The sequence below is a fragment of the Streptomyces sp. NPDC018019 genome (assembly GCF_044327805.1).
Classification (GTDB): Bacteria; Actinomycetota; Actinomycetes; order Streptomycetales; family Streptomycetaceae; genus Streptomyces.
This window is the reverse complement of the sequence record NZ_JBIRGD010000004.1, coordinates 1-414,884: the sequence shown is the minus strand read 5'-3', so window position 1 is coordinate 414,884 and position 414,884 is coordinate 1. Positions and strand designations below refer to the sequence as shown.

Here is a 414,884-nt window from a genome sequence, read left to right as displayed (position 1 = left end):
GGCATGCGGCCAGTTGAAGCCGAGCATGTCCAGGACCCATTCCAGCGGGTCCGGCAGCATGAGAGACAAGGCGGTGCTCCCCCGTGAAAGTGCGTTTACGGCCCGCCGGGAACCGGCGGAGGCGCGATGTGTCGGTGTTGGTGTTGGTGTTGGCGGTGGTGAGGCGGGTGACGACGAGGTGGGTGACGGTGAGGTGAGTGGTCGGGGCCTTGCTGGTGGTGGTGCCAGTGGTGAGGGCGGTGTCGGTGGTGCCGACGGTGTTCCGTACGTCCGGTACGGGCCACCCGTAAGCCCGGCTGGGGCGGCTCAGCCCGTACGACCGGTGTCCTGAGCGGCGGACGCCCGAAGCATTCGACGCCCAGAACGGCTGCCGCCCCGAGTGGCCGGCTTTTGTCTGTGCCCGACGCCCCGGTGACCGAAGAGGGACCGAAGCCCGACCGGCCAGCGGACCGAGCATCTATCGGACCGAGCAACCAGCGAACCGAGCGGCAGACGGCCGCGAACCCGAGAGACCTGCGGTCCCACGAGCCCACAGGCCCACCGGCCCACGAGCCCACAGGCCCACCGGCCCGCGAACCCACCGACCCACGACCCTCAGTGCGGCTTCGGCCCGTCCAGCCGTGACACGGACTTGGACGAGGCCAGCGGATCCGACCAGCCCTGCTCGTTCGGTACGTGCTGCTTGATCAGCGAGTCGCTGAAGTCCTCGCCCTCCGCGTAGTTCTTGGCCATGGAGCTCAGCGCCTTGCCGATCTCCTGGAGCTTCGACGACAGATGGCCCATCGACTCGTACATGCCGTCGCGTACGCCCTCGTAGACGACACCGAACTTCTCGCCGATCTCGTCGTCGCCCCACGGCGGCATGTCCGCCTTGCTGGCGAACGACGTCAGGCCGCTCATGAACTGCTCACCGAACGACTTCTCCGGCTCCTTCTGGCCGCCGCCCGCAGGCGGTGTCCCCGGCGGGCCCGCGCCCAGCGCGCTCAGCCCGTCCATCAGCCGTTTGACCGAGCTCTGGAAGTCCTCGCCCAGCTTGACGAAGTTGGTGCCCTCCGTCTTCAGGGACTCCACCTCGGTCTGGAAACCACCTGCTCCCACAACGCCCCCGTGTTGTCCGTACCGTTATCAGCTGCTACCCAAAGAGATGTTCATGCCAAAGTCTAGATGTTGCCAACCCCCGGGACGAGGCCGGACATCGGTGCGACGCCGCGTTCCCGGACGTACGGCACTGCGGGTACGGTCACCGGGCGCGTACCCCTCGACGCACGCCCCTGGACGGGCGTCCGCTCGACTTCCCCGACGCACGCCTCAGGACGGGCTGGGCCGGTACCAGCGGTGATAGATCTTCACCGCCTCCTCCGGGGGATGGTTCGGCAGATAGGTCACCTCTCCGTTGATCTTGGAGATGGCCACGTTGCTGCCGCCCGGGTTGGCCGGTGGCGCCTGTGGGTCCGTCGGGGCCGGCCAGCTCGCGCGGACGAGGTAGCCGACGTCGAATTCGTGGACGAACAGACCGGATGGGCCGCCGGGTGAACCGACATCGGGGAAGTGCTGCCGGCCGATCTCCAGCGCCTCCTCCGGCGTGGACGGAACCGGCCGCGGCCCGCCGTTCACCGGGTCGGCGTGCGGCGGGGGCGGAGGTGGCGGCGGAGGAGGGGGAGGTGTGGATGACTGGCCGGAAACATGGCCCGGGATGTCGGAATCTGCCATGAATTGCCCCTCCTTCGACGGTGGTTCTGCCGGTGTCCCTGTCAGCGTTTGCGTCAGTGCTGGTCAACTTAACCCACGTCGCATCCGTGCGTTCGGTTCTCTGCGGCAGCGATTTTTGGGCTGTGTGGGGGATGCGGCCAAGGCTCCTACGTCGGAGGCGCCGGAAGCGTAGGGAGCGTGGGCTGTGCGGATTCGGCGGGGAGGTCCCCGGGCCCGGGCCGGGCGGGTGTCTGCGCGAGGGCGTCGAGACAGGCGCGTACGGGCGGGGTCTCCGCACGGGGACGCCACGCTGCCTGAACGTCACGGCTCAGGGGCGGATCGATCGACAGGAAGCGGACGCCGGGCGGGGCCTGGCGGTGGGCCGTGGCCGGGATGAGCGCGGCGGTCAGACCGGCGGCCACCAGGGTGAGCTGCGTGGCGTGGTCGCTGATGCTGTAGCGGAGGTCCGGCTCGACACCGCAGGTGCGCAGGGCCTGTACGAGCGCTTCGCGCGGCTCGGCCCCCGGTGGGCAGGCCGCCCACGGGACGTCGTCGAGTTCGGCGAGGCGGAGGACGGGCCGGTCGGCGAGCGGATGCCCTTCGTGCAGCGCCACCCGTGCCTCTTCCGTGAGGAGCGTGCGTACGGTCACGCCCTCCGGTATGTGGCGCGGCCGGTTTGACCAGTTCTCTATGAGAAGCAGATCGAGATCGCCGCGCAGCAGGGCGGGAAGCAGGTCGGCCACCTCACCGTCGCGCACCGTCGGGATGAGACGGGGGTGGCGGGTGGTCAGTGTGGCCAATGTGGTGGGCAGCAGGGTCCGGATGGCGCTGCCGACGGCGCCTACCCGGAGCGGGCCCAGGACTTCGTCGTTCAACGCGGCGAGGTCGTCCTCGGCCGCGGCCAGCTGGGACATGACGGCGGCTGCGTGGTCCGCGAGCACACGGCCGGCGTGTGTCAGCCGTACGCTGCGCCCCTCCGGCTCCAAGAGGCTGTGCCCGCACTCCCGTTCCAGCTTGCTCAGCTGCTGACTCATGCCGGACGGAGTGATGTGCAGGGCCTGTGCCGCACGGGCGATGGAACCGTGGGTGTCCACCGCGGCCAGCGCGCGCAACCGCTCCAAGTTGATCATCGATTCAGGGTAGCGACGCGTAAGCAGAGGTACGGAGTTGTGATGACAGATCGTCGCTTTTGTTCAGGGGTGGTGGTCGCCAAGGTGGAGGGATGACGGTTCGACGGGACGAGGAAGCCCGGTGCGGGGGAGTTGGAGCCGGGAAAGCCAGCGGCGGGGAAGCCGGAGCCGGGAAAGCCGGGGACGGGCAAGCCGAAGACCGGAAAGCGAGGCGCGGCGCGGTACGGCAGGGGTCGGGCGGCGGTGGGCTCAGTGACGAGCTGTGCCGTGGCCGTGCGCGCGCCGACCCCCCTTCGTCCGGTCCCGGCCCGCTTCCGCCCCGCCTCGGCGCCCGCGGAAAGCCCGTCCTGATGGTGCTCGGCGGCAGCCTCTGCATCTCCGCCTCCGCCGTGTTCGTCAAACTGTCCGGTACGAGTGCGGGCACGGCCGCGTTCTTCCGCTGCGCCATCGCGCTCCTCGTACTGGTGCCCTTGGCGCTCGCGGAGCGGCGGACGGCCGGACCGCGATCGTGGCGGCTGCGGCGTCTCGACCTGGCCGCGGGACTGTCACTCGGCCTCGATTACGTCTTCTGGGCAGCGGCGATCCACAACGTGGGCGCGTCCATCGCGACCGTGGTCATCAACATCCAGGTGGTGATCTTCCCGCTGCTGGCGCGTGCGTTCACCCGTACTCCCGTACCGCGGCGATTCGTTGTGGCGGTGCCCGTCATGCTGCTCGGAGTCGCCTTGGCCAGTGGGGCCGTCGGCGCTCCGGCGGAGGGCGGCAACCCCGGAGCCGGCGCGGCGTTCGGTCTGATCGCCGGTTTCGGGTACGCGGGGTACCTCTTCCTGATGCGGCTCGGTGGCGGGCAGGGCCATACGGCCGGCCCGGTCTGCACGTCCACCGCGGCTGCCGCGATCGCCGCCGCGCTGATCGGCGGGGCATGGACCGGCGTCGACATCTCCCTCGACGTACACGCCTGGGGCTGGCTGACCGCACTGGCCCTCATCGGACAGGTGTTGGCCTGGCTGGTGATGACGCCGGCGCTCCCGCGCCTGGCGCCCAGCGTCGGTGCGGCGCTGCTCCTCCTGCAACCGGTGATGGCGCTCGCGCTTGGGGTGGCGGTCGGGGAACGGCCCACGGTGAGCCAACTCGCGGGATGTGTGCTGGTGGTCCTGGTGGTGTGGGGCGTGGGCCGACGGCGTGGGGCGCGGGCAAAGGCCCGTATGCCCCTACGCCCGTACGGGCGAGGAAAGCGGTCGGCGTAAAGGGAGCGTAAGCCAGGGCGGGTTGGGCGACAGAGTGGCGTCAGGGGTGCTCGGCGCGGTGCGTACGCACGGTTGAGTGAATCCATCCGTACGACAGGCCCCGCCCCCTTACCGCCACCGTCTCCCCGCCGCCCCGAAAGCTTCCTCGATGCAGCCTCCGGCTTCGGACCAACAGCAGAAAACCCCGCCCGCCACGGGCATCGGATCCGGCCCGGTCACCGGCCTCGGCCCGACTCCCGGCCTCAACCGGGCCATCGGCCTCGATCCGGCCACCGGCTCCGGCTCGTCCACCAGCTCGATCCCCGGCCCCACCAGCACAGGCGGCCACTACGCCGAAGCCGCACACCCGGAAGAACACGCGGCACTCACAGAAAACACCTCAACGCGCCGCCACCGGCACAAGCTCCCCACCCCTGGCGTACTCGCTCCTGCGCAACTCCTCGCCTCCCTCCCGGACGCGCTGCGCAAACTGCACCCGAGGACGCTCGTCCGTAACCCGGTGCTGTTCGTCGTGGCGGCCGGCGCGCTGCTCACCACGCTCTCGGCCGTCCTCGACCCGAGCGTCTTCGCCTGGACCATCAGCGGCTGGCTCTGGCTCACCGTCATCTTCGCGAACCTGGCCGAAGCGGTCGCGGAGGGGCGTGGCAAGGCGCAGGCCGAAACGTTGCGCCGGACGCGCAGCGACACCGTCGCGCGCCGGCTGCGCAGCTGGCGGGTGGGAATGGCGGAGCGGGAGTACGAGGAGGAGACGGTACCGGGCGCCGACCTCCGGCCGTACGACATCGTGGTCGTCGACGCGGGCGAGACCGTGCCCGGCGACGGCGAAGTGGTGGCGGGCGCCGCGTCCGTCGACGAGTCGGCGATCACCGGCGAATCGGCTCCGGTCATCCGTGAGTCGGGCGGCGATCGTTCCGGGGTGACGGGCGGGACGACGGTGCTGTCCGACCGTATCGTCGTCCGCATCACCTCCCGCCCCGGCCACACCTTCCTCGACCGCATGATCGCGCTCGTCGAAGGAACGTCCCGGCAGAAGACCCCGAACGAGCTGGCACTGAACATCCTGCTCGCCGCGCTCACCGTCATCTTCCTGCTGGCCGTGGTCTCGCTCCAGCCGATGGCCGATTACGCGGGCGCCGCCCAGCCGCTGACCGTACTGGTCGCGCTGCTCGTCACCCTGATCCCGACGACCATCGGCGCGCTGCTGTCGGCCATCGGCATCGCCGGAATGGACCGGCTCGTCCAGCGCAACGTCCTGGCACTCTCCGGCCGGGCCGTCGAGGCGGCCGGGGACGTGAACACGCTGCTGCTCGACAAGACCGGCACGATCACGTACGGCAACCGCCGCGCCGACACGTTCGTACCGTTGGACGGCATCCCGCACGCCCAGCTCGCCGACGCCGCGCAGCTCTCCTCGCTCGCCGACGGGACACCGGAGGGCCGGTCCATCGTGGCGCTGGCGCAGGAGAAGTACGGCGTCCGGGTCCGTACGGAGGGGGAGATGGGGGCCGCGCGCTGGGTGGCGTTCAGTGCGCAGACGCGGATGAGCGGCGTCGATCTGGCCTGGTCGGGCGGCTGCCTGGTACGCAAGGGCGCTGCCACAGCGGTACGGGACTGGGTGACGCGGCTGGGCGGGAAGGTGCCGCCGGAAGCGAACTGGATCGTCGACTCCATCGCGGCGGGCGGCGGTACGCCCCTGCTGGTGGCGGTCGCCGACCGGCACGGCGCGAGGGTGCTCGGCGCCGTTCACCTCAAGGACGTGGTCAAGGACGGTATCGCGCGCCGCTTCGCCGAACTGCGGGCCATGGGAGTCAAGACGGTGATGGTAACCGGCGACAACCCGCTGACCGCCCGGTCCATCGCGGCGGAGGCCGGTGTGGACGACTACATCGCGGAGGCCACACCCGAGCAGAAACTGGCGCGCATCCGGCAGGAACAGGAGGGCGGCAACCTCGTCGCGATGACGGGCGACGGAACCAACGACGCGCCCGCGCTCGCCCAGGCGGACGTGGGCGTGGTCATGAACACCGGCACCTCGGCGGCGAAAGAGGCCGGGAACATGGTGGACCTGGACTCCAATCCGACCAAACTCATCGAGATCGTCGCCGTCGGCAAACAGCTGCTGATCACACGCGGTGCGTTGACGACATTCTCGATCTGCAACGATGTGGCGAAGTACTTCGCGATCGTGCCCGCCATGTTCAGCGCGGCCTACCCGGGGCTCGGTGCGCTCAACATCATGGGCCTGCACAGCCCCACCTCGGCCATCGCGTCGGCCATCATCTTCAACGCGCTGATCATCGTGGCGCTGATCCCGCTGGCCCTGCGCGGCGTCCGCTACCAGCCGGCCTCCGCGCACGCGATGCTCCGCCGGAACCTCGGACTGTACGGGCTGGGCGGGCTCGTCGCCCCGTTCCTCGGCATCAAGCTCATCGATCTGCTCCTTCAGCTGGTGCCGGGGATGTGATCAGGGGGTGGGCAGAGGGCCGGACCGGACCGGGCCGGCGGGAACCGGCACGATCCGACCGACTGCCGCAGGCTGTCCCGGCTCGCCGCGCCCGACCGTCCCGGGCCATTCCTGACGGCTCCGGACCGCCCCGGACCGTTCCCGACCGCCCCGGTACAGCCGGTCCAGCGCCCCTACTGTCCCGGCGCCGTCTCCCGCACCGGCGGCCAAGGCACCCCCGCCAGGGCCGGGATCACCTGCTCCTCCTCATAGGCGAGATGGGCCAGCAATTCCTCCGACATCCGCTCCAGTTCGGTGCGGAAACGTTCCGGGTCGGCAGTGCCGATGTCCGCCAGGAGGGCGAGCAGATCGTTCTGGATGCGGGTGATCGTCCGGTGCTCCTCTTGTAGCCGGTCGAGAGCGGGACGCAGTTCGGGGTGGTAGTGGCCGATGGCGGGGAACACGTGCGCGTCCTCGCCGGTGTGGTGGAACTCCAGGCTCTGGCAGAAGGCCAGGCAGTGCTGCCGGATCCGCAATCCGAGCCCCGGCGCGGGCGGTTCCCCCGGCCCCTGGTGAGCCGCCCGCGCCAAGAGATGGGCCTCCGCCTCGGCACGTACGTGCCGCAACTGCGCGCGCAGCCAGGTGTGGACTTGCACGAGCTTGTCGGCGAGCGAGGTGACCTCACTCAGGACCGCGCCGTCCGCCTCTTCGTACTCGGGCTCGGCAGGCTCCAGGACCACGACCGGCAGCGTCCGGGCGGTCTTGGCCTGATAGTCGGCGTACCCGGGCGCACCGCGCACCACCTGCGCGAACAGCCGGTCCCGCCGCTCGCCCTCGGCCGGCACCGCGATCGCCTCGTACGTCTCGGTACCCACCTCCACCTGCACCTGCGGGTGCGCGAGCAGATTGTGGTACCAGTCGGGATGGTGAGGCGCGCCGAGATTGGAACCGACGACCAGCAGTAGGCCGCCGTCACGGACGTATCCGAGAGGCACGGTGTACGGCTTCCCCGACTTCGCGCCTTTGGTGGTCAGCAGCAGGAGGTCGCCGCCCTCGAACGGGCCGCCGACTTTCCCGCCGTTGGCCCGGAACTCGTCGATGACCATCTGATTGAAGGACGTGTGGTTGGAGGGTGTGCGGTGCGAAGATGCGGGGTTCGAAGGTGCGTGGTGGGAGGAATTGGGCATGGTGATGTCGCTCTCCGTGAAGCGTCTTCCGCGTGGGCGGTCTGTAGAGCGGCGCGTTGAAAAGGCTCGCGCGCACATTCCCTGAACGCGCGTCGCACGCACTTCTCGAACGCGACGCATCACAGCCGCCATGACCGCGGTAAAGGTGAAAGAGGGGAGAAAGCGGCGCGGCAGTGCCGCCGGCGCACGCGGACCTCGCTCGGAGAATCCGGAGAGGGCGTCGGTCACCCGTTACGGGCGATCAGCAACGGCCATCGTCCGTCGATCATCGACACCGATCAACGACCACCGATCACTGATGACGGCGGAGGATCGGCACGAGACGAGACGAGGAACGGCGTACGGACATGGTCGGCACGCGCGGCCCGCTGCTGATGTCAGGCTCGTCCTGTGGAGTATGAACTCATGGCGTGATCCCTGAAGAGAAAAGGTGTGTCACCCGACTGCCGGCCGACCCACTGCTCTTTGGCCGACGTCACGTGCACACGCGTCATCATTAGACCTATTCGCCTATGGGTTCGTCAACCGAACTCCCGAGACCGCCCCCGGATAGATCCGCCGCCCTCGGATAGCCCCGTCACCCGGATTCCCGCGAGCTTTCCCTGTACACCGGTTGCCACATCGCGTCCTGCACCGCCTGTACGACATCGTCCGGAGCGACGCGTGCGACGCCCTCCGCGACGGCCGCCCGTACCACCGCCACCGCGACGGCCGCCGAAGATGCGCGCAGATTCTCCACCTGCGGCAGCAGCGGCGCTCCGGGCCCGCCGCCTTCCACCTGCCCCGCGACCGCTTCGGCGGCGGCCAGCAGCATTCCCGGTGTCAGCCGCTCCGCACGCGACACCACCACGCCCAGCCCCAGCCCCGGGTAGACGAGGGCGTTGTTGGCCTGGCCGATGACGTGCCGGACACCGTCGATCTCCACGGGGTCCACCGGGATGCCCGCCGTGGTCAGCGCTGCGCCGTCGGTCCAGCGCAGCAGGTCGGCGGGCATCGCCTCGATCTTCTCGGTCGGGTTGGAGAGCGGGAAGACGATGGGCCGCTCGACGTGCTTCGCCATTTCCTGTACGACCTGCCGGGTGAAGGCGCCGCGTACGGTCGAGGTGCCGATGAGGACGGTGGGGCGCACGTTCCGTACGGTCGTCAGCAGGCCGATGCCCTCATCCCGTCCCCGCCCCTGCCCCGAGCCGGGCCCCGAGTCACCGTCCGCGTCACGGCCCGACTCACCGTCCGCGTCACAGCCCACCTCCCCATCCGCTTCACGACCCCCTTCGCGGCCCGCGTCCCCACCCCCGTGATCGCCCTCCTCACCAACCGCCCACCCCTCGACCTCCCCCTTGGGCCGCGCGTAACCGCGCTGGTAGTCGCGCAGATCGTCCATGTCGTCCAGCAGCAGCCCCGGCCGGTCGACGAGCCAGACGCGGCGGGTGGCCTCGTCGCCGTCCAGGCCGTCACGGACCATCGCCTCGCGCAGCTGGTCGGCGATGCCCACGCCGGCCGTACCGGCCCCGAACACCACGACGCGCTGCTCGCGGAACGGCACCCCGGTGACGGCCAGCGCCGACCGGACGGCCGCGAGCGCGATGGCCCCGGTGCCCTGCATGTCGTCGTTGAACATCCGGTAGCGCTCGCCGTACCGCTCCAGAAAACGCCGCGCATTACCCGCGCCGAAGTCCTCGAAATGCAGCAGCGCGTCGGGATAGAGAGTCGCCACCGTGTCCAGGTAGGCGGCGACGAACGCGTCGTACCGTTCGCCGCGCGCCCGGCTGTGCCGTACGCCCAGATACAGCGGGTCGTTGAGCAGCGTCTCGTTGTCGGTGCCTACGTCGAGGACCACCGGCAGGCAGCGCGCGGGATCGATGCCCGCGGCGGCCGTGTACACCGCGAGTTTGCCCACGGCGATCTGGATGCCGTGCACGCCCCAGTCGCCGATGCCGAGGATCTGCTCGGCGTCCGTGACGACCACCAGGTCCACCTCGTCCGGCCGGAGTTCCAGCTCCTCGAACGAGCGGCGCAGATCCTGTGGCCGGTCGATGGAGAGGAAGACGCCGCGCGGGCGCCGGTACTCGTGGCTGTACGTCTTGATCGCCTGGCCCACCGTCGGGTCGTAGACGATGGGCAGCAGCTCGGCCAGGTGGTCGGTGAGCAACCGGTAATACAGGACCTCGTTACGGTCGTGCAGCTGCTCCAGATCGATGTACTTGGCCAGGTCGTCGGGCTGGCGCCGCAACTGCTCGTACGCGCGTCGCACCTGCTGGTCCAGGGTGAGCACCGCGTCGGGGAGCCGGCCCACGAGGCCGAGGCGGTCGCGTTCGGCGGTGGTGAAGGCGGTCCCGCGGTTGGTCAGCGGATCGCTCATCACCCATGGCAGCCGTGGCTCTCCGGCCATACGTCCGCACTCCGCATCGCCCCCCCGCTCGCTGGTGTCCCGACGGCCGCTTGCCGCCGCGTACGGGAACGGCCGCCGCGTACGGCATCGGCCACTGCCTATGGCATCGGACACCGCCACGTACGACATCATCCGCCGCGACGTGGCCCGGCACGCCTGCCGCTCGTCCGGCTCGGCCCCGCACCGGTCGGCCGCCCGCCCCGCCAGTCTCGCGCGAGAGCCCCGCCCCCGCATCCGGTGGATACGGGAACGGGGCTCTGAGCTGCGTATAGGGCGAATTCGCTAGTCCGGCCGGACGGCGCTGACCCGGCCCTGGAGCAGTCGGGACAGGGAGGCGTGCACGTCCTCCACCGAACGGTGCGGCTGGAATGACAGCCAGTCCAACGCCGCCACCAGCACCATGCCGAGAAGCGCGGACGCCGTCAGCGGGATGTCGAGTTCGTCGCTCAGTTCCCCGACGGCGACGGCGTCCCGCAGTACGGACTCGACGACGGCGACCGCCCGGCCCCGTACGGACTGGAGCGTCGGCTGCCAGACCCGGTTCGTACGCCACAGCTCGGCCACGTACAGCTGGGTCAGGGAGGGCGAGCCGGCGATGAAGTCCAGACCCGCCCGGATCATCGCGTCCAGCGCGTCGACCCGGGTGCCGCCGTCCACTCGCACGGCCCGGTCCGCGGCCTCCTGGAGGGAGGCGGCGAGCAGGTCGACGCCGTCCCGCAGGAGTTCCTCGTAGAGGACGTTCTTGCTGGTGAAGTTGTAGTAGACGGTGCCCTTGGCGACGCCGGCGCGCTCGGCGATCTCGTCCACCGTGGTGGCGGAGAAGCCCTGCTCGGCGATGAGCGTGACGGCGGCGTCGAACAGCTTGCGCCGGGTGGCGCCGCGGCGGTGCCCATGGGCCGGGACGACGGCTTCGTGCCCGGGGCCGGGGGCGGCGCCGCTGATGGCGCCGCCCCCATGCCTGCGCGGGTGCTCGGTGCGCACGCTCACAGGCTCAGTTCCGGGTGCAGGTCCTTCATCCGTACGACCTGCCGGCCGCGCGCGGTCAGCGACGTGAGCGCCAGCGCGCCGACCGTGAACACCGCCAGGACGATGGAGCCCTGCCAGACGATGCCGAGGTCACCGCCGGTGATGAGCCGGCGCAGGCCGTCCACCACGTAGCTCATCGGCAGGAACGGGTGGATCGCGCCGAAGAAACCGGGGCTGGTCTGCACCGGGTACGTACCGCCCGCCGACGTCAGCTGGAGCATCAGCACGACCAGCGTCAGGACGCGGCCCGCCGGGCCGAACTGCGCACCGAAGAACTGGATGATCGCGGTGAACGCGGCCGTCGCCAGCAGCAGGAAGCCGATGGTGGCCCCCGCGCGTTCCATCTCCAGGCCGAGCCCCCAGTGCAGTACGGCCATCAGGGCCAGCACCTGCACGACGCCGATGGCGAAGGCCGGCAGCCAGGAACCCAGCGCGATCCGCCAGCCCGGCGCACCCGCGGCAAGCGCACGCTTGCCGAGCGGCGCGAGCAGCATGTACGCGACCATCGCACCGACCCACAGGGACAGCGGAATGAAGTACGGGGCGAGACCGGTGCCGTAGTTCGGCGCCTTGTGCATCGACTTCGAGGCCAGCTCGACCGGGTTGGACATGACCTCGGTACGGGCGTCGCGGTCCTTCTTGTCGTAGTCCGGGATCTGCGCAACGCCACTGTTCAGCTTGCCGGCCAGCTGGTTGGAGCCGTCCTTGAGCTTGTAGATGCCGCCGCTGAGCTTGACCGCTCCGTCTTCCAGCTGACCGAGACCATCACCGATCTTTCCGGAGCCGGCCGCCGCGTCACCGAGCTTGTCGTGCAGCTGACCGGCGCCGTTGGCGAGGTCACCGGCACCGTTGGCCAGCTTGCCGCTGCCGTCGGCCAGCTTGCCCGTGCCGTCGGCCAGCTTGCCCGTGCCGTCCACGAGCTTGCCGCTGCCGTTCGCGAGTGCCCCGATGCCCTGGGCGAACTGCCCGGCTCCCTGGGAAACCTTCTGTGCACCGGCGTTGAGTTCGTTGATCTGACGGATCGCGGCGTCCGCGTTGTTGGCGATACCCGGGACCCGGTCGGCGACCATGGCAGCACCCTCATGCAGTGCACGGAGCTGGGCACGCAGGTGCTGAAGATCTGTCCTGGCCACCACGTCGTTGACCTGCTCCGCCGCATCAGCGGCAACGGCGCTGCCTGCTGCGATTCCCTTCAGCTTGGCGCAGTCCGCCTTGCCTGCTGACGATCCGCCGCAGCTCTCCCGGTAGAGGGCCTGCGCGTCATCGGCGTTCTTGCGCGCTTGGGCGGCGGCCTTGGCGGAGTTCCCCGGGAGCTTGCCCAGGTCGTCGTCCAGGGCCTTGCTCAGGTCGGCGACGATGCGGGCCTTCTCGGCGATCTCCTTGCTGTGTTCCTTCAGGAAGGGGAGGTCCTTCTTGGCGATGCCGTTGACCTTGTCGGCGAGCTGCTTGGTGCCGGCGGCCACCTGGCCGGCGCCGTCGCTGAGCTGCTTCGCCTTGGAACTGGCGGTGTCGACACCCGCGTTCAGGTCCTTGGCCCCCTTGTTCAGGTCACCAGCGCCCTTGTTCACGGCACCCGCGCCCTGGCTCAGCTCACCCGTCTTGTCGCGCAGCGTCCCCGCGCCCTTGCTCAGGTCGCCGGACCCCTTGTCCAGCTTCCCCAGCCCGTCCGTTAGCTCGCCGTTCTTGTCCTTGGCCGTGCCGAGGCCGTCGGCCAGCTTGCCGGCGCCGTCCTTGGCGTCGCCCAGACCCTTATCGATCTTGCCCGCGCCATCCGCGGCCTGCTGCGTCTTGTCGTGCAGATCCGAGAACGACACAAAGATCTTGTCGAAGAACTCCCGCGACGACTTCGCCGAGGTCTTCGCGCGGATCTCCGAGAAGATCGTCTTGGAGATCGAGCCGACGATGTAGTTGTTCGCGTCGTTCGTGCGGACCTGGAGCGCGCCCGTCTCCGGGTGGTCACCGGAGCTGGAGGCGATCCGCTCGCTGAAGTCCTTCGGAACGGTCAGGGAGAGGTAGTACGTACCGTTCTCGACACCCTTCGCGGCGTCGGTGGCGCTGACCTCCTCCCAGTTGAACGTCTTGCTGTCCTTGACGTTCTTGACGAGCTCGTCGCCCGCCTGGATCTTCTTGCCGCCGGCGGTGGCGCCCTGGTCGTCGTTGACGAGCGCGACCGGGATCTTGTCCAGGTTCGCGTACGGGTCCCAGAACGAGCACAGGTACAGCGCGCCGTACAGCAGCGGGATCAGCATCAGGGCGACGAGGCCCAGCCGGGGGAGCTTGCCCCTGCCGAAGCGCTTGAGCTCAAGCGCGGCGAGCTTCGGCGAGCGCATGGGCTGCTTCCTCCTCGTGGATGTCGGTCGTACCGGACGGGCCGGTGGTCGAAGTGGTGGGGGCGGGTGCGGCGGACGTCTTGGCATCGGCCTGCGCGGTCGCCGGCGCCGTACGGACGACGAGCGCGTCGTCCGGGGCAGTGCTGGCCGCGGCCACCACCGTCGTGCCGTTCAGCGCCAGGTCCCGCAGCATCTGCCAGACCTGCGAACGCTCGTCCGCGGAGAGCTTGAGGTCGACGTCGTCGATGGCCACCAGCCGCGGGCCGTGCATGACGGCCAGCGCGACCGCCAGCCGCAGCGCCTCGATCCGCTCCAGGTCCCGTACCGCGGTACGCAGCCCCTTGGGCAGCGTGGCGGAGTCCAGGCCGACGGCCGCCAGCGCGGCGTCGACGCGGGCCCGCGTCGCCTCCTTGTAGCGGCGGCCCCACGGCAGCCGGGCGCCCAGCGAACCGGCCACCCGGCGGCCCAACAGGGCCTGTTCCTCCAGGTGTTCCCCGGCGGTCAGGGCCGGTTCCAGGTCGGCGATGCCGGGGACGTGCGCGATGGCGGTCAGGCTGCGCACCGTTCCCATGCGCTTGGGGAGGGGGAACCCGGCGACCGTGGCGTGGCCCTCGGCGAGCTTCATGCGGCCGGTGAGCGCCAGCAGGAGGCAGGTGCGGCCGGAGCCGGACGGGCCTTCCACGGCGATCAGCGAACCCGCGTCCGCGGTGATGTGGACGTCTCTGAACGCCCACCCCCGTGGACCCTTCACTCCGATTCCCCTGGCGTTGACCGCCGCCCCCTGACGGGTGGTGTCCACGGCCCCTCCTTTGATCTGACTGGTCAGTCTAAAAGTGTGCCGTATGGATGGGCCTATTGACCAATCAGCGCGCGATCCTGTGAACTCCGTCATGTGGCGGGTGGGGCGTCCTGATGCTTTCGGGGCGTTTGTTGGTGATGTTCTCGGTGTGGTTCGTGGTGCTTGGGCACCCGATCGCGCCGGCAGGACACTTGCGACGGAGACCGATGACTCACTCGGCCAAACTGATCGCCCCGCTCCTCGCGGGGACCCTCGTCACGACGCTGCCACCGGCATCGGCCGCAGCGACCACACCGGCACGGCACGCTTCAGCGGCTACGGCTACGGCCCCTGCCGCGGCTCCCGCTTCGGCTTCCGCCTCCTGCGCGCCGCAGGACCTGGAACGTTTCAGCAAGAACAAGAGCAGGGGCGAGAGCGACGGCAAGAGCACAGGCACGACCAACGGGACCGGTGCGGACGACGGCGACGGCTGGACCCCCACCGCCACCCGCATCGACCCCGATGACGGCCACCACGCCTTCGTCGGCAACGGCTACCTCGGCCAGCGCATAGCCCCCAACGGCGCCGGATACGCGGCTCCCGGCGAGACGACCGGCTGGCCGCTGAAGACGCCGCGCTACGACGGCTCCTTCGTGGCCGGCCTGTACGCACGCGGCCCGGAGAACCTGAAGGGCCGCCAGGCCATCGCCGCGCTGCCCACCTGGACGGGCCTCGACGTCACCGCCGTCGGCGACCACCCGCAGACCTTCGGCTCGGCGACCCCCGCCGGCCGTATCTCCCACTACCGCCAAACCCAGTTCATCCGCTGCGGAATTGTCCGTACATCTCTGACGTGGACCGCCGCCGACGGCCGCGCCACCGACCTCGTGTACGACGTGCTCACGGATCGCACCAGCGCCCACACCGGTGCCGTACGGCTGCGCATGACCCCGCACTGGGGCGGCCGGGCCACCGTCACCGACCGCCTCGACGGGCGTGGCGCGCGCCGTATGACGCAGACCGGCGGCGGCGCACGTCCGGACGGCCGGACGATGGACGTGACCTTCCGCACGGACGGCACGGAGACGGACGGCGCGGTCGCCTCGACCCTGCGCCCCGGCCCGCAGATCCGCACGCAGCACGCGACGACGCGGCGGGCGGGGGACGCGAAGAATCTGAGCAACCAGCAGAGCGTCACGTTCCCCGTACGGGCCGGGCGTTCCTACGAACTGACCAAGTACGTCGGCGTGGACACCGCGCTCACCTCCCGTACCCCGCGCGCCGCCGCGACCGACGCCGCGCGGCGGGCCGCGAACCGGGGCTGGGACGCCCTCTACCGGAACCACGCCGCCGCCTGGCAGAAGCTGTGGCGCAGCGACGTCGAAGTACACGGGCGTGGCCGGCGGGACCTGCAGGCGTGGGTGCGCGCGGCACAGTACGGCCTGCTCTCCAGTACCCGGGCCGGCAGCCGCAACAGCATCGCTCCGGCCGGACTGACCAGCGACAACTACGCGGGCGAAATTTTCTGGGACGCCGAGACATGGATGTACCCGGGCCTGCTCGCCGCCCATCCCACGCTGGCCAGGTCCATCGTGGACTACCGCTTCCAGACCCGGGCCGGCGCCGCCGCCAACGCGAAGAAGCTCGGCTACAAGGGCCTCTTCTACCCGTGGACCAGCGGCAGCAAGGGCGACCTGTGGAACGAGTGCCACAGCTGGGACCCGCCACACTGCAAGACCCAGAACCACCTGATGGGCGACGTGTCCCTGGCCGCCTGGCAGTACTACCTCGCCACCAAGGACACCACCTGGCTGCGCGAACGCGGCTGGCCGGTGATGAAGGGCATCGCGGAGTTCTGGGCGTCCCGGGTCACCCGTAACCCGGACGGCAGCTACTCGATCAAGAACGTGGCCGGGCCGGACGAGTACAGCAACGGCGTCGACGACGGTGTCTTCACCAACGCCGGCGCGGTCACCGCGCTGCGCAACGCCGGCCGCGCCGCCGCGCGCCTCGGACAGCCGGCCCCCGCCGCCTGGAAGCAGATCGCCGACCACATCCGCATTCCGTACGACGCGAAGAAGGAAATCTTCCAGCAGTACGACGGTTACCGGAACACGACGATCAAGCAGGCCGACACGGTGCTCCTCATGTACCCGCTGGAATGGCCGATGTCGCAGCGCGCGAAGACCAACACGCTGGACCACTACGCGGCACGCACCGACCCGGACGGCCCGGCCATGACCGACTCGGTGCACGCCATCGCCGCCGCCGGGGCCGGTGAGCCGGGCTGCTCGACGTACACGTACCTGATGCGTTCCATCAAGCCGTTCGTACGCGGCGCCTTCCACCAGTTCTCCGAGGCGCGCGGCGACAAGGCGGGCGCGGGCGACCCGCACGCCGGATCGCCCGCGCAGGACTTCCTCACCGGCAAGGGCGGCTTCCTGCAGACCTTCACCAACGGCCTGACCGGCCTGCGGATGCGCGAGGACCGGGTGCACCTGGACCCGATGCTGCCGCCGCAGCTCTCCGACGGCGTCACGCTGCGCGGCCTGCGCTGGCAGGGGCGTACGTACGACGTGGAGATCGGCGCGCACAGCACGACGGTGCGGCTGACGGTCGGCGCGCCGATGCGCGTCGAGTCGCCGGAGGGCGAGCGGGTGGTCGGCCGCGGCATGCCCCTGACGCTCAAGACCCGCCGCCCCGACCTCGCGGCGACGGACAACGTGGCCCGGTGCGCCACGGCACGGGCCACGTCGGAGGAGCCGGGCATGTACGCGGGCGCCGCGGTGGACGGCAACGCGGCCACCGCCTGGGTGCCGGAAGGCCCCGAGGGCACCCTGACCGTCGACCTCGGCAGGACGGCGCGCATCGGCCAGATCACACCGCGCTGGAAGGACGGCGCGCCCGCCTCGTACGTCGCACAGGTCTCGACGGACGGCAAGCACTGGTACGGGACCGGGTACGACGGCCGTACACCGGCGCGCTACGTCCGGCTCACGGTGCACGGCGCCGATGTGGTGAAGGGCGGACAGCGCCCCGGCCTCGCGGAGCTGACCGTCCAGCAGGCCGCGGAGCCGGCGGCGGGGAAGTAGCCCGGGCGGTCCGGAATCTGCGTGGGAACGGTCCAGGCCGGTGACGCTTCGACCTGGGCCGTTTCTTACTGACATAGTCATTGGTCTGGACCGAAAGTGACCAATCCGTCCCCTGAACGAGACATCGGTGATCCCTTCCATCACCTAGTGTCCGGACGCGCACGGTGTGTCTGATCTGGGGAGGAACTGTGCGTACGGCTGCGAAATGTGTGGTCGGCGGGGTGACCGCCGCGGTGGTGGGCCTGGTCGGTGTCGGTGCCTACAACGTCTACGAGGCGTTCGCCGGCGATGGCGCGGGATCATCCGGGACATCGGCCGGCACCACCGCGTCCAGACAGACCGGACCTCCATCAGAGGAGGAAATACGCGATACGGCTCGCGACTTCCTGGCGGCCTGGAGCAAGGGCGACGTGGAATCCGCCGCGCTCCTCACGGACAACGCCGCGGGCGCGCGCCAGGCCCTGACCGGGTTCCGCGACGAAGCTCGGGTGTCGAAGGTGACGTTCAAGCCCGGGCAGGCCAGCGGTGCGAAAGTGCCCTACCGCGTCACCGCCGAGCTGACGGTCGGCAAGGGCGACGAAGCGAAGCACACCACGTGGATGTACGACTCCGCGCTCCACGTCGTACGCGGCAAGACCACCGGCAAAGCCCTCGTCGACTGGCAGCCCACTGTGGTCCACCCTGACCTGCGGCGCGGCGAGAGCCTGCAGACCGGCGCGGACGGCGCGCCGCCCATCAAGGCGGTCGACCGCAACGGCACCGAACTGAACGACACCGAACTGCCGTCGCTGGGCACCATCCTGCCCGCCCTCCGGGAGAGCTACGGGGAGAAGGCGGGCGGCGTCCAGGGCGTCGAGGTGCGCGTCGTGTCCGCAGGCGGCCAGCCGGGCAAGACGCTGCACACCATCGTCAAGGGCCGCCCCGGCACGCTCCGTACGACACTGGACGCGAACGTGCAGCGGGCCGCCGAGGCGGCGGTCAAGGACTACCGCGAGGCGTCGGTCGTCGTGGTCAAGCCGGGCAGCGGGGACATCCTCGCGGTCGCCAACCACCGCTCGGACCAGTTCAACGCGGCCTTCCAGGGACGGCTGGCACCCGGTTCCACGATGAAGGTCGTCACCGCCGCGATGCTGATGGAAAAAGGTCTGGTCTCCGCCGGCAAGAGCGTGGAGTGCCCGAAGTACGCCTCGGCGGGCGGACGGTCCTTCCACAACCAGGGCATGTTCGCGATCGACGGCGGTACGTTCGCCGAAAGTTTCGCGCGCTCCTGCAACACCGCCTTCATCGGCCTCGCCGACCGCATCTCGGGCGCGGACCTGAGCAGCGAGGCGCAGGAGGTCTTTGGGCTCGGCATGGACTGGAAGGTCGGGATACCGACGTTCGACGGCAGTGTGCCGCAGAGCGACGGGGCGGACACCCCGGCGGCGCTGATCGGCCAGGGCCGCGTCCAGGCCAACCCGCTGAACATGGCGTCCGTCGCGGCCACCGCCAAGGCCGGGTACTTCACCCAGCCCGTCCTGGTCGCCCGCGACGTGGACGACCGGCCGGCCGTCCACGCGATCCGGAACCTGCCGCCCTCGGTCGCCGCGCAACTGCGGGCCATGATGCGGCGTACGGCCGTCAGCGGCACCGGTGCGCGGGCGATGGCCGGACTCGGCGGCGACATCGGCGCCAAGACCGGCTCGGCGGAGGCCGACGGCCAGGGCGACGCCAACAGTTGGTTCCTCGGTTACCGCAACGACGCCGCGGCGGCCGCGGTCGTCCAGCAGGGTGGCCACGGCGGCGACGCGGCGGGACCGATTGTCCGAAGAGTGCTCGCGGCGAGCCGCTGAGGGGAAGGGTCGACACTGGGGCGGGCCCGCGTCGGGGCCTGCCCGCATCCCGGGGGCGTCCGCCCCTGGGCGTCGACGAACCGGAGGATCCCCCGTGCGCGTACGTTCCGCGGTTGTCCGAGTCACCGCAGCAGTGCTGGCCGTCGGCTGCATCACGGCGTGCGCCGAAGGAGTTCCGGCGGGCGCGCCGGACCCGGCGGCCTCGGCCACCCAGGGCCCGGGCCGGTCCACCGCGCCGAACCGGCCGGCCGGCACCGCCGCGGGCCCGGGAACCTCCGCTGCCTCGGCACGCGTGGAAACGTCATGCGCGGACAGGAAATGTACGGACAACTCGCGGCCGGGTGACGACGATCACCGCGCGGGAACGGGCGGCGGCCACCCCTGCTCCCCGTCCGTCTCCCTCGACCGCTACTCCGACGCCCTGGACAAGACCACCTTCCACGGTACCTTCGTCGGCAATCTCTCCGCCCTCGCCCGCGACACCGACGGATCCGTTGCCGCCCTCTCCGACCGTTCCCTGCTCATCAAGCTGGACGGACAGCACCACCGGCCGGTGCGGACCACCAAGATCACCGACGAGCAGGGCGCCGTCCTCGACGCCGAGGGCCTGGCCGTCGAGCCGGGCGGCGGCTACCTCGTCTCGTCCGAGACGGAGCCTTCCGTACGGCGTTACGACCGTTCCGGCGCGCTCCTCGCGCGCCTGCCCGTCCCCGGCGCACTACGGGTCGCGCCGGCCGGACGGGCCCAGGCCAACCAGACCTTCGAGGGCCTCACCCTCCGGCCCGGCGGCGGCACACTGACCGCCGCCATGGAAGGCACACTCACCGGCGACGGCAAGGACACTGCGGGCCGCCCGCTGCTGCGCTTCCAGACCTGGCAGCGGCACGGCGGCCGACCCGGCCCCGCGGCGTACCGGCTGAGCAGGCAGTACGCCTACCCGGTCGACGCCGGACTGGGCGTCTCGGAGGTCGCCGCCCTCACCGACGGCCGGCTGCTCGTCCTGGAACGCGGCTTCACGGCCGGCGTCGGCAACACCGTGCGCCTCTACCTCGCCGACCCGCGCCGCGCGAGCGACGTCAGCGGCGTCGCCGAACTGCCGGGCGGCAAGACCGTCCGCCCCGCTCACAAGAAACTCCTCGCCGACCTCGGCGCCTGCCCGACCCTGGGTGCCCCCGCCCACCAGCCGCAGACCAATCCGCTGCTGGACAACATCGAAGGCATGACCATCACCGGCCGCGCGCCCGGCGGACGGCTGCGCCTCCTTCTGGTCAGCGACGACAACGAGAGCCCGAAGCAGATCACCCGCCTCTACAGCCTGACGGTGCGCCCCGGCGGTCACTGACCCCTTCCGCGCGCCACGCCGCAATGTTGCAGCGGGATGAAATCCGCTGCCCACGGCGTTGGTGCCTCCTGGTGAACGACGAGATGCAGGAGGCAGTGCGTGACGGGGACGGGGACCGATCCATCGAGACAGGGCGGCTGGGCACGGCGGCTGACACGGCTGTGCTGGCAGTACAAGAAGGACGTACTGCTCGCACTCGGCTCGTCACTCGCCGGGATGGGTGTGATGGCCCTGGTCCCGCTCATCCCGAAACTGATCATCGACGATGTGATCGTCAGCCATGAGCGCCCGCTCGCACCCTGGGCGACCCTGCTGATCGTCGCCGCGCTCGCCGTCTACGGGCTGACCTACGTCCGCCGCTACTACGGCGGACGGCTGGCCCTGGACGTACAGCACGATCTGCGCACCCGGATGTTCCGGTCCATCGCCCGGCTGGACGGACACCGGCAGGACGAACTGAGCACCGGCCAGGTCGTCGGCCGCGCCACCAGCGACCTGCAACTCATCCAGAGCCTGCTGTTCATGCTCCCGATGATGATCGGGAACATCCTGCTCTTCGCGATCTCCCTGGTCGTGATGGTGGTGCTCTCCCCGCTGCTCACCGTCGTCGCGCTCGCCGTCGCCCCCGCCCTGTGGTTCATCGCCCAGCGCAGCCGCAAGCGCCTCTACCCCGCCACCTGGTACGCGCAGGGACAGGCCGCCGCCGTCGCGGGCGTCGTCGACGGCGCGGTCTCCGGCGTACGCGTCGTCAAGGGCTTCGGCCAGGAGGCGCAGGAGGCCGGCAAACTCCGTACGGTCAGCCGCCGCCTCTTCGCCGGGCGGCTCCGCACCGTACGGCTCAACGCCCGCTACACCCCCGCCCTCCAGGCCGTACCCTCCCTCGGCCAGGTCGCCATGCTCGCGCTCGGCGGCTGGCTGGCCACCAACGGGCAGATCACCCTCGGCACCTTCGTCGCCTTCTCCACCTACCTCGCCCAGCTCGTCGCGCCGGTGCGGATGCTCGCGATGATGCTGACCGTCGGGCAGCAGGCACGGGCCGGCGTGGAGCGCGTCTTCGAGCTGGTCGACACCGAGCCGGTCATCGAGGAGCGCACGGACGCGCACGAACTGCCCGCCGACGCGCCCGCCACGGTCGAGTTCGAAAACGTCTCCTTCGGGTACGGCAAGGGCCGCCCCGTCCTGGAGGACTTTTCGCTGCGCATCGAGCCCGGCGAGACCGTCGCCGTCGTCGGCACGTCCGGCAGCGGCAAATCCACCGTCTCGCTGCTGCTGCCGCGCTTCTACGACGTGACCGCGGGCCGGGTCCTGGTGGGCGGCCACGACGTCCGCGACCTGACCCTCGAATCGCTGCGCGCGGCCATCGGCCTCGTACCGGAGAACAGTTTCCTGTTCTCCGACTCCCTGCGCGACAACATCGCCTACGGAACCCCGGACGCCACCGACGAGCAGATACGTATCGCCGCGCGTGCCGCACAGGCCGACGGCTTCATATCCGCCCTGCCGGACGGGTACGACACCGAGGTCGGCGAGCAGGGCCTGACCCTGTCCGGCGGACAGCGCCAGCGGGTCGCGCTGGCCCGCGCCATCCTCACCGATCCGCGGCTGCTGGTCCTGGACGACGCGACCTCCGCCGTCGACGCCCGGGTCGAGCACGAGATCCACGAGGCGCTGCGCGGAGTGATGGCGGGCCGCACCACGCTGCTGATCGCGCACCGCGCCTCCACCCTCGCCCTCGCCGACCGCGTCGCCGTCCTGGACGGCGGCCGACTGGTCGACATCGGTACGCGCGAGGAACTGGAAGGCCGCTGCGAGCTGTACCGCCGGCTGCTGACCGACCCGGAGGAACTGGGCGGCACCGACCGCGACCCGGCAGGCTCGGCGCCCGAGAACACCGCTCCGGACCACCGCGTACAGGGCATCACCCCCGAACTGTGGGTCCGCACCGGCAAGGAAACCGGCACCGGACCCGATGCCGGGACAACCGACGCCGCCCCCGGCATGCCCGCCACCCCCGAACTCCTCGCCCAGGTCGCCGCGCTCCCGCCCGCGACCGACACTCCCGACATCGACGAGGAGCAGGCCGCCCGCCCCGAGAAGTCCTACGGGCTGCGGCGCCTCCTGCGCGGATTCGGCGGCCCGCTCGCCGTCGCCCTCGCACTGGTCGCCGTGGACGCCGTGGCCGGACTGCTGCTCCCCGTCCTCATCCGGCAGGGCATCGACGACGGCGTACGGCGCGCGCAACTGGCCGGCGTCTGGACGGCCGCCGGACTGGCCCTGTTCGTCGTACTCGCCCAGTGGGTGGCCCAGGTCGGCTCCAACCGCATGACGGGCCGTACCGGCGAGCGCGTCCTGTACTCGCTGCGCGTCAAGATCTTCGCGCAGCTCCAGCGCCTCGGCCTCGACTACTACGAGCGCGAGCTGACCGGCAAGATCATGACGCGGATGACGACGGACGTGGACGCCCTGTCCTCGTTCCTGCAGACCGGACTGGTCACCGCCGTCGTCTCCGTCCTGACCTTCTTCGGCATACTCGTCGCCCTCCTGGTCATCGACGTCCAGCTGGCCCTGGTCGTCTTCGCCACCCTCCCGCCGCTGATCATCGGTACGTACTTCTTCCGCAAGCAGAGCGTGAAGGCGTACGAACTGGCCCGCGAACGCATCAGCGCCGTCAACGGCGACCTCCAGGAGAGCGTCGCCGGACTGCGCATCGTCCAGGCGTTCCGCCGCGAGCGCAGCGGCGCCGACCGGTTCGCGGAGCGCAGCCACGCCTACCGCGCCGCCCGGGTCCGCGGTCAGTTCCTGATCTCCGTCTACTTCCCGTTCGTCCAGCTGCTGTCCTCCGCCGCCGCGGCGCTCGTCCTGATCGTCGGCGCCGGCCGGGTGGGCGAGGGCACCCTCACGGCGGGTGCGCTGGTCGCCTACCTGCTCTACATCGACCTGTTCTTCGCTCCCGTACAGCAGCTCTCGCAGGTCTTCGACGGCTACCAGCAGGCCGCCGTCTCGCTCGGCCGCATCCAGGAACTGCTGCGCGAACCGACCACCACGCCCCAGGCCGCCGATCCACGTCCGGTGGGCGAGCTGGCGGGCGAGATCGTCTTCGACGACGTGCACTTCCGGTACGGCGGCGCGGACGGACCCGGCACCGGCGCCTCGCCCGCTTCCGGCGCCGCTTCAGCCGCCGGCGCCCCTCAGGGCTCCAGCGCCCTGGACGGCACGGACGTCACGGCGCTCTCCGGCATCAGCCTGACCATCCCCGCCGGGCAGACCGTCGCCTTCGTCGGTGAGACCGGCGCGGGCAAGTCCACGCTGGTCAAACTGGTGGCGCGGTTCTACGACCCGACCTCGGGCACCGTCCGCGTCGACGGCACGGACCTGCGCGAACTGGACCTCACCGGCTACCGGCACCGCCTCGGCGTCGTACCGCAGGAGTCCTACCTGTTCGCCGGTACGGTCCGCGACGCCATCGCGTACGGACGGCCGGACGCCACCGACGCCGAGGTGGAGGCCGCGGCCCGCGCGGTCGGCGCCCACGACATGATCGCCGGACTGGACGGCGGCTACCTCCACGAGGTCGCCGAACGCGGCCGGAACCTCTCCGCCGGCCAGCGCCAGCTGCTCGCGCTCGCCCGCGCCGAACTCGTCGACCCCGACATCCTGTTGCTCGACGAGGCCACCGCCGCCCTCGACCTGGCCACCGAGTCCGCCGTCAACGAGGCCACGGACCGGCTGTCCGGACGCCGTACGACGCTCGTCGTCGCGCACCGCCTGACCACGGCGGCCCGCGCCGACCGGGTCGTGGTCCTGGCCCACGGCCGCGTCGTCGAGGACGGCACGCACGCTCAACTCCTGGCCCGCGGCGGCCGGTACGCGGAGCTGTGGCGCACGTTCACGGGCGAGGAGGAGTCGGTGGCGGCCTGACGTACCCCCGCGGTGAACGGCCGTCGGCCCGTGCGCCCACCGGTCTCGGCCCTTGCGGCGGCCGGTCGGTGATCGCCGCGACGGCGGGCCGCCGGCCGCCGTGCCGACGCTCGCCGACCGCTCCGGCGACGGTCCCGCCGGCCTCCTGTGAAAAAAGGGGGCTGGTGGGACTGTTGTCGCGCCGATAGGTTCACCCCGACCTTTGCTATCCCAAGGGGAGGGTGCATGCGCAAGGCCATCAGATGCCTGCTGTCGCTCGCGGTGCTCATAGGCACGGCGAGCGCCGGCACGGCGTCGGCGACGGCGGCCACCGCCGCGAAGCCGAAGGCGACCGACATCAAGGACCGGATCCTGGCGATCCCGGGGATGAGCCTCATCCAGGAGAAGCCGGTCGACGGCTACCGCTTCTTCGTCCTGAACTACACCCAGCCGATCGACCACCAGCACCCCTCCGAGGGGACCTTCCAGCAGCGGCTGACCCTGCTGCACAAGTCCGTGGACCGCCCGACGGTGTTCTTCACGTCCGGCTACAACCTCAACACGGACGTACGGCGCAGCGAGCCGACACAGATCATCGACGGCAACCAGGTGTCGATGGAGTACCGTTTCTTCACGCCGTCGCGGCCGCAGCCCGCCGACTGGAAGAAGCTCAACATCCGGCAGGCGGCCAACGACCAGCACCGCATCTTCAAGGCGCTGCACCGGATCTACGACCAGAACTGGATCGCCACCGGCGGCAGCAAGGGCGGCATGACCGCGACCTACTACCGCCGCTTCTTCCCGGACGACATGGACGGCACGGTCGCCTACGTCGCGCCGAACGACGTGAACAACAAGGAGGACTCGGCGTACGACCGGTTCTTCCGCACCGTCGGCACCGCGCAGTGCCGCGCCGACCTCGCGACGGTGGAGCGCGAGGCGCTGCTGCGCCGCGGCGAGATGGTCAAGCGCTACGCGCAGTGGGCGAAGGAGAACAAGCAGACCTTCAAGGTCGTCGGCAACGTCGACAAGGCCTACGAGGTCCTGGTCACCGACCTGGTCTTCGGCTTCTGGCAGTACCAGCCGGCCGCGACCGCCTGCGCCGAGGTGCCCAAGAAGACCGCCTCCACGGACGAACTGTGGAAGTGGATCGACAAGGTCGGTGGCTTCAACAGCTACACCGATCAGGGTCTTGAGTCCTACACGCCGTACTACTACCAGGCGGGCACCCAGCTCGGTGAGCCCGGCTACAAGTACGACAACCTCAAGGACCTGCTGCGCTACCCGGGCATCAACAACTCCCGGACCTTCGTGCCGCGCGACATCCCCATGAAGTTCGAGAAGCACGCGATGCGCGATGTCGACCGGTGGGTGCGCCACCACGCGGAGCGCATGATGTTCGTGAACGGCACGTGGGACCCGTGGAGCTCCGAGCCGTTCCGGCTGGGTTCCGGCTCCGAGGACTCGTACGTCTTCAACGTCCCGGGCGGCAACCACGGCTCGAACATCGCCAAGCTGCGGGAGGCCGACCGCAAGAAGGCGACCGAGCGGCTGCTCGAATGGGCGGGCCTCGACGTGGCGCCGGGCGCCCAGGCCACGCCGCAGGCTCCGTTCGACAAGAAGCTGGACAAGCGGGACGTCACGAAGATGCACATGCTGCGTCCGTGACGCGGAACGGCTGACCGGCCGGCCCGGCCAGGGCCGCCGGCACCGGGCCGGGGACCGCACTGCTCCACGGAGCCGCGCTGCCCTCCGGTCCGTGACACCTCACAGGCGGCGGGCGCACCCGATCGGTGCCCCGCCGCCTAGTTGTACGTACATTTCCGTGTCGGCCGGACAGGACGCGCGGGCACGTACCGCGGCCGTCACCTTGAAGCGCGGCGCGCGGGACCCCGAACCGTCGCAGGCGGTCTCCTTGACCTCGCCCTGCCGCAGTCGGCTGAGGCAGTCGCCGACGATGGTGCGCGGGCCGCCGCCCCCACCCGGGTCACCGGGGTGCGGCGCTTCCAGGTTGCGCATGCAGGCGTAGCCCTGCGGCACCGCACCGTCGCCGTCCTCGTCGGAGGCCGGCCGGTGTTCACTGATGTGCAGGACGAAGTCCGTACGCTCCGGGCACAGCGGCCCCAGCGCCTGCGGTCCGTCGTACCGGGCCAGGACCAGGGCCGCGGCCTTCTCGCTGCGGCAGGACACCTGGTGGAAGACGGTGCGACCGCGGGTGCTGCACGTGCCGGGGGCGAGGAACGTCGCCGTCGGCGACGGGGACGAAGCCCTCGTACCCCCGTTCCGGTCAGCGGCTGTGCCGTGGCCTTCGCGCTGACAGGCGGGCAGCGCCGTGAGCAGCAGCGCCGTCGCGCAGCCGAGCGCACCGCGGCCGTACCCCTTGAACCCGCGCATCGCGGCCCCCTGTGTCCCCCGGTGCGTGCAGACCAGCGTGACCCGTGTATTCGGGCGCACGCCAGGCGTAACGGACGCATTGCGCACGGGGTACGGGGTGCGCAGTACGAACCGCTGCCGGGACGGCGGTACACCGGCCGCGCGAGGGACCGCGGGAGCCGTACGGAGTTCCACGGCCGGAACTCCGTACGCCGGATGCAACCCGTTCCGCTCCGCGGCTCAGTACGACAGGCCGTGTCCGACCGGGTAGAGCACCTTGCCCGGCGTATCGGCGTGCATCACCGGAACCGGTAGCCTCCCCTCCGGATCGCGCCGGCCGGCGATCACGCGTGCCGCGGCCCGCAGTTCGACGTCGGTCCACGAGTAGGCGGCGAGGCCCGCCCGTACACGCGGCAGGTGCGCGATGTCGTACGGGTTGCGGACGGCCAGCTGTACGACCGGTTTGCCGGTGGCCAGCAGCGCGTCGACGAGGGTGCGCTGCGACGAGGACGCCGTGACGTTGTACGTCGCCACGACCACCGCGTCCCGCTGGCCGAGCGCGGTCACCGCCTGGTCGATCTGTTCCCGGGTGGGGGAGGCGCCGGTGGGGAGCGCGGTGGCCGTGAAACCCAGCTGCCTGAAGGTTTCTGCAAGCACCTTGGTCGGCGGCCCGCCGGTCCCGGACGGCGACGCCGGATCGACGCCGGCCACCAGCAGCCGCCGCTGCGCGCGTCGGGACAACGGCAGCAGGCCGCCGTCGTTGACGAGCAGCGTCGTCGTACGGTCGGCGACCCGGTCGGCCGTGGCCAGGTGCCGCCGCGTCCCGACGGTACGGTCCACTGCGCGCTGCGTCGTGTACGGATCGACGAACAGCCCGCGCCGTTCCTTGAGGCGCAGGATGCGCAGCAGTTTCTCGTCGATGGCGCGCTCGGTCAGTTCACCGGTCCGTACTGCCTTGAGAACGCCGGCGTAGGCGGCGGCGATGTCGGGAGGATTGAGCAACTGGTCGACGCCCGCCTTCAGGGCGAGCACCGCGACCCGGCCGTCGCCGTACTTCGTCCGTACGCCCTGCATGCCGAGCGAATCTGTCACCACCACGCCGTCGTAGCCGAGACGTTCGCGCAGGATGCCGGTGAGGATCGGGCGGGAGAGCGTGGCCGGATCCTCACTGGCGTCGAAGGCCGGGACGACGATGTGCGCCGTCATGATCGAATCGATGCCGGCCTCGATGGCGGCCCGGAACGGCGGGGCGTCCAGCCGCTCCCACTCCTCGGCAGTGTGCCGGATGTACGGCAGGCCGACGTGGCTGTCGGTGTCGGTGTCACCGTGCCCGGGGAAGTGCTTGGCCGTCGCGGCGACCCCGGCGCTCCGGTAACCCCGCACCTGGGCCGTGACCAGCCGCGCCACCGCATGCGGGTCGGACCCGAAGGACCGCACGCCGATCACGGGGTTCGCGGCGTTGACGTTCACGTCGGCGACCGGTGCGTAGTTCTGCCGGATGCCCATCGCGTACAGCTCCTCGCCGGCGATCCGGCCGGCCGTCCGGGCGTCCTCGCGCGAGCCGCCGGCACCCAGGGCCATCGCCCCGGGGAAGAGCGTGGCCGGCGCGCCGATCCGGGCCACTATTCCGTGTTCCTGGTCGACGGAGATCAGCAGCGGTACGGGAATGCGCTGCGCGGCGGCGGCTCGCTGAATGCCGTTGGAAAGGTCGGCGATCTGGTGGGGCTCCCGGGTGTTGTGCGCCCAGCCGAAATAGATGATGCCGCCGAGGTGGTACTTGGCGATCAGTTCGGCCGCGTTGGAAACGCCCATCTCCTTGCGGTTGGCCTCGGCGTCGGCCGGGTCGGGAGCGGTCGCGGAATGCCCGTAGACCCGCATCACGAACAACTGCCCGACTTTTTCCTCAAGGTTCATCCGGGAGATGAGCCGCGCCGCCCGGTTATGGGCGTCGGCATCGGCGACACCGGTGGCGCGCGGGCCGGAAGCGACGGCGTGAACGACACCGCCGCCCGTACCCATGGCACAGGCGGCGGCCGCGGCGGTGGTCAGGACGGTACGTCTGGAGTGCATCTGCGCTCCTTCCGGAGGGCTTCCTCGCCGAGTGCGGTCCCGGCGGTGTGAAGGAAACTTCCAAGAAGTCACGGATAGTCGGAAAAGTATTGCCGGTCAATGCTCAGCGGCTCTGCCAGTCGGGGGAAGGTTGCCACGCGCGGAGGAGTGCAGCGCGGAATCGGGCGCACTGACGCATACGTACGCGCCCCGGAAAGGTGATCCGCCACCGGCGCGTTGGAGGGGGTGCACCGGTGGCGGGTGCTGCTGGCCGCAGGCGGCGGAGAGGGTGGTCAGCAACGCAGCCAGCAGCGAGGCCGACACCGCTCTGCGGGGTCACACAGCACAACGATTTGACGGTCGGAGGACCGGGTGGGTTCCCGATTCGGCGCGAATACGGGAAAAGGTGCGGATGTGGGGGGATAGATTGTTGAGGCGGCAGCGGGCCATGCGGAAAACGGCGACCTCGGCGGCAGAATGCCGTACGAACCCCGTGCGCATCTCAGGCCCTGGCGGCCTCGCAGGCTCCAGGGTGTCGCGTACGGGCGTTCTTCAGGAGGCGGCCGAAGCCACCAGCCGTTCCAGGTGCTCCCGTCCCGCGCTGAGCAGTCCCGGCAGGTCGGCGGCCCGTGGATACCAGCGCTTCTCGTACTCCCAGCACAGCCAGCCGTTCCACTGTGCGCGAACGAGCGCGCCGATGCAGTCGGTCAGCGGTACCGCGCCGGTGCCGAGCGGCAGGGGAGTGGTGTCCTCGGCGGAGGCGACGTCCTTGACCTGCACGAAGCCGAGATACGGGGCGAGCGCGGCGTACGTGTCGACCGGCTCCTCCCCGGCGAGCCACGGGTGGAGAACGTCCCACAGAGCGCCGATGTCGCGGTGCCCCACGGGACCCAGCACGCGTGCCGCGTCGGCTCCCCGCGGGTGCGAGTCGTGCGTCTCCAGGAGGACGCGTACGCCACGCTCCGCCGCGAACGGCGCGACCGCGGCCAGGTGCCGGGCCGCGTCCGCATCGGCCGCGTCTGCGGGTCGGTCGCCACCACCCGGGAACACCCGCACGAACTTCGCACCCAAGTCCGAAGCGAGGACCACCAACTCGGTCAGCTCCGCCGCCAGCTCCTCCTCCCCACGCTCGTCGTGGGCCGCGGCCACCCGCGCATAGCCGGACACCGCCAGGATCTCCACCCCGGCATCGGCGAACTGCTCCCGCACCGCGGCCCGTTCCCGCAGGCCGATGCGCGGATGCACCTGTTCCTCGGGATGAGCCCGCAGCTCCACCCCGCCGAATCCGGCACCGGCCGCCAGCCGCACGACCTCGCCCACCGGCATCCCGGGCACTCCGAGTGTCGAGAACGCATATCGCATATCGCTCATGAGAACCATGTGAACACAGATCAGAGCGGCAAACGCCAGTCCTGACCGACGAGCTCCCGGCCGAAACTGTGGTGTGGCTTCTCGGCGGTCAGCTCGAAGCCCGCGCGCTCGTACAGCACGCGGGCCGCGCTGAGTACGGAGTTCGTCCACAGCACCAGCTCGCGGTAGCCCGTCTCGCAGGCGAAACTCACGCAGGCGGACACCAGCGCCTGGCCGATGCCGTGTCCCTGAGCTTCCGGTTCGACGAGAAGCAGCCGCAGCCGGGCCGTACGGGGCGGTGTCCCGTCCGCTGCTTTCCCGACCACCTCGTCATCGTTCCGTACGCACATGACCGCGCCGATCCGTTCGCCGTCCAACTCGGCGATCCAGGTGCGGTCCCAGCGGGAGTCGTAACGCTCGGCGTACCCGGCGACGATCCGGACCACCAGCGCCTCGTAACCGAGGTCGAAGCCGTACTCCCGCGCATACAGGACGGCGTTGCGCTGCACCATCCAGCCGAGGTCGCCCGGCTCGGGAGCACGCAGGCGCATCACGGGTGCCGGACGCTCCGCCGGGTCGCCGAGCAGCTCCTGTATGGCTGCCGTCGCTTCCAGCAGCCTCGCTCGGTCGGGGGCGGGGAGGCGCTGGAGGAGCGTCCCCGCGGAATGGCGTGAACGCTCCTCCAGGAGGTCCGCGGTCGCGCGGCCGTGGTCGGTGAGGGTGATGCGCTGCCGTCGGCCGTCCCGCTCGGAAGGGCCGCGGGTGATCAGTTTGCCCTCCTCGAACCTGGTGAGCAGCCGGCTGAGGTAGCCGGCGCCCAGGGAGAGGGAAGTGCGCAGGTCGGCCGCGTCCACACGGTGGCCGTGGGCGATCTCGTACAGGACCCGGGCCTCGGTGAGGGTGTACGGGGTGTAGAGGTGACGGCCGTAGTCGAGGGCACCTATCAGGTTCGTGTAGAAGCGGTTGAAGCTGCGGACCTGCTGGACCTCTCGACCCCTCATGGCGCTCCCGCCTTACCGTTGACCCAGTCAAGGTTGACTGAGTCAAGGTGCGGACGTCGAATCGCGCACCACCAAATCGCCGTGGATGGTGGCGATCTCCCCCGGCGGCGGCATCTCGCGCCCCATCGCCAGTCGCCCGGCCCGCGCCCCGGCTTCCTGGAGCGGCAGCCGAACGGTGGTGAGCGCCGGGACGGCGTCCGCGCTGAACGGCAGGTCGTCGAAGCCCGCCACGGAGATGTCGCCGGGTATCCGCAGGCCACGGTCGCGCAGGGCGGCGCACACACCGAGTGCGGCGGTGTCGTTGGCTGCGACGATGGCCGTCAAGGTGGAGTCCCGGCGCAGTAGTTCCAGGGTGGCGTCGTAGCCGGCGGCGCGGTCGTAGGCGCCGTGCACGGTGCGGTGCGCCGGATCCGGGATGCCGTGCGCGGAGAGGGCTTCGCGGTGGCCTTCCAGGCGGTGGCGGGTCGTGGTGCGTCCGGCCGGCCCGGCGACGTACCCGATGTGCCGGTGGCCGAGCGAGATCAAGTGCTCGGTGAGCCGTCGGGCGCCGCCGCGGTTGTCGAAGGCGAGCGTGATGGGGGAGGGGGCGACCGGCGCCTTTCGGACGGCGCGCTGAAAGATGCGTGCCTCCAGATCGGTATATGTTCCGGAAACCGGCCTGGCCTCCCACGCACCAGACTCCGGGCTCACGGGCGGGCGGCCGCACAGCACCACTCGGGTGCCGGCCGCGGTGAGCCGCGTCAGTGCGGCGGTCACGGCCGCGGCGTGATCGGCGTCCTTCACCGCGCCGCCGGTCAGTACGACAGCAGCCGCGCGTTGGCGCTGGAGCAGCGTGAGATACGTCAGCTCGCGCTCCGGGGAGCCTCCGGTGTTGCAGACAACGGCCAGTTTCTCGCCCGCCGGGACGAGCGCGGGACCGCCGCCCGGGCTCCGGCGCGTGTCGCCGTCACCCGTTCGGGGGGCCGCCCCGCCGTCGATGTGCCGCCCATTAGCGGCGGACAACTCGGACTGCACGGCCGAGGCGATGATGCCGAAGAACGGGTCGGCGATGTCGTTGACGAGAATGCCCACCAGGTCGGAAGCGGCGGCGGCCAGAGCGCTGGCCGGGCCGTTGACCACGTATTCCAGGTCCGCCACGGCGCGCAGCACCCGGGCGCGGGTGCTCTCGGCGACCGGGTAATTGCCGTTCAGCACGCGCGAGACGGTGGCCGTCGAGACCCGCGCCCGCGCCGCGACATCCGCCAGCGTCACTGCCATCGATCGCCCCGCCCCATGCCGTACCTCTTGTCCTCGCCTTGCGCCGCAGGCTAGCTTCTCCCGCGATGGAAAGCGCTTGCTATGCGTTTCTGACCCGCGCTCGCCGTCGTCTGCCCGCAGTTGCCATTCGCTGTCGACCGATGTCATCCGCTTTCCGTGCGCGCTAGGTGCCCCGCATCGCGCCCGCCACGCGAGCCGAGTTCTCCAGAAGGGCCGGGCCGTGACACGCAAGACCGTACGCATCGCCATGAACGGCGTGACCGGGCGCATGGGCCACCGCCAGCACCTGGTCCGCTCCATCCTCGCGCTGAGGGAACAGGGCGGCCTGGACCTCGGCGACGGCACGGTGGTCTGGCCCGAACCGGTCCTCGTCGGCCGCACCGAGCACAAGCTGCGGGCGCTGGCCGAGCGCCACGGCTTGGAGCACTGGAGCACGGACCTGGACGCGGTGCTTGCGGACGACAGCATCGACATCTACTTCGACGCCCAGGTCACTGCCGCCCGCGAAGACGCGGTGAAGAAAGCGATTGCTGCCGGAAAGCACCTGTACTGCGAGAAACCCACCGCCACCAGCCTCGACGGCGCCCTGGAACTGGCCCGACTGGCCGACGAAGCCGGCGTCAAACACGGCGTCGTACAGGACAAGCTCTTCCTGCCCGGCCTGCTCAAGCTCCGCCGCCTGGTCGAGGGCGGCTTCTTCGGCCGCATCCTGTCCGTGCGGGGCGAGTTCGGCTACTGGGTCTTCGAGGGCGACTGGCAGTCGGCGCAGCGCCCCTCCTGGAACTACCGTGCCGAGGACGGCGGCGGCATCGCGGTCGACATGTTCCCGCACTGGGAGTACGTCCTGCACGAACTCTTCGGCCGCGTACGGACCGTCCAGGCGCAGGTCACCACACACGTACCGCGCCGCTGGGACGAGAACGGCAAGCCGTACGAGGCCACCGCGGACGACGCTGCGTACGGCATCTTCCAACTGGACGGCGGCATCGTCGCGCAGATCAACTCCTCGTGGGCGGTGCGGGTCCACCGCGACGAGCTGGTCGAATTCCAGGTCGACGGTACGGAAGGCTCCGCCGTGGCGGGGTTGCGTGGATGTCGCACCCAGCACCGGGCCGCGACCCCTAAACCGGTCTGGAACCCGGACGTGCCGGCCACCGAGCCCTTCCGCGACCAGTGGCAGGAAGTCCCGGACAACGCGGACTTCGACAACGGCTTCAAAGCACAGTGGGAGCTGTTCCTGCGCCACGTCGTACGGGACGAGCCGTGGCGCTGGGACCTGATGGCGGGCGCACGCGGTGTCCAGCTTGCCGAACTGGGGCTGAAGTCGTCGGCGGAGGGCCGCCGCCTGGACGTGCCGGAGTTGGGGCGATGACCGAGCACCGAACCGAGCCCGGGGCTGTTCGGGCACACGGCGATCACCCGATCCACGCCGTCCCCCTCATCTCCCGTACGGTCTTCGCCGCTGCCCACGTCGTCGCCGACCCCTTCGCCGACACCACTCCCGACGGCCCCGCCGCCATCGACTGGGACACCACCCTCGCCTTCCGCCACCACCTGTGGTCGCACGGCCTGGGCGTGGCCGAGGCCATGGACACCGCGCAGCGCGGCATGGGGCTCGACTGGGCCTCGGCGGCCGAACTGATCCGCCGGTCCGCCGCCGAGGCAGCCGCGGTCGGCGGTCGCCTCGCCTGTGGAGCCGGCACGGACCAACTGGACGCATCCCCCGCCGGCCTGGCCGACATCAGAGCGGCTTACGAGGAACAGCTGTCCCTCGTCGAGGGCGCCGGAGCCCAGGCCATCGTCATGGCGTCCAGACACCTCGCCGCGACTGCCGAAGGCCCGGATACCTACGCGGAGATGTACGGACATCTGCTGCGCCAGGCTGCCGCGCCGGTGATCCTGCACTGGCTCGGCCCGATGTTCGACCCTGCTTTGGCGGGCTACTGGGGCAGCTCGGACCTGGACACCGCGACCGACACATTCCTGCGGATCATCGCCGAGCACCCCGGCAAGGTGGACGGCGTGAAGGTGTCACTTCTGGACGCCGACCGCGAGGTTCGGCTGCGTAGGCGCCTTCCGGACGGTGTGCGCTGCTACACGGGTGACGACTTCCACTACCCCGAGCTGATCGTCGGCGACGAGCACGGCCACAGCGACGCCCTGCTCGGCATCTTCGACCCACTCGCCCCGCTGGCGGCAGACTCCGTACGACTGCTGGACAGCGGCGATACATCCGGATTCCGCACACTGCTGGATCCGACCGTGGCGCTCTCCCGCCACCTCTTCCGAGCACCGACGCGCTACTACAAGACCGGCGTCGTCCTGTTGGCCTGGCTGGCTGGTCACCAGCCGCATTTCACGATGGTGGCCGGCCTCCAGTCGGCACGCTCGCTGCCCCACCTGAAGCGTGCGTACGAACTGGCCGACGGCCTCGGCCTGTTCCCGGACCCTGACCTGGCGGCGGCCCGTATGCGACAACTTTCCTCCGTGCTCGGAGGCGTGGCGTGAGCGATGAAACCCTTGCCGGGCCGGTGGAGCGCGCCGACCTGTTCGCCCGCTTCAGCCTCAATCAGCAGACCGTCAAGCAATGGTCCCTGCCCGAACTCGCCGATGGATGTGCCCGGGCGGGAGTACGTGGCGTCGGTCTCTGGCGCGCCCCGGTGCAGGAGTACGGAGTATCCGCTGCCGCCCGTCTCGTACGGGACGCGGGGCTGGACGTCACCAGTCTGTGCCGCGGCGGATTCTTCACCGCTTCCGACCCCAAGGAACGTGCGGAGGCGCTGGCCGACAACCGGGCCGCCATCGAGGAGGCAGCCGCGCTCGGCACCGACACCCTCGTCCTCGTGTCCGGCGGGCTCCCGCCTGGCAGCCGCGACTTGCCCGCAGCTAGGGAGCGCGTCGCCGATGCGCTGGCGGAACTCGTCACGTACGCGGCCGAGGCGGAAGTGCGGCTCGCGATCGAACCGCTGCACCCCATGTACGCGGCGGACCGCTGCGTCGTCTCCACGCTCGCCCAGGCCCTCGACCTCGCCGAGCGGTTCCCGGCCGAGCGGGTGGGCGTGGTCGTGGACACGTACCACCTGTGGTGGGACGACACGATCGGTTCGCAGATCGAACGCGCGGGGGCCACCGGACGCATCGCGGCATTCCAACTCGCCGACTGGGTCACTCCGTTGCCCGCGGGTGTCCTGCTCGGGCGGGGGCAGCTCGGCGACGGCGCGGTGGACCTGCGGTGGTTCCGTGAGCGCGTTGACGAAGCCGGTTACCAAGGGCCGATCGAGGTCGAGATTTTCAACCCGTCGTTGTGGGAGAGGCCGGGCGACGAGGCCCTGGCCGAAGTCCTCGAACGCTTCATCACCCATCTCGTGCACAGCAGGTAGCGATGAAATAACTCACCGGATCCGTGCAACCGTTCCCCGGCCGGGCGGGTCGTACTTGTCGTCAGGCCTCCGAGGGGAGAGGGAACCGGGGGGATCCGAGGGGGGATCAGGGGGCCGAACGGAGGGGGAATCGAGGGGTCCGGGCGCCAGGCCGGGCCCCTCGAAGCGTTCGCGGGGAAGGGGGCCGAAGCTGCCGTCCGGCGTTCGCCGCGCCAGGGCCGGAAGCTGCGGATCGCCTGCGTCGGACCGCACCGCAAAGCCTCGGGCGCGCGCTCCGAAGCAAGTTATCCACAGGCCCGAACGCGATGTCGGACGCTGGCGGTACGGTCGGTTCATGTTCATTCCAGCCGTGGTCGAAGGGGTCCTGGAGCGGATCACCTACGCCAATGAGGAGACCGGTTACACGGTCGCGCGTGTGGACACGGGCGGCTCCGGTGACCTCCTCACTGTCGTGGGGTCGCTGCTGGGCGCACAGCCGGGGGAGTCGCTGCGCCTGGAAGGCCGTTGGGGCTCCCACCCGCAGTACGGGCGTCAGTTCACCGTCGAGAACTACACCACCGTCCTGCCCGCCACGATCCAGGGCATACGGCGCTACCTCGGTTCCGGTCTGATCAAGGGCATCGGCCCGGTGATGGCCGACCGCATCACCGAGCACTTCGGCCTGGACACCCTCGATGTCATCGAGCGGGAACCGAAACGCCTCGTAGAGGTGCCCGGACTCGGCCCGAAGCGCACGAAGCGGATCGCCGACGCCTGGGAAGAACAGAAGGCCATCAAGGAAGTCATGATCTTCCTTCAGGGGGTGGGCGTCTCCACCTCCATCGCCGTGCGCATCTACAAGAAGTACGGCGATGCCTCGATCTCCGTCGTCAAGAACGAGCCCTACCGCCTGGCCGCCGACGTCTGGGGCATCGGATTCCTGACCGCCGACCGCATCGCCCAGGCCATCGGCATCCCGCAGGACAGCCCGGAACGGGTCAAGGCGGGCCTGCAGTACGCCCTCTCGCAGTCCACCGACCAAGGGCACTGCTACCTCCCGGAGGAGGAGCTGATCGCCGCCTCGGTCAAGTTGCTGCATGTCGACACGGGACTGGTCATCGACTGCCTGGGCGAGCTGGCGGTGGATCCCGAGGGCGTGGTCCGCGAGAGCGTGCCCGGGCCGGATGGCGGGGACCCCGTCACCGCCGTCTACCTGGTCCCTTTCCACCGGGCCGAGACCTCCCTCGCGGCTCAGCTGCTGCGCCTGCTGGGCACCCGCGAGGACCGGATGCCATCGTTCCGCACCGTCCAGTGGGACAAAGCGCTTTCCTGGCTCGCCGAGCGTACGAAGGCGGCCTTGGCGCCCGAGCAGGAGGCCGCCGTACGGCTGGCGCTCACCGAGAAAGTGGCGGTGCTCACCGGCGGTCCCGGGTGCGGCAAGTCCTTCACGGTCCGCTCGATCGTGGAGCTGGCCCGCGCGAAGAAGGCCAAGGTGATCCTCGCGGCCCCCACGGGCCGGGCCGCCAAGCGGCTAGCGGAGCTGACCGGCGTCGAGGCGTCCACGGTGCACCGGCTGCTGGAGCTGAAACCGGGCGGCGACGCCGCGTACGACAAGGACCGTCCCCTGGATGCCGACCTGATCGTGGTCGACGAGGCGTCCATGCTCGACCTGCTGCTCGCCAACAAGCTGATCAAGGCGGTGCCGCCGGGCGCCCACCTCCTCCTGGTGGGGGACGTGGACCAGCTTCCCTCGGTGGGAGCCGGCGAGGTGCTGCGCGATCTGCTCGCCGAGCACTGCCCCGTCCCGTCCGTACGGCTGACCCGGATCTTCCGGCAGGCCCAGCAGTCCGGCGTGGTCACCAACGCGCACCGCATCAATGTGGGGCAGCTGCCGATCACGTCGGGGATGACCGACTTCTATCTCTTCGCCGAGGAGGACCCCGAGGAGGCCGGGCGCACGGCGGTCGACGTGGTCGCCCGCCGTATCCCCGCGAAGTTCGGACTGGACCCGCGGCGGGACGTCCAGGTGCTCACGCCGATGCACCGCGGCCCGGCGGGCGCCGGCACGCTGAACGGGCTCCTCCAGCAGGCCCTCACCCCGGCCCGGCCCGACGTGCCGGAGCGGCGTGTCGGTGGCCGGGTGTTCCGGGTGGGCGACAAGGTGACGCAGATCCGCAACAACTACGAGAAGGGCCGCAACGGAGTCTTCAACGGCACCGTCGGTGTCGTCAGCAAGATCAATTCGGATGAGCAGTGGCTGACGGTGCTGACGGACGAGGACGAGGAGGTCTCCTACGATTTCGACGAGCTGGACGAGCTTGCGCACGCCTACGCGGTGACCATCCACCGCTCCCAGGGCAGCGAGTATCCGGCGGTGGTGATTCCGGTCACCACCGGAGCTTGGATGATGTTGCAGCGCAACCTGCTCTATACGGGTGTTACGCGGGCAAAACGACTGGTGGTGCTGGTCGGCTCCCGTAAGGCCCTGGGGCAGGCTGTACGCACCGTGTCGGCCGGACGGAGGTGGACCGCACTACGGCATCGACTCGTCGGCGCAGTGCGTGGTCGCCTCTTCCCCAAACGGGGCGAAGGGGAGCAGGATGGGCAGCTGAAGCGGCACTGAGTGCCGCCCGGAGGCCCTATGGCCGACCCCGAGTGCACAGCCAAGGTCCAAATGGGGGAAGGTATAGGCAGTCAGGGCACCTCGAAGAAGAGGCACAACGTCGGTGAGGGATGACGTGAGCGACAACTCTGTAGTACTGCGTTACGGGGACGGCGAATACAGCTACCCGGTCGTCGACAGCAGCGTCGGCGACAAGGGCTTCGACATCTCGAAGCTGCGCGCCCAGACCGGTCTGGTGACCCTGGATTCCGGTTATGGCAACACTGCCGCGTACAAATCCGCGATCACCTATCTGGACGGTGAGAACGGGGTCCTTCGGTACCGCGGCTACCCGATCGAGCAGCTCGCAGAGCGCAGCACGTTCGTCGAGACCGCTTACCTGCTGATCAACGGTGAGCTGCCCACCGTGGACCAGCTGGCGAACTTCAAGCAGGACATCACCTACCACACCCTGCTCCACGAAGACGTCAAGCGGTTCTTCGACGGCTTCCCGCGGGACGCCCACCCGATGGCGATGCTGTCCTCCGTGGTCAGCGCGCTGTCGACGTTCTACCAGGACAGCCACAACCCGTTCGACGAGCGGCAGCGCCACATCTCGACGATCCGGCTGCTCGCCAAGCTGCCGACGATCGCGGCGTACGCGTACAAGAAGTCGGTCGGCCACCCGGTGGTCTACCCGCGCAACGACCTCGGCTACGTCGAGAACTTCCTGCGCATGACCTTCTCGGTGCCGGCCGCCGAGTACGACCTCGACCCGGTCGTCGTCAGCGCGCTGGACAAGCTGCTGATCCTGCACGCGGACCACGAGCAGAACTGCTCGACCTCCACCGTGCGCCTGGTCGGCTCCTCGCAGGCGAACCTGTTCGCCTCGATCTCGGCCGGCATCAACGCGCTGTGGGGCCCGCTGCACGGCGGTGCCAACCAGTCCGTGCTGGAGATGCTGGAAGGCATCCAGCGCGACGGCGGTGACGTCGACGCCTTCATCCGCAAGGTGAAGAACAAGGAAGACGGCGTGAAGCTCATGGGCTTCGGGCACCGCGTCTACAAGAACTTCGACCCCCGGGCGAAGATCATCAAGGCGGCGGCGCACGACGTCCTCTCGGCGCTCGGCAAGTCCGACGAGCTGCTGGACATCGCGCTCAAGCTGGAGGAGCACGCGCTGTCCGACGATTACTTCGTCTCGCGCAAGCTCTACCCGAACGTGGACTTCTACACCGGTCTGATCTACCGGGCCATGGGATTCCCGACCGAGATGTTCACCGTGCTCTTCGCGCTCGGCCGGCTGCCCGGCTGGATCGCCCAGTGGCACGAGATGATCAAGGAGCCGGGTTCCCGCATCGGCCGCCCGCGCCAGATCTACACCGGAATCGTCGAGCGCGACTTCGTTCCGGTCGAGGAGCGCTGAGGCGCTCCCGGCATTCGGGACAGCTGCCGACCGGCCGGCCGCCCGCGCGGCGGCCCGAGCCGGTCCGTCCAGCAGAAAGCGCCCCGCCTCCAGATCCCCCCACGGGTCCGGAGCGCGGGGCGCTTCCCTTGTTCCCCGGGTCGGATTCCCCCCACGGGATCCGTCCGGGCGCTTCACGGCGGTACCGCGATCTGCCGGGACGCGCACGTACGGGAGGGCCGCTCAAAGCTCCCCGGGCACGTCGCCCCGGCCACGCGTTGCCGGGCGAAGTCCCCCAAGACCAGCCTGGCCGTTGCGGTGCAAGCCCCGCCGAGGTGCCTGCACCGTCCGGTTAGACTCGCGACCCCCCGCAATGGTTACGTTCCAATCGCTGTGATCTGGGTCTCTTGCCATAAGGGGGCGAATACGGTCAAGGGCCTCGATCTGGAGATCAAGGCCCTTCCGTATGGGTGTTGTGTCAGACGTCACCGGAAGCGCCGCAACCTGAGGCTGTTGCTCACCACGAAGACCGAGGAGAAGGCCATCGCCGCCCCCGCGATCATCGGATTGAGCAGCCCGGCCGCCGCCAGCGGCACCGCCGCGACGTTGTAGCCGAAGGCCCAGAAGAGATTTCCCTTGATCGTGGCGAGCGTCCGGCGGGCGAGCCGGATGGCGTCGGCCGCGACTCGCAGATCGCCGCGTACGAGGGTGAGGTCCCCCGCCTCGATGGCGGCGTCCGTACCGGTCCCCATCGCCAATCCCAGGTCGGCGGCGGCCAGAGCGGCGGCGTCGTTGACGCCGTCGCCGACCATCGCCACGCTGCGGCCCTCGGCCCGCAGCCGCTCGACGGCCGCGACCTTGTCCTCCGGCAGCACCTCCGCGATCACCTCGTCGATGCCGACCTCCGCCGCCACCGCCTCGGCCGCCGCCTTGTTGTCCCCGGTCAGCAGCACCGGAGACAGGCCGAGCGCACGCAGCCGGCGGACCGCCTCGGCGCTGCTGTCCTTGACGGTGTCGGCAACCGACAGCAAGCCGCGTGGCTGCCCGTCCCAGGCGACGAGTACGGCTGTCCGCCCGGCCGCCTCGGCGGAGTCCCTGGCGGCGGCCAGCGACTCCGGAAGAGCAGCCTCGGACGCCGACGTGCCCCCGGAATCCTGGCGCAGCAGCCGCTCGCGCCCGATGAGGACCTGACGGCCGTCCACCACGCCTCGAACGCCCAGACCCGCCACGTTCTCGAAGCTCTCCGGCTCCGGCAGCTCGCCCGAGCGCTCGCGAGCCCCTTCCGCGATGGCGCGCGCGATCGGATGCTCGGACGAGTGCTCCAGCGCGCCCGCCAACCGCAGCAGCTCGTCATCTGCGACACCCGGCGCCGGTACGGCCTCGTAGAGGCTCATTCGGCCGGTGGTCACTGTGCCGGTCTTGTCCAGCACGACGGTGTCGATGCGGCGAGTGGACTCCAGGACCTCGGGCCCCTTGATCAGAATGCCGAGCTGCGCGCCGCGGCCCGTACCGACCATCAGGGCAGTGGGCGTCGCGAGTCCGAGCGCACACGGACAAGCGATGATCAGGACGGCGACGGCGGCCGTGAAGGACGCGGTCGCGTCGCCGGTCGCCAGCAACCACCCGGCCAGGGTGCCGGCCGCGATCACCAGTACGACGGGCACGAAGACGGCGGAGACCCGGTCGGCGAGCCGCTGCACCTCGGCCTTGCCGCTCTGCGCCGCCTCGACCAGCGCGGCCATCCGCGCCAGCTGCGTGTCACCGCCGACCCGGGCGGCTTCGACGACCAGACGACCGCTGGTGTTCACCGTCGCCCCCGTCACACCGTCGTCGGGAGCCACGTCGACCGGCACCGATTCGCCGGTCAGCATCGAAGCGTCCACGGCGGACGTGCCCTCGACGACCGTGCCGTCGGTGGCGATCTTCTCGCCTGGGCGTACGACGAACCGGTCGCCGACGGCCAACTGTTCCACGGGTACGCGTACCTCGCGCCCGTCCCGCAGCACCGCCACGTCCTTCGCGCCCAGCTCCATCAGCGCGCGCAACGCGGCGCCGGCCTTCCGCTTGGAACGGGCCTCCAGATAGCGACCCAGCAGCAGAAACGCCGTCACGCCGGCCGCCGCCTCCAGATAGATGGCGGAGGAGCCTTCCGTACGGGCCGCGGTGAAGTCGAAGCCGTGCCGCATACCGGGCATGCCCGCGTCGCCGAAGAACAGGGCCCACAGCGACCAGCCGAAGGCCGCGAGCGTGCCGAGGGAGACCAGGGTGTCCATCGTGGCGGCACCGTGCCGCAGATTCGTCCAAGCCGCCCGGTGGAAGGGATACGCGCCCCAGACCACGACGGGCGCGGTCAGGGTCAGACACAGCCACTGCCAGTTGTCGAACTGGAGGGTGGGCACCATCGACAGCAGGACGACGGGCACGGCCAGGACGGCCGAGACCGTCAGGCGTTGGCGCAACCCGTCCAGCTCCGGGTCGTGGGAACCGGCGCCGTCCTCGGCGGCGGCCGGGTCGGCGGAGCCGCCGGGGGTACCTGTCGGGGCCGTCTTCGCGGGCTCGGTCGGCGCGGGCCGCTGCGCCGTGTAGCCCGTCTTCTCGACCGTGGCGATCAGGTCGTCCACCGACACTTCGTCGCCGTACTCGACCCGCGCCTTCTCGGTCGCGAAGTTGACGGTGGCGCTGACACCCGGCAGTCGGTTCAGCTTCTTCTCCACGCGCGCCGCGCACGAGGCGCAGGTCATGCCGCCGATGGCGAGCTCGACCCGCGCCTGCGTGGTCGTACCGGTCATCGGACTCAGGCCGCCAGACCTTCGAGTTCGTAGCCCGCCTCGTCGACCGCCGCGCGTACGGCCGCCTCGTCCAGCGGCGCCTTGGAAACGACGGTCACCAGGCCGGTGGCGGCGGACGCCTGCACCGAGTTCACGCCGGGGATCTCCGAGATCTCGGCGGAGACGGCGCCTTCGCAGTGGCCGCAGGTCATGCCGCTGACCTTGTACGTGGTGGTGATGTCACCCACCTGGACATCGGCGGCACCCGAGTGGCACGAGCCTTCGGGGGAGCAGCAGGAGCCGTTGGTCGCTTCGGCGGTCATGGGGTCTCTCCTTGGTGCGTGTGGTTGCCGTGCTCGCAGTGTTCGCTGTCAGGCACGCATGGCGTGGGACATCCGGGTACCCGGGAGTCTCCGGTGTTTTCCGACGACACAACTTTATACCCCTAGGGGGTATGGATGCCAGGCGCTGCCCGTACTCCGTGGCCGAGTGCGCCGCAGCGCGTCAGTCTTGAGGTGCCGACCCTGGGGGTGGAGGGGGTGCTGCGGGAAACGAGGGTGGTGGCCTGCTGGTGCTCCTGTTTGCGTGGCGCTTCGGCGGTCCCGTACGGTCCAGGTTGCCTCGGCGGACGCGGCGGTAGGTGCTCTCGGGGCGGTGCTCTCGCAGGTGGGGCGGTATGGAACCGTTCGTGGTGCCGGTGCGCTTCCTGTGCGACGAGCGGTTGCGGGCCTGTAGGTCGCCCTGACGGGGCGTTATGAGGAGAGGTCGCGCAGTCCGGGGTCGTGCGGGGCGATGTGCCGAGCGGCGGAATCGAAGGTGCGCCGGGCCGGGTGGCCGGCGAAGCGGGAATGTATTGCCCGTTATGGTAGAAAAGCGGCTTATGTCGCAGTCAGCAACGCTCGTATTGATCATGGCGATCGCCGTGGCCGCCCCGCTCCTCGCATACGGCCTCGGCCGCTGGCTGCCCGTCCCACTGGTCATCTTCGAGATCGTGCTGGGCATTCTGATCGGCCCGGACGTTCTGGGCTGGGCACACTCCGGAGAAGCCATCAATGTGCTGTCCCACCTCGGACTGGCCACCTTGATGTTCATCGCCGGTTACGAGATCGAGTTCGCCAAGGTGCGCGGCGACACCCTCAAGCGGGCCGGCTGCGCCTGGATCGTCGCGCTCGCGCTCGGCCTGGCCATCGCCTTCGGCTTCGCCTCGGGCGACGTCACCAAGGCGATCGTCGTCGGCACCGCGCTCACCAGCACGGCGCTCGGCACCGTCCTGCCCGTACTGCGCGACTCCGGGGACCTGGGCACCCGCTTCGGTTCGGTGATCATGGCCACCGGGGCGGTCGGCGAGTTCGGGCCGATCATCGCGATGGCGCTGCTGCTCAGCGGCCGGAACCCCGGCGAGTCGGCCATCTTGCTCTTCGCCTTCGCGCTGCTGACCGCCGGAGCCGTCTACTGGGCCCTGAAGCCCAGCCCGATGTGGTTCTACCGGATCATCGCGCGCACCCTGCACAGCAGCGGCCAGTTCGCCATCCGGCTCTTCGTCCTGCTGCTGGCCGTCATGCTCGGCATTTCGCAGGTGTTCGGGCTGGACATCCTGCTCGGTGCGTTCGCCGCCGGCATCATCATGCGGCTGGTGCTGCACGAGGCCGCGCCGGACAGCAGCCAGGAGATCCTCGGGAGGCTGGAGGCGATGGGCTTCGGATTCCTGGTGCCGGTGTTCTTCATCGTCACCGGCGTTGAATTCGACCTTTCATCCCTCTTCGAAAACGGCCGCTCGCTCCTGCTCCTCCCGCTCTTCCTCGCCCTCCTGCTGGTCGTACGCGGGCTTCCGCTGGTCCTGCTCGCGCCCCGCGACCTCGGCCGCAAGGACCGTGCCGCGCTGATGCTGTACGGATCGACGGCGCTGCCCCTGGTCGTCGCGATCACCACGATCGGTCAGGACAGCGGCGTACTCGACGCGGGCGAGGCGGCGGCCATGGTGGGCGCGGCGATGATCTCCGTACTGGTTTTCCCGTTGGTGGCGATGCGGTTGCGGGCCGGAGCGGAAGGGCTGGCGCCGCTGCCGGAGGGGCCGCGGGAGGGCGCGTCCGAATCCTGGTGAGCGGCCTGGCCCGCTCCCGGGTGCCCGTGCGCCTCACCGCAGCAGGTTGACGCCGGCCAGCGCGGTGGAGGCCAGCACCAACCGCTCGAAGAGCGCCTGGTCGATACGGCGGACGGCGGCCCGCCCGAAGAACGCGCCGATCGGAACGGCCAGTACGAGCACCGCGTCCAGCACCATGGCGTCCGCGTCGATCAGGCCGAGCCCCACACTGAACGGCAGCTTGACCAGATTGACGATCAGGAAGAACCACGCGGCCGTGCCCAGGAAACCGAGCATCGAGAAGCCCACGGAGAGCAGGTAGAGCGACATGGCGGGGCCGCCGGCGTTGGCGACCATCGTGGCGAAACCGGCGACCAGCCCGAAGAACAGGGCACGACCGTGCTGTGCGGAGGTGCTCGGGGCGTCCGATGCGCCAGGAGCGCCGGACGTGAGGGCGCCGCGGTTCGCAAAAGCTCCGGCTTCCGGCGCGCCCGGCGCGGCGTTCGTCGTACGTATCCGACGGCGCTGCCACAGGTGGTGCCCAACGATCGTCAGCATCAGTACGCCGATGGTGCGACGCATGACGGCATCGTCGACGCGGGCCACGAACACGGCGCCCAGCAAGACACCCATCGCCACCGACGGCAGCAGGCGCAGCAGCGCGGACCAATCGGCATGCCGACGGTAAGTGCTTACTGCCAGCACGTCGCCGACGAGGAGCAGCGGCAACAGCGCGCCCGTGGACTGCTTGGCGGGCAGAACGGCGGCGAAGAGGGCGACGCTGATGGCGCCGACACCGCTGACGGCCGTCTTGGAGACGCCGACGAGCAGGGCGGCTGCCACCAGCGCGCCGAGTTGCAGGAAGCCCGGGTCCGTCACGTGCCGGCTGCTACGGCGGCGGCGCGTACGTCCGCGACCTCGACCGGCTCGCCGGTGCGGCGGGAGCGGTCGCACGCTTCGGCGACGTACAGCGCCTCCAGCGCCTCGGCGGGCGTACACGGGCTCTCCGCGCGACCGGCGGCCACGTCGACGAAGGCACCCAGTTCGGTGACGTACGCGTCGTGGAAGCGTTCCATGAATGTCGCGTACGGCGCGGACTGCTGCCACGAGACGTGCGGCTCGGCGCTCGGCAGCGGCGCCCGGTCGTCGAGCCCGACGATCCGCGCGCCCTTCGATCCGCAGACCTCCAGGCGCACGTCGTGGCCTGCGCCGTTGTAGCGGGTGGCGGTGACGGTGGCCAGCGTGTCGTCGTCGAAGCGCAGCAGCGCGGCGCAGGTGTCCACGTCGTCGCCGTCCGCGAAGAAGGACTCGCCCCGGTTGGCTCCCTGGGCGTACACGGAGACCACTTCGCGGCCGGTGAGCCAGCGCAGGATGTCGAAGTCGTGGATGCTGCAATCGCGGAAGAGCCCGCCGGAGGTGGGGATGTAGACCGCGGGCGGCGGCGACTGGTCGCTGGTGCAGGCGCGGAGGGTGTGGATCCAGCCGAGGTCGCCGGACCGCAGCGCCTCCCTGGCAGCCCGGTAGCCGCGGTCGAAGCGCCGCTGGAAGCCGATCTGTACGGGGACGGAGCCGGCCTCGGCGCGCTCCACGACGGCGACAGTGCCAGGGACGTCCAGCGCGACCGGCTTCTCGCAGAAGACCGGCACCTCGGCGTCCAGTGCCTGGTGGATCAGCTCGGCGTGCGCACTGGTCGCGGCGGTGATGACGACGCCGTCCAAGCCGCCCGCGTACATCTGCGGAAGGGTTTCGGCGGCCTCGACACCGAGCGTGTCCGCGAGGACGCGGGCGCGGGCGGCGTCGGCATCGGCGACGACGATGCTGTCCACGCCGGGTACGGACTTCAGCGTCTCGGCGTGGAACGCTCCGATGCGTCCGGTGCCGATCAGGCCGATCTTCATGTGCCAACTCCTGTGGTCTGGGGCCGAGGGGGACGTGGGAGCAGGGGTGTCGGAGCGTTCCAAGGTGCCGGGAGGAAGCGGCGGAACGTTTCAACGACGTGCGGGGAGGCGATGTCGGAACGCTCCGGGGCGCGGCGCCGCAGGGGGAACGCTTCAGGGCTCCGCCGCAGAGTGCATGTCAGGACGTTTGTATGTCAATACCTGTTGGGATGGCGGGTTGGAGACGAGCGGGTGCTCAGACGGGTGAGAAAAGTGGTGCGGCGGGCCCGTGGTGCCCTGATTCGCTAGCGCACTGGACCGAGTTGTTCCGTTGGACGCTGGGCCCTACTTCTCCGGGACGCGGGCGGAGTCGGTCTTCCTGCCGGCGCGGATCTCGCGGTCGACGGCGCGCAGGAGGGTGAGGAGCATGCCGTTGAGGGGAGTGGGAATCCCGTGGCGTTCTCCGGCGCGGACGACCGCACCGGTGATGTGTTCGTGCTCCAGGGGGCGGCCGGCCAGGCGGTCGTAGAGCATCGACGAGCCGCCGTCCGGCGGGACCAGTCCGTACATTTCCAGGACGCGGTCGATGTCGGTCTCGTGGATGCCCGCGCCCTCGGCCCGTGCGACGGTGGCCGCTTCGCGCAGGATGTCGCGGGTGAGCGCGGCCATGCCGGGATCGGAAAAGATGCCCATGCGCTGCTGGAGGAGGGCGGTGAGCGGGTTGGCCGCGAGATTGGTGAAGAGTTTCATCCAGGCGGTCGTCGTGAAGTCCGGCGCGGGTACGACCTTGAGGCGGTCGGTGGCGAACAGGCCGGCGAGACGGTCGGCCAGCGGGCCGTCGGGAACGTGGATCTCGTTGCCCGCGTAGTGCCGGACATGACCAGGGGAAATGCACTCGACCGATGCGTAGATGACCGCGGGCAGGATGTCCGTACCGTCGGGGGCGTGTGGGGCCACCCGTGCGGTGTGGTCGATGCCGTTCTGGAGTACGACGACGACCGTTCCGGGGTGGCAGAGCCGGTGCAGCCAGCCGGAGGCGCCGGCGGTGTCCTGGGCCTTGGTGGTCAGGAAGACCCAGTCCGTGGGCTCGGCCGTCTCCGGATCGGCGGTGAAGCGTACGGCGGCGTCGAGGACTTCGCCGTCCGTTTCGAGGGTGAGCCGGTTCAGTGGGGTGCGCAGGCACAGGGTGACGTCGTGACCGGACCGGTGGGTGAGTGCCGCCACCAGTCCGCCGATGGCACCACCGCCGATCACGGCGATGCGGCGGGGCGCGGCGGGGGCGTCCGGTATCGGTGGCATGCCCCGAGCGTAGGAGACCGGGCGGCGGTTGCGGAGGCCCCGCGCACCGGCTGCGCGGGGCCGGGGAGGAGGCGGTGTCAGTCCTTGTCGCGGCGACCGCCGTGCCCGGGGCGCTGGGCGACCCAGGTCCGGATGGTGTCGGCGAACCAGTACGGTCTTCCGCCTTCCACCAGGTCAGGTTGCGGCAGCAGTCCGTGCTTGCGGTAGGAACGCACGGTGTCCGGCTGGACCCGAATGTGTGCGGCGATCTCCTTGTACGACCAGAGTCTGCGGTCGGTCATAGGTCTTGCACCTCCCTCAGCCGCGCGCAGCGACGGCGGGGGAGCCGACGGAAGAACTGCGCGCGGTCTGGTGATCACTCAGCCTGTGCCCGGTGAACGACGCTGTGTGAACAAGGGCGAGGGGCTGTTGAACGGCTGTGACGGAAGGTTCGCGTAATGGTGACAGCTGTGACGTTTGGGACATCGCTGTCACAGGATGAGGAAGGAGGAGTAGGTGGGGGAGGGAAGGAAGCAGGAGGGGAGGCGGGTGAAGGGGGCGAGAGAGGCGGAGAGGGGCGTACGGGCTGGGTGGGGTGCCGCGGTCCGGGGCCGGCGACAGGTGCCGTTCGGTCCCGCTCCTCCAGGTTCCTTTCTCCGGATCGGCATGGTGCCCCGATGCCGCCTGTGCCCTCCTCGGTCCCTCAGTCTTGCGCCCCTGCGGCCGACTTCCGCAGTTCGTGTTCCAGGTCCTCCAGGGCCATGCCCTTGGTCTCCGGGGCGTAGCGCTTGCAGAAGAGCAGGGACAGGACGCACATCAGGCCGAAGATCCAGAACGTGACGCCGGCGCCCGCCGCGTCGAGGAGGACCGGGAAGACCAGCGCCACCGTGAAGTTGACCAGCCACATCACGAACACCGCGGCGCCCATGGCCAGACCGCGCACCTTCAGCGGAAACATTTCTGCAAGCAGGAGCCAGACGCCGGTGTTCAGCGTGGCCTGCATGAAGCCCATGTAGAGGACCATCAGGCCGAGGACGAGGTAGCTGACGCCGGTGGACTTCGGGAGGTGAAAGGAAGCGCCCAGCAAGGCCAGTGAAACGGTCATCCCCGAAAGGCCGGTGAGCAGCATCGGGCGTCGTCCGACCTTGTCGATCAGTGACATGCCGATCGCGGTGGCGATGACGGAGATGGCGCCCACCGCGATGGTGGCGGTGATCGCGGCGTTGGTGCCCAGGCCGGTGGATCCCAGGATCTTGGGCGCGAAGTAGATGACGGCGTTGACGCCGGTGATCTGCTGGACGATCGCCAGCCCGACACCGATGAGCAGGATGCGCCGTACCCAGGGCGTACGCAGCTCCTGCCAGGCGCCGCGCTGTGCCTCGGCCTCCAGTGCCCGCGCCTGGTTGATCCGGCCCAGCTCGCCGTCGACATCCTCGGCGGGCAGTGTGCGACGCAGCACCCGCGCGGCCTGTTCCGTACGTCCCTTGCTGATGTACCAGCGCGGTGTGTCGGGCAGGAAAAAGAGCCCGACGAACAGGGCGACCGCGGGCAGCGCCGCCAGGCCGAGCATCCAGCGCCACGCTTCCCACTGGGCGAGGACGGCGTTGATCAGGTACGCCAGCAACTGGCCGCTGACGATCATCAGCGAGTTGAAGGAGACCAGCCGTCCGCGGATGTGCGGCGGCGCTATCTCCGAGAGGTACAACGGCGTGATCACCGAGGCACTGCCCACGGCCAGGCCGAGGGTGAAGCGCGCCACGACCATGAAGGGAACGGTGGGCGCGAGCGCCACGGCGAGGGCACCGCCGATGAACACCGCGCCCGCCCACAGCAGGGAGTTGCGCCGGCCCAGCTTGTCCGACATCCGCCCGCCGACCAGCGAGCCGAAGGCGGCGCCGATCAGCAGGGCGCTGGTGATGACGCCCTCGCCGATCGAGGTGAGGCCGAAGTGCCGCTCCATGTAGGGGAGCGCGCCGGAGACCACCCCGGTGTCGTAGCCGAAGAGGGCGCCGCCGAGGGCGGCGATGGCGGCGATGGCGAGGATGAAGCGCTTGGTGTTCCGGTCGGTGGCGGACGGAGAGGGAGCGGAAAGTTCCGCGGAAGAGGCGCGGGCCGACGCAGATGTACGGACATTTGCGTTCCCTTCGGCGGCGGAATGCGCGGTGCCGTGCCCGCCCGTCTCGCCCGCTCCGTCCGCAGAAGTCGCCGGTCTGCTGGGTGCGGCCATCGTCATCGGCTCCAGTTCTTCGTGACGTACGCGTCGATCTGCTCGCGCATGAAGCGTGCCGACTGCTTCGCGCGCTCCTCCCAGGCGAACACGGAGGAGACGAGAGTGCCGTCGAAGCCGTTGGCGGCCAGTTCGCGGAAGAGTTCGTCGAAGTCCACCTCGCCCTGGCCGATGTCCAGGTGCTGGTGGACGCGGACGGCCGAGCCGGGCGGGTTGACGATGTAGCGCAGACCGGAGGACGCGGTGTGGTCGAAGGTGTCGGCGAGGTGGACCGCGGTGGTCAGCCCGCCGGCGCGCCTGAGGATGCCCGGGGCGTCGTTGCCCTGGTGGAAGGTGTGCGGCGCGCAGTAGAGGAAGGACACCAGCGGGGAGTTGATGCCGCGGATCATGTCGACGGCGGCGTGCCCGTCCTCGATGAAGTCATCCGGGTGCGGTTCGAGCGCGAGCGTGATGCCCTCGCGCTCGAAAATCGGCAGCAGCTCCTCCAACGACCGCCAGAGCTGGCCCTCGCTGCGGTCCGCCCGCTCCGGGCGGCCGTTGAACTCCGAGTTCATGGCGTTCACGCCGAGGTCGGCGGTGATCTGGATGGCGCGCTTCCAGTAGCGGACGGCGGCCTGCCGCTCGTCCTCGTCCGGGGCTGACCACTTGTACAGGGGCAGGACGGAGGAGATGCCGACGCCCGCCGCGGACAGGGCCCGACGGAACGCGCGGACGGTGGCGTCGTCGATGCGCGGGTGCAGGAAGAACGGGTTCACGTCGTCGCGCGGTGACAGCTCGATCCACTCGTAGCCCAGCTCGGCCACCAGGCCGGGGAGTTCGAGCAGCGGAACGTGGCGGAACATGTAGGGGTCGAGAGCGATCTTCACGAGAGGGGGACCTTTCGAGTGATGACGCGGGCCGCGGCCCGGTACGGGGCACGGGCGGCGACCGGGATCGGAAGGCCGGCCGCGTCTCCGGCCCATCTCCGGCCGGAGGGCAGGCCGGGGCGCCGGCCGTACGGGAGGGCTGCACCAGAGCCGTACGGAAGAGACGCACCGGAGCCGCACCTCAGGGACGGCACACCGGCCGTAACGTGAGCCAACCGGCCAACCGGCCAACCGGCCAACCGGCCAACCGGCCAACCGCAGCCTGAGCCGACACGCAGACCGCAGCGAGAACCGGCTCACCGTCCGTATCGCACGCACGGCACCGTCCGTAACGCACGCACAGCACCAGCCGTGACCATGGACTCGGCGGCCGACCTGGCTATGGGGCCGGCGATGGCCCCAGCGATGGACCCAATGCGGCCGAAGCAGCAGCCCCGGCCCGCCACCGGTTCACTGGTTCACTGGTTCACCGGTAAAGTGCAGGCCGTTCGATCAGCTCGACCTCGACGCGTTCACCGGTGGTCTGGGCCCGTACGCCCGCCTCGCACACCGCGGCGGCCGCGTAGCCGTCCCAGCAGCTCGGTCCCTCGACCTCGCCGCGTCGTGTGGCGTCCACCCAGCGCTGTACCTGCCGGTCGTACGCCTCCTCGAAGCGCTCCACGAAGCCCGGGGTGATCGAGCCGCCCCACTTGCCGGCCGCGTTGACGAACACGCCGTGATCGTCGCCGATCCGGGCGGTGCCGCCTTCACAGACCGCCTCGCAGACGACCTGGTAGCCGAAGCCGCAGTTGACGAACAGTTCGGTGTCCACGATCTGCCCGGCCGCGGTCTCGAAGAGGATGAGCTGCGGGTCGCTCAGGCCCTCGGGCGCGTTGCCGGTGGGGGCCGGGCGCAGGACGCGTACGGCCGTGATCTCCTCGTCGAGCAGCCAGCGCGTCACGTCGATCTCGTGGACGACCGAGTCGTGGATCATCATGGCGTTGGTGAAGCCGGGCGGTGTGCTGGCGTTGCGGTGCTTGTTGTGCAGCATCAGGGGGCGGCCGTAGGCACCCTGGTCGAGCAGCGCCTTGAGCTTGAGGTAGTCGGCGTCGTACCGGCGCATGAAACCGACCTGCACCCGCCGGCGTCCCAGCCGCAGTTCGGCCTCCAGGACGCGCAGCGCGGAGGCCGGGTCCGGGGTGAGCGGCTTCTCGCACAGCACCGGCAGGCCGCGTGCGAACGCGGCGAGGAGGGCGTCCTCGTGGGCGGCACCCGGTGAGGCGATCAGTACGGCGTCGACACTCGGATCCGCCATGGCGGCGGCCGGGTCGGTGTACGGTGTGCAGCCCTCGATGCCGTCGGCGATGCGCTTGACCCGGTCCGCGTCGATGTCGACGACCGCCGCCACCCGCGCGCCGCTGATGACGTCGTTGAGGCGGCGCACGTGGTCGGCACCCATGCGGCCGGTGCCGATGACCGCCACGCCGAGCGTTGCGTACTGGCTCATGTCGGGAAAACTCCTAGCTCCGTACGGAGGTTCTCAGGCGCCGCAGGAGCGCAGGAAGCGGCGGGTGCGCTGGGCGATGGGCAGGGGCTGGTCGGCGGGGCAGGGGTACATGTCCTGTTCGACGATGGCGAAGAGGTCCACGTTCAGGTCCTGTGCGGCCTCCAGGACGGGCGGCAGCGCGGGCACGCCCAGCGGCGGCTCGCACATCACGCCCTGCCGGACCGCCGGCCCGAAGGGGGTGCCCTTCGCGACGACGTCGGCGAGGATGTCCGGGTCGACCTGTTTGAGGTGCAGGTAGCCGATCCGCTCGCCGTAGGTCTTGATGAGCTTGACGTTGTCGCCGCCGCAGTATGCGTAGTGCCCGGTGTCCAGACACAGGTTGACCAGGGAGGAGTCGGTCCCGTCGAGGAAGCGCTCGACGTGTTCCTCGGTGTCAATGTGGGTGTCGGCGTGCGGGTGCACGACGATGTCGAGGCCGAACTCCTCGCGCACCTGCTTGCCCAGCCGCTCCATGCCGCTGTTCAGGTGGCGCCACTGCTCGGTGGTCAGCTCGCGCGGCTCCAGTTCCTCGGCGGTCTTGTCGTCGCGCCAGAAGGAGGGGATGACCACGAGGTGCTTCGCGTCCATCGCCCGGGTGAGGGTGGCGACCTCGCTGACGTGCGCCCAGGTCTTGTCCCATACGTCCGGGCCGTGGTGCAGCGAGGTGAAGATCGTGCCGGCCGACACCTTCAGGTTGCGCCGGCCGAGCTCGGCGTGGAGGACGGCCGGGTCGGTGGGCAGGTAGCCGTACGGGCCGAGTTCGATCCATTCGTACTGGGCCTCGGCGACCTCGTCCAGGAAGCGCTGCCACGGGACCTGCTGGTCGTCGTCGGGGAACCAGACTCCCCAGGAGTCGGGGGCCGAACCGATGCGCAGGCGGTCGAGAACGCGCGGGACGGCATGGGGAACGGACATGCTGCGGCTCTCCTCTCGCCGGTCGACGGTGACCGGGAAGGCGCGGGGCTGGGTTGTGGGGCACAGCCTCCATCCCGGTCAGGAGAGTGTCAAGACTTCGTCCTGACATAAGGACTTAAGGACTTTGTAACTCGCGAGTACGGTGCAGCGGCGCCTCCGGAGGGGCGAGGGGAGGGCGGTGCGGCCGAGATGCTTCCAACGTCAGAATGTAAGGACAAAGTGTTGACAGTGTCTCGGGAACCCGGTTAGACCTGTGGTCAGCGACGAACCGAAGGGGCGCACATGAGCGAGCCGCGGCAGACCGGAGAGACCGGACGCACGGGCGGGAACGGCCCGGCCCGGCAGTCCGGCCCGTACGACCTGATCACCCTCGGCCGCATCGGCGTGGACATCTACCCGTTGCAGACCGGCGTTCCGCTGTCCCGGGTCGAGACGTTCGGGAAGTTCCTCGGCGGCTCGGCCACCAACGTCGCGGTCGCCGCCGCCCGGCTGGGGCGGCGTACCGCGGTCATCAGCCGCACCGGCCGCGACCCGTTCGGCGACTACGTCCACGACGCGCTGCGCGACTTCGGGGTGGACGACCGCTGGGTGACGCCCGTGGCGGAGTACCCGACGCCCGTCACCTTCTGCGAGATCTTTCCGCCGGACGACTTCCCGCTGTACTTCTACCGCCGTCCCAAGGCCCCCGACCTGGTCATCCACCCCGGCGAGGTGGACCACGACGCCGTACGGGCCGCCCGTATCTTCTGGATGACCGGGACCGGCCTGTGCGAGGAGCCCAGCCGCGGCGCCACCCTCGACGCGCTCCGGGCCCGTGCCAAGTCGGGGCCCACCGTCTTCGACCTGGACTGGCGGCCGATGTTCTGGGGCGGTGAGGGCGGCGCGTCCGGCGACGGCGGCGCCACCGGGGCCGCGGCGATGGCCACGGCCCGCCCGTACTACGAGGCAGCGCTCGCGCACGCCACCGTCGCCGTCGGCAACGTCGACGAAGCCGAGGTCGCCACCGGAGTCCGCGAACCGAAGCGGTGCGCACAGGCCCTGCTGGACATGGGCGTCGAACTGGCCGTCATCAAGCAGGGCCCCAAAGGCGTCCTCGCCGTGCACCGCGACGGCCGCACCGCCGAAGTGCCGCCCACCCCCGTCGAGGTCGTCAACGGCCTGGGCGCCGGGGACGCCTTCGGCGGCGCGCTCTGCCACGGGCTGCTGTCCGGCTGGGAGCTGGAGCCGATGATGCGGTACGCCAACGCCGCCGGCGCGATCGTCGCGTCCCGGCTGGCCTGCTCGTCCGCCATGCCGACGCGCGACGAGGTCGAGGAGTTCCTCGCCGCGCGCTGAGCGCCGGGGCCGCCCGCGGTCCGTACGGCCGCCCTCTCCCGGTGTCACCGGACGTCCGCCCCGCCGAGTGCCCGACCGGGTGTGCCCCGCCCGGCGGCCACCCGTACGAACCCGTCCCACCAGAAGGTGAGAACCGCCTTGACCACTCGGATCTCCGACATCGTGACGCTGCGGGCCCGGCACCCGAAAGCGGTCGCGGAGGCCGCGGCGCGCCGTACCCGCCGCCCCCTGATCGGCGACAGCGGCCGGCTGATGATCATCGCGGCCGACCACCCGGCGCGCGGCGCGCTCGCCGTCGGCGACCGCAAGCTGGCCATGGCCAACCGCGTCGACCTGCTGGAACGGCTGTGCCTGGCGCTGTCGCGCCCCGGGGTGGACGGCGTGCTCGCCACCGCGGACATCCTGGAGGACCTGCTCCTGCTCGGCGCCCTGGAGGACAAGGTCGTCATGGGCTCCATGAACCGGGGCGGCATCGCCGGCGCCGCCTTCGAGATGGACGACCGGTTCACCGGTCACCGCCCGCAGGACATCGCCCGGCTGCGCTTCGACGCCGGCAAGCTGCTGCTCCGTATCGACTACGAGGACCCCGGTTCGCTGGCCACCCTGGAGTCCACGGCGCGCGCGATCGACGCCATGGCGGAACGGGAGCTGCCCGTCTTCGTGGAACCGTTCCTCTCGCGCCGGGTGGACGGCAAGGTCGTCAACGACCTGAGCGCGGAGGCCGTCACCAAGTCCGTCGCCATCGCCTCCGGACTGGGCGGCACCTCCGCGTACACCTGGCTGAAACTGCCGGTGACCGACGACCCCGACGCCATGGCGCAGGTCTGTGAGACCTCGACGCTGCCGACCGTGCTGCTCGGGGGCGACATCAAGGGCACCGCCGCGGACCAGGAAGCGGCGTACGAGAAGTGGCGCAAGGCGCTGCGGCTGCCGACCGTGCAGGGACTGGTGGCGGGCCGGTCGCTGCTCTATCCGGCCGACGGGGACGTGACGGCGGCCGTGGACACCGCCGTTTCGCTGCTCCAGCGGTAGGCGCGGTAACTGTCAGTGGTCAGGAGGAGACTTGCAGGCATGACGAGCGAACTGCGGAACACCACCGGTTTCCACCTCAGGGCCGGCCAAGCGGCCGACGGCCCGTACGAGTCGGTCATCACACCGGAGACGGCGGGCTGGGGATATTCCTCCCTGCGCGTGCTGCGGCTGCCGCCCGGCGGGAGCCACACGTTCACCACCGGCGACAGCGAGTGGATCGTGCTGCCCCTGAACGGCGGTTGTACGGTCACGGCCGACGGCGGCGCGCCCTTCGAACTGGCCGGGCGCAAGGACGTGTTCAGCGGGGTCACGGACTTCGCGTACGTACCGAGAGACGCCGAGGTGGAGATCGGCAGCGCGGCCGGCGGCCGGTTCGCGCTGACCGGCGCCCGCTGCACGCGCCGGCTGCCCGCCCGCTACGGCCCCGCGAGCGGCGTGCCCGTGGAACTGCGCGGTACGGGCGCCTGCTCGCGCCAGGTCAACAACTTCGGCGCGGCCGGCGTCTTCGAGTGCGACAAGCTCATCGCCGTCGAGGTGCTCACCCCCGGCGGCAACTGGTCCTCCTACCCGCCCCACAAACACGACGAGTGCCGGCCGGGCGAGGAGAGCGAACTGGAAGAGATCTACTACTTCGAGATCGCCCCCGCCCACGGCACCGAAGGACTCGGCTACCAGCGCGTCACCCCCTCCGGAAACGGGCGCGGTACGGACGTGCTCGCCGAGGTCCGCAGCGGCGACGCCGTCCTGATCCCCGACGGCTGGCACGGCCCGTCCATCGCCGCCCCGGGACACGACATGTACTACCTCAACGTGATGGCGGGGCCGGGCGAGGAGCGTGCCTGGCTGATCTGCGACCACCCCGACCACGGCTGGATCCGCGGCACCTGGCCCGAGCGGCCCGTGGACCCCCGTCTGCCCCTGTACCAAGCCCCCGAAGCCCCTGACGCCCCCGCGGGAGACCCACGATGACCACTCGACGCCTTACGGTGGCGCAGGCCCTGGTCGAGTTCCTGGCCCACCAGTACACGGAGCGGGACGGCGCCGCGGCCTCCGGCGGGCAGGCCGGCGCGCCCGCCCGGCACCGCCTGATCAACGCCTGCTGGGGCATCTTCGGGCACGGCAACGTGGCCGGCATCGGCCAGGCCCTCCTGGAGTCCGGCCCGGACACGATGCCCTACCTCCAGGGCCGCAACGAGCAGGCCATGGTGCACGCCGCGGTCGGCTACGCCCGGCAGTGCGACCGCCTGTCCGCGCACGCCGTCACGACCTCCATCGGCCCCGGCGCCACCAACCTCGTCACCGGCGCGGCCCTGGCCACGGTCAACCGCCTCCCGGTGCTGCTGCTGCCCGGTGACACCTTCGCCACCCGGCCCGCCGACCCCGTGCTCCAGCAGCTCGAAGTCCCGTACGCGGGCGATGTGTCGGTCAACGACGCCCTGCGCCCGGTCTCCCGCTACTTCGACCGGATCACCCGCCCCGAAGCCCTGATCCCGGCCGCCCTCCAGGCCATGCGGGTGCTCGCCGACCCCGTGGAGACCGGCGCCGTCACGCTCGCACTGCCGCAGGACGTACAGGCCGAGGCGTACGACTGGCCCGAGGAGTTCTTCGCCGACCGTGTGTGGCGGGTGCCCCGCCCCGCGCCCGACGCCGCCGCGCTGGCGGAGGCCGTACGGGCGGTCCGGGCCGCCGAGCGGCCGCTGATCATCGCGGGCGGCGGCGTCCACCACAGCGCGGCCGAGGACGCGCTCTGCGCCCTCGCCGACGCCACCGGCATCCCCGTCGCCTCCACCCAGGCCGGCAAGGGCTCGCTGCGCCACGACCACCCCGCCGACGTGGGCGGCATCGGCCACACCGGCACGGCCACGGCCGACGCGCTGGCCCGCCGCGCCGACCTCGTCCTGGGCGTCGGCACCCGCTACACGGACTTCACCACCGCCTCCGCCACCCTCTTCGCCTCGCCCGGCGTCCGCTTCGTCAACCTGAACATCGCCTCCTTCGACGCCCACAAGCTCGCCGCGACCTCCCTGGTCGCCGACGCCCGCGCCGGACTGCAAGCGCTTACCGAGGCCCTGTCCGGACACCGCGTCGCACCGGCTTACGAGGAGGAGTACGGCGCCGCCAAGGCCCGCTGGGAAGCCCTCGTCGACGCCGCCTACGCCGCGCCCGACGACTCCGTACGCCCCTCCCAGACCCAGGTCCTCGGCGCGCTGGACGCCACCGTCGGCGAGCAGGACGTGGTCATCAACGCCGCCGGCTCGCTCCCCGGCGACCTGCACAAACTGTGGCGGGCCCGGTCGCGCCGCCAGTACCACCTGGAGTACGGCTACTCCTGCATGGGTTACGAGATCCCCGCCGCCATCGGCGTCCGGCTCGCCGCGCGCGACCGTCCCGTATGGGCCCTGGTCGGTGACGGCACGTACCTGATGATGCCCACCGAGATCGTCACCGCGGTCCAGGAAGGCATCAACATCAACATCGTGCTGCTCCAGAACCACGGCTACGCGTCCATCGGCGGCCTCTCCGAGCAGACCGGCGCCGAACGCTTCGGCACGGCCTACCGCCACCGCGCCGCCGACGGCACGTACACCGGCGACCCGCTGCCCGTGGACCTCGCCGCCAACGCCGCGTCCCTGGGCATGCACGTCATCCGCGCCGCCACCGTCGGCGAACTGCGCGCCGCGCTCGCCGCGGCCCGCGCCGACGAGCGCCCCACATGTGTCTATGTCGAGACCGCAACGGCCGACACTGTGCCGGGCGCGCCCGACGCCCAAGCCTGGTGGGATGTCCCTGTGGCCGAGACGGCGACGCGTCCGGCGGCGGTCGAGGCCCGCAAGGAGTACGACCGGCACGCCGCCGCGCGCCGCCGCCATCTCTGACACCGCACAACCGCAGCCGCACGACCTCCCGCACCGACCGCGTCCCCCGAGGGCGGCCACCGTCCTCCGGCCCCCGACCCCGCTTCTCCCTCCACCGCCGTAACCGAGAAAGGCCCCCGCATGAAGACCATCAACCACTGGATCGGCGGCAAGCCCGTCGAGGGTGTCTCCGGCTCCTTCGGCCCGGTCTACAACCCCGCGACCGGTGCCCAGGAGAAGCAGGTCGCCTTCGCCTCCGTGGACGAGGTGGACGCCGCCGTGGCCGCCGCCAAGGAGGCGTACCGCACCTGGGGCACCAGCTCGCTGGCGAAGCGCACGGCCGTGCTGTTCGCCTACCGCGAGCTGATCGACGCGCACCGCGAGGAACTCGCCGCGCTGATCACCGCCGAACACGGCAAGGTGCACAGCGACGCGCTCGGCGAGGTCGCCCGCGGCCTGGAGATCGTCGAGCTGGCCTGCGGCATCCCGCAGCAGCTGAAGGGCGAGCTGTCCACCCAGGTCTCCACCCGCGTGGACGTGGCCGCGATCCGACAGTCGCTCGGCGTCGTCGCCGGCATCACGCCGTTCAACTTCCCGGCGATGGTGCCGATGTGGATGTTCCCGCTGGCCGTCGCCTGCGGCAACACCTTCGTCCTCAAGCCCAGCGAGAAGGTGCCGTCCGCCGCCCTCAAGCTGGCCGAGCTGGCCGCCGAGGCGGGCCTGCCGGACGGCGTGCTCAACATCGTCAACGGCGACAAGGTCGCGGTGGACCGCATCCTGGAGCACCCGGACATCGCCGCGGTCTCCTTCGTCGGCTCCACCCCCATCGCCCGCTACATCCACACCACCGGCACGGCCAACGGCAAGCGCGTCCAGGCCCTCGGCGGCGCCAAGAACCACATGCTGGTCCTGCCCGACGCCGACCTGGACCTGGCCGCCGACTCCGCGATCAACGCCGCATACGGCTCGGCCGGCGAGCGCTGCATGGCGATCTCCGTCGTGGTGGCCGTCGGCGACACCGCCGACCCGCTGATCGACAAGATCAAGGAGCGGGCCGCGGCACTGACCATCGGCCCCGGCGACGACCCGGCCTCCGAGATGGGCCCGCTCATCACCAAGGCCCACCGCGACAAGGTCGCCTCGTACGTGACCGGCGCCGCGGCCCAGGGCGCGGACGTGGTGATCGACGGTACGGGCCACACGGTCCCCGGCCACGAGAACGGCCACTGGATCGGCGTCTCGCTGCTCGACAACGTCACGCCCGAGATGGACGCCTACCGCGACGAGATCTTCGGCCCCGTGCTGTCCGTCGTCCGCGTGGCCACCTACGACGAGGCCATCTCCCTGATGAACTCCTCGCCGTGGGGCAACGGCACCGCCATCTTCACCCGGGACGGCGGCGCCGCCCGCCGCTTCCAGCTGGAGGTCGAGGCCGGCATGGTCGGCGTGAACGTACCGATCCCGGTGCCGGTCGGCTACCACTCCTTCGGCGGCTGGAAGGACTCGCTCTTCGGCGACCACCACATCTACGGCAACGACGGCATCCACTTCTACACCCGCGGCAAGGTCGTCACGACCCGCTGGCCCGACCCGTCCGACGGCGGCATCAACCTGGGCTTCCCGACGTCCTCGTGACGATGTTCTCGTGACGTCGTCCGCCGCACCGGCCCCCGTCGGCTGCCGCCGCGTGGGCCCGTCCCTCCTCGCCCGCCCACGGCGAGGAGGGACGGCGGCCCGCCGTTCACCGCCGTCACGGAAAACCCGCTGTAATACCTGGGAACCGTTCGGGCCGGATGGCGCATGATGCTGCGTATGAATGACGAACAACAGCCCATGGGTGCTGTGAAGATGCTCCGTGCAGTGGCGGGTGCCCCATGACAGGTGCCCCGGTCATCCGCCACGCGGTGCGTACGGACCTGGCGGAGGTGGTCGCGCTTGCCGCGGAGCACGCCGCGTACGAGCGGGCCGTGCCGCCCGCCGCCGATCTGGAGGACCGGCTCGCGGACGCGCTCTTCGGGGCGCGCCCGCCGTGGCTGCGCTGTCTGGTCGCCGAACTGTCCGGCGGCGAGCTCGCCGGATACGCCACCTGTGCGACGGCCTTCGACACCTGGCAGGGCCGCGAGTACCTGCACCTGGACTGCCTCTACCTGCGCGCCGAGCACCGCGGCCTCGGGCTCGGCGCCCTGCTGGTCGAGGCGGTCATCGCCGAGGGCAAGGCGCTGGGCGTGGCGGAGATGCAGTGGAACACGCCCGACTGGAATGCCGGAGCGATCCGCTTCTACGACCGGTTCGGCGCGACACGCAAGGACAAGAAACGTTTCACGCTGGCGTTGGAGCCGACCGGCAGGAGCTGAGAGCCGGGTGTCCGGCCCCCCAACCGGGCACCTGCCGCAGGCCGGCGGACCGCCGGCGGTGACGCGTCAGACCCTGGCGCCGGCGGTGGCCAGATAGGCGTCCGCGTCGGCCGCCGTCATCAGCCAGCCGTGGTAGTCCGCGGGATCGGCGTAGCCGTTGACGAAGCGGTGGGCCACGGCGGGGTTGTCGACGGCAGCCGCCAGCAGGCGCTGGACGTGCTGCGGCAGCGGTTCCAGCATCAGGTTGGTGAACTCGGTGACCTGCCGGGCATAGCGCCAGAACGCGGCGAAGGCCCCGCGCATCCACTCCGGATCGAAAGGCGCGTCGCCACGCTCCAGTATCGCGCCCAGGTAGGCGGACGCGCCGAAGGCCGCGGTGTTCGCCCCCTGACCGGTGATCGGGTCGTTGGTGACGACCGTGTCCGCCATCCCCAGGACGTAGGTGTCCGGCGCGACTTCGGCGACCGGATGCCGGACGGTGGGCGTGATCGCTCCGTACAGTGTCGCGCCCGCGTCCGTGGGCACGGCGTCCTTGCACAGCTCGTACTCACCCGGTGCGTACGTACGCAGCAGAGCGAGCGCGCGGGCCACACAGCCGCCGGGCGACGGCTGGTCGTGCCAGCAGTCGAACGGCCCGCCGGGCAGCGCCTCGAACAGCAGGATGCCGCACGGCCCGCCCGTCGTCAGCGCCGGCAGGACGAACACCTCGCCCGCTCCCGCCACCACATTGGTCCGCATCTGCGGGCCCGGGTGGTCGGCGGGCGCCGCGATGCCGTGCACGTAGACGCAGGCGAGGGTGCGCTGCGGGCGGTCGAAGGGGCAATACAGCGCGTTGCGCGCGAAGAGCCGGGTCAGGTCGCCGCGGCCGGAGGCCACGATGGTCAGGTCGTGTTCGGCCGCCAGCGCGGGCAGCGTGGCGGGGGAGACGGGGCCGTACCGGACGCGGCCGCCCCTGGCCTCGTACAGGACGAGCCAGTCGGCCATCTTCACCCGCTGGTCGACGGAGTGCGGCAGTTCGTCGAACGGGCCGGTGAACGTCAGCGCGGACTTGCCGGGCGGGTCCCACACCGTGACCCGCAGTGCGCTCGCGCCGGGCGCGGCGGCGTCCCAAAGATTCAGTCCGGCGGCCCGTTCCAGGCGGCGTGCGGGGCCGAACATCAGCTGCGACGACATCACCCGCCCCGTGCGGATCTCACGCGCCGTACGGTCGGTGACCAGTGTGACGTCATAACCGGCGGCCAGGAGCGTCAGGGCCAGATGCAGCCCCGCCTGCCCCGCGCCGACGATGGCGATCCTGCGCATTGCCGCCTCCCCTGGGCCGACCCGGCCCGCCCCACATCGTCTTTTGTAGCGGCGCCTCTGTGCGGTGTACAGAGGGCCACGGGGCGCACGGGCGCGTTGCGCGTACTGCGGGCGCGGTATGTACGGCGGCGCCCGTACTGCCGGGGGAGGTGCGCGGGTTCGCCCCGGCGGCCCGGTGTTCCGCCGCGCGGCGTCCTTAGGATTCACGGTATGACTTTCCGACTCCGCGGACGGCGGCTGTACGCGACGGTGGCCGTGCTCGCCGTGCTCGCCGGGTCCGGTACGTGGGCGGCCGTCGCCGCGGACGATCCGCCCGCCGTGCACCGGGAGGACCGGGCGTTCAGCATGCCCGAGCGTTCCGGTGGCGGTGGCGGTGGCGGTGGCGGCGGCGAAGGCGAGGCCGCCGGCGACAGTACGGCACCGGCGGCCGGCCAGGACGAGGTCCGGATCGACACGTCCTTCTTCACCGCCGGCGGCACCGGCCCCCGGCCCGCCGTCCTCCTGGGGCACGGCTTCGGCGGCAGCAAGGAGTCCGTCCGCGCGCAGGCCGAGCAGCTGGCGCGCGACGGGTACGCCGTGCTGACGTGGTCGGCGCGCGGCTTCGGCAAGTCGACCGGGAAGATCGGCCTGAACGACCCGGACCGGGAGGTGGCCGACGTACGCCGGCTGATCGACTGGCTGGCCACGCGGCCCGAGGTACGGCTCGACGGCAAGGGCGATCCACGGGTCGGTGTCGCCGGAGGCTCGTACGGCGGGGCGATCGCGCTGCTGGCGGCCGGGTACGACAAGCGGGTCGACGCGATCGCCCCGCAGATCACGTACTGGAATCTGGCCGACGCGCTGTTCCCCAACGGCGTGTTCAAGAAGCTGTGGGCCGGCATGTTCTTCTCCACCGGATCGACGGATGCGGCCGGGACGGGCGGCGTGAACGCCGGTTCCGGGAACGGTGCGACCGGGAACGGCGCCTCCGGCGGTGGCGGTGGCGGTGCGCGTGAGGACGAGGGCGGCAGCGGCACCGGACCGGGTACCGGCGGCAGCGGAAGATCCGCTTCCGGCGCCGCGGGGCGGGACGCCGCCGACGGCTGCGGCCGGTTCGAGCGGCAGCTGTGCGAGATGTACGAGCGGGTCGCCGTCTCCGGCAAGCCCGACGCCGCCGCCCGCGAACTGCTCGAAGCCCGCAGCCCCGTCGCCGTCGCGGACCGGATCAAGGTTCCGGCGCTCATCATGCAGGGCCGGACCGATTCGCTGTTCCCGCTCGGCCAGGCCGACGCGATGTACCGGGCGCTCCGCAAGAACGGCGCACCCGTCTCAGTCGACTGGCTCGCCGGCGGACACGACGGCGGCGACCGCGAGTCCGGCCGCGTCGCGGACCGTACGAAGGCGTGGTTCGACCGCTATCTGAAGGGCGACGAGCACGCGGACACCGGACCCGCCTTCCGCATCAGCCGCGGCGGGGGCGTGGACTCCACCAACGGCGCCGCCCGGCTGCGCGGCGCGAGCGCCGACGGTTATCCCGGCCTTGCCAACGATCCGCGTCCGGTCCGTCTGACCGGCCGCGAGCAGCGCTTCGGCAACCCGGCCGGTGCGAGCCCGCCGTCCATCTCCACGGTGCCCGGCGTCGGTGCCCTCAACAGCCTGTCCAGCGTCGGCGCCGGGCTTTCCCTCGACTCCCCGGGGCAGTACGCCCGTTTCGAATCGCGCCCGCTCACCGAACCGCTGCGTGTCACCGGCGCGCCGACGGCCCGCGTACGCCTCAGCGCGACCACCGACGAGGCGGTGGTCTTCGCCAAGGTGTACGACGTCGGACCGAACGGCAGCAGCCGGCCGGTGCTGCCCGCCGGACTCGCCGAGCCGTACCGCGTCACCGGCGTCAAGGCGGGCAAGAGCGTCGAACTGCGGATGCCCGCCATCGACCACGAGTTCGCGGCCGGGCACCGGCTGCGTCTGGTCCTCTCCTCGACGGACCTCGCGTACGCCTCGCCCGCCGAGCCCGCCACGTACACCGCCTCCCTGGAGGGTGACGGCGTACTGAGCGTGCCGACCGCGCCCGCGGTCGAGAGCGCCGCGACACCGCTGCCCGTGTGGACCTGGGCGCTGCCCGCCGCCGGCGCGGTCATCGCCGTCCTCCTGCTGCTCGTCGGCCGGCGGCGGACCGCGGCCGGCGCCCCCGACCCGGATCTCGCGGACGTCCCGCTCCAGATCACCGGCCTGACCAAGCGGTACGCCAGGTCCGCCGACCGGTACGCCGTACAGGACCTCTCCTTCCGCGTCGAGAAGGGCCAGGTGCTCGGCCTGCTCGGCCCGAACGGCGCGGGCAAGACCACCACCCTGCGCATGCTGATGGGCCTGATCGGGCCGGACGCCGGTGAGATCCGCGTGTTCGGGCACGCGATCCGGCCGGGCGCGCCGGTGCTGTCGCGGGTCGGCGCGTTCGTCGAGGGCGCCGGTTTCCTGCCGCACCTGTCCGGGCGCGCCAACCTCGACCTGTACTGGCGGGCCACCGGACGCCCGGCCGAGGACGCGCACATCGACGAGGCCCTGGAGATCGCCGGGCTGGGCGACGCGCTGCAGCGTGCCGTCCGCACCTACTCGCAGGGCATGCGGCAGCGCCTGGCCATCGCACAGGCCATGCTCGGCCTGCCGGACCTGCTCATCCTGGACGAGCCGACCAACGGACTCGACCCGCCGCAGATCCGCGAGATGCGGGACGTGATGATCCGGTACGCGGCCGGCGGCCGTACCGTGATCGTCTCCAGCCACCTGCTGGCCGAGGTCGAACAGACCTGCACGCATCTGGTCGTCATGGACCGCGGCCGGCTCGTCCAGGCGGGCCCGGTCGCCGACATCGTCGGCACCGGCGACACCCTGCTCGTCGGGGTGACCGACGGAACGCCGCTGTCCGACGTCCTCCTGGAGAAGGTGGCCGCGCTGCCCGGCGTGGCCGCCGCCGACCGGGCCGACGAGGGTCTGCTCGTCACGCTGGACGGCACAACCGGCACGCCCGAGCTGCTGCCGGAACTGCTCCGGCTGGAGATCCCGGTGGCCCGCATCGGCCCCCACCGACGCCTTGAGGACGCCTTCCTCACCATGATCGGAGGTGACCGGTGACCACCGTCACCGAGCCCGGCACCGGCGGACGGCCCCCGCTGCCCGGCAGGCCCGCGGGCGCGTCCGTACCCGGCGCGCCGCACGCCCCCGGCTACCGCCCGCACCGCACCCTCCCGCTGCGCGTCGAAGCGCTGCGCCAGCTCAAACGGCGCCGCACGTTCGTCATCGCGGCGATCCTGGCGGTGCTGCCGTTCGTCCTGGTCGCGGCCTTCGCGATCGGCGGCGACCCGGGCGGCCGCAGCAACCGGATCACGCTGATGGACACCGCCACCGCGTCCGGGGCCAACTTCACCGCGACCGTGCTGTTCGTCTCGGCCGGCTTCCTGCTGGTCGTCCCGGTGGCGCTGTTCTGCGGGGACACGGTCGCGTCGGAGGCGAGCTGGTCCTCGCTGCGCTACCTGCTGGCGGCGCCGGTCCCGCGCACCCGGCTGCTGCTCAGCAAGCTCACCGTCGCGCTGCTGTTCAGCGCGGCGGCGATGGTGCTGCTGCCGCTGGTCGCGCTCGCCGTGGGCACGGCCGCGTACGGATGGGGGCCGCTCCAACTACCCACCGGCGGCGCGCTGGCGGCGGGCGACGCCCTGCCCCGCCTCGCCCTGGCCGTCGCCTTCATCTTCGTCAGCCAGCTGGTCACCGCGGCGCTCGCCTTCTGGCTGTCCACGGTGACGGACGCGCCGCTGGGCGCGGTCGGCGGGGCGGTCGGCCTGACCATCGTCGGCAATGTGCTCGACCAGGTCACCGCCCTGGACCAGTGGCGCGACTTCCTCCCGGCCCACTGGCAGTTCGCCTGGGCCGACGCCCTCCAGCCCCAGCTGGACACCACGGGCATGCTCCAGGGCGCGGCGGTGTCGGTGGCGTACGCGTTGGTGCTGTTCGCGCTGGCGTTCCGGGGGTTCGGGAGGAAGGACATCGTGTCGTAGGAGGCGGTGCGGAGGGTTTCGGGGCGGGGCGCCGGTCAGGCCGGATGGCCGATCGCCGGGCCGTTCAGGCCTCCGCTCCACGGCCGCAGACTTCCCCGACCGCCTCACGGCCGCAGGTCTCCGCCACCGCCGCCGGGTCCCAGTAGAACGGCCGGACCTCGCGGATCCGGCCCTCCCGTACGGTCATCAGCTGCACGATCGTGGTGGTCAGCACACGGCCCGTGGCGCGGGCCGTGAACCGTACCCGGCTGGTGACGACGACCTCTTCCCCGTCCACCGACTGCCGCTGCTCCAGGAATTCCATCGACCTCCAGAGCCTCCCCATCACGGCCATGAACCGTTCCATGCCCGCCGGGCCGCGCCATTCACCGGCGTACGGCAGGCCGGGGGACTGGTGAAGGACGACGTCCGGGGCCAGGCAGGCGGCGAGGGCGGAGAAATCCGCCCGGCCGGGACCGCCCGCCGCGACATAGGCGCGCTCCGCCTCGTAGAACCGCTCCAGTACGGCGCGGGTGCGGGCGCTGTCGTCTCCGGATGCGTACGGGGGCGTGCTCGCGTCGTGGTGTGTCATGGCGCCAGCCAAGCGCCCGCGGCCGACCGGTACCGGCGGAAATACGCCGTCGCGTTCCCGGGCGGCGGGGACCGTTGGGCCGCCCGGGTGACGTGGCGCGGTGCCGCGCAACCGTGGGGCGGCCCCGGTTGTCTCAGTCGGTGAAGACCGGCAATGCGCACAAAGAACAGAAGTCGGAAGTCGAGGACATCTCATGCTCCGTCATGCTTCGCGCACCACCGCCATCGCCACCGCCACCGCCGTCGCTCTCGGCCTCACCCTGACCGCCGCGTCCGCCGTTCCGGCTGCCGCCGCCCCGAGCACCTCCATACAGAAGTCCCGGGCAGACCTGCGCACCGACCCGAACGGCCGCTACACCGCCGAGGAGATCCGCCGCTTCCTGGCCTCCTTCTACGGAAAGCACGGCCCGAACGCCTGGCAGCGCGAGCACCAGGTCTCCGCCGAGCTCAAGAAGAAGGCCGCCGAGACACCCGACTACGACCTGCTGCTGTGTGCCCAGAACTCGCCGCGCAACATCTCCGTCGGCAAGGTCACCACCGCACAGTCCGCAAGGGTCGGCTGGGCAACCATCACCACGTACTGGAGCGGCAACCGCAAGGAGCACTTCACCGCGTACGTCGACCTGGACGCCACGCGGCCCATCGAATTGCTGGACGTTTCCTGCTCAGTGTGAGGCACGGGGACGAGGAGGAGGGGACACGATGCGGTGGGCGGCGCGGGGGAGAGGCAGGACCACTCCACTCGCAGGGGAGAGCGGGGCTACTCCGCCGGCCCCTGCATGTGCGCGCTGACCCACTGCATCGTGCCTTCCCCCATGCCCTTCACATAGGTGTCGGCGCCGTGCATGCCGCCGGCCACCATCTGCAGCCGCGTCTTCACCGGTCCGCGGCCGTACCGCGCGATGAACTTCTTGACCTTCGGCACGATCGTCGACTCCTTGGAGCCGTCCTGGAAGGCCAGGTAGACCTCGGGACCGCCCTTGTTGATCAGGCGCTGCGCCAGGACCTCGGGGTTGTTCTCCCGCTCCTCCTTGGCGTGTCCGCGCCACAGTGGTGAGTCGGGCACGATGTCGGGGCCGCTCGGTATAGCGGCTTTGAAGGTCTGCGGGTGCTGAAGAACATTCTTCAGTGCGGCGAACCCGCCGGACGACGACCCCATGATCGCCCAGCCGTCCCGGCTCTTGAGCGTACGGAAGTTCTGCCGGACGAAGTCGGGCACGTCCTCGTTCAGCCAGGTGCCCATCTTGGGCTGGCCGGGGATGTCGCTGGCGTCGTAGTACTGCTTGGCGTTGGGATTGAGCACCGGCATCACGACGATGAAGGGCAGGCTCTTGCCCTCCTTCGACCACTGCGCGAGGTTCTCCTCCAGCTTGAGGTCGCCGCCGATCCAGTAGTTGACGGGGTAGCCCTCGGCGCCGGGCAGCGCCATCAGGACCGGGAAACCCTTGTTCGCGTTCTTCTTCTCGTAGTACTCCGGCGGCGCCCACACCCAGACCTTCCCGGTGAACCCGGACTTCGGACCGTGGTAGGTGGCCACGCCGATCGGGGTGCCGTTCCCGGCGCCGCCGACCTTGCGCTGCTCCTTGAAGCTGATCGGGTTGGTGGGCATCTGGGCGAGCGAGCCCTGGCCCGGCCGGGTGGCGCCGTGCGAGCCGGACCCCGGCGTGTCGCCGAAACGCACCGGTGCGTCGTCGGAACCGCCCGAGCCGCAGCCGGCGGTGGCGGCGAGGGCGGCCAGGGTGGTCAGTACGACCACGGGGGTGAGCAGGGCTTTGCGCACGGGACCTTCTCCTTGCTGAGCGGGCCGGGGGCATCCGGCTGGTCAGCAAGAGGGAACGACCGGGTCCGGGGTTTCCCGCAGCGGCAGGTCGGGTTGCCCGCGGAAACCGGCCCACAGGGACCGACCGGCCGCTGACCTGGGCGGTTTACCCGCCACAGAAACCGGCTTTACCGTGATTTTCACGGCGAATCACTGGGGAAGGGGAGTGGGGAAGAAGTTGCGGGGGTGAACTGCTGGGGTGATTGGGGTGTCGCCAGAACGGATGCCGCCCGCGGTGCGCCCCAGAAGCGGACCCGGCCGGCCTCCGCAGCCACCCGCGCCACCACCCCGCTGCCACCGCCCCGGGCGCCTGCCCCGCCCCCACCCCCACGATCCATCCCGGAACCGGCGCCGATCATTCCGGTTCGGCGTCCCCGAATCCGTATTCTCGAAGGCATGACCTGGTCGCGAGCGCTGATGAAGACCGCCCGCTCCGGGCTGACCATCGAAAAGGCCAAGCTCACCCCGCTCATCGCGATCCGCGGCTCGGTCGGCGTCGCCATCGTCATCGGGCTGTGCCTCTACCTCGGCAGTCCCGCCCTCGCGGTCTCGTCGGCCTTCGGCGCGTTCGCCGCCGGCATCGCCACCTTCCAGCGCAGCTGGCGCCCGCGCCCCGTCCTGGCCCTCGCCGTCGCCGGCGGCCTGTCGGTCTCCACCTTCCTCGGCTACCTGGCCGCCGCGCACATCGTCGGTTTCCTGGTCCTGCTCTCCCTGTGGACCTTCCTCGCGGGCCTGGCCTGGTCGGTCGGGCCGGTCTCCGGGCTGGTCGGCACGCAGACCGTCTCGGTCATGCTCGTCACCGTCACCCTGCCGACCTCCATCCTCGGCGCGCTGGAACACGCGGCCATCATCGCGTTCGGCGGTCTCGTCCAGGCCGCGCTCATCGTGCTCTTCCCCGTACGGCCCTGGGGCGCGCAGCGTGACGCGCTGGCCGACGCGCTCGCCGCGGAGGCGGACTACGCGCGCCGGCTGCGGCACGACCCGGTCGCCCCCTTCGACCCGCAGCCGCTGATGAACGCGCGCCTCGCCTCCGCGGTGACCCCGCGTCAGGCCAAACGCCGGCCGGTCCAGCTGCACGGCCCGCGGGCGCTGGCCGAACAGGTCAGGCCGGTACTGGCCTCGCTCGCCGACCCGGTCGTCGGCGTGCCCGTCGAAGGGCCCGAAAGGGACCGGGCGCGCGAACTGCTCGGCGCGGCGGGCACCGTACTGGACGCCGTCGCGACCGCCATCCGGCGCGGCAGGCCCGTACGGCTGCCGCCCGAGGCGATGGCCACCCTCGAAATGCCACAGGACGGCGACGGACCGCGGCTGACCGGCGCCGCCCGGCGTTCCGCGCTGCGGCTGATCTCGCTCCTCGCCGACGCCGTCGAATTCACCGACGAACCCGTCCAGGCCACCCGGCCCACCACCGAAGCGGAGCGCGGGCACCTGCTGCGCCCTAGCGTGCCGAAGCTGGTGCCGGTGGCACTGCGCGCCGTACGCCGCCAGCTCCGCTGGTCCTCCCGCGTCTTCCGGCACGCGCTGCGGGTCAGCACGGTGGCCGCCGCGGGCTACCTCATCGGCCAGGCCCTGCCCTTCGGACACGGCTACTGGGCGCCGCTCGCCTCGGTGATGGTGATGCGGCCCGACTTCGGGCAGACGTACTCGCGCGGCGTCGCCCGGTTCATCGGCACCCTCGTCGGGGTCGCGGTGGGCGGCACGATCATGGGCCTCACCCACCCGAACCTGTATGTGAGCGCGGCGCTGGCGATCGTGTGCGTCCTGGCGATGTACCTGCTGATGCGTACGGGGGTCTCGGTGACCTCGGCGTGCGTCGCCGCGTACGTCGTCTTCCTGCTCGGCATCGCGGGCGCCGGCTGGGAACAGACCGTCCAGGAACGCGTCGTCCTCACCCTCGTCGGCGGACTCCTGGCCATGCTGTCCTACGCGCTCTTCCCCGCCTGGGAGACCCCGCGGCTCCGCGAACGGCTGGCTCAGTGGCTGGAGGAGAACGGCCGGTACGCCATCGCCGTGTTCGACAGCTACGCGCGGCCCGCCGAGCGCCGTCCCCGCCAGGTGCGCGAAGCCCTCCTGGACGCCCGTGCGGCCCGCGCCGCCTGGGAGGAGAGCGAATCGCGCGCCGAGAAGGAGCCGGTGCGCCACCGCGGGCTGTCGCTGAGCGCGGCGGCGTCGGCGCAGTCCGCGCTGGCCACCATGGGCCGGGTGACGATGGTTCTGGAGGCCCACCTTCCGGACAAGGAGGCGGACCCTTCACTGGGCGCCCAGGAGTTCACCGACGAACTGCGCGAGTCGCTGCCGCGCGCGGTCGAAGCCGTACGGGAGCGGCGCAGCCTGGACTGGAGCCCGCTGCGCGCCGTATGGGAGGACTGGGCGGCGCGGTCCGAGACCCGCGGAGTCGCGTTGCGCGGCGCCGAACTGCTGCTGGACGCGCTGGACGACCTGGCCGAGGCGCTGTCCCGCGGGCCGGGCGGCAAGAACCGGGCGGCTCGGGGGGCCGGGGCCGGCCGAGGGGCCAGGGAGCAGAATGGGACGGGGACCGCCGAGGGCGGAAGGGAACGGCAGGCGTCGTCCTCACCGTCGTCCCAGCTCTCCTCGTCCTCCCCCTCCCCGTCCCCCCGCTCCGAACCGCCCCCGCCCTCCCCACCGAGCTGAAAGCGCCGGGCCGGAACCGTTTGGCGGCGCCTGTAGTCTTGATAATTGCCCGCAAATGGCGCCATTGGCGAGCTTGACGAGCTCGGTGGGCTCCGCTCACCGACCGGCTCGGCGAGCCACTCGTGCCGCCCAGGGGCGCGTTGTTCGAGGGCCCCGCTTGCGGGGCCCTGTCGTCCAGTCGAGAGAGAGCAAGCGAACCTCCCATGGCGTCCAGCACTTCGTCCGGTACGTACGACATAGGCATCGACCTGGGCACGGCGAACACCCTGGTCTACTCACGCGGCAAGGGCGTCGTTCTGAACGAGCCGTCCGTCGTCGCCGTCAACGCGTCCGGCGAGGTGATCGCCGTCGGGTCGGAGGCCAAACGCACCATCGGCCGCACGCCGTCCGGCATCACCGCGATGCGCCCCCTCCAGGAGGGCGTGATCGCCGACTTCGACGCGGCCGAGCAGATGCTGCGCGCCCTGATGAAGAAGGCGCTGCCCACCCGCCGCTTCTCCAAGCCGCGGGTGGTGATCTGCGTGCCCTCCGGGATCACCGGCGTCGAGCGGCGGGCCGTCATCGACTCGGCCCGCAGCGCCGGCGCCCGTGAGGTGCACCTGATCGAGGAGCCGATGGCGGCGGCGATCGGGGCCGGGCTGCCGGTGGCCGAACCGGTCGGCTGCATGGTCGTGGACATCGGCGGCGGCACGACCGAGGTCGCCGTCGTCTCGATGGGCGGCATCGTCACCGCCCAGTCGGTACGGGTCGCGGGCGACGCGCTGGACGCGGCGATCATCTCGTACGTCAAGAAGAAGCACGCGCTGGCGATCGGCGAGCGCACCGCCGAGGAAATCAAGATCGCGATCGGCTCCGCGGCCTGGACACCGGTCGACGTGGACGAGGAGGGCGAGCCCGAGCGCCGTACGTCGTACACCGTGCGCGGCCGGGACCACGTCAGCGGGCTGCCGCGCATCCAGGAGATCACCGAGGAGGAGATCCGTTCGGCGCTCGCCGAGCCGGTGGACGCGATCGTCCAGGCCGTGCACCGCACGCTCGACGAGTGCCCGCCCGAACTCTCCGGCGACATCATCGAACGCGGCATCGCGCTCACCGGCGGCGGCGCGCTGCTGCGCGGCCTGAGCCAGCGGCTGCGCCAGGAGATGGGCGTGCCGGTGGTGGTCGCCGACAATCCGCTGGACTGCGTGGTCAACGGCACGGGCCGGTGCGTCGACGAATTCGCGTCGTTGCAGGGTCTGTTGGCCGGGGCGATGGAACAGCCGCGAAAGGCCGTACGGCTCTGAGGTGTGCGGGAGGCACACTTGAGGCGGACCGCCGGACCGCCCAACTGCCCCGCAACCGGCGCGGCGGCTTCCCACCCGCACGTCGCCGGATGCGCCGACGTGCGGTAACCGCCGGAACGGGTGAAGATGATTGCGCCGGCTGCGAGGCCGGTCACGGTGAGTAACCAGCACCTGGAGGGAACGATCATGCCGTACGGGATGGCGCTCGCGATCGATACGGGGCCGCTCCTGCCCGTACCGGGGACGACGGCCCCGCCGGCCCGCCGCGCCGCGACCGGACTGCGGCTCGCGGCCGATCCGGCGCCGGCTGCGCCCGTGCCCACCCCCGCAGACCTGTCCACATCCGGCGCCGGAAGCTGACACCCATGCTGAACCCGAAGGTCCTCCAACCGGCGGAACGGGTACGTACGGAATCCGTGCCGCCGCGCCGCTGGGCCGTCGCCCACGGCCGTTCGGCCGCAGAGGACAGCGGGCACGCCGTGGCGACCGACGCTGAACGGAAGGGCGGTCTGGCCATAGGACCGCGGCCGCACATCGCTGTGGTGCTGATGGAGTCGCCGGGCACGGGCGGCAGCGATCCGCTGTACGAGGAGAGCGTGGTCCTCATATACGCGGCGGACGAGGCGGACGCCCGGCGCCGCGCCGAACGGCGCGCCCGCTCCCGGGAGACCAGCTACCTCAACGACCGGGGCGAGACAGTGTCCTGGTGTTTCAAGCGCGTGGTGGACGTGTGCGCGGTGCTCGAAGAGGACCTGACCCAGGACGCCGACCTGTATGCGCGGCACTTCCGCGACTACGCCGCCTACGAGCGCTTCGAACCTCTGCTGTCCGGCGAGGAACTCTGACGGCTATGGCCTCGTAGGGGACTGGCCTACTGCCCGGGCGGCGCCGTCTCGGTACGCGTTTCCGGGCCCGAAACGCTGCTCTGCTCGGCGGCGCGGCGGGAGATGAAGCTTTCCAACCCGTCGAGAATGCGCTCCAGGCCGAATTCGAGCGCCTGGTCGCGAGAGCCGCCGGCCGCGGCGGACGCTACGGCGGCGGCGAGCGCGGGGGCCCAGCGTACGAAGGCGGCGGCTGGCGGACGGAGGAGCTGACAGGGACCGTATGGGGCGCGGATGGTGTCTACTTCGAGGCCATCAGCCGGGTGGACGTATCGCGTTGGTCCACGGGGCGAATAACTCTGCTCGGTGACGCGGCGTACGGCGCCACCGTCGGCGGCATGGGCACCGGGGCGGCCGTCGTGGGTGCGTACGTCCTCGCGGGCGAACTGGCCGCGTCCGGTGCGACCATGTTTAGGTGTTCGCGCGCCATGAGGAACAGATGCGGCCTTTCGTCACACAGTGTCAGGGGGGCGGACGCAAGGCCGGCGAGTTCCTGCCCCGTCCACCCAACAGACCATCGAAGCGCGCAATGCCCTGCGGGGGGGGAGGGGCCCCGAAGAACGGCCGGGCCGTGGCCGCGCGGTCCGACAAACGCCCCCGCATCACCTGCATGCGGTCCACGGCACCGCCACCGTCACCGCCGTCCCGATCCGACTCCAGTTCCGCTCGTGTCCGTGACTGGCTAGTCGTCCGAGCCCGCAGCCGACGGTGGTACCTCGACGACGAAGAACAGGAAGTTGGTTTTGGTCGCGAGGTCGTGGAAGCCGTCGGGGAACAGTTCGCGGGCGGCCGGGTCGGGCTGCGGCTCGCTGATGGCGGCAAGGCGGAAGCCGGCGGTGGTGAACGCATCGGTCATCGCGTGCAACGGTCTGCGCCAGAACTTCATCGGGAAGGACTGCCCGTTGAATGTCCAGTCGAAGGTGTAGCTGGTGGTCGCGAAGTAGTCGGGCCGAGGCTCCTGGATCGTGTAGGCCACGAAGGGGTGGTCCACCGACGCGATCAGCCGGCCGCCGGGCTTGAGGACTCGCCGTATCTCCGCCAGCGTCGGCCCCCAGTCCTCCAGGTAGTGCAGGACCAGCGACGCGACCACGTCGTCAAACGCGCCGTCGGCGAACGGCAGGCGGTCCCTCAGGTCAACCGCATGCAGGGCTACGTCGTCACCGAGCCGCCGCCTGGCCAGCTCCAGCATTCTGGTGCTGGCGTCGATGCCGGTGACGATGGCCCCGCGGTCGCGCAGAGCTGCGGACAGGGGACCTGATCCGCAGCCGGCGTCCAGAATTCGGCGGCCGGACACGTCTCCGGCGAGGGCTGACATCGCGGGCCGCGCGTAGTACGCGGTCACGAGGTTGTTCTCGGCTTCCGCCGAGTAGGCCTCGGCGAAGCTGTCGTAGTCATTCGCCTTGGCCGGACTTGCAGGCTGGGCGGAGTTCTCAGGTGCGCCGGTTACGTGTTCCATCGCCGCAGCCTAGTAGGCGCATGATCGGCCGGGCAGGAACTGCGAAGCGCTGTCGGCTCGCTTGGTGTCCGAGCGGCCGGGGCTTGCAGTTTGCGGCATTGCGTCAAGGGCCGGTCTCGGGATGTGGGGTCGGGGCGCGGTTGGGCGGGGTGGTTATCCGTTGTTGTGGTCGTTGCTCTGATGGGGCTCGCTGGGGCGGTAGCTGGGGCGGTCGCCGAAGTCTCGTCGAGACCGTCATTGAGACCCGTCATCGAGGCGCATCATCGAGACCCGTCAAAGAGACGCTTCACGACGCGCGTCACCAACTTGTCCGTACATTTGCTGGTGGCATTTTTCGCTTGCCGGACGTCCGCGGGAAATGGTCCGTCCACGCTGTCGACACGGGCCCAACGGCCCTGGCGGAGTGGTCCGATCTGCCCGAGCGGGACGAGTGGTGACCTGGCGTCAGTCCTTGATCAAGGGCGGTTATGCTACTACCGGCCCAGTGTATGAAGGCAGTTACCGCAGGTCACTCTGTGGCGGCGCCGAACGGGGAGCTGGGGCCCGCTAGACGTCCTGTGATCTGTCGATGTTTTGAGGGTTTTAGGGTGCAGATGGTTCGGGAAGGATCGTCGCCCGAGGGGCCGCGTCCCGCCTCGGTTCTCGCGTGGATATTGCCCACTGCGGTGACCGCCGTCGCCGCGGCCGTCGCCACGGCGATGGTCCCCTCGCAGGCGAGTACGCCGGTGATCTGGATCGGAGCGGTCGCCACCATGGCGGTCGCACTGGTCACCGCCGAGCTGACCCGCCGCGGCCAGGCGCTCGCCGCGCTGCGTGAGCGGGCCGCGGCACAGCAGACCGCACTGGACCGTCAGGAAGCCGAAACGGTACGGCTGGCCGAGGAACTGCTGCCCGAGGTGGTGTCCCGGCTCGGACACGGCGAGTTCCCCGAAGACGTGCACGCCGCGATGACCGAGCAGATGGCGGAGCAGGCGCGCGAGGCGGGGCTGACGCCCGAGTTCACCGCGGCGCACCAGGCCGTATTGCGCTCCGTCCTCGATGCCGTCGTCGCCGAGGAGGACCTGCGTGAGTCCGCCCAGCGCGCCTTCGTGAACATCGCCCGCCGCGTGCAGGCGATCGTCCATCAACAGGCTCAGGAACTGCGCGACATGGAGGACCGGCACGGCCAGTCCCCGGACGTCTTCGGCGACCTGCTGCGGCTGGACCACGGTACGGCCCTGATCGGCCGCCTCGCCGACTCCATCGCCGTCCTCGGTGGCGCGCGCCCGGGCCGCCAATGGAGCCGTGCGGTTCCGCTGTTCAGCGTGCTGCGTGGCGCGATGTCCCGGATCATCGACTACCAGCGCGTCGAGCTGCACTCCGTGTCGGAGGTCGCGGTCGTCGGCACCGCCGTCGAGCCGCTGATCCACGCCCTCGCCGAGCTGCTCGACAACGCCACCCGCTACTCCCCGCCGCAGACCCGGGTGCACCTGACCGCCGTCGAGGTGCAGTCCGGCATCGCCGTGGAGATCGAGGACGGCGGCGTCAGCATGAGCGAGGAGGCCCGCAAGCGGGCCGAGCGGATGCTTCAGCAGGCGCAGCAGGGCATCGACGTCAACGACCTGGGCGAGACCCCGCGGCTCGGTCTCGCGGTGGTCGGCCGGCTGGCGCAGGCGTACAAGTTCCAGGTTTCGCTGCGGCCTTCCGCGTACGGCGGGGTGCGCGCGGTACTGATCGTTCCGCAGGACCTGATCACCACGGCCGCCGCGACCGGTCGTGCGCACGGCATCGGTGCGTCCTCCGGCCCGCGTACGGCCCGTACGGAACGCCGCGAGGTGAACGGGACCGCGCAGGCCGCCGGCCCTCGCCCGCAGGTCACCGGCCCCCGGCACGCAGCGCCGGCCCGGGACGCATCGCCGGCCCAGGCGCTGCCCCAAGCGCAGGCCCAGGCTCGGATCCAGCCTCCGGCGTCGGCTCCGATCGCGCCGTCCATGCCCCCGGCCGCCGCGGCAGTGCCCCCGCAGCTCCGGGACGACGTCCGGGAGGAGACACAGGACGATCTTCCCGTCGTGACCGAGCGGACCGCCAACGGGCTGCCGCAGCGGCGCCGCAAGTCCCGGGTCACCGCGCCCGTGCCCCCGGCGGTCCCCGGCGCGCCCACGGCTCCCGCCACTGCCTCCTCCCTCTCCGCCGCCGCTGAGACGGAGGACGCCGCGCAGGTGCAGCCCGGTATGTGGCTCGCCGCCTTCCAGAGCGGCCTCTCGGGCGAAAGCCAGTCGGGTCAGTCGGCGCAGACTGCCGGTCAGACGGGACGGACAGGCCAGGCGGGGAAGAGCACCGGCCGGGCCGGGCAGGACACCGGTCAGGCGGGGCAGGACGCCGACCAGATCGGGCAGGGCGCCGGCCAGACGGGACGCGCAGAGCAGCCGTCGGAACAGGCGGACCAGCCGAAGCAGGCGGAGCAAACGTATCTGCCGGGTCAGCCGGAACAGGCGGAGCAAACGTATCTGCCGAGTCAGCCGGACCAGGCCGAACAAACGAATCTGCCCGGCCGGCCAGGTCACGCGTACCCGGGCCTGCCCGCCGAGCAGTCCGGCCCGGCCACCGGCCGGACCGGCAACCCGGCCCCCGCGGCCGGTACGGGGACTTCAGTCAGTGCCGCAAGTGCAGCCAGTGAGAAGAGTGACGAGTCGTCGGAAAAGAGTGAGTAGCCATGATTCAGCACCGGCCCAACATGGACTGGATGCTCAAGGATCTCGCGGAGAGCGTTCCGCAGACCCGTCACGTGGTCGTGCTGTCCTCGGACGGCCTGCGCATGGCCCAGTACGGTACGGACACCGATACCGCCGACCGGCTGGCGGCGGCCTGCGCCGGCCTGCAGAGCCTGGCGGGCGCGGTGTCCGCGGAGTTCCCGCACAGCGACGGCCGGATGCGCATGGTCGTCATCGAACTGGACGGTGGCTTCTTCTACTTGATGGCGGCGGGCGCCGGCGCTTACCTGGCCGTCCTGGCCGATGAGGGTGTGGACGCCGGGCTGATAGGGCAGCGGATGCGGGACCTGGTGGCCCGCATCGGCGAGCACCTCAGCAGCCCACCGCGCCACGACGGACAGGACGCATGAGCCGGGGCGGCGAGCGGATCGGCAGGCGGCGGGGGCCGCGCGCGGGCACGGCGGGGCGAAGCGGGGACACGGCATGAGCGGAGCGGACCAGGACTGGGAGGATCAGAGCCCCGAGCGGCTCTATGTGATCACCGGCGGGCGCAGCGGCGCCTCCGGCCACACCACCTCCCTCGACCTGGTCACGCTGATCGTGTCGAAGACCGGCCCCAGGCCGGGCATGCAGCCGGAGCAGGCGTCGATCGTACGGCTGTGCCACTCCCCGCTGTCCGTGGCGGAACTCTCCGCCTACCTCCAGTTGCCGGTCAGCGTGGTCACCGTCCTGCTCGGTGACCTGCTGGCCGACGGGCGGGTGGTGGCACGCGCGCCCGTGCCGCCCGCCCAACTTCCCGACCGTGCCCTGATTGAGGCGGTGATCCATGGACTTCAAAAGCTCTGAGACGCTCGTCGAGCGCCCCGCCCTGGGGCCGCGGAGCGAGGACGAACTGCCCGAGACGGCCGCCGCCGCGGTCAAGGTGGTGATCGTGGGCGGATTCGGGGTCGGCAAGACGACCCTGGTGGGCTCGGTGAGCGAGATCCGCCCGCTGACGACCGAGGAGACGATGACGCAGGCCGGTGTCGGCGTGGACGACATCGTCGGCATCGAGCGCAAGACCTCGACGACCGTCGCGATGGACTTCGGCCGCATCAGCCTCAACGACGAACTGGTGCTGTACCTGTTCGGTACACCAGGCCAGCAGCGCTTCTGGTTCCTGTGGAACGGACTGTTCGACGGCGCGCTGGGGGCGGTGGTCCTCATCGACACCCGCCGCCTGGAGGTCAGCTTCGACGTCATCGGGCGCTTGGAAGAGCGCGGCGTCCCCTTCGTCGTCGCCATCAACTCCTTCCCGGACGCACCCGTCCACCCCGTCGAGGAGATACGGAGCGCCCTCGACCTGCCCCCGGAGGTGCCGATCGTCGACTGCGACGCCCGGCTGCGGGCCTCCAGCCGCGACGTACTGATGACGCTGATGCGTTACCTGCATTCGCTCGCGGTGCGCTGAGCCGCGTGCCGGGCGGCGTTACGTCCAGGGCCGGCTCACGTTCGTGTCCTGCACCCGTCGGGGGCGGCTGTTCGCCGGGGCCGGCCACCCTCTGGGGCTCCGGCAAGCAGCACCGGCACGCAGACGTAGATCACGGTAACCGGCACTGTGCTTTTCGCGCGGTGCTGCCGGCCCCCCTCCGATGGTGTCGCTGACTGTCCCCCGAGAAGGGGGGCCGGCCTCATCGTCCTCGCCGTACCCGCGCCCGTAGCGTCCGACCAGGCAAGACATCGGGCGGAAGGGCCGGAGGGCATTCGGGATGATCAGGCTTCGGCCGCGGGAACGCGGCGGTGCGGCGGGCGACACGACCTCACCCCGGACGGGGCGGAGCGGGGGCACGACGGCCCGGGGCGCCGCACCCGGTTCCACTGTGGCCGCTGAGTTCACCGCGACCACCGCACCTCCTCCGGACCCATCAGCCACTTCAGCCCCCACGGCCTCCGACCCCGGCGTCGCCTTGGCACTGGAATCGGTCACCCGCTCCTACCGCCGCGGCGCCCGTACCGTTGCCGCGCTGGACGACGTCAGCGTCACGGTCCCACGCGGCAGCTTCATAGCCGTCATGGGCCGCTCCGGCTCGGGCAAGACGACGTTCCTCCAGTGCGCCGCCGGTCTGGACCGGCCGACCTCCGGAACGGTACGGATCGACGGCACCGACCTGTCCCGGATCGGCGAGGACGCGCTCACCCGGCTCCGCCGCGAGCGCGTCGGCTTCGTCTTCCAGTCGCTCAACCTGGTGCCTTCGCTCTCCGTCGTCGAGAACGCCTCGCTGCCGCTGTTGCTGGGCGGCGAGGCGCCGGACAGCAGGGACGTACGGGAGCGCGCGCTGCGCGTCCTGGACTCGGTGGGGCTGGCCGACCGGGCCGACGACTCGCCGCTGCTGCTCTCCGGCGGGCAGCAGCAGCGGGTGGCGATCGCCCGGGCGCTGGTCACCGACCCCGCGGTGATCTTCGCGGACGAACCGACCGGCGCCCTCGACCCGGTCACCGCCGTCGACGTGCTGACTCTGCTGCGCGAGGCGGTGGACCGCGCCGGACACACGGTGGTGATGGTCACCCACGACCCGGTCGCCGCCTCCTGGACGGACCGGGCGCTGTTCATCGACGCCGGCCGTCTCGTCGGCCTGCTGGACCGCCCCGACCCGGAGAGCGTCAAGCAGACGATGACGCGGTTGAGGGAGTGGTGACGGCGTGCAGAACCTGACGCAGGGCAGCAGTACGCACGGTCCGGAGGCCCCTCAGAGCGCCGCCGATGGACGCGGCGACAGGTCCGGTGGCGGTGGTCGGTTCCGTACGGCAGCGTCGCGCCCCACCCGTACCACTGCCGACAGCGGTCCCGAGCGCACCCGCCGTACCGCCCGATTCCTGGCCGGCCGCTCGATGAAGCGGCACCGCAAGGCGTGGAGCGCGGTGTTCGCGGTACTTGTGCTCACCTCGCTGGTGCTCGGCGGTTTTGGACTCGCCATGGTGTCCGCGGTGGCCGGCCACGCGCGGGTGGAGCGCTACGCGGGCGCCGCCGCGGTCGTCACCGGCGACCAGACGACCCACTACACCGCCAAGCCCTGGGGCGGCGAGACCCAGTCGGTCTCGTCCGAGCTGACGGAACGCGTACGGGTGCCGCGCTCGGTACTGCCCAGGATCGCCGCCGTCCCCGGCGTACGGGCGGCCATCGCGGATGACGCCTTCCCGGTCGCGGTGGCACGGAAGCGCGGGCCGGAGGGGAAGTCCGGTACGGCTGGAGAAGACGGTACGGCTGGAGAAGACGGTGCAGGTGGAGAAAGCGATGCGGGCGGAGAAGGTGGTGCAGCTGGGAAAACCGGTGCCGCCGGAAAGCCCCACACCCCCGCCCTGACACCAAGCGCGATTTCCGGCCCCAACGGCTCTCAAATGTACGGACATTCATGGCAGGCTGCCGCGCTCACTCCCTTCACGTTGCGCGAAGGGCGCGCTCCCACCGGCGCCCGGCAGGTCGTCCTCGACGGCTACCTGGCCGACCAGGCAGGCATACGCGTGGGCGACGAGGTCACGGTGCAGTCGCTCGGCGCTCCCGAGACGTACCGGGTCTCCGGTATCGCGGCGCCCGAAGGACAGGGGGACCGCACCGGCCTGGGACACCAGGGCGCCGTCTTCTTCACCGACCAGCGGGCGCGGCAACTGGCGGGACACCCCGCGAGTACCGATGCCATCGGCGTGCTCGCCGCCGACGGGGTGAGCGACGAGCAGGTCTACGCTGCCGTGCGCAAGGCCCTGGACGGGGCCGAGCCCGCCCGTAGTGCCACCGCCGGGCAGCGCTACAAGGACGACAACACCGGGCTGCGCGTGCTGACCGGGGACGGTCGCGGAGAGCCGGAGTTCCTGGACGCGGCCCCCAGCCGCTGGGGCCTCCTGCGCATGCTGGGTTCGGTCTGCGGGCTCGTCGTGATGATCGCCGTACTCGTGGTCGCCAGTACGGTCGCGCAGGCCGTCCACCAACGCGCTCGTGAAATGGCGCTGCTGCGCGCGGTCGGTGCCACACCGCGGCAACTGCGTGCGACGGCGAGCCGGGAAATCCGTACGGTCGCCGTGGCCGCCGCCGTGATCGGTGCGCTCGGCGCGGTACCGGTGTTCGGACTCTTCCTCAGCCTGCTGCGCAGCCACGGAGCCGTACCGGACGGGCTCGAACTGCCCACCCCCTGGTGGCTGTACGCGACACCGCTGCTGACCGCCGGCCTGACTGTGCTCGTGGCGTGGCTCGCCGGCACCCTCGCCTGCCGCCGTACGGCCAAGGTGCGCCCCGCGCAGGCGATGGGTGAGGCGCAGACCGAGCCGGCGCGGCCGGGGCGCGGCCGCACCATCACCGGCCTGGTGATGCTGTTCCTGGGCGGGGGCGCGGCGGGCACGGCGGTGCTCCAGTTCGGCGAGGCGGCCGCGATGGCCGCCAGCACCGCCGCGGTGACGCTGGTGATCGGGTGCGCGCTGCTCGGCCCTTGGATCGCCCGTGGTGCCCTACGGGTGCTCGGCGCGCCCGCACGCCGGCTGGGCGGCCCGGGCGGCTTCCTGGCCGCCGCGGCGGCACGCGCCAATTCGCGCCGTCTGGGTGCCGCGATCACCCCGATCGTGCTGATGGTGGCCTTTGTCGTGGTGCAGCTGTCCGGCGGGGCCACCATGGACCGGCACGGTGGCAGGCAGGGCGAGGAAGCGGTACGCGCGGACCTGGCCGTCACCACGAAGGGGACCGGCGCCACGAACGGATCCGGCGCCAACGGGACCGGTTCCACGGACGGGCCCGGCATCACGGACGAGACGGTACGCAGGGTCGCGCGGGTGCCGGGGGTGGCGGCGGCGTCGGGAGTGCTGCACAGCACGGTCGTCCTCGCGCGCACGGAACTCGGCGATCCGCTGCTGGACCGGCTGCCGGTCCTCGCGGTCAGCCCCGCGGCACTGCCGCGCGTACTCGACCCCGGCCTGATCGAGGGCGACCCGGCGAAGCTGGGCCGCGGCACGGTCGCGGTGGGCAAGGACCGGGCGCGGTCACTGGGGCTCGGTATCGGGTCCGTCGTCACACTGCGGTACGGCGACGGCGCCAACGTCCCGCTGCGCGTAGCGGCCATCTACGAACGTTCGCCGGCCCTGGGCGACTTCCTGTTCGCGCCGGAAGAGCTGGCGCCGCACATGGCCGCGCCACTGCACAGCCGCATCCTGCTGAGCCTCGATCCCGGCGCAGGGCCGGACGCCCGCGCCCGGACCGTTGCGGACGTACGGCGCGTACTGGCGGACACCGCCACGGGCGCACGCGTCGTGACGGACCCGGCGGGCGAGCAGCAGCAGACCGAGGACCACGGCGTCGGCCAGGTGATCACCGTGGTCGCGGTGAGTGTGATCGGCGGCTTCACCGTCATCGCCGTACTCAGCACCCTCACCCTCATCATGATCGGCCGCCGCCAGGAGATCCTGCTGCTGCGCCTGGTGGGCGCGGGGCGGCGGCAGGTCCGGCGGATGCTGGGGATCGAGGCGGCCGTCGTGGGCATCGCGGGCCTGGTGGTCGGCGCGGTGGTCGCGGCGATTCCGCTGACCGCACTCAGTCTGCCCCGGACCGGAGCACTGCCGTACCTGCCGCCCGCACAGGCCGGGCTGATCGTGGCGGCGGTGGCGGCGACGGTCGCGGCGGGCACGCTGCTGCCGCTGGGGCCCGCCCTGCGGATGCGCCATCCGGCGGGCGCGGGGAAGGGGTGAGGGGGCGGCGGTACGGCGGTACGAGGCGGGGCCAGGCGCCGGAAGGGGGACGGAGGACGGGGTAAGGGCGAGCGGCGGCGCGGGCGCGGAGAGCACCGGCGGGCAGAGGCGACCGGAAGCGGGCAGCGGAGGGCAGAGGCGACCGGAAGCGGGCGGAGGCGGGCAGGCCGGGGAGCGCCCTCCCCGGCCCCGAACTCCCCAAATCCTCTCGAATCTCTCTTCGGCTCTTCGGAAGCGGACCTTCCTCCCGCATAATCCAAATCTCACCGGTAACTCCTTCACCGAGAGGCACCCGCATGACGAACCCCTTCGAAGACCCGGAGGCGCAGTACCACGTTCTGACGAACGACGAGAACCAGCACTCGCTGTGGCCGGCGTTCGCGGAGATCCCGGCCGGCTGGCAGAACGTCTTCGGCCCCGAGGGCCGGCAGGCGTGCCTGGACTACGTCGAGGAGCACTGGACCGACATGCGGCCCCGCAGCCTGGCGGAGGCCATGGGCGACTGAGCCCGGACGGCCCGGCCAACTACGGAGCCGGCCGACGGCCCGTGCACAACGCCATAAGTCTCGCGCGCAAAACGGGAGGCGCCCGCTCCACCTGGAGCGAGTGCCTCCCGTTTCCGCTTCTTCTCCTCCCGCGCCTCTCCGGCTACACCGGCGGCCCCGGAGGTATCACCTACACCAACGTCAACCGCAGCGCGAACGCCGCGAACCCCACCGCCAGCACCCCCGCACACACCCGCCGCCCCTGGGACACTCCCGTCCACGGCATCTCCAGCCGCCGCGCCACCTGCGCGATGAGCACGAGCGTGACGGCGAAGAGCGGCAGCCACGGCAGCCGGGTCGCCATCCAGGCGGGGAAGTCCGGGGAGGTCGTCAGGCCCTGCACCGTCGTACTCAGGAAGGAAGCCGGTACGGCGATCGCCAGCATGGCCGTCTGGTGCCAGCACAGGATCGTCATCGCGGACCGGTTGACGGCCGTGACCGGCGCCCACAGCGCGGGCCGTCGCAGCAGCGCCGCGATCCGGTCGCGCAACAGGATCGCCGCGCCGGACTGGGCCGCGGCCAGGGCGATCACGAGCAACGACGGCGGATGCGAATTCGTACGGTCCTGCCCGGGGACGCCGACCATGCTCGCCGGGTAGTGGAAGACGACGAGCAGCAGCGCGAACAGCGCCGTGCCACCGGCGAACAGCAGCCAGGCGCCGCGCCTGCCGAGCCGTTTCTCGCCCCAGGAGACGCCCAGTTGGTAGCCGAACAGCCAGCCGGGGATCAGGCTGATCAGTGTGACCCAGGACGGGATCGAGTCGGCGTACGGGCCGTAGCGCAGGAAGTCCATGACGGCGATGACCGCCGCCAGCGGTGCCGCCGCCCAGCCCCCGAGCCGCCGCGAGGCCGCCATGCAGTACGGCGTCAGCGCCGTCACCACCGCGTACACACCGACGAACCACAGTGGTTGGACGACCAGGGTGGCGGCCGTGTGCAGCGTCGTGACGGGTACCCCGGCCGCGTACAGGACGGCGGCGAGTACGGCCCAGACGGCGGTGACGCCGACGGCCGGGCGCAACAGCCGGGCCAGCCTGCCGCGCAGCCAGTCGCCCGGTGTCGCGCCCCGCTCGGTGGCGCGCCGGAAGGACAGCACGGAGGCGTAGCCGCCGACGAGGAAGAAGATGCCCAGCATCTGGAGCACCCAGGTGATCGGTGCCAGCGGGGCGAACGCGGACAGCGGGCTGGCGTTGTGCAGCGAACTGTCGGCGTCGCGGACGAACCCGCCGACGAGCCAGTGCCCGGTGGGCACGGCCAGCAGCGCCAGTGCCCGCAGTCCGTCGATGGCCCGGTCACGCGGGACTTGCGTGACGTTTCCGGAGGTCGGCATTCGATCACCGGTTGCCGATGCGGGCCGCCGGGTACGGGGGCGGAACCGTTCGTCCAGGCTCATGCTCCGGCACCCGCTCTTGTCGTGGGACGCGGCATGCAGCATTCCTCTCCTCGCACACGACCGGCCCGCGGGGGTGCCGCGGGCCGGTCGTGAGTCCGTCATGAAGGCGATCGCCGATCGCCCTCCATGCTGGTGCGAGGAGCGGAGGAAAACAGTCGGGTCAGGGCCCCGATCAGGGTGGGGCAAACCTCCCTGTGCGCCTGGGTGCCAGCACCCCATGGCCCCATGACCCCATGGCGGCGCGGGCCGAACGGTCAGCCGGAATCCGACGGAGCGCCCCGCCGGTACGCAGGCGCGACCACACATGCGCGAAGCAGCTATGGCTACGGAGAGTCACACGGGGAATTCGGCGGCCGATGCGGACTGTGGCACCGCCATGCCATCACACCGTCGCGCCCGCAAGGGTTCCGACGGTGAAGGATGTGCGCCCCCGGCAGGACTCGAACCTGCGGCCAAGTGCTTAGAAGGCACCTGCTCTATCCACTGAGCTACGGGGGCCAGGTGGTGGACGTGGATCACGAGCCGCCGACAAGGATAGGGCTCCGTGTGCCTCGTCCCGGTTGCTTCACCTCCGTGGCACGTTGTGGAGGTTCGGTGAAGCGGTCCCGATAATCGCAGGCAGGTACGAATTCTGCACCGCTTTTGGCGCCTCACGCGTCGGGTGTTGTGCACTCGTTATGCCTGCGCCCCTCTGATCGCGACTGCCTCATGCGTCGCTGATCCCGTTCTGTGCCGATTTACGCGGCGCGCACAGAGGGCTATACGCTTCAAAAACCCGCCAAAATTGGGCATTCTGCACGTGTGGCAACCTTGGACGTACAACCCCGGCTCCTTGACGTTCTGTCCGCGCTGCGCGACCGCGTCGACGCCGCGCGCTTCCCGCTGCCACTGCCCGGCGCCGCCCGCGCCCGGCGTACCCGGTCCGAGTTGCTGGACCAGCTCGACGACTATGTGATGCCCCGGCTGCGCTCTCCTCAGGCACCGCTGCTCGCGGTCGTCGGCGGATCCACCGGGGCCGGCAAGTCCACGCTCGTCAATTCGCTGGTCGGCCGGCGCGTCAGCGAGGCCGGCGTGCTGCGGCCGACGACGCGTACGCCGGTGCTCGTGTGCCACCCGGACGACCGCCACTGGTTCGCGGACCGGCGCGTACTGCCGCAGTTCACCCGGGTCTGGGTGCCGGAGCAGGACGGCCACGACACGCTGGACGCGTACGACGGGACGCGGCCGTACGACGATACGGCCCCGTACGACGGGACGCGGGCGCACGACGATACGACCCCGTACGACGATACGGGCCCGTACGACGGAACGGGGCGGTGCCAGGGTGGGGCGGCTGCCCAAACGGGTGCGGGACCGGCTCCCGAGGAAGCCGGGAGCGCGACGGATCCGGCGGATCCGTCGGGACCCCGTGGTCCTGCCGGAACGGCGGGAGGCGCGAGCGCGGCGGGCATGGCCCCCTTGCGCATCGAGACGGACCCGGCGCTCCCCAGCGGCCTGGCCCTGCTGGACGCCCCGGACATCGACTCGCTCGTCGCGCGCAACCGGGAACTGGCCGCCGAGCTGATCTGCGCGGCCGACGTATGGGTCCTGGTCACCACCGCCGCCCGGTACGCGGACGCGGTGCCGTGGCACCTGCTGCGTACGGCCAAGGAGTACGACGTCACTCTGGTGACGGTGCTCGACCGGGTGCCCCACCAGATCGCCGCCGACATCTCGGCGCGGTACGCGGCGCTGCTGACCCGCGCCGGGCTCGGTGACGTACCCCGGTTCACCATCCCCGAGCTGCCGGAGTCGGCCGGCGGCGGCAGCGGCCTGCTGCCCGCCACGGCGGTCGCGGCGTTGCGGCGCTGGCTGGAACGGCACGCGCAGGACACCGCCGTACGGGACGCGGCAGCGGCCCGGACCACCGCCGGGGTCATCGCCTCGCTGCGCTCCCGCATGCCCGCCCTCGCCGGCGCCTCCGCCGCCCAGCACGCGGCCACACTGCGGCTGACCGACCAGGTCGAGCAGGCGTACGAGGAGGCCGCGGCGCGGGTGCGGCGGGAGGTCGAGCAGGGCGAGGTGCTGTCCGGCGACGCGCGGGCCCACTGGCGTGACCACGAACTCGGCGGCCGCCCCGACGAACTGCTGGACGCTCTCACCCACGGGCTCACCTCCCTGCTGCGCTGCGCCGTGGAGCAGGCGGACGAGCGGGCCGCCGCAGCGTGGCGCCGGGACCCCGCGTCGGCGGACGCGCCCCTGCCCGAGACGGCGGACGCGGCGGCCTCGGCCGCCCGCCTGGGCGTGCTCGTACGGCGGTGGCGGCGCTGTCTGGAGGAGCTGGCGGAGGACGGCGTACGGGAAGCGCGCTCGGCCCGCGGCGGGCGCGCGGCGCGCGGGGCCCGGCCCGGGGAACGGACCAAGGCCGCGGCCGACCCCGAGGAGGCGGCGGCCCTGCTGGCCACCACACTGCTGGGCGGCCGGCGGGCCCGTACGGCGGGTGAGGCGCTCGCCGGCCTGATGGGGGCGCAGGCCGCGGTACGGCTGCGCGACCGGGGCGGCCGGCTGCTCGAAACGTACCTTCAGCGCGCGTTGGACGGCGAACGGGAGCGGCGCCTGGCGCCACTGGAGTCGCTGGGCGTACGGCCGGACCACCAGGCCGCGCTGATCGCCGCGCTGTCTCTGCTGCAGAAGGAGAAGGTGACGCGGTGACTGCTTCTGGTGGACGTTCGGATGGGGAGTACGGGGAGTACGGGGAGCGGGTGGGGGATCAGCGGGGCGCGGATTCGGCGGGGACGGGTCCGACGGTAGGTGAGTCCGTACAGGGAGGCGTGCAGGGGGCTGCGGGTGAGGTGGCGCCGGGGGCCGGGCCAGGGCCTGAGTACGGGCCTGGGGAGCCGTCCGGCCATGAGCTGCTCCGTGAGCAGGCCCGGGAGCCGGAACCGGAAGCAGCGGCTGCCCCGCCAACGGCCACCGAACCGTCAACCGCCCCCGAACCATCAACCGTCCCCGATCCGGCCACGACCGCGCGGCCTGGGACGGCATCGGACCCGAGCACGGCGTCGGTCCCGAGCACGGCGTCGGACCCGTGCTCAGCATCGGACCCGGGCGCGACGACGCACCCCACCCCGGAACCGCCCCCGGACCCCACCACCTCGGACCCCACCACCCCGCTCCCCGAGGCGGCCTCACCTCCCCGTCCGGCCGATACCCCCTCCTCCTGGGACGACGGGCTGATCGCCCGCCGCGCCAAGGACGGCTCCGGCGCGAAGCACGCTGCCGGGCGCCGCTCCACTCAGGCGCGGGAAGAGGCGGCGGAGTCCTCAGAGGGCGGACGGCCGGAGTGGCGTGACTGGTCCGAGTTGCAGGAGTGGGATGAGCGAGATCAGTGGCTGACGGAGGACGAGTGGCTGAACGACGACGAGTGGCGTAGGCAACGCGATTGGCAGGAGTGGGAGGACGAGGGGGATAGCGAACTCGAAGCCGTACTGGCCGTACTCAAGGAGCCCGAGGAGCCCGTACAGGAGCCGCGAGGCAGACGGGACCGTGTAACAGGCCCACAGGAGTACGGGCGGCCGCCCTCCAGGGAGCGGCGGTCCGCGGCGGAGCGGCTGCGTCCGCGGCTGGACGCCCTGCGCGAACTGATCGGACTGTCCCGGACGCGGCTGGACGGGGCGACCCTGGCCGAGGCGGGTCGGGTGCTGGACGCGGCGGACGAGCGGTACCAGCTGTCGGGTGAGCACACCGTCGTCGCGGTCGCCGGCGCCACCGGCAGCGGCAAGTCGTCACTGTTCAACGCGCTGGCCGGGGCGGACCGCTCGGACGTGGGCGCGCGCCGGCCGACGACCGCGGAGCCGGTGGCCTGTGTGTGGTCCGGCGGCTGGCCGGGAGCGGAAGCGCTGCTGGACAGGCTGGGAGTGTCGGCGCGCCGCCGTCACGCGCCGGGCCCCGGCGCGCCCGCGCTGCCCGGCCTCGTCCTCCTGGACCTGCCCGATCACGACTCGGCCGCCGTCGGGCACCGTGAGCAGGTCGACCGGATGCTGGAGCTGGTGGACGCGGTGATCTGGGTCGTCGACCCGGAGAAGTACGCGGACGCGGTGCTGCATGAAAGGTATCTGCGGCCGCTGGCGGGCCATGCCGAGGTCACGTTCGTCGTACTCAACCAGGTGGATCGGCTGCCGGGGGATGCCGCCGTACAGGTGGTCGACGACCTGCGGCGGCTGCTGGACGAGGACGGGCTGGCCCTCGGGGAGCACGGTGAACCGGGCGCGGCCGTACTGGCGCTGTCGGCGGCCACGGGGGAGGGCGTCGGGGAACTGCGGGAGATGCTCCGGCAGTTCGTCGCGGAGCGGGGCGCCGCGGACCGGCGGCTGACCGCGGACGTAGACGCGGCGGCGGGACGGCTGTGGCCCGCTTACGTGGCCGACGGGCGGTACGGGCTGACGGAAGCGGCCCGGGAGGAGTTCGAGGACTGGCTCGCCGAGGCGGTCGGCGCCGGGGCGATGGGCAGTGCGGCGGAGCGCGACTGGCTGCGGCACGCGGAGCGGGCGTGCGGCACGCCCTGGCTGCGGTTGCGGCTGCGCAGACGGGCCGGCGCGGGGCGTGGGCGGCCGGGCGGCGGACGTACGAGCCCGGGGCGTACGGGGGCGTCGCGGCTGTGGCACCGGGACGCGTGCACGGAGGTGGACTCCGGCGCCGACGCGGCCGGGGAAGACCAGTGCGGCACGGTGAGCGGCTGGGTCCCGGTGGACGGGCGGGCGACGGCGCGTCCGCTGGTGGAGCAGGCCGTACGGACCGTGGCGGGGGAGGCGTCGGAGGGGTTGCCGGGGCCTTGGGCCCAGGCGGTGCGCGAGGCGGCGGTCCGGGGTGCCGAGGGACTGCCGGAGGCGTTGGACCGGGCGGCGGCGGTCTCGGAAGGAGCCCTGCGGGCCGGACCACAGGTACGGCCGCGGTGGTGGACGGTGGCCGCCGTGGCCCAGGGACTGCTGACGTTGTTGCAGGTGACCGGCGCGTTGTGGCTGCTGGCCGTGATGATCGGCGCGGCCGAGACGGGGGAGTGGCTGTCCGCACTGCTGGTGACGGCCATCGGGACGGCGGGCGGCCCGGCGCTGTCCTGGGGGTGCGGCGTGGCGGGACGCGGCCCGGCCCGCCGGTACGGCCAGGAGGCGGAGCGCCGGCTGCGTACGGCGGCGGCGGTCTGCGGACGTGCCGCGGTGCTGGAACCGGTCGCCGCCGAGCTGTTCCGCTACCGGGATGTGCGGGAGCAGTACGCGGTGGCGGCGGGGTTGTGAGCGCGGCAGCGGAGCGGGCCGGCGGCCGGGCAGCCGGGCGGGCCGGCGGCCGGGCAGGCGAGCCGTCGAGCCCAGGCATGCCGACCGTCCGGCAGCCAGGCATGCGCGCTGCCCGGCCGCCGGGGAGCGCGGCAGTCCAGCCTCTGGACGGTTCACCGTTCCATTGGCCCGGCCGGGTGAAAGCCCCGTCCGGGTGACGGAGTTGTCCACAACTCGGTGGTAACGCACAGGCCCCGGCGGGCATCGGCGAATCCGTGCAGCATGGGTTCCACGCGAGCAGGCCCGGGACCGGGCCGAAGGGCCCGCCGGGGGCCCGCGACGGGGGAGGCGACGATGATGTACGACACGATGGTGACGCTGGTGGGGAACGCCGCGACGGCGGTGGAGCACCGGCAGACCACGACGGGCGCTTCGGTGGTGCGGTTCCGCCTGGCGACGTCCTCGCGGCGCTGGGACAAGGAGCGCTGCTGCTGGGTCGACGGGGACCCGAGCTTCTACACCATCCGCGCGTGGCGGACGCTCGCGGATCACGTCGCCGCTTCGGTCTCGCGCGGCGAACCACTCGTCGTGCACGGCCGCATGCGGGTGTGGGAGAGGGAACTGCCCGAGGACAAGGGCGGACAGCGGCGGGTGTCGGTCGAGGTGGACGCGGTGGCGGTCGGGCACGACCTGTCGCGCGGCACCTCCGCCTTCCGCCGGGTCACCCGCCCGCGCACGGAGCCGGCGCCGCCACCCACCGAACCGGCCGCCCCCGGTTCCCGAACGCCGAGCCCACCGGGTACGGCACCACAAGCGCCCCCGGACCGCGCACCGGCCGAACCGGACTGGGCGGCCCCAGCCCCAGCCCCAGCCCCAGCCTCTGCCCTGGACTCGGCCTCGACCCCTGCCGCGGTCTCGGCGGCCGGGGCGGAGCCCGAAGCGACGGCCGGGGCGGCAGCGAGCGCGACAGACGGAGCGGCGGCCTGCACGGCGACCCCCGCAACGGCTGGCGCGGCACCCGAAGCGACGAGCGGCGCATCACCCGGAATTGTGGGCGACCCGCCTCCGCACACTCCCCCTGAAGCCGGCGACAAGTCGCCGCCGGGCGTGGACGATCGCTGCGATCCGGCGGCAATCGCCGTACCGGAGCACCCTGTTGCCGTGGCCTGACATAGCGTGATCGGAGTGTTGCCGGGCGTTGTCTTCCCTACCACTTCCGGCGCTGCCCGACCACCTCGGTGAGTGATACGCCTGAGAAGACGTCAGTGCCCGGAAAGTCCCGGAGATTTGTCGATAATGCCAGGTCAAGCGGGGTGTAGTCGGTAACGATTGCGATTCGGATCGCTTATGGGACGGTATTACGGGGGACCCTGTTGTGCTCGCTCTCTAGGATCCGACGGGTACTCACGAGTACTCACGGGGGCTGATGTATTCGGCTGTTGAGTTCCTTGGGTTCATTCCGGCGAGGCTTCTCCCCTATCGACCCCGCCTCGCCCAGAGGGGAAATTCATGATTTCAGTGAAGAGGCGGGGCGCAGCCCGCCTTGCCGCCGCGGTCCTGGCGTCGGGTCTGGTCGCGGCGGGTGCGATAGCGACCGCGGGTCCCGCCGCCGCTGACGACGCCACGCCCGCTCACGGCGGCGCCAGCGCGACGCTCGACGGTCTGAAGACCTACGGCCAGGCGGTGCTGCACGCCAACGGTCACGATCAGCAGATGGGCGCCGGACTCTTCGAGATGAAGGTCGACAACGGCGGCACCCTCCAGACGTACTGCATCGACATCAGTACGCCGACGCAGCAGCAGGCGAGGTACCAGGAGGTGCCCTGGAGCGCATCCTCGCTGCACGACAACAAGGACGCCGGCAAGATCCGCTGGATCCTGCAGAACTCCTACCCGCAGGTCAACGACCTGGCCTCGCTCGCCAAGAAGGCCGGTGCCGGGAGCCTGACCAAGGAGACCGCTGCCGCCGGTACCCAGGTCGCCATCTGGCGCTTCTCCGACCACGCCAAGGTCGACGCCGTCGACCCGGCGGCCGAGAAGCTCGCCGACTACCTGGAGAAGAGCGCACAGAGCCTCACCGAGCCCGAGGCGTCGCTGAAGCTGGACCCGCCGGCTGTCTCCGGCAAATCCGGCAGCAAGCTGGGCCCGGTCACGGTGCACACCAACGCCAACAGCGTGACCGTCTCCCCGGCCGCCGGTGCCCCCGCCGGCGTCAAGGTGGTCGGTGCGGACGGCAAGCCCGTCACCAAGGCGGCCAACGGCACCAAGCTCTTCTTCGACGTGCCCGCCGGCGCGAAGGACGGCGCCATGTCGCTGACCGCCCAGGCCGCCACGAAGGTCTCGGTCGGCCGGGCCTTCACCGGCAGCGTCGGCCGCGTCAAGAGCCAGACCATGATCCTGGCCGGCTCCAGCGAGTCCACCGCGACCGCGACCGCCACCGCCTCCTGGAAGAAGCAGGGCGCGGCCCCGGCCGTCACCGCGGAGAAGAACTGCGCCAAGGGCGGCGTGGACGTGACGGCCACCAACAAGGGTGACGCCGCGTTCCGCTTCCAGCTCTCCGGCAAGGAGCACGTGATCGCGCCGGGCAAGTCCGAGACGATCACCGTCCCGGTCGGCGAGGACCAGGCGTACGAGATCACGATCAAGGGTGAGGGCGGCTTCAAGAAGACCTTCACCGGGGTCCTCGACTGCAAGACCGCCGGCACCACCCCCGGCAAGCCCTCGTCGCAGCCCAGCCCGGCCACGGCCGGCGGCACCAGCGCGGGCAGCAGCGGCACCACCGGCGGCGGCGACCTCGCCGAGACCGGCTCCAGCAGCGCCACCCCGGTGATCGCGGGCGTCGCGGTCGCGCTGGTCGTGGTCGGCGGCGGCGCGGTCTTCTTCCTCCGTAAGAAGAAGGCGGGCATCACCCAGTAACCGAGGTACGGGTGTCATCCGGTCGCCGGGGTGCGGGAGCAGCCCGGCGACCGCACCGCCGGAGCGTAAGCCGCTCCGCGTGTGACCGGGCGCACCCGGCCACCACGCGCGGGGGCATCCCGCCCGTCCCGTGACGTACGGAAAGCACGTACACGACCGTACGGAAAACACGCACCGCCAAACACGCACCGCCCTCCGTGACCGAGCCGGACCTGTTCCTCGGCCACGGAGGGCGGTCGTCGTTCCCGGCACTGAACCGGACGGGCAACCGGCCGAGGCCGGACCTGGACGGAAGAGGATCTTGGACGGGCCGGGGATCGCGGAACCGCGCCGCGGCAGACCCCCCGATCCCCGTCCCGTGAGGTACTCGTTTCCATCGTGGGCTGGCCGTACGGCAAGATGGGGTGTATCTGCCCTCGCGCGGCGGAGCCGCTCATCGGCCCACGCGGCGGAGCCGCATTGACCATGACAGATCCAGACTGCCGGACGGTTTCTCTTGGCTGAGTACATCTACACGATGCGCAAGACGCGCAAGGCGCACGGCGACAAGGTCATCCTTGACGACGTGACGCTGAGCTTCCTGCCTGGCGCGAAGATCGGTGTCGTGGGGCCCAACGGCGCCGGCAAGTCGACGGTGCTGAAGATCATGGCCGGTCTTGAGCAGCCGTCGAACGGCGACGCGTTCCTGACCCCGGGCTTCACCGTCGGGATGCTCCTCCAGGAGCCGCCGCTGGACGAGTCCAAGACGGTCCTGGAGAACGTCCAGGACGGCGCGCGCGAGATCATGGACAAGCTCAGGCGCTTCAACGAGGTCGCCGAGCTGATGGCGACCGACTACTCCGACGCGCTGATGGAGGAGATGGGCAAGCTCCAGGAGGACCTGGACCACGCCAACGCCTGGGACCTCGACACCCAGCTGGAGCAGGCCATGGACGCGCTGGGCTGCCCGCCCGGCGACTGGCCGGTCACCACCCTCTCCGGTGGTGAGCGCCGCCGCGTGGCCCTGTGCAAGCTGCTGCTGGAGGCCCCCGACCTGCTGCTCCTCGACGAGCCCACCAACCACCTGGACGCCGAGTCCGTGCAGTGGCTGGAGCAGCACCTCGCCCAGTACGCCGGCACCGTCGTCGCCGTCACCCACGACCGGTACTTCCTTGACAACGTCGCCGAGTGGATCCTGGAGCTGGACCGCGGCCGCGCGATCGCCTACGAGGGCAACTACTCCACGTACCTGGACAAGAAGGCCGCCCGCCTGAAGGTCGAGGGCCAGAAGGACGCCAAGCGCGCGAAGCGTCTGAAGGAAGAGCTGGAGTGGGTCCGCTCCAACGCCAAGGGCCGCCAGGCCAAGTCCAAGTCGCGACTGTCCCGTTACGAGGAGATGGCGGCCGAGGCGGAGAAGACCCGCAAGCTGGACTTCGAGGAGATCCAGATCCCGCCGGGCCCGCGCCTGGGCAACGTCGTGGTCGAGGTCGAGCACCTGAACAAGGCGTTCGGCGACAAGGTCCTCATCGACGACCTGTCGTTCACCCTCCCGCGCAACGGCATCGTGGGCGTCATCGGCCCCAACGGCGCCGGCAAGACCACGCTCTTCAAGATGATCCAGGGCCTGGAGCAGCCGGACTCCGGCCAGATCAAGGTCGGCGATACGGTCAAGATCTCCTACGTCGACCAGAACCGCTCCAACATCGACCCCAAGAAGACCCTGTGGGCCGTGGTGTCGGACGAACTGGACTACATCAACGTCGGCCAGGTCGAAATGCCGTCCCGCGCCTACGTGTCGGCGTTCGGCTTCAAGGGCCCGGACCAGCAGAAGCCGGCCGGTGTGCTGTCCGGCGGTGAGCGCAACCGCCTGAACCTGGCGCTGACCCTCAAGCAGGGCGGCAACCTGCTGCTCCTCGACGAGCCGACCAACGACCTGGACGTCGAGACCCTGTCCTCGCTGGAGAACGCGCTGCTGGAGTTCCCCGGCTGCGCCGTGGTCGTCTCCCACGACCGCTGGTTCCTGGACCGCGTCGCCACGCACATCCTGGCGTACGAGGGCGACTCCAAGTGGTTCTGGTTCGAGGGCAACTTCGAGTCGTACGAGAAGAACAAGGTCGAGCGCCTGGGCCCGGACGCGGCCCGTCCGCACCGCGCCACGTACAAGAAGCTCACCCGGGGCTGAGCCGCGTGCGACACCTCTACTCCTGCCCGCTGCGCTGGTCCGACATGGACGCCTTCGGCCACGTCAACAACGCGGTGTTCGTCCGCTACCTCGAAGAGGCGCGGATCGACTTCATGTGGCGGCTGGCGCCGGGCGAGGGCAGCACGTCCTTCTCGGGCGGGTCCGTCGTGGCCCGCCACGAGATCGACTACGTACGGCCGCTGGTGCACCGGCACGCGCCGGTGACCGTCGAGTCGTGGGTGACGAAGATAGGCGCCGCGTCGATGACGATCTCCTACGAGATCAAGGACGAGGACGCGGTGTACGTCCGCGCCTCGACCGTCGTCGTCCCGTACGACTTCGCCGCGCAGCGGCCCCGCCGTATCACCGCGGAGGAGAAGGAGTTCCTCCGGGAGTACCTGGACGACGCCGGGAGCGGCACGAGGCAGCAGGAGGGGGCCGTCGCCGCATGACGGCGCTGCGCCTGGCCGATGCCGGGGAGGCGGCGGACCTCGCCGCCTTCCTGGCCCGGCTGATCCACTACGACCGTGCCGCGGCGGTGCGGTTGCAGGCCGGGGACGGGGTGCTCGCGGTGTTCGGCCGCCCGCCGTCCTTCGAGGTGCTGGCGATCCGTACGGCCCGCCTGGCACCGACCGCTCCCGCCTCCCGGTCCGGCTCCGGGACCCGTGGCGGGACCAGCTCCGACGCCGGGGCGTTCTCCCGGACCGCCCCCGTGGCGGGCCTGGACCTCACCGTCTCCGCCGGTGACCTGCTCGAAGGCATCGACGAATCGGCGGACAGCGTGACGCTGCCTGCCGCCGTCACCGGTCCGCCGTGGGCCGGGGTCCTGCCGCCGCGCGGCGGCTGGCAGCAGGTACCGGGGCTGCCGTCGCCGCAGGCGCTGGGCCGGACCGTGGCGCTCGCGGTCGCCGAATTCCGCGCCCGCGACGAGGCGCTGCCGCCGGAACGCCGTACGCGCGCCGAGCGCGACCGCATCGGGCGCGAGATCTGGTCCCGCACGCTGGGCGACACCCATCTGCCGCTGCGCGCCGCGCACGCCGCGCAGTCCCTGGGCTTCCTGCGTCCCGCACGGGCCGAAGCGCAGGCGGGCGGACCCGGCCCCGCGGGCACCGGTCACGCCGCCGGGGCCGCGCTGGTGGACCCGCCGACGCTGACACTGCTGGCCGCGGGCGGCTGGCTGCGCCTGCGGACGCCGTACGGATCGGTCGCGGTCCGCACGAGCGGCCCGTCGGCGCTGCCGGTGACACCGGCCTGAGGCGTGCGTGCTGGCCGGCCAGGCGAGAGGCCGGGGCACGTGAAACGCAGGAACATGTGAGGCCGGGCACGGAGTTGATCTACGTACCCGGCCCGCACGACTTCGGCGGCCTCCGCTGCCCGCCCCTCAGTCGGGCGTATTGATCATCGAAGCCGCTGCATACGTCAGGTAGTTCCACAGCTGCGTCTCGTGCTCGGGGGACAGCTCCAGGGAGTCCACCGCGTCCCGCATGTGCTTGAGCCAGGCGTCGTGGGCGGCGCGGTCCACCGTGAACGGCGCGTGCCGCATGCGCAGGCGCGGGTGGCCGCGGCCGTCGCTGTACGTGCGGGGGCCGCCCCAGTACTGCATGAGGAAGAGCGCGAGGCGCTCCTCGGCCGGTCCCAGGTCCTCTTCCGGGTACATCGGCCGCAGCAGCGGGTCCTCGGCCACGCCCTGGTAGAAGCGGTGCACCAGGCGGCGGAAGGTCGGCTCGCCGCCGACCTGCTCGTAAAAGGTCTGTTCCTGAAGCGTGCCGCGCGGAATCTTGTTCACCCGTCCATGGTGTCAGACGACTCGGCGGTGCCGGACGGTTCGGCCGAGGACCTGCGACGTAGGACAGTGGAGACATGAGCGGTAGCGAGGCCGGCCGTCGGCCGGGCCACGAGCCGACGGCCGTGGCGCGGGCCGAGCTGGTCCGGCAGATCAGAGCGGCCGGCGGGCTCGGGGACCCACGCTGGCACGCGGCCTTCGAGGACGTGCCGCGGCACCTGTTCGTGCCGTACTTCTTCGTGGCCACGGCCCGCGGCTACCAGCGGCTGTCCGGTTCCGACCCCGACCCGGAGCGGCGGGCGCGCTGGCTGGAAGGCGTCTATACGGACGGGCCGCTCGCCACGTACCTACGGGACGGCGAGCTGGTGTCCACCAGCAGCCAGCCGTCGCTGATGGCCATGATGCTGGAGGACCTGCGGGTCGAGGAGGCGGAGGACGCCGGTCCGCCGGGCACCGGCTGCCGCGTCCTGGAGATCGGTACGGGCACCGGCTACAACGCGGCCCTGCTGGCGCACCGGCTCGGCGCGGACCGTGTGACCACCGTCGACCTGGACGAGGAGATCACCGGTCCGGCGCGTGACCGGCTGGCCGCGGCGGGTTACCGGCCCACCGTGGTGACCGGCGACGGCGCCCGCGGCTGCCCGGAGCGGGCACCGTACGACCGGATCATCGCCACCTGTGCGCTGCCGTCCGTGCCCACCGCGTGGATCGAACAGTGCACGGCCGGCGCGCTCGTCCTCGCCCCGCTCGCCACCGGCCTGATCGCGCTCCGTGTGACGGATCCGGGAGCGGTACGGGCGGAGGGGCGCTTCCTGGCCACGCCGGCGTACTTCGTTCCTCTGCGTACTCGTGACCGTACGGGTGCCGGTGCGTGTACCCGTGTCCGTACGGATCTTGGTGACCGGGTCTCGCTCCAGGAGCTGCCCCCTGATGTACGGAGGGACGAGAGCTTCCACTTCCTGTGGTCCCTGGCCGCCGGCAGCCTCACTCTCGACGAGACCCTCGCCCTGTGGCAGCGCGCAGGCCGACCGCGCCGCGAACGCTTCGGCGTCACCGTCGACGGGAGCGGGCAGGACGGGACCGGTCAGTACGCCTGGCTTGATTCTCCGTGCGGACCGTACAGGTGGCCGCTGGGTGGGGGATGACCGCGGCCAGCGGTCCGTGATGTCCGGGCAGCGAAAAGCACCGGGCAGCGAAAGCGCCGACCGCAGGGTGGGTGCTGAGGTCGGCGCTTTCCGGTGGTTTCCGGTGCTGTGTGCGTGCTATGCGCGGCGGACGGTCATGGTGGTCCAGGCGCCCACGTGAATGCGGTCGCCCTCGTGGAGGGGCGTGGGCACGTAGGGCTGGATCGGGTCCTCGGCGAGGTTGACCGTGGTGCCGTTGGTGGAGTTCTGGTCGACCACGGCCCAGTTGCCGTCCGGCTGCTGGACCAGGAGGGCGTGCTGGTGCGAGACGCCCGGGTCCTCCGGCGGGCGGCCCAGGTCGATGTCCGGGGACTCGCCCGTGCTGTGCCGGCGGCGGCCGATGGTGATCTGGCCGCCGGTGAGCGGGACCTGCTGCTCGGGGGAGTAGGCGGGCAGGTTCAGTCCCGCCGCCTCCGGGCCGCTGCGGCCCATCATGGCCATGAAGTACTCGCGGTCGGGCGCGATCGCCACGACCCAGCCGTCACCGACGACGGGCGGCGGCCCGGGCGGCGCGGCGGGGCCCGGAGCAGGGGCGTTCCACTGCTGTTCGGGCTGCGGCTGCTGCGGGCCCGGCTGCTGCGGCGGCCGGCCGAAGGGGCCGGGCTGCTGCTGCGGCTCGAACGGCGCCTGCGGCGGGGCCTGTTGCGGGGCGTGCTGAGGCTCGAACGGGGCCTGCGGCGGCTGTTGCTGAGGAGGCTGCTGAGGCTCGTACGGGCCCTGCTGCGGCGGGGCGGGCGGACCCTGCTGCGGCGGCGGGAAACCGTAGCCGCCCTGGCCGCCGGGGCCACCCTGCCCGCCTTGACCGACGTGACCACCCTGGCCGCCCTGGCTGTGGTCCGGGCCGGACTGGGGGCCCGGCTGTGCGGGTGGCGGGGGCGGGGCCTGCGAGCTGGGCGGCGGCAGCGGCCAGTCGTCGTCGGCAGACCGGGGCGGAAGCGTCGGGCCGGGCTGACCCGTGGGAGCGCCGTGCGGGGGCTGCTGCCCGGGCGGCTGCTGCCCGGGAGGCGGCGTGGGGTGGCCCTGCCGGCCGGACGGTCCCTGCTGGCCTCCCTGCGCGGGCCGGCCGAACTGGCCGGACTGTTCGGGGGCGAGCGGTTCGGCGGGGCGGTTGATCTGCGACGGGCGCGAGCCCTGGTACTCGTACTGCTGCGGCGGGGTAGGCGGGCCCTGCTGCGGCGGCGGGAAGCCGTAACCGCCCTGACCGCCCGGCGGGCCGGGGGGCGGCGGGGCGTACGAGGTCGCCGAGTGCGTCAGGAAGTTGTAGCGGCACTCCTCGCAGAACGGGGCCATCGCCTCACGCGGCGTACGGCACTGCGGGCACAGCTCCGGCTGGCCGGGCTGGTCGGGCCCGCCCTGCGGCCCCGGCCGGCCCTGCGGCTGCGGCGGCGGGCCCGGCTGGGCGGACTGGTCGGGGCCGGGCCTCTGAGGGGGAGGTGCCGGAACGTTCGGGTCGGGAGTCAGCGGGGGGAAGCCGTAACCGCCCTGGCCGCCTTGGCCGCTCTGACCGCCCTGGCTGCCCTGCGGGACGGGTGCGGGGGCCGGGCCGGGGCCTTGGCCCATCGGGCCCTGACCTGCCGGGCCCTGACCTGCCGGGCCCTGACCTGCCGGGCCCTGACCGGCGGGTCCGCCCTGCGGTGCGGGCGGCGGGGGGACCTGGGATGCCGGTCCCTGGGGCGGCGGCCCCTGCGGGGCGGGAGCCGGGGGAGCCGTGTTCTGAGGAGCCGGGGGCGGGGAAGCCGGGGGCAGACCGGGGAAGCCCTGCCCGCCCTGGGAACCACCGGGGCCGCCGGGGCCCGCTTGACCGCCGTGACCTGCGGGACCGCCCGCCTCACCAGGACCGCCCTGGGATTCCGGGCTGCCCTGGGGCCCCGGACCACCCTGAAGACCAGGTCCGCCCTGGGGAGCGGGCGGCGTCGGCTGGCCGGCCGGCGGAGTGTTGAGGAAACCCGCGGGCAGGGAGGGCGGCGGGGGGACTGCGCCCGCCATCCGGTGGCCGCACACCTCGCACCAGTCTTCGGCCACCGACTGATGGCCGTTCGGGCAGGTCGGCATGTCGGATCTTCCCCCTCAGTACCGATTGTGTTCGGTAGTACGTCTGGTTTGTTATTTCTTGACGCGAACTGTCTTCGTCGAGCGCGTTTCGAGCGTCATCTCGTCCGCCTCTGTGACCTTCGCCTTCAGTCGCACAGTACCGGTCGCCGCGTCGACGACGTCCACCACCTTCGCAAGCAGTTTCGCAGTGTCCTCGTTCCCGGATGCGCTCGCCAGTTGTACGGCTCGCCCCAGCTTGGCCGTGGCGCCGTCCACATCGCCCGACTTGCGGGCATCCAACCCTTGCTGGATGACCTGTGCCAGTTCGGCTTGCCCGGTGTAGTGGGCGACCTGGGGGTTAATCGTGGTCGAAGCGGCCATATCGTCCGTCCAGACCGCCCGTACGAGACCTTGCGCGAGCGTCCGTGCGGACCCGCCCGGTTCGGGGAGGACCAGGGAGGCTCGTGCGGCCAGCATCTCCCTGCCCACCTCGGCGGCCGGAACCCGTACGCATATGTGGTAGTCGCGGGACTCGTCGCCCCAGGAACCTGTCGGATAGTCGCCGGTCCGCGGGCCGGATTCGGTACGGCGGCCGGTCAAGTCCTCGACCGACGGTGCCACTTGCTTCACGAAGGCGACCTGCGCGCCCTGCGGCGTCCACAGCCGGAGGGTGACGTCGGCCACCTCCTTGCCCATCGCGGCCTCCATCATCCGCGTGAAGTCGGTGGCCAGCCCGGCCGGGTCGGCGACGATGTCGGCCGTGCCGAGCAGGGCCGAGGCGATGCCGGTGACCTCCTTGACCTCCCAGTCGGTACCGACGCCGCGGGCGTCACAGGTGAAGCGCCCGGCGCAGGCGTCGAGGGTGGCACGCAGATCCTGGGGCGACTCGTGCTCGTTGCGGCCGTCGGTGAGCAGGATGCCGTGCCGGATGCCGACGTCCGCGTCGGTCAGCAGCCGGTCGGCCAGCCGTAACCAGGTGCCGATGGCGGTGCCGCCGCCGGCGCTCAGCTTGCGCAGCGCCTCCTTGGCCTGGGCCCGGGTGGTCGGGTCCGCGGTGGCGAGCCGGCCGCCGCCCGGGTAGACCTCCGCGGCCTGGTGGGTGCCGGCCACCACAGCGAAGGCGACACCGTCCCGTACGGTGTCGATCGCGGCGGCGGTCGCGTCGCGCGCGTTGCGCATCTTGGTGGGCGGGTAGTCCATCGAACCGGAGCAGTCCAGCATGATCACGACGCCCGCGTGCCGGGCGGCTCCGGCACCGCCACGGCCGCGCGCGGCACCGAGGGCGCCCGCGTCCGTACCGGCGGCGAAGAGCGGCAGACCGCCGCTGGTGCCGCCCCCGGTGGCGGTGACGGTGACGATGGCGTTCACCTCGCGCCCGTCCTCGGGCAGATACGCGTTCTGGTACACCTCTGCGGAGAACCGCGGCACGCTGGACTTGGCGAAATTGGCCATCTGTTCCGCTCCTTCGGTCCACCGCGCGGCTCCGGTACGGAGGTCACGCGGCGGTGACGAGACACATGGGCGGGCGGAAGTCCCCGTGGTCATCCCCCCGTTGGCGCCTTACTCCTGGTGGATCGGTGCGGTGCGGTCTGCCGGCTTCCGGTGCGGTCTGCCGGCTTCCGGATCGGTCCGGTCCGATGCGGACCGCCGGGGGCCGGTGCGGTGTGCGCTGTGGACTGTGCGGTTCGGTGCGGTCGGTGCTGTGCGGTCGCTGTTGCGGTCATCCGGACGCGGCCGGAAGCGCCGCGGCTTCCGGCCGCCGGTGCCGTCGCGGGCGGGCGGCACGCTCCGGGCGGGCGCTCAGGCCGTTCCTGCCCGCCCCGGTGGCGCCGGGAACGGCACCACCGCCACTGTTACGTTGTCGTGGCCCCCACCCGCGAGCGCGTGGGCGACCAGGGTCCGCGCACTGTGCAGCGGCCGGTCGTGCGCGTCGGCCGGCAGCGCCGCGGCGAGCTGCTCCGCGGCCTCGGCGTAGTTCCACAGCCCGTCCGTGCACACCACCACTACACCCGGTCCGTCGGGCTTGAAGGAAGCGGTGTGCGGCTCCAGTTCGTACGCGTCCGCGCCCAGCCAGCCCGTGATGGCGTGCGCGCGGTCGTCCGCGTACGCCTCGGCCTCCGACATCAGGTTGTTGGCGACCATCTGCGCCGCCCACGAGTCGTCCTCGGTGAGGCGGACGGGGGGCGCGCTGCGGTCGTCGGGGACCCAGTACGCGCGACTGTCGCCGACCCAGCCGATGACCAGCAGCCCGCCGCCGATCACCGCGCCCACGAATGTACAGGCGGGAGCGTTCTGCTGGCGGTACGGAGCGTGCTGCTGCGGCTGGCTGGGCGCGGCGGCCAGGGCGTTGACGGCCTTGGCGGCGGCGATGATCGCGTCGTGCATGGCCCGCTGCGGGTGCGTACCGCCGGGCAGGGCCGCCAGCAGCGACCGGGCCGCGGTCCCGGACGCGGCGGCGGACGCGTCGTCGGGCCGGGACGCGGAGGAGACGCCGTCGCAGACGACGGCGAGCACCGCGGGCGAACCGTCCGGCAGCGTCCCTTCGGCGACCGCGAAGAAGTCCTCGTTGCGGTGGTGGCGGTGGCCCCGGTCGCTGACGGCCGCCACGCCCGGCAGTTCGCGTTCCATGTGGTCGCGTTCGCGGGGCTGTGCGTGGCCGCAGTTCTCGCAGTAGCCGTCCTGGGCGACCGTTCCCGCGTGGCAGACCGCGCAGATCCTGGTGCCTTGGGCGGGGGTCTGGTGTTCGGGGGAGGAGGGGCCTGCTTCCGCTGGTTGAGCCGGGGGTGCGGGGTGGGTGGGCCCTGCGGGCTGCGCCGGATCGCCGGGCGTCCGGTCGTCCGAGGAACCGGACGCCGACTCGGCGGCGAGGCCGAAACCGGCGACCCGGGGGTCGGGCGCACTGTGCGGGGCGGCGGGCCGCTCCGTACGGCCCGGCTCCGTACGGCCTGGTTCCGTACGGCCGGGCTCGACACGGCCGGGCTCCCTACGGCTCGGTTCCCCACGGCCCGGTTCCGTACGGTCTCCGTACGGGTCGGAGGCGGCGCTGAGCGAGGCACCGCCCATGGCCAGGGTGCCGTCCGGGCCCGGCACATGACCGGACGACGGCGGAATGCTGGCCTCCGCGTGCGGCTTCCGCGACTGCGGCTCTCCGTGCGGCACCCGCGACTGCGGCTCCCGCGACTGCGGCTCTCCGTGCGGCACCCGCGACTGCGGCTCCCGCGACTGCGGCTCTCCGTGCGGCACCCGCGACTGCGGCTCCCGCGATTGCGGCTCCGCGTGCGGCACCCGCGCCTGCGGCGCTCCGTTCGGGTGGGTGGCGCCGGGCGCGTACGGGGGATGGCCGGCGTGCCGGGTTTCGGCGCCGTACGTGGGGGGCTGCGTACCGTATGCGGTGGTCTGGGAGTTGGCGCCGTATCCGGGCATCTGCGCACCGTACGCGGCAGTTTGGGCGTACGGCGGGGCCGGACTGGACGCGGCCACCGCCCCCGGCGCCACCCCAGGCACACCCCCCGACGTAGCCCCAGGCTCAACCCCCGGCACCGCCCCCGGCATCAGGAACGACGCGGGCAGCGTCACCGGGCCCGACGGGGACGCCGTTCCGGGCGCCGGGTGTCCAGCGGCGTCGCCCAGCGGGACCGTGGGGCGGTCACCGGCATCCTGCGGCCCGGCGGGGGCCACGACGTCGGCGCCGCAGAACCCGCAGTAGTTGTCCCCCGGTTCGAGCGGCTCGTCGCAGCTCGCACACCGGAACGGCCCTGTCACACCCATGTCACACCCACGTCCTGGGGCGGAAGCGGTTGGCCCGTTCCACCAGCTCGATCCTTTCCTCGCCGCGCTGCGCCAGCCGGGCGAGCAGTCTGAACGACTGCTCCAGGCCGAAGCGCAGGCCGCGTTCGTCCAGTGCGCTGCCGAGCAGACCGGGCCGGGCGGCGGTGCCGCCGGAACCGGAGCCCTGGGCCCCGGACGGCAATGTACGCCCCCGCTGCCCGGCACCGCGGCTACCGGAGAGTACCCAGTCCAGCGCGCAGCCCAGCACCTCGGTCGTCAGCCGCTCGCGGCGCTCCGCGTCCAGCCCGGACGCCGCCAGCCGTTCGACCTCTCCGGCCGCCGCCCGCAGGTCCTCCAGGAGCGGGTCCAGCGCGGAGCGTTGCCGCAGCCGGGCCCGGATCGCCGCGATGCGCGCCGCAGTGTAGTGAATGGAGGATTCCGGTACGGATTCGAGCGCGGCCACCGCGCCGGCCCGGTCGCCGTCCGCCAGCCGCACCCGCGCCAGCCCGAACGCCGCGCTCACGTAACTGTGGTCGGCGGCCCACACCAGCCGGTAGTACTCCGCCGCGTTGTCGAGCTGGCCCAGCACCTCGGCGCAGATGCCGAGCGCCAGCTTCGGCGCCGACTCGCCGGGGAACGCGTCGTACATCGCGTCGAACGACAGCGCCGCCGTCTCGTGGTCGCCGTTCGTCAGCGCCACCAGGCCCCGGTACCAGACCACCCGCCAGTCCGCGGCCCAGTCCCGGTCCGGCTCCGCCTCGATGGCGTGCAGTTCGCGCTGGGCCGCCGCGCCGTCGCCCATCTCCAACTGGGCGCGCAGCTTGCGCAGCCGGGTCTCGATGGTGTCGGCGGGGGCCGCGCGCAGCGCGCTGACCAGCTCGGCGGGGGCGGCGGCCAGCAGCCCGGCGAGGAAACCCGCGTTCGGGTCGGTGGGATCGACGCGCGGTACGGGCAGGGCGAGGACGGCGAGCCCGGTGTCCAGCGGACGCAGCGCGGGCGCACCGCGTGCCCCGCCGACCACCGCCGCGGCGCCCGGCCCCGACGTCCCCGGTTCCGCCGCCCCCGGTCCCGTTCTCGTCGCTTCCGCCACCCCCGATGCGGCCGTTCCCGATACCGCCGCCCCCGGTGTCGCCGCCCCCGCTTCCATCGTCCGCGCGCCCGTGGCCGACGTGACCTCATAGGCGACCTGGGCGGGAACGGCGGGCTGAGTGCCCCGTCCCGCCGGGGGCGCGGCCGGACCGCCGATGCCGGCCGGGGCCCCGGAGGGAGCCGTACCGGCGCCGACGCCGCCCGGCGCGCCGATTCCGGTGGCCGGACCGACCACCGCCTTCCCGGAGCGCCGGCCCAGCCACCCCGGCCACCCCTTCCGCGCCGTACGCCCGGCCGCCACCGCGCGGGCGCCCAGCAGGGACGTGTCACCCGTCGCCCGCGCCACCACGTCCGTGTCCACGACGCGCAGCTCCGGCCCGAACAGCGTGGACAGCGCGGGCCGCTGCTCGCCCGTCTGCAACGCCACGACCTCCCGCAGCACCCCCGTCAGCTGCTCCGCCATCTCCTCCGCCGAGGAGAAGCGCCGCGCCGGGTCGGGGTCGGTGGCCCGTACCAGGAGGCGGTAGAAGGACTCGTACGTACGGAAGACCTCGATGTTGTCGGGGTCGGGCAGCGAGTCCACGAAGACGTTCGTGTAGCCCTGGAAGTCGAAGGTGAGCACGGCGAGGGTGCGCGCGACCGTGTAGAGGTCCGAGGCGACGGACGGGCCCGACTCGGCGACCTCGGGCGCCTGGTAGCCGATCGTGCCGTAGATCGCGCTCTCGTGGTCGTCCATCCGGCGGACCGCGCCCATGTCGATCAGCTTGAGCTGGTCGTGCTGCTGGATGGCGTTGTCGACCTTGAAGTCGCAGTACAGGAGGTTGCGGCTGTGCAGGTGGCCGAGCGCCTCCAGGGCCTCGATGCCGTACGCGCACGCCTGCTCGACCGGCAGCGGGTCGCGCCGCCCGTTCGCCGTGCGCCGCTCGTTGGCGATGTCCTTGAGGGACTTGCCGCCGACGTACTCCATGACGATGTAGCCGTCCAGGCTGCCGGTCGTCCGGTCCAGGTGCTCGACGAAGTTGTAGATGCGGACGATGTTGGAGTGTTCGATCTCGGCCAGGAAGCGGCGCTCGGACGCGGCTGCCGCCAGCGCCTCCTCGTCGCCGGTGTCCAGCAGGCCCTTGAGCACCACCCAGCGGTCGGAGACGGCACGGTCGATGGCCAGGTAGATCCAGCCCAGGCCGCCGTGCGCCAGACAGCCGACGACCTCGTAGCTGCCGTGCACCACGTCGCCGGGGCGCAGCTTGGGCACGAAGCTGTACGGGTGGCCGCACTTGGTGCAGAAACCTTCCGTACGGCCCGGCCGGTCGCCGCGCGCCCGACCCACCGGGGCACCGCAGTCGCTCCGGCTGCAGAACCGCTTGCGCTCGGGGACCTCCGGGTTCTTCAGGACGGCCGTACGCGGGTCCGGACGCGGTACCTCCGGGACCGTCACCAGCCCGGCCCCCAGCCGCCCGCGTGCCGGTCCGGAACCGGTGCCGCGGCCGGCGCTGCGTACGGAGACGGACATCGAGCGCGTCGAGGCGCCCGGCAGGGAGCGGGAGAGCCGGCCGGAGACGGAGCGCCGCGAGGTCGCGGAACGGGCGGAGGCGGCGGACGTCCGGCCCTCACCGGAACCGGAACCGGCGCCTCCTGAGCCTCCGGATCCCGCGCCTCCGGAGCCGCCGGAACGGGCACCCCCCGAGGCTCCGGACCCCGCGCCTCCCGATCCTCCGGAACCGGCGCCTCCGGAGCCGCTCGGGCCGGCGCCTCCCGATCCCTCGGAACGGGCACCTCCCGAGCCCCCGGAACCCGATCCGATCGCGGTCCCGGCCCCCGTCCCGGCCCCGCCCCCGAGTCCGCCCCTGACCCCGGCCCCGCCCCGCCGCACCGCCGTGACCCCCGTGGGCGGTGAGCCCACCAGCCCGTCCGGTGACACGACCGGCGCCAGTCCGCAGGTGTCGCAGTACAGTTCGCCGCCGCCCACGTCCTCGTACGTGCCGGGGCAGTCGCGCCGCTGGCACGCGCCGCCGGTGTGCTCCTCGGTCATGCTTCCCCCTGTGGTCCGTCCGCCGGCCCCCGGCCCGGCCCCGGTGGCACCAACGCCTCGGCCACCGCCTGCTGGTAGCGCAGTACCGCCTGCTCGGCCGCCCGCAGGTCGCACGGCGCGCTCCACAGCATCCGCCGGGCGACGTCGTACCGCTCGGTCAACAGTGGGTCCTCGGCCAGGCCGTGCCGCGCGGCCTTCACCTTGTACGCGTCCAGGCGCCCGCGTAGTTCGGCCCGTACCGCCAGCGGTGCCGTGACCGCCGTCAACGACTCGCGGGCGCGGTGCAGTTCGTCCTCGGCCCGCTGCTCCAGGCTGTCCAGCAGGGGTGAGAGCCGGTGCCACTGGGCGTGCCGGCGGTATTCGGCGGCGGTGGCCAGCTGCTCGTGCAACGCCGTGGGCGGGCCGCTGACGGCGGGCACCTCCGAGGCGGCGATCTTCGCGAGCACCTCGCCGCGCGCCTGCCGCGCCTCGGTGAGCGTACGGTCCGCCCGGGACAGCACGTCGCGCAGCTGCATCAGCCGCCGCTCGGCGTCCTGCCGCACGTCCAGCACCGCTTCGATCTCCCGGCGGGCGTCCTCCAGGGCGAGCGCCGCACGGTCGTAGCGGGCGGTGTCCGGGCGGCCGCCGCCGGGCGCGGCGCTGCGGTCGGCGTCCGGCACCCAGAAGGCCAGCGGGTCGGACACCACTTGGGCGCGCAGCTGCGTCAGCTCGTACGTGATCCGTTCCAGGTCGTCGCCGGCCGGGTGCTCACCGGGGCGTACGCCGACCGACCGCGCCAGGGACAGCGTGCGCCGCAGCTCGGCGGCGAGCAGGTCTATCCGTGCGGGCAGCGCGGACCACACGGCGTCGGCGGCGACGATGACGTCGAGCGCCGCCGCGTACAGTCCGTTCATCCGCTCGACCAGTTCCTCCAGGCTGAACTGCTCGCTCAGCCGGGCGGGGCCGGTGAACTGTGCCGCGCCCCCGGTGGCCGCGCCGGAGACCGTGACGCGGGCGCCGCGGAGCAGTTCGGTCAGTTCGGCCAGGTCGTCGGGGGACGGCCAGCGGCGCCGGGCGCGCAGCTCGCGGGCGGTGGTGAGCGCTGCCGTGTACGCGTCGAAGTGCGCCCACAGGACGGTGATGGACTGTTCGGTGGCGGCCCAGCGGTCCTTGGTGACGCCGGTGAGTTCGGCGCCCTCCAGGAGCCGGCGGCCCGCGTGGTCCTGGAGGGCGAGCAGCGAGGTCTCGATCGCCTCGTACTCGGCACCGAGCCGGCCCAGGGCACGGTCCACCTCCTCCCGGTCCATCACCGGGGCTTGGGGCTTCCCCGGCGAGCCGGGGAAGGATCCGGGGACCCCCATCGATCACCTCTCCAAAGTGCGTGTGGTGCACGGCGGTTGTCATGGCGGTTGTCATGGCCGCCGCGGCTGGTGCGTTCGGCGGTACGGCGGTGCGGCGGTACGACTGCGGCCACGGCTCCGACGGTGCCGGGACCACGCCACGGCGGGGCCGCGGTCGCGCTGCCGACGGTGCCGCGGTGGTGCGGTACGGCTCCGACGGTGCCGCGGTGTTCCGGTGCGGCCCCCGATGGTGCCGCGGTGGTGCGGTACGGCTCCGACGACGCCGCGGTGCTGCGGTGGTACGACCCGACGGTGCCGCGGTGCGGTGGCGACGTACCGCGGTATCGCAGCCGTACAGCCGCCGGGCCGGTGCCGGGCCGAAGCCGGACCGATCCCGCCCCGTCGCCGTCCCCCGGCGCCGCCTGTCCTCCCTCCCGTCCTCTCCTCCCCTCCTCTTCTCCCTCTCCCGGTCCCGCGCCCGCGGGCTCCTTCCATGGTGACTCCACCGGCGGGCGAACGCCGGTCCACGGCGGGCCGCCCGGCTCCGCCACCGGCCGGCCGGTCCCGCCACGCGCCGCCCGTACGCGGCGCATCGCCCGGCCCCGCACGGTCAGTCGCTGTACTGGGGCTCGGGCGCCTTGGATATGCCGGGCAGGTCCGCCTGCAACCACTTCCGGTAGGCGGCCATCCAGCGGCTCTCACCGCCGCCGTCGCGGTAGTCCTCCAGCACCTGGTTGACCCGGCGCACCAGGTCGGTGTCGGCGCGGTTGACCGCGACGCCGTACGGCTCGTCGGTGAACGGCTTCCCCTTCAGCTGCACCGTCGGGTCCTGCGCGGCCTGCGCGGCGGCCAGCGCGTTGTCCGTCACCACCGCGTCGGCCTCACCGAGCTGGAGCCGCACCAGGCAGTCGAGCTGGTTCGGCACGGTCACGACCCGGGCGCCGTGCCGCTCCTCGGCCAGCCGGGCCTCGCCCGTGGAACCGGCCGCCGTACAGACCCGCTTGCCCCGCAGCGAGTCGTCGAAGGCTCTGATCGGCGAGTCCTTGGGCGCCAGCACCTGCTGGCCGCCCTGGAAGTACGCGGTCGAGAAGGCGACCTGCCGCTTGCGGGCGCAGTTGATCGTCATGGTCCGTACGACCAGGTCGACGGTGCGCTTCTGGAGGGCGGGGATGCGCTGGCTGGTCGGGATCGCCCGGAACGTGATCTTCGGGTCGGGGCCGAGGATGTCCTCGGCGATCGCCCGCACCAGGTCGATGTCGAAGCCCTCCAGGTCGCCGGTGGCCGGATTGCGGTAGCCCCAGCGGTACGTGTTCTGGTCGACGCCGACGATCAGCCGCCCCCGGGCCTTGATCCGTTCCACCGCCGGGCCGTCCTCCGGGGAGGGCCGCAGGCTCGCGGCGGCGTTGGCGGGCGTGCAGTCCGCCGCCGCGGCGTCGGCCCGCGCGCTGCCCGTCCCGTACGGCGCGGGGCGGGGCACCGGGCTGTCGCCGCCCAGGACCGGGACGAGCACCGCGGCCGTCGCCGCCATCACGCACACACCGGCCGCCACCGGGGCCAGCGCGGCCCGCAGGTTCCGCAGACCCCTCGCGCGCATCGTCATGTCGCCATCACCAGGCCGCCCCATCACCGGTACTCCGAAAGCCTGCGCCCGATGCCCAGCACCGCGCCCGTCGCGCCCAGGAGGGCCAGCACCACGGCGCCCGTCACCAGCCCGTCCAGGGCCCCGCGCCCGTCGTCGGCCGCCCGCCGGAGCTGCCGCTGCTCGTGGTCCAGCGCCTTGGCCAGCTGCGTGTCCACCCGGTCGAAGGACTGCCCGGTCGCCGCGCCGCCGCCGATCACCTTGGCCAGCGCCAGGTCGTAGTCGCCCTGGTCGTCGGCGGTGCGGGCCTCGGCGTGCCGTGCCTGCCACTGCCGTACGGTCGCGACCGCCTCCTCCACCGGGCGCCGGCCCGCGTCGTCGTCCGCGAGCGTCAGCGCCGTGCCCAGCCTGCTGTCCGCCGCCGCGGCGCCGCTGTGACCCGCGCCCGCCAGGTCCTTCATGCCGGTGCGGTAGCCGGCCTCGTAGAAGTCCTGCTGGTCCTTGGTCACCACGGCACCGCGCGCGACCAGGGTCAGGTTCTCGTCGCCGCGGGCCTGGAGCGCGTCGATCCGGGCCTCGTTGAGGACGTTCAGCGACTTGGCGCCGCTCTCGTACGACGTGTTCAGGCCCGAGCGGGCGACGGAGTGGCCGACCGCCAGCCACAGCAGGACGACGGCCGAGGCGGTCGTCGCCGCGAGCAGGCCGTAGTTGAACACCCGGTTCGTCCGGCGGTAGTTGCGGCGCTGGGCCCAGGCCAGGGCGCCGAGCGCCAGCACTCCGGCGGAGAGCGCCAGCCAGGGCCACGCCTTCGCGGCGTCGTAGTCCTCGCCGAGCCGCGCCGTCTCGGCGACGTACAACCCGCGCGCCGCCGGGAGGAGTTCGTCGCGCATCTGCGCGTTGGCATAGCGCAGGTAGGCGCCGCCGAGGGGGAGTCCCTGCCGGTTGTTGGTGCGGGCCGTCTCGATCAGGCCCGTGTACCGGGGGAGGAGGCTGTTGAGCGTCGCTATCTGGCGGGCCGCGGTGTCCGAACCACGGGTGTTCGACGAGGCTTTGGCCAGCAGTCGGGCGGCCATCGCGATGTCGTCCTCGTAGCGGTCGCGGGTGGCCTGGGTCTCCTTGCCGCCCGCCAGGAAGCCGCTCGCGGCGGTGGTGTCGGCGTCGGCGAGGGAGCGGTAGATGTCCGCGGCGTCCGCGCTCAGCGGCTGGCTGCGCTCGACCACGTCGCGCGCGGCGGTGGCCCGGTCGGTGACCTGCCAGGCCGTCGCGGCACCGAACGCCATCACGAGGAAGGCCAGTACGGCGCCGATGATCCGCAGCCGGCCGGGCTCGGTCGTGGCGGCGGCCCGCAACTGGTCCACGCCGTCGGCCCATGCCGTACGCCGCCGGGCGACGCCGGAACCCGTACCCGCAGCGGAGCCCGTACCTGAGAATGCTCCCGCGCCCGAAGCGGGGCCCGCACCGGAAGAAGGGCCCGCGCCCGAAGAGAGACCGGAAACGGCCGGGGAGCCGGCTCCCGCGAACGTGCCCGCGCCGGAGGAGGTGCCGGGGGCGGCGGCGCGGCCGGGCGGCGGCACAGCGCCGGTCTGCGGGTTGGACACGGAACCTCCCCCTGGTCGCGGACGGCGGCCCCGGACCCGTGCGGCGGGCGCACGGGAACAGATGCACGGCCAGCAGTCAGTATGGCCGCAGGGACTGACAACCACACCGTTCTTGCCTGGATCATGTGCGGATCGGGCCCCGCCGAATCCTTCCGCCCGGCGGGTATCCGTGTTCCCCCACCCTCCAACACGCGCGGCCCGCCGGGCACGGTTCCCGAAGAGGCCCCAAAAGCGCACGGGTGTACGGGATTCGACAGGATTCCGGCATCCGGCGGGAGGTCGGACGGAGGTCCTGGCAGAAAACCGTGGCGGCAGGCCCGGCCGGTTCCCGGAGGAACGGTTCCGGCCGGGGAAACGATCCGGCCGGTGGCACCTCTGCTGGCCACAACGATCTGGCCGGGGGAAGGGAGCCCGCGTCGGGGAACGGAGCCCGCCCGGCCGGCGAGACCGCACCGGCCGGAGAGGGGCCGTTCCGGCCGAGGAGGACCACCCCCGCCGGGGCAGGACCATCCAGCCGGGCAGCACCACTCCGGCCGACGATCCCTACCTCCCCCGGACGAACTCCCTCCGCAACCGTTCGTACGCTTCCGGGCCCGCCCCGGCCCGGTCCAGTGCGTGCAGGGCCGCGCCGAGCACCGGCGGTTCCGTGACCACGCGCGGCTCCGCCTTCGGGGCGCGTTCCGACAGCAGGCGGAGCAGCTCGTCGTACAGCAGCGGGGGCCGGGCGGCCAGTACGCCGCCGCCCAGGACCAGCGGCGTCGGCTCGTCCAGCAGGCCCAGCCGCTCCAGTGCCACCGACGCCAGCAGCGCGATCTCCTCCGCCTGCCGGTGCACCAGGGCCCGCGCCACCGCGTCCCCGGACGCGGCCACCGCGAACAGCAGCGGCGTCAGCCCGTAACGCCGCTCCCGCGGGATGCGCCCCAGGTGGAGCGCCTCGATCAGCTCCGGCATGGTGGCCAGCCCGAAGTGGGCCGGCACCTCGCGGGCCAGCGCGCTCGGTTCGCCGCGCCCGTCGTCGGCCCGCGCCGCCCACCACAGAGCCTCTTCGGCCAGGTGCCCGCCGCCGCCCCAGTCACCGGAGATCCGCCCGACGGACGGGAACCGGGCGGTACGGCCGTCGTGCCCCAGGCCCGCGCAGTTGATGCCGGCGCCGCACACCACCGCGACGCCGACCGGTTCGCCGGCGTCCGGCAGCCCGGCACGCAGCAGCGCGAAGGTGTCGTTGGCGACGGTGACCGTACGGGCCCAGCCGTACGAGGTGATCTCCGCGGCCAGCTCCGCCTCCTCGGTGGGCAGATCGGCGTTGGCCAGGTAGGCGGACACCTGGTCCAACGGGCCGGTCACGCCGGCCCGTTCCCGTACCGCGTCCACCAGCGCCGCCAGGTCGCCGACCGCCCGCGCGACACCGGCCACGGGCGGCTGGAAACCGCCGCCGCGGGCCGTCGCGAGCACCGACCCGTCCGTGCCGACCAGCGCCACGTCGGTCTTGCTGTTGCCCGCGTCGACGGCCAGCGCCAGCCCTTCGGCCCCCGGCCCCGCCGCGGCGGGACCGGCTTCCCCGTACGGCACCCCGCCGTGCCCAGGCACCGCCCCGCCCCCCTCGCCTCCGCTCACACCCACGTGAGGTGCTCCCGGTTGTGCGCGATCAGATCGTCGGTCAGCCGGTCCGCGTACGCGATCTGGCCGATGAGCGGGTGGGCGAGCAGGGCCTCGAAGACCCGGTTCCGGCCGCCTTTCAGGGCCGCCTCCAGCGCCAGGTGCTCGTACGCGGTGACGTTGGCGATCAGCCCCGAGTACAGCGGTTCCAGCGGCCGTACGGGCAGTGGCTTCGCCCCGCCGGCGCCCACCGTCGCCGGCACCTCGATCACCGCGTCGTCGGGCAGGAACGGCAGCGTGCCGTTGTTGAGCGTGTTGACGATCTGCACGTCACCGGTCTCGCCCAGCAGCGCCGAGGTCAGCGCCACCGCCGCCTCCGAGTAGAACGCGCCGCCCCGCTTGGCCAGCAGCTCCGGCTTCTCGTCCAGCGACGGGTCGCCGTACATCTCCAGCAGCTGCTTCTCGATGGCCGCCACCTCCGCCGCCCGCGACGGCTTGCTGCGCAGCTCCCGCACCACCTCGTCGTGCTGGTAGTAGTAGCGCAGGTAGTACGACGGTACGACGCCGAGGCGGTCCACGAGGGAGCGCGGCATGTGCAGGTCCTCGGCGATGGCCGCGCCGTGCTCGGCGATCAGCCGGGGCAGCACGTCCTCGCCGTCCACCCGTACGGCCCGCTCCCACGTCAGGTGGTTCAGCCCGACGTGCTCCAGCTCCACCCGCTCCGGCGCGATGCCGAGCAGCCGCGCGAACTTCCGCTGGAAGCCGATGGCCACGTTGCACAGGCCGACGGCCTTGTGGCCGTGCGAGAGCAGCGCGCGGGTGACGATGCCGACGGGGTTGGTGAAGTCCACGATCCACGCGTCGGGGTTGCGGCGGCGGATGCGCTCGGCGATGTCCAGGACGACCGGGACGGTGCGCAGCGCCTTGGCCAGCCCGCCCGCGCCGGTCGTCTCCTGCCCGACGCAGCCGCACTCCAGGGGCCAGGTCTCGTCCTGGTTGCGGGCCGCCTGCCCGCCGACGCGCAGCTGGAGCAGCACCGCGTCCGCGCCGTCCACACCGGCGTCCACGTCGGAGGTCCAGGAGATCCGGCCCGGGTGATCCTGCCGGGCGAAGATCCGCCGGGCCAGGCCGCCGACCAGCTCCAGCCGGTCGGCCGCCGGGTCGATCAGGACCAGCTCCGCCAGCGGCAGCGCGTCCCGCAGCCGGGCGAAGCCGTCGATGAGTTCGGGGGTGTAGGTCGAGCCTCCGCCGACCACGGCGATCTTGAGGTGGGGGCGCGGGGGCGTTCCCCCGGACGGAGGCGTTCCCTGGGGAAGCGGGGGCGTTCCCCCGGCGGACGACAGCATGAGATCGATCAGCCCTTCACTCCGGTGAGCGTGACGCCTTCGACGAAGGCCTTCTGTGCGAAGAAGAAGACGATGATGACCGGCGCCATGACGAGCAGCGTCGCGGCCATGGTCAGGTTCCAGTTGACGTTGTGCGCGCTCTTGAACGATTCGAGTCCGTAACTCAGCGTCCAGGCAGCGGGATTCTGCGCGGCGTAGATCTGCGGCCCGAAGTAGTCGTTCCAGCAATAGAAGAACTGGAACAGCGCGACGGCCGCGATGCCCGGCTTCGCCATCGGCACGATGACGCGCAGCAGTGTACGGACCTCGCCGCAGCCGTCCACCTTCGCCGACTCGATGTATTCCTGCGGAATGGTGAGCAGGAACTGCCGCAGCAGGAAGATGGAGTACGCGTCGCCGAAGGCCATCGGGATGATGAGCGGCCAGAGCGAGCCGGACAGGTGCAGCTGCTGCGCCCAGACCAGGTACATGGGAATCACGATGACCTGCGGCGGCAGCATCATCGTCGAGATCACCAGGAGCATGGCGGTACGCCGGCCCCGGAAACGGAACTTGGCGAGGGCGTACGCCACCGGTATCGCCGAGCAGACGGTGAACAGCGTGCCCAGCCCCGCGTACAGCAGCGAGTTGCGCCACCAGTCCAGGAAACCCGGTGTCCGGAAAACCGTCGCGTAATTCGACCAGTTCCATTCGTGCGGCCACAGTTCGCCGCTCATCGCCTGGTCGTCGTTCATGACGGAGGTCAGGAAGACGAACACGAACGGCAGGACGAAGAACAGCGCGGCGGCGATGGCGACGGAGTGCACCGCTGTCCAGTGCAGCAGCCGCTTGCGGCGGGCGCGGGCCGCCGCGGGCCCCCGGTCGGTGGAGCCGGTGCGGGCCGGCGCGCGGCCCGCCCTCAGGAACGTCGTGGTCATGTCGGTTCAGTCCTCCGCCGGGAGCAGGCCGGCGCGCTTGCGCATCAGCAGGGTGGTGACGGCCATGGCGATCACGAAGAGCACGAGCGAGAGCACGCACGCCGCGCCCGTGTTGAAGTTCTGGAAGCCGAGCGAGTAGACGAGCTGCGGCACCGTGAGGGTGGAGTGGTCCGGGTAACCGGGCTGGATCACCGAGCCGGGGCCGATGTTCACACCGGAGGCCAGCTTCCCGGCGACCAGCGCCTGCGTGTAGTACTGCATGGTCTGCACCACCCCGGTGACCACCGCGAACAGCACGATCGGCGTGATCGACGGCCAGGTCACGTACCGGAACCTCGCCCAGGCGCCCGCCCCGTCCAGCTCGGCCGCCTCGTACTGCTCCTTCGGCACGTCCAGCAGCGCCGCCATGAAGATCACCATCAGGTCGCCGATGCCCCACAGGGACAGCAGGACCAGCGACGGCTTCGCCCAGGACGGATCGCTGAACCAGCCGGGCGCAGGGATGCCGGCCGCCTCCAGGATCGCGTTGACCGGCCCGGTGCCGGGGTTGAGCAGGAAGACGAACGCGACCGTCGCGGCGACCGGCGGCGCGAGATACGGCAGGTAGAAGGCGGTACGGAAGAAGCCGACCCCCGACTTGATCTTCGTGACGAGCAGGCCGATGCCCAGCCCGAAGACCACCCGCAGCGCGACCATCACCACGACCAGCCACAGCGTGTTCCACAGCGCGGGCCCGAAGAGCGGCATCTGCGTGAAGACGTATTTCCAGTTCCGCAGCCCGACGAAGGACGGCTGCTGGATCTGGTTGTAGTGCACGAACGAGAAATAGACGGTGGCCAGGAGCGGATAGCCGAAGAAGACGCTGAAACCGACCAGCCAGGGGGAGAGGAAACCGAGGGTGCGCAGCTGCTGCCGGGTGTGCTTACGGCGCAGCGCGGGAGCGTTCGGGCGCGGCGCGGTGGCCGCCGGACGTTCGGGGGATTCGACCAGGGACATGGCAGGCTCCGTCAGTTCACGGACTGAAGATTGTCGGCGTCTATCTGGGCATCGAGCTCACGCAGCCCCTTGTCGAGATCCGGCACCTTCCCGGCCTCGACGTCGTACGAGAAGTCCTGGAGCGCCGTCACGTACTGCCCGCCGTTGATGGACGGCGGCATGGCCTGACTGTGCGGGTTCCGCGCGATGTCGAGGAATGTACGGAACGACGGATCGGCGTCCAGTTTCGGCGACTTGAGCGCCGAAAACGTCGACGGCACATTGTGGATGGCGTTGGCGAACCGCACCACCTGGTCCGTGTCCACCGTCAGGAACCTCACCAGTTCCCACGCCGCGTTCTGGTGCTTGCTGCCGTGCGCTATGCCCGCGACCGTGCCGGTCAGATAGCCGCGCCCGTACGTGTCCGCCTGGTCGTCCGGCACCGGCAGCGGCGCCGTACCCCAGTCGAAACCCGCCTTGCCCTCCTTCAGCATCAGCCCACGCCATTCGCCGTCCAGATGCATCGCCGCCTTCTGCGTCATGAAGGAACTCTGCGACGACATCTCGTCACCGAACGTCGCACGGAACTTCTCCAGCGCGGCATAACCGCCCTGCGCGTCCAGCAGCTCCCGCTGCGTGGCGAAGAACTGCTTGCTGCGCGGGTCCTTCGCCAGCCGCGCCTTCCCCCGCGCGTCGAAATACTTCGGGCCCCACTGCGCGAAGAGCCGGTCCGGACTGTTCTGGTACAGCCGGAAGTTGGGTACGAACCCGGCGCGCTCGTACGACCCGTCCGGCTTCCGCTTCGTGAGCTTGGCCGCGTCCCGCTTGAACTCGGACATGGTCCGCGGCGGCCGTTCGATACCGGCCTCCTTGAACGCGTCCTTGTTGTAGTACAGCCCGTACGCGTCCGCGAGCAGCGGCAAGGCGCACTGCGTGCCCCGGTAGCTCGTGTAATCGAGCAGCGTCTTGGGGAAGACCTTCTCCTTTTCGACCCCCGTCTTCTTCATGAAGGGGTCGAGATCCACCCACATGCCGGACGAGCAGTACTGCCCCACATTGTTGGTGGTGAACGACGACACGACATCCGGCGCGTCGTCCCCGCCGGCCCGCAGCGCCTGGTTCGCGGTCTCGTCGCTGACGTTGTTGACCGTCTCCACCGTGATGTTCGGATGCAGCTTCTCGAAACGGGCGATGCTGTCGTCGACCGCCTTCACCTCGGCCGGATTGGACCAGCCGTGCCAGAACTTCAGCGTGACGGGCTGGGTCGGGTCGTCGCGATCGCTGCCGACGCTCGGATTGGCACAGCCCGAAAGAATCAGACCGGCCCCGGCGAGCGCCGCTGACAGGCAGATGCGCATGCGCGGACGCGGCATGGCGAACTTCCTTTACGGCAGGGGTGATGACGGGGGAAATGGCAGGGGTGGTGACAGGGAAAGTGGGAGGGGGGACAGCAGGACGTGGCGCTGCTGACGCCGCGTACGCGGCATTGACCGCAGGTGGCGACGTGGACGGCGTGTCCGGCACGCGGGGAGCCCTTCGGGCTCGTGGTGCTTTTGGCCTTTCGGCGGAGGCGGCCGGTGAATAATCGGTCCGCGATGGGGCCGCTCGGCCGGGCTGGGGCTGGGCCGCTTAATCGGTACGCGACCGATCCGCTCGGACGGTCCGCGCTTGAGCCGCTCGGCCCGCCCAGGACTGGGCCGCTTGACCGGCCCGGGGTTGGGCCGCTGCCCCCGACCGCCTGCGGCGGACCACCCTCCCGTCCCATCACGCCGTGTCGAACACGGCGTTGCGCGCCTCGGCGAGTGCCGTTTGCAACGCGCCGGTGAGAATGGGATTCCCCTCGATATCGCTGATGTGCAACTCCGGCCGAGGCAGCGCCAGCCCGGTGAATTCTTCCTCGATCAGCACCCGCAGCGGCTCCCCGCCCGCCTGGGCGACCTCGCCGGAGAGCACCACCAGCCGCGGGTCCACGACGGCGACCACGGCCGCCAGCCCGGTCGCCAGGCGCCGCGCCACCTCGGCGCGTACCCGGTCGTCGGCCAGCGCCTCGTGGACCGTACGCACATCCGGCACGCCGTACTCCCGCGCCAGCTCCACCACGCTCGGCGAGCCGACCAGGCGCTGGAAGCCACCGCCGCCGTCCGGCCGGGCCGCGTCGCGGTCGCCGCCGCGGGCGAGCGGCGCGCCCGGCAGCGGCATGTAGCCGATTTCGCCGGCGCCGCCCGTGGCCCCGCGCAGCAACTGCCCGCCGAGCACGATGGCCGCGCCGACCCCTTCGTCGGCCCACACCAGCACAAAGTCGTCGAAGTCCTGCGCAGCACCGTCGTGCTGCTCGGCGACCGCCGCCAGGTTCACGTCGTTCTCGATCACGATCGGTACGCCCAGCACCCCGGCCAGCTCTTCCTTGAGGGCCCGCGAGTGCCAGCCGGGCAGGTGGGGGGCGTACCGCAGCACACCGGTCCGCGGGTCGAGCGCACCGGGTGTCCCGATCACCGCCCCGTGCAACCGGTCGCGCGTCAGCCCGGCCTTGGCCAGCGCCCCGTCCACGGCCGAGGCGACCAACTGGGCCGTCCGACGCGGCGCGTCCTCCTCCACGGCGTCCGTACCGACCCGCTCCTCACCGAGCACCCGCCCGGTGACATCGGCGACCGCGGCAGTGATCCCGCCCTGGTCGACGGCGAGCGCGGCCACGTGGGCGGCGTCCGGGTTCACCTCGTACAACTGGGCGTTCGGACCCGGCCGCCCGGTCACGTTGCCGGTCGTACGCACCAGCCCGGCCGCCTCCAGCCGCCCGAGCAGCTGCGACGCGGTGGGCTTGGACAGCCCGGTCAGCGCGCCGAGCTGCGTCCGCGTCAACGGCCCCTGCGCCACGAGCAGGTCGAGCGCGGCCCGGTCGTTCATGGCCCGCAACACCCGCGGCGTCCCAGGGGCCCCCTGCCCGCCCTGCCCTCCGGCCATGACGCCCGCCCCACCTCTCGCTGCGCGATCTGTTAGGAAAGTTTCCAATCGATGCACAGGAAAGTAAGCGCCCCGTCAGCACGCCGTCAATGGGTCTGGACCACTGAGTTTGAGCGTGACGCAGACGGTCTTGCCCGGGCCCGCTCGACCCGTCACCCACCAATCGTCGGCGAGCGCATCGACGAGCACCATGCCGCGTCCGTGTTCATCGAGCGGCTTGGGCGACCGCACGACGGGAGTGCCGTCACCGGCGTCCGACACCTCGACCTGCAATGTGCCGTCGTCCAGCGTGCACCGGACCTCGATCTGCCGCCCGGGCCCGGTGGCGGCGAAGACGGCATTGGCGGCCAGCTCGCCGACGAGTACTTCTCCGGTCTCCATGGTCGCGGGACTGATGCCCTGAGCGGCAGCCCAGTCCCGGAAGGCTGTACGTGCTCGGCCGGGGCTCCGTCGGCTTCGTGGGAAGCGGTGGGTGACGGAGGCAGGGCGGAGCGAACTCTCGATCATGCGAACCCCTCAGAGGGTACGAGGGCGGACCCTAAGCAGACTGCACCCATTCAATTACTCCAAGCAACGTTTCTTGCTGTCACGAAAGAGTGAAGTCGCGTTGCGGCCCTCATGGCGCCTTCGTCAAACTGGCCGTTCTCCAGGGGAGGTTGAATGTCCGTACGCAGTGCCACCGTTCAGCCGTCCACCGTTCTGGGCCGACAACTGGGCGACGAGCTGAGGCGGTACAGAGAAGCCGCCGGGTTGTCCACGTCGGTGGCAGCCGAAGCTCTCGACTGCACCAAGGCGAAGATCAGCCGGATCGAGAACGGCCGTGTTCCGGTCCGCGTACCCGACCTGATGGCTCTGCTGCAGACGTACGGGATCGGAGACGAAGCGGTCCTGGGGCGACTCACCACCCTGGCCCGCTCCGCGAACCGCCGGCGTCGGGAGGGCTGGTGGAACCAGTACGGGCCCGTGCTGGAGGACACGTACCGGGACTACATCGCTCTGGAGGCTGTATCCGAGAGCATCAGGACCTACCAGAGCCAGCTGATCCCGGGCCTGCTGCAAACACCCGCCTACGCGAGGGCCGTGACCGTGGCCTCGAAAGCCTGGAAGACGCCGGACGAGATCGAGCAGTTCGTCAAGGTGAGGGCTGCCCGCCAGGAACGGTTGACCGCTGAGCAGCCCTTGTCCGTCTGGGCTGTCATGGCGGAGGGTGCGCTGCATCAACGGGTGGGCGGCGCTGACGTGATGCGTTCGCAGCTGAAACACCTCATCGCCATGTCCGAGCTGGCAAACGTGACGGTGCAGATCCTCCCGTTCTCGCGTGGCGCGCATGGAGGTATGTTCGGCCCGTACTTGCTGCTGAGCTTTCCGCAGGTGTCGGCTCTGGACGTTGTACTCATGGAGCACCCCACCGGCCATATCTGGCTGGAGCAGGAGCCGGAGGTTGCGCGCTACCGTGATCTCTTCGATGACGCCCGTACGTCGGCTCTCTCGCCGGCGGAGTCCGTGGCCAGGATGGAACGCCTGATCTCCGAGGAGTACCGAGTATGAACGGCACAGGCGTCACGTGGCGCAAGAGCACCTACAGCGGCGGCCAAGGCGAATGCCTGGAGATGGCCACCGGCCTCCCGGCCCGCTCTCCCGTCCCCATACGCGACAGCAAACGCCCGGAGGGGCCGCACCTGCTGTTCCCCGCCCCGGCCTGGGCGCACTTCATCGCGTCGGTGAAGGCCGCTCGCGGCTAACGGCCGCTACTCCTGCCGTAGTTCGGGGCGGCGCGCGGGGAAGGGTAGGGGCATGTCTGCATACGAGACGATGGCGTTCCACCTTCAGACCGAGCGGTTGATACTGCGGCCGTGGGCCGAGTCGGACGCCGCTGACTTCTGCGCCCTTCTCTCCGAACGCGGCGACGGGACACCCACCGTTGAGCGCATCCGGACGTCCATCGCGGAGCTGCTCAGCGCAACGGAGACCACGGGGATCGCTCTGCTGCCCATCCAGCGCCGTGCTGAAGGCGACTTCATCGGCTATTGCGGGTTGATCATCGGCCGCTCCACCCTGGAGGAGCCCGAAATCGCGTATGAGCTATTCCAGCGCGCGCATGGGCTTGGTTACGCCACCGAGGCGGCCGGCGCGGTGCTTGACGCTGCTGTCGCGACTGGGCGGAAACGGCTCTGGGCGACCGTCGGCGCGTGGAACACACCGTCGTTCCGTGTCCTTGAGAAGCTCGGGTTCGAGCGGGATCACGTTTCCATGGAGGACAGTGGTGAAGTGGTGTGGCTCACCCGCTCGTTGCCGTGACACCGGCTCGCGCCCGGGTGTTTCCTGCTTACGTGATCGTGTGTGTTCAGGCAGAGCAGGCCGCCGGCCGTACGGCTTCGTCCGCCGCCTTGTTTCCGTTTCCGTCGCGCTCATCGGTCAGCCCCCGTGCTTCCCTCGCCCGTCACCGGTCCATCGTGCTGTGACCAGTGAACCGCACGGCACTGACAACCGATCTCGGTGAGGATGGCACCGCCCCGGTACGGAGTGCCGCCTACGTGCCGCCCCGCGCCCGGACCGGTCCCGGCCGCTCGCCTGACGCCATCCCGCCCAGCACCTTGTCCAACGTCACCGGTACCTCCCGCACCCGGACCCCCGTCGCATGCCGGACCGCGTTGACGACCGCTGCTGCCGTGCCCGTGATGCCGATCTCGCCGATGCCCTTGATGCCGAGGGGGTTGACGTACGGGTCGTCCTCGTCGATCCAGTGGGCCTCGATGTTCCGGACGTCCGCGTTGGCCGTGACATGGTAGTTGGCCAGGTCGTGGTTGACGAGGAGGCCGTAGCGCGGGTCGGTGACGGTTTCCTCGTGGAGGGCCATGGACAGGCCCATCGTCATGCCGCCGACCAGCTGGGAACGGGCGGTGCGCGGGTTGAGGATGCGGCCCGCCGCGAAGACGCCCAGGAGGCGCGGGACGCGGACCTCGCCGGTGTCGGCGTCCACCCGGACCTCGGCGAACTGCGCTCCGAAGGCGTGCATCGCGAAGCGTTCGGCGTGCGGGTTGCCGGGGGTCTCGGCCTGGGCGTGGTCGCCGGGTGCCGGGTCGTGTCCGTGACGTTTGCGGAACGCCCGCGCCGCCGCCACGATCGCCGAACCCCACATCGCCGTACCGGAGGAACCGCCCGCGACGGTCGCCCTGGGGAGGGCGGTGTCGCCGAGGCGCAGTTCGACGGCGTCGAGGGGGATGTCCAGCCGGTCCGCGGCGACCTGGGCCAGTACGGTCCAGGCGCCGGTGCCCAGGTCCGCGGCGCCGATGTCCACCTGGTACCGCCCGTCGCCCACGTACTGGACCGCGGCGACCGAGCCGGGCATGCGGTTGACCGGATAGGCGGACGAGGCGACGCCCGTACCGATCAGCCAGCGGCCGTCCCGCCGTACACCGGGGCGCGGGTCGCGGTCCTGCCAGCCGAACCGGCGGGCGCCTTCACTCAGGCACGCCACCAGGTTGCGGCTGGAGAACGGCTTGCCGGACTCCGGGTCCACCGGCGCGTCGTTGCGGATGCGCAGCTCGACCGGGTCCATGCCGAGGCGTTCGGCGAGTTCGTCCATGGCCACCTCGGGCCCGAACATTCCCGGGCACTCGCCGGGCGCCCGCATCCAGGACGGCACCGGCACGTCGAGCGCGGCCAGCCGGTGGGTGGTCCGCCGGTGTTCCGCCGCGTACATCACGCGTGTCGGATTGGCGGACTGTTCCGCGTACTCCTTGATGCGCGAGGTCTGCTCGACGGCGTCCATGCCGATGCCGGTCAGCCGCCCGTCGGCACCGGCCGCGAGCCGTACCCGCTGGTACGTCGGGGTGCGATAGCCCACAAGGGTGAACATCTGCTGCCGGGTCAACGCGAACTTGACCGCGCGTCCGGGCAGCGCACGGGCCGCCAGCGCCGCGAGTACGGCGTGGGCGTGCGGTTCGCCCTTCGAGCCGAAGCCGCCGCCGACGTACGGGCAGATCATGTGGACCCGGCCGCGGTCGATGCCGAACACCTTCGCCAGTGTGTCGCGGTGCCCGTGCACGCTCTGGCTGGAGTCGTACAGCGTCAGCTCGTCGCCCTGCCACACGGCGATCGTCGCGTGCGGCTCCATCGGGTGGCAGTGGGTCATCGCCGTCACGTACGTCTCGTCCAGCGCCACCCCGTCGGGGTCCGCCGCGGCCCTCTCCATGGCGGCGTCCAGATCTCCCAGCACGCTGTCCGTGTCGGCACCGCCGTTGGCCGACTCCGGCCGGTACAGCTCGCTCTCGCCCGGTTTCAGTTCGGATTCGTGCGGTTCGGTGGCGTACGAGACCCGTACGAGCGAGGCCGCGTGCCGGGCCGTCTCCGGCGTCTCGGCAACCACAGCAGCCACGACCTGCCCCCGGAACGCCACCTCGGGGCCCTGGAGGATCGCCAGCTCCGCGTCCTCCGTGGACGCCAGCCGCTCGGCGTTCTCGTGCGTCAGTACGGTGAGGACGCCGTCCTCCTGGCGCGCGGCCCCGGTGTCGACGGCCGTGACGCGGCCACGGGGGATGGAGGACAGCACGGCGTGCGCGTAGCAGGGACGTTCCACCGGGTGCTCGAAGGCGTACGGGGCCCGGCCGGCCACCTTGGCCCGGGCGTCCGCGCGCTCCACGTCCGCGCCGACGACGCGCGGGTGGGCCGGGGCGCCGGCCGGGCCGTTTCCGGTCGGGCCGTCCGGGGCCGGATCGTTTCCGACCGGATCGTTCCTGACCGGTCCGTTCCCGGCCGGACCGTTCCCGGGCAGGCTCCCGCTCCGGCTCCCGCTTCCGGCGCGGCTCTCGGGCGTGCTCGTCATCGTGCGTCCTCCAGGCTGCCCGGCGTCTCCCTGCCCGGCGTCTCCGGTACGAGGTCGCGGACGACGGCGACCAGCGTGTTCTGGAGCAGCGGGACCTTGAACGCGTTGTCCCGCAGCGGATGCGCGTCGGCCGTCTCGGCGTCCGCCGCCGTACGGCAGCTCTCCTCGGTGGCCGGCCGCCCGCGCAGGGCCTGCTCGGCGCGCTCGGCCCGCCACGGCTTGTGCGCGACCCCGCCCAGCGCGATCCGGGCCTCCCGCACGGTGCGCCCGTCGTCCTCCAGGTCCAGCGCCACCGCCACGGAGACCAGCGCGAAGGCGTACGAGGCGCGGTCGCGCACCTTGCGGTAGCGGGAGCGGGCCGCGTACGGCAGGGGCGGCAGCTCGACGGCGGTGATCAGCTCGCCGTGCCGCAGGACCGTGTCCCGGTGGGGCGCGTCGCCGGGCAGCCGGTGGAAGTCGGTGACCGGGACGCGGCGCTCGCCGTCCGGGCCCAGGGTCACGACCACGGCGTCCAGGGCGGCCATCGCCACGGCCATGTCGGAGGGGTGCACGGCCACGCAGTGCGAGGAGGCCCCGAGGATGGCGTGGTAGCGGGTCCACCCCTCCAGGGCGGCGCATCCGGAGCCGGGCTCGCGCTTGTTGCAGGGGGTGCTGGAGTCCTGGAAGTAGGCGCACCGGGTGCGTTGGAGGAGGTTGCCGCCGGTGGTGGCGAGGTTGCGCAGCTGCCCGGACGCGCCGGACAGCAGGGCCTGGGAGAGCACCGGGTAGCGCGACCGTACGGCGGGGTGCGCGGCCAGATCGGCGTTGCGGACGTTCGCCCCCACGCGGAGCCCGCCGCCGTCCAGCTCCTCCACCTGGTCCAAGGGGAGGCGGCTGACGTCGACCAGCAGGTCGGGAGAGGTGATGCCGAGCTTCAGGTGGTCGACGAGGTTGGTGCCGGCGCCGAGGAACGCGGCCCCGGGGTGCGCCGCGACGGTGGCGACGGCCCCAGCGGCGTCCACGGCCCGCTCGTACCGGAACGGCTTCACCGGTCCGCCGCCTCGGCCGCGGCCGCGACGGCCGGAACGATGTTCACGTACGCGCCGCAGCGGCACAGATTGCCGCTCATCCGCTCGGCGATCTCCTCGTGGTCCAAGGAGATGCCGCCTTCCGCGCCCACCTCGGTGACCGCGCTCGGCCACCCCTGCGCCGCCTCCCGCAGCACGCCCACCGCGGAACACACCTGGCCCGGCGTGCAGTATCCGCACTGGAGCGCGTCGTACGCGACGAAGGCTTCCTGCACGGGGTGGAGTTCGCCGTCCCGCCCCAGCCCCTCGGCCGTGGTGATCTCCGACCCGTCGTACGCCACGGCCAGCGCCAGACAGGTCGTCGCCCGCCGCCCGTCGAGCAGTACGGTGCACGACCCGCACTGCCCGTGGTCGCACCCCTTCTTCGGACTGGTGATCCCCAGCCGCTCCCGCAACGCGTCCAGCACGGTGGTCCGCGTATCCACCGTCACCTCGTACTCCTGCCCGTCGACGCGCAGCTTGATCTCGGTCTCCATGCTCAGGCGAGTCACCCGGGAACGGGGTGGTAAACGACTGCATGTGGGTGACGGGGGAGAGGCGAGTCGGCGTCGGGGGGCCGGGAACCTGCCGAAGAAGTCGGCGCATTCCCCCCTTGAAGAACCGTTCATGCTGGTGACAACGTCCTCCGGACTGTTGACGGCGTGAACGGGTGTGCTCAACGGGGGGCGTGTTCTGCATGGGTGTGGTGCTGCCGGGGTGGGCGGATGAGCTGCTCGATCTGATCGGGGTGTCGTGGCCGAATGTCGACGAGGACGACTACCGCGAGATGGCGACGGCCATGCGGGAGTTCGCCGGTGACATCAAGGACGGGGCCGGCCAGGCCCATGAGGCGGTTCAGGCGCTGGTCTCCTCGGCGGGCGGCGGCCAGGCGGCGGAGGCGCTGAACGCCCACTGGAGCAAGATCAACGGTACGCATCTGGCGAAGCTGGCCCAGTGCGGTGAGCTGGCCGCGACCGCGCTGGACGGTGTCGCCGTGCTCATCGAGGGCGCCAAGCTCGGCGCGATCGTGCAGCTGGGCATCCTGGCCGCCGAGGTCATCGCCGCCCAGGCCGCCGCGCCCTTCACCTTCGGCCTGTCCGAACTGGGGGCGCTGGGGGCGACGCAGGCCACCCGCGTGATCGTCAAGCGCCTGTTCAAGGAGGTCTGCCGGCAGGTCGCCGAACAGGTCGTCAGCGTCGCCCTGACGCCGGTGGAGGAGGCGCTGGCCGCGATGGTCGGCGACCTGGTCGTCCAGCTCGGCGCCAACGCGCTGGGCGTCAAGGACGGTGTCGACCTGGGCCGGACCGCCAAGGCGGGCAAGGAGGGCTTCGGCCAGGGCGTGCAGGGGGCGAAGGAGGCCGCCGGCAGCTCGATGCAGCTGCTGAGCGCGGGCGGCGGCGGGGGCGGTGCCGGGGGTGGCTCCGGCAGTGGGGGGTTCACCTTCGACCACGACGCCCACGACAAGGCCGTCACCGGTCTCCAGAGCGCCGGCGGCCACTTCCGCACCACCGCCGGCGGCAAGATCGGCCGTGCCAAGAGCCACCACGGCCGCACCCGTGGCAAGGACGCGATCGCGGATGCGGCGAACACGATGCTCGACAAGGTCATCGACGGCATCGAGGACGCGGTCAAGAAGTCCGCCAAACACCTCGACGACAACATGACCCGCGGCGTCAAACAGATGGCCAAGAACCACAAGGAGAACGACCAGAAACTTTCCAGCCACTTCACGGACCTCGGCAAGAACGGAAAGAAGGACCCGAAGGGACCGAAGGGGGCGAACGGGGGTGGGGGTGGTCGTCCGCCGGGGAAAGGGAAGACCGGTGGCAGCGGAGACGGCGCGCGCGATCCGTGGTGGCACGGGCACAGCGCCGATCAGATGCGGCATCACCGAAGGGATCCGCTCGACGTTTCAGGAATGGATCAGCGAACTCAGCTCAATCATCTGGAAAGCGAAGCGCGAGCGCTTGCGGACGACGCCCGCGCCGCCGACCCCAACAAGTCCGTTCCCGGTAAGGACTACCGCAAGGACGGCTGTTCCGGCAGTTTTCTGCACGACGGGGTCATCACATCCCACACCAGCTCGGTGCGGAGAAAAGTCTCACAAACCCAGAAGGAGATCGACTCGGGTGCGCCCGCGCCGCAACCGCAAACCGAGCCGAGGGCGCATCCGGCGATCCGGGACGTGCTGGACGAGGTGAAAAGAGATCTGAAGGCCAGAGGGGAGCCCATCGGTTCCGGGCATGGCAAATGCGCTGAAGTCTCCCTCATCTCGGACCGTCTGCATCAAATGGATCCGGACGGTACTAGGATCAAGACCCCCGAGGATGCTCGCAGAGCACTCGAAGGCGGCGTCATTCACACCCGCCAGATAGGGGACCTGGTGGTCAAGGACAAGGAGACCGGCGAGAAGGTCACCCAGTTGAGGCACGGGGACTACAAGCCCCCGTGCGCCTCGTGCGGCCCCATGCTGGACGCGCTCGGGGTTGCCGCGCACAAATGACTGTGAGAGGGGTAGGACGCATGGCTGACGGTTTCTCGCGGGACGATGTGCAGGCATGGCTGGAGGGGAGCGGATGGTTTCCCGGGAGGGATGTGACGGAGAAGGTAACGGAATTCATCGACGACGCCGTCAGGCAATCGGAGGACCAGGGATTCCCGACACCCCCGGTGTCCGTAGCCGTCGAATTTCTGCGCTCCTACGGCCTGCTCGACCTCACGCATCCGCGTAATGACGAGAAGTCGCTTTCCATGAACCCGACCGGCGGTTACGAAGGTGATTTCGAGGAGATCGCCGAGCTTGCCGATGAGGTGGGCGGCAGGCTTTTCCGTGTCGGATACGACCTGCCGGAAGGCGGCATCGTCCTCATGGGCGAGAACGGTCGCTTCTATTATCATCACTGGTCCGGTACCTACCTGATGGGCGACGATGTCCACGAAGCCTTGGGGAACTGGCTCACGGGCGATTTCCAGGAGTTGAATTAACGTCATGTCCAATGCTGTTCCCGGTGTGGCATCATCGCTGCTCGTGCAGGGGAAGATCTACAGCCACACCAACCTCAGTGGCGATGGAGAGCCGAATCTTCACCCGGCTGTCCGGGAATTCTTCGAGCGTATTCCAGCGGAAGCACGGGAACCCTTCCTCGGACGCTGCGCCGAATCCGCCCTCATCTCCGATCAGCTGTGGAGCCTCGACGCGGAGCGTCCTGGGCGGACACCGGTTTCTCTGGAGGAGGCGGTGCCCCACTTCGCGGGAGCCGCCATGGTGTCCAAGATGATCCGTGACGAAGGGGACCCCGACCACGGCCAGCCGACGACACCATGTGCTGCCTGTCAGGCGCTGCTGGATCGTCTGGCGGTCGACTTCATCGGCGGCTGACGCATGGAAGGACAGGTGGTGGGGGCGGCGCGTAGCGCGGACGAGGTGCTGAGAGCTGCGGGCTGGTCGCCAGGCCGGGACGCGGGGCCCAACGCGCTGCTGGCCGTATTGGAAACCGTCAGCACCGTCTCTCCTGGCAGCGACGCGGTGTGGGAGGTATTTCCCGCAGCGGAGCGGGCGGTGCGTCAGTTCCACGGGCTGGAAATGTCCCTGCACGGACCTGGCATGGAAGTCGCCCTGCGGGGGGTTGTGCTCGATCCTCGGGAGGGGCGTTATGCCGCTGCCACCATGCGGCGTTTCGCCGCCCTGCTCGGCAGTCGGCTCTTTCCTCTCGGCGTGCACGGGGACGCTTCTCTGCTGGCAGTCGATGAGGAGAGTCGGCTGTTCATGGTCAACCACGGCGGCTGGTGGTTCCTCGGGGGCACCGTGCTCGCGGGGCTGGCCGTGTTGTTAGAAGGGCGCCGTCCGCTTCGGGTGCGGGACGACGGGACGTGGGAGGACGACGCGGAGGCCGCGCAGGAACCGGAGGCCGGAGAGAATTCCGAGACCCCGGCGGATGAGGGACCGGAGAGTCGGCCGGTGAACCGGGCGGCCGACGCCGACGAGGTGCGGAGCGTCTTCGGCTGAGCCGCCGAACGCCCTGGTCCGGCGAGCAGGCGAACGCCCTGGTCCGGAACGGTCCGGACCAGGGCGGTGAACACTGGTGCGCCGGTTCGGCCGGCGCCTTACTTGCTCAAATTCGGCGGCGGAATGGGCGTAGTCGCCAGTGACTGGGGGGACGTCGGGCTGGCCAGGGCCGAGGGGGCGGCCATGGTGGCGGTGGGGTCGGGGGACGGGGGGGCTTCGGGGGTGGCCGGGAGGGGGCGGGGGGCCAGGGTGATGCCGGCGGTGTCCAGGGCCTTCTTGATGCGCCAGCGGAGTTCGCGTTCGATGCCGAGGGCCTTGCCGGGCATGGTCTTGGCGGAGACGCTGATCGTGACGGAGTCGAGGTGGACCTCGCTCAGGCCGAGGACGTCGACCGGTTCCCAGAGCTGTTCGTTCCAGGGTTCGGCCGCGGACATCTCCTCGCCGACGGCGGTGATGATGTCACGGGCGCGGTCCAGGTCCTGGTCCGGGGCGATCATGACGTCGACGGTGGCGGTGGACCAGCCCTGGCTGAGGTTGCCGATGCGCTTGACCTCGCCGTTGCGGATGTACCAGATGGCGCCGTTGGGGCCGCGCAGCTTGGTGACGCGCAGGCCGACCTCGACGACCGTACCGGTGGCCACGCCCGCGTCGATCTCGTCGCCGACGCCGTACTGGTCCTCCAGGATCATGAAGACGCCGGAGAGGAAGTCGGTGACCAGGTTGCGGGCGCCGAAGCCGATGGCGACGCCCGCGACGCCGGCGCTGGCCAGCAGCGGCGCCAGGTTGATCTTGAGGACGGACAGCACCGTCAGCGCGGCGGTGCCCATGATGACGAAGGAGGCGACGCTGCGGAGCACCGAGCCGATGGCCTCGGAGCGCTGCCGGCGGCGCTCGGCGTTGACCAGCAGCCCGCCCAGCGCGGTGCCTTGGGCGGCCGTCGCGGTGCGGTTCATCCGCTCTATGAGCTTGGTGATCGTGCGCCGGATCACATGCCGCAGGATGACGGCGATGACGATGATCAGCGCGATCTGCAGGGCGGCCGTGAGCCAGGTCGCCCAGTTCTCCTCCACCCATCCGGCGGCGTTGGTGGCCTTCTCCGTGGCGTCGTCGAGCGACGCCCGGCGGTGTGGGCCGGGCGACGCGGCGGCTGGGGAAGCGGACCAGAACACAGCAGGGACCTCCGTGTGGGACAGCAGACCCGGGTCGGGACGGACCGTGACCCGGGCAGACCAACCACACTAACGGGGCAACGGGGGCGGTCCGCGCCGGTGTTCGAGAGTGACCGGACCAATTGCGGGACTTTTTGGGGGGAAGTAAAGGCGTGTGGTCGAAAACACCTCGGACCCGTTACCCGGTGATGGTGGCGCCGCGACCAGGCACCGGGGGACACTGTGGAGAGATCGTCCCGGCGCGAGCCACGCGCCGCCGGCGTACAAGGAGGCACCCGTGCCGCATGTCCTGGTCCTCAACGCGTCGTACGAGCCGCTCGGCGTCGTACCGCTCCGCCGCGCGCTCATCCTCGTCCTCAACGAAAAGGCCGTGAGCCTTGAGGAGTCCGGCGCCCTGATGCACAGCGCGACCCGTGTGATGCCCGCCCCGAGTGTGGTCCGCCTCAAGCGGTTCGTGCGGGTGCCTTTTCGCGGTCCCGTCCCCCTGACCCGCCGGGCCCTCTTCGCCCGTGACGGCGGGCGGTGCATGTACTGCGGTGGCGTCGCAACCAGCGTCGACCACGTCGTTCCGCGCAGCCGCGGCGGTCAGCACACCTGGGAGAACGTGGTCGCCGCCTGCCGCCGCTGCAACCACGTCAAGGCCGACCGGCACGTCGCCGAGATCGGCTGGCGGCTGCGGCACCAGCCCGCCCCGCCGTCCGGCCTGGCCTGGCGGATCATCGGTACGGGGCATAGGGACCCCCGTTGGCTGCCCTACCTGCAGCCGTACGGGGCGGACGACGCGCTGGCCCGGATCGATGCCGTTTCGGCATAGGTCCGGGTTTTTGCATGACGGAGGGCGGGTGGGGGCGAAGCGGGGGCGTGCGTCCCGGGCGGGCGCCGCCCGGGACGCGGGCGTTCACCCCGTGCCGGCGGCCCCTGCCGCGCCGCCCGCCGGCGTGCCGGGCGCCTTCTCCGCGGCCTCCGGCCGGTGCTGCGTGCCCGGGTGGGAAGCGCCCGGCGGCCGGGCCGGGTCCGGCGCCGGCCGGTCCGGCCCCTTCACCGCGTACGCCTCCACGCTCCACAGCGAGTAACCGAAGCGGGTCGCGCGCTTGTCGCCCTGGATGCGGACGAAGCGGGTGTCCTTGGCGTCCATGCGGACGGTTTCGCGGCCGCCCTTTCCGTCGCGGACGGTGGCGGCCGTGCGCCAGGTGACGCCGTCCGCGGAGACCTGTACGCGGTAGGCGGCGGCGTGGGCCTCCTGCCAGGTGAGGACGAGGCGGCCGAGGCGGACCGGGCGCGGCAGTTCGAGCTGCAGCCAGGCGTCGTCCTGGGCGGGGGAGGACCAGCGGGTCTCGGGGTCGCCGTCGGTGGCGGCGGCGGCCGGGAAATCGGGGGTCTCGTCGCCGGACGAGGTGGCGGTGGCGCCGCGGGCGAGGTCGGGCCCGGCGGTGGGCGGAAAGGTCCGGACGGTCAGCGTCCGCTTCTGGTCGCCGTAGGTCACCGGGATCGCGTACGTGCCGGAGCGGGCGTCCTCGGGAACGGTGATCTCGATACGGGCGGTGGCGGTGCCGCCGCGCGGGGCCGTGACGTGCTCCGGCGCCCGTACGGTGAAGCCCTTGGGGGCCCGGGCGGTGAGCTTGCCCTCCACGTCGGCGGGGCGGCGGGAGAAGATCCGGGCGTCCACGGAGACGGTGCCGCCGGTGTCGGCGTCGACGGTGTCCCGGGAGAGCTCCAGGCCCGCCGCCGGGGTGTCGGCGAACCACGGGGTGAAGGAGTGCACGGACGGCGCGGTGGTGCCGTCCTTCCAGGCGAGCCGGACCGCGTCGGCCTTCAGCCCGCGCGCCTCGGTCTGCGTCCAGCCGGTGGGGGACAGGCCGCCGAGGCGGCGCCAGCCCTCGCCGGGGACGTGTGCCTCCACGGAGACCGCGGCCGAGGACGGGCTCGGCTCGGTGAGCGCGGTGACCGCGGTCAGCGGGCGGGGGCGGCCGAAGGGGACCGACAGGGACGTGGGGCCGGCGCCCTCGTCGGGCCGCGGGGTGTCGGAGCGGGCACCGGTCCAGGCATCGGACTCGGTCATCGCGCGGTCGAGGAAAGGCCCGAGAACGCCCTTTCCGACCGTGACCGGACTCTTGTTGATCTTCTTGCGCAGATCCTGCACGGCGCGCTGCGCGGACCAGGCCGCGGCGCCGTCCCCGCGGGCCTGCGCCACCAGCATGTCCACGGCGCGCTCACCCGCCGAGCCGTACCGGGCCAACTGCCGGGCCCAGGGCCGTACTTCGTCGGCGAGGTCGGGGGTGAGCCGCTCCGGGGCGCCGCTCATCGTGTGGAAGGCGGCCCGCAGCCGGGCGGCGGCCTTGGTGTAGCGCTCGTCGTCGTCCCGGTCGCCGGTGTTGATGGCGGCGGCGCGGGCCTTCCAGAACGTCTCGATCAGCGGCTTCAGATACGCGGACTCGTCGGTGCCGAGGACCGAGGAGGCGTCGTTGCCGGCCAGGGCGTGCAGGGCGGCGCGGGAGCCGGCGTCGCCGCCGGACAGGTCGTCGATGGCGGCCTGCCAGGACGCGCCGGGCCGGTAGCCGCGCGGGTTCCAGGCGAAGTCGGCGGCCGTGAACAGCGCGATGCGGGACGCCGTGGGCTGGGCCATCGCGTTGGCCAGCAGCGCGTGGGAGCCGGTGGCGACGCCGGGTTCGCGGCCGGTGTAGGGGCCGAGGAAGATACGGTCCTGCGCGTAGTCGTTGACCGGGTAGTTGTCCATCGTGACCAGCGGGTGGCCGAACACCTCGCGTGCCTCGGCCAGTTCGGCGCCGGTGATGGTACGGGGGACGACGCCGACGCCGGTCCACGCGACCTCGACCCGGTCCGGCAGGGCGGCGGCGAGCGCCTCCCGGTAGGCGGTCGAGCCGTCCTGGTAGTACTCGGTCGGCATGAGCGAGAGCGGCACCGCTCCGGGGTACTTCCCGGCGAGGTGCTCGGCGAGCGCGCCCGCCACCTTCGCGTGCGCCCTGGCGGCGGCCTCCGGGCCGGAGCCGAAGGCGTCGGCGTCCGCGTCGCAGTGCCACTCGCTGTAGCTGACGTCCTGGAACTGGAGCTGGAAGGCGCGCACGCCCAGCGCCCACATCGCGTCCACCTTGCGGCGCAGCGCCCTCAGGTCGTCCTCGGAGGACATGCACATGGCCTGGCCGGGGGAGACGGCCCAGGCCAGCGTCACGTGGTTGGCGCGGGCCCGTTCGGCCAGCGCCCGGAATTCCTCGCGCTGCGCGGCGGGGTAGGGCTCGCGCCACCGGAACTGGCGGTACGGGTCGTCGCCGGGCGCGTAGAGGTAGCGGTTCTGCTTCGTACGGCCCATGAAGTCGAGCTGGTCCAGGCGCTGCTGCGCGGTCCAGGGCTGGCCGAAGAAGCCCTCGGTCATGCCGCGGACGGCGGTGCCGGGCCAGTCGCGTACGACCACCGGGGCCAGCTCCTTGCCGCCGCCCTTCTTGTCACCGGAGCTCTCGGAGCCCTCGGAGCGTTCCACGACGAGCTGCCGCAGGGTCTGCACGGCGTGGAAGAGGCCGTCCGGGCCGACGCCGTCCAGGGCGACGGTGTCCCGGCCCGCGGCCTCGCCGACCGCCAGGCGGTAGCCGCCGGACGGCAGGTCACCGCGGGCGGGCGCGCGCAGGGCGCGCAGCGCGGACTCGGCCTCCGGGCCGCCGACCCGGAAGACCGGGCCCTTGCCGGGCGGCGTCCGCCCCGGGGCGACGTCGTGGACGGTACGGGCCCCGGCGTCACGCAGCAGGGCGCGCAGCGCCTCCAGGGCGTACGGATCGGACTCCGGCGCGGCGACGACGGCGGCCTCGTCACCCAGCCGTACGGGAGTGCCGCCCGCCCGCATCGACTGCGGGCGCGGCCACACGGCGGGCGGCTGCCCGGCGGACGCGGTCCGGCCGGAACCGTCGGCCTGTCCGGGCAGGTCAGGGGTGCCGAGGGCCGGGTCGGCGGGCGCCGCGTGGGCGGGTGCGGTGCCGCCGAGCAGTCCGCCGATGACGGCGGCGGCCAGGGCGGTGGCCCCGGCGACGCGTGCCCGGGCCCCGGCCCGTACGGAGGCGAAGCGGCCGATGCTGCCGGTACCGATGCTGGTGGGGCCGTTCAGGTACGGCGTCACGGGCGCGCGCGTGCCGTCGTCCCCGGCCCCGTCCGGGCGCACCGCGCCGCCCCCCTCGCCCTGCCTGCCGACCTTTCCGACGCCCCGAACGCCGCTCCGGACTCGCACGGTCTCTCCTCAGTCCCCGTCGTCCTTCTCACCGGTCGACCGGTGTCCGCACCGGCCGGCCGCTGCCCGGCCGCCCCGCGGCCGCGCGCCCCTGAGCCGACTGCCGCGACGGGGCCCTGCCACCCCGTGGAACCCCGCCGGACAAGCCTTCGGCAGTGAGCCCACCACTGTGGCGGTGAGGGTGTCAACGGCAGGAGGTGAAGTGCCGGGTTTGCCCTGTGTGACCGGCGTGTCGCGGCGCGTCGAGGCGGAGTGAAGGGTTCCGTACGGTGTGCCGCGCGGGCCGGTGGAAGCCGCGCGGCCACCCCGAAGGACTTCCTCCGGAACGCCCGTCCGAGGGGCATCCCTGCGCCGCCACCCGTCCGCCACCGGCGAATCGCCTGCACGAGGGATGTGTGACCTGGGCCACGTTGATTGAATGGGTACGTCTGCGACCGCCCGGACTGGGTAGGGCAGGTCGTGTCCCACTACCGACGAACGGGAGGCCCTCCGTGGCCGCGTCCGCTCAGCTCCTCCTCGACGCACTGTCCGCCGCCCCCGAGTACCCCGCACAGCGCGGTGAACCCGCCGGACCGCGGAAATCCCGGCCGGAGAAACCCGCCGAGCCGGATCTGTTCGACGGGGTGTCCGGCCCCGACTCCGGCCTGGACGGCTCCGGCTCGCTCTGCTTCTGTGAACCGCCCCTGACCAGCGAGCCCCCGCTCGCCGACGCCGCCCCGCTCACCAGCGAGTCCCCGATCGCCGCCGAGCTGCCGCTGACCAGCGAGCCCACCGCGGCCGGCCTGGGCACGGAGCCCATGGAGGTCTGATGGGCCGACCGCGGCTCGCCGGTCTGCACGGCGTGTGCACGTCCTACGAGCCCGCGCCGGGCCGCACCGTCCACGTCGGTGACGACACCGTCGTCGCCGTTCTCGCCGCGCTCGGGGTCGACGCCTCGACGCCGCAGTCCGTCCGCGCCGCGCTGGAGGACCACGAGCACGGCGCCGCGCGCGCCCTGCTCCCGCCCACCGTCGTGGTGCGCCCGGGACACACCCCGAAGCTGTCCCGGCTGCCCGCGGGCACCGCCCTGCGGGTGGAGACCGAGTCGGGCGAGATGCTGGACTGGGGACCGGACCCCGGCGGTCGTACGGAGTACGCGTACGAGCCCTCCGGCCGGAGCCCGGACCGCGCCGGTGCCCGGACGCCGAACCCCGGCCGCGACCAGGGCCGGATCCGCGCCCGCGGGCCCGACGGCCACGTGGGCCGCCTCCCCCTGGGCGTCCACACCCTGCGGGCCCACACCCCCGACGGCCGCTCCGCCCGCGCGCACCTGATCGTCGCCCCCGACCGCATGCCCGCGCCCCCCGGCCGCACCCACGGCTTCATGGTGCAGCTCTACTCGCTGCTCTCCGGCCGGTCCTGGGGCATGGGGGACCTGGGCGACCTCGCCGACCTGGCCGCCTGGTCCGGGCGCGCGCTCGGCACCGGCTTCCTACAGATCAACCCGTTGCACGCGGCCGTCCCCGGAGCGCCCACCGACCCCTCCCCGTACCGCCCCTCCTCCCGCCGCTTCCCCGACCCCGTCCACCTGCGGATCGAGGCCATCCCCGAGTTCGCCCACCTCGACGGCGCCGCCCGCGGCCGGATCGACGCGCTGCTCGTCCGCGCCCGGAAGCTGCGCGAAGGCGTGCTCCGCGAGGGCGCGCTGATCGACCGGGACGCCGTGTGGGAGCTGAAGAAGGAAGCGCTGGAGCTGATCTGGAAGGTGCCGCTGAGCCCCGGCCGGCGCGCCGCGTACGGCGACTTCCTCGCCGAGCAGGGCACGAGCCTGGAGGACCACGCCACCTGGTGCGCGCTGGCCGAGCGCTACGGGCCCGACTGGCGCGGCTGGCCGGCCGGTCTGGACGACCCGCGGTCCGCCCGTACGGCCCGGATGCGCGGCTGTCTGCTGGACCGGATCGACTTCCACAGCCGGCTCGCGTGGTTCACCGACCAGCAGCTCGCCGCCGCGCAGCGGGCCGCCCGCGAGGCCGGGATGGGCCTCGGGCTGGTGCACGACCTGGCCGTCGGCGTCCACCCCTCCGGTTCCGACACCTGGGCCCGGCAGGACGCCTTCGCGGCCGGGATGTCCGTCGGCGCGCCGCCCGACGCCTTCAACTCGCGCGGCCAGGACTGGGGCCTGCCGCCCTGGCGGCCGGACGCGCTGGCCGCCCAGGGCTACGCCCCGTACCGGGACCTGCTGCGGGGCATGCTGCGGCACGCCGGCGGGCTGCGCATCGACCACGTCATGGGCCTGTTCCGGCTGTGGTGGGTGCCCGAGGGCCGCCCGCCGACGGAGGGCGCGTACGTGCGGTACGACGCCGAGGCGATGCTCTCCGTCCTGGCCCTGGAGGCGCACCGCGCGGGCGCCGCCGTCATCGGCGAGGACCTGGGGACGGTCGAGCCGGTGGTGCGTACGGAGCTGGCCGAGCGCGGGGTGCTGGGGACGTCCGTGCTGTGGTTCGAGCGCGACTACGCGAAGGAGCCCGCCCGGCCGCTGCCGCCCGGGGACTGGCGGGCCGGCTGTCTGGCCACCGTCACCACGCACGACCTGCCCAGTACGGCGGCCCGGCTGACCGGACAGCACGCCGAACTCCGCCACCGCCTGGGACTGCTGGACCGCCCCCTCCAGGAGGAGCGGGCGGCGGAGGCGGTCGAGGTCGGCGAGTGGCTGGCGGTGCTGAGCCGGCTGGGGCTGCTGCCGGAGGGGCGGGGCGACGAGGAGGCCGCGGTCAAAGCGCTGCACCGCTACCTGCTGCGTACCCCGGCCCGAATGGTCGGGGTGTGGCTGCCGGACGCGGTGGGCGACCGGCGTCCGCAGAACCTCCCGGGTACATCGGATGAATACCCCAACTGGCGCCTGCCGATCGCCGGTCCGGAAGGGCGTCCGCTGTCCCTGGAGGAGATCGCCGCGTCCCCCCGGCTGCATGCGCTGATGCGCGAACTGCGCGTGATGCCATGCTAGTTGGGGCCCTGGCCGGGGCTGTGCGGTTACCGGTCGATCGTCTCCACCGGTCTTCCGGTCCGTCCGGCCGTACGGCACCATGCCGTGGACGCCATCCAAGAGATCCGACCCCTCCCGGTCGGGGAGTTGGAGGGAACCATGGCAGGACGCCGGCCGCGCGCCCGCCTCCGTACCGTTCTCGCGCTCACCGCCGCCACCGCCCTCGCCCCACTGGCCCCGCTCCAGGCCACCGCCGCCGACGGGCAGCCGGCCCGCGCACGGCAGCCGGCCCCCGCGCACCGGCCCGCCGCGAGCCCCTGCCACGGCCCCGTGCGCCCCGCCTCCCAGATGACGGTCGAGCCCTGCGACACCCCGGCCCGGATCATCGATAAGGCCGCCCACACGGTGCCGACCGCCGCCCAGCACGCCTGGCAGCAGCGGGAGGTCACCGCGTTCACCCACTTCGGCATGAACACCTTCACCGGCCGGGAGTGGGGCTCCGGTACCGAGGACCCGAAGTGGTTCGCGCCGCCCCGCGCCGACATGGACCAGTGGATGCGCGCGTACAAGGCGGCGGGCGCCGAGCAGGTCATGCTGACCGTGAAGCACCACGACGGCTTCGTGCTCTACCCCAGCCGCTACACGCCGCACACGGTCCGGGCCAGCCCCGGGCGCCCGGACATCGTCGGCGCGTACGTACGGGCCGCCCGCGCGGCCGGGCTCAAGGTGGGCCTCTACCTCTCCCCGTCCGACGGCGCCGAACTGCCGCACGCCTGGCACGCGCGCTGGGTCGAGGAGATCCGGCGCAAGCACGCCGAGGGGAAGCCGCTGAGCCTGCCCGAGCGGGTCGCCCTGGCGGACCGCGGCCGGGCGCCCGCCGGGCTGGGCCGCTTCGGCAACGGCAGCCCCGTCACCGAGCGCACCATCCCCACCCTCGTCCCCGGCGACGACCGCGCCGACGCCGTACGCGACGGCCGGCTGCCCTCCTTCACCGTCCGCGCCGACGACTACGACGCGTACTACCTCAACCAGGTCTACGAACTGCTCACCCAGTACGGCCCCGTCGAGGAGCTGTGGCTGGACGGCGCGAACCCGTGGGCGGACGCCGGGATCACCCAGAAGTACGCCGTGCGCCAGTGGTTCGAGACGATCCGCCGCCTCTCGCCGCGCACCGTCGTGTTCCAGGGGCCGCAGGGGGTGCGCTGGGTCGGCAACGAGCAGGGCGTGGCGCGCGAGACGGAGTGGAGCGTCACCCCGTCCGCCGTCGATCCCTGGTCGGTGCTCTCCGGCGGCCTGCCGAACGACTCCACCGACGCCGACATCGGCTCCCGCGCCAAGCTCCTCGCCCCCACCACCAGGTACCTCCAGTGGTACCCGGCGGAGGCGGACGTCTCGATCCGCCCCGGCTGGTTCCACCATCCCTGGGAGCGGCCCAAGACGCCCGCACAGCTGCTGGACCTGTACGAGAAGAGCGTGGGCCGCAACGCGTCGCTGCTGCTCAACGTGCCGCCGGGGCGCAGCGGCCGGATCGGCGCGGCCGACGTCGCCTCGCTGACCGCCTTCGGGCGGGCCGTACGGGAGACGTACGGCCGCGATCTCCTGGCGGGCGGACGGGGTACCGGCGCGCGGGACCGGAACGTCACATTCGACCGGGTCGGGCTCGGCGAGGACCTGCGCCACGGCCAGCGGGTGGAACGGTTCGCCGTCGAGGCGCGGACCGGCGGGACGTGGCGGCGGATCGCCGCGGGGACGACCGTCGGCCACCGGCGCGTCCTGGCGCTGCCCGCGCCGGTGACCGCCGACGCCGTACGCGTACGGGTCCTGGCCGCCCGCGCCGCCCCGCGCCTGAAGCCGGTGACCGCGCATCTGAGCCGGTGGTGAGGGGCCCGGCACGGCTCCGGGGCGGCCCGCCACGGTCCGCGCGCGCCCCCGGACCGCACCGGTCAGCCGTTAGGCGACCCCGGGCGCGCGAGGGTGAGCGGCGTCCGATACGTTGACCTCGTGAGCAATCTGGTCAAGAAGAACGCCCTGCGCGCCGGAACCATCACGGCCGGCACCGCGCTGATGCTGCTGATGTCGTCCCCCGCGTTCGCGCTCACCCGCGACGATGGTGACGACCCGGGTCCGGGCCTGAGTGTCGCCCAGACGCTCGGCCTCTATGTCGCCGCTCCCATCGTCCTGTTCCTGGTCATCGCCGGTCTGGTCATGGCCGGTGACAAGTCCCGCAAGCAGTCCAAGGGCTGATCCAGGGCTCGTTCCACGCCTCTTCGAGGGCGCCCGCAGGTTCGCGAGAACCGGCGGGCGCCCTTTTTTGCGTTGCGCGGGGGAGCGGGCGGGGCCGCGGCCCCGGAGGGCCGGATTCCGTCTGGTGGACGGTCTTCACCCCGCCCTAACCTACGATGGCGTAACCTACGGAGCCGTAGGTACCCCGTCCCCCAGGAGGCTTCGTGACCATCGCCCCCGACCGTCACGCCCAGGAACGCGGCCAGGCCGCGTGGAGCGACACCCGGCTGCTGTTCGCGCTCGAAGAGGTCGTCGAGAAGGAACTCAACCGGCATCTGAAGGCCGCCAAGGACTGGATGCCGCACGAGTACGTGCCCTGGAGCGACGGCCGGAACTTCGACGGCGTCATGGGCGGCGAACCCTGGTCCCCCGAGCAGTCGAAGGTCTCCGGCATAGGCCGTATCGCGCTGGTGGTCAACCTGCTGACCGAGGACAACCTGCCCAGCTACCACCATGAGATCGCCAGCCTCTTCGGGCGCGACGGCGCCTGGGGCACCTGGGTGCACCGCTGGACGGCGGAGGAGGGCCGGCACGGCATCGTCATGCGCGACTACCTGCTCACCAGCCGGGCCGTGGACCCGGTCGAGCTGGAGAACTTCCGCATGGCGCACATGTCGGCCGGATTCGAGTCCGACAACGCGCACAGCATGCTGCACTCCGTCGCGTACGTCGCCTTCCAGGAACTGGCCACCCGCATCTCGCACCGCAACACCGGCCACCACTCCGGCGACCCGGTCTGCGACCGGATGCTGGCCCGCATCGCCACCGACGAGAACCTGCACATGGTCTTCTACCGGAACCTGCTCGCCGCCGCCTTCGAGCTGGCGCCCGACCAGACCATGTGCGCCGTACGGGACGTCGTCACCGGCTTCCGCATGCCCGGGCACGGCATGCCCGGCTTCGAGCGCGCCGCGGCCCGGATGGCGCTCGGCGGCATCTACAACCTGCGCATCCACCACGACGACGTGCTCCAGCCGGTGCTGCGCTACCTGAAGGTCCTGGAGATCGGCGGCCTCGGCCCGGCCGGGCTGCGCGCCCAGGAGGAGCTGGGGCTGTTCATGGGCGGGCTGGACGACCAGGCCCGCAAGTTCGACGAGCGGCTGGCCGCCCGGGATGCCCGCCGGGCGGCGCGGGGGTAGCGCGGGGGCGGCGCCGCACCGCGGCGCCCGCCGTTCCGCCCGTACGCTGCCCGCATGGCCGACTGGGACATCAAGAAGCTGCGCATCCTGCGCACCCTCCACGAGCTGGGCACGGTCACCGCTGCCGCCGAGGCACTGCACCTGACGCCGTCGGCGGTCTCCCAGCAGCTGACCGCGCTGTCCAGGCAGCTCGGGGTGCGGCTCCTGGAGGCGCACGGCCGGCGGGTGCGCCTGACGGACGCCGCGCACCTCGTCCTGCGGCACGCCGAAGCCGTCTTCGCGCAACTGGAGCGCGCCGACGCGGAGTTGCTCGGCTATCTCCAGGGCGAGGCGGGCGAGGTGCGGGTCGGCGCGTTCTCCACCTCGATCCCCGCGCTGGTGGTCCCCGCCGTACGGGACCTGCGCCGCTCGCACCCGGGCCTCCACGTGTCCGTACGGGAGGCGGAGGCGGCCGAGGCGTACGAACTGCTCGCCGAGGGCAGTGTGGACCTCGCCCTGTCGCTGGCCGCGCACGCGCCGACGCCGCGCGACCCGAAGTTCACCCGGCTCTCGCTGCTCGCCGACCCGCTGGACGTGGCGCTGCCCGCCGGGCACCCGCTGGCGGACGAGCCCGGGCTGCGGCTGGCCGACCTGTCGGGCGAACAGTGGATCTTCGGGAGCAGCGGCCCCTGGTCGCAGATCACCACCACCGCCTGTGAGCACGCCGGTTTTGTACCGGAACGGGCGCACGCCGCCGCCGACTGGGACGCGATCCTGGCGATGGTCGGCGCGGGCATGGGGGTCGCGCTGGTGCCGCGGATGGCGATGTCGGGGGCACGGGGCCGGTCCGGACCGGGACGCGGCGACGGCGAGGTGCCGGGAGCGGCGGTCGCGGTGCGGGTGCTGCGCGCCGACCAGCCGCGCCGGCACGTCGTGGCGGCGGTACGGCGCGGGGCGGAGGGGGCGCCGGGCCTGGCGCGGGTGCTGGCGGCACTCCGGGAGGCGGCCGAGGGGCCGGCCGCGTGGCCGGAAGCGGACGCCGGACCCTAGCTCGGCCGACACGCCGATCATTCAGTTCCTCTGAACGTAACCTCCAGAAACTTTCGATAGACCTGGAGTAATCGTTCCTGCGAAGGTCGAAGGGTTCGCGTCACCGCCGCACCGAAAGGCAGAGATGACCACCACCCCGGCCGCCGCCTCCTCCGCCGACCCGCACGCCAACGACGCCGCCCCGTACGGCGGCGGCGACCCGTACGCGGACTACCGCGGCGGGGACTTCCCCTTCACCTCGCTCGTGGACCTCGCCGACCGCCGCCTGGGCGCCGGCGTCATCGCCGCGAACGACGAGTTCTTCGCCGAGCGCGAGAACCTGCTGACGCCCGGCCCCGCGGTCTTCGACCCGGAGCGCTTCGGCCACAAGGGCAAGATCATGGACGGCTGGGAGACGCGGCGGCGGCGCGGGGCCGACGGCGCGCACCCCTTCCCCACCGACGACGAGCACGACTGGGCGCTGATCCGCCTCGCCGCCCCCGGCGTCATCCGGGGTGTCATCGTCGACACCGCCCACTTCCGCGGCAACTACCCGCAGCAGATCACCGTCGAGGCCACCGCGCTGCCCGGCAGCCCGAGCCCCGAGGACCTGCTCGCCCCCGGCGTGAAGTGGGAGGAGATCGTCCCGCGTACGCCGGTCCGCGGCCACGCCGCCAACGGCTTCGCGGTCACCGTCGAGCGCCGCTTCACCCACCTGCGCCTCAAGCAGCACCCCGACGGCGGCATCGCCCGGCTGCGGGTGCACGGCGAGGTCGTGCCCGACCCGGCGTGGCTGGACGTGCTCGGCACCATCGACCTGGCGTCCGTCCTGCACGGCGGCGCCGTCGAGGACGCCTCGGACCGCTTCTACTCCTCGCCCACGCAGATCATCCGGCCCGACCTGTCCCGCAAGATGGACGACGGCTGGGAGAACCGCCGCCGCCGGGTCCGCGGCACCAACGACTGGGTACGGTTCCGCCTCGCCGCGCAGGGCGAGATACGCGCCGTCGAGATCGACACCGCGTACCTGAAGGGCAACGCGGCGGGCTGGGCGGCCCTCCACGGCTGCGACGCCCGGACCGCCGACCCGGCCGACGACGCGTCCTGGTTCGAGATCCTGCCGCAGACCAGGCTCCAGCCCGACACCCCGCACCGCTTCGCGCTCCCGCGCCCGGTGACCGCCACACACGTACGGCTGGACGTCTTCCCCGACGGCGGCGTGGCCCGGATGCGCCTCCACGGCGACCTCACCGACGAGGGCCGCGCCGAACTCGTCCGCCACTTCGACGAACTGAACGGCTGACCCCCGCCGGCCCCGGGCCCGGCCGGAGGGGAGCCGGGCCCGGCGGCCCCGCCGCCCGCCCGGCAGACGGCAGCCCGACGACGCGCCGTCTGCCGGGCGTCACCATGCCCGTACCCGTACACGCACAGGCGCCCCGGACCACCGGCCCGGGGCGCCTTCCGCGCATGCGGCGATCCGTTACGCCGCCGCCTCATCCGCCCGCTGGGCCTTCAGGGCGCGCTCGATGCCGGAGCGGGACTCCGACACCAGGCGGCGCAGGGCCGCGCTCGGCTCGGCCGAGGCGAACCAGGCGTCCGTCGCGTCCAGGGTCTCCTGGGAGACCTGGAGGGCCGGGTACAGGCCGACGGCGATCTGCTGCGCCATCTCGTGGCTGCGCGCGTCCCAGACGCCCTTGACCGCGGCGAAGTACTTCTCCGCGTACGGGGCGAGCAGCTCGCGCTGGTCGGTCTGGACGAAGCCGCCGATGACGGCCTCCTGCACCGCGTTGGGCAGCTTGTCGCTCTCCACGACCGAGGCCCACGCCTCCGCCTTGGCCTCGGCCGTCGGGCGGGACGCCCGCGCCGCCGCGGCGTGCCGCTCGCCCGCCGAGGTGCGGTCGCGCTCCAGCTCGGCCTCGATGGCCTTCTCGTCCGCGCGGCCGGCAGCGGCCAGCCGCTGCACGAACGACCAGCGCAGCTCGGTGTCCACGGCCAGGCCGGGGATCTCCTGCGTACCGTCCAGCAGGCCCTGGAGCAGGTCCAGCTGCGCGTCGGTACGGGCCGCGACGGCGAACGCGCGGGCCCAGGCGAGCTGGTGGTCGCTGCCGGGGGCCGCGGCCCGCAGCTGCTCCAGCGTCGCCTCGGTCCACTTGGCCAGACCGGTCTCCCGCCAGGCCGGGGCCGCGTACAGGTCCAGCGCCAGCTTCACCTGCCGCTGGAGCGACTGGACGACGCCGATGTCGGACTCCTTGGTGATGCCCGACAGCACCAGCTCCAGGTACTCGCGGGCGGGCAGCTCGCCGTCCCGCGTCATGTCCCAGGCCGAGGCCCAGCACAGCGCGCGCGGCAGCGACTCGGTGAAGTCGCCCAGGTGCTCGGTGACGACGCGCAGCGAGTCCTCGTCCAGGCGGACCTTCGCGTACGACAGGTCGTCGTCGTTGAGGAGGACGACGTCCGGGCGGCGGGTGTCCGCCGGGAACGGCACCTCGGTGCGCTCGCCGTCCACGTCCAGCTCGATGCGGTCGGTACGGACCAGCTTGCCGTCCTTGAGGTCGTAGCAGCCGATCGCGATGCGGTGCGGGCGCAGCACCGGCTCGCCCTTGGCGCCGGCCGGCAGCGCCGGGGCCTCCTGGCGTACGACGAAGGAGGTGACCGTGCCGTCCTCGGCGACCGTCAGCTCCGGGCGCAGGACGTTGATGCCGGCCGTCTCCAGCCACGCCTTCGACCAGGTCTTCAGGTCCCGGCCGCTGGTCTCCTCCAGCGCGCCGAGCAGGTCGGACAGCCGGGTGTTCTTGAAGGCGTGCGCCTTGAAGTACGCCTGGACGCCCTGGAAGAACTCGTCCATGCCGACGTAGGCGACGAGCTGCTTGAGGACGGACGCGCCCTTGGCGTACGTGATGCCGTCGAAGTTGACGAGCACGTCGTCCAGGTCGCGGATCTCGGCCATGATCGGGTGCGTGGAGGGCAGCTGGTCCTGCCGGTACGCCCAGGTCTTCATCGAGTTCGCGAAGGTGGTCCAGGCGTGCGGCCAGCGGCTGCCCGGCGCGTGCGCCTGGCAGGCGATGGAGGTGTAGGTGGCGAACGACTCGTTCAGCCACAGGTCATTCCACCACTCCATGGTGACCAGGTCGCCGAACCACATGTGCGCCAGCTCGTGCAGGATGGTCTCGGCACGCGCCTCGTACGCGGCGTCCGTCACCTTCGAGCGGAAGACGTACTGGTCGCGGATGGTCACCGCGCCCGCGTTCTCCATCGCGCCGGCGTTGAACTCCGGCACGAACAGCTGGTCGTACTTGGCGAACGGGTACGCGTAGTCGAACTTCTCCTCGAACCAGTCGAAGCCCTGCCGGGTGACCTCGAAGATCGCGTCCGCGTCGAGGTGCTCGGCCAGCGACGGACGGCAGTAGATGCCCAGCGGCACCGAGCGGCCGTCGCCCTCCCAGGTGCTGTGCACGCTGTGGTACGGGCCGGCGATCAGCGCGGTGATGTACGTGGAGATCCGCGGCGTCGGCGCGAAGCGCCACACGTTGTCCCGGGGCTCCGGGGCCGGCGAGTTGGAGATCACCTTCCAGCCCTCGGGGGCCTTGACGGTGAAGGTGAACGTCGCCTTCAGGTCGGGCTGCTCGAAGCTGGCGAACACCCGGCGGGCGTCCGGCACCTCGAACTGCGTGTAGAGGTACGCCTGCTGGTCGACCGGGTCGACGAAGCGGTGCAGGCCCTCACCGGTGTTGGTGTACGCGCAGTCCGCGACGACCGTCAGCTCGTTGCGGCCCGCGCGCAGCCCCGGCAGCGCGATCCGGGAGTCCTGGAACACCGTGCCCGGGTCCAGCGCCTCACCGTTGAGCACCACCTCGTGCACGGTCGGCGCCACCAGGTCGATGAACGATTCCGCACCCGCCTCGGCGGCGTCGAACCGCACCCTGGTCACCGACCGGTAGGTGCCGCCCTCACCCGCCTCCTGCGCGCCGGAGAGGTCCAGATCGATCTCGTACGCGTCCACACTCAGCAGCCGCGCCCGCTGCTGCGCCTCGTCGCGGGTCAGATTCGTGCCAGGCACCCGTTCATCTCCTTCGCTTCGGACTTTGGGCCATCTTTCCACGCGGCGCGGGATCACCCGATAGAGGGCATCGACGGATATCGTGCCTTCCAGAGCGGTCGCCGACCTTACGCTCCGGCTGGAAGGAGGCGCCGCGATGACCCTGATGCATCACGACACTGCTGAGGACATCATGCGGGGCGAGAAAGGCCACGAGCTGCTGCGCTTTCTGGAGAAGATCCCCGAGCTGGATCAGCTCAAGATCGAGCTCATCGACGGAAAGATCGTTATGCAGGCGTCGGCAGCACCGTTCCACAACTACATCGTTGCTCTGCTCACCGCGCAGATGATCAGCAAGGGGAGAATGGTGCTGCCGGAGCAGGCGCTCATCTCCGACATCTCCAGTTTTGAGCCCAAGGCCGATCTCACGGTCACCACCGAGGAAGCGATCCGGGCCAACCCGAATCCCCTTCCCGCCGACCGCGTCGACCTTGTCGTGGAAGTCGTCTCCTCCGACCGGGACAGCGACTACATCAAGAAGCGCTTCTGGTACGCGATGAGCCGCATCCCGCTCTACCTGCTCATCGACCCCAACGAGTGCATGATCGAGCTGTACTCGGAGCCGGACCGCACGAGCTACCGCCGGGTGGCTCCCTACCGCTTCGGCGACCCGGTGCCGCTCCCCGAGCCGTTCTCCTTCCCGGTCGACACCACACGCTTCAAGCCGTACCCGCCCAAGCTGCCGTAGGCCCGCCCCACCTCCCCGTCCGATTCCCGCCGGAAACCGTCCCGCCGTACGCCCACCCTGTACGTATGACGACGTACACACCTCTCCCCATCCCCGAAGCCGCCCTCAAGGAACTGCGGGTCTCGGACGACTCCGGGCGGCCCATGGAGCCCTGCGCCGCCGGGTCCGCGGGCGACCGGCTGGACAGTGTGGGCAGCCCGCTGCGCTGCTGTCTGCGGCCCGTCGGGGAAGGCGAGCGGATCGCGCTCGTCTCGTACGCGCCGCTGCGGCGGTGGGCCGAGGAGCGGCGGGCCCGGCCGGGGGCGTACGACGAGTGCGGGCCGGTGTTCATCCACGCCGGGGAGTGCGGCGGGCCGGACGAGGGCCGGACCGGGTATCCGTTCGCCCGGCCGGGCGCGCTGCGGACGCTGCGGCGCTACGACGCGGACGGGCACATCGTCGGCGGGCGGTACTTCGAGATCCCGGAGGACGCGGACGCCGGGTTCGACGCGGCGCTCGCGGAGGCGTTCGCGCAGCCGGACGTGGTGCTGGTGCACGTCCGCGCCCTGGAGTACGGGTGCTTCCAGTTCGAGGTGCGGCGGCCGTAGGGCCACGCGCGGATACGGCGCGGGCCCGTACGGCGAAGTTCCGTACGGGCCCGCGGCGCAGGGCGGAAACGTCTCAGCCGCGCAGTTCCGCCGCGACCAGCTCGGCGATCTGGACCGCGTTCAGCGCCGCGCCCTTGCGCAGGTTGTCGTTGGAGAGGAACAGCGCCAGGCCGTGCTCGACCGTCTCGTCCTTGCGGATGCGGCCCACGTACGACGCGTCCTGGCCGGCGGCCTGGAGCGGCGTGGGGATGTGCGAGAGCGTGACACCGGGGGCGCCGGCCAGCAGCTCGTTGGCGCGCTCGGGGGTGATCTCGCGCTCGAAGCGGGCGTTGACCTGGAGCGAGTGGCCGCTGAAGACCGGGACGCGCACGCAGGTGCCGGAGACCTTCAGCTCCGGGATCTCCAGGATCTTGCGGCTCTCGTTGCGGAGCTTCTGCTCCTCGTCGGTCTCGTTGAGCCCGTCGTCCACGATCGAGCCGGCCATCGGCAGCACGTTGAAGGCGATCGGGCGGACGTACTTGTCCGGCTCGGGGAAGTCGACGGCCGAGCCGTCGTGGGTGAGCTTGGTCGCGTCCTGCTCGACGGCCTTGCGGACCTGCTCGTCCAGCTCCGCGACGCCCGCCAGGCCGCTGCCGGACACCGCCTGGTAGGTGGCGACGACCAGCGCGGTCAGCCCGGCCTCGGCGTGCAGCGGGCGCAGCACCGGCATGGCGGCCATGGTCGTGCAGTTCGGGTTGGCGATGATGCCCTTGCGGCGCTCGGAGACCGCCTGCGGGTTGACCTCGGAGACGACCAGCGGGACGTCGGGGTCCATGCGCCAGGCGGAGGAGTTGTCGATCACGACCGGGCCGGCGTCGGCGACCTTCGGCGCCAGCGCCTTGGAGGTGGCGCCGCCCGCGGAGAAGAGCACGATGTCCAGGCCGGAGTAGTCCGCGGTGGCCGCGTCCTCGATCGTGATCTCGGTGTCCTGCCACGGGAGCGTACGCCCGGCGGAGCGGGCCGAGGCGAACAGTCGCAGCTGCTCCACCGGGAAGTTCCGCTCGGCGAGAATGCCCCGCATCACGCCGCCGACCTGACCGGTGGCTCCGACGATTCCGATCCTCATGGCACTCCTTGTTCGGTACGTACAGCAGCGGAACGGGTGCTTTCGAGGGCACCCGCCCCGTTACTGTCCACTATCTCAGGCCGTCACGGCACGACCTTTTCGATGCGCACGCCGCCGCTGCCGGTGACCGTGCCGGAGGCGTTCAGCAGCCGCACCTCGCCGGCGAACGCGCGTCCGGCGGGGGCCGGGCCCGCGACCGATACCTCGGCCGTGACCTGCGTCGATGCTCCGCTACCCAGCTTCACCGGTTTCGATTCGTCCGTCTTGAGCGAGCCGAGCGCGGCGGAGTAATACACATCACGGTAGTCGTAGGCGGTGCTGCCCGCGGGGATCGCGTAGCCGTCCACGACGACGGTGTACGTGCCGGGCGCGGGCCCGGCGATGCCGACCGCCTCGTCCGAGCCGCCGGTGGCCGACGAGGCGACGACCTTGCCGCCGAGCAGGACGCTCAGGTCCAGGTCGGCCTTGGCGTCGGCGGGCGCGCCGATCGCGGCGTCCAGGCGGCTGACCCCGCTGCCCACGACGACCTCGTACCGCTGCGACTCGCCTTCCTTGATCGTCGGGCGCTCGGTGCGGGACGAGCCCAGCTCGCCGCCCTTGAGGGTGCCCTCGAAAGCGGCGAAGGCGTTGCCGACCGTCCATTCCACCGGGACGGGGCGGCCGGCCTTGGCCTCCGGCACCACACGTACGGCCGGGTCGAAGGTGGTGCCGAGCGTGGTCGCGGTGACCGTGTACGGGTTGTCCAGCAGGGGTGAGGTGCGCCGCGCCTCGACCTCGATCTCCCAGACGCCCGGCGCCGGGTTCTTGTACGTGCGCCGCGCCGGGGCGCAGGTGTTGGCCGGGTTCGGGTAGTTGGGGTAGCAGTTCGGGGTGCTGGTCGGGTCGGCCGGCACGCCCTGCGGGGTGATGGCGATCCAGCGCGTCTGGCTGCCCGCGGCGAGCCCGCTCATGGCGACCTGGAGGGCCTGGGCGCCCTTCGGGACGGCGATGAAGTACGAGGTCGTGGCGTTGCGCTGGGCGGTGCCGGACTTGGCGAGGGTGTGCGTGGGCGCGGCCAGCGGCTCGGCGGCCACCACGGTGGCGAGGATCTTGCGGTCCACGCCCTCGGTGCGCGGGGCGTCCAGGTCCAGGGTGACGCTGTGGAGGCCGGCGGTCCGCGGCTTCGCGGTGATCTCGATGGTCACCGGCCGGTTCAGCGGCAGCCACACCGCGCCGTCCTCGTCCGGCAGGTCGAAGGTGCCGTCGTTGTTGATCAGGTCCAGCTCGTGCCGGAGGGGACGGTCGGGGCCGGTGGTACGGGTGAGGGTGATCTCGTACGTACGGGACTGCCGCACCTTCAGGCCGCCCTCGCGGTCGTAGAGGCCGGTGCCGTAGCCGGGCGTCTTCAGGAAGTCGGACAGGGCCGTCTTCACCGGGGCGCGGACCGTGTACTCATGCGCGGCGGCGCCGTGCCGGATCGCGGACCAGGCGGCGCGGATGTCCATCAGGCCGGAGCCCTGCTCGTACGACTGGAAGCCCTTGATCTGCCGGGCGGTGGAGGTGAGCGCGGTGCGCAGCTTCGCCGGCGGCAGCGCGACGTGCTGCTCCTTCGCGGCGGACAGCAGCAGCGCCGACGCGCCGGTGGCCTGCGGGGCGGCCATCGAGGTGCCCTGGAGCATGGCGTAGCCGGGCGGCAGCTCGTAGCCCGCTTCGGCGGTGGGGCCGCCGGGCTCCCAGGTGGGGATGGTGTTGACGGACGCGCCGGGCGCGGTGATGACCGGCGTGAAGCCGCCGTCCTCGCGCGGGCCGCGGGAGGAGAACGGGAGCATGGCGTACGTGCGCGTCACCGCCGAGCCGTAGTTGGCCGCCCAGGTCTCCTTGGAGATGGACGCGCCGACGCTGACGACCTTGTCGGCCAGGCCCGGGTCGCCGATGGTGTTGGCGCCGGGGCCGCTGTTGCCCGCGGAGATGACCAGCTGCACACCGTAGGTGTCGATCAGCCGGGTGTAGAGCTCGGCGCGGGCGTTGTTGCCGTCGTTGAGCGCGGGCAGGCCGCCGACCGACATGTTGACGATGTCCACGCCGCGCTTGGTGACGAGGTCGATCATGCCCTCGGTGAGCGCGATGTTGGTGCAGCCGCCGCTCCAGGTGCAGGCGCGCGAGGAGACCAGCTTGGCGCCGGGGGCCGCGCCGTTCATCTTCCCGCCGAACAGGCCGTGCGCGGCGGTGATGCCCGCGACGTGGGTGCCGTGCTCGGACTCGACGACGCCGATGTTGACGAAGTCGGCCTTCTTGCCCGCCCAGTCGCCGCCGTACGGGTCCATCGGGACGTCCTTGCGGATCTCCACCGTGAACGGGATGCGCTCGGCGATCGGGGTGTCCGGCTTGTCGGTGCCGAAGTAGCCGATGTCGGAACCGTCCTTGTACGGCTTCATGGGCGCGTCGTCGGTGAAGTCGCCGTTGTCGTTCAGGTCCACGCGGACCGTGCCCGCGGCCGGGTCGTACAGCACGCCCCAGCGGTCGGTGGTGTCCCCGTCCCGGTTCAGGTCGCCCTTCATGTCGCCGCCGGTGGTGGCGGCCTCGGCGAAGGTGCTGATCCGGTAGGAGCCTTCGGGCGCCTTCCAGGTCCGGCCGCCGTAGGTGAAGGACGGGCCGGAGACGGCGGTGGTCATCGGGCGCCAGGTCTGGTCGCCGTCGCTGATCGGGTCGGTCGCGGTCACCCAGTCGACGATCTTGCGCTCGCCGGTGGTGGTCTTCTGGAGCGCGGGGTGCGCCAGGTCCACGCCGGAGTCGAGGACGCCGATGGTCACGCCGCGGCCGTCGGCCTCGGGGTGGTCGCGCACGAAGTCCACCGCGCCGGTCTCGAAGGACGGCTGGTACGGGTTCTTCGCCGGGGTGTCCTTGCCGGGCGCCGGGTAATGCCCGGCCTGCGGCCTGCCCTTGGCGGTGCTGCCCCCGCCGGGCCGCGGGTCCGGCAGCTTGATCTCCTGCCGCAGGTCGATGGCGTGCACGTCCGACAGCTTCTGCAGCTTCGCGATGGCGGCGTCGGCCTGGGCGGTGGGCACGGTGGCCCGTACGTATCCGAGCTTGTCGTCGGTACGGCCGACGGAGGCGCCCTTCAGGGAGTCGAGGCCGGCGGCGGCCTGCTCGGTGGCGCCGGGTGCGGTGGCGAGCATCATCGAGACGAACCGGGCGCCGCCGGCCTTGGCGCGGGCGAGCAGTTCGGCGTCCTGCGCACCGAGCTTGGCCCGCGGGGCCTTCGGTACGGGTGTGGTGCCGGCGGATATTCGGGCGCCGTCACCGTCCGCGGCGAGCGCGGGTCCGGCGGCGAGCAGGGGCCCGGCCGCGGTCGCGACGGCGACGGCCGCGACGGCCGCGAGCCGGGCCGTGCGTCTCGCCCGGTGCGCGGGCGGACGTGCTGGGTCGAGGGTCATGTCGTACCTCGTCAAAAGTGAAGGGTCCGGAAATCGGACCTGTATGACCGCTCAATATGACGTAAGGGGACCGTGTTTGGGGAGGGGGGAGCGTACATGTGTGCGGTACGCGGGGCGCGCGACCGGTGCCGGCGGCCGGGACCGGGGCGGGCGGGCCCGCCGCCCGCCTACCCCGTGAAGTGAACCTCCGGTGACCGCGGCCCGCCCCCGGCCCGGGGGGCCGGTAACCATCGTCGGTCGCTGTGATCCCTGTCCGGCGATCGGCGGCCGGCGTTGCCGCGCGGTTCACCCATGGGCCATACCGGCTGCCAACGCTCCCTGGTGAGAAGGCGGTTGCGGGCGTTTCGCACTGCCCTCGCCGCCGCCCGTCCGTACCAGGGAGCTTGCGCATGTCCCGTACACGGTCCGCCGCCCCCACCGTCTCGCCCACCCCCACCGCCTCGCCCGCGCCCCTCGTGGACCGCCGTGCCTTCCTCGCCGCCGCCGGTGCCGTCGGCGCCTCGACCGCTCTCGCGCTGGCGTACGGGGCCGGTGCCGCCCCGACCGCCGCGCCCGGCGGAACCGCCCCGCCCCTCGTCGCCCCGGAACCGGTCGTCGCGCCGCCCGTTCCCCGGGTGCCCTACGCCGAGGGCACCACCCTCGCCTCGGTGGCCACCCCGCGCGGCGCGCCGGCCGGTTACCGCAGACTCGCCGAGGGGCCCGGCTGGGACCGCGTCGTGCGCCGCGATCTCGCCGCCGCTCACCCCGGGCGGGACGACCGGCGTACCGTCCTGGCCGCCTTCGCGCAGCTCACCGATCTGCACCTGGTCGACGTGCAGAATCCTTTGCGCCATGAGTACCTGCGGGTACGGGCGGCCGGTGCCTGGCGCCCGCAGGAGGCGCTGTCCGTGGCCGGCGCGGTCTCCCTCGTCGCACGCGTCAACAGCCTGCCCGGCGGGCCCGCCACCGGCGCGCCGCTGTCCTTCGCGATGACCACCGGCGACAACACGGACAACAACTCCAGCATCGAACTGGACTGGTTCCTGACCGCGCTGAGCGGCGGCCGGATCACCCCGAACTCCGGCGACCCCCGGCACTACGAAGGCGTCCAGAACAGCGGCCACCCGCTCTACTGGCAGCCGGACAGCGCCCTGCGCGACGCCGACAAGCTGCGCGGCTTCCCCGGCGTCCCCGGATTCCTGGAGGCGGCGACCCGTACGGTCACCAGCCCCGGGCTGCACCTGCCCTGGTACTCGACCGTCGGCAACCACGACTCGCTGCCCGGCGGCTGCTGCACCCCCGACGACCCGTTCCTGGCCGAGATCGCCACCGGCGGGCGCAAGCTGGAACTGCTGCCCGCCGACGAGGCGATCCGCGCCTACCTGGCGGTGCTCGGCGGGCCGGGCCCAGGGCGGCGGGAGTTCGCCGACCTGCTCAAGGCGCACGGGAGACGGGCGCGTTCGGTCACTCCCGACGAGCGCCGGGTGCCCTTCACCCGCGCCGGCTACCTGCGCGCGCACCTGGACCCCCGGCACACCGGCCCGGGACCGCACGGCCACGGCTACACGGCCGCCGACCTCGACGCGGACCGGCTGTACTACACGTTCCGCATCGCGGAGGACGTGGTCGGCGTCAGCCTCGACACCACCGACCCCGGCGGCCACCACACCGGTTCCGTCGGCTCCGGACAGCTGCGCTGGCTCGACCGCACCCTGCGGGCCCACCGCTATGAGCACGTCCTGGTCTTCAGCCACCACACCAGTACGTCCATGGACAACACGCTGCCCGATCCGGCCCGCCCGGCCGAGCGGCGGCACGGCGGGGCCGAACTGGCCGCCCTGCTCGCCCGGCACCGCAACGTGCGGGCATGGATCAACGGCCACAGCCACCGCAACCGCATCACCCCGCACGGCACGTTCTGGGAGGTCACCACGGCTTCGCACGTCGACTTCCCGCAGCTGGCCCGGGTCGTGGAGGTGACGGACAACCGCGACGGCACGCTGTCCCTGTTCACCACCCTCGTGGAGTCGGACGCGCCGTACCGCACGGACTTCGGCGATCTCTCGCAGCGGGGCCTGGCGGCGCTCTACCGCGAACTGGCGTGCAATGCCCCCGGAGCCCGCAGTGATCTCGCCGGCGGCCCGGGTGACCGCAACACCGAACTGCTGCTGAAGCGGTGCTGAGCGGCGCGCCCGCACACAGCCCCGGCCGGCGTCAGCGTGGCAGCACCACCACGTACGAGCCCGGCTCCTCGTCGTCCGCCGCCATCAGGGCCGTACGGATCACCGCCGCCTGCTGCTCCGGGGAGTCCCGCAGTTTGCGCGGGGTGATGTGGACGACCGTGATGCCCAGCCGCTCCAGGTGTTCCCGCTTGCGCGCGTACTGCGACCAGAGCGCGTCCTCCTCCTGGCGCGGTACCCGCGCGTCGATCTCCACGGCCACCGCCTGGTCCGGCCAGTACGCGTCCACCCCGCCCAGGTGCGGGCCGCCGGGCAGTCGCAGGTCCACGTTCCACAGCGGGTCCGGCAGGCCGTACTCCCGCACCAGGTCGTACAGCCGGCCTTCGGCCATCGCGCGGCCCTCGGCCAGCAGTGCGTCCACCGCGTCCACCACATGCGGCTGGTTCAGCAGCCGGGCCTGGCTGAACTCCCGTACCACCGCGGTCGCTTCGCAGTGGCCGCCGCGCACCGCCTCGGTCAGCAGCCGGCGGACCGTGCAGGCGTCGGAGAGACCGCCGACGGCGTCCGCCAGGGCCCGGGGGACGGGCGCGACCGGCACGCCGGTGATCTGCTGCGGGTGCGGCATGACCTGCGCCCGGACGATGTGCGCGAAGCCGGCGGTGCGCAGCCGGCGGGTGCGCGGCACCAGGACCTCGATCCGGTCCAGGGACAGCAGCGGGGGAGCGGACGCGAAGCGGTGCAGGGCCAGCGCCGCCAGCCCGGTGATCATCGGCTCCCCGGCGGGCGCGGCGCCGCCCTGCGGGGGGACGGCGGGCGGCCGGTTCGCCGCGTAGAGCAGCACCGCGTGCAGCCGCTCCTCGCTGGTGGGCGGCCCGGGGTGGAGCAGGTGCACGCCCGGCAGCACCTGCTGCCAGGGGCCGCCGGGGCGGCACCGCTCGGCGGTCTCCGCCGTGTCGACGCCGTGTTCCCGCAACTGGCGGGTCGTCAGTACGCGCGGCCCGCCGCCGGAGCGGTCGTGCAGCGGACGGGGGGAGAGCGGGGTGGGGGACTCCCCGCCGGAGGTAGGGGAAGTGTGGTTCATGCCCGGGCCATTCCCGCCCCCGTCCCGCCTCCTAACGCTTGTTACACGCCCGTCGACAAACCCGGACAACGCCGTCCTAAAGTACGGGCGTTCGACTGCCGAAACGAGCGGGTCCGGCCCGCGCCGGCGCCGGTGTGCGCCCCGCGCGTCCAGGCGCGCACACCGGCGGCCCGGCTACCGCGCGGCCTGCGCGTCGCAGGTCTGCGCCCGCAGCGCCCGCGCCAGGTCGTCCCGCGCCTCGGACACCAGCCGCCGCAGCGCGGGCGGCGCCGACGGGTGCCCGGCCAGCCAGGCGTCCGCCGCCTCCAGCGTCTCCCGGTCCCCCTGGAGCATCGGGAACAGCCCGCGCACCACGGCCATCCCGATCTCGATCGACCGCTCCCGCCACACCCGCTCGATCGCGGTGAAGTACTTCGGCGCGTACGGGGCCAGCAGCTCCCGCTGGTTCGGCTGCACCAGGCCGGAGATCGTCGCCTCGACGAGGGCGTTGGACAGCTCGTCGGACTCCACCACGTCCGCCCAGGCCCGCGCGTTGACCTCGGGGGAGGGGCGGGCGGCCAGGCACCGGACGTGGTGCCGGCGGCCGGATGCGGTGTCGTCGCGCCGCAGTTCGGCGTCGACGGCGGCCTCGTCGGCGGCGCCGTGCGCGGCCAGCGGCTCCAGGAACGTCCAGCGCAGCTCCTGGTCCACCGCCAGCCCGTCGATCTTCGCCGTACCGTCCAGCAGGCCCTGGAGCAGCTGGAGGTCGGCCGCCGTGGTGGCCACCGAGGCGAAGAACCGCGCCCAGGACAGCTGGTGCCCGCTGCCCGGCTCGGCAAGCCGCAGTTCGTGCAGCGCGCCCTGCGCCAGGTCCTGCGCGGCCCGGTCGCGGTGGTCGGCGGCCGTGTAGTGGGTGAGCGCGTAGCGGGCCTGCGCGTGCAGCGTCTGGAGCACGCCGATGTCCGACTCGCGGCCCGCGAAGGCCAGGACGAGCGCCAGGTAGTCGCGGGCGGGCATCAGGCCGTCGCGGGTCAGGCCCCACACCGCCGACCAGCACAGCGCGCGCGACAGCGGCTCGGTGATCTCGCCGAGGTGGCCGCGCAGCGTGGCCAGCGACCGCTCGTCGAAGCGGACCTTGCAGTATGTGAGGTCGTCGTCGTTGACCAGGATCAGTTCCGGGCGGTCGGCGCCGGTCAGCTCGGTGACGACCGTGCGCGGGCCGGAGACGTCCAGCTCGGCGCGGGCGTAGCGGACCAGCGCGCCGTCCGCGTCCTCCCGCCGGTACAGGCCCACGGCCACCCGGTGCGGCCGCAGTTCGGGCCGCTCGGGGATCGCCTCCTGGAGGATGCTCAGTTCGGTGACGCGGCCTTCGGCGTCGTAGGTGACCTGCGGGGTCAGCGCGTTGACGCCGGCCGTCTCCAGCCAGGCGCGCGACCAGGCGGCCAGATCGCGGCCCGAGGTCTCCTCCAGGACGGACAGCAGGTCGCCCAGGCGGGTGTTCCCGTACGCGTGCCGCTTGAAGTACCGCCGCGCGCCCTCCAGGAACGCGTCCCGCCCCACGTACGCCACCAGCTGCTTGAGGACGGCCGCGCCCTTGGCGTACGTGATGCCGTCGAAGTTGAGCTTGGCGTCCTCCAGGTCGCGGATGTCGGCCGTGACCGGGTGCGTGGACGGCAGCTGGTCGGCGCGGTACGCCCACGCCTTGCGGCCGTTGGCGAAGGTGATCCAGCCGTTGGTGAAGCGGGTCGCCTCCACCAGCGATAGCGCGCCCATGAAGTCGGCGAACGACTCCTTGAGCCAGAGGTCGTCCCACCACCGCATCGTCACCAGGTCGCCGAACCACATGTGCGCCATCTCGTGGAGGATGACGTTGGCGCGGCGCTCGTAGGATGCGTCGGTCACCTTGCCGCGGAAGACGAACTCCTCGCGGAAGGTCACACAGCCCGGGTTCTCCATCGCGCCGATGTTGTACTCGGGCACGAAGGCCTGGTCGTACTTCCCGAACGGGTACGGGTAGTCGAAGTGGTCGTGGAAGAAGTCCAGGCCCTGCTTGGTGACGGTGAAGATGTCCTCGGGATCGAAGTGCCGCGCCAGCCCCTTGCGGCACAGCGCGCCCAGCGGAATCACCAGCTCGGTGCCGTCGTCGAGGGTGCGGCGGTAGGTGTCCGAGACGTAGTGGTACGGGCCGGCGACGACGGCCGTGATGTACGTGGAGATCGGCCGCGTCTCGGCGAAGCGGTACGTTCCCGCCTCCGCCTCGCCCACCTGGGCGCCGTTGCTGAGCACCACCCAGCCCTCGGGCGCGGTCACCGCGAAGCGGAACGGTGCCTTCAGGTCGGGCTGCTCGAAGTTCGCGAATACCCGGCGGGCGTCGGCCGGCTCGTACTGCGTGTAGAGGTAGACCTCGCCGTCCTCCGGGTCGACGAAGCGGTGCAGGCCCTCACCGGTCCGGCTGTACGCGCACTGCGCGTCCACGACCAGGGTGTTCTCCGCCGCGAGGTCCGCCAGGGCGATACGGGTGCCGTCGAAGACGGCGGCCGGGTCCAGCTCCCGGCCGTTGAGGGTGACGGCGGTGACGGACGGCGCCACCAGGTCCGCGAAGCTCGCGGCACCGGGCTCGGCGCACCGGAAGCGCACGGTGGTGCGCGAGCGGAAGGTCCGGGCCGCCTCGCCCTCCAGGACGGCGGACCGCAGGTCCAGCGCCACCTCGTACCCGTCGACGCTCAGCAGTCCGGCCCGCTCGCGGGCCTCGTCTCGGGTCAGATTCTCACCGGGCACGACGCGGCTCCCTCGTCCTCGTCTCGTCTATCGAACACTGGGAATCATGGCACGCCGCGCCCCGGTTGAAGCGGTCACCGAACCGCCGGTCCGCGGATCGGCCACCGACCCGAACATCCGAGGAGCAACCGTGTCCGAGACCGCCGCCGCAACCGCGAGGACCCCGGCCGACTTCTGGTTCGACCCGTCCTGCCCGTGGGCCTGGCTGACCTCCCGCTGGATGCTGGAGGTGGAGAAGGTGCGCCCGGTGCACGTGCGCTGGCACGTGATGAGCCTGGGCGTGCTGAACGAGGACAAGCTCGACCAGCTGCCCGAGGAGTACCGCGAGAGGAACCGCCCCGGAGGCGCCGTGTGGGGCCCGGTACGGGTGTGCATTGCCGCCGAGCGGCAGTACGGTCCCGCGGCCCTCGCCCGCCTCTACACGGCGCTCGGCACCCGCTTCCACAACCAGGGCCTGCCGCGCACCAAGGAGACGGTCGCCGCCGCCCTGGAGGAGGCCGGGCTGCCCGCCGCGCTGGCCGACGCGGCGGACACCGACGCGTACGACGCGGAACTGCGCGCCTCCCACCAGGCGGGCATCGACCTGGTGGGCCAGGAGGTGGGCACCCCGGTCATCGCGGTCCCGGGCGCCGACGGCTCGCGGATCGCCTTCTTCGGGCCGGTCGTCACCCCCGCCCCGAAGGGCGAGGAGGCCGCCAGGCTGTGGGACGGCACGCTGATGGTCGCGTCCATCCCCGGCTTCTACGAGATCAAGCGGACGCGGACGCGGGGACCGGTGTTCGGATGAGCCGTGCGCCGGCGACCGCCGCCCTCAGCCGAAGACCGGCATCCTGGCCGGCGGGTCGAAGGTGTCGCCCTTGAAGTAGTGGCGGACGTTCCGGCACCCGGGGCGCGTGCAGATCCAGTAGTCCGCGACGTAGCCCTTGCCGGTGAGGTCGCGCAGCCACTGGACCTCCCGTTCGCCCTCGGGGGACCGGTGCGGCTCGTCCCTCTTGCACGTGGAGCAGTAGAGGTTCTGTTCGCCCGACATGGTTCCACCGTGCGGCACGCCGCCGCGCACAGAAAGACCCCCTTGAGTCACGTCCTCGCGGGGGTCTTTCCGTTATCCGCCTGCCGGGTGAAGGTTGAGAAGACGATCACGAGGCAGGACGACCGGTGGCGCCGGAGCGGCGCTTACGGGGCGAGCAGCAGGTTGTTGGCGCGCTCCTTGGCGGCGGTGTAGCGCTTGGCCACGTCCTGCCAGTTGACGACCTTCCACATCGCCTCGATGAAGTCCACCTTCTGGTTCTTGTACTGCAGGTAGAAGGCGTGCTCCCAGGCGTCGAAGACCAGGATCGGGACCGAGCCCTGGCCGACGTTGCCCTGGTGGTCGTAGACCTGCTCGACGATGAGGCGGCCGGTGACCGGCTCGTAGGCGAGCACGCCCCAGCCGGAGCCCTGCGTGGTGGCGGCGGCCTTGGACAGCTGCGTCTTGAACTTGGCGAAGGAGCCGAAGCTCTCCGCGATGGCGTCCGCCAGCTCGCCCACGCCGTCCTTCTCCAGCGGCTCGCCGCCGCCGTCGCCGGTCATGTTGTGCCAGTAGATGCTGTGCAGGATGTGGCCGGAGAGGTGGAACGCGAGGTTCTTCTCCAGGCCGTTGATCGAGCCCCACTGGTCCTTGTCGCGCGCCTCGGCGAGCTGCTCCAGGGTGTCGTTGGCGCCCTTGACGTACGCGGCGTGGTGCTTGTCGTGGTGCAGCTCGATGATCTCGGGGCTGATGACGGGCGCGAGCGCCGAGTAGTCGTACGGAAGTTCCGGAAGTGTGTAGGTGGCCATGTCGAGCCCTCCAGCTGCTTACGACCTTTAATTGCAACCGACTTGCAGCTGCACGTTATCAGCATGAGTGATCACTGACCCGCCATGGGGCGGGGTCTGGGCCAAAAGAAGGAGGCGGCGCCCGACCTCGGTCCGAGGTCCGGCGCCGCCTCCGAAAAGGACCGCGCTATTAGTGAGGTAAGCCTTACCGAACTAAAGGGAATTCGGCGCGTCCACGCGTTCCGCGTCCGGGCCGGCCGGCTTTTGCGCCGCCATTCGCTGCCGGATCAGGCCGACGGCGATGAGCACCACCGCGAACCCGCCGGTGAAGTACAGCTGCACGCGCTGGTTCTCGTCCCGCAGCATCAGCGCCAGCACCGCCACCACGCCGGCCAGCGCCACCCACGTCAGGACGGGGAAGAGCCACATCCGGACGACCAGCTTCTCCGGCGCCTCGCGCTCCAGCCGGCGGCGCATCCGCAGCTGCGCCACGGCGATGAATCCCCACACGACGAGGATCGCCGCGCCCACCATGTTCAGCAGCCACTGGAAGACGGTCTCCGGCCACCAGTAGCTGAACAGCACCGCGAGGAAGCCGAAGGCCGAGCAGAGGACCACCGCGCGGCGCGGCACACCGCCGCTGACCGTGCGCAGGAAGCGCGGGCCCTGGCCGCGGGCGGACAGGGAGTGCGCCATCCGGGAGGAGCCGTAGATGTTGGCGTTCATCGCGGACAGCAGCGCGATCAGGATGACCACGTTCATGATCTGGCCGGCCGCGGGGATGTGCAGGTAGTCCAGGACCGCCACGTACGGGCCGTTCTTGGCGATGTCCGCGTTGTTCCAGGGGATGACGGTGACGATGACGGCCATGGAGCCGACGTAGAACAGCGCGATGCGCCACATCGCGGTGCGCACGGCCCGCGCCACGCCGCGCACCGGGTCCTTGGACTCGGCGGCGGCGATCGTCACGGTCTCCAGGCCCCCGTACGCGAAGACGGAGGCCAGCAGGCCGATCACCAGGCCGTCCGAGCCGTTGGGCAGGAAGCCGCCGTCGCCGGTCAGGTGGGCGGCGCCGGGCGCGGAGGTGCCGGGCAGCACGCCGAAGATGGCGAGCAGGCCGAGGACCAGGAAGATGCCGATCGCGGTGATCTTCAGGGCCGCGAACCAGAACTCGAACTCGCCGAAGTTGCTGACCGCCGCCAGGTTCGCGCCGCAGAAGACCACCATGAACAGCAGCACCCACATCCAGGGCTGGGTGTCCGGGAACCAGCCGGTCATGATCCCGGCGGCGCCGATCGCCTCGGCGGCCACCGCGACGCACAGCTGGGCGGTGAACATCCAGCCCGTCGTGAAGCCTGCCCACGGGCCGATCGAGCGCCCGGCGTGCACGGAGAACGAACCGGAGGCGGGCCGGGCCGCCGCCATCTCGCCGAGCATCCGCATCACCAGCATGACCAGGCAGCCGGAGACGGCGTAGGCGAGCACGATCGACGGGCCGGCCGCCGCGATGCCCTCCTTGGAGCCGACGAACAGCCCGGCGCCGATCACGCCGCCGAGGGCGATCATCGACAGATGCCGCTGCTTGAGCCCGTTGGACAGCGGGGCGCCGGCGTCCGGGCCCGCCGCTGCCGGGCCGGTGCCGTCCGGGGTCCGCCCGGCGCCCCGGACCCGGCCGGTCCGCTCGCGCTCGGGCGTGGTGGACGAAGGTGTCCGATTCATGGTCGTACCTGTCCCATTAAGTGAGAGCGGAGCGAGACGATCGACGGAAAACGCGCTCAGTTTGAGTGTCCGTGTCCGCTGAGGGCAACAGTCGTGCAGCAGTTGTTCGGTATTCAGACGAGATCGTGACCGGCCGCATTCACACCGTTGTGACACGTGACCCTGGGTGAGCCGGGAGCGGAAGTGGGGCGACCGGTTCCGGCCGCGCCCATGCGGTCAGCCGCCGGTCCGCCGCCGCGCCCGCAGCTCCCGTACGCCCGCGACCAGCAGCACCGCGCCGGTCGCGCCGGCCGACCACAGCAGCTGCGGCCGCGCCCCGTCGTCGGTCAGCATCAGCACCAGCACCGCCACCATGGCCGCCAGCGCCGTCCAGGTCAGATACGGGAACGCCCACATGCGCAGGGTCAGCTTCTCCGGCGCCGTGCGCTCGATCTGCCGCCGCAGCCGCAGCTGCGACACCGCGATCAGGCCCCAGACGAACAGCAGCACCGCGCCGACCGCGTTGAGCATGTAGAGGAAGACCGTGTCCGGCCAGAGCAGGTTCAGCAGCACCGACACGAAGCCGAAGGCCACCGAGGACAGCACCGCCCGGCGCGGCACCCCGCCCGCCGTCACCTTCAGCAGCGAACGCGGCGCCTCGCCCCGCTCGGCCAGCGAGAAGACCATCCGCGAGGAGCCGTAGAGGTTGGCGTTGAGCGCCGACAGCAGCGCCACGAAGACCACCACGTTCATGATCTGGCCCGCGCCCGGTACGCCGATGCTGTCCAGCACCGCCACGTACGGGCTCTTGCCCGGCTGCATCGACGACCAGGGCAGCAGGGTCACCACGACCAGCATCGAGCCCACATAGAAGAAGAGGATGCGCCACACCGCGCTGCGCACCGCGCGCGCCACATTGCGCGCCGGGTCGTCGGACTCGGCCGCGGCGATGGTGACGACCTCCAGGCCGCCGAAGGCGAACGCGACGGCGAGCACGCCGGAGACCACGCCCTGCCAGCCGTTGGGCAGGAAGCCGCCCTGCCCGGTCAGATTGGTCAGCCCCACCGGGTCGGTGTCCGGCAGCACACCGAAGATCGCGAGCAGGCTGAGCGCCAGGAACAGCACGATCGCGGCGACCTTCAGCGTCGCGAACCAGAACTCGAACTCACCGAAGCTCTTGACCGCCGTGAGGTTGGCCGCGGTGAACACCAGCATGAAGATCAGCACCCAGCCCCACTGCGGGACCGCGGGCACCCACCCGTTCGCGATCTGCGCCGCGCCGGTGGCCTCCACCGCCAGCACCACCACCAGCAGGAACCAGTACAGCCAGCCCACGCTGAAGCCCGCCCAGCGGCCCAGCGCGCGCTCCGCGTGCACCGAGAAGGCACCGGACGCGGGCATGGCCGAGGACATCTCGCCCAGCATCCGCATGATCAGCATGGCCAGCGCGCCCGCGATCAGATACGACAGCACGATGCCGGGGCCGGCCACCGCGATCCCGGCGCCGGAGCCCACGAACAGGCCCGCGCCGATCACCCCGCCCAGCCCGAGCATGGTCAGATGGCGCTGTTTGAGCCCGGCGGACAGCGGTTCGCGCTCCCCCGTGCCATCGCTGGGCGGCGGCGTTCCGGCGGCGGTGGGTGCGTCGTGCATGGGCTCGTACTCTCGCAAAAGGTCTTTGGGGGAACTCCACAGGGCCCCGCGTTGTCCCCTCAGTTTCCCCGCCCGCCGCGCGCTACCACAAAATGCACGCCCGTCCGTGCCGTGCGCCGTGATGAGCATCACGTGACCTGCGAAGACCGCTGACGAGCCGGTACGGCCCGGCGGTCCGGGCGTTGTTCGGAACCTTCCAAGGAGACCATTGCGCCTTTGTCGCCGCCACACGATGATCGGCCGTAAGGCGCTCGGCTAACGTCAGGGCGTCCTTGGTCTGTCCCCGCTCCACCTCACACCCCGCGGAGTTCCGATGAGCACTGCCGACGCAACCACCAGGCCCGGTGCGGTCCTGGCCGATCTGCTGCCCGCAGCCGGCGCCACCCGCGCCCGTGTCCGCGACGCCGCGCTGGTCGTCGGCGGCGCCGCGCTCACCGGCATCGCCGCGCAGATCGCCGTCCCGGTCCCCGGCTCGCCCGTCCCGGTCACCGGCCAGACCTTCGCCGCCCTGCTCGTCGGCGTCTCGCTCGGCGCCGGCCGCGGCTTCCTGTCGCTCGGCCTGTACGCGCTGCTGGGCATGGCCGGCCTGCCGTGGTTCGCGGGCGGCGCCTCCGGCGCGGGCGGCGCGACGTTCGGCTACGTCCTCGGCATGCTGCTCGCCGTCACCGCGGTCGGCGCGCTGGCCCGCCGCGGCGGCGACCGCGGCGCGCTGCGCACGGCCGGCACGATGGCCGCCGGCACGGCCCTGATCTACGCGGTCGGCGTGCCCTTCCTCGCCCTGAGCACCGGCATGCCGTTCGGCCAGGCGGTCGCGGCCGGCCTGGTCCCCTTCCTGGTCGGCGACGCCCTCAAGGCCGCGCTGGCGATGGGCGCGCTGCCCACCGCCTGGAAGCTGCTCGGCCGCCGCGGCTGAACCCCGCGCGCCCCGCACCGTACGGCCCGGGCCCCGCACCACCACCTCATGTGGCGGCGCGGGGCCCGGCCGCGTTCCGGGCCCGTACGGCCCGTGCCCGGAGCCTGCGCGCCTACGACCGGGTCAGGGAGTCCTTCCGAACGTCCCCGTGACCCGCCGGGCCGCCGTCGCCGCCGACCGCGGCGGCATCCGCCGCGCCGCCCGCGGCCCGGCGCCGGCGGTCCAGCACCAGCCCGACGGCCAGCACGACCACGGCCGCGACCACCGACAGCACCATCTGCTTGCGCCCGTCGGGGTTGTAGAACATGTAGCCGACGACGAAGAGGATCAGCGCGATCGTCGCGTACGTCAGGTACGGGTACAGCCACATCCGTACGGTCAGCCGCTCCGGCATCTCCCGCTCGATGACCTTGCGCATCCGCAGCTGCGAGAAGCAGATGACCAGCCAGACGAAGAGCGCCACCGCGCCGGAGGAGTTCAGCAGGAACTCGAAGACGGTGTCCTTCGAGGTGTAGCTGAAGATCGTCGCGACGAAGCCGAAGGCGACCGACGCCCAGATGGCGGTCGCCGGGACGCCGCCCTTGTTCACCCGCGCGAAGGACTTCGGCGCGTCGCCGCGCTCGCCGAGCGAGAACGCCATCCGGGAAGCGGTGTAGAGGCCGGAGTTCAGGCAGGACAGCACGGCGGTGAGCACCACGACGTCCATCACGGTGCCGGCCGCCGGGATGTCCAGCGACTTCAGGACGGCCACGTACGGGCTCTTGTCGAGCGCCGGATCGTCCCACGGCAGCAGTGTCACGATCACCGCGATCGAGCCGAGGTAGAAGAGCGCGATCCGCCAGATGACGCTGTTGACGGCCTTGCGCACGGCCTGCACCGGGTTGGGCGACTCGCTCGCCGCCAGGGTGACGATCTCGCTGCCCATGAAGGAGAAGACCACCAGCAGCATGCCGGAGAGGATCGCGCCGGGCCCGTTCGGCAGGAACCCGCCGTGGCCGGTCAGGTTGGACAGGCCCACCGCGTGGTCGCCGGGCGGCAGCCCGAAGATCGCCAGCGCGCCGACCAGGATGAACACCACGATCGCCACGACCTTGATACCGGCGAACCAGAACTCGAACTCGCCGAACGAGCCCACCGAGATCAGGTTGGTGCCGGTCAGCACGATCATCACCAGCAGCGCCCACGCCCACTGCGGGACGGCGGGGACCCAGCCGGTCAGGATCGAGGCGGCGGCGGTCGCCTCCACGGCCAGCACGACCGACCAGAAGAACCAGTACAGCCAGCCGATGGTGAAGCCCGCCCAGCGGCCCAGCGCCCGGTCCGCGTAGGCGGAGAACGAGCCGGAGGTGGGGGAGGCGGCGGCCATCTCGCCCAGCATCCGCATCACCAGGACGACCAGCAGGCCGGTGAGCGCGTACGAGATCAGGATGCCGGGGCCGGCGGCCGCGATGCCGGCCCCGGAGCCCACGAACAGACCCGCGCCGATCACGCCGCCGATGGCGATCATCGACAGATGGCGGTTCTTGAGACCTGCCTGAAGACCGCCGGGAGACCGGCCTCCGCCGGGGCCGCCGGGGTCACCGGTCGCGTTGCCCGCGTTCATGGTCGGCGGATGCGCGCCCATGTGCACCGTCCTTCTGTGGTTCTCGGTGTCGAGTCCCCGCATTAGAACTGCGTTAACGGGCGTTTTGGAAGATCTGAATCCGGATCGTTGTACGGATCTCATTTCCGCACGTCATCGCGTGTATACCGCATGTACGGCGGCGGGGAACCCCGGCGGCGCCTACCCCGGGCCCGGCGGGCCACACACTCGTGCAACACTCAGCACATGCGCGTGTATCTCGGCTCCGACCATGCCGGTTTCGAACTGAAGAACCACCTCGTCGAGTGGCTCACGGCCCACGGCCACGAGCCCGTCGACTGCGGTCCGCACATCTACGACGCCCAGGACGACTACCCGCCGTTCTGCCTGCGGGCCGCCGAGCGGACCGCCGCCGACCCGGAGAGCCTCGGCGTCGTCATCGGCGGCTCCGGCAACGGCGAGCAGATCGCCGCCAACAAGGTCAAGGGCGTCCGCGCGGTGCTCGCCTGGAGCGAGGAGACCGCCAAGCTGGGCCGCGAGCACAACAACGCCAACGTGATCTCGGTCGGCGGCCGGATGCACACCCGGGACGAGGCGACGAAGTTCATCGAGGCGTTCCTCGCCACGCCGTACTCCCACGAGGAGCGGCACACCCGCCGCATCGACATGCTCTCCCGCTACGAGACCACCGGCGAGCTCCCCGAGATCCCGGCCCACCACCCGCAGCAGGGCTGAGCCCGCCTTCGCGTACCGCCCGCGCCGCCGACGGCGCGGGCGGCCGCCGTCCGTTCCGTACCACCCGCCGAGGAGGCACCGGCCGATGCCCGAGGGGCACACGATCCACCGCCTCGCGCTGGACCACCGTGCGCTCTTCGAGGGCGCGCCGGTGCGCGCGAGCAGCCCCCAGGGCAAGTTCTCCGACAGCGCGGCGCTGATCGACGGCCAGGTCATGACCACCGCCGAGGCGCACGGCAAGCACCTCTTCCTCGGCTTCGGCCCCGCCGGGTGGGTCCACGTCCACCTCGGCCTCTTCGGCAAGCTCGCCTTCGGCGACGCCCCCGCGCCGCCGCCCACCGACACCGTCCGGCTGCGGCTGGCCAACGACACGGCCTACGCGGACCTGCGCGGGCCCACCGCCTGCGCGCTGCTCACCGACGCCGGGAAGCAGGCGATACACGACCGGCTCGGCCCCGACCCGCTGCGTCCCGGCGACGACGGCGAGCGCGCCTGGGCCCGGATCTCGCGCAGCCGTACGTCGCTCGCCGCGCTGCTGATGGACCAGAAGGTGATCGCGGGCGTCGGCAACGTCTACCGGGCCGAGGTGCTCTTCCGGCTCGGCATCGACCCGTACCGGGCCGGACGCGATCTGCTCCGGTCCGAATGGGACGCGATCTGGGCGGACCTGGTCGCCCTGATGCGTGAGGGCGTCCGGCACAACCGCATCGACACGGTGCGCCCCGAACACCTCCCCGAGGCCATGGGCCGCCCGCCGCGCGTCGACGACCACGGCGGCGAGGTCTACGTCTACCGCCGTGCCCGCCAGGAGTGCCACATCTGCCGCTCCGAGATCCGCACCGCTTCCCTGGCCAACCGCAACCTCTTCTGGTGCCCCACCTGCCAGCCGAAGTGACGGAACGGGCGCCGGCCGAAGTGACGGACCGGCCGCCGGCCACCGCGGGCGCCCGGCCGCGCCCTCCTCAGAATCCGTGCGGCAGCCACGGCTTCACGTGCCACCCGAAGGCCGCCGATGCCGCCCGCAGCGCGCCGGGCCGCAGTTCCCGCACCCGGCCCGCCGCCGCCAGCGCCCCCAGCGTGAAGCCGCCCAGGTACGCCGAGCCCAGTTCCCGCACGGACAGCGCCAGGTCGGCCGGGGCCGTGGTCCGTTCACAGGAGGCGCCCCGTTCGTCGCCGGTGAGCCGCCACCGGCCCTCGTTCCAGGGGCAGAACGTGTCGGTCACGTCCAGGACCACGTCCAGCGGCGTCGCGTATGTCCGCGCCGCGAGCGCCCCGCCGACCTCCACCGGGCGGACGAACAGCGACTCGCGCACCCTGACCTGGCAGCGCCGGATGTCGGGGACGAGGTGCAGCAGCGGATCGTCGGCCGGCCGGTTGCGCACCGTCAGCCGGGACGTCAGGTCGATGGAGAACAGGTAGCGCCACAGCGCCGCGCAGACGACGGGGTCCAGCGCCTCCATGTCGCGCAGCACCACCGTGCCGTCCGGACCGGCCCCGTCCCAGCCCGCCTTGACCGCGTAGCGCGCGTAGCCGCGCGCCTCCCCGGCCACCTCGGCCAGCACGCACAGCAGCGGCCCGGCCCCGTCGCGGTCGGCCTCCGGGTCGAGGAGCGGCAGCCGCTCCCAGCCGGGCTGCCGGGCGAGCATCCCGGGGCGGCCGGTGACCACCTGTTCGTAGACCTTCTCGCAGTCCGCCAGCGCGGCTTCCGGATCGACCAGCCGCAGCCGTACGCCGTCGGCGCCGGCCGGCGCGGTGACGGACAGCCGCAGCGTGTCGGGCGTCATGCTCACCGCCTCGGTCGCCGGGCCGTAGCCGAAGCGCCCGTAGATGGCCGGTTCCGAGGCGGTCAGCACGGCCAGCGGCTCGCGCCGGTCCCGGATGTCCGCGAGCTGGTGGCGCATCATCGCGCGCAGGAGGCCGCGCCGCCGGTGGGTCGGCTGCACGCTGACCATCGTCACGCCGGCCGCCGGGACGAGGGCGCCGCCGGGCACCGAGAGCCGGAAGGTGAACGCCCCCGCCGTGCCGACGACGTCGTTCCCGTCCCGGACGGTGAGGCTGCGTTCGAGCTCGCCGAGGCGCTGCCAGAGGTTCCGTTCCTCAGGGGTCTCGGGGGTGCCGCCGAACGCCCGTTCCAGCGTTGCGTACCAGTCGGCCCACTCGCCCGCACGCAGCGGCCGTAACTCTGTCGTCATACGCCATGGGTAGCAGGGCGCCTCGCGCCCGCGCGACCGTTTTTCGAACGCCGTTTCCCGGCGATTGCGCCAGGCGGCGCGCCGCGAATCGACGCGCCGCCGAACGGGTGGATAAGGTCCCAGAACAATGGCGAGCAGCTCGGGAGCGGAGTCCCTGACGGCCCGGTGGCGCAAGGCGGTGCACCGGGCCCGCATCCGCGTGCGCAAGGCCGGGGTCGACTACTTCCGCGGTGACGGCTCGGACTGGATCGCCCTGGTCGCCCTGCTGATCGCCATCCCCGCCATCGCCTGCGGCACCATCTGGCGGCCCGACTGGATCGCGCCCACCGCGCTGGTCCTGCCGGTCATCGCGGGCGGCCTGCTGCTGCGCCCGGCCAACCTGCTCGCTCTGTACGGCACGTCGGCCGCCGCGCTGATCGTCGAGGCGTCGCTGCTCGGCCCGTACGACCAGGGCCGGGACCGGATCACCCCGGGCACGGTCCTGGTGGTCGCCGCGGTCGGCCTGTCCGGGCTGCTGATCGCACAGTTCCGCAGCCGGGTCGGCGTTCCGTGGCGGCGGGGCGGGACGATGCTCTTCGACCTGCGCGAACGCATCCGCGTCCAGAGCAAGCTGCCCAAGCTGCCGAGCGGCTGGCACCGCGAGATGGCGCTGCGGCCGGCCGGCGGGCAGTCCTTCTCCGGCGACTTCGTCGTCGCCTCCCGCACCCACGGAGGCAACATCCTCGAAGTCGTGCTGACCGACGTGTCCGGCAAGGGCATGGACGCGGCCTCCCGCGCGCTGCTGCTGTCCGGCGCCTTCGGCGGCCTGCTCGGCTCGCTGCCGCCGCACGGCTTCCTGCCCGCCGCCAACGGCTATCTGCTGCGCCAGGACTGGGACGAGGGCTTCGCCACCTCCATCCACCTGGTGCTGGATCTGGAGTCCGGCGACTACGAGCTGCTGTCCGCCGGACACCTGCCCGCCCTCCAGCTCTGCGCCGGCACCGGCCGCTGGGAGGAGAAGGCGGCGGAAGGGCCGCTGCTCGGGGTGTACGACGGGGCGCAGTTCGACCCCGTGAAGGGGACGCTGCGCCCCGGCGACGTGCTGATGCTCTTCACGGACGGGCTGGTCGAGGCCGCCGACCGGGACATCGCCGAGGGCATCGACCGGCTGACCGGCGAGGCCGACCGCTATGTGGCCTGCGGCTTCGCGGGGGCCGCCTGGCACCTGATCGAGGCGGTGGCCAAGGACGTGAACGACGACCGCGCGCTGCTGCTGATCTGCCGCGACTGATCCGCCGTGCGGAGCGGCCCGGCCACGCGGCCGGAGCCCCCGGGCGGTGCGGTCCGCCCCCGGCCGCGTGCCCGTCAGCCCGGTCCGGCGGCCGTGGCCGCGGGCCGCCCGCCGTCCGCCGGCGCGTCCGGATCCGGCCGTCCGCCGCCCGGCAGGAGCCGCGCCAGCCACTGCGACCGGCCGGCCGCCAGCGGCCCCAGCACGGCGAGGATCAGCACGTACCCGGCGATGAACGGCGCCAGCCGGTCGTCCAGCCCGGCCCCCGCCGCCATCGTCGCCAGGATCAGGGCGAACTCGCCGCGGGCGAGCAGAGCGGTGGCGATGTTCGCGGCCGGGCGCGGCCCGAAGCCGTAGATCCGGGCCGCGACCAGCCCCGCGACCACGTTCATCAGCAGGGTGAGCGCGACCGCGACCAGCACCGGCCAGACCACCGACGGCAGGTCGCCGGGGTCGATGGACAGGCCGAACGCGAAGAAGAAGATCGCGCCGAAGGCGTCCCGCAGCGGGTGCACCAGCTCCATGATCCGCTTGCCGGAACCGGTGCTGCCGAGCATCAGGCCGACCATGAACGCGCCGATCGCGTCGGCCACGCCGAACCACTCCGAGACGCCCGCCACCAGCACGGCGGCCCCGAGGAAGGAGACGACCAGCAGCTCGTTGTCCTTGGTGGCGATCAGCTTGCCGATCACCGTCGTACCCCAGCGGGCGACCACGGCGAGCAGCAGCAGGAAGCCGAACGCCTTGCCCGCGTCGAGCGCGGCCGAGGCGAGCGAGTCGGCGCCGGAGATCACCGGCTGGAGGGCGGCCAGGTAGAGCGCGAGGAAGATGTCCTCGACCACGATGATGCCGAGGACCGGCTTGGTCTCGGGGTTGCCCAGCCGGCCGGTGTCCATCAGGACCTTGGTGACGATCGCCGACGAGGAGATGCCGAGCACCCCGGCCAGGACGAGCGCCTCGGAGGTGCCCCAGCCGACCGCGAAGCCGAAGACCAGGCCGGCGCCGACGTTCAGCGCCAGGTAGGCGGCCCCGGCGGTGGCCATCTTCCGGCCGCCCTCCTTGAGGTCGTCCATATGGAATTCGAGGCCGAGGTAGAAGAGCAGCAGCACCAGGCCGAGCAGGGAGAGCATCTCCAGCTCGTGCGGGTCGTCGACCAGCGAGAGGCCGGGTGTGTGCGGGCCGAGCAGTATCCCGGCCAGGATGAACAGGGGGATCGTGGGGAGCCCGATGCGGCCGCCCAGGCGGGCGAGGACGGCGGCGGCGAGGAAGGCCCCGCCCATCGCGAGGAGGGTGTCTGCGTGTCCGATGGCTCCTCCAGAGGTTCGGCCGGACGATGTTCGGTCAAGGGGGAGTCAAGAAATCGTTAGTAGTTAGTTTACCAAACGACTTTTCCGGTCCGGCGCACCCGCCCGCTCCGCACACCTCGCCGGCTCCTGCCCACTCCTCCACCGACCCGCTCCCGGATCCTTCCGGGCCTCCCGTCGAGAGCCCCGCCTGGGGTTTTCCCCACCCCCAAGCCACCGGCAGCCGTCATGGCCCAGGTTCACCCCGGCTCCGTACGGTCGAGGGGTGGAGCGGACGTACGAGACGGGGGACGGCGCGATGGGCCTGCGCGACAAGCACCGGAACGGGCCGGGGCGGGACGGCGGCTGCGCCGTGGAACTGCGCGGGGTCCGGCGGCAGTACGGCCGCGGCGCGGGCGCCGTGCACGCGCTGCGCGGCATCGACCTCGCTCTGCCGCACGGCACCTTCACCGCCGTGATGGGGCCCTCCGGCTCCGGCAAGTCCACGTTCCTGCAGTGCGCCGCGGGCCTGGACCGGCCGACCGGCGGCACGGTCCGCGTCGGCGGTACGGACATCACCCGCATGCGGGAGAACCGGCTCACCGCGCTGCGCCGCGAACGCCTCGGCTTCGTCTTCCAGGCGTTCAACCTGCTGCCGTCGCTGACCGTCGAGCAGAACGTCGCCCTGCCGATGCGCCTCGCCGGGCAGCGCGCCGACCGGCGGCGGACGGCCGAGGCGCTGGCCCGGGTCGGCCTCGCGGAGCACGCCGGGCGACGCCCCGGCCAGCTCTCCGGCGGCCAGCAGCAACGCGTCGCCATCGCCCGCGCGCTGGTCACCGCGCCCGACGTGGTCTTCGCCGACGAGCCGACCGGCGCGCTCGACGCCGGCACCGCCGCCGAGGTCCTCGGCCTGCTGCGGCACGCGGTCGACGCGCTCGGCGCCACCGTCGTCATGGTCACCCACGACCCGGTGGCCGCCTCCTGGGCCGACCGGGTCCTCTTCCTCGCCGACGGGGCGCTCGCCGGCAGCCTGGACCGGCCCTCGGCCGGGCAGGTCGCCGCCCGGATGGCCGCCCTCACCGGACACGCCCGGCGGGCCCCCGCGGCCTGAGGCGCGCCGGGTGGCCTCAGCGCCGGACCGCCGGCTCCTTCCGGAACGCCCACGTCATCCGGGGCTCCACCACGCAGCGCAGGACCCGGCGGACCGGTGGGGCGCACAGCGCGGTCACCACGGCCGCCGCCGTCAGGCTGACCGTGATCTCGCCGAGCGGCGAGTGCGGCCACGGGTGGTCGTACCAGCCCCAGAAGCGCGCGCCCTTGGTCAGGAAGCCGTGCAGCAGATAGCCGTACAGGGTGCCGGCGCCCAGCACCGTGAAACAGGTACGGCGGGCCGGCACCCAGGCGAGGAAGCACCCGACGAGCACCAGCGAGCAGCCGAACACCGCGAGCGTCATCGCCGCGCCCGCCCACCAGGGCGCCCCCAGCTCCTGCGCGCTCTCGCGGTGGTAGAACCACGCCGACGTCATCCGCGGTGCCGCCCAGTACGCCAGCGCGACGGCGCACCCGAAGACCGGCGCCGCCGCGATCCGCACGGCGCGCCGGCGCAGCAGCGCGAAGTGCTCCGGCCGCAGCTGAAGCCCCAGCACGAAGAACGGCAGGAACTGCAGCAGCCGTTGCATGTCCAGGTCGTCGCCGATCTCCGGGGACACCGAGGCCAGTACGGCGACGGCCAGCGCCAGCGGAACCGGCCACCGTACGGTCCGCCACAGGGGAGTGGTGAGCCGCCACACGAACAGCGCCGCCAGGAACCAGGTCAGGTACCAGGGGTCCAGGAGGCTGATGGGCATTCCCGGGTCGTGCGCCGCCCGGCGCGCGAAGAGCGTGTAGGCGGTCTCGAAGACGACGTACGGCACCACGACGCCGGTGATCAGCCGGCGCAGCCGGTCCGGACGCAGGTCGGAACTCCGGGAGAAATACCCGGAGATGATGATGAACGCCGGCATGTGGAAGGCGTACACCGTCATGTAGAGCGCCCCGGCGGCGCGGCTCTGCCCGGTCAGCGGTTCCCAGGAATGCCCCATGGCGACCAGCACGATCGCCAGGTACTTGGCGTTGTCGAAGAAGGCGTCCCGTCCGCCCCCGGCGGCGGTCGTCGGGGCCTCGGCCTCGGTGGCGGCCGGCCCCCGGTCGGGAGCCCGCGCGGTCGGGGGAAGCACACGTCGTGAGGTCGGTGCGGCGGGAAACATCTGGCGCACCCTAGGCCCTGCTGCGGAATGCGTAAAACCCTCGCCGGTAAATGCGTATGACGCGTGACGAGGGCGGTGAATTCCTTTTCGGGTGGCACGTTCCAGGGCGCTACGGACGCACTTCCGGGTGTTTTGCGGAGAGCCGGTGAATACCCGGTTCCGTGCGCCTCGTCCCGTCATGGAAGGGCATATGCCCTCACCGCGGGCCCGGGGGTGATGTCCGCATCGCTACCGGTATGCCGGTGTCGGAAGGCTGCCTTCGGGTGTGTCCGCGGCCGGTGAATTCACGTGCGCACAAAGGGGGGCCGGGCGGTGCGCGGTGGGTCGGTGGGGTCCTGCGAAAGGTTCCGGCCGTCGGCCGGAATGCGCTCGGCGGGGCCGATTCCCGGACCGCGGAGCGCCGTCCGTCCGCGTTCGGCCGCCCGTTCGCGGCGGACCCGCGCAAAGCCTTGGCCGATGATTCGCCACCCGCCTCCACTGGGCAGGGACTTGGTGGCACGATGGTGCCGAGCGGGGGTGTGCGCGGCTGCATGCTTCCGGGGCCGGCCAGGCGTTCCGACCGAGGGTGTGATCAGTTGTGGCTCTTTCGCTGTCCGTCGTGCTGTTGTTGGGCATCATCATGATCGTGTTGATACGCGGCAAGTCGCTCAAGGCGGGACCGGCGATCGTCGCCATCCTCTTCGGGTTCTTCCTCGCCTCCACCGGCATCGCGCCGTCCATCAACCGGTTCCTCACCTCGGTGGCCGACACGATCAACAACATCAGCTTCTAGCGCCTCCCGGGCCCGAGCCCCGGCGCCCGCGGCGCACGGGCCCGCACGGCGCGTCAGCGGTCGTCGCGTCCGCTCCGCGCGACCGCCTCCCGTACGGCCTCCTCGCTGCGCCCCACCAGCGCCGTGCCGTCGTCCGCCGTGATGATCGGCCGCTGGATCAGCTTCGGGTGGCCGGCCAGCGCCTCGATCCACCGCTCGCGTCCGGCGTCCGTGCGCTCCCAGTCGCCGATCCCCAGCTCCTTCGCCTCGGCCTCCTGCGTCCGCGTGATGTCCCACGGCTCCAGGCCCAGCCGCTCCAGGACCGCGCGCAACTCCGCGGCGGTGGGCGGCTCTTCGAGGTACCGGCGCACGGTGTAGTGCGCCCCCTCCTCGTCCAGCAGCCGTACGGCGGAACGGCACTTGGAACACGCGGGATTCAGCCAGATCTCCATGCCGCCACCCTAGTGAGTCACGCCCGGGTGCGGCCGGTCCTGATCGGGTTGTGACAGGAGACGACGGCTGGGGGCGCGGCTGCCGTACGGAGCCGGGAACGGCCGCGGGCCCGGACCGGAGGAGATCCTCACGGCCGGGCCCGGGTGGTGGAGCGGGCGACGGGAATCGAACCCGCGTAGCCAGTTTGGAAGACTGGGGCTCTACCATTGAGCTACGCCCGCGTGCGCCGCCGGTCGGGTGACCACGGCACGCGATGCATCGTAGCGGGTCACCCGGGTCCGCCGCACACCGCGTCCCGTTCCTGCCCGGCGCGCGCCGTTCCGCGCCCGCCGTTCCCGCACGCCGCGCCCCGTGCTCCGGGCGCGTGCCCGTGGATATCCGGCAGCCGTACCGTCCGCGGCCATGTACCCTACGTGTCGCACCGACGGGGTGTGGCGCAGCTTGGTAGCGCGTCCGCTTTGGGAGCGGAAGGTCGTCGGTTCGAATCCGGCCACCCCGACCAGCAGGTTTCTTCTCGATCAGCCGTACGGCGCACCGGCCCGTTGCCCGGCCGGCCGTACGGCGCTCCGGCCCGTTGCCCGGCCGGCCGTACGGCGCTCCGGAACGCCGCGCGCGCCCCGGCCGCGCCGCCGTCCCGGCCCCGGCCGCCCGGCCCCGCCACCGCGGGTCCGTGAAGGCCCCGTCAAGATCACATTGCGGCTGCCAACCCGCTTGCGGTTACTATGCAAGCTGCGTGCCCGTGTGTCCTTCTCCCGGGCGCGATCCGCAGGGCGCCTGGACCCCGGGCGTCGGCAGATCTCAAGCAGAACCCCAGAAGTCAGCCCCAAGGAGACCGAACCGTGAAGAGCGCCGTGGAGACCCTGAACCCGACCCGGGTTCGGCTCACTGTCGAGGTGCCCTTCGAGGAGCTCAAGCCCAGCCTCGACGCGGCGTACAAGAAGATCAACCAGCAGGTCACGGTGAAGGGCTTCCGCCAGGGCAAGGTCCCGGCCCGCGTCATCGACCAGCGGTTCGGTCGCGGCGCCGTGCTGGAGGAGGCCGTCAACGACGCGCTCCCGAAGTTCTACACCGAAGCGGTCAACGAGGGTGAGCTGAACGTCCTCGGCCAGCCCGAGGTCGACATCACCGAGCTGAAGGACGGCGAGCTGCTGGTCTTCACCGCCGAGGTGGACATCCGCCCGGCCCTGGAGATCCCGGACTACTCCGGCATCGAGGTCGAGGTCGACGCCGTCGAGGTGTCGGACGAGGACATCGACAAGTCCGTCGAGCAGCTGCGCGAGCGCTTCGCCTCCACCTCCCCGGTCGAGCGCGCCGCCGAGGACGGCGACGTGCTCACCGTCGACCTGGAGGCCAAGGTCGACGGCGAGGTGCTGGAGGACGGCGTCGCCCAGGGCGTCAGCTACACGATCGGCTCCGGCGAGCTGCTGGACGGCATCGACGACGCGGTCAAGGGCCTGAAGGCCGGTGAGTCGGCCACCTTCACCTCCGAGCTGAAGGGCGGCTCGGCGGCCGGCAAGGAGGCCGAGGTCAAGGTCGACGTCACCGCCGTCGCGGCCCGTGAGCTGCCCGCGCTGGACGACGACTTCGCACAGCTGGCGAGCGAGTTCGACACGCTGGAGGAGCTGCGCTCGGACAGCGCCAAGCGGCTCGCCCAGATGAAGAAGTACGACCAGGCCACCCAGGCCCAGGAGAAGGTCCTCGACGAGCTGCTGAAGCTGGTCGAGGTCCCGATGCCGGAGAAGCTGCTCGCGGACGAGATCGAGACCCGCAAGCACAACCTGGTCAACCACCAGCTCGCCCAGATGGGCCTGGACCTCGCGAAGTACCTGGAGATCCAGGGCAAGACCGAGGAGGAGTTCGACGCCGAGACCAAGGAGCAGGCGGAGAAGGGCATCAAGACCCAGTTCATCCTCGACGAGCTGGTCAACAAGGAGAAGCTGAACGTCAGCCAGGAGGAGCTCACCGAGCACCTCATGCGCCGCGCGCAGTCCTCCGGCATGTCCCCCGACCAGTTCGCCCAGGCCGTCGTCGAGGGCGGCCAGGTGCCGATGCTCGTCGGCGAGGTCGCCCGCGGCAAGGCCCTCGCGGTCGTCGTCGAGGCCGCCACGGTCAAGGACACCAACGGTGAGGTCGTCGACCTGGACGACGAGGACGAGACGGCCGAGACCGTCGAGGCCGCCGAGGCCGAGGGCACCGACGCCGAGAAGGCGGAGAAGACCGAGGGCTGAGCCCCGGCCGCCCCGGTGGCACGGGCGGCCCCGGCCGCCCCGTAGCGCCGACCGGCTCCGTACGGGCCCGAACACGCCACGCCCGCGTGTTCGGGCCCGTACGTCATCAGGGCCCCGCGGCGCCGGTGAGCCTGCGCTCACAGCGAACAGCTGACAATGCGGGATGGCGCCCGCCGACCAGCGCGTTAGGGTCCGTAGATACGAGGGCAGGGGAGTACCCGAATCCGCGCCGGCCGACCACGCCGCGCCCTCCCCGCGCCCCAGAAGACGACGCTGAGACGGCCCCGGGCCGTCCGACAACGAGCAGGTGGACACGTGACGATCCCGATGCCTTCCGCCGCCGCTGAGCCGACCTTCGGTGGCCTCGGCGACCAGGTCTACAACCGGCTGCTCGGCGAGCGGATCATCTTCCTCGGCCAGCCGGTCGACGACGACATCGCCAACAAGATCACGGCGCAGCTGCTGCTCCTCGCCGCTGACCCGGACAAGGACATCTTCCTTTACATCAACAGCCCGGGCGGCTCGATCTCGGCCGGCATGGCGATCTACGACACCATGCAGTACATCAAGAACGACGTGGTCACCATCGCCATGGGCCTCGCCGCCTCGATGGGCCAGTTCCTGCTGAGCGCCGGCGCCCCGGGCAAGCGCTTCGCGCTGCCGAACGCCGAGATCCTCATCCACCAGCCCTCCGCGGGCCTGGCGGGTTCCGCGTCGGACATCAAGATCCACGCCGAGCGGCTGCTGCACACCAAGCGGCGCATGGCCGAGCTCACCGCCCAGCACACGGGCCAGACCGTCGAGCAGATCATCCGCGACTCCGACCGCGACCACTGGTTCGACCCGCAGGAGGCCAAGGAGTACGGCCTCATCGACGAGGTCATGACCAGCGCCTCGGGTGTCCCGGGCGGGGGCGGCACCGGGGCCTGAGCGCCCCGTACGACGCACCCAGCAGCCGACCCAGCCCCCTTCTGACCGCCACCAGGACGGTGAACCTCCAGATGAACAACTTCCCCGGCCGCGGCCTCCACGACCGCCCCGCCGCCCCGCAGGCAGAGTTCCAGGGCCAGCCCGCCGAGGCCCGCTACATCGTCCCGCGCTTCGTCGAGCGCACCTCCCAGGGGGTGCGCGAGTACGACCCGTACGCCAAGCTCTTCGAGGAGCGCGTGATCTTCCTCGGCGTGCAGATCGACGACGCCTCCGCCAACGACGTCATGGCCCAGCTGCTGTGCCTGGAGTCGATGGACCCGGACCGGGACATCTCGATCTACATCAACTCGCCCGGCGGCTCCTTCACGGCGCTGACCGCGATCTACGACACGATGCAGTTCGTCAAGCCGGACATCCAGACCGTCTGCATGGGCCAGGCGGCGTCCGCCGCGGCCGTGCTGCTCGCCGCCGGCACCCCCGGCAAGCGGATGGCGCTGCCCAACGCGCGCGTGCTGATCCACCAGCCGTACAGCGAGACCGGCCGCGGCCAGGTCTCCGACCTGGAGATCGCCGCCAACGAGATCCTGCGGATGCGTACGCAGCTGGAGGAGACGCTGGCCAAGCACTCCACCACGCCGATCGAGAAGATCCGCGACGACATCGAGCGTGACAAGATCCTGACCGCCGAGGAGGCCCTGGCGTACGGTCTGGTCGACCAGATCGTCTCCACCCGTAAGACGGCCGCCTCGGTCTGATCGCGTCCCATCGCGAAGTGAGCCGGAGACACGCCCCCTTGAACCGGGTTGACCGAGTCGGTCCAAGGGGGGCCCGTACGGGGGGCCCGGCAAGGTACCGTCGATAGGCAAGCACCCGGGTCCGCGGAGCAATGCGGATCCCAGGCGAAGGGGAAGCACCTCGTGGCACGCATCGGTGACGGCGGCGACCTGCTCAAGTGCTCGTTCTGCGGGAAGAGTCAGAAGCAGGTGAAGAAGCTCATCGCGGGTCCTGGTGTGTACATCTGCGACGAGTGCATCGACCTCTGCAACGAGATCATCGAGGAGGAGCTCGCCGAGACCTCCGAGGTCCGCTGGGAGGAACTGCCCAAGCCCCGGGAGATCTACGAGTTCCTGGAGAGCTACGTCGTAGGCCAGGAGCCCGCCAAGAAGGCCCTCTCGGTCGCCGTCTACAACCACTACAAGCGGGTCCAGGCGGGTGAGAACGGTGGCGCGCGCGGCGGCGACGACGGCATCGAACTCGGCAAGTCCAACATCCTGCTGCTCGGACCCACCGGCTCCGGCAAGACGCTGCTCGCGCAGACGCTCGCCCGGATGCTCAACGTCCCGTTCGCCTTCGCCGACGCCACGGCGCTGACGGAGGCCGGCTATGTCGGCGAGGACGTGGAGAACATCCTCCTCAAGCTGATCCAGGCCGCGGACTTCGACATCAAGAAGGCCGAGACCGGCATCATCTACATCGACGAGATCGACAAGGTCGCCCGCAAGAGCGAGAACCCGTCGATCACCCGGGACGTCTCCGGCGAGGGCGTCCAGCAGGCCCTGCTGAAGATCCTGGAGGGCACCACCGCCTCGGTCCCCCCGCAGGGCGGCCGCAAGCACCCCCACCAGGAATTCATCCAGATCGACACGACGAACGTGCTGTTCATCGTGGGCGGCGCGTTCGCCGGCCTGGAGAAGATCATCGAGGCCCGGTCCGGTGCCAAGGGCATCGGCTTCGGGGCCAACATCCGCTCCAAGCGCGAGATCGAGTCCAAGGACCAGCTCCAGGACGTGATGCCGGAGGACCTGGTGAAGTTCGGGATGATCCCGGAGTTCATCGGCCGGCTGCCGGTCCTGACCTCGGTGCACAACCTGGACCGCGAGGCGCTCCTCCAGATCCTCCTGGAGCCGCGCAACGCGCTCGTCAAGCAGTACCAGCGCCTGTTCGAACTGGACGGCGTGGAGCTGGACTTCGACCGCCCGGCGCTGGAGGCCATCGCCGACCAGGCGATCCTGCGCGGCACCGGCGCGCGCGGCCTGCGCGCCATCATGGAGGAGGTCCTCCAGTCGGTGATGTACGAGGTCCCGTCCCGCAAGGACGTGGCCCGCGTCGTCATCACCGAGGAGGTCGTTCACTCGAACGTGAACCCGACGCTGGTGCCGCGCAACCGCGGCGGCGAGTCGGGCGAGCACCACGAGAAGAGCGCGTAGCACCGTCCGTTCCCCCCGCACGGACGGCGAGGGCCGCCCCGCGATCGAGATCGCGGGGCGGCCCTTCCGCTTGCCCCCTGTTACGGCTTGCGGGTCTCGCCGCGGACCACGGCGGTGGTGTCCGCGTACTGCGACAGATTGATGTCCGAGGAGGAGCGCAGCGCGCCGTTCATGTAGAGCAGCACCGCGGCGGTCGAGCCGTCGGCCCAGCCGCACACCGGGGCGTAGCCGAACGTCGGGTTGCGGACGACCTCGCAGTCGATCGTGACGTTGCCGCCGGCCTTGCCGGGCCGGAACGTCTCGCGCTGCCGGACGACCTTGGTGCTTGCGTCGGAGACGCCGCTGAACATGCCGTCCACCACGCTGTCCGGGTCGGAGATGGTGCCGTAGCCGCCGGAGATCATCAGGCCGGTGGTGCGGCTGTCGCGGGTGCCCCGGTAGCGGGCGATCTCCTGCGTCATGCCGGGCGGGGGCGCGCCCAGCTTCAGGCCGTCGCGCTGCAGCGCCGCCTTGTCCTTCTCCAGCGTGTACGCGCCGTCGTCGACCGTCCGGGGCGTCGTCAGCCGCATCCGCTGCTCGTCGTCCTCCGCGGCCGGCGACTCCTCGGACGTGCCGTCGGCCGTGGAACCGGTCGTCGGCGCGGCGGAGCTGCTGCCGTCGGCCCGGGTGCGGCCCTCGTCGCCGCCGCCCACGGCGAGCACGACGGCCCCGCCGATGATCGCGCCGATCAGCACGACCCCGGCGGCCACCCCCGCAATGATCTTGCCCGTGTTGTTGCCGCCGGGCGGGCCGGGAGGACCGGGCGGCGGGAACTGCGGCGGGAGCATCGGCTGCTGCGGCGCCCCGAACCCGTATGGATCAGGCTGCTGCTGCGGCGGCCCCGGCGGCGGCCCGAACGCCCCGCCCTGTGGCGGTTGCCCGCTGCTCCCGTACGGTCCCTGCGGCGGCTGTCCACTGCTGCCGTACGGGCCCGGCGGCGGCTGGTCGAAGCTCATGTGTGTCCCCCCTGAGGCGGTCCGGTGCGGACGCGGTGGTTACTTCTCGCGCCGCAGTTCGGAGCGGATCTGGCTGGTCTTCTCGGCGAACTCCTTGGCCGGGAAGGCGGCGCCGGTGGATTTGGCGGGTGCCTCCAGCCCGCTGTTCACGACCACGCCCACCGCGCTGGAGTCGCCCCAGGCGCAGTACGTCACCGTGCCGGTCGCGGTGAGGGCGCCCTTCGACGCGGTGCTCCTGAGCGCCTTGCACTTCATGACCGAGCCGTCGAACCCGTCGGGGGAGAACTCCGTCACCGGGGTGACGGTCTCCACCTTCGCGCCCTTGGTGCCCGCGTCGTCGAGCTTCTTGTCGAACTGGGCGAACATCTTGTTCACCGCGCTCCTGGGGTCGGCGACCTTGCCGTAGACACCCGTGATGAGCAGTTCCTGCTTCCGGTCGTTCTGGTAGGTGCCCTGGACGCCCCGGCCCTCCGTGATGCCCATCGCCTTGCTCTCGGCGTCGTCGGCCAGGTTCTCGTCCTTGTCGGCCTTGCCCGGCACCTTCTTGAACGTACCGTCGAGGACGGCGGTCGTCAGGGCGATCGTGTACGGCTTCACGTCCCCGCCGGGACCGAACGCGTAGTACGCGCCCACGCCCATGCCCGCCACCGCCGCCACCGCGAGGACGCTGAGGGTGATCTTCACGCCCTTGCCCTTGCCGCCGCTCTGCGGCTGCTGCCCGTAACCGGCCTGCTGGCCGTACGGAGCCTGGGGGTACTGCGCGTAACCGGGCTGAGGGGCCTGCTGCGGGTGGCCGTACGGCTGCTGCGGGGGAACCTGGCCGCCCTGCTGCGGGAAGCCGTACCCGGGCTGTCCGACCGGCTGCGGCACCTGCTGCCCGTACGGTCCGGGCTGCTGCGGCGGCTGCCCGTACGGTCCGGGAGGCGGCTGGTTGAAGCTCATGAAGCGGGGTCCCCTCGTGGCAACTGACGGCGTCCGATGACGCCCGTCACAGTTGGTGTCCATGCGTTGCCAACATCCTGTACGACGCCACCGCCGGACGGTCGTCCGGGGGCCAAACCGATTCGAGACCGCGACATCCGCGCCCGTACACTGAGCGTCGTGACCGAGAACACTCAGCAGAGCCCCCGAGACGGCGGGCCGACGAACAGCAGCCCCACTGAACTGCCGACCCAGTACGCGCCGGCCGAGGTAGAGGGGCCGCTGTACGAGCGCTGGGTGGAGCGGGGTTACTTCGAGGCGGACGAGAAGAGCGACAAGCCGCCGTACACGATCGTCATCCCGCCGCCGAACGTCACGGGCAGCCTGCACCTCGGGCACGCCTTCGAGCACACCCTCATCGACGCCCTCACCCGCCGTAAGCGCATGCAGGGCTACGAGACGCTGTGGCAGCCCGGCATGGACCACGCCGGCATCGCCACCCAGAACGTCGTCGAGCGCGAGCTGGCCAAGGAGGGCGTCTCGCGCCACGACCTGGGCCGGGAGGCGTTCGTCGAGCGGGTGTGGCGCTGGAAGGCCGAGTCCGGCGGGCAGATCTCCGGGCAGATGAAGCGCCTGGGCGACGGCGTCGCCTGGTCGCGCGAGCGCTTCACGATGGACGAGGGCCTGTCCGAGGCCGTCCAGACCATCTTCAAGCGGCTCTACGACGACGAGCTGATCTACCGCGCCGAGCGCATCATCAACTGGTGTCCGCGCTGTCTGACCGCCATCTCCGACATCGAGGTGGAGTACCAGGACGACGAGGGCGAGCTGGTCTCGATCCGCTACGGCGAGGGCGAGCAGTCCATTGTCGTCGCCACCACCCGCGCCGAGACGATGCTCGGTGACACCGCCGTCGCGGTCCACCCGGACGACGAGCGCTACAAGCACCTCGTCGGCACGGAGATCGAGCTGCCGCTGACCGGCCGCCGCATCCCGGTCGTGGCCGACGAGCACGTCGACCCGGAGTTCGGCACCGGCGCGGTCAAGGTCACCCCGGCCCACGACCCGAACGACTTCGAGATCGGCCGCCGGCACGACCTGCCCCACCTCGCGGTGCTCGACGAGCGCGGCGTGATCACCGCGCACGGCCCGTTCGAGGGCCTGGACCGCTTCGAGGCCCGGTCCGCGATCGTCGCCGCGCTGCGCGCCGAGGGCCGGATCGTCGCCGAGAAGCGCCCGTACACCCACTCGGTCGGCCACTGCTCGCGCTGCAAGACGACCATCGAGCCCCGGCTGTCCATGCAGTGGTGGGTCAAGGTCGGCCCGCTCGCCAAGGCCGCCGGTGACGCGGTCCGCGACGGCAAGGTGGACATCCACCCCAAGGAGATGGAGTCCCGCTACTTCGGCTGGGTCGACAACCTCCACGACTGGTGCATCTCGCGCCAGCTGTGGTGGGGCCACCGCATCCCGGTCTGGTACGGCCCGAACGGCGAGGTCGTCTGCGTCGGACCGGACGACGAGGTGCCGACCGGCGAGGGCTGGACGCAGGACACGGACGTCCTCGACACCTGGTTTTCCTCGGGCCTGTGGCCGTTCTCCACGCTCGGCTGGCCGGACAAGACCGCCAGCGTCGACAAGTTCTACCCGAACTCGGTCCTGGTCACCGGCTACGACATCCTCTTCTTCTGGGTCGCCCGGATGATGATGTTCGGCCTGTACGCGATGGACGGCACCCCGCCGTTCAAGACCATCGCCCTGCACGGCATGGTCCGCGACGAGCGCGGCAAGAAGATGTCGAAGTCCTTCGGCAACGCGGTCAACCCGCTGGACTGGATGGACAAGTACGGCTCGGACGCCGTCCGCTTCACCCTCGCCCGCGGCGCCAACCCCGGCACCGACGTGCCGATCGGCGAGGACTGGGTCCAGGGCTCGCGCAACTTCGCCAACAAGATCTGGAACGCCACCCGCTTCGCGCTGATGAACGGCGCGACGGTCGAGGGCGCGCTGCCCCCGGCCGAGGAGCTGTCGGCGACCGACCGGTGGATCCTCTCCCGGCTCAACACGGTCGTCGCCGAGGTGGACGCGTACTACGACGACTACCAGTTCGCCAAGCTGTCGGACACCCTCTTCCACTTCGCGTGGGACGAGGTCTTCGACTGGTACGTCGAGCTGTCCAAGACGACCTTCATGGCGGGCGGCCCGGCCGCGGACGCCTCGCGCCGCGTCCTCGGCGAGGTCCTGGACGTCACGCTGCGCCTGCTGCACCCGATCGTGCCGTTCGTCACGGAGACCCTCTGGACGGCGCTGACCGGCGGCGAGTCGGTGGTCGTCGCCGACTGGCCCGCCGACAGCGGCTTCCGCGACGCGGCGGCCGAGCGGGAGATCGAGACGGTCCAGCAGGTCGTCACCGAGGTCCGCCGCTTCCGCTCCGACCAGGGGCTCCAGCCCGGCCAGAAGGTGCCGGCGCGGCTGGAGCTGGCGGGTACGCAGCTCGCGGCCCACGAGGCCGCGATGCGTTCGCTGCTGCGCCTCCAGCCCGCGGGCGAGGAGTTCACCGCCACCGCGTCGCTGCCGGTCGCGGGCGCGACCGTGGCGCTGGACCTGTCGGGCGCCATCGACGTCGAGGCCGAGCGCAAGCGGCTGTCGAAGGACCTGGCCGCCGCCGAGAAGGAGAAGGCGCAGGCCACCGCCAAGCTGGGCAACGAGGCGTTCCTGGGCAAGGCCCCGGAGCACGTCGTCGCCAAGATCCGTACCCGGCTGGAGACGGCCGAGGCCGACATCGTGCGCATCAGCGCCCAGCTGGCGGCCCTGCCCACGGCGTAGCGCCCGGCGCCGGGAACGGTCCCGGCGCGTGCGTCTCCGCAGGCCCCTCGTCCGTACGGGCGGGGGGCCTGCGCCGTCCCCTGCCGCGCCGGTCGCCGCGTTCGCGTACCGGCCACAGCAGGACGTACGCCGTCGACACGGCCACGAACGCCAGCCGGATGAAGCCGCGCGCCGAGTCGTCCGGCACCGCGAAGACGCTGCCGTACAGGATCAGCAGCGCCAGCCAGCTCCACCAGGGCACCAGCCGCCGCTGCCCGATGACGTCCCACAGCAGCGTGCCGAGCAGGACGGACGCGGTGTAGTACGTGTAGACGCTGGGGTCCAGGACGATCCGGGCGTTGGCGCCCAGCAGGACCACCGCCGCCCAGCGCCCCCGCCACACCGCCAGGCAGCCCAGGGCGAGGCCCAGCGCGAACTGTGCGGGCCGGTCCCAGCCCGGCGTCTCGGGGTCGGCCACGCCCAGCCAGCGCAGCGCGGACGCCGGATGGTTGGGGATGGCGAACTTCGCCGCCGAGAACGAATTCATGTCGCCGATGAAGAACGGCAGCCACGCCACCGCGACCAGACCCGCCATCCACAGTCCCGCCCGCAGCCACTTCTCCTTCGGGAGCGCGAGCAGCAGCGGTACGAAGGCCAGCGCGGTCGGTTTGGAGTCCATCGCCAGGGCCAGGAAGACGCCGGTCAGCGCGGCGTTGCCGCGGGTCACCGACCGTACGGCCAGCGCGGTGAAGAACAGCGCGAGCACGTCGTCCAGATGTCCGAAGCGGACCGAGACCTCGATCCACATGGGGATGAACGCCAGCCCGGCTATCAGGACGCGCTGCCGCAGCCGCTGGTGATTGGTGCCCGTACCCAGGAAGTGCCAGGCGGCGCTGCGCCCGGCCAGCACCACGATCACCAGGCCGAGCAGCGACATCAGGGCCGCCGCCAGGAACTGGCCGATGTGCTCGGGGAACGGGTTGAACAGGCCGGCCACCAGGAAGCTGACCGGGCCCATCTGGAGTTCGGGGTGGTGGGCGTAGAGGTTGAGGCCGCCGGTGCCGTCACCGGAGGAGCCCTGGTAGATCAGCTCGCCTCCGGTGCGCAGGTAGTGCCAGGAGAAACCCCCGTTCGGCTCGACCACGACGAACCACAGCACGGTCCACGCGGTGAGCAGCACCAGGTGCATCCGCTGACTGATGGCCGGCATGCGCACGCTTTCTCAGCTCCTGCCCCGCCCGGTGGAGACCGGCGGCCATCCGCCGTCGCCCCCCGAGCTACTGATCTTCTTGTCGGTAAAGGCTCACAGAGCCCGCCGTGGAGGATGACGGCAGGGGGCGGTGCGTTGCCCCGGGGCGGCGATCAGAGGCGTGTGTCACGGTGGGGGCGGTACGCGCCGGGTTCTCATCCGGCTCTCATGGAGACGGTGGACCATGGCCCCGCAAACGGGAGTTTCCGGCGGAAACGCACGATCCGGCCGCACGCGCCGTCCAGCGACGAGGAGCCGCGCCACCCATGAACAAACCTCTGCGCCGTGTCTCGGTGTTCTGCATCCTGCTGATACTCGCGCTGCTGGCGTGGGTCACCTGGATCCAGGGGGCCAAGGCGTCCACGTTCACCGACGATCCGCACAACCCGCGCGTCAACATCGCCAAGTACGCCGAGCCCCTGGGCAACATCCTGGTGGGCGGGCAGCCGGTGACCGGCTCCACCGCCACCGACGGCACGCTCAAGTACCAGCGGACGTACAAGAACGGCCCGCTCTACGCGCCGGTGACCGGCTTCACCTCGCAGATCTTCGGCAGCAACCAGCTGGAGAGCCTGTACGGGGACCTCCTCGACGGCTCGGACAGCCGCCTGCAGAACCCGGCCGACGTGCTGACCCGCCAGCGGCCCAAGGGCGGCGACGTGGCCACCACCATCGACGCCAAGGTGCAGCAGGCCGGGTACCGGGCGCTCGACGGCAAGACCGGTGCCGCGGTCGCCCTGGACCCGGCCACCGGCAAGATCCTCGGCATGGTCAGCACCCCCTCGTACGACCCGGGCAAGTTCGCCGGGTCGGGCAGCGACGACCAGAAGGCGTGGAAGGAGCTGTCGGGAGACAAGGATCACCCCGAGGTCAACCGCGCGCTGCGGCAGCCGCTGCCGCCCGGCTCCACCTTCAAGCTGGTCGTCGCGGCGGCCGCCCTGGAGAACGGCCTGTACTCCTCCGTGGACCAGCCGACCGACAGCCCCGACCCGTACACCCTCCCCAACACCCGTACGGTGCTGAAGAACGAGAGCGCCTCCGCGCCCTGCAAGAACGCCACCATCCGCACCGCGCTCCAGTACTCCTGCAACACCGTCTTCGCGAAGATGGCCGCCGACCTGGGCCAGGACAAGGTCCGAGCGCAGGCGGAGAAGTTCGGCTTCAACGACGGCAAGCTGGACACCCCCGTACGGGCCGGCAAGAGCGTCTACCCGAAGGGCATGGACAAGCCGCAGACCGCGCTGTCCGGCATCGGCCAGTTCGACGACACCGCGACGCCGCTCCAGATGGCCATGGTCTCCTCGGCCATCGCCAACGGCGGCGTCCTCCAGAAGCCGCAGATGGTCGACAAGCTCACCGACGGCGGCGGCAACACGATCCAGCAGTACGCGCCGGAGCAGTACGGCAAGGCGGTGTCGCAGCGCACCGCCGAGCAGCTCCAGTCGTCGATGGAGACCGTGGTCAACGAGGGCACCGGCTCCAACGCCAAGATCGACGGCCGCACCGTCGGCGGCAAGACCGGCACCGCCCAGCACGGCGTGAACAACGAGGGCACCCCGTACGCCTGGTTCGTCTCCTACGCCAAGGACGGCAAGGGCCGTCAGGTGGCCGTCGCGGTCATGGTCGAGGACAGCGACGCGGCCCGCAGCGAGGTCTCCGGCGGCGGCCTGGCGGCCCCGGTGGCGAAGGCGATGATGAAGGCGGCCCTGTCGTAGGGGGCCGGTCCGGGGGCCCGCCGCTGCCCGGCCGCAGGCCGCGCCCCACCGGTCGCGACAGCGGCTCGTAGACTGGACGCGTGAGCGACGACCGCCCCCGAAACGACGACCCCGACCCGACTCCCGGCCCGGACGGCCCGGCCGACCCCTTCGAGGAGATGGTGGAGGCCGAGACCGACCGGGACCCCGACCTCGCGGTGATCGAGGCCGGCAGCCGGACCCTGCGCGCGCAGGCAGGCCCGCCCCAGGGGGACGGCGTTCCCGCCCGTCCCGCCGACCCGGAGGTGGACCGCGCGCTGCGCGAGGTGGAGGCCGAGCTGGCCGGCCGCTGGGGCGAGACCAAGCTGGACCCGTCGGTGCAGCGCATCGAGGCGCTGATGGACGTACTGGGCTCGCCGCAGCGCGCGTACCCGTCCATCCACATCACCGGCACCAACGGCAAGACCAGCACCGCCCGCATGATCGAGGCCCTGCTGACCGCCTTCGACCTGCGCACCGGCCGGTACACGAGCCCGCACGTGCAGTCCGTGACCGAGCGGATCAGCCTGGACGGCGCCCCGGTCTCCGCCGAGCGCTTCATCGAGACGTACCGGGACATCGCCCCGTACGTGGAGATGGTCGACGAGCGCCAGCAGTACCGCCTGTCCTTCTTCGAGGTGCTCACCGCGATGGCGTACGCGGCGTTCGCGGACGCCCCGGTGGACGTCGCGGTCGTCGAGGTCGGCATGGGCGGCACCTGGGACGCGACGAACGTGATCGACGGGGACGTCGCCGTCGTCACGCCCATCTCCCTGGACCACACCGACCGGCTCGGCGATACGCCCGAGAAGATCGCCGGCGAGAAGTCCGGGATCATCAAGAAGGACGCCACCGTCGTGCTGGCGCAGCAGCCGGTGGACGCGGCGTCCGTGATGCTCAAGCACGCGGTCGAGGTGGACGCCACGGTCGCCCGCGAGGGCATGGAGTTCGGCGTGCTCAGCCGCGAGGTGGCGGTCGGCGGCCAGCTGCTGACGCTGCGCGGCCTCGGCGGTGAGTACCCGGACCTCTTCCTGCCGCTGTACGGCGCCCACCAGGCGCACAACGCCGCGGTGGCGCTCGCCGCCGTGGAGGCGTTCTTCGGCATCGGCTCCGAGCACGCCCGCACGCTGGACATCGACACCATCCGCACCGCGTTCGCCGCGGTGGCCTCGCCCGGCCGCCTGGAAGTGGTGCGCAGCAGCCCGACCGTGATCCTGGACGCGGCGCACAACCCGGCGGGCGCGCGGGCCGCGGCCGAGGGCGTCAGCGAGGCGTTCGGCTTCAGCCGGCTCGTCGGGGTCGTCGGCACCAGCGCGGACAAGGACGTACGCGGCGTCCTGGAAGCCTTCGAGCCGATCTTCGCCGAGATCGTGGTGACCCGGAACTCCAGCCACCGCGCCATGGACCCGGACGAGCTGGCGGCCGTCGCGGTGGAGGTCTTCGGCGCCGAGCGGGTGCAGGTCGAGCCCCGGCTCGACGACGCGCTGGAGGCGGCGATCACCCTCGCGGAGGAAGAGGGCGAGTACGCCGGCGCGGGCGTGCTGGTCACCGGCTCCGTGATCACGGTCGGCGAGGCCCGGCTGCTCCTGGGAAGGAACTGACCATGCGCACGCTGTGTGCGTCCACGCTGATCGGCGAGTTCTTCGTGATCGGGTTCGCCGGTCTGGTCGCGATGCAGACCTCCGGCCACTCCACGGCCACGGTCTGGACGGTCAGCGGCATCGCGATGCTGCTGTGCCTGCTGCTGTGCGGCGTGCTCACCCGGCCCGGCGGCGTGCAGCTCGGCTGGGTCCTCCAGGCCGCCCTGATCGCCAGTGGCTTCGTGGTGGGCACGATGTTCTTCCTCGGCGCGGTCTTCGCCGCGCTGTGGTGGGCGTCGGTGCACTTCGGCCGCAAGATCGACGAGGCCAAGGCCCGCTGGGCGGCGCAGGCCGAGGAGGGGCCGCAGCCGGGCACGGCGTAGGCGCGGCTCCCGTAGGCCGCGGGCCGGACGCGCCGGTGGACGTACTTCCGGAGGTACGGACGACGTACCTCAGGAGATGCGGACGGGCCGGGGGGCGCCCCGCCGGCCCGGACCGGCCGGAGCAACGCCCCGGCGGCCCGGACATGCCGGACGTACGGACCCGGACCGGACATCCGCACGAGCCCCCTCCGGACGTCTGTGCGAAACCCTGGCCGGTGTCACCCGTACGGCCCCGCGGCGGCCCCGATACCGCGTACGGCCCAGCGCCGTCACCCATGTAGCCTCAGGGCACCTGCCGGACTGTCATGACCCAAGGAGTCCCTCCCGTGAGCCAGCGCACGCTCGTCCTCCTCAAGCCCGACGCGGTCCGCCGCGGCCTGGTCGGTGAGATTCTCGGCCGTATCGAGCGCAAGGCGGGCTGGACGATCAGCGCGCTGGAACTGCGCACGCTGGACCGCGCGATCCTGGAGCAGCACTACGCCGAGCACGTCGGCCGCGACTTCTACGAGCCGTTGGTGCAGTTCATGTCGTCGGGCCCGGTGGTCAGCCTGGTCGTCGAGGGCGAGCGGGTGATCGAGGGCGTGCGGGCGCTGGCCGGCCCCACCGACCCGATCAAGGCGCCGGGCGGTTCCATCCGCGGCGACTTCGGCACCATCACCCGGGAGAACCTGATCCACGCCTCGGACTCCGAGGAGTCCGCGGAGCGCGAGATCAAGATTTTCTTCCCCGGCCGTTCCTGACCCCGCGTCCGGCACGCCCCCGGTGACCTGGGGCGACCGCGCAGCCGCCGGCCGCCCCGCGGGAACCGCGTGCCGAACGGGGGAACGCTTCGGCGCGACACGACGTCCCCATTGAGGGGGGCGGGTACGTGTTCCGCCGACAATGGCGAAGGAACCCCGCACTGCGTTCGAGCGGTGGGGACTTCGTGACTACGATGGAGTTTCCGCGCCCCGGCGCACCACACCTGCCGACCTCAAGTAAGCATTCGCTCCAGTTGGGAAGGCCAGACGTATCCTCATGGGGAACAACATGTCGTTCATCGGCCGTGACATGGCTGTCGACCTCGGGACCGCCAACACGCTGGTGTACGTCAGGGGTCGCGGGATCGTCCTCAACGAGCCGTCGGTCGTGGCCATCAACACCAACACCGGCGGCATCCTGGCCGTCGGGGCCGAGGCGAAGAAGATGATCGGCCGCACCCCCGGCAACATCGTCGCGGTGCGCCCGCTGAAGGACGGCGTGATCGCCGACTTCGAGATCACCGAGCGGATGCTCCGCTACTTCATCCTCAAGATCCACAAGCGCCGCTACCTCGCCCGCCCGCGTGTCGTCGTCTGTGTCCCCTCCGGCATCACCGGAGTCGAACGCCGCGCGGTCATCGAGGCGTCCACCCAGGCCGGTGCCCGTCAGGTGCACATCATCGAGGAGCCGATGGCCGCCGCGATCGGCTCCGGCCTGCCGGTCCACGAGGCCACCGGCAACATGGTCGTGGACATCGGCGGCGGCACCACCGAGGTCGCGGTGATCTCGCTCGGCGGCATCGTCACGGCCCAGTCCATCCGGGTGGCCGGCGACGAGCTGGACAACGCGATCATCCAGCACATCAAGAAGGAGTACAGCCTTCTGCTGGGCGAGCGCACCGCCGAGAGCATCAAGATCACCATCGGTTCGGCGTACGACCTGGAGCAGGACGAGCACACCGAGATCCGCGGCCGGGACCTGGTCTCCGGCCTGCCCAAGACCGTCGTCATCTCGGCGGCCGAGGTCCGCAAGGCCATCGAGGAACCGGTCAACTCCATTGTCGACGCGGTCAAGACGACGCTCGACAAGTGCCCGCCCGAGCTGTCCGGCGACGTGATGGACCGCGGCATCGTGCTCACCGGCGGCGGCGCCCTGCTGCGCGGCCTCGACGAGCGCCTGCGCCGGGAGACCGGCATGCCGATCCACATCGCCGAGGACCCGCTCGACTCCGTCGCGCTCGGCAGCGGCAAGTGCGTCGAGGAGTTCGAGGCGCTCCAGCAGGTCCTGGACTCCCAGCCGCGCCGCTAGCGGAACGACACGAAACCGACATCCCGTCGTACGGGCGGCTGATCGTCCGTACGGCGGATCGTTGATATACAGGCACCACGCCCCAACAGGCGAGCACTGCGTATAAAGGCACAACCGCACTCCCCAGCGCGACCGGCGCGGGCCCGCAGCCGGCCGGTCCTACGAGGAAGGACACGGCCGCCGCACGTGAGGGACACACGAGAGAGCCGGCTGCTACTGGTGCTGCTGGTCGCGATCGCGTTCGCGCTGATCACGGTGGACATCCGCGGCGGCGAACGGTCCCCGCTCGCCGGTGCCCGGCAGGCCGCCGCGGCGGTCTTCGGGCCGGTCGAGAGCGGCATCGCCACGGTCGTCGACCCGGTGGGCAACGCGGTCGGCGCGGTACGCGACTCCGGCGAGCGGCACACCCGCATCAGCGCCCTGGAGCGGGAGAACGCCGCGCTCAAGGCCAGGCTGGGCTCCTCCGACCGCAACCGCAACCGCGCCGCCGAGCTGGACAAGCTGCTCAAGTCCGCCGGCACCGGCCAGTACGGCATCAAGGGTGCCCAGGTCATCGCCATCGGCGCGGCGCAGGGCTTCTCCTGGACCGTCACCATCGACGCCGGGGCCCAGGACGGCATCGCCCGCGACATGACGGTCCTCAACGGCGACGGCCTGGTCGGCCGGGTCACCACCGTCGGCCGCACCACCGCGACCGTGCTGCTCGCCAACGACCCCGACTTCACCGTCGGCACCCGCATGGAGAAGACCAACGAGATCGGGTTCGCCACCGGCCAGGGCGGCAACTCGCTGCGTGTGCAGCTCCTCAACGGCAAGGCCGAGGTCAAGAAGGGCGACCGGCTGGTCACCTTCGGCTCCAGCGCCGACAAGCCGTTCGTCCCCGGTGTCCCGGTCGGCCAGGTCGTCAAGGTCGATCCGTCCAACGGCGACCTGACCCGCTCCCTCCAGGTCCGCCCGTTCGTCGGCTTCTCCAAGCTGGACATCGTCGGCGTGGTCGTCCAGCCGCCCCGCGAGGACCCGCGCGACACGGTGCTGCCGCCAAAACCCGCCAAACCGAAGCCCACGCCGACGGTCACCGTCACGGCCACCCCCACCGCGAGCGCCTCCCCCAGGAGCTGACCGATGCGCATCAAGAGGATCCTGCTCTCGGCCGCGCTGGTGGTCGTGGCCCTGCTGGTCCAGGTCAGCGTGCTGGCGCGGCTCCAGCTGCCGGGCGCCGTACCGGACCTGCTGCTCCTGGTCGTCCTCGGCCTCGCCCTGGTCTACGGGCACGTCTCCGGCGCCCTGGTGGGCTTCGGCGCCGGTCTGCTCGCCGACCTGGCGCCCCCTTCCGACCACGCCATCGGCCGGTACGCCCTGGTGCTGTGCGTCATCGGGTACGTGGCCGGGCTGACCAGGCCGGACAGCGGACATCACCGTTCGGCGACCATGCCGCTGGTGGTCGTGGTGGGCGCGGCCCTCGGCTCGACCCTGCTGTACGCGGGCGTCGGCTCGCTCGTCGGCGACTCCGCCGCCGCCCGCGTGGGCCTGGGCTGGCTGCTGTTCACCGCCACGCTCTACGACCTGCTGCTCGCCCCGTTCGCCGTACCCCTGGTCATGGCGCTGGCCCGCCGGACCGAACACGACCCGCTGGCCACCGACGCGGCCGGCGGGCAGGGCGGCTCCGGCAAGGGCCGCAAGAGCGCCTACGGCTGGCTCGGCTCCGGTACCGGCCTCAAGGCGAGCCGCTCGATGCGCACCAACCTCCCGTCCCGGCAGGCCGGGATCGGCGGCCAGCGCGGCGGACTGCTCGGCAGGCCGGCCCGTAACAAGACAGGACGCATCAAGGGGGTCAAGCGACTGTGACCAACATCCCGGAGACCGGCCGCAGCTCACGCGTCACGATCCGGCTGGTCGCCATCCAGATCCTCGTCTTCTCCCTGCTGCTGACCCTCGGCGGCCGGCTGTGGTACCTCCAGATCCGCAACGGCCGCGAATACGCCGACGAGGCCCGCAACAACCACGTCCAGCAGGTCGTCGAACCGGCCACCCGCGGCTCCATCCTCGACGCCCGCGGCATCCCGCTCGCCGACAACCAGACCCGGCTGGTCGTCTCCGCCAGCCGTACCGACCTGCTGAAGATGAAGGACGACGGCAAGGCCGTGCTCGGCCGGCTCGCCAAGGTCCTCGGCATGACGGAGACGGAGATCCGCAACAAGGTCCGGCTGTGCGACGCCAAGACCCCGCAGCCCTGCTGGAACGGCTCGCCCTTCCAGCCCATCCCGATCACCGACGAGGCCACCACCCAGCAGGCCCTCCAGATCCGCGAACGCTCCGAGGACTTCCCCGGCATCTCCGCCGAGCCCACCGCCGTACGCCGCTACGCCGCCCCCGGCAACGCGCAGACCGCCCAGGTCCTCGGCTACCTCTCCCCGGTCACCGACGAGGAGATCCAGAAGGCCAAGGACACCCGCTCGCCGCTGCTGCGCTCCGACCAGATCGGCCGCTCCGGGCTGGAACGCACCTACGACAGCCAGCTGCGTGGCAAGGCGGGGGTGACGCGCTACGAGGTCGACAACCTCGGCCGGGTCATCGGCAAGGCCAAGAGCGACAAGGCGGTTCCCGGGGCCAACGTCGTCACGAGCATAGACGCCCGCGTCCAGGCCATAGCGGAACGGGAACTGGAGCAGGCGATGAAGGACGCCCGTAAGGAGCACGACAAGAACACCGGCACCAACTACAAGGCCGACGCGGGCGCCGTGGTCGTCATGGAGAACAAGACCGGCCGGGTCATCTCCATGGCCTCCAACCCGTCCTACGACCCCAACGCCTGGGTCGGCGGCATCTCCGGCAAGGACTACGCGAAGCTGACCGGCAAGGACTCCAACTACCCGCTGCTCAACCGGGCGATCCAGGGCCAGTCCGCACCCGGCTCGATCTTCAAGGTCATCTCCACCTCGGCCGCGGTCGCCGCCGGGTACGACTTCGACGGCACCTACCCCTGCACCGCCTCGTTCAACATCGGCGGCCAGGTCTTCAAGAACTTCGAGTCCAAGGGCTACGGGCCGATCGACCTCGGCCGCGCGCTGGAGGTCTCCTGCGACACCGTCTTCTACAGCCTCGCGTACCAGCAGTGGCAGAAGGACGGCGGCAACAACCCGAAGAACCCGAAGGACTGGTTCTACAAGACGGCGCACCAGTTCGGTCTCGGCAAGGAGACCGGCATCGACCTGCCCAACGAGGTCACCGGCCGGGTCCCGGACCGCCAGTGGAAGAAGCGGTACTGGGAGGCCAACAAGGACAGCTGGTGCAAGCAGGGCAAGTCCGGCGACGACTACGTCTCCAAGATCGCCAGGGAGAACTGCGAGTCCGGCATGAAGATGCGGGCCGGTGACTCCGTCAACTACTCCATCGGACAGGGCGACACCCAGGTCACCCCGATCCAGATGGCGGTGATCTACGCGGCGATCGCCAACGGCGGCACGCTGTACAACCCGACCGTGGGCAAGGCCATCGTCAGCCCCGACGGCAAGCACATCGAGCACATCGAGCCCAAGGCGCACGGGAAGCTGCCGGTGACCGCCAAGACCCTCTCCCAGATCGACGGCGCGCTGGCCGGCGTCGCCACCCGCGGCACCGCCGCCTGGCGCTTCCAGGGCTGGCCGCAGGACAAGATCCCGATGCACGCCAAGACCGGTACCGCCGAGGTCTACGGCAAGCAGACGACGGGCTGGTTCGCCACGTACACCAAGGACTACACGATCGTCATGACCATCTCCCAGGGCGGCACCGGCTCGGGCTCCGCCGGTCCCGCCGTGCGCAAGATCTACAACGCGCTGTACGGGGTGGACGACAAGGGCAAGATCGACGAGAAGGCGGCGCTGCTGCCGAAGCCGCAGACCGGACTGCCCAGGATCCTGGGCGACGGCACCATCCAGGCGCAGCCCATCAAGCCGGTCGCCGCCACGCCGCCGCCCGCCGGGGCCGAAAGGCGGGGCCGGTGACCAGCTCGCACACGGCGGGCGGCTTCACCGTCCGCCGCTACAGCCCCGACCGCGGCGCCTGGGGCAAGCTGACCGCGCGCGACTCGGTCGTGCGCCGGCTGGACTGGGTGATGCTGCTGTGCAGCCTGGCCCTGTCCCTGATCGGCGCGGTGCTGGTCTTCTCCGCGACCCGCAACCGCACCGAGCTGAACCACGGCGACGAGTACGGCTTCCTGCTGCGCCACCTGCTGAACACCGGCATCGGGCTGGCGCTGGCGGCCGGCGCGATCTGGCTCGGCCACCGTACGCTGCGCGGCGCGGTGCCGATCCTCTACGGCGTCTCGCTGCTGCTGGCCCTGCTCGTGCTCACCCCGCTGGGCGCCACGATCAACGGCTCCCGCTCCTGGCTGGCCATCCCCGGCGGACTCTCCCTCCAGCCCGCCGAATTCTCCAAGATCACGATCACGCTGGGGATGGCGGTGATCCTGGCGGGCCGGGTCGACGCGGGCGACCGCCCGCACCCCGACCACCGCACCGTCGTCCAGGCGCTCGGCCTGGCCGCCGTCCCCGTCGTCATCATCATGCTGATGCCGGACCTCGGCTCGGTCATGGTCCTCGGCGCGATCATCCTCGGCGTGCTGCTCGCCTCCGGCGCCTCCAACCGGTGGATCCTGGGGCTGCTGGGCGCCGGTGTGGCCGGCTGTGTGGCCGTCTGGCAGCTGGGGCTGCTGGACGACTACCAGATCGCCCGGTTCGCCGCGTTCGCCAACCCGAGCCTGGACCCGGCGGGCGTCGGCTACAACACCAACCAGGCGCGGATCGCCATCGGCGGCGGCGGGCTGACCGGCTCCGGCCTCTTCCAGGGCAGCCAGACCACCGGCCAGTTCGTACCGGAGCAGCAGACCGACTTCATCTTCACCGTCGCCGGCGAGGAACTGGGCTTCCTCGGCGCGGGGCTGATCATCGTGCTGCTGGGCGTCGTCCTCTGGCGCGCCTGCCGCATCGCCCGCGAGGCCAGCGAGCTGTACAGCACGGTCGTGGCGGCGGGCCTCATCGCCTGGTTCTCGTTCCAGTCGTTCGAGAACATCGGCATGACGCTCGGCATCATGCCGGTCACCGGACTGCCGCTGCCGTTCGTCTCGTACGGCGGTACGTCCATGTTCGCGGTCTGGATCGCCATAGGGCTGCTCCAGTCCATCCACGTACAACGGCCGGTGTCGGCCTGACCGGCGTGCGCCCGTGCGGCCGCCGGGCGTACGTCAGCGGCCGGACGCGGCGCTGTAGGAGCTGTACGCGACAAGGGCGGCGAGCACCGAGGCGCTGATCACCGTGGCGAGTACCACCCACAGGGCGATCCGCGCCTTCTTCGCCGGTCTGCGGGCCGGGCGCGGGGGCCGGCCGGGCTCCGGCGCGCGGGCCGCCTCCGGAGCGGCGCCGGCCGCGATGTCGGCCAGTAACCGGCGGCAGGCGGCGGCCAGTTCGCCCGGGGTGCTGTCCAGTCGCATGACCGTTTCCGCCCGCGCGGGTGCGCTCGTACCGCCGTCCAGGATGCGGCCCGCCCGTATGAGCACCTCGCCGCGGGTGCCGGTGGCGGACAGGCTGATCCACCGCTGCACGTGCTCGCCCCGGATGACCACACCGCCCGTGCGGTCCCGGTAGACCGTGTGCCGCTGCCACAGAATGGCGGCCAACTGGCGTGCGGTGTCCGTCAGATGCGCGAGCATCTTCCCCCCTGCCGTGATGTGCGCGAACCGAGGACCGCACTGTACCGGCCGCCACCGACAGTCCGGCGCGGGGGCCGGGGGCCACGACGGTCCGGGACCGGCGGGCCGGGGGAGCGCCCACCCCGGTGGGACTTGGGTTCTAATGATCGTCGCAACACCCGTCAGACGGGAACGCGATGAGCAACGGTGGTACTTGGTGCGGCAAGCCGAAGGTCGAGGAACGACGGAAGTTCTTCGAGCTCGTTAACAGCGGCGTGAGCATCAAAGCCGCTTGTCGCACTGTTGGCATCCATCGATCAACCGGGAAGGAATGGCTCTACGGGAGGCCGGCCCGGCCCGGAACGACCAAGGAAGGCCGCAAGCGGTACAGGCCCGCAGTGCAGCCCATGAAGGGTGCACTGCGGGTCACCGTCCCGAACCCCAGGCACGAGGAACGGCTGGAGCGGATTGAGCGGACGATCTCCTCCCGCTACCTGTCCGAAGAGGAACGCGTCCGCATCGCTGACCTGCGCCGGGAGAAGAATTCCATCCGGGCAATCGCGGCCGGGCTGGGGCGCAGTCCGGCGACCGTCAGCCGGGAGCTTCGCCGCAACTGCAACGCGAACTTCAGACCCAGCCACCCGTCCTAATACCGCCCGTTTGCTGCTCACAAGCGGGCGGCGTCACGCCGACCGCGCCCCAAGCCGCGGCGTATCGAAGCCTGCCCTGAGCTGCGGAAATACATTCAGGCGCGGTTGGATGAGTAGTGGAGCCCCGAGCAGATCGCGAGCATCCTGCGCCGAGGGTTCCCGGACAGGCCAGAGATGCACGTGACGCACGAGACGATCTATCGGGCCCTATACGCCCAGGCCAAGAGCGGCCTGTGGCGCGAAATCAGTCGGCGTCTCCGTACCGGTCGATGCGTAAGGAAGCGACGGCGGCACCCTGACCAGCGGCAACCGCGCTTTACCCACCCGATGGTCATGATCAGCCAGCGTCCTTTCGAGCCCACTGACCGTTCCGTTCCAGGGCACTGGGAGGGAGACTTGATCGTGGGCGCGAAGAGCGGGTCCGCCATCGGCACACTCGTGGAACGCAGCACCCGGTACACGCTGCTTGTGTACCTCCCGAAGGGACACCGCGCGGACGTCGCCTGCGAGGCCCTGACGGAGACGTTCAAGGCCCTCCCGCCCCACCTGAAGCGCTCACTGACTTGGGACCAGGGTGGCGAGCTGGCCCACCACTACGCCTTCTCGGTGGCATCTGGCGTTCCGGTGTACTTCTGCGAGCCGCACAGCCCTTGGCAGCGAGGTTCGAACGAGAATACGAACGGTCTGCTGCGGCAGTACTTCCCGAAAGGGGCGGACTTGTCGAAGTACACCCGTGAGGACCTGGCCGCCGCGACGGCCGAGCTGAACTCCAGGCCCAGGAAGACGCTCGGCTGGGAGGCCCCAGCCGAGCGCTTCTCCAGACTGCTGGAGAACGACCCCAACACCCCCCGTGTTGCGACGATTTGTTGAATCCGCCGGGACGGGGCGGGCGCTCCGGTCCGCTTACGGCGACTGCTGTAGGCGGAGCAGGGAAGCCACCAGCTGGTCCACCTCCTCGGGGGTGTTGTAGAGGGCCAGGGAGGCGCGTACGGCACTGACCAGGCCGTAGTGGGCCAGGGCCGGCTGGGCGCAGTGGTGACCGGAGCGGACGGCGATACCGTCCAGGTCCAGGGACTGCGCCACCGCCGTCGGGTCGTGGCCCGCGAGCGTGAACGCCAGCACCGCGATGCGGTCGGGCGCGTCCCCCAGCACCTGGAGGCCGGGCACCGCGGCCAGCGCCTGCCGTGCGTACGCCAGCAGCTCGGCCTCGTACTTGGCGATGGCCCCGTGGTCGAAGGACGACAGCCAGTCGAGGGCGGCGAGCAGCCCGACCACGCCGGAGATGTGGCCGGTACCGGCCTCGAAGCGGTGCGGCGCGGGCGCGAACGTCGTGCGGTCGAAGGAAACGGACTCGATCATGTTCCCGCCGCCCTGCCACGGCGCCATGGCCGCCAGCAGCTCGGGCTTGGCGTACAGCGCGCCGATGCCCGTGGGCGCGAACAGCTTGTGGCCGGAGAAGGCGTAGAAGTCGGCGTCCATGGCCTGTACGTCGACCGGGAAGTGGGCCACCGCCTGGGCGCCGTCCACCAGCACCTTGGCGCCGTAACGGTGGGCCAGCGCCGTCATCTCCGCCACGGGGGGCACGGTCCCCAGCACGTTGGAGGCATGGCTGACGGCCACCAGCCGGGTGCGGGAGGAGAGCAGGTCGGCGTAGGCGAACTGGTCGATCTGCCCGTCCGGCAGCAGCGGGACCGGCACCACCCGGGCGTGCGTCTCGGCGGCCAGCTGCTGCCAGGGGACGATGTCGGAGTGGTGCTCCAGGACGGGTACGAGGATGTCGTCGCCCGGGCCGATGTTGGCCCGCCCCCAGGTCTCGGCGACCAGGTTGATCGCCTCGGTGGTGCCGCGGACGAAGACGATCTCCTCGGGGGACGGGGCGCCCAGGAAGTCCGCGACGGCGGCCCGGCCCGCTTCGTACAGGGCGGTGGCGTCGCGGGCCATGGTGTGGGCGCCGCGGTGGATGTTGGAGTTGGCCGACCCGTAGAAGGCCGCCACCGCCTCGATCACCTGGCGCGGCTTCTGGGTGGTGGCGCCGTTGTCGAGCCAGACCAGCGGCCGGCCGTTGACCAGCCGGTGCAGGATCGGGAAGTCGCGCCGCGCCATCTCGGGCGAGAAGGCGCCGCGTTGGGCTCCGGGGATCTGCTGGGTGGGGGTGGGTTCGGTGGTGGGGGCCTGGGGGGTGCTGCCCGGGGCCGCGCTCGTGGCGCCGGGCGCGCCCGTGCCCATGCCCGGGACCGCGCTCGTCTCGGGGACCGCACTCATGCCTGGAACCGCGCCGGCACCCGACATCGCCGTCACGTCCGGGACCGCACTCATGCCTGGAACCGTGCCCGCGCCCGGGACCGCGCTCGTATCCGGTGTTCCGCTCATGCCCGGCAGGCCCGTCAGGGCCGCGGCCGGGACGACGGTCGCCCCCGCGCCCGGAGCCGCGCCCGCCCCGGGGGCCGTCGCCGCGCTGGGGGCCGGGTCCGTACGGACGGCCTGGTCCGGAACGGTGGCAGGGGCCGCCGCATCCGCCGCGCCGGTCCTCGCCCCCTTGCCCAGGAGCGCGCTCAGCGGCGCCGCGAGCCCCGTGACCTCAGGAGTAGTCATGGTACTTGGACACCTCGACGTTCTGGAGGACGGCGAGGGCGTCCTCCACCAGGACGGCCGTGTTGAAGTACGCCGTGACCAGATAGGAGGTGATCGCCTTCTGGTCGACGCCCATGTTCCTGATGGACAGGCCGGGTTCCGCCTCGTCCGGTACGGAGGCCGGGCGCAGTCCCACCACGCCCTGCTCCGCCTCGCCCACCCGCATCAGCAGGATCTCGGTCGTGCCCGCGCCGCTGACCGCCACCTTGTCGGACGGCAGCAGCGGCACGCCACGCCAGGTCAGCAGCGGGCTGCCGAACCGCGTGTCGGTCACCGGGGGCACACCCCGGCGGGTACATTCCCGGCCGAACGCGGCGATGGCCCGGGGGTGCGCGACGAAGTACGCGGGCTGCTTCCACACCTTGGCCAGCAGCTCGTCCAGGTCGTCCGGCGTCGGCGCACCGGTGCGCGGCTGCACCCGCATGCCCGGGGCGACCTGGTGGAACAGCCCGAAGTCCGGGTGGTTGAGCATCATCGACTCCTGCCGCTCGCGCAGCGCGTGCACGGTCAGGTTGCTCTGCGCCCGGGTCTGGTCGATCGGCTGGTTGTAGAGGTCGGCGACGCGGGTGTGCACGCGCAGCACGGTCTGCGCGAGGCTCATGTGGTACTCGCGCGGCGTGTCCTCGTACTCCACGTACGTGCCCGGCAGCACCGGTTCGCCGACGTGCCCGGAGGCCAGGTCGACCGGTGCCTCGGCGCCCGGCGTCGGCCCCTCGCCGGAGCAGTAGCTCTCCATCGAGGCGCGTAACGACTCGTCGCGGTCGGCCAGTTCGGCCAGCTTGGAGCGGTGGATGCACAGCGCGACACCGGGGGTCAGGGTGCGTACCCGGTACGGCAGCGACTCGCCCTTGGCCCAGGCCTCCAGATCGAAGAACTGCCCGTCGCCGACGATCTCCAGCAGCGCGTCCTCTCCGTAGCGGCCGGTCACCCGCTTCTCGGCGCGGCCCCGTACGAGCACCCAGAGCCGGTCGGCGGTGTCGCTCTCCGAGCACAGGACCTGGCCCGCGTCGAAGCTCACCTCGTCGCAGGTCTCGGCGAGTTCGCGCAGCTGCGCCTCGTCGGCCTGCCGCAGGAACGGCAGTTCACGCAGGTCCTCGGGCACGATGCGGTGGCGGTCGCCCTCGGAGAACGTGCTGATCCGGTCGTCGCCGAGGATGAAGGTACGGCGGCGGTTGACGCGGTAGACGCCGGCCTCGACGTCCACCCACGGCAGGGCGCGCAGCAGGTAGCGCGGGGTGATGCCGCGCATCTGCGGCGTCGTCTTGGTGGCGGTGGCGAGCTGCCGTGCCGCGTCGGGACTCAGGCTCAGGCGGCCGTTGGGAGTGCTCATGCGGACCTCCTCGTGAAGGCGCGCGGGCGCGCGGCGGCGCTCCTGGCCGCCGCGGCCCGCACGGGATGAGGGGACCGATCGTCCGAGCGGCAACTGCCGACGGCAAGACGGCGTATTTCCGCAACCGGCCGGAAAGGAGCTATCCGGCATTCGCAGGTGTTCGTACGGGGATGAACTGTTTCCGTCCCGGGTGCCGCGTGGCCAGCCCGGAACGTTTCCGCCGCTCCGTACGGCACCGTGCGAACGTCCGGTCGGGGACTGCCTCCGCCGCCCACACGCGGCTAGATTCGATCCATGGCGGACACCGTGCGGGAAATCGAGCGGAAGTACGAGGCCGACGACAGCACCGAACTGCCCGACCTGACCGGCGTCGCCGGGGTCGCGGCCATCGCGGACCAGGGCACCGTCGTCCTGTCCGCCACCTACTACGACACCCCTGATCAGCGGCTCGCGGCCGACGGCATCACGCTGCGGCGGCGCACCGGCGGCGGCGACGCGGGCTGGCACCTGAAACTCCCGGTGGCCCCCGGTGTGCGGGACGAGGTCCGGATGCCGCTCGGCGACCGGCTGCCGCACAAACTCGCCGCCCTGGTGCGCTCGCGGGTGCGCGGCGCGTGCCTGGCGCCGGTCGCGCACCTGCGCACCCGGCGCGCGCTGTGGGTGCTGGAGGACGCGCGGGGGGAGCCGCTCGCCGAGGTGGCGGTCGATGACGTGGTGGCGCACCGCGTGGGGGACGGGGCGGTTCCGCACGCGGCGGAAGCGACGTGTGCCGCGGACGTGGCGCACGAGGTGGCGTACGGGACGGCGTACGAGGCCGACGGCGAGGGCCGGCCGGGGACGCGGCCGGACCGGGTCGCCGCCGGGGTCCGCTGGCGCGAGATCGAGGTGGAGCTGGTGGGGGACGGCGTCCCCGGGCTCCTGGACGCGGTCGAGCGCGTCCTCGCGGCTGCCGGGGTCCGTCCGGCCGGCGCGGCGTCCAAGCTGGCCCGCGCGCTGGCCGGGACGGCGGGCGGCGAGACGGCACGGGCCGGGACGGCACGGCCCGCCCCTCGCACCGCCGGTGACGCCGTCCTCGCGTACGTCCGTGAGCAGGTGCGCACCCTCGTCGAGCTGGACCCGGCCGTCCGCCGCGACCTGCCCGACTCGGTGCACCGGATGCGCGTCGCCACCCGCCGCCTGCGCAGCGTCTTCCGCTCGTACGGCACCGTGCTGGACCGGTCCGTGACCGACCCGATGCTCGGCGAACTCACATGGCTGGCCGAGCAGTTGGGGGTGGACCGGGACCGCGAGGTGCTGGCCGAGCGGCTGCGCGCCGGGCTGGCGGGCCTGCCGCGCGATCTGCGGCTCGGCCCGGTGGCCGCGCGGCTGCGCCTGTGGTCGCAGCGCCGCCGCCTGGGTTCGCGGCAGGCGTTGCTCGCGGTCCTGGACGGATCGCGGCACCTGGCGCTGCTGGAGAGCCTGCACGCGCTCCTGGCGGACCCGCCGCTGTGCCCGGCCGCGGCCCGCCCGCCGGCGCGGCCGATGGCGAAGGCCGTGCTCAAGGACTACCGGCGGCTCGCCGGGCGGGTGGCGGCCGCGCTGGCGACGCCGCCCGGGCCGGAGCGCGACGAGGCGCTGCACAGTGCCCGCAAGGCGGCCAAGCGGGCGCGCTACGCGGCGGAGGCGGCCGGACCCGCGCTGGGCCGCCCGGCGGAGCGGTTCGCCGGGCGCATGAAGCGGGTGCAGCAGCTGCTCGGCGACCACCAGGACAGCGTGCTGGCCCGCGGGGCGCTGCGCGAGCTGGCCGTACAGGCGCACGGCGCGGGCGAGGGCGGGTTCACCTTCGGGCTGCTGTACGGGCGGGAGGAAGCGGCGGCGGCAGCCCGGGAGCGGGAGCTGCCCGAGGTGTGGCGGAAGGCGGCGAAGCCGGGGCTGCGCCGGAAGCTGGGCGGGTGACACGCCTCACGCGGACGTGGCCGGGCCGCCGGGCGGCGCGCGCCCGCCGGTCCGGGCCCCCTGCCCTGCCGCCCCTCCCGTGACCCACCGCAGCCGCGCCGTGACCCCACGCCCACCAGGGCACAGCCCGTCAACGGGATCCCGTTCCCGGGGTACGCTGGATGGTCACCCCTGCCAGCTCATGAAAGACGCCGCGATGCCTGTCGAGACGGTCTTCCCGCGCCTGGAAGCGCTTCTCCCGCATGTCCAGAAGCCCATCCAGTACGTCGGTGGCGAGCTCAACTCCACCGTCAAAGACTGGGATGCCTGCGATGTGCGCTGGGCGCTCATGTACCCGGACGCCTACGAGGTCGGACTGCCCAACCAGGGCGTCATGATCCTGTACGAGGTCCTCAACGAGCGCGAGGGCGTCCTGGCCGAGCGCACCTACAGCGTGTGGCCGGACCTCGAAGCGCTGATGCGCGAGCACGGTGTACCGCAGTTCACGGTGGACGCGCACCGACCGGTGAGCGCCTTCGACGTACTCGGCGTGTCCTTCTCCACCGAGCTGGGCTACACCAACCTGCTCACCGCCCTGGACCTCTCGGGCATCCCGATCGAGTCCAAGGACCGTACGGACGAGCACCCGCTGATCCTCGCGGGCGGCCACGCGGCCTTCAACCCGGAGCCGATCGCCGACTTCCTGGACTGTGCGGTCGTCGGCGACGGCGAGCAGGCCGTGCTGGAGATCAGCGACATCATCCGCGCCTGGAAGGCCGAGGGCCGCCCGGGCGGGCGGGACGAGCTGCTGTTCCGCCTCGCGAAGACCGGCAGCGTGTACGTCCCCAAGTTCTACGACGTGGAGTACCTGCCCGACGGGCGCATCTCGCGCGTCGTGCCGAACCGCTCCGGCGTCCCGTGGCGGGTGTCCAAGCACACCGTCATGGACCTGGACGAGTGGCCCTACCCGAAGCAGCCCCTCGTCCCCCTGGCCGAGACCGTCCACGAGCGGATGTCGGTCGAGATCTTCCGTGGCTGCACCCGCGGCTGCCGTTTCTGCCAGGCCGGCATGATCACGCGCCCCGTGCGGGAGCGAAGCATCACCGGCATCGGCGAGATGGTGGACAAGGGCCTGAAGGCCACGGGATTCGAGGAGGTCGGCCTGCTGTCGCTGTCCTCCGCGGACCACACCGAGATCGGCGACATCGCCAAGGGGCTCGCCGACCGGTACGAGGAAGACAAGATCGGCCTGTCGCTGCCGTCGACCCGCGTCGACGCCTTCAACGTCGATCTTGCCAACGAGCTGACGCGCAACGGCCGTCGCTCGGGACTGACCTTCGCGCCCGAGGGCGGCAGCGAGCGGATGCGCAAGGTCATCAACAAGATGGTCTCGGAAGAGGACCTGATCCGTACGGTCGCCACCGCCTACGGCAACGGCTGGCGGCAGGTGAAGCTGTACTTCATGTGCGGCCTGCCCACCGAGACCGACGAGGACGTCCTCCAGATCGGCGACATGGCGGTCAACGTGATCGCCAAGGGCCGCGAGGTGGCCAAGTCCAACGACATCCGCTGCACCGTCTCCATCGGCGGCTTCGTGCCCAAGCCGCACACGCCGTTCCAGTGGGCGCCGCAGCTGTCCGCCGAGGAGACCGACGCGCGCCTGGAGAAGCTGCGCGACAAGATCCGCGGTGACAAGAAGTACGGCCGTTCCATCGGCTTCCGCTACCACGACGGCAAGCCCGGCATCGTCGAGGGCCTGCTCTCCCGCGGCGACCGCCGCGTGGGCGCCGTCATCCGCGCCGTCTACGAGGACGGCGGCCGCTTCGACGGCTGGCGCGAGCACTTCTCGTACGACCGCTGGATGCTCGCCGCGGACAAGACGCTGCCCGCGTACGGCGTGGACGTCGCCTGGTACACCACCCGCGAGCGCACCTACGAGGAGGTCCTGCCCTGGGACCACCTCGACTCCGGCCTGGACAAGGACTGGCTCTGGGAGGACTGGCAGGACGCCCTCGACGAGACCGAGGTCGAGGACTGCCGCTGGACCCCGTGCTTCGACTGCGGCGTGTGCCCGCAGATGGACACCGAGATCCAGATCGGCCCGACGGGCAAGAAGCTGCTGCCGTTGAGCGTCGTCAAGTAAGCGTTCCAGACACCTGCCCGGCCCGGTCCCGCAGTGGTGCGGTGGCCGGGCCGTGGTGTGTGCGTGACAGTGCCCATAACGGGCGCGAGGGGGAAGAAGCCGCATGGAGCCCACGGGCGGGCTGTCGCTGGACAAGACCGGACAGGACCGGCGCCGGGACCGGGTGCCCGAGCGGTACGCGCCGGGGGAGGGGTGTCTGACCCGGCTGGTGCGGGTGCCGGTGCGCATCGTCGTGCTGGTGCTCGTGGTGCCGGTGCGCATGGTGTGGGACGTGCTCGTCGCCGGCGCGCGGGCCCTGGACCGGGTGCTGCTGCGCCCGGTGGGGCGTGGGCTGGCCTGGCTGGGGCACGTGCTGGTCGTCGCGCCGCTGACCTGGGTCCACCGCTGGATCCTGACCCCGGTCGGGCACGGCATCACCTGGACGGCACGGGCTTTCGGCGTCGCGCTGGCCTGGGTGGCCAAGGCGCTCTTCTACTGGCCGTGGGCCGCGCTGTGGCGGTACGTGCTGGTGCCCGTCGGCACGGCCATCGGTACGGCCGTGGCCTGGCTGGTCCACCACCTGATCGTGGTGCCGGCGCTGTGGTGCCACCGCCGGGTCCTCACCCCGGTCGGACACGCCTTCTCGTGGCTGGTCCGCGCGTTGGGCGCGGGTTTCGTCCTGCTCGGCCGGTATCTGGTGGTGCTGCCCGTCCTGTGGTGCTACCGGGGCGTTCTGGCCCCGGTCGGGCACGGCATGGTCTGGCTGGTCCGCGCGGTGGGCGCGGGTTTCGTTCTCCTCGGCCGGTATCTGGTGGTGCTTCCCGCTCTGTGGTGCTACCGGCGCGTTCTGACCCCGGTCGGACTCGGCATCGCCTGGCTGGTCCGCGGTATCGGAGCAGGTGCCGCCGCGCTCGTCCGCTGGACGGTCGTGGTGCCGGCCGTCGCGGTGTGGCGGTACGTCCTCGCCCCCGTCGGCCGGGCGGTCGCCGCCGCCGTGACCGTCGTGGTCCGCGAGACCGGCGCCGCCTTCGGGCACGCCTGGCGGGTGGCCGGGTACGTCTCCCGGGCCGTCGGCAGGTTCCTCGGCACACTCCTGCGGTGGATCTTCGTCGAGCCGTTCCGGTGGGTGTACCGCACCGTCCTGACCCCGGTCGGCCACGCCGTACGGGATGTGCTGTGGCGCCCGGTGCGCGACGCGGCACGCGCGGCGGGCCGGTCCGTGCGCCGCGCGCTGGGCGCCGCCCGGCAGTCCGTGCGCCAGACCCGCGCCGAGATCCGGCGGGCCCTGTTCGGGGCCCCGAAGCGGCCGGAGCGCGTCCCGGTGCCGGAGCCCCGGCGGGAACCGGAGGTACCGCGGGCACGTACTCTAGGTAAGACGTCCGGGCGCGACGTGTCCCCGCCCACGCGGGGGCCCGGACTGGGCGACGCTGGGTAAGCGTCATCCGGGACCGTCCCCGCCCCCGCGGGGGTGACGTCCAGTAGCGCCCTCACACCAAGGAGAAGTAACACTGGGCAAGCGACAGCCCGAAGGCCCGCCGCCCGCACCGGCGGTGCAGCGCATCCGACTGCGCTACACCAAGCGCGGCCGCCTCCGGTTCACCAGCCACCGCGACTTCCAGCGCGCTTTCGAGCGGGCGCTGCGCCGCGCCGAGGTCCCCATGGCGTATTCGGCGGGCTTCACCCCGCACCCGAAGGTGTCGTACGCCAACGCCGCACCGACCGGTACCGGCAGCGAGGCCGAGTACCTGGAGATCCAGCTCGCCGAGCGCCGCGACCCGGCCACCCTTCGGGAGCTGCTGGACGAGTCGCTGCCGGCGGGCCTGGACATCACCGACGCGGTGGAGGCCCGTACCCCCGGGCTCGCCGACCGGCTCCAGGCGTCGGTGTGGGAACTGCGGCTCGACGGCGTCGAGCCCGCCGCGGCGGCACGTGCCGTCGAGACCTTCCTCGCCGCCGAAGAAGTGCAGGTCGAACGGCGTACGAAGAACGGGATGCGGACCTTCGACGCGCGGGCCGCGGTCGCCCGCCTCGAAACCGCCGCCCCCGAGGGCGATAGGCCCGGCGGCGATGCCTGTGCGATACTGCGGCTGGTTGTTCGGCATGCCACACCTGCCGTACGACCCGACGACGTCCTGTCCGGCCTCCGAGCTACGGCCGACCTGGCGCCGCCGGTCCCCGCAGCGGTGACCAGGCTGGCGCAGGGGCTGCTCGATGAGGAGACCGGCGCGGTGACCGACCCGCTTGCGCCCGACCGCGACGCTGCCGCAGCCGACACATCAACGGCCGCCGGCTGAGTGCCGCGAGGCGCCGGACGGTTCCGCACGGGACCGCCGTCGTCGCGTCGCCGATCAACCAGGGAGCCACCCCGGTCCGGCAGACGCACTGACCAGCAGACTTTCGCCGGTCCCCGCCAGACGGGCCCGGCGAGCGAGACGACAGCTCCCGTGCGGCGCCCGCGCCCCGGAGGGCGGCACCGCGCACAACACGCGGGTCGCGCCCGGAACCAGGCGTGGCGCCCGGGAGCGTGACGGGAGAACCGCCCGCATGCTCGAACCCATTGAGCCCAACGAACCCAGTGGCCCTTCGGAACAGTCTTCCGAGGGCAGTACCCCCAGCGACACCCTGCCGCCGCGCCGCCGGCGCCGTGCCGCGTCCCGGCCGGCCGGCCCGCCCACGACGGCGGGTGCCCCCGCAGGGGACCCGGTGACCGCCGAGGCCACCGCCACGGCGGTCACGGCCGCGAGCCCCGCGCAGGACGACACGGGCGCCGCCTCCGCGGTGGTCTCCGGCGAGGACGCCAAGCCCGCCCGTACGCGCCGCCGCGCGACCCGTAAGGCCACCGCACCCGCGGGTGCCCCGCAGGTGAGCGAGGCCGTGGAGAGCGCACCCGAGGCACCGGCCGCACCGGAGGCGCAGCCCGCCGCCGAGGACGAGGCGCCGCGCGCCCGGCCCCGCCGCCGCGCCACCCGCCGCGCCTCCGCACCGGCCGGCCCGCCCGCCGCCGAGGCCCCGGAGGCCGCCGCGCCGCAGACCGCGGACCTGGCCGCCGCGCCCGCCGCCGAGCAGGCCCCCGCCGAGCAGCCGGCCGCCCAGGAGCAGGCCGCCGCGCCGGACGAGACCAAGCCCGCCCGTACGCGCCGCCGTGCGTCCCGTAAGGCCACCGCCCCGGCCGGCGCCCCGCAGAAGAGCGCCGCCGAGCCGCAGAGCGCCGCGTCCGTGACCGCGGCCGAGGACGAGGAGGAGGCCGAGGAGACCGCCGAGGCCGCCGCGCCCGCCGAGGCCCCGGCCGCCGAGGACACCAAGCCCGCCCGTACGCGCCGTCGGGCGACCCGTAAGGCCACCGCCCCCGCGGGCTCCCCGCAGGCGGACGCCGCCGCGGAGACCGCCCCGGCCGCCGCGGACGAGGCCCCGGCCGCCGAGCAGGCCGCCGCCACCGGCACCACCGACGCGCCGCGCCGTCGCTCGCGCCGCCGCACCGAGCGTGCGGCCGAGTCCGCGCAGCAGCAGGAGCAGCCCGCCGTCGAGGAGAAGCGCGCCGAGGAAGAGGCCGCGCCGGAGGCGCCCGCGCGCGGCAGCCGCCGCCGTGACCGTCGCCCGCCGACGGCCGTGTTCCAGGCGCCGGTCTTCGCCGAGCCGATGTTCCAGACCCCGGAGACCGCCGCGGCCGCCGCTGCCGCCGCCGCCGAGCAGGCCGCCGACGAGCCGGCCGCCGAGCCGGACGAGCAGCCCGCGACCGGTGGCCGCCGCCGTCGCCGCCGGGGTGCCGCCGCCGAGGCCGAGCAGCCGCCCGCCGCCGAGCAGGCACCCGCCCGGAACGTCCAGAACGTCCAGGACAGTCAGGACACCGAGGACGAGGACGAGGACGACACCGACGAGGAGCAGGGCGAGGCCGCGCAGGGCGACGAGGAGTCGGGCGACCGCCCCTCCCGCCGCCGTCGCCGCGGTGGCCGCCGCCGTCGCCGCGGTGAGGCCGCCGACGGCAGCGACGAGCAGTCCGGCGATGACGGGCAGGCCGATGCCGGCCGGCCGGCCGCGGAGGAGGAGCCGGCCGAGCAGGCCGCGCCCGCCGACGAGGACGACGAGCAGTCGGCCGCCGGCTCCAGCAGCAGCCGCCGTCGCCGTCGCCGCCGCCGTCGCAGCGGCGACCTCGGTGAGGCGGAGGCCCACCAGGGCGACGACCCGGAGCGCACCGTCGTCAAGGTCCGCGAGCCGCGCAAGAAGGACGAGCCGTCCGACGAGGTCCAGTCCATCAAGGGCTCGACGCGCCTGGAGGCCAAGAAGCAGCGCCGCCGCGAGGGCCGCGAGCAGGGCCGCCGCCGGGTGCCGATCATCACCGAGGCGGAGTTCCTGGCGCGCCGCGAGGCCGTCAACCGCGAGATGATCGTCCGCCAGAACGGCGACCGCACCCAGATCGGGGTGCTGGAGGACGACGTCCTCGTCGAGCACTACGTCAACAAGGAGCAGTCGACCTCGTACGTCGGCAACGTCTACCTCGGCAAGGTGCAGAACGTCCTGCCGTCGATGGAGGCCGCCTTCGTCGACATCGGCAAGGGCCGCAACGCCGTGCTGTACGCGGGCGAGGTCAACTTCGAGGCGCTCGGCATGGCCAACGGGCCGCGCCGCATCGAGACCGCGCTGAAGTCCGGCCAGTCCGTGCTGGTGCAGGTCACCAAGGACCCGATCGGCCACAAGGGCGCCCGCCTGACCAGCCAGGTCTCGCTGCCCGGCCGCTACCTGGTCTACGTGCCCGAGGGCTCGATGACCGGCATCAGCCGCAAGCTGCCGGACACCGAGCGGGCGCGGCTGAAGCAGATCCTCAAGAAGATCGTCCCCGAGGACGCGGGCGTGATCGTCCGGACCGCCGCGGAGGGCGCCAGCGAGGACGAGCTGCGCCGCGACGTGGAGCGCCTCCAGGCGCAGTGGGAGGACATCCAGAAGAAGGCCAAGGCGGGCTCCACCAGCTCGCCGAGCCTGCTGTACGGCGAGCCCGACATGACCGTCCGGGTCGTCCGCGACATCTTCAACGAGGACTTCTCCAAGGTCATCGTCAGCGGTGACGAGGCCTGGGAGACCATCCACGGCTATGTCTCGCACGTGGCGCCGGACCTGGTCGACCGCCTCCAGAAGTGGACCTCGGACGTCGACGTCTTCGCGACGTACCGCATCGACGAGCAGCTGATGAAGGCCCTGGACCGCAAGGTCTGGCTGCCCTCCGGCGGTTCGCTGGTGATCGACAAGACCGAGGCCATGGTCGTCATCGACGTCAACACCGGGAAGTTCACCGGTCAGGGCGGCAACCTCGAAGAGACCGTGACCAGGAACAACCTGGAGGCGGCCGAGGAGATCGTGCGCCAGCTGCGGCTGCGCGACCTGGGCGGCATCGTCGTCATCGACTTCATCGACATGGTGCTGGAGTCCAACCGGGACCTGGTGCTGCGGCGGATGCTGGAGTGCCTGGGCCGCGACCGGACGAAGCACCAGGTCGCCGAGGTCACCTCGCTGGGTCTGGTCCAGATGACCCGCAAGCGGGTCGGCCAGGGACTGCTGGAGTCCTTCTCCGAGTCGTGCGTGCACTGCAACGGCCGCGGCGTCATCGTCCACATGGACCAGCCGTCCTCGGCCGGTGGCGGCGGTGGCGGCAAGCGCAAGAAGAAGGGCCGGTCCGGCTCCGCCGGCCAGGACCAGCAGCACGACCACCAGCACCACGACGGCCAGCAGGACACGGAGGCCGCGCGCGCCGACGAGCACCCGGAGCTGGAGCCGGTCGCGGTGACCGAGGCGGAGCTGCAGCCCGCGGTGGCCGACACCGACGAGTGGTTCGGCAGCCCGGCGGAGGCCGAGGCCGCGGCCGGTGGCGTCCGCGGCCGGGGCCGCCGTCGCGCCAGCCGCAAGGCGACCGCCCCGGCGGGTGCGCCGAAGGCGTCCGAGGCCGCCGCGATCGTGGTGGAGTCCGAGCCCGCGCCGGCCCCGGCCGCCGAGCCGGAGCCCGTCGCGGAGCCGGCCGCCGCCGCGGAGCCCGCGCCGGCCAGGCCGCGCCGCCGGGCGACCCGCAAGGCGTCCGCGCCGGCCGGTTCGCCCAAGCCCGCCGAGGACGCGGTGCAGGTCGCCGAGGCGAGCGCCCCGGCGGCGGAGGCCGCGCCCGAGGAGCCGGCCGCGGAGCCGGTGGCCGAACCGGCCGCCGCCGAGGCTCCCGCGGACAGCGCCGTACGCACGGACGAGGCCGTGAGCACGGACGCCGCGGCCACCGAGGAGGCCCCTGAGGAGGCCGCCGAGGAGGCGCCCGCCAAGAAGACCGCGGCGAAGAAGGCCGCCAAGAAGGCACCCGCCAAGAAGGCGGCGGCCAAGAAGACGGCCACGGCCAAGAAGACGGCGGCGAAGAAGACCACCACCGCCAAGAAGGCCACGGCGAAGAAGGCGACCACCAAGAAGGCCGCCGCGAAGAAGACCACGACGAAGAAGACGGCGGCGAAGAAGACCGCTGCCGCCGAGCAGACCCCGGCCGCGTCGGTGTCGGCTTCGTCGGAGGACTGAGCACGTCCGGCCGTGCCCCGGGCCCAAGCGGCCCGGGGCCGGTTTGACCCCCCGGTCAAGGCCCCGTAACCTTGACCGTCGGCGTCTGTAGTACGCCAAACCTCTGAGCAAACACCTCCCGGTCCGCCGGGGGAGGCCGCTCGTCCGATCCGGATGGCACGGGATCGTCACGACCCCGTGGGGAGCGGCTGGCATCAGTGGTCCCGTTTCGAGCGAGAGAGAGTTCCGCGTGTACGCGATCGTGCGCACCGGCGGCCGCCAGCAGAAGGTTGCTGTTGGCGACGTCATCGAAGTTGACCGTATGGCCACCAGCAAGGTCGGTGACACCGTCGAGCTCTCGACGCTGCTGGTCGTCGACGGCGAATCGGTCACCAGCGACCCGTGGGTCCTGGCCGGCGTGAAGGTCCAGGCCGAGGTTGTGGACCACCACAAGGGCGACAAGATCCGCATCCAGAAGTACAAGAACAAGACCGGCTACAAGAAGCGGATCGGCCACCGCCAGCTGCACACCGCGCTGAAGATCACCGGCATCGACGCTCCGGCGAAGTAAGGGACTGAGGAGACATGGCACACAAGAAGGGCGCATCGTCCACCCGGAACGGTCGCGACTCCAACGCTCAGCGGCTCGGCGTGAAGCGCTTCGGCGGTCAGGCCGTCCTCGCCGGTGAGATCCTGGTCCGCCAGCGCGGCACCCACTTCCACCCGGGCACGGGCGTCGGCCGCGGTGGCGACGACACCCTGTTCGCCCTGGCCGCCGGTGCGGTGCAGTTCGGCACCCACCGTGGCCGCAAGGTCGTGAACATCGTTCCGATCGCCGAGTGACCCACCACTCCGGCATCGAGCGATAGCTCAGCAGCACCACTCCGAGGGCGGACCGCCTCTCCCCGCAGCAGCGCGGGAAGGCCGGTCCGCCCTTGGCGTGTTAGTACAGAGACATTCCCGTCGTACCTGGAGGCACTCACCATGACCACCTTCGTGGACCGCGTCGAGCTGCACGTCGCCGCGGGTAACGGAGGCCACGGCGTGGCCTCCGTGATGCGCGAGAAGTTCAAGCCGCTCGGCGGCCCCGACGGCGGCAACGGCGGCCGCGGCGGCGACGTGATCCTGGTCGTCGACCAGGACGTCACCACGCTCCTCGACTACCACCACCACCCGCACCGCAAGGCCACCAACGGCCAGCCCGGCGCCGGCGACCACCGCAACGGCAAGAACGGCCAGGACCTGGTCCTGCCGGTCCCGGACGGCACCGTGGTGCTGGACCGCGCGGGCAACGTGCTGGCCGACCTGGTCGGCCAGGGCACCACCTTCGTCGCCGGACAGGGCGGGCGCGGCGGCCTCGGCAACGCCGCGCTGGCCTCCGCCCGCCGCAAGGCCCCCGGCTTCGCGCTGCTCGGCGAGCCCGGCGAGGCCCGCGACATCGTGCTGGAGCTCAAGACCGTCGCGGACGTCGCGCTGGTCGGCTACCCGAGCGCCGGCAAGTCCTCGCTGATCTCGGTGCTCTCGGCCGCCAAGCCGAAGATCGCCGACTACCCGTTCACCACCCTGGTGCCCAACCTCGGCGTGGTGACGGCCGGCTCCACCGTCTACACCATCGCGGACGTGCCCGGTCTGATCCCCGGCGCCAGCCAGGGCAAGGGCCTGGGCCTGGAGTTCCTGCGGCACGTCGAGCGCTGCGAGGTGCTGGTGCACGTGCTGGACACCGCGACCCTGGAGTCCGACCGCGACCCGGTCTCCGACCTGGACGTCATCGAGGCGGAGCTGGCGCAGTACGGCGGCCTGGACAACCGGCCGCGGGTGGTCGTCCTCAACAAGATCGACATCCCGGACGGCCAGGACCTCGCCGACATGATCCGCCCCGACCTGGAGGAGCGCGGCTACCGCGTCTTCGAGGTCTCGGCCGTCGCGCGCACCGGTCTGAAGGAGCTGTCGTACGCGCTGGCCGACATCGTCGCCAAGGCCCGCGCGGCCAAGCCCGTCCAGGAAGCCACCCGTATCGTCATCCGCCCCAAGGCCGTGGACGACGCGGGCTTCACGGTCACCCCCGAGGGCGAGGGCTTCTTCCGCGTACGGGGCGAGAAGCCCGAGCGCTGGGTGCGCCAGACCGACTTCAACAACGACGAGGCCGTCGGCTACCTCGCCGACCGCCTCAACCGCCTCGGTGTCGAGGAGGAGCTGCGCAAGGCCGGCGCGCACGCCGGCGACGGCATCGCGATCGGCCCCGAGGACAACGCGGTCGTCTTCGACTGGGAGCCGATGATGGCGGCGGGCGCCGAGATGCTCGGCCGCCGCGGCGAGGACCACCGGATGGAGGCGCCCCGCCCGGCCGTGCAGCGCCGCCGCGACCGCGATGCGGCGCGGGACGAGGCCGAGGAGGAGTACCAGGGCTTCCAGCCGTTCTGACGGACGGGAAGCGCGGAGGGGGAAGGCCCGCGGGCTCTCGGGGGCCTTCGCCCGTGAAGAGCGGCGGTACGGGACGTACCGTACGGAAGCATCCGTACGGTACGTCCCGTACGCGGCGCTGACAGACGAGCACAGGGGCAGGCAGGGGTAGGCAGTGGCAGGCGCAAGGCAGGACGTGACGGACGCCCGCAGGATCGTGGTCAAGGTCGGTTCGTCCTCGCTGACCACGGCGAGCGGCGGCCTGGACGCGGACCGGGTGGACGCGCTGGTGGACGCGCTGGCCAAGCACCAGGACAAGGAGATCGTGCTGGTCTCCTCCGGCGCCATCGCGGCCGGCCTGGCGCCGCTGGGCCTGGACCGGCGCCCCCGCGACCTGGCCCGGCAGCAGGCCGCCGCCAGCGTCGGCCAGGGCCTGCTGGTCGCCCGCTACACGGCCTCCTTCGCACGGTACGGGCGCCGCGTCGGCCAGGTCCTGCTGACCTCGGACGACACCAGCCGCCGCGCCCACTACCGCAACGCCTTCCGCACCCTGGACCAGCTCCTGGCCATGGGTGCCGTACCGATCGTCAACGAGAACGACACCGTCGCCACCGACGAGATCCGCTTCGGCGACAACGACCGGCTGGCCGCCCTGGTCGCCCACCTCGTCCGGGCCGACCTGCTGGTGCTGCTGTCGGACGTGGACGGGCTCTACGACGGCGACCCGGCCACCCCCGGCACCTCCCGCATAGCCGAGGTGCGCGGCCCGGCCGACCTGGAGGGCGTCTCCATCGGCAGCGCGGGCCGGGCCGGGGTCGGCACCGGCGGCATGGTGACCAAGGTCGAGGCGGCCCGGATCGCCGCCGCGGCCGGCATCCCGGTCGTCCTGACCTCCGCCGTGCACGCCGCCGAGGCGCTGGCCGGCGGCCCCACCGGCACCCACTTCCTGCGCACCGGCCGGCGCTCCGCCGACCGGCTGCTGTGGCTGGCGCACGCCTCCACGCCGCGCGGTGCGCTGGTCCTGGACGACGGGGCCGTACAGGCGGTGGTGGAGCGGCACTCCTCGCTGCTGCCGGCCGGCATCGCCGCGGCCGAAGGGGAGTTCAGCGCGGGCGACCCGGTCGAACTGCGCGACACCACGGGCCGCGCCGTCGCCCGCGGTCTGGTCAACTTCGACGCGCGGGAGATCCCGCGGCTGATCGGCCGGTCCACCCGCGATCTCGCCCGCGACCTCGGGCCCGCGTACGAGCGCGAGGTCGTGCACCGGGACGATCTGGTCGTATTGCGCCACTGACGGCCGTCGCAACAGGTAAACAGTGGCAGGGATCGGTCCCAAGACCAGCCTTTCCACGGAGACCTTCTCGAAAATGCCCCCGCGACGGCCCGCGGGCTGGTCAACTTTGTTGCGGGGACGCGTCAGGGGAGCGCGTCCCGCGCGCGAGCGCGCGCTACGTCACAGCAGTGCCGGACCACTGCCGAGGAACCGCCCGCGACCGGGGCCCGGAGCAGCGCGACCCGCGGTGACCCGGGCGGTCCGGACGTGGCGGCGTCCCGCGGCGGCCCGGCACCGGCGAAGAAGACCGCATCGATCGGCTCCGCCACGGACGAGCGGAGCGATACGCACAACAGGAGGCCGCCGGTGAGACGAGGGCGCCCAGGGGCGCTGCCCCGAGGGACGGCGGAACGCACACTGACCAGCGTGGGGACCGCCGGGCCGGCCGGCGGGACGGCGGACGGCGACGGTGCCGGACCGGGCCCGGCGGCACCCGAGCGGCCGGCGGCCGAGCGGCGCGAGGTGTCCCGGCTGTGGCATGTCACCCTCAGCGTCTCGGGGGCCGAGGCCCCCGTACAGGAGGTCCGGCGGGCGCTCGAACAGCTCGCGCACGACCACCCCTTCCTGCTGACCAGCCGCTACGCGAGCGACCATGCGGAGATCCGCTACTGGGAAGAGGCCCGCGACCTGCACGACGCGGCTGCGGTCGCCCTGCGGCTGTGGGGCGAGCACCGCTCCTCGGCCGGGCTGCCGCCGTGGGAGATCGTCGGTCTGGAGGTCATCGACCGGGAGACCTACCACCAGCGGGTCGCCGAGGGGTACGGGCCGCCGCCCGCGGCCCGCATGGGGGTCCATCCGTACTGACGGCCCGGCGGACCGCGGCGTCTTGCCCAGTGGAACACGGCGGGGCGGTGGTCCGCCGCCGGGCTAGGCTTTCCGGCATGACCAGCGAATCAGCGCACTCCTCACCCGTCATTGAGACCGCCCGGCGCGCCAAGGAAGCGGCGGCCGTCCTGGCGCCGCAGCCGCGCACCGCGCGCGACGGCGCGCTGCTCGCCATCGCCGACGCGCTGGTGGCCCGTACGGAGGAGATCGTCGCCGCCAACGCCGGGGACGTCGCCAAGGCCCGGGCCGCGGGCACCGGCGAGTCCCTGGTGGACCGGCTCACCCTGACCCCGGAGCGGGTCACCGCGATGGCCGCCGACGTCCGCGACGTGGTGGCGCTGCCCGACCCGGTGGGCGAGGTGGTGCGCGGCTCCACGCTGCCCAACGGCCTGGACCTGCGGCAGGTGCGGGTCCCGCTGGGGGTCGTCGGGATCATCTACGAGGCCCGGCCGAACGTGACCGTGGACGCCGCCGCGCTGTGCCTGAAGGCGGGCAACGCGGTGCTGCTGCGCGGCTCGTCCTCCGCCTACGCCTCGAACACCGCGCTCGTCGAGGTGCTGCGGGACGCGGTGGCGAGCGTCGGGCTGCCCGCCGACGTGGTGCAGCTGGTGCCGGGGGAGAGCCGGGACTCGGTGCGCGAGCTGATGCGGGCCCGCGGGCTGGTCGACGTGCTGATCCCGCGCGGCGGCGCCTCGCTGATCCGTACGGTCGTGGAGGAGTCCACGGTCCCGGTGATCGAGACCGGCACCGGCAACTGCCACGTCTACGTCGACGAGCACGCCGACCTCGACATGGCGCTGGACATCCTGATCAACGCCAAGGCGCAGCGGCCGAGCGTGTGCAACGCCGCCGAGACAGTCCTGGTGCACGCCGGGATCGCCGAGGCGTTCCTGCCCCGGGCGCTGGAGGCGCTGACCCAGGCCGGGGTGGTCGTGCACGGCGACACGGCCTGGCAGCAGGCCGGTCCGGGGCTGGTCGCGCCCGCCACGGACGAGGACTGGGCGGCCGAGTACCTCTCGTACGACATCGCCGCGGCCGTCGTGCAGGACCTGGACGCGGCGGTGGCGCACATCCGGCGCTGGTCCTCCGGGCACACCGAGGCGATCGTCACCACCTCGCAGGCGGCGGCCCGCCGCTTCACGCAGCTCGTGGACTCGACGACGGTCGCGGTCAACGCGTCCACCCGCTTCACGGACGGCAGCCAGTTCGGGTTCGGCGCCGAGATCGGCATCTCGACGCAGAAGCTGCACGCCCGCGGGCCGATGGGGCTGCCGGAGCTGACCTCGACGAAGTACATCGTCACGGGGGACGGCCACACCCGCTGACGGCCCGGGCGGGGAGCGCGGCCCAATTCCCGTCCTCCCTGCCCACAACCGGCCGGCCGGGGCTAGTCTGGACGGGTGCCGGACGACGTGGGGGGCAAGCCGTTCCCGGACGGCGAGGAGCCCGACGAGCACAGTCACCCGAGCCACGGGGCAGCGGACGAGGACTTCGCCTCCGTGGTCCTCGACGAGGACTTCGTGCGGTCCGCGCGCTTCCACGAACCCACCGCGGTGGAGCGGATGCTGGCCGCCGCCCGGGCGCGCGCCGAGGCCGACGCGGCCCGCGGCGGCCCGGGGTACGGCGCCGACCCGGACGCCGACGACCCGGACGCACCGGACGGCCGGCCCCGCTCCCCGGGCCGCCGGCACTGGCGCGGCTCCGCCGACGCGGACCCGGATGCGTACGGCCCGTATGGCCCGTACGGACCTTACGGCGGGGCGCTGCGCCCGTACCGCTCCAGCGTCCGCTGGCACCGGCCGGTGGCCTGGGTACTCGCCTTGATCATGGGCATCGGGCTGGTCGCGCTGGCCTTCTCCGCGGTCTTCCGCGGCGCCTCCGGGGGGCGCACCCAGAATCCGGCGCCTCCGCCCGCGACCAGCGGTGTGGACGGCGCGCCGCCCGCCCGGTCCGGCGTCCCGCCCTCGGCGTCCGCCTCGGCCGCGTCGGAGCCGCCGCCCGCGCCGGCCACGCCGCGTGCACACTGAGGGCACCCGGTGCCCCGGGGCAGCTCCTCCGGCACGCCGCAACCGGGGGGCGCTGCTCCGACACCGCCCGCCGAACTTGTCCCGTACCAGCGCGTTTACCGACGGCTCCCCGGACCTACTCTTGTTGTATGGCCGGTGCTGGTGACCCTCCCGAAGGGACCCCCGAGGGCGCCGCGGGAGGCGGAGAGGACGAATACCGATCCGTCGTCTTCGACGAATCGTTTGTACGGGCTGCACGCCTTCAGGAGTACTCGGCACAGGAGCGCATGGGGGAGCACGCACGGGCCGTCCGCACCCGGCACGCCTGGGCCCGGCTCGGCGGCGCCCGGCAGGCCGTGCTCCTCGCCCTGCTGATCGTCATCGCCTTCAGCACCGCGATCTACATGGGCATCCGGCATCCGTACCGGCCCCCCGAGCCGATGGCGGCGGAGCCGCTGCGGTCCACGGTCGTGCCGCTGGCGCCGACCGGTGCCGTCCCGGGCGGGAAACCGGCGGACCTCTTCGCCGCCAGCCCGGCGGCGCAGTTCCGGATCGGCGCGGCGGGGATCAACCTGCCCGCCGTCGGCCGCACCGAGCACTTCTCCGAGGGCCAGGTCGTCTCCGCCCTGTCCATCGTCAAGGACTATCTCGTGCGCTCCTCGATCGACCCGGCCACCTTGACGGGCGGGTCCGTACGGCCGGTGGGGCTGCTGCTCGAACCCGGCCAACTCGACCAGTTCGACCGGAGCCTGGCGCATCCGGCCGACGACGGACGGCACGCGGCCACCGGCTGGCTGCTGCGCTTCGACCCGGCGCAGGTCGAACTGGCCGATCCGAACGTCCGCGTCAGCGGCACCCTTTCGGCCACCGAGGTCGGCGCCGACGCACTGGAGATCAGCGCCGACTTCACCTTCGCCTACGCGCTGCGCCCGGCCGACGCCAAGGGCACCGCGGAGCAACGGGCCGCCGCCGCCTCGCTGTTCACCGTCCGCCGCGAACTGCGCTTCCGCGTCGGACGCGACGATCTGGGCGACCACCGCCTGGAGGTGCTGGAGAGCAACCTCCAGGCGGGGCCGATGTCCTGCTCCGCCGACGCGGCGGGCGCACTGCACCCGCTGCTCGCGGGGCAGCGCGCCGCGGACACCGGGCCGGAGGGCACCGACCCGTACGCCCGCGGCCGGCCGAACACGGGGCTGTGCGGGAAGCTGGCGGCTACGCCCCGGACGAGCCGGACCCCTGCGGCCCGTTAGCGTCGTCCGGACCGTTCGCACCGCCGGGACGGGAGCCGCCGCGGAAGACCGTGTCCCGCAGCTTGCCGCCCAGGTCGCCGGCGCCGCCGGCTATGTCGCGGACCAGGCCCATCAGCGGGTCCTTGCTCGTGCGCACCGACTCCGCGTAGTGCGCGGCGGACTCCCGGAAGGAGTCGGAGACCGAGGTGTCCTTGTCCTCGTCCTTGCGCGGGTAGTGGCCGTCCATGATGCGCTGGTAGTCCCGGCTGGCCGACCACTTCTTCAGCTCGGCCGCGCGCACGGTGGTGAAGGGGTGGCTGCGGGGCAGCATGTTCAGCACCTTCAGGACGGAGTCGCGCAGGTCGCCGCCGGCCTCGTACTCCTCGGCCTGCTTGAGGAAGGCGTCCACGTTCATCTCGTGGAGGTGGTTGCCGCCGGCCAGCTTCATCAGGCCGCGCATGGACGCCTGCAGGTCCTGCCCGACCAGCAGCCCGGCGCGGTCCGCCGACAGCTCCGACTTGCGGAACCACTCGCGCAGCGCCGTCACGATCGCCATCACCGCGACATTGCCCAGCGGAATCCAGGCGATCTTGAGGGCGAGGTTGGTCAGGAACAGCAGGATGGTGCGGTACACCGCGTGACCGGACAGCGCGTGGCCGACCTCGTGGCCGATGACCGCGCGCATCTCCTCCTCGTCGAGCAGCTCGACCAGGCCGGTGGTCAGGACGATGATGGGCTCGTCCAGGCCGATGCACATCGCGTTCGGCTGGGGGTCCTGGTTCACGTACATCGGCGGGACCTTCTCCAGGTCCAGGATGTAACAGGCGTCCCGCAGCATGTCGTTGAGGTGGGCGAACTGCTGGTCGCCCACCCGCACCGAGTCCGACAGGAACAGCAGCCGCAGGCTGCGCTCCGGCAACAGGCCGCTGAGCGTCTTGAAGACGGTGTCGAACCCGCTCAGCTTGCGCAGCGCCACGAGCGCGGAGCGGTCCGCCGGGTGCTCGTAGGCGCGGGACGAGATCCCCGGGAACCGCCTGCGGTCCCGGCCCGGTACGCGCTCGCTGCCGCCTGGGCTCTCCGTCATTGGGGCCTCCCCCTGTTCGACTGCGTGTGATTCAGACTAGAGGACGCCGCTGACAGCCATTTGGATGCCCAGGCGTACGCTGGCGAGCGCACCAGGGCGCGCGGATGCCCATATGCCCGTACAAAGGGAGCGCTTCAGTCATGCCGAACACGAGCGTGCTGCTCGCCGCCGCGGCGGAGACCTCGAAGAACGACGGACCGGGCTGGGTCCTGCGCACCGTCCTGATCGTCGGCGTGCTCGGCGCGGTCTTCCTCGCCTGGGTCCTGCTGCGCAACTACGGCAAGGACGGCAGCGGCGGCAGCGACGACGAGCGCCGCTGATCCCGCGCCGTTCCGCCCGGCCACCCGTTCGCCGGCCCGGTACCGGCCCGTGCCGGACCCGGCGCACACCCCCGCGCACGGGCGTGCGAGCGCCCTCCCGGCGGAGTCGGCGTGAGACGCGGACGGGCCCGCGCATACGATGTGGCGGAAGTCTCTGTCCGAACCCATCCCGGATTGGCCTAGCCGACGATGAGCCTGCACACCACCGCACAGCACCTGGTCACCCTCGCCGAAGGCGGTCACGAGGGCGGCAACCACGAGAGCCTGAGCCCCTTCGTCACGGGCGGCGGCGCCCTGATTGTCCTGCTTCTCCTGCTGTGGATCACCACCCGCTTCAACCGGGACCGCTGAGGGCGGGCACCCGGACCCCGGCACCGCGCAGCGCCCAGTAGGGTCTGCACGCATGGAAGAGCAGACAGGGCCCGTGAAGCGGCGGCTCGGAGTGATGGGCGGAACCTTCGACCCGATCCATCACGGACACCTGGTCGCCGCCAGCGAGGTGGCCAGCCAGTTCCACCTCGACGAGGTCATCTTCGTGCCGACCGGGCAGCCGTGGCAGAAGAGCCACAAGACGGTCTCCCCGGCCGAGGACCGGTATCTGATGACGGTCATCGCGACCGCGTCCAACCCGCAGTTCTCCGTGAGCCGTATCGACATCGACCGCGGCGGCAAGACGTACACCATCGACACGCTGCGGGAGCTGCACGACCTGCACCGTGACGCGGACCTCTTCTTCATCACCGGCGCCGACGCGCTCGGCCAGATCCTGACCTGGCACGACGCGCCGGAGCTGTTCTCGCTCGCCCACTTCATCGGGGTGACCAGGCCCGGGCACATACTCGCCGACCCCGGGCTCCCGGAAGGAGCGGTGTCCCTGGTCGAGGTACCGGCCCTGGCCATCTCCTCGACCGACTGCCGGGCGCGCGTCGCCCAGGGGGAGCCGGTGTGGTACCTGGTGCCGGACGGCGTCGTGCGCTACATCGACAAGCGCGAGCTGTACCGCGAGGACCCGGCCGGCCACGTCGGCCGCTGACATCCGCTGACGACGGCCGCCCACGACGACCGCCGACGGGGCTCACGGAAAGGGGCACCGGTGAACGACCGACAGGACCCGTACGTGCCGCACGACCCGTATGCCCAGGAGCCGCAGGGGCAGCAGGGGTACGCCTACGACGCCTACGGGCGGCCGGTCTACCAGGAGGCGCCGCAGCAGGTCACGTACGACCAGTACGGGCAGCCGGTGGCCTACGACCCGTACGCGGGCCAGGCCCCCTACGACCCGTACGGGGCCCAGCACGGCGGTCAGCCGGACGCCGCCGGGGCGCAGATCCCGGGCCGGCAGGAGGCGGGCGGGCCCGACGCCGGGCACCAGGGCTACGGCTATGACCCGTACGGCCACCCGCAGGCACCCCAGGCGCCCCAGCAGGAGCAGTACGGCCGGCAGTACGACCCGTACGGCCACCAGCAGCCCCCTCAGCCCCAGCAGCAGATGCCGCACCAGCAGCAACAGCAGCAGGGGTGGATCCCGCAGCAGTCGGCGCAGCCCTCGTACGAGCAGGTCTCCTACCAGGAGCCGGAGCACCAGCCGTACGGACAGCCCGTCCAGGAGACCGGCGCCGAGCCGTCGCACGGCCGGACGGGGGGCACCACGGACCGGACGGCGTCCCCGGACTCCGGAGACGCCCCCGGCCCGGACTACCGCACCGAGCAGTTCTCGTTCATCGAGGAGCCGGCCGAGGAGTCGGAAGACGTCATCGACTGGCTCAAGTTCACCGAGAGCCGTACCGAGCGGCGCGAGGAGGCCAAGCGGCGCGGCCGCAGCCGCAAGGTCATGCTGATCGTGCTGCTGGTCCTGCTGCTGCTCGGCGGCGTCGGCTACCTGTGGTGGGCGGGCAAGCTGCCCGGCCTCTCGGGCGCCGCGGCGGGCAAGGAGGGCGGGGCCGCCGGGCAGAAACGCGACGTGCTCGTCGTGCACCTGAAGGACCCCAAGGGCAACAGCACCACCGCGCTCCTGGTGGACAACGAGAGCACCCACAAGGGCACCACCGTCCTGCTGCCCAACAACCTCGCGGTCACCACCGACGACGGCGGGTCCACGACCCTGGCCAAGTCCGTCAAGGACGAGGGCATCGACCCCACCCGGGAGGCGCTGAACACCCTCTTCGGCGCCGACATCAAGGCCAGCTGGCGGCTGGACACCCCGTACCTGGAGAACCTGGTCGAGACGACCGGAGGCATCACGCTGGACGCCGACGCCACCGTCCCCGGCGCCAAGAAGGGCGACAGCCCCCTGGTCAAGCAGGGCAAGGGGCAGGAGCTGAACGGCCAGGCGGCCGTCGCGTACGCCACCTACCAGGCGCCCGGAGAGCCGCAGACCAAGCAGCTGGAGCGCTTCGGGCAGGTGATGCAGGCCACCCTGAAGAAGGTCTCCAGCGACGCCGACGGCGCCACCGCCACCGTGAAGTCGCTCCTCCAGGTCCTGGACCCGCCGCTCACCGAGGCGCAGCTCGGCAGCTCGCTCGCCCAGCGCGCCGAGCTGGCCAAGAGCGGCGCCTACGGGACCGCTCTGCTGCCGGTGCAGCCGGACGGCACGCTCAGCCCGCAGGCGGCCGACAGCGTGGTCAAGGAGGTGCTCGGCGGCACGGTCAAGAAGACCGACCCCGGCGCCACCGCGCGGATCAGCGTCCAGAACGCCACCGGCAAGAAGGAGGCGACCGACAAGGCGCGGATCGCCCTGGTCAACGGCGGCTACTCGTTCGTCGACGGCGGCACCGCCGGCGCGGCCCGGCCCGCCTCCGAGGTGACGTACGGGGACGCCGCCCAGAAGGCGAAGGCCGAGGAGGCCGCCAAGACGCTCGGCCTGCCGGCCGGCGCGGTCAAGCAGGGCAAGGCCGCCTCGAACGCGGACGTGACGGTGGTCCTGGGGCAGGACTACAAGGGCTGAGGGGCCGGAGGGGGCGGTACGGGCCGGTCCCGGCCGCTCCCCGGCCGCCCGGCCGTCCCGCGTGGCCGGGCGGCCCCACGGCGCCCCGCCCGTGCGGTCCGCCGGGAGTGTCGGCGGTCCGTGAGACCCTTGGTGGGTACCTGACCACCGATCCCGAAAGCTGGATTGTGACCGCCACCGACCGCTCCATCGAGCTCATCCAGGCCGCCGCGCAGGCGGCCGCCGACAAGCTCGCGCACGACATCATCGCGTACGACGTCAGCGACGTGCTCTCGATCACCGACGCCTTCCTGCTGGCCTCGGCCCCCAACGACCGTCAGGTCAAGTCGATCGTCGACGAGATCGAGGAGCGGCTGAACAAGGACCTGGGCGCCAAGCCGGTGCGCCGCGAGGGCGACCGCGAGGCCCGCTGGGTGCTGCTCGACTACGTGGACATCGTCGTCCACGTCCAGCACAGCGAAGAGCGCGTCTTCTACGCCCTTGAGCGCCTCTGGAAGGACTGCCCCGAGCTGGACCTCCCCGAGGAGGCCAAGGCCACCCGCGGCAAGGCCGCGGCGCACGCCGAGGCCACGGCGGCCGAGCAGGACGGAGAGCTGAGCTGAACGGCACCAAGGGCGGCCGGGGCCGCCGCATAGTCCTGTGGCGCCACGGCCAGACGGCGTGGAACCTGGAGCGCCGCTTCCAGGGCACCACCGACATCGAGCTGACCGAGGAGGGCCTGGCGCAGGCGCGCCGCGCCGCCCGGCTGCTCGCCGCCCTCAAGCCGGACGCGATCATCGCCTCCGACCTGCGCCGGGCCGCCGCCACGGCGGGTGAGCTGGCGGCCGTCACCGGCCTGGAGGTGGCGTACGACGAAGCGCTGCGCGAGACGTACGCGGGCTCCTGGCAGGGGTTGACCCACGAGGAGATCGTGGCGCGGTACGGCGAGCAGTACGCGGCGTGGAAGCGCGGCGAGCCCGTACGGCGCGGCGGCGGCGAACTGGAGACCGAGGTGGCCGACCGCGCGGCCCCCGTCGTGGAGCGCAACGCGGACAAGCTGCCGGACGACGGCACCCTGGTCGTGGTCAGCCACGGCGGCACGATCCGCACGACGATCGGGCGGCTGCTGGGCCTGGAGTCCCACCACTGGGAGGGGCTGGGCGGCCTGTCGAACTGCTGCTGGTCCGTGCTCGGGGAGGGCGCCCGCGGCTGGCGTCTGCTGGAGCACAACGCCGGCACGCTGCCGGAGCCGGTGCTCGGCGACGACGCCTGAGCGGGTCCGGCGGGCCGCCGCGCGGCCCCGCGGACCGCTCCGCCGGTGGCCCGGAGGACCCGGATTTCACATCTGGGCAGGTCGCAGGCTAAAGTTCTTCTTGTTCGCGGCGCCGCCGGGGAAAAACCCCGGAGGAGCGGAACAAGACCCGGGGCTATAGCTCAGTTGGTAGAGCGCCTGCATGGCATGCAGGAGGTCAGGAGTTCAATTCTCCTTAGCTCCACACCTCGGATGATCCCGTCTCCCGCTCTGGGAGGCGGGATCATTGCGTACCCGGGCGCCCGGTCACGGCGGTGTGCCGCAGGAAGCCGGGGCGGCGGCGGGACTGACCCGGTCGGCGGTCCGTGGCAGAATTCGGACGGCGCCGGCAGGGGAGGAGAGAACACGATGCCCACGAGCATCATGGAGGAGGTCGAAGACCCGCACGCCGCGGCCACGGCGCAGGGTCCCGGCCCGCTGCCGGAGACCGCGCCCCGCCCCAGCCGCCTCACCCGCCCCGTCGACGGCCCGCACGGCACGGCCGGCGCCGTGCTCCAGTGCCCCTCCTGCGGCTCGCCCCACGTGGCCCAGGTGCTCGGGGACAACGGCGGCATCTCGTTCGTGTGTACGGCCTGCGGCCACAGCTGGAGCTGACGGATGGGCGCTCACAGCAGGAAATGCGACTGGTGCGGCAGCGGCACGCCGATCGTCCGGGACATGGAGCCGGTCAACGCCGACTACCAGTACTGGTGCGAGGAGTGCGCGCGGGCCCTGGTCATAAAAGGCGACCCCATCGAGACGTACCGCGAGCTGGACGGGGAGCCGATCTACGGGCGGCTGCTGGACGAGCACTGCACGCTGAAGCGTTTCTACTCGTTCGCGACGGCCTAGGACGGCTCCGGGGGCTCGCGACGGCTTGAGGAGGCCCGGCGACCCTTGGTGGCCCGGGGCCGCCGGGCTGCCAGGTCCCCCGCTCCGCACGGTTCCTGACGGCTCCCCAGCTTTGGCCGTGGATGTCGCCGTACCTGCTGGATGAACCCTTGGTGCGGCAAGCGTGCGAATTTCCCCGCTGAAGGCGGAACTCCGCGCGAACACCGGTTCGTTGTGCGGTGCGAAGCTGCCGCCGGAGACGGCCGGCGGCACGGGGGAAGCGTTACGGGGGTCGTGTCATGAGCGACATGACGATCCATCCTGTCCAGGAACGGCCGGGGCAACCGCCCCGGGCCGCGCGGAAGCGGTCGGCCATGGCCGGGCTGACACCCTTCGTCGACGCGCTGCGCGTCCCGCCCGTCCTGCGGCCGGGCCGCAAGGAGGCGCTGCGCGGCATCGACATCGACCTGACCGCCACCTGGGTGCGGCTGCACTCCGAACTGCCGCCGACCAAGGTGTGGGCGTACGCGGGCCACTATCCGGGCCCGACGATCGAGGTGCGCCGCGGCCGGCGGCTGCGCGTCCACTGGAACAACCGCCTCACCGGCCCGTATCCGGTGACGGCCTTCGAGGCGAAGCAGATCGCCGGTGCGCCGCCGCCGACCAATGAGCCGGGCCGTGGGGAAGGCACCCTCCTGACCGGTGTCGCCGGCCTCCCGCCATGGACGGTCACGCATCTGCACGGCGCGGTGACCGGCGGCGGCAACGACGGCTGGTCGGAGAACGCCGTCCCGCCCGGCGACACCCAGCTCGCGGAGTATCCCAACGACCACCGCGCGACCGCCTGGTGGTACCACGACCACGCCATGGACATCACGCGGTGGAACGTCTTCGCGGGCCTGACGGGGATGTACCTGGTCCGGGACGACGAGGAGGACATGCTCCACCTGCCCTCCGGCAAGCGGGAGATACCGCTCGTCATCCAGGACCGCAACCTCGACACGGACGCCGACGGCCGCCTGACGGGCCGTCTGCTCCACAAGACGCTGATCGGGCGCCAGGACAGGGAGGGCAGGAACGTCACCCAGCCCTTCATCGGACCGTACACCCTCGTCAACGGGGTGATCTGGCCGTACGCCGACGTCGCGGCCTGCTGGTACCGCTTCCGGGTGCTGAACGCGGCGAACAGCCGCACCTTCCGGCTCCGGCTGGTCGACGACGCGACCGGGATGCCGGTGACGGGCGCGATGTGGCAGATCGGCTCGGACGGCGGGCTGCTGCCGCGCCCGGTCCCGGCGGACGAAGGGCTGTCCGCCGCGCCCGCCGAGCGGCTGGACCTGCTCGTCGACTTCGGCCGGCTGCGCGGCCGTACGCTCCGGCTGGTCAGCGCGGCGCCCGAGGTGGCGTATCCGGACGTGCTGCAGTTCCGGGTGGGCACGGCGCAGGTGCGTGACCCGTTCGTGCTGCCGCAGGTGATCTCCCCGTCCTTCGAACGGCTCACCCACGCCACGGCACCCGTCAGCCGGCACCGTCTGATCGTCCTCACCCCGCCCGGCGCGGTCGGCAATTACCACCCGGAGATGTGGGAGATGCGGCAGATCCCCGATCCGGGCGGCCGGTTCCCCACCGAGGGCGTCGTCCAGCTCCGCGGCGCGGACGGCGAGGTCCGCACCTACCGCCGTGCGGCCCGGATGTTCGACGACGCGCTCGGCCACCTGGTCCGGCACGGTGACTGGGAGCAGTGGAGCTTTTTGAACCTGGGCGGCATCGCCCACCCGATGCACCTCCACCTCGTCGACTTCCAGGTGCTGGGCCGCCATCGCTACCCGGCCGACCCGGACACCCCGTACGACCGCGATGTGGGCGGCACCCGCGCCCCGCTCGAATACGGCGGCCCGGAGCCGATACCGCCCGGCGAGCAGGGGTGGAAGGACGTCATACAGGTCGCGCCGGGCGAGCTGGTGGACGTGGTCGGCCGCTTCCAGGGCGCCACGGGCCGGTTCATGTACCACTGCCACATCCTGGAGCACGAGGACATGGGGATGATGCGCCCGTTCGTCGTCATGCCGCGCGAGGTGCTGAAGTTCCACCACCACCCGCCGGGCGGGCACGACCACGGCGACCACTGAGGCGCGCGGGCCGGTGCGGCGGTTCGGGCGCCGAGCCGCCCCGAGCGGCGGTGTCCGGAGCTCTACCGGTCCGCGACGTGTCCCCGGCGTCCTACCGGACCGCGTCCCTTTCCGCGTGGTCCCGCCGCAGCAGTACGGCGGTCAGGGCCAGGAAGAGCAGCCCGGCGATCGGGTAGATCCCGGACAGCAGCATCTGGCCGCCGTTCTGGTGGAGTTCCTCATGGTGGTGGTAGCGGTGCGGCACGAACCAGAGCGCGTACGAACAGAAGAGGAGGCCCATCGCGAGCGTCCCCGCCCACCACCGCTTCCCGCTGCGGCTGCCGAAGCCGCCGCGGCCGATGGCCTCCGAGCCGAGCAGGATCAGCATCGGCACGCCCCACACCCAGTGGTGCGACCAGGAGACCGGGCTGACCAGCAGGGCGGTCACCGCGCAGGCGACGGCCGCCCAGGCCCGGCGGCCGTGCAGCAGCGCCACGACCGCGACGGCCAGCCCGAGAACGGCGACGGCGGCCGCGGCCGCCGGCCACCACAGGCCCGGGTCGTGGGTGTGCAGCAGCCGGGCCAGCGCGCCGCGCAGTGACTGGTTGGCGGTGATCTCCACCTCGCCGACCCGGTCGGCGGCGAAGATGATCTCCGTCCAGAAGCGCCGGGAGTCGTGCGGCAGGACGAGCGCGGACAGCAGTGCGGTGCCCAGGAAGGTGAGGCAGGCCACGACGGCCTGCCGCAGCCAGGGGTTCCACGCGCCGCGCGGGCCCGCTCCCGCGCGCAGCCGCTGCCCCGCCCGTACCAGCCCGGCCAGCGCGAGGAAGACGGCGAACAGGGCCGGGGTGAGCTTGATGCCCGCCGCCAGTCCGATGCCGACACCGGCCCACCGGTTGGCGTCCTTGCGTGTCAGGTCCCATAGCACCAGCACGGCCAGCAGCAGGTTGATCTGTCCGTAGCGCAGCGTCGTCCACACCGGCTCGCACCAGACCAGCAGCGCGGACACGGCGAGCGCCGCGGCTAGCGGCGGTACGCGCTTGGGGCGGCCGGCGAGCCGGAGGCCGAGATGCACGACCGCGACCAGCAGCAGGAGGTTGCCGAGGGTGGCGAGGGTGCGCATCTCCGGTACGCCGACCAGCGTCAGCGGCGTGAACAGGAGCGCCGCGAAGGGCGGGTAGGTGTTGGGCAGGTTCGCGGAGGTCGCGACCATGTCGTAGAGGTCCTCGCCGTTGCGGGCGGTCCAGCCCTCGGCGCGGTAGACCATCAGGTCGATCATCGTCACGTGCGCCAGCCGCTGCACGATCCAGAAGGCGGTGAAGGAGAGCAGGCAGCCCACGGCCGCCACCAGCAGCGGGCGGCGGCGGACGAAGCTCCTCAGCGGGGCGGGACCGCCCGGTGCAGCGGACTGTTCCAGCTCCAGCGCGGACACGGCGTACAGCTCCCCAGGACGAATCGGGCACGGCTCGCCGACAGTACATCGCCCCCTTCCCAGGGGGCCGCCCGCAATCGATTTGGCAGAAGGCGGGGAGAGCCGTGTAATGTAGGCGATGCCGCAGCGGGGAGCCGGAAGGAAACCGAAGGAGAGCCGCAGCGGACAAGGCAAGGGGCTATAGCTCAGTTGGTAGAGCGCCTGCATGGCATGCAGGAGGTCAGGAGTTCAATTCTCCTTAGCTCCACAGCAGGATGGCTGGTGAGTCAGCTCACAGCGTCCAGAAGATCCCGCCCGGTCGCATCGACCGGGCGGGATCTTTCGTTTGCGGCAGCCCGTTCCCGGTGGTCCGCATCGGCGCGGCCTTCCGCTTCCGGGCGGTCAGTGGCCGTCCGGAAGCCGGGCGTTGGGCGCGGTCCGGTCGGCTCAGGTCTTTTCCAGGCGCAGGGCGAGGGCGGGGCAGCGGCGGACGGCGCGCTGGGCGTGCGGGTGGAGGCGGGCCGGGAGGGCGGTGTCCGTGATCAGCGGGTAGCCGTCCGGGTCGAGGCGTACGGCTTCGGGCAGCAGCTTCGCGCACAGTCCGTGGCCCTCACACAGGGTCCAGTCCACCGCCAGCCGACCCGCGGCGGACGCCGGGTCCCCGGTTCCGGTCCGCACACCGTCGGCCGCGACCGCCGGTTCCGTTGCCGGCAGGGGCAGTACGCCGATGGTCTCCCGGCCGCATCCGCCGCCGAGGACGTGCGCGGCGAGATCCTCCGGAAAGGCGGCCAGCGCGGAGAGCACGAACCGGGCGGCGCCGTCGGGGTGTTTGCACGCGCCGCGCCCGTGCACGGTCTGCGCGGCGTTCCCTACCGCATCCAGTGCCTCCTGGCCGCCACCTGCCAGCGTGTTCGCCAGGGCCCCGGCCAGCGCGGGCAGGCCCAGTCGGCAGGGCCCGCACTGGCCCGCCGACTCGGCCGCCAGCCAGCGCGCTACGTGCAAGGTCTCGCCCAGCGGGCAGGTGTCGGCGGGCACCGGCAGCACCGCGCCCGCGCCAAGCGCTCCGCCGCCGGCCGCGAGCGCTTCGCGGGTGACGACCGTTCCGTAGGCGGTAGCGGCGTCCAGCCAGGCGCCGTGGTAGCCGCCCACCAGGACGCCGCCGGGGGCCGGATCGGCGGCGCACATCTGGAGGACGTACGAGAGCGGCACCCCGCTCGGCGTCTCGACGACGGTGGGGGAGGGCACCGCGCCGGACACGGTCAGGAGCAGGGTGCCGGGTTCTGCGGGTGCGCCCGTCGAGGCGTACCGGTGTGCGCCCAGCCGGGCCGCGACGGCGAGTTGCGCGAACGTCTCCGCGTTGGAGAAGAGGGTCGGCACGCCGCCGAGCCCGGACTCAGCGGCCCGCACACGCCGCCCCGGCGGCAGCGCCGGGCCGCCCTCCGCGGCCCGGATCAGCGCGGACGCCTCACCGGAGACCAGCCGTTCCGGTGCCCGCACGAGCCGGGCGCGCAGCGACCGCCCGCGCCTGCGGTCCCGCAGCCCGCGCTCGGCCAGCGCGGCACGTACCGACCGCTCGGCCGTGCCCTTGGTCACACCGACCACCAGTGTGCGGGCGCCGAGCGCGTCGGCGGCGAGCAGCGCGCCGTCCAGGACCAGGTGGGGTGCCCGGCACAGCAGGACGGTGTCCTTGCGGCAGGCCGGCTCACCCTCGCAGCCGTTGACGACGACCGCGGGCCGGACACCGGAGCGCCGGGCGTGGTGGGCGACCGCCGTCAGTTTCCGTACGAGCGGGAAGCCCGCGCCGCCGCGGCCACGCAGCGCGACGGCGTCCGCCAGCTCGGCCAGCCGGTCCGCGGTCAGTGACGGCGGCGAGCCGTGGACGAGCAGGTGGGCGCGGCGGTCAAGCCGCTCGGCCTGGTCGAGGCCCGCGGTGAGCCGGGGCGGGCCGAGGGCGAACACCGGCGGGACGTCGGGCAGCGGGCCGCTCATGGGCGGCTCCGGCCGTGCGAGGCGGGCGCGGGGTGGAGGGCATGCCGTCCGTAGGGCGGGGGCGGGGCCTGCGGGGGTGTCCGCTCCGGCGGGGCGGCGGTACTACGGGCGCGCAGGCGGACCCGTAGTACGTGGGGGAGGAAGGTGCGCGCCAGGAGGGCGGCGGCGACGGCCACCAGGCACAGCGCGTACCCGGTGGTGACCCAGCCCGAGGGGCTGCGGCCCGCCTTCAGGCCGTGCACGAGCGCCAGGCACCAGGCCGGGTACGCGCAGGCGTGCAGGGCCCGCCAGCGTTCCGAGGCGCGCCCGCGGCCGGCGAAGGCGCTGCGCAGCGCGCCGGTCGCGGCGGCCAGCACCATCAGATAGCCGGCCGCGGTGCCGAAGCCGATCAGCGTGGCCGCTTCGGGGGCGGGCGTCCCGGTGAACGGGAGCAGCGCGTTCAGGGCGTGGGCGTGGCCTTCGGCGATCTTGACCGCGATGTGCAGGACCAGGAATCCCAGCGCGGCGGTGCCGAGGGCCCGGTGCACCCCCTGGGCGATCAGCCGGCTGCGCGGCAGCAGGACCGTGCGGCCCGCGGCGACCAGCCCCCAGACGACGGCGGCCGTGAGGGAGACGAGGGCCAGCACGCCGCCTGTGAAGTCGAGGAAGCCGCGCAGGGGGTCGGTGCCGGAGAGCAGGAGCAGCGCGAGGGCGGCAACGGCTCCGGCGGCGAGTGCGCGGCGGCGCGCGCGAGGGCGCCGCTGGACGGCCGTCGCCGCGCTCGGTGGAGCGGCGGCTTCGGGGCCGCCCCGGGGGCCCGGGCGGCGGCCGAAGGGCGGCCACAGCGGGCCGCCGTCCGGACGGAGACGGAACCCGGACGAGCCGGGGCGGGGTAAGCCGGGGAGGCGCGGGCCGCGGGCGGCACGGCGCTTGCGGTGGGGGCGCATGCGGGAAAAGTAGGGGGGCACGGGGCTTGGGAGACGGACTTTCGGTAAGCGGGGCGATGCGGGACGGTGCGCTGCTAGCGTCGGTCGTCGGGTTTGTTCGAGGGGCGCTTCGGGTGATCTGTGCCTGCCTGGCCGGGTGGGCTGCCTGGCCGGGACCGATCCGGCCCTCCCCAGCTCGTCTGCGCCCCAGGGGCCCTCGCATTCCCTGAGTCCTGCGAATCCCAGGAGCCCCGGAAGCTCCACGAGCCCCCCGGCCCCTGCCCGCCCGGCCGTACCGCCAGGTGCTCCAAGCGGGCCCGGCGCCCCCTGCGGTACCCTGGCGCCATGCGTGCCGTACGCCTTCTGCTTAGCGGGCCGCGCTGATCAGTACCGACCGGTGAGCTTCCGGTCGGCATCGGCGCGGCGTCCCCTCCTGTGCGAGGGGTCTTTTTGTTTCCGCAAAAATTCGCACTTTTTCGCAGTAGCCGCAGGCAGAGACGACCGATGGAGCTTTGAGGACGATGAGCGAGACTTCTCCGGCTGCCGAGGTGGCAGCGCCGCACCGCTACACGGCAGCGCTGGCCGCCGACATCGAGGCGCGCTGGCAGGACTTCTGGGAGGCGGAGGGGACGTACGAGGCCCCGAACCCCAAGGGTGAGCTGGCGGGCGACCCGGAGCTGGTGGCCAAGCCCAAGAAGTTCATCATGGACATGTTCCCGTACCCCTCGGGCGCGGGGCTGCACGTGGGCCACCCGCTGGGCTTCATCGCGACCGACGTCTACGCCCGCCACCTGCGGATGACCGGCCACAACGTGCTGCACACCCTGGGCTTCGACGCCTTCGGCCTGCCCGCCGAGCAGTACGCCGTGCAGACCGGCACGCACCCGCGGGTCTCCACCGAGGCCAACATCGTCAACATGCGGCGCCAGCTGCGCCGGCTGGGCCTGGGCCACGACCCGCGCCGGTCGATCGAGACGATCGACCCGGCCTACTACAAGTGGACCCAGTGGATCTTCACCCAGATCTTCAACGCCTGGTACGACGCCGACGCCAAGAAGGCGCGCCCCATCGGTGAGCTGGTGGCGCAGTTCGAGGCGGGAGAGCGCGCGACCCCGGACGGGCGCCCGTGGAGCGCGCTGAGCGCCGCCGAGCGCGCCGAGGTGCTGGGCGAGTACCGCCTGGCGTACGCCTCGGACGCGCCGGTCAACTGGTGCCCCGGTCTGGGCACCGTGCTGGCCAACGAGGAGGTCACCGCCGAGGGCCGGTCCGAGCGCGGCAACTTCCCGGTCTTCAAGGCCAAGCTGCGCCAGTGGAACATGCGCATCACCGCCTACGCGGACCGCCTGTTGGAGGACCTGGACGGGCTGGACTGGCCGGAGGCCATCAAGCTGCAGCAGCGCAACTGGATCGGCCGGTCCGAGGGCGCGCGTGTGGACTTCCCCGTCGGCGACGACAAGGTCACCGTCTTCACCACCCGCCAGGACACCCTGTTCGGCGCCACCTACATGGTGCTGGCGCCCGAGCACGAGCTGGTCTCCGGCGAGCGCTCGATCGTCCCGGACGCCTGGCCCGAGGGCACCCATGAGGTGTGGACCGGCGGCTACGGCACCCCGGCCGAGGCGGTCGCCGCGTACCGCAAGCAGGCCGCGGCCAAGTCGGACGTCGAGCGGCAGGCCGACGCCAAGGACAAGACCGGCGTCTTCACCGGCGCGTACGCGACCAACCCGGTCAGCGGCGAGCGCATCCCGGTCTTCATCGCCGACTACGTGCTGATGGGCTACGGCACCGGCGCGATCATGGCCGTCCCGGCGCACGACAGCCGGGACTTCGCCTTCGCACGCGCCTTCGAGCTGCCGATGCGCTGCGTGGTGGAGCCGTCGGACGGCCGCGGCCAGGACCCGGCCGCCTGGGACGACGCCTTCGACTCGTACGAGGCGAAGATCGTGAACTCGTCCGGCGCGGACGTCTCGCTGGACGGCCTGACCGTCCCGGACGCCAAGGTCAGGATCACCGAGTGGCTGGCGGCCAACGGCATCGGCGAGGGCACCGTCAACTTCCGGCTGCGCGACTGGCTGTTCAGCCGGCAGCGCTACTGGGGCGAGCCGTTCCCGATCGTCTACGACGAGGACGGCGTCGCCCACGCGCTGCCCGAGTCGATGCTGCCGCTGGAGCTGCCCGAGGTCGACGACTACTCGCCGCGCACCTTCGACCCGGACGACGCCGACACCCAGCCCGAGACCCCGCTGTCCCGTAACGAGGACTGGGTCAACGTGGAGCTGGACCTGGGCGACGGCCCGAAGAAGTACCGCCGCGAGACCAACACCATGCCCAACTGGGCCGGTTCCTGCTGGTACGAGATGCGCTACACCGACCCGCGCAACGACACGGCGCTGGTCGACCCGGAGATCGAGCAGTACTGGATGGGCCCCCGTGAGGGGCAGCCCACCGGTGGCGTCGACCTGTACGTGGGTGGCCAGGAGCACGCCGTGCTGCACCTGCTGTACGCCCGCTTCTGGTCCAAGGTGCTGCACGACCTGGGGCACATCGCCTCCTCGGAGCCGTTCCACAAGCTGTACAACCAGGGCATGATCCAGGCGTTCGTCTACCGGGACAGCCGCGGCATCGCCGTACCGGCCGCCGAGGTGGAGGAGCGCGACGGCGGGTACTACTACCAGGGCGAGAAGGTCAGCCGCGTCCTGGGCAAGATGGGCAAGTCCCTGAAGAACGCCGTCACGCCGGACGAGATCTGCGCGGAGTACGGCGCGGACACGCTGCGCCTGTACGAGATGGCGATGGGCCCGCTGGACGTCTCGCGGCCGTGGGACACCCGCGCCGTGGTCGGCCAGTACCGCCTGCTGCAGCGCCTGTGGCGCAACGTCGTGGACGAGGCGACCGGTGAGGCCACCGTCGTCGACACCGAGCCGGACGAGGACACGCTGCGCGCGCTGCACAAGGCGATCGACGGTGTCGGCCAGGACCTGGCCAACCTGCGTTTCAACACCGCCATCGCCAAGGTGACGGAGCTGAACAACCACCTGACGAAGGCGGGCGGCCCGGTCGCGCGCTCGGTGGCCGAGCGCCTGGTGCTGCTGGTCGCGCCGCTGGCCCCGCACATCGCCGAGGAACTGTGGCGCAAGCTGGGCCACACCGACTCGGTGGTCCACCAGGACTTCCCGGTCGCCGATCCGGCGTACGTGGTCGACGAGACCGTGACCTGCGTCGTCCAGGTCAAGGGCAAGGTCAAGGCGCGCCTGGAGGTCTCGCCGTCGATCACGGACGCGGACCTGGAGGCGGCGGCGCTGGCGGACCCGGCGGTCGTGGCGGCGCTGGGCGGCGCGGGCATCCGCAAGGTGATCGTGCGGGCGCCGAAGCTGGTGAACATCGTTCCGGCGTGAGGCGCTGATCCCCGGCCCGGGGCCCTCCGGGGACGGGCTAAGGGATGACCACTACGGGCAGGTTGGGGGTTCCACGGGAACCCCCGACCTGCCCGCGGCGTTTACGGTGGAAGAGCCGGGACCCCGGCGCCCGAGCCACCGTGCCGTCGTCATGACGAGGAGAAACCATGGAAGCCGTCGCCGCGATCTTCGGGCTCCTCTTCCTGCTGTTCGTCGCGGCCGGTGTCTTCGTCACGGTCAAGGCCGTCAAGGCGGCCAAGCGCGGCGTGGACCGTGGCGTGGCGCAGGCGCGCCGGACGGTCGAGGACACCACGCTCAGGGCGCGTCAGCTCGCCCAGCCCGGCGTGGCCGGTGAGCTGGCCCAGCTGCGGCTGTCGCTGCGCACGTCGATGCGCGCCACCCAGGACGTGCTGCACGCCGGCGCAGCGGAGGACGCCTCGCTGTCCGAGGCCCTGGGCCTCTTCGAGCGGCTCAGCGCGCACGGCCACGAGCTCGACGACGAGCTGAAGCGGCTGGAGCGGGAGCCCGACCGGGCCAGCGTCGCGTCCCGCCTGCCGGAGCTGCGGGAGCGGCTGGAGCGCATCACGCACTCCGCCGAGTCGCTGCGGTGGGCGGCCCGGGACCGCGCCCGGCAGTTCGCGGACGACGATCTGGCGACGCTGGGCGAGCAGATCGACATGGAGGCCGGGGCGCTGCGGCACTGGGCGAAGGAGCCGCTGGAGGACCGGCTCCAGGCGTCCGGGGAAGCGCCGGGGACCGCGGCAGGCGGGGCCGGTGCGGCGGCGTCCGGTGCGGCGGCCTCCGGTACGGCCGCGTCCGCCGGTTCTGCCGGAAGCACGGCGGGTCGGAAGTCGTGGGAGCCCGCGGAGGACGAGACGCCCGCCCTCACGGCCCGTGATCCGCGTACGCAGCCCACGTACCCGTGGCAGAAGGCGCCGCGTAAGGAGCGGACCACCTGATTCAGGGGGCGCCCTGCGCCGGAGAGGCCGGTGGAGGGGCGATGGCGGGGCCGTCGAGGGTGCGGCGGGGCGGTCGGTGAGGCGCGGCCCCGAGACTCTTGGCAAACCCTTGGCCAAACCTGAGGGATCATGAAAGGGCCCGTACTGTCGGGCACCGGCATCCCCGGATAACCTCCCAGTCATGTCCCGCCATGTCGCGATCGTCACCGATTCAACGGCCTACCTGCCGCGGGCGGCACTGGAGCGGCACCGGATCACGGCGGTACCGCTCACCGTCGTCCTCGGGGACGAGGCCCTGGAGGAAGGGACCGAGATCTCGGCGAGATCGGTCGCCCAGGCCTTGCAGAAGCGCCGGTATGTGACGACGTCACGGCCCAGCCCCGAAGCCTTCGCCGCCACCTACCGGAACATCGCCGGAGAAGGCGCGCAGAGCATCGTTTCCCTGCACCTGTCCTCGGAGTTCTCCGGTACCTACGACGCGGCGGTGCTGGCGGCGGCGGAAGCCCCCGTACCGGTACGGGTCGTGGACACCGGCATGGTCGCCATGGCGCTCGGCTTCTGCGCCCTGGCAGCGGCCGAGGCGTCGGAGGCCGGGGGGAACCTGGACGAGGCGGTCGCCGCGGCCGAGAAGCGCGCTGAACAGACGTCCGCCTACTTCTACGTGGACACCCTCGACTACCTGCGGCGAGGCGGCCGGATCGGGGCCGCGCAGGCGCTGCTCGGCTCGGCACTCGCGGTCAAGCCGCTGCTCCAGCTCGCCGAAGGCCGGATCGACCTCCTGGAGAAGGTCCGTACGGCCTCGAAGGCGATCGCCAGGCTGGAGGAGATCGCCGTGGAGCGGGCGGGGGAGGGCCAGGTGGACATCGCCGTACACCACCTCGCGGCGGCCGAACGGGCGGACGCCCTGGCCGAACGGCTACGGGAGCGGGTACCCGGCCTGGCGGAACTGCACGTGAGCGAGGTCGGCGCGGTGATCGGGGCACACACGGGGCCGGGGCTGCTGGGGGCGGTGGTGTCGCCGCGTTAGAGCGGGGGCGGGGCACGGGGCACGGCGATAGGGGCGGCGGGCGAGCGGGTGGGCTGGTGGGCTGGCGAGCGGGTGAGCGAGAGGACAGGTGGGCGTGCGGACGAGCGGGTGAACCGACCGCCAGGGCGCTGATGCGTTGGGGCGTCGGAGCACCGAGCCCCGGTGCCCCGAGGCTCGGGTGCCGGTGCCGGTGCCGGTGCCGGTGCCGGTGTCGGTGCCCTGGTGCCCCGAGGTGCCGGTGCCCCGAGGCGCCGATGCGCCGTGGCGCACTGTGGCGAAGCGCGAGTACGGAGCGCCGTCACGGGGGAGTGGTCACACAGGGGTGAGGGCGCCGAAACGGTCCCTCGGGTGACGCGGTTTTCCACAACCGGCCGGTTATCCCCGGGATTTGACGGCCCGCGGCGAGATCGGCGCGAAGTCCCTAACGTCGCTGGCATGACGCAGCAATCACTCTCCGCAACCGTCCGTAACGACTCGATCTCTCGCTCCGACCGTGATCCGGACCTCGGTTCCCACCGTGGTCCCGGCATCGCACCTGGCCTCGATTCCGGCCTTGGTCCCGGCCTCGTCCCCGGGCCTGTTCCCGGCCTTGCTTCTGATCCCGACGCCGGGGCCGACCCGGACTTCGGGACCGGGATTGGTCCAGGCTCCCCGCCCGATCGTCCGCCTCGCCGCAGGGGAGCGGCGCGTCTGGCGGTGCGGGGCCGGTCGGCCCGGCGCGCGGAGACCGCGACGGCGATACGGGCACGGGCCGAGGCGCTGTTCCGCGGCCCGCCGGGGCCGGGCCGTCGGTCGGGCCCGCGGGCAGCCACCGGTACGGCGAGGGAGGACGACGAGGTGGGCGGCCGTGAGCCGGTCGTCGAGGAAGCGGACCGCGGCCGGACGACTGCCGCCGACGAATCCACCGCCAGCCCTACCCGAGATCCCGCTACGGGCCCCACCCGAGACGCCGCTCCAGGCCCCGCCCTAGGTGCTGTCCCGGCTCCGGCCCCGGGGCCCACCCTGGAACCGGCCCCGGACCCTGGACTGGCTTCGGCCCCGAGTCCCGCCCCAGGTACCGCCCCGGCTTCAGCCCCGGAATCAACTCCGCCCCCAGCTCCCGCTCCGGATCTCCGAACGGACCCACCCCACGAGCACCCGCAGACCGCATCCCCACCTCCTGGTCGCGTCGCCCGTCTGGCCCTCTCCGTGCGGGAACGGCTGCCGCTGTGGGTGCAGTCGAGATGTGCGATCGACCCGAAAGCGCTGTTCGCCCTGGTCGTGGTGCTCGTGGCGGCGGTGGCCCTCGCGGTGCACCACTTCTGGTCGGCCCGGTCCGAGCCCGTACGAGCCCCGGCCGTCGCGCATGCCACCCCGGCCCCGACCCCGGCTCCGGCCCCGCCGTCGCAGGCGGTGGCACCGACGCCGGGTGGAGTACCACCGCCCACCGCGGCACGGCTCCTGGTGGTCGACGTCGTCGGAAAGGTGCACCGGCCCGGCATCCACCGGTTGCCGCCCGGGTCGCGGGTCGCCGACGCCCTGCGGGCTGCGGGCGGTGTGCTGGACGGCGCGAACACCCGCGGCCTGAACCGGGCCCGGCTGCTGGTCGACGGCGAGCAGATCGCCGTGGACACGCCGGGTGCAGGACCGGCGCCGGGAGCGGCAGGGCAGGGCGCGGCCTCCGGGACGGCCGCAGGCGCCGGGACCGGCTCGGCCTCCGGCGCCGGAGCGAGCGGCGGCGCCTCGTCCGGCAGCGCCGGGGCACCCGGTGGTACGGGCGCCGGCGCCGCCCCCGTCAGTCTCAATGCCGCGACCGCGGAACAGCTCGACCAACTTCCCGGCGTCGGTCCCGTCCTGGCCCGGCACATCATCGAATACCGCACCGCACACGGCGGCTTCACCTCCGTGGAACAGCTCCGCGACGTGAACGGCATCGGCGACCGCCGCTTCGCCGACCTACGCCCCCTGGTCCAGCCATGACCACCGGCCGCGCCGAGCCGCCTCCGCCCGGCACCGACGACGAGACCGTCCCCGACCGTGCCGCTGTCCCCAACTGGGCCGCTGTCCCCGACCGTGCCGCCGTCCCCGACTGTGCCGCCGTTCCCGACCGTGCCGCCGTCCACGCCGCCGCGGTCTCGCCGTACGGTGCCGCCGATCCCCGCCAGGAGGAGCAAGGCGTCGATCTTCGTCTGGTGGGGCCCGCGCTCGCGGCGTGGGGCGCGGCGGCGCTGGCCCTGGGGTGGTCCGGCAACTCGGTGGCGGTGGCTTGTGCGGTGGCCCTGCTGCTGGCCGCGCTCGTGGTGCTCGGCGCGGTCCGCCGTCCGGGCCGGCGGATCGCCGGAGCGCTGGTCACCCTCGCCGCGATCTTGCTGAGTGCGGTCGCCGGAGCCGCGTCCGCCGGTCTGCACGCTGCGGACGTACGGCGTGGCCCGCTGCCCGAGCTGGCGCGCCGGCATGCCTCGGTCACGGCCGAGGTGGCACTGACCGGTGACCCGCGGCTGACCCGCCCACGGGTGCGCGGAGCTCAACAGGCGCCTCCCTCGGTCGTGTTCACCGCGGACGCGATCCGCGTCACCGCTGCGGACGGCGCGGTCACCAAGACCCGCACTCCCGTCCTGGTGGTCGTACAACGCACGAAGCGGCTCTCCGACTGGCAGCGCCTCCTGCCGTCGACCCGCATCCGTATCGCGGCCCGCGCCAGTACGCCCCTCCAGGCGTCCGAAGGCGTCGCCGCCGTCCTACGGGTGTCCGCCGGCCCCGGCCCTCAAGTGGTGCAGGCGCCCGACGCCTTGCAACGGTTCGCCGGTGATCTGCGGGCCGGCCTCCGCGCGGCCACCGACGACCTGACCCCCGATGCCCGCGCGCTCCTGCCGGGCCTGGTGGTCGGCGACACCTCGCGCGTCCCGCCCGACCTCGACGACGCCTTCCGTGCCACCGACCTGACCCACCTGCTCGCCGTCTCCGGCAGCAACCTGACCATCCTGCTCGTGCTGCTCATCGGCCCGCCCCACCTGTCCGTACGGGCCGAACGCCGCGGCCTGGCCCCGCTCCTGGGCCTCTCGCTGCGCACCACCGCCCTCGTCGGCGGCTCGGTGGCGCTCGCCTTCGTCATCGTCTGCCGCCCCGACCCCAGCGTGCTGCGGGCCGCCGCCTGCGGCCTGATCACGCTGCTCGCCATCGGTACGGGACGCCGCCGCTCCCTCGTGCCCGCGCTCGCCGCCGCGGTCCTGGTTCTCGTGCTCTACGACCCTTGGCTCGCCCGGAGTTACGGCTTCCTGCTCTCCGTCCTGGCCACCGGCGCGCTGCTGCTCCTCGCGCCCCGCTGGAGCGCGGCCCTGCAACGCCGCCGGGTGCCGCCGCGGCTCGCCGAGCTGATCGCCGCGGCGACCGCGGCGCAAGCGGTCTGCGCGCCCGTCATCGTGGTGCTCGCCGCCCGCGTCGGCCTCGTCGCGGTGCCCTGCAATCTGCTGGCCGAACTGGCCGTCGCACCGGCCACCGTGCTGGGTTTCGCGGCGCTCGCCACCGCGCCGTTCGCCCTGCCCCTGGCCCAGGCCCTGGCCTGGTGCGCGGGCTGGCCGACCGAGTGGATCGCCGGTGTCGCCCGTACGGGAGCGGCGCTGCCCGGCGCGGAGTTCGGCTGGCCGGGCGGCTGGGCCGGTGCGCTGCTGCTCGTGGCCGTCACGGTGGTGTGCGTCCTGATCGGGCGTCGGCTGCTGCGTCGCCCCTGGCTGTGCGTCCTCGGCGTACTGGTGCTGCTCGTGGCGGTCCTGCGCCCGGCGCCGTTCACCCGTGTCATCACCGGCTGGCCGCCGCCGGACTGGCGTGCCGTGGCCTGTGACGTGGGGCAGGGTGACGGCCTGGTGCTCGCCGCCGGAGAGGGAACCGCCCTGGTCGTGGACACCGGCCCGGAGCCGGACGCCATCGACCGCTGCCTGACCGACCTGGGCGTGCGCCGTATCCCGCTCCTCGTCCTCACGCACTTCCACGCCGACCACGTCAGCGGGCTGCCCGGCGCCCTGCGCGGGCGCTCGGTCGGTGCCATCGAGACCACGACCCTCTCCGAACCGTCCGGCCAAGCAGCCTTCGTGCGCCGTACGGCAGCGGCCGCCGGGGTGCCGGTGATCGGTGCCGCGCCCGGGGAGCAGCGCAGCGCGGGACCGCTCAGCTGGCAGGTCCTGTGGCCGCCCGCCACCGATCCCGGTGATCCCGCCTTCTCCCACGCCGCCTCCCGCGCGGTCGAGGGCCCGAACGACGCCAGCGTCACACTCCTGGTGCGGACCGCGGGCCTGACGTTCCTCCTCCTCGGCGACCTCGAACCGGTCGCTCAGCAAGCCCTGTTGGCCGCGCGCCCCGATCTGCCCACCGTGGACGTCCTCAAGGTCGCGCACCACGGGTCGGCCTACCAGGACCCGCAGCTGTTACGCCGCTTGGCGCCGCGCGTGGCGCTGATCAGCTGCGGTGCCGGCAATCCGTACGGCCACCCGGCGCCACGCACCGTCCAGGCGCTGCGCTCCCAGGGCGCCAGGGTGCTGCGTACGGACACCGACGGCGCCATCGCGGTGCTGGGCGGCCGGGACCGGCTCACCACCACTGTCAGGCGTGGCAGACGGAGCCGAATACGGCCGCCCGGTCGGCGCACGGGACGTGCCCGTATGTGCGCAGGACGTTCCTCGCCGTGTCGGAGTCCCACCAGTGGCTCGCCGGCCGTCCGCACGACCGGTGGCGGAAGCGGTTCCGCGGCATCCGACCACCCCTGGAATCAGGACCTGTAGACTCCAGAAATATGAGGATGAGCGAGGGCGTCGAGTGGGCCCTGCACTGCTGTGTGACCTTGGTCTGGCTCGGAGACGAGCGGCCCGTGTCGACAGCCCGGCTGGCCGCCTCGTTCGATTTGCCCCCGGCCTACCTGAACAAGCGCCTCCAGGCACTCGTACGGGCCGGCATCCTGTCCTCGACCCCCGGTGCCCGCGGCGGTTTCCGGCTGGCCAAGCCGCCCGAGCGGATCTCCCTGATGGACGTCGTCGCCGCCATCGAGGGCACCGAAGACGCCTTCCGCTGCACGGAGATCCGTCGCCGGGGCGCCGGGGCCGAGGCGCCCGACCGGGACTTCCGCCGTCCCTGCGGCATCTCCACCGCGATGCGCAGGGCCGAGTTGGCCTGGCGTCGCGAGCTCGCCAAGCAGACTCTCGCCGACGTCCTGGCCGGCACCCCGGGATCAGCGGCGGAGCGCACCCGCCGCTGGTTCGCCACCGAAAGGACGAGCACCTGATGGACTCCCCGCAGCGGCCGGCCCAGCCACCTCATGTAACCCCGGCACCCCAGACGCCACAGGTACCCCAGGCGCCGGACACACCCCAAGCACCGTACGCACCCCAGGCGCCGCAAGCCCCACAGACGCCGCACGCGCCCCCAGCGCCGCAGTCCGACGGTGAGGCGCCGCCCGCCCGGCCTTCGGACGCCGAGCGGATGCGTACCGAACCGCTCGATCCGGCGCGGACCGACGCCTACCTCCGGCGCGTCGGCGCCACCCGCCCGGCCGTGCCCGACGCCGAGGCGCTGCGCGACCTGCACCTGCGGCATCTGCGGGCGGTCCCCTTCGAGAACCTCTCCGTGCACCTCGACGACGACATCGTGCTGGCCCCCGAGGCGCTGGTGGACAAGATCGTCGGGGCCTCGCGCGGCGGCTTCTGCTACGAGCTCAACGGTGCCTTCGCCGCCCTGCTCGCCACCCTCGGTTACCGGGTCGAACTGCTCGCCGCCCGGGTCTTCGGCCCGGACGGCCCCGGCATCCCGTACGACCACCTCGCGCTGCGCGTCCACGGCGGCGACGGGCAGGACGGGCCGTGGCTCGCCGATGTCGGTTTCGGCAGGAACAGCCACCACCCGCTGCGGCTGGACAGCCGCGCCGAACAGCCCGACCCCGCCGGGGTGTTCCGCATCGAGGAGACCGCCGACGGCGACCTCGACGTGCTGCGGGACGGCCGGCCGCAGTACCGGCTGGAGCAGCGGCCGCGGGCCCTGGCCGACTTCGCGGCGGGCTGCTGGTACCACCGCACCTCGCCGGAGTCGCCCTTCACCCGGTCCCTGGTCTGCTCCCGGCTGACCGGGACCGGCCGCGTCACGCTCTCCGGCCGTACGCTCGTGACCACGGCCGGCGACGGCAGCCGTACGGAGCGCGAACTGTCCGAGGACGAGGTCCTCCCCGCCTACCGCACCCACTTCGGCATCACGCTGGACCGCATACCGACGCTGCGGACCGACCGGATTCCAACGCCACCGGGCTGACCTGGTACCGGCGGTCCGAGGCCGACCGGGTACCGGCGGTCCGAGCCTGATCGGATACCGACGCCGCCGGACTGACCGAAGCCCGCCGGGCGGGTGCTCCGCGAGCCCGCCCGGCGGGCTTCGGCGCTACTCGGCCTCCAGCCAGCCCTCGTACTCGTCGGCCAGGGCGTCCAGCTTCTCCGGGTCGTGGCTGCCTGTCGGGTCCTCGACGACGACCAGCCACTGGGCGTCCTCGGCGTCGTCCTCGCCCGCCAGGGCGTCCCGTACGAGCTGGGGTTCCTCCGTGACGCCGAAGCGCTCGGCCAGCGCTTCGGCGACCTCCTCGGCGGAGTCGCGGTCGGGCAGCACCAGAACATGTCGTACATCGCTCACCCGGCCATTGTCGGACAGCGCGGGCCGGGGACCGAACGGCACTGTCAGTGGGGCGTGGGATGCTGGAGCGCGATGGCCAGGAAGACAGCAAACGACGACCCGCTCGCCCCGCTCACGCTCGCCGTGGGCCAGGAGGACCTGCTCCTGGACCGCGCCGTGCAGCAGGTGGTGGCGGCGGCCCGCGCCGCCGACGCGGACACCGATGTGCGGGACCTCACCCCCGACCAGCTCCAGCCCGGCACCCTCGCCGAGCTGACCAGCCCTTCGCTGTTCGCCGAGCGCAAGGTCGTGGTGGTCCGCAACGCCCAGGACCTGTCCGCCGACTCGGTCAAGGACGTCAAGGCGTATCTGGGTGCCCCGGTCGAGGAGATCACGCTGGTGCTGCTGCACGCCGGCGGGGCCAAGGGCAAGGGGCTGCTGGACGCCGCCCGCAAGGCCGGTGCGCGGGAGGTCGCCTGCGCCAAGATGACCAAGCCCGCCGACCGCCTGGCGTTCGTCCGCGGCGAGTTCCGTACGGCGGGCCGCTCCGCCACCCCCGAGGCGTGCCAGGCGCTGGTGGACGCGATCGGCAGCGACCTGCGCGAGCTGGCCTCGGCCTGCTCGCAGCTGGTCGCCGACATCGAGGGCACGATCGACGACGCCATCGTCGGCCGGTACTACCGCGGCCGGGCCGAGGCGTCCAGCTTCACCGTCGCGGACCGCGCCGTGGAGGGCCGGGCCGCCGAGGCCCTGGAGGCGCTGCGCTGGGCCATGTCGACGGGCGTCGCACCCGTCATGATCACCAGTGCGCTCGCCCAGGGGGTCCGCGCCATCGGCAAGCTGGCCTCCGCCCCGCGCGGCGCCCGCCCCGGCGACCTCGCCCGTGAGCTGGGCATGCCGCCCTGGAAGATCGACCGGGTGCGGCAGCAGATGCGCGGCTGGTCGGCGGACGGCGTCGCGACGGCGCTGCGCGCGGTGGCCGAGGCCGACGCGGGCGTCAAGGGCGGCGGCGACGACCCCGAGTACGCGCTCGAAAAGGCCGTCGTCACCATCGTCCGCGCGGCCCGGTCCCGCTGAGGTCCGGGGCCTCACGCAGCCCCACGCCCCGGGCCGCGGGCACCATGCCCGGGCATCACGGACCCGACCCCACGCCCCGACCCCCACGCCCGGGCCCGGCTCCCGGCCCTCACCCCCGCAGCTTGCGCAGTGTCTCCGTCACGCTGTTCCTGAGCATCCCGGCGACCTGGTCGGTCGTCGGCGGCTTGGCCGACCCGGTGCGGGAGGTATAGCTCGACCAGGTGATCTGGTACGTCATCCAGCCCTCGCGGACGCCGAGGATCACGTAGGAGCCGCTGCTGTCGTCGGACCGGCTGACGAGGTACGCCTCGTCGCCGATGCCGGCCACCGAGGTGACCTTGTACGCGATCGAACTGCGCTGGCTCTCGTACGCGCGGTAGCTGTCCGCGAACTCCGCCGTCGGGTCGGTCTTCTTGTGCAGGGTGGCGGCGCTGTAGACCCAGGTCGAGGAGTAGTCGTTGCCGCCCGCGTCGGACGGCTTCAGCTCGGCGTTGCACCACATGGAGTCCATCGCGCCCTGCTGCACGCCGCTGTACTGCGGGTTCTGCCCGCTGCCCGATGATCCGGACGAGCCCGATGACCCGGACGACGAACCGGAAGACGATCCGGACGAGGACGAGCCGCCGGCCGGCTTGATCCTGTAGTTCGAGCTCTCGAAGGACGTGAACGAGGTCCGGTTGCACAGGTCGGACGTGTACGAGTAGCCCGCCAGGTCGGGGTCGGGCTCCGCGCTCCCGAAGGCACCGGCGGCGAAGAGGATCGCGCCGCCCATCGCCGACGCGGCGACCGCCCCGCCGAGCGCCCACAGCCAGTGCTGCGTCCCCGTGCCGGACCCGTCGCCCCCGCCCGAGCCGCCAGGTCCGCCGGGCCCGACCGGCCCCGTACCCGGCTGCTGCGGCCCGCCCGCCGCGGGGTACCCGTAGGCGCCACCGGGTCCCGAACCGTACGGACCCTGACCGTACGGCCCCTGCGGCGGCACCCCGGACCCGTACGCCCCTGGGACCGGACCTGCCCCTCCTCCTGGCCCACCCGTGCCCGCCCCCGCCCCACCCGCACCCGGCGCGGGCCCGCCGCCCGGCCCCGGACCGGGCGGCGGGGAAGGCGCGGACGGTTGTGGCTGTGCGTAGGGATTGTGCTGTTCCCCCGGAATCGACATGCGCGGCAGCGTAGCCGACCGGGGCGACACCCCGGACGGCAACGGTGACCAGGCCCACACCCGCCCCGGCGCCCGCGCGGCCACGAGCGCCGGCACGCCCGCCCACACTCCCGCGCCCGGCCCACAACCTCCGCGCCCCCCCCCGCCTCCCGCACCCTGGGGGCCAGCCCCCACCCCCCGTACCCCACCCCCATACGACAACGGACCCCGCAGCACTCTGGGGAAGAGTGACCGCGAGGTCCGTCGTCTCAAGCTGTATGTGCGCCGTACCCGCGTGGCGAACGCTGGCCGTGTGCGGCGCGGTGGTGCACCGGAAGGAGCGGAGAGAGGGGCCGCTGGGCCCTTACCGGCAGAGGTGAAGCGTCAAAGAACGGGTTCAGCCCTTGAGGGCCGCGACCTTCTTGGCCAGCGCCGACTTCTTGTTGGCGGCGGCGTTCTTGTGGATGACACCCTTGCTGACGGCCTTGTCCAGCTTCTTGGCGGCCTCGGCCTGGGCGGTGGCGGCCTTCTGCAGGTCACCGGCCTCCACGGCCTCACGGGTGCGGCGGATCGCGGTACGCAGAGCCGACTTCACAGCCTTGTTGCGCTGACGAGCCTTCTCGTTGGTCTTGATCCGCTTCATCTGGGACTTGATGTTCGCCACGAAAGAGCCTTTTCAGGTTCGTTGGAATTTCGAGTTGCGCCTCGTACGAGAGAGGGCACAAAGCGCAGTGGACCAGGCTACCAGTAGCCTCCGCGGCCTCCCAAACCGGACCAGGACCGCCGCGCATGGGACCATGGGGGAGACGAAAAACAACCGAGTCCCGCCTACCCGCGTTCTCTGAATGGACCCTGCGTGCCCGCGACCCCTACGAACGTGCCGGAGCCGAGCCGTACCGACCCGGCTCTCCTCCGTAACTTTTGCATCATCGCGCACATCGACCACGGCAAGTCCACACTCGCCGACCGGATGCTCCAGCTGACCGGCGTCGTCGAGCAGCGGCAGATGCGCGCGCAGTACCTCGACCGCATGGACATCGAGCGCGAGCGCGGCATCACGATCAAGTCCCAGGCGGTCCGGCTGCCCTGGGCCCCCAGCGACGAGGACGGTGGCGCCACCCACATCCTCAACATGATCGACACCCCGGGCCACGTGGACTTCACGTACGAGGTCTCGCGCTCCCTCGCCGCGTGCGAGGGCTGCATCCTCCTCGTCGACGCCGCCCAGGGCATCGAGGCGCAGACCCTCGCCAACCTGTACCTGGCGATGGAGCACGACCTCCAGATCATCCCGGTGCTGAACAAGATCGACCTGCCGGCCGCGCAGCCCGAGAAGTTCGCGAGGGAGCTGGCGAACCTCGTCGGCTGCGAGCCCGAGGACGTGCTGAAGGTCTCCGCGAAGACCGGCGAGGGCGTCGCCGAACTGCTCAACAAGGTCGTCCGCGACGTACCGGCCCCGGTCGGCGTCAAGGACGCGCCCGCCCGCGCAATGATCTTCGACTCGGTCTACGACGCGTACCGCGGTGTCGTGACGTACGTGAAGGTCGTCGACGGCACGCTCGGCAAGCGCGAGCGCATCAAGATGATGTCCACCGGCGCCGCCCACGAGCTGCTGGAGATCGGCACGAACTCGCCCGAGATGAAGGCCGCCGACGGCCTGTCGGTGGGCGAGGTCGGTTACCTGATCACCGGCGTGAAGGACGTCCGCCAGTCCAAGGTCGGCGACACCATCACCCAGCTCACCAAGGGTGCCGTGGAGCCGCTGGGCGGCTACAAGGACCCCAAGCCGATGGTCTTCTCCGGCCTGTACCCGCTCGACGGATCGGACTACCCGGAGCTGCGCGACGCGCTGGACAAGCTCCAGCTCAACGACGCCGCGCTGGTCTACGAGCCGGAGACCTCCGCGGCCCTGGGCTTCGGCTTCCGCGTCGGCTTCCTGGGCCTGCTCCACCTGGAGGTCATCCGCGAGCGCCTGGAGCGCGAGTTCGGCCTCGACCTGATCGCCACCGCCCCCAACGTGATCTACCGCGTGATCATGGAGGACGGCACCGAGCACGAGGTCACCAACCCCAGCGAGTTCCCCACCGGCAAGATCGCCGAGGTGCACGAGCCGGTCGTACGGGCCACGATCCTGGCGCCCAGCGAGTTCATCGGCGCGATCATGGAGCTGTGCCAGAACCGCCGCGGCAGCCTGCTCGGCATGGACTACCTCTCCGAGGACCGGGTCGAGATCCGCTACACCCTCCCGCTCGCCGAGGTCGTCTTCGACTTCTTCGACCAGCTCAAGTCCAAGACCCGCGGCTACGCCTCGCTGGACTACGAGCCCACCGGCGAGCAGATCGCCGACCTGGTCAAGGTCGACATCCTGCTGCACGGCGACCAGGTCGACGCGTTCTCCGCGATCTGCCACAAGGACAAGGCGTACGCGTACGGCGTACGGCTGGTCTCCAAGCTGCGCGAGCTGATCCCGCGGCAGAGCTTCGAGGTGCCGGTCCAGGCCGCCATCGGCAGCCGGGTCATCGCCCGCGAGACCATCCGCGCCATCCGCAAGGACGTGCTCGCCAAGTGCTACGGCGGTGACATCTCCCGTAAGCGGAAGCTGCTGGAGAAGCAGAAGGAAGGCAAGAAGCGGATGAAGATGGTCGGCAGCGTGGAGGTGCCGCAGGAAGCCTTCATCGCGGTGCTGTCCTCCGACTCCGACGGCGACTCCAAGGGCAAGAAGTAGCCCGTCGGCCCGCAGCCCCGCCCGTTCGTACGCAGCCCCCGGCCCATCCCGGCCGGGGGCTGCGTGCTGTTGCGGAACGGCCGCCGGGCCCGTACGGGAACCGTTCGGCCGTCCGGTCCCGTACGGCATCCGGGCGGTCGGCCGGGAAATCGGCGGTCAGGCGGTTTCCAGGACGCGCCGGGCGGCGTTGTCGTGGGTGGCAGCGGTGATCCGGGCGGCCCAGGAGGCGGTCCGGGCGGCATGAGCGCCGTGCCGCCGAGGAGGCCGCGCCGGAAAGGGATCCGCATGAAGTACGTCAAGGCCGCCGCGCTGCTGGCCGGCGCCGCGCTGTCCGTGGGTATCGCCACGCCCGCCTGCGCCGATCAGACCGGGGCGCAGAAGTTCAAGAGCGGCGTCAACGGAACGGTCGGGGACGCCCAGCGGGCCGTCACCTCCCTCGGTGACGGACTGAAGGAGATCAACAGCACGCTGCGCGGTGACGAGCGGCTCGGCCACATGGTCGGCGACTCGGCCGCGGCGAACGCGCCCAGTGCCGACGGCATCGGCCTCCAGGCCGCCTCGTTGCGCCGCTGACCTGCTGTCCGTCGACGGGGCGGGCGTACGGCGGTGCGTAAGGCCATGCGGACGGCCGTGCGCGGGGCGCACGGGCCACGCGCCGGCGCCCGGGCCGACCGGCGCCCGGCCCTCCGCAACCCTCACCCCGAAGTCCCGGCCCTCTTCGGCCAACCCCTTCGGTCAGTTCCGAGCCCGCCGTCCCCGCCCGTCCCAGCCGAAATGTGTACCCAGCAAGCATCGGGCTGGTCACATCCTGAACCAGTCACCCGCAGCCCCTTACGCCATGGCGCGACGCGTTCTAGTCTGATCACTGCTCGAAGGTTACTCGCGAGTCACCAGCAACGTAGCGGGCCCCCGGAGGATGCCGTGACGGACACCCAGACGCTGATCGAGAACCGGCCACCTTCCGTGGCGACCCTCTTCCTGGAGCGTGTCGCAGCCACCCCCGACCACGAGGCGTACCGCTATCCGGTGCCGCCCGCCGAGGGCCGGGGCCCTGCTGACTGGAAGGTGCTGAGCTGGGCCGACGCCGCCCAGCGGGTGTACGCGATGGCCGCCGGGCTGATCTCGCTGGGGGTGCGGCCCGAGGAGCGGGTGGCGCTCGCGTCCAACACCCGCGTCGAGTGGATCCTCACCGACCTCGGCGTGCTGTGTTCCGGCGCGGCGACCACGACCGTCTACCCCAGCACCAACGCCGAGGAGACGGCGTACATCCTCGCCGACTCCGGCAGCCGCGTGCTGATCGCCGAGGACGCGGGCCAGCTGGCCAAGGCCCGCGAGAAGCGCGCCGAGCTGCCGGACCTGGCGCACGTCGTCGTCATCGAGGAGGCTGACGCGCAGACCGCCGAGGGCGACCCGGAGGACTGGGTGCTCTCCCTCGCCGAGCTGGAGAAACGCGGCGCGGCCCACCTGGAGAAGCACCCGGACTGTGTGCGGGAGCAGGTCGCGGCGTTGCGCGCGGACCAGCTCGCGACGCTGATCTACACCTCGGGCACCACCGGCCGCCCCAAGGGCGTCCGGCTGCCGCACGACTGCTGGGCGTACATGGCGCGGGCGATCCAGGCGACCGGCCTGGTCACCGCGGACGACGTGCAGTACCTGTGGCTGCCGCTGGCGCACGTCTTCGGGAAGGTGCTGACCGCCGGGCAGATCGCCCTCGGGCACGTGATCGCGGTGGACGGCCGGGTCGACAAGATCATCGAGAATCTGCCGGTGGTGCAGCCGACCTACATGGCGGCCGTGCCGCGGATCTTCGAGAAGGTCTACAACGGTGTGGTGGCCAAGGCCCGGGAGGGCGGCGCCGCCAAGTACAAGATCTTCCAGTGGGCGGCGGAGGTGGCCCGCGAGTACGCCAAGGCCTCCCAGGACAACTTCCGGCGCACCGGCAACGCCTCCGTCCCCTTCGCGCTCCGCGCCAAGCACAAGGTCGCCGACGCGCTCGTCTACGCCAAGCTGCGCGAGGCGTTCGGCGGCCGGCTGCGCGCCGCGATCTCCGGATCCGCCGCGCTCGCCCCGGAGATCGGCTACTTCTTCGCCGGCGCCGGCATCCACATCCTGGAGGGGTACGGACTCACCGAGTCCAGCGCGGCCAGCTTCGTGAACCCGGGCGAGGCCTACCGCACGGGCACGGTCGGCAAGCCGCTGCCCGGCACCGAGGTGCGGATCGCCGAGGACGGCGAGGTGCTGCTGCGCGGGCCCGGCATCATGCAGGGGTACCACGGACTGCCGGAGAAGACGGCCGAGGTGCTGGAGTCGGACGGCTGGTTCCACACCGGCGACATCGGCGAACTCTCCCCGGACGGCTATCTGCGGATCACCGACCGCAAGAAGGACCTGATCAAGACGTCCGGCGGCAAGTACATCGCGCCGGCCGAGGTCGAGGGGCAGTTCAAGGCGGTCTGCCCGTTCGTCTCCAATGTGCTGGTGCACGGCGCCAACCGGAACTTCTGCACCGCGCTGATCGCCCTCGACGAGCCGACGATCATGGGCTGGGCCGCCGAACACGGGCTCCGGGGCAGGACGTACGCCGAGGTCGTGGGCGCGGCGCAGACCCGCGAGCTGATCGACGGGTACGTGGAGCGGGTCAACGAGGGGCTCCAGCGCTGGCAGCAGATCCGGAAGTTCCGGCTGCTGCCGCGGGACCTGGACATCGAGCACGGCGAGGTGACGCCCAGCCTCAAGGTCAAGCGGCCGGTGGTGGAGCGGGCCTTCAAGGACCTGCTGGAGGAGATGTACGAGGGCACGCGCGAGGCGTGACGGACGGTCCGGCGCGGAGCCGGTACGGCCACCCGGACCGGTGGCCGTACCGGCTCCGCGCCGGGGGCACCGGTCACCGCGCGGGCGCCCGGCCTCCCCGGCCCCTTACCGCCCGCGCCGCAGCGCCCGTACCGACTCCGCCATGCGGGCCACGCTCTCGGCGAGTTCACGTTCGCCGGGGTCGTCGCAGGCGGAAAGCCGGCGCTCGATCTCGGAGATCCGGTCCGCCAATTCCCCCATGCGGGTGTGGTCCTGCTTTATGAGGCGACGCAACTGGCGGTTCTTGCGGTGCAGGTCCAGGAACACATTGACCTTGGCACGCAGTACCCACGGATCGAAGGGTTTGGTGAGGTAATCGGCGGCGCCGGTCGAATAGCCGCGGAAAGCGAAGCCGGAATCGCTTTCCGTCCCGGTCAGGAAGATGATCGGAATGTCCTTCGTCTGGTCCAGGCGTTTGATGTTGGAGGCGGTCTCGAAGCCGTCCATGCCGGGCATGAGGATGTCCAGCAGGACGACCGCGAATTCCTGCCGCAGCAGCGCTTTCATCGCCTCCTCGCCGGAGCGGGCCCGGACGAGGGGTTCGCCGAGCGAGCCGAGGACCGCTTCGAGGGCGGCGAGGTTGTCTTCCATGTCGTCGACGAGGAGGATGCCCGCCCGGTCGTCGGTTCCGGCGGCTTCGGTGTCCGGTGCATGGGTCATGATGGGCCTTCGATGCCTTGGGACCTCGCAGAGGTCGCGTCGGGGTCTTGCTTGCCTGATTCACCGCCCGGGGCCGGGGCGCCGATGCCGTGCCGGGACAGGAGCTCGACGGCCACGGCCAGCAGGCGGTCCACGTCGACAGGTTTGGGTACGTATTCATTGGCTCCGCTCTCCAGGGATTTCTCGCGGTCCCCGGGCATGGCTTTCGCCGTCAGGACGATGACGGGCAGATTGGCGAACCGCGGTGTGCGCCGGATCGCGCGAATGGTTTCGTAGCCGTCCATCTCCGGCATCATGATGTCCATCAGGACCAGATTGATACCGGGATTCTTCTCCAGCATCGTGATGCCCTCCCGGCCGTGTTCCGCGTAGAGCACCCGCATGCCGACCCGGCTCAGGACGTTCGTGAGCGCGAAGACGTTGCGGATGTCGTCGTCGACGACCAGGACCTGGCAGCCGGACAGCAGCGCGCCCGAGGGCCCGTTCACCCAGTCCTCCAGCCGGGTGCTGGTCGGCCACGGCGCCTCGTCGCGCGGGGCGGGCGGGCCGGAGCGCGGCTGGTGCCGCGGCGTCTTCGCCAGGTGCAGGACGCCGCCGTCCACGTGCTGCTCGGTGCCGCTCGGCAGGGCGTCCAGCGGTTCGACGTATCCGGGGCACTCGATGGGAACGTGCAGGGTGAAGACGCTGCCGGTGCCGGGGCGGCTGCTCGCGGTGATCCGGCCGCCGAGCAGCCCCGCGATCTCCCGGCTGATCGACAGGCCCAGTCCCGTACCGCCGTACTTGCGGTTGGTGGTCCCGTCCGCCTGCTGGAACGCCTCGAAGATGACCGGCAGCTTCTCCGGCGCGATGCCGATGCCGGTGTCCGTGACGGTGAAGGCGATCGACCCGTCGCCGGCGCGGTCCACCCGCAGGTCGATCTTGCCGGCCGCGGTGAACTTCACCGCGTTGGACAGCAGGTTGCGCAGGACCTGCTGGAGCCGCTGCTCGTCGGAGTACAGCTCCTTGGGGACCTTCTCGCTCACCGACACCTCGAAGGCCAGCCCGCGGTCGAGGGTCAGCGGCCGGAAGGTGTCGTGGACGTAGTTGAGCAGCTTGATCAGCGGCAGCCGTTTGGGCCGTACGTCCATCCGGCCCGCCTCGATCTTGGACAGGTCGAGGATGTCGTTGATCAGCTGGAGCAGGTCGGATCCGGACCGGTGGATCGTGATCGCGAACTGCACCTCCTGCTCGTTCAGATGCCCGTCCGGGTTGTCGGCGAGCAGCCGGGCGAGGATGAGCAGCGAGTTGAGCGGGTTGCGCAGCTCGTGCGACATGTTCGCCAGGAACTCGGACTTGTACTGGGACGAGCTGGCCAGCAGTGCGGCCTTCTCCTCCAGCTCCTCGTTCGAGCGCTGCAGCTCCGCCTGCCGCCGCTGGAGCTCGTCGGTGCGCTCCTGGAGCTGGCGGGCCAGCCGCTGCGACTCGCCGAGCAGGGATTCGGTACGGGAGTTGGCGACGATGGTGTTGATGGCCACGCCGATGGTGTTCACGAACTGGTCGAAGAACGCCAGGTGCACGTCGGAGAAGCGGGAGAAGGAGGCCAGCTCGATCACGCCCAGCGTCTGGTCCTCGAAGAGCACCGGGATGATGACGACGGTCGCCGGATTGGCCTCGCCCAGCCCGGAATTGATCTTGATGTAGTCCGGCGGGACCTCCTCCACCAGGATGCGCTTCTTCTCCAGGGCGGCCTGGCGCACCAGGCCGTGGTCCATGGAGCCGGGCGTGTCGATCGTGGTGTCCAGGGAGGACCCGTAGCCGGCGATGAAGGCCAGGTGCAGGTCGTCGCGGTCGGTGTCGGCCAGGAAGAAGGCACCGTACTGGGCGTTCACCAGCGGCGTCAGCTCCCGCAGGATGAGGTCGGCGACCTCCATCAGGTCCCGGTGGCCCTGCATCAGGGCCGCCAGCCGCGCCAGGTTCGACTCCAGCCAGTCCTTGGCGCGGGTGGTCTCGCGGAGGTTGGAGACCATCAGGTTGATGTTGTCGCGCAGCTCGGCGACCTCGCCCTGGGTCTCGACGGTGACCGTACGGGTCATGTCGCCGGACGCCACCGCGGAGGCCACCTCGGCGATGGCCCGCACCTGGGTGGTGAGGTTCGACGCCAGCTCGTTGACGTTCGTCGTCAGCCGTTTCCAGGTGCCGTACACCCCCTCGACCCGCGCCTGGCCGCCGAGGATGCCCTCGCTGCCGACCTCGCGGGCCACCCGCGTGACCTCCGACGCGAACGACGACAGGGTGTCGACCATCGTGTTGAGCGTCGTCTTCAGTTCCAGGATCTCGCCGCGCGCGTCCACGTCGATCTTCTTGGACAGGTCGCCCTGGGCGACGGCGGTGGCCACCAGGGCGATGTTGCGCACCTGCGTGGTCAGGTTGGACGCCATGAAGTTGACGTTGTCGGTGAGGTCCTTCCAGACGCCGGAGGCGCCGCGCACCTGGGCCCGGCCGCCGAGGTTGCCTTCGGTGCCGACCTCGCGGGCCACCCTCGTCACCTCGTCGGCGAACGCCCGCAGCTGCTCCACCATCGAGTTGACGGTGTCCTTCAGCTCCAGGATCTCGCCGCGCGCGTCCACCGTGATCTTCTTCGACAGGTCGCCGTCGGCCACCGCGGTGGTCACCTGCGCGATGTTGCGCACCTGGGAGGTCAGGTTGGACGCCATGAAGTTGACGTTGTCGGTGAGGTCCTTCCAGACGCCGGAGGCGCCGCGGACCTGGGCCTGCCCGCCGAGGTTGCCTTCGGTGCCGACCTCGCGGGCGACGCGGGTGACCTCGTCGGCGAAGGCGGAGAGCTGGTCGACCATCGTGTTGATCGTCGACTTCACCTCCAGGATCTCGCCCTTCGCCTCGACCGTGATCTTGCGGCCCAGGTCGCCCTCCGCGACCGCCGTCGCCACCAGGGCGATGTTGCGCACCTGGGAGGTGAGGTTGTCGGCCATGAAGTTGACGTTGTCGGTGAGGTCCTTCCAGACGCCCGACACGCCGCGTACGTGGGCCCGGCCGCCGAGCCGCCCTTCGGTGCCGACCTCGCGGGCGACGCGGGTGACCTCGTCGGCGAAGGCGGAGAGCTGGTCGACCATCGTGTTGACGGTCAGCTTCAGCTGGAGGATCTCGCCGCGTGCGTCCACCGTGATCTTCTGGCTCAGATCGCCGTTGGCCACGGCCGTGGTCACCTGGGCGATGTTGCGCACCTGGCTGGTCAGGTTGGACGCCATGAAGTTGACGTTGTCGGTGAGGTCCTTCCAGACGCCCGACACACCGCGTACCTGGGCCCGGCCGCCCAGCTGCCCTTCGGTGCCGACCTCGCGGGCGACGCGGGTGACCTCGTCGGCGAAGGCGGAGAGCTGGTCGACCATCGTGTTGACGGTCAGCTTCAGCTCCAGCAGTTCGCCCGCCGCCTCGACCGTCACCTGCCGGGTCAGGTCGCCGCGCGCCACCGCCGTGGTCACCAGGGCGATGTCGCGCACCTGGGCGGTCAGCCGGGCCGCCATCGTGTTGACCGCCTCGGTCACGTCGCGCCAGCTGCCGGACAGCCCGGCCACCTTGGCGCGCCCGCCGAGCCGGCCTTCCGTACCGGACTCGCGGGCCACCCGGGTCACCTCGCCGGTGAACAGCGACAGCTGGTCGACCATCCGGTTCACCGCCCGGCCCAGCCGCCGGCGGTCGCCGCGCAGCGGGCGGTTGCCGTCGTGCAGGTCCACCCGCAGGGTCAGATCGCCGCCCGCCACCGCGTCCAGCACCTGGGTGGCCTGGGTCGTCGGGATGACCAGCGCGTCGATGATGGCGTTGGCGGCCTGTACGGAGGTGGCCCAGGTGCCCGGACCCGGGCTGGCGGACATCCGTTCGTCCAGTCTGCCGTGGCGTACGACCTCCGCCCGGAGGCGTAACAGCTCGTCGGACAGGTGCTGGTTGCGGGCGGCTATTTCGTTGTAGACCACGGACAGCTCGGCCAGCATGCCCTCCTGGGCCACCGGCAGTCGGGTCCGGAAATCTCCGGCCGCCATCGACGTCAGGGCGGTCAGAAGGGGTCTGAGATCGGCCGCACGCACCAGATCACCGCCCAGCTCCGGGGACGCTTGGGGAACTGCCGAATCGACCGCCATGTCTTCCCACTTCAGTGACTCGGTGCTTATGGGTGCGCTCAGTCTGTCACCCTGGAGGTGGCGTGTTCGGCGCTATTGCGGAACTGCTCGGGAGTTGCTCAATGCGGACGACGACTTCGTCGGACAGGGACGCCGACGCCCCGGTCGGGGGCGCCGCGGTGGCCCGGGAACCGTCGCGGCCCGGCCGCGGCGCGCCCGGCGGGGCGGCGGTTCCCGGAGCGATCCCTGCCGGGGCTGCCACGGCGGCCCGCTCCCGGACCGGCCCGCACATCATCTTCGAAGCGGCTTCCGACGGACCCCAGGCGGAGCGTTCGGGCGGACTTTCCGAAAGGGGCGGGCCGGTGGATTTCCGTACGGACGCGACCGTGAAGGCAGCCGGCGCGGCGGTTTCGGCCACCAGAACGGGTGCGGCACGGACGAGGGAACCGGCCACGGACGGGGAGGCGGACGTGGGGCCGGGGCGGGGCGGCGGCACGGGCCAAGGGACGGCTGCCGCCGAGAAGCCGACCGCCGGTCAGGAGGGGGCCGCCGCCCAGGAGACGGCCGACGCCCGCGAAGCGATCGCCGGCCAGGAGGCGGCCACCGGCCAGAAGGCGGACGACGCCCGGGAAGCGGCCCGTGCCGCTGAGGACGCCACTGCCGAAGCCGCCGCCGCTGAGGCCGCCGGCACCGAAGCCGCCACCGCTGAGGCCGCCCCGCAGACCGGGGCACTCGAAAAGTCCGCCCCCGTAAGCCCCGCACCCGCCCCCGGCACGGCCCCCGCCGCCCTCCCCGAGGCGCCCGACCCGCCCGCCGCCCCACCGGCCGGACCGCGGCGCGCGCGCCGCGTCGCGCCCACCCGGGACAAACGCGGCGGGCGCACCGCGCGGGCCGGGCGGGCCCGGCGCCGTGGCCGGTACCGCCATGACGGGCGGGACAGCGTCCGCCGGTCGAGCCTGCCCGGCACCCCGCACGCCGCCGCGGCGGCGCGGCAGTTCGTCCGCGCCGCCCTGGCCGACTGGCGCTCCCGGTCGCTGCCCGGCGCCGAGGCCGTCGGCGACCGCCTCGCCGACGAGGCCGTCCTGCTGGTCAGCGAACTGGTCACCAACGTCGTCGTGCACGCGGGCACGGCCGTGGAGCTGCTGTGCCGCCTGGAGCCCGGGCCGGCGGCGGACGGGGCCGCCGCGGTCGTCGTCGAGGTGTCCGACCACCACCCGACCCGCGCCGTACGGGCGCGCCAGGCGTCCGCCGTGGACGAGACCGGCGGCCACGGCCTGCAACTGGTCGGCGCGGTCGCCGAGTCCTGGGGCATCACCTACCGGCGCGACCTGAAGACCGTGTGGTTCCGGATCCTGACCGGGGCGCACGAGCGGACGTACGGCCCGTCGGCCCGCTTCTCCGGCGACGACCTGAAGCTCCAGCGCGACCTGCGGGCCGCCGAACTGCTGGCCCCCGCGCCCGCCCGCCGCTCCCCGGCGCGCCGCACCGACGCCGACTGGATCAATCACGGCGCCCTGTCCTTCCTCGCCGAGGCGTCCGACCTGCTGTCCGGGCAGCTCGACGAGGAACAGGTGGCGCTGCTCGCCGCCCAGCTGGTCGTACCGCGCCTCGCCGACTGGTGCGCGGTGTGGCTGTACGACGGCGGTGGCCGGGACAGCGCGGGCGCGACGCAGCGGCTGGCCCGCGTCTGGCACTCCAGCGAGAGCCGCATCGACGCGCTGCGCATGGCCCTGGAGAAGGACCCGCCGATGCTGCCCGGGCCCGGTCCGCAGCGGGACGGCGCCGGGGCCGCGGCGCCCTGGCCCTGGCCCCAGGAGCCGAGCGGGTACGGGCCGGGCGGTGCCGCGCTGGCCTGCCGGCTGCTGGCCGGCGGCCGTGACCACGGCACGCTGCTGATCGGGCGCGCCGGGCTGATGCGCTTCCCCGACGAGGTCGTGGGCCTGATAGAGGACCTGACCCGCCGGGTCGCCCGCGCCCTCGCCACGGCCCGCGCGTACCGGAACCAGGAACGGATCAGCCAGGTGCTGCAACGCCGCCTGCTGCCGAGGGGCCGGCCCGACGTTCCCGGCCTGGAGTCCTTCGTGGTGTACGAACCGCGCGAGGGCGCCTGGGCCGGCGGCGACTTCTGGGACCTGTTCGACGCCGGGGACGGACGGTGGTGCTTCGCCCTCGGCGACGTGTGCGGCAGCGGCCCGGAGGCCGCCGCGGTCACCGGTCTCGCCCGCCCCGTCCTGCGGCTGCTGGCCCGCGACGGGTACGGCGTCGGTGAGGTGCTGGACCGGCTCAACAAGACCATGGCCCGCGAGGCCGCGGACTCGGTGGCGGCCGTCACCGCGGCGGTCGCGGCGGCGGGCAGCGGCCTGGACACCGCCGTCGAACTGCGCGCCGAGACCGAGCAGACGCGCTTCCTCTCCCTGCTGTACGGCGAGATCGTGCCCAGCGCCGACGGCACGGCGGGCGCCCGGTGCACCCTGGCCAGCGCCGGACATCCCCTGCCGCTGGTCCTCGGCACGGACGGCGCGGTGCGGGTCGCCGCGGTGCCGCAGATGCTGCTCGGCGTGGTGGAGGACACCTCGTACGAACCGGAGTCGTTCGACCTGGCGCCCGGCGAGACGCTGCTGTGCGTCACGGACGGCGTGACCGAGCGGCGCAGCGGCGACCGGCTGTTCGACGACGATGACGGCCTGGCCGGCCACCTCGCCGCCTGCACCGGGCTGGGCGCCACCGCCGTCGCCGAGCACATCCGGCGGGCGGTGCACGCCTTCGCCGCCACACCGCCGGACGACGACCTGGCCCTGCTGGTGCTCCAGGCGACGGGGCGGCGGTAGCGGGGGAGCGGCTGCCCGGCGGAGCTGCCGGGACCGGCATCCTGGGCGGGCGCCGCCCGGGTGGTGGCAACGGGAAGGGACCGGGCCGGGCGGGCGCCGCCGGGCCCGCTCCCGGCCGACCGACGGGCTTCCCGCCGTATGCCGGACAATGGAAGGCATGCCTTCCGCACTCCCCGATGGTGAGCCCATGCCCGAGGACGGGGCGCTGCCCGGTCACGCCCTGACCGGTGCGGGCGCCCGGCCGCTCGGGTTCTACCTGCACGTGCCGTACTGTGCGACGCGCTGCGGCTACTGCGACTTCAACACGTACACGGCCACCGAACTGCGCGGCTCGGGCGGCGCGCTCGCCTCGCGGGAGAACTACGCGGACACCGTCGCCGAGGAGATCCGGCTCGCCCGCAAGGTGCTGGGCGACGATCCGCGGCCGGTCGAGACGGTGTTCGTCGGCGGCGGCACGCCGACCCTGCTCCCGGCCGCCGACCTGGGCCGGATGCTCGCCGCGATCCGGGACGAGTTCGGGCTGGCGGACGGCGCGGAGATCACCACCGAGGCCAATCCGGAGACCGTCGACCCGCGTTACCTGGCCGAGCTGCGGGACGCGGGCTTCAACCGGGTCTCCTTCGGGATGCAGAGCGCCCGGCAGCACGTCCTGAAGATCCTCGACCGTACGCACACGCCGGGCCGCCCGGAAGCGTGCGTCGCCGAGGCCCGCGCGGCGGGCTTCGAGCACGTCAACCTCGACCTCATCTACGGGACCCCCGGCGAGTCGGACGACGACTGGCGGGCCACGCTCGACGCCGCGCTCGGCGCCGGGCCGGACCACATCTCGGCGTACGCGCTGATCGTCGAGGAGGGCACCCAGCTGGCCCGCCGCATCCGGCGCGGCGAGGTGCCGATGACCGACGACGACGTGCACGCGGACCGCTACCTGATCACCGAGGAGGCCCTGTCCGCGGCCGGCTTCCACTGGTACGAGGTCTCCAACTGGGCCACGACGGAAGCGGGCCGCTGCCGCCACAACGAGCTGTACTGGACCGGGGCGGACTGGTGGGGCGCGGGACCGGGCGCGCACAGCCACGTCGGCGGCGTCCGCTGGTGGAACGTGAAGCACCCCGGCGCGTACGCCCAGGCCCTCGGCGAGGGCCGGTCCCCCGGCGCGGGCCGCGAACTCCTCTCCGACGAGGACCGCCGGGTGGAACGCATCCTCCTCGAACTCCGCCTCGCGGCCGGCTGCCCCCGCTCCCTCCTCGCCCCCGCCGGCGCGAAGGCCGCCGAGCGCGCCCTCGCCGACGGCCTCCTGGAGCCCGTCCCGTACGAGGCGGGCCGCGCCGTCCTGACCCTGCGGGGGCGCCTGCTGGCGGACGCGGTGGTGCGGGATCTGGTGGACTGATCACTCGGCGGGGTGAGTCATGTGCTTCCCGCGCGGATCGCCCTACGCTGGTTCCTAGTCTGCTGTCGTACTCATGGGCGACGGCGTGAAGCGGAGGACCACGGAGATGACCGCTGTGGACGACCGGCCGACCACTCACCCCCTCGTCGCGTTCTTCGAGGACCTTGAGGTCCCCGAGGGCTACAAGGCGGAACTCCTGCGGGGGGAAATCGTGATGATGGCTGGTCCCGATCTGGTGCACAACCGGATCGTGCTGAGGGTGCTGCGACAGATCCCGGATCAGAAATGGGACTGCCTTCAGACGCAGGACATCGACTTCCTGCGACAAACCAGTGAGCCGCAGCCCGACCTCGTCGTGCTGGATCGCGATGCCGGGCCTGAATCGGGGCGGTTGCTGCCCCCCGAGCTGGTCACGCTGCTCGTAGAAGTGGTCTCGAAGAACAGCGTCGACCGCGATTACCGCCTCAAGCGCTCGATCTACGCCGCCGGTAAGATCCCCGCCTACCTGATCATCGACCCCATCATGGGCCACTGCGTCCTGCTCACCGAGCCCACCGGCAGTGACGAGGAAGCCGATTACGCGGCGCAGCGCATCAGCAAGTTCGGCGACCCTGTTCCCCTGGACCTGCTCGGCGTCGAGCTCGACACCAGTAAGTTCCAGACGTTCCCCGACGTCACGCCCCACTCCCGGCCGTATCGCCCGTAACGAAGTCGATCAGTTCCTCCACCCGCCCCAGCAGCGCCGGCTCCAGGTCCTTGTACGAGCGGACCGAGCCGAGGATCCGCTGCCAGGCCGCGCCCGTGTTCTCCGGCCAGCCGAGTGCCCGGCACACGCCCGTCTTCCAGTCCTGGCCGCGGGGGACGGACGGCCAGGCGGGGATGCCGACCGAGGACGGTTTCACGGCTTCCCAGACGTCGATGTACGGGTGCCCGACGATCAGGACGTCCGGGTCCGTGACCGACGCCGCGATGCGGGACTCCTTCGAGCCGGGGACGAGGTGGTCCACCAGGACGCCGAGGCGGGCGTCGGGGCCGGGGGAGAAGGAGCGGACGATGGCCGGGAGGTCGTCGATGCCTTCGAGGTATTCCACGACGACGCCCTCGATGCGCAGGTCGTCGCCCCAGACGCGTTCCACCAGCTCGGCGTCGTGGCGCCCTTCCACGTAGATGCGCCCCGCGCGGGCGACCCGTGCGCGGGCCCCGGGGACGGCCAGCGAGCCGGACGCGGTACGGGCCGGTCCGCGCGCGGCCGGCCGGGTCGCGGGCCGTACGAGGGTGACGGGCTTGCCGTCCAGCAGGAAGCCGCGCGGCGTCATGGGGAAGACGCGGTGTTTGCCGAAGCGGTCCTCAAGGGTGACGGTGGGGCCCTCGGCGGTCTTCTCGCAGCGGATCACCGCCCCGCAGAACCCGGTCACGGCCTCCTCGACCACCAGGTCCGGCTCCGCCGCGACCTCGGGGGCCGGCTGCTGCTTCTTCCACGGCGGGGTGAGGTCCGGGCCGTACTGTCTGCTGCGCATCCGACAGACGATAAGAAGGGATGGCCGGTCAGCGCCGCGACACGCCGAAGCGACGGCTGAGCGCGTCACGTTGCTCACGGACGAATCGGGCATCCACGACAGCGCCGTGCCCGGGTACGTACCGCGCGTCCTCCCCGCCGAGGGCCAGCAGCCGGTCCAGCGCGGCCGGCCATTGCCCGGGAAACGCGTCGGGCCCGGCCTGCGGCTCGCCGGACTCCTCGACCAGGTCGCCGCAGAAGACGACCTCGGGCGAGCCGTGGCTGCCGGGGACGAGGACCACCAGGTCGTACGCGGTGTGGCCGGGACCGACGTTGGCCAGCAGCACCTGCCGGTCACCGAGGTCGAGGGTGCGCTCGCCGGAGACCAGATGGTGCGGGTGGACCAGCAGGTCGGCGGCCTCCGCGGCGGCATCCGGGGCCACACCGTGCGACTCCGCGCTGCGCCGCAGTTCGTCCTGGGCGCGCGGCAGGAACGCGTCGAGGCCCGCGGCGCCGAAGACCTGGACACCCGCGAAGGCGGCGGTGCCGAGGATGTGATCGAAATGGGGGTGGGTCAGCGCGACGTGCGTCACGTTCCGGCCCGTGATGCCGCGCAGCTGACGGCGGAGTCCGGCACCGTCCCGGATCGTCGCGCCGGTGTCCACGATCAGCACGCCGGAGGCGCCGACGACGGCACCGACCGTCTCGTCCCAGCCGGGCATCCGGCGCCGCCCGACACCCGCGCCGAGCTCTTCCCACCCGGCCTCTTCCCACGTCGTACGCATACCGAGACGCTAGCGGCAGCGCGATACCGTTGCCCGCCGGGCCGGCGGTCGCCGGACGCCCGCCGTGCCCGCGGCACGCGCGGTCGCCGGGTGCCCGCCCGGGCCCGCGGCGGACCGGCCGCGCGCTCCCGGAGCGCGGACCCGGTACCGCGGCCCTTGCCCCGCCCACGTGACCCGGCCGTACACTTGGTCCGGGTCTGGCACTCGGACCTGATGAGTGCCAGGGAAGACGACCCGGGAAGAACCCGGCCGCGCGCCGGTGACACGGCCGGACTGGAGGTGTGCGCGATGCTCAGTGAACGCAGACTCGAAGTGCTGCGCGCCATCGTCCAGGACTATGTCGGGACCGAGGAGCCGGTCGGCTCCAAGGCGCTGACCCAGCGGCACAAGCTCGGGGTCTCGCCCGCCACGGTCCGCAACGACATGGCAGCCCTGGAGGACGAGGGCTTCATCGCCCAGCCGCACACGAGCGCCGGACGCATCCCGACGGACAAGGGCTACCGCCTCTTCGTCGACAAGCTGGCAGGCGTCAAGCCGCTGTCCAGCCCCGAGCGGCGCGCCATCCAGAACTTCCTGGACGGCGCCGTCGACCTGGACGACGTGGTGGGACGTACGGTACGGCTGCTGGCGCAGCTCACCCGGCAGGTCGCCGTCGTGCAGTACCCGTCGCTGACCCGGTCCACGGTGCGGCACGTGGAACTGCTGTCGATGGCCCCGGCCCGGCTGATGCTGGTCCTGATCACGGACACCGGCCGGGTCGAGCAGCGCATGGTGGACTGCCCCGCGCCGTTCGGCGAGACCTCCTTGGCGGACCTGCGGGCGCGGCTGAACAGCCGCGTGGTGGGCCGGCGGTTCACGGACGTGCCGCAGCTCGTGCAGGATCTCCCGGAGTCCTTCGAGCAGGAGGACCGGGGGACGGTCTCGACAGTTCTGTCGGTGTTGCTGGAGACTCTGGTGGAGGAGACCGAAGAGCGGCTGATGATCGGCGGCACCGCCAATCTCACGCGCTTCGGGCATGATTTCCCACTGACCATCCGGCCGGTGCTGGAGGCCCTTGAGGAGCAGGTGGTGCTCCTCAAACTGCTCGGGGAGGCCAAGGACTCCGGCATGACCGTACGCATCGGGCATGAGAATGCCCATGAGGGCCTGACGTCCACATCGGTCGTCGCGGTCGGCTACGGTTCGGGCGACGAGGCAGTCGCCAAACTCGGCGTGGTCGGACCGACCCGCATGGACTACCCCGGAACGATGGGAGCGGTACGCGCAGTGGCACGTTACGTCGGACAGATCCTCGCGGAGTCGTAAGTGGCCACGGACTATTACGCGGTCCTGGGCGTACGGCGCGACGCCTCGCAGGACGAGATCAAGAAGGCTTTCCGGCGGCTGGCGCGCGAGCTGCACCCGGATGTGAACCCGGATCCGAAGACCCAGGAGCGGTTCAAGGAGATCAACGCCGCTTACGAGGTGCTGTCGGACCCGCAGAAGAAGCAGGTCTACGACCTCGGCGGCGACCCCCTCTCGCAGGCGGGTGGCGGCGGCGGGGCCGGCGGCTTCGGCGCGGGCTTCGGCAACTTCTCCGACATCATGGACGCGTTCTTCGGCACCGCCTCGCAGCGCGGACCGCGCTCCCGCACGCGGCGCGGCCAGGACGCGATGATCCGGCTGGACGTCGAGCTGGACGAGGCGGCCTTCGGCACCACCAAGGACATCCAGGTGGACACCGCCGTCGTCTGCACGACCTGTTCGGGCGAGGGCGCGGCGCCGGGCACCTCGGCGCAGACCTGCGACATGTGCCGCGGCCGCGGCGAGGTCTCGCAGGTCACCCGGTCCTTCCTGGGCCAGGTCATGACCTCCCGGCCGTGCCCGCAGTGCCAGGGCTTCGGTACGGTCGTGCCGACCCCGTGCCCCGAGTGCGCCGGCGACGGCCGTATCCGCTCGCGCCGTACCCTCACGGTCAAGATCCCGGCCGGTGTGGACAACGGCACCCGCATCCAGCTGGCGGGCGAGGGCGAGGTCGGCCCCGGCGGCGGCCCGGCCGGCGACCTGTACGTGGAGATCCACGAGCTGTCGCACCCGACGTTCCAGCGGCGCGGCGACGACCTGCACTGCACGGTCACCATCCCGATGACGGCGGCGGCGCTGGGCACGAAGTGCCCGCTGGAGACGCTGGACGGCGTGGAGGAGATCGACATCCGGCCCGGCACGCAGTCCGGCCAGTCGATCCCGCTGCACGGCCGCGGCGTCACCCACCTGCGCGGCAACGGGCGCGGCGACCTCATCGTCCACGTCGAGGTCATCACACCGTCGAAGCTCGACGCCGAGCAGGAAGAACTGCTGCGCCGCCTCGCGAAGCTCCGCGGCGAGGAACGCCCGCAGGGACAGTTCCAGCCGGGCCAGCAAGGGCTGTTCTCGCGGCTCAAGGATGCGTTCAACGGACGGTAGCGTGTTGTCCTGCCGGGGGGCCGGGGGTTGTCCCCCGGGCTGGCACTGTCAGCCGGGCCAGCAAGGGCTGTTCTCGCGGCTCAAGGACGCGTTCAACGGGCGCTGATCAAGCAGGCCGGACCGGACGGCGGCCGGGGCATGCGTCCCCGGCCGCCGTTCGCCGTTCCCGCCCGAAGTGCCCTGATCGCCGGGCCTGTTTGATCTTGATGCGGACGGCCCCGGTTCGGGTGCGGTGGTGCGGCGTGACACGATGTGGGCATGCCCACAGCGCTGACCGATCTCTGCCGCTATCCGATCGCGCAGGCTCCCATGGCAGGCGGTGTCTCCCGCCCGGAGCTGGCCGCCGCCGTCTGCGGAGCCGGCGGGCTCGGCTTCCTGGCCGCCGGTTACAAGACCGCGGACGGCATGTATCAGGAGATCAAGCAGCTGCGTGGGCTGACCGACCGCCCCTTCGGCGTGAACCTCTTCATGCCGCAGCCCTCCCTCGCCGACAACGCGGCCGTGGAGGTCTACCGCGAGCAGCTCGCGGGCGAGTCGGCCTGGTACGAGACCCCGCTGGACGAGATCGACCCGTACGGCGGCGTCGACGACGGGTACGAGGCCAAGCTGGCCATCCTGCGCGAGGACCCGGTGCCGGTCGTCTCGTTCCACTTCGGCTGTCCCACCCGCGCCGTGCTCGACGGGTTCGCCAAGGTCGGCACGTACACGATCGTGACCGCCACCACGGCGGCCGAGGCGCAGGCCGCACAGTGGTCCGGCGCCGACGCGGTCTGTGTGCAGGGCGTCGAGGCCGGCGGCCACCAGGGCACCCACCGCGACGACCCGCAGGCCGACGGCACCGGCGCCGGGGTCGGGCTGCTGTCGCTGATCGCGCAGATCCGCGAGGCCGTGCAGATACCGCTCATCGCGGCGGGCGGTCTGATGCGCGGCTCGCAGATCGCCGCGGTGCTGGCGGCGGGCGCGGCGATGGCGCAGCTCGGTACGGCCTTCCTGGTCACCCCGGAGTCGGGGGCGCACGCGCTGCACAAGCAGGCGATGACCAACCCGCTGTTCACCCGTACGGAGCTGACCCGGGCCTTCTCCGGGCGCCCGGCCCGCGGCCTGGTGAACCGCTTCCTGCGCGAGCACGGCCCGTACGCCCCGGCCGCCTACCCGGCCGTGCACCACCTCACCTCCGGCCTGCGCAAGGCCGCCGCCCGGATCGGGGACGCGCAGGGCATGGCGCTGTGGGCGGGGCAGGGGCACCGGCTGGCGCGGCAGCTGCCGGCCGGGCAGCTGGTCGAGGTGCTGATGGCCGAACTGGAAGCGGCACGCGCCGGGTTGGCCCTCGGAAGCGGCCAGGACACCGGGCCGGGCGTCCCGGGTGAGCCGGGAGGTGCGCTGTGACGGCGCCGGTCTTTCTCGTCGACAGCGTCCCGGGCCCGGGCGAAACCGTGCTGGACGGGCCCGAGGGCCGGCACGCGGTCTCGGTACGGCGGCTGCGCGCGGGCGAGCCCGTGGTGCTGACCGACGGCAACGGGACCGGCGCGGTGGGCGTCGTACGGGCGGCCGAGGGCAAGGACCGCCTCGTCGTCGAGGTGACCGGTACGCAGACCGAGCCGGAACCGGCGCCGCGGATCACCGTCGTACAGGCGCTGCCCAAGGGCGACCGCGGCGAGCTGGCCGTGGAGACCATGACGGAGACCGGCGTGGACGCCATCGTCCCGTGGGCCGCGTCCCGGTGCATCACGCAGTGGAAGGGCGAGCGGGCCGCGAAGTCCCTCGCCAAGTGGCGCAACACCGCCCGCGAGGCGGGCAAGCAGGCCCGCCGGCTGCGGTTCCCCGAGGTCACCGGCCTGATGTCGACCAAGCAGGTCGCGGCGCTGCTCGCGGAGGCGGACTTCGCCGCCGTCCTGCACGAGGACCGGGACGCGGGGAGCGCGCCGCTGGCGTCCGCCGAACTCCCGCCGTCCGGGCGGATCGTGCTGGTGGTCGGTCCCGAAGGCGGCGTGTCGCCGGAGGAGCTGGCGGCGTTCGAGGAGGCGGGGGCGAAGGCGTACCGGCTCGGGTGGAGCGTGCTGCGGACGTCCACGGCGGGTACGGCGGCCACGGCGCTGCTGCTGGGCCGTACCGGCCGCTGGAGTTGACGCAACGTCAAAAACGGGACGGCGGGGCCGCGGCACTCGTGCTGCCGCGGCCCCGCCGTCGTCGCGTCGCCCGCCGGCTCAGACCAGCCGGGCGTCGAGGGTGATGTTCTTGACGCCGGCCAGCGCCTGGCTCACCGGGCAGTTCTTCTTGGCGTCCTCGGCCGCGGCCTGGAAGTCCTCCTCGGACAGGCCGGGCACGCTGGCCCTGACGGTCAGCACGATGCCGGTGATGCCCTCGCCCGGCTGGAAGGTCACGTCGGCCTGGGTGTCCAGCGCCGCGACGGTGTAGCCCTTGCCCGCGAGGCCGTGCGAGAAGGCCATCGAGTAGCAGGACGAGTGGGCCGCCGCGATCAGCTCCTCGGGGCTGGTGACGCCGTTCGGCTGCTCGGCGCGGGCCGGCCAGTTCACGTCGAACGTGCCGACGGTGGAGGACGCGAGGGCGACCTGTCCCTTGCCCTCCAGCAGGTTGCCTTCCCAGTGGGTCTGCGCGGTGCGGGTGGTTGCCATGGTGACTGACTCCAGATGGTGGACGGATGGCGGTCTGTGGGGATCAGCTTAGTGATTCCGGCCCGGCGTACGGCGGGACCCGGACCGGCGGAACACGGCGGTCCGTACGGCGGCGGCGCACACTGGCCGAGCCGGGACTGTTGGTCCGCGTGCGGCGGTGGGAGGCTGCCGGACATGGGGGCCATGGGGCGCTTACGAGACGTACGGCACGTACGGACACGGCTCGCCCGGACCGGCGGGTCCCGGGCCCGGACGGCCCGGCGCGGCAGGCTGCTCGCGGCGGTGGGTGCCGCGGGCGCGGCGGTCGTCGCGGTGTCCGCGTGCGAGCCGGCCGGCGGACTGAACACCTCGTCGGTCGCGTACACCACCGACCGGGCGGGAACGCGGGCGCTGGAGCGCATCGGCGTGAACGTGAGCTGGCTGAGCTGTACGGCGACCCTCGAAGGGGACCAGCGGGCCGCCGCGAACGCGACGGCCACGGCGCACCGCCGTACGGTCGCCACCGTCGACTGCCAGGGGCAGACCACGCACGGCAGCAAGATCACCATCACCGGGCGCGTCACCTCCGAGGTCGACGGCCGCTGCGTACGCGGCCGGCTCACCGCGCGGGTCGCCGGGCAGGTCGTCTTCCAGGTCGGCGTGCTCGGCGACTGCGCCGCCGACACGCCGACCGGCACCGCGCGGCCGACCGTCACGCACACCGTCCAGCCGCCCAGCAGCGGTCACACGTCCGACGACCCACCGGACACACCGCCCGTGACGGTCACGGTCACCGCGTCGCCGGACCCCGACCCCGACCCCGATCCGGACCCGGACCCGTCGCCCAGTGACACCTGCTCGGACGACTCGCACGACCACGACGGCCAGGGCGGTCACGACGGCCACGACGGCAACGGCCAGGACGGCAACGGCCACGGCGGCGGTCACGACGGTGACGGCCACGACAACGGCGGCCACGACGGAAAGGGCGACCAGAAGCAGACCTGGGCCGCCGACCACTGATCACCCGTCCGGCGCGCCGTCCCGGGCCCGTTCCGCCACCGGCCCGGCCGCCGCACCACCGCCCACGGGCGGCCCGGTAACATCCGGACCCGTAGACGTGATGGTGTCGCGGCACGCCGTGCCGCGGTACGGCACGGTACGGGCCGGCCCCCGACGGGCGAGCCGCCGCGTACCGGCCGACGACCCGGGAGGAGCCCACCGGTGGCGGGAGAACCGCAGGCCGACTGCCTGTTCTGCAAGATCGTGGCCGGCGAGGTGCCGGCGACGATCGTGCGGGAGACCGAGACGACCGTCGCCTTCCGGGACATCAGCCCACAGGCGCCGACGCACGTCCTGGTGATCCCCAAGGTGCACTACCCGAACGCCGGCGAGCTGGCCGCCGCCGAACCGCGGATCGCCGGTGAGGTGCTGAGCGAGGCCGCCGCCGTGGCCGCCGACGAGAAGGTCGACAAGACCGGCTACCGCATCATCTTCAACACCGGCCCCGGCGCGGGCCAGACGGTCTTCCACGCCCACGCGCACGTGCTGGGCGGCCGCGACCTCCAGCGCCTGGTCTGACCGGGGCGGAGCCGCACCACCGTGTCCGTACGCGAATTCGTCGTCCTCGGCACCGCCAGCCAGGTGCCCACCCGGCACCGCAACCACAACGGCTACCTGCTGCGCTGGGACGGCGAAGGCATCCTCTTCGACCCCGGCGAGGGCACCCAGCGGCAGATGCTGCGCGCCGGGGTCGCCGCGCACGACATCAACCGGATCTGCGTCACCCACTTCCACGGCGACCACTCGCTCGGGCTCGCCGGGGTCATCCAGCGCATCAACCTGGACCGGGTGCCGCATCCGGTCACCGCGCACTTCCCGGCGAGCGGCCGGCGCTTCTTCGACCGGCTGCGGTACGCCACCGCCTACCGGGAGACGGTGAAGCTGGCCGAGGAGCCGGTGGCCGCCGACAGGGTGCTGGCGGACACCCGGTCGTACGCCCTGGAGGCGCGCAAGCTCTCCCACCCGGTCGAGGCGTACGGCTACCGGCTGGTCGAGCCGGACGGGCGCCGGATGCTGCCGGAGCGGCTCGCCGCGCACGGCATCGCCGGGCCGGACGTCGGCCGCCTCCAGCGGGAGGGCGCGCTGAACGGCGTCACCCTCGACGAGGTCAGCGAGGTCCGGCGGGGCCAGCGCTTCGCGTTCGTCATGGACACCCGGCTGTGCGACGGGGTGCACGCGCTCGCCGAGGGCTGCGACCTGCTCGTCATCGAGTCCACGTTCCTCGACGAGGACGTGCGGCTGGCCACGGAGCACGGCCATCTGACGGCGGGCCAGGCGGCGCGCGTCGCCGCCGGAGCGGGCGTGCGCCACCTGGTCCTCACCCACTTCTCCCAGCGCTACTCGGATCCGGGGGAGTTCGAGCGGCAGGCCCGGGCGGCCGGTTTCGACGGGGAACTGACCATCGCCCGCGACCTGATGCGCGTCCCGGTGCCCAAGCGGGCGTGAGGACGCGGGCGTATACGCCCTTGAGGACGCGCACGCCCGCGCGAACGGTCAGGGCAGGAAGTACATCGGGTTCGGCAGCTTGAAGGTCTTGTCGCCGTAGCCGCCGTTCAGGTCGCTGTACTGGTCGCCGAAGTTGGCGACGATGTCGTAGCCCTGCGCCTCGATGTGCTTGCGGGTGCCGGACTTGAACTCGACCGTCGAGCAGTTGGCGCCGCACGGCAGGTAGGCCGGCGGGTTCTTCTTGTCCTTCAGGTAGACGTGGGTGCGGTCGAGCGGCACGTCGTAGCCGACGTTCTTGAGGTTGCGCACGCTCCACTCGCGCTGCGCCTCCTTGCGGCCGGTGACGAAGAAGACCTCGTACCCCTTGCCGTGCGCCCAGTTGACGAGGCGGTCCATGCCGAAGACCGGGGCCATGTCGGTGCTCGCCAGGTACGTGTCCTGGGCCGCCTCGGTGTGGTGGAAGCCGACCTGGAGCTCGTAGTTGTACGTCAGCAGGGTGGTGTCGTCCATGTCCAGCACGATGGCGGGCTTCTTGCCGTGATGCTCGGCCTTGGCGCCCTTGGCGGCCTTGTCGAGGTAGCGCCGGGCCGCGTCCGTGATGCCGCGCACCTGCTTGGCGTAGTTGCTGCGCGGCGAGGCGTAGTGCTGCCCGTCCGCGGTCACCGTGTCGCCGTAGTACGCCTTGATCCGGTCCTGCACCTGGGTGAGGTTCGGGATCTCCTTGTCCGTACGCGGTACGGAGTGCTCGGCGGTGGCCTGGCCGACGCCGAACGCCGCGGTACCGGCGACGACCGCCGTGACGGCCGCGGCGCCGAGGCGGACCCGGCGGCGGGAGAGGACGGGGTGGCGCATGTGCTGCTCCTAGGTGAACCGGTGGGGGCCACCTAGGTTTAACAGAGCGTTTATCCGCTCATCTACGCGCGAAGATTCAACGGTTGGTAAAGGCTGGCCGGAAAGGCCGGTTCGCGGTGCGCCGACGCTTCGGTCGGTGCCGAAACGAGCCGCTCCTAGGCTCCCCGCCATGAACACCGCACCTTCCACCGCACCGCGCCCCGTGCCGCCCGCCGCTCACCTGGAGATCTCGCCCAGCGTCCTGTACTTCGGCACGCCGGTGGTCCTCCTCTCGACGGAGAACGAGGACGGCTCGTGCAACCTCGCCCCCGTCTCCTCCGCCTGGGCCCTGGGCCGGACGATCGTGCTGGGGCTCGGCAGGGAGGGGCAGACCGCCGTCAACCTCGGCAGCCGCCCGGACCTGGTGCTCAGCCTGCCGGACCCGGGGCTGTGGCCCGCGGTGGAGCGGCTGGCACCGCTCACCGGACGCCACCCGGTGCCGCCGGGCAAGCCCGCGGGCTGCCGTTACGAGCCGGACAAATTCGCCGCGGCGGGGCTGACCGCCGTACCGTCGCGCCTGGTCCGGCCGCCCCGTGTCGCCGAGTGCCCGCTCCAGCTGGAGGCGCGTGCCGAACGGGTGCGGCCGGACGTCTCCGGTGACTTCGTCATCGTCGAGACGGTCGTGCGCACGGTCCACGCCGACTCCCGCATCGTCGTACCGGGCACCGACCACATCGACCCCACCGCCTGGAGCCCGCTCGTCTACAACTTCCGCCACTACTTCGGGCTCGGCCCGGAACTCGGCCACTCGTACCGGACCCGGACGCCGCGCGACGGTGCCCGCCCCGCGCCGGTGAGCGCTGCGGCCAACTCGCGTACGCCGCACACGTCTTCCGCAGGCGCCCATTGACGCCCGTGCCCCGCCTCTCTACGCTCCGTTCGCATGGACGGATTACGTCTACATACGCAGACAGGACGGGGCCCGGGGGAACCGGCTCCCACCACCGTCACCGCCGTCCGCCTCACCCCCGTCCTCGTCGCCGACCCACCTCTGCTGAACACCCAGGGCGTGCACCAGCCCTACACCCCGCGCCTGATCATCGAGGTGACCACGGCGGGCGGCGCGACCGGTCTCGGGGAGACCTACGGCGACACCAAGTACCTCGATCTCGCACGGCCCCTGGCCGACGCGCTGATCGGCCGGCCGGTCACGGACCTGAACAGCCTGCCGCTCCTCGCGGCCGAGGTCTGCGGGGACTCCCCGGCGGCGACCGGGGCCGGGGAGGTCACCGCGGGCGGCCTGCGGGGCGTGCAGACCGCCGACAAGCTGCGGCTGTCCGTCCTCTCCGGCTTCGAGGTGGCCTGCCTGGACGCGTGGGGACGGCTGGCCGGGCTGCCGGTCCACGCCCTGCTCGGCGGCAAGGTGCGTGACCACATCGACTACAGCGCGTACCTCTTCTACCGCTGGGCCGCCCACCCCGGTGGCCGCGGCGAGCCCGACGACTGGGGCGCGGCCCTCGACCCGCCCGGCATCGTCGCCCAGGCCCGCCGCTTCCGTGCTACGTACGGCTTCCGTTCCTTCAAGCTCAAGGGCGGCGTCTTCGAGCCCGCGCAGGAGATCGCCGCGATCCGGGCGCTGGCCGCCGCTTTCCCCGGCCATCCGCTGCGCCTCGATCCGAACGGTGCCTGGAGTGTCCCCACGTCCCTCCGGGTCGCGCGCGAACTGCGCGCCGTCCTCGAATACCTGGAGGACCCCACCAGCACCACTGCCCACATGGCCGAGGTCGCGTCCCATACGGACCTGCCGCTCGCCACCAACATGTGCGTGACCACCTTCGCCGAGATCCGGGAAGCCTTCACCCGCGGCGCCGTACAGGTTGTCCTCGCCGACCACCACTACTGGGGCGGACTGCGCAGCACCCGCGAACTGGCCGCCGTCTGCCGGGCGTTCGGCGTGGCCCTGTCCATGCACTCCAACACCCACCTGGGCATCAGCCTCGCCGCGATGACCCACGTCGCCGCGACCGTGCCCGGCCTCGCCCACGCCTGCGACACCCACTACCCCTGGCAGACGGAGGACGTCCTGACCGAACGCCTCACCTTCCACGACGGCCGCCTCCCGGTCCCCGACACGCCCGGTCTCGGCGTCACCCTCGACCGCGACCGCCTGGCGGCCCTCCACGAACGCTGGCTCGCCGACGACGGCACCCTGCGCGACCGCGACGACGCGGCGGCGATGCGGGCGGCCGACCCGGGATGGGAGGTGCCCCCGGTGCCGCGGTGGTGAGCGGCAGAGCCGGCCGCCGACGGACCGGCGCTCCCGGCGCCGAGGGCGCGTACCGTATTCATCCCGTACGTGATCTTTGGAGGGAGCTGTACCGATGGCACAGGAAGTGCGTGGCGTCATCGCACCGGGGAAGGACGAGCCGGTGCGACTGGAGACGATCCTGGTGCCGGACCCGGGGCCGGGGGAGGCCGTGGTGAAGGTGCAGGCGTGCGGGGTGTGCCACACCGATCTGCACTACAAGCAGGGCGGGATCAACGACGACTTCCCGTTCCTGCTGGGGCACGAGGCGTCCGGCATCGTGGAGGCCGTGGGGGCTGGCGTCACCGATGTGGAGCCCGGCGACTTCGTGATCCTCAACTGGCGCGCGGTGTGCGGCACGTGCCGGGCCTGCAAGCGGGGCCGGCCGCAGTACTGCTTCGACACCCACAACGCGCGGCAGAAGATGACGCTCAAGGACGGGACGGAGCTGACGCCCGCGCTGGGCATCGGCGCCTTCGCGGACAAGACGCTGGTCGCGGCCGGGCAGTGCACCAAGGTCGACCCGGAGATGTCCCCGGCGGTGGCCGGGCTGCTGGGCTGCGGCGTGATGGCCGGCATCGGCGCGGCCATCAACACCGGCGCGGTGGGCCGCGGCGACTCCGTCGCGGTGATCGGCTGCGGCGGCGTGGGCGACGCGGCGATCGTCGGCGCCCGGCTGGCCGGCGCGTCCCGGATCATCGCGGTGGACGTGGCGGACCGCAAGCTCTCCATGGCCAAGACGATGGGCGCCACCCACACCGTCAACTCGCGCGCGGCCGACCCGGTCGAGGCGATCCGCGAGCTGACCGACGGCTTCGGCGCGGACGTGGTGATCGACGCGGTGGGGCGCCCCGAGACGTACCGGCAGGCGTTCTACGCGCGTGACCTGGCCGGCACGGTCGTGCTGGTCGGCGTGCCGACGCCGGAGATGAAGCTGGAGCTGCCGCTGCTGGACGTGTTCGGCCGCGGCGGCGCGCTGAAGTCGTCCTGGTACGGCGACTGCCTGCCGTCCCGCGACTTCCCGATGCTGGTCGACCTGCACCAGCAGGGCCGGATCGACCTGGCGGGCTTCGTGACGGAGACGATCGGCATCGAGGACGTGGAGCAGGCGTTCGAGCGGATGCACCGCGGCGACGTGCTGCGTTCGGTGGTGACGCTCTGATGGCGGCCCGCATCGACCACCTCGTCACCTCCGGCACGTTCTCGCTGGACGGCGGTACGTGGGACGTGGACAACAACGTGTGGATCGTCGGGGACGACATCGAAGCCGTGGTCATCGACGCCGCCCACGACGCCGACGCCATCTACGAGGCGCTGGACGGCCGGACGCTGCGCGCGATCATCTGCACCCACGCCCACAACGACCACATCGACGCCGCCCCGGCGCTGGCCACCCGTACCGGCGCGATGATCCACCTGCACCCGGACGACCTGCCGCTGTGGAAGCAGACCCACCCCGACCGGGCGCCCGACCAGGCACTGGCGGACGGCCAGGTGCTGACCATCGGCGGCGTCGACCTGACCGTGCTGCACACCCCCGGGCACGCCCCGGGCGCGGTCTGCCTGTACGCGCCGGAGCTGGGCGAGCACGGCACGGTCTTCACCGGCGACACCCTCTTCCAGGGCGGCCCCGGCGCCACCGGCCGGTCGTTCTCCGACTTCCCGAGCATCGTCGGCTCGATCCGCGAGCGGCTGCTGACGCTGCCGCCGCAGACCGAGGTCCGTACGGGGCACGGCGACGGGACGACCATCGGCGCGGAGGCACCGCACCTGGACGAGTGGGTCAAGCGGGGCCACTGACTCCCCGTCAGCCGCCCGGGGTGGCCGCCCGCTCCAGGATGCGGGCGGCCACCGCCGGCGAGTCCACCAGCGGATGCAGCGCCATCGCGCGCAGGGCCGCGTCCCGGTCCTTGAATTCCGCCGCCTCGACCGTCGCCAGCTCCACGGCCTTGAGCTGGAGCATCAGGCCCAGCTGGTCCTCGCGCAGGGGCGCGCACGGCAGCGGCCGGGCGCCGTCCGCGTCCACCTCGCACACCGTCTCGATGATGGCCTCGGGCGCGAGCTGCGGCACGGTCGTACCGTTGCGGACGTTCAGGATCAGGCGCGCGTGCCGGTCGCCCGCGATGGCGCGCATGACGGCCAGCGCCACCTGGTCGTAGCCGCCGCCCTCCAGGTCGCAGGTGTCGCGCTGCCAGCCGCCGGTGGCCTCCCGGCTGTGCGCCATGTACGTCTCCTCGCGCTCCAGCCGGGTGCGCTCCCAGAGCGCGTACGCCTCCCCGGGGGAGACGCCGGACGCCGCTTCGAAGAAGCCGCCCTGCTGCTGGTCCAGGAACTCCCCACGGGTCTCCGCGGTGCCCTGCACGGAGGCGAGGGTCTCGCGCCGGAAGTAGTAGTAGTGCAGGTACTCGTTGGGCAGCGAACCCAGCGCGCGCAGCCAGTCCGCCCCGAAAAGCTTGCCCTCCTCGAAGGACGTGAGCGCGCCGGGATCGGCCAGCAAGGCCCCCAGCAGGTCCGTACCGTCCTCCGCGGTCAAGGACCGCAGCCAGCCGAGGTGGTTGAGGCCCACGTAGTCGTACGTCACCCGGTCCGGATCGGCGCCCGCGGCCCGCGCCGCGCGCCGTACCAGCCCGACCGGCGAGTCGCAGATGCCGATCACCCGCTCGCCCAGCACCTGGGACATCGCCTCGGTGACGATCCCCGCCGGATTGGTGAAGTTGACGACCCAGGCGTCCGGCGCCAGCGCCGCCACCCGTTCGGCGATCCGCAGCGCGACGGGCACCGTGCGCAGCCCGTACAGCACGCCGCCCGCGCCCACCGTCTCCTGGCCCAGCACGCCCGCGTCCAGCGGAATCCGCTCGTCCGCGATCCGGCCCGCGGTGCCGCCCACCCGGATCGCGGAGAAGACGAAGTCGGTGCCGCGCAGCGCGTCGTCGAGGGTGCCGGCGATCCGCACGCGCACGGGGGAGGGCTTGTCCGGCCCGGTCCGCCGCTCCGCCTGCGCGGCCAGCACGGAGGCGATCACGGCCGCCCGCCGCGGGTCGGTGTCGTACAGCGTGACCTCGGAGACGGCCTGCGCGGGATCGTCCAGGAGCGCGCGGTGCACGAGCGGTACCCGGAAACCCCCGCCGCCCAAAATCGTGAGCCTCATGGGCCGGAACGTACCGCAGCATCGGGCACACTGGCGGCACGCGCACGGAAGAGAGGGGCAGGCACGGTGAGCGCACACGATGTCCAGCGGAACCCTGGCGGCGGGCAGGGCGGGCACGTACCGCCGGGCCCCGCGCCCGCGCTCGACCCGCTCGCCGCCGTACGGGCCGAGGGCGATCCGGCCACCGACGTCTACCTCACCGGCACGGTCTTCCTGGACATCATCTTCACCGGCCTGGACTCCGCCCCGGTGCGCGGCACGGAGTCCTGGGCGCGCGGCATGGGCTCCAGCCCCGGCGGCGTCGCCAACATGGCCACCGCGCTCGCCCGGCTCGGCCTGCGCACCTCGCTCGCCGCGGCCTTCGGCGACGACATGTACGGCGAGTACTGCTGGGAGGCCCTGGAGCGCGGCGAACACGTGGACCTGTCGATGTCCCGCACCATCGCCGGCTGGCACTCCCCGGTCACCGTCTCCATGGCGTACGAGGGTGAGCGCACGATGGTCTCGCACGGCCACGAGGCGCCCAGCGGGCCCGCCCGCACCGCCTTCGACGGCAAGCACGCGCCGGGCTGCCCGCCGCCCTCACGGGCCTGCGTCGCCTCGCTGACGCCCGGCAGCCCCGAGGGCTGGCTCGGCTGCGCGGCCCGGCGCGGCAGCCGGATCTTCGCGGACGTGGGCTGGGACGACACCGGCCGCTGGGACCCGGCCGACCTGGCCGAGCTGGAGCACTGCGAGGCCTTCCTGCCCAACGCGGAGGAGGCGATGCGCTATACCCGCCTGGACTGCCCGCGCGCCGCCGCCCGCAAGCTGGCCGGCCTGGTGCCGGTCGCCGTGGTCACCCTGGGCGCCGAGGGCGCGTACGCGGTGGACGGGCGGACCGGCGAGAGCGCCGAGGTGCCCGCCATCGCGGTCGAGGCGATGGACCCGACCGGCGCCGGCGACGTCTTCATGGCGGGCTTCGTCACCGGCTCGCTGGCCGGCTGGCCGCTGGCCGACCGGCTCGCCTTCGCGGGCCTGACCGCCGCGCTGTCCGTGCAGGAATTCGGCGGGTCGCTGTCCGCGCCGGGCTGGGTGGAGATCGCGGCGTGGTGGCAGCGGGTGACCGCGGCGGGGGCGTACGGGCGGACGCCGGACGGCGGCGCGGCCCGCGCGGCCGACGTCCAGGACGCCGCCGCGCTGCGCCGCCGCTACGCCTTCCTGGACGCGCTGCTGCCCACCGCCGACCGTGCCTGGCCCCTGGCCCGCGCGCTGCCGACGATCGGGTTCCGCCGCCCCGCGTGAGCGGCCCGTCACCCGGGGAACGGGGGGGGCAGGGGGACGGGGGTGCGCGGAAAAGGCTTCGGGCTTGTCGGTGCACCGTCGTACCCTGGGTATCCCAAGGAGCCGAGGCCGCGGGCACACCCGTGGCGCAACGAATGGGGGATGAGCAGGCCAGAGAGCCGGCCCATGACTCAGACACCTACACGACCGCAGGCGCACGCCCAGTTCACCGTCCCCGCCAAGCACCCGATGGTGACGGTCCTGGGTTCCGGAGACGCCCTGCTGCGGGTCATCGAGAACGCGTTCCCGGCCACCGACATCCACGTACGGGGCAACGAGATCCGGGCGGTCGGCGACGCCGGGGAAGTGGCTCTGATCCAGCGCCTCTTCGACGAGATGATGCTGGTGCTGCGCACCGGCCAGCCGATGACCGAGGACGCGGTGGAACGGTCCATCGCCATGCTGCGCTCGGCGGCCGACGGCGAGGGTGCGGCGAGCGAGACCCCCGCCGAGGTGCTCACCCAGAACATCCTGTCCAACCGCGGCCGCACGATCCGCCCCAAGACCCTCAACCAGAAGCGCTACGTCGACGCCATCGACCAGCACACGGTCGTCTTCGGCATCGGCCCCGCCGGCACGGGCAAGACCTACCTCGCCATGGCCAAGGCGGTGCAGGCCCTCCAGTCCAAGCAGGTCAACCGCATCATCCTGACCCGCCCCGCGGTCGAGGCCGGCGAACGCCTGGGCTTCCTCCCCGGCACCCTCTACGAAAAGATCGACCCGTACCTGCGCCCGCTGTACGACGCCCTGCACGACATGCTCGACCCCGACTCGATCCCACGCCTGATGGCAGCGGGGACGATCGAGGTGGCGCCGCTGGCTTATATGCGGGGCCGTACCTTGAATGATGCTTTTATCATCCTCGACGAGGCGCAGAACACCAGCCCCGAGCAGATGAAGATGTTCCTCACCCGGCTCGGGTTCGACTCGAAGATCGTCATCACCGGTGACATCACGCAGATCGACCTACCGGGCGGTACGAAGAGCGGTCTGCGGCAGGTGCAGGAGATCCTGGAGGGGCTGGACGACGTGCACTTCTCGCGGCTGAGCAGCCAGGACGTGGTCCGGCACAAGCTGGTCGGCCGTATTGTCGATGCGTACGAGAAGTACGACAGCCAAAACGGCCGGCGAACCTGAGAAACGAGAAGCAGCACTTCATGTCGATCGACGTCAACAACGAGTCCGGTACGGACATCGACGAGCAGGCGATCCTGGACGTCGCCCGCTACGCCGTGGCCCGGATGCGCATCCACCCGCTCTCCGAGCTGTCGGTCATCGTCGTCGACGCCGACGCCATGGAACAGCTCCACCTCCAGTGGATGGACCTGCCCGGCCCGACCGATGTCATGTCCTTCCCGATGGACGAGCTGCGTCCGCCGGCCAAGGACGACGAGGAGCCCCCGCAGGGGCTCCTCGGTGACATCGTGCTGTGCCCGGAGGTCGCCAAGAAGCAGGGGGAGGAGGCGCCGACCCGCCACAGCATGGACGAGGAGCTCCAGCTGCTGACCGTGCACGGCGTGCTGCACCTGCTCGGGTACGACCACGAGGAGCCCGCCGAGAAGGCCGAGATGTTCGGCCTCCAGGCGGCGATCATCGACGGCTGGCGCGCCGAGCGCGGGCTGACCGGTCCCTCGCCGGCCCCGACCGTCACCTGACGGCGGGTGATCCGGTGACCACCCAGCTGATCGCGGTCGCGGTCCTCCTCGTCGTCGTCGCGTGGCTCGCGGCCTGCGCCGAGGCGGGTCTCGCCCGTACGACGAGCTTCCGGGCCGAGGAGGCCGTACGGTCCGGGCGGCGGGGCAGCGCGAAGCTGGCCGCCGTCGCCGCCGACCCGGTCCGCTATCTGAACGTGGCGCTGCTGGTGCGCGTCGGCTGTGAGATGGCGGCCGGCGTGCTGGTGACGTACGCCTGTCTGCACTCCTTCGAGGAGACCTGGCAGGCGCTGACCGTGGCCATCGCGGTGATGGTGCTGGTCTCGTACGTGGCGGTCGGGGTCTCGCCCCGGACGATCGGCCGCCAGCACCCGCTGAACACGGCCACCGCCGCGGCGTACGTGCTGCTGCCGCTGGCCCGGATCATGGGCCCGGTACCGCGGCTGCTGATCCTCCTGGGCAACGCCCTCACCCCCGGCAAGGGCTTCCGCCAGGGCCCCTTCGCCTCGGAGGCCGAGCTGCGCTCGCTGGTGGACCTCGCCGAGAAGGAGTCGCTGATCGAGGACGAGGAGCGCCGGATGGTGCACTCCGTCTTCCAGCTCGGCGACACCCTGGTGCGCGAGGTGATGGTGCCGCGCACGGACCTGGTCTCGGTCGAGCGTTACAAGACCATCCGCCAGGGGCTGACCCTCGCGCTGCGCTCCGGTTTCTCCCGTATCCCGGTGACCGGCGAGAACGAGGACGACGTGGTCGGCATCGTGTACGTGAAGGACCTGGCGCGCAAGGTGCACATCAGCCGGGACGCCGAGACGGAGCTGGTCTCCACGGCGATGCGCCCGGCGGTCTTCGTACCGGACACGAAGAACGCCGGGGACCTGCTGCGCGAGATGCAGCAGGACCGCAACCACGTCGCGGTCGTCATCGACGAGTACGGCGGCACGGCCGGCATCGTGACGATCGAGGACATCCTGGAGGAGATCGTCGGCGAGATCACCGACGAGTACGACCGGGAGCTGCCGCCCGTCGAGGACCTCGGCGACGGCCGGTACCGGGTCACCGCCCGGCTGGACATCGGCGACCTCGGCGAGCTGTACGGCTTCGCGGAGCTGGACGACGAGGACGTGGAGACGGTCGGCGGGCTGCTCGCCAAGCAGCTGGGCCGGGTCCCGATCGCGGGTGCCACGGCCGAGATCGACCTCGGCGACCATGGGTCCGCACTGTCGCCGAAGGCGCTGCGGCTGACCGCGGAGGCCCCGGCCGGCCGCCGCAACAAGATCGTCACGGTGCTCTGCGAGCCGGTCAGCGGCGGCGCGGACGGGGCAGCCGGTCAGGACTGACCGCGACCAGCAGTCCGGCGAGCGCCGTGGCGGCCCCGGTGGCCGCCACGGCGGGCCAGCCGCCGCCGGACCACGCCACCGTCCCCACCAGCGATCCGACGGCGATGCCGAGGAAGCGCAAGGTGAAGTAGAGGGTGTTGAGGCGGCTGTGCAGCGCGGGGTCGAGCCCGAACAGCGCCGTCTGGGACGCGGCCTGGCTGCCCCAGACCCCGACGTCCAGGACGATCACCCCGGCCAGCAGCCAGGGCAGGGCGCTGCCGCCCGGCAGCAGGAGCAGCCAGCCCGCGATCACCAGGCCGATCAGCATGGCCGGCGCGCCGCGTCGCCCGAACCGGTCGGCCAGCCGTCCGGCGTACGGCGAGGCCAGCGCGCTCGCCGCGGCCACCAGCCCGAACAGCCCGGTCTCGGTGGACCCGTACCCGTACTGCCCCTCCAGCAGGAACGTCAGCGTCGTCCAGAACGCGCCGAACGCGATGCCGACCAGCGCGCCGGAGACGGTGATCCGCCGGACCGGCGGATGCGCGGCGAACAGCCGCGGCAGGGAGGCGAGCGTGGTCCGGTACGGGGCGGCCGCGGCCGCCGGGACGCGCGGGAGCGCGCGGCGCAGGACGAGCACGGTCAGCAGGGTCAGGACGCAGGAACAGCCGAACACCGCGCGCCAGCCGACCTGCTCCGCCAGCGCCCCTGAATACGCGCGCGAGGCCAGCACCCCGACCAGCAGACCGGCCTGTACGGTGCCCACGACCCGGCCCCGGCTCGCCGCGCCGCCGCCCGCGGCCAGCGCGACGGCGAGCGGCGTGATGAGCTGCGGTACGGGCGAGAGCAGGCCGACGGCGAAGCCGGCCACCACCAGCCAGGTGACGGTGGGCGCGAGGGCGCAGGCGGCGAGCGCGAGGGCGGAGGCCGTGCCGAGGCCGAGGATCAGCCGCCGCCGGTCGTGACTGTCGCCCGCCGGGACCAGCAGCAGGATGCCCGCCGCGTAGCCGAGCTGGGTGGCGGTGGGCACGGCGCCGAGGACGTCGGGGGCCACCCCGAGCGCGTGGGCGGCGGCGCCCAGCAGCGGCTGGTTGAGGTAGACGTTGGCGGCGGTGACGGCGCTGGTCGCGGCGAGCAGCAGGGTCGTCGGGCGGGTCAGGCCGGGGCGGGGCGGGCGGTCGGTGTGCGGGGGAGCGGAAGCAGGTTCGATCACATGAGCCGACGCTAAGCCGGGCCCGTACTGGCACGCTTGTGCTGTAGTGCCAACATCTGTCGAGAACGTGCCAGGCGCGGGAAGGCGGGAGACGGACGCCGTGTACGGGAAGAGCGAGAACCGCGACGACTACCAGAGCGTGCCCCGGCCGGTCGCCGCGATGGCCCGCGACCTGCCCGACGGCCACCACATCCCCGATCACCGCCATCCCCGCGCCCAGCTGATCTACGGCACGACCGGGGCCATCACGGTCGCCACCGGACACGGCGTGTGGGCGGTGCCCGCCACCCGCGGCGTGTGGGTGCCCGCCGGCCTCACCCACGCGATGACCTGCGCGGGCGCGGTCGCCATGCGCACCCTCTACATCGCGCCGCAGTCGGCCTGGCGCCTGCCCGACGGGCCCACCGTCGTCTCGGTCTCCCCGCTGCTGCGCGAGCTGATCGACGAGGCCACCCGTATCCCGGTCGAGTACGACCCGCAGGGCCGCGACGGCCGGGTGATGGAGCTGCTACTGCTCGAACTGGCGCCGCGGCCCGTACCGGCACTGCACCTGCCCGCACCGGCCGATCCCCGGCTGGACGGCCTCTGTACGGCGATCCGGGCCGACCCCGGCGCGCGCTGGACCACCGCGTCCGCCGCGGCCCGCGCCCACCTGAGCCCGCGCAGCCTGCACCGCAGGTTCGGCGCCGCGACGGGGATGAGCCTGGCCCGCTGGGTGCAGCAGGCCAGGCTCGTGCACGCGGTCACCCTGCTCGCCCGGGGCACACCGGTCACCTCCGTCGCGACCGGCCTCGGTTACGCGACCCCCAGCGCCTTCACGGCCATGTTCCGGCGGGCGCTGGGGACCACGCCGTCGGCCTACTTCGACGGTCCGGGAACGTGACCCTTCTCCTTCGCGGACCGCCGGGCCGCCCGGGAGAGACCGACGGCGGCCAGCGCCGCGACCGCCGCAACGAGGAGCGCGTCCGCGGCGAGCCCCAGCTTCACACCGCCGAGCGTGGCCGTCGCGAAGTCCGAGCCGCCCTCGCGCAGCGCCGCGACCCGGGCCGACGCCAGCGCGCTCAGCAGCGGGATGCCGATCGTGATGCCGATCTGCTGGGAGCTGGTCACCAGGCCGGTGGCCAGGCCCTGTTCGGTGTCCGGCACACCGGAGGTCACGATCACCCCGTACGAGACGATCGCCCACAGGTGACCGAAGCAGGCGACCGTCATCGCGACCGTCGCGAGCCAGACACCGGACGGGGCGGTGCCCACGCTCAGCAGCGCCGCGGTGCAGACGGCCTGCACGGTCAGACCGGCGAGCAGCGTCCGGCGGGCGCCGAGCCGTCCGATCACCTTCGGCGCGACGAGGCCGGAGAGCACCGCGAAGACGCCCTGCACGCCGAAGACCAGGCCGCTGAGGAAGGCGGAGAGGTGCAGCACTTCCTGGAGGTAGAGCGTCAGCAGGAAGATCACCGCGCTCATCATCGAGAACGTGACCAGGCCCGCCACGCTGCCCCACGCGATCGTGGGCCGCCGCAGCATCGGCAGCGAGACCAGCGGCTGGGCGGCCCGGGACTCCACGATCACGAACGCGACGAGCAGGACGAGGCCGAGCACCAGGGCGACCGGCACGTCGGGGCGCCCGAAGCCCGCTTCGGCGGCCGTGGACAGCGCGTAGATCAGGGCGAGCAGGCCGCCGGTCACGGTCACCGCGCCGGGGACGTCGATACGGGGCCGGCCGGGGTGGGTGGACTCGGTGAGCAGCGTGGGCGCCACCGCCAGCACGGCGATCCCGGCCACGGCCAGCACGCCCATCGTCGAACGCCAGCCGAGCGAGTCGGTCAGCACGCCGCCGAGCACCATGCCGATGGTGAAGCCCGTCGAGAGCAGGGTCCCGCTGATCCCGAGCGCACGTTCCCGCTGGGGGCCCTCGGCGAAGGTGGTGGTCAGCAGGGACATGCCGGTGGGCACGATGACCGCGGCGCCCAGACCTTGCAGCGCGCGTCCGGCCAGGAACAGGGCCGGGGACCAGGCGAGCGCGGCCAGCAGGGAGGCCGCCGCGAAGAGGGCGAGCCCGGTGAGGAAGAGCCGGCGCCGTCCGTACAGGTCGGCGATCCGCCCGAACAACAGCAGGAACCCGCCGGACGGCAGCGCGAAGGCGGTCACCGCCCATTGGAGGTCGGCCTGGCCCATGCCCAGGTCCCGGCCGAGCACCGGCAGGGCCACGTTCAGGATCGAGAAGTCCAGCGCGACGATGAACTGCGCGGCGCACAGCACGAGCAGGATCAGCTTGGCGCGGGGGGACATCCGCTCGGGAGCGGATGTGGATGCGGACGCGGATATGGGGGCGGGAGCGGGCGCGGCCGTGGACGTGGTGACCGGTGGGGCGGGGGCCGTGGCGGGGAGCGGGGACGTGTCGGTTGGCATACGAGCAGCCTGTGGCCCAGGAATACCGGGTGGGGAGCGGGAACTTATCGTGGTGTCCGGACCACCAGGCAGGGTCCGGCAGGCCCGGCCGTACGGCGGCCGGTGACGTACAGCCAACAGGGGGAGCGGCGTGGCGGAATCCGCACGGACCACATCCGGCCGGAGCGCATCCGTACCGGCGAGCGGCGGGGCCGGGACCGGCGCCAAGCCGCGCCGGCGGCAGGAACTGCGGGACTTCCTGATGAGCCGCCGGGCCCGGGTCAGCCCGGCCGACGCGGGCCTGCCCGACGGTGGCCGGCGCCGCACGCCGGGGCTGCGCCGCGAAGAGGTCGCGGTGCTCGCCGGGGTCGGCGCCTCCTGGTACCAGTGGCTGGAGCAGGGCCGGGAGATCACCGTCTCGCCGCAGGTGCTGGACTCGGTGGCGCGGGTGCTGCGGCTGAGCGACGCCGAGCGGCGGCACCTGTACGTGCTGGCCGGGCTCAATCCGCCGCTGCGGCAGGACCCGGACCCCGGGGTGACCGACATGTGCGACGGCCTCCAGCGGCTGATCGACGCGTGGATGCCGTTCCCGGCCCACATCATGGACCCGTACTGGAACAACGTCGCCTTCAACGAAGCGGCCCGGCTGGTCCTCAACCACGGCCGGGAGGGCTCCAGTTCCAACTGCCTGATCTCCTACTTCACCGATCCGGTCTACCGCGCCCGTGCTTGCAACTGGGCACGGAACGCGCCGGTGGTGGTGGCGCAGTACCGGGCGGCGTGGTCGGAGCGGCCCGGTGACGAGGGGTACGAGGCGGTCGTACGGGAAGTGTCCGCGGCCAGCGCGGAGTTCGCGGAGCTGTGGGCGCGCGGGGACGTGCAGGACGGCGGGCTGGTCCACAAGGAGCTGGAGCACCCGCTCGTCGGCACGCTGCTGTTCGAGTCCACCCAGCTGCGGGTGCCGGCCCGCCCGGACCTGACCATCGTGCTGCACAATCCGCGCCGGACGGCGGAGGCGGACACGGCGGCGAAGCTGGAGTGGCTCACCTCGCCGGAGGGCCGCCGGGGCGGCATGTATTCGGTGGCGGGCTGACCGGGCGGGGCGGGGGCGGCCCCTCGTGTCCGCCGGGGTGGCGGACGCATATGCTCGCCCGTATGAGCGAAGCCGCACCGCTGGACCCGGAAGACCGCAAGATCATCACGCTGGCCCGTTCCGCGCGGGCCCGCAACGGCGTGCCGGAAGGCGCCGCCGTCCGTGACGAGACCGGGCGCACCTATGTCGCCGGTACCGTCGCCCTGGAATCGTTGCAGCTCAGCGCGTTGCGTACGGCGGTCGCGATGGCCGTGGCGAGCGGCGCGCGGTCGCTGGAGGCCGCTGCCGTGGTGACCGAGGGCGAGACGGCCTCGGACGCGGACCGGGCGGCCGTCCGGGACCTCGGCGGCGCCGGGACGCCGGTGCTGGTGGCCGGGCCGGACGGCACGCTGCGTGCCACGGTCCAGGCGGGCTGAGGGGGCGGCCCCGTACTTCCGGCCGGTGACCGGCTGACCAACCGCCTCAGGCGTCAGCCGGTCCCGCCCGCGTCCCCGAGCGACGCCAGCAGCGCCTTCTTGTCCGGCTTGCCGCCGGCCGCGACCGGTACGTCCCGGATGACGGTGATCGTGGCGGGCACGCTCGCCGGGCCCAGCTCCGCCGCGACGTGCGCGCGCAGCGCCGCGTCATCGGGCCGCCGTCCGGCCGCGGGAACGACGAACGCGTGGGCGGCCTCGCCGGTCCGCTCGTCCGGCGCGCCCACGACGTACGCCTGGTCCACGTCCGGATGCCCGGTCAGCGCCTGTTCGAGCGCACCGGCGTAGTGCAGCACGGCGTTGACGATGATCACGTCGCGGGTGCGCCCGGTGAGCCGCAGAAAACCGTGCTCGTCGAGGCGGCCGAGGTCGCGGGTGCGCACCCAGCCGTCGCGCAGCACGGCGCGGGTCTCCGCCGGGTCCCGCCAGTAGCACGCCAGCGCCCCGGCGGTACGGACCCAGATCTCCCCGGTCGCCCCCTCGGCCGGCGGCTGCCCGTCGGCCGGGTCCCGCACGCTGATCTCCACCCCGTCCAGCGGCCGGCCCACCGAGCCGAACACGCTCCGGGGCCCGCGGGCCAGGTCGTCGGGCGTGAGCAGGGTGAGCATGCCGGTCTCGGTCTGCCCGTATCCCTGGTGCACGACCGGGCCGAGCCGGTCAACGGCCTCGGCGAGCCGGTGCGGTGCCAGGGGAGATCCGGCCACCAGCAGGGCGCGCAGACTGCCGGTGTCCACGGGCTCGGTACGCAGGGTGTCGAGGATGTGGTGCAGCCGGGGGACGGTCAGCAGGCAGGCGGTGACGCGGTGCCGCGCGAAGACCTCCGGGAAGGACGGCGGCGGGTCGGGGATGACGGCGGTGCCGCCGCCCAGCAGGCACAGGCCCAGGTGTTCGAAGATCACCGCGCTGGTGAGGGTGCCGAAGAGCAGGAAGCGCGCGTAGGCGGCGGCGAGCGCGGCGGTCCGCGCGGTCCAGCGGGCCGGCTGCCACGACCAGCTGGTGGACAGGCTGCGGTAGGTGTGGGCGCACCCCTTCGGATGTCCGGTGCTGCCGCTGGTCAGGGTGATCAGGGCGATGTCGTCCGGGCGGCCCCGGGCCGCCAGGTCGTCCGGTGCGGCGGCCTCCGGCGTACTCAACAGGTCCTGCTCCAGGCGGAGCCGGCCGGTGGTGCCGGCCGCCGCGAACAGGTCGGGGGTGCCCGACGGCCCGTCGTGCACCAGGACGTCGATGCCGTCGGCGAGGAGCTGTGCGAGGTGCCGCGGCGGCAGCCCGGGGCGCAGGCCGGTCAGCCGGGCGCCCAGCAGGTGCACCGCGAGGTGGAGGGCGAACGCCTCGGGGGTGACCCCGGCGGCCACCGCGACGGACGACCCCGGACCGGTGCCCGCGGCGCGCAGTCCGCGTACGCAGCGGGAGGCCAGCTCCAGCACCTCGCGGCGCGGGACGGCGCGCCCCCGGTACTCGAAGGCCGCCGCGTCCGGCTGCCGGCGGAAGGCGTCGACGAGGGCCTGCGGGAAAGGACTTTCGGACGGCTGATTCATTTCGCTGCATCCGCTTCTGGAGGGGCACGGCTGAAATGCGTCACGGGACCGGCGGGACAAGCGGGGCGGGGCAGGCGGGCGGAGCGTGGCGGGGGCCGCCGGGGCGCGACAGAAGGGCGTTCCGGGTAAAAGTCCCGGACCTTGTGACACTGGCTTCCGTAGCGTACTCACAAACCTCGGAAATGGTGTGACGCAGATCACTTTATCACCCTCTGGTGTCGTGCTTTAACACTCAAGTACTGTCGGGTTCCGCTCCATCTCCATCCCTCGCAGGTGACAGGAGAATTGCGTGAGCCACGAAGAAACAATGGACTATCTGGTGGTCGGTGCGGGCCCCGCCGGATTACAGGCCGGATATTTTCTGCAACAGGCCGGGCGCAGTTATCTCATCGTGGAGACGGGCGCGGCTCCCGGCACGTTCTTCACCCGCTTTCCCCGGCACCGCACGCTCATCTCCGTCAACAAGGTGCACACCGGCTGGGACGACCCCGAGCTGAACATGCGCACCGACTGGAACTCGCTGCTCTCCGACGAACACACCCCGCTGTTCACCGCCCGCACCCCGCGCTATTTCCCGCCCGCCGACGAGATGGTCGGCTATCTCGCCGACTTCGCCGCCACCCACCGGCTCCGGATCCGCTACGGCACCCGGATCACCTCGGTCTCCCGGCCTGCCGACGGGCCTGCCGACGGGCCGGACGGCGGCCCGTCCGGACCCGGCGGCTTCCTCGTCCGGGCCGCGGACGGCACCGTGTTCCGCGCCCGGCGGCTCATCGTGGCGACCGGTGTGACCCGTCCGTACGTGCCCGCCATCGAGGGCGTCGAGACGGCCGAGCGGTACGACGAGGTGGACGTCGACCCGGCCGCCTTCACCGGGCAGCGGGTACTGATCATCGGCCGCGGCAACTCCGCGTTCGAAACCGCGGACAACCTCATCGAGACCGCCGCCGCCATCCACGTCGCCGGCCCCGGCTCGCTGAAGCTCGCCTGGCAGACCCATTTCGTCGGCCACCTGCGGGCCGTCAACAACAACTTCCTCGACACCTACCAGCTGAAATTGCAGAACGCCGTGCTGGACGGCAACATCCTGCGTATCCGGCAGCGGCCGGACGGCTCGTATGTGGTCTCCCTTTCCTTTTCCCGGGTCGCCGAAGTCGTCAAGGACATCGTTTACGACCGGGTCATTCTCGCCACTGGATTCCGCTTCGACCCGTCGATATTCGCACCGGACTGCCGTCCGGAACTGGCCGTCAACGACAGATTCCCGGCGCAGACCGACGCCTGGGAATCCACGAACGTCCCGGACCTCTACTTCGCCGGCACCGTCACCCAGGTACGCGATTTCAAGAAGACCACCAGTGGTTTCATCCACGGCTTCCGGTACGGCGTACGGGCCCTGCACCGCATCCTCGAAGCCCGCCATCACGGCCGCCCCTGGCCCGCCCGCACACTGCCCGCCACCGCCGAGGCGGTCACCGACGCCGCGATCGCCCGCGTCAACCGCAGCTCGGCGCTCTTCCAGATGTTCGGGTTCCTCGCCGACGCGGTGCTCGTCGGCCGGGACGGCACGGTCCGCTACTGCGAGGAGGTCCCGGTCGACCACCTGCACACCGCCGTCGCCGACGGCGGCTTCGGCGAGGTCGGCCACTACTTCACCGTCACCCTCGAATACGGCGAGGGCCACGACAAGGTGAACCCGTTCGACATCACCGCGGGCCGCAACTCCCAGCAGGACACCACCGGTCTGGACGGCCGCTACCTGCACCCCGTGGTCCGCGCCTTCGACGGCACCGCCCCCGGCAAGGCGACCGCCGAACACCACGTCACCGAGAACCTGGAGAACGAGTGGGACAGCGAGGAGGTCCACCGCGCACCCCTGCGGACCTTCCTGCGCACCCGGCTCGCCGAACCGGCACCGGCGGCCCGTCCGTGATCCCCACCCTCGCCGACCTGCACGAACGGGCGCGGGAACGGCTGGACCCACGGGTGTACGACTTCTTCGCCGGCGGCGCGGGCGGCGAGACGGCGCTCCGCGAGAACGAGGCGGCGTTCCGCAGACTCGCCCTGCTGCCGCGGGTGCTGCGCGGGGCGGCCACCCGCGACCTGTCCGTGACGCTGTGCGGCGACCGCCTGTCCCTGCCCGTCCTGGTCGCGCCCACCGCCTTCCACCGCCTCGCCCACCCGCAGGGCGAGATCGCCACCGCCCGTGCGACGGCGGCGGCCGGCACGGTCCTGGTCACCGGCATGGCGGCGACCGCGCCGGTGGCCGAGGTCACCGCCGCCGCCCGCGCCGTACGGGCCGACGCGCCCGTCTGGTTCCAGCTCTACCTGCAACCCGAACCGGACGTCACGACGGCCCTGGTGCGCCGGGCGGAGCGGGCCGGGTGCTCGGCGCTGGTCGTCACCGTCGACTCGCCGGTCTTCGGCCGCCGCGAGCGCGACGCCCGGCACGGCTTCGACGACCTGCCCGACGGCCTGGCCGCCGAGAACATGCGCGGCCTGCCCGGCGCCCCGGACGGCCGCCCCCGCGACATCGCCATGTCGCCGGGGCTGTGCTGGGACGATCTGCGCCGGCTGCGGGCGCGGACCCGGCTGCCGGTGCTGCTCAAGGGTGTCCTGCACCCCGAGGACGCCCGGCTCGCCGTCGCCGAGGGCGTGGACGGCCTGCTGGTCTCCAACCACGGCGGCCGGCAGCTCGACGCGGCACCGGCGAGCGTCGAGGCGCTGCCCGCCGTCGCCGCGGCCGTCGCGGGCCGGGTGCCGGTGCTCCTGGACGGCGGTGTGCGCCGGGGCTCCGACGCCGCCGTGGCCCTGGCCCTGGGCGCCTCGGCCGTCGGCGTCGGGCGCCCGGTGCTGTGGGGCCTGGCCGCGGACGGCGAGGCGGGCGTCCGGCACGTACTGGAGCTGCTGCGCGCCGAGTTCGACCACGTACTGGCGCTGTGCGGCGGCGGCAGCCCGGCCGACCTCGGGCCCGGCCTAGTCGTCGCCCGGGGGACCGTCCGGGACGTACGGAAGGGGGAGCACGGATGAGCCGTTCCCGAGCCACCGGCCGCTCCCGTCCCGCCGGTCCGCGCCGGCCCGCCGGGCGCCTCCGGACCGCCCGGCTGCTCGCCGCCGCGGCCGTCGCCCCCTCCGTCCCGTACTGGCTGCCGCGTTCCGTCGTGGCGGCCCGTGTCGCGCTCTTCGCGCGGATCAACGGCGACGAGGGCATCGCCTTCCCGAACGCCGCCGTCCCCGCCGAGCGCTTCCAGGAGATCTACTCCCACCCGGCCGCCCGTGGCCGCAGCCGGGGCGCCGCCCTCTCGGACCTCTTCTGGTACTGGCTCGCACCCGGCGCCGAGGTGCACCAGGAGCACCTGGAGGACGGCCCGCGCTACGACGAGGTCGCCCGCACCACGCTCGCCGTGCTGGCCGGGCCCAGCCAGGAGCTGTCCGCCGCCGCGGCGCGCCGCACCGCCGCCGTGCTGGACGAACTGGTCACCGGCCGGGCCGCGTTCGTGCGGCTGCGCGACCTGATGATGCCGGTGTGGGCGGAGTTCTTCCACGGGCTGGTCTTCCGCGAACCGTGCCCGCCGTACGTCCGGCGCCTGATCGTGGACAACGCCGCCGACGTGGTCGACGCACTGAAATGCACCCGGCCGCGCCACCTGGCCCGCCGCGCCCGCCTCACCCGCCACCTGCGGCGGCGCATCGCCGCCGGTCAGGTACCGCCGTGCCACCTGCCGGGCTCCCTCACGCCCGAGGAACAGGCGTACTACCTCCAGGGCACCTTCTTCAACACGGCCGTCGTCCAGATGTCCGAGGCCATGGCCCACCTGCTGCTCGTCCTGGCCCAGCACCCGGACGTACAGCGCCGGCTCGCCGCCGCGCCGGACGACGACCGGTACTTCGCCAAGGTCCTCAACGAGACGCTGCGGCTCTACCCGCTCTTCGGCGTCGCCCACCGCATCAGCACGGACGACATCCGGCTCGGCCCGGACACGGTCGTCCCCGCCGGTTCGGTGCTGTGCTTCAACTACCCCGACTACCACGCCACCGGCTACCGCGACCCGGAGGTCTTCGACCCGTCCCGGTGGGACCGCGTGGTGGCCAGGGAGCAGCACCACATCCCGTTCGGCGTCGCCGCCAACCGGCCCTGCCCGGCCTGGCGGCTCGCCCCGCTGGCCATGCACGCCGCGGCCCGTGAGGTGCTGCGCCGCTTCACCCTCCACTCCACCGTCGCCCACACCCGCTCCATCCCGCACCGCGCCCCCTGCCTGCTGGTCCGGCGCGGCCGTCCGCTGCCGCCGCACCGGCTGCTCGCCGCCCGGGTCCTCCTGCGGGTGCGCGACCGGTGGGAGGACGTGTGGCGCAGCTGCGTCCAGCTCGTCCTCGGTACGTGGATGGTGCTGGACGCCCGCCGGCTGCGCCCGGCCGAGCGCTACTTCGCCGCCCACGACACCGAGGGCGTTCCCCTGCCGGACGCTGCCGCCGCCCCGGCGCGCTGCCCGTACCCGCACGCCTGACGCACGTGCCCGTGATCCGGGCCCCACCCGTCCCCGTACCTCCGCGAGCCGAAGGACGTCCCGCCATGTCCACCACCGAGTTGGGGCCGGTCTTCTTCCTGGCCGTCGTCGTCATCCTGCTCGTCTGCCGTCTGGCCGGCCGTGCCCTGCGCGCGCTGGGCCAGCCGCCCGTGGTGGGCGAGATGGTCGCCGGCGTGGTGCTCGGGCCGTCCGTGCTGGGGCTGCTGGCGCCCGGCGTGGAGGCGGCCCTCTTCCCGCCGGAGCTGCGGCCGGCGCTGTACGTCGCCGGGCAGATCGGCCTGGTCGTCTTCATGTTCCAGACCGGGTACGAGTTCCGGTCGGCCGGGATCCGGACGGTGGCCAAACCGGCCGCGATGATCTCCGGAGCCGGCATCCTCGTACCGCTCGCGCTGGGCGTCGGGCTGACCTACGCCGCGCACGGCCGGGTCGACGTCTTCCCCGAGGACGTGTCCGTCACCGTCTCCGCCCTCTTCGTCGGTGTGACCCTCGCCATCACTGCCTTCCCCATGCTGGCCCGCATCATCACCGAGCGCGGCCTGACCGGCACCCGCTTCGGCTCGCTGTCCCTGGCGTCCGGCGCGGTGGACGACGCGCTGGCGTGGGTGCTGCTCGCCGGGGTGCTGAGCCTGACCGGCGGCGGCACCGGACCGCTGGTCGTCGCCCTGGCCGGCAGTGCCGGCCTGGTGGCCGTCCTCGCCCTGCTCGCCCGCTCCGGGACCCGGCTGGCGGGCCTGGTGCACCGCCGGACCCCCGAAGAACTGCTGCTGATCACCGTCGTCGTGCTCTTCCTGGCCGCCTGGTACACCGACCGCATCGGCCTGTACGCCGTCTTCGGCGCGTTCAGCCTGGGCGTGGTCTTCCCGCGGTCCGAGCCGGTGGACCGGGCCATCGAGGCGATCGGGCCGATCAGCCGGATCGTCTTCCTGCCCCTGTTCTTCACCTATTCCGGTCTGAACACCGACTTCGCGCTGCTGGCCACGCCGGGCCTGCTGCTGTTCACCGTGGGCTGCGTCGCCCTGGCCGTCCTCGGCAAGCTGGGGGCCTGCTGGCTGGCGGCCCGCGCGGCCGGTGAGGAGGGCGGGGTCGCGCTGCGCATCGGCACGCTGATGAACGCCCGGGGGCTGATGCAGCTCATCGCGATCAACATCGGGCTGGCGGCCGGCATCGTGACACCGTCGATGTTCGCGGTGCTGGTCGTGGTGGCGCTGGTGACGACGGTGCTGGCCACCCCGCTGCTGACGCTGTGGGACCGGATCGACGCGCGCCGTACGGCCGAGGCGCCGGTGGAGCGGGTCGGCGCCACGCCCTGAGACCGGCCGCGGCGCACCGCCGCCCGCCCCGTGCGGCCGGAGTCCGGGGCTCGTGGTCGGCGCGGCCCCGCCGATCGGGGACAATGGGCGCCATGAGCGTTCGTACCGAGTCCTCCGCCCCGCACCGCGCGGGCTTCGCCTGCTTCGTCGGCCGCCCGAACGCGGGCAAGTCGACCCTCACGAACGCTCTGGTCGGCACGAAGGTGGCCATCACCTCCAACCGCCCGCAGACCACCCGGCACACCGTGCGCGGCATCGTGCACCGCCCCGACGCCCAGCTCGTCCTGGTCGACACCCCGGGCCTGCACAAGCCGCGCACGCTGCTCGGCGAGCGGCTCAACGACGTCGTACGGACCACCTGGGCCGAGGTCGACGTGATCGGCTTCTGCCTGCCCGCCGACCAGAAGCTGGGCCCCGGCGACCGCTTCATCGCGGGCGAGCTGGCCGGGATCAAGAAGACCCCGAAGATCGCCATCGTCACCAAGACCGACCTGGTGGACTCCAAGCAGCTCGCCGAGCAGCTGCTCGCCGTCGACCGCCTCGGCCAGGAGCTGGGCATCGAGTGGGCGGAGATCATTCCGGTTTCCGCCGTCGGCGACCAGCAAGTGTCCCTGCTCGCCGACCTCCTCGTACCGATGCTCCCGGAGAGTCCGCCCCTCTACCCCGAGGGCGACCTCACCGACGAGCCCGAGCAGGTCATGGTCGCCGAGCTGATCCGCGAGGCGGCGCTCGAAGGCGTACGGGACGAGCTGCCGCACTCCATCGCCGTGGTGGTCGAGGAGATGCTGCCGCGCGAGGACCGCCCGGCCGACAAGCCGCTGCTGGACATCCACGCCAACGTCTACATCGAGCGGCCCAGCCAGAAGGGGATCATCATCGGCCCCAAGGGCAAGCGGCTCAAGGAGGTCGGCGTGAAGTCCCGCAAGCACATCGAGGCGCTGCTCGGCACACCGGTCTACCTCGACCTGCACGTGAAGGTCGCCAAGGACTGGCAGCGCGACCCCAAGCAGCTGCGCAAGCTCGGCTTCTGAGCCGCCGCCCGCCGCTCACTCCACCCCGCGGATCCGCCGTACCAGCAGCGCCCCGGCCAGCCCGGTGCCCGCCGCGAGCAGGTACAGCACCGGATAGCCGCCCAGGTGCGTGACGACCGGCGCGGCCAGCGCGGGGGCGGCGACCTGCGGCAGCGAGTTGGCGATGTTGATGACACCCAGGTCCCGGCCCCGGTCGGCGGCGGCCGGCAGGACGTCCGTCATCAGCGCGAAGTCCACCGACGTGAACACGCCGAAGCCGACGCCCAGCAGGGCGGCGGCGACCAGCGCGCCGGTCCAGGTCTGCCACCCCGCGAGCAGCGCGGTGGCCACCGCCATGATCACACCGGACCACAGGACGAACGGCTTGCGGCGGCCCGTACGGTCCGACCAGATCCCGCCGGCGACGACCGTGACGAGCAGCATCACCCCGTCGACGGCGGTCAGCACCAGCACGTCCTTAGCGGGGTGCGGCCGGTGCAGCGCGTCGCGCAGGTAGTACAGCAGGTACAGCAGGGCGAGTGCGTTGCCGAGGTTGACCAGGAAGCGGGTCAGCCAGGCCCAGGCGAGGTCGGGGTGGCGGCGCGGGCTGATCCAGAACCCGGCGAGGAAGGTCCGCCACGCGAACGGCGGCCGGTCGCCGGGACCGATCCGCAGGTCCCGGTAGCGCAGGTACGGCAGCGTCGCCAGCACCGTGAAGGCGGCGCACGCCGCGTACCCCGCGGCGATGCCGCCGGCGGCGGACGCCAGGCCCGTACCGGCCACCACCCCCAGGAACTGCGCCGCGCCCAGCCAGCCGCCGACCGTGCCGCGCTGCGCGTGCGGTACGCGGTCCGGCACGGCCGCGGTGACCGCCGCGAACGCGGCGTTCAGCGCGAGCTGCACCAGACACCACCCGGCCGCCATCACGGCGACGCTCCGGGCCGCCGCCAGCAGGCACAGCGCCGCCGCGCCGCCGAGGACACCGGCCGCGATCCACGGCGTACGGCGCCCGAACCGCGACACCGTACGGTCCGACAGCGCGCCGAAGAGCGGATTGGCAACCAGCGACACCGCGGCGCCCAGGCCGGTCACCCACGCCAACACCGACTCCTTCGACGTGCCCGGCGGCGCCAGCTCGGCCGCCTGGAGAGCCAGCAGCACCTGGAGCGGGCCGTACCAGCCGGCCCAGACCGCCCCGTTCGCCAGCGCCAGCGCGGCGGTCCAGCCGCGGCCCACCCGCGCGGCCGGCTCGGCGAGGGCCCCGGGCGTGCCCGCGGCCCCCGCGCCGGTCACCGCTGCGCCCGCAAGGCGTCCCGCAGCCAGTGGTACGACGCCTTCGGCGTCCGCGCCAGCGTCGTGTAGTCCACGTGCACCAGCCCGAACCTCCGGGCGTACCCCTCGGCCCACTCGAAGTTGTCCAGCAGCGACCAGACGAAGTACCCGCGGACGTCCACCCCGGCGCTGATCGCGTCGTGCACCGCCCGTACGTGCGCGTCCAGGAAGGCGATCCGCTCCCGGTCCTCGATGCCCTCGTACGAGCAGCCGTTCTCGGTGACGACGACCGGCGGCAGGCGGTCGCCGTACCGGTCGCGGAACCCGGTCAGCAGCTCGGTCAGCGCCGCGGGCACCACCGGCCAGCCGAAGTCCGTGCGCGGGTACCCCTCGATCGCGCGCGGCGCGAAGGGCAGCCCCGGCGGCAGCTCGATCCCCGCGAAACCGACCGGCCCGGCGCCCTCCGCCTCCGGCGCCCCCACCTTCGTCGGCTGGTAGTAATTCACCCCGTACCAGTCCAACGGCTCCCCGATGATCCTCAGGTCCTCGTGGACCGGCCCGGACAGCAGCCCCGCCGTCAGCACCTCCTCCGGATAGCGCCCCAGCAGCACCGGCTCCGCGAACAGCCGGTTCAGCAGCAGGTCGTAGAGCCCCGCCGCCTCCTGGTCGGCGGCCGACTCCGACGCGGCCCACGTCGGTCCGTGCGAATTGGCGATACCGATGCCGGTCGCTCCCCGCGCGCGCAGTGCCTGTACGGCCAGCCCGTGCCCCAGCAACTGATGATGTGCCGCCGGCAACGCCTCGAATCCCAGGCGCAGACCCGGCGCATGCTGCCCCAGCCCGTACCCCAGCAGCGTCAGCTCAGCGGGCTCGTTGAGGGTGATCCACCGGTCCACCCGGTCCCCGAGACGCGCCGCCACGGCATCCGCGTACGCCGCGAAGCGCTGCGCCGTGTCGCGCGCCGGCCACCCGCCCGCGGCTTCGACCGCCGACGGCGTGTCCCAGTGGAAGAGCGTCGGCACCGGCCGGACGCCCGCCGCGCACAGCTCGTCCACCAGCCGGTCGTAGAAGTCCAGCCCCGCCGCGTTGACCCGCGGCCCCCCGTCCGGCATCACCCGCGGCCAGGCCACCGAGAACCGGTAAGCGTCGACCCCCAGCCCCGCGATCAGCCCGACGTCCTCCCGGTACCGGTGGTAATGCCCGGTCGCCGTACGCGCGTCGCTCCCGTCCTTGACCCGCCCGGCCCGTGCCACGAAGTCGTCCCACACCGACCGCCCCCGCCCGTCCGCGTCCACCGCCCCCTCGATCTGATAGGCGGAGGTGGCCACCCCCCACAGGAACCCCTCGGGAAACCGCGGCAGCGCACGCGGCGAGGACCCACCCGGCACACGCGAATCGTCCATGCGGCGGATCGTGCTTACCGGCGGGTATGGGTGTCAAGGGGTGTGCGGGGGGCGGGAGTTGATCACCTGCCCCCGTCAGCCGAAGGGGCTGTCGGGAAAGCGGTCCGAAGCGCCGCCCGCCCCGGTCGTCGGCACGGCCACCGGCGCCACGTCCGGCACCGGCGCCGAAACCTGCTCCTGCTTGACGCCGGGGGGCAGGAAGCAGGGGGTGGTGACCGAGAAGACCAACTCGGTGGCGGGCCGGTAGCTCTCGACGGAGACGGAGAAACCGTCGACGCCTCCCTCGGCGTCCATGAGGGCGTCCGACGCTTCTTCGCGGTAGCCGCTGACCTTGTACCCCGACGCTTCGAGCTTCTCGCGCATGGCACGCAACGCTTTACCGTGCTCTTCTCCCGGCAGCCGGGACCGCACGGAGTAGGTGAGGTCGAAGCGCCCGTCGCCGGCGCGCTCGTGGTTCTTTCCGAAGCAGTCGCGGAATTCCTTGTCGACGGTCTTCTCGTCGGTCTTGAGGGAGTACTGGGCCGCCAGCGAGCCGATCAGTTCACGCACCTGCTGTTCGGCCTTCTCCTTGCTCCTGACCGGCAGCGGATCGTTCTTCCCGGAGTCGTTCATGCAACCTCCCGTTGCGAGCAGTGCGAGTATCAGCAGACCGATACGGCCGGTCTCCCGGACGGCGCGGCTCACCATTTCGGCTCCACGGGCTTCGGATGCACGCGGTAATCCCCTTCGCTGGGAGTCCTGCCCACGATGATGCGTCCCTGATTGCGAAGGCTCTCGCTCTTCTGGTCCCAATACCCGCCGTGCCCCGAGGTGTCCACGCCGAACACCTTGCCCCCGAATTCCTTGTCGGCGGGGTTCTCTCCGAGGGTCTTGTCCGAGGCGATCGTGGAGACGAGGTCGTCCTTCGCGTACCCGGCCCATACGTGGTCGGGGTCGATATGCAGGTCTTTGGCGTGGTCCACTGTCATGCCGGGACTGCCGACCGAGACGATGTCGTCGACATCCAGGCCGTCACCGCCGGTCGCACCGGCTCCCACCATCGTGGAGCCGTAGCTGTGCCCGAGCACGGTCATGTGGGCACGGTCACCGGTGTGCGACTCGCGCAGGCCGTGCGTGAAGCTCCTGAGGTCACCGGCGCCTGCCTCGGCCCGCCCGGACGTCACCATGCTGCCGTCCGCCTCGGGGGCGTCGTAACCGAGCCACGACACCACCGCGGTGCTCTCGGAACTCTGGGACCGGGCCGCTTGCTGGAGCCGGCCGATCCGGTCGATGTGCTCGTCGACGTTCGCCAGGTCGTTGTCGGTTCCGGGAACCTGTACGGCCACGTTGCGGGCGGTGTCCGGATTCCCCTGCGCCACCACGGCCCGCCCGTCGCCTTTCGTGTCGATGCCCAGCACGAAAAGCCGCTTGTTCTCGTCGGGGCTGCCGTCCGCCTTGTCCAGCGCGTCCTGCAACTTGCGCAGCCCCCCGTACTGCCGCTCGTCGTGGATGCCCAGTTCGCCGTTCTGCTTCTTGAGGTCGTATTCGGACAGCGAGATGTCCAAGGATTTACGGTTCGCCTCGTCGCGGTCGGTGCTGGGGATGCCGTCGAGCCAGCCGATCTTCTCGGGATAGGCGTCGATGTACAACTGCCGTTCCTGCGGGGTGAGACCGGCCCACCACTTGGCGTTCTCCTTCGGGTCCTTGTCCGAGGGAATGAACTCGTCACCGATCTGGAACAGCGAGTCGGCGACCTTACGGGCGCCTTCCCGCGCCTTCGACGCACCGTAGTCCTTGTCGAGCGTGAAGGCGTCGATCGACTGGAGGAGCTGCATTCCCTCCCAGGAGGCCTTCGTGGCGCTGTCGATCGAGTCCTGGATGATGCCCTGGTAGACGCCCATCACGGCGGCGCGCTGCTTCCGCGCCGCCTGGGCCTCGGCGTCGTCGGCGTCGGTGGAGCCGGTCCGGCTGTCCGTCACCGTGCCGTGGTCGTCGACGGCGTACCCGTCGGCTTCCGCGTCCCGCACTCCCTGGCGGAGCTTGTCCTGGGCCAGCTTCATCCTGACGTGCACGGTGTCCAGAACCGTCGCGATGGAGGAGACATCGGACTGGGCGACGCCCAGTTGCGTCTCGCTCGCCTCCATCTTCATGAACGCGGTGTCCGAGTCCGCGCCCCGCCACTCGCCGGCGTGCAGCGGACCGGTCACCTTCTGCCGGTGCCGGACCTGGGCCTCCTCCAGTTCCCCGGCCAGTTTCCGCCAGGATGTGACGGCGGCCTCCAGGTCGGAGAAGTCCTGCTTGAGCAGTTCGTGGAAGTTCTCGGGCACCGGTCACCGCCCCCGGAACGACCGGGCGGTGACGTCTTCGTTGTCCTGGTGGCCGTCGGCGGTGTGGCGCAGGCGTGCCGCCGAACTCTCGGCGCCGCCGCCGATGCGTTTGCGCAGCTCGTCCAGTGCCATGCCCCAGTCGTGGCCGACCCGCTCCATGTCCGGGCCGACGTGCCAGGCCTTCAGTGCCGTGCCCGCTGCCTCGATGTCGCGCTTCGCGGTGGCGATGGGCTTTTCCAGGTCCTGGCTGATGGTGTCGGCGGCGGCCGCCGATGCTCGGAGCGTCTCGGGTGTGACCGAGATGCCTTGGTCGGGCATGTTTTCTTCCCCCCTGGTCCCCGGGCCCGGTCGTGGCCCGTCACACGATCATGACGGAGGGGGCGGCGGGGCGGTTGCAGGGAGGGGTGGGCCGGGTCGGTCAGCTGCCTTCTTTCAGGACTCTGGTGATCAGTTTGCGCTGTTCCTCGGTGAGGCGGGGGTCGGAGGCGTAGACCGTGTCGCCGTCGATGGTGATCTGGTAGCTGAAACCGTCGGGGACGCCTACCGGGGGCGTGCCCCGGCCGGCGGCGGCTGCCTGCTCGGCCAGGGCGTGCCATTCCGCGGCATCGGGGCGGCCGGAGGTGTCCACCTCGGCGTGGCGCTCGATGCCGGCGAAGCCGCCGGTGCGTCGAACTTGGATTCGCATGACGGACTTCCTACCCAGTGGAGCTCGGGGAAACGGACGGAACGGGCCAGAGTGTGCGGGATCAGCCGGTGGGGACGCCCACCTGCGACCACGCCTTGAGGAGGGCCTGCAACTCGGCGCCGTCACCGTACTTGCTGCGGGCCGTGGCGACCGTCAGCCGCGCGAAGTCGGCGAACTGCGCGTCCTTGTCCAGCTCGCCGCCGGTCAGCGTGTCGTACCAGATCTGGCCCGCCCGCTCCCACGCGTTGCCGCCGAGGTCCGTGGCGAGCAGGTAGAAGGCGTGGTTGGGGATGCCGGAGTTGATGTGGACGCCGCCGTTGTCGCGCGAGGTCTTGACGTAGTTGTCCATCGTCGCGGGCTGCGGGTCCTTGCCCAGGACGTCGTCGTCGTACGCGGTGCCCGGGGCCTTCATCGAGCGCAGCGCCTCGCCGGTGACGTTCGGCCCGAGCAGTCCGGCGCCGATCAGCCAGTCGGCCTGGGCGGCGTTCTGGCCGAGGGAGTACTGCTTGATCAGGGCGCCGAAGACGTCCGACATGGACTCGTTGAGCGCGCCGGACTGGCCGAAGTAGTCCAGGTTGGCGGTGTGCTGGGTGACGCCGTGGGTCAGTTCGTGGCCGATGACGTCGACGGGGATGGTGAAGTCGAGGAACAGGTCGTTGTCGCCGTCGCCGAAGACCATCCGCTGGCCGTCCCAGAAGGCGTTGTCGTATTTCTCGCCGTAGTGGACGGTCGCGTTCAGCGGCAGGCCGGAGTCGTCGATCGAGTGCCGGCCGTAGACCTTCAGGTACAGCTCGAAGGTGGCGCCGAGGCCCGCGTGCGCGCGGTTGACGGAGGCGTCCTTGGACGGCTTGTCGGACTCGGAGTGCACCTTCTTGCCCGGCAGCACCTCCTGGTGCTTCGCGTCGTAGATGGTGCGGTTCGGCTTGTCCGACGCGGTGCCGGTGGGCGCGCCGAGGCCGCGGACGGTGGTGAGGCGGCGGCGCGTGCGCTGGAGGGCGTCGTGCTCCAGGGTGCGCAGGGCGCGCTCGGAGCGGTCCGGGTCGTCCAGCTGGGCCAGCTTGTCCAGGACGTGGGGCGGGACGACCGTGCAGAAAACCGGGTGGGCCGCAGTGGCTTCAGGGTTCATGCACGGCAATGTGGCACTGGGTCATCACCGTGTCACTCCCTGCCGTCATGATTCCTGAAAACGTGTGGTTGATCGCCATTCGGGGGTTACGTGGGCCCGGTCCCGCATACTGATACGGGGCCGCCGATACCGCGTCGCCTCGGCTAGGGTGCTGTGCATCATGCGTTACGGGCTGCTTCTCCTTAGCTGCCGCGGCGAGGGTCTGTTGTCGTAGGGCCGACCCCCTCCCCGCGGAGTTCGGTGCTGCGATTTTCGCCCCGTCGGCCTCTTCCCCCCGCGGACACACGAGGAGCCCCGCGCCACCATGACGAATCCGTCGATTCCTGCTGAGAACTCCGTCGGCCGCCCCACCCCCATCACCAACGCGACCCGCACCCAGAAGCCCTCCGGCCTGCCGGTGCACCGCTACAGCGCCTACGAGGCCGTGGACATCCCCGACCGCACGTGGCCGGACAACCGCATCACCAAGGCGCCCCGCTGGCTCTCCACCGACCTGCGCGACGGCAACCAGGCGCTGATCGACCCGATGTCGCCGGTCCGCAAGCGCGAGATGTTCGACCTGCTGGTCAGGATGGGCTACAAGGAGATCGAGGTCGGTTTCCCCTCGTCCGGCGCCACCGACTTCGACTTCGTACGGTCGATCATCGAAGAGGGCGCGATCCCCGAGGACGTGACGATCTCCGTCCTGACGCAGGCCCGCGAGGAGCTGATCGAGCGCACCGTCGAGTCGCTGCGCGGCGCCCACAAGGCCACCGTCCACCTGTACAACGCCACCGCCCCGGTCTTCCGCCGGGTGGTCTTCCGCGGCTCGCGCGAGCAGGTCAAGCAGATCGCGGTGGACGGTACGCGGCTGGTCATGGAGTACGCGGACAAGATCCTGGGTCCCGAGACGGCGTTCGGCTACCAGTACAGTCCGGAGATCTTCACCGACACCGAGCTGGACTTCGCGCTGGAGGTCTGCGAGGGCGTCATGGACGTCTGGCAGCCCGAGGAGGGCCGCGAGATCATCCTGAACCTGCCGGCCACGGTCGAGCGCTCCACCCCCTCCACACACGCCGACCGCTTCGAGTGGATGTCGCGCAACCTGTCGCGGCGCGAGCACATCTGCCTGTCCGTGCACCCGCACAACGACCGCGGTACCGCGGTGGCCGCCGCCGAGCTGGCGATCATGGCCGGTGCGGACCGTATCGAGGGCTGCCTGTTCGGCCAGGGCGAGCGCACCGGCAACGTGGACCTGGTCACCCTGGGCATGAACCTGTTCAGCCAGGGCGTGGACCCGCAGATCGACTTCTCGCAGATCGACGAGGTCCGCCGGACCGCCGAGTACTGCAACCAGATGGAGATCCACCCGCGCCACCCGTACGCGGGCGACCTGGTCTACACCGCCTTCTCCGGCTCCCACCAGGACGCCATCAAGAAAGGCTTCGAGGCCATGGAGGCGCAGGCCGCGGAGCAGGGCCGGAGCGTGCACGACCTGGAGTGGGCCGTTCCGTACCTGCCCATCGACCCGAAGGACGTCGGCCGCTCCTACGAGGCCGTGATCCGCGTCAACTCGCAGTCCGGCAAGGGCGGCATCGCGTACGTCCTGAAGAACGACCACAAGCTGGACCTGCCGCGCCGGATGCAGATCGAGTTCTCGAAGACCATCCAGGAGAAGACCGACGCCGAGGGCGGCGAGGTCACGCCGGACGCGATCTGGTCCGTCTTCCAGGACGAGTACCTGCCGACCCCGGAGAACGCCTGGGGCCGGATCGCGCTGCGCAGCGCCCAGACCTCCACGACGACCGAGGGCACCGACGCGCTGACCGTCGAGGCGGTCGTGGACGGCGCCGACACGGTCCTGACCGGCACCGGCAACGGACCGCTGGCGGCGTTCTTCGACGCGCTGCACGCCATCGACGTGGACGTCCGCCTGCTGGACTACGTCGAGCACACGATGAGCGAGGGCGTCGGCGCCCAGGCCGCCGCGTACATCGAGTGCGCGGTCGGCGACAAGGTGCTGTGGGGCGTCGGCATCGACGCGAACATCGTGCGCGCCTCGATCAAGGCGGCCGTCTCCGCGGTCAACCGCGCGAGCCGCTGATCACCGGGCCGTTGTGCGGTCCGCCCGTCCGGCCCCGGCCAGGGGCCGGCCCGCGGTCCGCCGACCGGCCCTGACCTGCGGCGTATCCGGCGCCCCCCGGTTCTCCCCGCGAGAGCCGGGGGGCGCGGTGGCGCTCGACCGGTTTAAACGGCCGTCTTGTCGGGTCCGCGGTACTGACGGCACATCTCCGATGTGGCTAACATCACGTCAACGCGGCAAAGACGCCGGAGCGTTACGGAGGGTCGACGTGATGCACAAACTGGCTGTGGTGGGTGTGCGGACGTCCTGGCGCACCATCGCCGACGGCGAGTTCTTCTGCCCCGAGTGCGGCGGGGACCGCAACTACCTCCGGCGGACCGGCCGCCGCCGTCTGACCGTCCTCGGTCTGCCGCTGCTGCCGCGCGGCACCGCGGGCCCCGTCGTCGAGTGCTCCGCCTGCCGCGGCCACTTCGCCCTGGACGCGCTGGACCACCCCACCACCGCCCGCTTCTCGGCGATGCTCCGGGACGCCGTGCACACCGTCACGCTGGCCGTGCTGGCCGCCGGCGGCACCGCCTCGCCCGGGGTGCGCAGCACCGCCGTCGGGACGGTCCGTGCCGCGGGCTTCGCGGACTGTACGGAGGACCAGCTGCTGACCCTGCTCGCCGCGCTCGCCGCCGACACCGGCCGGCTGCCCGGCGCGCACGACGGCGCCCTGTCGCGCACCGCCTCCGGGAGCCTCGGACGGCCCGGCGGCGGCCTCGACCCGTGCGGCACGGCGCTGGCCATAGAGCTGCACGAGGCCCTGGAGCCGCTGGCCCCGCACCTCGCCCCGGCCGGCCGCGAGTCCCTGCTCCTCCAGGGCGCCCGGATCGCCCTCGCCGACGGCCCGTACCTCCCGTCCGAGCGCGAGGTCCTGACCACCGTCGGAACGGCCCTCCTGCTGTGCCCGGACGACACCGCCCGGCTGCTGGCGGCGGCCCGCACACCGTCCTGAGGCCGTACCGGACCGCACGGCCGGGCCCGGCCCCGTACGGCCGCCCCCGCCGGGTGCGCGAGAATGGACCGCATGAGTCTGTTCCGCGATGACGGCATTGTGCTGCGTACCCAGAAGCTGGGCGAGGCGGACCGGATCATCACCTTCCTCACCCGCGGTCACGGCCGGGTACGCGCCGTGGCCCGGGGCGTACGCCGCACCAAGTCCAAGTTCGGTGCCCGGCTGGAGCCGTTCTCCCACGTCGACGTGCAGTTCTACGCCCGCGGCAGCGAGCTGGTCGGGCGCGGGCTGCCGATGTGCACCCAGAGTGAGACCATCGCCGCCTACGGTGGCGGCATCGTCACGGACTACGCCCGCTACACCGCCGGTACGGCCATGCTGGAGACCGCCGAGCGGTTCACCGACCACGAGGGCGAGCCGGCCGTGCAGCAGTACCTGCTGCTGGTCGGCGGGCTGCGCACGCTCGCGCGCGGCGAGCACCAGCCGCACCTGGTGCTGGACGCGTTCCTGCTGCGCTCGCTCGCGGTCAACGGCTACGCCCCCAGCTTCGACGGCTGCGCCAAGTGCGGCCTGCCCGGACCGAATCGGTTCTTCTCGGTGGGTTCGGGCGGTGTGGTGTGCGGCGACTGCCGGGTGCCGGGCAGCGTCGTCCCCTCCTCGGAGGCCATCGGGCTGCTCGCGGCGCTGCTGTCCGGCGACTGGGAGACGGCGGACGCGTGCGAGCCCCGGCACGTCCGGGAGGGCAGCGGCCTCGTCGCGGCATATCTGCACTGGCACTTGGAGCGCGGACTGCGCTCGCTGCGGTACGTGGAGAAGTAGATAGGCTCAGCAGCCCGAAGGCGAGAACCGGCTCGGCGGACGGGCGGCGGCCCGGACCCGAGCGCACCACGCACTACGCATAGGAGATGTGGACCGGATGGCACGACGCGGAATTCTGGGGCGCGGCCGACGCGAATACGAGACGCCCGAGCCGCACCCCTCCGGTGCGCGTCCGCCGAAGATCCCCGGCGAACTCGTGCCGAACCACGTGGCGATCGTCATGGACGGCAACGGCCGCTGGGCCAAGGAGCGCGGTCTGCCCCGCACCGAGGGGCACAAGGTCGGCGAGGGCGTCGTCCTCGACGTGCTCCGGGGCTGCATCGAGATGGGCGTCAAGAACCTGTCGCTGTACGCCTTCTCCACGGAGAACTGGAAGCGCTCGCCCGAGGAGGTGCGCTTCCTGATGAACTTCAACCGCGATGTCATCCGCCGCCGCCGGGACGAGATGGACGCGCTGGGCATCCGTATCCGCTGGGTCGGCCGGATGCCGAAGCTGTGGAAGTCCGTGGTGCAGGAGCTCCAGGTCGCCCAGGAGCAGACCAAGGACAACGACGCCATGACGCTGTACTTCTGCGTCAACTACGGCGGCCGGGCGGAGATCGCGGACGCGGCGGCGGCCATCGCCGCCGATGTGCGGGCCGGGAAGCTGGACCCGGCGAAGGTCACCGAGAAGACCGTGGCCAAGTACATGTACTACCCGGACATGCCGGACGTGGACCTGTTCGTCCGGCCGTCCGGTGAGCAGCGCACCTCGAACTACCTGATCTGGCAGAGCGCCTACGCGGAGATGGTGTTCCAGGACATTCTCTGGCCGGATTTCGACCGGCGGAACCTGTGGGACGCCTGTCTCGAATACGCCAAGCGGGACCGCCGCTTCGGCGCGGCCCCCGAGGTGGCGCCCGCGACGTGAGGGCCTCGCCCACCGCGTACGCGACGGCGGCCGGACCCCTGCCCAGGGGTCCGGCCGCCGTCGTATCGCCGTTGCCGTCGGCGCTCCGCGTCAGGCGGAGCCGTCGGCCGCCTTGGCCGCGCACTCGCCGCACGTACCGAAGATCTCGATGGTGTGCCCGACGTCCTGGAAGCCGTGCTCGGCGGCGATCTGGTCCGCCCACTTCTCCACGGCCGGGCCCTCCACCTCGACGGCCTTGCCGCAGTTGCGGCAGACCAGGTGATGGTGGTGGTCGTCGGTGCTGCACCGGCGGTAGACGGCCTCGCCGTCGTTGGTGCGCAGTACGTCCACCTCGCCCGCGTCCGCGAGGGACTGCAGCGTCCGGTAGACCGTGGTCAGCCCGACCGAGTCCCCCCGGTGCTTGAGCATGTCGTGCAGCTCCTGCGCGCTGCGGAACTCGTCCACCTCGTCCAGTGCCGCTGCCACGGCGGCCCGCTGCCGCGTCGACCGGCCGCGCACCGGAGATCCAGCGCTCGCCACCGTTGCCTCCCTAGGTCTCGGGACGTCCCCCTGCACATCAGTCCGGCCATTGTGCCAGGTGATGACCGGAGCCCGGGTGCAACGCTTACGCGTACCTCTATCCCCGGGCCCCCTGCACGCTGACGTCGTCGCCGGGGGAGCGGCTGCCGGGCAGATCCAGAGTGCACTGCCGGGCGGCCTCGGCGGCGGCCCGGGCGCGCTTTCTGGCCAGTGGGGCGGCCAGCGCCGCCATCAGGGCGAAGACCGCGATGGCCAGCAGCACGATGCTCGCGCCGGGCGGCACGTCCACGTAGAAGGAGAAGACCGTACCGGAGAGGGTGACGACGACTCCGATGGCGACGGACAGCGCGAGGGTCATCGCGAAGCCGCGGGTGGCCTGCTGCGCGGCGGCCACCGGCACCACCAGCAGCGCGCTGACCAGCAGCAGCCCGACGGCGCGCATCGCGACCGTGACGGTGAGCGCGGCGGTGACGGCGAGCAGCAGGTTCAGCGCCCGTACGGGCAGGCCCATCACCCGGGCGAACTCCTCGTCCTGGCACACCGCGAACAGCTGGCGGCGCAGCCCCAGGGTGACCGCCATCACGAAGGCGGCCAGGAGGCAGGTGACCATCACGTCCTCGGGGGAGACGCTGTTGATCGAGCCGAAGAGATAGCTGGTCAGGTTGGCGGTGGAGCCGCCGGGCGCGAGGTTGATGATCAGCACGCCGCCGGCCATGCCGCCGTAGAAGAGCATCGCCAGCGCGATGTCGCCGCGGGTGCGGCCCTTGGACCGCACCAGCTCCATGGCGATCGCGCCGAGCGCGGCGACCAGGACGGCCATCCACACGGGCGAGGTGCGCAGCAGGAAGCCCAGCGCGACACCGGTCAGCGCGACGTGCCCGATGCCGTCGCCCATGATCGCCTGGCGGCGCTGGACGAGGTAGATGCCGACGGCCGGCGCGGTGACGCCGACCAGGAGGGCGGCGAGCAGCGCCCGCTGCATGAAGGCGTAGTTCAGGAGGTCCATGTCAGGTCAGTCCGTCTCAGGTCAGCAGCCCGGTGCGGACCGGCTCGGCGGCCGGGTCCGCGTGCGGGTGGACGTGGTCGTGGCCGGGCAGGGCGTGCTGGCCCACGGCCTCGGGCGGCGGGCCGTCGTGCACCACGCAGCCGTCGCGCAGCACCACGGCGCGGTCGATCAGCGGCTCCAGCGGGCCCAGCTCGTGCAGGACGAGCAGCACGGTGGCGCCCGCCGCGACCTGCCCCCGCAGCGTCTCGGCCAGCACCTCCTGGCTGGCCAGGTCCACCCCGGCCATCGGCTCGTCCATGATCAGCAGCTCCGGCGCGCCGACCAGGGCGCGGGCGATCAGCACCCGCTGGTGCTGGCCGCCGGAGAGCGCCTCGGCGGAGTCCTTGGCGCGGTCCGCCATGCCCACCAGGTCCAGCGCCCGGTGGACGGCGTCCCGGTCGGCCCGGCCGGGCCACTTCAGCTTCGTACGGGCCAGCCGGCCGGACGCGACGATCTCCCGGACGGTGGCGGGCACGCCGCCCGCCGCGGTGGTGCGCTGGGGCACGTAGCCGATGCGCGCCCAGTCCTTGAACCGGCGCTGCGGGGTGCCGAACAGCTCCAGTTCGCCGCTGGTCAGCGGCACCTGGCCGACCACGGCGCGGACGGCGGTGGACTTGCCGGAGCCGTTGGCGCCGAGCAGGGCCACCACCTCTCCGCGCCGTACGGTCAGGTCGACGCCGCGCAGGACGGGGCGTGCGCCGAGCGCCGCACCCGCCCCGCGCAGCGATATGACCGTGTCCTGGTCCTTCATGGCCGCATCCTCCCGTCGTGCCGTACGAACCTGTCCCACCGGGTGTCCGGCCGCGTCACCCGGCCGTGCCGTGCGCCCGGTCACTTGGCGCCGAGCGCCTTCTGGAGGGCCGCCAGGTTGGCTTCCATGACCTGGAGGTAGTCCCGGCCCTTGGACCGGTCGGTGATCCCCTCGATGGGGTCGAGCACGTCGGTCCGTACGCCGAGGTCCTCGGCGAGGGTCTTGGCCATCGCGGGGTTGGTCAGGGTCTCGGAGAAGACCGTGTCGACGTGGTGGTCCTTGGCCAGCTTCTGCAGCTCCTTCATGCGGCTGCCGCTGACGTCGCTGGACTCGGGGTCGATGCCGCTGATGGCCTCCTCGGTGAGGCCGTAGCGCTCGGCGAGGTAGCCGAAGGCGGCGTGGGTGGTGATGAAGGTGTCCGCCTTCTTGTTCTTCAGCCCGTCCTCGAACTTCTTGTTCAGGTCGCCGAGCTTCTTGACCAGGTCGTCGGTGTTGCGCGCGTAGTCCGCCCGGTGGGCCGGGTCGGCGTCCGCGAGCGCCTTGCCGACGCCCTTGGCGACCTGGGAGAACTTCACCGGGTCGAGCCAGATGTGCGGGTCGTTGCCGTCCGCCTCGTGGGCGTGGTCGTGGCCCTCGTGGCCGTGCTCGTCGTGCTCGGTGCCGTTGTCGCCGGTGGTGTGGGCGTGGCCGTCCACCTCGTCGCCGTGCTTCTTCAGCCGGGTCAGGGACGCCGCGTCGACGATGTGCTTCACCCCGGACTGCGCGACGGCCTGGTCGACGGCGGGCTGGATGCCCTTGAGGTAGACGATCGCGTCCGACTCGCCGAGCTCGGCGGTCTGCCGGGGGGAGAGTTCCAGGTCGTGCGGCTCGGTGCCGGGGGAGGTCAGGTCGGTGACCTTGACGTGGTCCTTGCCGATCTCCTTGGCGAGGAACTCCATCGGGTAGAACGACGCCGTCACGTTGAGCTTGCCGTCGGCCTTGCCCCCGCTGGAGTCGGAGCAGGCGGAGAGGGCCGTCATGCCGAGGACACAGGCTCCGGCTATGACGGCGGTGGGTATGTGACGTCGTACGTTCATGACAGTCATTTTCAACAAAAGTGGAAACGATTGTCAACAAGGGGTCCCGGAACGGACCGGCGGCGAACCGATTTGATCCGGGGGGCAGGGCCGCCGGTAACCTGAAGCATTCGCCCGCCCGTCTCCCGACCACCACCCCACAAGGAGACGCCAGGGCGCCGCTCCTACCCATCGTTCGTCGTCGCAATGAAGAGAGCACCGTGGCCGCCGACAAGATCGACACAATCGTCAGCCTGAGCAAGCGCCGTGGCTTTGTATACCCGTGCAGTGAGATCTACGGCGGCCAGCGCGCCGCCTGGGACTACGGTCCGCTCGGCGTCGAGCTCAAGGAGAACATCAAGCGCCAGTGGTGGCGTTCCATGGTCACCTCGCGCGACGACGTGGTCGGTATCGACTCGTCGGTGATCCTGGCGCCCGAGGTCTGGGTGGCCTCCGGCCACGTCGCCACCTTCACCGACCCGCTGACCGAGTGCACCGCCTGCCACAAGCGGTTCCGCGCCGACCACCTGGAAGAGGCGTACGAGGCCAAGCACGGCCGGCTGCCCGAGAACGGCCTGGCCGACGTCAACTGCCCGAACTGCGGCAACAAGGGCCAGTTCACCGAGCCCAAGCAGTTCTCCGGCCTGCTCTCCACCCACCTCGGCCCCACCCAGGACAGCGGCTCGGTCGCCTACCTGCGCCCCGAGACCGCCCAGGGCATCTTCACCAACTTCGCCCAGGTCCAGCAGACCTCCCGCAAGAAGCCGCCGTTCGGCATCGCGCAGATGGGCAAGTCCTTCCGCAACGAGATCACGCCCGGCAACTTCATCTTCCGCACCCGCGAGTTCGAGCAGATGGAGATGGAGTTCTTCGTCAAGCCGGGCGAGGACGAGAAGTGGCAGGAGTACTGGATGGAGCAGCGGTGGAACTGGTACCGCGACCTCGGCATCCGCGAGGAGAACATCCGCTGGTACGAGCACCCCGCCGAGAAGCTCTCGCACTACTCCAAGCGCACCGCTGACATCGAGTACCGCTTCCAGTTCGGCGGCTCCGAGTGGGGCGAGCTGGAGGGCGTCGCCAACCGTACGGACTACGACCTGTCCTCGCACTCCAAGGCGTCCGGCCAGGACCTGTCGTACTTCGACCAGGAGGCCGGCGAGCGCTACACCCCGTACGTCATCGAGCCGGCGGCCGGTGTCGGCCGCGCCATGCTCGCCTTCCTGCTCGACGCGTACACCGAGGACGAGGCGCCGAACGCCAAGGGCAAGATGGAGAAGCGCACGGTGCTGCGCCTCGACCCGCGCCTGTCGCCGGTCAAGGTCGCGGTCCTGCCGCTGTCCCGCAACCCGCAGCTGTCGCCGAAGGCCAAGGGCCTGGCGGCCGACCTGCGCAAGAACTGGAACATCGACTTCGACGACGCGGGCGCCATCGGCCGCCGCTACCGCCGCCAGGACGAGATCGGTACGCCGTTCTGCGTCACCGTCGACTTCGACACCCTGGACGACAACGCGGTCACCGTGCGCGAGCGCGACACGATGAAGCAGGAGCGGGTGTCGCTGGACCAGATCCAGTCGTACCTGGGCGGGCGTCTGCTGGGCTGCTGACCCTTCGCGGGGCGCCGCCGCACCGGAAAGACGGCATCGAACGCCGGCCGGGCTGGTCTTCCCAGCCCGGCCGGCGTTCGTGTTCCGCGAGACCACCCCATGGCGTCACCGGGCCGAGCGCGCGGCGAGCGCCGCACACAGCGCCGCCAGCGGCAGCTCTGCGCCGGCCGCCATGATCACGGCGGTCAGCAGCTCGCTCCCCGGCCCCGCCGTCGCCACGTCCACGCACGCGTCGGCGGCGAGCAGCACCGCGGCCACCGCCGCTGCCGCCCGGTTGCCCGGCCGCCCCGCCATCGGCCGGGTACCGGCGATCAGCAGGCACGCCGCCTCGACCGCGTCCAGCGCCACCCAGGCCGCCGCCTCCGCGGGCGGCAGCGTCCCGGCGAGGTAGCCCATCCACGGCAGCAGGGCCAGCCCGGCGCCGGTCAGGACGCGGCCCGCCCACGTACGGCGGCTCGCGGTCAGGGTGAACGGGCGCGCCGTGCAGGGCGGGTCGCAGGCGATGAGCGCCATGGGCATGCCTCTTCCGGGGTGGGTGAACCCGGCCTTCGGGCTCGTGATCCACTCTCCCGGCGGGGGCGGCCGAAGTCAGTAACACCCGGGTCCGACCCGGGGTGGCACCAGTTGCACCCCCGGAGCGGAAACTGTCGTCATGGCCCGCCCGGCAGGCCGCGCCTACCGTATGGATCATGACCATTCCCCCGCGGCTGCGCCGTGCGCTCGTACGGACGCGCCGCGATCTTCTCTTCATCGGCGCCGGGGTGCCGCTGCACGGCACCGTCCCTCCGCTCTTCCTCTGGGCGCTCACGCAGCTGATCAACACCCTGAAAGGCAGCTCCTCCGCCGCCCCGATCGTCTTCTGGGCCCCGGCCACCTTGCTCGTCATCTGCGCGTACGGCCTGACCGAGGCCCAGCGGTGGCGATTCCGGGCGCTGTGCGGAATGGACCTGCCAAGGTTGCGCTTCCGTGAAGCCAAGCGGCAGTTCGCCTACAACTGGCTGATCGGACCGCTCTTCGGGGCGCTGGAACTGCTGCTGCTCGCGGTGCTGGCGGCGGCCCTGGCGGCGGCGACCAGTCCGGCGTGGATCTTCGCGGTGGACTGGCGGTGGCGGGTGGACCACCCTGCGTACGCCACCCAGGCCGGGTACGCCTGTGTGGCGGGCCTGCTGGCCCTGGCCGCCATCCCCGCCCTCGCCGCCGGCCTCGTACGGCTGGAGAACCTCGTCGCCCGCGCGGTGCTGCACGTCAGCCGCTCCGAGGAGCTCCAGCGGCGGGTCGAGGACCTGACCAGCAGCCGGGCCGGCGCGGTCGATGCCGCCGACGCCGAACGGCGCCGCATCGAACGGGACCTGCACGACGGCGCGCAGCAGCGGCTGGTCGCGCTCGCGCTGAACCTGGGGCTGGCCAAGGCCACGCTCAGGGACCTGCCGCCCGAGGCGCAGCAGGTCATCGACGAGGCGCACCGGGAGGCCAAGGAGGCCATCGAGGAGCTGAACAGCCTGGTGCGCGGGCTGCACCCGGCCGTACTGGACGAACTCGGCCTGGACGCCGCCCTGTCGGGCCTGGCGGCACGGGTGCCGCTGCCGGTACGGCTGCGCACGGACCTGCCGGACCGGGCCGCGCCCGCCGTCGAGGCGGTCGCCTACTTCGTCGTCTCCGAGGCCCTCAACAACGTGGCCAAGCACGCGGACGCGACCCGGGCGGATGTGACCGTGACCCGCCTGGGGGAGATACTTCGGGTGGTCGTCGCCGACGACGGAGTGGGCGGTGCCGATCCGGCCCGGGGGAGCGGTCTCAAGGGGCTCGCCCAGCGCGTGCGCTCCGTGGACGGGGCGTTCCGGATGAGCAGCCCCGTCGGGGGGCCGACCGCCATGACCGTGGAGTTGCCGTGCACGACCTGACGCCCGCCGTACGCCGCGCCGTGATCGCCGAGGACTCCGTCCTGCTGCGGGTCGGCCTGGTGAAGGTGCTGGAGACGGCCGGGTTCGAGGTGGCCGCCGAGACCGGCGACGCCGAGGCGCTGCTGGCGGCGGTGGCGGAGCACCGGCCGGACCTCGCGGTGGTGGACGTACGAATGCCGCCGGGCTTCACGGACGAGGGGGTGCGGGCGGCGCTGGAGATCCGGGAGCGGTGGCCGGGGACCGCGGTGCTGATGCTGTCGCAGTACGTGGAGGAACGGTACGCCACCAACCTCCTCGCCTCGAACACCAGCGGCATCGGCTATCTGCTCAAGCAGCGGGTCGCGGACGTCGAGGAGTTCATCGAGGCGCTGCGCCGGGTCGCCGCGGGCGGCACCGCGCTGGACCCGCAGGTGGTGGCGCAGCTGCTGGTACGGCGGCAGAGCGACCCGCTGGAGCGGCTGACCGAACGCGAACGGGAGGTCCTGGCCCTGATGGCCGAGGGCCGCTCCAACGCGGGCATCGCGGCGGCCCTGGTCGTGAGCGAGTCCGCGGTAGCCAAGCACATCAACAACATCCTGGCCAAGCTGGACCTGCCGAAGGCCGACGCGGATCATCGGCGGGTGCTGGCGGTGTTGCGGTTCTTGGGGGTGTGAAGGGGCGCCGTCGGCGCCCGGGCAGAGAGCGTGGGCATGCGCAGCTCCTCGCCGAACTCGGCCGACTCCCGCTCGGCGTAGCCGTCCTCGCCCGGCTCCCAGAAGACGGTGGTCCGCTGCTCCTCCATGTCGACCAGCAGATACACCGGCACACCGGCCTTCCCGTACGTAGTGAGCTTGTCCCCGTAGTCGTGGTGACGGGTCGCCGGGCAGGTCAGTTCGACAGCCAGGGAAAGCTCCGTGCTGTCCAGGTGATGCTCGTCCGTGTGGAACGCGCTCTTGGCGGCGGCGTACATCTCCGGTTGCAAGGCGCGCTCCTGCGCCGGGAACGTGAAGAGGCAGGGGAAGCCCGTCAGGACGTGTCCGTCCGGCAGGAGTGGCGTCAGCTGCGATTCGATCGCCAGCATGGTGAGCATGTAGGAGGGCGGCGGCCACGGCGACAGGACGATGTTCTCGCCGACGATCTCCGCCCGGTGGCCGTCGGGTACGTCGATGCTCAGGAGATCACGAAGGACTCTCCGGAACCGGGTCGGGTCGTGCGTAACGGATTCGGTGGTCTGCCGTTCGAGCAGCAGCGTCATGACACATAGCCCCCCGTCGAGTGATCAGGCTGATACTCAGCGTAGGAGACGCCGCTGACAACGACGGCCGTCACGTCAACCCCGCAACCCCCGCAACACCAACCCCACCACCGCCTCCAGCGCCTCCTCGATCCCGGGCTGCGACCAGTCCGCCGCGTAACACGGATCGTGGAAGCGGCCGGTCGCGTCGAAGACGGCCCGTGCCAGCGTCGCCGAGTCGCCCGGCGCGAACGCGCCCTGTTCGATGCCGTCCAGGATGATCGCCGCCAACTGGCCGGTCAGGTCGGCGACATGGCCTTCCACGACGCCGCCGCTCTCGCCGACCAGTGTCATGTAGGTCGCGAACAGTTCGGGGTCGTCGCCCGCCTTGTGCTGCTTCGCGGTGAACAGGGCGCGCACCCAGCGGCGCAGCCGCTCCGGCGCCGGGCCGCCCTCGGTGACGATGGCGCTCAGCTGCTCGCTCGTACGGTCCAGCCAGCGCTGCGTGACCGCCTCGCGCAGCGCCGTCTTCGTACGGAAGTGGCGGTAGACGCTGCCGTGGCTGACGCCCAGCGCCCGCGCCACGTCCACGACGGTGGCCTTGGCCGGGCCGTAGCGGCGCAGCACGTCCTCGGTGGCTTCGAGGATGCGTTCGGGGGTCAGGGTCTCGGCGGGTGGCATGGGGGCGTACGGGCCTTTCGGTCGGGGGCGCCGCGCGGGGCGCCCTGGTACGGACGCGGCGGCGTCCTCCTTGGGACCGTACCCGTACGTCCCCCGGCCGTGCCCGTGAAGGCCGGCGCTCGCTGCCCGGAAAGGTCAGCGCTCGCTGTCCAGAAGGGCCATCTGCTGTGTCGGGTAGCGGTCCCCGGCCGCGGCGCCCGCCGGGACGGCGCGCTCGATGGCCGCGAGGTCGCCGGCGTCCAGCGTGACGTCCAGCGCGCCGAGCGCCTCCGCCAGCCGGTCCCGCCGGCGGGCGCCGACCAGCGGCACGATGTCCTCGCCCTGGGCGAGGACCCAGGCGATGGCGATCTGCGCGACCGTGACGCCCTTCTGTTCGGCGATCTCGCGCAGCGCGTCGGTCAGGTCGAGGTTGCGGTGCAGGTTCTCGCCCTGGAAGCGCGGGCTGGCCGCGCGGAAGTCGTCCGCGGCCAGCTTGCGGTCGCGCGCGAAGTGGCCGCTGAGCAGGCCGCGGGAGAGGACGCCGTACGCGGTGACGCCGATGCCCAGCTCGCGCGCGGTGGGCAGGATCTTGTCCTCGATACCGCGGGAGATGAGCGCGTACTCGATCTGGAGGTCGGCGATCGGGGCGACGGCGGCGGCCCGGCGCAGGGTGTCCGCGCCGGCCTCGGACAGTCCGATGTGCCGGACGTGACCGGCCTCGACCAGCTCGGCGACGGCGCCGACCGTCTCCTCGATCGGCACGTCCGGGTCGACGCGGGCGAGCCGGTAGATGTCGATGTGGTCGGTGCCCAGGCGCTGGAGCGAGTACGCGGCGAAGTTCTTCACCGAGGACGGCCGGCCGTCGAGCCCGATGAAGTCGCCCTCGACGGTGCGCTGGGCGCCGAACTTGACGCTGGTCAGCGCCTGCTCGCGGCGGGCCGCGGGCGCGCTGCGCAGCGCCTCGCCGATGAGCAGTTCGTTGTGGCCCATGCCGTAGAAGTCGCCGGTGTCCAGCAGGGTGACGCCGGCTTCGAGGGCCGCGTGGATGGTGGCGATGGATTCGCCGCGGTCGCCCGGGTCGCCGTACAGGGCGGACATGCCCATGCAGCCGAGGCCGAGGGCCGAGGACTGCGGGCCTGTGGTGCCGAGGGTGCGGGTCTGCACGGGTGCTCCTCAGAGGTGGAGGGGTGGTGGGGTGCCGCCGGCCGCGCCCGGACAGGCACGGCGGCGACACGACAACCATGGCATGACTGCTGACAGATTTCAATATCTGTCAGTCCATGCTCTGTATCGCCCTTCCCGCACCCCGCGTCAGCGCACCACCCGCGGCAGCCGGAACGTCAGTGCCACGTTCAGCACCACCGTCGCCACCTGCGCGAGCAGCGCGACGATCAAGGCGTCCCGTACGCCCATCGAGGGCAGCAGGCCGAGGAAGAGCGTGCCGAGGGTCGCCACGCCCAGGGCCAGGCCGGCCTGCTGGGTGGTGACCATGGCGCCGCTCCCCGCGCCGGCCTGGGCGGCGGGCAGCTCGCTCAGCACGATCCGCATCAGGATCGGCAGGACGAAGCCCTGGCCCACGCCGAGCAGCGCCATACCGCTCGCCATGGCCGCAGCGGGGACGTCCGGCCACTGCGTACGGAAGACCAGCGCCAGCACCAGAAGCCCGGTGCCCTGGATCAGCGAACCGGCCAGCACCACCCGGCGCCCGAAGCGCGCCACCAGGCGCGGACCGGCCAGCGAGGCGAAGAAGAAGGCCACGCACAGCGGGGCGAGGGACAGTCCGGCCGCCAGCGGCCCGTAGCGCAGGCCGTCCTGGAGGCCGACGGCCAGCACGAACATGAAGCCGCCGAAGCCCACCGAGAACGGCAGGATCAGGGCCAGGCCGCTGCGTACGGAGCGCAGGCGCAGCAGGGACGGGGGGACGAGCGGGGTGCGGCCGGCCCGTTCGGCACGCCGTTCCACGACGACGAACGCCGCGGCGGCGAACGGGAAGACGACGGGCAGCAGCCAGGACCACACCGGCCAACCTGCCGCGCGGCCCTCGGTCAGCGGCAGCAGCAGGCTGACCAGCGCGACGGCCAGCAGGGCGGTGCCGGGGCCGTCGACCCGGGTCGGGTGCGGCGAGCGGGTCTCCGGCACGGTGCGCAGCGCGAGCAGCAGCGCTGCCGCGGCGACCGGCACGTTGACCAGGAACACCGCGCGCCAGCCGGTCCCGGCCAGATCGGCGGCGACCAGCAGTCCGCCGAGCACCTGGCCGACAGCGCTGGCGACCCCGGCCGTACCGCCGTACAGGCTGACTGCCTTGGCGCGGCGCGCTCCGGTGGTGGTGGACTGGATGGTGGCGAGCACCTGCGGCAGCATCAGCGCCGCCGCCGCGCCCTGGGCGACGCGCGCCGCGACCAGCGTCCACGCGTCCGGCGCCACCCCGCAGGCCAGCGAGGTGATCCCGAAGGCGGCCAGCCCCCACAGGTACAGCCGGCGGCGGCCGACCATGTCGCCGAGCCGGCCGCCGACGACGAGGAGGACCGCGTACGCGACGCCGTAGCCCGCGACGACCATCTCCAGCAGGGCCGGGCCCGCGTGCAGATCGCGGTCGATGGTCGGCAGGGCCACGTTGACGATGAAGAAGTCGATCATCGGCAGGGCGGCGCCGAGCAGCACGGTGAACAGCCCGAGCGTGGTCAGCGCGGGATGGGTGGGACGGGCGGGGGCGGACTCCGGGGTCCGCGTGGGGAGGGTTCGTACGTCGGTATCGCTCACAGGGAAGACGATCGTCCGCCGCCCAGGGGGGTACCAGAGTCTCCTTATCCTGGTACCAGGGCTACCTGGCAACCGGCTGGGTCTTCCGGCACGCTGGGATCATGACCGCCACGATGCCGGAGACGGTACGGGAGACAGCACAGCGGCCGACGCCCACGGACGGCGCCGTCCGGCGCGGTGAGCTGGCCGCCTTCCTGCGCAGCCGCCGCGAGCGGATCACCCCGGAGCAGGTCGGCCTGCCGCGCGGCCCCCGCCGCCGTACGCCGGGCCTGCGCCGCGAGGAGGTCGCCCACCTGTCCGCGGTCGGCGTCACCTGGTACACGTGGCTGGAGCAGGCCAGGGACATCCAGGTCTCGCCGCAGGTGCTGGACGCCGTGGCCCGCGCGCTGCTGATGGACCGGGCCGAGCGCGGCCACCTCTTCGCGCTGGCCGGCGTGGCCGACCCGGTGCGCGGCAAGGAGTGCACGGGCGTGCCGCAGGCGATGCGGCAGATGCTCGACCAGCTCGTGCCGTTCCCCGCCGTCATCCAGAACAGCCGCTTCGACATCCTGGCGTACAACAGCACGTACGGGCGGCTGCTGTGCGATCTGGACACGCTGCCGGAGGAGGACCGCAACTGCCTGTGGCTGGCGTTCACCAACGCCGACTGGCGGGCGAGCCTGGTGGACCTGGACAAGACCCTGTGCGTGATGGCCGCCAAGTTCCGTGCCTCGATGGCCGGACACGTCGCCGAACCGGCCTGGAAGGCGCTGGTGGCGCGGCTGGAGGCGGCCTCGCCGGAGTTCCGTGAGATCTGGGCGCGCCAGGAGGTCGTACGGCCGGTGAGCCACTCCAAGATCTTCCGCCACAAGGACGTGGGCCTGTTGCGGCTGTCCTCCACCGGCCTGTGGACCGGCCCCAATCACGGGCCCAAGATGCTCACCTACACACCCGACGACGAGGAGACACGCGAGCGGCTGGAAAAGCTTCAGACGCTGATCCGCGCCGGGGGCTGATCGCCGGGCCCGTGTGGCGGGGACTGCCCGTCCTGCGCGGACTCCAGCCGTTCCGCAGTACGGCGCGCGGTCTCGCGCGCCCAGCGGCCGGTGGTCAGCGCGCCCAGCAGCAGTACGGCGGCGCCGCAGCCCGCGATGATCCACCATGCCGGACGGCTCGCCTCCACGAACTGGCTGCCCGTGGCGGCGGCGCGGGTCCCGCTGGCCAGTACGGCGCCGATCACCGCGACGCCCAGCGACTGCCCGACCTGCCTGCTGGTGGAGGCGATCGCCGCCGCCACGCCCGCCTGCGTACGCGGCATCCCGGAGACCGCGGTGTTCGTGATGGGCGCATTGACCAGCCCGAATCCGATGCCGAAAAGCACGTACCCGGTGAACAGCAGTGGTGTGCTCGCCTCCGCCTCGAAGGCCGCGAACAGCACCCCGCTGACCATCATCGTCAGCCCGGCCAGCAGCAGCGGCAGCCGCGCGCCCACCGCCCCGACCAGCCGCCCGGACAGCGGCGCGAACACCAGCGTCATGCCTGCCATGGGCAGCATGTGCAGCCCCGCGTCCAGCGCTGACAGGCCCCGGACGTCTTGGAGGTAGAGCGTGTTGACGAAGAGGAAGCCGCCGAGCGCGGCGAACGCGCAGACCGCCACGACCGTGGCTCCGCTGAACGGCGCACTGCGGAAGAACCGCAGATCGATCAGCGGCTCGGCCCGCCGCCGCTCGTACCACAGCAGTCCGGCCAGCGCGGCGACGGCCGCCGCGGCGAAGCCCAGGATCAGCGGCGAGGTCCAGCCGGCCGCCGGGGCCTCGATGATCGCGTACGTCAGGGTGCCGAGCAGCGCGATCACCAGCAGCTGGCCGACGGGATCGGCCCGGCGCGGATGCGGAGCGCGCGACTCCGGCACGTACCGGACGGTCAGGAACAGCGCGAGCGCCCCGATGGGCACGTTGATCCAGAAGATCGCCCGCCAGTCGACGCTCTGCACCAGCAGCCCGCCGACGATCGGCCCGGCCGCCATGCTGATGCCGACCACGCCGCCCCACACCCCGATCGCCCGGGCCCGCTCCTTCGGCTCGGTGAAGGTGTTGGTGATGATCGACATCGCGACGGGGTTGAGCATCGAGCCGCCGACCGCCTGCACCATGCGGAACGCCACCAGGCACTCCAGGTTCGGCGCCAGGCTGCACAGCAGCGAGCCGAGCGCGAAGACCACCAGGCCCGTCTGGAAGACGCGGCGCCGGCCGAGCCGGTCCGCGGTGGAGCCGGCCAGCATCAGCAGCGAGGCCAGGACCAGGGTGTAGGCGTCGATCGTCCACTGCATGCCGGACAGCGTGGTGTCCAGGTCCTTCTGCATGGAGGGCAGCGCGACGTTCAGCACGGTGTTGTCGAGGCTGACGATCAGCAGGCTCATACAGCAGATGGCCAGGACCAGCAGGCGCCGCCGGTGGCTGAGCTGGGGCATAGGTGAACGCTACAACCAGCGGGGACCGGCGGCTCCGGGGAGGCCGCCGCCCGTGTGCGTGACGCCGGGGTTTGCGGCTCTGTGCGGCCGCCGCCGCGCGTGCGCGACGACGGTGCGACGACGGGGACCTACGGCTCTGGCGAGGCCGCCGGCCGAGTGCGCGACAATGGGAGGTCGCTCAGTCCGCCGCCGACCCCGAAGGAAACCCGCTCCCCATGACTCAGCTGCAGATCGGCCCGCACGCGGTGCAGCCGCCCGTGGTCCTCGCGCCGATGGCCGGGATCACCAACGCCCCCTTCCGGACGCTGTGCCGGGAGTTCTCCGGCGGCAAGGGCCTGTTCGTCAGCGAGATGATCACGACGCGGGCACTGGTCGAGCGCAACGAGAAGACCATGCAGCTGATCCACTTCGACGAGACGGAGAAGCCGCGCTCCATCCAGCTGTACGGCGTCGACCCGGACACCGTCGGCAAGGCCGTCCGCATGATCGCCGACGAGGACCTGGCCGACCACATCGACCTGAACTTCGGCTGCCCGGTGCCGAAGGTGACCCGCAAGGGCGGCGGCTCGGCCCTGCCGTACAAGCGCCACCTGCTGCGCTCCATCCTGCGCGAGGCGGTCTCCAACGCGGGTGACCTGCCGGTGACGATGAAGATGCGCAAGGGCATCGACGACGACCACATCACCTACCTCGACGCGGGCCGGATCGCGGTCGAGGAGGGCGTCACGGCCATCGCGCTGCACGGCCGGACGGCGGCCCAGCACTACGGCGGCACCGCCGACTGGGAGGCCATCGCCCGCCTGAAGGAGGCCGTCCCGGAGATCCCGGTGCTCGGCAACGGGGACATCTGGTCGGCGGACGACGCGCTGCGGATGGTCCGCGAGACCGGCTGTGACGGCGTGGTCGTGGGGCGCGGCTGCCTGGGGCGGCCGTGGCTCTTCGGCGACCTGGTGGCGGCCTTCGAAGGGACGGGCACGTACGCGCGGCCCACCCTCAAGGAGGTCGCTGCCGTGATGCTGCGGCACGCCACGCTGCTGGGGGAGTGGCTGGGGGACGAGGCGCGCGGCGTCATCGACTTCCGCAAGCACGTCGCCTGGTACACGAAGGGCTTCTCGATCGGCTCGGAGCTGCGCAAGAAGCTGGCAATCGCCTCGTCGCTGGACGAACTGGACGCTCTGATGAGCGAGCTGGACCTTGATCAGCCCTGGCCGGCGGGTGCCGACGGACCCCGTGGCCGCACATCTGGCCGGAACCGGGTGGTCCTGCCGGACGGCTGGCTGGACGACCCGTACGACTGCGCGGGCGTCACGGCCGACGCGGAACTGGACACTTCGGGCGGCTGAGGCGCCCACCGGGCCGATCGCGGTCCGCATGCGGCCCGGTTCCGAGGACGGCTCGGGGCCGGGCCGGGTCCGTTTCCGGGTCCGCATGGCGGGACCGTGGCGTACGGGAGGGCGTGATTCTCGCCACCCTTGATAGGGGTCGCGCTCAGATGAGCAGATCGCGGGGGAGTGCACCTCTCCAATAGGTGGCACTGGGTGCCACCCCTTCCGCGTTCATGTGATCAAGAAATTTTCGCGCTGGGTAGCGCCCCGGGCCGCTCTCCGTCGCCCTGCGCCATCTTGCATTCAAGTTTTGAATCAACTCCTCGGGCCGTCGCGACTTTCGATCTGCTGGCGGACGGCGGGTTACGGGCGTATGTCGACCGTGTGGACGTACCCAGACACCTTCGATCTGGGTATGTTCCTCGCCGTCAGGGCAGTCCGTCGGCGAGGAGAGAGTCCCGTGCCGGAAACACAAGATCCCCACGTAACCCCGTCCGAGCCTGCGAAGTTCGTCTACGACTTCACCGAGGGCAACAAGGACCTCAAGGACCTCCTCGGCGGCAAGGGCGCCAACCTCGCCGAGATGACCAACCTGGGGCTTCCCGTTCCGCCGGGATTCACGATCACCACCGAGGCGTGCAAGGTCTACCTCGACAGCGGCCAGGAGCCCGCGGCACTGCGTGCCGAGGTCACCGAGCACCTCGAAGCGCTCGAAGCGACCATGGGCAAGAAGCTCGGCCAGGCCGACAACCCTCTCCTCGTATCGGTGCGTTCCGGGGCGAAGTTCTCGATGCCCGGCATGATGGACACCGTGCTGAACATCGGCCTGTCCGACGCGTCGGTTTCCGGCCTCGCCACCCAGGCCGGCGACGAGCGCTTCGCCTGGGACTCCTACCGGCGGCTCATCCAGATGTTCGGCAAGACCGTGCTCGGCGTGGACGGCGACCTCTTCGAGGAGGCGCTGGAGGAGGCCAAGCGGGCCAAGGGCGTCCGCGTCGACGTGGACCTGGACGCGGCCGACCTGGAGAACCTGGTCGGGCAGTTCAAGGACATCGTCGCCAAGGAGACCGGGCGGGAGTTCCCGCAGGAGCCCCGCGAGCAGATGGACCTCGCCATCCGCGCGGTCTTCGACTCGTGGAACACCGACCGCGCCAAGCTCTACCGCCGCCAGGAGCGCATCCCCGGCGACCTCGGCACGGCCGTCAACGTCTGCTCGATGGTCTTCGGCAACCTCGGCCCGGACTCCGGCACCGGCGTCGCCTTCACCCGCGACCCGGCCAGCGGCCAGCAGGGCGTCTACGGCGACTACCTCCAGAACGCGCAGGGTGAGGACGTCGTCGCCGGCATCCGCAACACCGTGCCGCTCGCCGACCTCGAAGGCATCGACAAGCCGTCGTACGACGAGCTGATGCGCATCATGGAAACCCTCGAAACGCACTACAAGGACCTGTGCGACATCGAGTTCACCATCGAGCGCGGCAAGCTGTGGATGCTCCAGACCCGCGTCGGCAAGCGCACCGCCGGCGCCGCCTTCCGTATCGCCACCCAGCTCGTCGACCAGGGCCTGATCGACGAGGCCGAGGCCCTCCAGCGGGTCAACGGCGCGCAGCTCGCCCAGCTGATGTTCCCGCGCTTCGACGAGAACGCGAAGACCCAGATGATCGGCCGGGCCATCGCCGCCTCGCCCGGCGCCGCCGTCGGCAAGGCCGTCTTCGACTCCTACACCGCGGTCAAGTGGTCCCGCTCCGGCGAGAAGGTCATCCTCATCCGCCGGGAGACCAACCCCGACGACCTCAACGGCATGATCGCCGCCGAGGGCATCCTCACCTCGCGCGGTGGCAAGACCTCGCACGCCGCCGTGGTCGCCCGCGGCATGGGCAAGACCTGCGTCTGCGGCGCCGAGGAGCTGGAGGTCGACACCAAGCGCCGGTGCATGACCGCGCCCGGCGGCATCGTGGTCGAGGAGGGCGACGTCGTCTCCATCGACGGCTCCTCCGGCAAGGTCTACCTCGGTGAGGTGCCGGTCGTCCCGTCGCCGGTCGTCGAGTACTTCGAGGGCCGGATGCACGCCGGCGCAGACGACGCCGACGAACTGGTCAAGGCCGTGCACCGGATCATGGCGTACGCGGACCGGGTACGCCGGCTGCGCGTCCGCGCCAACGCCGACAACGCCGAGGACGCCGCCCGCGCCCGCCGCTTCGGCGCCCAGGGCATCGGCCTGTGCCGTACCGAGCACATGTTCCTCGGCGAGCGCCGCGAGATGGTCGAGCGCCTGATCCTCGCCGACACCGACGCCGACCGCGAAGCCGCCCTCGGCGAACTGCTGCCCCTCCAGAAGGCCGACTTCATCGAGCTGTTCGAGGCGATGGACGGCCTGCCGGTGACGGTCCGGCTGCTCGACCCGCCGCTGCACGAGTTCCTGCCGGACATCACCGAACTGTCCGTACGCGTCGCCCTCGCCGAGTCCCGCAAGGACCCCAACGAGAACGACCTGCGCCTCCTCCAGGCCGTGCACAAGCTGCACGAGCAGAACCCGATGCTGGGCCTGCGCGGCGTCCGCCTCGGCCTGGTCATCCCCGGCCTGTTCGCCATGCAGGTACGGGCCATCGCCGAGGCCGCGGCCGAGCGCCGGAGCGCGGCCAAGGGCGACCCGCGCGCCGAGATCATGATCCCGCTGGTCGGCACCGTCCAGGAGCTGGAGATCGTCCGTGAGGAGGCCGAGCAGGTCATCGCCGAGGTCGAGCGGGCCCGCGGCGTGGACCTCAAGCTCACCCTCGGCACGATGATCGAGCTGCCCCGCGCCGCGCTGACGGCCGGTCAGATCGCCGAGTCCGCCGACTTCTTCTCCTTCGGCACCAACGACCTGACCCAGACGGTCTGGGGCTTCAGCCGCGACGACGTCGAGGCCAGCTTCTTCACCGCCTACCTGGAGAAGGGCATCTTCGGCGTCAGCCCGTTCGAGACCATCGACAAGGACGGCGTCGGGTCCCTGGTCCGCAGCGCCGCCGAGGCCGGCCGCGCCACCCGCCCCGACCTCAAGCTCGGCGTCTGCGGCGAACACGGCGGCGACCCGGAGTCGGTGCACTTCTTCCACGAGGTGGGCCTGGACTACGTCTCCTGCTCCCCGTTCCGCATCCCGGTCGCCCGCCTCGAAGCGGGCCGCGCGGCGGCGGAGTCCCTGGGCAGCGACAGCCGCTGACCCGGACGACGACGACCGGAGCCGGCCGGGGGCCGACCCTCACCCCCACTCCCGGCTCCGGATCCCGACGAGGGCGGCACCTGTGCGGAGGTGCCGCCCTCGCTTTTGTGATCTGCGGGAACGCAACGATCATGGCCCTGACGTGCGAAAACTACTCGCAGTGATTGCCGTAGTTTTCCGGGATCTTCCTGGCCCTTGTGCCCTCGTTGTGCCCTCCGGGTAAGGCGGCCTCGCAGGACAGTGCCCCGGTTCACCATGTGTCGGTGAGCCGGGGCACAGACGGCTCTCGGCGGCATGGCGCGCTTTCACACCTTGGTGACGCAGACGAACCCGAGCGACCGCAGTCCCTCGGACCGGCACAGATGATCAGAAGCGCCGCCGACCTCGGTCTGTAGAAGCTGGTAGGCGGCGCCGTTCCGCTGCCCCCAGCTCATCGCCGCACGCCACAAAGCGCGCCCGAGGCCGCGGCCCCGCTGCTCGGGAAGGATGCCGAAGTACTGCGGGAGCAGGCGGGCGGCGCCGCGTGAATCGGGCATGACCTCCATCGGTCCGATGGCGCCCACGACGCGCCCCTCGTCGACCGCGACCAGTACGGGTCCGACACCGCCGGCCCCCATACGGTCGTGCAGGAAGGCGAATCCCTCGTCGGCAAGCAGCTCGGCGAATCTCGGGAACGTCGCCTGCACGGATACAGGGCAGTCGGTGAGTGGGTGTACCCCTTCGGGGGCGTGGGCCGGGTACTCAGGGCCGAACTCGCGGAGTTGGACGCGGGTCACCTGCCCTTGAGCGGCTGGCCGTTCTTCCGGGCCTGCGAACGACACGACGCGACCGGTCGCTGCGTCATGCGTGGCGCAGAGTTTCATGGCGAGGTCGGCGGCGAGGTCGTGCCCGTCGGGGTGCGTGCCGTACAGGTGGACGCTCACCGTTCCCGCACCCCGCCGCGACAGGGTCGGCAGCAACGTCTCGTGAGGGTTGTGAGCGATGTCCTCGACAAGCACACGTTCGGTCTTCACGTCGGACCATCGTTGGTCTTTGTCGTGCGGGAGGAAACGACCGGTAGGTGCGTTGGCGACGACATCGGCGAACAGTTGCGGCCCAAGCGTGGTGGGGTGCACGGGGCCGATCGTCGGGACGTACGGGGCGGTGATCTCGGGTCCTAGCCAGTCCCAGCGGAATCGCATGGCGGCACATTACTCGCCTGCCACACAGGGCTCAGGCCCCGCACGAAAGTGTCGGGGCCTGAGCGGGATCGAGCGGTTGCGGTCAGTGCGGGTTGTCGTCGCCCGCTTGGCACGAACACATCGCGCTGTCCATGACCTCGTCGAGCCGCGGCACCACGGTGACCGTGGTGACCGGGGCTGCGGCGGGCGTGACGGGACGCGTCGCGTAGGGCACGGTCCCCGAGGGCTGAATCGGGGCCATCTCGACGGATACGGCTGTCATGCGGCTTCACCCTGCCTTTTTCATTCCGTGCTGACAGTAGGTTTCCTTCTGCGCCCCCGCCTCCTGGTAGTGCTTGGCAAGCGGACGGCACACAACGCACTGGCCGGCGAGCGTGCAGCCTGAGCAACCGCCAGTGCGAAGCATGAGTCGGTCGGCGACGGCGCCCAGCCGTGCGAGGCCGTCGAGCCCTTCCTCGGCGAGATTGATTTGATCGTCACGCCCGATCTTGCAGATCGAGGCGAGGCCGTGCGGGTCGACGTGGAAGAAGGTGTGTCCCGCGTTGCACCCGGTGAACGGCTTTCGCATCCGCAGATGCTCTTTCGACTGGGCGGTGAGCGACTCGGCGCCTCCGTAGATCGTCGGCGTCATGTTCGTGTAGACGTTGTGCTCGATGGCCCACTGCTCGGCGAGCGCGACCATCTGCTGTTCCTCGTGCGCGTTGTCCTCGGTGACGATGATCGAAAGTCTCAGCGGCAGCCCCGCCTCGCGGGCGGCCACCATGCCGCGTTGGAACAGTTCCCACGCGCCACGGCGCTGGGTCAACTCGTCGTAACTGTCCTTCGTGGCGCCGTACATCGACACGGTGACCCGGTACGGCGGGAACCGCTCGAACATGCTCAGCAGGTTCTCGCGCCACAGGAGGGAGGCGTTCGTCGAGACCGTGAGCATCATGCCCATGCGGAACGCTGCCTCGTAGGTGTGCATGAAGTGCTTGTCGACGGTCGGTTCGCCGCCGGTGATCTGGAAGAACAGCACCCCAGCATCCCGGACGACTCCCAGCACCTTGAGTTTGTCGGCGAGCGACATGCCAGAGAAGACCTTCAAGCCGAGGTAGCAGTGCTTGCACTGGTAGTTACAGCCGAGGTTGATTTCCCAACTCGCCCGCGAGTAGCCGTGCGCGGACGGCTCCCGAACGAGTAGGTAGTCGGTCATGGCGCGGTCGCCGATGTGCGTCCCCCACCGCTCGCGGACGGCGTCGAGCAGCCACGGCGGGGCGGGGGCGTCGCTGCCGGCCGCGCGCCGCAGCTCCTCGTAGTTCGCCTCGGGGAGCAACAGCCCGGACGAGTCCCCAGGGCGTACGAGCATGTGCTGTTCCAGGAACGGGCTGGCAATCAGTTCGTGCATGTCCCCTCTTCTCTTCCTCGGGAGGTGGGTCCGCCCCTGCCGGGGCTCGGCTCGTGGGGGAGCACGGTGGGTAGTCACCGGCAGGGGCGGAGTTCGTGGGCTATCGCCTCGGATCGGCTGCGATGGCGAGCGGCACGACGACGGCGATACACAGGAAGATCCACAGCAGTACTGCTAGTCGCTGCCGCATGTCTCCTGTGCTCCTTCGGCGGGACACACGTCCGCGATCTTCGCTCGCCACTCGTATCCGCCGTGCGGTGGCAGCAGCCACACGCACGAGGGCGTTTCCTCCTGCACATACGGCTCACCCATGCCGTGCACTACGCCCTCGCGGTTGAGGGACATGTCCACCACGTGTGCGCCGATGTACAGCCACCCCGGTACTCCTACGGCCATCTGCTGCCTTCCGGTACGAGCGGCCGGGCAGCCCCGGTCACGAGGTCGAGGTAGACCTCGATCTCATGGGCGGTCCAGTAGCACGGGTCACCGTGCCGAATTCGGTACGCGGCCCCGGCGGCGAGGGACACCTCGTCTATACGCGCCACCCATTCACGGCCACCACTGACCGGACGAAGCCACACGCGCGAGGCAGTCGAGGCCATCACCACGCCCGTTCGGCCGCGGCGCCTGTCTGCCAAGTGAGCCCCGACGCCGTACGGTGCGTTCTGCCGCGCTCGCGGACTGATCACGGGTGAACCCCCTCGAAGGTCTGCCTCATGACGTGGTGCTTCATCAGTGCACCGCTTCGGCGGTGTCCGAGGGCGCCCGGCGACCGGACGTTTAGGCGGACGCTTTTGCCGTCGCCCGTTGATCAAGTCAGTACCCTGAGAAGGGAATTGCCCGAACGCGAGGGGAAGCGCATGGCAGGTGCAGGCGTGAGCAAACTCGCGCGGTTGCGTAAAGCCGGGTACACACAGGTGACCTTTGTTGCCGCGTTCGCCCGAGAGGCTGCACGTCTGGGCGTCGATGCGTCGGTGAGCGTCCGGCAGCTTCGGCGGTGGGAGAACGAGTCCCCTCCGCCGTTGCCGCACCCGAGCCAGCAGGACGTACTAGAGGCCATGTTCGGCGTGCCGCTCGCCGAGATGGGGTTCGAGGTCCCACCTCGCCGGAACGAAGCGGCTCGGAGGATCGGTGACGATGGAGAGGTGAAACGTCGAGCATTCGTCACCGGCACGGGGGCGCTCGCGGCAGCGGCGATCCTCCCCGATCAACACGGTCCGCGCATCGGTACGAGCGACGCGGCGGCACTCCGGGCCGACCTGGTCGGCCTGTACGCGGTCGACCACAGATCCGGCGGCATTCCCGCTAAGGCTCGCGCCAAGCAGCTTGAGCAGCAGATCACGCGGACACTGAGCAGTAGCGTCTACACGAGCCGAGTCGGCCGTGAGCTGCACACGATGGTGTGCGAACTCGCTTGCCACCGAGCTTGGTTCGGGTACGACGGCGGCCCGCCCGACGAGGCCCGCGCCGCCTGCATGGAAGCGATGACTGCGGCACAGCTCATCGACAACCCCCTGTTGCAAGTCCGCGCGCTCAACACCCTGTGCCTGCTCGCCGTCGACGCAGGGCGGTACTGGGAAGCCGCATCGGCGGTCGAAAACGCCTACGGCCTCGCGCGCCGGGCGGGCGCAGGGGCGACGGTGCGCCTGGTGATCTCGCTTCGTGAGGCGAGCGCGGCGACGCACTCAGGCGACCTGCCGGGCGCGCGTCGGGCACTGAGCCGTGCCGTGTCCTATCAGGGGCGTGCCGATACCGACGCTGAGGTGCCGCGGTGGGCGCGGTTCGCCGGACCCGTCGAGGTCGACTATGCGACGGCGGCCTACTACTCCCGAGAGGGTCGGCCCGAGCGGGCCGTGCCATTCCTGCGCTCGGCGGTCGCCGGCCTCGGGGGCGGCTACACCCGCAATACCGCTTGGTACCGCGCACGCCTCGCGCAGACGCTGCTCGACACGGACGAGGTAGAGGATGCGTGCCACGAGATGACGGGTGTGCTCGATGCCTGCGGTGGAGTGTCGTCGGTGCGCCTGCGCCGCCGCCTGCGCACCTTCGAGCGGGCCGCTGTACGCCTCGGTGCTCCTGTAGCGCGCGACGCGGTCGAGCGCATCCGCGAGATGACGCGGGGTGGGAGCCGATGACGATCACGGTAGAGCGCATGAGTGGTGCGGACGCAGCGAAGGCCGAAGACGCGTTCGCCGTGGTCTACGCCGAGGCATTTGCCGAGCCGCCCTACAACAAGTCCGAGAAGGACGTCGAAGCGAACTTCCGGCGGTTCCGCTCGCAGGTCCGTAAGGCAACGTTCCGAGCCGCCCTCGCCCGCGCTGGCGACGGTGAGCCGATCGGTATGGCCTACGGCTACCCTCTCAGCCCTGCTACTGGCTGGTGGGGCCGGCTGACTACGCCTATACCCGACGAACTGCGCCGTGAGGACGGGCACCGGACGTTCGGACTGATCGAACTTGCGGTGCGCGCCCCGTGGCGTCGCCTCGGCGTAGCCCGGCGCCTGCACGAGGCAGTGCTCGCCGATGCCACGGAGGAACGGGTACTGCTCAACGCGCGGCCGAATGTCGAGGCTGCACAGGCTGCCTACCGGTCGTGGGGGTACCGCAAGGTCGGGGAGGCTCACCCGTGGGACGGGGCGGCCCTGCATGACGTGATGGTCCTCGATCTGCCGCGGAAGACCACGTAAGGGCAGTCGAACGGGCGCCGCGTTACGCCTCTTCGGAGCTGGGCTGCTCAGGGGCGGAGACGAACGCGCCTCGCTGCGGAACGACGAACAGCGTCCCCTCGTCCGCAAGCACGCGAACGGCTTTGCGCGCGGTCATGCGAGCGACGCCGAACTCGTCGGCGAGACGCTGCTCGCCCGGCAAGGGGCGTAGCGGTTTCCAGTCGCCGCGGTTGATGCGGGCGCGCAGCACGCCGGCGATCTGTACGTACACCGGCACCGGCCCGCCGTGGATGATCTCGTCATCCGGTCCGTACTCCTCCGGCGCGTATTCGCTCATGCCGCAGAGCGTAGGGCGCTAGCTTCTTAGCTGCTCGGAGCTATACGTACACTCTCCAGCCTGTACGACTAGTACCTACTGGTATAGCTTCGTCTACGACAAAGCCCCGGTGACAGCGGCCAGGCCGTCACCGGGGCGAAGCCCATCAGCTATTTGGGAGCTGACGAACGTGACCGACCTTATCGCCCGTTTAGCGGCGTGCCTGTGCCTGCTGTTCATCCCCGGTCGCGGCAAGCACCGCGCAAGCACGACGCCGGACGAGACGCCCGCCGTGCGCGTCATCTGCGCGCGTCCAATCCCGTTGCACGTGCTCGCGCGCTCGATGCCGGCCCGAGAAGAGTTCCGCATCCCTCGGTACCTGCTCGCGTGGGAGCGGCAGCGCGAGTGTGAGTGGCAGCGGGAGAGGCGCATTGCGGCGGCACTCGCCACGATGGGAATCGACTACCCGTACGGTCCGGTGCCGCTCACGGCTAGCTGTGCGGTGTCCGCATGAGGGCGGACCGCTGCTTTCCGCTTGTTCCGCCAGAGAGGGCCGCCGTGTGCTGCCGCTGCTCAAAGCTGACGCGTGCCCTGGTCTTCGTGCGGTTCGTCCCTCGTGCAAGCGGCCCCGATTGGACGCAGTGGGCCTGTCCGAACTGCGCACCGTATGAAGTTCCCGGCATGACGCCGGAGGAGGCTGCCAGGTAGCGCCCGCAGGCAGCGAAAGGCCCCGCTCGGCTATGCAGTGCCGGGCGGGGCTTCGTCGTGTCGGGGCGTCGCTGCGGGGCTGAGGTCCCTACGTAGCGGGCGGCGGGGCGGCCTGCTGGTCGGCGAGGCGGGCGGCGACGGCAGTGCGCAGGCCGTTGCCGGGGTCGGCCGTGCCATCGACTTCGCGGCGCAGTCCGGCGAAGGTTTCGCGTAGACCGGGCTCGATGGCGTCGAGGTCGAGGCGGGCACGAAGGGCGGCGGCCTGTTCCTTGGGCAGGTGATCGAGGCGCGCTCGGTCGATGGTGTGCAGGATGCGGGCCGGGTTGACCTCGGTGAATTCTGCTCCGGCGAGGCCCTGCGGCTTGGTGCGCTGAGCGGAGAGGTAAGTAGGCAGTTCGGCGCGCAGGGCGTGCAGGGTGTCGAGGTCGGCCCCCTTGATGACTTCCTGCGGGGTGCGGCCGGCGTCGAGGAGTGCGCGGGCGCGATCCCATGCGCGCGCCTGCCGAGTCTCTGCGAGTAGCTGCCCGGCGGCGTCGCGGGGCTGGCCCGCGGCGCTGGCTTTGTCGGCGACGGTGCGTACCAGGGCGGCGGCGTTGTTGGCTTCCCGCTCGATGCGGTCGAGGGTGGCGGCGGCCTGGGTGCGTGCGGTGCGCTCCATGTCGGCGCGGCGTCGGGCGTTGGCCTCGTCGGTCAGGTCGGGGTCGCGGAACGTGCGGGCTGCGGCGAGAGCGGCGTCGAGGGTGCGGCGCAGCTCGACAAGCTCAGTCTTGCGGGTCTGGCTGAGTCGGCGGGTGGCGGTGTTGGCGTCGATGTGGTCGGGGCCGGTGAGCATGGGCATGTGTGTAAGTCCCTTGGTTTTGCGCATAGTTCAGTACGGGCGGACGCGGGGTGCATTGGGGGTGGGGGCGGCGGCGGGGTGCAGTCCGTGCAGTTCGGCATAGCGGCGCATGGCTTCGATCTCGGCGAGGTGGTCGGCGGGCGGACCGTCGGGGGCGGCCTCGTCTGTGATCTCCTCGCCGCTCTTGGCGGCCTGGTCGCGGACGAGGGCGAGCCAACGGGCGTCATCGGTGTAGAGGGTGCCGTCGACCCACCAGGGAGCGGGGTGAACGAAGCCGCGCTCACCCATCACGGGATGCGTGCTGAGTGGGCCGGAGCGGGCGTCCGCAGCGGTGATCTTGCGCCACGGGACGCGGCAGCTCTCGGGGGTGCGGTCGTCCCATTGGGAGGGGTGGACGGTGGCGGTACTCATGGGATCGGGTCTCCTGGTCGTAGGGCGTCAGGCGCCTGTGCGGCCGGTGAGCTGGTCATAGAGGGCGGGTGCCTCGGTGTAGACGCGCACGCGGTCGGGGTAGCTCAGGGCATCCAGCTCGGCCGTGGTGGTGGGCAGGGTGAAGGTGTCGACCGGCGGGCGGGCGGCCTGCTCGACCTGCTCGGCCCAACGGAGGTAGGCGGGGGACATGTAGTGCTCGCTTGCCTTGGCGCGGCTCCGCGGGGTGGCGGCGGCCTGCTGGTGGTTGTCGTGGGTGACGTGCTCGCGCTTGATCACTCCGCACCCCCTGCCTGCTGGTTGGCGAGTACGTGCAAGTGCGGCTGAGCATCGCGTCCGCGGGCGGCCTGATCGGCAAGCGGAGTCCGCCCGAACGGCGGGTGGTAGCCGCCGGTCGGGATGCCGGCGAACTCGCGGTCGAGGTCGTCAAGCAGGACTGCGAGGCGGAGTCCGGTTCCCGTTCGGTGGATGTGGGTGCCGTCGGCGAGGCGCAGCGTGTCTGTGCCCCAACGGGCCATGGCGCCGAGGGCGGGGCGGTCACCGTAGGTACTGTCGGGCACGTTCGCGGCGGCGAGCAGTCCAGTGGCTTCCTTGATGGCGGCGTTGTACGTCTCGGAGGCCGTAACGAACGCCCGAACCGCATCTCGTGCGGTGGCGTACACGGCGGCGAGCGCGGCGGCGTCGAGTGCCCCGCCGGGCGCGGTCATGGCGGCGGCCTTGGCGAGGCGGTCGGCCCGCGCCTTGTCCGCGGCGACCTGGGCGGCGCGTTCGGCCTTACGCCGGGCGGCCTCGGCACGCAGCTTGGCGAAGCGTCCGAGTTCACGGGCGTCGGCGAGCTGCTGCGCGGTGACCTGTTCGTCCCCGTCGCGTACGCGTTCCTCCAGTGCGGCGAGCAACTGCTCGGCCTCGCTGGCTTCCTGCTCGGCCTGCTCGGCGGCTCCGGTTCCGGTCTGGTCAGTGGTCGTGGCGGCAGTCATGGTCGGGCATCTCCTGTTCGGTGGTGTCGGTAGTGGTCGAGGGCGGCGGCGTCGATGGCCCACACGCGTGCCCCGACGCGTTCGGCGGGTAGCCGGCCGCTGGCAATGAGGGCGCGGACGTGACGAGTTGAGCAGCCCATCAGCGCGGCGGCCTCTGCTACTGACACCGTGCCTGACGGGTCGGGGGTGGTTCCGGTAGCGGAAGAATCGAACGGCGCAGTGACGGAATCGAACGCTTCGGCGCGCTGTGCGGCCGTATGCAGGGCGTAGAGCAACTGGCGGACACTGGCGGGTACCTCGCCCCCATCGGCACGCACACGGGTTGTGAGGTCACGTATAAGGGCGCGCAGCACCTCGCCCGCCACCGAGGGCAGGATGATCACGGCCCCGTCGGCGCGCGTCAAGTGATCGGCGCCGAGGTGGCTCATCCGTCGGCCCCCTCGTCATCGTGAAGGGACACGGGGCGCCCCTCGTTGTAAGCGGCGCACCACTCAGTGGCAACGGAGCGCGTGAGGCTGCCCATCAGCGACGTGTCGTCGTCCGGGGCGAGCAGAGCCAGGCAGCGGACGACGTCAGACGGCGGTTCGGTGACGTGCTGGCCGTGCAGCGCGAGGCCGTCGTGCAGGGCTCCCAGCACATCGAGGGTGGACAGACGCACCGTACGGCCGTCGGTCAGCCGGTAGGCGTGCATGAGGCGTCGGCCGTCGCGCTGCTTCTCAATGGCGACCAGGCGGCGGGCGAGCGGAGTAGGGCGGCTCATCGGCGGCGAGCCTCCTCGTCCTGTTCAAGAGCGGCGAGGCGCTGTTCGAGGTCGAGGGATTCGCGCAGCGAGAGGCAGGCGTCGAGCAGGGTGCGAGCGGCCTGTACGCGGGCCTGCCCGCGCTCGGTGTCGAGCGCGTCGACCAGGGCGTCAACGGCCTTGGTGGCGCCGGCGGCGAGGCGGCCGACGGCGAGCTGTAGCAACTCGGTGCGCATGTCGGCGACCTCGCGATGAAACTCGGGTTCGTCAAGCCAACGCAGGACGGTGCGGCCGGAGACTCCGGCCGCCTTGGCGGCCTGCCCGGTCGTACGGCCCTGAGCGAGGGCGAGTACGGCGGCAGGGCGGCGGGTGCTGGTCAAGATTCTGACTCCAATCGGCCTCGCGCACGCGCGCGAGACGCCGAACGACGCGGACGGACATTCCGCGGTGGTGGAAGGGATGAGGGAGTGGTACCGAGCAGCCGGTGCCATCTCGGGTTGGTCCCACGTCCCACCCCTAAAGGGGGTGGGACGGGACTGGACTGGGGCCCGGTCTCGCGGGACCGGACGGGACTGGGTGGGACTGTGCGAGCTAGGCCGCAGCGGGCAGGGCGGCGGGTAGCTTGTAGTGGGCTCGCTTCTCCGTGCCGATGTTCACCAACGCCCCTCGTCCCAATAGCGAGTTGAGGGATCGGTAGAACGTGCTCTTGGGTACGTCGCACACCTCAAAGAGCTGCGGCCCGGTGGCACCGGTCGTCCCGAAGGATTCCCGCATGGTGGCGAGTAGCGTCTCTTCGCTCCGGGTCACGTCCAGCGGCAGCCGGCTGGCCTCTCGGGACTCCAGTACGGCGGACTGCCCAGCAGGACGAAGCCGAAGGAACACGGTGTCGAAGTCCTCGGTGTCCTTCTGCTTCCCGCTGTGCACCTCGACGTACTCGCCATCCTTGGTGACCTTGATGACGCTGGTCGCCGCGCCGTCGAAAGCCGAAGCGCCGCGCATGTCGAGGCCGCTCTTGCCGGCGTGGTGCACCATGAGCACACAGGCTCCGGACTCCTGGCGCAGCGCGTCGGCGGCGGCCACGACGCGGCCCATCTCGGTGTTGCTGTTCTCCTCGGCCCCCACCGTTACGCGCGCTTGCGTGTCGATGACGACGAGGGCCGGCTGCTGCTCTCGGATCAAGAACGTGAACGCGCTCAGGTCGGTGCCGTGCAGAAGCTGCACCGGGACGGGCAGGAATACAACGTCGTGCATACGCTGGCCGAACGCCTGCTCCCACGCGCGGACGCGGCGACGAATGCCGGACGCGCCCTCGGCTACGAGGTAGAGGACCGGGCCGCGGCGTACCTCGCGGTGTTGCCAGGGCATTCCGTTGGCGATGCAACCGGCCCAGTCAAGGGCAACGAACGACTTGCCGTGACCGGGCTTGCCGTACAGCCAAGCGAGCGAGTCGCGGTACAGGACGCCGTCGATCAGCGGTTCGGGGTCGGCGATGGAGTCGAGGCCGTCGGTGTCGACGAGCAGGGACCGAAGCTCGGCGAGCCGGGCCTGAGTGGGGTTCTGCTCCTCGGCCGGCGGGACGGGCGGGGAGGGGACTGCGGCGAGGATGCGCTCACGCGCGGCGGCGTCCGTCATGCGGCGGCTCCGCGCGGGTGCAGCATTCCGGCGCGCAGGCCCGAGGTGATGGTCTTCTCCGTTTCGGTCGGGCCGAGGCCGACGGCCACCGCTATGACGAACAGGTGGTCGACGATCTCGGCGGGGGCGAGGTCACCGCGCCCGGCCAGGGTGCCAAGGTTGAATGCGGCTCGGTGCAAGGTGTCGTTGCGGGTGCCGGGGACCGCCGTGCGCACTTTGTCGACCTCGTCGAGCAGGGCAGCAGCGGCATACCCGCGCTGGTTGCGGCGTGCGAAAGGCAGCGGTTGCACGGTCGCGAGCGGCTGCTCGGCGCGGGGCGCAGCGAGGGCGGCGAGCCATTCAGGCAGGTCGATCGGCGCCACGCCGGGGCCGGTCTCCCAGCGATACAGGCTGCCTGCCACGGGAGACGGCGGAGCGACGACGTATCCACCTGCCGCACGTACGTCGATCTTCCAGCCGAGGCGCCCGGCGCTGTTGCGGACCTCGCGGCCGGCGGGCGCACGGTAGTACAGGTGCATCCCGCCCGAGGCAGTGCGAACGGACGGAGTAGCGCCGAACGGCCAGCGGGCGCCGTGCCGGGCGTGCAGCTCGGCGAAGACATCGGCACCGTCGACGATGCCGGGCAGCTTCCACTCGTCGGGAGGGGTAGCGCCCTTGGCAGTGTCGAGATCGATCACTACAAGCCCGGACGGGCCGCAGGCGATGCCAACCCCATAGGCGCCGGCGGACCAGGCGCGCTCGATGCGGTGGGGGTCGGTTGTGGCCCGTTGCTGCCAGTCGCTGACGGCGGGCCGCTTGTCGTTGGGGCGGAGGGGAAAGACGTACAGGCCATGGGCCGCGAGGTCGAGCACTCGCTCGACCTGCTGCATTCGATGCTTCGAGGCGTTCGTCACCGGGCGGCCCCGGCACTTCGCAGGCGATCGGCAAGACGACGCATCATGGCGACCGCGCGCTGTGATGCCTTCTCGGTGTCCTCGCCGGTCTCGACAGCAGCCACGGATGAGGCGAGGAGGTACTCGCGGGCGTGGTGGATGACGAGACGCAGGTGGGACTCGGCGAGCAGTTCGCCGGGCGTGCCCACTGTGCCGTTCTCACCGCTTGCCTGCGCCATGGCTGCTGCCACGGCGCCACTGAGTTCCCGCCCACGCTGGGCGACGCGGCCAGCGGCGCCGCGCCCGTCCGCGGGGGCGTTCGCAGCCTGACGCAGGGCCGCAAGGCCGAGAACGTAGTGGGCAGCATCCGCGACGGCCGCCGGCGCCGTGGTGACTGGGGTGGGGGTGGGGGCGTACTCAGTACGCTTCATGGTGAAGCTCCTTACAACGGCGGCGCATATGGGTTCACGGCCCGCGCCACCGGTCTGTCTTTCAGCAAAGGGCGGATGGATGCTTCCGGCCCTCAGCGATCGGTGTTGGCGCACCGGCTGAGGGCCGCTGTGCATCAGGCGGCTTCGATCGTCTGCTCGTCGAGCCATCGCTCGATGTCATCCCAACGGGCTCGCAGATGGCGGCCGACCTTGATCATCCGGGGGCCGCCGCCGCGGTGGCTCCACTGGTAGACGGTGGCGAGCGGGACGCCGCAGTAATCGGCGAGTTCGCTTGCGGTGACGAGCTTGCGGCGGTCAGAGGAAGTGACGCTGACGAGGCGGGTGCGGGGCACGGTGCCGGACTCCTTGGGTTGAAGCGTTACGAAATCGTGCTCTCGAAACTTAGCGATCTTCCGCACCCTTGTCCAGCGGAATGTATTGTTGCGCTCCATGAAGCGAAGTAACAGCGACGAACGAACGCCAGAGAGTCAGTCCGCTGCGGAGGTCGCGCCTGCTACAGATCAGGAGCGTTGGGAACGTGCCCTCGCGCAGGCCCTCACCTTCGGTGAGGCGATCGGGCGGCGGCTTTTGCGTGCCCGGGAGGATGCCGGTCGCACGGCGGAAGAGGTGGCGCAGACGGCGCAGCAACTCGGACTCTCGTGGCATCGACCGACCGTTGGCCAGATCGAGCGGGGGCGACGCGCACTCTCCGCGGTCGAGCTGATCATGCTGCCGATCATCTACGCCCGCCCGTTGGGTGACCTACTGCCCGAGGGGACGGTGTGGCTGACGTCTGAGGTTGGCGTTTACGACCGCGAGGTGCGTCGAGTCCTCAGCGGCGACCACAATCCCAGTTTCCTTGCGCTTCGGGCGCCAGGCGGCTGGCACGTGAAGGGTGTGAGTGATCAGGCCCCCGAAGAGGTCGCCCGCCGGACGGCACAGGCGATCTCGTACTTGCAGGCGCACTCTCCATGGCCGACCAACGCCGAGATCCGTCACACGCAGGACAGGCCCGACGACGCGGAGACTAAGGCGGCCAAGCGGCTGGAAACAACCCCGCACTACGTCGCATACGCCGCGAGAGAGGTATGGGGGCACGGCCTCGCCGCAGAGCGCGAGGCGCGCCTGCGGGATCGAGGCGAACTACCGGAAGGCAAACGGGCCCTCCAGTCTGCGCGCGGGCACATCACGCGCGCTCTCGTGGCTGAGCTGGAGCCCATCGTGAAGGCTTACGAGGAGCGGCGCGGCGAGGCAGAGCGGCCCGACCCTGCGGACCTCGGCCCTATGGGGGTCAGCAGGAAGGGAGGGGAGGCGAATGGCTGAGGTCTACGACCGTTGGCACAAGTCCCGTCCGAGCGAGGCTGACAAGCCGTGCGGCGAGCACACCAGCAAGACTCGCAAGATGGTCGCCAGCAGCGAGCACGGCCAGGGGAAGCGGTGGCAGGTCCGTTGGCGCGATACGAGCGGGAAGCAGTGCAAGGAGAACTTCGCCAAGAAGGCCGCTGCTGACAAGCGGGCCGACGAGGTGCAGGCGGACCTCGATCGCGGCACGTACGTGGACCCGGAGCGAAAGAAGCAGGACTTCCGGACCTTCGCCGAGGAGTGGCGCACCTCAGCGACCCATCGGGAGCGAACCGAGGTCAACGTCGAGCGTGCGCTACGGCTGCACGTCTACCCGACCTTCGGCAGCCGACCGCCGGCCGGGATCAAGCGGACCGATGTCCGCGCATGGGTCAAGGAGAGATCGCAGGTCCTCGCGCCCATCAGCTTGCGCACGCCTTGGAACGCGCTCACTGCGGTGATGAGCGCCGCGGTCGCGGACGGCATCATCACGTCGAACCCGTGCCACGGCGTCGAACTGCCCGAGCCGCGTAACGCTGAGGTGGTGCCCCTCGAACCGCTGGTGGTGAAGGCGCTCATGCAGGCGGCTTCGGATCGCTACAGGGCCGCAGTCCGTTTGGACGGCACGACGGGGCTGCGCGGCGGTGAGCTGTTTGGGCTGGAAGATCACCACATCGACTTGGACACGAGGGAAGTCGTGGTCGAGCAGCAGCTCATAGGGCCCGACAAGGGGGTGCCGTACCTGGGACCGCCAAAGACGGACAAGAGCTACCGGACGGGCCGACTGTCGGCATCGGCGGCTGAGGCGATCAAGCTGCACCGCGAAATGTTCCCGCCGCGCGAGGTCGAGATCGAAGACCGTACGGACCCGCGCAACCCGAGGTGGCGCAAGGCGCGGTTGCTGTTCCTCAGCGAGGCGAACGCCCCCGTCCGTCGCGGCTCGTGGGCCAAGACGTGGGCCCGCATCGTGAGGCGAGCCAACAAGCTGTTGGAGGAGTGGGGTTCGCCGCTGCGGGTGCCGGAGGGTGCGACGCTGCATGATCTCCGTCACTTCTACGCGTCCGTCCTGATCAAGCATGGCGCTACAGTGAAGAAGGTGCAGCGGCTCCTCGGGCACGCGAAGCCCTCGATCACGTGGGACCTGTACGTCCACCTGTGGGAGGACGACGAGGACGACACCGCGGACATCATGGATGCGGTTCTGGCGTGATGTGCCCTCAGAGTGCCCTGCGGCCCCACCGAATGGATCTTTGTGCAGGTCAGCCCAACGAGGGCGGCACCTGTGCGGAGGTGCCGCCCTCGCTTTTCTCCGGACTCCCCCCTCGGGAGCTGCCGTCAGCCATGTCGGCCTGGTTGACGGCCTTCCACGGCAAATGCTGAGCGGTCGGTTATTGCCTCGTCACCCCCCACGGGATCGAGCAATCCGTTCCATTCGCCTTGCCGTCGAATTGAGTTACAGCTTTCCGGGAACGCGCCGATGGCGCGACCCCTTTCAACTCTGGCCAAAAGGGCGTGGTGACAGGCTGTGTCTGCGTGCATACTCAGAGGGCCGGGGGTCGACTAGGAGCATTGGTGGGGGTTCGGTGCTACGCGTCCATTTCAGTGGACCGGATCTGGCCCGGGTGCGCATTGCCGCGCGCCCTGACGTGCTGTGGGAGACCGTTTTAAGTTTTCACCGACTCCGCGACCGGCGGCCCGGGCCGGCCTTCGGCAAATGGCGCTCCGAAGCGCGTTCCCGGTTGAATGGTGAAACACGGCTGCTGGCGCCGCTCGTTCCCACACGGGGCTATTTTCCGGATTTCCTGACGCCTCCGGAGGGGCTGCTCGGCATCGACGAAGGGCTCGCGGCGCTGCGCGCAACCCCGCCCGCCCGACTGCATGCCGAACTTTCGCGGCTGCCCGCCACCCGCCCGCTGCCTTCGTGGCTGCGGGCGCTGAGCGAAGGCGATTCCGAGGCGCTCGGCCGGCTCGCCGGCGCGCTCCGGAGCTATTACGAGAACGCGGTCGCTCCGTACTGGCCGCTGCTCCAGGCCCGTATCGAGGCGGACCGCGCCGCCCGCGGCCGGGCGCTCCTGGACGGTGGCGCCGACCACCTGCTGGCCACGCTCCCGCCGACCATGCGCTGGCGGCCCCCGGTCCTGGAGGTGGACTACCCGGTCGACCGTGACCTCTTCCTGAACGGCCGGGGGCTGCTCCTGCTCCCGTCGTTCTTCTGCCGTCGCACGCCCGTCACCTTCCACGACCCCGACCTCACCCCCGTCCTCGTGTATCCCCTCGAACATCCCGCGCCCCGCCTCGTCACGCCGCCCGCGCCCGCCCACTCGCTGGGCAAGCTCGTCGGCCGCACCCGGTCGGCGATCCTGCACGGTGTGGGCGGCGGCTGCACGACGAGCGAACTGGCGCGGCGCGTCGATGTGTCGCTGGCGTCGGCCAGCCAGCACGCGACGGTGCTGCGGGACGCGGGCCTGTTGCTGACGCTGCGTCACGGCAACGCGGTCCTGCACACGTTGACGCCGCTGGGGGCGGCGCTGCTGCGGGGTGGCCCGGAGGTGGACGTCCGCGGTGTGGACACCCGGGTGCTGGGGGCCGGAGGGCTGGGGGCCAGGGAGGTCCGGGGTGTGGATGTGTAGCGGTGGGTGCCGGAAGCGTGCAGTAACGTTCCGGCACCCGGCGGGGAGGGACGGGGCCCGCGTCAGTACGGCCGGTCGCCCGTGATCGCCACCCGCTCGGCCACCCGGCGCTCGCTCCCGTAGTCGTTCACCGCGTAGTGCTGGGTGGCCCGGTTGTCCCAGAACGCGATGTCCCCCGCCCGCCAGCGGAACCGCACCTGGAACTCCGGTACGTGCGCCTGCTGGAAGAGCAGCCGCAGCAGCCGGTCGCTCTCCGCCCGCTCCAGCCCCACGATGCGCGTGGTGAACGAGGTGTTGACGAACAGCATCCGGCGGCCGGTCTCCGGGTGCCGCCGGACGACCGGGTGCTCCACCGGCGGGAACTGCTCTTGAAACGGCGCGAGCCGCTCGGCGGAGCAGAAGCGGGCGAAGCCCGGCAGGAAGTCGTGGACGGCGGTGGCGCCGTCGATCCGGTCCTTCACGTCCCGCGGCAGGTTGTCGTACGCCGCCGCCATGTCCGCCCACATCGTGTCACCGCCGAACGCCGGCACCTCGCGCAGCTGCAACACCGCGCCCAGCGCCGGGCGTTCGCGGAACGTCACATCCGTGTGCCAGACGTTCTCGAAGGTCGGCACCGCGCTCCGGTCGAACCGCACCACGTCCTCGGCGTCACCCGTCGCCAGCAGCGGATTGGTCTCCAGCTCACCCCAGTTGCGGGCGAACGCGCGCTGTGCGGCGGACGTGAGGTGCTGCCCCCGGAAGAAGAGCACCTTCCACTCCAGCAGCGCGCGGTTCAGATCGTCGCGCAGCGCCGGGGAGAGCGGCCGGGACAGGTCGAGGCCCCGGATCTCGGCGCCGATGGTGCGCGCCTGAGGGACGACCTCGAAGCGCTCGTACGGGCGGTCCTCCCAGCCCTCCGGGGTGCGGCGCAGGACGCGGTGGCCTTCGTACAGGCCGTCGGCGGGGATGCGGTGCTCGCGGAGGGCGGGGGAAGGGAAGGTGGGCACGGGGGAGTTGGCGACGGCCGGCAACGGGTCCTCCTGGAGGTGAGGAACGAGGTACGGGATATGCGGCGTACGTGCGATACGCGGGGTATGCGGGTCACGCGGTATGCGGTCGCCCCGGCCCGGCGGGGCCGGTGAGCCGGTCGGGTCAGGCCGAGGACACTGCCAGGGGCTCTGCCGAGGGCTCCGCCGGGGCGGTCAACGCCCGGTGATCACCGACAGGAACGGAGAGCGGCGGCCGGGGGAGAACCCACCCGGCCGCGGCGGCGCAGGAACGTCATGCCGCGGGGCGCGCACTCGCCGTGGGGGCCGCAGCGCAGCGGCTCCGCCTCACGGAACGTCGAGTACGTGGTCATGGCACGCACCGTACCCCATGACCGGGGCGCGCGGCACCGGGCGTACCGGTCCCGCGCCCCGGCCACCCCCATCCTCAGGGCCCGGCTCAGCCCAGCTTCTTGAACAGGTACACGTCCGCGTGTCCGCCCGGCATCCCCGGCACGCGGCCCACCTCCTCGTACCCCTGGCGCTGGTAGAACCCCGGCGCCTGGAAGGTGTACGAGGACACCGTGGCGCGGTCGCAGCCGCGCCGTACCGCCTCCTCCTCGGCGGCCCGCAGCAGCTTCGCGCCCCAGCCTTCCGCGCGGCTGCCCTCCCGCACCCAGAGCAGGTGGATCTCGCACAGCCCGCCCCAGGTCCGGGCGCTCAGCCCGCCGACCAGCGCGCCGTCCGCTTCGGTCACCCGCACCGAGAACTCGTCGTGCTCGGCGTGGTCCGTGGCCGCGGCGTTGAAGGCGTCGAGTTCGTCCTCCAGGCGCTTGTCCAGCGCGGGGTCGTGCTCGCCGACGGTGAGGGCGGGGCCCTGGTCCCGCACCGGCTCTGTCACATCGCTCATGGCCGAGTATCCCCACAGGCATCCCGCGCCCCGCTACCGACTTTCGTCGTCGGGCCGGTGTCCTTTCGTCGCCGGCCGTCCCGCTGCCCGTACCGCGCTGTCCGACGCCCGCCGTCCTCAGTCGTCGATCCCGGACCGCTCCACTCCCGCCACGATGTACCGCTGCAAGAGCACGAACACGGCCACCAGCGGCGCGATCGAGATCGCCGCGGCGATGAACAGCTCGTGGAGGTTGAGGTTCTGCGCGGTGGTGAACGTGGACAGCGCCACCTGCACCGTCCAGGACTCCCGGTCCTGCCCGATGACCAGCGGCCACAGGAACGCGTTCCACGCGCCGATGAAGACGATGGTGCCGACGGCGGCGAAGACGGACCGCGAGTTGGGCACCACGATCCGCCAGAACGTACGCCAGTGGCCGAGCCCGTCCACCCGCGCCGCGTCCTCCAGCTCCCGCGGGAACCCCAGGAAGTACTGGCGGAATATGAAGCAGGCGAAGGCGCTGAAGAGGGTGGGGATGATCAAGCCGCGCAGGGTGGAGATCCAGCCGAGCGTCGAGACGAGGACGAAGCTGGGGACGAACGTGACCGCCGCCGGGACCATCAGCGTGCCGAGGATGGCGTAGAAGACGACGTTCGCATGCCGGTACGGGATACGCGCGAGCCCGTATCCGGCCAGCGACGCGAGCAGCACCGTGCCGAGCGTCGTGGACACCGCGATCAGTGTGGAGTTGAGCAGGGCCCGCGCCAGCGGCAGGTTCTCGTCGTCGAACACCTCGGTCAGGTTCGACCACTGGATGTCACGCGGGAAGAACGTCCAGTCGGGTGCGGTGATGTCCTGCTCGGTGGCCAGGCCGTTGCGTACGAGCAGGTAGAACGGGAGCAGGAACAGGACGGCGAGGACGGCGACGACCACGGCGCGCAGGGCACGTCCGGCCCGTACTCGGGGGTCTCGGGTGTGTCCGGTCCGTGTGCGGGAGGCGCCTCGGCGCGCCCGTTCCGCTGGTGTGGCCGCCATCGTCAGTCCTCCTTCCGGCCGAGGCCGAACCAGCGGGCCTGGACGACGGTCGCCACCGCGATGATCAGCGCCAGGATCACCGCTCCGGCGCTGCCCAGCCCCAGGTTCTGCTCCTGGCCGAGAGCGGTGTAGTAGAGGTAGACCAGCGGCGGACGGGCGTACGGCGGGTAGCCGCGCGCGTCGGACATCAGGTTGTAGAACTCGTCGAACGCCTGGAACGCGTTGATCACCAGCAGCAGGACGACGGCGACCGAGGTCGCGCGCAGCTGCGGGAGCGTGATGTGGCGCAGCGTCTGCCAGCCGGGCCGCGCGCCGTCCACCGCGGCGGCCTCGTACAGTCGCGGAGAGATCCGTTGCAGTCCCGCCAGGAACAGAATCATGTAGAAACCGGCCTGGAGCCATAGCCGTACGGTCACGATCACCAGCCAGTACCAGGGCGGGTCGGACGTGGACAGCCAGGCGGTCTGGTCCGCGCCGAACCACCCCAGCACGGTGTTGGCCAGCCCGAACCGCACCCCGTTGAAGATCGACAGCTTCCAGATCAGCGCGGCGACCACGTACGAGCACGCGGTCGGCAGGAAGAAGACCGAGCGGAAGAACGCCTGCGCGAAGCGCAGCCGGTTGACCATGAGTGCGAGGGACAGGGAGAGCACGTATGTCGCCGGCACGATGAAGGCGGTGAACAGCAGGAACGTGCCCAGGCTGCTCAGGAACGCCTGATCGCCCAGCATCGTCGCGTAGTTGTCCAGCCCGACGAAGTCCGTCGGACTGACCGTGTTGCGCGCGTCGAAGAAGCTGAGGTAGACGCTCCAGACCAGCGGTACGTACGTGAAGAGTGCGAGGCCGATCGCGAACGGGCCGACGAAGACCCAGAACCACAGGTTCCGGTTCTGCCGACCACGCAGCCGCGCGAGCAGCCCGCCGGCCGGTACGGCTGTCCCCGCGCCCGCCCCCGTGCCTGTTCCCGCTCCCGTGCCTGTTCCCGCCCCCGTACCGGCCGTGGCCCCGGCCCGCGCGCCGGTGCCCGCAGCGGCCGTCTTGGCCCGCGCGCCCGTCCCCCTCACTTCTTCTTCGCCCGCTGCAACTCGGCCTCGACCTTGCGCACCACGGCCTTGAGTTCGGTCTCGGGATTCGCGCCGTCCTTGATGATGTGGTTCAGCGCGTCCTGGTAGGCGGTGCTGCTCGGGGTCGTCCAGAGCAGCGGCTCGGCGAAACCGTGGTCGGTGGCGTACGCGACGGCGTCGGCCGCCGCGCCCTCCTTGAGCTGCCCGGCCTTCTTGGCGAGCGAGGTGCGGGCCGGGATGTGGAAGCCGTACGACAGGGCGAAGTCCTCCTGCTTATCGGTTCCGTCCACCCAGAGCCACTTCACGAACGCTTTGGCCTCCTTCTGATGCTTGCTGCGCGCGCTGACCGCCGAGCCGTACGCGCCCACCGGGACCGCGGGCCGCCCGCCGGCGCCGTCCTCCGGGAACGGCAGCACCCCGAAGTCGTCCCCGAGAGCCTTCTTCACCTGCGGCAATGCCCACAGCCCGGACCACTGCATGGCGGTCAGCCCCTGGATGAAGGCCGCCGGGTCGGACCAGTCCGTCGGCGCCCCCAGCAGAAGCGATGTGTCGGCGTACAGCTGCCGGATCTTGCCCAGGACGCGGGCGGCGGCCGGGTCGTCGAAGCCAACCTTCCCGTCCTCCGTGATCAGACTCAGCCCCGCGGCGAACAGCGGCGTGCCGCCCAGCACGGCGGCCCCGCCGTCGTTCCCCAGGAACAGGCCCTTGACCTTGTCCTTGCGGTGGTACCGGGTCAGTGTCCCGGCCGCATCGACCAGCGCGTCGACGGTCCGCGGCGGTTCGACGCCCGCCGCCTTCAGCAGGCTCTTCCGGTAGAAGAGCAGCTGCGTGTCCACCGTCTGCGGAACGGCCCAGACCTTCCCGTCCCAGATCTTCGGCTTGAGTACCGCCTGATTGAAGTCGTCCTTCGCGGACTCGATCTGCTCGGTCAGATCCACGATCTGACCGCCCTTGATCTGGTCCAGCTTCGGCCCGTTGACCTCGAAGACGTCCGGGCCGGAGTCCGTCAGCAGCGCGGCGGCGGTCTGCCGGTCGTAGTCACCGGGCCGCCACTGCACGGTGACCCGCGCCTTGTCGTACCCGGCGGCGTACCGCTTGACGGCCCGCTCGGTGCCGGGCTCGCCGTACTGGTGGTACCACTGGCTGAGCGCGGGTCCCGAACCCTTGCCGCCCCGGCCCGTGTTGGAGCCGCAGGCCGCCAGTGCGCCGGTGAGCGCGGCGCCCCCGGCCGCGGCGAGCAGCCGCCGTCTGCCGATACCGAAGCCCTCGCCGCTGCCGTGTGTCATGCCGATCGCCCCCTGCGTCGCTCGTGCGCCTACCTGGCCGTGCCGTGCATCCGTCGGCGTCCCGCGGCATACGTGATCGACGATCACCGTCCGCCGCGAGCGCCTACTCTGCCGTACCCGCATGCAGGACGCGTTGCACCCGAGCGAAACCGGCCGGTGGCGGCGCCCGTAGGAGTGAGCACCGGGCGGCGGCCCGGTGTTCCCGCGCGGAACGGGCCGATGTTCTCCGCGCCGCGGCGAAGGCGTGTATGCCGTCATCACCGGCCGCGACCGGGCTCGTTGGGACGGGCTGCGGTCGGCGGTGTGGCCGACGACGCGATGCAGTTCGCGTCTGTGCTGGTCAGGGCGATTGTCAGACCCCCGGTGCATGCTGTGGTGCAGGGCCTTCGCGAGCCGGTGGCTGACGGCCCTGCGACCGCGCTCTGTCCATGAGGGGGAAGTCATGATCATCGTATCCGGCAAGCTCCACGTCGCTCCCGACGCCCGCGCCGCATACCTGGCCGGCTGCGACGCGGTGGTCGAACAGGCGCGGAAGTCCCCCGGCTGCCTGGATTACGCGCTCTCGGCCGACCGCCTCGACCCGGGCCGGATCAATGTGTACGAGCGCTGGGAGTCCGACGCCCACCTCGAAGCGTTCCGGGGCGCCGGCCCGCAACCGGAGCAGACGGCGGCGATCCTCGGCGCGGAGGTGGGCACGTACCGGATATCCGGGGCGGAGGCGCCGTAGGACGGGAGCGCGGGCGGCCGCGCGGACGGGAGTGCGGGCCGGTGTGCCAAGGGCCGGCACCGTCGGACGGTACCGGCCCCTGCTGCTACTGCGGTGGGTGTGCTCGCGCCTTCGCCCGTCAGGCGATGGTCTTGTACGACGGCGCCTCGATGCCGGTCAGCTGCCGCGGGGCGAACGGTGCCCGCCAGTCGCCCGTGCCGTGGTAGAGGTACGAGCTGCCGTCCGGCGTGGTGACGAAGAGGTCGGCGCGGCCGTCGGTGTCGGCGTCACCGATGCCGACCAGCTGGCGGTAGGCACCCCAGCCGGCGCCGATCTTCGCCCGGGTGGCGAACTTCCCGTCGCCGGTGCCGAGGTACAGCCACAGGACACCGGACGGGTCCCGCGCCACCAGGTCCCCGGCGGAGGCGCCCGCCACGTCGCCGACGGCGGCGATCTGGTCGTACATGTCCCAGCCGCCGCCGATCCGCTTGCGCGGCGCGAACGGTGCCCGCCAGTCGCCCGTGCCCTCGTACAGCCACAGCACCCCGTCGGTGTCCCGGGCCAGCAGATCGCCGCGGCCGTCACCGTTCAGGTCGCTGCCGCCGGTGAGCTGGTCGTACATGTTCCACCCGGCGCCGATCTTCGCCCGGGTGGCGAACTTCCCGTCGCCCGTGCCGAGGTACAGCCACAGGACACCGGACCGGTCCCGCGCCACCACATCACCGACCGCGGCACCGGCCACGTCGCCGACGGCGACGATCCGGTCGTAGATGTTCCAGCCCGGGCCGACCCACTTCTCCGTCGTGCCCTGGAGCTGCGGCTTGTCCTGCGGGCCGTGGTACGTGTCGTTGAGCGACAGCCCGCCCACCTCGTCGCGCACGATCACGTCCGGCGAGCCGTTGTCGGTGTAGTCGTGCGGGGCGGGCCTGCGGCGGACGGTGAAGGTGCCGTCGGCGTTCACGTCGGGTCCGAGGCCGTTGGTGGGCTTGGCGTTGAGCTTCCAGGTGTAGGCACCGTTGGGCGCGGCCACGGTGTCGGTGCCGGAGCCGAGCAGTCCGTCCCAGTCCACGTCCACCCAGCCCGGCTTCATCTCGCGGTTGTCCGGGCGCAGTTCGAAGGTGCGTTCCTTGCCGGAGGCGGTGTGGCGCAGCGTGACGGTCACGTCGGCGTTGAGCCGCGAGAGCTGCCAGCGCGCCCGCCAGTGGCCACGCTCCAGCTCGGCCACGGCGGGAACGTCGGAGCCGACGAGGGTGATCTTCGTCGGCTCCCCGGTGCTCGCGACGAGCTTGGTGACGGGCGCACCGTCGGCCCCGGCGGACACCCGGTAGACACCCTCGCCCCGGTCGACGGAGCCGCCCATCACCAGCAGGTCGCCCTCGGGCGTGGGCGCGACGGAGGTGGCGTGGTCCAGGACATCGCGTGCTGTGTGGCCGCCGATGGGAACGGCCCGGAAGGCCGTGTCCCGCTGGTCCCACCCCTCCGACGCCTTCCGCTCGTTCCCGTACAGCGCCCAGTCGCCGACCAGGCCCACCATGCTGGTGTACACCCCGCTCAGCTCCGTGTTCCAGGGCTGCCGCTCCGGTCCGCGCTTCGAGACGCTGAGGCTTACGCGTCGGTCGCCGTCGTAGAGAGCCCCGATCGACGCCATGTGCGTCGGGGACAGGGCGGCACCGGCCCAGTCGTCGGTCATCAGCCCCCGGTAGTCGCTGACCTTCGCGGCGGCCAGGTCGATCACCGCGTAGTCGTTGCTCCGGAAGGGGGAGTGGTCCGGCATCCCGTCGAACCGCACCAGCGCCGAGCCCGGCGTCCCGGCGACCGCCTCGAACTTCCGCGTCTTCTCCGGCAGCCCGGTGATCTTCCGATCGGTCAGCTTGCCGTCCACGAGACCGAGGACGTGGGCTTCCTCGTTGTCCTTCAGGTACTTGACGGCGATCACCCAGGACCCGACCGCGCCTTCGTACCGGTAGCCGTGCGCGTCGAGATCGATGGGGGTGGACGTCCCCGTGGCCATGTCCCGCAGGGTGATCTTGTGGGACGCGGTGACGGTGGTGCTGTCGCCCACCACGACCACGTCGGACACGGAGCCGCGCGCGATGGTCTGCGTGTGCTGGTCGCTGTCCTGGCCGACCTCGGTCGTCGTCCCGTCCGCGTAACGCGTCCACCGGAGGGTGTTCTTCGGATCGACGGAGAGGAAGCCGGTGGGCCCGGCGCTCACGATCTCGGACCCCGGCGCGACCTTCGGCGCCGCGGCGGGGGCGGCGACGGCCGCCGGGGACACGAGGGGCCCGGCACTCACGGCGAGCCCGAGCACGACGGCCCCGGCCACGAGCTGCCGCCGCAAGGGCCGGGACCGCCCGGGTCTCGGCACGAGGGAACGCTTCAATCTGCCCTCCTGGGGATACGCGGCGCAAAGCGCCGCGGCGTGCGGTGGAGGGCGGTCGGAGGCGCGTTTCGCCTCCCGGCCGACGAACCGTACGAGCCCCCCGATGACCGGGCAAACTCTAACAATGGTGAGGTCAGAGGCTTACGGCGGCCTTACGGAGGCGCCCCGTGACGAGAGCGGAGCGGAAGGCGTTCCAGGCGGTGGGGGCGAGGTGGAGGGTGGGGCCGGTGGGGCGTTTGGAGTCGCGTATGGCTACGGTGTGACGGAGGTTGGAGGCCACTTCGACGCACTCGTGGTCAGGGTCGCTGTAGCTGGACTTGCGGTAGCTGAACTCAGGCATGGGTCACAGTTCCTTACTCAGGCTGCGGATGAACGTCCGAGATTCGCGCTCATCAAGGGCTTGCCCTGCGATTGTCTCGAACATCACGTCGTGCTCCGTGGCTTCGTCACCACCTTCGATCCAGACCTGGGTGCGGGGAATTTCGATGTACACGACGTCCATCGCGCCGGGTTCGGCGAACGACAGGACGTTGTATGCGCACCCGATGCCCACCCGTGCGCCCGCGCTGAAGGGCAAGATCCGGACCGACACGTTGGGCCTTTCGGAGCCGAGGGCCAGGTGCTCAAGCTGTTCGCGCATCACATCTGTGCCACCGACCAAGTTGCGGAGGGCTGCCTCGTACACCACCGCGTGTAGGCATAGACGGTCGTCGAGCTGTTGCTGCCGTGTCAGACGTGCGGCTACGAAGCCATCGTCGGCCTTGAGCGCGCGGATGTATCTCTCGCACTGCAACAACCCAGGGACGTAGGCCACTTGCCATGTCTTGATGGTGGTCGCGGCGCTCTCCAAGGTGATGTACTCCTTCATCGCGCCGACACCTGGGAAGTCGCTCCACCACCCTTTCGCCTTGCGGCGTTCGCGGTCCACGCGGGCCAGTTCCAGCAGGCCGCCCACCGTTGCGGGGTCGTCCACCCCGTACAGCTCGCACAGACTGCGGATGTCAGGGTCGCACATCGGTACCCAGCCGCTTTCCATCCTGGCGACCTTGCCCGTGGACGCGCTGATGACCTTGGCGGCCCGGCCTTGTGTCAGGCCGGCGGCGAGACGGTGCTTCATGAGTTCGCCGCCGAGGCGGCGGCCCAGCACGGTCGACATGCGGTTGCCCTGTGGCGTCTGGCTGCGTTCCATGCCGCTCACCTTGGCTTATGGGTGGGGTGCGCGGAGGTGGGTCCATGGCGCGGCAACCCGCACGGGTGAAATTTGCACCGTTGAATTGAGGGTGGCGCCCGCGTGCCCCTACCGTCCGTAACGAACGAACTGCTCGCGCGGCCGCATCAGTTGGCGCAAGGGTGCGCTCTGCTCGTACTCGGAGGTGGCCGTCGATGCTCTCTCCGCATGACCCCGTGGAAACCGTCCTCCATGAGGACCTGCTCGACTACACGCCGTTCCCCGGGAGCGTGCGGCTCGCGCGGTACCGGATGGTGCGGCTGCTCCGGGAGTGGGGGTACGGACATCTCGTGGACGACGCCGAGTTGGTGGTGGCGGAGCTGCTGACCAACGCGATCGTGCACGGGCGGGTGCCCGGCCGGCTCGTACGGGTGCATCTGACGGTCGGGAAGGAGGTGCTGCGGGTGGCGGTGAGTGATGCGAAGGGGGAAGCCCGGCCCTCCGTCAGGGCGGCGGACGGCGACGACCCCGGAGGGTGGGGGCTGCTGCTCGTGCAGGCGGTGGCCGTGCGGTGGGGCGTACGGGACCGCGAGGTCGGCAAGACGGTGTGGTGCGAGCTGGACGTCAGGCGGGGGCGACCGTCGCGGAGGGGCCGTTGAGGACGATGTCCCAGTGGTAGGTGAGGGAGGCGGGGCGGCCGGGTAGCGGCGGGGCCGGGGTGCAGGTGGCGATCAGGCGCCGGCGGGCCGCCGCGTTCGGGGCGGCGTGCAGCACCGAGTCGTGCGCCAGGAGGGGGTCGCCCTCGAAGTACATCTGGGTGACCAGGCGTTGCGCGAACGCGCGGCCGAAGAGGGAGAAGTGCAGGTGCGCGGCGCGCCAGGGGTCACCGGGGGTGCCGAGCGGATACGGGCCCGGCTTGATGGTGGTGAACGCGTAGCGGCCGTCGGCATCGGAGAGGGCGCGGCCCGCGCCGGTGAAGTTGGGGTCCAGCGGGGCGTCGTGCTGATCGCCCTGGTGAGCGTAACGGCCCGCCGCGTTCGCCTGCCAGAGTTCGACGAGCTGGTGGGGGACGGGGTGGCCGAGGCTGTCCACGACGCGGCCGGTCACGGTGATGCGTTCGCCGATGGGGGTGCCCGCGTGGTGCCGGGTGAGGTCGCAGTCGAGGGGCGTCACGTCGGCGGGCCCGAAGACCGGGCCGTACCGTTCGGCGCTCTCCGGGTCGGTGAGCATCGGCACCGGGGGGAGGGTGGGGTGCCGGAGGGGAAGGCCTCGGTACGGCGGAGCGGCGGCCGGGGGCACATCGGGCGCGGACGCGGTGGCGGGAGCTGCTGCGGACGCTGCTTTGGGCGCGGCTTCGAATGCGGCTCCGGGCGTGGGTGTTGTCGACATGGGAACGTTGTCGCACCGGGCGCCGGGACGGGCAAGACGGCGAACCGGCCCGGGTGATCGCCCCGCGCGTACGGGGTGGTCGATGCAGGCGCCCGGCGCCAGCGGCCGGGCACGCCGTAGGGGGCGAGCCGGTGCGGTGGAGTCGCAGGCAGGCGCGCCCGGCCGAGGGTGAGGGGCGAGATGGCGGCTGCCGCCTTCGGCGGCGGGGCGGCCTGCGCTCCGACCCGTCGAGCGGCTTACTCTCCGCGGGCGCGCCAGACCACGACGTTGCTCATGGCCGTGCCGAACACCCCGAGAACGCCGATGCCGATATTCCACGCGTCACCGAGCCGTACGGCGATGGCCGCCGCGACGAGCGCGCCTGCGAGCGCGAGGGGGGCGAGTATCCGTCCGAGGAGCACCTTCCGCGGCACCGTCACCCTCACCTCGATCGCACTCCGGCTCCGTCCATGATCCGCCGGACAGGCTAGTGCGCCGCGATCCTCTCCACCAGCCCGATCCCCCGCGCCAGCAACTCGCGCTCCTCGCCCGTCAGCTCCGCCTCGATCGCCCGCGCGAGCCAGTCCGCCCGGCGCCCACGCTCCTCCTCCAGCAGCTCCCGCCCCGCGGCGGAGAGCTCGACCAGGCTCTTGCGGCCGTCGGTCGGGTGTGCCCGGCGCGTGATCAGTCCCTGCTCCATGAGCAGTCCGACGGCCCGGGCCATGGACTGCGGGCGCACCCGCTGATCGGCTGCGAGTTCGCTGGTCGTCATCGCACCGTTGCGGTCCAGCGCCCCGAGGACGGCCACCTGGCCGAACGGCATCTGGTCCTCGAGCTTCACGCGCCGCGTGAGCTTTCCCAGCGCGGTGCGCAGTTCGGCCGCGACGGCGGCGGATTCCGGAAGGGGCATACCGCATTTTACCGCAGCACAGCTGCACAGTAACGCTGCGCAGTCGCCCTGAACAGCAGAGCTGAACAGCCGGACTGAGCAGCATAACTGCACAGCATTGCTGTAGAGTCTGTCGCGCCGGGCACCGCGTCACCGTCGCCGCAGCCGACCCCGGCACGCATGCGACAACGGGAAGGGCTCCCATGACCGCCATCACCTCCGTCACCGGCCGCCGCGTCCTCGACAGCAGGGGCAACCCCACCGTCGAAGTGGACGTGGAACTGGCGGACGGTTCCCTCGGCCGGGCCGCGGTCCCCTCCGGGGCTTCGACCGGTGCCCGTGAGGCCGTCGAACTCCGCGACGGCGACCCGGCCCGCTGGCACGGCAAGGGCGTCGACCGCGCGGTGCGCCACGTCAACACGGAGCTCGCCGCCGCCGTCACCGGCCGCGAGGCCGAGGACCAGGCCGGCCTCGACGCCGCCCTCGTCGCCACGGACGGCACCCCCGCCAAGTCCCGGCTCGGCGCCAACGCGATCCTCGGGGTCTCCCTGGCCGCCGCCAAGGCCGCGGCCGCCGCCCACCGCCTGCCGCTCTACCGCTACCTCGGCGGCTCCGACGCCCGGCTGCTGCCCGTACCGATGATGAACATCGTCAACGGGGGCGCGCACGCCGACAATCCCCTGGACTTCCAGGAGTTCATGATCGCCCCGATCGGCGCGGAGACCTTCGCCGAGGCCGTGCGGATGGGGTCCGAGATCTTCCACACCCTGCGCCGCGACCTCCTCGCCGCCGGGCACTCCACGGGCGTGGGTGACGAGGGCGGTTTCGCGCCCGCCCTGCGCACCGCCGAGGAAGCCCTCGACTTCGTCATGACCGCCGTCGAGCGCACGGGCTACCGGCCGGGCACGGACATCGGCCTGGTCATGGACCCGGCGTCGTCCGAGTTCTTCCGCGACGGCGTCTACGACTACACCGGGGAAGGGGTACGGCGCACGCCCGCCGAGAACGCCGACTACCTGGTCAAGCTGATCGACGCCTACCCCATCGTGTCGATCGAGGACCCGATGGCCGAGGACGACCTCGCGGGGTGGCAGGACCTGACCGCCCGGGTCGGCGCGCGCTGCCAGCTCACCGGCGACGACGTGTTCTGCACGAACGAGGCCATCCTGTGCGAGGGGATCGGCTCCGGCGTGGCCAACTCGATCCTGGTGAAGGTCAACCAGATCGGCACCCTGACGGAGGCCCTGGCCACCGTCGAGGCCGCCCACCGGGCGGGCTACACCGTCGTCATGTCGCACCGCTCGGGGGAGACGGAGGACACGACGATCGCGGACCTGGCGGTGGCCACGGGCTGCGGCCAGATCAAGACCGGATCGCTGTCCCGCTCCGACCGCACCGCCAAGTACAACCAGCTCATCCGCATCGAGGAGCAGCTGGGCGCCGGCGCCCGGTACGCGGGCGCGGAAGCGCTGCGCCGCCAGGTGCGCTGATCACGGGCTACCCCGACAACCGGAACCGCAGCCGGCAGATCGTCGCGTCCGTCGTGCGCCGGACCGCGTGGGCGACGACCGCGCCGCGCTGGTTCTGGAGGAGGCGCTGCCACAGGTGGGCCGGTTCGACCTCGGGGATCAGGACCGTGATCCGTGTGCGGGGCCGCCGGTCGCGGAGTTCGCGGACGTACGTGGCGATCGGACGGCCGACGGTGCGGGTGGCCGAGGGGAGTTCCAGGAGGTCGACGCCGGGGTTCCACAGCTCCCAGTCGCGGCGCAGGGACTCCGCCGCGCGGCGGTCCTCGGGGGCGGCGTAGGTGACGGTGACGGCCACCACCTCGTCGCCGAGGGAGACCGCGGCGCTCAGCGCCTCGCGGGTGAGCCGGGACAGGTGGGAGACCGGGACGACGACCAGGGAGCGGTCGCGGTGCGGGGCTTCCGGGATGCGGCCCAGGTGCAGGTGGTCCGCGATCCGGCCGTACGCCCGGTGGACGGCGCCGAAGGCGAGGACGAGGGCCGGCAGGGCGATGACGATCAGCCAGGCGCCCTCGGTGAACTTGGTGGCCGTGACGACGACGGCCGAGACGCCGGTCAACAGGGCGCCGGTACCGTTCAGGACGGCCTTGCCGCGCCGGCCCGGGGCGGAACGTTCCTGCCGCCAGTGCCGCACCATGCCCACCTGGCAGATGGTGAAGCCGACGAACACCCCGATGGCGAAGAGCGGGACGAGGGTGTTCACGTCGCCGCCGGAGAAGACGAGGAGCAGGGCGGCGACGGCGGCCAGCGCCAGGACGCCGTGCCGGTGCACCTGCCGGTCGGCCTTGAGGCCGAAGACGTGCGGCAGGTAGTTGTCGCGGGCCAGCAGGCCCATCAGGACCGGCAGCCCGCCGAACGACGTGTTGGCGGCCAGCGCGAGCAGCACCATGGTGGCGAACTGCACGACGTAGAAAGCCCAGTTGTGGCCGAGCGCCGCGTCCGCGAGCTGCGCGAGGACGGTGACGCCCTCCACCGGCTGGAGGTGGAAACGCCCGATGAGGACGGACAGGCCGATCAGCATGACGCCGAGCAGCGCGCCCAGGGCGACCTCGGTGCGCTGCGCGCGCTTGGCGGCGGGGGCCCGGAAGGACGGTACGGCGTTGGCCACCGCCTCGACACCGGTCAGTGCCGAGCACCCGGAGGCGAACGCCTTCAGGAGCAGGAGCGCGCCGACGGAGGTCGCGTTGCCGGTGAGGACGGAGGCGTGGCCGTCGGCCGACAGCGTGGAGACGGGCGCGTCCCGGAAGAGGCCGACCGCGACGAGGGCGAGGATCGAGCCCACGAAGACGGCGGTGGGCAGGATGAACGCCTTCGCCGAGTCGACGATGCCGCGCAGGTTCACGCCGGTCACCAGCACGAGCACGGCCAGGCACAGCCACAGCCGCTCGCCGTACAGCGCCGGGAAGGCGGAGGTCAGCGCGGCGACGCCGGCCGTCACGGACACCGCCACGTTCAGTACGTAGTCGAGGATGAGGGAGGCCGCGGCGACCAGGGCCGTACGGCGTCCGAGGTGGGTCTTCGCGACGGCGTACGAGCCGCCGCCGTTCGGGAACGCCGCGATCACCTGCCGGTACGAGGCGACCAGGACCGCGAGCAGGGCGGCGATGCCGAGGGTGACGGGCAGGGTGAAGCCGAGGCCGTGGGCGCCGGCGGCGGCCAGGACCAGGACGATGGACTCGGGTCCGTACGCGACCGACGCCATCGCGTCGAGGGAGAGGGCGGCGAGGCCCTGTACGGAGGTCAGGCGGTGCCGGGCGTCCGGTTCGGGCGCGGGGCCGGTCGCGGGCGTCCCCGGAGCGGGGTTCCGGCCGGCGGACCCGGTATCCGGGGGCTTTTGGCCCGTGGCCCGGCCCGTGGGCTTCCACACCATCGACATCTTGCGTCGTACCTCCGTGCGCGGCGGAAAAAGGGCCCCGGTGACAGGGCCAGCCCAGCGTGGGTGCTGGTTCGTACGGGCGCGCGGGTTCTTGGCGTGGCCTTTGCGGGTGCACCGGGCATCTTCGCGGTTTCTTGATGCCCGGTGGGGGCGGGCCGACGCGGACTGATGGGTGTAGCACCGGGTGGGGGTGCCACCGGTCGCGCGCCGCGGCCGGCGGAGCGCGGAGGTACGGCCGACGGGGGCGCTCGGAGCCGTCAGCGCCGCGTCAAGGTTGACCAGACCGTCATCAGTGACGCATCAACGTCCCGCTGGTCCCGGCACCACCGTCCTAGCGTCGCGGCCATGGGACGGCGAGGCGAACCCGGGGCCGGCTCCACGGCCCACGGCGAGGGCGGCGGAGACGGCACGGACGGCGGCGCGCGGCGAGACCGGGAGGCAGACGATGGACGGCATACGCGGGCGGGGTACGCCGGGGTGGGGCAGACCGGGCAGGGGCACGCCGGGCAGAGGGGCGCCCTTCCACCCCCGGTGCACGGCCCGACGGCGTACCGGGACCGCCGCTGGGCGTCCGAACTGCGCACGGCGGCCTGCTGCACGGCCGGGGTGTTCACCCTCATGCTCGGCGTCGACCTGGCCAACCACACCCTCGACCCGCTGCGCGCGGCCTGTTGGACGGCCATCGCGGTGGTGCTCCTCGCGGCGCTCTTTCCGGCACGGGTGACGGCCGGCACGGACTGGCTCGCCGTCCGCGGGCTGCTGCGCGAGCGCCGGGTCCGTACCGACCTGCTGGTCCTCGTGCACCGCAGCGACGGGATGGCGCCCCGGCTCGTGCTGCGCGACGTCGCGGGCGGCCGGGTCGAATTCGACCCGAAGGTCCTTACCGCCAACCCGGCCCTGTGGCACCTGCTGGACACCGGCGCCCGGCAGTCCCGCGAACGCGGCCTGCTGCGCTCGGGCAGCCACGTGCTGCGGGCGCTCGGCGACCGCGTCGACCGCGACGGGGCCCGCGAGATCTTCGAGGCATCCGGGCTGCGGTGAGGGCCCCGGCGGCCCCTGCCCCTGCGGCCCCCGTCAGGCGCTCGCCCCGCCGAATGCGTACGTCACGCCGGTGAGCTCCTCCGAAGCCGCCCACAGCCGTTCCGCGGTCGCGTCGTCGGTGGTCCACGGCGCGCGGAACGACGACGCGGGTCCGCCGCGCAGGCCGCCGCGCGGGCCGAGGAACGCGTCCGGCTTCATGTGCGGCGCGGTGGCGGCGCACAGTGTGGGCAGCGCGCCGGCCTCGGCGGGCTGCGCGACAAGGCGGTTCAGCAGCGTCACGGCACGCTCGGCACGCGTACGCCCCTCCATCCGGACCCCGGCGGTCTGGAGGTTGGTGTCCGCGTACCCCGGGTGTGCCGCGACGGCCAGTACCTGTGAACCGGCCTGCGCCAGGCGGCGCGACAGCTCGTGGACGAAGAGCAGGTTGGCGCTCTTGGAGCGGCCGTAGGCGATCCAGCGGTGATAGCCGCGCTCGCTGTTCAGGTCGCTCAGCTTCACGTTGGCCAGCGCGTGGAAGCCGCTGGAGACGGTGACGACGCGCGCGCCGGGCGTGCCGAGCAGCTTGGGCAGGAGGAGGCCGGTGAGCGCGAAGTGGCCGAGGTGGTTCGTCCCGAACTGCATCTCGAAGCCGTCGGCGGTGCGGCGCTGCGGGAGCGCCATGACCCCCGCGTTGTTGATGAGGAGGTCCAGGCGGTCGCCGTCGAAGTCGTCGAGACCCGCCGCGAAGTCCCGTACGGATTTCAGGTCGGCCAGGTCGAGCCGGCGGAACTCGGCCTCGGCGGCGGGTACTTCGGACCGCAGCCGGGCGAGCGCGGTATGGCCGCGCGACTCGTTGCGGCAGGCCAGCACGACCCGGGCGCCACGGCGCGCCAGCTCGCGGGCGGTGACATAGCCGATACCGCTGTTGGCCCCGGTGACGACCGCGGAGCGGCCCGTCTGGTCCGGGATGTGGCTCGTGTTCCAACGCGTCACGCCTGCTGCGCTCCTTCGTCGGGGCATCGGGGGCACCAGGGTACGCCCAGGTGCGGCGGGACCGCGGTGGCCGGGAGTCCGTATGTGTGGAGAGGGAGGATAGCCGCCCCCAAGGGGCAGGAAGGGGGTAATTTGGCGCAATCACGGGTGTTGTCAGGAACTGGACAAGCGGACCGGACAAGCGGAACCCGGCAAGCGAAACGGGACCGGCAGGGCCGGACGGGCGGCGAGGGGGCGGGCATGTCCGTGCGGAGTGCGGTGAGCAGAGGGCTCGTGGCGGTGCTGGTGGGGGCGGGACTGACGCTGGGCGGCTCGGTGGCGGCGCAGGCGGGCGGCACGGGCGGAGCGCGGAGCGCGGCGGAGGCCGGGGCTGCCGCCGGCGGCGGGAACGCCGGGAAGGTGACGACGCCGCCCGTTCCCGGCATGGCGGCCGACCTCTTCAAGGCCATCGTGCCCAACCCGTACCGGCCCGATCCCACCGCCTACTTCGGGCCGCACAAGTGCAACCTCTACATCAAGGACTACTGGCCCACCCCCGGCTGCGGCGGCTTCTCCTTCTCCGCGAAGCTCAGCGGCGTACGGGACCAGCCCGCCTTCCAGCAGGGGGTGGCGGAGGACGGGTGGTTCTCCGCCACGGCGGATGTGACGCGTACATATGGCTGTACGGGCCGGGACGGGGTCTTCGACCGGGCCACCGCCTTCGACGTGACGTCGAAGGGGGAGCGGCTCGGCGCGGTGTACCGGGAAGCGGACTGGAGCTTCCTGCTCAGCCACTACCGGAGCACGCCGTCCGGGGACTTCGGGCCGCAGTTCTTCGCGAACTTCAAGCCGGTGGAGGTCGGCTGCGCGCCGGGCGCGACGCCGACGCAGCACGGGCTGACCGTCACCGACCTGAAGGTCTCCTTCGACCACGCCTCGAAGATCCTCGGCGACCACCGGACATGGCACTTCGGGACGTACGAGGTGAGCAGCGGGAACAGCTGACCCGTCACTCCCCGGCGCCGATGTCCCGCACCCGGTAGACGGGTACCGACACCGCCGGGTCGTCGAGGCAGGTGCCCGTCTCCAGGTCGAAGCGCTGCTTGAGGAGGGGCGAGGCGACGAACGGACGGCCGTCCGCGGAGCCGGTCAGACCGCGCGAGAGGACGTACGCGCCGGTGAACGGGTCGCGGTTGCCGATGGCGTACGGGCGGCCCGCGCGGTCCAGGAACAGGGCCACCTGCCCGCCGTCCGGGAGGAGGGCGGCGACGCCCCGCCCGGGGACCAGCACGGACCGGTCGCACACCGGGAACCAGCGGCCGTCCTCGTTCCGGTGCGCGGCGAGTCCCTCGGCGTCCTTCGGCGCGGGGAGTTCTACGGCGAGTGTCATGGGGCTCATCGGGCGGCGGTCCCTTCCAGGGTGCGGGCGGCCGGGGCACCGGCCGCGGCGTGGGCGTCGGCGGTGGCCGGGGCGTCGGTCCCGGTGCGTACGGGGAGGACCGGGCCGGCCAGCAGGGGGAGGTCCGGCTTGATCTGGTCGCGCTCCGGGACGAAGCGGACGGCCGGGTCGGGGGCGTCGGGGGCGTTGACGAAGGAGACGAAGCGGGCGAGGCGCTCGGGGTCGGCGAGGGTGTCGGCCCACTCGTCGCGGTAGGCCGACACGTGCGCGGCCATCAGGGACTCCAGCTCGTCGCAGAGCCCCAGGGAGTCGTGCACGACGACGTCGCGTACGTGGTCGAGGCCGCCCTCGATGCGCTCCAGCCAGGCGGAGGTGCGCTCCAGGCGGTCGGCGGTGCGGATGTAGAACATCAGGAAGCGGTCGATCAGACGGATCAGCTCGGCGTCGGACAGGTCCTGGGCGAGCAGGTCGGCGTGGCGCGGGTCGGCGCCGCCGTTGCCGCCGACGTACAGGTTCCAGCCGTGGGAGGTGGCGATGACGCCGAAGTCCTTGCCGCGGGCCTCGGCGCACTCCCGCGCGCAGCCGGAGACCGCGGACTTGAGCTTGTGCGGGGAGCGCAGGCCCCGGTAGCGCAGTTCGAGGTCGATGGCCATGCGGACGGAGTCCTGGACGCCGTAGCGGCACCAGGTCTGTCCGACGCAGGACTTCACCGTGCGCAGGGCCTTCCCGTACGCGTGTCCCGACTCGAACCCGGCGTCCACCAGGCGGGCCCAGATGCGCGGGAGCTGGTCGACGCGGGCGCCGAACAGGTCGATGCGCTGGCCGCCGGTGATCTTCGTGTAGAGGCCGAAGTCGCGGGCCACCTCACCGATGACGATCAGTTTCTCCGGGGTGATCTCCCCGCCGGGGACGCGCGGTACGACCGAGTAGGAGCCGTTGCGCTGGAGGTTGGCGAGGAAGTGGTCGTTGGTGTCCTGGAGGGCGGACTGCTCGCCGTCCAGGACGTATCCGTCGGCGCCGACCGTGGGGGCGAGGGAGGCGATGATCGAGGCCACCGTCGGCTTGCAGGTCTCGCAGCCCTCGCCGCCGCGCGCCGCGTCCCGGCCGTGGCCGTCGAGCAGCTCGGCGTACGAGGTGAGGCGGCGGGTGCGGACGATCTCGTACAGCTCGGCGCGGGTGTGCGGGAAGCAGCCGCACAGGCCCTGGTCGACCACCACGCCGCCGGCCGTCAGCTCGTCATTGACCAGGGTGGTCAGCGCCTTGACGCAACTGCCGCAGCCGGTGCCCGCCTTGGTGCACTTCTTCACCTCGGGAACGGTGGTGCAGGAGTGCTCGGAGACCGCGGAGCGGATGGTGCCCTTGGTGACGTTGTGGCAGTTGCAGATCACCGCGTCGTCGGGGAGCGCGGCGGGCCCGAGGGCGGCCGGGGCGCCGGTGCCCGCGGGCAGCACGAGCTGTTCCGGGGCGAGGGGCGGCACGGTGCCGGTGAGCGGGCGCAGCAGGCCGTACGAGTCGGCGTCGCCGACCAGCACACCGCCGAGCAGTTCGCCGTCCGCTCCGATGACCAGCTTCTTGTACACGCCGGACCGTGAATCGGCGTAGACGACGTCGAGACAGCCGGAGGTGGTGCCGTGCGCGTCGCCGAAGGAGGCCACGTCCACGCCGAGGAGCTTGAGCTTGGTCGAGGTGTCGGCGCCGGTGAAGGCGGGCCCCCCGGTTTCGCCGGCGATGGCGGCCGCCGCCGTCTCGGCCATCTCGTAACCGGGCGCCACCAGGCCGTAGACCCTGCCGTCGGCGGCCAGCGCGCACTCGCCGATCGCGTACACGGCGGGGTCCCCGGTACGGCACCGCTCGTCCACGACGATGCCGCCGCGCTCGCCCACCGCCAGCCCGCAGTCCCGGGCGAGCCGGTCGCGCGGGCGCACCCCCGCAGAGAAGACCACCAGGTCGGTCTCGACGCGGGAGCCGTCGGACAGCTCCATGGCCCGTACGGCGCCGTCCTCGTCCGCGACGATCTCCTTGCCGCCGACGCCCGTGTGGACGCGCAGGCCCATGTCCTCGACGGTACGGCGCAGCGCGCTGCCGCCGCCCTCGTCCACCTGGACCGCCATCAGCCGTGGCTGGAACTCGACGATGTGGGTCCGCAGGCCGAGCCCGTTGAGCGCGCCGGCCGCCTCCAGGCCGAGCAGGCCGCCGCCGACGACCGTGCCGGTGCGGGAGTTCTTGGCGTACTCCTCGATGGCGAGCAGGTCTTCGACGGTCCGGTAGACGAAGCAGCCGGTGCTGTCCGCGCCGGGCACCGGCGGTACGAAGGGGTACGAGCCGGTGGCCAGGACGAGCGTGTCGTAGGTGACCGTCAGGCCGGAGCGGGCGGTGACGGTGCGCGCCGCGCGGTCGATGGCGGTGGCCGGGTCGCCGAGGTGGAGTTCGATGCCGTGCCGGGCCATGAAGTCCGGGTCGGCGAGCGCCAGGTCCTCCGGGGTGCGGCCGGAGAAGTACGAGGTGAGCTGGACCCGGTCGTAGGCGGGGCGGGGCTCCTCGCACAGCACGACCACCCGGGCCCGCCCGGTCACGCCGCGGTCGGCGAGGGCTTCGAGGAAGCGCTGGCCGACCATGCCGTGGCCGATGAGCACGAGGGTGGGAACGGCGGTAGCAGCCATGGTCAGGAGCCTCCGTCGGTACGGGATGGGGTGGCGGGATCGGTGGTGAGCAGATGCAGGAGGGGCGCCGGCGGGAGCGGGGCGTCGGCCTCCCAGGTACGGGCGAGGGTGCCGACGGCGCCGAGGTCGCCGAGGAGGATGCCGCCGACCAGGCGGTCGCCGCGGACGATGACCTTGCGGTAGGCGCTGCGGGTGGCGTCGGACAGGTGGATCACGTCGTCGCCGGGCCCGGGGGAGGGGGTGCCGAAGGCGGCCAGGTCCAGGGGGGCCGGGGGAGCGGGCGCCGGTCCGGGCCCGCGGCCGGTGAGGGTGAGGCGGGTGAGGGCGCGGGTGCCGCGGTAGCGGGCGGGCGGGCCGGCGGCCGGGTCCGTACGGGCGGGTGCCGAGGCGTCCGGCGCCTCCGCCTCCGCCTCCGCCTCCGTGGTGAGGATCTCCGCCAGCAGGTCGGCCTGTTCGAGGGCGGCACCGGCCAGGCCGTACACCAGGCCGTCGTGCTGCGCGCAGTCGCCGATCGCGTGGATGCGGGGATCGGCCGTACGCAGGTGGTCGTCCACGACGATGCCGCGATCGACCGGCAGCCCGGCCGCCCGGGCGAGGCCGACGCGGGGCCGTACCCCGCAGGCGAGGACGACCAGGCCGGCGTCGGGCACATAGCCGTCCGCGAGTTCCACGGCCCGTACGGAACCGTCCTCGACGCGCAGCCCGCGTACCCGGCACTCCGTGTGGACCTCCACGCCCAGCGCTTCCAGATGGGCGCGGAGCAGGGCCGCGGCCCCGGCATCCAACTGGCGCTCCATCAGGTGCTCGCCCTGCTGGGCCAGCAGGACCGGTACGCCGCGCTCGGCCAGCGCGCGGGCGGCCGAGACACCGAGCAGTCCGCCGCCGATCACCACGGCGCGGGCGCCGGGCCGGGCGGCGGCAGCCGCGAGCGCCGTGCAGTCGTCCATGGTGCGGAACGGGTGGACGCCGTGCGGCAGATCGTCCTGGCCGGGCGGGAAGAGCCCGCGGAGCGGCGGCAGCACGGGGTTGGAGCCGGTCGCGAGGACGAGCCGGTCGTACGGGACCGCCCGTCCGTCGTCGCACTGCACCGTACGGCTCTCCCGGTCGACCCGTACCGCCCGTACCCCGCCCAGCCACCGCACCGCGTCGTGCGGGGCGGGCAGGGTGATGACCTCCTGCGCGTACCGGCCGGCCAGCACCTCGGCGAGCAGGACGCGGTTGTACGGCGCGTGCGGCTCCTCACCGAGGACGGTGAGCGCCGGGCCGCCGCTGCCGGCGGCGGCCGTGCCGAGGCGCTGGGCGAGCCGGGCGGCGGCCATGCCGCCGCCGATCACCACTACACGCTGCTGGGAGGTCATGTCCGCCAGCGTGCGGTCCGGCTGTTACCCGGCCGCATCTGCGCTGTTTCCCGTGGGGAACGCTGCCCTCAGCGCGGGGGAGGGCGGGGTGTGAGGGGCGCGGGCCCGGCCGTAGGTTGACGGCCATGCCCGCACCCGTGCTCCCCCCGCCCGCCCACCGCCTGCGCCGTCGCCTCCTCGCGCCCTTCACCCCGCGGGCGCTGGCCGCGGTGCTGCACGCCGTGCTCGGGCTGCCGGTCGCGCTGCTCGGCCTGGCGCTGGTCGTGGTGGGGCTCCTGGTGAGCACGGTGCTGGCGTGGACGGCGCTGGGGCCGTGGCTGATGGCGCTGACCGTACGAGGGGCGACGGCCCTCGGCGCCGCGCAGCGCGGCATGGCGCGCGGGCTGCTCGGGCTGGAGATCGAGACGCCCGGGCGGCGCGGCGGCAGCGGGCCGCTCGGCCGGCGGCGGGCGGTGCTCGGCGACCGGGCCGGGTGGCGGGCGGCCGGCTGCGCGCTGCTCGCGCCGTGCACGGCCGTCGCCCCGCTGCTGGTCGTCCTGATGACGTACGTGTACGGGCTGCTCTTCCTCGCCCACCCCGTCCTCCGGCACGTCAACTACCTCACCACCCGGGACCCGGACGGCACCGAGCGCCATGTCTCCCTCCAGGTGAACGGGGTGGAGTTCGACTCCTGGCCGCGCTGGCCGCTGGTGGTCGCCACCGGGGCCGTACTGCTGCTCGCCGCGCCCTGGCTGCTGCGGCAGGCCCAGGCGCCGCACCGCCTCCTGCTGCGGTCGCTGCTCGGCCCCGACCGGTCCGCGCAGCGCATCCGCACCCTGGAGGAGACCCGTGCGCACGCCGTCGAGGACGCCGCGGCGACGCTCCGCCGCATCGAACGCGACCTGCACGACGGCACACAGGCCCGGCTGGTGGGGCTGGGCATGCACCTCACGGTGATCCGCGAAATGATCGGCGCGGGCGCGGACCGGGACGAGCTGCTGGCCGTGGTGGAGACCGCGCAGGGCAACGCGCAGCAGGCCGTCGCCGACCTGCGGCACCTCGTACGGGGCATCCACCCGCCCGTCCTGGACCAGGGGCTGGACGTGGCGCTCGCCACGCTCGCCGCCGACAGCGCCCTGCCGGTCACCCTGTCGGCCGGGACGGCGGACCGCCGGCCGTCCCCGGCCGTCGAATCCATCGTCTACTTCTGCGCCGCCGAACTGCTGGCCAACGCCGTGAAACACAGCGGCGCTTCCCGGGTCGCCATGGAGGTGACCAGCGGGCCGGACCCGGCGGCGCGGGGCGCGGGCGGGAAACGGGCGGCCGTCGGCCGGGACGTACTGCGGCTGGTCGTCCGGGACGACGGCCGCGGTGGCGCGGTGGTCGGCGCGGGCAGTGGGCTCACCGGGCTGCGCGACCGGGTCCGTACCGTGGACGGCACCCTGACCTGCGACAGCCCGCCCGGCGGCCCTACGGTGGTCACCGTCCGCATCCCGCGGGCATGACCCCGTACGCACGCCCCCGCGCGTACCAGCTCCGTTTGCCGCCCCCCGTACCGAAAGCAGGCCCCATGCGCGTCGTCATCGCCGAGGATTCCGCGATCCTGCGGGACGGACTGGTGCAGCTCCTCGGCCTGCGCGGGGTGACGGTCGCGGCGGCCGTCGGCGACGCCGGGGCGCTGCGGGACGCGGTCGCCGAACACCGTCCGGACGCCGCGGTCGTGGACATCCGGCTGCCGCCCGGCCACACCGACGAGGGCCTGCGCGCGGCCGTCGCCATCCGCCGGGAGCACCCCGGCACCGGCGTACTGATCTTCTCCCAGTACGTGGAGACCGGGTACGCGGCGCAGCTGCTGGGCGGCGGGGCGGCGGGCGTCGGCTACCTGCTCAAGGAACGGGTGGTGGACATCGGCGAGTTCGTGGACGCGCTGGAGCGGGTCGCGGCGGGCGGCACGGCGCTGGACCCGGAGGTCGTCACCCAGTTCTTCGGCGCGGGACGGCGTACGGACGCGCTGGCCACCCTCACGCCACGCGAACGCGACGTGCTCTCCCAGATGGCCCAGGGGCGCACCAACCAGGCCATCGCCGCCGCCTGCACCGTCACCGAACGCGCCGTCGAGAAGCACATCGCCCACATCTTCACCAAGCTGGACCTCCCACCGTCCGAGACGGACCACCGCCGCGTCCTCGCGGTGCTGCGCTATCTGGAAGCGGTGGGTCAGGGGGCGGCCGAGGAACACCGGTGACAGACCGCGTGCCGAGCCTGGGCGCCGCCATGGAAGATGCCTGGGCTTCAGCCTGCCTCCGGTCCGAACCGGCGCCGGTACGCAGAGGGGTTGAGGCCGGTCTCGCGGCGCATCAGCGCGCGCAGGTTGGCCGCGGTGCCCAGCCCGGTGCGCCGCGCGACCACGTCGAAGCGTGACTCTCCCCGTTCGATCAACCGGCACGCCAGGGCGACCCGTTCCCCCGTGAGCCACGCCAGCGGCGTCGTGCCCAGCTGAGCCTGGAAGCGGCGGTGCAGGGTCGCCGGACTGACCGCCGCCCGTGCTGCGAGTTCGGACACGGTCAGGGCCGAGTCCAGCCGTTCCTGAGCCCAGGCCAGGACCGGCGCCAAGGACTCGTCCGGCACGTCGGGCACCGGCCGCTCGACGAACTGCCGCTGTCCGCCGTCGCGGTGGGCGGCGAAGACCAGCCGCCGGCTCACGGCGTTGGCGATCTCCGCGCCGTGGTCGCGGCGGACGATGTGCAGCCCGAGGTCGAGCGCGGCGGCGCTCCCCGCGGCGGTGAGGATGTCGCCGTCGTCCACGAAGAGCACGTCCGGTTCGAGCCGTACGGACGGGAAGCGGGCCCGGAAGGATTCCGCCCACTGCCAGTGCGCGGTGGCCCGGCGCCCGTCGAGGACCCCCGCCTCGGCCAGGGTGAAGGCACCGCTGCAGAAACCGACCAGGCGCGCGCCCCGCGCGTGCGCCCGCAGGACGGCATCGAGCACGGCCGGACGGCGCGGCACCTCGATGTCGGGCCGGTTGGGGACGATCAGGGTGTCCGCCGCGTCGGCCGCTTCCAGGTCCGCGACTCCCGTGAGCGTGAAGAACCCGTCCCGCATCAGCGTGCGGGGCGCGGGCGAGCAGAGCCTGAAATCGTAGAGGTCGCGGCCGGTCTCGGGTCTGCGCAGGCCGAAGATCTCGGTCGCGCACCCGAGTTCGAAGGGGTTCGAGTTCTCGTCCACGATGACGACGACGCGGTGCGGGCCGGCCGCCCGGACCGCATGCGAGGATTCTTGCGCCATATGCGATTCCTAGCACTCACGCCGACCGTGCGGCAGGCGGAACGATGAGCCCATGAGCACCGAACCTCTTGCCCTCGGCGAGGCCCTGGCCTCTTTCGACGCCGTGTGGAGCCCGCGCATCGTCACCCGCGTCAACGACTACGACGTACGCGTTGCCAAGGTCCACGGCGAACACATCTGGCACGCCCACGACGACACCGACGAGTTCTTCCTGGTGCTCGACGGCGAACTGCGCATCTCCCTCCGTGAGCCCGCGGGGGAGCGCACGGTCGTGCTCCCGCAAGGCGCGGTCTTCACCGTCCCCCGGGGTACGGAGCACAAGCCGTACGCCCCGTCCGGCGCCGCGATCCTCATGTTCGAGCCGACCGGGACGGCGACGGTCGGCGATCGCCACGACGAGATCCCGGCCCATGTGGACGCCACGACAGGGCACCCGCTCCCCTCGTGAGCGGGCAGCCGGAGGCTAGAGCGCGATGCCGGCCGGGGGCGAAAGTTTCCACAGGTGGCCCAGGGGCTGGAGGCCCAGGCGGGCGGCGACGTTCTGGGAGGAGCGGTTGGGGCCGGACGTGCTGTAGAAGAGGTGGCGGCCGGTGGGGGCCAGCAGGCGGGCCCAGGCGGCGGTGACCGTGGCGGCGTGGCCCCGGCCGCGGTGCCCGGGGCGGGTCCAGGTGCCGGCTTCCGCACCGTGCTCGGTCCAGCAGGGAGTGTGGCAGATCGAGACGACCCGGGACGGATCGGCGGGGTCGAGGGCCATGGCCCACCAGCCCAGTCTCCCGTCCAGCAGGTCGTGCCATTCGTCGGTGTCCCAGTTGCCGGGGTTGGCGGTACGCAGGGACGCGAGCGCGGCGGGGTCCGGGGTGTCGGAACGGACCACGGGCGCGGTCGGGGTGAAGCGGAGCCGGTCGGGGTGGATGAGGTAGCTCGGGCCTGCGACGACGTGTACGGGGCCGAGGTGCGCCGCCAGCAGGTGGCGGAGGCGGGGCAGGGCGGCGGGTGGCGGGGCGGACGGGGCGGCGGTCCGGTCGGCGGGTTCGCCGGCGGGCGGTAACTCCGGCCCGCCGGCCGCGGTCTCCGTGGTCGCGGCTGCCATCAGGTCGGCGGCGAGCGCGTCCGGGAGGTGGTCGGCGACGGCCGCCACCTGGTGCCGGCCGTCGGCCGAGACGGCGATCACCATGTGGTGGGGGCCCTGGAAGCGGCCCCGCCCGTCCGTGGGCCAGATGACCTCTATCTCGGTCCGGAGCAGATCCGCCACGGGCGTCCGGCGCGCGTCGGTCACCGGTCCTCCTGCTCCGGCGCGGGGGCCAGCAGCCGGGCGAGGGCGCGCCGGGTGCGGTCCTGGGCCATGGGGTCGGCGAAGAGCTGGATGGCCTGGTTGAGGCCCGTGTAGAGGCCGATCAGTTCGAAGACGAGCTGGTCGGGGTCGGTGCCCGGGGGCAGTTCGCCGGCCTCGACGGCGTACCGGACCTCGTTGGCCAGGCGGCGGCGCCAGAGGGTGGAGCGGCGCACCACCGCGTCCCGGATGGGGCCCACCCGCGCGTCGAACTCGACCGCCGCCGTGGTGAAGAAGCAGCCGCCGGGGAAGGCGCCGTGTTCGCGTTCCAGGTAGGTGATCCAGTACTCGCAGATGGCCCGGAGCCGGGGCAGGCCGGGCGCCAGGTGCGCGGCGGGTTCCCACACCGCCCTGGAGAAGATCGCGGACGCGCCGTCCAGGGAGGCGAGCTGGAGCGCCTCCTTGGTGCCGAAGTGGCCGAGCACACCGGCCTTGCTCATGCCCAGGTCGGTGGCGAGGCGGCCGATGGTCAGCCCGTCCAGCCCTTCGACCGAGGCGATCGCGATGCTGCGGTCGATGATCCGGTCCCGGGTCCGGCGGGACTCGGCGACGGACTTGCGTGGACTCATGGCGCCATCGTAGCCAGCGCGGTCCCCGGGGTCCCGCAATTAGCTTCCGACCGATCGGTTGCTATATTTCCGGCCGGTGCCGCCGACACCGTCCGCACCGCCCGTACCGAAGACACCGATCACACCGCTCTTACCGTCCGTACGCCGTGCGTGCGGACGGCGACCCGAGGAGAGAACGTGCCGGGAACCCGTATCGCCGCGCTGGGCCACCACCAGCCGTCCCGTGTCCTGACCAACGACGACCTGGCCGGGATGGTCGACACCAGCGACGAGTGGATCCGGCGGCGTACCGGCATCGCCACCCGCCGGATCGCCGACGCGGAGTCCGTCACCGACCTGGCCGCCGGCGCCGCCGCCAAGGCCCTGGCCGCGGCCGGGCTGGAGCCCGCCGACATCGGCCTGATCACCGTGGCGACCTGCTCGGCCATCGACCGCTGCCCGTCCACCGCCGCCCAGGTCGCGGCCCGGCTGGGCATCCCCTCGGCCGTCGCGTACGACCTGAACAACGGCTGCGCGGGCTTCTGTACGGCGCTCGCCACCGCCGACCACGCGGTCCGCGCGGGCGCCGCCCGGCACGCCCTGGTCATCGGCGCGGAGAAGATGTCGGACGTGACCGACTGGACCGACCGCAGCACCTGCGTGCTGCTCGGCGACGGCGCGGGAGCCGCCGTGGTGAGCGCCGCGGAGTCCGAGCGGATCGGGCCCGTCGTCTGGGGCTCCGACCCGACCCGCGCCCAGGCGGTGCGCCTGATGGGCGACTGGCACCCGCACTTCGCGCAGGACGGGCAGACGGTGTTCCGCTGGGTCACCACCGAACTCGCCCCGCTGGCCCGGGAAGCCTGCGAGCGGGCCGGCATCGGCCTCGCCGACCTGGCCGGGGTCGTCACCCACCAGGCCAACCTGCGCATGATCGAGTCCGTGGTGCAGCAGCTCGGCCTGCCCGAGCACGTGGTGGTCGCCCGGGACGTGGCCGACTCCGGGAACACGTCCGCCGCGTCCGTGCCCCTCGCGCTGTCGAAGCTGGTCGAGCGCCGCGACCTGCCGCCCGGCGGCCCCGTCCTGCTGCTGAGCTTCGGCGGCGGGCTGTCGTACGCGGGGCAGGTGGTGGCCTGCCCGTAGGGAGGCGGGCCGGTGGGCCGGTGGGGAGGCAGGGCGCGTGAGGTACGCCGGACAGGCTCTGCCCGCGTCGGCCGGATACGCGGATTCTGTCCGCTGAGAGGTGTTTAGTGTCCGGAAGGCCGGTTACGCGATGGACTGGAAGGAAACAGCCACGATCGAAGTAAGGGTGAGTGATGATGGCTGAGTCCACCAACCCCGGCAACTTCGCCAACGACCGCGAGAAGGCCGCACGCGCCGGTCAGCAGGGTGGCCACGAGAGCGGTGGCAACTTCGCCAATGACCCGCAGCGGGCCGCCGAGGCCGGTCAGAAGGGCGGCCACGAGAGTGGCGGCAACTTCGCCAACGACCCGCAGCGGGCGGCCGAGGCCGGCCAGAAGGGCGGCCACGAGAGCGGTGGCAACTTCGCCAACGACCGTGAGCGGGCCGCCGAAGCCGGTCAGAAGGGCGGCCGGAGCCGCCACGGCGAGTAGCCGACGGCCGGTCCGGTGACGCCCGGCCGGGTGCCACGGGCGCCCACGGCACGTCACCGGCCCCACGAGACGCAGAGGGCGGACGTCCACCGGACGTCCGCCCTCCTTTCGTCGTCGGCCCCAGGTCGGTCCCGGGCCGCGCTCAGCCCCCGGCCTTCGCCGGGCACAGGCGCCGCGGCTGCCGGTCGCCGCGCAGCTGGGCATCCACACAGCCTGCCGGGAGACCGGCGTAGGTGGTCTTGCCGAAGTTGGCGGTGACGGTGAGCTTGCCGTCACCGAACTCCGTACGCTGCACCAGGTTGTCGGCGGTCAGTCGCCGGAACGAGGTCAGCTTCTCGGTGCCCGCCGCCTTGTGCAGCGGCGAGAAGTACTTCTGCAGGGCGGCCAGTTCCGGCCCGGACTTCTTCAGGGACGCCCCGTCGAGCACGAAGTTCAGCGGGATGTTGTAGAGCATCGCGAGCAGCGCGCGGCCGGTCTTCTGCGCGGGCAGCTTCTCGTACGACAGCTCCCAGCGTTCGGCGTTGACGAGCGAGCTGTGCAGCGCGGTCTCGTACAGCGGCACCCGGTAGGCCGGGTCGTACATCGCCTTCGCCACGTCGGCCGGCAGCCGCACCGGCTTGAAGAACGCGGTGGGGGCGTTCTCCGGGTAGTAGCCGCCCCAGTTCTTCCTGTCGCGCTGGAGCTTCCACAGTCCGTCGGCGACCGGGGTGGCCGCGCCGTGGTCGAAGGCCAGCACCCCGTTCGCCCAGGACTGCGCGCTCTCCGAGCCCAGCACCAGCTTCCCGGCGAGCCGCCGCATCCGGGCGAGCCGGTTCTCCCGGTCCCCGGCCTTGGTCATCGGGTGGGCGGCGCTGTGGTCGCGGAACAGCTCGCCGGTCGCGTCGACGTCGAGGAAGTAGCTGTCGGCGCCGTTGGCGGTCATCGCGCGGGTGCGGTCGGCGAGGTAGTGGTGGCGCGGCTCGGCCTGCTCGAAGGCGCGGGAGCTGAGGTAGCAGCCGCGGTTGCCGAAACCGGTCGCCGGTTTCCCGTCGGCGTCGCGCACGCAGAAGTCCGGGTAGACCGTCCCGGGCCACCGGGAGGTGGGGGAGTCGGCGGTCTTCGGGTCCTGCCCGTTGGCGAAGGTGTCGTACGGGCCCACCAGGTAGCCCGCCTTCTGAGCGGCCCGGACGGCGGCGGCGTCCATCGGGTGCGGCCCGGAGTCGTAGCCGAGCCACATCCGGTCCACGCCCAGCTTGCGCAGCTCCTCGACGCCCGCGGCCTTGCGCGCGTCGCCCCACACGTAGGCGTGGAAGGCGCCGAGCAGCTTGCCGGTGGCCGGGTTGCGCCGGATTTTGTCGCGGAGGCTGCCGAGCTGTCCGTGCTCGGTGAGCCAGGCGCGGTAGTCGGTGCCGGGGGCGACGGGGTTGCCGTCGGTGAGGGCGATGGTGACGGTGTAGTCGCGGGTGCCGTCGCCGCCGTTGAAGTCGTGGGTGGCGGAGGTGCCGAGCCGGCCGCCGTCGGAGCGGAACTTCAGGGAGGTGCCGAGGTCGGTGGGCGCGAGGTAGCTGACGCCGTGGCCCTTGCCCAGGGTGTTCCCCCACAGGGGCAGTTCGAGCTGGCCCAGGTCGATCGCGTCACCGGTGAGCCCGCCCCGTTCCGAGTTCCAGAACGTGTCGCGTACGGGGATGTCCAGGCCCTCGCCGCGCGGCAGCTGTACGGACGACACGGCCCGGTCGGTGCCGGTCACCGGCCAGGTCACCGAGCCGTCCCGGTCCGCCTTCATGCTGACCCGCAGCCGCCCGTGGTCCGGGCGGGCGGTGACCGTCAGCCCCTTCTCCGGGTAGCTCCAGCGGGCACCGTCACCGGTGCGCTCGACCGGGCCCGGCGTGCCGAGGCCGGTGCCGGACGGCGCGGACAGGGCCAGGCTCCTGCCGTCCGCGGTACGGGCGTTCACCGCGAGGGTGCCGGTGTCCACGGTGACCGTGCCGCCCCGGACGGGGATGTCGACGTGCCGCCCGGTCACGGGCCCGGCCACCGCCCGGCTGCTGCACCCGGAGGCGCCGACGGTGGCGGTGGCGGTCAGGACGAGGGAGGCGGCGAGTACGCGCGTACCGGTGCGGGCCCGGGGGCGGCGGCCGGGTGGGGCGATCTTGGGATCCATGGACACGTGGATAGTGAGCGGACTTAAGAACTCTCTAAGAGCAGGCGCCGGGACGAGGCCCTCCGGTTGTCGCCGGCGGATGTTGTCGACGCCCCCGACGCGTGGTTAGCTTAGGCTTACCTAAGTCGAGGTCGCTGCGCATCCCGTACGGCCCCGGCCGAAGTCGTCTGTGCCCGCGCCGATGCGCCGGGCGGGAAAGCGGGTTGTCGATGGGAGCGTCGATGAAGACATCGGTGGGCACGTCGACGGGCGCGGCGGGGGGAACCCCGCCGGGCGGTGCGGCGGGTACGGCGACGGGTACGGCAGGGGGGACGGTGCCGGGCGCTCCCTCCGGCGGACCGGCGGCGACGGGGGCGGCGCGAGCCGTGCCCGCCGGTCCGCCGCGCCCGGCACCGGCCGAAATCGTGGACAGCCCGCGGATCGTGGCGCTGGCCGCCTCCGTGGCGGGCGGCCGGGACGCCGCCATACGGGAGTTCTGGGCCGAGGCCGAAGCGCAGGGCACCCCGCTCGTCGAGCCGATCCCGTGGGACCCGGAGCACCGGGCGGTCACCTTCCTGTGGCGCGGCACGGAGGAGACCCGGCGGGTCCTCCTCCTGGTCAACCGCCTGGTGGACCGCTCGCACCTCGCGGGCAGCCTGATGCGCCGCATCCACGGCACCGACGTCTGGCATCTCACCTACCGGCTGCGTTCCGACCACCGCGGCTCGTACGCCATCGCACCCGACACGGGTTCCGGGGGCGGGCGGCACCGTACGGATTCCGTGCCCGCGCCGGAGGCCGGGCCCGCCTGCGGCACCGGGCCCGCGTCCGGTACCGCACCCGCTTCCGGTACTGGGCCCATGTCCGGCACCGGCCCCACGGACGACTTCCAGGCGCGGCTGCTGCCGCTGCTCGCCTCGGCAGGCCCCGACCCGCTCAACCCCCGGACACTTCCGGCCCGTTGGCAGGGCGCCGGCAGTTCGGCCTTCGAGCTTCCGGACGCGCCGCCGCAGCCGTGGCGGCCGTGGACGCGTGCGGTCCGGCCGGCCGGGGACGGCGGCCGGGGCGTCGTGGAGCGGCACCGGCTGACCAGTGCCGCCCTCGCCGCCCGGCGCGACGTGTGGACGTACGTACCACCGGGCCCGCTCCCGGACGGCGGGACCGACACTCTGGTACTGCTGGACGGCGACATGTGGTTCGGGCGGCTCGGCGTGCAGGCGCTGTTCGACCGGCTGATCGCGGACGGCGTGCTGCCGCCCCTGGTCGTGCTCGCGCCGGACGCGGTGGACAACCCCACCCGCGCCCGCGAGTTCGGCGGCCGGCCGGCGTACGTGAACTTCCTCGCCGCCGAACTGCTGCCCTGGGCGGCGGCGCGGCTGCCGGTGACGTTCGACCCGTCGCGCACGGTCGTCGCCGGGGAGAGCCTGGGCGCGCTCACCGCGCTGTACGCCGGGCTCGTGGCGCCGCGCCGGTTCGGCAAGGTGCTGGCCCAGTCGCCCTCCCTGTGGTGGCGGCCGGAGGGGCCGGGCCCCGTGGGCGGAACCGACGCCACGGGCGGATCTTCCTGGCTGGCACAGGAGTACGCCGCCGGCGGCCACCGTGACGTGCGGACGCACCTGCGCGTGGGCCACTACGAAGGCGACCTGCGCGAACGGACCCGGGAACTGCGCGACACGCTGCGCGCCCGCGGGCATTCCGTCACGTACGCGGAGTACAACGGCGGTCATGACTATGCCTGCTGGGCGGGTGGACTGGCGGAGGGGCTGGCGGACCTGCTGGGCCGGGCGGACGGCACGGGCGGGGACGCCGCGGGAACAGCGGGGGCCGTGTGATGTCCGCTTCGCTGCTGCTGCACCGCGCCTACTGCCTCCTCAGGGCCCGCGCGTACCACGTCGTCCTGCGGACGCCCCGCTTCCGGGCGGCCCGGCCCACGGCCTCGGCGGCCGGGGAACGCCACCCGGAGCGCCCGCAACCGGCGCACCCCGTCCGCTTCCGGCACCACGGCCCGGACCGTCCTCACCGGTCCGCCCCAGACCGTCCTCACCGGCGTACCAAGGCCCTCGCCGGGTGACGGACGCGGCGCCCCGCCCCACCAGTGCCGGGGCGGGGCGCCCTCGCTACGGACGGGTGGTGGGCGGCGGTCACGGGCCACCCACCACCCGCCCCTCCTGTGACTCCCGCCACGACGGCCGCCGCCGTACCGCCCGGCTCCTTAAGATCGGCCGGTGCCCGCTGACATAAGCCTGACGACGACCCTCCTGCTGTGCGTGGCGGCCCTCGCGGCCGGCTGGATCGACGCCGTCGTGGGCGGCGGCGGTCTGCTGCTCCTGCCGGCGCTGCTCGTCGGCCTCCCGCACACACCCGCCGCCTACGTCCTCGGCACGAACAAGTCCGCCGCCGTCGTCGGCACCGCGGCGGCGGCCTGCACCTACGTACGCAAGGCACCCGTCGACCTGCGCACCGCCCTGCGCATCGGACTGGCCGCGCTCGGCGGCTCGCTGGGCGGCGCGTTCTTCGCGGCGGGCATCAACAGCCAGGTGCTGCGCCCGCTCATCATGACCGTGCTGACCGGTGTCCTGGCGTTCGTCCTCTTCCGCCCGGCCTTCGGCACCGCCCCGCCGCCCTCCGGGCCGGTCACCCGGCGGCGCGTCCTGGCCGCGGTCCTCGTCGCGGGCCTGGGCATCGGCTTCTACGACGGCCTGATCGGCCCCGGCACCGGCGCGTTCCTCGTCGTGGCGCTGGCCGCGATCCTGCACATGGACCTGGTCACGTCCTCGGCCACCGCGAAGATCGTCAACGTGTGCACCAACGTCGGCGCGCTGGCCATGTTCGCCTGGCAGGGCACGGTCCTGTGGCAACTGGGCGCGCTGCTCGCGGTGTTCAACTTCGTCGGCGGTACGGTCGGGGCGCGGATGGCCCTCAAGCGGGGCGCCGGGTTCGTGCGCGGGGTGCTGGTCGTGGTCGTCGTGTCACTGCTGTGCAAGCTGGCCTTCGACCAGTGGGTGGCCTGAGAGGCGGGCCCGCCGGGCGCGGGCCGCGCCTCCCGGGGGACGGGCCCCGGTCCGCCCGTCGGTTCACGTCCTGCGTCTCAGTTCATGCTCTTCGTCGCGGTGACGGCGGTCAGCAGGACGGCGGAGTCCTGGAGGGCCTTCAGACCGTGCCGCTCGTGCGGGATCGGCACCACCTGACCGGCGATCAGGTCCCGGTCCTCGCTGGTCCCGGTCAGCCGGACCCGGCCGTGCAGCACCTGGAGACTGGCCGCGGGCGGCGTGGTGTGCTCGTCCAGCGCGGCCCCCTCGATGAGCGCGATCACCGTCTGCCGGAGCGGTCCGTCCTGGAGGAAGAGGTGGGCACTGCGGCCGTGCGCCGAGGCCCTGGCGTCGTCGAGCTGGCGGCGGGCGAGCGAGCTGAGGTCGTCCATGACGCGGCCTTTCGGTCGGGGGTCCGCGGCGCCGGGACCGGCACCGGTGGCGGTACTGGTACCCGTATGGGCCGCGGTAACCGCACCGGCGCCGGGCGCGGTCCATCCTGACGGGTGGCGGGCGGCTGCCGAATGGCCGGTGCGCACCGCGCCGGGCCGGTGGCCGGGGACCGGATGATCACGGCGGTCCGTACGATGCGGAGGGACCTGATCATCGACCGACCAGTGCCCGAAGGGGGCGTTCAGGTGCGAGGCGAACCGGCGGAGCGGGACCGGCCCGAGGCGGCCGCGGCGGACGGGGGCGGCCCGGCGGGGGTGCTGACCGTCATGACGACGACCGACAGCGCCGAGAAGGCGGAGGCGCTGGCCCGCGGTGCGATCGAGGCGCGGGTGGCGGCGTGCGCGCAGATCAGCGCGCCCGTCACGTCCGTGTACCGGTGGGAGCGGGCGATCGAGACGGCACAGGAGTGGCAGGTGCTGTTCAAGACGGCGGCGGCGCGGTACGAGGCGCTGGAGGCGTATCTCATCGGGGCGCACGACTACGACACACCGGAGATCATCGCGACGCCCGTCACCCGGGGCGGGGCGGGGTATCTCGCCTGGGTCGCGGAGGAGACGAGCTGACGTGGGACGGCGATACGGGACGGCGCGCTCCGAGGCGGCGCGCACCGGGACGCGGGGGACCGGGACGGGCCGGACCGAGATGCGGGGGACCGGAGTGAACCGAACCGGGGCCCGGCGGAGCGCCGGTGACGGGCGGTCGGGTACGGCGGACGCGGGCGGGCGGCCGGGCCCGGCGGACGGTGACGGACGGCCGGACGGCAGGCCCCGGCACCGCCGCCGCGGACACCGGCGCAGACGCCCGGCCCTGGTCCGGACGGCCGCGGCCGGGGCCGGGCTCGCCCTGTGCCTCCTCGTGGCGCCCGCGAGCGGCGCGACCGCCGACGACGATGACGACGGCGGCGGCTGGACGAGCGAGGCCGCGACGCAGTACTGGACGGCCGGGCGGATGGCGTCGGCCGTCCCCGCGGGTCCGGGCGCCGGCAAGAGCGCCGCCGCGCCCGCCGCGCGGACCACGGCGGCCGGGCAGGGTGCGGCCGGCGCGCCGGCCGCCGGCTCCGCGCAGCACTTCGACGGTGTGCCCTCCGTCGGCGTGCTCTTCTCCGTCGACAAGGACGCGCAGGCGCACCACTGCACCGCCAGTGTGGTCCGCAGCCCGCGCCGCAACCTGATCCTCACGGCCGGGCACTGCGATCCGGGGTCCCGTGCGGCCTTTGTCCCGCAGTATCGTTCCGGCGCCGAGACCCAGCCGTACGGGGTCTGGGCGATCGACCGCGGCTTCACCGATCCCCGGCGCACCGGCACCGGCCCGGGCTCGGACCTGGACTTCGCGTTCGCGACGGTCAAACCGGACGGCCAGGGGCGCGCGCTGGAATCGGTGACCGGCGGCAACATCCTGTCCCGCACGCCCGGTTACACCACCGACGTCACCGTCATCGGCTACCCGACGGCCCGCAACGACCCCGCGGACCGGGCCATACGGTGCGCGGTGCGGACCAGCCGGCTCACCGGGCAGCGGCAGCTGCGCATGGAGTGCGGCGGGTTCTACGGCGGCACCTCCGGCAGCCCCTGGCTGAGCCGCTTCGACGAGCGGACGAAGACCGGCTACGTGGTCGGCAACATCGGCGGCCTGAACGGCGGCGGCCCGTCCGGCCCGGACAGCCACCGGACGTCCTACAGCCCGTACTACGGCGCGGACGTCTTCCGGCTGTATGCCCGCGCCGTCACCGGCTGAGGGCCGGCGGCGGCCCGCGTCACCGCAGGGCCGCCGCCACCCCGTCCTCCCGGGGCCCGAGGAAGCGCGGGTCGGGCCGCAGCGCCGCCTCGGCCGCCGCCTTCGCCGCCGCGAACACCTCGCGGACTCCGCCGTAGTACCAGGTGACGTCGTGCCGGTCGTCCACACCGACCCCGTACGCGTCGAGTCCGGCCGCGGCGCACAGCGCCAGCGCGCGCCGGATGTGGAAGCCCTGGCTGACCAGGACGGCCCGGTCCACGCCGAAGATCCGGCGGGCCCGCGTGCAGCTGTCCCAGGTGTCGAAGCCCGCGTGGTCGCCGACGATCCGGTTCGCGGGCACGCCGTGCGCGACCAGGTACCGCCGCATGGCGTCCGGCTCGTCGTAGTCCGTGCGGCTGTTGTCGCCGGTGACCAGGAGCGCGCGGACCGTGCCCCGCTCGTAGAGGCGGGCGGCGGCGTCCAGCCGGTGTGCCAGGTACGGGGACGGCTCGCCGTCCCACAGGCCCGCGCCGAAGACCACGGCGACCGGCGCCGCCGGAACGTCCTCGACCGTACGGACCCGGGACCCCGCGGCGGCGTTCAGCCACGTCGCAGGCAGCAGCGCCAGCACGCAGACGAGCACACCGGCCTGGAAGGCCCGCCGCTGCCCGCGCCGCGTCCGGGGCAGCCGCAGACGGCTGCGCACCCGCCGTATCCACCCTGTGCGCTGTGCCTGCTGCGTCTGCTGTGTCAAAAGTTGCCCCTGTTGTTTTCGTTGCCGCCGTAGGCAGCGACGCTCCGCGGCCTGGCATGGTTGCGGGGACCAGGGAGTCCGCGCACCGCCCGCCCCGCGCCCGCACGAAGGAGCCGCCCGGATGACCACTGAGCCCGAGCGCCTGCCGTTCTTCGTCTACGGAACGCTGCGCCCCGGCCGGGCCAACCACGCCCGGTGCCTGCGAGGCCGCACGGCGGGCGAGGAATCCGCGCTGGTCAGAGGCGTGTCGCTGTACGAGGGGCCAGGTTACCCGTACGCCGTGACCGGCCCCGCGGAGGCCGTCGTGCACGGCGACCTCGTACGGCCGCGGGAGGACGTCTACGACGCCGTGCGCGCCGCCCTGGACCGGCTGGAGGGCCACGTCCCCGGCGCGCCCGGCAACCTCTACGAGCGGGTGGCCTGGCCGACCGAGCGCGCGGACGGCCGGACCGTCCGGGCGTGGCTGTACGTGGCGGCCGAGCCGCTCGCCGGCCGCCTGCGGGCATCCGGCACACCGGTCCCGGGCGGCGACTGGAGGATGCCGTCCCGTTAACCTGGACCACTTGCCCGAACCGCACAGGCCCGGCGGCCCCACGGCTCCGGCGGCCCCGGCGGTCCGGGCAGCCCAGGAAGACCCCAGCAGCAGACAGGTGTGATCCCAGCGTGCCCCCCTCCACCCCGGTCCCGGCGAACCCCCCGTTCCCCAAGGCGGAACTGCACCTCCACATCGAGGGCACCCTGGAACCGGAGCTGGCCTTCGCCCTCGCCGAGCGCAACGGCGTCCGCCTGCCCTACGCCACCGAGGACGAACTGCGCCGCGCGTACTCCTTCAGCGACCTCCAGTCGTTCCTGAACCTGTACTACGCGCTGATGGCCGTGCTGCGCACCGAGGACGACTTCGCCGACCTCACCCACGCCTACCTGGCCCGTGCGCAGGCCCAGGGCGTCCGGCACGCGGAGATCTTCTTCGACCCGCAGGCGCACACCTCGCGCGGCGTGCCCGTCGGCACGGTGGTCGAGGGCCTGACGCGGGCCCTGGACACCGCCGAGGAGCGGTACGGCATCACCACCCGCCTGATCATGTGCTTCCTGCGCGACGAGAGCGCCGAGTCGGCGCTGGCCACCTTCGAGGCGGCCCGCCCGTACCTGGACCGGATCACCGCCGTCGGCCTGGACTCGGCCGAGGTCGGGCACCCGCCGTCGAAGTTCAAGGAGGTCTACGCGCTGGCGCGGGCGGCCGGGCTCAAGTGCGTGGCGCACGCGGGCGAGGAGGGCCCGCCGTCGTACGTGTGGGAGGCGCTGGACGTGCTCGGCGTGGACCGCGTCGACCACGGCGTGCGCTGCCTGGAGGACCCGGCGCTGGTCGCCCGCCTGGTCGCCGACCAGGTGCCGCTGACCGTCTGTCCGCTGTCCAACGTCCGGCTGCGCGTCATCGACGAGCTGGCCGACCACCCGCTGCCCGCGATGCTCGACGCCGGCCTGCTGGTCACCGTCAACTCCGACGACCCCGCCTACTTCGGCGGCTACGCCGACGACAACTTCACCGCCGTACGCGACGCCCTGGACCTGGACGAGGAGACGCTGCGCACCCTCGCCCGCAACTCGTTCCGCGCGTCCTTCCTGGACGAGGAGACCCGGGCGGCGTACCTCAAGGAGGTCGAGGCGCACGGGCGCGGATGAGCGGGGCGCGGCGCTCCCGGGTGCGTGACGGCCGCCGCCCTTGACCTCAAGTCAAGTTGAGGTCCTAGGTTCTTCCTCACCAGGGCACTCCGCCCCGCCGACACGTGAGGACACGACCATGCAGTACTCGCACAGCGACACCGAACTCGCGGGCCAGCCCGCCGGTTACTGGACCTGGGCCGCCCACACGGCGGCCGTCACGCACATCCGCGCCGGGCTGGCCCGCCACGGTGTCACCCAGCCCCAGTGGTGGATGCTGAACCAGCTGGTGGGCCGGCCCGAGGGCCGGGACCGGGCCGAGGTGACCGACATGCTCAAGGGCTACCTGGACGTCGGCGCCGAGGGGATGGACACGGCCGTCGACGGCCTCCTCGACCGAGGGCTGGCCACCCTCGACGGCGGGCGGCTGCACCTCACCGCCGATGGCGCGGACGTGTACGCCCGGTGCGCCGCCCTCCAGGAGGAGATGCGCGCGACCCTCCACGACGGCATCGACGACGAGGAGTACGTCCGTACGCTCAAGGTGCTCCAGCGGATGATCCACAACGTCGGCGGGCAGATGTGGCACCACTGAGCGGCCGTGCCCCCGGCCGCCTCCGGGATTACCCCGGGAGTAATCGACCGCTCCCCCTCCCCACGGCAGGATCGGGCCCATCGGCGGGAGCCCCCGCCGGGACCGCCGCCGCAGCCGCGAGGAGAGCGCCATGACCGCCCACCCCACCACCGGAACGCCGGGTCCGGGCACCGCCGCGACCGCCGTCGCCGAGGCCACCCGGGCCGTCGTGCGGGAGTTCCTGTCCGCCCGGATGGCCGGGGACACCGCGCGGCTCGGGGAACTGTTCGCCGACCGGGTCGACTGGCTGCTCGCCGAGAACCCCGCCGTCCCGTGGATCCGCCCGCGGTCCACGGCCACCGAATGTGCCGCCCAGGCGGCCGAGTTGGCGGAGCACACCGTCCCCGAGGACGCGCGCGCCTCGGTCGACGCCTTCCTCGTCGACGGCACCGACGCCGTCCTGACGGGGCACGTGGCGGGGACCGTCCGGGCGACGGGCAAGTCCTTCGAGGGCCCGTTCGCCCTGCGCCTCACCGTCGAGGACGGCCGGATCACCCGCCACCACCTCTACGAGGACAGCCTGTCGATCGCCGCGGCCTGCACACCCTGAGGGCGCTCGCCGGCACCGGCCCGCGCCGGGCCGGCCGCCCCGTCCGCCTCCGCCGCCGGCTCCAGCCGTACCGCGCACACCTTGAACTCCGGCATCCCGGAGACGGGGTCCAGGGCCGGGTTGGTCAGGGTGTTGGCGCGGCCCGCGCCCGGCCAGTGGAAGGGCATGAAGACGGTGTCCGCGCGGATCGCCTCGCTGTAGCGCGCGGGGGCCAGCGCCCGGCCGCGCCGGGAGACCACCGCGACCGGGCGGCCGTCCTCGATGCCGTACTGCCGGGCGAGGCGCGGGTGGATCTCCACGTACGGGCCGGGGGCCGCGGCGTTCAGCTCCGGGACGCGGCGGGTCTGCGCGCCGGACTGGTACTGGGCCAGCACCCGGCCGGTGGTCAGGATCACCGGGTACGCGTCGTCCGGTTCCTCGGCGGCGGGGCGGTGGGTGACCGGGACGAAGCGGGCCCGGCCGTCGGGCGTCGCGAAGCGGTCCAGGAACAGGCGCGGGGTGCCGGGGTGGTCCTCGTCCGCGCAGGGCCAGAAGACCCCGTCCTCGGCGGCGATCCGCCGGTAGGTGATACCGGCGTAGTCGGCCGGGCCGCCGGCCGAGGCGCGCCGCAGTTCGTCGAAGACCTCCTCCGGGTCGGCCGGGAAGCCCTTCTCCCACCCCAGGCGGGCGGCGAGGGCGTTGAGGACCTGGAGGTCGGTGCGGACACCGGGCGGCGGGTCCAGGGCGCGGCGCCGCAGCAGCACCCGGCCCTCCAGGTTCGTCGTGGTGCCGGTCTCCTCCGCCCACTGGGCGACCGGCAGCACCACGTCCGCCAGCGCCGCCGTCTCCGACAGCACCACATCGGCCACCGCGAGGAAGTCCAGCGCCCGGATCCGCTCCTCCACATGGGCGGCGCGCGGCGCCGAGACCACGGGGTTGGAGCCCATGAGGAGCAGGGCGCGCACATCCCGGCCCAGCGCGTCCAGCAGCTCGTACGCGCTGCGGCCGGGCCCCGGGAGGGAGTCCGGCGGTACGCCCCACACGCCTGCCACGTGCGCCCGCGCCCGCGGATCGGCCAGCTTGCGGTAGCCCGGCAACTGGTCCGCCTTCTGGCCGTGTTCCCGCCCGCCCTGCCCGTTCCCCTGGCCGGTCAGGCACCCGTACCCGGAGCGTTCGCGCCCCGCCCGCCCGGTCGCCAGGCACAGGTTGATCCACGCGCCGGCCGTGTCCGTCCCCTTCGCCTGCTGCTCGGGCCCGCGCGCCGTCAGCACCATCGCGCCGTCCGCGTCGCAGAACATCCGTACCGCCGCGCGCAGCCGGGGGACCGGCACACCGGTGATCCGCTCGACCAGCTCCGGCCAGTGCGCCATCGCCGCGGCCCGCGCCGCCGGCCACCCGCTGGTGCGCGCCGCGATGAAGTCCTCGTCCGTGCGGCCCTCGGCCACCACCAAGTGCAGCAGGCCCAGGGCGAGCGCCAGGTCGGTGCCGGGCCGCGGCGCCAGATGCAGGTCCGCCTGCTCGGCGGTGCGGGTGCGGCGCGGATCGACGACGATCAGCCGGCCGCCGTTCTCCTTCAGCTCCGTCAGGTAGCGCAGGGCGGGCGGCATGGTTTCGGCCAGGTTGGAGCCGACGAGGACGACGCACCCGGTACGGGCGAGGTCGGCCAGCGGGAACGGCAGCCCGCGGTCCAGGCCGAAGGCCCGCTGGTGCGCGGCGGCGGCCGAGGACATGCAGAACCGGCCGTTGTAGTCGATCTGCGAGGTGCCGAGCACCACCCGCGCGAACTTGCCCAGCGCGTACGCCTTCTCGTTGGTCAGCCCGCCCCCGCCGAAGACCCCCACCGCGTCCTTGCCGTACCCGGCGCCGGTGCGGGCCAGGCCGTCGGCCACCCGGTCCAGCGCCGTCTCCCAGTCCGCCGGTACGAGACGGCCGGTCGCCGCGTCCCGCACCAGCGGCTCGGTCAGCCGGGCCCCCGGCGCGAGCAGCTCGGCGGCGGTGCGGCCCTTGCCGCACAGGGCGCCCCGGTTGACGGGGAACGCCGGGCGCTCGACGACCTCGGCCGGGGGACCGGCGGCTCCCGCCGGGGAGCGGCGCAGGCCCATGCCGCACTGGAGGGAGCAGTACGGGCAGTGCGTCTCCACGGGCGCGCTCGCGCGCGCTTCCGGCGGCGGGGCCGCCGGGACGGTGGCGGTGCGGGGGGTGGCGGCAGTCATGCGGCCAGCCTGCGACGCGTGTGTTTCGGCTGGTCCGGGGCGGGGTTACGGGCCGGGGAAGCGCGCCTCACGGTGCCCGTACCTCATGGGTGAGGAGCCGGGCCCGTGCCTCACGTACGGCTTCCGGACCCCGACAGCCACCGGAAACCCGCCGTCACGCCCACGCAACGGCCCCGCAACGACCGGCTGCCAGGCTCCCTCCATGACGGCGTCGAAACCGCCCCCACCGTCCGCGGGCCCCGTCGGCCCCGCGGTCCCCTTCGACAGTACGGCGCAGCTCATGACGGAGATCACCACGCAGCTCGGCGACCGGCTCGGCCGGGTCAGGCTGTACGGCCTGCCCCGCCGGAGCCCGGCGCTCCACGCCCCGGCCGGACCCCGCCCCTCCACCAGCGCCTCAACGGACTGGGAGGCGCCCCCACTGGTCGCGGTCGCGCACGGCAGCCGCGACCCCCGCGCACTGCGCACCGTCACCGCCCTCCTGGACCGGGTACGCGCCCTGCGCCCCGGCCTCACCGTCCGCCTCGGCCACATCGAACTGAACGCGCCCCTGCTCCCGGACACGCTGGCGCGGCTGAGCGGCCCGGCCGTCGCCGTACCGCTGCTGCTCGCCCGCGGCCACCACACCGGCCACGACATACCGGCCGCGCTGGCCGACGCCCCGCACCTCGCGTCCTGCCTCGCCCGCCCGCTCGGCCCGCACCCCCTGCTCGCCGAAGCCCTGCACGCCCGCCTCGAAGAGGCCGGCGCCCGGCGGCCGAGCGCCGTCGTGCTCGCCGCCGCCGGGTCGCGCGTCCCCGAGTCGGCGGCCGACACGGCCCGTACGGCGCGGCTCCTGTCCGACCGGCTCGGCGGCGTCCCCGTCCTGCCCGCCTACGCCTCGGCGCCCGCGGCCGGCGGCCCGCCCGGCACACCGCTCTCCGTCCCCGCCGCGCTGCGCGCCCTCGCCGCCCGCGGCCACCACCGCCCGGTCCTCGCCGCCTGTTTCACCGCGCCGGGCCGCTTCGCCGCCCAGTGCGCCGCCGCGGCCCCCGGGCCCGCCGCCGCGCCGCTCGGCGACCACCCCGCGCTGGCCCGGCTGGTGCTGCACCGTTACGACCAGGCGCTCGCTGCGCGCAGCGCATGCGACCACGACCCCATCAGGGCGGCTACCGTCACCGTATGACGGGCACACGAACGACGGCCGGGCGGGAAGCGGGCCACAACGGCACGGGCTACGACGCGGCCGACACCGAACGCTGGGTCCCCGAGCCCGACAAACGCCCGGGGCGCACCGCCTTCCAGCGCGACCGGGCCCGGGTGCTGCACTCCGCCGCGCTGCGCCGGCTGGCCGGCAAGACCCAGGTGGTCACACCGGGCACCACCGAGCACCTGTGGGACGCCAGTCCCCGCACCCGCCTGACGCACTCCCTGGAGTGCGCCCAGGTCGGCCGGGAACTCGGCGCGGCCCTCGGCTGCGACCCGGACCTGGTGGAGACCGCCTGCCTCGCCCACGACCTGGGCCACCCGCCCTTCGGGCACAACGGCGAGCAGGCGCTCAACGAGGTCGCCGCGCCCTGCGGCGGCTTCGAGGGCAACGCGCAGTCGCTGCGGCTGCTCACCCGCCTGGAACCCAAACGCTTCGTCCCCGACGCGGACGGCACGGCCGTCAGCGTCGGCCTCAACCTCACCCGGGCCGCCCTGGACGCCGCGACCAAGTACCCGTGGCCGCGCGGCGGCCACCCGACCGACCCCGGTTCGCCCAAGTTCGGGGTCTACGAGGACGACCTGCCGGTCTTCGCCTGGTTCCGGCAGGGCGCCCCGGAAGCGGCCCGCAGCTTCGAGGCGCAGGTCATGGACTGGGCCGACGACGTGGCGTACTCGGTGCACGACGTCGAGGACGGGCTGCACGCCGGCCACCTGGACCCCAACTGCCTGCTCGCCGAGCCCGAACGTGCCGAAGTGTTCGCGATCGCCGCCGAACGTTACGCGCCCGGCGCGGACCCCGCGGAACTGGGCGAAGCCCTCGACCGCCTGCTCGACCAGGAGTGGTGGCCGCACGGCTACGACGGCACCGCCGTCGCCCAGGCCCGCCTGAAGGACGCCACCAGCCAGCTCATCGGCCGCTTCTGCCTCGCCGCGGAGAGCGCCACCCGGGCCGAGTGGGGGCACCGCCCGGGCCGTTCGGGCACCGGGGGAGGGGACGGACGGCCCACCCGGCACCGCGCCCGGCTCGTCGTACCGCCCGGAACCCGGCTGGAATGCGCCGTGTTGAAGGCGGTCGCGGAACGCTACGTCATGCGCCGCCCCGACCAGGAGGCGCTCCGCGCCGACCAGCGCGTGGTCATCGCCGAACTCGCCGAAGCGCTCATCGCCCGGGCCCCGGACGGCCTGGACCCGCAGTTCCGCGCCCTGTACGACCGGGCCGAGGCGGCCGGGGACGACACCGCCCGGATGCGGGCCCTGATCGACCAGATCGCCGCCCTCACCGACGCCTCGGCACGTTCCCTGCACGCCCGGCTCACCCGGCCGCGGGGCACGCTCTGACCAGCGGCACCGGCACCGGCAGGGCAGCATGGACGTGGCCGGCGCGCCCCGGGGGAACAGGCCCCCTTCCCGCGGCACGCCCCGGTGCGGGACGCTCGGGCTTGAGTGTTTCGCACGGGGGAAACACATCAGGGGCACGGCAGGGTGTCCGGCGGCGGAACGTGGTATGTCCCCAGTGCCGAACGGCCTGGGAGGCACCCCACCCCGGTCACACGACCGGGCGGGGACACGCGGCCGGCCGCGGGCGGCAGCACGCCGCCCGGGCACTGCGGGGGTAGAACGGGGACACGATCGGGGGGCGTTCACGGACGCGGACGCACCGCGCCGCAGCGAGGAGGAAGCAAGTGGTCGACGCACACCAGACGTTCGTCATCGTCGGGGGTGGCCTGGCCGGGGCAAAGGCCGCCGAGACCCTTCGTGCGGAAGGCTTCACCGGCCGGGTGATACTGATCTGTGACGAGCGCGACCACCCGTACGAGCGCCCCCCGCTCTCCAAGGGGTACCTGCTCGGCAAGGAGGAGCGGGACAGCGTCTTCGTCCACGAGCCCGCCTGGTACGCCGGCGCGGACATCGAACTGCACCTCGGCCAGCCCGCCGTCCACCTGGACCGCGCGGCCCGCACCGTACGCCTCGGCGACGGCACCCTGATCGCGTACGACAAGCTCCTGCTGGCCACCGGCGCCGAGCCGCGCCGCCTGGAGATCCCCGGCACCGGCCTGGCCGGCGTCCACCACCTGCGCCGCCTCGCGCACGCCGAGCGGCTGCGCGGCGTCCTGAAGTCCCTCGGCCGGGACAACGGCCACCTCGTCATCGCCGGCGCCGGCTGGATCGGCCTGGAAGTCGCCGCCGCCGCGCGCTCGTACGGCGCCGAGGTGACCATCGTCGAGCCCGAGCCGACCCCGCTGCACAGCGTCGTCGGCCCCGAACTGGGCAGCCTCTTCACCGACCTGCACCGCGAGCACGGCGTCCGCTTCCACTTCGGCGCCCGCCTCACCGAGATCGCCGGACAGGACGGCGTGGTGCTGGCCGCGCGCACCGACGACGGCGAGGAGCACCCGGCCCACGCCGTGCTCGCCGCCATCGGCGCCGCGCCGCGCACCGCGCTGGCCGAACAGGCCGGGCTCACCCTGGTCGACCCGGCGCACGGCGGCGGCGTCGCGGTGGACGCCGCGCTGCGCACCTCCGACCCGCACATCCACGCCGCCGGTGACGTCGCCGCCTTCCCGTACTCCCTGCTGTTCGGCGCGGGGGACGACGGCGAGCCGGCCGGCCTGCGCGTCGAGCACTGGGCCAACGCCCTCAACGGCGGCCCCGCCGCCGCCCGCGCCATGCTCGGCCAGGACGTCACCTACGACCGCATCCCCTACTTCTTCTCCGACCAGTACGACATCGGGCTGGAGTACTCCGGCTACGCGCCTCCCGGCTCGTACGACCAGGTCGTGTGCCGCGGCGACGTCGGCAAGCGCGAGTTCATCGCCTTCTGGCTGTCCGAAGGGCGGCTGCTGGCGGGCATGAACGTCAACGTGTGGGACGTCACCGAACCGATCCAGCGGCTCATCCGCTCGCGGCAGGTCCTGGACCCGGCCGCGCTGGCCGACCCGGAGGCGGCCCTGGACTCGCTGCTCTGAGCCCGGACCGCCGGGCCCGGCCACCCGGGCCCGGACCACTCCGGCCCGCACCGCCCGCCCGGCGGTCGGGGCCCGCACCGCAGCCGACGCCCAGGGAGAGCCGCCCATGCCCGAAGCCACCGTCACACCGGACGACGTCCAGGACGCCGCCGCCCGCCTCAAGGGCGTCGTCCACCGCACCCCGGTGCTGCGTTCCCGCACCCTCGACCGCCTCGTCGGCGCCGAGGTGCACCTCAAGTGCGAGAACTTCCAGCGGGCCGGCGCGTTCAAGTTCCGCGGCGCCTACCACGCCGTCTCGCGGCTGGCACCGGAACAGCTCGCGCGCGGCGTCGCGGCGTACTCCTCCGGCAACCACGCCCAGGCGGTCGCGCTGGCCGCCCGGGAGCTGGGCAGCGGCGCCGTCATCCTGATGCCCGAGGACGCGCCGCGCTCCAAGCGGGACGCCACCGAGGGCTACGGCGCCGAGATCGTCACGTACGACCGCTACACCGGCGACCGGGCCGCGCTCGGCGCACGGCTCGCCGCCGACCGGGGCCTGGCGCTGATCCCGCCGTACGACCACCCGCACGTCATCGCCGGGCAGGGCACCGCGGCGCTGGAGCTGATCGAGGACACCGGCCCGCTGGACGCCCTGCTCACGCCGGTCGGCGGGGGCGGGCTGACGGCGGGCTCGGCGGTGGCCGCCACCGCGCTGTCGCCCGGCATCCGCATGATCGGCGTCGAGCCGGAGACCGGGGACGACACCCGGCGCTCGCTGGCGGCCGGCGAGCGGGTGCGCATCCCCGTACCGCACACCATCGCCGACGGGCAGGCGCTGGCCGAGCCCGGCGAGCTGACCTTCGCGATCAACCGGCGGCTGCTGGACTCGGTGGTGCTGGTCGGCGACGACGAGATCCGGGCTGCGATGCGGCTGGCCTTCGAACGGCTGAAGATCGTCACCGAGCCGAGCGGGGCCAGCGCGCTGGCCGCCCTGCTGGCCGGGGCCGTCGAACCGCTGCCGCGCCGGATCGGCGTGGTGATCTCCGGCGGCAACATCGGGCTGGACCGCTTCCTGGAGCTGATGGGCTGAGCGGCGCGGTCCGCAGGCCCCCGGAACGACCGGCGGTCCCGCCCGGCACACGGGTCCGGGCGGGACTGTCGTACCCCACCCGTAGAATTCAGGCGTGGCAGGCAGGATCAACGATGACGACGTGAAGGCGGTACGGGACGCGGTCCCGATCGACGCCGTCGTGTCCGAGTACCTCCAGCTGCGGAACGCGGGCGGCGGCAACCTGAAGGGCCTGTGCCCCTTCCACGACGAGAAGTCCCCGTCGTTCCACGTCAGCCCGGCCAAGGGCCTCTACCACTGCTTCGGCTGCCAGGAGGGCGGGGACGTCGTCGACTTCATCATGAAGCTCGACCACCTCTCCTTCGCCGAGACCATCGAGCGCCTGGCCTCCCAGGCCGGCATCACCCTGCGCTACGAGGAAGGCGGCTACACCCCCGGCCGCCAGCAGGGCGAGCGCACCCGCCTGGTCGAGGCCCACAAGGTGGCGGCGCAGTTCTACATCGAGCAGCTCGACAGTCCCGAGGCCGAGATCGGCCGCGCGTTCCTCGCCGAGCGCGGGTTCGACCAGGCCGCCGCCCAGCACTTCGGCGTCGGCTACAGCCCGGCGGGCTGGGACCACCTCACCCGGTTCCTGCGCGGCCGCGGCTTCAGCGACAAGGAACTGATCCTCTCCGGCCTCTCCCAGGACGGCCGCCGCGGCCCCATCGACCGCTTCCGGGGCCGCCTGATGTGGCCGATCCGCGACATCGCCGGCGAGGTCGTCGGCTTCGGCGCCCGCAAGCTGCGCGACGACGACAACGGCCCCAAGTACCTGAACACCCCGGAGACCCCCCTCTACCGCAAGTCCCACGTCCTGTACGGCATCGACCTCGCCAAGAAGGAGATCGCCAAGACCAACCGCGCGGTCGTCGTCGAGGGGTACACCGACGTCATGGCCTGCCACCTGGCCGGTATCCGCACCGCCATCGCCACCTGCGGCACCAGCTTCGGCGAGGGCCACATCAAGATCCTGCGCCGGCTGCTGATGGACAACTCCGGCTCCGAGGTCGTCTTCACCTTCGACGGCGACGCGGCCGGCCAGAAGGCCGCGCTGCGCGCCTTCGAGGACGACCAGAAGTTCGCCGCCCAGACCTCCATCGCCATCACCCCCGGCGGCATGGACCCGTGCGACCTGCGCCTGGCCCAGGGCGACGCGGCCGTCGCGGACCTGGTGGAGTCCCGTACGCCGCTGTTCGAGTTCGCGCTGCGGCAGGTCGTCGCCCGGCACAACCTGGACACCACCGTGGGCCGCGCCGCCGCCCTGGACGAGGCGGCGCCCATCGTCGCCAACATCAAGAACAGCTCCATCCAGCACGAGTCCGCCGTGCAGCTGGCCGGCATGCTCGGCATCCTCGACACCCAGTTCGTGGTCCGCCGGGTCGGCCAGCTCGCCCGCTGGGCCCGCGAGCGCGGCCAGAACGGCCAGAACGGCCAGAACGGCCAGCACCCGACCCGTACGGGCCGCCGCGCCGCCCCGCAGGCCCCCGACGCCGTACAGCCGCCGCCCGGCCCGCGCGGCCCCGCGCTGAATCTGCGCAGCCCCGCCCTCCTCGTCGAGCGCGAACTGCTCAAGCTGGCCCTCCAGCGCCCCGATCTGGTCTCGCCCGCCTTCGACGCGTACGGCGCGGACGAATTCACCGCGCCCCCGTACGCGACCGTCCGCCGGTGCATCCAGGAGGCGGGCGGCGCGATGTCCGCCGCGGGCGACAACACCTACCTCGCCCGGGTCCGCGAGGCCGCCCCCGACGACACGGTCCGTGCCCTGGTCACCGAGCTGGCCGTGGAACCGCTGCACACCCGCCGCGACCCCGACGAGGCGTACGCGGGCGTCCAGTTGGTGGCCGTGCGGCTGGCCGCCGTCAACCGCCGCGTCACGGAGATCCGCGGCGCCCTCCAGCGCCTCGGCCCGAACGCCGACCCCCAGCACCTGGCCGCCGTCCAGAACGAGCTGTGGGTCCTCCAGCAGTACGGCCAGTCCCTGCGCGAACGCGGCTACGCGGCCCTGTAACCGCCCGCACCCCGGCGGCGTCCGCCCCGCCGTGGCCGCCCGTCCTCCCGCGGCGTCCACCGCGCCGTGGCCGCCCGCCGTCCCGTGCCGTCCACCCCGTCCTGGCCGCCCGCGCCCGGCCGGTACCCACCCCGCCGTAGCCACGCGGTCACCGTACGGACCCAAAAAGTGCCCGCACGCCCCTCGTGGCGGGCGTGTGTCGTACTCCACACTGAGGAGCGGTGCCTGAGTCCTCGGAGCGCGGCGGGTCCGGGTGTACCGAACCGGAATCCCCCGCGAAACCGCTCTTGATGTACGGGACGGACAGCGGCTCGGCCGCAGACGGTCCCGGCCTTTCCGCCGCCTCAGCAGCGTTCACACTGGAGGTCGCCCCCGTGCAGACCCGGACCCTCGCCGACGCGCCGGCCGCGCCGACGGCCACCGTGCCGCAGCAGGCCGAGCCGCCCGCGCCCGAAATCCTCGTGGAGGAGATCGCCCCGGAGCCGCCGCCGCGTCCCGAGGCGGGCGGCCCCTCCTCCGACCTGTTCCGGCAGTACCTGCGGGAGATCGGCCGGATTCCGCTGCTGACCGCCGTGGAGGAGGTCGAGCTGGCCCGGCGCGTCGAGGCCGGGCTGTTCGCCGAGGAGAAGCTGCGGCTCACCCCCGACCTGGACTCCCAACTGGCCCTGGACCTCGACAAGCTGGTCGTCCTCGGCCGGATGGCCAAACGCCGCCTCATCGAGGCCAACCTGCGCCTGGTCGTCTCCGTCGCCAAGCGCTACGTCGGCCGCGGTCTGACCATGCTCGACCTCGTCCAGGAGGGCAACCTCGGGCTGATCCGCGCCGTGGAGAAGTTCGACTACGCCCGCGGCTACAAGTTCTCCACCTACGCCACGTGGTGGATCCGCCAGGCCATGTCCCGCGCGCTGGCCGACCAGGCCCGTACGATCCGCGTCCCGGTGCACGTCGTGGAGCTGATCAACCGGGTCGTCCGGGTGCAGCGCCGGATGCTCCAGGAGCGCGGCTGCGAGCCCACGCCCGAGGAGGTCGCCGCCCAGCTCGACCTGCCCGCCGAACGCGTCAGCGAGGTGCTGCGGCTCGCCCAGGAACCGGTGTCCCTGCACGCCCCCGTGGGCGAGGAGGACGACGTCGCGCTCGGCGACCTCATCGAGGACGGCGACGCCGCGTCCCCCGTCGAGTCGGCCGCCTTCCTGCTGCTGCGCGAACACCTCGAAGCGGTGCTCTCCACCCTCGGCGAACGCGAGCGCAAGGTCGTCCAGCTGCGGTACGGGCTCGTCGACGGCCGCCCGCGCACCCTGGAGGAGATCGGCCGGATCTTCGGCGTCACCCGCGAGCGCATCCGCCAGATCGAGTCGAAGACCCTCAACAAACTCCGCGACCACGCCTTCGCCGACCAACTCCGGGGCTATCTCGACTGAGGCGTTTCCGACGGCTCCCGGAACCGTCCGACGGCTGTCACCGGCGTGCCCGGAAAGGCAGTCGGCGCATCACGAGGCGGCTCGCATCGCGCCGACGATCAGTCCGGTGCCCGGCCAAGAGCCATCGGCAACGGTCTGGTTGCCGGGGCGCGGCCGGTGGGCGAAGCACCGGCAGCTCACTGAGCGGACAGGAACGCCCCGGCGTAGCTCTCCTCCCGTACCGCGATGTACTGCTGGCGCACCGCCTGCCCGACCGGCAGGTCCTCGCCCGGCTCGAAGACCTGGCTGGCCGCCGCGGGCCAGCGCGGCGGCTCGTGCGGAGCCAGCGTGCCGTGCGCCGCGCCCAGCGCCCACGCCGCCTGCCGCGCCGCGCCCAGCGCCGCGTAGTCCGCCGGCTGCGGCACCACGACCTGCGCCCCGAACAGCCCCGGCGCCGCCGCCTGCACGGCGCCCAGCTCGGCCGCCGCGCCCAGCAGGAACACCCGGCGCACCTCGACACCGCGCCCGCGCAGCACGTCCAGCGCGTCCGCGAGCCCGCACAGCATGCCCTCGAAGGCCGCCCGCGCCAGGTGCTCCGGCTTCATGCTCTCGCGCCGCAGCCCGTGCAGCGAGCCCGCGGTGTGCGGCAGGTGCGGCGTCCGCTCGCCCTCCAGGTACGGCAGCAGCACCATGCCGTAGGACCCGGGCGTCGACTTCAGCGCCAGCTCGGACAGGCCCGCCAGGTCCGTGCCCAGCATCTCGGCCGTGCCGCGCAGCACCCGTACCGCGTTGCTCGTGTGCACCACCGGCAGATGCATCCCGGTCGCGTCCGCGAGCGAGGTGATCGTGCCGTTGGAGTCCGCCAGCGCCTCGTGGTGGATGCCGAAGACCGAGCCGGAGGCGCCCAGCGACACCACCGCGTCCCCGGTGCCGACCCCCAGCCCGAAGGCGGCGGCCATCGTCTCGCCCGTACCGGCGGAGATCAGCAGCCCCTCCGGGGTGAACCCGGCGGTGCCGGACGGGCCCAGCACCTCCGGCAGCCGCACCTGGTGCCCGAGCGCCAGCTCCACCAGATCCGGCCGGTACGCGCCGGCCGCCGCCGACCAGTAGCCGGTGCCGGAGGCGCCGCCCCGGTCCGTGGTGCGCCGCGCCGGCCGCCCCAGCAGCTGCCACACCAGCCAGTCGTGCGGCTGCAGGACCTCGGCCACGCGCGCCGCGTTCGCCGGTTCGTTACGGGCCAGCCAGCGCAGCTTGGTCAGCGGCTGGGCGGCGTGCGGGACGGCGCCGACGGCCTGCGTCCAGGCGGACCGCCCGCCGAGCGCGTCGGTCAGGTCCGCCGCCGCGCTCTGCGCCCGCTTGTCGTTGCCGACCAGCGCGGCCCGTACGAGGGCGCCGTCGGCGTCCAGCGGCAGCATCCCGTGCTGCTGCGCGGACACCCCGATCGCCTGTACGCCCTCCAGGAGCCCGTTGCCCGCGGCCTCGCCGAGTGACATCAGCCACGCCTGCGGGTCGATCTCGTGTCCCTTTTCGGCGGGGTGCGGCGCGTACCCCTGCCTGATGACGGCACCCGTGTCCGCGTCGCAGACCACGATCCGTGTGCTTTCGGACGAACTGTCCAGCCCGGCGACTATCCCCATGCCCCCAGATGATGCCCCATGCGCGGGACGCGACGGCCGCCAGGTTCACACCCCCGTGGACGCGACGCAGGCCGGCCGGCCGGCCCCGGCCGCCCGGCCTGCGTCGTTGATCAGGTGTTGCTCGTGCCCCACTCGTCCTCGTCGGCGCCGCGCTGCTCGCGCAGCGCGCGGATGCGCTGGGCCACCGGCCCCGGCATCCGGTCCCCGACCTTCGCCGACACCTTGTCGAACGCCTTGGTGGCCACCTCACGGCCACCGAGGGCGGCGGACTCCGCGGTGTTGCGGACGGCCGGGTTCTGCGCGATCCGCCGGGCGCTCTTGCGGAGCTGCTCATAGCGTTCCCGGCCGGCTTTGGTGCCGAGCACGTATCCGATGGCCAGTCCCGTGATGAACGTGAGCCGGTAGCGCATCGTCGCTCCACCTTCCCTCTCGTCGGTCTCGCTCGCGCGCGCTGTGGTCGGTCCGCCGGGCCGCGCCTGAGCGCCTGCCCGCTGGGCTGTGCTGCCCGCCTACCCGCGGACCAGAAGATCATCCGGGAGCACCCGCGGCCATACCGATTGGCGGAGCACCCCCCTGCTTGCGCTAATGTATGTGCAGCAGCGAGCGCACGCCGTCCGGAGCCCCGGATCGGAGTGCATTCGAGGCACACAGAGCATTCCCCTGTAGCTCAATTGGCAGAGCAGCCGGCTGTTAACCGGCAGGTTACTGGTTCGAGTCCAGTCGGGGGAGCTCGGTCCCCTGTAGCTCAATTGGCAGAGCATTCGGCTGTTAACCGGAGGGTTACTGGTTCGAGTCCAGTCGGGGGAGCAGGACGGAAGAGGGCCCCCACGGGGGCCTTTTTTCCTGCGCGGGGGAACCGAACACCCGGTGATCCAAGTCCTCTTGGACAAGCATGGCGGCCCATCGAGGACCCACCCGCGCAGCAGATCGTATGAGCGGCTATGCTGCGGCAGACGGCGCGCACAAATGTGCGCGGCGCGCCGTTTCGGGGCGGTAGCTCAGCCGGTTAGAGCAGCGGACTCATAATCCGTCGGCCGTGGGTTCGAGTCCCACCCGCCCCACCACTGCAGAAACGTTGTGACCTGCGGAAACGTCACTTCGCGGCCGTTTGGCGACGCTCGTCGCCTCACGGTTGCCTCACGCGCCCCTCGTACGCTGGTCGTCATGGCGCACATCAAGACCCACACGAGCAAGGCTGGCACCGTGTCCTACGGGGTCGTCTGGCGCGCCGGTGGTACCCGCGACGGCAAGTGGCAGCGCGAGATCTTCGACGACGAGACCGCGGCGAAACGCTTCCGTGAACTCGTGAACGGTCACGGACAGCAATGGCCGCTTGGCTGGGTCAAGGGTCATGGATTCGTCGAGGAGCCGAGCGAGCCCGAGTGTCCGGCCGGGGAGCTGTTCCCCGCCTACGCCACCAAGTACGTCGAGCTACTGACAGGCATATCCGGGCACACCCGCACCAACTATCAAAGATTCATCGAGAACCACATGGTCCCGTGGTTCCGGGACCTGGCAGTCTCGGACTACGCGAACAAGATCACGCGCGACCATGTCAGCCAGTGGATCAACGATCTCCATGACGGGCGCCCCGGGCCGCACCACGAGCCTGGCACGGTGCGGCGGGCTTACGCTCCGAAGACCATCGCCAACCTCCACGGACTGCTCTTCAGTATCCTCCAGACCGCCGTGACCGCCGACCCGCCTCTGCGGGACTCGAACCCTTGCGCCCACACGCGTCTGCCGAAGGGGGATGAGGCCGAGGACGAAGAGGTCTTCCTTGAGCCGGAGGAGTACGCGCTCCTGCGCGCGCACCTGAAGGCCGACGCTGTCGATCTCGTCGACGCCTTGATCGGCACCGGCCTGCGCTGGGGTGAGGCGACGGCACTCCAGCCCCGCGACTTCACGTTCACCGGCAAGCGCCCCAAACTCCGCGTGCAACGCGCATGGAAGCGCCGCGCGGAAGGCGGCACGTACCTCGGCGCCCCCAAGACGAAGAAGTCCCGGCGCACGCTCGTCCTGAGTCAGGATCAGGTGAAGTTGTTCCAGCGGGTCTGCCGGGGCAAGCAGCCGCAAGACCTGATCTTTACTTCCCCCGGCGGAGGGTCCTGGCATTCCGGCTTCTTCTTCGCGAACCGCTGGAAACCCGCCTTGGATGCCGCCAACGCCGCCGGCCTGACGAAGAGGCCCCGCATCCACGATCTCCGCCACACACATGCCTCATGGCTGATAGCCGGGAAGGTCCCGCTGCCCGTGATCCAGGGAAGGCTCGGACACGAGTCCATCACCACCACGGTCGACCGGTACGGCCACCTCCTGGAGTCCGCGGACGATGAAGTTGTGGCGGCCGTGGAGTGGGCCATGAACCCAGCGGGGACGGTACCGACCGCCGAAGAGGTGCTGGATGCGGCGTGAGGCTACGGGTTGACTCGCTGCCCGTGCCTTTCCTCTGATCCTTGAGGGCGCCGAGAAGGGAGGCCAGGGCCTGCCGAGAGCCGAGGAGCGCAGCCCAGAGGTTCGACTCCCCTAGGCTCCACCCGTCGAGAGGCCCCTTGACCTGCGGAAACGCCGGTCAGGGGACCTCTCCGTGTTCATAACGTCAACACCGTGTCAACACGCCTCTGACGTAACGTGCCAAGCATGGCAAGTATCAGGAATCGGGAGAATAAGGACGGCACGGTGAGCTACACCGTGCTCTGGCGGGCTGGCGGAGCGAGGACCGCGAGGCAGGAGTCCGAGGTCTTCGACAATGAGGTAGCCGCCGCTGGGTAAGCAGCCGGGGGCGTGTTGCGGTACGCCGTACGGCACCGGGGCGCTGCCCGGCAGCTGCGTGTCATGTTTTCGGCGCGCCGGTGAGGAGGGAGCGGACCGGTGTCGCGCAGCCGGCGGCGTCTTCGAGCCAGGGGTTGTGGCCGCCGGGCACGACCGTCAGCTGTGCTTGGGGGATCTTCGCCACGCTTGGTCGCCCGCGTTGGGGGGAGCAGAAGACGTCCTGTTGGCCCCAGATGAAGTGCAGCGGTGTGGTGATTCCGGCCAGTTGGGTGTCGGTGAGGATGTTTTCCCGGCGTGCGGTGTGTCCGTGCATCAGGCGGCGTAGCAGCGCGCGGTAGGAGGCTGCCTGTCCCGGCAGGCGCAGTGGGAGGCGGTGCAGGTCGAGCAGGTCGTTGGTCATGCCGTGTGCCGCGTTGGTTCCGATGGCCTCGGCGAGGGCCGCGCGTGCCAGCGCTCTGGGCGAGGGCAGCCGCATCGACCACTGGGCGAGTGGGCCGCGGGCCGGGGAGGTCAGTGTCGCCATCGCCGGGGTTGCGCGGATGGTGGGCAGTGCCGTCGCGGGCGTGCCGATGATCGCTGCCCGGGTTATGCGGGCCGGTGCGTCGAGCGTCGTCCACAGGGTGAACAGGCCGCCCAGGGAGCTGCCGACGAAGGCCGCCTGCTGGAGTCCGAGGGCGTCCAGAGCTCCTGTCAGTACACGGACCGCCAGGTCGCGAATGGGTCGGCCCTGCCAGCGGTAGGGCGGTGCGAGACTGTGCCCGGGCAGGTCGAGCAGGATGTGGCGGTGGCCGGGCAGTTGGGCGATGAGGGGGGCGAAGCCCATGGCCGGAACCGAGAGGCCGTTGACGTGGACCACTGGTGTACCCGTGCCGGTGGTCAGGGCGCGGAGCCGGACCGGGGGATGGTCGAGCGTGATGGGGTGTTCGGTCATCGTCAGTCCGTAGGCGGCGGCGACGCGCTCTTCCGCCGCCCGGATTCGTTTCTCCAGCCTTGTGGCAGCATGCATGCTTTCACTGTCACGGTCCCCGCGCGCTGGTTCTTGGACGAATGTTCCGGCGGTCTTCGGCACGTAGTACGGGCAGATGCGTTCCACAGCGCACGAGCAGGATGCTGTGGCCGGGTGGGATGTCGCGCGGCCGTCGCGGCCCAGCCGGGTGCCGGGTGTCGGCATGGCCGGCTTCCGCGACCGGGGCACGGGCCCGGCCGATCTGCGGGCGCTCCCGCGCCCGGCCGTCACGCTGGTGGTGGAGTGCGGTTGGGGCTGGCCTGTTCTGGACGACGCCACCGGTCGGCAGCAGCGGGGAAGCCTCGTCGCCGGGCTCGCGCTCGGCGAGCTTCGTACGCGGCGAGCGCATCGAGTGAGTGGAGGTGCACCTGTCCCCGGTGGTCGCGCGTGCCGTGCTGGGCGTCGGCCCGGCGGACCTGGACCGCGCCGTGATCGCCCTCGATGATCTGTGGGGCCGGGACGCGTCACTGCTCCGGGAGCAACTGAGGGATGCCCCGTCGTGGGAGAGCCGTTTCGCGTTGACCGACGCCCTGCTCGCCCGGCGATGCGAGACGGGGCCGTGTGTGGCACCGGAGCTGGCCTGGGCCTGGGACCGGATCGTCGTCAGCCGCGGCCGGGTGCGCATCGATGATCTGGCCTTCCAGGTCGGATGGAGCCGAAAGCGCCTGTGGTCCCGGTTCCGGTCGCAGATCGGCTGCTCTCCCAAGCGCGTTGCGAAGCTGGTCCGCTTCGACCATGCCGCCCACCACTTGGCCGCGGGCACGAGCGCGGCCCGGGTCGCGGCGGAGGGTGGTTACGCCGACCAGTCCCGTCTGCATCTATAGGTGTGGGCGTTCACCGGAGTGACTCCGGCGGTCCTGGCCGGTGACCCAGGGCTGGCGGTGGACGGCATCGCGTGGGCGGATCGGGGACCATTCGTACAAGACCGGCGCCCCTTGAGGCTGTGAGGGTGGGGGCATGGACAAACACGATCCCCTCGCTGTCGCCAGGAAACTCTCACCGTTCGACTTCCGGGAACTCGCACCGTTCAACGGCGCCCCGTTCTGCGTGTATTACGGCGACCGGCTCGACCGGTCCGACTGGGAACTGCACCCCGACACCGACGAGTTGCTGATGGTGCTGGAGGGCAGTGTCACCCTCGAAATCCTCACCGGCACCGACCGCTGTCGCGTGCCACTGACGGCCGGCCAGTTCACGATCGTGCCCCAGGGCCACTGGCACCGGCACATCGAGGTGCACGACGTCATCGAGCTGTTCTACACGCCGGGCACCACCGAGGAATCCACAGCCGACGATCCCCGCGTTTGCGCATCGGATCCGGTAGGTACAGCGGCCCGCCCGCCGACCTCACGACCGTAGTGGCCGACCGCCGCTCCTGGCCCGCCCACCTCACGTCGCGCCCAGAAGCTGACCGGGCCTGAGCAGAACTGGCCGCTCAGCGCGGGAGCTTGCTGGTCCGCTCGGGATGGGCGGTGGCGACATAGCGCATGGCGGTCTGCTCGATCATACCGAACAAGCGCATCAGCCGGAGCGGGTCGGCGCTTTCAGCCGCTTCGTTGAGGACCCGGTACCGGCGCAGTCCGATCAGCGGCAGCCTCCGGGAAAGGACTCCGCTCAGAGGGCGGATGCTGATGGCCGGGTGGTCGGGGTTGACCGCGCTCCTCTGGCTGACCAGCAGGCGGGGTTGGTCGAGGCCGACCAGCGCTGGTGGTGGTAGGCCGTCCATTCGGCGGCGAGTTGGTGGGTGAGCTCCTCAAGGCAGAATGTGTGCCGCAGCAGCCGCTCCGGACTTCCAGGGTGCCGCGGGACAGGACCAGGCCCGTGGTCGGCAGCGTCCGGATCTTGTGGCCAGGCAGCGCGGAGATGGCGGCCAAGACGACGACCAGGCGCCCGAGCGGCGTTGCCGTCGGTTCCCGGACCGTCAGCGCTCCAGCGGAACCCGCGCGTACTCCACTACGGTCACCACAAACTCAGCGGACGGCCGGCTGCCATGGCGGTCTGGATTCGAGCCGCCACGCGAGTTTCGTCTTCGCGGTTCGCCAGGCCAGCGCGTATCGCGGCGCCGATCGCCCGAGCGCGGCCGGCCGGTCCTCGGAGGTCAGCCAGCGGGCTGCTCGGGTCGCGTCGTCGGCTGAGCCATTCGGCACGGTTCTCGGCGGGGGTGCCGAGGCGGAGGTGGGCAGGTTGCTGGCAGGAGTGGTTGTCGCAGGTGTGGCAGACGGTGGGACTGTCGATGCCCCAGCCCAGCCGCGGGATGGCGCCGTACGCCAGCTGGTAGCCGTACAGGTGCCCCGGGATCGTGCCCCGCCGGGTCCGGCCCGGAAGTGAGGCGGCACGGAAGCTCGCGTGCCCCGTATCTGAGATGCCGCCGAAGAAGAACCAGCACGCCGACTCCGTCGGCGGCCGGTAGACCTTGCTCCAGTACCGGGCACGGACCCGCTCGTCGGCCAGCCACTGAGCCCACGTCAGGGCCGCGATCCGCACCGGTGCCGGTTCACCGATCAGCGCAAGCTGTTCCGACCCGCTCGCCGACGACCCGGAGCCGGGCTGTGCCACCTCAGCCAGGGGGAACAGCCCGGCCTCCCGGGGCGGCTCAAAGGGCATGGGACGGATCGCTGCCAGACGCACCGGCGGAAGCGGGAACCGTCCCCGCGGCGGTCGGCTGGGACGGCGCTTCCGGACGGGGCACCCGCCGGCGCCTGGCCCGGGGACGCTCCGCTCGTTCCCGGAGCGCCTCGATGACCTCCTTGGCCCGCGCGGCGGTGACAGGCTTCGCGTCTTTCTCCAGTTCTTCCACCGGGATGCTCAGCAGCGAAGAGACCAGGCCTGGGTCGTCGAACAGGCGCAGCGCAGCGGCCACCGCTTCCCGTGCCTCGCGATCGGCGGTCTCCTTCACCTGCGCCGCTTTCTTCGCCGCGTCCCGCTTCATCAGCACGTCGGCCGCGGCCAGCTCCCGGGTCTTCGCCTGGAGCGCTTCCGCCGCCCGGACGCGCTTCCTCAGCTCCGCCGGGCTGACCGGAGCACCGTCTCCTGTGCTCATCACAATCCCTCCGTGGGCCGGCCGCAGGGAGCGACGGTGCGCGCTGCGGGCCGGGATACCTGCTCATTGCGCGCACGGTAGGCAGGGCCCGGCAAAGTTCTCCACCGCGAGAGCTGCCGCTCTTCGGTGCCCGCGGCCCGGCGGCAGTGCGCCCCGTGAGGTCCGCATTAGATCCGCGTTAGCTCAGCGAAAGGGCGGTCTGCGAGCTTTCGAGGGGAACGACGGGCCTCATGCCCTCTACGACCGCAGAATCGGGAAAACATCAGCGATGCATTCCATATGTCTTTCACTCAGGCGTGGGCACGGAAAGCGGCTCGGAGCCCTGCTGCTCTCGTTCGTGGCCCTGTTCGCCGTCGTGGACATCAAGGCCGCCGCGCCGGCCCAGGCCGATCCGTCCCGCTACTGGACCATCCTGGGATGGGAAGTCGAGGACATGAAATACGGGGCGAGCCCCAGAGTCGCGAGCAGGTACCGCGACATGATCGGGCAGCTCCGGAGGATCTCCGGTCATGACATCGGCAACGGCCTGATGCGGACCACGAGCAACACGCAGCGCTACATCGAACTCAGAGTCATCGACCGGCGTGAAACTCCCGACCACCGCCTCTCGCTGTACCTCCGGGCCGACAACCTCTACCTCGACGGTTACACCGCCGAGGGCCGGAACTACATGTTCAGCGATGCGCCCGCCTACCTGACGACCCGCTTCCGCAACCAGTACCCGACCGGCAACGCTCTGTTCCAGCGGCTTCCGTACTCCTCGCAGTACGGGTCGCTCGCCAACGACACGGTCCGCGGCGCCCAGTCGTTCAACGGCCCGAGCCTGCGACAGGTCATCACCGACATGTCCCGAACGACCCCGAACAACTGGTGGAACGTGCGCACCCAGACCGCCGCCGTCATCGGAGCGACCGCCGAGGCGGCCCGCTTCGGGTGGATCGAGAACCGGATCGGCAACTCGCTCGGCCTCGGCGGAGACCAGGACGGGCCGAACTGGTACACCCACCTCGGGGCCTTCGGAACCGGCCTCCAGAACGCCTGGGCAGCCATGTCCCGCCTGGTCTACCGGGACCAGAACGGCACAGGCAACGTCACGCCCGTGGTGATCAACGGCCGGACGTACAGCACCATCCAGCAGATCGTCTACGGCACCACCGGCGGCCCCGCCATCGCCCCCCTCCTCACCTTGAGTAGTGCCACGTAGCACCACCTATCCCCGCCGGGCAGTCGGCCAACTGCCCGGCGGCGGCGCGAGCCAGGACCTGCATCGTGGTGCCGTCCTTGGATGTCCATGCAGCGCGAATGCCCTCGTACCCGATGCCTGGGACCGCGTAGCGCCGTTGCTTGCCTGCTACGCAGTGAGGTCGAGGAAGTCCGCGACGGGGCGGGCGGCGCGGTGGGCGGCGAGGTGTCCGCGCAGGGCGGCCAGGGTGCTGGTGCCGCGCGCGGAGTCGGCTCCGCCCAGCTGCTCGATAGCCCGTCCGGCGACGTCCACGGCGGCATCCAGGTCACCGAGCGCAAGGTGGGCTCCGGCCTGGCGGGCGAGGTAGATGCCGGCGCCGCGGGCCTCGGTGCGAGTGTCGTAGGGGTCCTCATGCCGCAGGGCGGCTTCGAAGTGCTCCAGCGCGCGGGCCGGCTCGCCCAAGGTCAGGGCGCACGAGGCGGCGACTTCATGGGCCTCGCCGTAGGTCATCCAGTACATCGAAGGCACATCGTGCGCGGCGGGTCCGGCGCGGTCGTATGCAGCCGGATCCACCTACGTCGAGCTGACCGGCGGACCGTCAGGAAAATGCCAAGTTCGTGAGACTGAGCGGCTATGCCATCCACCTGAGAGAGCGAAGGAAGCGCTGGCCAACGAGTACTGCATGTGCCACGAGCCGCGAGAACCTACAGGCGTAGCGGCCAGGCGTCGGAAAACCACAGGCGAAGGGTGCCACCCGTTCGGGTGGCACCCTTCAGCTTTCCCGTGCCTACCGGGCGAAGAAGCCGATCAGCTCCTGGGGCGTGGGGTTGTGGGTGACCTCGGCGGCCGCGGCGGCTGTGGCGCTGCGGGGGAACAGGGCCTGCTCGTATGTGGTGAGGGCGGTCTCGATGTCGTCGGGGTGCGCGGCGAGGGCCGTGCCTAGTTCGGCGGCGTCCTGCATGGCCAGGTTGGCGCCCTCGCCGTCGGGGGGTGAGAGGTGGGCGGCGTCGCCGAGCAGGGTCACTCCCGGCACCCGGTCCCAGCGGTGCCCGACCGGTAGGGCATGGAGGGGGCGCAGGACCGGTGCGGTGTCGATGCCGGTGATCAGGGCGGTGAGTTCCGGCGCCCAGCCGTCGTACTCCTGGGCGATCCGCGTGGCGGCCGCGGCGGTATCGGTGAAGTCGATGCCGGCGAACCAGTCTTGCGGCTTGGCCAGCGTGACGTAGGTGCGCAGGGTGTCGTCCTTCTCCCGGTGGGCCACGAGCCATTTCCCGCGCTCGTCCGGGTCGAACGCCGCGAGCGTCCCGCCGCCGACCGCTTTCGCGGTGGCCGGATGGCGGGTGTCTGCGTCGTACAGGCAGGTCTCGACGAAGGACCGGCCGATGTATGCGGGGGTGGCGTCGGAGAGCAGCGGGCGGACGCGTGACCAGGCACCGTCCGCGCCGACCAGGAGGTCCGTGGCGACGGTGGAGCCGTCGGCGAAGGTCACCTCGTGGCGGGCCTCGCCGACGGTACGGACGCCGGTGGCCTTGTGGCCCCATCGGACGGTGCCGTCGGGGAGCGCGTCGAGCAGGATCTGCCGCAAGTCGCCGCGCTGTACCTCGGGGCTCGTACCGGTGCCGTCGTCGGCCTTGTCGAAGAGGACGGTCCCGTTCCGGTCGAGGAGTCGTGTGGCTTGGCGGCCCTCCAGGACGATGCCGCGGAACTCTTCCGTCAAAGCCGCCGCTCCGAGCGCGAATTGGCCGCTGTGGGCGTGGATGTCGAGCATCCCGCCCTGCGAACGCGCCGTCGGCGAAGGGTCCGCCTCGTAGACCACGGCCGGGATGCCGTGTACGTGCAGGACGCGGGCCAGCACCAGGCCGCCGAGGCCGGCGCCGATGATCGTGACAGGAGTGTGCATGGGACTCCTTGCGTGTCGTACACCTGCCGGGCGGGCCCGGCAGGGTTTCTGAAAGGGAAGCGGATCGCCCGACCGCGCGGGAAGCGGCTCAGACGACGATGATCCGCCGCCCTCGGGTGTGACCGGCGTGGCTGTCGATGTGCGCCGCCGCGGCCTCGGCGAGCGTGTACGTCTTCTCGACCGGAATGTGGAGCTTGCCCCGCTCGATGAGGGCGGCAGCCTCGATGAGCGCGTCCGGCACGCTTCCGGCCACGCCGGAGAAGCGGACACCGAACTTTGGCGCGCCGAGGTCGGCGATGGAGATCACCTTCTGCGGGTCGCCGGTCAGGTCGACGAGTTCGCGGATCACGCCCGAACCGGCCAGGTCGAGGGCCGCGTCGACGTGTCCGAGCTGCCGTACCCGCTCGGTCCAGCCCTCGTCGTACGTCGTGGCGAGGGCGCCCAGGCTGCGCAGATAGTCCTGGTTCGCGGCCCCGGCCGTACCGATCACGGTGATGGCGCGGTCGCGGGCGATCTGCAGCACCGCCGAACCGACTCCCCCGGACGCGCCGCTGACCAGCAGTGTCTGCCCGGGGCGCACGCCGACCTGGTGGATGATGCGCAGCGCGGTCTCCACCACGGAGGGGTAGCCGGCCGCCTCTTCGAACGTCAGGTGCTCGGGCATACGGGCCCAGGCCGACAGCACGGCGAACTCGGCGTAGGTGCTGGTGCCCTCGCCGAACACGCGGTCGCCGGCCCGGACCCCTTCGACGCCCGCACCGACCTCGTCCACCACACCGGAGGCGTCCTGTCCGACTCCTGCGGGCAGCTCGATCGGATGGGCCTTCTGGAACTGGCCCTCGCGGATCCGCCAGTCGACGGGGTTCACGCCCGCCGCCCGTACGGCGATACGTATCTGCCCGGGGCCCGAGTGGGGCTCCTCGGTGTCGATGAGGCGCAGCACGTCAGGGCCGCCGAACTCGGAGAAGCTCACTTTCTTCATGCCGGGGACCGTAGCACTATCGGTTAGTGTTTTGGAACCGTTGCGGCTTCGTACCTGATAGCATCAACGTATGACGGAGCCGCCCGGACGCCGTGAACGCAAGAAAGCCGCGACGCGCCAGAAGATCGCCGACACCGCTCTGCGGCTCTTCCTGGAACGCGGGTACGACGCGGTGGGCATCCGTGACGTGGCCGCCGAGGCGGACGTGGCCGTCACCACGCTCTTCTCCCACTTCGCCTCGAAAGAGGCCCTGGTGTTCGAGCAGGACGCGGACTTCGAGCAACGCCTCATCCGGGCGGTCACCGACCGGGCGCCCCACGAGCCGCTCATCCCCGCGCTGCGCCGCGAGATCCAGGCCCTGGTGCGGCACTGCACCGCGGCGGAAGCCGCCCCCATCTGGCGCATGATCGACGGTTCACCCGCCCTGCGGAAGTACGAGGAGTCGATGCGGCTGCGCCATGCGGAGTCGCTGGCGGCGGCCATCACCGCCGACCCCGGCCTGCCGCTGACCATGACGGCCGGCCGGACGATCGCGCGGTTCGTGATCGACGCCTATTCGCTGGCCCGTGAGGAGGCCGAACCGGAGGCCGCGGTGGACGAGATCTTCCGGATGATCGAGGCGGCCTGGGAGGTCGCCCGCTCTGCGTGACGGGCGTACGGAACCGTTCCTCCCGCCGCGCGGGTCGGGGGCGGTCGGAGGGGGGAACGTCAGTCCGCCTGGCGGGACCCGATCGCGGCAGTCACGAATGAGGCGACCATCGGCCGGCGGTCCTGTGCGTTCCAGGCAAGTACGAGGCGGCTGGGCGGCGCGTCGGTCACCGGGACGCAGACCAGGCCGGCCGGAACCGGTTCGACCAGTGAGCGGGGCAGTACCCCGATCATCCGGCCCGCCGTGATCATGTGGAGCAGCTGGGTGACGTCGGCGACCTCCGGACCGGTGCCGTCGCCCCCGGGCACCCCTCTCCAGCGCGGCAGCGTCTCACCCTCCAGATCCGCCATGCGCACCGAAGCCTGCCCGGCCAGCCGGTGCGCGGACGGGACGATGACCACGCGCTCCTCGGCGTTAAGCGTCTCGTGGGCCAGGCCGTCGAGATCGTCGAACGGCACGTAGAGCAGGCCGATGTCGGCCCGGCCGTCGCGGAGCGGTCGCCGAAGACGGACAGCGTCTCGGCGAGCCACAGCACCAGGACCGGACGCTGCCGCAACAGGCTCAGGTAACTCACCCGCGCGACTGTAGGGGCCCGGCGAACATCAAGAAGCGTGTTCGGCCGCTCCTCCCCCAAAGTGACCTCACGGATACTCGCGGAAATGGTCACTCGGCCGGGTTCACCATGACTCCGGATGCTGGCCCGCGTCGACTGGCGCGACAGCCGGGTGACGGACCTGGGCGGGTCCGTGCTGGAAGGCCACATCACGGTGCTGGCCACCGACCTGTCCCACGAAGCGGTTGGGGCCTGGGCTCGCCTGGCGCCGGTGGCGCCGAGCGGGCCCGCTTGGTCGAGCGGCCGGCCCGGCAGACGACGGCCGTCGGGAATAACCGCGGTTTCAGGCAGCGCCGTTGGCACGGAGACAGGGCGAGGGCTGCCGGTCTCGGGCGTGGTTGGAGCCGGGTAGGGGGCCGGCGCCCATGGTCGCCGGTCCCCGGTGTGCCGACCGCTTCCGGGGGCTGGGGGAGCGGCTGATTTGAGTATTGCCGCTGGCCGTGTCGGTGGCCTACTCCCGTACCGGACGCGCGTGCTCCCCGTTCCCTGAAGGGGGGCCGGGCGGGGCGGGTGCTCGGTTGCGGGTCAGGAGTCCGGTTCGGGCCGGGGGAAGGGGCCGCGGTCGGCGGGCCCGCAGACGACCTGGTGTGCCACCGCGGTGAGCTTTCGCTGGCGGGCTCGGGCATAGGTGCGCAGCCGGGCGAATGCCTCCTGCGGGGGCAGGCGCAGGCGCTCGGCCAGCAGCCCCTTGGCCTGTTCGATGATGACGCGGGAGTCCAGGGCCGTTTGCAGCTGGGCGTTGTGCTCGCGCACGCGGGAAAGTTCCTGTTCGCGGGCCAGGGCCCAGGCGGTGGTTTCGGCCAGTACCTGGCAGGCGCCGATGTAGGCCGCTTCCAGGCGGTGGTGCTGGTGGAAGAGGTTGAGGGCGCCGAGCAGCCGGCCGTGGTGCTGCAACGGGACGGCGGTGGCGGCGGTGAAGCCTTCCGCCAGCGCCTGCGGGGCAAAGCGCGGCCAGCGTGCCTGGCTGCGCGGGTCGGCCAACTGCACATCGGCCAGCAGAGTACCGGTGCGGCACACGTCCCGGCACGGGCCTTCGGCCAGGTCGACCTGGAGCCGCTCCAGGCGGCCGGCGCCCTCGCTGGTGGCGATGACCTCCTGACGCAACCGCGGCCCGTCAGCCAGCAGAAGGCCGCTGGCCTGAACGCCGGGCAGGTGCAGGCAGTATTCGGCCACCCGCCGTACCGGCGCGGTGGTTTGGTTCGGGTGGTCGCGGGCGGCGCCGGACTCCGGCAAGCCACCGGACGGCGCAGAATCTGAACCGGTCTCGGACATGGCGTAACACACCCATTTCAGCGGCCCGCAGGCCGCAGCCGACAGGCTTGAACCCGCTACGGGTGCCCCGAAACCGGCCACCTACCCGCGGCTACGGGAGCGCGCCCGCCGGTGCGCGCCCCCTTGGCCCGCCGGTTCACTCCGGTCGAGGGAGACGGCGTGCCTGCAAAGGCGCCTGCGGGTACACAGGAGTGCGAATGCTTGCCGCCTTTCTTGGTGTCTCAGCTGCCGGCTACGGGACTACGCAGGTCGCCGCACGGTGGAGGACGTGCGGGTTGCCGGATACGCGGCGGCGGGCGCTTGCGCGGTCGTGGTGGCAAAGAGGGCGTCGGTGCATCAGTGGGGTGCCAGGGAACCAAGACCTTGTGCCTCCGGCGGGTCCTCCCTCGGAGGGGGGAGGGGCACGCCGTTCGGCTGCCGCACCGTCGTGGTTGCTGTGAGGAAGCGGGGTTCCCTCCTCGGTCGGCCGTCCCAGCAAAGCGCACCGCGCCGCAGGGGTACGAAGTCGTTCGTCCGGGTCCTCCACCTTTCCTCGTACCTCAGAAAGCCGGAGGCTTCCGGGCGCTCCACACCGCACCCCTACGACACGGCACACGGAGCAGCGCCGTCCGACCGAGGAGGGAACCCCGCCACCGGTCCGTTGTGGCCGAGGCCCGGCCCCGGACGATGCGCCGCTCTCCCCGAACGCATGGCAACTTGACCCGACCCCCTAAACATGGTTTAATTAATGGTGTCGGAAGGGGAGGGCAACCCCCGGCCGGCCTCGAATTGCCATCTCACCAGGAGAGAACGACGTGAGTACCACGCAGGCCAACAACAGCAAGCTCGCCACCATCCGCGCCCTGCTGGCCAAGGCCGAGGATGCCGCCACCCCGGAAGCGGAAGCGGAACTCAGCCGGAAGCGAGCCTTCGAAATGATGGCCAAGTACGGCGTGGAACAGGCCATGCTCAACGACGGTGACGAGGCGAGCGACGCCCCCATCGACAAGATCTTCATCCTCGACAACCCTTGGGCCATGGAGCGCGTGCGCCTGCTCTACCGCATCACTGACGCCCTCGGCTGTGAATGCGTGCACCTGGGCAGGAGGTCGGACGGCAGTCGAAGCCTCCATGTCTTCGGGTACGAGAGCGACCTTCAGCGCATTGAGGTGCTCTACACCTCGCTTCTCCTCCAGATGAACACCGGGCTTGCTGCACAGTGCGTGCCCGTGAGCACGGGGGTGCGCGCATGGCGCCGGAGCTGGCTGCTCGGCTTCATCACCCGCGTCGGCGACCGGATCAAGGAAGCCGAATGCGGTGCCCGTGAAGATGCACGCGACGAGACCTCGGCGATCGGCCGCAGCGCTGCCCTTGTCCTGGCCGACCGCAAGGCCCTCGTGGAACGCAGCTACCGCGCCGCCTACCCCAAGACCCGCAGCAGGGGCCGCACCACCTACACCGGCACCGGCTTCGGCCACGGTTGGGTGGCGGGGAGTCGCGCTGACATCGGAAGCCGCCGTGTCGGCGGGTCCGCGTCCACGGCCGTCGCCGCCTGACCCAGCTCCATCGCGCCGGGGCGGCTCCAGCCGCCCCGGCCCCGAAACGGAGGAACGCCATGCCGCCCAGGAATCGCCCGGCAACCCCTGCCAGCATTCTCGCCGCCGCCGCTGACCACATCGAACGCGTCGGCCTGTACCAGGGAGAACACCTCTGGAAACCCGGCCAGATGGGTGACGACGCACCGTGCACTGTGCTGCACGCGTGGGACCAAGGGGTGCGCGCCGTCAAGCCGCATTGGTCCGTAGGCGGAGAGCCATGGGATCTCTTCGCTCGCGCGCTGTGGGGCTCCCTTGAAGCAGTCAGCAATCACATCAACGGGCGCCCCGTCCCGCCCGTGCGCTGGCGGGAACTCGGGCTGTGCGAGAACGCCTACCGCCGCACCATGCTGTGGTGCTGGGGTGACGAGCCCGGACGTACTGCCCGGGAGGCCGCCGCAGCGTTCCGCGCCGCCGCCGAACTCCGCCGGAGTGACCGCGATCACGCAGTGGGCAGTTGATTCGAACCCTAGAACGTGGTTTAATTAATGGTGCCGGAAGGGGAGGGCAACCCCCGACCGGCACCCCGCCGCCGGGCCGACCGGCCCGGCGACCCCTCTCACCAGAAAGACCGAGTGCAATGAGTGCTGCCATGACCCAAGCCGGCGCCGAGACCACCCCTGCCCAGTGGGAGGCCATCCCGGTCGCTGATCTCCTCGCCCACCCCGGCAACGTCCGGGACGACGTCCAGGTCCCCGATGACCTTCTTGCCGACATCACGGCCAACGGCGTGCAGGAGCCGCTGTACATCGTCCGCACCCACGGTGACGTGCCCCAGGTGATCGACGGGTTCCTGCGGCTGGCCGCAGCCGTCGCCGCCGGGCTGGAGACCGTGCCGTTCGCGCCCCGCCCGGTCATCAGGATCGACCAGCTCACCCCGCACCCCAAGAACGCCCGGGAGGACCTCGACATCAACGCGGCGTTCGTGGAATCGCTCCGCGCCGAGGGCTGCCGCATCCCGGTCAAGATCCAGCGACTGGAGGGGGGTGTACTCCAGGTCAACGACGGCAACCGCCGCTACTTCGGGAGCAAGGAAGCGGACCTCACCCACCTCCCGTACGAGTGGGACGACGAAAGCCGCGACGAGGCGGACCAGTTCCTCGACATGATCACGACCGCGCAGCACCGGAAGTCCCTCACGCACGGGGAGATGACCGCCGCCATGTTCAGCGCCGCCGAGGCGGGCGCGCAGGTCGGCCGGATCGCGAAGGCCGCCGGAGTCCGCCAGAAGGACGTCAAGGCTGTCGTCCGCGTCAGGGCCAACAAGGCGCTGAACGCCGCCGTTGCCGACGCCGCCGACTACGCGTGGACGTTCGATCACCTGGCCGCGCTCAGCGAGTTCGCCGACGACGCCGAGGCCCTCGCCGCTATCACCGGGGCCGCCGCAGCGAAGGGCGCCGACGCGGACGATGTGGACTGGGCCATTGCCATCGAGCGGACCAAGCGGGACAGGCGGAGGAGGGCCGAGGCGCACCGCGCCGAGCTGGAACAGGCCGGGCAGCGTATCCGGGACGCGGCCGAACTGTCCGAACGGGCCACTCCGGTATGGCGGTTGAAGACCACGGACGGCAAGCGCATCAGCGCCGATGACCACGCGCAGTGCAAGGGCCAGGTGTGGGTACTGGAAGGGGCCGACGATGAGAAGTACAAGCCGTACTGCACCTCACCGGTCCTGTACGGCCACGCCGCCCCCGGTGACGGTGGCGCCGCGAGCACGAAGACCAGCGCCGACAAGGAAGCCGAGAAGGCAGCCCGCGCCGCCGTCAAGAAGGGCAACATCGAGTGGGACGCCGCAGAGGGCAGGCGCCGCCAGTGGATCGCGGACCTGGTCAAGCGCCGCAGCCTGCCCAAGGACACCACCAACATCGTGACCGGTCACATCAGCACAGCTCTGCTGGACGGCACGTGGGGAGTCGGTGACGACCTCAACAGCGACGCGACGACGAAAATCCTGGCCACGCTGCTCGGGCTCACCAGCGACCAGGCCAAGGACCGGAGCGCGTTCACCGAACACGTCTCCAAGGACCCGCGCCGTGCCGTGCAGCTCCAGTTCGCCGCCATCGCGGCGGTACGCGAGAGGAGCGCGGGCCGGTACGCATGGCGGACGGACGAGATGCGGTGCAACGACATCCGCAGGGCCACCGCGCGATGGTTCAAGATCCTCGAAGCGCTCGGATACTCGCTGACGCCCATCGAACGGTCCGTGGCGGACGACGAGCCGTACGACCCGAACAGGCCGAAGCGCGCCGCGCTCCCCGCCAGCAGCGACCAGGCCGCCGAAGCCGAGCCCGCCGCCGACGAAGCCGCCGCGTAACCCTCAGCCGTACGACGCCGGGGCGGAGCTTGCCGCCCGCCCCGGCCCCCAGGAGCCCCAGTGACCCGCACAGCACCGTTCGAGACCCCCGCAGACGAGTACGGCTGCGGCTGCGTCCCCGCCCCCGCCGAGCCCGACCCCGGCACCACGGCCGACACCATGCAGGCCCGCGCGATCGCGGGCGGGCTGGCCGAGTTCGGCATCGGCCCCGCCCGGTGGTCCGCCGCGTACGACCACGAGGCCGCCGCCGTCATGCTGCGCGTGGACACCCCGCGCGGGCTGTACGCCCTGGGCATCCCCGCCCCCGGCCAGCCGTTCCCCGTCCACCACCGAGGCCAGCGCATCGGGGCTCTGGACTGCCGCCGCACCTACGGCACCGCCGACAGCTACACCGCCGCGCTGTTCGCGGCCTTCCTGCGGGACCGCGCGGCACTGGCCATTCCGGGGCGGGATGTTTGCCCCGCACCACAAAACATGGTTTAATTAATGGTGTCGGAGGGGGAGGGCAACCCCCCTCCGACACCGGGCCCCCATCGGCCCGACCCCACCCCGGCCGTGCGCGGAGGGCAACCCGCCCGGCCGGGTGTTCATCACCTCTCACCAGCAGGAGCACCCGCAATGCGCAGCGCAGCCATGCGTTTTTCCGTCCCCGCCACGGCGGCGAACCGTGTCCGCCAGCTCGTCGAGGCGACCAACACCCGCGCCGCCGTCCACCGCCTCACCGCTTACTCGCTCGACATCTCCGCGCCGTTCCTGGCCGAGTACCGCGACCCCTTCGACGGCCGCCTGATCGGGCAGCGCCCCACGGTCGAGGTGACGATCTTCGGCGAGGTCCCCCGCCACCACGGCTGGACCGTCGTGGCCCGACTGGACCACGACGAGGAGGGGGAGACGATCGTCAGCCTCTTCCCCGGACTGCCCGAGCCGGAGGCCGCCGCCGCGCGCGAGTATCGCGCCGTAGCGAACGTCTGCCACGGCTGCAATATCGCCCGGCACCGCACCGCCACCTACTTGGCCCGCCACGAGAGCGGCGAGATGCGGCAGCTCGGTACGACCTGCGTGGAGCCGTACACCGGGCTCCCGATCAAGGGCATCGAGGCGCTGTGGCGGTTCGGGACACTCAAGGACACCGACTGGGACGAGCCCGGCAGCCTCCCCGGCGACCTTCGTCTCCCGGTGACCGAGGTTCTGCGGGTGACGGCCGCCGTCGTGGCCCAGGAGGGCCGCTTCTACAGCCGGTCCGAGCAGTGGAAGCACACCGTGCCGACCGCCGACCTGGTCGAGTCGTATTTCTTCGACCGCAAGGCGCCCATGGAGTGGCGCGCGGCCATCGACGCCGACGCCGAGGCGGCCCGGACCGCCGCCGCCGTTCGGGAATGGGCGGTGCAGGGGTACGGCAGCGCTTCGGACTACCGCCACAAGGTGGGCCAGATGGCCAAGGCCGAGACCGTCGATCCGCGCCACCTGGCCACTCTGGTGTCCGCTATCGCGGGGTGGCACCGCGACCAGGAGCAGGCAGCCAACGAGGCGGCGGCCCGCAACTCGCAGCCCAAAGGAGAAGTAGGGGAGCGGCTCAGCTTCAACGCCACCGTGACCGCCGTGGTCGAGCTGGAAAGCCGGACGTACGGCTACCACACCCAGCGCCGCCACCTGATCAAGTTCCAGGACCCCGAGGGCAACGTCTACGTCTGGTTCAGCAGCGCCGCCCAGGTACCGGACCGGGGCGACGCGGTCCAGGTGACCGGCACGGTCAAGGAACACAGCACCTACGGCCAGACGGCACAGACCGTGCTTCAGCGGTGCAAGGTCACCGAACGCGAGCTTGCCGCCGCCTGATCTCCCCACCGGCCGGGGCGGTCAGCGCACCGCACCGCCCCGGCCCCCGAACCCCGCCAGCAGCAACAGGAAGCACAGATGACCCCCACACAGGAACTCACCCGGATACTCACGGCCGCAGGCCACGAGGTGAAGGCCGAGGCCGGGACCGACGCGATCACCGCACGCCTTGCCGGATGCGGCTGCACCGTGTGGCTCAGTGAGCAAGGCGGATTCGGATGGTGGGCCCGCCTCCACGAGCCGACGGTGACCGGGCCGCAGACGCTCTACCTGTCGGAAACCGCCGACGCCGACGCCGACACCGCCGCTGTGGCCGCCGCCGTCATGGAGCACGTCAACCAGCACGGCGACCAGGCCGCAGGACAACAAGGCGATCAGCGCCGTAAGCGGGCCGATGCCAACCGCGCCTTTGCCCGCGTCGTGGGAAGACTGGGTGAGCTGTTCCGTCCCGCCGCGACCGTCGTCTACTCCTGCTCCTGCGGCGTCGAGGCCGAGGTCACCGGCCCCAAGCGGTACCGCCGACGCATGGTGGCCGCCGTACGGAACCACCAGTGTGCCGTGTGGGACTGAGTCCCGGCCGGACGCGGGGCCGTGGGGGGGGGGGGGGCGGGCCCCCCCCCCCCCCCCCCCCCCCCCCCCCCCCCCGCCGGGGGCCCCCCCCCCCCCCCCCCCCCCCCCCCCCCCCCCCGGGGGCGGGGCCGGGGCGGCCCCGCCGCCCCCCCCCC

General features: G+C 72.0%; 344 protein-coding genes, 8 tRNA genes and 2 pseudogenes. 198 read left to right on the top strand and 156 right to left on the bottom strand.

Going from position 1 to position 414,884, the window contains the following annotated elements; genetic code table 11:
* Positions 1–594: 594 nt before the first annotated feature.
* From ACH4FX_RS10065 to ACH4FX_RS10055, 3 genes are all read right to left on the bottom strand, one after another.
* Positions 595–1,098 carry a hypothetical protein gene (locus tag ACH4FX_RS10065; protein WP_398477031.1) on the bottom strand — a complete coding sequence of 168 codons (504 nt, stop codon included), beginning with the start codon at positions 1,096–1,098 and terminating at the stop codon, positions 595–597.
* A gap of 210 nt (positions 1,099–1,308) precedes the next feature.
* Entirely contained in the window at positions 1,309–1,710 is a 402-nt protein-coding gene (locus ACH4FX_RS10060) for a hypothetical protein (RefSeq protein ID WP_398477029.1), read from the bottom strand.
* A gap of 146 nt (positions 1,711–1,856) precedes the next feature.
* Positions 1,857–2,819: a LysR family transcriptional regulator gene (locus ACH4FX_RS10055; protein ID WP_398477027.1), complete on the bottom strand. Its 963-nt coding sequence runs from the start codon at positions 2,817–2,819 to the stop codon at positions 1,857–1,859.
* Positions 2,820–3,169: 350 nt separating this feature from the next.
* Between ACH4FX_RS10055 and ACH4FX_RS10050 the strand changes: the two genes are divergently transcribed.
* Together ACH4FX_RS10050 and kdpB are read left to right on the top strand one after the other, a co-directional pair.
* The gene (locus ACH4FX_RS10050) at positions 3,170–4,066 is read left to right on the top strand and encodes a DMT family transporter (protein WP_398477025.1); all 897 of its coding nucleotides are present in this window, start codon (positions 3,170–3,172) and stop codon (positions 4,064–4,066) included.
* Between the two features lie 148 nt (positions 4,067–4,214).
* Entirely contained in the window at positions 4,215–6,530 is a 2,316-nt protein-coding gene (gene kdpB, locus ACH4FX_RS10045) for a potassium-transporting ATPase subunit KdpB (RefSeq protein WP_398477024.1), read from the top strand.
* Positions 6,531–6,703: 173 nt separating this feature from the next.
* Here kdpB and ACH4FX_RS10040 read toward each other — a convergent pair whose 3' ends face one another.
* The 5 genes from ACH4FX_RS10040 to ACH4FX_RS10020 form a co-directional block, all read right to left on the bottom strand.
* Positions 6,704–7,615 carry a nitroreductase/quinone reductase family protein gene (locus ACH4FX_RS10040; protein ID WP_398477068.1) on the bottom strand — a complete coding sequence of 304 codons (912 nt, stop codon included), beginning with the start codon at positions 7,613–7,615 and terminating at the stop codon, positions 6,704–6,706.
* 658 nt (positions 7,616–8,273) lie between these two features.
* On the bottom strand, positions 8,274–10,085 hold the full coding sequence (locus ACH4FX_RS10035) for an NAD-dependent malic enzyme (protein ID WP_398477023.1): 1,812 nt from the start codon (positions 10,083–10,085) through the stop codon (positions 8,274–8,276).
* Positions 10,086–10,367: 282 nt separating this feature from the next.
* Entirely contained in the window at positions 10,368–11,027 is a 660-nt protein-coding gene (locus ACH4FX_RS10030) for a TetR/AcrR family transcriptional regulator (protein ID WP_398477066.1), read from the bottom strand.
* A 41-nt stretch (positions 11,028–11,068) separates the two neighbouring features.
* Entirely contained in the window at positions 11,069–13,441 is a 2,373-nt protein-coding gene (locus ACH4FX_RS10025; RefSeq protein ID WP_398477021.1) for a YhgE/Pip family protein, read from the bottom strand.
* Entirely contained in the window at positions 13,413–14,240 is an 828-nt protein-coding gene (locus ACH4FX_RS10020; RefSeq protein WP_398477019.1) for an ATP-binding cassette domain-containing protein, read from the bottom strand. The genes ACH4FX_RS10025 and ACH4FX_RS10020 overlap by 29 nt, the downstream gene beginning before the upstream one ends.
* Positions 14,241–14,446: 206 nt before the next feature.
* On the opposite strand from ACH4FX_RS10020, the gene ACH4FX_RS10015 reads away from it, so the two are divergent.
* The 5 genes from ACH4FX_RS10015 (at position 14,447) to ACH4FX_RS09995 (ending at position 26,050) form a co-directional block, all read left to right on the top strand.
* Positions 14,447–17,311 (top strand): discoidin domain-containing protein, encoded by a 2,865-nt coding sequence (locus ACH4FX_RS10015; protein WP_398477017.1) that lies wholly within the window; start codon positions 14,447–14,449, stop codon positions 17,309–17,311.
* 188 nt (positions 17,312–17,499) lie between these two features.
* Positions 17,500–19,143 (top strand): penicillin-binding transpeptidase domain-containing protein, encoded by a 1,644-nt coding sequence (locus ACH4FX_RS10010; protein ID WP_398477016.1) that lies wholly within the window; start codon positions 17,500–17,502, stop codon positions 19,141–19,143.
* 94 nt (positions 19,144–19,237) lie between these two features.
* The gene (locus tag ACH4FX_RS10005; RefSeq protein WP_398477014.1) at positions 19,238–20,485 is read left to right on the top strand and encodes an esterase-like activity of phytase family protein; all 1,248 of its coding nucleotides are present in this window, start codon (positions 19,238–19,240) and stop codon (positions 20,483–20,485) included.
* Between the two features lie 99 nt (positions 20,486–20,584).
* Positions 20,585–24,403, top strand: coding sequence for an ABC transporter ATP-binding protein (locus ACH4FX_RS10000; RefSeq protein WP_398477012.1), 3,819 nt, complete (start codon positions 20,585–20,587; stop codon positions 24,401–24,403).
* Positions 24,404–24,628: 225 nt separating this feature from the next.
* The gene (locus ACH4FX_RS09995; protein WP_398477010.1) at positions 24,629–26,050 is read left to right on the top strand and encodes a S28 family serine protease; all 1,422 of its coding nucleotides are present in this window, start codon (positions 24,629–24,631) and stop codon (positions 26,048–26,050) included.
* 99 nt (positions 26,051–26,149) lie between these two features.
* Here the strand turns inward: ACH4FX_RS09995 and ACH4FX_RS09990 are convergent, their stop codons facing one another.
* From ACH4FX_RS09990 to ACH4FX_RS09970, 5 genes are all read right to left on the bottom strand, one after another.
* Positions 26,150–26,776 carry a hypothetical protein gene (locus ACH4FX_RS09990; RefSeq protein ID WP_398477008.1) on the bottom strand — a complete coding sequence of 209 codons (627 nt, stop codon included), beginning with the start codon at positions 26,774–26,776 and terminating at the stop codon, positions 26,150–26,152.
* 219 nt (positions 26,777–26,995) lie between these two features.
* Positions 26,996–28,825: a glycoside hydrolase family 3 protein gene (locus tag ACH4FX_RS09985; protein ID WP_398477006.1), complete on the bottom strand. Its 1,830-nt coding sequence runs from the start codon at positions 28,823–28,825 to the stop codon at positions 26,996–26,998.
* Positions 28,826–29,356: 531 nt separating this feature from the next.
* Entirely contained in the window at positions 29,357–30,166 is an 810-nt protein-coding gene (locus ACH4FX_RS09980; RefSeq protein ID WP_398477064.1) for a sugar phosphate isomerase/epimerase family protein, read from the bottom strand.
* A 29-nt stretch (positions 30,167–30,195) separates the two neighbouring features.
* Positions 30,196–31,155 (bottom strand): GNAT family N-acetyltransferase, encoded by a 960-nt coding sequence (locus ACH4FX_RS09975; protein WP_398477004.1) that lies wholly within the window; start codon positions 31,153–31,155, stop codon positions 30,196–30,198.
* 42 nt (positions 31,156–31,197) lie between these two features.
* A complete protein-coding gene (locus ACH4FX_RS09970) occupies positions 31,198–32,412 on the bottom strand; it encodes a LacI family DNA-binding transcriptional regulator (protein WP_398477003.1) in 1,215 nt (404 codons plus the stop codon).
* A gap of 220 nt (positions 32,413–32,632) precedes the next feature.
* Between ACH4FX_RS09970 and ACH4FX_RS09965 the strand changes: the two genes are divergently transcribed.
* From ACH4FX_RS09965 to ACH4FX_RS09945, 5 genes are all read left to right on the top strand, one after another.
* Positions 32,633–33,784, top strand: coding sequence for a Gfo/Idh/MocA family protein (locus ACH4FX_RS09965; RefSeq protein ID WP_398477001.1), 1,152 nt, complete (start codon positions 32,633–32,635; stop codon positions 33,782–33,784).
* Complete coding sequence (locus ACH4FX_RS09960; RefSeq protein WP_398476999.1) at positions 33,781–34,920, top strand: dihydrodipicolinate synthase family protein; 1,140 nt, start codon at positions 33,781–33,783, stop codon at positions 34,918–34,920. The genes ACH4FX_RS09965 and ACH4FX_RS09960 overlap by 4 nt, the downstream gene beginning before the upstream one ends.
* Positions 34,917–35,792 (top strand): sugar phosphate isomerase/epimerase family protein, encoded by an 876-nt coding sequence (locus ACH4FX_RS09955; RefSeq protein WP_398476997.1) that lies wholly within the window; start codon positions 34,917–34,919, stop codon positions 35,790–35,792. Before ACH4FX_RS09960 ends, ACH4FX_RS09955 begins: the two co-directional genes overlap by 4 nt.
* Positions 35,793–36,126: 334 nt before the next feature.
* Complete coding sequence (locus ACH4FX_RS09950; protein WP_398476995.1) at positions 36,127–38,394, top strand: ATP-dependent RecD-like DNA helicase; 2,268 nt, start codon at positions 36,127–36,129, stop codon at positions 38,392–38,394.
* A 115-nt stretch (positions 38,395–38,509) separates the two neighbouring features.
* Entirely contained in the window at positions 38,510–39,799 is a 1,290-nt protein-coding gene (locus tag ACH4FX_RS09945; protein WP_398476993.1) for a citrate synthase, read from the top strand.
* A gap of 464 nt (positions 39,800–40,263) precedes the next feature.
* Here ACH4FX_RS09945 and ACH4FX_RS09940 read toward each other — a convergent pair whose 3' ends face one another.
* Both ACH4FX_RS09940 and ACH4FX_RS09935 read right to left on the bottom strand, forming a co-directional pair.
* Complete coding sequence (locus tag ACH4FX_RS09940) at positions 40,264–42,567, bottom strand: heavy metal translocating P-type ATPase (protein ID WP_398476991.1); 2,304 nt, start codon at positions 42,565–42,567, stop codon at positions 40,264–40,266.
* Between the two features lie 5 nt (positions 42,568–42,572).
* Positions 42,573–42,869 (bottom strand): heavy-metal-associated domain-containing protein, encoded by a 297-nt coding sequence (locus ACH4FX_RS09935; RefSeq protein WP_398476989.1) that lies wholly within the window; start codon positions 42,867–42,869, stop codon positions 42,573–42,575.
* A gap of 557 nt (positions 42,870–43,426) precedes the next feature.
* Here ACH4FX_RS09935 and ACH4FX_RS09930 point away from each other — a divergent pair.
* A complete protein-coding gene (locus ACH4FX_RS09930) occupies positions 43,427–44,647 on the top strand; it encodes a cation:proton antiporter (protein ID WP_398476987.1) in 1,221 nt (406 codons plus the stop codon).
* A 33-nt stretch (positions 44,648–44,680) separates the two neighbouring features.
* Here ACH4FX_RS09930 and ACH4FX_RS09925 read toward each other — a convergent pair whose 3' ends face one another.
* The 8 genes from ACH4FX_RS09925 to ACH4FX_RS09890 form a co-directional block, all read right to left on the bottom strand.
* A complete protein-coding gene (locus ACH4FX_RS09925) occupies positions 44,681–45,505 on the bottom strand; it encodes a sulfite exporter TauE/SafE family protein (protein ID WP_398476985.1) in 825 nt (274 codons plus the stop codon).
* Positions 45,502–46,524, bottom strand: a complete 1,023-nt coding sequence (locus ACH4FX_RS09920; RefSeq protein WP_398476983.1) for a Gfo/Idh/MocA family oxidoreductase — start codon at positions 46,522–46,524, stop codon at positions 45,502–45,504. The genes ACH4FX_RS09925 and ACH4FX_RS09920 overlap by 4 nt, the downstream gene beginning before the upstream one ends.
* A gap of 324 nt (positions 46,525–46,848) precedes the next feature.
* A complete protein-coding gene (locus tag ACH4FX_RS09915; protein WP_398476981.1) occupies positions 46,849–47,802 on the bottom strand; it encodes a 2-dehydropantoate 2-reductase in 954 nt (317 codons plus the stop codon).
* Between the two features lie 77 nt (positions 47,803–47,879).
* The gene (locus tag ACH4FX_RS09910) at positions 47,880–48,083 is read right to left on the bottom strand and encodes an AlpA family transcriptional regulator (RefSeq protein WP_003980127.1); all 204 of its coding nucleotides are present in this window, start codon (positions 48,081–48,083) and stop codon (positions 47,880–47,882) included.
* A gap of 401 nt (positions 48,084–48,484) precedes the next feature.
* The gene (locus tag ACH4FX_RS09905; protein ID WP_398476979.1) at positions 48,485–50,014 is read right to left on the bottom strand and encodes a sugar porter family MFS transporter; all 1,530 of its coding nucleotides are present in this window, start codon (positions 50,012–50,014) and stop codon (positions 48,485–48,487) included.
* Complete coding sequence (locus ACH4FX_RS09900) at positions 50,011–50,874, bottom strand: sugar phosphate isomerase/epimerase family protein (protein WP_398476977.1); 864 nt, start codon at positions 50,872–50,874, stop codon at positions 50,011–50,013. The genes ACH4FX_RS09905 and ACH4FX_RS09900 overlap by 4 nt, the downstream gene beginning before the upstream one ends.
* A gap of 466 nt (positions 50,875–51,340) precedes the next feature.
* Entirely contained in the window at positions 51,341–52,360 is a 1,020-nt protein-coding gene (locus ACH4FX_RS09895) for a Gfo/Idh/MocA family protein (protein WP_398476975.1), read from the bottom strand.
* A gap of 33 nt (positions 52,361–52,393) precedes the next feature.
* Positions 52,394–53,314, bottom strand: coding sequence for a sugar phosphate isomerase/epimerase family protein (locus tag ACH4FX_RS09890; RefSeq protein WP_398476973.1), 921 nt, complete (start codon positions 53,312–53,314; stop codon positions 52,394–52,396).
* 282 nt (positions 53,315–53,596) lie between these two features.
* Here ACH4FX_RS09890 and iolC point away from each other — a divergent pair, with 282 nt between their 5' ends.
* From iolC to ACH4FX_RS09860, 6 genes are all read left to right on the top strand, one after another.
* On the top strand, positions 53,597–54,649 hold the full coding sequence (gene iolC, locus ACH4FX_RS09885; protein ID WP_398476971.1) for a 5-dehydro-2-deoxygluconokinase: 1,053 nt from the start codon (positions 53,597–53,599) through the stop codon (positions 54,647–54,649).
* A 138-nt stretch (positions 54,650–54,787) separates the two neighbouring features.
* Positions 54,788–55,681 (top strand): deoxyribose-phosphate aldolase, encoded by an 894-nt coding sequence (locus ACH4FX_RS09880; RefSeq protein ID WP_398476969.1) that lies wholly within the window; start codon positions 54,788–54,790, stop codon positions 55,679–55,681.
* Between the two features lie 39 nt (positions 55,682–55,720).
* Entirely contained in the window at positions 55,721–56,650 is a 930-nt protein-coding gene (iolB, locus tag ACH4FX_RS09875) for a 5-deoxy-glucuronate isomerase (RefSeq protein WP_398476967.1), read from the top strand.
* Positions 56,647–58,557, top strand: a complete 1,911-nt coding sequence (iolD, locus tag ACH4FX_RS09870; RefSeq protein ID WP_398476965.1) for a 3D-(3,5/4)-trihydroxycyclohexane-1,2-dione acylhydrolase (decyclizing) — start codon at positions 56,647–56,649, stop codon at positions 58,555–58,557. Before iolB ends, iolD begins: the two co-directional genes overlap by 4 nt.
* A gap of 120 nt (positions 58,558–58,677) precedes the next feature.
* The gene (locus tag ACH4FX_RS09865; RefSeq protein ID WP_398476963.1) at positions 58,678–60,171 is read left to right on the top strand and encodes a CoA-acylating methylmalonate-semialdehyde dehydrogenase; all 1,494 of its coding nucleotides are present in this window, start codon (positions 58,678–58,680) and stop codon (positions 60,169–60,171) included.
* A 239-nt stretch (positions 60,172–60,410) separates the two neighbouring features.
* Positions 60,411–60,890, top strand: a complete 480-nt coding sequence (locus tag ACH4FX_RS09860; protein WP_398476961.1) for a GNAT family N-acetyltransferase — start codon at positions 60,411–60,413, stop codon at positions 60,888–60,890.
* A gap of 66 nt (positions 60,891–60,956) precedes the next feature.
* On the opposite strand, the gene ACH4FX_RS09855 is transcribed toward ACH4FX_RS09860, so the two are convergent.
* Positions 60,957–62,192: a styrene monooxygenase/indole monooxygenase family protein gene (locus ACH4FX_RS09855; protein ID WP_398476959.1), complete on the bottom strand. Its 1,236-nt coding sequence runs from the start codon at positions 62,190–62,192 to the stop codon at positions 60,957–60,959.
* 210 nt (positions 62,193–62,402) lie between these two features.
* Here ACH4FX_RS09855 and ACH4FX_RS09850 point away from each other — a divergent pair, with 210 nt between their 5' ends.
* Entirely contained in the window at positions 62,403–65,300 is a 2,898-nt protein-coding gene (locus ACH4FX_RS09850) for an alpha/beta fold hydrolase (protein WP_398476957.1), read from the top strand.
* 38 nt (positions 65,301–65,338) lie between these two features.
* Positions 65,339–66,217, top strand: a complete 879-nt coding sequence (locus ACH4FX_RS09845; RefSeq protein WP_398477062.1) for an ABC transporter permease — start codon at positions 65,339–65,341, stop codon at positions 66,215–66,217.
* Positions 66,218–66,281: 64 nt separating this feature from the next.
* Here ACH4FX_RS09845 and ACH4FX_RS09840 read toward each other — a convergent pair whose 3' ends face one another.
* Positions 66,282–66,788 (bottom strand): nuclear transport factor 2 family protein, encoded by a 507-nt coding sequence (locus tag ACH4FX_RS09840; protein ID WP_398476955.1) that lies wholly within the window; start codon positions 66,786–66,788, stop codon positions 66,282–66,284.
* Between the two features lie 193 nt (positions 66,789–66,981).
* Between ACH4FX_RS09840 and ACH4FX_RS09835 the strand changes: the two genes are divergently transcribed.
* A complete protein-coding gene (locus ACH4FX_RS09835; RefSeq protein WP_398476953.1) occupies positions 66,982–67,461 on the top strand; it encodes a hypothetical protein in 480 nt (159 codons plus the stop codon).
* Positions 67,462–67,547: 86 nt separating this feature from the next.
* On the opposite strand, the gene ACH4FX_RS09830 is transcribed toward ACH4FX_RS09835, so the two are convergent.
* Positions 67,548–68,567 (bottom strand): alpha/beta hydrolase, encoded by a 1,020-nt coding sequence (locus tag ACH4FX_RS09830; RefSeq protein ID WP_398476951.1) that lies wholly within the window; start codon positions 68,565–68,567, stop codon positions 67,548–67,550.
* Positions 68,568–69,002: 435 nt separating this feature from the next.
* Here ACH4FX_RS09830 and ACH4FX_RS09825 point away from each other — a divergent pair, with 435 nt between their 5' ends.
* The 4 genes from ACH4FX_RS09825 to ACH4FX_RS09810 all read left to right on the top strand — a co-directional run bounded on the left by ACH4FX_RS09825 (position 69,003) and on the right by ACH4FX_RS09810 (position 73,386).
* Positions 69,003–71,258: an FUSC family protein gene (locus ACH4FX_RS09825; RefSeq protein WP_398476949.1), complete on the top strand. Its 2,256-nt coding sequence runs from the start codon at positions 69,003–69,005 to the stop codon at positions 71,256–71,258.
* 203 nt (positions 71,259–71,461) lie between these two features.
* Positions 71,462–72,541, top strand: a complete 1,080-nt coding sequence (locus ACH4FX_RS09820) for a rod shape-determining protein (protein ID WP_398476947.1) — start codon at positions 71,462–71,464, stop codon at positions 72,539–72,541.
* A 156-nt stretch (positions 72,542–72,697) separates the two neighbouring features.
* Positions 72,698–72,901, top strand: coding sequence for a hypothetical protein (locus tag ACH4FX_RS09815; RefSeq protein ID WP_398476945.1), 204 nt, complete (start codon positions 72,698–72,700; stop codon positions 72,899–72,901).
* 5 nt (positions 72,902–72,906) lie between these two features.
* Positions 72,907–73,386, top strand: coding sequence for a DUF4288 domain-containing protein (locus tag ACH4FX_RS09810; RefSeq protein ID WP_398476943.1), 480 nt, complete (start codon positions 72,907–72,909; stop codon positions 73,384–73,386).
* A 718-nt stretch (positions 73,387–74,104) separates the two neighbouring features.
* On the opposite strand, the gene ACH4FX_RS09805 is transcribed toward ACH4FX_RS09810, so the two are convergent.
* On the bottom strand, positions 74,105–74,878 hold the full coding sequence (locus ACH4FX_RS09805; protein WP_398476941.1) for a class I SAM-dependent methyltransferase: 774 nt from the start codon (positions 74,876–74,878) through the stop codon (positions 74,105–74,107).
* Between the two features lie 593 nt (positions 74,879–75,471).
* Here ACH4FX_RS09805 and ACH4FX_RS09800 point away from each other — a divergent pair.
* The 7 genes and pseudogenes from ACH4FX_RS09800 to ACH4FX_RS09770 all read left to right on the top strand — a co-directional run.
* Positions 75,472–77,151, top strand: a pseudogene (locus tag ACH4FX_RS09800) (sensor histidine kinase); the annotation flags it as partial.
* Between the two features lie 419 nt (positions 77,152–77,570).
* Complete coding sequence (locus ACH4FX_RS09795) at positions 77,571–77,978, top strand: roadblock/LC7 domain-containing protein (RefSeq protein WP_360122739.1); 408 nt, start codon at positions 77,571–77,573, stop codon at positions 77,976–77,978.
* Between the two features lie 73 nt (positions 77,979–78,051).
* Positions 78,052–78,414: a DUF742 domain-containing protein gene (locus tag ACH4FX_RS09790; protein WP_398476939.1), complete on the top strand. Its 363-nt coding sequence runs from the start codon at positions 78,052–78,054 to the stop codon at positions 78,412–78,414.
* Positions 78,395–79,018: a GTP-binding protein gene (locus ACH4FX_RS09785; protein WP_398476937.1), complete on the top strand. Its 624-nt coding sequence runs from the start codon at positions 78,395–78,397 to the stop codon at positions 79,016–79,018. Before ACH4FX_RS09790 ends, ACH4FX_RS09785 begins: the two co-directional genes overlap by 20 nt.
* A 496-nt stretch (positions 79,019–79,514) precedes the next feature.
* Positions 79,515–80,243 carry an ABC transporter ATP-binding protein gene (locus tag ACH4FX_RS09780; RefSeq protein ID WP_398476935.1) on the top strand — a complete coding sequence of 243 codons (729 nt, stop codon included), beginning with the start codon at positions 79,515–79,517 and terminating at the stop codon, positions 80,241–80,243.
* Between the two features lie 4 nt (positions 80,244–80,247).
* Complete coding sequence (locus ACH4FX_RS09775) at positions 80,248–83,268, top strand: FtsX-like permease family protein (RefSeq protein WP_398476934.1); 3,021 nt, start codon at positions 80,248–80,250, stop codon at positions 83,266–83,268.
* Between the two features lie 296 nt (positions 83,269–83,564).
* Positions 83,565–83,774 carry an MbtH family protein gene (locus ACH4FX_RS09770; protein WP_398476932.1) on the top strand — a complete coding sequence of 70 codons (210 nt, stop codon included), beginning with the start codon at positions 83,565–83,567 and terminating at the stop codon, positions 83,772–83,774.
* A 169-nt stretch (positions 83,775–83,943) separates the two neighbouring features.
* Here the strand turns inward: ACH4FX_RS09770 and ACH4FX_RS09765 are convergent, their stop codons facing one another.
* Positions 83,944–85,143 carry an acyltransferase gene (locus ACH4FX_RS09765; RefSeq protein WP_398476930.1) on the bottom strand — a complete coding sequence of 400 codons (1,200 nt, stop codon included), beginning with the start codon at positions 85,141–85,143 and terminating at the stop codon, positions 83,944–83,946.
* Between the two features lie 488 nt (positions 85,144–85,631).
* A tRNA-Arg gene (locus ACH4FX_RS09760) sits at positions 85,632–85,704 on the bottom strand.
* Positions 85,705–86,016: 312 nt separating this feature from the next.
* Between ACH4FX_RS09760 and ACH4FX_RS09755 the strand changes: the two genes are divergently transcribed.
* The 7 genes from ACH4FX_RS09755 to ACH4FX_RS09725 all read left to right on the top strand — a co-directional run bounded on the left by ACH4FX_RS09755 (position 86,017) and on the right by ACH4FX_RS09725 (position 96,787).
* Positions 86,017–87,897, top strand: a complete 1,881-nt coding sequence (locus ACH4FX_RS09755) for a dynamin family protein (RefSeq protein ID WP_398477060.1) — start codon at positions 86,017–86,019, stop codon at positions 87,895–87,897.
* Positions 87,898–88,547: 650 nt separating this feature from the next.
* Positions 88,548–90,476 carry a YfjP family GTPase gene (locus ACH4FX_RS09750; protein ID WP_398476929.1) on the top strand — a complete coding sequence of 643 codons (1,929 nt, stop codon included), beginning with the start codon at positions 88,548–88,550 and terminating at the stop codon, positions 90,474–90,476.
* A gap of 333 nt (positions 90,477–90,809) precedes the next feature.
* On the top strand, positions 90,810–91,625 hold the full coding sequence (locus ACH4FX_RS09745; RefSeq protein ID WP_398476927.1) for a single-stranded DNA-binding protein: 816 nt from the start codon (positions 90,810–90,812) through the stop codon (positions 91,623–91,625).
* Positions 91,626–91,964: 339 nt separating this feature from the next.
* Positions 91,965–93,371: an LAETG motif-containing sortase-dependent surface protein gene (locus ACH4FX_RS09740; RefSeq protein WP_398476925.1), complete on the top strand. Its 1,407-nt coding sequence runs from the start codon at positions 91,965–91,967 to the stop codon at positions 93,369–93,371.
* Between the two features lie 496 nt (positions 93,372–93,867).
* Positions 93,868–95,532, top strand: a complete 1,665-nt coding sequence (ettA, locus tag ACH4FX_RS09735) for an energy-dependent translational throttle protein EttA (protein WP_398476923.1) — start codon at positions 93,868–93,870, stop codon at positions 95,530–95,532.
* Between the two features lie 5 nt (positions 95,533–95,537).
* Positions 95,538–95,984, top strand: a complete 447-nt coding sequence (locus ACH4FX_RS09730; RefSeq protein ID WP_398476921.1) for an acyl-CoA thioesterase — start codon at positions 95,538–95,540, stop codon at positions 95,982–95,984.
* Positions 95,981–96,787, top strand: a complete 807-nt coding sequence (locus ACH4FX_RS09725; RefSeq protein WP_398476919.1) for a hypothetical protein — start codon at positions 95,981–95,983, stop codon at positions 96,785–96,787. The genes ACH4FX_RS09730 and ACH4FX_RS09725 overlap by 4 nt, the downstream gene beginning before the upstream one ends.
* 126 nt (positions 96,788–96,913) lie before the next feature.
* On the opposite strand, the gene ACH4FX_RS09720 is transcribed toward ACH4FX_RS09725, so the two are convergent.
* Complete coding sequence (locus ACH4FX_RS09720) at positions 96,914–97,318, bottom strand: globin (RefSeq protein ID WP_398476917.1); 405 nt, start codon at positions 97,316–97,318, stop codon at positions 96,914–96,916.
* Between the two features lie 74 nt (positions 97,319–97,392).
* Between ACH4FX_RS09720 and ACH4FX_RS09715 the strand changes: the two genes are divergently transcribed.
* Positions 97,393–98,460 carry a methyltransferase domain-containing protein gene (locus tag ACH4FX_RS09715; RefSeq protein WP_398476915.1) on the top strand — a complete coding sequence of 356 codons (1,068 nt, stop codon included), beginning with the start codon at positions 97,393–97,395 and terminating at the stop codon, positions 98,458–98,460.
* Between the two features lie 117 nt (positions 98,461–98,577).
* On the opposite strand, the gene ACH4FX_RS09710 is transcribed toward ACH4FX_RS09715, so the two are convergent.
* The 14 genes from ACH4FX_RS09710 to ACH4FX_RS09645 form a co-directional block, all read right to left on the bottom strand.
* Positions 98,578–100,059 (bottom strand): FHA domain-containing protein, encoded by a 1,482-nt coding sequence (locus tag ACH4FX_RS09710; RefSeq protein ID WP_398476913.1) that lies wholly within the window; start codon positions 100,057–100,059, stop codon positions 98,578–98,580.
* A 543-nt stretch (positions 100,060–100,602) separates the two neighbouring features.
* Complete coding sequence (locus ACH4FX_RS09705; RefSeq protein WP_398476911.1) at positions 100,603–101,982, bottom strand: VWA domain-containing protein; 1,380 nt, start codon at positions 101,980–101,982, stop codon at positions 100,603–100,605.
* A gap of 348 nt (positions 101,983–102,330) precedes the next feature.
* Positions 102,331–103,953 (bottom strand): protein phosphatase 2C domain-containing protein, encoded by a 1,623-nt coding sequence (locus ACH4FX_RS09700; protein ID WP_398476909.1) that lies wholly within the window; start codon positions 103,951–103,953, stop codon positions 102,331–102,333.
* 346 nt (positions 103,954–104,299) lie between these two features.
* On the bottom strand, positions 104,300–107,416 hold the full coding sequence (locus ACH4FX_RS09695) for a tetratricopeptide repeat protein (RefSeq protein WP_398476908.1): 3,117 nt from the start codon (positions 107,414–107,416) through the stop codon (positions 104,300–104,302).
* The gene (locus ACH4FX_RS09690; RefSeq protein WP_398476906.1) at positions 107,413–108,756 is read right to left on the bottom strand and encodes a hypothetical protein; all 1,344 of its coding nucleotides are present in this window, start codon (positions 108,754–108,756) and stop codon (positions 107,413–107,415) included. The genes ACH4FX_RS09695 and ACH4FX_RS09690 overlap by 4 nt, the downstream gene beginning before the upstream one ends.
* Before the next feature lie 589 nt (positions 108,757–109,345).
* The gene (locus ACH4FX_RS09685; RefSeq protein WP_398476904.1) at positions 109,346–110,335 is read right to left on the bottom strand and encodes a glutamate ABC transporter substrate-binding protein; all 990 of its coding nucleotides are present in this window, start codon (positions 110,333–110,335) and stop codon (positions 109,346–109,348) included.
* 23 nt (positions 110,336–110,358) lie between these two features.
* The gene (locus ACH4FX_RS09680; RefSeq protein WP_398476902.1) at positions 110,359–111,912 is read right to left on the bottom strand and encodes a hypothetical protein; all 1,554 of its coding nucleotides are present in this window, start codon (positions 111,910–111,912) and stop codon (positions 110,359–110,361) included.
* A gap of 543 nt (positions 111,913–112,455) precedes the next feature.
* Complete coding sequence (locus ACH4FX_RS09675; RefSeq protein WP_398477058.1) at positions 112,456–113,481, bottom strand: N-acetylglucosamine kinase; 1,026 nt, start codon at positions 113,479–113,481, stop codon at positions 112,456–112,458.
* A 41-nt stretch (positions 113,482–113,522) separates the two neighbouring features.
* Positions 113,523–114,854, bottom strand: a complete 1,332-nt coding sequence (locus ACH4FX_RS09670; RefSeq protein ID WP_398476900.1) for a 6-phospho-beta-glucosidase — start codon at positions 114,852–114,854, stop codon at positions 113,523–113,525.
* Between the two features lie 8 nt (positions 114,855–114,862).
* Positions 114,863–115,771 carry a carbohydrate ABC transporter permease gene (locus ACH4FX_RS09665; RefSeq protein ID WP_398476898.1) on the bottom strand — a complete coding sequence of 303 codons (909 nt, stop codon included), beginning with the start codon at positions 115,769–115,771 and terminating at the stop codon, positions 114,863–114,865.
* Positions 115,772–115,777: 6 nt separating this feature from the next.
* Positions 115,778–116,767, bottom strand: coding sequence for a carbohydrate ABC transporter permease (locus ACH4FX_RS09660; RefSeq protein WP_398476896.1), 990 nt, complete (start codon positions 116,765–116,767; stop codon positions 115,778–115,780).
* A gap of 11 nt (positions 116,768–116,778) precedes the next feature.
* Positions 116,779–118,119, bottom strand: a complete 1,341-nt coding sequence (locus ACH4FX_RS09655) for an ABC transporter substrate-binding protein (RefSeq protein WP_398476894.1) — start codon at positions 118,117–118,119, stop codon at positions 116,779–116,781.
* 391 nt (positions 118,120–118,510) lie between these two features.
* A complete protein-coding gene (locus ACH4FX_RS09650; protein ID WP_398476892.1) occupies positions 118,511–119,647 on the bottom strand; it encodes an ROK family transcriptional regulator in 1,137 nt (378 codons plus the stop codon).
* A 132-nt stretch (positions 119,648–119,779) separates the two neighbouring features.
* Positions 119,780–120,211 (bottom strand): ATP-binding protein, encoded by a 432-nt coding sequence (locus ACH4FX_RS09645; protein WP_398476890.1) that lies wholly within the window; start codon positions 120,209–120,211, stop codon positions 119,780–119,782.
* Positions 120,212–120,364: 153 nt separating this feature from the next.
* On the opposite strand from ACH4FX_RS09645, the gene ACH4FX_RS09640 reads away from it, so the two are divergent.
* Genes ACH4FX_RS09640 through ACH4FX_RS09630 form a run of 3 tightly spaced genes read left to right on the top strand, consistent with a single transcriptional unit; the run spans position 120,365 to position 122,002 of the window.
* Positions 120,365–121,252 carry a helix-turn-helix domain-containing protein gene (locus tag ACH4FX_RS09640; protein WP_398476888.1) on the top strand — a complete coding sequence of 296 codons (888 nt, stop codon included), beginning with the start codon at positions 120,365–120,367 and terminating at the stop codon, positions 121,250–121,252.
* Positions 121,249–121,446 carry a DUF397 domain-containing protein gene (locus ACH4FX_RS09635; RefSeq protein ID WP_398476886.1) on the top strand — a complete coding sequence of 66 codons (198 nt, stop codon included), beginning with the start codon at positions 121,249–121,251 and terminating at the stop codon, positions 121,444–121,446. Before ACH4FX_RS09640 ends, ACH4FX_RS09635 begins: the two co-directional genes overlap by 4 nt.
* Before the next feature lie 52 nt (positions 121,447–121,498).
* Positions 121,499–122,002 carry a GNAT family N-acetyltransferase gene (locus tag ACH4FX_RS09630; RefSeq protein WP_398476884.1) on the top strand — a complete coding sequence of 168 codons (504 nt, stop codon included), beginning with the start codon at positions 121,499–121,501 and terminating at the stop codon, positions 122,000–122,002.
* Between the two features lie 232 nt (positions 122,003–122,234).
* On the opposite strand, the gene ACH4FX_RS09625 is transcribed toward ACH4FX_RS09630, so the two are convergent.
* Genes ACH4FX_RS09625 through ACH4FX_RS09615 form a run of 3 tightly spaced genes read right to left on the bottom strand, consistent with a single transcriptional unit; the run spans position 122,235 to position 126,072 of the window.
* Positions 122,235–124,529 (bottom strand): molybdopterin cofactor-binding domain-containing protein, encoded by a 2,295-nt coding sequence (locus ACH4FX_RS09625; protein WP_398476882.1) that lies wholly within the window; start codon positions 124,527–124,529, stop codon positions 122,235–122,237.
* Positions 124,526–125,557, bottom strand: coding sequence for an FAD binding domain-containing protein (locus tag ACH4FX_RS09620; RefSeq protein ID WP_398476880.1), 1,032 nt, complete (start codon positions 125,555–125,557; stop codon positions 124,526–124,528). Before ACH4FX_RS09620 ends, ACH4FX_RS09625 begins: the two co-directional genes overlap by 4 nt.
* Positions 125,554–126,072 carry a (2Fe-2S)-binding protein gene (locus tag ACH4FX_RS09615; RefSeq protein ID WP_398477056.1) on the bottom strand — a complete coding sequence of 173 codons (519 nt, stop codon included), beginning with the start codon at positions 126,070–126,072 and terminating at the stop codon, positions 125,554–125,556. Before ACH4FX_RS09615 ends, ACH4FX_RS09620 begins: the two co-directional genes overlap by 4 nt.
* A 200-nt stretch (positions 126,073–126,272) precedes the next feature.
* Between ACH4FX_RS09615 and ACH4FX_RS09610 the strand changes: the two genes are divergently transcribed.
* The 4 genes from ACH4FX_RS09610 to ACH4FX_RS09595 are packed head-to-tail and all read left to right on the top strand — an operon-like array spanning position 126,273 to position 129,581.
* Positions 126,273–128,078, top strand: a complete 1,806-nt coding sequence (locus tag ACH4FX_RS09610; RefSeq protein WP_398476878.1) for a YwqJ-related putative deaminase — start codon at positions 126,273–126,275, stop codon at positions 128,076–128,078.
* A 20-nt stretch (positions 128,079–128,098) separates the two neighbouring features.
* Complete coding sequence (locus tag ACH4FX_RS09605; RefSeq protein WP_398476876.1) at positions 128,099–128,560, top strand: SUKH-3 domain-containing protein; 462 nt, start codon at positions 128,099–128,101, stop codon at positions 128,558–128,560.
* 4 nt (positions 128,561–128,564) lie between these two features.
* Positions 128,565–128,954, top strand: coding sequence for a YwqJ-related putative deaminase (locus ACH4FX_RS09600; protein WP_398476874.1), 390 nt, complete (start codon positions 128,565–128,567; stop codon positions 128,952–128,954).
* Positions 128,955–128,957: 3 nt separating this feature from the next.
* Positions 128,958–129,581 (top strand): SUKH-3 domain-containing protein, encoded by a 624-nt coding sequence (locus tag ACH4FX_RS09595; protein ID WP_398476872.1) that lies wholly within the window; start codon positions 128,958–128,960, stop codon positions 129,579–129,581.
* Positions 129,582–129,679: 98 nt separating this feature from the next.
* Here ACH4FX_RS09595 and ACH4FX_RS09590 read toward each other — a convergent pair whose 3' ends face one another.
* Positions 129,680–130,750: a mechanosensitive ion channel domain-containing protein gene (locus tag ACH4FX_RS09590; RefSeq protein ID WP_398476870.1), complete on the bottom strand. Its 1,071-nt coding sequence runs from the start codon at positions 130,748–130,750 to the stop codon at positions 129,680–129,682.
* 277 nt (positions 130,751–131,027) lie between these two features.
* On the opposite strand from ACH4FX_RS09590, the gene ACH4FX_RS09585 reads away from it, so the two are divergent.
* Positions 131,028–131,564: an HNH endonuclease gene (locus ACH4FX_RS09585; protein WP_003982442.1), complete on the top strand. Its 537-nt coding sequence runs from the start codon at positions 131,028–131,030 to the stop codon at positions 131,562–131,564.
* An 84-nt stretch (positions 131,565–131,648) separates the two neighbouring features.
* Here ACH4FX_RS09585 and ACH4FX_RS09580 read toward each other — a convergent pair whose 3' ends face one another.
* Positions 131,649–134,825 carry a beta-N-acetylglucosaminidase domain-containing protein gene (locus ACH4FX_RS09580; protein WP_398477054.1) on the bottom strand — a complete coding sequence of 1,059 codons (3,177 nt, stop codon included), beginning with the start codon at positions 134,823–134,825 and terminating at the stop codon, positions 131,649–131,651.
* Positions 134,826–135,469: 644 nt separating this feature from the next.
* Here ACH4FX_RS09580 and ACH4FX_RS09575 point away from each other — a divergent pair.
* The 7 genes from ACH4FX_RS09575 (at position 135,470) to alc (ending at position 143,673) form a co-directional block, all read left to right on the top strand.
* On the top strand, positions 135,470–135,787 hold the full coding sequence (locus ACH4FX_RS09575; protein WP_398476868.1) for a hypothetical protein: 318 nt from the start codon (positions 135,470–135,472) through the stop codon (positions 135,785–135,787).
* The gene (malQ, locus tag ACH4FX_RS09570) at positions 135,787–137,961 is read left to right on the top strand and encodes a 4-alpha-glucanotransferase (RefSeq protein WP_398476867.1); all 2,175 of its coding nucleotides are present in this window, start codon (positions 135,787–135,789) and stop codon (positions 137,959–137,961) included. Before ACH4FX_RS09575 ends, malQ begins: the two co-directional genes overlap by 1 nt.
* Positions 137,962–138,099: 138 nt before the next feature.
* Positions 138,100–139,821, top strand: a complete 1,722-nt coding sequence (locus ACH4FX_RS09565) for an alpha-L-fucosidase (protein ID WP_398476865.1) — start codon at positions 138,100–138,102, stop codon at positions 139,819–139,821.
* A 120-nt stretch (positions 139,822–139,941) separates the two neighbouring features.
* The gene (locus ACH4FX_RS09560; protein WP_398476863.1) at positions 139,942–140,184 is read left to right on the top strand and encodes a hypothetical protein; all 243 of its coding nucleotides are present in this window, start codon (positions 139,942–139,944) and stop codon (positions 140,182–140,184) included.
* Between the two features lie 203 nt (positions 140,185–140,387).
* Positions 140,388–141,362 carry an acyl-ACP desaturase gene (locus ACH4FX_RS09555; RefSeq protein ID WP_398476861.1) on the top strand — a complete coding sequence of 325 codons (975 nt, stop codon included), beginning with the start codon at positions 140,388–140,390 and terminating at the stop codon, positions 141,360–141,362.
* A 54-nt stretch (positions 141,363–141,416) separates the two neighbouring features.
* Positions 141,417–142,391 carry a LysR family transcriptional regulator gene (locus ACH4FX_RS09550; protein ID WP_398476859.1) on the top strand — a complete coding sequence of 325 codons (975 nt, stop codon included), beginning with the start codon at positions 141,417–141,419 and terminating at the stop codon, positions 142,389–142,391.
* Positions 142,392–142,515: 124 nt separating this feature from the next.
* Positions 142,516–143,673, top strand: a complete 1,158-nt coding sequence (gene alc, locus ACH4FX_RS09545; protein WP_398476857.1) for an allantoicase — start codon at positions 142,516–142,518, stop codon at positions 143,671–143,673.
* A gap of 177 nt (positions 143,674–143,850) precedes the next feature.
* Here alc and pepN (ACH4FX_RS09540) read toward each other — a convergent pair whose 3' ends face one another.
* Positions 143,851–146,427, bottom strand: coding sequence for an aminopeptidase N (gene pepN, locus ACH4FX_RS09540; protein WP_398476855.1), 2,577 nt, complete (start codon positions 146,425–146,427; stop codon positions 143,851–143,853).
* A gap of 136 nt (positions 146,428–146,563) precedes the next feature.
* Between pepN (ACH4FX_RS09540) and ACH4FX_RS09535 the strand changes: the two genes are divergently transcribed.
* Both ACH4FX_RS09535 and ACH4FX_RS09530 read left to right on the top strand, forming a co-directional pair.
* Positions 146,564–147,154, top strand: coding sequence for a Uma2 family endonuclease (locus tag ACH4FX_RS09535; protein WP_398476853.1), 591 nt, complete (start codon positions 146,564–146,566; stop codon positions 147,152–147,154).
* 65 nt (positions 147,155–147,219) lie between these two features.
* Entirely contained in the window at positions 147,220–147,741 is a 522-nt protein-coding gene (locus ACH4FX_RS09530) for a DUF1203 domain-containing protein (protein ID WP_398476851.1), read from the top strand.
* A 73-nt stretch (positions 147,742–147,814) separates the two neighbouring features.
* On the opposite strand, the gene ACH4FX_RS09525 is transcribed toward ACH4FX_RS09530, so the two are convergent.
* Together ACH4FX_RS09525 and ACH4FX_RS09520 are read right to left on the bottom strand one after the other, a co-directional pair.
* A complete protein-coding gene (locus tag ACH4FX_RS09525; RefSeq protein ID WP_398476849.1) occupies positions 147,815–148,846 on the bottom strand; it encodes an aspartate-semialdehyde dehydrogenase in 1,032 nt (343 codons plus the stop codon).
* Positions 148,847–148,929: 83 nt separating this feature from the next.
* Positions 148,930–152,259 carry a S8 family serine peptidase gene (locus tag ACH4FX_RS09520; RefSeq protein WP_398476847.1) on the bottom strand — a complete coding sequence of 1,110 codons (3,330 nt, stop codon included), beginning with the start codon at positions 152,257–152,259 and terminating at the stop codon, positions 148,930–148,932.
* A 389-nt stretch (positions 152,260–152,648) separates the two neighbouring features.
* On the opposite strand from ACH4FX_RS09520, the gene ACH4FX_RS09515 reads away from it, so the two are divergent.
* Entirely contained in the window at positions 152,649–154,421 is a 1,773-nt protein-coding gene (locus ACH4FX_RS09515; protein WP_398476846.1) for a TIGR03767 family metallophosphoesterase, read from the top strand.
* 31 nt (positions 154,422–154,452) lie between these two features.
* On the opposite strand, the gene ACH4FX_RS09510 is transcribed toward ACH4FX_RS09515, so the two are convergent.
* Entirely contained in the window at positions 154,453–155,499 is a 1,047-nt protein-coding gene (locus tag ACH4FX_RS09510; protein ID WP_398476845.1) for a hypothetical protein, read from the bottom strand.
* Between the two features lie 174 nt (positions 155,500–155,673).
* Positions 155,674–158,256: an aminopeptidase N gene (gene pepN, locus ACH4FX_RS09505; RefSeq protein ID WP_398476843.1), complete on the bottom strand. Its 2,583-nt coding sequence runs from the start codon at positions 158,254–158,256 to the stop codon at positions 155,674–155,676.
* Positions 158,257–158,386: 130 nt separating this feature from the next.
* Here pepN (ACH4FX_RS09505) and ACH4FX_RS09500 point away from each other — a divergent pair, with 130 nt between their 5' ends.
* Positions 158,387–159,043, top strand: coding sequence for a DsbA family protein (locus ACH4FX_RS09500; RefSeq protein ID WP_398476841.1), 657 nt, complete (start codon positions 158,387–158,389; stop codon positions 159,041–159,043).
* Positions 159,044–159,067: 24 nt separating this feature from the next.
* On the opposite strand, the gene ACH4FX_RS09495 is transcribed toward ACH4FX_RS09500, so the two are convergent.
* The 4 genes from ACH4FX_RS09495 to ACH4FX_RS09480 all read right to left on the bottom strand — a co-directional run bounded on the left by ACH4FX_RS09495 (position 159,068) and on the right by ACH4FX_RS09480 (position 163,401).
* Positions 159,068–159,286 carry a hypothetical protein gene (locus ACH4FX_RS09495; protein WP_398476839.1) on the bottom strand — a complete coding sequence of 73 codons (219 nt, stop codon included), beginning with the start codon at positions 159,284–159,286 and terminating at the stop codon, positions 159,068–159,070.
* Positions 159,287–159,429: 143 nt separating this feature from the next.
* Positions 159,430–160,071: a superoxide dismutase gene (locus ACH4FX_RS09490; RefSeq protein WP_398476837.1), complete on the bottom strand. Its 642-nt coding sequence runs from the start codon at positions 160,069–160,071 to the stop codon at positions 159,430–159,432.
* Positions 160,072–160,263: 192 nt separating this feature from the next.
* The gene (locus ACH4FX_RS09485) at positions 160,264–161,769 is read right to left on the bottom strand and encodes an amino acid permease (RefSeq protein ID WP_398476835.1); all 1,506 of its coding nucleotides are present in this window, start codon (positions 161,767–161,769) and stop codon (positions 160,264–160,266) included.
* 216 nt (positions 161,770–161,985) lie between these two features.
* Positions 161,986–163,401 (bottom strand): amino acid permease, encoded by a 1,416-nt coding sequence (locus ACH4FX_RS09480; RefSeq protein ID WP_398476834.1) that lies wholly within the window; start codon positions 163,399–163,401, stop codon positions 161,986–161,988.
* 313 nt (positions 163,402–163,714) lie between these two features.
* On the opposite strand from ACH4FX_RS09480, the gene ACH4FX_RS09475 reads away from it, so the two are divergent.
* Positions 163,715–164,314 carry a biotin transporter BioY gene (locus ACH4FX_RS09475; RefSeq protein ID WP_398476832.1) on the top strand — a complete coding sequence of 200 codons (600 nt, stop codon included), beginning with the start codon at positions 163,715–163,717 and terminating at the stop codon, positions 164,312–164,314.
* 112 nt (positions 164,315–164,426) lie between these two features.
* Here ACH4FX_RS09475 and ACH4FX_RS09470 read toward each other — a convergent pair whose 3' ends face one another.
* Positions 164,427–165,938 (bottom strand): amino acid permease, encoded by a 1,512-nt coding sequence (locus ACH4FX_RS09470; protein ID WP_398476830.1) that lies wholly within the window; start codon positions 165,936–165,938, stop codon positions 164,427–164,429.
* Positions 165,939–166,142: 204 nt separating this feature from the next.
* Here ACH4FX_RS09470 and ACH4FX_RS09465 point away from each other — a divergent pair, with 204 nt between their 5' ends.
* Positions 166,143–166,631: a ribose-5-phosphate isomerase gene (locus tag ACH4FX_RS09465; RefSeq protein ID WP_398476828.1), complete on the top strand. Its 489-nt coding sequence runs from the start codon at positions 166,143–166,145 to the stop codon at positions 166,629–166,631.
* Between the two features lie 85 nt (positions 166,632–166,716).
* Positions 166,717–167,526: an Fpg/Nei family DNA glycosylase gene (locus ACH4FX_RS09460; RefSeq protein WP_398476826.1), complete on the top strand. Its 810-nt coding sequence runs from the start codon at positions 166,717–166,719 to the stop codon at positions 167,524–167,526.
* A 67-nt stretch (positions 167,527–167,593) separates the two neighbouring features.
* Here the strand turns inward: ACH4FX_RS09460 and ACH4FX_RS09455 are convergent, their stop codons facing one another.
* Positions 167,594–168,823 (bottom strand): GNAT family N-acetyltransferase, encoded by a 1,230-nt coding sequence (locus ACH4FX_RS09455; RefSeq protein WP_398476824.1) that lies wholly within the window; start codon positions 168,821–168,823, stop codon positions 167,594–167,596.
* A 127-nt stretch (positions 168,824–168,950) separates the two neighbouring features.
* Between ACH4FX_RS09455 and ACH4FX_RS09450 the strand changes: the two genes are divergently transcribed.
* Positions 168,951–170,093 (top strand): PP2C family protein-serine/threonine phosphatase, encoded by a 1,143-nt coding sequence (locus ACH4FX_RS09450; RefSeq protein ID WP_398476823.1) that lies wholly within the window; start codon positions 168,951–168,953, stop codon positions 170,091–170,093.
* 74 nt (positions 170,094–170,167) lie between these two features.
* Here ACH4FX_RS09450 and ACH4FX_RS09445 read toward each other — a convergent pair whose 3' ends face one another.
* The gene (locus ACH4FX_RS09445; protein ID WP_398476821.1) at positions 170,168–171,370 is read right to left on the bottom strand and encodes a cation:proton antiporter; all 1,203 of its coding nucleotides are present in this window, start codon (positions 171,368–171,370) and stop codon (positions 170,168–170,170) included.
* A gap of 322 nt (positions 171,371–171,692) precedes the next feature.
* On the opposite strand from ACH4FX_RS09445, the gene ACH4FX_RS09440 reads away from it, so the two are divergent.
* Positions 171,693–172,484 (top strand): ABC transporter ATP-binding protein, encoded by a 792-nt coding sequence (locus tag ACH4FX_RS09440; RefSeq protein ID WP_398477052.1) that lies wholly within the window; start codon positions 171,693–171,695, stop codon positions 172,482–172,484.
* A 16-nt stretch (positions 172,485–172,500) separates the two neighbouring features.
* Here the strand turns inward: ACH4FX_RS09440 and ACH4FX_RS09435 are convergent, their stop codons facing one another.
* Positions 172,501–173,589: an acyltransferase family protein gene (locus tag ACH4FX_RS09435; RefSeq protein WP_398476819.1), complete on the bottom strand. Its 1,089-nt coding sequence runs from the start codon at positions 173,587–173,589 to the stop codon at positions 172,501–172,503.
* A 607-nt stretch (positions 173,590–174,196) separates the two neighbouring features.
* On the opposite strand from ACH4FX_RS09435, the gene ACH4FX_RS09430 reads away from it, so the two are divergent.
* Positions 174,197–174,391, top strand: a complete 195-nt coding sequence (locus ACH4FX_RS09430) for a hypothetical protein (protein ID WP_398476817.1) — start codon at positions 174,197–174,199, stop codon at positions 174,389–174,391.
* A 53-nt stretch (positions 174,392–174,444) separates the two neighbouring features.
* Here ACH4FX_RS09430 and ACH4FX_RS09425 read toward each other — a convergent pair whose 3' ends face one another.
* The gene (locus ACH4FX_RS09425) at positions 174,445–174,822 is read right to left on the bottom strand and encodes an arsenate reductase family protein (RefSeq protein ID WP_398476815.1); all 378 of its coding nucleotides are present in this window, start codon (positions 174,820–174,822) and stop codon (positions 174,445–174,447) included.
* A gap of 148 nt (positions 174,823–174,970) precedes the next feature.
* Positions 174,971–175,044: transfer RNA gene (locus ACH4FX_RS09420), tRNA-Gly, on the bottom strand.
* Between the two features lie 204 nt (positions 175,045–175,248).
* On the opposite strand from ACH4FX_RS09420, the gene ACH4FX_RS09415 reads away from it, so the two are divergent.
* The 5 genes from ACH4FX_RS09415 to clpX all read left to right on the top strand — a co-directional run bounded on the left by ACH4FX_RS09415 (position 175,249) and on the right by clpX (position 180,188).
* Positions 175,249–175,325 (top strand) — tRNA-Pro (locus tag ACH4FX_RS09415).
* A gap of 337 nt (positions 175,326–175,662) precedes the next feature.
* Positions 175,663–177,051 (top strand): trigger factor, encoded by a 1,389-nt coding sequence (tig, locus tag ACH4FX_RS09410; RefSeq protein ID WP_398476813.1) that lies wholly within the window; start codon positions 175,663–175,665, stop codon positions 177,049–177,051.
* Between the two features lie 327 nt (positions 177,052–177,378).
* Entirely contained in the window at positions 177,379–177,981 is a 603-nt protein-coding gene (locus ACH4FX_RS09405; RefSeq protein ID WP_398477050.1) for an ATP-dependent Clp protease proteolytic subunit, read from the top strand.
* 71 nt (positions 177,982–178,052) lie between these two features.
* Positions 178,053–178,736, top strand: coding sequence for an ATP-dependent Clp protease proteolytic subunit (locus ACH4FX_RS09400; protein WP_398476811.1), 684 nt, complete (start codon positions 178,053–178,055; stop codon positions 178,734–178,736).
* A gap of 162 nt (positions 178,737–178,898) precedes the next feature.
* Positions 178,899–180,188 (top strand): ATP-dependent Clp protease ATP-binding subunit ClpX, encoded by a 1,290-nt coding sequence (gene clpX / locus ACH4FX_RS09395; protein WP_030020546.1) that lies wholly within the window; start codon positions 178,899–178,901, stop codon positions 180,186–180,188.
* A gap of 80 nt (positions 180,189–180,268) precedes the next feature.
* On the opposite strand, the gene ACH4FX_RS09390 is transcribed toward clpX, so the two are convergent.
* Complete coding sequence (locus tag ACH4FX_RS09390; RefSeq protein WP_398476809.1) at positions 180,269–181,183, bottom strand: hypothetical protein; 915 nt, start codon at positions 181,181–181,183, stop codon at positions 180,269–180,271.
* Positions 181,184–181,222: 39 nt separating this feature from the next.
* Positions 181,223–182,125: a hypothetical protein gene (locus ACH4FX_RS09385; RefSeq protein WP_398476808.1), complete on the bottom strand. Its 903-nt coding sequence runs from the start codon at positions 182,123–182,125 to the stop codon at positions 181,223–181,225.
* A gap of 159 nt (positions 182,126–182,284) precedes the next feature.
* Here ACH4FX_RS09385 and ACH4FX_RS09380 point away from each other — a divergent pair, with 159 nt between their 5' ends.
* Positions 182,285–184,927 (top strand): valine--tRNA ligase, encoded by a 2,643-nt coding sequence (locus tag ACH4FX_RS09380; RefSeq protein ID WP_398476806.1) that lies wholly within the window; start codon positions 182,285–182,287, stop codon positions 184,925–184,927.
* Here ACH4FX_RS09380 and ACH4FX_RS09375 read toward each other — a convergent pair.
* Entirely contained in the window at positions 184,893–186,116 is a 1,224-nt protein-coding gene (locus ACH4FX_RS09375; RefSeq protein WP_398476804.1) for a hypothetical protein, read from the bottom strand. The two genes, ACH4FX_RS09380 and ACH4FX_RS09375, sit on opposite strands and share 35 nt — an antisense overlap.
* Positions 186,117–186,421: 305 nt before the next feature.
* Between ACH4FX_RS09375 and ACH4FX_RS09370 the strand changes: the two genes are divergently transcribed.
* The 9 genes from ACH4FX_RS09370 to rodA all read left to right on the top strand — a co-directional run bounded on the left by ACH4FX_RS09370 (position 186,422) and on the right by rodA (position 197,088).
* Positions 186,422–187,870: a peptidoglycan D,D-transpeptidase FtsI family protein gene (locus tag ACH4FX_RS09370; RefSeq protein ID WP_398476802.1), complete on the top strand. Its 1,449-nt coding sequence runs from the start codon at positions 186,422–186,424 to the stop codon at positions 187,868–187,870.
* 158 nt (positions 187,871–188,028) lie between these two features.
* On the top strand, positions 188,029–189,489 hold the full coding sequence (locus ACH4FX_RS09365; RefSeq protein WP_398477048.1) for a bifunctional folylpolyglutamate synthase/dihydrofolate synthase: 1,461 nt from the start codon (positions 188,029–188,031) through the stop codon (positions 189,487–189,489).
* Positions 189,490–189,491: 2 nt separating this feature from the next.
* Positions 189,492–189,851 carry a DUF4233 domain-containing protein gene (locus ACH4FX_RS09360; protein ID WP_398476800.1) on the top strand — a complete coding sequence of 120 codons (360 nt, stop codon included), beginning with the start codon at positions 189,492–189,494 and terminating at the stop codon, positions 189,849–189,851.
* 326 nt (positions 189,852–190,177) lie between these two features.
* Complete coding sequence (gene ndk / locus ACH4FX_RS09355) at positions 190,178–190,591, top strand: nucleoside-diphosphate kinase (protein ID WP_398476798.1); 414 nt, start codon at positions 190,178–190,180, stop codon at positions 190,589–190,591.
* A 289-nt stretch (positions 190,592–190,880) separates the two neighbouring features.
* Positions 190,881–191,900, top strand: a complete 1,020-nt coding sequence (locus ACH4FX_RS09350) for a rod shape-determining protein (protein WP_003985182.1) — start codon at positions 190,881–190,883, stop codon at positions 191,898–191,900.
* Between the two features lie 186 nt (positions 191,901–192,086).
* The gene (gene mreC, locus ACH4FX_RS09345) at positions 192,087–193,019 is read left to right on the top strand and encodes a rod shape-determining protein MreC (protein ID WP_398476796.1); all 933 of its coding nucleotides are present in this window, start codon (positions 192,087–192,089) and stop codon (positions 193,017–193,019) included.
* Positions 193,020–193,022: 3 nt separating this feature from the next.
* Positions 193,023–193,745: a rod shape-determining protein MreD gene (mreD, locus tag ACH4FX_RS09340; RefSeq protein WP_398476794.1), complete on the top strand. Its 723-nt coding sequence runs from the start codon at positions 193,023–193,025 to the stop codon at positions 193,743–193,745.
* Positions 193,742–195,883, top strand: coding sequence for a penicillin-binding protein 2 (gene mrdA / locus ACH4FX_RS09335; protein WP_398476792.1), 2,142 nt, complete (start codon positions 193,742–193,744; stop codon positions 195,881–195,883). Before mreD ends, mrdA begins: the two co-directional genes overlap by 4 nt.
* A complete protein-coding gene (gene rodA / locus ACH4FX_RS09330) occupies positions 195,880–197,088 on the top strand; it encodes a rod shape-determining protein RodA (protein WP_398476790.1) in 1,209 nt (402 codons plus the stop codon). The genes mrdA and rodA overlap by 4 nt, the downstream gene beginning before the upstream one ends.
* Positions 197,089–197,121: 33 nt before the next feature.
* Here rodA and ACH4FX_RS09325 read toward each other — a convergent pair whose 3' ends face one another.
* Positions 197,122–197,586, bottom strand: a complete 465-nt coding sequence (locus tag ACH4FX_RS09325) for a hypothetical protein (RefSeq protein WP_398476788.1) — start codon at positions 197,584–197,586, stop codon at positions 197,122–197,124.
* A gap of 254 nt (positions 197,587–197,840) precedes the next feature.
* On the opposite strand from ACH4FX_RS09325, the pseudogene ACH4FX_RS09320 reads away from it, so the two are divergent.
* A pseudogene (locus ACH4FX_RS09320) lies at positions 197,841–199,085 on the top strand (IS30 family transposase).
* A 33-nt stretch (positions 199,086–199,118) separates the two neighbouring features.
* Here ACH4FX_RS09320 and ACH4FX_RS09315 read toward each other — a convergent pair.
* Both ACH4FX_RS09315 and ACH4FX_RS09310 read right to left on the bottom strand, forming a co-directional pair.
* The gene (locus ACH4FX_RS09315) at positions 199,119–200,807 is read right to left on the bottom strand and encodes a SufS family cysteine desulfurase (protein ID WP_398476786.1); all 1,689 of its coding nucleotides are present in this window, start codon (positions 200,805–200,807) and stop codon (positions 199,119–199,121) included.
* On the bottom strand, positions 200,794–202,176 hold the full coding sequence (locus ACH4FX_RS09310) for a family 2B encapsulin nanocompartment shell protein (protein ID WP_398476784.1): 1,383 nt from the start codon (positions 202,174–202,176) through the stop codon (positions 200,794–200,796). Before ACH4FX_RS09310 ends, ACH4FX_RS09315 begins: the two co-directional genes overlap by 14 nt.
* A gap of 294 nt (positions 202,177–202,470) precedes the next feature.
* On the opposite strand from ACH4FX_RS09310, the gene ACH4FX_RS09305 reads away from it, so the two are divergent.
* From ACH4FX_RS09305 to ACH4FX_RS09245, 13 genes are all read left to right on the top strand, one after another.
* Complete coding sequence (locus ACH4FX_RS09305) at positions 202,471–204,111, top strand: CHAD domain-containing protein (protein ID WP_398476782.1); 1,641 nt, start codon at positions 202,471–202,473, stop codon at positions 204,109–204,111.
* Positions 204,112–204,307: 196 nt separating this feature from the next.
* On the top strand, positions 204,308–206,233 hold the full coding sequence (locus tag ACH4FX_RS09300; RefSeq protein ID WP_398476780.1) for a TIGR03960 family B12-binding radical SAM protein: 1,926 nt from the start codon (positions 204,308–204,310) through the stop codon (positions 206,231–206,233).
* Positions 206,234–206,336: 103 nt separating this feature from the next.
* A complete protein-coding gene (locus ACH4FX_RS09295; protein WP_398476778.1) occupies positions 206,337–207,647 on the top strand; it encodes a hypothetical protein in 1,311 nt (436 codons plus the stop codon).
* Positions 207,648–207,762: 115 nt separating this feature from the next.
* The gene (locus ACH4FX_RS09290) at positions 207,763–208,506 is read left to right on the top strand and encodes a TIGR03936 family radical SAM-associated protein (protein ID WP_398476776.1); all 744 of its coding nucleotides are present in this window, start codon (positions 207,763–207,765) and stop codon (positions 208,504–208,506) included.
* A 250-nt stretch (positions 208,507–208,756) separates the two neighbouring features.
* On the top strand, positions 208,757–212,743 hold the full coding sequence (locus tag ACH4FX_RS09285; RefSeq protein WP_398476774.1) for a ribonuclease E/G: 3,987 nt from the start codon (positions 208,757–208,759) through the stop codon (positions 212,741–212,743).
* A gap of 229 nt (positions 212,744–212,972) precedes the next feature.
* Positions 212,973–213,293 (top strand): 50S ribosomal protein L21, encoded by a 321-nt coding sequence (gene rplU, locus ACH4FX_RS09280; RefSeq protein ID WP_398476772.1) that lies wholly within the window; start codon positions 212,973–212,975, stop codon positions 213,291–213,293.
* 14 nt (positions 213,294–213,307) lie between these two features.
* Positions 213,308–213,565 (top strand): 50S ribosomal protein L27, encoded by a 258-nt coding sequence (gene rpmA, locus ACH4FX_RS09275; protein WP_030679902.1) that lies wholly within the window; start codon positions 213,308–213,310, stop codon positions 213,563–213,565.
* Between the two features lie 141 nt (positions 213,566–213,706).
* A complete protein-coding gene (gene obgE / locus ACH4FX_RS09270) occupies positions 213,707–215,143 on the top strand; it encodes a GTPase ObgE (RefSeq protein ID WP_398476770.1) in 1,437 nt (478 codons plus the stop codon).
* Between the two features lie 175 nt (positions 215,144–215,318).
* Positions 215,319–216,416, top strand: a complete 1,098-nt coding sequence (proB, locus tag ACH4FX_RS09265) for a glutamate 5-kinase (RefSeq protein ID WP_398477046.1) — start codon at positions 215,319–215,321, stop codon at positions 216,414–216,416.
* A 345-nt stretch (positions 216,417–216,761) separates the two neighbouring features.
* The gene (locus ACH4FX_RS09260) at positions 216,762–217,259 is read left to right on the top strand and encodes a hypothetical protein (protein ID WP_398476768.1); all 498 of its coding nucleotides are present in this window, start codon (positions 216,762–216,764) and stop codon (positions 217,257–217,259) included.
* A 77-nt stretch (positions 217,260–217,336) separates the two neighbouring features.
* A complete protein-coding gene (locus ACH4FX_RS09255; protein ID WP_398476766.1) occupies positions 217,337–218,605 on the top strand; it encodes a glutamate-5-semialdehyde dehydrogenase in 1,269 nt (422 codons plus the stop codon).
* 75 nt (positions 218,606–218,680) lie between these two features.
* Complete coding sequence (locus ACH4FX_RS09250; protein ID WP_398476764.1) at positions 218,681–219,307, top strand: hypothetical protein; 627 nt, start codon at positions 218,681–218,683, stop codon at positions 219,305–219,307.
* A 128-nt stretch (positions 219,308–219,435) separates the two neighbouring features.
* Complete coding sequence (locus ACH4FX_RS09245; RefSeq protein ID WP_398476762.1) at positions 219,436–220,536, top strand: hypothetical protein; 1,101 nt, start codon at positions 219,436–219,438, stop codon at positions 220,534–220,536.
* On the opposite strand, the gene ACH4FX_RS09240 is transcribed toward ACH4FX_RS09245, so the two are convergent.
* Positions 220,499–221,599 (bottom strand): M48 family metallopeptidase, encoded by a 1,101-nt coding sequence (locus ACH4FX_RS09240; RefSeq protein ID WP_398476760.1) that lies wholly within the window; start codon positions 221,597–221,599, stop codon positions 220,499–220,501. The genes ACH4FX_RS09245 and ACH4FX_RS09240 overlap by 38 nt on opposite strands.
* Before the next feature lie 140 nt (positions 221,600–221,739).
* On the opposite strand from ACH4FX_RS09240, the gene ACH4FX_RS09235 reads away from it, so the two are divergent.
* From ACH4FX_RS09235 to phsA, 10 genes are all read left to right on the top strand, one after another.
* Positions 221,740–221,919, top strand: coding sequence for a hypothetical protein (locus ACH4FX_RS09235; protein WP_398476758.1), 180 nt, complete (start codon positions 221,740–221,742; stop codon positions 221,917–221,919).
* Positions 221,920–222,108: 189 nt separating this feature from the next.
* A complete protein-coding gene (locus ACH4FX_RS09230; RefSeq protein ID WP_398476756.1) occupies positions 222,109–222,270 on the top strand; it encodes a hypothetical protein in 162 nt (53 codons plus the stop codon).
* A gap of 52 nt (positions 222,271–222,322) precedes the next feature.
* Positions 222,323–222,952, top strand: coding sequence for a nicotinate-nucleotide adenylyltransferase (gene nadD, locus ACH4FX_RS09225; RefSeq protein ID WP_398476754.1), 630 nt, complete (start codon positions 222,323–222,325; stop codon positions 222,950–222,952).
* Positions 222,953–223,012: 60 nt separating this feature from the next.
* Positions 223,013–224,863, top strand: coding sequence for an LCP family protein (locus ACH4FX_RS09220; protein ID WP_398476752.1), 1,851 nt, complete (start codon positions 223,013–223,015; stop codon positions 224,861–224,863).
* Positions 224,864–225,030: 167 nt separating this feature from the next.
* A complete protein-coding gene (rsfS, locus tag ACH4FX_RS09215) occupies positions 225,031–225,465 on the top strand; it encodes a ribosome silencing factor (protein WP_398476750.1) in 435 nt (144 codons plus the stop codon).
* Positions 225,462–226,115 carry a histidine phosphatase family protein gene (locus ACH4FX_RS09210; protein ID WP_398477044.1) on the top strand — a complete coding sequence of 218 codons (654 nt, stop codon included), beginning with the start codon at positions 225,462–225,464 and terminating at the stop codon, positions 226,113–226,115. The genes rsfS and ACH4FX_RS09210 overlap by 4 nt, the downstream gene beginning before the upstream one ends.
* A gap of 150 nt (positions 226,116–226,265) precedes the next feature.
* Positions 226,266–226,338, top strand: a tRNA-Ala gene (locus tag ACH4FX_RS09205).
* A gap of 164 nt (positions 226,339–226,502) precedes the next feature.
* On the top strand, positions 226,503–226,748 hold the full coding sequence (locus ACH4FX_RS09200; RefSeq protein ID WP_398476748.1) for a hypothetical protein: 246 nt from the start codon (positions 226,503–226,505) through the stop codon (positions 226,746–226,748).
* 3 nt (positions 226,749–226,751) lie between these two features.
* Positions 226,752–226,985: a hypothetical protein gene (locus ACH4FX_RS09195; protein ID WP_004571982.1), complete on the top strand. Its 234-nt coding sequence runs from the start codon at positions 226,752–226,754 to the stop codon at positions 226,983–226,985.
* A 278-nt stretch (positions 226,986–227,263) separates the two neighbouring features.
* Complete coding sequence (gene phsA / locus ACH4FX_RS09190) at positions 227,264–229,093, top strand: O-aminophenol oxidase PhsA (RefSeq protein WP_398476746.1); 1,830 nt, start codon at positions 227,264–227,266, stop codon at positions 229,091–229,093.
* A gap of 91 nt (positions 229,094–229,184) precedes the next feature.
* On the opposite strand, the gene ACH4FX_RS09185 is transcribed toward phsA, so the two are convergent.
* Complete coding sequence (locus ACH4FX_RS09185) at positions 229,185–230,504, bottom strand: glycosyltransferase 87 family protein (RefSeq protein ID WP_398476744.1); 1,320 nt, start codon at positions 230,502–230,504, stop codon at positions 229,185–229,187.
* Between the two features lie 174 nt (positions 230,505–230,678).
* Here ACH4FX_RS09185 and ACH4FX_RS09180 point away from each other — a divergent pair.
* Positions 230,679–230,751 (top strand) — tRNA-Ala (locus ACH4FX_RS09180).
* Between the two features lie 179 nt (positions 230,752–230,930).
* On the opposite strand, the gene ACH4FX_RS09175 is transcribed toward ACH4FX_RS09180, so the two are convergent.
* Complete coding sequence (locus ACH4FX_RS09175; RefSeq protein ID WP_398476743.1) at positions 230,931–232,472, bottom strand: NADH-ubiquinone oxidoreductase-F iron-sulfur binding region domain-containing protein; 1,542 nt, start codon at positions 232,470–232,472, stop codon at positions 230,931–230,933.
* Entirely contained in the window at positions 232,469–233,398 is a 930-nt protein-coding gene (locus ACH4FX_RS09170) for a hypothetical protein (protein WP_398476741.1), read from the bottom strand. The genes ACH4FX_RS09175 and ACH4FX_RS09170 overlap by 4 nt, the downstream gene beginning before the upstream one ends.
* Before the next feature lie 500 nt (positions 233,399–233,898).
* On the opposite strand from ACH4FX_RS09170, the gene leuS reads away from it, so the two are divergent.
* From leuS to ACH4FX_RS09135, 7 genes are all read left to right on the top strand, one after another.
* Positions 233,899–236,772, top strand: coding sequence for a leucine--tRNA ligase (gene leuS, locus ACH4FX_RS09165; protein WP_398476739.1), 2,874 nt, complete (start codon positions 233,899–233,901; stop codon positions 236,770–236,772).
* 167 nt (positions 236,773–236,939) lie between these two features.
* A complete protein-coding gene (locus ACH4FX_RS09160; RefSeq protein ID WP_398476737.1) occupies positions 236,940–237,731 on the top strand; it encodes a hypothetical protein in 792 nt (263 codons plus the stop codon).
* Positions 237,732–237,912: 181 nt separating this feature from the next.
* The gene (locus ACH4FX_RS09155) at positions 237,913–238,758 is read left to right on the top strand and encodes a DegV family protein (protein ID WP_398476735.1); all 846 of its coding nucleotides are present in this window, start codon (positions 237,913–237,915) and stop codon (positions 238,756–238,758) included.
* A 1,188-nt stretch (positions 238,759–239,946) separates the two neighbouring features.
* Positions 239,947–240,717 carry a helix-hairpin-helix domain-containing protein gene (locus ACH4FX_RS09150; protein ID WP_398476733.1) on the top strand — a complete coding sequence of 257 codons (771 nt, stop codon included), beginning with the start codon at positions 239,947–239,949 and terminating at the stop codon, positions 240,715–240,717.
* On the top strand, positions 240,714–243,509 hold the full coding sequence (locus ACH4FX_RS09145) for a ComEC/Rec2 family competence protein (protein ID WP_398476731.1): 2,796 nt from the start codon (positions 240,714–240,716) through the stop codon (positions 243,507–243,509). The genes ACH4FX_RS09150 and ACH4FX_RS09145 overlap by 4 nt, the downstream gene beginning before the upstream one ends.
* Positions 243,510–243,520: 11 nt before the next feature.
* Positions 243,521–244,006 (top strand): RrF2 family transcriptional regulator, encoded by a 486-nt coding sequence (locus tag ACH4FX_RS09140; protein ID WP_398476729.1) that lies wholly within the window; start codon positions 243,521–243,523, stop codon positions 244,004–244,006.
* Between the two features lie 197 nt (positions 244,007–244,203).
* Positions 244,204–245,022: an arylamine N-acetyltransferase gene (locus ACH4FX_RS09135; RefSeq protein WP_398476727.1), complete on the top strand. Its 819-nt coding sequence runs from the start codon at positions 244,204–244,206 to the stop codon at positions 245,020–245,022.
* A gap of 126 nt (positions 245,023–245,148) precedes the next feature.
* On the opposite strand, the gene ACH4FX_RS09130 is transcribed toward ACH4FX_RS09135, so the two are convergent.
* Positions 245,149–245,394 (bottom strand): hypothetical protein, encoded by a 246-nt coding sequence (locus ACH4FX_RS09130; protein ID WP_398476726.1) that lies wholly within the window; start codon positions 245,392–245,394, stop codon positions 245,149–245,151.
* A 72-nt stretch (positions 245,395–245,466) separates the two neighbouring features.
* Between ACH4FX_RS09130 and holA the strand changes: the two genes are divergently transcribed.
* Positions 245,467–246,450: a DNA polymerase III subunit delta gene (gene holA, locus ACH4FX_RS09125; protein WP_398476724.1), complete on the top strand. Its 984-nt coding sequence runs from the start codon at positions 245,467–245,469 to the stop codon at positions 246,448–246,450.
* A gap of 109 nt (positions 246,451–246,559) precedes the next feature.
* Here the strand turns inward: holA and ACH4FX_RS09120 are convergent, their stop codons facing one another.
* Both ACH4FX_RS09120 and rpsT read right to left on the bottom strand, forming a co-directional pair.
* Positions 246,560–247,429: a hypothetical protein gene (locus ACH4FX_RS09120; RefSeq protein ID WP_398476722.1), complete on the bottom strand. Its 870-nt coding sequence runs from the start codon at positions 247,427–247,429 to the stop codon at positions 246,560–246,562.
* A 553-nt stretch (positions 247,430–247,982) separates the two neighbouring features.
* On the bottom strand, positions 247,983–248,249 hold the full coding sequence (rpsT, locus tag ACH4FX_RS09115) for a 30S ribosomal protein S20 (RefSeq protein WP_398476720.1): 267 nt from the start codon (positions 248,247–248,249) through the stop codon (positions 247,983–247,985).
* Between the two features lie 192 nt (positions 248,250–248,441).
* Between rpsT and lepA the strand changes: the two genes are divergently transcribed.
* From lepA to ACH4FX_RS09100, 3 genes are all read left to right on the top strand, one after another.
* Complete coding sequence (gene lepA / locus ACH4FX_RS09110) at positions 248,442–250,310, top strand: translation elongation factor 4 (RefSeq protein WP_398476718.1); 1,869 nt, start codon at positions 248,442–248,444, stop codon at positions 250,308–250,310.
* Between the two features lie 285 nt (positions 250,311–250,595).
* Entirely contained in the window at positions 250,596–250,883 is a 288-nt protein-coding gene (locus ACH4FX_RS09105; protein ID WP_398476716.1) for a hypothetical protein, read from the top strand.
* A gap of 348 nt (positions 250,884–251,231) precedes the next feature.
* Complete coding sequence (locus ACH4FX_RS09100; protein ID WP_398476714.1) at positions 251,232–253,121, top strand: AMP-dependent synthetase/ligase; 1,890 nt, start codon at positions 251,232–251,234, stop codon at positions 253,119–253,121.
* Positions 253,122–253,226: 105 nt separating this feature from the next.
* Here ACH4FX_RS09100 and ACH4FX_RS09095 read toward each other — a convergent pair whose 3' ends face one another.
* Together ACH4FX_RS09095 and ACH4FX_RS09090 are read right to left on the bottom strand one after the other, a co-directional pair.
* The gene (locus tag ACH4FX_RS09095; RefSeq protein WP_398476712.1) at positions 253,227–253,820 is read right to left on the bottom strand and encodes a two-component system response regulator; all 594 of its coding nucleotides are present in this window, start codon (positions 253,818–253,820) and stop codon (positions 253,227–253,229) included.
* Positions 253,817–257,953: a HAMP domain-containing protein gene (locus ACH4FX_RS09090; RefSeq protein WP_398476710.1), complete on the bottom strand. Its 4,137-nt coding sequence runs from the start codon at positions 257,951–257,953 to the stop codon at positions 253,817–253,819. Before ACH4FX_RS09090 ends, ACH4FX_RS09095 begins: the two co-directional genes overlap by 4 nt.
* Positions 257,954–258,888: 935 nt before the next feature.
* On the opposite strand from ACH4FX_RS09090, the gene ACH4FX_RS09085 reads away from it, so the two are divergent.
* The 3 genes from ACH4FX_RS09085 (at position 258,889) to ACH4FX_RS09075 (ending at position 262,856) form a co-directional block, all read left to right on the top strand.
* Entirely contained in the window at positions 258,889–260,760 is a 1,872-nt protein-coding gene (locus tag ACH4FX_RS09085) for a SpoIIE family protein phosphatase (RefSeq protein ID WP_398477043.1), read from the top strand.
* A 157-nt stretch (positions 260,761–260,917) separates the two neighbouring features.
* Complete coding sequence (hemW, locus tag ACH4FX_RS09080) at positions 260,918–262,150, top strand: radical SAM family heme chaperone HemW (RefSeq protein ID WP_398476708.1); 1,233 nt, start codon at positions 260,918–260,920, stop codon at positions 262,148–262,150.
* A gap of 106 nt (positions 262,151–262,256) precedes the next feature.
* Entirely contained in the window at positions 262,257–262,856 is a 600-nt protein-coding gene (locus tag ACH4FX_RS09075) for a Uma2 family endonuclease (protein ID WP_398476706.1), read from the top strand.
* Here ACH4FX_RS09075 and ACH4FX_RS09070 read toward each other — a convergent pair.
* A complete protein-coding gene (locus tag ACH4FX_RS09070) occupies positions 262,825–263,667 on the bottom strand; it encodes a DUF3097 domain-containing protein (RefSeq protein WP_398476704.1) in 843 nt (280 codons plus the stop codon). The genes ACH4FX_RS09075 and ACH4FX_RS09070 overlap by 32 nt on opposite strands.
* Positions 263,668–263,695: 28 nt before the next feature.
* Positions 263,696–264,430 carry an MBL fold metallo-hydrolase gene (locus ACH4FX_RS09065; protein WP_398476702.1) on the bottom strand — a complete coding sequence of 245 codons (735 nt, stop codon included), beginning with the start codon at positions 264,428–264,430 and terminating at the stop codon, positions 263,696–263,698.
* A 288-nt stretch (positions 264,431–264,718) separates the two neighbouring features.
* Between ACH4FX_RS09065 and hrcA the strand changes: the two genes are divergently transcribed.
* The 4 genes from hrcA to ACH4FX_RS09045 all read left to right on the top strand — a co-directional run bounded on the left by hrcA (position 264,719) and on the right by ACH4FX_RS09045 (position 268,998).
* Positions 264,719–265,735 (top strand): heat-inducible transcriptional repressor HrcA, encoded by a 1,017-nt coding sequence (hrcA, locus tag ACH4FX_RS09060; RefSeq protein WP_003984321.1) that lies wholly within the window; start codon positions 264,719–264,721, stop codon positions 265,733–265,735.
* On the top strand, positions 265,736–266,872 hold the full coding sequence (dnaJ, locus tag ACH4FX_RS09055; RefSeq protein ID WP_365834862.1) for a molecular chaperone DnaJ: 1,137 nt from the start codon (positions 265,736–265,738) through the stop codon (positions 266,870–266,872).
* A gap of 258 nt (positions 266,873–267,130) precedes the next feature.
* Positions 267,131–268,258: a nitronate monooxygenase gene (locus tag ACH4FX_RS09050; protein WP_398476700.1), complete on the top strand. Its 1,128-nt coding sequence runs from the start codon at positions 267,131–267,133 to the stop codon at positions 268,256–268,258.
* Positions 268,255–268,998 carry a 16S rRNA (uracil(1498)-N(3))-methyltransferase gene (locus tag ACH4FX_RS09045; RefSeq protein WP_398476698.1) on the top strand — a complete coding sequence of 248 codons (744 nt, stop codon included), beginning with the start codon at positions 268,255–268,257 and terminating at the stop codon, positions 268,996–268,998. Before ACH4FX_RS09050 ends, ACH4FX_RS09045 begins: the two co-directional genes overlap by 4 nt.
* 78 nt (positions 268,999–269,076) lie before the next feature.
* On the opposite strand, the gene ACH4FX_RS09040 is transcribed toward ACH4FX_RS09045, so the two are convergent.
* Complete coding sequence (locus ACH4FX_RS09040; protein ID WP_398476696.1) at positions 269,077–269,505, bottom strand: OsmC family protein; 429 nt, start codon at positions 269,503–269,505, stop codon at positions 269,077–269,079.
* 183 nt (positions 269,506–269,688) lie between these two features.
* Here ACH4FX_RS09040 and ACH4FX_RS09035 point away from each other — a divergent pair, with 183 nt between their 5' ends.
* From ACH4FX_RS09035 to ACH4FX_RS09025, 3 genes are all read left to right on the top strand, one after another.
* Complete coding sequence (locus ACH4FX_RS09035) at positions 269,689–270,507, top strand: hypothetical protein (protein WP_398476694.1); 819 nt, start codon at positions 269,689–269,691, stop codon at positions 270,505–270,507.
* Between the two features lie 201 nt (positions 270,508–270,708).
* Positions 270,709–271,065: a histidine triad nucleotide-binding protein gene (locus ACH4FX_RS09030; protein WP_398476693.1), complete on the top strand. Its 357-nt coding sequence runs from the start codon at positions 270,709–270,711 to the stop codon at positions 271,063–271,065.
* Positions 271,066–271,086: 21 nt separating this feature from the next.
* The gene (locus tag ACH4FX_RS09025; RefSeq protein WP_398476691.1) at positions 271,087–271,992 is read left to right on the top strand and encodes a ribonuclease Z; all 906 of its coding nucleotides are present in this window, start codon (positions 271,087–271,089) and stop codon (positions 271,990–271,992) included.
* A gap of 48 nt (positions 271,993–272,040) precedes the next feature.
* Here ACH4FX_RS09025 and ACH4FX_RS09020 read toward each other — a convergent pair whose 3' ends face one another.
* Positions 272,041–272,844: an HAD family acid phosphatase gene (locus ACH4FX_RS09020; RefSeq protein WP_398476690.1), complete on the bottom strand. Its 804-nt coding sequence runs from the start codon at positions 272,842–272,844 to the stop codon at positions 272,041–272,043.
* Positions 272,845–273,013: 169 nt separating this feature from the next.
* Between ACH4FX_RS09020 and ACH4FX_RS09015 the strand changes: the two genes are divergently transcribed.
* The 4 genes from ACH4FX_RS09015 to ACH4FX_RS09000 all read left to right on the top strand — a co-directional run bounded on the left by ACH4FX_RS09015 (position 273,014) and on the right by ACH4FX_RS09000 (position 276,928).
* A complete protein-coding gene (locus ACH4FX_RS09015) occupies positions 273,014–273,733 on the top strand; it encodes a flavin reductase family protein (RefSeq protein WP_398476688.1) in 720 nt (239 codons plus the stop codon).
* A 33-nt stretch (positions 273,734–273,766) separates the two neighbouring features.
* Positions 273,767–275,110: an enolase C-terminal domain-like protein gene (locus ACH4FX_RS09010; RefSeq protein ID WP_398476687.1), complete on the top strand. Its 1,344-nt coding sequence runs from the start codon at positions 273,767–273,769 to the stop codon at positions 275,108–275,110.
* A gap of 94 nt (positions 275,111–275,204) precedes the next feature.
* Positions 275,205–276,290, top strand: a complete 1,086-nt coding sequence (locus ACH4FX_RS09005) for an S-(hydroxymethyl)mycothiol dehydrogenase (protein WP_398476685.1) — start codon at positions 275,205–275,207, stop codon at positions 276,288–276,290.
* On the top strand, positions 276,290–276,928 hold the full coding sequence (locus ACH4FX_RS09000; RefSeq protein WP_398476683.1) for an MBL fold metallo-hydrolase: 639 nt from the start codon (positions 276,290–276,292) through the stop codon (positions 276,926–276,928). The genes ACH4FX_RS09005 and ACH4FX_RS09000 overlap by 1 nt, the downstream gene beginning before the upstream one ends.
* A 7-nt stretch (positions 276,929–276,935) precedes the next feature.
* On the opposite strand, the gene ACH4FX_RS08995 is transcribed toward ACH4FX_RS09000, so the two are convergent.
* Positions 276,936–278,276, bottom strand: coding sequence for a 6-phospho-beta-glucosidase (locus ACH4FX_RS08995; protein ID WP_398476681.1), 1,341 nt, complete (start codon positions 278,274–278,276; stop codon positions 276,936–276,938).
* Positions 278,277–278,342: 66 nt separating this feature from the next.
* Between ACH4FX_RS08995 and ACH4FX_RS08990 the strand changes: the two genes are divergently transcribed.
* From ACH4FX_RS08990 to ACH4FX_RS08975, 4 genes are all read left to right on the top strand, one after another.
* Complete coding sequence (locus ACH4FX_RS08990; protein ID WP_398476679.1) at positions 278,343–279,557, top strand: carbohydrate kinase family protein; 1,215 nt, start codon at positions 278,343–278,345, stop codon at positions 279,555–279,557.
* A 165-nt stretch (positions 279,558–279,722) separates the two neighbouring features.
* The gene (locus ACH4FX_RS08985; protein ID WP_398476677.1) at positions 279,723–280,733 is read left to right on the top strand and encodes a PhoH family protein; all 1,011 of its coding nucleotides are present in this window, start codon (positions 279,723–279,725) and stop codon (positions 280,731–280,733) included.
* Between the two features lie 20 nt (positions 280,734–280,753).
* On the top strand, positions 280,754–281,251 hold the full coding sequence (ybeY, locus tag ACH4FX_RS08980; protein WP_398476675.1) for an rRNA maturation RNase YbeY: 498 nt from the start codon (positions 280,754–280,756) through the stop codon (positions 281,249–281,251).
* Positions 281,252–281,265: 14 nt separating this feature from the next.
* Complete coding sequence (locus tag ACH4FX_RS08975; protein ID WP_398476673.1) at positions 281,266–282,585, top strand: hemolysin family protein; 1,320 nt, start codon at positions 281,266–281,268, stop codon at positions 282,583–282,585.
* Here ACH4FX_RS08975 and ACH4FX_RS08970 read toward each other — a convergent pair.
* Positions 282,548–283,774 (bottom strand): MFS transporter, encoded by a 1,227-nt coding sequence (locus tag ACH4FX_RS08970; protein ID WP_398476671.1) that lies wholly within the window; start codon positions 283,772–283,774, stop codon positions 282,548–282,550. The two genes, ACH4FX_RS08975 and ACH4FX_RS08970, sit on opposite strands and share 38 nt — an antisense overlap.
* A gap of 100 nt (positions 283,775–283,874) precedes the next feature.
* On the opposite strand from ACH4FX_RS08970, the gene ACH4FX_RS08965 reads away from it, so the two are divergent.
* Positions 283,875–284,657 (top strand): helix-turn-helix domain-containing protein, encoded by a 783-nt coding sequence (locus ACH4FX_RS08965; RefSeq protein WP_398476669.1) that lies wholly within the window; start codon positions 283,875–283,877, stop codon positions 284,655–284,657.
* Here the strand turns inward: ACH4FX_RS08965 and ACH4FX_RS08960 are convergent.
* Complete coding sequence (locus tag ACH4FX_RS08960) at positions 284,633–286,183, bottom strand: MFS transporter (RefSeq protein ID WP_398476667.1); 1,551 nt, start codon at positions 286,181–286,183, stop codon at positions 284,633–284,635. The two genes, ACH4FX_RS08965 and ACH4FX_RS08960, sit on opposite strands and share 25 nt — an antisense overlap.
* A gap of 241 nt (positions 286,184–286,424) precedes the next feature.
* On the opposite strand from ACH4FX_RS08960, the gene ACH4FX_RS08955 reads away from it, so the two are divergent.
* Positions 286,425–287,255 (top strand): helix-turn-helix transcriptional regulator, encoded by an 831-nt coding sequence (locus ACH4FX_RS08955; RefSeq protein WP_398477041.1) that lies wholly within the window; start codon positions 286,425–286,427, stop codon positions 287,253–287,255.
* 62 nt (positions 287,256–287,317) lie between these two features.
* The gene (locus ACH4FX_RS08950; protein ID WP_398476665.1) at positions 287,318–287,671 is read left to right on the top strand and encodes a cytidine deaminase; all 354 of its coding nucleotides are present in this window, start codon (positions 287,318–287,320) and stop codon (positions 287,669–287,671) included.
* 53 nt (positions 287,672–287,724) lie between these two features.
* On the opposite strand, the gene ACH4FX_RS08945 is transcribed toward ACH4FX_RS08950, so the two are convergent.
* On the bottom strand, positions 287,725–289,263 hold the full coding sequence (locus ACH4FX_RS08945) for a class I adenylate-forming enzyme family protein (RefSeq protein WP_398476663.1): 1,539 nt from the start codon (positions 289,261–289,263) through the stop codon (positions 287,725–287,727).
* 307 nt (positions 289,264–289,570) lie between these two features.
* Here ACH4FX_RS08945 and ACH4FX_RS08940 point away from each other — a divergent pair, with 307 nt between their 5' ends.
* From ACH4FX_RS08940 to era, 5 genes are all read left to right on the top strand, one after another.
* Entirely contained in the window at positions 289,571–291,196 is a 1,626-nt protein-coding gene (locus ACH4FX_RS08940; RefSeq protein ID WP_398477039.1) for an NAD(P)-binding domain-containing protein, read from the top strand.
* Positions 291,193–292,293, top strand: a complete 1,101-nt coding sequence (locus tag ACH4FX_RS08935) for an alpha-hydroxy acid oxidase (RefSeq protein WP_398476661.1) — start codon at positions 291,193–291,195, stop codon at positions 292,291–292,293. The genes ACH4FX_RS08940 and ACH4FX_RS08935 overlap by 4 nt, the downstream gene beginning before the upstream one ends.
* A complete protein-coding gene (locus ACH4FX_RS08930) occupies positions 292,290–293,768 on the top strand; it encodes a cytochrome P450 (protein ID WP_398476659.1) in 1,479 nt (492 codons plus the stop codon). The genes ACH4FX_RS08935 and ACH4FX_RS08930 overlap by 4 nt, the downstream gene beginning before the upstream one ends.
* A gap of 65 nt (positions 293,769–293,833) precedes the next feature.
* Positions 293,834–295,099 (top strand): cation:proton antiporter, encoded by a 1,266-nt coding sequence (locus tag ACH4FX_RS08925; RefSeq protein ID WP_398476657.1) that lies wholly within the window; start codon positions 293,834–293,836, stop codon positions 295,097–295,099.
* Between the two features lie 92 nt (positions 295,100–295,191).
* The gene (gene era / locus ACH4FX_RS08920) at positions 295,192–296,130 is read left to right on the top strand and encodes a GTPase Era (protein ID WP_398476655.1); all 939 of its coding nucleotides are present in this window, start codon (positions 295,192–295,194) and stop codon (positions 296,128–296,130) included.
* Between the two features lie 15 nt (positions 296,131–296,145).
* On the opposite strand, the gene ACH4FX_RS08915 is transcribed toward era, so the two are convergent.
* The 7 genes from ACH4FX_RS08915 to ACH4FX_RS08885 all read right to left on the bottom strand — a co-directional run bounded on the left by ACH4FX_RS08915 (position 296,146) and on the right by ACH4FX_RS08885 (position 302,901).
* Positions 296,146–297,402: an MFS transporter gene (locus tag ACH4FX_RS08915; RefSeq protein ID WP_398476653.1), complete on the bottom strand. Its 1,257-nt coding sequence runs from the start codon at positions 297,400–297,402 to the stop codon at positions 296,146–296,148.
* Positions 297,399–298,784, bottom strand: a complete 1,386-nt coding sequence (locus ACH4FX_RS08910; RefSeq protein WP_398476651.1) for a GH1 family beta-glucosidase — start codon at positions 298,782–298,784, stop codon at positions 297,399–297,401. The genes ACH4FX_RS08915 and ACH4FX_RS08910 overlap by 4 nt, the downstream gene beginning before the upstream one ends.
* A gap of 75 nt (positions 298,785–298,859) precedes the next feature.
* Positions 298,860–299,471 (bottom strand): hypothetical protein, encoded by a 612-nt coding sequence (locus ACH4FX_RS08905; protein ID WP_398476649.1) that lies wholly within the window; start codon positions 299,469–299,471, stop codon positions 298,860–298,862.
* A complete protein-coding gene (locus tag ACH4FX_RS08900) occupies positions 299,465–301,090 on the bottom strand; it encodes an alpha/beta hydrolase (protein ID WP_398476647.1) in 1,626 nt (541 codons plus the stop codon). Before ACH4FX_RS08900 ends, ACH4FX_RS08905 begins: the two co-directional genes overlap by 7 nt.
* Positions 301,091–301,093: 3 nt before the next feature.
* Complete coding sequence (locus ACH4FX_RS08895) at positions 301,094–301,408, bottom strand: hypothetical protein (protein ID WP_398476645.1); 315 nt, start codon at positions 301,406–301,408, stop codon at positions 301,094–301,096.
* Positions 301,409–301,508: 100 nt separating this feature from the next.
* Positions 301,509–301,775 (bottom strand): protealysin inhibitor emfourin, encoded by a 267-nt coding sequence (locus tag ACH4FX_RS08890; protein ID WP_398476643.1) that lies wholly within the window; start codon positions 301,773–301,775, stop codon positions 301,509–301,511.
* Between the two features lie 61 nt (positions 301,776–301,836).
* On the bottom strand, positions 301,837–302,901 hold the full coding sequence (locus ACH4FX_RS08885; protein ID WP_398476641.1) for a M4 family metallopeptidase: 1,065 nt from the start codon (positions 302,899–302,901) through the stop codon (positions 301,837–301,839).
* Positions 302,902–303,205: 304 nt separating this feature from the next.
* Between ACH4FX_RS08885 and leuA the strand changes: the two genes are divergently transcribed.
* The 4 genes from leuA (at position 303,206) to ACH4FX_RS08865 (ending at position 307,689) form a co-directional block, all read left to right on the top strand.
* Positions 303,206–304,984 carry a 2-isopropylmalate synthase gene (gene leuA / locus ACH4FX_RS08880; RefSeq protein WP_398476639.1) on the top strand — a complete coding sequence of 593 codons (1,779 nt, stop codon included), beginning with the start codon at positions 303,206–303,208 and terminating at the stop codon, positions 304,982–304,984.
* Positions 304,985–305,234: 250 nt separating this feature from the next.
* Positions 305,235–305,960, top strand: a complete 726-nt coding sequence (locus tag ACH4FX_RS08875) for a TerB family tellurite resistance protein (protein WP_398476637.1) — start codon at positions 305,235–305,237, stop codon at positions 305,958–305,960.
* 72 nt (positions 305,961–306,032) lie between these two features.
* Positions 306,033–306,779: a DNA repair protein RecO gene (gene recO / locus ACH4FX_RS08870; protein ID WP_398476635.1), complete on the top strand. Its 747-nt coding sequence runs from the start codon at positions 306,033–306,035 to the stop codon at positions 306,777–306,779.
* Positions 306,780–306,876: 97 nt separating this feature from the next.
* Complete coding sequence (locus ACH4FX_RS08865; RefSeq protein WP_398476633.1) at positions 306,877–307,689, top strand: isoprenyl transferase; 813 nt, start codon at positions 306,877–306,879, stop codon at positions 307,687–307,689.
* Between the two features lie 90 nt (positions 307,690–307,779).
* Here ACH4FX_RS08865 and ACH4FX_RS08860 read toward each other — a convergent pair whose 3' ends face one another.
* From ACH4FX_RS08860 to ACH4FX_RS08845, 4 genes are all read right to left on the bottom strand, one after another.
* Positions 307,780–308,208 carry a Fur family transcriptional regulator gene (locus tag ACH4FX_RS08860; protein ID WP_398476631.1) on the bottom strand — a complete coding sequence of 143 codons (429 nt, stop codon included), beginning with the start codon at positions 308,206–308,208 and terminating at the stop codon, positions 307,780–307,782.
* Positions 308,209–308,305: 97 nt separating this feature from the next.
* On the bottom strand, positions 308,306–309,214 hold the full coding sequence (locus ACH4FX_RS08855) for a metal ABC transporter permease (RefSeq protein ID WP_398476629.1): 909 nt from the start codon (positions 309,212–309,214) through the stop codon (positions 308,306–308,308).
* A gap of 16 nt (positions 309,215–309,230) precedes the next feature.
* Positions 309,231–310,004 (bottom strand): metal ABC transporter ATP-binding protein, encoded by a 774-nt coding sequence (locus tag ACH4FX_RS08850; RefSeq protein ID WP_398476627.1) that lies wholly within the window; start codon positions 310,002–310,004, stop codon positions 309,231–309,233.
* A gap of 80 nt (positions 310,005–310,084) precedes the next feature.
* A complete protein-coding gene (locus tag ACH4FX_RS08845; protein WP_398476625.1) occupies positions 310,085–311,080 on the bottom strand; it encodes a metal ABC transporter substrate-binding protein in 996 nt (331 codons plus the stop codon).
* 200 nt (positions 311,081–311,280) lie between these two features.
* Between ACH4FX_RS08845 and ACH4FX_RS08840 the strand changes: the two genes are divergently transcribed.
* Positions 311,281–312,663, top strand: coding sequence for a glycine--tRNA ligase (locus ACH4FX_RS08840; protein ID WP_398476623.1), 1,383 nt, complete (start codon positions 311,281–311,283; stop codon positions 312,661–312,663).
* A gap of 105 nt (positions 312,664–312,768) precedes the next feature.
* Here ACH4FX_RS08840 and ACH4FX_RS08835 read toward each other — a convergent pair whose 3' ends face one another.
* The gene (locus tag ACH4FX_RS08835; RefSeq protein WP_398476621.1) at positions 312,769–313,182 is read right to left on the bottom strand and encodes a hypothetical protein; all 414 of its coding nucleotides are present in this window, start codon (positions 313,180–313,182) and stop codon (positions 312,769–312,771) included.
* A 170-nt stretch (positions 313,183–313,352) separates the two neighbouring features.
* On the opposite strand from ACH4FX_RS08835, the gene ACH4FX_RS08830 reads away from it, so the two are divergent.
* Together ACH4FX_RS08830 and ACH4FX_RS08825 are read left to right on the top strand one after the other, a co-directional pair.
* On the top strand, positions 313,353–314,564 hold the full coding sequence (locus ACH4FX_RS08830) for a sensor histidine kinase (protein WP_398476619.1): 1,212 nt from the start codon (positions 313,353–313,355) through the stop codon (positions 314,562–314,564).
* A gap of 20 nt (positions 314,565–314,584) precedes the next feature.
* A complete protein-coding gene (locus tag ACH4FX_RS08825; protein WP_398477037.1) occupies positions 314,585–315,217 on the top strand; it encodes a response regulator in 633 nt (210 codons plus the stop codon).
* Here ACH4FX_RS08825 and ACH4FX_RS08820 read toward each other — a convergent pair.
* The 4 genes from ACH4FX_RS08820 to ACH4FX_RS08805 form a co-directional block, all read right to left on the bottom strand.
* Positions 315,175–315,798 carry a Uma2 family endonuclease gene (locus ACH4FX_RS08820; RefSeq protein WP_398476617.1) on the bottom strand — a complete coding sequence of 208 codons (624 nt, stop codon included), beginning with the start codon at positions 315,796–315,798 and terminating at the stop codon, positions 315,175–315,177. The genes ACH4FX_RS08825 and ACH4FX_RS08820 overlap by 43 nt on opposite strands.
* Positions 315,799–315,873: 75 nt before the next feature.
* On the bottom strand, positions 315,874–316,458 hold the full coding sequence (locus ACH4FX_RS08815) for a TetR family transcriptional regulator (protein ID WP_398476615.1): 585 nt from the start codon (positions 316,456–316,458) through the stop codon (positions 315,874–315,876).
* A gap of 135 nt (positions 316,459–316,593) precedes the next feature.
* The gene (locus ACH4FX_RS08810; RefSeq protein ID WP_398476613.1) at positions 316,594–317,601 is read right to left on the bottom strand and encodes an aldo/keto reductase; all 1,008 of its coding nucleotides are present in this window, start codon (positions 317,599–317,601) and stop codon (positions 316,594–316,596) included.
* 147 nt (positions 317,602–317,748) lie between these two features.
* Positions 317,749–319,197 carry an MFS transporter gene (locus tag ACH4FX_RS08805; protein WP_398476611.1) on the bottom strand — a complete coding sequence of 483 codons (1,449 nt, stop codon included), beginning with the start codon at positions 319,195–319,197 and terminating at the stop codon, positions 317,749–317,751.
* A gap of 101 nt (positions 319,198–319,298) precedes the next feature.
* Here ACH4FX_RS08805 and ACH4FX_RS08800 point away from each other — a divergent pair, with 101 nt between their 5' ends.
* Positions 319,299–320,192, top strand: a complete 894-nt coding sequence (locus tag ACH4FX_RS08800) for a helix-turn-helix transcriptional regulator (protein ID WP_398476609.1) — start codon at positions 319,299–319,301, stop codon at positions 320,190–320,192.
* Here the strand turns inward: ACH4FX_RS08800 and ACH4FX_RS08795 are convergent.
* A complete protein-coding gene (locus ACH4FX_RS08795; protein ID WP_398476607.1) occupies positions 320,165–321,646 on the bottom strand; it encodes an MFS transporter in 1,482 nt (493 codons plus the stop codon). The genes ACH4FX_RS08800 and ACH4FX_RS08795 overlap by 28 nt on opposite strands.
* Before the next feature lie 215 nt (positions 321,647–321,861).
* Between ACH4FX_RS08795 and dusB the strand changes: the two genes are divergently transcribed.
* Together dusB and ppdK are read left to right on the top strand one after the other, a co-directional pair.
* Entirely contained in the window at positions 321,862–322,989 is a 1,128-nt protein-coding gene (gene dusB, locus ACH4FX_RS08790) for a tRNA dihydrouridine synthase DusB (RefSeq protein ID WP_398476605.1), read from the top strand.
* A 442-nt stretch (positions 322,990–323,431) separates the two neighbouring features.
* Positions 323,432–326,170: a pyruvate, phosphate dikinase gene (ppdK, locus tag ACH4FX_RS08785; protein WP_398476603.1), complete on the top strand. Its 2,739-nt coding sequence runs from the start codon at positions 323,432–323,434 to the stop codon at positions 326,168–326,170.
* Positions 326,171–326,475: 305 nt separating this feature from the next.
* Here ppdK and ACH4FX_RS08780 read toward each other — a convergent pair whose 3' ends face one another.
* The 5 genes from ACH4FX_RS08780 to ACH4FX_RS08760 all read right to left on the bottom strand — a co-directional run bounded on the left by ACH4FX_RS08780 (position 326,476) and on the right by ACH4FX_RS08760 (position 329,283).
* Positions 326,476–327,351 (bottom strand): GNAT family N-acetyltransferase, encoded by an 876-nt coding sequence (locus tag ACH4FX_RS08780; protein ID WP_398476601.1) that lies wholly within the window; start codon positions 327,349–327,351, stop codon positions 326,476–326,478.
* A gap of 82 nt (positions 327,352–327,433) precedes the next feature.
* Positions 327,434–327,613 (bottom strand): hypothetical protein, encoded by a 180-nt coding sequence (locus tag ACH4FX_RS08775; protein ID WP_398476599.1) that lies wholly within the window; start codon positions 327,611–327,613, stop codon positions 327,434–327,436.
* 6 nt (positions 327,614–327,619) lie between these two features.
* A complete protein-coding gene (locus ACH4FX_RS08770; protein WP_398476597.1) occupies positions 327,620–328,738 on the bottom strand; it encodes a radical SAM protein in 1,119 nt (372 codons plus the stop codon).
* A 174-nt stretch (positions 328,739–328,912) separates the two neighbouring features.
* Complete coding sequence (locus ACH4FX_RS08765; RefSeq protein WP_398476595.1) at positions 328,913–329,134, bottom strand: hypothetical protein; 222 nt, start codon at positions 329,132–329,134, stop codon at positions 328,913–328,915.
* Complete coding sequence (locus ACH4FX_RS08760) at positions 329,125–329,283, bottom strand: hypothetical protein (RefSeq protein ID WP_398476593.1); 159 nt, start codon at positions 329,281–329,283, stop codon at positions 329,125–329,127. Before ACH4FX_RS08760 ends, ACH4FX_RS08765 begins: the two co-directional genes overlap by 10 nt.
* A gap of 330 nt (positions 329,284–329,613) precedes the next feature.
* Here ACH4FX_RS08760 and ACH4FX_RS08755 point away from each other — a divergent pair, with 330 nt between their 5' ends.
* Both ACH4FX_RS08755 and ACH4FX_RS08750 read left to right on the top strand, forming a co-directional pair.
* A complete protein-coding gene (locus tag ACH4FX_RS08755) occupies positions 329,614–330,873 on the top strand; it encodes a hypothetical protein (RefSeq protein WP_398476591.1) in 1,260 nt (419 codons plus the stop codon).
* The gene (locus ACH4FX_RS08750) at positions 330,870–331,424 is read left to right on the top strand and encodes a GNAT family N-acetyltransferase (protein WP_398476589.1); all 555 of its coding nucleotides are present in this window, start codon (positions 330,870–330,872) and stop codon (positions 331,422–331,424) included. Before ACH4FX_RS08755 ends, ACH4FX_RS08750 begins: the two co-directional genes overlap by 4 nt.
* A 22-nt stretch (positions 331,425–331,446) precedes the next feature.
* Here the strand turns inward: ACH4FX_RS08750 and ACH4FX_RS08745 are convergent, their stop codons facing one another.
* Complete coding sequence (locus tag ACH4FX_RS08745; RefSeq protein WP_398476587.1) at positions 331,447–331,740, bottom strand: GntR family transcriptional regulator; 294 nt, start codon at positions 331,738–331,740, stop codon at positions 331,447–331,449.
* A gap of 169 nt (positions 331,741–331,909) precedes the next feature.
* Between ACH4FX_RS08745 and ACH4FX_RS08740 the strand changes: the two genes are divergently transcribed.
* Positions 331,910–332,233, top strand: a complete 324-nt coding sequence (locus tag ACH4FX_RS08740; RefSeq protein WP_398476585.1) for a hypothetical protein — start codon at positions 331,910–331,912, stop codon at positions 332,231–332,233.
* 282 nt (positions 332,234–332,515) lie between these two features.
* On the opposite strand, the gene ACH4FX_RS08735 is transcribed toward ACH4FX_RS08740, so the two are convergent.
* From ACH4FX_RS08735 to ACH4FX_RS08685, 11 genes are all read right to left on the bottom strand, one after another.
* Positions 332,516–333,265: a hypothetical protein gene (locus tag ACH4FX_RS08735; RefSeq protein WP_398476583.1), complete on the bottom strand. Its 750-nt coding sequence runs from the start codon at positions 333,263–333,265 to the stop codon at positions 332,516–332,518.
* A 30-nt stretch (positions 333,266–333,295) separates the two neighbouring features.
* Positions 333,296–333,676 carry a hypothetical protein gene (locus ACH4FX_RS08730; protein WP_398476581.1) on the bottom strand — a complete coding sequence of 127 codons (381 nt, stop codon included), beginning with the start codon at positions 333,674–333,676 and terminating at the stop codon, positions 333,296–333,298.
* A 27-nt stretch (positions 333,677–333,703) separates the two neighbouring features.
* The gene (locus ACH4FX_RS08725; RefSeq protein ID WP_398476579.1) at positions 333,704–333,973 is read right to left on the bottom strand and encodes a hypothetical protein; all 270 of its coding nucleotides are present in this window, start codon (positions 333,971–333,973) and stop codon (positions 333,704–333,706) included.
* On the bottom strand, positions 333,970–334,671 hold the full coding sequence (locus tag ACH4FX_RS08720) for a hypothetical protein (RefSeq protein ID WP_398476577.1): 702 nt from the start codon (positions 334,669–334,671) through the stop codon (positions 333,970–333,972). The genes ACH4FX_RS08725 and ACH4FX_RS08720 overlap by 4 nt, the downstream gene beginning before the upstream one ends.
* Positions 334,668–335,099, bottom strand: a complete 432-nt coding sequence (locus ACH4FX_RS08715) for an excisionase family DNA-binding protein (protein WP_398476576.1) — start codon at positions 335,097–335,099, stop codon at positions 334,668–334,670. The genes ACH4FX_RS08720 and ACH4FX_RS08715 overlap by 4 nt, the downstream gene beginning before the upstream one ends.
* A complete protein-coding gene (locus ACH4FX_RS08710; RefSeq protein WP_398476574.1) occupies positions 335,096–335,431 on the bottom strand; it encodes a hypothetical protein in 336 nt (111 codons plus the stop codon). Before ACH4FX_RS08710 ends, ACH4FX_RS08715 begins: the two co-directional genes overlap by 4 nt.
* Positions 335,428–335,790, bottom strand: coding sequence for a hypothetical protein (locus ACH4FX_RS08705; protein ID WP_398345525.1), 363 nt, complete (start codon positions 335,788–335,790; stop codon positions 335,428–335,430). The genes ACH4FX_RS08710 and ACH4FX_RS08705 overlap by 4 nt, the downstream gene beginning before the upstream one ends.
* A 211-nt stretch (positions 335,791–336,001) precedes the next feature.
* On the bottom strand, positions 336,002–337,042 hold the full coding sequence (locus tag ACH4FX_RS08700) for an AAA family ATPase (RefSeq protein ID WP_398345524.1): 1,041 nt from the start codon (positions 337,040–337,042) through the stop codon (positions 336,002–336,004).
* Complete coding sequence (locus ACH4FX_RS08695; RefSeq protein ID WP_398345523.1) at positions 337,039–337,911, bottom strand: bifunctional DNA primase/polymerase; 873 nt, start codon at positions 337,909–337,911, stop codon at positions 337,039–337,041. Before ACH4FX_RS08695 ends, ACH4FX_RS08700 begins: the two co-directional genes overlap by 4 nt.
* Positions 337,912–337,931: 20 nt before the next feature.
* Positions 337,932–338,345 (bottom strand): hypothetical protein, encoded by a 414-nt coding sequence (locus ACH4FX_RS08690; protein ID WP_398345522.1) that lies wholly within the window; start codon positions 338,343–338,345, stop codon positions 337,932–337,934.
* Between the two features lie 134 nt (positions 338,346–338,479).
* Positions 338,480–338,797, bottom strand: coding sequence for a helix-turn-helix transcriptional regulator (locus tag ACH4FX_RS08685; protein WP_398345520.1), 318 nt, complete (start codon positions 338,795–338,797; stop codon positions 338,480–338,482).
* On the opposite strand from ACH4FX_RS08685, the gene ACH4FX_RS08680 reads away from it, so the two are divergent.
* From ACH4FX_RS08680 to ACH4FX_RS08670, 3 genes are all read left to right on the top strand, one after another.
* Positions 338,796–339,668: a helix-turn-helix domain-containing protein gene (locus ACH4FX_RS08680; protein WP_398345518.1), complete on the top strand. Its 873-nt coding sequence runs from the start codon at positions 338,796–338,798 to the stop codon at positions 339,666–339,668. The genes ACH4FX_RS08685 and ACH4FX_RS08680 overlap by 2 nt on opposite strands.
* The gene (locus ACH4FX_RS08675) at positions 339,661–340,896 is read left to right on the top strand and encodes a tyrosine-type recombinase/integrase (protein ID WP_398476572.1); all 1,236 of its coding nucleotides are present in this window, start codon (positions 339,661–339,663) and stop codon (positions 340,894–340,896) included. The genes ACH4FX_RS08680 and ACH4FX_RS08675 overlap by 8 nt, the downstream gene beginning before the upstream one ends.
* Before the next feature lie 529 nt (positions 340,897–341,425).
* Positions 341,426–342,316 carry an ArsR/SmtB family transcription factor gene (locus ACH4FX_RS08670; protein ID WP_398476570.1) on the top strand — a complete coding sequence of 297 codons (891 nt, stop codon included), beginning with the start codon at positions 341,426–341,428 and terminating at the stop codon, positions 342,314–342,316.
* Between the two features lie 62 nt (positions 342,317–342,378).
* Here ACH4FX_RS08670 and ACH4FX_RS08665 read toward each other — a convergent pair whose 3' ends face one another.
* The 6 genes from ACH4FX_RS08665 to ACH4FX_RS08640 all read right to left on the bottom strand — a co-directional run bounded on the left by ACH4FX_RS08665 (position 342,379) and on the right by ACH4FX_RS08640 (position 347,555).
* Positions 342,379–343,326, bottom strand: a complete 948-nt coding sequence (locus tag ACH4FX_RS08665) for a TauD/TfdA dioxygenase family protein (protein ID WP_398476568.1) — start codon at positions 343,324–343,326, stop codon at positions 342,379–342,381.
* 185 nt (positions 343,327–343,511) lie between these two features.
* Entirely contained in the window at positions 343,512–343,655 is a 144-nt protein-coding gene (locus tag ACH4FX_RS08660) for a hypothetical protein (RefSeq protein ID WP_398476566.1), read from the bottom strand.
* Between the two features lie 86 nt (positions 343,656–343,741).
* Positions 343,742–344,191, bottom strand: a complete 450-nt coding sequence (locus tag ACH4FX_RS08655) for a GNAT family N-acetyltransferase (RefSeq protein WP_398476564.1) — start codon at positions 344,189–344,191, stop codon at positions 343,742–343,744.
* Between the two features lie 117 nt (positions 344,192–344,308).
* Positions 344,309–345,205: a carbohydrate ABC transporter permease gene (locus ACH4FX_RS08650; protein ID WP_398476562.1), complete on the bottom strand. Its 897-nt coding sequence runs from the start codon at positions 345,203–345,205 to the stop codon at positions 344,309–344,311.
* 2 nt (positions 345,206–345,207) lie between these two features.
* Positions 345,208–346,122 carry a carbohydrate ABC transporter permease gene (locus ACH4FX_RS08645; protein ID WP_398477035.1) on the bottom strand — a complete coding sequence of 305 codons (915 nt, stop codon included), beginning with the start codon at positions 346,120–346,122 and terminating at the stop codon, positions 345,208–345,210.
* 143 nt (positions 346,123–346,265) lie between these two features.
* Positions 346,266–347,555, bottom strand: coding sequence for an ABC transporter substrate-binding protein (locus tag ACH4FX_RS08640; protein ID WP_398476560.1), 1,290 nt, complete (start codon positions 347,553–347,555; stop codon positions 346,266–346,268).
* A gap of 442 nt (positions 347,556–347,997) precedes the next feature.
* Between ACH4FX_RS08640 and ACH4FX_RS08635 the strand changes: the two genes are divergently transcribed.
* The gene (locus ACH4FX_RS08635; protein WP_398476558.1) at positions 347,998–348,282 is read left to right on the top strand and encodes a putative quinol monooxygenase; all 285 of its coding nucleotides are present in this window, start codon (positions 347,998–348,000) and stop codon (positions 348,280–348,282) included.
* 118 nt (positions 348,283–348,400) lie between these two features.
* On the opposite strand, the gene ACH4FX_RS08630 is transcribed toward ACH4FX_RS08635, so the two are convergent.
* From ACH4FX_RS08630 to ACH4FX_RS08620, 3 genes are all read right to left on the bottom strand, one after another.
* Complete coding sequence (locus ACH4FX_RS08630; RefSeq protein WP_398476556.1) at positions 348,401–350,644, bottom strand: FG-GAP-like repeat-containing protein; 2,244 nt, start codon at positions 350,642–350,644, stop codon at positions 348,401–348,403.
* A 133-nt stretch (positions 350,645–350,777) separates the two neighbouring features.
* Entirely contained in the window at positions 350,778–350,984 is a 207-nt protein-coding gene (locus ACH4FX_RS08625) for a DUF397 domain-containing protein (RefSeq protein ID WP_398476554.1), read from the bottom strand.
* Positions 350,985–350,987: 3 nt separating this feature from the next.
* A complete protein-coding gene (locus ACH4FX_RS08620) occupies positions 350,988–351,833 on the bottom strand; it encodes a helix-turn-helix domain-containing protein (protein WP_398476552.1) in 846 nt (281 codons plus the stop codon).
* 194 nt (positions 351,834–352,027) lie between these two features.
* Between ACH4FX_RS08620 and ACH4FX_RS08615 the strand changes: the two genes are divergently transcribed.
* The gene (locus ACH4FX_RS08615) at positions 352,028–352,471 is read left to right on the top strand and encodes an ATP-binding protein (RefSeq protein WP_398476550.1); all 444 of its coding nucleotides are present in this window, start codon (positions 352,028–352,030) and stop codon (positions 352,469–352,471) included.
* Here the strand turns inward: ACH4FX_RS08615 and ACH4FX_RS08610 are convergent.
* From ACH4FX_RS08610 to ACH4FX_RS08600, 3 genes are all read right to left on the bottom strand, one after another.
* The gene (locus ACH4FX_RS08610) at positions 352,437–353,201 is read right to left on the bottom strand and encodes a protocatechuate 3,4-dioxygenase subunit beta (protein ID WP_398476549.1); all 765 of its coding nucleotides are present in this window, start codon (positions 353,199–353,201) and stop codon (positions 352,437–352,439) included. The genes ACH4FX_RS08615 and ACH4FX_RS08610 overlap by 35 nt on opposite strands.
* Before the next feature lie 236 nt (positions 353,202–353,437).
* Positions 353,438–353,614 carry a hypothetical protein gene (locus ACH4FX_RS08605; protein ID WP_398476547.1) on the bottom strand — a complete coding sequence of 59 codons (177 nt, stop codon included), beginning with the start codon at positions 353,612–353,614 and terminating at the stop codon, positions 353,438–353,440.
* A gap of 53 nt (positions 353,615–353,667) precedes the next feature.
* Positions 353,668–354,090, bottom strand: coding sequence for a MarR family winged helix-turn-helix transcriptional regulator (locus tag ACH4FX_RS08600; RefSeq protein WP_398476545.1), 423 nt, complete (start codon positions 354,088–354,090; stop codon positions 353,668–353,670).
* 182 nt (positions 354,091–354,272) lie between these two features.
* Between ACH4FX_RS08600 and eno the strand changes: the two genes are divergently transcribed.
* Positions 354,273–355,559 (top strand): phosphopyruvate hydratase, encoded by a 1,287-nt coding sequence (gene eno / locus ACH4FX_RS08595; RefSeq protein ID WP_398476543.1) that lies wholly within the window; start codon positions 354,273–354,275, stop codon positions 355,557–355,559.
* A 7-nt stretch (positions 355,560–355,566) separates the two neighbouring features.
* Here eno and ACH4FX_RS08590 read toward each other — a convergent pair whose 3' ends face one another.
* A complete protein-coding gene (locus ACH4FX_RS08590; protein ID WP_398476542.1) occupies positions 355,567–357,471 on the bottom strand; it encodes an APC family permease in 1,905 nt (634 codons plus the stop codon).
* A 531-nt stretch (positions 357,472–358,002) separates the two neighbouring features.
* Between ACH4FX_RS08590 and ACH4FX_RS08585 the strand changes: the two genes are divergently transcribed.
* The gene (locus ACH4FX_RS08585; protein WP_398476540.1) at positions 358,003–358,512 is read left to right on the top strand and encodes a hypothetical protein; all 510 of its coding nucleotides are present in this window, start codon (positions 358,003–358,005) and stop codon (positions 358,510–358,512) included.
* 33 nt (positions 358,513–358,545) lie between these two features.
* On the opposite strand, the gene ACH4FX_RS08580 is transcribed toward ACH4FX_RS08585, so the two are convergent.
* The gene (locus ACH4FX_RS08580; RefSeq protein WP_398476538.1) at positions 358,546–359,484 is read right to left on the bottom strand and encodes an oxidoreductase; all 939 of its coding nucleotides are present in this window, start codon (positions 359,482–359,484) and stop codon (positions 358,546–358,548) included.
* Between the two features lie 240 nt (positions 359,485–359,724).
* On the opposite strand from ACH4FX_RS08580, the gene ACH4FX_RS08575 reads away from it, so the two are divergent.
* Positions 359,725–360,468 (top strand): hypothetical protein, encoded by a 744-nt coding sequence (locus ACH4FX_RS08575; protein ID WP_398476536.1) that lies wholly within the window; start codon positions 359,725–359,727, stop codon positions 360,466–360,468.
* A 4-nt stretch (positions 360,469–360,472) separates the two neighbouring features.
* On the opposite strand, the gene nirD is transcribed toward ACH4FX_RS08575, so the two are convergent.
* The 3 genes from nirD to ACH4FX_RS08560 are packed head-to-tail and all read right to left on the bottom strand — an operon-like array spanning position 360,473 to position 364,880.
* The gene (nirD, locus tag ACH4FX_RS08570; protein WP_398476534.1) at positions 360,473–360,853 is read right to left on the bottom strand and encodes a nitrite reductase small subunit NirD; all 381 of its coding nucleotides are present in this window, start codon (positions 360,851–360,853) and stop codon (positions 360,473–360,475) included.
* A 5-nt stretch (positions 360,854–360,858) separates the two neighbouring features.
* On the bottom strand, positions 360,859–363,522 hold the full coding sequence (nirB, locus tag ACH4FX_RS08565) for a nitrite reductase large subunit NirB (protein WP_398476532.1): 2,664 nt from the start codon (positions 363,520–363,522) through the stop codon (positions 360,859–360,861).
* 2 nt (positions 363,523–363,524) lie between these two features.
* Entirely contained in the window at positions 363,525–364,880 is a 1,356-nt protein-coding gene (locus ACH4FX_RS08560; protein ID WP_398476531.1) for an NAD(P)/FAD-dependent oxidoreductase, read from the bottom strand.
* A gap of 125 nt (positions 364,881–365,005) precedes the next feature.
* Here ACH4FX_RS08560 and ACH4FX_RS08555 point away from each other — a divergent pair, with 125 nt between their 5' ends.
* Both ACH4FX_RS08555 and ACH4FX_RS08550 read left to right on the top strand, forming a co-directional pair.
* Positions 365,006–366,364: a sensor histidine kinase gene (locus tag ACH4FX_RS08555; protein ID WP_398476530.1), complete on the top strand. Its 1,359-nt coding sequence runs from the start codon at positions 365,006–365,008 to the stop codon at positions 366,362–366,364.
* Positions 366,365–366,429: 65 nt separating this feature from the next.
* Positions 366,430–367,104 carry a response regulator transcription factor gene (locus ACH4FX_RS08550; RefSeq protein WP_398476528.1) on the top strand — a complete coding sequence of 225 codons (675 nt, stop codon included), beginning with the start codon at positions 366,430–366,432 and terminating at the stop codon, positions 367,102–367,104.
* 47 nt (positions 367,105–367,151) lie between these two features.
* Here ACH4FX_RS08550 and ACH4FX_RS08545 read toward each other — a convergent pair whose 3' ends face one another.
* Complete coding sequence (locus ACH4FX_RS08545; protein ID WP_398476526.1) at positions 367,152–368,144, bottom strand: GlxA family transcriptional regulator; 993 nt, start codon at positions 368,142–368,144, stop codon at positions 367,152–367,154.
* A 52-nt stretch (positions 368,145–368,196) separates the two neighbouring features.
* On the opposite strand from ACH4FX_RS08545, the gene ACH4FX_RS08540 reads away from it, so the two are divergent.
* Complete coding sequence (locus ACH4FX_RS08540; RefSeq protein WP_398476524.1) at positions 368,197–368,592, top strand: cupin domain-containing protein; 396 nt, start codon at positions 368,197–368,199, stop codon at positions 368,590–368,592.
* Between the two features lie 15 nt (positions 368,593–368,607).
* Here ACH4FX_RS08540 and ACH4FX_RS08535 read toward each other — a convergent pair whose 3' ends face one another.
* Both ACH4FX_RS08535 and ACH4FX_RS08530 read right to left on the bottom strand, forming a co-directional pair.
* The gene (locus ACH4FX_RS08535) at positions 368,608–369,420 is read right to left on the bottom strand and encodes a GNAT family N-acetyltransferase (protein WP_398476522.1); all 813 of its coding nucleotides are present in this window, start codon (positions 369,418–369,420) and stop codon (positions 368,608–368,610) included.
* On the bottom strand, positions 369,417–370,043 hold the full coding sequence (locus ACH4FX_RS08530; RefSeq protein WP_398476520.1) for a TetR/AcrR family transcriptional regulator: 627 nt from the start codon (positions 370,041–370,043) through the stop codon (positions 369,417–369,419). The genes ACH4FX_RS08535 and ACH4FX_RS08530 overlap by 4 nt, the downstream gene beginning before the upstream one ends.
* 177 nt (positions 370,044–370,220) lie before the next feature.
* On the opposite strand from ACH4FX_RS08530, the gene ACH4FX_RS08525 reads away from it, so the two are divergent.
* Positions 370,221–371,162, top strand: coding sequence for a beta-ketoacyl-ACP synthase III (locus ACH4FX_RS08525; RefSeq protein WP_398476518.1), 942 nt, complete (start codon positions 370,221–370,223; stop codon positions 371,160–371,162).
* Between the two features lie 176 nt (positions 371,163–371,338).
* Entirely contained in the window at positions 371,339–371,632 is a 294-nt protein-coding gene (locus ACH4FX_RS08520; RefSeq protein ID WP_398476516.1) for a general stress protein, read from the top strand.
* 142 nt (positions 371,633–371,774) lie between these two features.
* On the opposite strand, the gene ACH4FX_RS08515 is transcribed toward ACH4FX_RS08520, so the two are convergent.
* The gene (locus ACH4FX_RS08515; protein WP_398476514.1) at positions 371,775–373,772 is read right to left on the bottom strand and encodes a glycoside hydrolase; all 1,998 of its coding nucleotides are present in this window, start codon (positions 373,770–373,772) and stop codon (positions 371,775–371,777) included.
* A 221-nt stretch (positions 373,773–373,993) separates the two neighbouring features.
* On the opposite strand from ACH4FX_RS08515, the gene ACH4FX_RS08510 reads away from it, so the two are divergent.
* The 3 genes from ACH4FX_RS08510 (at position 373,994) to ACH4FX_RS08500 (ending at position 376,762) form a co-directional block, all read left to right on the top strand.
* Positions 373,994–375,583 (top strand): alpha/beta hydrolase-fold protein, encoded by a 1,590-nt coding sequence (locus ACH4FX_RS08510; RefSeq protein WP_398476512.1) that lies wholly within the window; start codon positions 373,994–373,996, stop codon positions 375,581–375,583.
* The gene (locus ACH4FX_RS08505) at positions 375,583–375,822 is read left to right on the top strand and encodes a hypothetical protein (RefSeq protein WP_398476510.1); all 240 of its coding nucleotides are present in this window, start codon (positions 375,583–375,585) and stop codon (positions 375,820–375,822) included. The genes ACH4FX_RS08510 and ACH4FX_RS08505 overlap by 1 nt, the downstream gene beginning before the upstream one ends.
* A gap of 154 nt (positions 375,823–375,976) precedes the next feature.
* Positions 375,977–376,762 (top strand): sulfite exporter TauE/SafE family protein, encoded by a 786-nt coding sequence (locus ACH4FX_RS08500; RefSeq protein ID WP_398476508.1) that lies wholly within the window; start codon positions 375,977–375,979, stop codon positions 376,760–376,762.
* Between the two features lie 77 nt (positions 376,763–376,839).
* On the opposite strand, the gene ACH4FX_RS08495 is transcribed toward ACH4FX_RS08500, so the two are convergent.
* The gene (locus ACH4FX_RS08495; protein ID WP_398476506.1) at positions 376,840–377,172 is read right to left on the bottom strand and encodes a cupin; all 333 of its coding nucleotides are present in this window, start codon (positions 377,170–377,172) and stop codon (positions 376,840–376,842) included.
* Positions 377,173–377,499: 327 nt separating this feature from the next.
* Here ACH4FX_RS08495 and cutA point away from each other — a divergent pair, with 327 nt between their 5' ends.
* Positions 377,500–377,796 (top strand): divalent-cation tolerance protein CutA, encoded by a 297-nt coding sequence (gene cutA / locus ACH4FX_RS08490; protein ID WP_398477033.1) that lies wholly within the window; start codon positions 377,500–377,502, stop codon positions 377,794–377,796.
* Between the two features lie 94 nt (positions 377,797–377,890).
* Positions 377,891–378,967 carry a trypsin-like serine peptidase gene (locus ACH4FX_RS08485; RefSeq protein WP_398476504.1) on the top strand — a complete coding sequence of 359 codons (1,077 nt, stop codon included), beginning with the start codon at positions 377,891–377,893 and terminating at the stop codon, positions 378,965–378,967.
* A gap of 19 nt (positions 378,968–378,986) precedes the next feature.
* Here the strand turns inward: ACH4FX_RS08485 and ACH4FX_RS08480 are convergent, their stop codons facing one another.
* Positions 378,987–379,700: a vancomycin high temperature exclusion protein gene (locus ACH4FX_RS08480; protein ID WP_398476502.1), complete on the bottom strand. Its 714-nt coding sequence runs from the start codon at positions 379,698–379,700 to the stop codon at positions 378,987–378,989.
* 121 nt (positions 379,701–379,821) lie between these two features.
* Here ACH4FX_RS08480 and ACH4FX_RS08475 point away from each other — a divergent pair, with 121 nt between their 5' ends.
* The 4 genes from ACH4FX_RS08475 (at position 379,822) to ACH4FX_RS08460 (ending at position 382,543) form a co-directional block, all read left to right on the top strand.
* A complete protein-coding gene (locus ACH4FX_RS08475) occupies positions 379,822–380,253 on the top strand; it encodes a gamma-glutamylcyclotransferase family protein (RefSeq protein ID WP_398476500.1) in 432 nt (143 codons plus the stop codon).
* Between the two features lie 110 nt (positions 380,254–380,363).
* Entirely contained in the window at positions 380,364–381,380 is a 1,017-nt protein-coding gene (locus tag ACH4FX_RS08470) for an adenosine deaminase (RefSeq protein WP_398476498.1), read from the top strand.
* A gap of 118 nt (positions 381,381–381,498) precedes the next feature.
* Positions 381,499–381,954 carry a MarR family winged helix-turn-helix transcriptional regulator gene (locus ACH4FX_RS08465; RefSeq protein ID WP_398476497.1) on the top strand — a complete coding sequence of 152 codons (456 nt, stop codon included), beginning with the start codon at positions 381,499–381,501 and terminating at the stop codon, positions 381,952–381,954.
* Positions 381,955–382,084: 130 nt separating this feature from the next.
* Positions 382,085–382,543: a nuclear transport factor 2 family protein gene (locus ACH4FX_RS08460; RefSeq protein WP_398476495.1), complete on the top strand. Its 459-nt coding sequence runs from the start codon at positions 382,085–382,087 to the stop codon at positions 382,541–382,543.
* Here ACH4FX_RS08460 and ACH4FX_RS08455 read toward each other — a convergent pair.
* Positions 382,501–384,735 (bottom strand): molybdopterin oxidoreductase family protein, encoded by a 2,235-nt coding sequence (locus ACH4FX_RS08455; RefSeq protein WP_398476493.1) that lies wholly within the window; start codon positions 384,733–384,735, stop codon positions 382,501–382,503. The two genes, ACH4FX_RS08460 and ACH4FX_RS08455, sit on opposite strands and share 43 nt — an antisense overlap.
* Before the next feature lie 202 nt (positions 384,736–384,937).
* Here ACH4FX_RS08455 and ACH4FX_RS08450 point away from each other — a divergent pair, with 202 nt between their 5' ends.
* The 6 genes from ACH4FX_RS08450 (at position 384,938) to ACH4FX_RS08425 (ending at position 393,402) form a co-directional block, all read left to right on the top strand.
* A complete protein-coding gene (locus ACH4FX_RS08450; protein ID WP_398476491.1) occupies positions 384,938–385,900 on the top strand; it encodes a sirohydrochlorin chelatase in 963 nt (320 codons plus the stop codon).
* Positions 385,897–387,261 (top strand): deoxyguanosinetriphosphate triphosphohydrolase, encoded by a 1,365-nt coding sequence (locus tag ACH4FX_RS08445; RefSeq protein WP_398476489.1) that lies wholly within the window; start codon positions 385,897–385,899, stop codon positions 387,259–387,261. The genes ACH4FX_RS08450 and ACH4FX_RS08445 overlap by 4 nt, the downstream gene beginning before the upstream one ends.
* A 344-nt stretch (positions 387,262–387,605) precedes the next feature.
* On the top strand, positions 387,606–388,889 hold the full coding sequence (locus tag ACH4FX_RS08440; RefSeq protein WP_398476487.1) for an NAD(P)/FAD-dependent oxidoreductase: 1,284 nt from the start codon (positions 387,606–387,608) through the stop codon (positions 388,887–388,889).
* A 106-nt stretch (positions 388,890–388,995) separates the two neighbouring features.
* Entirely contained in the window at positions 388,996–389,958 is a 963-nt protein-coding gene (locus tag ACH4FX_RS08435) for a pyridoxal-phosphate dependent enzyme (protein WP_398476485.1), read from the top strand.
* 94 nt (positions 389,959–390,052) lie between these two features.
* Positions 390,053–391,984, top strand: coding sequence for a DNA primase (dnaG, locus tag ACH4FX_RS08430; protein ID WP_398476484.1), 1,932 nt, complete (start codon positions 390,053–390,055; stop codon positions 391,982–391,984).
* A gap of 221 nt (positions 391,985–392,205) precedes the next feature.
* Positions 392,206–393,402 carry an RNA polymerase sigma factor gene (locus ACH4FX_RS08425; protein WP_398476482.1) on the top strand — a complete coding sequence of 399 codons (1,197 nt, stop codon included), beginning with the start codon at positions 392,206–392,208 and terminating at the stop codon, positions 393,400–393,402.
* Positions 393,403–393,578: 176 nt separating this feature from the next.
* Here ACH4FX_RS08425 and ACH4FX_RS08420 read toward each other — a convergent pair whose 3' ends face one another.
* Both ACH4FX_RS08420 and ACH4FX_RS08415 read right to left on the bottom strand, forming a co-directional pair.
* Complete coding sequence (locus tag ACH4FX_RS08420; protein ID WP_398476480.1) at positions 393,579–395,018, bottom strand: FGGY family carbohydrate kinase; 1,440 nt, start codon at positions 395,016–395,018, stop codon at positions 393,579–393,581.
* A gap of 110 nt (positions 395,019–395,128) precedes the next feature.
* Positions 395,129–395,428, bottom strand: a complete 300-nt coding sequence (locus ACH4FX_RS08415) for a YtxH domain-containing protein (protein ID WP_398476478.1) — start codon at positions 395,426–395,428, stop codon at positions 395,129–395,131.
* A gap of 246 nt (positions 395,429–395,674) precedes the next feature.
* On the opposite strand from ACH4FX_RS08415, the gene ACH4FX_RS08410 reads away from it, so the two are divergent.
* The 4 genes from ACH4FX_RS08410 (at position 395,675) to ACH4FX_RS08395 (ending at position 397,433) form a co-directional block, all read left to right on the top strand.
* A tRNA-Asn gene (locus ACH4FX_RS08410) sits at positions 395,675–395,747 on the top strand.
* Between the two features lie 5 nt (positions 395,748–395,752).
* Positions 395,753–395,825, top strand: a tRNA-Asn gene (locus ACH4FX_RS08405).
* A gap of 180 nt (positions 395,826–396,005) precedes the next feature.
* Positions 396,006–396,082 (top strand) — tRNA-Ile (locus ACH4FX_RS08400).
* 100 nt (positions 396,083–396,182) lie between these two features.
* Positions 396,183–397,433: a tyrosine-type recombinase/integrase gene (locus ACH4FX_RS08395; RefSeq protein WP_398476476.1), complete on the top strand. Its 1,251-nt coding sequence runs from the start codon at positions 396,183–396,185 to the stop codon at positions 397,431–397,433.
* Positions 397,434–397,851: 418 nt separating this feature from the next.
* Here the strand turns inward: ACH4FX_RS08395 and ACH4FX_RS08390 are convergent, their stop codons facing one another.
* Positions 397,852–398,796: an alpha/beta fold hydrolase gene (locus ACH4FX_RS08390; protein ID WP_398476474.1), complete on the bottom strand. Its 945-nt coding sequence runs from the start codon at positions 398,794–398,796 to the stop codon at positions 397,852–397,854.
* Positions 398,797–399,158: 362 nt separating this feature from the next.
* On the opposite strand from ACH4FX_RS08390, the gene ACH4FX_RS08385 reads away from it, so the two are divergent.
* Both ACH4FX_RS08385 and ACH4FX_RS08380 read left to right on the top strand, forming a co-directional pair.
* Positions 399,159–399,620, top strand: a complete 462-nt coding sequence (locus ACH4FX_RS08385) for a helix-turn-helix domain-containing protein (RefSeq protein WP_398476472.1) — start codon at positions 399,159–399,161, stop codon at positions 399,618–399,620.
* A gap of 133 nt (positions 399,621–399,753) precedes the next feature.
* Positions 399,754–400,155 carry a cupin domain-containing protein gene (locus ACH4FX_RS08380; RefSeq protein WP_398476470.1) on the top strand — a complete coding sequence of 134 codons (402 nt, stop codon included), beginning with the start codon at positions 399,754–399,756 and terminating at the stop codon, positions 400,153–400,155.
* A gap of 76 nt (positions 400,156–400,231) precedes the next feature.
* On the opposite strand, the gene ACH4FX_RS08375 is transcribed toward ACH4FX_RS08380, so the two are convergent.
* From ACH4FX_RS08375 to ACH4FX_RS08365, 3 genes are all read right to left on the bottom strand, one after another.
* A complete protein-coding gene (locus tag ACH4FX_RS08375) occupies positions 400,232–400,522 on the bottom strand; it encodes a hypothetical protein (RefSeq protein ID WP_398476468.1) in 291 nt (96 codons plus the stop codon).
* Positions 400,523–400,755: 233 nt separating this feature from the next.
* Positions 400,756–401,400: a hypothetical protein gene (locus ACH4FX_RS08370; RefSeq protein WP_398476466.1), complete on the bottom strand. Its 645-nt coding sequence runs from the start codon at positions 401,398–401,400 to the stop codon at positions 400,756–400,758.
* Positions 401,390–401,836, bottom strand: coding sequence for a hypothetical protein (locus ACH4FX_RS08365; protein WP_398476464.1), 447 nt, complete (start codon positions 401,834–401,836; stop codon positions 401,390–401,392). Before ACH4FX_RS08365 ends, ACH4FX_RS08370 begins: the two co-directional genes overlap by 11 nt.
* 337 nt (positions 401,837–402,173) lie before the next feature.
* Here ACH4FX_RS08365 and ACH4FX_RS08360 point away from each other — a divergent pair, with 337 nt between their 5' ends.
* The gene (locus ACH4FX_RS08360; RefSeq protein WP_398476462.1) at positions 402,174–403,040 is read left to right on the top strand and encodes a ribosome-inactivating family protein; all 867 of its coding nucleotides are present in this window, start codon (positions 402,174–402,176) and stop codon (positions 403,038–403,040) included.
* A 147-nt stretch (positions 403,041–403,187) separates the two neighbouring features.
* On the opposite strand, the gene ACH4FX_RS08355 is transcribed toward ACH4FX_RS08360, so the two are convergent.
* The 3 genes from ACH4FX_RS08355 to ACH4FX_RS08345 form a co-directional block, all read right to left on the bottom strand.
* Entirely contained in the window at positions 403,188–403,529 is a 342-nt protein-coding gene (locus tag ACH4FX_RS08355) for a hypothetical protein (protein ID WP_398476460.1), read from the bottom strand.
* Between the two features lie 277 nt (positions 403,530–403,806).
* Positions 403,807–404,919, bottom strand: coding sequence for an FAD-dependent oxidoreductase (locus ACH4FX_RS08350; RefSeq protein WP_398476458.1), 1,113 nt, complete (start codon positions 404,917–404,919; stop codon positions 403,807–403,809).
* Between the two features lie 88 nt (positions 404,920–405,007).
* A complete protein-coding gene (locus ACH4FX_RS08345) occupies positions 405,008–405,901 on the bottom strand; it encodes an NADP-dependent oxidoreductase (protein WP_398476456.1) in 894 nt (297 codons plus the stop codon).
* A gap of 70 nt (positions 405,902–405,971) precedes the next feature.
* Here ACH4FX_RS08345 and ACH4FX_RS08340 point away from each other — a divergent pair, with 70 nt between their 5' ends.
* Complete coding sequence (locus tag ACH4FX_RS08340; protein WP_398476455.1) at positions 405,972–406,550, top strand: TetR/AcrR family transcriptional regulator; 579 nt, start codon at positions 405,972–405,974, stop codon at positions 406,548–406,550.
* A 59-nt stretch (positions 406,551–406,609) separates the two neighbouring features.
* On the opposite strand, the gene ACH4FX_RS08335 is transcribed toward ACH4FX_RS08340, so the two are convergent.
* Positions 406,610–407,080, bottom strand: a complete 471-nt coding sequence (locus ACH4FX_RS08335; RefSeq protein WP_398476453.1) for a LysR substrate-binding domain-containing protein — start codon at positions 407,078–407,080, stop codon at positions 406,610–406,612.
* A 608-nt stretch (positions 407,081–407,688) separates the two neighbouring features.
* Positions 407,689–408,396, bottom strand: coding sequence for an ANTAR domain-containing protein (locus ACH4FX_RS08330; protein ID WP_398476451.1), 708 nt, complete (start codon positions 408,394–408,396; stop codon positions 407,689–407,691).
* 833 nt (positions 408,397–409,229) lie between these two features.
* On the opposite strand from ACH4FX_RS08330, the gene ACH4FX_RS08325 reads away from it, so the two are divergent.
* The 6 genes from ACH4FX_RS08325 (at position 409,230) to ACH4FX_RS08300 (ending at position 414,729) form a co-directional block, all read left to right on the top strand.
* A complete protein-coding gene (locus tag ACH4FX_RS08325; RefSeq protein WP_398476449.1) occupies positions 409,230–409,970 on the top strand; it encodes a DUF2786 domain-containing protein in 741 nt (246 codons plus the stop codon).
* 59 nt (positions 409,971–410,029) lie between these two features.
* On the top strand, positions 410,030–410,470 hold the full coding sequence (locus ACH4FX_RS08320; protein ID WP_398476447.1) for a DUF6197 family protein: 441 nt from the start codon (positions 410,030–410,032) through the stop codon (positions 410,468–410,470).
* Positions 410,471–410,601: 131 nt separating this feature from the next.
* Entirely contained in the window at positions 410,602–412,323 is a 1,722-nt protein-coding gene (locus ACH4FX_RS08315) for a ParB N-terminal domain-containing protein (protein ID WP_398476445.1), read from the top strand.
* Positions 412,324–412,383: 60 nt separating this feature from the next.
* Positions 412,384–412,806: a hypothetical protein gene (locus ACH4FX_RS08310; RefSeq protein ID WP_398476443.1), complete on the top strand. Its 423-nt coding sequence runs from the start codon at positions 412,384–412,386 to the stop codon at positions 412,804–412,806.
* A 135-nt stretch (positions 412,807–412,941) separates the two neighbouring features.
* The gene (locus tag ACH4FX_RS08305; RefSeq protein ID WP_398476441.1) at positions 412,942–414,159 is read left to right on the top strand and encodes a hypothetical protein; all 1,218 of its coding nucleotides are present in this window, start codon (positions 412,942–412,944) and stop codon (positions 414,157–414,159) included.
* A gap of 78 nt (positions 414,160–414,237) precedes the next feature.
* Complete coding sequence (locus ACH4FX_RS08300) at positions 414,238–414,729, top strand: hypothetical protein (protein WP_398476439.1); 492 nt, start codon at positions 414,238–414,240, stop codon at positions 414,727–414,729.
* Positions 414,730–414,884: the final 155 nt, after the last annotated feature.

What these genes read in the sequence shown, in the direction of transcription:
- ACH4FX_RS10060 (WP_398477029.1), bottom strand. Translation starts at nt 1,710, where the DNA reads ATGGCAGATTCCGACATCCCGGGCCATGTTTCCGGCCAGTCATCCACA.
- ACH4FX_RS10055 (WP_398477027.1), bottom strand. Translation starts at nt 2,819, where the DNA reads ATGATCAACTTGGAGCGGTTGCGCGCGCTGGCCGCGGTGGACACCCAC.
- ACH4FX_RS10050 (WP_398477025.1), top strand. Translation starts at nt 3,170, where the DNA reads ATGGTGCTCGGCGGCAGCCTCTGCATCTCCGCCTCCGCCGTGTTCGTC.
- kdpB (WP_398477024.1), top strand. Translation starts at nt 4,215, where the DNA reads ATGCAGCCTCCGGCTTCGGACCAACAGCAGAAAACCCCGCCCGCCACG.
- ACH4FX_RS10040 (WP_398477068.1), bottom strand. Translation starts at nt 7,615, where the DNA reads ATGGTCATCGACGAGTTCCGGGCCAACGGCGGGAAAGTCGGCGGCCCG.
- ACH4FX_RS10035 (WP_398477023.1), bottom strand. Translation starts at nt 10,085, where the DNA reads ATGGCCGGAGAGCCACGGCTGCCATGGGTGATGAGCGATCCGCTGACC.
- ACH4FX_RS10025 (WP_398477021.1), bottom strand. Translation starts at nt 13,441, where the DNA reads ATGCGCTCGCCGAAGCTCGCCGCGCTTGAGCTCAAGCGCTTCGGCAGG.
- ACH4FX_RS10015 (WP_398477017.1), top strand. Translation starts at nt 14,447, where the DNA reads ATGACTCACTCGGCCAAACTGATCGCCCCGCTCCTCGCGGGGACCCTC.
- ACH4FX_RS09995 (WP_398477010.1), top strand. Translation starts at nt 24,629, where the DNA reads ATGCGCAAGGCCATCAGATGCCTGCTGTCGCTCGCGGTGCTCATAGGC.
- ACH4FX_RS09990 (WP_398477008.1), bottom strand. Translation starts at nt 26,776, where the DNA reads ATGCGCGGGTTCAAGGGGTACGGCCGCGGTGCGCTCGGCTGCGCGACG.
- ACH4FX_RS09985 (WP_398477006.1), bottom strand. Translation starts at nt 28,825, where the DNA reads ATGCACTCCAGACGTACCGTCCTGACCACCGCCGCGGCCGCCGCCTGT.
- ACH4FX_RS09980 (WP_398477064.1), bottom strand. Translation starts at nt 30,166, where the DNA reads ATGCGATATGCGTTCTCGACACTCGGAGTGCCCGGGATGCCGGTGGGC.
- ACH4FX_RS09975 (WP_398477004.1), bottom strand. Translation starts at nt 31,155, where the DNA reads ATGAGGGGTCGAGAGGTCCAGCAGGTCCGCAGCTTCAACCGCTTCTAC.
- ACH4FX_RS09970 (WP_398477003.1), bottom strand. Translation starts at nt 32,412, where the DNA reads ATGGCAGTGACGCTGGCGGATGTCGCGGCGCGGGCGCGGGTCTCGACG.
- ACH4FX_RS09960 (WP_398476999.1), top strand. Translation starts at nt 33,781, where the DNA reads ATGACCGAGCACCGAACCGAGCCCGGGGCTGTTCGGGCACACGGCGAT.
- ACH4FX_RS09950 (WP_398476995.1), top strand. Translation starts at nt 36,127, where the DNA reads ATGTTCATTCCAGCCGTGGTCGAAGGGGTCCTGGAGCGGATCACCTAC.
- ACH4FX_RS09940 (WP_398476991.1), bottom strand. Translation starts at nt 42,567, where the DNA reads ATGACCGGTACGACCACGCAGGCGCGGGTCGAGCTCGCCATCGGCGGC.
- ACH4FX_RS09935 (WP_398476989.1), bottom strand. Translation starts at nt 42,869, where the DNA reads ATGACCGCCGAAGCGACCAACGGCTCCTGCTGCTCCCCCGAAGGCTCG.
- ACH4FX_RS09930 (WP_398476987.1), top strand. Translation starts at nt 43,427, where the DNA reads ATGTCGCAGTCAGCAACGCTCGTATTGATCATGGCGATCGCCGTGGCC.
- ACH4FX_RS09920 (WP_398476983.1), bottom strand. Translation starts at nt 46,524, where the DNA reads ATGAAGATCGGCCTGATCGGCACCGGACGCATCGGAGCGTTCCACGCC.
- ACH4FX_RS09915 (WP_398476981.1), bottom strand. Translation starts at nt 47,802, where the DNA reads ATGCCACCGATACCGGACGCCCCCGCCGCGCCCCGCCGCATCGCCGTG.
- ACH4FX_RS09910 (WP_003980127.1), bottom strand. Translation starts at nt 48,083, where the DNA reads ATGACCGACCGCAGACTCTGGTCGTACAAGGAGATCGCCGCACACATT.
- ACH4FX_RS09905 (WP_398476979.1), bottom strand. Translation starts at nt 50,014, where the DNA reads ATGACGATGGCCGCACCCAGCAGACCGGCGACTTCTGCGGACGGAGCG.
- ACH4FX_RS09895 (WP_398476975.1), bottom strand. Translation starts at nt 52,360, where the DNA reads ATGAGCCAGTACGCAACGCTCGGCGTGGCGGTCATCGGCACCGGCCGC.
- ACH4FX_RS09890 (WP_398476973.1), bottom strand. Translation starts at nt 53,314, where the DNA reads ATGTCCGTTCCCCATGCCGTCCCGCGCGTTCTCGACCGCCTGCGCATC.
- iolC (WP_398476971.1), top strand. Translation starts at nt 53,597, where the DNA reads ATGAGCGAGCCGCGGCAGACCGGAGAGACCGGACGCACGGGCGGGAAC.
- iolB (WP_398476967.1), top strand. Translation starts at nt 55,721, where the DNA reads ATGACGAGCGAACTGCGGAACACCACCGGTTTCCACCTCAGGGCCGGC.
- iolD (WP_398476965.1), top strand. Translation starts at nt 56,647, where the DNA reads ATGACCACTCGACGCCTTACGGTGGCGCAGGCCCTGGTCGAGTTCCTG.
- ACH4FX_RS09865 (WP_398476963.1), top strand. Translation starts at nt 58,678, where the DNA reads ATGAAGACCATCAACCACTGGATCGGCGGCAAGCCCGTCGAGGGTGTC.
- ACH4FX_RS09860 (WP_398476961.1), top strand. Translation starts at nt 60,411, where the DNA reads ATGACAGGTGCCCCGGTCATCCGCCACGCGGTGCGTACGGACCTGGCG.
- ACH4FX_RS09855 (WP_398476959.1), bottom strand. Translation starts at nt 62,192, where the DNA reads ATGCGCAGGATCGCCATCGTCGGCGCGGGGCAGGCGGGGCTGCATCTG.
- ACH4FX_RS09850 (WP_398476957.1), top strand. Translation starts at nt 62,403, where the DNA reads ATGACTTTCCGACTCCGCGGACGGCGGCTGTACGCGACGGTGGCCGTG.
- ACH4FX_RS09840 (WP_398476955.1), bottom strand. Translation starts at nt 66,788, where the DNA reads ATGACACACCACGACGCGAGCACGCCCCCGTACGCATCCGGAGACGAC.
- ACH4FX_RS09835 (WP_398476953.1), top strand. Translation starts at nt 66,982, where the DNA reads ATGCTCCGTCATGCTTCGCGCACCACCGCCATCGCCACCGCCACCGCC.
- ACH4FX_RS09825 (WP_398476949.1), top strand. Translation starts at nt 69,003, where the DNA reads ATGACCTGGTCGCGAGCGCTGATGAAGACCGCCCGCTCCGGGCTGACC.
- ACH4FX_RS09820 (WP_398476947.1), top strand. Translation starts at nt 71,462, where the DNA reads ATGGCGTCCAGCACTTCGTCCGGTACGTACGACATAGGCATCGACCTG.
- ACH4FX_RS09810 (WP_398476943.1), top strand. Translation starts at nt 72,907, where the DNA reads ATGCTGAACCCGAAGGTCCTCCAACCGGCGGAACGGGTACGTACGGAA.
- ACH4FX_RS09805 (WP_398476941.1), bottom strand. Translation starts at nt 74,878, where the DNA reads ATGGAACACGTAACCGGCGCACCTGAGAACTCCGCCCAGCCTGCAAGT.
- ACH4FX_RS09795 (WP_360122739.1), top strand. Translation starts at nt 77,571, where the DNA reads ATGATTCAGCACCGGCCCAACATGGACTGGATGCTCAAGGATCTCGCG.
- ACH4FX_RS09790 (WP_398476939.1), top strand. Translation starts at nt 78,052, where the DNA reads ATGAGCGGAGCGGACCAGGACTGGGAGGATCAGAGCCCCGAGCGGCTC.
- ACH4FX_RS09785 (WP_398476937.1), top strand. Translation starts at nt 78,395, where the DNA reads ATGGACTTCAAAAGCTCTGAGACGCTCGTCGAGCGCCCCGCCCTGGGG.
- ACH4FX_RS09770 (WP_398476932.1), top strand. Translation starts at nt 83,565, where the DNA reads ATGACGAACCCCTTCGAAGACCCGGAGGCGCAGTACCACGTTCTGACG.
- ACH4FX_RS09765 (WP_398476930.1), bottom strand. Translation starts at nt 85,143, where the DNA reads ATGCCGACCTCCGGAAACGTCACGCAAGTCCCGCGTGACCGGGCCATC.
- ACH4FX_RS09745 (WP_398476927.1), top strand. Translation starts at nt 90,810, where the DNA reads ATGATGTACGACACGATGGTGACGCTGGTGGGGAACGCCGCGACGGCG.
- ACH4FX_RS09740 (WP_398476925.1), top strand. Translation starts at nt 91,965, where the DNA reads ATGATTTCAGTGAAGAGGCGGGGCGCAGCCCGCCTTGCCGCCGCGGTC.
- ACH4FX_RS09725 (WP_398476919.1), top strand. Translation starts at nt 95,981, where the DNA reads ATGACGGCGCTGCGCCTGGCCGATGCCGGGGAGGCGGCGGACCTCGCC.
- ACH4FX_RS09715 (WP_398476915.1), top strand. Translation starts at nt 97,393, where the DNA reads ATGAGCGGTAGCGAGGCCGGCCGTCGGCCGGGCCACGAGCCGACGGCC.
- ACH4FX_RS09710 (WP_398476913.1), bottom strand. Translation starts at nt 100,059, where the DNA reads ATGGGCCAAGGCCCCGGCCCGGCCCCCGCACCCGTCCCGCAGGGCAGC.
- ACH4FX_RS09705 (WP_398476911.1), bottom strand. Translation starts at nt 101,982, where the DNA reads ATGGCCAATTTCGCCAAGTCCAGCGTGCCGCGGTTCTCCGCAGAGGTG.
- ACH4FX_RS09700 (WP_398476909.1), bottom strand. Translation starts at nt 103,953, where the DNA reads ATGCCCGGATACGGCGCCAACTCCCAGACCACCGCATACGGTACGCAG.
- ACH4FX_RS09695 (WP_398476908.1), bottom strand. Translation starts at nt 107,416, where the DNA reads ATGACCGAGGAGCACACCGGCGGCGCGTGCCAGCGGCGCGACTGCCCC.
- ACH4FX_RS09690 (WP_398476906.1), bottom strand. Translation starts at nt 108,756, where the DNA reads ATGGGGGTCCCCGGATCCTTCCCCGGCTCGCCGGGGAAGCCCCAAGCC.
- ACH4FX_RS09685 (WP_398476904.1), bottom strand. Translation starts at nt 110,335, where the DNA reads ATGACGATGCGCGCGAGGGGTCTGCGGAACCTGCGGGCCGCGCTGGCC.
- ACH4FX_RS09670 (WP_398476900.1), bottom strand. Translation starts at nt 114,854, where the DNA reads ATGCTGTCGTCCGCCGGGGGAACGCCCCCGCTTCCCCAGGGAACGCCT.
- ACH4FX_RS09665 (WP_398476898.1), bottom strand. Translation starts at nt 115,771, where the DNA reads ATGACCACGACGTTCCTGAGGGCGGGCCGCGCGCCGGCCCGCACCGGC.
- ACH4FX_RS09660 (WP_398476896.1), bottom strand. Translation starts at nt 116,767, where the DNA reads ATGTCCCTGGTCGAATCCCCCGAACGTCCGGCGGCCACCGCGCCGCGC.
- ACH4FX_RS09655 (WP_398476894.1), bottom strand. Translation starts at nt 118,119, where the DNA reads ATGCCGCGTCCGCGCATGCGCATCTGCCTGTCAGCGGCGCTCGCCGGG.
- ACH4FX_RS09650 (WP_398476892.1), bottom strand. Translation starts at nt 119,647, where the DNA reads ATGAACGACCGGGCCGCGCTCGACCTGCTCGTGGCGCAGGGGCCGTTG.
- ACH4FX_RS09645 (WP_398476890.1), bottom strand. Translation starts at nt 120,211, where the DNA reads ATGATCGAGAGTTCGCTCCGCCCTGCCTCCGTCACCCACCGCTTCCCA.
- ACH4FX_RS09640 (WP_398476888.1), top strand. Translation starts at nt 120,365, where the DNA reads ATGTCCGTACGCAGTGCCACCGTTCAGCCGTCCACCGTTCTGGGCCGA.
- ACH4FX_RS09635 (WP_398476886.1), top strand. Translation starts at nt 121,249, where the DNA reads ATGAACGGCACAGGCGTCACGTGGCGCAAGAGCACCTACAGCGGCGGC.
- ACH4FX_RS09630 (WP_398476884.1), top strand. Translation starts at nt 121,499, where the DNA reads ATGTCTGCATACGAGACGATGGCGTTCCACCTTCAGACCGAGCGGTTG.
- ACH4FX_RS09625 (WP_398476882.1), bottom strand. Translation starts at nt 124,529, where the DNA reads ATGACGAGCACGCCCGAGAGCCGCGCCGGAAGCGGGAGCCGGAGCGGG.
- ACH4FX_RS09615 (WP_398477056.1), bottom strand. Translation starts at nt 126,072, where the DNA reads ATGGAGACCGAGATCAAGCTGCGCGTCGACGGGCAGGAGTACGAGGTG.
- ACH4FX_RS09610 (WP_398476878.1), top strand. Translation starts at nt 126,273, where the DNA reads ATGGGTGTGGTGCTGCCGGGGTGGGCGGATGAGCTGCTCGATCTGATC.
- ACH4FX_RS09605 (WP_398476876.1), top strand. Translation starts at nt 128,099, where the DNA reads ATGGCTGACGGTTTCTCGCGGGACGATGTGCAGGCATGGCTGGAGGGG.
- ACH4FX_RS09600 (WP_398476874.1), top strand. Translation starts at nt 128,565, where the DNA reads ATGTCCAATGCTGTTCCCGGTGTGGCATCATCGCTGCTCGTGCAGGGG.
- ACH4FX_RS09595 (WP_398476872.1), top strand. Translation starts at nt 128,958, where the DNA reads ATGGAAGGACAGGTGGTGGGGGCGGCGCGTAGCGCGGACGAGGTGCTG.
- malQ (WP_398476867.1), top strand. Translation starts at nt 135,787, where the DNA reads ATGGGCCGACCGCGGCTCGCCGGTCTGCACGGCGTGTGCACGTCCTAC.
- ACH4FX_RS09565 (WP_398476865.1), top strand. Translation starts at nt 138,100, where the DNA reads ATGGCAGGACGCCGGCCGCGCGCCCGCCTCCGTACCGTTCTCGCGCTC.
- ACH4FX_RS09550 (WP_398476859.1), top strand. Translation starts at nt 141,417, where the DNA reads ATGGCCGACTGGGACATCAAGAAGCTGCGCATCCTGCGCACCCTCCAC.
- alc (WP_398476857.1), top strand. Translation starts at nt 142,516, where the DNA reads ATGACCACCACCCCGGCCGCCGCCTCCTCCGCCGACCCGCACGCCAAC.
- ACH4FX_RS09535 (WP_398476853.1), top strand. Translation starts at nt 146,564, where the DNA reads ATGACCCTGATGCATCACGACACTGCTGAGGACATCATGCGGGGCGAG.
- ACH4FX_RS09530 (WP_398476851.1), top strand. Translation starts at nt 147,220, where the DNA reads ATGACGACGTACACACCTCTCCCCATCCCCGAAGCCGCCCTCAAGGAA.
- ACH4FX_RS09525 (WP_398476849.1), bottom strand. Translation starts at nt 148,846, where the DNA reads ATGAGGATCGGAATCGTCGGAGCCACCGGTCAGGTCGGCGGCGTGATG.
- ACH4FX_RS09520 (WP_398476847.1), bottom strand. Translation starts at nt 152,259, where the DNA reads ATGACCCTCGACCCAGCACGTCCGCCCGCGCACCGGGCGAGACGCACG.
- ACH4FX_RS09515 (WP_398476846.1), top strand. Translation starts at nt 152,649, where the DNA reads ATGTCCCGTACACGGTCCGCCGCCCCCACCGTCTCGCCCACCCCCACC.
- ACH4FX_RS09510 (WP_398476845.1), bottom strand. Translation starts at nt 155,499, where the DNA reads ATGAACCACACTTCCCCTACCTCCGGCGGGGAGTCCCCCACCCCGCTC.
- ACH4FX_RS09495 (WP_398476839.1), bottom strand. Translation starts at nt 159,286, where the DNA reads ATGTCGGGCGAACAGAACCTCTACTGCTCCACGTGCAAGAGGGACGAG.
- ACH4FX_RS09490 (WP_398476837.1), bottom strand. Translation starts at nt 160,071, where the DNA reads ATGGCCACCTACACACTTCCGGAACTTCCGTACGACTACTCGGCGCTC.
- ACH4FX_RS09485 (WP_398476835.1), bottom strand. Translation starts at nt 161,769, where the DNA reads ATGAATCGGACACCTTCGTCCACCACGCCCGAGCGCGAGCGGACCGGC.
- ACH4FX_RS09480 (WP_398476834.1), bottom strand. Translation starts at nt 163,401, where the DNA reads ATGCACGACGCACCCACCGCCGCCGGAACGCCGCCGCCCAGCGATGGC.
- ACH4FX_RS09475 (WP_398476832.1), top strand. Translation starts at nt 163,715, where the DNA reads ATGAGCACTGCCGACGCAACCACCAGGCCCGGTGCGGTCCTGGCCGAT.
- ACH4FX_RS09470 (WP_398476830.1), bottom strand. Translation starts at nt 165,938, where the DNA reads ATGGGCGCGCATCCGCCGACCATGAACGCGGGCAACGCGACCGGTGAC.
- ACH4FX_RS09465 (WP_398476828.1), top strand. Translation starts at nt 166,143, where the DNA reads ATGCGCGTGTATCTCGGCTCCGACCATGCCGGTTTCGAACTGAAGAAC.
- ACH4FX_RS09460 (WP_398476826.1), top strand. Translation starts at nt 166,717, where the DNA reads ATGCCCGAGGGGCACACGATCCACCGCCTCGCGCTGGACCACCGTGCG.
- ACH4FX_RS09455 (WP_398476824.1), bottom strand. Translation starts at nt 168,823, where the DNA reads ATGACGACAGAGTTACGGCCGCTGCGTGCGGGCGAGTGGGCCGACTGG.
- ACH4FX_RS09450 (WP_398476823.1), top strand. Translation starts at nt 168,951, where the DNA reads ATGGCGAGCAGCTCGGGAGCGGAGTCCCTGACGGCCCGGTGGCGCAAG.
- ACH4FX_RS09445 (WP_398476821.1), bottom strand. Translation starts at nt 171,370, where the DNA reads ATGGGCGGGGCCTTCCTCGCCGCCGCCGTCCTCGCCCGCCTGGGCGGC.
- ACH4FX_RS09440 (WP_398477052.1), top strand. Translation starts at nt 171,693, where the DNA reads ATGGGCCTGCGCGACAAGCACCGGAACGGGCCGGGGCGGGACGGCGGC.
- ACH4FX_RS09425 (WP_398476815.1), bottom strand. Translation starts at nt 174,822, where the DNA reads ATGGAGATCTGGCTGAATCCCGCGTGTTCCAAGTGCCGTTCCGCCGTA.
- ACH4FX_RS09405 (WP_398477050.1), top strand. Translation starts at nt 177,379, where the DNA reads ATGCCTTCCGCCGCCGCTGAGCCGACCTTCGGTGGCCTCGGCGACCAG.
- ACH4FX_RS09400 (WP_398476811.1), top strand. Translation starts at nt 178,053, where the DNA reads ATGAACAACTTCCCCGGCCGCGGCCTCCACGACCGCCCCGCCGCCCCG.
- ACH4FX_RS09390 (WP_398476809.1), bottom strand. Translation starts at nt 181,183, where the DNA reads ATGAGCTTCGACCAGCCGCCGCCGGGCCCGTACGGCAGCAGTGGACAG.
- ACH4FX_RS09385 (WP_398476808.1), bottom strand. Translation starts at nt 182,125, where the DNA reads ATGAGCTTCAACCAGCCGCCTCCCGGACCGTACGGGCAGCCGCCGCAG.
- ACH4FX_RS09375 (WP_398476804.1), bottom strand. Translation starts at nt 186,116, where the DNA reads ATGCCGGCCATCAGTCAGCGGATGCACCTGGTGCTGCTCACCGCGTGG.
- ACH4FX_RS09370 (WP_398476802.1), top strand. Translation starts at nt 186,422, where the DNA reads ATGAACAAACCTCTGCGCCGTGTCTCGGTGTTCTGCATCCTGCTGATA.
- ACH4FX_RS09365 (WP_398477048.1), top strand. Translation starts at nt 188,029, where the DNA reads ATGGTGGAGGCCGAGACCGACCGGGACCCCGACCTCGCGGTGATCGAG.
- ACH4FX_RS09360 (WP_398476800.1), top strand. Translation starts at nt 189,492, where the DNA reads ATGCGCACGCTGTGTGCGTCCACGCTGATCGGCGAGTTCTTCGTGATC.
- ACH4FX_RS09350 (WP_003985182.1), top strand. Translation starts at nt 190,881, where the DNA reads ATGTCGTTCATCGGCCGTGACATGGCTGTCGACCTCGGGACCGCCAAC.
- mreD (WP_398476794.1), top strand. Translation starts at nt 193,023, where the DNA reads ATGCGCATCAAGAGGATCCTGCTCTCGGCCGCGCTGGTGGTCGTGGCC.
- ACH4FX_RS09325 (WP_398476788.1), bottom strand. Translation starts at nt 197,586, where the DNA reads ATGCTCGCGCATCTGACGGACACCGCACGCCAGTTGGCCGCCATTCTG.
- ACH4FX_RS09315 (WP_398476786.1), bottom strand. Translation starts at nt 200,807, where the DNA reads ATGACTACTCCTGAGGTCACGGGGCTCGCGGCGCCGCTGAGCGCGCTC.
- ACH4FX_RS09310 (WP_398476784.1), bottom strand. Translation starts at nt 202,176, where the DNA reads ATGAGCACTCCCAACGGCCGCCTGAGCCTGAGTCCCGACGCGGCACGG.
- ACH4FX_RS09305 (WP_398476782.1), top strand. Translation starts at nt 202,471, where the DNA reads ATGGCGGACACCGTGCGGGAAATCGAGCGGAAGTACGAGGCCGACGAC.
- ACH4FX_RS09300 (WP_398476780.1), top strand. Translation starts at nt 204,308, where the DNA reads ATGCCTGTCGAGACGGTCTTCCCGCGCCTGGAAGCGCTTCTCCCGCAT.
- ACH4FX_RS09295 (WP_398476778.1), top strand. Translation starts at nt 206,337, where the DNA reads ATGGAGCCCACGGGCGGGCTGTCGCTGGACAAGACCGGACAGGACCGG.
- ACH4FX_RS09285 (WP_398476774.1), top strand. Translation starts at nt 208,757, where the DNA reads ATGCTCGAACCCATTGAGCCCAACGAACCCAGTGGCCCTTCGGAACAG.
- rpmA (WP_030679902.1), top strand. Translation starts at nt 213,308, where the DNA reads ATGGCACACAAGAAGGGCGCATCGTCCACCCGGAACGGTCGCGACTCC.
- obgE (WP_398476770.1), top strand. Translation starts at nt 213,707, where the DNA reads ATGACCACCTTCGTGGACCGCGTCGAGCTGCACGTCGCCGCGGGTAAC.
- ACH4FX_RS09255 (WP_398476766.1), top strand. Translation starts at nt 217,337, where the DNA reads ATGACCAGCGAATCAGCGCACTCCTCACCCGTCATTGAGACCGCCCGG.
- ACH4FX_RS09245 (WP_398476762.1), top strand. Translation starts at nt 219,436, where the DNA reads ATGGCCGGTGCTGGTGACCCTCCCGAAGGGACCCCCGAGGGCGCCGCG.
- ACH4FX_RS09240 (WP_398476760.1), bottom strand. Translation starts at nt 221,599, where the DNA reads ATGACGGAGAGCCCAGGCGGCAGCGAGCGCGTACCGGGCCGGGACCGC.
- ACH4FX_RS09235 (WP_398476758.1), top strand. Translation starts at nt 221,740, where the DNA reads ATGCCGAACACGAGCGTGCTGCTCGCCGCCGCGGCGGAGACCTCGAAG.
- ACH4FX_RS09230 (WP_398476756.1), top strand. Translation starts at nt 222,109, where the DNA reads ATGAGCCTGCACACCACCGCACAGCACCTGGTCACCCTCGCCGAAGGC.
- nadD (WP_398476754.1), top strand. Translation starts at nt 222,323, where the DNA reads ATGGAAGAGCAGACAGGGCCCGTGAAGCGGCGGCTCGGAGTGATGGGC.
- ACH4FX_RS09200 (WP_398476748.1), top strand. Translation starts at nt 226,503, where the DNA reads ATGCCCACGAGCATCATGGAGGAGGTCGAAGACCCGCACGCCGCGGCC.
- ACH4FX_RS09195 (WP_004571982.1), top strand. Translation starts at nt 226,752, where the DNA reads ATGGGCGCTCACAGCAGGAAATGCGACTGGTGCGGCAGCGGCACGCCG.
- phsA (WP_398476746.1), top strand. Translation starts at nt 227,264, where the DNA reads ATGAGCGACATGACGATCCATCCTGTCCAGGAACGGCCGGGGCAACCG.
- ACH4FX_RS09175 (WP_398476743.1), bottom strand. Translation starts at nt 232,472, where the DNA reads ATGAGCGGCCCGCTGCCCGACGTCCCGCCGGTGTTCGCCCTCGGCCCG.
- ACH4FX_RS09170 (WP_398476741.1), bottom strand. Translation starts at nt 233,398, where the DNA reads ATGCGCCCCCACCGCAAGCGCCGTGCCGCCCGCGGCCCGCGCCTCCCC.
- leuS (WP_398476739.1), top strand. Translation starts at nt 233,899, where the DNA reads ATGAGCGAGACTTCTCCGGCTGCCGAGGTGGCAGCGCCGCACCGCTAC.
- ACH4FX_RS09160 (WP_398476737.1), top strand. Translation starts at nt 236,940, where the DNA reads ATGGAAGCCGTCGCCGCGATCTTCGGGCTCCTCTTCCTGCTGTTCGTC.
- ACH4FX_RS09155 (WP_398476735.1), top strand. Translation starts at nt 237,913, where the DNA reads ATGTCCCGCCATGTCGCGATCGTCACCGATTCAACGGCCTACCTGCCG.
- ACH4FX_RS09145 (WP_398476731.1), top strand. Translation starts at nt 240,714, where the DNA reads ATGACCACCGGCCGCGCCGAGCCGCCTCCGCCCGGCACCGACGACGAG.
- ACH4FX_RS09140 (WP_398476729.1), top strand. Translation starts at nt 243,521, where the DNA reads ATGAGGATGAGCGAGGGCGTCGAGTGGGCCCTGCACTGCTGTGTGACC.
- ACH4FX_RS09135 (WP_398476727.1), top strand. Translation starts at nt 244,204, where the DNA reads ATGCGTACCGAACCGCTCGATCCGGCGCGGACCGACGCCTACCTCCGG.
- holA (WP_398476724.1), top strand. Translation starts at nt 245,467, where the DNA reads ATGGCCAGGAAGACAGCAAACGACGACCCGCTCGCCCCGCTCACGCTC.
- ACH4FX_RS09105 (WP_398476716.1), top strand. Translation starts at nt 250,596, where the DNA reads ATGAAGTACGTCAAGGCCGCCGCGCTGCTGGCCGGCGCCGCGCTGTCC.
- ACH4FX_RS09095 (WP_398476712.1), bottom strand. Translation starts at nt 253,820, where the DNA reads ATGACCCATGCACCGGACACCGAAGCCGCCGGAACCGACGACCGGGCG.
- ACH4FX_RS09090 (WP_398476710.1), bottom strand. Translation starts at nt 257,953, where the DNA reads ATGGCGGTCGATTCGGCAGTTCCCCAAGCGTCCCCGGAGCTGGGCGGT.
- hemW (WP_398476708.1), top strand. Translation starts at nt 260,918, where the DNA reads ATGCCTTCCGCACTCCCCGATGGTGAGCCCATGCCCGAGGACGGGGCG.
- ACH4FX_RS09075 (WP_398476706.1), top strand. Translation starts at nt 262,257, where the DNA reads ATGACCGCTGTGGACGACCGGCCGACCACTCACCCCCTCGTCGCGTTC.
- ACH4FX_RS09070 (WP_398476704.1), bottom strand. Translation starts at nt 263,667, where the DNA reads ATGCGCAGCAGACAGTACGGCCCGGACCTCACCCCGCCGTGGAAGAAG.
- ACH4FX_RS09065 (WP_398476702.1), bottom strand. Translation starts at nt 264,430, where the DNA reads ATGCGTACGACGTGGGAAGAGGCCGGGTGGGAAGAGCTCGGCGCGGGT.
- hrcA (WP_003984321.1), top strand. Translation starts at nt 264,719, where the DNA reads ATGCTCAGTGAACGCAGACTCGAAGTGCTGCGCGCCATCGTCCAGGAC.
- ACH4FX_RS09050 (WP_398476700.1), top strand. Translation starts at nt 267,131, where the DNA reads ATGCCCACAGCGCTGACCGATCTCTGCCGCTATCCGATCGCGCAGGCT.
- ACH4FX_RS09040 (WP_398476696.1), bottom strand. Translation starts at nt 269,505, where the DNA reads ATGGCAACCACCCGCACCGCGCAGACCCACTGGGAAGGCAACCTGCTG.
- ACH4FX_RS09035 (WP_398476694.1), top strand. Translation starts at nt 269,689, where the DNA reads ATGGGGCGCTTACGAGACGTACGGCACGTACGGACACGGCTCGCCCGG.
- ACH4FX_RS09020 (WP_398476690.1), bottom strand. Translation starts at nt 272,844, where the DNA reads ATGCGCCACCCCGTCCTCTCCCGCCGCCGGGTCCGCCTCGGCGCCGCG.
- ACH4FX_RS09015 (WP_398476688.1), top strand. Translation starts at nt 273,014, where the DNA reads ATGAACACCGCACCTTCCACCGCACCGCGCCCCGTGCCGCCCGCCGCT.
- ACH4FX_RS09010 (WP_398476687.1), top strand. Translation starts at nt 273,767, where the DNA reads ATGGACGGATTACGTCTACATACGCAGACAGGACGGGGCCCGGGGGAA.
- ACH4FX_RS09005 (WP_398476685.1), top strand. Translation starts at nt 275,205, where the DNA reads ATGGCACAGGAAGTGCGTGGCGTCATCGCACCGGGGAAGGACGAGCCG.
- ACH4FX_RS09000 (WP_398476683.1), top strand. Translation starts at nt 276,290, where the DNA reads ATGGCGGCCCGCATCGACCACCTCGTCACCTCCGGCACGTTCTCGCTG.
- ACH4FX_RS08995 (WP_398476681.1), bottom strand. Translation starts at nt 278,276, where the DNA reads ATGAGGCTCACGATTTTGGGCGGCGGGGGTTTCCGGGTACCGCTCGTG.
- ACH4FX_RS08985 (WP_398476677.1), top strand. Translation starts at nt 279,723, where the DNA reads ATGACTCAGACACCTACACGACCGCAGGCGCACGCCCAGTTCACCGTC.
- ybeY (WP_398476675.1), top strand. Translation starts at nt 280,754, where the DNA reads ATGTCGATCGACGTCAACAACGAGTCCGGTACGGACATCGACGAGCAG.
- ACH4FX_RS08960 (WP_398476667.1), bottom strand. Translation starts at nt 286,183, where the DNA reads ATGCCAACCGACACGTCCCCGCTCCCCGCCACGGCCCCCGCCCCACCG.
- ACH4FX_RS08955 (WP_398477041.1), top strand. Translation starts at nt 286,425, where the DNA reads ATGAGCCGCCGGGCCCGGGTCAGCCCGGCCGACGCGGGCCTGCCCGAC.
- ACH4FX_RS08950 (WP_398476665.1), top strand. Translation starts at nt 287,318, where the DNA reads ATGAGCGAAGCCGCACCGCTGGACCCGGAAGACCGCAAGATCATCACG.
- ACH4FX_RS08945 (WP_398476663.1), bottom strand. Translation starts at nt 289,263, where the DNA reads ATGAATCAGCCGTCCGAAAGTCCTTTCCCGCAGGCCCTCGTCGACGCC.
- ACH4FX_RS08940 (WP_398477039.1), top strand. Translation starts at nt 289,571, where the DNA reads ATGGACTATCTGGTGGTCGGTGCGGGCCCCGCCGGATTACAGGCCGGA.
- ACH4FX_RS08930 (WP_398476659.1), top strand. Translation starts at nt 292,290, where the DNA reads ATGAGCCGTTCCCGAGCCACCGGCCGCTCCCGTCCCGCCGGTCCGCGC.
- ACH4FX_RS08925 (WP_398476657.1), top strand. Translation starts at nt 293,834, where the DNA reads ATGTCCACCACCGAGTTGGGGCCGGTCTTCTTCCTGGCCGTCGTCGTC.
- era (WP_398476655.1), top strand. Translation starts at nt 295,192, where the DNA reads ATGAGCGTTCGTACCGAGTCCTCCGCCCCGCACCGCGCGGGCTTCGCC.
- ACH4FX_RS08910 (WP_398476651.1), bottom strand. Translation starts at nt 298,784, where the DNA reads ATGGACGATTCGCGTGTGCCGGGTGGGTCCTCGCCGCGTGCGCTGCCG.
- ACH4FX_RS08905 (WP_398476649.1), bottom strand. Translation starts at nt 299,471, where the DNA reads ATGGTGAGCCGCGCCGTCCGGGAGACCGGCCGTATCGGTCTGCTGATA.
- ACH4FX_RS08895 (WP_398476645.1), bottom strand. Translation starts at nt 301,408, where the DNA reads ATGCCCGACCAAGGCATCTCGGTCACACCCGAGACGCTCCGAGCATCG.
- ACH4FX_RS08890 (WP_398476643.1), bottom strand. Translation starts at nt 301,775, where the DNA reads ATGCGAATCCAAGTTCGACGCACCGGCGGCTTCGCCGGCATCGAGCGC.
- ACH4FX_RS08885 (WP_398476641.1), bottom strand. Translation starts at nt 302,901, where the DNA reads ATGAACCCTGAAGCCACTGCGGCCCACCCGGTTTTCTGCACGGTCGTC.
- leuA (WP_398476639.1), top strand. Translation starts at nt 303,206, where the DNA reads ATGACGAATCCGTCGATTCCTGCTGAGAACTCCGTCGGCCGCCCCACC.
- ACH4FX_RS08875 (WP_398476637.1), top strand. Translation starts at nt 305,235, where the DNA reads ATGCACAAACTGGCTGTGGTGGGTGTGCGGACGTCCTGGCGCACCATC.
- recO (WP_398476635.1), top strand. Translation starts at nt 306,033, where the DNA reads ATGAGTCTGTTCCGCGATGACGGCATTGTGCTGCGTACCCAGAAGCTG.
- ACH4FX_RS08865 (WP_398476633.1), top strand. Translation starts at nt 306,877, where the DNA reads ATGGCACGACGCGGAATTCTGGGGCGCGGCCGACGCGAATACGAGACG.
- ACH4FX_RS08855 (WP_398476629.1), bottom strand. Translation starts at nt 309,214, where the DNA reads ATGGACCTCCTGAACTACGCCTTCATGCAGCGGGCGCTGCTCGCCGCC.
- ACH4FX_RS08850 (WP_398476627.1), bottom strand. Translation starts at nt 310,004, where the DNA reads ATGAAGGACCAGGACACGGTCATATCGCTGCGCGGGGCGGGTGCGGCG.
- ACH4FX_RS08845 (WP_398476625.1), bottom strand. Translation starts at nt 311,080, where the DNA reads ATGAACGTACGACGTCACATACCCACCGCCGTCATAGCCGGAGCCTGT.
- ACH4FX_RS08835 (WP_398476621.1), bottom strand. Translation starts at nt 313,182, where the DNA reads ATGCCCATGGCGCTCATCGCCTGCGACCCGCCCTGCACGGCGCGCCCG.
- ACH4FX_RS08830 (WP_398476619.1), top strand. Translation starts at nt 313,353, where the DNA reads ATGACCATTCCCCCGCGGCTGCGCCGTGCGCTCGTACGGACGCGCCGC.
- ACH4FX_RS08820 (WP_398476617.1), bottom strand. Translation starts at nt 315,798, where the DNA reads ATGACGCTGCTGCTCGAACGGCAGACCACCGAATCCGTTACGCACGAC.
- ACH4FX_RS08815 (WP_398476615.1), bottom strand. Translation starts at nt 316,458, where the DNA reads ATGCCACCCGCCGAGACCCTGACCCCCGAACGCATCCTCGAAGCCACC.
- ACH4FX_RS08800 (WP_398476609.1), top strand. Translation starts at nt 319,299, where the DNA reads ATGACCGCCACGATGCCGGAGACGGTACGGGAGACAGCACAGCGGCCG.
- ACH4FX_RS08795 (WP_398476607.1), bottom strand. Translation starts at nt 321,646, where the DNA reads ATGCCCCAGCTCAGCCACCGGCGGCGCCTGCTGGTCCTGGCCATCTGC.
- dusB (WP_398476605.1), top strand. Translation starts at nt 321,862, where the DNA reads ATGACTCAGCTGCAGATCGGCCCGCACGCGGTGCAGCCGCCCGTGGTC.
- ACH4FX_RS08780 (WP_398476601.1), bottom strand. Translation starts at nt 327,351, where the DNA reads ATGCGATTCCGCTGGGACTGGCTAGGACCCGAGATCACCGCCCCGTAC.
- ACH4FX_RS08775 (WP_398476599.1), bottom strand. Translation starts at nt 327,613, where the DNA reads ATGACAGCCGTATCCGTCGAGATGGCCCCGATTCAGCCCTCGGGGACC.
- ACH4FX_RS08770 (WP_398476597.1), bottom strand. Translation starts at nt 328,738, where the DNA reads ATGCACGAACTGATTGCCAGCCCGTTCCTGGAACAGCACATGCTCGTA.
- ACH4FX_RS08765 (WP_398476595.1), bottom strand. Translation starts at nt 329,134, where the DNA reads ATGGCCGTAGGAGTACCGGGGTGGCTGTACATCGGCGCACACGTGGTG.
- ACH4FX_RS08750 (WP_398476589.1), top strand. Translation starts at nt 330,870, where the DNA reads ATGACGATCACGGTAGAGCGCATGAGTGGTGCGGACGCAGCGAAGGCC.
- ACH4FX_RS08745 (WP_398476587.1), bottom strand. Translation starts at nt 331,740, where the DNA reads ATGAGCGAATACGCGCCGGAGGAGTACGGACCGGATGACGAGATCATC.
- ACH4FX_RS08735 (WP_398476583.1), bottom strand. Translation starts at nt 333,265, where the DNA reads ATGCCCATGCTCACCGGCCCCGACCACATCGACGCCAACACCGCCACC.
- ACH4FX_RS08730 (WP_398476581.1), bottom strand. Translation starts at nt 333,676, where the DNA reads ATGAGTACCGCCACCGTCCACCCCTCCCAATGGGACGACCGCACCCCC.
- ACH4FX_RS08720 (WP_398476577.1), bottom strand. Translation starts at nt 334,671, where the DNA reads ATGACTGCCGCCACGACCACTGACCAGACCGGAACCGGAGCCGCCGAG.
- ACH4FX_RS08715 (WP_398476576.1), bottom strand. Translation starts at nt 335,099, where the DNA reads ATGAGCCACCTCGGCGCCGATCACTTGACGCGCGCCGACGGGGCCGTG.
- ACH4FX_RS08710 (WP_398476574.1), bottom strand. Translation starts at nt 335,431, where the DNA reads ATGAGCCGCCCTACTCCGCTCGCCCGCCGCCTGGTCGCCATTGAGAAG.
- ACH4FX_RS08700 (WP_398345524.1), bottom strand. Translation starts at nt 337,042, where the DNA reads ATGACGGACGCCGCCGCGCGTGAGCGCATCCTCGCCGCAGTCCCCTCC.
- ACH4FX_RS08695 (WP_398345523.1), bottom strand. Translation starts at nt 337,911, where the DNA reads ATGCAGCAGGTCGAGCGAGTGCTCGACCTCGCGGCCCATGGCCTGTAC.
- ACH4FX_RS08690 (WP_398345522.1), bottom strand. Translation starts at nt 338,345, where the DNA reads ATGAAGCGTACTGAGTACGCCCCCACCCCCACCCCAGTCACCACGGCG.
- ACH4FX_RS08680 (WP_398345518.1), top strand. Translation starts at nt 338,796, where the DNA reads ATGAAGCGAAGTAACAGCGACGAACGAACGCCAGAGAGTCAGTCCGCT.
- ACH4FX_RS08685 (WP_398345520.1), bottom strand. Translation starts at nt 338,797, where the DNA reads ATGGAGCGCAACAATACATTCCGCTGGACAAGGGTGCGGAAGATCGCT.
- ACH4FX_RS08675 (WP_398476572.1), top strand. Translation starts at nt 339,661, where the DNA reads ATGGCTGAGGTCTACGACCGTTGGCACAAGTCCCGTCCGAGCGAGGCT.
- ACH4FX_RS08660 (WP_398476566.1), bottom strand. Translation starts at nt 343,655, where the DNA reads ATGACCACGTACTCGACGTTCCGTGAGGCGGAGCCGCTGCGCTGCGGC.
- ACH4FX_RS08655 (WP_398476564.1), bottom strand. Translation starts at nt 344,191, where the DNA reads ATGAGCGATGTGACAGAGCCGGTGCGGGACCAGGGCCCCGCCCTCACC.
- ACH4FX_RS08650 (WP_398476562.1), bottom strand. Translation starts at nt 345,205, where the DNA reads ATGGCGGCCACACCAGCGGAACGGGCGCGCCGAGGCGCCTCCCGCACA.
- ACH4FX_RS08640 (WP_398476560.1), bottom strand. Translation starts at nt 347,555, where the DNA reads ATGACACACGGCAGCGGCGAGGGCTTCGGTATCGGCAGACGGCGGCTG.
- ACH4FX_RS08635 (WP_398476558.1), top strand. Translation starts at nt 347,998, where the DNA reads ATGATCATCGTATCCGGCAAGCTCCACGTCGCTCCCGACGCCCGCGCC.
- ACH4FX_RS08625 (WP_398476554.1), bottom strand. Translation starts at nt 350,984, where the DNA reads ATGCCTGAGTTCAGCTACCGCAAGTCCAGCTACAGCGACCCTGACCAC.
- ACH4FX_RS08620 (WP_398476552.1), bottom strand. Translation starts at nt 351,833, where the DNA reads ATGGAACGCAGCCAGACGCCACAGGGCAACCGCATGTCGACCGTGCTG.
- ACH4FX_RS08615 (WP_398476550.1), top strand. Translation starts at nt 352,028, where the DNA reads ATGCTCTCTCCGCATGACCCCGTGGAAACCGTCCTCCATGAGGACCTG.
- ACH4FX_RS08610 (WP_398476549.1), bottom strand. Translation starts at nt 353,201, where the DNA reads ATGTCGACAACACCCACGCCCGGAGCCGCATTCGAAGCCGCGCCCAAA.
- ACH4FX_RS08600 (WP_398476545.1), bottom strand. Translation starts at nt 354,090, where the DNA reads ATGCCCCTTCCGGAATCCGCCGCCGTCGCGGCCGAACTGCGCACCGCG.
- eno (WP_398476543.1), top strand. Translation starts at nt 354,273, where the DNA reads ATGACCGCCATCACCTCCGTCACCGGCCGCCGCGTCCTCGACAGCAGG.
- ACH4FX_RS08590 (WP_398476542.1), bottom strand. Translation starts at nt 357,471, where the DNA reads ATGTCGATGGTGTGGAAGCCCACGGGCCGGGCCACGGGCCAAAAGCCC.
- ACH4FX_RS08575 (WP_398476536.1), top strand. Translation starts at nt 359,725, where the DNA reads ATGTCCGTGCGGAGTGCGGTGAGCAGAGGGCTCGTGGCGGTGCTGGTG.
- nirD (WP_398476534.1), bottom strand. Translation starts at nt 360,853, where the DNA reads ATGACACTCGCCGTAGAACTCCCCGCGCCGAAGGACGCCGAGGGACTC.
- nirB (WP_398476532.1), bottom strand. Translation starts at nt 363,522, where the DNA reads ATGGCTGCTACCGCCGTTCCCACCCTCGTGCTCATCGGCCACGGCATG.
- ACH4FX_RS08560 (WP_398476531.1), bottom strand. Translation starts at nt 364,880, where the DNA reads ATGACCTCCCAGCAGCGTGTAGTGGTGATCGGCGGCGGCATGGCCGCC.
- ACH4FX_RS08555 (WP_398476530.1), top strand. Translation starts at nt 365,006, where the DNA reads ATGCCCGCACCCGTGCTCCCCCCGCCCGCCCACCGCCTGCGCCGTCGC.
- ACH4FX_RS08550 (WP_398476528.1), top strand. Translation starts at nt 366,430, where the DNA reads ATGCGCGTCGTCATCGCCGAGGATTCCGCGATCCTGCGGGACGGACTG.
- ACH4FX_RS08545 (WP_398476526.1), bottom strand. Translation starts at nt 368,144, where the DNA reads ATGGCGCAAGAATCCTCGCATGCGGTCCGGGCGGCCGGCCCGCACCGC.
- ACH4FX_RS08540 (WP_398476524.1), top strand. Translation starts at nt 368,197, where the DNA reads ATGAGCACCGAACCTCTTGCCCTCGGCGAGGCCCTGGCCTCTTTCGAC.
- ACH4FX_RS08530 (WP_398476520.1), bottom strand. Translation starts at nt 370,043, where the DNA reads ATGAGTCCACGCAAGTCCGTCGCCGAGTCCCGCCGGACCCGGGACCGG.
- ACH4FX_RS08520 (WP_398476516.1), top strand. Translation starts at nt 371,339, where the DNA reads ATGGCTGAGTCCACCAACCCCGGCAACTTCGCCAACGACCGCGAGAAG.
- ACH4FX_RS08515 (WP_398476514.1), bottom strand. Translation starts at nt 373,772, where the DNA reads ATGGATCCCAAGATCGCCCCACCCGGCCGCCGCCCCCGGGCCCGCACC.
- ACH4FX_RS08510 (WP_398476512.1), top strand. Translation starts at nt 373,994, where the DNA reads ATGAAGACATCGGTGGGCACGTCGACGGGCGCGGCGGGGGGAACCCCG.
- ACH4FX_RS08505 (WP_398476510.1), top strand. Translation starts at nt 375,583, where the DNA reads ATGTCCGCTTCGCTGCTGCTGCACCGCGCCTACTGCCTCCTCAGGGCC.
- ACH4FX_RS08495 (WP_398476506.1), bottom strand. Translation starts at nt 377,172, where the DNA reads ATGGACGACCTCAGCTCGCTCGCCCGCCGCCAGCTCGACGACGCCAGG.
- cutA (WP_398477033.1), top strand. Translation starts at nt 377,500, where the DNA reads ATGACGACGACCGACAGCGCCGAGAAGGCGGAGGCGCTGGCCCGCGGT.
- ACH4FX_RS08475 (WP_398476500.1), top strand. Translation starts at nt 379,822, where the DNA reads ATGACCACTGAGCCCGAGCGCCTGCCGTTCTTCGTCTACGGAACGCTG.
- ACH4FX_RS08465 (WP_398476497.1), top strand. Translation starts at nt 381,499, where the DNA reads ATGCAGTACTCGCACAGCGACACCGAACTCGCGGGCCAGCCCGCCGGT.
- ACH4FX_RS08460 (WP_398476495.1), top strand. Translation starts at nt 382,085, where the DNA reads ATGACCGCCCACCCCACCACCGGAACGCCGGGTCCGGGCACCGCCGCG.
- ACH4FX_RS08455 (WP_398476493.1), bottom strand. Translation starts at nt 384,735, where the DNA reads ATGACTGCCGCCACCCCCCGCACCGCCACCGTCCCGGCGGCCCCGCCG.
- ACH4FX_RS08450 (WP_398476491.1), top strand. Translation starts at nt 384,938, where the DNA reads ATGACGGCGTCGAAACCGCCCCCACCGTCCGCGGGCCCCGTCGGCCCC.
- ACH4FX_RS08445 (WP_398476489.1), top strand. Translation starts at nt 385,897, where the DNA reads ATGACGGGCACACGAACGACGGCCGGGCGGGAAGCGGGCCACAACGGC.
- ACH4FX_RS08435 (WP_398476485.1), top strand. Translation starts at nt 388,996, where the DNA reads ATGCCCGAAGCCACCGTCACACCGGACGACGTCCAGGACGCCGCCGCC.
- ACH4FX_RS08420 (WP_398476480.1), bottom strand. Translation starts at nt 395,018, where the DNA reads ATGGGGATAGTCGCCGGGCTGGACAGTTCGTCCGAAAGCACACGGATC.
- ACH4FX_RS08415 (WP_398476478.1), bottom strand. Translation starts at nt 395,428, where the DNA reads ATGCGCTACCGGCTCACGTTCATCACGGGACTGGCCATCGGATACGTG.
- ACH4FX_RS08395 (WP_398476476.1), top strand. Translation starts at nt 396,183, where the DNA reads ATGGCGCACATCAAGACCCACACGAGCAAGGCTGGCACCGTGTCCTAC.
- ACH4FX_RS08390 (WP_398476474.1), bottom strand. Translation starts at nt 398,796, where the DNA reads ATGCATGCTGCCACAAGGCTGGAGAAACGAATCCGGGCGGCGGAAGAG.
- ACH4FX_RS08380 (WP_398476470.1), top strand. Translation starts at nt 399,754, where the DNA reads ATGGACAAACACGATCCCCTCGCTGTCGCCAGGAAACTCTCACCGTTC.
- ACH4FX_RS08375 (WP_398476468.1), bottom strand. Translation starts at nt 400,522, where the DNA reads ATGGACGGCCTACCACCACCAGCGCTGGTCGGCCTCGACCAACCCCGC.
- ACH4FX_RS08370 (WP_398476466.1), bottom strand. Translation starts at nt 401,400, where the DNA reads ATGCCCTTTGAGCCGCCCCGGGAGGCCGGGCTGTTCCCCCTGGCTGAG.
- ACH4FX_RS08365 (WP_398476464.1), bottom strand. Translation starts at nt 401,836, where the DNA reads ATGAGCACAGGAGACGGTGCTCCGGTCAGCCCGGCGGAGCTGAGGAAG.
- ACH4FX_RS08355 (WP_398476460.1), bottom strand. Translation starts at nt 403,529, where the DNA reads ATGACCTACGGCGAGGCCCATGAAGTCGCCGCCTCGTGCGCCCTGACC.
- ACH4FX_RS08350 (WP_398476458.1), bottom strand. Translation starts at nt 404,919, where the DNA reads ATGCACACTCCTGTCACGATCATCGGCGCCGGCCTCGGCGGCCTGGTG.
- ACH4FX_RS08345 (WP_398476456.1), bottom strand. Translation starts at nt 405,901, where the DNA reads ATGAAGAAAGTGAGCTTCTCCGAGTTCGGCGGCCCTGACGTGCTGCGC.
- ACH4FX_RS08340 (WP_398476455.1), top strand. Translation starts at nt 405,972, where the DNA reads ATGACGGAGCCGCCCGGACGCCGTGAACGCAAGAAAGCCGCGACGCGC.
- ACH4FX_RS08320 (WP_398476447.1), top strand. Translation starts at nt 410,030, where the DNA reads ATGCCGCCCAGGAATCGCCCGGCAACCCCTGCCAGCATTCTCGCCGCC.
- ACH4FX_RS08315 (WP_398476445.1), top strand. Translation starts at nt 410,602, where the DNA reads ATGACCCAAGCCGGCGCCGAGACCACCCCTGCCCAGTGGGAGGCCATC.
- ACH4FX_RS08305 (WP_398476441.1), top strand. Translation starts at nt 412,942, where the DNA reads ATGCGCAGCGCAGCCATGCGTTTTTCCGTCCCCGCCACGGCGGCGAAC.
- ACH4FX_RS08300 (WP_398476439.1), top strand. Translation starts at nt 414,238, where the DNA reads ATGACCCCCACACAGGAACTCACCCGGATACTCACGGCCGCAGGCCAC.